The sequence below is a fragment of the Streptomyces sp. NBC_01716 genome, from assembly GCF_036248275.1.
Taxonomy (GTDB): Bacteria; Actinomycetota; Actinomycetes; order Streptomycetales; family Streptomycetaceae; genus Streptomyces.
Map to the genome: position 1 here is coordinate 2,644,936 of NZ_CP109181.1, position 458,148 is coordinate 3,103,083.

A 458,148-nucleotide genomic window follows, 5' to 3' on the forward strand; every position below is an offset into this window, starting at 1 on the left:
CCGCGCGCCTGGCCCGCCGTTCGGTGAGGACGTCGTTCTTCTCCAGCCACGCGCGGTGCTTGTCCAGCGCCTCGACGACCTCGTCGATGCCCTCGTTCCGCGCGGCGACCGTCTTGACGATGGGCGGGCGCCAGTCGCCGGGGGCGCGGGCCTCGCCGATGCCGAGCATGTGGTTCAGCTCGCGGACGGTCGCGTCGGCGCCGTCCCGGTCCGCCTTGTTGACGACGTAGATGTCACCGATCTCCAGGATCCCTGCCTTGGCCGCCTGGATGCCGTCGCCCATGCCGGGCGCGAGCAGCACCACCGAGGTGTCGGCCTGGGAGGCGATCTCCACCTCCGACTGCCCGACGCCCACGGTCTCCACCAGGATCACGTCGCAGCCGGCCGCGTCGAGCACCCGGATCGCCTGCGGCGCCGACCAGGCGAGCCCGCCGAGATGGCCGCGGGTCGCCATCGAGCGGATGTAGACGCCGGGGTCCGACGCGTGGTCGGACATCCGGACCCGGTCCCCGAGCAGCGCTCCCCCCGAGAAGGGGGACGACGGGTCGACGGCCAGCACGGCGACACGTTTGCCAGCCTTCCGGTACGCGGCCACCAGCGCGGAGGTCGATGTCGACTTGCCGACACCGGGCGACCCGGTGAGACCCACGACGTACGCCCCGCCCGCGAGCGGGGCCAGCGCCGCCATCACCTCGCGCAGTTGCGGCGACGCCCCTTCGACCAGTGAGATCAGCCGGGCCACCGCCCTGGGCCGGCCCTCCCGCGCCTGGGCCACCAGCTGGGGGACGTCCACCGTCATCCGTACCGCGCTCCGTTCCTGCTCGCCGATGGGTTCCGTGCCCGGCCTTCGCCGGGGACGCCCACGTCCTGACCCGGGCGTACGCGTACGCCTACGCCTTCGGCACCCGCACGATCAGCGCGTCGCCCTGACCGCCGCCGCCGCAGAGCGCCGCCGCGCCCACGCCGCCACCGCGCCGCTTCAGTTCGAGCGCCAGGTGCAGCACCAGCCGGGCGCCGGACATCCCGATCGGGTGGCCGAGTGCGATGGCCCCACCGTTCACGTTCACCCTTTCGGGGGACACACCCAGCTCCTTGGTCGACTGGACGGCGACCGCGGCGAAGGCCTCGTTCATCTCGATGAGGTCCAGATCGTCGACGGCGATGCCCTCCTTCTTGAGGGCGTGCCTGATCGCGTTCGCGGGCTGCGACTGGAGCGAGTTGTCCGGTCCCGCCACGTTGCCGTGCGCGCCGATCTCCGCGAGCCACTCCAGGCCCAGCTCGACCGCCTTGGCCTTGCTCATGACCACGACGGCGGCGGCGCCGTCGGAGATCTGCGACGAGGAGCCTGCCGTGATCGTGCCGTCCTTGGAGAAGGCGGGCCGCAGCTTGCCCAGGGACTCGGCGGTCGTGTCCGGGCGGATGCCCTCGTCCCGGTCGAAGACGACCGGGTCGCCCTTGCGCTGCGGGATCTCGACGGGCGTGATCTCGGCCTCGAAGACGCCGTTCTTCTGCGCCGCCGCGGCCCGCTGGTGGGAGGCCGCCGCGACCTCGTCCTGCTCGGGCCTGGCGATGGCGAGCCGGGTGTTGTGCTTCTCCGTGGAGGCGCCCATGGCGATGGACTCGAACGGGTCGGTCAGACCGTCGTGGGCCATCGCGTCCAGCATCTCGATCGCGCCGTACTTGTAGCCCTCACGGGACTTCGGCAGCAGATGCGGCGCGTTCGTCATGGACTCCTGCCCGCCCGCGACCACGATGTCGAACTCGCCCGCGCGGATCAGCTGGTCCGCCAGAGCGATCGCGTCGAGGCCGGAGAGACAGACCTTGTTGACCGTGAGCGCGGGGACGCTCATCGGGATGCCGGCCTTGACCGCCGCCTGCCGCGCCGGGATCTGCCCCGCCCCGGCCTGGAGCACCTGCCCCATGATCACGTACTGCACCTGCTCGCCGGTGACGCCGGCCCGCTCCAGCGCGGCCTTGATGGCGAAGGCGCCGAGATCGGCGCCCGAGAAGGACTTGAGCGATCCCAGCAGCCTGCCCATGGGCGTACGCGCACCGGCGACGATGACGGAAGTGGTGGTGTTCGAATCCGGCATGAGATGCGACCCCTTTGCCTGACGATTGAGGGTTAACGAGGGTTCACCAAATGTACTGAGCGCACAGGTCCCGGGTCACCCGGCCGTGAGTGTGACAGCGCGCACGTTGCGTAACCGCTCGGTTGGCGCTGCACTGTGCGCATGCTGACGCGTATCGACCACATCGGAATCGCCTGCCACGACCTCGACGCGACCGTCGAGTTCTACCGGGCCACCTACGGCTTCGAGGTGTTCCACACCGAGATCAACGAGGAGCAGGGCGTGCGGGAGGCCATGCTCAAGATCAACGAGACGTCCGACGGCGGCGCCTCGTACCTCCAGCTGCTCGAACCGGTCCGCGAGGACTCGGCCGTGGGCAAATGGCTGGCCAAGAACGGCGAGGGCGTCCATCACATCGCCTTCGGTACCGAGGACGTCGACGGCGACTCCGAGGCGATCCGGGAGAAGGGTGTACGGGTTCTCTACGAGGAGCCGCGCAACGGATCGATGGGCTCCCGCATCACGTTTCTGCATCCCAAGGACTGTCACGGCGTCCTGACCGAACTGGTCACCTCGGCCGCGAAGCCCCAAGAGCACTGACCCGAACGATTCCCGGCCCGGTAGAGTGGGCCGCTCCGGGCCGGGGCCGGGTCGGGGCGGCGCCTCGGCCGATGATCTGTCACCATTCCCCGGGGGGCCGTTCGCCCGTCGGGCGGTACCGAATGCTGAGTTGCGACCAGGGGACGGATGGGACCGCGCAGTGCGGGGCTACGAACGCCAGGAGAGCCACCGAGCTGACGACGACCACCTTTCGCGGTTCGAAGCCGAGATGGATCGGCTGAAGACCGCGCGGGAGAAGGCCGTCCAGCACGCCGAGGACCTCGGTTACCAGGTCGAAGTACTGCGCGCGAAACTGCACGAGGCGCGCCGCAACCTGGCGTCCCGGCCCTCCTACGACATCGCGGACATCGGCTACCAGGCGGAGCAGATGCTCCGTAACGCGCAGATCCAGGCCGACCAGCTGCGCACCGACGCCGAACGTGAGCTGCGCGAGGCCCGCGCCCAGACGCAGCGCATCCTCCAGGAGCACGCCGAGCACCAGGCCAGGCTCCAGGCCGAGCTGCACGCCGAGGCCGTGCAGCGCCGCCAGCGCCTCGACCAGGAGCTGGCCGAGCGCCGCCAGACCGTCGAGTCGCACGTCAACGAGAACGTCGCCTGGGCCGAGCAGCTGCGCGGCCGTACGGAGACACAGGCCCGCAGGCTGCTGGACGAGTCACGCGGCGAGGCCGAGAAGTCCCTGGCCGCCGCCCGCGCCGAGGCCACCCGGGTCGCCGAGGACGCCCGCCGCCGGCTTGGCGCCGAGTCGGAGACCGCCCGCGCCGAGGCCGAAGCGATTCTTCAGCGGGCCCGCAAGGACGCCGAGCGGCTGCTCAACGCCGCGTCCACGCAGGCGCAGGAGGCCACCACCCACGCCGAGCAGCTCCGTTCGGCGACGACGGCCGAGTCCGACCAGGCACGCCAGCAGGCCGGCGAGCTGAGCCGGTCCGCCGAAGCGCGCATACAGGAGGCGGACGAGCGGCTGCGCGAGGCCCGCGCCGAGGCCGAGAAGCTCGTCACCGAGGCCAAGGAGACCGCGGTCAAGCGGCTGGCCGGCGCCGAGACCCAGTACGAGCAGCGCACCCGTACCGCCAAGTCCGAGATCGCCCGGCTCGTCGGCGAGGCGACGAAGGAGTCCGAGGCGCTGAAGGCGGAGGCCGAGCAGGCGCTCGCCGACGCCCGCGCCGAGGCCGAGAAGATGGTCACCGAGGCCGCCGAGAAGGCCCGTACGGCCGCCTCCGAGGACTCCGCGGCCCAGCTGGCCAAGGCGGCCCGTACGGCCGAGGAGGTCCTCACCAAGGCGTCCGACGACGCCAGGGCCACCACCCGCGCGGCGGGCGAGGAGGCCGACCGGATCCGCCGCGAGGCCGAGGCCGAGGCGGACCGGCTGCGCGGCGAGGCCGCCGAGCAGGCCGACCAGCTCAAGGGCGCGGCCAAGGACGACACCAAGGAGTACCGCGCCAAGACGGTCGAGCTCCAGGAGGAGGCGCGCCGGCTGCGCGGCGAGGCCGAGACGCTGCGCTCGGAGGCCGTCGCCGAGGGCGAGCGCATCCGCAGCGAGGCGCGCCGTGAGGCCGTCCAGCAGATCGAGGAGGCGGCCAGCACCGCCGAGGAGCTGCTGACCAAGGCGCGCGCCGACGCCGACGAGATGCGCGCCACCGCGTCCACGGACAGCGAGCGGGTCCGTACGGAGGCCATCGAGCGCGCCACGACGCTGCGCAAGCAGGCCGAGGAGACCCTGGAGCGCGCGCGGGCCGAGGCGGACCGGCTGCGCGCCGAGGGCGAGGAGCAGGCCGAGGCGGTGAAGACCGCCGCCGAGCGCGCCGCCGGCGAACTGCGCGAGGAGACCGAGCGCGGTGTCGAGGCCCGTAGGTCCGAGGCCGCCGACGAGCTGACGCGGCTGCACACCGAGGCCGAACAGCGCCTGAGCGGCGCCGAGTCGGCGCTGACCGACGCCCGCGCCGAGAGCGAGCGGATCCGGCGCGAGGCCGCCGAGGAGACGGAGCGGCTGCGCGCGGAGTCCGCCGAGCGGCTGCGTACGCTCCAGGCCCAGGCCGAGCAGGAGGCCGAGCGGCTGCGGGACGAGGCCGCGCAGGACGCGGGGCGCTCCCGCGCGGAGGGCGAGTCGACCGCCGTACGGCTGCGGGACGAGGCCGCGCAGGAGGCCGAGCGGATCAAGTCCGAGGCCCAGGACAGCGCGGACCGGCTGCGCGCCGAGGCCGCCGCCGCGGCCGAGCGTGTGGGCACCGAGGCGGCCGAGGCGCTCGACGCCGCGCAGGAGGAGGCGGTACGCCGCCGCCGCGAGGCCGAGGACCTGCTGAGCGCCGCCCGTACGGAGGCGGACCAGGAGCGCGAGCGGGCCCGCGAGCAGAGCGAGGAGCTGCTGGCCTCCGCCCGTAAGCGGGTCGACGAGGCGCAGACCGAGGCAGCGCGGCTGGTCGAGGAGGCCGACTTCCGCGCCACCGAGATGGTGTCGGCCGCCGAGCAGACCGCGCAGCAGGTTCGGGACGCGGTTTCCGGGCTGCACGACCAGGCCGAGCAGGAGATCGCCGGACTGCGGTCCGCCGCCGAACACGCGGCGCAGCGCACGAAGTCGGAGGCGCAGGAGGAGGCGGACCGGGTCCGCGCCGACGCGTACGCGGAGCGCGAGCGTGCCTCGGACGACGCGGCACGGCTGCGAGCCCGCGCCCACGAGGAGACGGACGCCGCTCAGGCGCTCGCCGAACGCACCGTCGGCGAGGCGGTCGCCGAGGCGGAGCGGCTGCGCGCGGAGAGCGCCGACTACGCGCAGCGGGTACGGACCGAGGCGTCGGACTCGCTGGCCGCGGCCGAGCAGGACGCGTCCCGGGCCCGCCAGGAGGCGCGCGACGACGCCAACCGCATCCGGGGCGACGCCGCGGAGCAGGCGGACCGGCTCATCGGCGAGGCGACCAGCGAGTCGGAGCGGATGCGCGCCGAGGCCGCCGAGACTGTCAACTCTGCCCAGCGGGTGGCCGAACGGCTCCGCGCGGAGGCCGAGCGGACCAGGTCGGACGCCGAGGCGACGGCCGAACGGACCGTCAGCGACGCGATCACGGAGTCGGACCGGCTGCTCGACGACGCGCGCGCGAACGCCTCCAAGCGCCGCGGCGACGCGGCCGAGCAGGCCGACCAGCTCATCAACAAGGCCCAGGAGGAGGCGCTCCGCGCCGCCACGGAGGCCGAGGCCCAGGCCGACACGATGGTGGGCGTCGCGCGCACCGAGGCGGCGCGGCTCAAGGCCGACGCGACAGTCGAGGGCAACTCCCTGGTGGAGAAGGCCCGTACGGACGCCGACGAACTGCTCGTCGGGGCGCGCCGGGACGCCACCGCCATCCGTGAGCGCACCGAGGAGTTGCGGGCGCGGATCGAGGGCGAGATCGACCAACTCCACGAGCGGGCACGCCGGGAGACGGCCGAGCAGATGAAGAACGCCGGCGAACGCGTCGACAAGCTCGTCAAGGCGGCCACCGAACAGCAGCAGGAGGCCGAGCGGAAGGCCAAGGCCCTGGTGGCGGAGGCCGGTTCGGAGGCGAGCAAGGTCCGGATCGCGGCGGTGAAGAGGGCCGAGGCGCTGCTGAAGGAAGCGGAGCAGAAGAAGGCCGAACTGACCCGCGAGGGCGAGAAGTTCCGTGCCGACGCCGAGGCGGAGGCCGGCCGGATGGTCGACGAGGGCAGACGTGAACTCGACGTACTGGTACGCAGGCGCGAGGACATCCAGGCGGAGATCTCCCGTGTACAGGATGTGCTGGAAGCGTTGGAATCCTTCGAGACTCCGGGCGCGGGCGGCAAGACGGGGTCCGGTGGCGGCGCCGGCGGAGGTAGCGTCAAGGCGGGCGCGGCGGCGGGTGCGACCCGTTCGAGTGGCAAGCCGTCCGACAGTTAGCCACTCAAAAGGCTGGACATTCTCCAGATCAAACCCGCATCCGCACGATGACACGCCGCTTTGGCCCCTAGGATTCCCCCTATCACCTCACCGGTCTCATTCGACAGGAACCTCATGAGCGACACTTCCTCCCCATTCGGCTTCGAGCTCGTGCGGCGTGGTTACGACCGCGGTCAGGTGGATGACCGCATTACCAAGCTCGTCGCCGACCGTGACAGTGCTCTCGCACGGATCACCGCACTGGAAAAGCGCATCGAGGAGCTCCACCTCGAAACGCAGAACGCTCAGGCCCAGGTCACCGACGCGGAGCCGTCGTACGCCGGCCTGGGAGCGCGCGTTGAGAAGATCCTCCGCCTCGCCGAGGAGGAGGCGAAGGACCTGCGCGAAGAGGCCCGTCGCGCGGCCGAACAGCACCGCGAGCTCGCCGAGTCGGCGGCCCAGCAGGTGCGGAACGACGCCGAGGCGTTCTCCGCCGACCGCAAGTCGAAGGCCGAGGACGAGGGCGTCCGTATCGTCGAGAAGGCGAAGGGGGAGGCCCAGACCCTGCGCTCCGAGGCGCAGAAGGACGCGCAGCAGAAGCGCGAGGAGGCCGACGCGCTCTTCGAGGAGACCCGCGCCAAGGCCGCCCAGGCCGCCGCGGACTTCGAGACGAACCTCGCCAAGCGGCGTGAGCAGTCCGAGCGTGACCTGGCGTCGCGTCAGGCGAAGGCCGAGAAGCGCCTGGCGGAGATCGAGCACCGCGCCGAGCAGCTGCGTCTTGAGGCCGAGAAGCTCCGTACGGACGCGGAGCGCCGTGCCCGTCAGACGGTGGAGACCGCGCAGCGCCAGGCCGAGGACATCGTGGCCGACGCGAACGCCAAGGCCGACCGGATCCGCAGCGAATCGGAGCGCGAGCTCGCGGCGCTCACCAACCGCCGCGACTCGATCAACGCCCAGCTGACCAACGTCCGCGAGATGCTGGCCACGCTGACCGGTGCGGCCGTCGCCGCGGCGGGTACGCCGGCCGAGGACGAGCCGATCTCGCGTGGTGTCCCGGCGCAGCAGTCGCGCTAGCCGTACGGCTGATAGACGGCTTCGTTCCGTAAGTAACGATCGTGCAAGCCCCCCGCCAGTGGAGTGGCGGGGGGCTTTGCGCACCCTTAGGTTGTCGGCATGATCGAGGTCGAAGGGCTCACCAAACGTTTCGGGAAGAAGATCGCGGTCGACCACCTCTCCTTCCAGGTCAGGCCCGGAGTGGTGACGGGTTTTCTGGGACCCAACGGAGCCGGTAAGTCGACCACCATGCGGATGATGCTCGACCTGGACATCCCGACCGGCGGTTCGGTCCGGATCGACGGGAAGCACTACCGCGACCTCGAAGAGCCGGTGAAGTACATCGGCGCCCTCCTCGACGCGAAGGCCATGCACGGCGGGCGCAGCGCGTACAACAACCTCCTGTGTCTCGCCCAGAGCAACCGCATTCCGGTGCGCCGGGTCAACGAGGTTCTGGACACGGTCGGTCTGACGGCCGTGGCCAAGCAGAAGTCGAAAGGCTTCTCTCTTGGTATGGGCCAACGGCTGGGTATCGCCGCGGCGCTGCTCGGTGATCCCGAGATCCTGATGTTCGACGAGCCGGTGAATGGTCTGGACCCGGAGGGCATTCACTGGATTCGCAATCTGATGAAAACCCTCGCGGGCCAAGGCCGCACGATCTTCGTCTCCAGCCATCTCATGAGTGAAATGTCGCTGACCGCCGAGCATCTGATCGTGATCGGCCAGGGAAAGCTCCTGGCGAACACCTCGATGGCCGACTTCATCCACGAGAACTCGCGCAGCTTCGTCCGGGTCCGCACCCCGCAGCGGGAGCAGTTGCTCGACGCGCTGTCCGAGGGCGGCTTCACCGTCGTCGAGGCCGAGGACGGCACGCTGGAGATCGACGGTTCCAGCTCCGAGCGGATCGGTGAGCTGGCGGCGCGGCAGCAGGTCGTCCTGCACGAGCTGAGCTCCCAACGCGCCTCGCTGGAGGACGCGTTCATGCAGATGACGGCCGAGTCGGTCGAGTACCACGCGCATTCCGATGCCGGCGGCGCACCCCCGGCGGGCCCCGGCCCCCAGTGGGGACAGCACGGCAACCAGGGCAAGGGAGCCTGACCCATGGCATCGGTACCAGCGGTCCTCCAGTCCGAGTGGACCAAGATCCGTACGGTCTCGTCCACGATCTGGACCCTCGCCGTCGCGTTCCTCGTGACCGTGGCCATGGGCTTCGCCCTGTCCCTGCTGTTCAGCACCACGTTCGACGATCTGTCGGACGCCGAGCGCATCACCTTCGACCCGACTTTCGTGAGCTTCTCCGGGATGATCCTGGGCCAGCTGGCGATGGTCGTCTTCGGCGTCCTGGTCGTCGGCTCGGAGTACAGCTCGGGCATGATCCGCACCTCGCTCGCCGCCGTACCGCAGCGGGGCACCTTCATCTTCAGCAAGATCTTCGTCGCCGGGATGCTGGCCCTGATCGTCGGGCTCATCACGGGCTTCGTCTCGTTCTTCCTCGGCCAGGCGGCGCTCGGCGACCACGGGACGACCATCGGTGAGCCGAACGTGCTGCGCGCGGTCATCGGCAGCGGTCTCTACATGGGGCTGATCGCGCTCTTCTCGATGGGCGTCGCGACGATGCTGCGCAGCTCGATGCTGTCGCTCGGCATCCTGATGCCGTTCTTCTTCCTCGTCTCGCAGATCCTCGCCTCCGTACCGAAGGCGAAGAACGTCGCCCAGTACTTCCCCGACCAGGCCGGCGCCAAGATCATGCAGGTGATCCCCGACGCGCTGAACTCGGACAAGGCCCCGTACAGCCCCTGGCAGGGCATGGGAATCATGGCGCTGTGGGTCATCGCGGCGCTGATCGGCGGCTACCTCGTCCTGAAGAAGCGCGACGCGTAGGACGTGTCCCGGCCGACAGGCCCCGATCCCAACGGCTTGGCCGGAACCGTCAGGGCCCGGATATCCTCCTAACTCTTACGGGGGCTTTCGGTCCGAAGCGGCCACTGCCCCGACCACCAGACAGAACTGTCGATGGGGCTGGAGAATGATCGAGGCAGTCGGCCTGACGAAGCGCTACGGCGCCAAGACGGCCGTGTACAACCTTTCCTTCCAGGTCAGGCCCGGTGCCGTCACCGGGTTCCTGGGCCCCAACGGCTCCGGCAAGTCCACGACGATGCGGATGATCCTCGGTCTCGACCAGCCGACCGCGGGCCGTGTGACGGTCGGTGGCCATCCCTTCCGGGAGCTTCCCAACGCGCCCCGTCAGGTCGGCGCGCTGCTGGACGCCAAGGCGGTGCACGGCGGGCGCAGTGCGCGCAGCCATCTGCTCTCGCTCGCGCAGCTCTCCGGCATCCCGGCGGCCCGGGTCGACGAGGTCCTGGGCGTGGTCGGTCTCCAGGACGTGGCACGGCGCCGTTCCAACGGCTTCTCGCTCGGTATGGGCCAGCGGCTCGGCATCGCCGCCGCGCTGCTCGGCGACCCGCAGGTGCTGCTCTTCGACGAGCCGGTGAACGGCCTCGACCCCGAGGGCATCCTCTGGGTCCGCAATCTGATGAAGCAGCTCGCGTCCGAGGGCCGTACGGTCTTCGTCTCCTCGCACCTGATGAGCGAGATGGCCCTGACCGCCGAGCATCTGATCGTGATCGGGCGCGGTCAGCTCCTCGCCGACATGAGCGTGAAGGACTTCATCTCGCACAACTCGGCGGACTTCGCCCGGGTCCGCCCCGCGGAGGGCGATTCCGACGGCCGCGAGAAGCTGGTCGCCGCGCTCGGTGAGGCGGGCGGCCAGGTGCTGTCCGAGCGGGACGGCGCGCTGCGGGTCACCGGGCTGCCGCTCCCCCGCATCAGCGATCTGGCGCACGAGTCGGACGTACGGCTCTGGGAACTCTCCCCGCACCAGGCCTCGCTGGAGGAGGCGTACATGCGGCTGACGCAGAACGCCGTGGACTACCGGTCGACGGCCGACCAGCTCGCCGGTTTCGCGCCGCCGCCGCAGCCGGGCTACGGGGTGCGGTTGTACGAGCCTCCGGTCGTGCCCGAGGTGCCGACGCAGGGCTGGTACGCGCCGCCGCCGCCCGGGGAGAACCCGTACGCGTCGGACTCCCCGGTCGGGGCCGCCGCGCCCGCGCAGGCACCCGCACAGGCGCCTGTGGACGCACCGGCGGACGCACCAGTGCCCGCCGCGAAGACCGCGAAGGCCCCGGCTGCCGCGCCGGCGCCCGTGAGCGCCGGGCCCGCGCCGGCGAGCGCCGCCGATCTCGTCAAGCACGTGAGCGACGAGAAGGCGGCCACGGCCGGCGAGCCGGACGAGACCGGGGCGAAGACCGAGACCGGGACCCAGACCAAGACCAAGACCACCGAGGACGACCGATGACAGCCCCGTACGAGCAGCAGGCCCCGATCTGGCAGGGCGGGCAGCCCCTGGGGTCGTACGTCTCGCCGATCCCGGTCCGCCGGGCCACCCTCGGTGACGCGGTGGCATCGGAGTGGACCAAGATCCGTTCCGTCCGCTCGACCATGTGGACACTCGGCATCATGATCGTCCTGATGGTGGGCATCGGCGTGCTCGTGGCCTGGGGTGTCTCCATCTCGGAGGCCACTCTCGGCGAGGAGTCGGCGCTGCCGCTGGGCTTCTTCGGTGTGCTGCTGGGGTCGATCTGTGTGATCACCCTCGGCGTGCTGACGATCGCGTCCGAATTCGGCACGGGGATGATCCGCACCACCCTGACCGCCTGCCCCAGCCGGGGCCGGGTGCTGGCGGCGAAGTCGATCGTCTTCTTCCTGCTCGTCCTGACGATCACGACGGTGACGGCGACCCTGGTCGGCGCCATCCATGTCGCCATGCTCGACGGCCGCGCGCCCACCGGCCAGGAGTGGCTGCGGGCCACCTTCGGCGTGGGCCTGTTCATGGCGCTGCTCGGCCTGCTGTCGCTGGCCGTCGGCGCGCTGATCCGGCACTCGGCGGGGGCGATCACCCTCATGATCGGGGTGGTGCTGCTGCCGCTGGTGATGGCGATGTTCATGTTCTCGTCGTCGCTGGCCAAGGTGCAGGAGGCCCTCTTCGAGTACTCGATCCCGAGCCAGATCTCGGTGCTCTACGCCGTCTCGATGACCGGGTCGGGACCGAACGGCTGGGACCCGGTGTTCATCGCGGCGGGTGTCACGGCCGTGGTGATGGGCTTCGCCTTCTTCTCGCTCAACCGCCGCGACGTATAGGCCGGTTGCGGACGCTGACGCCGTGACCGCCGCCGGCCCGGCTCAGAACTTCGGCGCGTTACGGGACCGCTGCACCCGCGAGGTGCGGCGGTCCTTCGCGTTCCAGCACGCCTTGTGCCAGTGGCGCCGGTCGTCCACGCCGCCGTACTCCGGCCACGCCACCACGTGCGGCACACCGGAGGGGATCTCCTGGTCGCACCCGGGGCACCGGTAGCGCTTGCCCGCGGCGCTCGCGCCGGCGACCTGCCGGACCGCCCACTCCTCGCCCTGCCAGGACTCGGTCCGCTGAAAGCCGCCGTACCGGTCCGACGCCTCACCGGCGTGGTCGGTCGAGGGTTCGCCGCCTCGGGGGCGGTTGCGGCGCGGGGACACGGGACACCTCACGGGGCAGACAGCACGGTTCCCCTCCAGCGTACGGGCCGCACCGCCCCGGCCATGGCGGCACGGCGTGAGACGGTGGGCACCCGCACGGGGCAGTTAGCGGACAATCGCAACAACTTCTGTGGCGCCCGTGCCCATGGCACGTGTCAGACGTTAACGCCAGTGGAGGGGAGCCGCGTCAGCCGCAAGGAGGCAGAAGGCGATGCGAGTTGGAGCTTTTGTACTGGCGGCCCAGTTCCCGGGCCAGGGCCAGGGGGAAGCACTGCACCGGGCGGTGCGCACGGCGGAGGTCGGCGAGGAGTCCGGACTGGACTCGGTCTGGCTGGCCGAGCACCACTTCGTGCCGTACGGCACCTGCCCGTCGGCCGTGACACTGGCCGGTCTGCTCCTGGGACGAACCCGGCGCATACGGGTGGGTACGGCGGTCAGCGTGTTGCCGAACACGCATCCGGTGGCCCTCGGCGAGCAGGCGGCGCTGCTGCATCTGCTCTCCGGGGGACGGTTCTCGCTCGGCGTGGGACGGGGCGGGCCCTGGGTGGACCTGGAGGTCTTCGGGTCGGGGCTCCAGGCGTACGAACGGGACTTCCCCGAGTCGCTCGATCTGCTGCTGCGGTGGCTGCGCGAGCCGTGGGTGTCGGCGGACGGCGAGCGCTACCGGTTCCGTGAAGTCCCCGTCGTACCAAGGACGGACGAGCTGATCGGGGGCGCGGGCGGACCCGAGGTCGTCGTGGCGTGCACGTCCGCGAAGAGCGTGCGGCTGGCGGCCGAGCGCGGGCTGCCGATGCTGCTGGGGATGCACTGCGGGGACGAGGAGAAGGCCGAGATGGTGGCCCTGTGGCGGACGCACGCCACCGCCGCCGGCCACGCTCCCGATGAGGTGACCGGCGCCGCGCACGTGTCCGCGGGGGTGGCCCAGATCGCGGACGGCCCCACGGAGGCGACCGAGGCGCTGGTGAAGGCCATGCCCGGCTGGCTGCGGCAGGGGCTCGGCGCCCATGTGACGGTGGACGGCAGGCACAGGTCCATGCGCGATCCCGTCGCGTACACGGAACTGCTGTGCGCACTGCATCCGGTGGGGTCTCCCCGGCTCGCCGCCGACCGCCTCGCGGCCACGGCGGAACGAACCGGAATCACGCGCTTCGCGCTGCTCGTCGAGGGCTCCGGGGACCTGGTGGCCACGGAGGAGAACGTACGGAGGATGGGGGCCGAGGTACTGCCCCAGTTGAGTTGAGGGCGACGCGGCCGGCGCGCCCGATCGTCGCCGGTCGTCCGGCGGATCCCTGTGTCGGCCCAGGAATCCGCCGACAGACCGGAGCCCGTCAGCAGTCCCTGAGCTCCGGGGACTGGTTGAGCAGCTGACCCCTGATGGAAGTGAAGCGGGCGAGCCTCTCGTCCACCGAGGGGTCCAGGGGGAACACCGCGACCCGGTGACAATTCTGGAATGCCAGCCGTACCCCGAAGTGGCGCTGAAGCGCACCGCGGATGGCGTCACTGGCGAGCGCGCGCAGCAGCTGACCACGTGCCTGCTCGTCCGGCGGCGGCGTCTGGTTGTCGGCGAACTCTCCGCCGTCCACCTTCAGCTGAGCCACCAAGGAGCTGATCATCTCCCACGCGAAGGGCAGGGAGGTCCGGACGCAGTCGACGAATTCGGCTTCGTCGACCTCGCCTCGCTCGGCCTGCTCCAACAGTGCCGGTGAGACGTCGAGCGACATGGGTTCTCCTCTCGCGACCCCACCAAAGCGGGGCCTTACGGGCAGGGAAGGGGGAGACGACGACGCAGCGTGCACGACCGGCGACCTCCTGCATCCACGTTATGCGTGCTGTCCGGACCGCACCAGGCGAATGGGAACACAACCGGCCACAAACGAAAGGGGCTTGGGGGGCGAATCGCGATGAGCGGCGACAGTCGAGTAGCGTTGCGGACCATGCGTCTCGTCATCGCCCGCTGCTCCGTCGACTACGCGGGCCGTCTCACCGCCCACCTGCCCATCGCGCCCCGTCTGATCCTGGTCAAAGCCGACGGGAGCGTGTCGATCCACGCGGACGACAGGGCGTACAAACCGCTCAACTGGATGTCGCCGCCCTGCACTCTCAAAGAGGGCACCGGCGACGATGTCGGAGTATGGACGGTCGTGAACAAGGCGGGCGAGAAACTGATCATTACGATGGAGGAGATCCTCCATGACTCGTCACACGAACTCGGTGTCGATCCAGGCCTGATCAAGGATGGCGTGGAAGCACACCTCCAGGAACTTCTCGCCGACCGCATCGAGACACTCGGCGACGGCTACAGCCTGATCCGCCGCGAATACCCCACCGCCATCGGCCCGGTGGACATCCTGTGCCGCGACGCGGACGGCGCGACGGTCGCGATCGAGATCAAGCGGCGCGGCGACATAGACGGCGTTGAGCAACTGACGCGCTACCTCGACCTGTTGAACCGCGATCCCCATCTCTCCCCGGTCCGCGGCCTGTTCGCGGCCCAGGAGATCAAACCCCAGGCCCGCGTACTGGCGACGGACCGCGGGATCGGATGTGTGGTGCTGGACTACGACGCGCTGCGGGGCATCGAGGACGACAAACTGCGGCTGTTCTGAGGGCTGTTGGCGTCCGGAGCCGGGACCTGTGGGACGGCCGCGTAAAGTCCCGGTATGGAGAACCGGAGCCGTGATCGCGCCGAGGACGTCCGGGATGTCGTGGCCGCCGGCATGCCCGGCTATCGGGTCGACGGCGTGGAGTTCCTCGGCGAGGGCGAGGACAACAGGGTCTACGAGGTCAACGGCGAGCTGATCGTGCGGTTCAGCAAGGATCCCGATCCGCGGAGCCGGGCCACGAAGGTGAGCGACGAGACCCGGCTGCTCACCACCGTCGCGAGCGTCTCGCCGCTGCCCGTCCCCGAGCCGGCGTTCACCGTTGCCGACCAGGGGTGTCTGGGCTACTTCAAACTCCCCGGTCTGCCGCTGACCGACGTGTCACTACCGCACCGATCGGCCCACAGCGCCGCGGTCGCCGCCGTACTGGGCGAGCTGCTCGGCGCGCTGCACAGCGTTCCGGTCGGCCCGATGGCCGAGTTGGTGGAGAACGACGAGCAGCCGAAGGCGCTGTGGCTGGAGGAGGCGAGGGAGACCTACGCCGCCGTCGCCGGGCGGGTGCCGGCGGAGCATCGCGACGCGGTGCGCGCGTTCCTGGACGCGCCGCCGCCGGCCGACGGACATGCGCCGGTCTTCTCCCACAACGACCTGGGGATCGAGCACGTTCTCGTCGACCCGGACACCTGGGAAGTGACCGGTGTCATCGACTGGACCGACGCCGCGATCGTCGACCCCGCATACGACTTCGGCCTCATCCACCGGGACTTGGGCCCCGCCGCCGTCCACCGCGCCCTGCGCGCCTACCCGGCCGACGCCCGAGAGACCGAGGCGATCGCCGAGCGAGCGATCTTCTATGCCAGATGCGCCCTCCTGGAGGACCTGGCCTACGGCCTCGAAACGGGCCGGCGGACCTACCTGGACAAGAGCCTCGCCGCGCTGCGATGGCTGTACCCGACAGGGTGAGCGGACGGGGGACGCCCTGCGCCCCCTGAGCCGCCGAGCCGAACCGGGCCGGCCTCCTGAGGCGCACGGAGCCGGTTGAGCTGGGCGACACGTGCCGTCGGCGTCAGCCCCGGAGGTACGACAGCAGTTCCCGCTCGGCGTGGTCCAGGTGCTGCTGGCCGACCTCGCCCGCACGGTCCGGGGCGCCGTCGCGGATGGCCGCGAGGATGCTCTCGTGCTCGTCCAGGATCTCCCCGGGGGCGAGCAGGTGCGCGTTCTGGACCTGGGCGAGGCAGAGCCGGATCTCGTTGATGACCAGGCCGTGCGCCCGGGACAGCCGCTCGCTCTCCAGGCTGTCGATCAGCGCGCGGTGGAACTCCACGTCCGTCTGCACGATCGAGGCGACGTCGGAGCCGGTCGCCGATGCCCGGAACTCCTCGTGCGCCTTCCGCACCTCACTCGTCAACAGCCGCTTCTCGGCGAGCAGTTGGTAGGACCGCACCTCCACCACACCGCGGGCGAAGTAGAGGTCGCGCACCCGCGTCTCGTCCAGTGAGGGGACGCGCGCGCTGCGGTGCGCGGTGCGTTCCAGCAGGCCCTCGCCGACCAGCCGCTCGATCGCCGCCTTCGCGGTCTGCCGCGCGACGTCGTACTCGGCGGTGACGGACGCCTCGGTCACGGCGGTGCCGACACGGATCTCATCGGTGAGTATCCGTTCGCGAAGCGACGTCACGAGAGCGTCGCCGATGGATTGGGTCGCGAGCCGGATCGCCATGGACGGGTCCTTTGCGTCGTGGAGGGGTGCGTGAGCGTAGGGCCTCTCGTCCGGATCATGCCGGGCTCACGTGCCCCGTACACACCCGCTCCTCGATCCGGCCTGATCCCGGCGAAAGACCCTGGGAGAAGGATAGCGACTTAACCCTGGACAAGCTGACAAGTTGAGTGAGATAACTTGACGAACAATTTTTGAGAGGATCAGGTAAATGCAGGTAGACGCCCCCCGGCAGGTGGTACTGGCCCCGGACAAGTTCAAAGGGACGGTGACGGCGCAGCGTCTTGTCGAGCTGATGGCCGCCGCTGTCGCCGAGCGGGGCGACCGCACGACCGTCACGCCCCTGCCCGTCGCCGACGGCGGCGACGGCAGTGTGACGGCCGCGGTGTCGGCCGGCTGGACCGCTGTCGCCGTCCCCGCCGCCGACGCGTGGGGCGAGGCGCTGGAAGCGCCCGTCGCCCGGCTCGGCGACCGGGCGATCGTCGAGGTGGCGTCCGTCTGCGGCCTCGGCGCGCGCCGCCCCGGCCCCGCCCGGGCGGCGTCCGCCACGACCTACGGCGTCGGCCTGGCTCTCGCCGCCCTGCTGGACGACGGGGTCCGTGAGATCACCCTGGCGCTCGGCGGCGCCGCCGCCACCGACGGCGGTACGGGGATGCTGGCCGCTCTCGGCGTCGAGCTGTGCGACGCCGGGGGCACCCCGCTCGCCCCCGGCGGCACCGCGCTGGCGGGCCTCGCGCGGGTACGGGCCGACGGCCTCCACCCGGCGCTGCGCGAGCTGCAGCTGGTCCTGGCCTGCGATGTCGACACCCCGATGGTCGGGCCGGACGGATCGGCCGAGATGTTCGCCCGGCAGAAGGGCGCCGACGACGCGACGATCGCGCGCCTCTCGGCCGGCCTGGCCCACGCGGCGCCCCTGCTTGAGAACGTGTTCGGAGCCCCTGGAGCCTCGCTGCGGCCGGGCGCCGGGGCCGCGGGCGGACTCGGCTGGGCCGGTCTGCTGCTCGGCGGGCTGCCGCGCTCGGGCGCCGAGGTCTTCCTGGACCTGCTGGGCGCGGCCGAGCTGATCCGCGGCGCCGACCTCGTCATCACCGGGGAGGGCCGCCTCGACGCGCAGAGCCTGCGCGGCAAGGCCCCCGTCGCCGTCGCCCGGCTCGCCGCCACGTACGGAGTGCGGACGGTCGCCGTCGTCGGCAGCGACCTGCTCACCACCGAGCAGGGCGGGTCCGGGCCGTTCGCCGACGTCGTCGCCCTCGACCGCATCGACCCCGCCTGCGCCGACGACCCGGAGCTCACGGGCCGCCTCGTCGGCCGGGCCGTCCACACCTTGCTCGCGGCCCATCCGGGCCCCGGCACCCCCGCCAGGAACGGAGCCCGCTCGTGACTTCCCGCCCCTGGAGCTGCGACACCTTCGTCGCGCTCCCGGACACCACCCGCCGCCCCGCCGTCCTTTTCGGCAAGAACAGCGACCGCCCCGCGGGCGAGGCCCAGCCGCTGCGCCACGCACCGGCCCGGCCGGCGGGCGAGCCTCTGCGGCTGGCCTACGTCACCCTCGACGACGCGCCGGCCTACGCACACATCGGGTCCGCCCCCTACTGGTGCTGGGGCTACGAGATGGGGGTGAACGAGCGGCGCGTCGCCATCGGCAACGAAGCGGTCTTCACCCGCCCGTGGGCCGACGCCGTCGCCCGCGAGAAGGCCGGCGACCACCAGCGGCCCGGCGTACTCGGCATGGAGCTGGTCCGCCTCGGCCTGGAGCGCGGCGGCACCGCGCGCGAGGCGCTGGACGTGATCACCTCCCTGCTGGAGCGGTACGGCCAGTGGGGCTCGGCGACGGTCGGCGCCCCGCACGCCGACGGCGCCTACGACAACGCGTACGTGCTCGCCGACCCCCACGAGGCGTGGGTGCTGGAGACGCTCGGACGTGACTGGGCGGCGCGCCGGATCACCACGGGTGTCACCCCGGTCAGCAACGAGCTCTCCCTGCGTACCGACGCGGATCTCACCAGCCGCGGACTGCGGGACGCCGCCACCGCCGCCGGATGGCCGGCGGACCGGCCGCTGGACGTCGCCGACGCGTTCACCGACCCCGGCACTCCGCTCCAGGTCTCGCACATCCGCCGCCGCAGGGCGCGCCAGTTGCTCGCCGAAGGCGCGGCCACCGCGACCGGCGTCGGGATCGGCACGGCGAAACGGGTGCTGCGCGACCATCTGGAGGACACGTTCCTCGGCGGGCCCTCCTTCGACGCCGCACGGCCGGACTTCCACACGCTGTGCATGCACGAACACCCGTCGGGCTTCACCTGGGGCAACACCGCCGCGTCGCTGATCGTCGAACTGCACGCGGAGCCCGGCCCGTTGACCCTGTGGTGGTGTCCCACCACCCCCTGCACGGGCGTCTATCTGCCGGTGCCGCTGGAGGTGGAGACGCTCCCCGAGGCGCTGACGCTCCCGCTGCCCGGGCCCTCCCGGGACCCCCGCGACCACCCGCGGGCCACCCACGACCCGGCATCGGTCTGGTGGCAGTGGCAGCACCTGCTCGACGCGGCGAAGGAGCCCGGCGCCCGGGACTTCACCGCGCGCGCCGCCAGGCTGCGCGCCTCCTTCGACGCCCTCGAAGCGCGCTGGGCCGACGCACTGCCCACCTCGGCCGACGATCCCGCGGCCCTGACCGCCTTCACCCGCGGCTGCCTGGACGAGGCCCGTGCCGAAGCCGCCGCGCTCGCAGGGGAGTTCGGCGCGGACCCCGCCCGGGCCCTGGACAGCCGCTGGGCGGCTTCCGCCGTCTGATCCCCCGCACCACCCCTCACCCCTCACCCCTCACCGCCCACCCTCCACGAGCACCGAGTCCCCTCCTGGAAAAGAGCCACCCTCATGTCCCTCAGAGACTCCTTCCGCGGTCCGGAGGCGTCACTCGACGACCAGATCGAGAGCTTCGCCGTCGAGCGCGTCCCCGACAGCAAGCGCTGGCCGATCCCCGCCATCAGCCTCGTGCTGCTCGGGAACGCCACCGCGATGTTCTTCTTCAGCTTCGGCGCTCAGCAGACCTTCCTGGTGGGCTGGCCGCTGATGCTGCTGCCGATCGGCTACTTCTTCATAGGCGCGATCCTCATAGGCTCGCTGACCATGCGCATGGCCAGCCGTGAGGGCCTCTCGCAGAGCCTGATCTCCCGGGGGCTGGGCTTCGGCAGCCGCGGGGCGGCGTTGACCTCGTTCATCTACGCGGTCAACTTCGTCTACTACTTCCTCTTCGAGGGGACGATCGTCTCGCACGCGATCGCGTACTACTTCGACATCCCCATCGACTCCTTCGTCGGCATCGGGATCTTCGCCCTGATCGGCCTCGTCACGATCGCCTTCGTCTGGCGCGGGATGTACGCCATGTCGGTACTCCAGACCTGGGGCTTCCCGATCTTCGTCGGCCTCCTCGTGTGGGCGCTGGTCGCCCTCGGCTCGGACCACGACGTGGCCGGCGTCGGTCAGTGGCAGTCCACCGCCACGGGCGGCGGGGCGGCGCTGTGGACCGCGATGAGCTTCGCCAACGGACAGATGATCTTCCAGGGGCTGATGGCCACCGACTACGGGCGGTTCGCCAAGCGCCGTATCCGCTACCGCGGCACCGCGACCATCATGCTTCTCGAACTCGTCCCCATGCTCGTCATCATCCTCATCGGCGCCATGCTCGGCTCGTCCCTGGTCGACTCCTTCGGCCAGGAGAAGGCACAGGACCCCGGGTTCGTCTTCGTCCACCTCATGGGCCTGGCGGGCGTGGTCTTCGTCGTCATCACCCAGATCCGCATCAACGTGATGAATCTCTACGGTGGCTCCATCACCCTCTCCAGCGGGTTCGACGCGGTGGCCAAGTTCCGTCCGGGGCGCCCCTGGTGGATGTTCGCGGTCTGGATCTTCGGTGTCGTGTTCTACGCGACGAACGTCATCAACCACCTCGGCACATTCCTGGCCATCACCGGTGTGCTCACCAACACCTGGGTGCTGATCATCCTCGCCGACTACTTCGTCTGCCGTCGCTGGCTGGGCCTCGGCCGGGCCGAGAACATCGAGTTCCGCGACACCGAGGTACGGGAGTGGAACCCGTGCGGTCTGGTCTCCCTCGGTCTCGCCGTCTTCGTCGGCGCCCTCGGCATCGTGGAAATCTACCCGGTGGCCTACGCGTCGTTCATCGCGATGTTCCTCGGGCCGCTCGTCCACATCGCCCTCACCAAGGCGACCGGGGGCCGTTACTACACACCGGACCCCGACCGGCCCGCACCGGCGGCCGCGGTCGCCGTCTCGAAGGACTGACACCACCCGTCGAACCGCCCCGGCCTCCGTGGATCGATCCATGGAGACCGGGGCGGTTTCACGCGGTCGAGGAGCGGTTCGGTCAAGTCCCCGCGGGCGTGGGAGACATCACCGCTGTACGGACGTGGCCGAGGGGTCCGTCGACGTCGGGCCCGCCGGGTCCGCCGGGTCCGCCGGGAGGCCGATCGTGGCCGACTCCGGAGGCGGAGGGGGCGGTTCCGTCGTCGTCGCCGGCGGGGGCGTGGTCGGGGTCGTCGGGGACGGACTGGTCTTCGTGGGGGTCGGCGACGGGCTCGTCCTCGTCGGGGTGGGCCTGGTGTCGGACGGGTCCGGGTCCGGTGAGGTCGGGTCGTCGTCCGGGGACGAGGGGTCGTCCGACGGGGAGTTGTCCGGATCCGGGGTGCCGGGACCGCTCGTGGTGGGCGTCGGGGTGCCCGAGTCCGTCCTGGCCGGGACCCCGGCCGGCTTGGCCGGCTTCTCCGTGTCCGCGTCCGTCGGCGTCGAGTCGTCGTATCCGGCGGTGCCGTCGTCGTCCGTCGAGTTGTCCGTCTGGACCCGGTCCGTGGGCGAGGTGTCGTTGCCCGACGCCCCGAGTGTCACGACCGTGCCCAGTACGGCGGCGAGCACCGCGCCCGCGCCCGCGGCGACCAGGTTGCGGCGGGCGCCGCCCAGCACCGGACGGCGGCGGCGCGGCGCGGCGCCGCCCGTCGGCGGGGTGTCGTCGCGCCGGGTCACCAGCGTCATCCGGTCGTCCGGCGACCGCGGGTGGGACACGGGCACGATCATCGAGACGCCGCGCGACGGCGACACCGGCAGTTCGTCGTCCGCCCGGTGGTGGGGGACGACCACCGTGTTCCCGTTCTCACGGTCGCTGACCAGGGCCAGCGCCCTGCGGCCGGACACCGTGCCCTGCTTGTCCGCCACCGCCCCGCGCATGCCGATGGAGGTCTCCAGTTCGGCGCGGGCCCGGTCCAGGCTTCCGACGCAGAGCGCGAGAATCCCCAACTCGTGGTGGAAATACGCCTCTTCGGCGACCTCTCCGGCGATCCGCGCCGCCTCCTGGCCGATCCGCAGCGCGCGCTCCCAGGCGCCCCAGTGCAGTCCCGCCATGAAGGCGGGCGCCGCGCCCCTGGCCAGCAGGACGGCGGAGCTCGCGTGCCCCGCCTCGCCGCTGGAGACCAGTGGCGTCATCGCGGCCAGCAGCGCGTCGGCCTCGGCAGAGGCCCGGCGCGCGGTGACCGACGGATGGCCGGCCCACCAGGTGAAGTGCTGGACGGCGACGTGCGCGCGGGACGTGGCCTCGTCGCCGTACCCCTGCGCCTCCAGTTGCGCGAGGGCTCCGGCGGCGAGCCGGTAGCGCGGGCCGACGGGTGAGAGCAGGCCGGCGCCCATCAGTTCGCCGACGGCGGCGTCGGCGTGGGTGTCGCCCACCAGGGCAGGCAGATGGGCCTGGTGCGGGACCTCGCCGCCGAGCGCGACGGCGAAGCGCAAGGTCTCACGCGCGGCCTCGGAGAGCCGGGAGGCGAGCAGTGCGGCGGGCGCGGCGCCCTCGCCGAGGGTCGGCAGCGGGATGTCGTACCCGTCGGCGGTGAGCCCGCCGTCATCGAACAGCCCGTCCTGGCCCGGCCCTTGGCCCTGCGGAGAGCCGGCCGGCTCATGGACGAAGACCCCGTCCGCCTCGTACGCCTCCGAGTCGCCGCGCAGCCGGTCGCGTCCGCGCAGCAGCGCCGCGGCCTGGACGAAGCGCTGCGGCAGTCCCTCGGACTCGAACCAGAGGTCACCGGCCCAGTTCGACTCCTCGTCGGTCAACGACCGCCCGGTGGCGCGCTCCAGCAGATCGAGCGAGGCTGCGCGGCCAAGTCCGCCGAGCAGGACCTCTTCGAGGGGCGAGCGCGAGATGGGGGCGTCCACGTCCGGCGTGACGGCGAGAAGGAAGGCGCATTCCGGTGCGGCGCCGAGGAGTTCGTCCAGCGGCTCGCCGCCGAATTCGAGGTCGTCCACGACGACGATCGCGCCGATGCCGCGGACCAGTTCCAACAGGCCCGCGCGGTCGGGGCGGTGGAGCGCGGACCGGTAGACCGCCGCGTACAGCTCGTACAACAGCTCGGTGACGGTGCGGTGGTGGCCGGAGAGCCGTACGACCCCGTCCGGCGCGAGGTCCTCGCACTCGGCTGCGACGGCCTCGATCAGTGAGGTACGGCCGGAGCCGGCGGAGCCGGTGAGCCGTACGGAGCGGCCGCGCCCCAGCAGTTCGGCCAGTCGCTCGCGCTCCTCCTGACGCTCCAGCAGCGGGAGCGGAGGCGCGCCGGGGCCTGGCGGTATCGGCGGACGGCCGGCACGGCGCTGCTCGGCGCGCTCGTCGGCGTCGAGCCTGGCGGGGGTGGGCGGTTGCGATCCCGGCGGGCAGGGCTCGATCTCGCTGCCGTCGACCGGGTTGACGGTGATCAGGAAGTCGCCCGAGATCAGCTCGACGGTGCGCGCGGGCGCCGGGTGCGTCCCCCACGGGTTCGGCCGGTCCGCGGCTTCGGCGGCCCTGTCATCGGCGCGCCCGGCGCCCGCGGGACCTGTGCCCGTGGGACCGGCACCCTCGGGACCTGGGTCCGCCGGATGGGTCGGGTCGGTCGGGTTCATCGTCAAAGCCCCCCAGATCGTGGCGTGCGGTTGCTCTCCCGGCCTCGCACGCCCCGCTGTCACTTCTGGTCCGGTGCCCGCCGTGTGGGTCGGCCGACGGCCGAAACCCTAAACCTCCGCACAGTATCCAGGAACAGCCGGGGTGCCACCTCGTCCGAGACGTCACGGTCTCGTGAGGATTGTGCGTGGCCCGGCGGGCGGTGCCGGAGGGCCGGACAGCTCGGAACGGTCAGACGCGCGGAAGCGATTCTGCTGCGATGCCGCCCTCGATGGCGAGGATGCGGTGCAGCCGCGTGGCCACCAGCAGACGCTGCATCTGGGCGGGCACACCGCGCAGGACGAGTCTGCGACCGCACCGGCCGGCCCGCCGGTGCGCGCCCATGATGACGCCGAGGCCCGTGGCGTCCCAGGAATCGAGTCCGGTCAGATCGAGCACCAGGTCGCCGGCTCCGTCGTCGACAGCCGTGTGCAGGACCGTACGGGCGTCCGCCGCGCTGCGGACGTCGAGGCGGCCCTCGACGACCAGCTCGGCGTGGTCGCCCCTGATGTACATATGCGCTCCCCGAATGCTTATGTGCTCCGCGTCGGTCTTCTCTGTGTTTGTGCGATGTCTTTGTGCAACAACTGACAGCCCTGCGGCCGAGGAAGTTGCCGTCCGTGAGCGAACTGATACCGAATTCACCCGGTGGAGTGAGGGCGGGCGGTCGATGTGGCCCAGTGCCCACCGGACGCGGTCAGTGCTTGTAGAAGCCCTGCCCGCTCTTGCGCCCGATGTCACCCGCGTCCACCATCCGGCGCATCAGCTCGGGCGCCGCGAACTTCTCGTCCTGCGACTCCGTATAGATGTTGTCGGCGGCGTGCAGCAGGATGTCGATGCCCGTGAGGTCGGCGGTGGCGAGCGGCCCCATGGCGTGGCCGAAGCCGAGCTTGCACGCGATGTCGATGTCCTCGGCCGTGGCGACGCCCGACTCCTGGAGCTTGGCGGCCTCGACGACCAGGGCGGTGATCAGGCGGGTGGTGACGAAGCCCGCGACGTCACGGTTGACGACGATGCAGGTCTTGCCGACCGATTCGGCGAACTCCCGTGTGGTGGCGAGGGTTTCGTCGCTGGTCTTGTAGCCGCGTACCAGTTCGCAGAGGTTCATCATCGGCACGGGCGAGAAGAAGTGCGCGCCCACGACCCGTTCGGGGCGCGTCGTCGCCGCGGCGATCTTGGTGATCGGGATGGCCGAGGTGTTGGAGGCGAGGACGGTGTCGTCACGTACGAGCTTGTCGAGCGTCCGGAAGATCTCGTGCTTGATGTCGAGCTTCTCGAAGACGGCCTCGACGACGATGTCGGCGTCGGCCGCGGCGTCCAGGTCGGTGGTCGTGGTGATCCGGGCGAGCGCGGCGTCCGCGTCCGCCTCTTCGAGCTTGCCCTTGGTGACGAACTTGGCGTACGAGGCGCGGATCGCGTCCCTGCCACGGGTCAGGGCCCCGTCGGTCACATCCCGGAGTACGACATCCCAGCCGGCCTGGGCCGAGACCTGCGCGATTCCGGCCCCCATGAGTCCGGCACCGATGACGGCGAGCTTCCTGGCCACGACGTACCCCTTGATTTCCGCTGCGGACCCACGCGCGGCTTAACACGCGCTTTACATTGTTCCTGCCCGGAGGTTATCGGTCGTGAGCTGCCCTGTGGTGATGAAGAGATGCGCGTCACGTCTCACATGACGGACATCACATCCGCGGGCGCGCCGGGGCGCCCATCAGCCTTGCCGTACCGCGTACTTGGGCACCTTTTCGCCCGGCACTTCCCCGATGTCGTTCCGTGTGGCCGGCGCCCCATCGTGCCTCCCACCGGGGGCCGGCGCACGGCCTAGGGTGATGGCATGGTCAATCTGACGCGTATCTACACACGCACCGGCGACAAGGGCACCACGGCGCTCGGCGACATGAGCCGGACCGCCAAGACCGATCCGCGGATCGCCGCCTACGCCGACGCCAACGAGGCCAACGCCGTCATCGGTACGGCGATCGCTCTGGGGCAGCTCAGGGACGACGTCGTGAAGGTCCTCGTCCGGGTCCAGAACGACCTCTTCGACGTCGGCGCCGACCTCTCCACACCGGTCGTCGAGGCACCGGAGTACCCGCCGCTGCGGGTCGAGCAGACGTACATCGACAAGCTGGAGTCGGACTGCGACCGCTTCCTGGAGGAGGTCGAGAAGCTGCGGAGCTTCATCCTGCCCGGCGGTACCGCGGGGGCGGCGCTGCTGCACCAGGCGTGCACCGTCGTACGGCGCGCGGAGCGCTCGACGTGGGGGGCGTTCGAGACGCACGGGGAGACCATGAACCCGCTGACGGCGACGTATCTCAACCGGCTCTCCGACCTCCTGTTCATCCTGGCCAGGGTGGCCAACAAGGAGGTCGGAGACGTGCTGTGGGTGCCGGGCGGCGAGCGCTGACGCCTATCGGTCGCTGTAGGAGCTGGGCCGCTCCGCCGGCGCGTGGCCTGTCGGGTCCTTCTTCGGGAAGAGCGTGTAGCCGATCGCGATCACGAGGTTGATCCCGATCACGAAGACCATCTTCTGCTGCCACATCTGGAGCGACCCGATGTCCCCGTCGGAGCCGACGTACCAGATCGCGGACTGGAGCAGACCGATCGCGATGGCCGAGGCGGCCACCCAGCGGGCCGCCGTCCTCCACTCGTGGACGGCGCGCGCCCTGCCGTACTTCGGCGGCCTCACCGGCGGCGGACCGCCCGCGAAGCGGTGGGCGAAGCGCGCGTCGGCCCACTTGATCAGCTCCGGGCCGAGGGCCACCGAGAAGCCGATGTACACCGCGGCCAGCCCGTGCTTCCAGTCGGGTTCCGCGCCGTTCTTGAGGTCGATCGCCGTCACGACCAGCAGCAGGACCTCCAGCAGCGGCTCGCACAGCAGCACCGCGACCGACGCGCGGGGCATCCTGGCGAAGTAGCGCAAGGACAGTCCGAGGCCCAGCAGCACCCAGAATCCGACCTCACAGATGATGATCAGCGTGACGATCACGTCAGCCCCCTTCCGGCCCGGTTCAGGCTCACTCCAAGCCTCCCGCCGGTCCGGGCGCCGATCGTCGTCGGCAGTGACGAACCATGACTGCATCCTTCGATGTACCGCGGCCTCGCCCGGTACGTGGAGGTACCCGCGCGCGGCGCCGTGTTTGATGGAGGAGTGACCGCAATCGCGCGCCCGCACCGGGACGACGTCCTCATCTCGGCGGCCGGCCTCCTCGGCGGCCTGCTGCTGTGGTCGGCCGGGCTGCGCCTGTCGCCCGGCCGGCCTCTGGGAGACTCCTGGGAACTGGTGCCGCTCGCCGTGATGGCCGGCGCCACGCTGCTGCGCCGGACAGCGCCCCGTACCTCGCTGACGATCGCCACGCTCGCCGTCGTCGCCGACCAGTTCACCTCGGGCAGCCTGGCGACGGTCGCGCTCTTCACGGACGTCGTGTACGCGGCGGTCCTGTACGGGTCCCCGTCCGCGGCCCGCCGTATCCCGTGGAGTACGGCGCTGATCACCGTCCTCGTGAGCATCGGCTCCGTCGCGTGGCTGCGCTCGGCGGAGGGTCTTCTCCTCGGCGCGGTCGTGGCCATCGTCGCCTTCGCCCCCGCCACCACCGGGGTGCTGGTGCGCAACCACCGCGACGCCGCCGAGGCGGCCAGGTTGCGGGCCCAGCAGACCGCGCTGCTCGCGGAGATCGACCGCACCCAGGCCGTGACGGCCGAGCGCGCGCGGATGGCCCGTGAGCTGCACGACATGGTCGCCAACCATCTGTCGGCCATCGCGATCCACTCCACCGCCGCGCTCTCCCTCCACGACGCGCGCACCACCGAGGACGCGCTGGCGGTGATCCGGGAGAACAGCGTCGCCGGACTGGCGGAGATGCGGCGGCTGATCGGGCTGTTGCGGGACAGCGGCGACGACCGGAAGCCGGCCCCGGCGCCGACGCTGGGGGCGCTCGACTCGCTCGTGGAGCAGGCGCGTACGACCGGCGCGTCCAGCGGGCTCACGTTCGTGCTGGAGGACCGTCGGGGCGAGGATGCGCCGCTGCCGGCGCCGGTGGAGATGGCCGCGTACCGCATCGTCCAGGAGTCGCTGACCAACGCGCTCAAGCACGCGCCGCGCGGCCTGGTGACGGTCTGTCTGGAACGCTCGCGGCGCGCTCTGCGCGTCGAGGTCGTCAGCCCGTACGGCGACCGGCCGGGCCCCCGCGCACCGGGCTCCGGCGCGGGGCTGGTCGGGATGCGGGAGCGAGTCGCGCTGCTGGACGGCGAGTTCGGGGCCGGACCGGTCACGGCGGACGACGGGGCCGGGCCGAAGACATGGCGGGTACGGGCGGAACTGCCCGTCCAGGAGAGGGGCGGCACTTCATGACGATCCGGGTTCTGGTGGCCGAGGACCAGTCGGCGGTGCGCGCGGGGCTCGTGCTGATCCTGCGCAGCTCGCCGGAGATCGAGGTCGTCGGCGAGGCGGGGGACGGCGAGGAGGCCGTCCGGCTGGCCCGTGAACTCCGCCCGGACCTGGTGCTGATGGATGTGCAGATGCCCCGGCTCGACGGGGTGTCGGCGACCCGGCAGGTGGTCGGCGAGAAGCTGGCCGACGTCCTCGTACTGACGACGTTCGACCTCGACGAGTACGTCTTCGGCGCGCTGCGCGCCGGGGCCTCCGGGTTCCTGCTGAAGAACACCGAGGCGAAGGCCCTGATCGAGGCGGTGCGGACGGTGGCGCGCGGCGAGGGGCTGATCGCACCGGCCGTGACGCGGCGGCTGATCGCGGAGTTCGCCGCCCCGAAGGCCGTACGGTCGCCGGACGCACCGGATCTCTCGGTGCTGGACGCGCTCACCCGGCGCGAGCGCGAGGTGCTGTCGAGTCTGGGCGACGGGCTGTCGAACGCGGAGATCGCGGTACGGCTCGACATGGCCGAGGCGACGGTCAAGACGCATGTGAGCAGGCTGCTGGGCAAGCTGGAGCTGCGCAGCCGGGTGCAAGCGGCGGTGCTGGCACAAGAGTTGGGGATCTGAACGGACACCGGGCCGGGGACGTACCTGGTGACGTACCCGACCTGTCACCTTTGGTCTGGACCTATTGACGATTGGTCCAGACCTCCTTACTCTCACGCCACTGACTAGTGCGCGAGCTGTCGCAAGAGTCGGGTCAAACGGACCATCCGGACCATCCCCGAACTGCTCTGCACTCACCAGAGGAGTACCCCTTGAGCACCAGCACACCCGCCCGAAGAACCAGACTCAGATCCAGATCCGTCGCGGCGCTGACCGCACTGCTCCTCCCCCTCGCCGCCATGGTCGGTCTGGCCTCCCCCGCCGAGGCCGCGACGTCGGCGACCGCCACGTACACCAAGAAGTCCGACTGGGGCACCGGCTTCGAAGGCTCGTGGACGGTGAAGAACACCGGCACCACGACCCTCAGCTCCTGGACCGTCGAGTGGGACTTCCCCGCCGGCACCGGCGTGGGCTCCGCCTGGGACGCCACGGTCACCAAGAGCGGCACCAACCACTGGACCGCCAAGAACGTCGGCTGGAACGGCACCCTCAACCCGGGCGCCTCCGTCACCTTCGGCTTCAACGGCACCGGCTCCGGCGCCGGTTCCCCCACCAACTGCAAGCTCAACGGCGCCTCCTGCGACGGCGGCAGTGTCCCCGGCGACTCGGCACCCACCGCCCCGGGCACGCCCACCGCGAGCGAGGTCACCAACACGTCGGCCAAGCTCAGCTGGAGCGCCGCCACCGACGACAAGGGCATCAAGAACTACGACGTCCTGCGCGACGGTTCGAAGATCGCCACGGTCACCGGTACGACGTACACGAACACCGGCCTGACCGCGGGCACCAGCTACTCCTACAGCGTCCAGGCCCGTGACACGGCCGACCAGACCGGACCGGTCAGCGGCTCGGTCGCCGTGAAGACCACCGGCGGCGGCACGGACCCGGGCACCCCGCCCGGCGACCAGGTCAAGCTCGGCTACTTCACCGAGTGGGGCGTCTACGACCGCAACTACCACGTCAAGAACATCGTGACGTCCGGCAGCGCGTCGAAGATCACGCACATCAACTACTCGTTCGGCAACGTCCAGGGCGGCAAGTGCACCATCGGTGACAGCTACGCCGCGTACGACAAGGCGTACACCGCCGACCAGTCCGTGGACGGCGTCGCCGACACCTGGGACCAGCCGCTGCGCGGCAACTTCAACCAGCTGCGCAAGCTCAAGGCCGCCAACCCGAACATCAAGGTCCTCTGGTCCTTCGGCGGCTGGACCTGGTCCGGCGGCTTCGGTGACGCGGTGAAGAACCCGGCCGCCTTCGCGCAGTCCTGCTACGACCTGGTCGAGGACCCGCGCTGGGCCGATGTCTTCGACGGCATCGACCTGGACTGGGAGTACCCGAACGCCTGTGGTCTGAGCTGTGACACCAGCGGCCCCGCGGCGATGAAGAACATGGTGCAGGCCATGCGCGCCAAGTTCGGTGCCAACTACCTGGTCACCGCGGCCGTCACCGCCGACGCCTCCAGCGGCGGCAAGATCGACGCCACCGACTACGCGGGCGCCTCGCAGTACATGAACTGGCTCAACGTCATGACGTACGACTTCTTCGGCGCCTTCGCCGCGCAGGGCCCCACGGCCCCGCACTCCCCGCTCACCTCGTACCCGGGCATCCCGCAGGCCGGCTTCAACTCCGCCGACGCGATCGCCAAGTACAAGGCGCAGGGCGTCCCGGCCAAGAAGCTGCTCCTCGGCATCGGCTTCTACGGACGCGGCTGGACCGGCGTCACCCAGGCCGCTCCTGGCGGTACGGCGACGGGCGCCGCGCCCGGCACGTACGAGGCGGGCATCGAGGACTACAAGGTCCTCAAGAACACCTGCCCGCCCACCGGCACCGTCGGCGGCACCTCGTACGCCAAGTGCGGCAGCAACTGGTGGAGCTACGACACCCCGGCGACGATCGCGTCCAAGATGACCTGGGCGAAGGGCCAGGGCCTCGGCGGCGCGTTCTTCTGGGACTTCACCGGTGACACCGCGAACGGCGAACTGGTCACCGCGATCAGCAACGGTCTGAAGTAGCACGACACTCATACGCGAGGGGGACGGTGCCCGTGCACCGTCCCCCTCGTCATGCGTTCGGCTCAGGCCCGGTCCGGCCCGGCCCGCTCAGGCCACGTTCACCCGCTGGCCGGGCGGTGCCGCCTCCAGCCAGGCGAGGAAGCCGGTCAGCGCGTCCTCACTCATCGCCAGCTCCAGGCGCGTCCCTTTGTGGACACAGCCGAGCACGACGGAGTCGGAGAGCAGCGCCAGCTCCTCCTCGCCCTCGGGGGCGCGCCTGGCGCGCACCTCGATGGCCGAGCGCTCAAGGCTCCGGCGGGGCCTGGGCGCGTACGAGAAGACCCGGAACCAGTTGATCCGGTCGCCGCTGTAGCGGGCCACGCCGTACACCCAGCCCTTGCCGGTCGTGTCGGGCTCCTCCGCCACGTTCCAGCGCAGCGAACAGTCGAAGGTGCCGCCGGACCGCTGGATCAGCCGCCGGCGCAGCCCGAAGACGAAGAGCCCCACCGCAACCAGCACGACGACCAGTCCGCAGACAAGCAGCGCGAGGACCATCTGTACCGACCTCCTCGCCTATCGAGTAACCCGCACGAACGAACAGAAACAGCTTCCGCATCGCCTCAGCCGCGACACGGTCTGGATGACTCCAGAACGGGCCGCGGCTGAGGGTAATTCCAGAAGCGGTGCGTCAACGCACCGCCACAGCGCGAAGCCTGACATCCGCACGCCGCCCGGCGGCATCGTCGTCGTCGGACTTCGCACGCTCCAGCGCGCGCTCGGCACGCTGGGCGTCGATCTCGTCCGCCAGCTCGGCGATCTCCGCGAGCAGCGAGAGCTTGTTGTCGGCGAACGACAGGAAACCGCCGTGCACAGCGGCGACGACCGTTCCGCCGTCGGTCGTACGGATGGTCACGGGGCCCGACTCCAGCACACCGAGCAGCGGCTGGTGACCGGGCATGACGCCGATGTCGCCGGAGGTGGTGCGCGCGACGACCAGGGTGGCCTCGCCGGACCAGACACTGCGGTCCGCGGCGACCAGCTCGACGTGCAGCTCAGCAGCCAAGGGTGGCTCCTCGGGTCACCACCCGGCTTGGTAGCCGGGTGTCGGTCTAGATTCTATGGGGTTCACGATCGGCGGTTCGGCGGGGGGCGGTACGAGGCCGCCCCCCACCGTCGAGTCCCGGGGGACTCAGGAGATGCCGAGCTCCTTGGCCTTCGCCTTCAGGTCGTCGATACCACCGCACATGAAGAACGCCTGCTCGGGGAAGTGGTCGTAGTCCCCGTCGCAGATCGCGTTGAACGCGGAGATCGACTCGTCGAGCGGTACGTCGGAGCCGTCCAGGCCGGTGAACTGCTTGGCGGCGTGGGTGTTCTGCGACAGGAAGCGCTCGACACGACGGGCGCGGTGGACGACGAGCTTGTCCTCCTCGCCCAGCTCGTCGATACCGAGGATCGCGATGATGTCCTGGAGGTCCTTGTTCTTCTGCAGGATTCCCTTGACGCGGCTGGCCGCGTCGTAGTGCGCCTGCGAGATGTAACGCGGGTCCAGGATGCGGGACGTCGAGTCCAGCGGGTCGACCGCCGGGTAGATGCCCTTCTCCGAGATCGGACGCGACAGCACGGTCGTCGCGTCGAGGTGCGCGAAGGTCGTGGCCGGGGCCGGGTCGGTCAGGTCGTCCGCCGGCACGTAGATCGCCTGCATCGAGGTGATCGAGTGACCACGGGTCGAGGTGATGCGCTCCTGGAGCACACCCATCTCGTCCGCCAGGGTCGGCTGGTAACCCACCGCTGACGGCATACGGCCGAGCAGCGTGGAGACCTCGGAACCGGCCTGGGTGAAGCGGAAGATGTTGTCGATGAAGAGCAGCACGTCCTGCTTCTGCACATCGCGGAAGTACTCCGCCATGGTCAGGGCGGACAGGGCGACCCGCAGACGGGTGCCCGGCGGCTCGTCCATCTGGCCGAAGACCAGGGCGGTCTTGTCCAGGACGCCCGACTCGGTCATCTCGTCGATGAGGTCGTTGCCCTCACGGGTGCGCTCACCGACACCGGCGAACACCGAAACACCTTCGTGCAGCTTCGCCACACGCATGATCATTTCCTGGATGAGGACCGTCTTGCCGACGCCCGCTCCACCGAAGAGACCGATCTTGCCGCCCTTGACGTACGGGGTCAGCAGGTCGACGACCTTCAGGCCGGTCTCGAACATCTCGGTCTTCGACTCAAGCTGGTCGAAGGCCGGGGCCTTGCGGTGGATCGGCCAGCGCTCGGTGATCTGAGCCTCGCCGTCCGGGTCGTTCAGGATCTGGCCGAGGGTGTTGAACACCTTGCCCTTGGTCACGTCACCGACGGGCACCGTGATGCCGGAGCCGGTGTCCGTCACCACGGCCTGGCGGATCAGACCGTCGGTCGGCTGCATCGAGATGGCGCGTACGACTCCGTCACCCAGGTGCTGGGCGACTTCGAGCGTCAGCGTCTTCTGCTTGCCGTCCTCGGCCGGGTCGGCCACCTCGACGTGCAGTGCGTTGTAGATCTCCGGCATCGCGTCGACGGGGAACTCCACGTCGACGACCGGGCCGATGACCCGGGCGACGCGGCCCGTGGCCGTGCTTCCCGGGGTGGCCGCCTCAACTGTGGTCGTCATTACTTTTCACTCCCCGCGGTCGCGTCGGCCAGGGCGCTGGAGCCACCGACGATCTCGCTGATTTCCTGGGTGATTTCGGCCTGGCGGGCCGCGTTGGCAAGCCGGGAGAGGCTCTTGATGAGATCCCCGGCGTTGTCGGTCGCCGACTTCATCGCGCGGCGGGTGGCCGCGTGCTTGGAGGCGGCGGCCTGGAGCAGCGCGTTGTAGATACGGCTCTCGACGTAGCGCGGCAGCAGGGCGTCGAGGACGTCCTCCGCCGACGGCTCGAAGTCGAACAGCGGAAGGATCTCGTCCTTCTTCGCCGCCCCCGCCTCACCGTCCACGTCTTCCGCCGTGTCGTCGAGGGAGAGGGGCAGCAGCCGGCTCTCCACCGGCGTCTGCGTCAGCATCGAGATGAACTCGGTGAAGACGATGTGGAGTTCGTCCACGCCGCCGTCCGCCGTGTCCCGCTGGACCGCCTCGATCAGCGGTCCGGCGACGTCCTTCGCGTCCGCGTAGGTCGGACTGTCGGTGAAGCCGGTCCACGAGTCCGTGATCGTGCGCTCACGGAAGCCGTAGTAGGCGACACCCTTGCGGCCGACGATGTACGTGTCGACCTCCTTGCCCTCACTCCTGAGCCGCTCGGTGAGCCGCTCCGCCGCCTTGATGGCGTTGGAGGAGTAGCCGCCCGCCAGTCCGCGGTCACTCGTGATGAGCAGGACCGCGGCCCGTACCGGCGCCTCGACCTCCGTGGTCAGAGGGTGCTTGGTGTTGGATCCGGTCGCCACCGCCGTGACCGCGCGGGTGAGCTCGGTCGCGTACGGTGTCGAGGCCGTCACCCGGCGCTGCGCCTTGACGATCCGCGAGGCGGCGATCATCTCCATCGCCTTGGTGATCTTCTTGGTCGCGGTGACGGATTTGATGCGACGCTTGTAGACCCGGAGCTGGGCTCCCATGAGTCAGGTCCCTTCCGTCGTCACTTGGAGACGCTGACGCCGGCCGGGGCGTCGTCGCCCAGAAGCTTGCCGTCCGAGGTCTCGAACTGCTTCTTGAAGGCGGCGATGGCGTCACCGATGGACTCGACCGTGTCGTCCGACATCTTGCCGCCCTCGGCGATGCTGGTCAGCAGCTCCTTGCGCTCGCGGCGCAGGTGCTCCAGCAGCTCGCTCTCGAAGCGGCTGATGTCCTCGACCGGGACGTCGTCCATCCTTCCGGTGGTGCCGGCGAAGATGGAGACGACCTGCTCCTCGACGGGGTACGGCGCGTACTGCGGCTGCTTCAGCAGCTCGACCATGCGCTGACCACGCTGGAGCGACGCCTTCGACGCGGCGTCCAGGTCGGAACCGAAGGCGGCGAACGCCTCCAGCTCGCGGTACTGGGCGAGGTCCACGCGCAGTCGTCCCGACACCTGGCGCATGGCCCGGTGCTGGGCGGAACCGCCTACTCGGGAGACCGAGATACCGACGTTCAGCGCGGGCCGCTGGCCGGCGTTGAACAGGTCGGACTCCAGGAAGCACTGGCCGTCGGTGATGGAGATGACGTTGGTCGGGATGAACGCCGACACGTCGTTCGCCTTGGTCTCGACGATGGGCAGACCCGTCATCGAACCGGCGCCCATGTCGTCGGAGAGCTTGGCGCAGCGCTCCAGCAGACGCGAGTGCAGGTAGAAGACGTCGCCCGGGTAGGCCTCGCGGCCCGGCGGACGGCGCAGCAGCAGCGAGACGGCGCGGTAGGCGTCGGCCTGCTTCGACAGGTCGTCGAAGATGATCAGGACGTGCTTGCCCTGGTACATCCAGTGCTGGCCGATGGCCGAACCGGTGTACGGGGCAAGGTACTTGAAGCCCGCCGGGTCGGACGCCGGGGCGGCGACGATCGTCGTGTACTCCAGGGCGCCGGCCTCCTCCAGGGCACCGCGTACGGACGCGATGGTGGAGCCCTTCTGGCCGATGGCGACGTAGATGCAGCGAACCTGCTTGTTCACGTCGCCCGAGCGCCAGTTGTCGCGCTGGTTGATGATGGTGTCGACGGCCAGGGCGGTCTTGCCGGTCTGGCGGTCGCCGATGATCAGCTGACGCTGGCCACGGCCGATCGGCACCATCGAGTCGACGGCCTTGTAGCCGGTCTGCATCGGCTCGTGCACCGACTTACGGACCATGACGCCCGGAGCCTGGAGCTCCAGGGCGCGGCGGCCGTCGGTCGCGATCTCGCCGAGGCCGTCGATCGGGGCACCGAGCGGGTCGACGACACGGCCGAGGTAGCCCTCGCCGACGCCGACGGAGAGCACCTCGCCGGTACGGGTGACCGGCTGCCCCTCCTCGATACCGCTGAACTCACCGAGGATGACCGCGCCGATCTCGCGCTCCTCCAGGTTCAGGGCGAGACCGAGGGTCCCGTCCTCGAACTTCAGCAGTTCGTTCGCCATGGCCGAGGGCAGACCCTCGACCTTCGCGATGCCGTCACCGGCAACGCTGACCGTCCCGACCTCCTCGCGCGAGGCCGCGTCCGGCTTGTACGACTGGACAAAGTTCTCCAGCGCATCCCGGATCTCCTCCGGCCGGATCGTGAGCTCCGCCATCTGGATTCCCTGCTCTCCTTGTTGGGCCCGAAGTTCTATGGGGGTCTGGGGGCGACCCCCAGAAATCTTCTGCAATTTCTGCACGGCCCAACCGGGCCGCAGTTCTTGGTCTCGGTATGTATCTGTAATCGGGTATCGGGTACCGGCCGTCGGCCCTCAGCCGGCGAGCCGCCGTTCCGCCTCTTCGAGACGCTCGGCGACCGTGCCGTTGACGACCTCTTCGCCGACGCGGACCGAGACTCCGCCGAGGACCTCGGGGTCCACGTCGAGGTTCAGATGCATCGGGTGACCGTACAGCCTGGCCAGGGCCGCGCCGAGGCGCTGCTTCTGGCCGTCGGTGAGGGGCACCGCCGTCGTGACGACCGCCACCAACCGGTCCCGGCGCGCCGCGGCGAGCCGGGACAGTGTCTGAAGACCCGCTTCCAGGCTACGTCCACGGGGCTGGGTGACGAGGCGCGTGACCAAGCGCTCGGTGCTCGGGTTGGCCCGGCCGCCGAGCAGCGTGGTCAGCAGCCCCGTCTTCGCGGGTACCGTCGCCGCCTGGTCGGTCAGCGCGGCCCGCAGCGCGGTGCTGGACTCGATGATCCGGCCGAACCGGAACAGCTCGTCCTCCACCTCGTCGAGCCCGCCGGCCCGCTGCGCGGCGGTGAGCTCGGCGACGGCCGCCAGCTCCTCCACCGAGTCGACCAGGTCACGCGGCTGCGACCAGCGGGCCCGGACCATGCCGGCGACCAGGTCGGCGCTCTCGCCGCCGACCTGTCCGCGGAGCAGTCCGCCGACCAGGTCCGCCTTGGAGTCGCCGGACCGCGCGGGGTCGGTCAGGACCCGGCGCAGCGACACCTCGCGGTGGAGCAGCGCGGTGACGGCGGTGAGCTCATCGGCGAGCTTCGACGCGTCGACCGACGTGCTGTCGGTCAGCGCGTCGAGACGCTCGCGTGCGGCGGCCAGCGCCGCGCGGCTCGCCCCGTGCGCAGTCATCGGGCCGCCTCCGCCGTCGACGCGCCGTCCTCGAGTTCGTCGAGGAAGCGGTCGATGGTGCGGCTCTGCCGGGCACTGTCCTCAAGGGACTCACCCACGAGCTTGCCGGCGAGGTCCGTGGCGAGCTTGCCGACGTCACGGCGCAGCGCCGAGGCGGCGGCCTTGCGGTCGGCCTCGATCTGGGTGTGGCCCGCGGCGACGATCTCCTCGCGCTGCCGCTGCCCCTCCGCCTTCATCTCCTGGATGATGGCGGCACCCTGCTCGGTGGCCTCCTGACGGAGCCGGGCCGCCTCGTGACGCGCCTCGGCGAGCTGGGCCTTGTACTGCTCCAGGACGCTCTGCGCCTCGGTCTTGGCGGCTTCCGCCTTCTCCATGCCGCCTTCGATGGCCTCACGGCGCTCGTCCAGAACCTTGTTGATGCTCGGGAGGAGCTTCTTGGCCAGGAAGCCGAAGACGATGACAAAAGCGAGCAGGCCGATGACGAGCTCGGGAATCGGCGGAATGAGAGGGTTCTGCTCCTCCTCGGCCGCGAGCTGAACCAACAGAGGGTTCACATCAGTGCCTTTCGTCTAGTGGTGCTGATCGGATCGAGAAGATCACACGCCATAGACGAACGGCATGACCAGACCGATAAGGGCGAGCGCCTCACAGAAGGCGAAACCGAGGATCTGGTTGGCGCGGATCAGGCCGGCGGCCTCGGGCTGACGGGCGAGGGCCTGGGTGCCGTTACCGAAGATGATGCCGACGCCGACGCCGGGACCGATGGCGGCAAGACCGTAGCCGATGGAGCCGAGCGAACCGGAGACGGCGGCAAGGTTCTGGGACATGCCAGTTCTTCCTTCTCTTTCACGGACCGATGGGGGTTGGCCACCGGACGACTGAGGGCTGGGGGCGGGGACTCAGTGGTGCTCGGCGAGCGCGCCCTGGATGTAGGTGCAGGTGAGCAGCACGAAGACGTACGCCTGAAGGGCCTGGATGAACAGCTCGAAGGCCGTCATCACGAGCACCATCACGAACGAGACACCGGCGTAGGCGATCCCGATCCCGTTGAGCAGATACCAGCTCGCGATGGTGAAGAGCAGCAGCAGGGTGTGGCCCGCGAACATGTTCGCGAAGAGTCGCACCGCGTGCGTGAACGGGCGGACCAGCAGGTTCGAGAAGAACTCGATCGTCATGGCCAGCGGAAGCACCGGGCCGAGCGACTTGTCGTAGCCGGTGAAGTTCTTGAACGCGCCCACGAAGCCGTGCCGTTTGAAGGTCAGCGAGACCCAGAGCACATAGACGATGAGTGCGAGGACGATCGGGTAGGCGATGATCGACGTGACGGGGAACTGGGCGACCGGAATGATCGACCAGAGGTTCATCATCCAGACGAAGAAGAAGATCGAGACGACGAGGGGGACGTACTTCTCGCCCTCCCGCTTGCCCATCGTCTCGTAGACGATTCCGCGCCGGATGAAGTCGTAGCCCGCCTCGGCGACCAGCTGGAGCTTGCCCGGGACAACCTTCGGGTTACGGAAAGCCGCCCAGAAGAAGGCGACGATGATGATCGAGCCGAGAAGCGCCAGCAGCATCGTCTTGTTGAAGTACAAGTTGCTGTCCCCGTCGCCGAACAGCGGCTTGAACAGGAACGAATGCAGGCCGGGGGCCGGGAAGCCACAGCCCTCGAAGATGTGGCAGTCGGTCTCGAAGGCGAGCACCTGCGTCGGGTCAGCACTCACCGCGGGCTCCTTCAACATGGCGCATAGGTACGGCAACCTCGTTGTGTCGGCGCGGCGGGAAGCCGCGGTTCGGCACTGGACTGGTGTTTCGGATGTGGGAACGGCGACCGGGCTGCTCCGAGCCTCGCGTCGTAAGAGCAGGCGTCAGCTGGGGAGCCCGCGCCCTCGATGCCGCAGTTGGAACCGGACGATAGCAGGATCTCGAACTCGCGCTTATCCCGCCCCTACCTCTCACGCCGACGTACCCGTCTTCTCCGGCTCGACGTAAAGAATCTTCGCCTTCATATGGGCACGGGCCTGGGCCGCGATCCAGGCGAGCGTCGCGATCACCAGCGTCAGCGCGAACGCCCTGGGGTTGAACAGGGTGGTGTCCTTGAAGACGGCCATGAAGACGAAGAGCGCCAGCACTTGGGTCGTGTAGAGCAGCAGGCCCATCCCCTGGAAGAGATGCGGCAGCGTCCTGGCCGTGCGCTGGAGCACGATGAGACCGATACCCATGAAGACGGTCACCACCACCGTGGCGACACCGGCACCCAGCGCCCCCTTCCCGCCCGCGACCACACCGCTGACCACCGTGGCGACAACGCCGACGGCGGCGGTGGGTACGGCGGCCTGGAGGAGGGTCCGGACGTCGTTGGAGGGCATGGCGGCAGCTCCGCTTGCTGGGTGGGGCAGATGGTGTCGTCATGGACGAGCGTAGGCCCGGTCCGAGAGTTGGATTCTCGGGCCAACGGACCGTCGCACTACGGTCCTTCGGCTCTGGCGCCGGGTCTCGTGAACGGTATCACAAACTATTTGATGAGGTCTTTACCATGAAGGTGTGCTCACCGTCACACATGAGGGCGAATCTGCCCGTGTGAGTCGGACAACACGCCGTCTTGTCTGGTAATGAGGCCCGTTGAGGTAATTCTCAGTACGCGGAATCCGCCCTGCGCCGGTCGGAGAACCGAGATCGCGGCCCGATCGCTGTCGCCCCGTTGACGCCCGCCGGGACCGGAGCGGGCTCGCCCGCCGGGACCCCGTCGGCCGGCGGTACGTCGCCCGTGGGCCGGGAATCGTGAGGCACCTGTGATCCGGCGGCCGGCCGGCCCTCCCGCGGCCCGGACTCCTCGGGGGCGTCCTCCGCGGCTTCCCCGGCCTCCGCCAACTCCCCCTGGGCGATCGGCTTACGGCGCCGGTAGCGGGGCGGCACGACGGCCTCCGCCCAGCGCGGGGCGCGCGGGGTGAAGCGGGGCAGCAGCAGGAGCAGCAGCCCCAGGGCGCTCAGCGCGACGACCGCCAGCACGATCCACATCGTGGACATGGTGGACGAGGAGTGGACCGAGTACAGGACCACGCCGAAGGCGATCAGCGCCGACCAGAAGTACATGATCAGTACGGCCCTGCTGTGCGAGTGCCCGATCTCCAGCAGCCGGTGGTGGAGATGCCCGCGGTCGGCGGCGAACGGCGACTGGCCGTTCCAGGTGCGGCGCACGATCGCGAGGACGAGGTCGGCGACCGGGATCGCGATGATCGTCAGCGGCAGCAGCAGCGGGATGAAGACCGGCAGCGCGGCGTGGGTCGCCTCGCGGGTCGAGCCGTCCGCGTAGATCTTCAGGGCGTCCGGATCGACCTGGCCCGTCACGGAGATGGCGCCCGTCGCGAGCACCAGACCGATCAGCATCGAACCCGAGTCACCCATGAAGATCCGGGCCGGATGCATGTTGTGCGGCAGGAAGCCGATGCCCATGCCCATCAGGATCGCGGCGAAGAGGGTGGCGGGGGCCGCGGCCTCGATGCCGTACCCGTACCAGATCCGGTACGCGTACAGGAAGAACGCCGCCGCCGCGATGCAGACCATGCCGGAGGCCAGACCGTCGAGTCCGTCGACGAAGTTGACCGCGTTGATCGTGATCACGACGAGGGCGACGGTGAGGAGCGTGCCCTGCCAGGACGTCAGCGCTACGGTCCCGACACCCGGCACCGGGATCCACAGGATCGTCAGACCCTGCATCACCATCACGCCCGCGGCGATCATCTGGCCGCCGAGCTTGATGAGGGCGTCGATCTCGAACTTGTCGTCCAGGACGCCGATCAGCCAGATCAGCGCGGCGCCGGAGAGCAGCGCGCGCGGCTCGTTCGACCGCTCGAAGACCCCGCTGAGATTCTCCAGGTTGCTGGCGACCAGCAGTCCGGCGCACAGGCCGAAGAACATGGCGATTCCGCCGAGACGCGGTGTCGGTTCGCGGTGCACGTCGCGCGCGCGGATCGCGGGCATCGCACCGATCGCGATGGCGAACTTCCGCACCGGACCGGTCAGCAGATAAGTCACCGCGGCCGTCACGCAGAGCGTCAGCAGATAATCACGCACAGGCTGCCCCACAGGAATCGCCGGCCATCCGAGGCACACACACTAACTCGCGACAGGAGGACCGTTGGAATGCGTGTAGCCACATGAGGAAGGACATACACGGCGGCTCGTCGGTTGCACAAATTCGTCTCACCATATCCCCCGCCGAATTTCTCACGGTACGTCGCCCCTGTTCAACGGTGCGCGAGCGGCACGGGATCAGTGCGGAATCAGTGCGGGGTCGGCACGCCCGTGAGTGCCGTCACCACCGGATCGAGAGCCTGGTGGATCTCGTCGCCGATGGAGCGGAAGAAGGTGATGGGGGCCCCGTACGGGTCGTAGACCTCGTCCGCCTCCGCGTTCGGGGCCAGGAGCCACCCGCGCAGAGCCGCGGCGGCACGCACCAGCGCACGGGCCCGCTCGACCACGCCCTCGTCGAGGGGGTCGGGCAGCGTCGCCGGGTCTATGGCCCGTACGAGACGCGTGAACTCCTTCAGCGTGAAGGTTCGCAGCCCCGCCGAGTGCCCCATCGAGATGACCTGCGCCCGGTGGTCACGTGTCGCCGTGAGCACCAGGTCCGCGCGGATCACGTGCTCGTCCAGCAGCTCACGCCCGACGAAGCCGGACGGGTCCGCGCCGAAGTCCGCGAGGACGGCCTCCGCGTTGGCCTCCATCGAGGCCCCCTCGTGTCCCCAGGTGCCCGCGCTCTCCACGATGAGCCCGCCCGTGAGGCGCTCGCCGAGGCGGTCGCTCAGGGCATGCCGGTTCAGCCGCTCGGTGATGGGCGAGCGGCACACGTTGCCGGTGCTGACGTGGAGGATGCGGAAGGTGTCGGGGAGTCCCGCTATGCCACGCCCCTCAGGGGCGGTCAATTGGCCACCTCGAGGTCGGGTACGACCTTGCGGAGCTCCTCGGCGTCGACGGCGCCCGCACGCAGCAGCAACGGGACCTTGCCGGTCACGTCGACGATCGACGACGGCACGATGCCGGGGGTCCTCCCGCCGTCCAGATAGACCGACACGGCGTCCGCGAGCATCTCCTGCGCCGCGTCACAGTCCTCCGGCGCGGGGTGTCCGGTCAGGTTCGCGCTGGAGACCGCCATCGGGCCGACCTCGGTCAGCAGCTCGATCGCGACGGGGTGCAGCGGCATCCGGATCGCGACGGTGCCACGGGTGTCGCCGAGGTCCCACTGGAGCGAGGGCTGGTGCTTGGCGACGAGCGTGAGGGCGCCGGGCCAGAACGCGTCGACCAGCTCCCACGCCTGCTCCGAGAAGTCCGTGACCAGGCCGTGCAGGGTGTTCGGGGAGCCGATGAGCACGGGCGTGGGCATGTTGCGGCCCCGGCCCTTGGCGTCGAGGAGGTCGGCGACGGCCTCGCTGCTGAAGGCGTCGGCGCCGAGCCCGTAGACGGTGTCGGTGGGCAGGACGACGAGCTCGCCGCGACGGACGGCGGACGCGGCTTCACGCAGACCGGTCGTACGGTCGGTCGCGTCGTTGCAGTCGTATCGCCGTGCCATCTAACAGCCCTCTTTCTGTGTCATTTCGGGTGCTCGGTTCGCCTCAGGGGCGCGCCCCTTCGACTCACTCGCGTGCGTTGCCGGGGTCACGGCATGGCCTTGCGGGCCGTCGCGAAGCGGGGGCGGTTGTTCAGGTCCGGGTGGTCGGCCGCGTCCGCCCAGCCGGCCTCCTCGTTGAAGATCCACGGGACCTGGCCGCCCTGTGTGTCCGCGTGCTCCACGACCACGAGGCCGCCGGGCCGCAGCAGCCGGTGGGCGGTGCGTTCGATCCCCCGGATCGTGTCGAGGCCGTCCTCGCCGGAGAAGAGCGCCATCTCCGGGTCGTGGTCGCGCGCCTCGGGCGCGACGTACTCCCACTCGGTGAGCGGGATGTACGGCGGGTTGGAGATGACCAGATCGGCCTGGCCGTCGAAGTCCGGGAGGGCCGTCAGAGCGTCTCCGCGGTGCACGGTGACCCTGGACCCCTCGGCGTTCTTCCGCGTCCAGGTGAGGGCGTCCTCGGACAGCTCCACGGCGTGCACACGCGAGCGCGGCACCTCCTGCGCCATGGCGAGCGCGATCGCGCCGGATCCCGAGCAGAGATCGACGATCAGCGGCTCGACGACGTCCATCGCGCGGACCGCGTCTATGGCCCAGCCGACGACGGACTCGGTCTCCGGCCGGGGCACGAACACCCCCGGCCCGACCTGGAGTTCCAGATACCGGAAGAAGACCCGTCCGGTGATGTGCTGGAGCGGCTCGCGGGCCTCGCGGCGCGCGACGGTTTCCCAGTAGCGGGCGTCGAACTCCTCGTCCACGACGCTGTGCAGCTCTCCGCGCTTGACGCCGTGCACGAACGCGGCGAGTTCCTCGGCGTCGAACCGCGGGGACGGCACGCCCGCGTCCGCCAGCCGCTGGGTGGCCTGGGCCACCTCGGCAAGCAGCAGACTGCGGGGGGCGGTCCCGCGGCGGAGCCGCTGAGGGTCGCTGGGTCCCCCAGAAGGTGGCTGCACGCTGGTTCCTCCTGAGACGTAGACGGGGAGGGGACGTGATCGGTACGGACGTGATCGGTGGTGACGTGATCGGTGGTGACGTGGCGTGAGGGACGGCTCAGGCGGCCGCGAGCTTCGCCGCCGAGTCTGCGTCGACGCAGGCCTGGATCACTGCCGCCAGCTCACCGTCGAGCACTTGGTCCAAGTTGTACGCCTTGAAGCCGACCCGGTGGTCCGAGATCCGGTTTTCCGGGAAGTTGTACGTACGGATCTTCTCGGACCGGTCGACGGTACGCACCTGGCTGCGCCGGACGTCCGCCGCGTTCTTCTCCGCCTCCTCCTGTGCTGCGGCGAGCAGCCGCGAGCGCAGGATACGCATGGCCTGCTCCTTGTTCTGGAGCTGGCTCTTCTCGTTCTGGCAGGAAGCGACGACTCCGGTGGGCAGATGCGTGATCCGGACGGCCGAGTCCGTCGTGTTGACGGACTGACCGCCGGGGCCCGACGAGCGGTAGACGTCGATACGCAGGTCGTTGGCGTGGATCTCCACGTCGACCTCCTCCGCCTCCGGCGTCACGAGGACACCGGCCGCCGAGGTGTGGATCCGGCCCTGCGACTCGGTGGACGGCACCCGCTGCACACGGTGCACCCCGCCCTCGTACTTCAGCCGCGCCCAGACGCCCTGTCCCGGCTCGGTGGCCCCGTTGCCGCCCTTGGTCTTCACCGCGACCTGGACGTCCTTGTAGCCGCCCAGCTCGGACTCGGTGGCGTCGATGATCTCGGTCTTCCAGCCCACGCGCTCGGCGTACCGCAGATACATCCGCAGGAGGTCCCCGGCGAACAGCGCCGACTCGTCGCCGCCCGCGCCCGCCTTGATCTCCAGGATGACGTCCTTGTCGTCACTGGGGTCGCGCGGGACGAGCAGCAGACGGAGTTTCTCGGTCAGTTCGTCGCGCTGCTTCTCCAGCACCTTGACCTCGGCGGCGAATTCGCCGGCCGACGCGTCCGTGGGGTCCGCCGCGAACTCACGGGCCGTCTCGATGTCGTCCCCGGTCCGCTTCCAGGCGCCGTACGTCCCGATGATCGGGGTCAGTTCGGCGTACCGCTTGTTGAGCTTGCGGGCGTGCGCCTGGTCCGTGTGGACCGACGGGTCGGCGAGCTTCTTCTCCAGGTCGGCGTGCTCGCCGACCAGTTCCTCGACCGCCTCGAACATTCGGGGGCTCCTGGGGTGCGTACGTGAGTGCTGCGCGAAGGTGCTGCGGGACGGCAAAGCGCCGGTCCCGACGCCCCAGGGCAGGGGCGCCGAGAACCGGCGCAGTTGGCTCGCTACTTGTTGGCGGAGCCGGCGGCAGCCTTGCCGAAGCGGGCCTCGAAGCGGGCCACACGGCCACCGGTGTCGAGGATCTTCTGCTTGCCCGTGTAGAACGGGTGGCACTCGGAGCAGATCTCGGCACGGACGGTGCCCGATTCGATCGTGCTGCGAGTGGTGAACGACGCACCGCAGGTACAGCTGACCTGGGTCTCGACGTACGTGGGGTGGATGTCGCGCTTCAAGGTGTCTCCTAGGGAACGTCCCTCGCCGGGCGAGGAGGCTCCGGGTCGCACGCGCGGATGCTCGTACGTGAACCGGGGCCGACGGACCAGTCTGCCAGGACCGGCCGTATCTCCAAAACCGGGGTGGTCCCGGATCTATTCCGCCGGGGCGGCGCCCGCCGGCGGGCCCGTGCGGTCGTCCGCCGGCGGCCCCGTACGCACCGTCATCCGCCCGTGACCACGTCGGACGCGTCGCCCTTGTCACCCGCGGATTCCCTCGTCGCCGAGGCCGGTATCGGCCGGTCCGCCCGCAGCGCGGTCCATACCCGCTCGGACGCCTTCTCCAGCGGTACGACGCGGTTCGGGTCCGCCGGGTCGTACCGGACGGGCAGCGTGATCATGTTGACGTCCTCGGACCCGAGGCTCTTGAGGCCGCCGGCGAACGACGCGAGCTCCTTGACCGAGTCCAGCTCGGAGTCGGGGGTGATCGCGCGGGTCGCGGTGTCGCCGATGTCGTACAGCTTCTTCGGGCTGCTGAGCAGACCGATCTCCTTGACCTGGGTGATCAGCGCCTTGATGAAGGCCTGCTGGAGCTGGATGCGGCCCAGGTCGCTGCCGTCGCCGACGCTCTTGCGGGTCCTGACGAGGCCGAGGGACTGTTCGCCGTCGAGGGTGTGGGTGCCGGGTCCGAGTTTCAGTCCGCTCTTGGAGTCGTCGATGGCCTCGGTGGTGGTGATCCGCACACCGCCGAGATCGTCGATGAGCCGCTTGAAGCCCGTGAAGTCGACCTCGATGTAGTGGTCCATGCGGATGCCGGACATCTTCTCGACGGTCTTCACCGCGCAGGCCGGGCCGCCGACCTCGTACGCCGTGTTGAACATGGCGCGCCGCGCCCCGGCCGCGGTGCCGCCCTGACCGTTCTCGCAGTCGGGGCGTTCGACGATCGTGTCGCGCGGTACGGAGACCACACTCGCCGTCCGGTGGCCCTCGTTGACGTGCACGATCATCGCGGTGTCCGAGCGGGCTCCGCCCTGGTCCCGGCCGTACGAGGAGTTGGCGCCGGAGCGCGAGTCGGAGCCGAGCACGAGGATGTCCATCGAACCGTTGTCGGTGTCCACGGGGCGGTCGGTGCCGAGGCTGGCGTTGATGTCGACGCCCTGGATGTTGCCGTTGAGCTTGACGTACACGTATCCGAGACCGGATCCGCCGACGAGGACCAGGGCGGCGGCGGCCCACGCGGCCAGCGTCATGGCGCGCCGGCCCGCGCCGGGCTTCTTGCGGCGCGATCCGGTCGCCCGTATTCGTCCGCCCCTGCTCTGGTCGCTCATCCGGTCCTCAGCTCTCGTCGGGCAGCTGGCAGCGTCGCACAACAAGCTGTGGCCCCCGCCGGAGCGGGGGCCACAGGGTCGGGCGGCTGCGGTGAGTGACCGGTCAGGTCCTCACCTGGGGTTTCAGGCGATGGAGTAGTAGCTGTTCCAGCCCGTGCCGAGGCTCACCGGTGTGGCGAAGATCTCGGACGTGGTCTTGCCCGTGCCCTTGAGCAGCGACAGGGTGCCGCCGGTCGTACGGACGAGAACGTCGGCCTTGCCGTCACCGTTCACATCACCCGGGGTGACGATGAGGTTGTAGACGGACCAGTCGGCGCGGACCTGGACCGGAGCCTCGAACGGGGCGGTGGACTTGCCGGTGCCCTTGACCAGGTAGAGCGCGTTGGTGCCGCCGCGGCGGACCAGCAGGTCGGGCTTGCCGTCGTTGGTCAGGTCGCCGTGGCCGCGTACCTGGTTGTAGGCCTGGTAGCCGGTGCCGACCGCGGTGGAGGCACTGAACTTGCCGTTGCCCTGGCCCGGGTAGAGCCGGAGCTGTCCGGTGGAGGCGACCGCGACCAGATCGGGCTTGCCGTCACCGTTGACATCGCCGGGGGTGACGATCGCCCGGAAGGTCTTCCAGCCGGAGAAGATCTTCGTCTTGACGTAGGTGGCGCTGCTCGCCGAGCGGTGCAGCCAGTACACGTCGCCGGAGTTGCCCCGGGCGACGAGGTCCTCGTAACCGTCCCTGTTCAGGTCGGTCTGGATGACCAGGTTGTACGCGCTGAACGTGCCGGTGAACGCCTTGCGGGCGGCCAGCTTCTCCCCGGTGGAGCTGAACGTGTACGCCTTGCCGTCCGAGGTCGTGCGGGCCCACGGGTCCGCCCGGTGGTCACGGCTGAAGTTGGTGTCGTCGACCCGCGGCTGGATGGCCGGCATATACGTCGAGACCTTGGTGTACACGTCGTACAGGCCGCCCAGGTTGCACAGCTCGGACTGGGTGGCGACGCCCCACGAGGTGATGCCGATGATCCGGCCGTTCACCATCATCGGGCTGCCGGAGTCACCGGGGCAGGTCGCCTTACCCGTGCTGTTGTCGCCCGTGCCGCCGGCGCCCGCGCAGATCATGTGGCCGGGCTTGAAGGCGCCCGGCGTACCGAGCGCGGTGTCGAGGTTCTCGGTGCACTCCGCGTCCGAGCGCAGCGGCTGCGTCACCCGCTGGAGGGTGTCGGCCAGCCTGCCGAAGTCCGGGTCCGAGCCGGTCATGCCCCAGCCGTAGGTGGTGGCGGTGGTGCCCGGCGCGTACCGGGCGGTGTCACCGTACGACGCGGGCTGCGCCGGGGTGCCCGTCAGCGGCTTGGAGAGCGTGAGCAGCGCGAAGTCGTTGTCGATCTCGGCCGCGTTGTACGAGCCCGCGAAGTAGGACTTCTTGATGGTGACCCCGGTGCCTTCGTCATTGGGGCCGCCGGCGAGCTTGGCGGTGTTGGCCAGAATGATGCCGTGGCCGACCATGTCGAGCGCTTTGCCGTTCTCGTCGGTGACGCAGTGCGCCGCCGTGAGAACCTTGTTGGGCGCGACGAGCGTGCCACCGCAGGTGAAGTAGAAGAGTCCGTCGTTGTCGTACTCGAAAAGCACCTGCACCATCCAGGGGGCGCTGCTGATCGAGGTGTTCGTGCCGCCGATGATGCGGGGTGAGGCTTCGTTGGAACTGACGACCTCGGCGCCCTTGGGCGGCAGGAACTTCTCACCGCCGCCGTCCGCGGCCTGGGCGGTGGCCACCAGTCCGCCGGCGAGCATGGTAAGGGTCGCCGCACCGGCGGCAATCAGTCTTCGCATTTTCCGGGCCGGTCGGCCCTGACGCGACACACGCACGCAAATCTCCCGCTAATCAAGGGAATTGGTTTGGCGCCGTGTGGGGGGATGGAACGGCTCGTCGGATATTACAGGCAGAAATCCGCCCCGTCACCGGAGTAACGGGGCGGATCCAGGCGGAAGTTGAACAATCGGGACGGGTTTTCCCGAAACGACCTGTCAGTCGTTGCCGTTTCCGGGCGACGGAGTCGTCTTCTGAATCTGAAGCAGGAACTCCGCGTTCGACTTCGTCTTCTTCATTTTGTCCAGCAGCAACTCGATGGCCTGCTGCTGGTCGAGTGCGTGCAGCACCCGGCGCAGCTTCCAGACCACGGCCAGTTCGTCGCTGCCGAGCAGGATCTCTTCCTTACGGGTGGAGGACGCGTCGACGTCCACCGCCGGGAAGATGCGCTTGTCCGAGAGCTTCCTGTCGAGCTTGAGCTCCATGTTGCCGGTGCCCTTGAACTCCTCGAAGATCACCTCGTCCATGCGCGAGCCGGTCTCGACGAGCGCGGTGGCCAGGATGGTCAGCGAGCCGCCGTCCTCGATGTTGCGCGCCGCGCCGAAGAAGCGCTTCGGCGGGTAGAGCGCGGTCGAGTCGACACCACCGGACAGGATGCGTCCGGAGGCCGGGGCTGCGAGGTTGTACGCACGGCCCAGGCGGGTGATGGAGTCCAGCAGGACGACCACGTCGTGACCCAGCTCCACGAGGCGCTTGGCGCGCTCGATGGCCAGCTCGGCGACGGTGGTGTGGTCCTCGGCGGGGCGGTCGAAGGTCGAGGAGATGACCTCGCCCTTCACGGACCGCTGCATGTCGGTGACCTCTTCCGGACGCTCGTCGACGAGGACGACCATCAGGTGGCACTCGGGGCTGTTGACCGTGATCGCGTTGGCGATGGCCTGGAGGATCATGGTCTTGCCGGTCTTCGGCGGGGCCACGATCAGACCGCGCTGGCCCTTGCCGATCGGTGCGACGAGGTCGATGATCCGCGTCGTCAGCACACCCGGGTCGGTCTCCAGCCGGAGCCGGTCCTGCGGGTAGAGCGGGGTGAGCTTCTGGAACTCCGGCCGCCCGCGGCCCGATTCGGCCGCCATGCCGTTCGCCGAGTCCAGCCGCACCAGCGCGTTGAACTTCTCGCGGCGTTCGCCGTCCTTGGGCTGGCGCACCGCGCCGGTGACGTGGTCGCCCTTGCGCAGGCCGTTCTTACGGACCTGGGCGAGTGACACGTACACGTCGTTCGGGCCCGGCAGATAGCCGGAGGTCCGGATGAACGCGTAGTTGTCGAGGATGTCGAGGATGCCCGCGACGGGAATCAGCACGTCGTCGTCGGCGACCTGCGGCTCGCCGCCGCCACCGAACTCCTCGCGGCCACGGCGCCCGCGCCTGTCGCGGTACCGGCCGCGCCGGCCGCGCCGGCCGCCCGCCTCGTCGTCGAAGTCGTCCTGCGGCCCGTTGCCCTGGTTCTGACCGCCGCCCTGGCCCTGGCGCTGCTGGCGCTGGCCGCCGGTCTGCTGGCCGCCACCGCCCTGCTGGTCGTCGCCCTTGCCACGGCGCTCACGCTGGCGGCTCTGCCGGTCACCGCGCTCCCCGCGGTCCCTGTCCCCGCGCTCGCCCCGCTGGCCGCGCTCCTGGCGGTCGCCGCGGCGTCCTTCGGCGTCGGACTGGGCGGAGGCGGAGACGGCGGCCTCGGCCCTGGCGTCCGGGCGCTCGTCCACGACGGTGTCGGTGCCCGACTCGGCGCGGCTCTCGGTCTTGGTGTCCGGGCTGCCCGCCTGCGCGGTGGCCCGGCGCCGACGGCGCTCGCCCGCGGGCTGGTCGTCGCTGGCCGGCTGGCCCGGGATGTCGATCTGCGCGTCGGCCTTCTCGGCCTTCTCGGCCGGGGCCGGGGCGGCGGCCGTGTCGGCCGCCTTGCCCGCGGGGGCGTCGGCGGCCGGGGCCGCGTCGCCCGTACGGGCCTTGGAGGTGGCGCGCCGCTTGGGCTTCGCCTCGGCGTCGCCGCCGGCGGTCTCGGCGCTCTTCGGGGCGGCCGAACCGCCGCCCTGCGCCTCCTTGATGACCTCGATCAACTGGCTCTTGCGCATCCGCGCGGTGCCCCTGATGCCGAGGCCGGACGCGACCTGCTGCAACTCGGCCAGGACCATGCCGTCGAGGCCGGTGCCGGAGCGGCGGCGCCGTGAGGTGGTGCCAGTGGCAGCACCTTCGGCGGGCGCGGTCGTGTCGACGCTGTTGTCGGCAGTCACGCCCATCAGATCGGTGGTGTCGCTCACGAAGGGTCCTTCCCTGGAGCGGACGTCGGCCTTCTGGCTCGGCGACCGGTTGTGCTGTCCGACCGCGGGTTGTGATCGTGTCGATCACCGGCCGCGGCCGGGGCGATGGTCCCGCCGGGTACGGCGGAAGACTTGCGTACGTGCAATGGGTCCGGCCCGAGGTCCCCCTGCTCGGCCCACTCCTGGACATAGCGAGGGGTGTCGTGCCGGTTCCGGGGCGTGCTCAGAACTGCTCAGGCAGGCTGCTCAGGCAGTTGGGGAGGCTCCCGGAAGAATGGTGGTCCCGAATGGGGACGCGAAGCACCGAGCCACAAAGACTTCGGGTGCAGACTTGAGGTTAACACTACCGGCTCCAACAAACATTCCCCCTCTCACTCACCGGCAATCTCGCTCACCGGCAATCCACCGTCACTGAGGACCCAGCGGCAGAACACTCGCCCCCGTGCCGTCGAGGCCGAGCCTGTGCGCCGCCCAGCCCTCGCCGGCCAGCTGTACGACCTTGTCGGCCGCACTGTCCTCGGTCAGCGCCAGGACCGTGGGTCCGGCGCCGGAGATGACCGCGGGGACGCCGTCGGCCCGCAGTCGGTGCACGAGCTCCACACTCCCCGGCATCGCGGGAGCGCGGTATTCCTGGTGGAGCCGGTCGTCGGTGGCCGCGAACAGCAGGTCGGAACGCCTGGTCAGGGCCTGTACGAGCAGGGCCGCCCGGCCAGCGTTGAAACTCGCGTCCACATGGGGGACGGAGCGCGGGAGCAGCCCGCGGGCGGTCTCGGTCAGGACGGGCCGGTCGGGCACGAACACCACGGGAACCACGGAGTCGGCGACCTCCATCCGGATGGCCCGCGCCGCGCTTCCGTCGGTCCAGGCGAGGGTGAATCCGCCGAGCAGACAAGCCGCCACATTGTCCGGGTGGCCCTCGATCTCGGTGGCGAGCTCCAGCAGCGCCGTGTCGTCGAGTCTGGCGTCGCCGCCTATCGTCACGGCGCGCGCGGCGACGATCCCGGCGCAGATCGCGGCGGACGACGAGCCCAGGCCGCGGCCGTGCGGGATGCGGTTGGCGCAGACGACCTCCAGGCCGCGCGGCTGGCCGCCGAGCAGGTCGAACGCGGTGCGCAGGGACCGTACGAGCAGGTGGTTCTCGTCGCGGGGCAGTGTCCCGGCGCCCTCGCCCGCGATGTCGACGTGCAGGCCGGCGTCGGCGACGCGTACGACCACGTCGTCGTAGAGCCCCAACGACAGGCCGAAGGCATCGAATCCCGGCCCGAGGTTGGCGCTGGTGGCGGGGACGCGCACCCGTACGGCGGCGGCGCGGAAAGCTGGACCGGCCATCGCTTAGACGACTCTCCTTGTGTGACTGCGAGGAAGGCTGAACGGGAGACGAGGCTGCGAGACCACGGGGTTTCGGCAAGAAACGGAAACACCCGACGGCCACGAGGGCAACAACACCACGGCATATGCGGCGGGGCGGGTCGGGTACAGCCTATCGAAGGAAGGTTCTGTCGCGACATAGGGCGCACAGGAGGCGCACGATGCGTGTCGCGTGGCTTCCTGTGCGCCTATGCAGGGTCTTGGTGTGCTTTGTGCGTGCCCCGTAAGGCCCGTGCGGGCTCCGGCGGGGGCGCACCAGGGCTTGTCCGGCGGATCGGCGGACGGCGGATCGCCGGATTTTCGTGGACGAGTCCTACGCGAGTCCGAGACGCTCCGCCGCCGTCACCGCGTCCACCGGCACCGTGACCGGCTGAGGCGCGCCCGCGACCGCCCAGTCCGGGTCCTTGAGCCCGTTCCCGGTGACGGTGCAGACGATCCGCTGCCCGGGATCGACCTTGCCGTCCTCCGCCGCCTTGAGCAGACCCGCGACGGACGCGGCCGACGCGGGCTCGACGAAAACGCCCTCCTGCGCGGCCAACAGCCGGTAGGCGCGCAGGATCTGTCGGTCCGTCACCTCGTCGATGAAGCCGCCCGACTCATCCCTGGCGGCGAGCGCCTGCCGCCAGGACGCGGGGTTGCCGATACGGATCGCGGTGGCCACGGTGTGCGGGTCCTTCACGACCTCGCCGCGCACGATCGGCGCCGAACCGGACGCCTGGAAGCCCCACATGCGCGGGGTACGGGTCGCGGGGCCGTCGGCCGCGTACTCCGTGTAGCCCTTCCAGTACGCCGTGATGTTGCCCGCGTTGCCGACGGGCAGCACATGGATGTCGGGGGCGTCGCCGAGTGCGTCCACGATCTCGAACGCCGCGGTCTTCTGGCCCTCGATACGGGACGGATTGACCGAATTGACCAGCGCCACCGGGTAGTTGTCGGACAGCCCGCGCGCCAGCGTCAGACAGTCGTCGAAGTTCCCGTCGACCTGGAGGATCTTCGCGCCGTGCACCAGCGCCTGGCCCATCTTGCCCAGCGCGATCTTGCCCTGCGGCACCAGGACCGCGCAGACCATGCCGGCCCGTACCGCGTACGCGGCGGCCGACGCCGAGGTGTTGCCGGTGGAGGCGCAGATGACGGCCTGGGCGCCCGCCTCCTTGGCGTGTGTGATGGCCAGCGTCATCCCGCGGTCCTTGAACGACCCGGTCGGGTTGGCGCCCTCGACCTTGAGGTGCACCTCGCAGCCCGTGACTTCGGAGAGGACCTGGGCGGGGACCAGCGGCGTACCGCCCTCGCGGAGCGTGACCACCGCCGTCGCGCCGGTGACCGGCAGCCGGTCCCGGTACTCCTCGATGATGCCGCGCCACTGGTGGGTGCCATTGCTCGTCATGGGTCCCTTACTCCCCTTCAACACGCATGATGCTGGCGACACCGCGCACGGTGTCGAGCTTGCGCAGCGCCTCGACGGTCCCCGAGAGGGCGGCGTCGGGCGCGCGGTGGGTGACGACGACGAGGGATGCCTCGCCGCCCAGTCCTTCACTGTCCAGCCGGCCCTGCTGGCGCACGGTGTCGATCGACACGTCGTGCTCGGCGAAGACGGTGGCGACCTGGGCCAGTACACCCGGTTTGTCGGCCACGTCGAGGCTGATGTGGTAGCGGGTCACGACCTCGCCCATCGAGCTCACCGGCAGCCGCGTGTACGCGGATTCGCCGGGGCCCGTCGATCCGCCGATCTTGTTGCGGCAGACCGCGACGAGGTCGCCGAGCACGGCGGAGGCGGTGGGCGGGCCGCCCGCGCCGGGGCCGTAGAACATCAGCCGGCCGGCCGCCTCGGCCTCCACGAAGACCGCGTTGTAGGCCTCGCGCACAGAGGCGAGCGGGTGGCTGAGCGGGATCATCGCCGGGTGTACGCGGGCGGTGACCGACCTGCCGTCGGCGGCGCGCTCGCAGATGGCGAGGAGCTTGACGGTGCAGCCCATGCGCCGCGCGGAGGCGATGTCGGCGGAGGTGACCTCGGTCAGTCCCTCGCGGTGGACGTCGTCCAGGCGTACGCGGGTGTGGAAGGCGATCCCGGCGAGGATCGCGGCCTTCGCCGCGGCGTCGAAGCCCTCGACGTCGGCGGTCGGGTCGGCCTCCGCGTAACCGAGCGCTGTCGCCTCGTCCAGCGCCTCCGAGTAGCCGGCGCCCGAGGAATCCATCCGGTCGAGGATGAAGTTCGTGGTGCCGTTCACGATGCCGAGCACGCGGTTGACCTTGTCGCCCGCGAGGGATTCCCGCAGGGGCCGCAGCAGCGGGATGGCGCCGGCGACGGCGGCCTCGTAGTAGAGGTCCCTGCCGTGCTTCTCGGCCGCCGCGAAGAGCGTCGCGCCGTCCTCGGCGAGCAGCGCCTTGTTGGCCGAGACGACGGAAGCGCCGTGCTCGAAGGCGGTGGTGATCAGTGTGCGGGCGGGCTCGATGCCGCCGATGACCTCGATCACGACGTCGATGTCGCCGCGTTTGACCAGCGCCGTCGCGTCCGTGGTGATCAGCGCGGGGTCTATGCCCTCGCGCACCTTGGAGGGACGGCGGACGGCGACCCCGGCGAGTTCCAGGGGCGCGCCGATCCGCGCGGCCAGATCGTCGGCGTGCGTCGCCATGATGCGCGCCACCTCTGAGCCGACGACCCCACAGCCCAGCAGCGCCACCTTCAGCGGACGCGTACGCATCATGCGACCTCGATTCCCTCTCACAGCGATGTGGACCAGTCTCACGCACCGGACGGAAGTTTCTCCCCTCCGTCCGTCATACGAGACATCAATCTCGGCTAACCAACATCGAGCCGCAGGAGATCCTCCTCCGTCTCGCGCCGGACGATCACCCGCGCCCCGCCGTCCCTGACCGCGACGACCGGCGGGCGCAGCGCGTGGTTGTAGTTGCTCGCCATGGAGCGGCAGTACGCCCCGGTGGCGGGGACCGCGATCAGGTCCCCCGGCGCCAGGTCGGCGGGCAGGAACGCGTCGCGTACGACGATGTCACCGCTCTCGCAGTGCTTGCCGACGACCCTCGACAGCATCGGCTCGGCGTCGGAGCGACGGGAGACGAGCGCGACGCTGTACTCGGCGTCGTACAGCGCGGTGCGGATGTTGTCCGACATGCCGCCGTCGACGCTCACGTACGTCCGCAGCCCGTCCAGCGGCTTGATGGTGCCGACCTCGTAGAGCGTGAAGGCCGTCGGGCCCACGATCGCGCGGCCGGGCTCGACCGAGATGCGGGGGGTGCGCAGTCCGGCGGACTCACACTCACGGGTGACGATCGCGGTGAGGGACTTGGCGATCTCGTGGGGCTCGCGCGGGTCGTCGTCGGGGGTGTACGCGATGCCGAGGCCGCCGCCGAGGTCGATCTCGGGGAGTTCGACGCCGTGCTCGTCGCGGATCTCGGCCAGCAGCCCGACGACGCGGCGCGCCGAGACCTCGAAGCCGGCCATGTCGAAGATCTGCGAGCCGATGTGCGAGTGGATGCCGATGAGTTCGATGCCGTCGAGCCGCAGCGCCCGGCGGACGGCCTCGGCCGCCTGGCCGTCGGCGAGCGCGATGCCGAACTTCTGGTCCTCGTGGGCGGTGGCGATGAACTCGTGGGTGTGTGCCTCGACGCCGACCGTGACCCGGATCTGCACGGGCTGGACCCGGCCCAGGCTCTTGGCGATGTGCGCGACGCGCACCATCTCCTGGAACGAGTCGAGGACGATGCGCCCGACGCCCGCGGCGACGGCGCGCTCGATCTCGTGCACGGACTTGTTGTTGCCGTGCAGCGCGATGCGCTCGGGGGGCATGCCCGCGTCGAGCGCGGTGGCCAGCTCGCCGCCGGAGCAGACGTCGAGGTTGAGCCCCTCCTCCTTGAGCCAGTGGACGACGGCGCGGGACAGGAAGGCCTTGCCCGCGTAGAAGACGTCGGCGTCCTTGCCGAAGGCGTCGGTCCAGGCGCGGCAGCGGGCCCGGAAGTCGGCCTCGTCGAGGAAGTACGCGGGGGTGCCGAACTCCTCGGCGAGGCGGGTCACCGGCAGCCCGGCGACGGTGGCGACACCGTCCTCGTCGCGCCGGACCGTGCGCGACCAGATCTTGTCGTCCAGCGTGTTGAGGTCGGCGGGCGGCGGGGAGTAGTGGCCCTCGGTGTGCACGTCGCCGTAGCGGGGGCCGGCGGGGTGGGCGGAACGGCTCATCGTCTTGCTGCTCTCTTGGTTGCGTCGGATGCGGCCGACTCGGCGGACGGCATCAGAGGTGTGCGGGCGCGTCGACGCCGAGGAGGGTGAGGCCGCCGGCCAGCACCGTCCCGGCGGCTTCGGCGAGTGCGAGCCGGGACCGGTGGGCGGCCGAGGGTTTCTCGTCGCCGGCGGGCAGCGGGCGGCAGGTCTCCTGGAAGTGCAGGAACGCCTCCGCGGTGCGTTCGAGATGGCGGGCGACCCGGTCGGGGGCGCGCAGGCGGGCGGCGGCGGCGAGTACGCCGGGATGGTCGCCGATGCTGTCGAGAAGGGCGCGGGCCGCCGGTTCGACGGCTCCCGCCGGGTCGCCGTCCCCCGGGATGCCGAGGGCCGCGGCGTTACGGACGAGGGCGCGGGTACGGGCGTGGGCGTAGCGCACCGTGAACAGAGGGTTGCTCTCGTGCTGTACGAGAAGTCCGTCGCCGGTCGCGGGCCGGTCGTGGGCTGCGGGCCGCAGCAGGCCCCAGCGGGCGGCGTCGGGCCCGAGGCGGGCGAAGAGGTCCCCCGCGAGGGCGGCGGGCACGGGCCGTACCGACAGCCGCTCCGTGGCGTCGTCGCCGGTGCGGGCGTCGGCGCCCTGCGCGCGCAGCAGCCGCAGGACGGTCTCGGTGTGGACGGCGGCGCGGAGTTCGGCGGCGGGGGCGAGGACCACGGTGGTGCCGGCGAGGGCGTCCCCGTGTCCGTAACGGATTCCGGCGTCGAGGACGGCGCGGACGAGGGCGGTGCGGCCGGCGGGGGCGAGCGTGAAGTTGAGGAAGCCCGGTCCGGTGATGTCGACGCGCGAGAGCTCCGGCGTGCGGCGCAGGATCTCGGTGCGGAGAATCTCCGCGACGTCGTGGGGGCTGCGCCGGGCGGGGCCCGCGAGCCGTAGCGCCACGGAGGTCGCGTAGTCGCCGCTGCCGCCGGGCCCGGGGCGCCCGACCTGGACGCTCGTAGGTACGGGCCCGGCCAGTACACCCTCGTCGACCGCGCGGCGCACGGCGTGCAGCACGGTTCGGGAGAGGTCGGCGGGTGTCACGGCACAAGCGTATGGGAGGAGGGGGGCGTCTTCGCGAACCGGTTTCGCGATACGGGCGGCTGCCCGGGTGCCCAGGTCCCCCGGGGCGGCACGGGAGCGTACGTCAGCCGCGTGCGCTTCGGGGCGTGCTCCCCGCACGCCCGACCTCATGCCTGCCGTCCAACGACGGCGGGTCCTCCCGGCGCATCAGCCGGCGGACGACCCTCACGAGCTCGCTCGGCTCGAACGGCTTGGCGAGGAAGGCGTCCACGCCCGCGGTGATCCCGGTCTCCACCTCGTACCGCGTGCCGGCGCTGATGATCGCGACGGGCAGGTGCGAGGTCATCGGATCGGCCCGCAGCCGGGCGGCGGTGCGGATGCCGTCGAGGCGCGGCATGACGACGTCGAGGGTGATCACATCGGGCCTGACCCGGTGGACGACGTCCAGACACTCGGCACCATCGGCCGCGGTCACGACCTCGAAGCCCTCCAGCTCCAGGTTGACCCTGATCAACTGCCGGATGACCCTGTTGTCGTCGACAACGAGCACTCGGCCTGACATGCCTGACACAATCCGAGAGTAGGGCGGGCTCCCGGGCCGCGTCCGGGTTTTCCCCACTTCTCCCCTCGCGTGGGGGACGCGCGGCGCGGGGCAGGTCCCCGCACTCACCACGCCAAATACCTGTTCACGACGACCCCATGAGGGCTGGTAGGGTTTCACCTGTCGCCAAGGTCCACGGCGACACGCCCCCGTAGCTCAGGGGATAGAGCATCGGCCTCCGGAGCCGGGTGCGCAGGTTCGAATCCTGCCGGGGGCACCGTGGTTCAGGTGCCGTGAAGGCCCTCTGATCAGGCGAGAAGCCAGATCGGAGGGTCTTTCTTCATGTCCGGCGACCGTGTGTGGTCCGTACTGCCCGGAGCCGGTCGATGAGGGCCGGCGCGGGCCGCTGCCGAGGGCGTGATGCTCCGGCGGGATGTCACGGCCGCGTCGGTCGGATGTGGTCCGTGCCGACGGGCACGGAACAGGCCGCCTCGCGGACGCGTTTCGTCGAGCGAACGTATGCCGCGGGGGTCCGCCGCCCGCCCCCGGGAGATCGCCCCGCGCGATCCGTCGCCCTCCGCTTCGTGCCGGCTCCCCTGCCGCGCGTCACCGGCCGGCCCTCTCGCCTTCATCGCGTCGACACCGTCCCGTCGCGGAGTCCGAACGCCCAGCGTTGTCACCGTATGACCCTCGGTGAGGCTTTGGGGGGACTCCTCAAACTCCGCCGGATGTAACGTGACTTCCGTCACTCCACACTTCGGCCAGATTCGGCCTCAGGTCCAACACCGCTTCTCCACGCGATCTCCTCGCGAACGGACGGTTCCGGGAGCCGGGCGCATGGGTCGCAATCCCGCCATGGCCGATTACGGACAGACCTTACGGGCCAGTGGAAACACCGCCCCGGACGGCCCCCTTCCCCTTCCCTCCGCGACGCCCGAGACGGCCTCCCTCACCCCGCGGATCCCCCGTACGACCCGCCAACTCGCGGCATCCGGGCGCCATATGATCGCTGCGACTTGTCCCGTGGCGACCGAAATGCCGTCCCCTGGAGGCCAGTTCAAGCCCCCGTGATCTTTCTTGTTCCGCGAACTCATTCCGGAAGTCGGCACTCCAGTCAAGTCGCCACGCCGAAGCGCGGTACGGGACATTCCGGTGGCCGTGCGGCAGAAGGGCACCAGAGGGCGGTGGGCTGCGGCGGGGGGTGGGGAGTTGAAACGATTCGATGATTCCGCTTACGCGCACGAGGGCGTCTTCTGCCCTGTTTTTCGGCGGAGTTGGATCGTTCGTGGCCGCTTGGGCGCCGTCATTTTTCGCGGATGTACGCGTCCGTAACGAGGTGCTACAGCATAGGATCAAGCCGCGCCACGGAGGCCTCGCCAGTCCCTTCCGTAACGTTGCACACGATCTACTCGCGATCCCCACCGACACCCCCCAACCCGTTAATAGGTATCTGCGTGTCACCGATACTCAGCACCGGTTCCGGCGATGGAGCCGCGCAGTGAAAATCAATCGTCGCCTTGTCCTGCTGGTCACCGTGCCTCTCGTAGTGGCCGTCACCTTCGCGGTGCTGGCCCTCGCTCCCGCGACCCAACAGGCGCTCCAGGCCAACCGGCTCACGGCCATGGTCGATGTCGCCTCGTCCGTAAGCGAGTTGACCCACCATCTGCAACGTGAGCGAGCGTCCGCGACCGCACTGGTCTCCACACAAGGAGATACGGACGCGTTCCGCGAAAGTTCCAACGCGACGGACAAGAGTGTCGCCAAATTCCGTTCTCAGCGCGACAGCCTGTCGTCCGTACCGGGCAACGCGCAGCGCGCTCTGGACCGTATCGACCAATTCATCGAGGAATTGCCCTCCCTGCGCGCCCAGGTGCGCTCCGGAGGAAGCACTGTCACCGCGCTGACCTTCGGCTACCGGATCGTGATCGCCGACCTCATCGACTACCGCGACGGAATCGCGCAGGCCGACGGCGTGGACTCCGACGTGGCCGACCAGATCCGTGCCGCCGCCGCTCTGTCGCGGGCCTCCGAGCACATCGGCCAGCAGCAGGTCGCGGTGATGAGGGCGCAGGCCACGGGTGGCTTCACCCAGGCGTCCAAGCGGACCTTCGACGCCACCCGGCTCGGTTACACCGAGGCGACCGGCGTGCTCTTCGACCTGGGCCCGCAGCAGTGGCGGACCTGGCTTGAGCGCACACTCTCGGGCCCGAAGGCCCTGGAGGCCCGGCGACTTGAGGACGAGGTGAGCCGCACAGCGGCGGACCAGGAACTCACCGTCAAGCCGGAGGAGTGGCAGAAGGCGTCGACCGACCGGCTGGATCTGCTGCGGTCGGTCGAGAGCCGTATCGACAGCTCCGTGCTCAACACGGTCACCGAGACGCGCACCACGCTCGCCTGGCTGGCCGGCGGCGAGGTGACGCTGGTGCTGCTCACGCTCATCAGCGCCGTCGTCGTCGCCATCCGGCTCGGCCGCGTGATGATCCGCCGCCTGCGGGATCTGCGCAACGCCGCACACGAGGTGGCCCACACGGGTCTGCCCCGGGTGATGACCGACCTGTCCCAGCCCGGGGCGCTCAGCGGTGCCACACCCGAGCAGGTCGCCGAACGGTCCGGCAACCCGGTGAAGACCACGGGTCTGGACGAGATCGGCGAGGTCGGTGAGGCGTTCAACGCCGTTCACCACGAGGCCGTCCGACTGGCCGCCCAACAGGCCCACATCCACGAGCAGTTCGCCGAGACACTGGTCGGTGTCGCCCGCAGGGGCGCCCAGTTGACCACCGTCATGGTGTCCGAGCTCGACGCGGTGCAGCGCGACGAGGCCGACCCCGAGCGCATGAAGATCCTGTTCGCGCTCGACCACCTCGCCATCCGCATGGAGCGCAACACCAACAACCTGCTGGTGCTGGGCGGTTACGGCCACGGCCGGGTGCGGTCCGCGGACATCTCCTGCTCGACGGTGATCGTGGCCGCCGCGCAGCAGATCGAACGCTTCGACCGGGTCTCCCTCGGTGTCATCGAGTCCGGCATCGGCATCGCGGCGCGCGTGGTCCACGACGTCGCGCACATCCTGGCCGAGCTCCTCGACAACGCGACGCGCTTCTCGCCCCCGGACAAGCAGGTCGGGGTCGCGGTCTGGCGGCTGTGGGACCGGGCGGTCGTACAGATAGTCGACGAGGGCGTGGGCATCACCGCCGAGCGGCGCGCCACCCTCAACAAGGGTCTGCTGGAGCCGAAGTCGGGCATCGGCGACGTGCGTTCCATGGGTCTGCACGTGGTGGCACGGCTCGCCGCCCGGCACGGCATCGTCGTCGAACTGCGCGACTCCTCAGGACCCGGCACGATCGCCGAGGTCACCCTCCCGGCCAATGTGCTGGCACCGGCTCCGAAGGAGACTGCGCCGCCCGTGCAGGGCGGGCCCGGGGAGCGTCCCGGTGTGCGGTACGAGGCACCGCGTCCGATCACCGCGCCCGGAAACATCGGCCGCAGGAAGACCACCGGCGCGGGCGACTACAGCCCGGCCGGTGCCGGGGCTGCCGACGGCAGCAACGGATCCCAGGGATCTCAGGGGTCCAACGGATCGACGGACTCGCGGAGTTCGGGGAGCGACACCAAGGGCAACCCCCAGGGCGACGAGCGCGAGCGCGCCAACAAGCCGTCCCAGCACCCCGTCCATGCCGAGCCGGTTCCCCGGATCGCCGGAGTCAGTTCCTCAGGGCTTCCACTGCGGCAGCGCAACACGCCGCAGCAGTGGCCCAAGCTGGGCAAGGGGCGCGACGGCGCCGACCAGCGATCCGGCGCGGCACCCAAATCACCGCGCCGCCGGGACTCCCGACAAGTCTCTGACGTCCTCGCGGCCTACGCACAGGGGATCAACAGGAGCACGAGCCACCGCGGGCGCTCCGCCACTGACGACGACACCCAACGGAGCAAAAAATGACGACCTCACCCACCGACCTGAGCTGGATCCTGAGCGGCTTCGCCGGACGCATCCCGGAGGTCACGCAGGCGATAGCCGTGTCCGTGGACGGACTGGCGCTGGCCTACACCGGGGTGGAGCGCGACGACGCCGACCGGTTGGCCGCCATCGCATCGGGAGTCGTCAACCTGCTCTCCGCGGCTGCCCAGTTGACCAACACCGATCCCGTCGAGCACAGCCTGACCGCCATGGAGGGCGGCTACATGTTCTCGATGGCCGTATCGAGCGGCGCGTCCCTGCTGGTGACGACCACCAGGGACGCGGACATCGGCGAGGTCAGCTACATGATGTCCGAACTGATCAACCAGGTCGGCGATTCCCTGACCCCTCAGGTACGCGGCGACGTGAACGTCCAGCCCTCGCGCTGACGTCCGGGTCGTCCAGCTCCATCGTCCGGTTCCTTTGCCGTACGTGCTTCTCCCGCCCGTTTTTCATTCCTCCCGATGAGAGCCCTCAATGTTCTTCGACATAACCCTCCCGCGAGGCCGCCGCAGAGTCCGGCCGGTCGGCGCAGCCGCCATCGCACTCGGTCTGGCAGCCGTCACCGGGTGCAGCAGCGACAGCGGCGCCGGCGACGACACAGTGAAGATCGGCCTGGTGGCGTCGCTGTCAGGTACGTACGAGCCGGTGGGCACGGAGCTGCGCAAGGGCTTCGAGCTGTACCTGGCCACCCACGACAACAAGCTGGGCGGCCGGAAGGCCGAGCTGGTCGTGGCCGACGAGGGTGACGGTCCGCCCACCGCGGTCCCCGCGGCCACCAAGCTGATCAAGAAGGACAAGGTCGACGCGCTGACCGGTCTCGTCGGTGGTGGTTCGGTCAACGCGGTGCTGCCGCTGATCGACCAGGCGAAGATCCCGCTGCTCGGGTCGAACGCCCGCCCGCCGGTCAAGGACATGAAGTACGTCTGGACGACGAGCTTCCTCTCCGACGAGCCGGGCAAGGCCATCGCCCCGTACATCAAGGAGAAGGTGGACGGCCCGGTCTACGCGATCGGCCCCGACTACCAGGGTGGCTACGACGAACTGCGCGGTTTCACCGAGGAGTTCAAGCGGGTCGGCGGCAAGCTCGCGAACCCCGACGGCGAGACCAAGTGGACGCCGTTCCCGAAGACCACCAACTTCATGCCGTACTTCGCGGACATCGCGAAGACGGACGCGAAGGCGGTCTACTGCTTCTACGCCGGTAAGGCCGCGATCGACTTCGCCAAGCAGTACGCGCAGTCCGACGTCGCCGACCTGCCGCTCTACACGGCCTTCGTCACCGAGGGCAGCGTGCTCCAGGCGCAGGGCGACGCGGCGAAGGACGTCTACTCGGTCCTGAACTACGCGGCCGACCTCGACAACGAGGCCAACCGTAAGTTCGCCGCCGACTGGACGGCCAAGCACGACACCCAGCCGACGACCTACGCGATGGCCTCGTACGACGCGGCCGCCGTGCTGGACCAGGCGATCGCCGACGCCGGAGAGAAGGGCGAGGTGACGCCGGAGACCATCAACACCGCCATCGGCGGCCTCGGCCAGATCGACAGCCCGCGCGGCGCCTGGGAGTTCGGCGAGAAGGCGCACTCGCCGGTGCAGCAGTGGTACCTGCGCCAGGTGCGCAAGGACGGTGACCAGCTGGCCAACGTCATGGTCCAGGACCTGGCGACGCTCGGCAGCTGAAATGAATCTCCTTGATGCCCACTTTGTGCCGGCGATCGACGGGGTGGCCTACGGGCTGCTGCTGTTCGTCGTCGCCGCCGGCCTGAGTCTCGCCTTCGGCACCGCGGGCGTACTGAACCTTTCGCACGGCACGTTGTACGCGATCGGTGCCTATACCGGTGCCGAGTTGAGCGACGGGACCTGGGGCGGTCTCGCCGTCGGACTCGCGGCCGGAACCGCTGCGGCTGCCGCCGCAGGTGCCGGTCTGTCCGCGGCCACGATCCCCCTGGCCCGTCGTGGGCATCTCGCGCAAGCACTGCTGACGTTCGGACTGGCCCTGATCGGTGGCAATCTGCTCATCGAGTTCTTCGGGGCCGACGAACTTCCGGTACGCGTCCCCGAGGCGCTCGACTCCTCGGTGACGCTGCTGGGCCACCGGTACCCCGCGTACCGGCTCTGCTTCATCCTCATGGCCGTGCTGCTCGCGGCGTTCGGTACGTGGGTGCTCACCCGCACCCGGGTGGGGGCGGCCGTACGGGCCTCCGCCGACGACCCGCAGATGCTGGCCACCACCGGGCACAGCCCGCGCGCGGTGCACACCGGGGTCCTGGCCGCCGCGGGTGCGCTGGCCGGGGCCGCCGGAGTGCTCGGCGCGCCGATCATCGGGCCGGGGGCCGGCACCGCCGACACGGTGCTGATGCTCTCCCTCGTCGTGGTCGTGCTCGGCGGGCTGCGGTCGCTGTGGATGACGCTGTTCGCGGCGATCGCGGTCGGCGAGGTGCAGACGCTCGGTGTCTCCCTCGCGCCGGACTGGGCGCCGTACCTGCTGTTCGCGGCCATGGCCGCCGTGCTGATCCTGCGGTCCCAGTTCACCGAGCCGGCGACGGCGGGGGCGCACGGCGGCGGGGACAGCGGCTCCGACCCGGTGGAGTGGCTGCGGCGACGGCTCTCCGCCTCGTTCTCGGGGCGGCGGGGTGACGGCGCGGAGAAGGCGGCCGGGAAGGGTGCGAAGGCGCCTGCCGGTGCCGTCTCCGACAGGCGGGAGCCCGTACCGCCCGCGAGCGGCGGGCCGTTGGCGCGGCTGCTCCGCGGCGGTCCCGACGACGGCGGCCTCGCCGCGCGGGGCCGCCGGGCCGCGCCACTCCTCGCTCTGCTCGTCCTGCTCGTCGCTCTGCCGACGCTGCTCGACGCGTACTCCCTCTCGCTGGCCGGCTCCGCGCTGGCTCTCGGGCTGCTGGCGATCAGCGTCGGCATCCTGACCGGCTACGCCGGGCTGCCGACCCTCGGCCAGACCGCGCCGTTCGCCGTCGGCGCGTACGCCACCGCGAATCTCGCCGACGCCGGCTGGACGGCGGGTCCGGTCCAGATCGTCGTCGCGGCGATCGCCGCCGCGCTGTTCTCGCTGGTGACGGGGCCCGCGGTGATCCGGGCCCGGGGGACCACGGTCCTGATGATCACGCTCGCGATCGGCGAGCTGGCCAGTGCGGCGATCAACCAGCTCAAGTCCGTCACCGGCGGCGCCGACGGTCTCGTCGGCTTCCCGCCCACGCAGGCGCTGTTCGGCGGGGAGGGGATGGTCGATGAGGACGAGGTCTACAACTACGCGCTCGTCGTCGCGGTCGTCGCCGTCGTCGTGACCGTGCTCGTCCTGCGCTCGCCCGCCGGCAAGCTGCTGACCGGCACCCGTAACGCCGAGGCGCGGATGCGCGCGTCCGGCCACCCGGTGGGGCGCTATCTGCTCATCGCGCACATCGGCGCGGGGGCGCTGGCCGGGATCGGCGGCTCGCTGATGGTCACCGTCCAGCAGTACCTCTCCCCCGCCGACGTCGGCTTCGAGATCGCCGCGTTCGCGCTGCTTGCCGCCGTCATCGGCGGCAGCACGTCCGTGATCGGCGCCATGCTCGGCGCCGGACTCATCGTCTTCACCCGTGACTGGGTGGCCAGTTCATGGCCGGGCCACGGACCGCTGCTGCTCGGCACGCTGTTCGTCGCCGCCGTGTATCTGCTGCCGCGCGGTCTGGCCGGGCTGCGCGTCGGGTCCGGTCCCGGCGGGCGGCGAGCGGCGAAGGCCGATCAACTCCCGCCCGACCACAACAGCGTTCCGGCCGGGAAGGTCGCCCCATGACAGCCACTACCGCACCATCCGGCGCACCGTCCACGGCGCCTGTGCTGGACCTGAGGAACCTCACCAGGCGGTACGGGAGCCTCACCGCCGTCGACGACGTCAGCCTCCGGCTGCCGCCCGGGGCGCGGCACGCCGTCATCGGTCCCAACGGCGCGGGCAAGACCACCCTGCTGAACCTCATCGCAGGTACCGACCGCCCCGACCACGGCACCATCGCCCTGGGCGGCGCCGACATCACCCGTACGGCCACCGCCAGACGGAGCGGTCTCGGTATCGCCCGCAGCTTCCAGCAGCCCTCCGTCATCGGTGAGTTGTCGGTGCTGGACAACATCGTGCTGGCCGGCTGGCGGCACCATCCGCTGCGCCGGGGCGCGTGGTGGCGGCCCTCCCGCTACCGGAAGCACGCCGAGTCCGCCACCCGGCACCTGGAGGCCGTGGGCCTCGCCGGCTCCGCCGCCCGGCCCGCCGCCGACCTGTCCCACGGGCAGCGCCGCATGCTCGACCTCGCGGCGGCCCTCGCGGGCGACCCGCGTCTGCTGCTGCTCGACGAGCCCGCGGCCGGGCTGACCGACGGCGACATCGGGCGGCTGCTCACGATCCTGGGCGGCCTGCCTTCGAGCGTCGCCATCATCCTGGTGGAGCACCATGTCGAGGTCGTCGCCGAACTCGCCGAAACGGTGACGGTGCTGGCGGCCGGACGGGTCCTGATCACCGGGCCGACCAAGGAGGCGCTGGCCCACCCCGAGGTACGCGACGCGTACCACGCCACCGCGGCCGGCGCCGCCGCCCCTGACGCCGCGTCCGACGGCGTCCGAGACACAGCGGAAGCGAGAGGGTGAGGCGACCACCGATGCTGGAACTCACCGGTCTGACGGCGGGCTACCACGGCGGCACCGTCCTGCACGACCTCGACCTGACCGTCCCCGCCGGCTCCGTCCACGCGATCGTGGGCCACAACGGAGCGGGCAAGACCACCCTGGTCCACACCGTGGCGGGGTTCATCCGCCCCTCCGCGGGCTCGGTGCGGCTGAACGGACAGGAGATGACCGGTCAGCCCGCGCACAAGGTGGCGCGTGCCGGGATCGGTCTCGTACCGCAGGGCCGCCGGGTCTTCGCCGGGCTCACCGTCGCGGAGCATCTGCGCCTCTCCTACCGCCCGCCGGGCCGCGGCGACACGACCAGGCCCAGCCGGTGGACCCCGGAGCGCGTCCTGGAGCTGCTGCCCCGGCTGGGTGAGCGCCGGGGCAACCGGGGTACGGATCTGTCCGGCGGCGAGCAGCAGATGCTCGCCCTGGCCCGCGCGCTGCTCGGTTCGCCGAGCGTGCTGCTGCTGGACGAGCCCACGGAGGGGCTCGCGCCGCTGCTGGTCAAGCAGGTCTACGAGTTGGTCGGCACGCTGGCTGACGAGGGGATCGCCGTGCTGCTGGTCTCGCCGAGCCCGGCACAGGCCGCCGAGTGCGCCCGTACGGTCACGGTCCTCACGTCGGGACGGGTGACCCTGCGGGTGGACGGCGCCGACGCCAGGACCGATCCGACGGCGCTGCACGAGGCGCTTGAGCTGACTCCGGTGCGGGGCGCGGCGCGCTGAATCACGTACGCCGAAGCGCCGGGCGGGCCGCATGTGCGGCCCGCCCGGCGCTTTCTGACGTCGCATCAGGTGCCGGTCGGGCCGCCGCTACGGGCGCTTGAGGCTGTGGCCTCCGAAGCCGCTGCTGCGGTCGGAGCCGCTGTTCTGGCCCTGCCACCACGTCTCGAAGCCCGCCTTGTCCATGGCGCTCCAGTCCGGGGTGTTCTCGACCTGGGCACTGCCCATCCTGCGGGCCAGCGCCACCATGGCGGAGCCGACGGCGCCACGGCTGATGTCGTACGACTCCAGGACCTCCTTCCAGCTCCCCCCGGCCACCACGGCGGCCTCAAGGGCCGTGGCGTCCTGGAGCGCCTTCACGCTGCCGGCGCCGATGTGCGGCCGGGCGACGCTGGCGGCGTCACCGACGAGCAGCATCTGGCCCGAGGTGTAGTGCGGCACCTCAAGGTCGTAGATGGGCTGGATGAACGTGGTCTCGGCGGGCGTACGCAGCACCCTGGCCGCCCAGTAGGGCGGGAAGTTGTCCGCCACGAGGGCCCTCAGGTGCGCGGTGAGCTCCGAGTTGAGCCGGCCGGGCGGCAGAGAGGTCGGTGTCCTGAGGTCCGGGTGAAGACCCTCGGACTCCGGCGGGGAGGTGTAGAGGACCCAGTTGAGCCGGTGGCCGCCGACGCCGTCGGGGATGCGGTAGATCATGCAGTGGCCGCCGGGGAAGACGACGTTGTGCGCGTCGTTGCCGTCGGAGGGGAGATCGGCGACATCGGCGGAGGTGCCGCGCCAGCCGATGTAACCGGCGTACGACGCCTCGCGGCCGGGGAACATGGCTTCGCGCACGACGGAGCGGTATCCGTCGGCGCCGACCACCGCGTCGAAACGTTCCTTCGTTCCATCAGCGAGCCGCAGGGTCACACCGTCCGAATCGGGCTCCACCTCGCTGACAAGCGCACCCGAGCGATAGGTGACCTCCTCGGGCACCCGGCGCCTCAACTCGCTCCAGAGGGAGCCCCAGTTGTAGGCGCGGAACGGGAACGGCTGCTCGCCGATGGCCCGTCCGTACTCCGACTCGCCGTCCCGCACGGTCCACACGCGGCGGGTCAGCGGCGCCCACGGCATCTCGGGCGCCACGTATCCGGCGCTCTCCAGCTCCGTGTACCGGTCGTTGTGGAGGGCTATTCCGACACCCCTGTCACGGAGTCCGGCGTCGGCCCGTTCGAAGACGGTGACCTTGTCGGCTCCGCCACGAGACACGGCCAGAGCCGTGGCACACCCCGCTATGCTGCCGCCGACCACGGCGACGTTGCCTCCACGCATACCTTTTCTCCACTCTTTTGAAGTTGTTGGTGCTGCTGGTGGTGACACTGGGGAGAAATCCTATTCGAGTGGCGTAGGTGTTTACGTTGCCGAGGGGGCACGGAATTGCGATGCTCGACACGTGCCGGGACAGCGCAAGCGCAGAAGAAGCCGGGAGCGGCAACGGGGCCCCTCGGAAGCCGAGTTGGGGCCGGGGCGCTGGGCGGTGGTGTTCGAGACCGCCGACGAGGCGCCCCGCGTGCCGGGGCGGACGGGCCGCCGCCGAGCGGCGGCGGCCCGTCGGGAACTGCCCCTATCCCTTGAGCAGTTGGGCGTCGGCCCAGTCCCCGTGGTCGGAGTCGATGCCGTCGCCAGCGTCCGTGACACGCAGCGTCAGCTGCCGCACCCCGCTCACGTCGACGTCGAACGCGTACGCCGCGTCCGTCGGCCCCAGCACTCCGCTGCGGGCCAGCACCTGTCCGTCGCCCACCACTTCGAAGACCACCGAGCCCTTGTCCGGCTTCTCCTCGTCGATGCCCGCGTGGGCGGCGAAGCGCTCGTACGCGCCGTTCAGATCGACGGTCACCTCGGACCGCGCGTGCACCCCGAGCCCCTTGTCGTACGTGGTGTCGCCGAGCCGCAGCGGGCCGCCGTCGCCCGCGGAGTTCTCGCCGTTGGAGAGGTCACGCTCGACCGGGCCCCAGCCGTTCTCCGCCGAGACGAACGGCAACGCGCTGACGTACACGGTGCCTTCGCGCGCCACGAACACGCGAACCGTGCGCTCGACCGTCAGCGGCGGCGCGCCACGCCGGGCGCCCGGGTCCCGGTAGGAGACCGTGACCGGGATATCCGTCGCCCCGTACGCCGGGTCCGCGGGGACCGTGACCCGCCAGGCCGCCGACAGCCCGGCGCCGTCGGCCAGTTCGTCCGCCCTCGCACCTTCGCCGTCGACGGCCCAGCCGTCGGGCGTACGCGCGCCGATCCGCACGTCCTCGGCGGGGCCGGCCTCGTCCAGCACGAACCCCGCCTCGATGCTCACCGTCTCTCCCGGCCGGGCGTCGGTCTTCGCGGGGGTGACGGACAGCGTGCCCACCGGCACCGTGTCCACCGGCCGGTCGCAGCTGCCCCGGCCCGGCACGGCGCGGCAGATCTGTGCGGCAAAGCCGCCGTCCGCCAACACTGGCACCGTGAGTGTCTTATGACGGTCCGTCACCTCACTCTGCCGGACGAGCCCGTCGGGGCCGTCCCGTACGACGTCGACCCGCCACGAGCCGGATCCCAGGAACGTCAGTGGCAGCCGCTCCGTACCCGCGTCCCCCGCCCGGACGGATCCGACGAACCACCGGTCGCCGTTCCTGCGCGCGAAGGTCGCCGTCTCACCCGGCGCACCGGCCACGAGCCGGCTCTCGTCCCAGACGGTCGGGACCTGTTCGAGGAAGCGGGCCACCTCCGGCCGGGCCCGGTACGCCTCGACGCTGCCCGCGTAGTTCTGGAAGCCCGACTCGTACACCACGGAGAGCGCCAGCTCGGCGGCCTCGGTGTTGTCGCGCTGCCCGAACTGGAAGCCCATGGGGGTGAAGTCCATGGAGCCCACCACGTTGCGGGTGTAGGGCAGTGTCGCCATGTCGTCGGCCTGGACGTCCCCCTGCTCGGCGCCGTGGACGCCTTCCATCGTCATGACATGCGGCCAGGTGCGCTGGATGCCGTGGGGGAGCGTCGAGCCGTGGAAGTTGACCATCAGCTCGCGGTCGGCGGTCTCCCGCAGGATCTCGTCGTACCACCCCATGCGGTCGCGCGAGTCGGAGTCCATGAAGTCGATCTTCAGTCCGGCGGCGCCCCACTTCTTGACCTTGTCGAGCTGTTCGGTGCGCTCGGCGGCGGTGTCGAGATCGGTCCAGTGCATCCACAACAGGACACCCACGCCGCGCCGTTCGGCGTACTCCATCAGCTGGGGCATCCAGTCGGTGGTGTTCCAGCCGTCGTCCACCAGGGAGTACTCCCAGCCGTGCGCCGCCGCGTAGTCCACGAACCGCTGCTGGGTCTCCAGGCTGCGCTGCGCCGCGCCGAACCCGGCGAGCCAGGACCAGGCGACCGTGCCGGGGCGGATCCAGGAGGTGTCCGCGATACGGGAGGGCGGGGCCAGATCGTCCACGAGCGTGGACTCGGTCACCGTCGCGAGGTCGCCCGCGATGACGGTCCGCCAGGGCGTCGCCAGCGGTCCGTCGGTGGGCATGGGCACGGAGGGGTCTGCCAGGGCGACGTCGTAACGGCCACTGCCCGCCGTGTGGACGAGACGGCTCGCGGGGTAGCGGCCGTCGACGTCCGCCTCGGAGAGCAGGACGTGGTCGTCGCCCACCTGGAAGAGCGCGGGGTAGGCGTACTGTCCGCTCTCGGCGCCGGCGGCGGTCGTACCGTCGTACGGCTGCTCGTAGTTGACCGAGTAGTCGCTCAGCCGGGCGGGCGCGCCGGCCGGCAGGACGAAGCCGGACGCCTCGCGCAGTACGGCGCCGCCCGCCGCTCCGGCGGGGAGGACGTAGCGGTAGGCGACCCCGTCGTCGGCCGCGCGCACGACGAGATCGACCCGGGCCCCGCCCGCCCCTTCCAGGGTGAAGCGGGACTCGGCCATGTCGACGGTCCGGCGCCGCTCCTTGCCGACGACGGTGGTGTACCGCTCGGCGACCACGCGGTCCTTCCGGTCCACCAGGCGCAGCCCGCGCGTCAGATCTGCGTCCTCGGTGACGATGCCGACGGGCGAGGGCTCGACAAGGGTGCGGCGCCCGTCGCTCACGGCGAGGGTGACGGAGCCGTCGGCGGGGTCGAGCCGTACGGTGGCGGCGGGCCCGCCGCGCGACACGGTCCAGGCGGACCCGGCCGGCCGGGGCTCGCTCGCGTCGCCCTGGGCCGCCGCCGGGGTCCCTAGGCAGAGCACCCCCGCGAGCGCGGTCGCACAGGCGGCACGCCATCGACGCGCTGATCTCGGTCTGCTGTTGGTCATCGCTTGTCCCTCTCACTCGGAGCCGGGCTCAACGGCCAAACACGGGGCCCGAGTTGGAGATGACAGTGCTGAGCATGAAGGGGCGCCCGCGCCCCGGATTGTCCACCGGAATTCCCCGGAACCGCCAGGGTCTGTCGCACAAAATCCAACAGAATCAATAGCAGGCGTACGGCGCGGAGTTGGACGGCGTCAGCCCCCCGGCGCCTCAGCCCCCGGCGCCTCAGCCCTCGACGCGTCAGGCCGAGCGCTTCCTCGACGGGGCCTTCTTCGCCGTCGTCTTCTTGGCCGCCGTCTTCTTCGCGGCGGTCTTGCCCGTCGTCGTCTTCTTGGCGGCGGTCTTCTTCGCGGGCGTCTTCTTCTCCGCGGTCCTGGACGCCGTCTTCGACGTGGACTTCGCGGCCGTCTTCGACGCGGCCTTCTTCCCGCCCGCCGCCTTCTTGCGGCTGGGCAGATGCGTCACCTCCGCGTCCTCCTTCTCGCCCCCGCCCGCCTCGCCCCGCGACTCCTTCGCCGCCCGCACACTGCCCTCCAGCGCCGCCATCAGGTCCAGGACCTTGCCCCCGCGCCGCTCCCCCGCGCCCTCCGGTGCCCGCAGCTCGGCGCCTCCCGCCTTGGAGGCGATCAGCTCCTCGACGGCCTCCTGGTAGTCGTCGTGCAGCGATTCCAGTTCGACCTCGCCGAGCGTGTCCATCAGGGCGTCGGCCAGGTCGAGTTCGGCGTCCCGGATGCTGACGTCGGTCTCCGGCGCCACTCCCTCCGGCTGCCGGATCTCGTCCGGCCACAGCAGCCCGTGCAGGGCGATGACATCGCCCAGGACCCGCACCATGCCCAGCCGCTCGCGCCCACGCAGCGCGAATTTCGCGATCGCCACCTTCTCGCTCCGCTTCAGCGCCTCACGCAGCAGCGTGTACGGCTTCGCGGCGGGCACACCGTTCGCCGCGATGTAGTACGCCGAGCCCACCTGGAGCGGATCGATGGAGGACTCGGGCACGAATCCGAGGATCTCGATCGTCTTCGCGGTCGGCAGCGGGAGCTGGGCCAGATCGTCGTCCGTGATCGGGATCATCGAGCCGTCCGCGTCCTGGTACGCCTTGCCGATCTCGGCGGAGGTGACCTCCTCCTCGTCCAGCTCGCAGACCTTCCGGTAACGAATCCGGCCGCCGTCCGCCAAATGGATCTGCCGGAAGGAGATCGAGTGGCTCTCGGTGGCGTTCACGAGCTTGATCGGGATGTTGACCAGACCGAAGGAGATTGCGCCGTTCCAGATGGATCGCACGGTTAATCCCTTACATCGGAATTCGTGGGATTCTCATCGTATGACGCCAATCGCGGAGGTGGAGGGGCGGCGGATCGCCCTCAGCAATCTGGAGAAGGTCCTCTACCCGGCCACCGGCACCACGAAGGGCGAGGTCCTGCACTACTGCGCGACGGCGGCCGGCGCCCTGCTCACCCATCTGGCGGGCCGCCCCGTCTCCTTCCTCCGCTTCCCGGACGGCCCCGCGGGCGAGCGCTTCTTCACCAAGAACCCGCCGCCGGGCACACCCTCCTGGGTGCGTACGGCGACGGTCCCGCGGTCGGCGGACCAGATCGCCGAGCAGGTACTGGTGGAGGACCTCGCGACGCTGATGTGGGCCGCGAACCTGGTCGTGGAGTTCCACACGCCGCAGTGGCGGTTCGACAGCCCGGCCCGCGCCGACCGCATCGTCTTCGACCTGGACCCCGGTGAGCCCGCCACCATCGTGGAGTGCTGCGAGGCCGCGCTCTGGCTGCGCGAACGGCTGGCGGCCGACGGGCTGAACGCGTACGCCAAGACGTCCGGTTCCAAGGGCCTCCATCTCCTCGTGCCGCTTGAGCCGACACCGTCGCCCGAGGTCTCCGCGTACGCGAAGTCGCTCGCCGTCGAGGCCCAGGCCGACCTGCCGGAGCTGGTGGTCCACCGGATGGCCCGCGCGCTCCGTCCCGGCAAGGTCTTCGTCGACCACAGCCAGAATTCGGCGGCGAAGACGACGGCGGCGCCCTACACGGTGCGCGCCCGTACGGAACCGACCGTCTCCGCCCCGGTGTCCTGGGAAGAGGTGGGGAGTTGCGCGGCGCCGGACGAGCTGGTCTTCCGTGTCGGCGACATCGCGGGGCGGCTGGAGCGGTACGGGGATCTCCTCGGCCCGCTCATCAATCTCAACCGGGCGGGACGCCTGCCCTGACAGCCGCCGGCACCGGCGTGCACCATGGGGGTGCGAGGTGCGCCAGTCATGAGCGTCACGAGCAGAGAAGGAATCACGCATGATCATCTTCGGGACCAAGGGCTACATCTACCAGCTGGCGATACTGACGCTCGTGTGCGGCCAGTGCGGCAATCCGTCGGCGCACACGCTGCGCAAGCGCGTCTCCAAGTTCACGCTCTTCTTCGTCCCGCTGTTCCCCTACTCGACGAAGCACTACACCCAGTGCACCTTCTGCGGCGTGGAGCACCAGGTGCCCAACGAGCAGGCGGAGCAGCTGCTCGCGCAGAGCGCGACGCAGGCCCAGCAGGGTGGCGGGCAGCAGCACGGCGCCAACCCGTTCGCGCAGGGTGCGCAGGGCGGCCAGGCCGGTGGTGGAAACCCGTTCGGCCAGGGCGGCCAGGGGCAGCAGCCGGGCCAGAGCGGCAACCCGTACCAGCACTGACAGCGGCAGGGGTACGCAGAGTTACGGTTGCGGACAGAATGTGACGAAACTAGGGTAAATCGGGTGAGGGTCCCGTCGATCCCTCACCCCTTCCCGAACTTCAGGAGTCACGCATGTCCCAGCGTTCCCTGCGTTTCTCACGTGCCCGGCGTTCCGCGCGCCCCCAGCGTGTCCGGGGCTCCTTCGGCCCGTACGCCGCGACCCTCGCCGTCGCCGTCGCGGCCCTGACCGCGACACCCGCCATCGCGGCGGTACCGGCCCCGCCGCCCGTCAGCTCCGGCGGTCACACCGCCGTCGACCGCCCCGCCGCCGTCGACCCCGAGACCGCGGAAGCCGCCGAGGCGGCCCGAACCGAAGAGGCCCAGACCGCCGAGCAGGCGATGGCCTCCCACGCGCACAAGGGCCGCGTCACCGCCAGGACCGGACTTCTCCTGCGCGACAAGCCCACCCGCAGCAGCCGGGTCGTCGGCAGCCTTCCCTACGGCTCCATCGTCCACATCTTCTGCAAGGTGCGGGGCGACAACGTGAACGGCAACAACCGCTGGTACCTCCTCGCGGACGGCACCTGGGCGTGGGCCTCGGCCGCGTACATCGACAACATCGGCAAGGCGCCCCGCTGGTGCTGATCCGGTAGCGCCGGCCCGGTGGTACCGATGGCTCCGGCCGACTGAACCCGACATGCCTTATGTCTTTACATAAGCGGACATAAGGCATGTCGGGTTGCTACGTTGCGCTCCATGACCGCAACGAAGGCGGACTCTCCCCCGCCCGAACTACGCCTCCGCAAGCGGCGCGGGGTCGAGCTCTCGCTCCTCGTGTGCGCCGTCCTCATCTCCCTCTTCGGTTACGTCGCCGTCGGTCTCGCCCACGACGACGCCGCCCCGCCCGACGCCCTGCGGCACAGCGCGGGGCTGGGCCTGCTCGCCCTCGTCGCGCATCTCGCGGTCCGGTTCCGCGCCCCGTACGCGGACCCGCTCCTGCTCCCGATCGCGGTCCTGCTCAACGGCGTCGGGCTGGTGCTGCTCCACCGTCTCGACCTGTCGACCCCCGGCGTGCGGGACGCGCCCGCGCAGCTCGTCTGGTCGACCCTCGGTGTCACGCTGTTCATCGCCGTCGTCGTGCTGCTGCGCGACCACCGGGTGCTCCAGCGGTACGCGTATCTGTCGGCGGTCGCCGCGCTGCTGCTGATGACCGTGCCGATCTTCTTCCCCGCCGTGAACGGTGCCAGGATCTGGATCCGGATCGATGAACTCTCCTTCCAGCCGGGCGAGTTCGCGAAGATCCTGTTCGCCGTCTTCTTCGCCGCCCATCTCGCGGCCAACCACAGCGCCCTGGCGTACACCGGCCGCAGGATCTGGAGGCTGCAACTGCCCACCGGCCGGGTGCTGGGCCCCATCGTCGCGATCTGGCTGCTCAGCGTCCTCGTACTGGTCCTGGAACGGGATCTCGGCACCTCGCTCCTCTTCTTCGGGCTCTTCGTGATCCTGCTGTACGTGGCGACGGGACGCACCGGCTGGATCGCCGTCGGGCTGCTGCTGGCCGGGGTCGGCGCGTTCGCCGTCGGCTGGCTCGAACCGCACGTCCACAGCCGGGTCGAGGACTGGCTCGACCCGTTCGCCTCCATCGAGGCCGGCCAGGGCCCCGGCCAACTGGCCCAGTCCCTCTTCGCGTTCGCGGCCGGCGGCATGTTCGGTACGGGGCTGGGGCTCGGCCGGTCCGTCCTCATCGGCTTCGCCGCCAAGTCCGACTTCATCCTCGCCACGGCGGGCGAGGAGCTGGGCCTGATCGGGCTGACGGCGATCTTCATGCTGTACGCGCTGCTCGTCGCCCGCGGCTACCGCGCGGGCCTTGCCCTGCGCGACCCGTTCGGACGGCTGCTCGCGGTCGGTCTGGCGTCGATCGTGGCGCTCCAGGTGTTCGTGATCGCGGGCGGGGTGACAGGGCTGATCCCGCTCACCGGCATGGCGATGCCGTTCCTGGCGCAGGGAGGTTCGTCCGTCGTCACCAACTGGGTGATCGTCGCGCTGCTCATCCTGCTCAGCGACTCGGCGCGCAGGCCGCGCCCGGAGACGGTGGAGACGGGCGTGATCGCGCCGGCGACGGTGACCGGGGGTCCCCCACCCGACGCGGGGAGTTCGACGCGGCGGGAGACAGGGACGGCGACGGGGACGGAGACGGGGGGCGAGCGATGATCAGCCATATCCGGCTGGCCGCCGTGTTCTGTCTGCTGCTCCTTGTCGCCCTGCTCGTCAACGCGGCCCGCGTTCAGCTCGTCCAGGCGGGTTCCCTCGACAACAACCCCGCCAACCGGCGCAAGACCATCGACCGTTACGAGCAGCCGCGCGGCCAGATCCTCGTCGACGGCAGGCCGGTCACCGGGTCGAGGGACTCGGGCCAGCAACTGCGGTTCGAACGCACCTACACCCAGGGCCCGTTGTACGCGCCGGTGACCGGCTACTCCTCCCAGACGTACGGCACGAGCCTGCTGGAGAGCGCCGAGGACGGCATCCTGAACGGCACCGACCCGATGCTGGCCCCGCTGCCGTTCTGGAACGACATCACCCGTTCCCACCAGCCCGGCGGCAAGGTCGTCACCACCATCAAGCCGGCTCCGCAGCAGGCCGCTTACTCCGGCCTGGACGGCAGGCGGGGCGCGGTCGCCGCGATCGAGCCCTCGTCCGGCAAGATCCTCGCGCTGGTCAGCAGCCCGTCGTACGACCCGGGGAAGCTGTCGGGCACGGGCGGTGAGGTGACCGACGCGTGGCGGCGGTACACCGGCGCGCCCGCCCAGCCGATGCTCAACCGGGCCATCCGGCAGACGTATCCGCCCGGTTCGGCCTTCAAGATCGTGACGGCCGCCGCCGCGCTGGACGCCGGGGTGGTCGACGACGTGGACGCGCCGACGGACGTCCCCGATCCGTACGTCCTGCCGGGCACCCGCACCACGCTCCCGAACGACGCGCGGGGCTGCGACAAGGAGTCGCTGGCGTACGCGATCAAGTGGTCCTGCAATTCGGTGCTTGCGGGTCTGGGGGTGCGGGTCGGGCTCGACGGCATGGTGGACGCGGTCCGCGGATTCGGCTTCAACGACAGGCGGTTGAGGATCCCGTCGGGGGTCGCGGTGTCCAACTTCGACCAGGAGATGGGCGACGACCAGCTCGCGCTCTCCTCGATCGGGCAGTTCGACACGACGGCGACACCGCTGCAGATGGCGATGGTCGCGGCGGCGGTCGCCAACGGCGGGGATCTCAAGTACCCGTATCTGGTGGAGCGGACGCTCGCCGCCGACGGCGATGTCGTCTCACGACGGGGCGACCGCACGTACGGGCAGGCGATGACCCCGCGAACAGCCCACCGGCTGCGGCAGTTGATGGTCGAGGCCGTGGAGAGCGGGACCGGGACGAGCGCCGGGATCGACGGCGTGACGGTCGGCGGGAAGACGGGCACGGCGCAGCACGGGGTGGGCAACTCCGGTACGCCGTACGCCTGGTTCATCTCCTGGGCACAGGCGGAGGGCGCGGCGCGGCCGGAGGTGGCGGTGGCCGTGGTGGTGGAGGACGCGGAGGCGGCGCGGGAGGAGATCAGCGGGGGCGGTGACGCGGCGCCGATCGCGCGGGCGGTGATGCAGGCGGCGCTGCGAGACTGATCCCGGGGGGAGCGCATGGTGAGCGAGTCCTGGTCCTCGTGGGCGGTGGGTGAGGCGGTGGGTGAGGCGCTGGAGCGGATCGACCGGATCGATCCGCGGCTGTGCGCGTTCATCGAGGTGTGGCACGCGGACGCGCTGGAGCGGGCGCGCCCGGTGGACACCCAACTGCCGCTGGCGGGGCTGCCGTTCGCGGTGAAGGGCCCGACGGGCATCCGCTCGTACGCGGCGCGGCGGCTCATCGCGGCGGGGGCGGTGCCGGTCGGCTCGACGGCGGTGCCGGGGCCGGGGACGTACTGGCAGACGTGGGGCCTGGGCGCCCACGGCCGTACGGTCAATCCCTACCGCGCCGACCGTACGCCCGGTGGTTCGTCGGCGGGCTCGGCCGCGGCGGTCGCGGCCGGACTGGTGCCGCTGGCGACGGGCAGCGACGGGGCGGGGTCGGTGCGGATCCCGGCGGCGTGGTGCGGGGTGTTCGGTCTGAAGACGACGAACGGACTGCTGCCGACGCCGGACCGGACGGGGCTGGCGTCGGCGGGGGTGCTGACGCGGCGGGTGGCGGACGCGCGGACGTATCTGCGGTACGTGCTGGACGGGCACGAGGCCGCGGCGGGAGCCGGGGTGCCGCCGCCGGCACCGGTGCCGGCCACGTACTCGCCGGATCTCGGTTTCGCCCGGACCGATCCGGCGGTGGAGGCGGTGGTGCGGGCGGCGGTGGACCGGTTGGCGGCGGCCGGCGCCGTACGCCTCGACGAGGCCCCCGGCTCGTCGCTGTCGCTGCTCGACCCGCGCGAGGCATGGTCGGCGGTACGCGGCGGTGATCCGTCCGGCGGGGCGGGAGCGGGCGCCCGGCAGGAGAACGACCGGCGGCTCGACGCGTACTTCGCGCGTACGCCGCTGCTGCTCACCCCGGTGACTCCGAACCGCCCGCACGGCCACGAGGGGCCGGGCGCGGACGTCTACTCGACGGCGCTGACCTGGGCGTTCAACCTGAGCGGCCATCCGGCGGCGAGTCTGCCCGCCGGTTTCACACCGGACGGCTGCCCCGTGGGACTCCAACTGGTGGCCGCGCGCGGGGCGGACGTCCCACTCCTCGAAATCGCGGGTGCGGCCGAGGCTGTCCTGCCTGTCGTGCGCCCATGACGACACCGGACGGCGCGTCAACAAGTGGTGCGGAAGGCATTGACGAGAGCTGCTGACAGGAAGTCTTATAACAGAGTCGAGAACCGTACCCCCGGTAACACGAGGTGCTCCCAGCCATGACAGCAGCGCACGACATCCAGCTCCTCCACGACGCGCTCGGTCCGCTGCGGGACCGCGAGCAGGTCGCCCGGCGCCTGCTCGAAGCCTCGGCCAAGCACTCCTTCGACCCGGAGAAGGACCTCGACTGGGACGCCCCGGCGGAGGACGGCAAGTGGTTCTGGCCGCCGGAGCTCGTCTCGCTCTACGACACCCCGCTGTGGCGGCGGATGTCCGAGGAGCGGCGGATGGATCTGGCCCGCCACGAGGCGGCGTCGCTCGCCTCGCTCGGCATCTGGTTCGAGATCATCCTGATGCAGTTGTTGGTCAGGCACATCTACGACAAGTCGGTGACCAGCAGTCATGTCCGCTACGCGCTCACCGAGATAGCGGACGAGTGCCGCCACTCGATGATGTTCGCGAAGATGATCCAGAAGGGCGGCGCCCCGGCGTACCCCGTCCCCCGCGTCTACCACAACGTCGCGCGCCTGCTGAAGACCGTCTCCACGACCCCGGGCTCGTTCGCCGCGACGCTCCTGGGCGAGGAGATCCTGGACTGGATGCAGCGCCTGACGTTCCCGGACGAGCGCGTCCAGCCGCTCGTACGCGGCGTGACACGCATCCATGTGGTGGAGGAGGCCCGCCATGTCCGCTACGCACGCGAGGAGTTGCGCCGCCAGATGGTCACATCCCCGCACTGGGAGAGGGAACTGACGCGTCTCACGGCCGGCCAGGCGGCGCGCGTCTTCTCCGTCTGCTTCGTGAACCCCCAGGTCTACGAGAACGTGGGCCTGGACCGCCGCGAGGCCGTCACCCAGGTCCGCGCGAGCGGACATCGCCGGGAGGTGATGCAGTCGGGCGCGAAACGCCTCACGGACTTCCTGGACGACATCGGGGTGATGCGGGGAACGGGGCGTCGGCTCTGGAAGGCGTCGGGGCTGCTGGCGTGAGGGGCGCGCGAGGCCACCGGGACCGGCGCTGACACGCGCCGGTCCCGGTGGCCCGCGTGGACGTCAGTGCTTCGCCCGGCGGCGCAGCGCCAGCGTGCCGCCCGCGGCGGCCAGCGTGACCAGTCCCGCCCCTGCCGCGACCTTCGTCGCGTCCATGCCCGAGACGCTCCCGCCCAGGCCGCCCCTGGCACCCCTGGTCGGGGTCGGGGACGGGGTCGAGGACCTCGCGACGGTGAAGGTGAAGGTGGAGGGGCTGCCGTTCGGGCAGGAGATGTTGACCGTGTGGGTGCCGGCGCGGGCGTCACGGCGGATCGTGGCCGTGCCCCGGTAGATGCCCGTCGTCGAGCTCGCGGTGAGCGTGACCGAGCCCGTGAAGGCCCCGGAGGAGGCCGTCACGGTGCTGGCGTCGCAGCCGCCGTTGAGGGAGAGGGTGACCGGGGAGCCGGGCCGCGCCGGGCTCGGGCTCACCGTGAGGGTCGGCTGGGGGTCGGCATGGACGGCCGTCGCACCCACGCCGAGGGCCAGCGAGGACAGGGCGGCGGTGGCGAGAACGCGAACAACGCGCATGGTGAGGATCTCCGCTTCCTTGGCGCGGCGCGGGCGTCGGCCACCCGCTGGGAAAACCGGGCCGTGGCCTTCATCAAAGGCAGAGGCGCCGTCAAGCGGCGCGCCGAGGCGTGGCGCCGGGTTCCGTCGAACGGATCAGCCGGGACCGCTAAGCCGCTGGTCGCGGAGGTGGGACGGGGACGGACGGCGGGGCGGGTGCCGTACGCCGCGGGGGTGACCGGCGTCGGCGCGGGGCGGGCGCTGCGCGACACTGGCGGCGTGAGAAGCGAAGAGACCGTCTTTGTCGGCGGGCCGCTGGACGGTCGCGTACTGCCCGTGCTGACCGGCCCGACCGGGCAGCCGCCCAAGTGGTACGAGGTCCCCGTGCCGGACGCCGCCGGCGGGCCGCCCACCGTGTTCGCGTACCGGCGCGCGCCCGCCGGGTACACCAAGCGGCTCGGGCTGCAACGGGGCTGGAAGTACGAGTACGTCCCCGAGGGCCGCGAGCGGCGCGCGCTCAAGTGGCCCTGGTCGAAGCCGGGGAACGGCTGACGGGACGGTTTCGGGCACCACCCGATCGCCAAGTCCGTGGCCTTACACGGCCACATATGGTGCGGCAGGCGGGATTTGTCGGGCACCATCTAGGTTCTGTCGCGGGGCGGGACGCCCCGTTGGACCGATCGGACAGGAACCTAGGATCGACCAGGCCGGAGACGACCTCCCGGCCGAGCCACCAGGGGGCATACGCGTGATGGAACCGCTGCGGCACGACGACCCGCGTCTCGTCGGCCCTTACACCGTGCTGGCGCGGTACCGGGAGTCGGCGAGTGCCGTGCGGTATCTGGCGTACGGGCCGAACGGCGGCACCGTCGTCGTCACGGTCGCCCGCCCCGCCCTCGCCGCGCTGCCCGCCTTCCAGCGGCGCTTCCAGGCCGAGGCGCGGACCGCCGAGCGGCTGGCGGGCGGCTGGGTGCAGCCACTGCTCGGCTCCCGTACGGACCCGTCCGGGGAAGCCACACTCTGGACCGCGTCGGACTACGTCCCCGCGCTCACCCTCGGCGAGGCCGTCGCCGTCGCCGGTCCGCTGCCCGAGCGGGCCGTGCGGATACTGGGCGCCGGGCTCGCCGAGACGCTGTCGCGGGTGCACGCGAGCGGAGCCGTCCTCCAGGGCCTCGCCCCCGACACCGTGACGCTGGCCGCCGACGGGCCGCGTCTCACCGCCTTCGGGGCGCTCGGCGCGGCGGCGTCCGCCGAGGCCATGGAGGGCGGACGGCTGTCGGTGCGGCTCGGGTATCTCACTCCGGAGCAGCTGGAGGGCGAGGTACCGGGGCCGCCGTCGGACATCTTCGTACTGGGGCTGCTGCTGGCGTACGCGGCCACCGGTACGACGCCCCTCACGAAGGGGCCGGCCGAATCGGCGATCGAACGCATCGCGTACGGGACGGCCGAACTCGACGGTGTGCCGCAGGAGTTGCGGTCGCTCGTCGCGCGCTGCCTGGCGAAGGAGCCGGGCGAGCGGCCGACCGCCGGGGCCGTCGCCGCCGAACTGGCGCTGGAGGGCGCGGCAGCGGCGGCGAGCGCCGGACCGGACGGGTGGCTGCCCGCCGCCCTGTCGGCCTCGATCGCCGAACAGGCCGCCCGGGTCGACGCCCTGCACGCCCCGCTGGAGGGCCCGAAGGACGGGGCTGCGAACGCTCCTGCGGACTCGGTCTCCGGTGCGCCGGCCGACGCCGCACCCGGCGCCGCGCCCGAGCCCGACACCCGCACCACCCGCATCGGCCGGCCCCGGACCGCGTCCGGTGGCGAGAGCGGTGTCGTCGACCGGCCCACCGCCGCCCTGTCGCTGCCCCGCGCCCGGCCGGAGCCGACCGCCCTCCCGCTGCCGCCGGCCGCCGCTCCGGTGCCGCAGCAGTCGCAGTCCCTCCCGCCCGCGCCGGGACCGCAGGGACCGCCCGCCCTGCCGCCGGGGCCGCCCCCGGGTCCGGCGCCCGCCCTCACCGCACCCACCGGCGCCGGCTCGGGCTCCGGCCGCTTCGCCGCGCTCGGACGGCCTCTCAGACGGCCCCTCGGGCGCTCTCTCGGCGGGCCGCCCGCTCAGCCGCTCGGCCGGCGCGCGCTCCTCACCGCCATCGCCGCCGGCGCCGCCGGGCTGGTGATCGGCGGCGGGGGCGTCCTCGCACTCGCCGACGACGAGCCGTCCGACGACAGCGACAACAAGCCCGCCGACGACACCCCCAAGGGCCTGACCGGGCTGCCGCCCGAAGCCCTCTGGGCGTACGAACACAAGGGGGCAGCCGACGAAGTCCTGAACGCCGCCGTCATCGGCGACCGCACCCTCGTCCTGACCACGGGCTCCGGCGCCACCGGCGTAGACGTACGCACCGGGAAGCGGCTCTGGCAGAAGCCCGAGGCCGCCTCCCTCCACCAGGCGCTGCCCGTCTCGGCCGGGCTCGGCTTCGTCGCCGGGGCGGCCGGTCTGCTCTGGATCAGGGCCGCGTCGGGCGCCGTCGAGCACCGCGTCGACTACGCCGACGGCGTCAAGGGCGCCCCCGGTCTGAAGGTCGCGGGCGTCGCCGGGACCGCTGACGGCCAGGTCTGGTTCACCGGGTCGTACCGGACCGGTACAGGGAAGGCGGCCGTGGTCCGCACCCATCTCTTCGCCTTCGATCTGACGACCCGTAAGGAGTTGTGGCGCACCGTGATCGCCAACGGCCGCGCGCCGTTGACCCCGGTGTACCAGCTGATCGCCGTACGCGAGGCGGACATCGTGGTGCGCCAGGACGCCAAGTCGCTGCTGCCCGTCCAGGTCAAGGCGGCCAAGGGCCGGTCGGTCTACCACTGCTTCAACCGCGTGAGCGGCAAGCGGACCTGGTCGAAGTCGTTCGGCGCCGTGCCGCCGGTGGGCGGTTCGGTCGGCGACGCGAAGGGCCGGCTGTACGCCGCTGCGGCCGATCAGCTGTACGCGTACGACACCGCCGACGCCAAGCAGGTGTGGCGCAGGTCGGGCGCGCCCGAGGTGCCGGGGCAGAAGCCCTTCGCCTTCGGCACCGGCACTCTCGCCGGCTCCACGCTCTACATCGCCAACCGCTACCAGGAGGTCTACGCGCTCGACCCCGAGTCCGGCGTACAGCGCTGGAAGGGCACGACCGAGGGTCCGGCCTGGACGGGTGTCCCCCGGATCTCGCTCAGCGAGAGCGGCCGGACGGTGCTGTCGGCCGACGGGCTCCAGGTGACGGCGTTCGGGGCGAAGGACGGCAAGCGGCTCTGGAAGTTCCAGAACGCCGGCGGCCCCGCCCCCTCCCCCGGCGCGGACGGCACGGCCGTGGCCACACCCCCGTACCAGCCGCTGATGGCCGGGAAGACCGCCGTGATCCGGCGCGGGGGCACGTTCTACGCGCTGCCGGTCGACTGACAAGCCACCACGCCGGGGGGCCGTCGTATCGGCCCTCCGGGGGTGACGGCGTGCCGCCATGTCGCCCAATTGTGCGGTAAGCACACGGGATCGGGGCAAGTGACGCCGCATCATCACCTTGGGGCCGGACAGGCCGTCCCGCAAACGGAGGTGATGGTGTGTCAGGCAGACTTCCGCGAGCCGTCTGTACGGCGGCACTCGCCGCCGTCGTCGCGGCCCCGTACGCCGCACCGGCCGGCGCCGAACCCGTTCCGGGCGCCGAGGCGTCCCCAAGTGCCCCGTCCGTCACGGGTGCCGGGCCCGTCACGGCTCCACGCGGCGACGGCGCCCCGCGCAGCGTCTCCCAACTGCTCACCGAGCTGCGGAAGCTGTACCGGCAGGCCGAGGAGGCCACCGAGGCGTACAACGCCACCGAGGTGAAGCTCACCGCCCAGCAGGCCAAGGCGAAGAGCGTCGGCACGGGCCTCACCGACGCCCGCGAGGCACTGGTCCGCAGCCGGGTCCAGGCCGGGCGGCTCGCCCGTCAGCAGTATCAGGGCACCTCCGAACTCTCCTCCTACATCCAGCTGTTGCTCTCCGGCGACCCCCAACACGCCCTCGACCAGCAGCATCTGATGGACCGTGCGCAGGGCGACCGGCTGTCGACGATCGCGCGGCTGACCAACGGCGAGAGGCGTGCCGACACCCTCGCCGCCCAGTCCCGGAAGGCTCTGGCGGAGCAGAAGGCACTCGCCGCGAAGCAGAAGAGGCAGCGCGACACGGTCCGGGCGAAGCTGGCGGACGTGGAGAAGATGCTCGCCTCGCTCACCGCCGGGCAGATCGCGGCGATCGCTGAGCGCGAGGACGCCGACACGGACAAGGCGCAGGAGAAACTGATCACTTCCGGCGCGCTCGGCGACGCCGCGCCCGCGCCGCAGACCGCGTCAGGGGCGGTGGCGGGGACGGCCACGACGGGGGGCCTGAGCAGAAGCCTCCGAGCGCCGTCGGCCGGCGGCGACGAGGCGCTGACGTACGCCGTCGGCCAGATCGGCAAGCCGTATCTGTGGGGCGCGGAGGGTCCGGAGTCGTACGACTGCTCGGGGCTCACCTCGCGGGCCTGGGCGCGCGCCGGGGTGAGTGTGCCCCGTACGAGCCAGGAGCAGTGGGCCGGGCTGCCCAGGGTGAAGCTGAGCGAGCTGCGCCCCGGCGATCTGGTGGTGTACTTCCCGAAGGCCACCCATGTGGCGATCTACCTCGGCGCCGGGAAGGTCGTCCATGCCCCGCGCCCCGGGGGCCGGGTGAAGGTCTCCCCCATCGCGTCGAACCCGTTGCTCGGCGCTGTACGGCCGGACCCGGGGGCCGCACCGCTCGACGCGGCGTCGTACGAGCCTCCGGAGCTGCCGCCGGGGGCCACCGCGGGCGACGACACGGGCAACAACTCGGCCACCGCACCGGCGGGTTGACCTCCGGAGGCGGCGTCAGCCGGCCGTGCTCCCGCCCGCCTCGGTGAGATAGGCCTTGGTCTTCCGCGCGTCGTAGAAGAAGTTCTCGAAGTCCGACGGGTCGTCGAAGCCGTTCGCGAACCGGTCGGCGACCGGCTGGAGCCGGCCCGCCGCCTCGAACATGTCCAGCACATGCGCCGGCGGCGGGGCGAGCATCGTGTTCGTCCACTTGGTGGTGTGCCGCGCGCTCTCCCAGTGGCGCTCGAACGTCGCCCGCATCCACGCCTCGTCGAACTCCCGGTCGCCGTGCGCCAGTATCGAGTCCAGATACGAGGCGGCGCACTTGGAGGCCGAGTTGGAGCCCTGCCCGGTGACGGGGTCGTTGGCCACGACGACATCGGCGACACCGAGGACCACGCCGCCGCCGGGCAGCCGCCCGACGGGGTTGCGGACCATGGGCGTGTAACGGCCCGACAGGGTGGCGTTCGCGTCGGTCAGCTCGACCTTCGTGGCCCGCGAGTACTCCCAGGGCGTGTACCGCTCCATCAGCTCCAGCGTCAGCGAGAGATGGTCGGCCGGGTCCCTGACGCCCTGGAAGACGTCGACGGGGCCGCCGGGTATGCCCTCCCAGAAGAGAATGTCCGCGCGGCCGGTGACGGTCAGCGTCGGCATCACGAACAGCTCGCCGACGCCGGGGACCAAGTTGCAGCGGACGGCGTCCAGTTCGGGATGCTCTGGGCGCGGGCCCAGCCCGTGGACGTACGCGACGGAGAGCATGCGCCGAGGTGTGTCGTACGGGGAGCGGGCGGCGTCCCTGCCGAACATCGCGACCAGTTCGCCCTTGCCCGCCGAGACGAGGACGAGGTCGTACGTACGGGAGAAGTAGTCGAGGTCGGACACCGCCGCACCGTGGATGACGAGTTGGCCGCCACGCTGGGCGAACGTCTCCATCCAGCCGGCCATCTTGACCCGCTGGTCCACGGACTGGGCGATCCCGTCGAGCCTGCCCAGCCAGTCGGTCGCGCGGGAGGAGTCGGGCGCGGCGACGGAGACGCCGAGCCCCTCGACACAAGGGGCCTGGGACTCCCAGAAGTTGAGCCGGAGATCTCGCTCGTGCTGGAGCGCGGTGTGGAACATGCACTGGGTGGACATCACCCGGCCGCACCTGATCTCGTCCGCCGTACGGTTGGACATCAGGGTGATCTCGTACCCGTGCGACTGGAGTCCCAGGGCGAGCTGGAGGCCGGACTGTCCGGCCCCGACGACGAGTATCTTCCGCATGGCGGGTTCTCCGTATGTTGCTGCCCGCTCAGCTGCCGGCGGGCTGTTCGGGGGCCGCTTCGACGGCGTGGCCGACCAGGGCCAGCAGCGTGTCGACGACGGTGATCCGGTTGCGCGCGTCCATGGTCAGCACGGGGACGCGCGCCGGCACGGACAGGGCCTCCCGTACGTCCTTCACCTCGTAGGACTCCGTGCCCTCGAAGTGGTTGACGGCGACGACGTACGGCAGGCCGTTGTTCTCGAAGTAGTCGAGCGCGGGGAAGCAGTCGGAGAGCCGGCGGGTGTCGGCCAGGACGACGGCGCCGATCGCGCCGCGCACCAGGTCGTCCCAGAGGAACCAGAAGCGCTGCTGGCCCGGGGTGCCGAAGACGTACAGCACGAGGTCGTCGTCGAGCGTGACGCGGCCGAAGTCCATCACGACGGTGGTGGTCGTCTTCTCCGGGGTGGCGGTGAGGTCGTCGATGTCCTGAGCGGCGCTCGTCATCACCGCTTCGGTGCGCAGCGGCCGTACCTCGGAGACGGCTCCGACGAAGGTCGTCTTGCCGACGCCGAAGCCGCCCGCGACCACGATCTTGGTGGCTATGGGCGCCCTGCTGCGGTCCAACTGCCAGGCGCGCAGGCCCTCTTCGGAGGCGTCGTCGGCCGTGCCCGGCGCCCGCGACACGTCAGAGACGGCGGAGTCCACCCAGCACCCTCTCCAACAGCGCCCGGTCCGGGTGGTCGCTGCCCTGGCCCGTCCCGTACACCCGGATCCTGCCCTGGTCGGCCAGGTCGCTGAGCAGCACCCTGACGACTCCCAGCGGCATCTTCAGCAGCGCCGAGATCTCGGCGACGGTCCGCATCCGGGCGCACAGTTCCACGATGGCGCGGGACTCCGGCATGAAGCGCGGCGCACGGGCGCCGCTCGCCGGCTCCTTGCGCTCGTGGGGCTCCTGGTGCTCCTCCGACGCCTCCAGCGCGGCGACGAACGTCTCGACCAGCAGCACATGGCCGAAGCGCGTCCGGCCGCCGGTCAGCGAGTACGGCCGTACGCGCGCGGCGCGGCGGTCGGGGACACGCACCGGCAGGCCGCGGGCGCGCGGCCCGCCGCCGGGGAATCCGCGGCCCGTTCCGGCCGCGGACACCGATGTCATCGGGCACTCTCCAGGGACTTGCGCAGCTCACTGCGGAGTTCGGGGGTGAGTACGTGTCCGGCGCGGCCGACGAACACGGCCATGTGGTACGCCACGTCGTGCATGTCGCAGTCGGCGCCCGCGTGCAGGCCGAGAAGTGAACCGTCGCTGATCGACATGACGAAGACGCTGCCCTGCGCCATGGCGACCATGGTGTGCTTCACGCCCCCGGTGTCCATCAGTTCGGCCGCGCCGAGGGTGAGACTGCTGATGCCGGAGATGACGGTGGCCAGGTCGGAGCTGGAGCCGCGCGGGCTCTCGCTCGCGCTCCCGTCCGCCGCGTCCGCCACCTCGTGCTGTGCCGGGTCCGACGACAGCAGCAGCAGTCCGTCGGAGGAGACGACCGCGACGGAGCGTGCGCCCCGCACCTCCCGCACGAGATTCGTCAACAGCCAGTGGAGATTGCGGGCTTCGCTACTGAGTCCGAATGTGCCGGTCGCCGTCAACTGCGTGCCTCCTCTACAGTTTCCCCCGTCTCGTCCGTCCGTCCTCCGGTCGTCGCCTCCGCCGCTTCGTCCCGCTGCCGCGGTACTGAACTGGTCTGCGCTGGGCCCGTCTGAACCGGGCCGGTCTGCTTCTGCACTTCGGTCTGCTCCAAGAGCTCGGCATCGGCGTCGCGCCTGCCGTCCTTGGCCCCTCGGTGAAAGCCACCGAGCCTGCGGCGCAACGCGTCCGCGTCGACGCTACCCGTCCGGTCGGCCGATGTGGCGCCCGGCTTGACGACTTTGGGGGTGCGCTTCGGCAGCCCCGTGTCGGTGACGACGTCGGTGGGCGACTCCTCGTCGTCGGTCCCGACCGTGTCGTCCGTCCCGACCGTGCCGTCCGCTTCCCCCGCCTCGGTGGCCTCGGCCGGCTCGGTCAACTCGTCCTGCTCGTCGTCCGTTTCGTCCGCGACGCGCTCGTGCGCCTCGGGTCCGATGGCGTACGGGTCGTCGGCGGACGCCTCCGAACGGCCGGGCAGGGCATTGGAGTTGGCCTCCGCGACCGCCCCGGGCAGCAGCACCTGCGGCGCCTCGCCCGCCGCCGTCGAGCGGTGCTGCCCCGCGACCGGCAGGGCCGTCGGCAGCAGGGCCCCCGGCAGTACGACGACGGCCGCGAGCCCGCCCTGCTGGTGCTCGCGCAGCGTGATGCCGACACCGTGACGCGTGGCGAGCAGCGCGGCCATGTGCAGGCCGAGACCCTCGCCGTCGCCGTCGGTGCCTGGCGCCCCCGCCTTCCCGGACTTCTTGGACTTCCCCTTCTTGGCCGGCTGCGGCCGGTACGCCTCCGGGTCCGCGAGCCGCTCGTTGAGTTCGGCGATCCGCTCCGCCGGCATACCGATGCCCTTGTCCTGCACTTCGAGCGTCACGTCGCCGTTCTCCAGCCGCCAGCCGGAGAGCTCGACCTGCGCGCCGGGCGGCGAGAACGACGTGGCGTTCTCCAGGAGTTCGGCGACGAGATGGCTGACGTCGTCCGCGGCGAACCCGGCCAGCTGGGCGCCCGGCGGCAGCGACAGGATGGTAACCCGCTCGTACTTCTCGATCTCGCTGACGGCCGCCCGCAGGACGTCGACGAGCGGTACGGGGCCCGCGTAACTCGCGCCCTGCTCATGCCCGGCGAGCACCAGCAGGTTCTCGCTGTGCCGGCGCATGACCGTGGCCAGATGGTCGAGCTGGAAGAGAACGCCGAGCCGGTCCGGGTCCTGCTCGCGCTCCTCCAGGGTCTCGATGACGCCGAGTTGGCGTTCCACGAGGCCGAGCGTGCGCAGCGAGAGATTGACGAACGTGTGGTCGACGGTGTGCCGCAGCGCTTCCAGCTGTGCGGTGATCTCCCCGGTCCGCTCCTGGAGTTCGGTGCGCTGGTCGGCCATGGCCTGCCGGGCGCCGATCAGTCCGGTGCGCTCGCCGTTGAGCTTCTCGGCGCGCGCGGAGACGTCGAGCAGCTTGGCGTGCAGGCTGTTGACCGACCGTACGACCTGGCCGAACTCGTCGTTGCGGCCGGTGAACCGGACCGGTTCCCCGGTCGTGGGTTCGGAGGCCAGCCGGGCCGCGCCGATACGCACGACGGCGAGCGGCCGGGTGAGCGTACGCGCGACGGCGGTGGACGCCCCGACGGCGACGATCAGCAGGCCGCCGAGGAGCGCGATGCCCGCCTCCAGCGTGGTGACCCCGTCGTCGCGCAGCGCCTCCAGCCGCTTGAGCTGGGCGGAGCCGATGCCGGACTCGACGCCCCGCATCTGCTCGATACGGCTGGACAGCGACGACTCGACCTTTTCCCTGTTGGCGTCGCGGTCGCCGTCGGAGAGTTCGGGACTGTCCGCGAGGTTGGACAGGTACTTCTCCGCCGTGGTGACGTCGGGCCCGGTGACGGTCGTGGCCAGGGAGTCGCGCGCGTCGGCGCCCGCCGACCGGTCGAAGTCGGCGAGGGAGACGAGTTCATGGACGCGGGCCCGCTGGGCGGCGGCGCTGAGCGCGTCGCGCGTGCGCTCGCTCTCGGCTCCCTCGTCGCTGTCGTCGGACTGGACGGGCAGGCCGGTGACGGGGTCGTACCGCGGCGCCTCGCTCTTGGGCTCCGGGACGGCGAGCGCGGCCAGCAGCAGGCCACGGGTGGCCGACGCCTGTTCCACGGCGCGGCCGAGGGCGGCGGGGGCGCGGGTGCCGTCGGCGGCCCCGGGGGGTGTCTTCTCGGCGACCTCGTCGCCGAGGGCGTGCAGCTTGGTGATGACGTCCGTGTAGGCCTGGTACGCCTCCAGGGCGGTGCCCTTGCCGGTGAGGGCCGTGCGGCGGATGGACGGGACGGTGGAGAGGTCCCTGCGCAGGCCGACGGAGGCGACGGGGTCGATCTCGTCGATCTGCCGGTCGACGCGTGTCGCGGGGGCGGCGCCGGGCGCGCTGTCGGTCTCGTCGCCGTCCTCGCCCTTGCCGCCGTCGCTCCCGGCGTCCGCCTCCTGGCGGCCCCCGGCGATATGGACGACGACCTCGTCCCGCTCGTCGGCCAGCGAGTGGGCCAGGACGGCCGTCTGCCGGTTCAGCTCGGCGAGGGTGACCAGGCTCTGGGCGTCGTTCAGTTCGGAGGACGCGCCCAGGACGGCGGGCATGCCCGCGGCCACGACGGTGACGCCGACGACGGCGACCGCGGCGACGAGCCGGGTGCGTACGCGTACGGGCCGTCCAGCGGGAGTCCCCGGCACGTCCGCTCCGGCGGAATCGGGCGTCCCCGCCTTACGGGGCGCCGCCGGCTTACGGGGCTCCGTCGAGCCCTGGGACCCGCCGCGCGTGCCGCTCTTGCCCCGAGGCCGCTTCTTCTGCACCGGTGCTCGCATTCTCGACTCGTCCGCCCATGAAGCGGAGATGACGTCCGGTCAGACCCGGATAAGCCCTCCACCCCTGGCACGGCTTCCGACCATTCCAGCGTTTCTCGGAGGGGGCGCGTATCGGCCGCTCCGCCACCTGAACGAGTGAACATCAAGGAGGAGTTGGCGAACAACTCGCGCGGGCGCGCGTCACGGGGGCGCACGGTGGGGCGGTTGGAACTTACGCGTGAGCTTTGGCAGGATGCCGGGCCGCATCGGCGCGGAGCCGCTCATTCCGGTCCATTCGGTCGCGAGGTCCCGGCGCGTCGCGCGGCGGGTACGCGAAGGCGCGTCGCGGTCCCCGGCCGCATCGTCGGTACGGGGCGTTACGCCCGATACGTCACCGTCCCGCCGGAGCGCACGAGAGGACTCGCCGCAGCCGCGCGGACGCGGCGCGGGCGCCCGGCGGAGCCGCGCGGGGCTGCGGCAGACTGGGGCCCATGCGTATCGACATCGCCACCGCCCCCGGCAGCCACCCGCGCCCGAACGAGGACTGGACCGCCGTGGCCACGCCGTCGGCGGGCAGCGGTGGCACCCTGATCGCGCTGGACGGCGTGACGCCTCCGCGAGACGGCGGCGACGGCTGTGCGCACGGCGTGCCGTGGTTCACCTCGCGACTGGGCGGTGCGCTGACCGAACTGTCCGCTTCCCGGCGGGAGATGACCCTCGCCGACGTGCTCGGGGAGTCGATCCGGCGTACGGCCGACGCCCACCGTGACACCTGTGACCTTTCTCACGCCCGAACACCCCAGGCAACCGTCGTCATGGTGCGCTGGGACGCGGCGACGGTCGAGCATCTCGTCCTCTCGGACTCCACCCTCCTCCTGGAGTCGCCGGCCGGCGAGGTACGGGCCGTCGTGGACGACCGGCTGGACCGCATCCCGCGCGCCGTGCGCCGCCAGGCCGCCGCGACGGACGCGCTGCGCAACGCGGCGGGCGGCTTCTTCACCGCGGCCGTCGACCCGGACGTGGCGTCGAAGGCCGTGACGGGGCGTACGCCCGCCTCGGAGGTACGCGCGATGGTGGCCCTCACCGACGGCGCGGCGCGCTGGGTCGAGGTGTTCCGGGAGGGCGACTGGGCGGACTGCCTGGCCCTCGTCAGGAAGAGCGGCCCGCAGGAGCTGATCGACCGGGTACGGGCGGCGGAGTCGGCGGACCCGGACGGGGTGGCCTTCCGGCGGGGCAAGCCGTACGACGACGCGACCGTCGTGTACGTGGAGCCGTGACCCCGCCGCCCGCCCCGCCTCCGCACCAGGCTTCTTCGGCAGGCGCGGTCAGTTCGCCGCGCGGGTGTTCAACTGGTGCAGCAGCCGCGCCAGTTCGGCGACCTCGGTCCGGTTCCAGTCCGCGAGCTTGCGCACGTACCGCTCGCGCCGCGCGTCCCGCACCCGGCGGAAGCGCGCGAGTCCCTCGGCCGTGAGACGGACCAGCGAGGCGCGCCCGTCGGCGGGGTCGGGCTCCCGCGTGACCAGTCCGAGCCCTTCCAGCGCGTGGAGTTGACGGCTCATCGTCGCCTTGCCGACGCCGAAATAGAGGGCGAGATCGGTGGCGCGCTGCTGACCGGTCTCCTCCAGCCGTACGAGAAGTCCGTAGGCGGCGGGCTCCAGTTCGGGGTGGACCTCGCGGGCCATTTCACCGGAATTGGCTCTGGCGCGCCGCAGAAAGACGGCCAACTCCCGTTCCAGTGCCAGGAATTCGCTGTCCACATCACTTTTCCCGGCCGGTTCGGGTTCATTCGCCGTACCGTCTCCGTGCACGTCAGCACCCATAGCACTCATCGCGAGCTTTCCCGCTCCTGAAAGTTTCCCGTCGCCGGGACCCATTGCCCCAGCTCGGTCATTATTTCGCAGGTTTATACCAACGGCACCGGCCTGGGGCCCTTCCCCCGCTCCGCCGCGTCCGCGTAGCGTCGTTTCCAGCGCAGTGTTGGCATGTCCACACCATGACCGCCGACACGTCATGGGCTCCCCCTCATGGGCTCCCCCCTCAACGGTTCTCGGAGGCACGAACATGTCCGTGCACAGATCCGACGCGTCAGGCCACCGCCGCCTCACCCTGGCAGGCGTCCTCCTCGCGGCTCTCGCCCTTCTCCTCACCCTGCCGGGCGCGGCGAGCGCCGACGGCACCCCCCGCACCTCGGACACCCCCCAACGGGGCTCGGCCCACATGGGCATGGGCGTCATCGAGCACGACGGCCAGGGCGGCAGCCCGGCCGCCGGAAACCGCGCCGTGCAGACCGAAGGCGTCGACGTCTCCAGCCATCAGGGGAACGTCAACTGGGGCTCTCTGTGGACCAGCGGCGTCAAGTGGGCGTATGTGAAGGCCACGGAAGGCAACTACTACAAGAACCCGTACTTCGCGCAGCAGTACAACGGTTCGTACAACATCGGCATGATCCGTGGCGCGTACCACTTCGCCACCCCCAACGACTCCAGCGGCGCCAACCAGGCCAACTACTTCGTCGACGGCGGCGGTGGCTGGTCGCGTGACGGCAAGACGCTGCCCGGCGTGCTGGACATCGAGTGGAATCCGTACGGCGCCGCCTGCTACGGCAAGACGCAGGCGCAGATGGTCGCCTGGATCCGCGAGTTCCTGAACACGTACAAGTCCCGCACCGGCCGTGACGCCGTGATCTACACGGCCACCAGCTGGTGGACCCAGTGCACGGGCAACTACAGCGGCTTCGGCTCCACGAACCCGCTCTGGGTGGCCCGGTACAACTCCACCGTGGGTGAACTCCCGGCCGGCTGGGGCTACTACACGATGTGGCAGTACACCTCCACCGGGCCCATCGTCGGCGACCACAACAGGTTCAACGGCGCGCTCGACCGCGTCGTGGCCCTCGCGAACGGCTGACAGCGGCGCCGGCGCGTGAACGACCCGCGCGCGAACGAGGTTGGGCCCCCGGCACCGAGTGCCGGGGGCCCACCCCTGTTTCCGGCCGTCTCCGGCCTCCGCCGTTACGCGGCGACCGGGATCTCCGTCGCGGCGGCCGTCGCCGACGAGAGCGCGATCTCCAGAACCTGGCGGACATCCGTCACCGGGTGGACCTCCAGCTTCTCCAGGATCTCGGCGGGGACGTCGTCCAGGTCCGCCTCGTTCCGCTTGGGGATCACGACGGTGGTGATGCCCGCGCGGTGCGCGGCCAGCAGCTTCTGCTTCAGGCCGCCGATGGGCAGGACACGTCCGGTCAGCGAGACCTCACCGGTCATGGCGACATCCGTACGGACCTGGCGTCCGCTCAGCAGCGAGGCGAGCGCCGTCGTCATGGTGATGCCCGCGCTCGGGCCGTCCTTCGGCACCGCGCCCGCCGGGAAGTGGATGTGCACGCCCCGGTCCTTCAGGTCGGCGACCGGCAGTTCCAGCTCCGCGCCGTGCGAGCGCAGGAAGGAGAGCGCGATCTGTGCCGACTCCTTCATGACGTCGCCCAGCTGTCCGGTCAGGGTGAGTCCCGAACCGCCCGTCTCCGGGTCGGCCAGCGACGCCTCCACGAAGAGGACGTCCCCGCCCGCGCCGGTCACGGCGAGGCCCGTGGCCACGCCGGGCACCGCGGTGCGGCGCTCGGCCGGGTCCTGGGCGGACTCGGGCACGTGGTGCGGCCGGCCGATGAGGCCGCGCAGCTCGCCGTCTCCTACGGAGAAGGGCAGCTCACGCTCGCCCAGCTCGTGCTGTGCGGCGACCTTGCGGAGCAGTCTGGCGATGGAGCGTTCGAGGTTACGCACGCCCGCCTCGCGGGTGTACTCGCCCGCCAGCTTGCGCAGGGCCTCGTCCTCCAGCGTGACCTCGCCGGTCTCCAGACCGGCCCGCTCCAGCTGCCGGGGCAGCAGGTGGTCGCGTGCGATGACGACCTTCTCGTCCTCCGTGTAGCCGTCGAGACGGACCAGCTCCATCCGGTCGAGCAGTGCCTCGGGGATGGACTCCAGGACGTTCGCGGTGGCGAGGAAGACCACGTCGGAGAGGTCGAGTTCGACCTCCAGGTAGTGGTCGCGGAAGGTGTGGTTCTGCGCCGGGTCGAGGACTTCCAGGAGGGCTGCGGCCGGGTCGCCCCGGTAGTCCGAGCCGACCTTGTCGATCTCGTCGAGCAGGACGACCGGGTTCATCGAACCGGCCTCCTTGATCGCCCGGACGATACGGCCCGGGAGAGCGCCCACGTACGTACGCCGGTGGCCGCGGATCTCCGCCTCGTCCCGGACACCGCCGAGCGCGACGCGGACGAAGGACCGTCCCATGGCGTGCGCGACGGATTCGCCGAGCGAGGTCTTGCCGACGCCGGGCGGACCGACGAGGGCGAGGACGGCGCCGCCGCGGCGGCCTCCCACGACGCCCAGGCCGCGGTCGTTACGGCGCTTGCGCACGGCCAGGTACTCCGTGATCCGTTCCTTCACGTCGTCCAGGCCCGCGTGCTCGGCGTCGAGGACGCGCTGGGCCCCCTGGATGTCGTACGCGTCCTCGGACCGCTCGTTCCACGGCAGTTCGAGGACGGTGTCCAGCCAGGTGCGGATCCACGAGCCCTCGGGGCTCTGGTCGGACGACCGCTCCAGCTTGTCGACCTCCTTGAGCGCCGCCTCACGGACGTGCTCGGGCAGGTCGGCGGCCTCCACGCGGGTCCGGTAGTCGTCGGACTCGTCGGCGGCGTCGCCGTTGAGCTCGGACAGCTCCTTGCGTACGGCGTCGAGCTGGCGCCGCAGCAGGAACTCGCGCTGCTGCCTGTCGACGCCCTCCTGGACGTCCTTGGCGATGGACTCGGCGACGTCCTGCTCGGCGAAGTGCTCGCGGAGCTGGTCGGTCGCCATCTTCAGACGGGCCACCGGGTCGGCGGTCTCCAGCAGCTCGACCTTCTGGGCGGTGCTGAGGAACGGCGAGTAACCGGCGTTGTCGGCGAGCTGCGAGACGTCGTCGATCTGCTGGACACGGTCCACGACCTGCCAGGCGCCGCGCTTCTTCAGCCAGTCGGTGGCGAGAGCCTTGTATTCCTTGATCAGTTCGGTGACGGAGCCGGGCAGCGGGTCGGGCACGGTCTCGTCGACGTGCAGACCCTCGACCCACAGGGCCCGGCCGGGCCCGGTCGTACCGGCGCCGATCCTGACACGGCCCCTGCCGCGGATCAGGGCGCCGGGGTCGCCGTCGGAGAGCCTGCCGACCTGCTCGACGGTCCCGAGGACGCCGGTCCCCGCGTAAGCCCCGTCGAGGCGCGGCACGAGCAGCACCTTCGGCTTTCCCCCGTCGGATTCGTCGCGGGCAGCCGCCTGGGCGGCCTCGACGGCGGCGCGCACCTCGGTGTCGGACAGGTCCAGGGGCACCACCATCCCGGGCAGCACGACCTCGTCGTCGAGCGGCAGCACGGGCAGGGTGAGTGGTGTGGACGTGGCAGCCATGGTCTCCCCTTCGGCAGTCAAAAGTTGAGCTATGCAGACTCAATGCTTGTGAGCCCCCAGTTGTTCCCCGATACCTGGGGAGGGTGTTCGCTCTGAGCGATCCCCCCGGTTTGTCGTCGCCCCGCGTACCCCGCGAGGATGGCGCCGGCCCCGGTCGCCCGCAGAACTGAGGAGACGTCCCCGTGCCCGAGCCCATGTCCCGAACGATCCACGACCGTCCCGTCACCCTGGACCGGCGCGACGGCCCCTACGGCGAGGTCGTCCTGCGCCGGCGGCCCGGTCGCGGCGGCACAGGTGACGGCGGCGGCGGTGACATCCACGAGATCATCGCCAACGGCACCTTCCTGATGGACACCTCCGACGGCCGTTCCGAGCGCCTGCTGATCGACGCCGCGCAGGCCGCCCTCGCCCCCGGCCGCCGCGAGGGCCTGCCGTCCGTCCTCATCGGCGGGCTCGGCGTCGGCTTCTCGCTCGCGCACGCCGCCGACGACGAGCGCTGGGGCCGGATCGTGGTGGTCGAACGCGAGCAGGCGGTCATCGACTGGCACCACGAGGGACCGCTCGCACGGATCTCCGGAGCGGCGCTCGGCGACCCGCGGACTGTGATCCTCCACACCGATCTGGTCGACTACATCCGTACGAGCACGGAGCCGGGGACGGAGCCGCCGGAAGGCGGCGACCAGCCGCTCGACCGCTACGACGCGCTCTGCCTGGACATCGACAACGGCCCCGGCTGGACCGTCACGGACGAGAACGCGAACCTTTACACACCCGGCGGACTGGCCGCCTGTCTGGCCCTGCTCAACCCCGGCGGAGTGCTCGCCGTCTGGTCCGCGCAGCCTTCGCCCGCGTTCGAGGAAGCCTTGCGGAATGCCGGTTTCACCGGGGTTAGGACGGAAGAGATCCAAGTTGCCCGGGGAGTGCCTGACGTGGTCCATCTCGGCGTTCGCCCTGCGTAGCCGGGACCCCTCCGGTGCCTCTACGCTGCTCCCCACACACGGGATCCACATCTGCACGCAGAACGTGGATCGAGGAACACGGATCGCGGAACGTAGCAGGGGCGGGGCGATGGAGCAGACACACACCAGCCAGAACGGGGTCGCGGCCTCTCCCGGCGCGCAGCGCCGAGTGCTCGTGGTCGAGGACGACGCGACGATCGTGGACGCCATCGCGGCCCGGCTGCGTGCCGAGGGCTTCGTCGTCCAGACGGCCGTCGACGGCCCTGCCGCCGTCGACGCCGCCGAGGCCTGGCAGCCCGATCTGATGGTGCTCGACGTGATGCTGCCCGGCTTCGACGGTCTGGAGGTCTGCCGTCGTGTTCAGGCGCAGCGCCCCGTACCGGTGCTGATGCTGACGGCGCGCGACGACGAGACCGACATGCTCGTGGGGCTCGGTGTCGGGGCCGACGACTACATGACCAAGCCGTTCTCCATGCGGGAGCTGGCGGCCCGGGTGCATGTGCTGCTGCGAAGGGTGGAACGCGCGGCGCTGGCCGCCGTGACACCGCGCAGCGGCATCCTGCGCCTCGGCGAGCTGGAGATCGACCACGCGCAGCGCCGGGTACGGGTGCGCGGCGAGGACGTGCATCTGACGCCCACCGAGTTCGACCTGCTGGTCTGCCTGGCGAACACGCCCCGCGCGGTGCTCTCGCGCGAGCAGCTGCTGGCCGAGGTGTGGGACTGGGCGGACGCCTCCGGCACCCGTACGGTCGACAGCCACATCAAGGCGCTGCGCCGCAAGATCGGCGCCGAGCGGATCCGTACGGTGCACGGCGTGGGGTACGCCCTGGAGACACCGGCGCCATGAGCCGGTCGCCGGGCGGCGCGCCGCGCCAGGACCCGTCCAGGCAGGGCCCCGCACGGAAGGGACCGGCCAGGATCAGAGCCGGGCACGGCGCCATCGGCGGGCCCGACGGCGGCGGTCTGCGGCCGTTCTCGATCAAGACGAAGCTCGGCATGCTCGTCGTGGTCTCCGTGCTCATCACCACGGGCCTGCTGATGGTGGCGCTGCGCACCGAGACGGAGCTGCGTTTCATCACGGTCTTCTCGATGATCGCGACGCTGTTGATAACGCAGTTCGTGGCGCACGGTCTGACCGCGCCGCTGGACGAGATGAACACCGTCGCGAAGGGCATCTCGCACGGTGACTACACGCGGCGGGTCAGCGGCGCCGACCGCCGTGACGAACTGGGCGACCTGGCCTCCACCATCAACCGGATGGCGGACGATCTGGAGGCCGTCGACCGGCATCGCAAGGAGCTGGTCGCCAACGTCTCGCACGAGCTGCGCACTCCGATCGCCGCGCTGCGCGCCGTGCTGGAGAACGTGGTGGACGGGGTGTCCGCCGCCGACCCGGAGACGATGCGTACGGCGCTGAAGCAGACGGAGCGTCTGGGCCGGCTGGTCGAGACGCTGCTGGACCTCTCGCGGCTCGACAACGGTGTGCTGCCGCTCAAGGCACGGCGCTTCGAGGTGTGGCCGTATCTGTCGGGCGTCCTGAAGGAGGCCAATCTCGCGGCCACGCAGCGCGGCCTCAGCTCGGCCTCGGGCAATCACACCCGCACGGACGTCCATCTGCATCTGGATGTGTCGCCGCCGGAGCTGACGGCGCACGCGGACGCGGAGCGGCTGCACCAGGTGGTGGCCAATCTCATCGACAACGCGGTCAAACACAGCCCGCCGCACGGCCGGGTGACCGTACGGGCGCGGCGCGGGCACGGTCCCGAGTCGCTGGATCTGGAGATCCAGGACGAGGGGCCGGGCATTCCGGAGCCGGAGCGCCACCGGGTCTTCGAGCGTTTCAACCGCGGCAGCTCACCCTCGCCGCACGGGCCGGGCAGCGACGGCGGTACGGGACTGGGGCTGGCGATCGCGAGTTGGGCGGTGGATCTGCACGGCGGACGCATCGGGGTGGCCGAATCCGTTCGCGGGTGCCTCATCCAGGTGACACTTCCGGGAATACCTCGGGCGCGGGGTTGACGTAAGGTTCGAGCCGGAGGCACCGGAAGTGCTCGTTCCCACGGTGTGTCCACAGTTCCGAGGACAGCTACAAGGACTGCCCCAAGGAAACCTGGCTAGTTTCCCGCCAATTCCTGTGCCGAAACCCGCCTTCCGGTGTGACTTGCATGACGTTGCCCCCGCCCGGTCTGCTCCTCTCGGTCCGGTAGGCGTAGCCTTGATTCCCGCTGTCCATCACCTTGTGAAGCGGAAGAGGGCGGTTGCCGCCGTGTCGTCTCAGTCCCCCAGTAACTCAAGCGTCTCGACCGACCAAACGGGGCAGGAAAAGAATCCTGCCGCCGCCTTCGGGCCCAACGAATGGCTCGTCGACGAGATCTACCAGCAGTACCTCCAGGACCCGAATTCGGTCGACCGTGCCTGGTGGGACTTCTTCGCCGACTACAAGCCGGGCACCACCGGTGCGGCGGACAAATCCCCGGAGCCGGCCGCGACATCCACCGCAGCCGCGGGGGCTGCGGTGAGCGCCGCACCGGCAGCGCCGCCCGCCACCACCACCGCGACGGCCCCGGCCGCACCGGCGAAGCCCGTGGCGGCGGCTCCCGCGCAGGCCCCCGCCCCCAAGGCCGAGACCCAGGCGCCGGCCGCCCCCGCCGCGCCGGCCAGGCCCGCCGCCGCCGCGCCCGCACCGGCGAAGGCTGCGCCCGCCGCCAAGCCCGCGGTCGTGGCCGAGCCGAAGGAAGCGCCGGCCGGGGAGCCCACGGGCCCCGAGTACGTGACGCTGCGCGGCCCGTCGGCCGCCGTCGCGAAGAACATGAACATGTCGCTGGAGCTGCCCACGGCCACGTCCGTGCGCGCCGTCCCGGTGAAGCTGCTCTTCGACAACCGCATCGTCATCAACAACCACCTGAAGCGGGCGCGCGGCGGCAAGATCTCCTTCACGCACCTCATCGGTTACGCGATGGTGCAGGCCATCAAGGCCATGCCGTCGATGAACTACTCCTTCACGGTGAAGGACGGCAAGCCCACCCTGGTCAAGCCGGAGCACATCAACTTCGGTCTGGCCATCGACCTGGTGAAGCCGAACGGCGACCGCCAGCTCGTCGTCGCCGGCATCAAGAAGGCCGAGACGCTCAACTTCTTCGAGTTCTGGCAGGCGTACGAGGACATCGTCCGGCGCGCCCGCAACAACAAGCTGACGATGGACGACTTCAGCGGCGTCACCGTCTCGCTGACCAACCCGGGCGGCCTCGGCACGGTCCACTCCGTGCCGCGTCTGATGCCCGGTCAGTCGGTCATCATGGGCGTCGGATCGATGGACTACCCGGCCGAGTTCCAGGGCACCTCGCAGGACACCCTGAACAAGCTGGGCATCTCCAAGGTCATGACGCTGACCTCCACGTACGACCACCGCGTCATCCAGGGCGCCGCCTCGGGCGAGTTCCTGCGGATCGTCAGCCAACTGCTGCTCGGCGAGAACGAGTTCTACGACGAGATCTTCCAGTCGCTGCGCATCCCCTACGAGCCGGTCCGCTGGCTCAAGGACATCGACGCCTCGCACGACGAGGACGTCACGAAGCCCGCGCGGGTCTTCGAGCTGATCCACTCCTACCGGGTGCGCGGCCATGTCATGGCCGACACCGACCCGTTGGAGTACCGCCAGCGCAAGCACCCCGACCTGGACATCACCGAACACGGCCTCACCCTGTGGGACCTGGAGCGGGAGTTCGCGGTCGGCGGCTTCGCCGGCCAGTCGATGATGAAGCTGCGCGACATCCTGGGCGTGCTGCGCAACTCGTACTGCCGCACCACCGGCGTCGAGTTCATGCACATCCAGGACCCGAAGCAGCGCAAGTGGCTCCAGGACCGCATCGAGCGCTCCAACACCAAGCCGGAGCGCGAGGAGCAGTTGCGGATCCTGCGCAGGCTCAACGCCGCCGAGGCGTTCGAGACCTTCCTCCAGACCAAGTACGTCGGCCAGAAGCGGTTCTCGCTGGAGGGCGGCGAGTCCGTCATCCCGCTGCTCGACGCGGTCATCGACTCGGCGGCCGAGTCGCGGCTGGACGAGGTCGTCATCGGCATGGCCCACCGCGGCCGGCTCAACGTCCTGGCGAACATCGTCGGCAAGTCGTACGCCCAGATCTTCCGCGAGTTCGAGGGCAACCTCGACCCGAAGTCGATGCACGGCTCCGGCGACGTGAAGTACCACCTGGGCGCCGAGGGCACCTTCACCGGTCTCGACGGCGAGCAGATCAAGGTCTCGCTGGCCGCGAACCCCTCGCACCTGGAGGCGGTCGACCCGGTCCTCGAAGGCATCGCGCGCGCCAAGCAGGACATCATCAACAAGGCGGGCACGGACTTCACCGTGCTGCCCGTCGCGCTGCACGGCGACGCGGCGTTCGCGGGCCAGGGTGTCGTCGCCGAGACGCTCAACATGTCGCAGCTGCGCGGCTACCGCACCGGCGGCACGGTGCACGTGGTGATCAACAACCAGGTCGGCTTCACCGCCGCCCCGGAGGCCTCGCGCTCCTCGATGTACGCGACCGACGTCGCGCGCATGATCGAGGCGCCGATCATCCATGTGAACGGTGACGACCCGGAGGCGTGCGTCCGGGTGGCGCGTCTCGCGTTCGAGTTCCGCCAGACGTTCAACAAGGACGTCGTGATCGACCTCATCTGCTACCGCAGGCGCGGTCACAACGAGGGCGACAACCCGCAGTTCACCAACCCGCAGATGGTCACCCTGATCGACAAGAAGCGCTCGGTGCGCAAGCTCTACACCGAATCGCTGATCGGCCGCGGCGACATCACCCTGGAAGAGGCGGAGCAGGCGCTCCAGGACTTCCAGGGCCAGCTGGAGAAGGTGTTCGCCGAGGTCCGCGAGGCCACGTCGCACCCGGCTCCGGCCCATGTCCCGGACGCCCAGGCGGAGTTCCCGGTCGCGGTCACCACGGCCATCTCCCAGGAGGTCGTCAAGCGGATCGCCGAGTCCCAGGTCAACATCCCCGACCACATCACGGTGCACCCGCGGCTCATGCCGCAGATGCAGCGCCGCGCGGCGTCGGTGGAGGACGGCACGATCGACTGGGGCACCGGCGAGACGCTCGCCATCGGCTCGCTGCTGATGGAGGGCACCCCCGTCCGGCTGTCGGGCCAGGACACCCGCCGCGGCACGTTCGGCCAGCGCCACGCGGTGCTGGTGGACCAGGAGACCGGCGAGGACTACACCCCGCTGCTGTACCTGGCCGAGGACCAGGCCCGGTACAACGTCTACGACTCGCTGCTCAGCGAGTACGCGGCGATGGGCTTCGAGTACGGCTACTCGCTGGCCCGCCCGGAGTCGCTGGTCATGTGGGAGGCCCAGTTCGGCGACTTCGTCAACGGGGCGCAGACCGTCGTCGACGAGTTCATCTCATCGGCCGAGCAGAAGTGGGGCCAGACCTCGGGCGTCACGCTGCTGCTGCCGCACGGCTACGAGGGCCAGGGACCGGACCACTCGTCCGCGCGCCCCGAGCGCTTCCTCCAGGTGTGCGCGCAGAACAACATGACGGTCGCGATGCCGACCCTGCCGTCGAACTACTTCCACCTGCTGCGCTGGCAGGTCCACAACCCGCACCACAAGCCGCTGGTCGTCTTCACCCCGAAGCTGCTGCTGCGGCTGAAGGCGGCGACCTCGAAGATCGAGGAGTTCACCACCGGCGGCTTCCGCCCGGTGATCGGCGACTCGATGACCGAGGCGGGCACGATCGATCCGGCGGCCGTCCGCAAGGTCGTCTTCTGCGCGGGCAAGGTCTACTACGACCTGGACGCCGAGCGGCAGAAGCGCGGTCTGACGGACACGGTGATCGTGCGGCTGGAGCGGCTGTACCCGCTGCCGGGCGCGGAGCTCCAGGCGGAGATCGCGAAGTACCCGAACGCCGAGAAGTACCTGTGGGCGCAGGAGGAGCCGGCGAACCAGGGGGCGTGGCCGTTCATCGCGCTCAACCTGATCGACCACCTGGACCTGGCGGTCGGCGCCGACGTCCCGCACGACGAGCGGCTGCGCCGTATCTCGCGGCCCGCTTCCTCGTCGCCGGCGGTCGGTTCCGCCAAGCGGCACCAGGCGGAGCAGGCGCAGCTGTGCGCCGAGGTGTTCGACGCCTGACCGGTGTGATCTGACGTACGTACGAGGGCCCGGCACCGCGCGCGAGCGGTGCCGGGCCCTCGTACGTCGCTGCCTTTTGCTCAGCCCAGATACGGCTCGAAGTCCCAGTAGGGCCGCACCCGTTGGCGCGCGGAGAGGGTGTGCTGGTGCTGCGCGCCCATGGTGCGCGTCAGCTTCTGGAGCGCGTCCTCCTCCACCTTGTCCGCCTCCTCGCGCTGCTGGAGCGCGCGCAGGTCGGCCGCGAGCGCCGTCTGGCTGGAGAGCGTCATCGGATGGTCGTCGCCCATCACCGCACGGGCGCGCCGCAGCGTGTCCCTGCTCAGCTCGGCGGCCTCCTCCAGACGTCCCGTCAGATTCCGCCCGCCGGACGCGTTGAGCGCGCAGCCCAGGGTCCAGGGGTGGTCGTCGCCGAGCAGGGTGCGCAGACCCGTGAGCGCCTGCTCGAAGAGGACGAGCGCGCCGTCCCTGTTCCCCTCGGCCTGCATGAGGAGCCCGACGTTGGACTGCATGCCGCTCGGTACGGGGTGGGCCTGGCCGACCAGGGAGCGGTACGTGTCCTCGGCCTCCGCGAGCAGATCCTTGGCGTGCCCCAGATCGCCGTGCACGCGCAGGTAGTTGCCGTAGTCCGTGACCAGCATCAGGTTGTTGTGGTGGCTCTTGCCGTACACGCGCTCGTGGCGGGCGAGGAGGTCGGCCATCACGGGACCGAAGTCCTCACCCTTCGTGCCCGCCCTGCGCCTGCACAGGACGAGGTTGTGCTGCGCCCACAGGGTCTGCGGGTGATGCTCGCCGAGGACCTGGATATGGGTCCGTACGCCGAGCTCCTGGCGGGCCAGGGCGTCGTGGTAGCGGCCGAGGAGCCGCAGGTCGCGGGCGCAGGCGTTGACCGAGTGCAGGGTGTTGGAGTGCCGGGCGCGCAGGACGGCCTCGCGTTTGCGCAGCGTGTCGAGGTCGACCTCGTACGCCTTCTCGTACTGGCCGAGGAGCCGCAGGGACACCCCCAGGCTGTGCTGGGCGAGGAGTGTCGTCCACTCCTCGGCGCCCAGCAGTTCCCGGCCGACCTCGACGAGGTCCCGCTGGAGCTCGTACGCCTCCGGATAGCGGCCGAGGAACCGGAGGTCGGAGCTGAGCCCGGCGTTGGCCGTCATCAGCCTGATCGGGTCCGGCTCCGGCTGGGCCTCCAGCAGCGCCAGGGCCGCCACGTCCCTGTCGAACGCCTCGGCGAACCGGCCGCTGGCCCGGAGGATCACCGTGGTCCGCGCGCTGAGCTCCAGCATCTCGGGGGCGTCGGGCGCGAACAGCTCGTCCCACTTCGCCCGGACCACCCCGACGAGGTCCATGCCGACGGTGTACTCACCGCTGTTGTAGCAGTAGCGCAGGCTGTTCAGAACGAGCTGGACCGCGCGCGGGTCGGTGCTCTCCAGCACGCCCGAGAATTCGAGCTGCGGCAGGATCTCGGCGTACCGGGGCCACTGCCTGCTGTCGGACGGTTCGCCGGGGTTGCTGCCGACGAGGACCTGGCGGACCACATCGCGGTGGATCTCGCGGTCGTCGCTCGCGGTGAGCTGCCTGACGATGCCGTGCACGACGCGGTGCATATGGACGGACTCCTGGCGGGGCCCGGACTCGCGTCCCTCGGCGACGGACGGGCTGCGTGAATCCTTCGTGATGACCGAGTAGTTGGCGAGGGTGTCCAGGGCGCGCGGCCAGTCCGGGGTGTTGTCGGCGATCCAGCGCAGCTGTTCGGGAAGGTCGGCCGGGGCCACGCCGCGGACCAGGCCGATGGGGATGCGCCCGGGGGCGAAGCAGGCGCACAGCTTGAGGAGTTCGAGGGCGCGCGGCTCGGAGTCGCGGACCCGGTTGAAGAACATCGACCAGGAGGTGAGCGAGGAGCTGGGGTAGTCGCCCAGCTCCGTCGTGGTGTCCAGAGGGTTGATCTCACCGCTGTGGACCTTGTCCAGATACTCCGCCACGGGCATCTGCCACTCACCGAGCAGCGCCGCCGCGTGGGCCATCTGGAGCGGCAGGTCCGCGAACTCGACGGCGACCTTGTCGGCCTCCTCCGCCGTGATGTGCGGGGCCCTGCGCATCAGATAGCCGGTCGATTCGGCGCGCCGGAAGACGGGCACCTCGACGACTTCGCCGACGGTGCGCCAGCCGTGGTTGCGCGAGGTGATCAGCACATGGCCGGTGCCGCCGCGTGGCAGCATCGCGGTCGCCTCCTCCACGTCCTCCCAGCCGTCGAAGATCACCAGCCAGCGGCTGTGCGGATCACCCCGGCGCAGCGCGTCACGCACCGCGCGGATCCGCTCACCGGGCTCGGAACCGCCGCGCAGGCCCAGAGCCGGTGCCAGCTCGCCGAACCGGTCGCGCTGGGTGCCGCGCTGGTCGGAGTTGACCCACCACACGACGTCGTAGTCGGGGCTGAAGCGGTGCGCGTACTCGGCGGCGAGCTGGGTCTTGCCGATGCCCGACATACCGACCAGCGCGCAGACCGCCGCGCCGGACTCGACGTCCGTGAGAGATTCCTGGATGCGGTTGAGCAGGTCGTCCCGGCCGGTGAAGCGGGAGTTACGGCGCGGCACCTCGCCCCAGACGGCCGGCGCGTCGCTGGGATAGCGGGAGGGAGAGGCCACCGTGTCGGCGCGGGGTGTGGGTTCGAGGGAGAGCCGCGTCAGCAGGCGCCGTTCGGCTTCCTGTTCGGCGATGCCCCACAGGTCGACCGGTTCGAGCACGGCGGTCGCGGGCAGCAGCGCGCGGTTGGTCAGATTGACGGCGGCGAACCGGTCGGCGTTGGCGGCCACGAAGCCGCGCAGCACCGTGTTCCACTCGCCCTCACGCCGGGGGCCCAGCTGGAAGAACCAGTCGCTGAGCACCAGCAGGACCCGCCCTCTGGCCAGCAGCAGGTCACCGAGCGCGTCCTCCAGGGACTCGTCGCGATCGGGGTCCCAGCGGTGCGAGGTGACGCGGTGGCCGTGTGCTTCGAGCCGGCGTGCGATCCAGGTGGCCCAGGGCCGGTGATGGCCCGGGAAGGCGACCACGAAATGCTGTGACTCCTGATCGGGGCCGCCGTCCTCCGTCAGGTGCCGCTGAGCGACCATGCGCGCGTCTCCTCATTCATCGAGCTGCGCCATTCCCTGACGGCGCGTCTGAAAGGTTACCGAACGTCACCGTCCGCGGACAGGGAATCGGACAGTGCGTACGGGCTATTGGGCCCCCCGCCCAGCGAGGTCAGGTGGTCCCTCATCGATACGGTGAACCGCTCGCCGTGCTCGGTGAGTTGATGGCCGGTCAGCAGGATGGGCAGCGCGTCGGCGACCTGGGCGCGGTACTCCTCCCGGCGGGCGCGGGCCGCGCGGCGGGCGGCCGGCCCGGCGCCGGGGCGCTCGGCGACGCGCGACCAGAGGTCGGCGAGGGCGAGATGCGCGTACGTCCCCTGGAGCACACCGTCGAAGGGGCGCGGGTCCTCGCGCCAGGCGACGTGGTGGACGGCGGAGCCGTCGGCGTGGTGCAGCGCGACGAGGTCGGCGAGAACGGCCAGCTTGCTGTGGGCGAGCTCGTGCACGAGCACCTCCGCGAACCGCCGGGCGGTGTCGGGCAGCGCGGTGTGCACGGCCCAGGGGGCGGCCCTGAGCGTGCGGCTTGAGGCGCCTTCGCCGGCCGGGTCCATCGGGACCACGGACCGTACGAGCCCGGTGACTTCGGTGGCGCGCCAGGGGTCGGCTGCCTGGAGGAGGTCGACGGCGGCGCGCCAGCGGGTGAGCCAGGCGGCGCGGTCAGGAGGCGGCTCCGAGTCCGGGGCGGGCGGGTCGTCCTGGGCGGCGGTGTGTCCGGTGCCGGTGCCGTCGAGCCGGGCGGCGCTGCCGGGCAGCACGGCCAGAGGGGTCCAGCCCGCCCCCGCTCCCCGGCCGTCGGGCCGCAGCAGCGCGGACCGGGCGGGGTGTCCCACCGGGGTGAGCAGCGTGCCGTGCGGGCCGGTGCGGATCCGTACGTGGGACGCCCGGGTGTCCTGGACGCCGATGCCGGGCAGGACGAGCCGTCCGCCCGTCGTGGGGAGCACCGTGCGGAGCTGGGCCCCGGTGCGCAGGGCCGTACCGACGGCGATGCCGCCGAGAGGGTGCAGGGCGGCGGTGAGGCCGTCCGCTCCGGGTGCGTTGAGGGCGTCCACGATCCAGCCGCCGACGGCGGGGTAGTCGAGGAGCCTGCGGGCGGCGGCCGGTGCGGGCGACTCGGCCCGCTCCAGCAGGCGCCAGTCCCGGTCGAACGCGGCACGGGCGGGCGCGGGTAAGTCTTCCCGTCCGACGCGGGCGAGGAGAGCCTTGAACAGGACCAGCCGGCGGCTGTGCAGTGCGGCGTGCAGCAGGTCCATGTCGTGGGGCCGCTGGCGGGTGGCGGCGAGCCGAGCCAGGGTGGCGGGCGGGACATGGAAGGCCCCGGAAGCCGCGGCCATTACCTCCGCTCCGCGGCGAGAGTGGCCGGATCCCGGCGCCGCGGCGGCCTGTTCACTCCGCGTCGTTCCACGAGTCTTTGAACGAGCCGGGGCAGCGGAGCACGTCCTCGACGGCCGCCGTCAGCGCCTCGTCGTCCAGCCCCTGGAGGGTCCGCAGGTCGACACCGGTGAGATCGGGGAGCACCGGGCTCCCCGGAAACCCACCCGTCTCCGCCGCGGATCCGGGCACACGTTGCTCCAGCACGCTCTGCTCCTCCCCGATGCCCCCGAGGGCGTGTGGTGAAAGTCCCGCCTTGCGATCGCACACACCAGACACCGGTGAGCACCGCTCTGCGGGGCGGACGGCGCTGCGTTCACGGCATGCCGTGGGAGGCGCTGCCGCGAGGGTTCTACTTCCCGAGGCCCATGATTCGGAAACCCGTTCGCCACACAGGGAGTTGGTGTTCCGGCCGGAGCACGTAACTTCATGGACACATGACGGGGAGCGCATGCCGGGCGCGTAGAGGCACAGCACGGTCGCGCAGGCACAGGGTCCTCGGACAGGTTGGTTCACGCGCGTGCCCGGTCTCCCGGTCCGCGGCCCGCGGTGCCTCAGCCCTGGTGCCTCACTCGCCCAGTGCCTGCACCCGCTCGCGGGTCGCCCGTACCTCGTCCTCCGGGACCGGGGTGCCCTGCTCCATCAGCCGGCGCCAGTGGCCCTCCGCCGTGCGGTAGTCGGCCCGTGCCGCGAAGGGGCGTGCCATCCGCTCGTACAACTCACCGCGGCCGTGCAGGGCGCGGGCCGCCGTCAGCGAGGGCGATTCGGTGGTCTCGCGCAGCGCCCGGCCGTAGGCGGACTCCGCGGAGGCGAAGTGCGACTGCGGGTCCGGCAGGTCCAGCCGCGCGCCCGCCAGCATCAGCCAGGAGCGGGCCCTGGCCGGGGAGTCGGCCGCGCGGCGGGCCGCGAGCTCCAGCAGATGGCAGCCCTCGTAGACGTCGGGCAGGAAGCCGCTGCCCGCGCTGTCGCCGCGGTAGCGCTCCAGCAGGGCCGTACCGAGCAGCAGATGCAGGTGCCAGCGGAGCGGGGCCGCGGAGGAGACGTTCGTCAGGGCCTCGCGCAGGATGCCCTCGGCGCGGTCGGGGCGCCGGGCCTCGGTGAGCAGCATCTCGCCCCATTCGGCGAGGAGTTCGCACCGGACGTCGCTGTCGCGCGGCGCGGCGCGCTCGGCCTGCCGGTATGCGGTCGCCGCCGCCTCCCAGTCGCGCGCCTCGCGGTGGATCCGCGCCCGCTCGCGCCGGGCGCGCAGCAGCAGCGGTGCGTTGTCCTCGGCCGCCGACTCGGCCGCGTCCGTCAGGGCGAGCAGCTCCGCCGTGTCCTGCTCCCGCGTGAGCCGCAGAGCCGAGACGAGGTCGAGGAGTGCGCCGGCGCGGCGAGGAGGCGGTGCCGCCAGCTCGGCCAACAGCACGAGCGCGGAACGCAGTTCACGTACCGACGCGGTGGCGGGCTCGTCCCGATCGGTCTCGTTCCTCGCGAGGTCGAGCAGGGCCCGGCCCATCCGCAGCCGGCGGGCCGTCTCCGTGGCGAGGTCTCCCCCGTCGGGGACCTCGGCCAGCCCGTCCACGGCCGCGCGCAGCCACCGGGTGTCACCGTCCTGGCGCCACAGTTCGTGCCGGACGTCCGCGCGGGCGACCGCCGTCGCCGGCTCCTCTCCTACGAGCAGCCGCTCGGCCCGTACCAGCAGCCCGTGCGCCTCCTCGGGATCACGGCGCGCCTCCGCCGAGTTGGCGCGGGCGAACAGCACCCGCCCGAGCAAATGGCGTGCGCGTTCGTCGCCGTCGGCGGCCAGCGCCGCCTCGGCGAGCGCCTGCGCGTCGAAGAGCATCTGCCGGTCGCGGCGGTCGCGCCACAGCCCGAGCAGCCGCTCCACCTCGTCCAGCCTGCCGGGCACCGGCCGTACGGGCTTGTACCAGCGCACCACCCGCGCGGGGACCTGCGCAAACAGCTCCTCGTCGGCCTGCGGCCCGCCGTCGGGGTCCTCCGGCACGCTCGCCTCGCCGGCCTCCAGCCCCTGGAGACGGGCGACGGCCAGCGCGGGGAAGTTGCGCATGCCCTTGCCGAAGCGCCGGGCGACGTACTCCGACAGATATTTGAGGACCAGCTCGGCGGCGCCCCGGTCGAGCATCTCCAGCAGCAGTTCGCGTACGCCGGGCGCGAAGTCGTAGCGCGGTCCCGGCACGCCCGCGGTGTCGGGCAGCCGCTCCAGCAGCCCGCCGAGGAGCACCTCGGCCAGCTGCATGGGGCCGGTGTCCGGGAGCAGGGCTTCCTGTACGAGCTGCATGACCGGCAAGTAGAGCGGTACGGCCGCGAGATGCACGGCCAGTTCGAGCGCGCCGGGCGACGCGCCGGAGCGGAAGTCGCGCAGCCGTGCCTGCGGGGTACGCGCGCCGCCGTACGGTCCCGACGCGGGCTGCGCCGGGTGCTGCGGCAGCACCCAGCCGGCCGCGCCGCGCATCGTACGGGTGCCGGTGCCGCCGAGCAGCTGGGCCCAGCCGCCGAGTACCCGGTCGGTCGGCAGCAGGACGGGCACGGGGCGTGCGCCGGCGGGCGGCGCCTCGCGACCGTGTCTCTCGTCGGCGACGAACCGCATGCCGCGCCCCACGCCCGGCTCGTGCACGAGCATCCCGGGATCGGCGGGCAGCGCCGTACGGTCCCACAGGCGCGGCGGCAGTGGCTGGACGACCGCGATCTGGGAGGCCTCGGCCCAGCGGTACAGCAGCCGTTGGGCACCGCCGGACTGCCACAGCGGTCCCACGCAGTCGCTGATGACCAGGGTGAGCCGGCGCCCGGTGATGTCACGGTGCTGGTCGGCGGGGCGCAGCCGGGTGTGGTTCGGGTCGGGTCCGGTGCCGGCCATCGCGGAGCCGTCAGGACCCTGGTGCAGATAGTGCACCTGGACGTCACGGAACGCGCCGAGCCGTTCGCAGGCCTGCCGGAGCCGTTCCAGGGTCAGTTGCCACACGGAAGCGGTCGGGGAGGCGTCCATCAGGAGCTGGATCTCGGCCTCCCGGTGCGCGGCCGGGCGGCGTACGGGGCGCAGGAAGCCGTCGGCGGCGCTGCGTTCGGCGGTCGCCTCCTCGTCCAGTTCCTCACCGAGGACCGGGGGGACGGGCGGGCGGTAGCCGCGCAGCGGTCGCAGCGCGCGCTGGAGGCCGAGCAGACCGGAGAGGGCGCCGGTGGCGGGGGCCCGTATCGGGAACGAGCGGGTCGGGACGGCGTCGGCGCCGGACGGGGCGTAGAGCGAGAGGGGCGCGGTGTGCTCGGAGCTGCGGGGCGGGGGCTCGGGCCGGGGCCCGGGGTCTTCGGCGGGCGGCCGCACGGCCGAGTCGGGCCCGGAGTGCCGGGTGGTCGGTGGTTCATGATGCTCCGGACGATCCCCTGTCCGCGCCTCCGGAGCGGTCAGACGCGCCAGCCAGACGGCCTCGGCCAGCTCTCTGGCCGATACGTCGCGGCCCGCCGCGCGCAGTCTGCCGACGAGCTCCGCCAGCCCGGCCGCCCCGGCGGACGGGCCTGCGGCGGGCCCGTCGTGTCCGGCGGGCGGCGCGGTCGCCGACGGCCCGCCGGCCGGCGCGTCGGGCGTGCCGTCGGGGGGCGGGCGTGGCGTGGCGCCGGGAGGCGGGTCGGGGATGGTCACGCCATCACCTCGGACGGTCCAGAGGGCGGAGCAGCATCTCGGCGAGCCTGTTGCGGGTGACCTGTTCGGCGGCGGCGGCCCGCTGGGTCACATAGAGCGCGTTCAGCAGCTGGTCGGTGGCGACGACCTCGCCGGGCTCGCGCTGGAGGAACCGCTCTATCAGCTCGGCCCCCTCCTCCAGGGCCTCCTCGCCCAGATGGGCCGCGACCATCGCGGCGAGCTGTTTCTCGCCGGGCGGTTTGAGGTCGAGCTGGATGCAGCGGCGCAACAGGGCGGCGGGGAAGTCCCGTTCACCGTTGGAGGTGAGGATGATGAAGGGGAACGCCGTGCACCGTACCCGGCCGCCCACCACGGCCACCGGTGTCCCGTCGTCGGTGAGGACGTCGGTCGTGGGCTCCCGCTCGGCGCGCCGTTCCAGCTCACGGATCGTGAACTCGCCTTCCTCCAGGACGTTCAGGAGGTCGTTCGGCAGGTCGATGTCGCTCTTGTCGAACTCGTCGATCAGCAGCACCCGGGGCAGTCCGTCGGGCGCGGGCAGCAGCGCCGTACCGAGCGGGCCGAGCCTGATGTACGAGCCGATGGGCGGCTGTGTCACCGCGTCGCCGGACACCGCGCGGTCCAACTGCACGTCCTGGAGGCGGCCGATGGCGTCGTAGTGGTAGAGGCCGTCCTGGAGGGTGGTGCGGCTGACGATGGGCCAGCGCAGCACGCGGCCGAGCCGCAGTTCGTGGGCGACCGCGTGCGCGAGCGTCGACTTGCCGGTGCCGGGAGTTCCGGTGACGAGGAGTGGACGGCGCAGCTGGAGCGCGGCGTTGACGGCCTCGACCTCTTCGGGGCGCGGGTGGAACGACTCCACGAGGCGGCGTTTGACGCCCAGCCTGCGGGCGTTGTCCACCTCTTCGGTGTCCGCCCCGTCCCCCGTACCGCCGGCGCCGTCCGCGGGATCGGGCCCGTCGGCGCCGTGGGCGCTCCGTGCGGTGAACTCGCGCCAGGGAGGCGGATCGGGTAATTGCCGCGCACCGTCGTGCGGCAGTCCCGCTCCTCGGTAGATGCGCCAGTCGCTCACTGTGGGCTCCTCATCGATGTCAGCCCGGCGTGCGCCCGGCATCCTGGACGTCCGTACCCCGCTTGGTCGCTCATACCCCCTCCACGGCAGGTCACTTGGGGCAGCTGCCTGTCATAGGGGCGGGGCGTGCAGAGGTTCGTCGGGAAGCGCCGGCCTGTGGGGTGGATCGTAGATGAGGACGATGTGCCGTGCCCAGGCTGCATCGTGATCGGCCCGGCCGGTCTGTCCGGGGTCGGCGCTGAGGTTGCGCAGCACCCGTACGCGTTCGCGCAGCGCGCTGCCGGTGGGTGCCTCGCGCACCAGCTGGGCGGCCCTGCGGTAGAACTCGGCGCAGTCGTCGTGCCCGTCCTCGGCGGCACGGCGGCACAGCACGGCGACATGGCCGGCGTGGAAGGCGCGGGTGAGGACGCGGGAGCCGCGCCCGGTGGCCGTACTCGCGCAGTACACGGGAAGGGATACGCCCGCGACGCCCGCCGTGCTCACCGACAGCCGCGCGTACGCCGCCTCCTCGCCCTCCGGCGCACCGGCCGTGTGCCCCCAGTCCGGTACGTCCAGACAGAGCGGTACGGCCTCCAGCGGCCCCCGGGCGGTGGCGCGTCTGCCGCGGTTCCACTCCGGGGTCACGCCGTCGCGGCGGCGCAACTGGTCGCGCAGGGCGACGACTCGGCGCAGTCCGATCGGGAGCGTGTGCACGCTGGGCGGTTCGTCGGCGCCCGGCAGCCGGGAGCGCCATTCGTCGACGGGCTCGTCGAAGAGCGCGCGGGGCAGCAGGAAGTCGACGGCCGCCACGTACTGCCCGGCGTCGGCGCGGGCCAGCGCCTCGCTCAGCCCCTGGCGTACGGCGGCCTCAAGCCCGGTGCGCGGCACGCCCTCCTCGTCGTACCGGACGGTGGTCGTGCCGCCGTCGGGGTCCAGCAGCTGCACGCGCCAGGGGTGGGTGCCGTAGACCTCGGGCTCGATGACGACGAGTACGTCGTCGTGGGCCGCGTCGCCGGGGACGGTGCCCGCGCCGTCGTCGGCGCTGTCGCCGCCGGCGAGGAGCGCCAGGCTCTCCTCGCGGATCACGTCGGTCTCCAGGGCGTTGGCGGCGCTCTCCACCCAGTGGCGGAGCTTCTTGGCGGCCGGGGTGTCGCGGGGCGCGCGCAGCGTGCCGTACACCATCGCCGCGTACAGGACGACGGCTTCCTGTTCGAGATCCCGTCCCGCGAGGGCGCCTTCGGTGTGCTCGCGGGGGTCGTAGAGCAGGCCGGAGCCCTCGCGCCAGCTGCGCGGGTCGTTGGACTCGATGCGCTGCGGACTGCGCAGCAGCCGCCGGCTCGCGCCGTTGACCAGGTGCAGCACCTCGCCGGGGCCCGACGGCGGTTCGACGTCGGCGAAGAGCCCGTACAGCTGGGTGCGGGCCTGCGGGGTGAAGCTGTGCGGCTGGCCCTGCGCCACCGCGAGGCGGGTGTGCAGCCGGGGCCAGCTCTCGCCCGAGCCCTCGAAGCGCCGCAGATGGTGCCGGTCGTGGGCGCCTATGACCTCGGCCCAGAGGGATTCGGCGCCCTGGTCGCAGAGCGTGCGCAGCGCGGTGACGGACTCGGCGCGGCCGATCGTGACGTCGCCCTGCTTCTTGCCCTTGATGACGCCTATGACCGATCCGTACCGGGTGTCGATGACGGGGCCGCCCGAACAGCCGTGCAGCACCAGGCCGTTCTGCAGCCACATCGGATTCCTGCGGCGGCCTCCGGTGGCCATCGCCGTCGCGGAGAGGAACTCCTCGCTGCCGTGCGCCCCCGCCGTGTCCGCCCAGCCGTACAGCTCGACCTCGGCGGGTGTCGCCGCCGAACGGTCGCTGAGCCAGAGGCAGTCGGCGAAGTCCGCGCCGGGCACCCGCACGAGCGCGAGGTCGTGCCCGGCGAGGACATGGGCGATCTCGCCCTCGAAGCGCTCGTCCTCGTAGGTGGTGACCGTGACTGGGCCCCCTGGCTCCCGCTCCATCGCACCCACCCTCTTGTCCACGACATGCGCGCAGGTCACGACCCATTCGGGGGCGACGAAGAAGCCGCTGCCCCAGAATCCGGCACTGTCCCTGTCATACCCGTCGGCGGCGGGGCCGATGCGGACGACTCCCCGGCTCACGGGGTCTTCGAGGGAGCTCATGCGTCAACACACAGGGGGTACAAGGGCGTTGGGAGGGCGCGCGAGGGAACGGCATGTTCTGGAACAGCGCGTTTCCCCGTACCGAGCGATCCGCAGACCTGAGCGTCTTTCATCCGCACCCCGTTCCCCCGAAGTTGAGGCAAGTGGGACGAGGCTAACCGGATGATCCCGAAGTGGGGAGTGGTTCCTCTCCCGGCGAGCCCTGCGGCCGGGGCGGGGCGGGGGGCGCCGGGGGGACGCCGGGAGGCGGGGGCACCGGCGGGGCGGCCGACGCCGGCGGGATGCCGGGGGGTACGGCCACCGGTTCGCGCCCCGGCTGCCAGGTGAGGGTGACGGAGATGGACGCCTTGGCCTCCCCGTCCGCCAGGACGGCCGCCACCGCCGCGCCCGGCTTCATCGCCAGCTCGATGCCGAACGTGGCACTGACCTCGCTCGGTCCCGCCGCCCGCGCCGCGTCCATCACGGTCGCGCCGACCGCCGCGATCACGTCGTTGACGCGGGTCACGCCCGCGCGCAGCCGGTCGACGGCTCCGACGTCGTCGAACCCCGAACTGTCCTCCCGCAGCACGCTGACCCTGGCGAGGATGACCTCCCCGCCGGGCAGGACCACCTCCCGCACCTCATGGCCGCCCCGTATGTCGCGGTCCACCGCCACCCCTCCCCCGCTCGCTCCACACCGATGTGTGGGATACCTCCCCTCCCCACCAGGTAGTTACGCTGTCCGCATGTACTTCACCGATCGCGGGATCGAGGAACTGTCAAAGCGGCGCGGCGAGGAGGAAGTGACCTTCGAGTGGCTGGCCGAGCAGCTCCGTACGTTCGTCGACCTCAACCCGGACTTCGAGGTTCCGGTGGAACGCCTGGCGACCTGGCTGGCGCGTCTGGACGACGACGAGGACGACTGAACCGCCACCGACGGGCATCGCGATAGGTCTTGACTTCCCCCATCCGCGATATATCGTGTCGAGTAAGAGACGCGATATGTTGCGTCGTGGCCGGCCCAGGGGAGTCAGCACCATGGCAGAGTCGACGTGGGAAGTCAGCGAGCCGAAGAAGCTGACGTTCGACGACCCCGTGACGGCGCTCAGCGTGCGCATCGCGAACGGCACCGTCAATGTCGTCGGCATCGACGAGACCGCACTGGCCGACCAGGGCGGCGCGCGGCTGGAGATCTCCGAGATCCAGGGCCCGCCCCTGATCGTGACCCGCACGGGCAGCACGCTCACCATCGCCTACCAGGACCTGCCCTGGCAGAACCTCCTCAGCTGGCTCGACCCCAAGGGCCGCCGGCGCCGCGCCGTCGTCTCCCTCACGGTCCCCTCGACGGCGAGCGTCGAGGTCGGCGTCGTCGGGGCGGGCGCGGTGATCTCCGGGATCAAGGGGCGTACGGACGTACGCGGCGTGCACGGCGACACCACCCTCGTCCGCCTGGCCGGCCGGGTCCGCGCGGAAACCGTCACCGGGAACGTCGAGGCCCAGGCCGTCACCGGCGACCTCCGCTTCAACTCGGTCTCCGGTGATCTGACCGTCGTGGACTGCGGGGGATCCTCCGTACGGGCCGATACCGTCAGCGGCGACATGGCCATCGACCTGGAGTCCGCCGGCAAACCCACCGACATCAAGGTCAACACGGTCTCGGGCGAGGTCGCCATCAGGCTGCCGCACCCGGCGGACGCGACGGTCGAGGCGAACACGACGAGCGGTTCGGTCTCCAACGCGTTCGACGATCTGCGCGTCGGCGGACACTGGGGCTCGAAGAAGATCACCGGCACGCTCGGGTCGGGTACGGGGCAGCTCAGGGCGGTGACGGTGTCCGGCTCGATCGCCCTCCTGCGGAGGCCGCCGGCGGAGGAACCGTACGACGCGGCACCCCTGGACGCCGTCGCCGACGACGCGACGCCGGCCGACAAGAAGGAGCTCTGACATGCCCCCGGTCTTCGCCCACGGCCGCCTCCGCCTCTATCTGCTCAAGCTGCTCGACGAGGCGCCGCGGCACGGGTACGAGGTGATCCGGCTGCTGGAGGAGCGCTTCCAGGGTCTCTACGCGCCGTCCGCCGGCACGGTCTATCCGCGGCTGTCCAAACTGGAGGCCGAGGGCCTGGTCACGCACGCCACCGAGGGCGGCCGCAAGGTCTACTCGATCACGGACGCGGGCCGCGAGGAGTTGGCGGGCCGCAGCGGTGAACTCGCCGACCTGGAGCTGGAGATCCGGGAGTCCGTCTCCGAACTCGCCGCGGAAATCCGCGACGACGTACGGGGCGCGGCGGGCCAGCTGCGCAACGAGATGCGCGCGGCGGCGTCCGCGGCGGGCACGCCGTCCCCTGGCGCCGACCGGGAGAACGCGCCCGGGGACGGCGAGTCGTGGCGCGCGGCGAAGGAGGAGCTGCGGCGCGCGAAGCAGGAGTGGAAGGAACAGGCCCGCCGCGCGAAGGACGAGTCGCGCCGGGCCCGCGAGGACGCCCAACAGGCCCGCCGCCAGGCCAAGGAGGCCCAGGAGACGGCCCGCCAGGAGATGCTGCGCATCGCCAAGCAGGTCCAGGACCAGGTCCAGGGCCACTTCTCGCGCGGCGACTGGCCGACGGGGGTACGGGAGGGCCTGTCCGAACTGTCCACGCAGCTCGGGGGTTTGGCGAAGGGCTCCGCGTGGCCCCCGTACGTCAAACCGGACACCGACTCCATGTGGGCCGAGGACACGCCCGCGACGGGTGACCCGGCCCGCGACCTGGACCGCCTGCTGGACCGCTTCCGCGACGACGTCCGCGACGCGGCGCGCGACCACGGGGTGACGGAGGCCCAACTGACGGAGGCCCGCCGCCACTTGTCGACGGCGGCGGCCCACATCGGAGCACTGCTGCGGAGGCCTCCGGCGTAGGGGGGTTCGGTGGGCCGGCCGGGTGGGTCTCACCCGGCTCCCCGTGCTGACCGGTCCGTCCCCAATCGCCGGACGGGCTTCAAATCCGCCGGCTCACGGCGCTGGGTGGGTTGCGGTCGGTGTCCGGGTGCCGCTCCGGGGTCATGCCCGGACGGCGTGATTTGTGGCGCGTGAACAAGCCGGGTCACCGGGTCCAACGAACGGGGCACGCGCCGTAAATCACGCCGTCCGGACATATCCCTCCGGAGGCCCCGAACCCCGCCCCCGGCAACGAACCGCAACCCAACAACCCCGCGAACCGCCGGACGGCAAACCGCTACGCGCGCTCCCCGAACAGCGCCCGTTCCATCGCCACGTACGTCCCCCCGTGGTCCGCCAGCACGTCCGACACCACTCCCGGCCGTGCCGTCAGGGCCAGCAGGATGTGGCCGTCGGTGATCTCCTTGTCGCCGCGCCCCAGTGCGACCCGCAGCGACTGCTCCAGCGTCTTCTTCGCGGTGGGCGCGAACTTCCGGTGGGACGTCCAGCCCCGCTTCACCGTCCCCCGCGCCCCCATCGCGCCCGCGCCGTGCGCCTCCTCGACCTTCGAGACGATCTGGCCGACGTCGATCCCGATCTCGGCGAGCGCCGCCGTATCGGCCGACGACATCCCGCCCCGCCGGCGCGCGTCCGCCAGCCCCGCCCCGACCGAGTCGCGCCGGTCCAGGATGCCGAGCGAGGCGAAGGCGAACGCCGATCGCGTCCCCTCGGATTCGAGCAGCGCGAGGAGCATGTGCTCGTCGGTGACCTGGGGCGACGCCGTGCGTTCGGCCTGGGCGACGGCGCCTGTCACCACGGCGCGCGCGCCCTTCGTGAACCGTTCGAACATCACTGCCTCCCGTACTTCTTGTGTACCGCCTGCCTGCTGACACCGAGCTGGGCCGCGATCTCCTGCCACGACCAGCCCTGGTTACGTGCGCTGCGCACCTGGACGGCTTCGAGCTGTTCGAGCAGCCGCCGCAGCGCGGCGACCGCTCGCAGCCCGACGCGGGGATCGCGGTCGCCCGCCCGTTCGGCGAGATCCGTTGCATCGGTCATGACTGTCAATCTACGTTGACAAGCGCATCCCGTCAACCAAAATTGACAACTCAACCGCGCAGGCGCCTCGCCCAGCGCCGCAGTACGGAGCGGCGGCGGGCAGGACGCCGGGAGTGCGAACGCCCGGACGGGCCAAAGCCGGTGGCGCGGCGGCGGTCCGGATCGTCGGGCGAGGGCAGCGGGAGCTGCCGCTCGGCCGCCGCCTGGATCTCGTAGTGCGCGTCGTGCGCGGTCACCCGGAACGCCTCGTCGTACGAGGCCATGGCCGCGGTGATCGCTACGCCCGCGCTGCCCCGGCGTCGCACGCGCAGCGCGAGCCGGCCGAAGAAGCCCATGACCAGCGCCAGACAGCCGACGACCACCAGTAAGGGCAGCAGCTCGTTCACAGCACCCTCCTCAGCGGGTCAGCACGATCTTGCCGAACAGATCGCCCGCGCTCATCCGCTCGAAGCCCTCGCGCGCCCGGTCGAGCGGCAGGACGGCGTCGATCACCGGGCGGATGCCCGTCGTCGTACAGAAGGACAGCAGGTCCTCCAGTTCGTCCTTCGTGCCCATCGTCGAGCCGACGATCCTGAGCTCCAGGAAGAAGATCCGGGTCAGTTCGGCGTGCGAGGGGCGGTCGCCGCTGGTGGCGCCGGAGATCACCAGCGTGCCGCCGGGCCGCAGGGACTTGACCGAGTGCGACCAGGTCGCGGCGCCCACCGTCTCCAGGACGGCGTCCACACGCTGCGGCAGCCGCGCGCCGGGCTCGAACGCCTCGGTGGCGCCCAGTTCGACGGCGCGCTTGCGCTTCGCCTCGTCGCGGCTGGTGGCGTACACCCGCATCCCGGCGGCCTTCCCGAGGACGATCGCGGCGGTCGCGACACCGCCGCCCGCGCCCTGTACGAGGACGGAGTCCCCGGGCCGTACGCCGGCGTTGGTGAACAGCATCCGGTACGCGGTCAGCCAGGCGGTCGGCAGACAGGCGGCCTCTTCGAAGCTCAGCCCTGCGGGCTTGGGCAGCAGATTCCAGGTGGGGACGGAGACCTGTTCGGCGAAGGTGCCCTGGTGGCGCTCGGTGAGGATCGAGCGGGGCTCGCGGGGGCCGACGCCGTGGCCGGTCTGTCCGATGACGGAGTGGATGACGACCTCGTTGCCCTCCTCGTCGATCCCGGCGGCGTCACAGCCGAGGATCATGGGCAACCGGTCCTCCGTGATACCGACCCCGCGCAGGGTCCAGAGGTCGTGATGGTTGAGCGACGTGGCTTTCACGGTCACGGTGGACCAGCCGGGGCGCGGCTCCGGAGCCGGGCGGTCGCCCAACTCAAGGCCGTTGATGGGCTGGTCCCTGTCGATGCGGGCTGCGTAGGCGGCGAACATGACCTTGACCCTAGAGCGGAGGCGGTACGCGCGGAACCACACACGCGTGTGAGGCGGGTCCCGCCTCCACTCCGGGCCGTGCGTCAGTCCCTGCGGTACTGCGCGGGTGACGACTTCGTCGCCGGGTCCTCGTACGCGCCCGCCGTGCCCCGGTCCACATGGAAGGTGGTCAGGGTGGAGACGGGGGACGCCGGGTCGCGGCGGTCGCCGATGACCCGCATATGGGTGCTGAACCGTTCCGGCGTGACCTCGTACACGTCGTAGCCGTAACGGTTGCCCTCGAAGTACTGGAGGTGCGGGTTCGCCGCGCCCATCAGCGGACCGTTGGCGGCGTTCCACGGCGCGTCGTAGGCACTGGAGCTGACCGAGTGCGCGGTGAACTCCGTTCCCAGGACGGGCGATTCGGTGTTGTCGTAATCCGGCCGGATGTCGTCGACGAACGCGGAGTGCCAGTCACCGGTGAGGACCACGAGGTCTTCGAGGCCACTGGTGCGTACGTGCTCCAGCACCTCCTTGCGCTCGCCGAGGAAGCCGTCCCACTGGTCGGTGAACATGAAGCCGCCGCCGGGACGCCCGCGCAGCTGGCTGAGCATGATCGAGTTGGCCCAGATGTGCCAGCTGTCGGGCGCGCGGTCGACGGTCTTCTTCAGCCAGGCCTTCTGGTCGGCGCCCAGGATGGTGCCGCCGGAGAGGTTCTGCGCGGAGCGGTACTGCCGCAGGTCGAGCACGGCCAGCTCCAGCAGGTCGCCCCAGCGGCGCACCCGGTGGATGTCGATGTCCGGCAGCACGGACTCGCCGGCGCCGCGGTGGGGCTGGTGCTCGTACCACGCCTGGTACGCCGCGGCCCGGCGCCGCATGAACGGGGCGCCGCCGCCCGTACCGCTGTAGTCGTTCGCGACCTCGTGGTCGTCCCAGGTGAGGAACCAGGGGTGCGCGGCGTGCGCCTCGCGCAGCGACGCGTCGCCCTTGTAGAGGGCGTGGCGTACCCGGTAGTCCTGGAGCGTGAGGATCGTCGGACCGTTGTGGTCGCGGATGTCACTGCCCTCGGGACCGTGCTCGTATATGTAGTCGCCGAGGTGGATGACGAAGTCCAGGTCCTCGCGGGCGAGGGCGCGCAGCGCGGCGTAGTGGCCCTGCGGGTAGTTCTGGCAGTTGGCGGTGGCGAAGCGGGCGGAGCGGACATGACCGGCGGGCGCGGTACGGGTCCTGCCCAGGCGGCTCGTCCTGCCGAGCGCGGTGAAGGCGTAGTAGTACGTACGGCCGGGGCGCAGACCGCCCACCGGCACGTGCACACTGTGCGCGAGCGTCGCGGACGCGGGGACGGTGCCGCGCGCGACGACGCGGCGCAGGGCGCGGTCCTCGGCGACGACCCAGCGGACGTCGACGACCTCGGCGAGCTTCTGCTCGCCCGGCTCGGCGAACGGCTCGGGCGCGAGGCGCGTCCAGAGCACGACGCTGGTGGGCTGCGGGTCGCCGGACGCGACGCCGAGCGTGAACGGCGCGTTGTCGTACGTCGATCCGAGCGCCTCCGCGGCCTCGCGTGCCTGCGCGGGCGAGAGCCCGGCCGTCAGGGGCCAGACGGCGTTGAGCGCGCCCGCGGCACCGGCGGCCTTGAGCAGATCACGTCTGTTGAGGGTCACTTGTGCCTTCCCGAGGCCGTGAGGGCGAGTGAGATCTGGTCCGCGTAGCCGTCGTTCGACGTGCCCCCGCCACTGCGCGTGAACGAGAGCTGTACGTGGGCGGACCGGGCGCCCGGCGGTACGGCCGCCTCGGCTCGGCGCTCCAACAGGGCGGTGGCGTTGCCGCGTTCGGCGGCGGTGACCGGGCCGAGTACGGAGAGCGCGAGGGGGTTGCCCGCGCGGTCCCGGAACTCGACGGACAGCCTGACGCCGTCCTCCTGCCCGGCGTACCCGCCGAGCCAGCCGCTCAGCACGTACCGGACGCGCCCGGCGTCGACGGGACCGTGCCCGGTGGCTCCGTGGGCGGGCAGGGTCGCCTCCTGCACCAGTGTGGTGAGGGGGCTGTTCCCCCCGGCGAAGAACCGCGCCCCGGCGGCGGCGCCGGGGCCGGGGTCGGCGGGCGTGGGGTAGCCGTCGCCGACGTCGTATCCGATGAGCGCGGGCGCGCCTTTCCGTACGCCCCACCCGACAACACTCCCGACGGGCTCGGCGGTGCCGCCGGGTCCCTTCTCGGCGTCACCGTTGACAAGCAGATTCACTAGCGCCTCCTGTTCGTGGATCCTGAGCGCGAGGATCCCACCAGGCGCGGGTGAATGGGTGGGGGCTGTTAGGTTGCGGTTGTCGGTTGCGGGCGGGGTTCGGGGCGTCCGGAGGGGTATGTCCGGACGGCGTGATTTACGCCGCGTGCAACGCTCGTTGGACCCGATGTTGGGTTCAGTCGGTGACGTACCAGTCGTTCTTGAGGTACTCCATGGTGGAGCTGCCGATCTCCTCCTCTCCGAACGTCACCGAGGACTTGACCGATTCCACGGGCATCTCGAACTTGTCGGCCGCCAGCTCGACGACGCGCTGCGGGTCGACCGTCGCGGTCTGAAGCGCCTTCTTCTTCTCCGGCGGGATCATCTGGAACGTGATCTGGAACGTCGCGGTGCACGGGCCGAACCCTTGGTCCTCGGCCTGCTTCGCCGCGGGCCCGGCCACCTCGCAAACCGTGTCGATGTCCTCGCGGCCTACGGCGTGGAGGAACTCCTCGTACCGCTCGATCGCGCCCGCCTTCGTCCTGGGCGCGGGCTGGGCGCCGGTCGGGGTCGCGGACGGCGTGATCGACGGCTTCTCGGAGGGCTTCTCCGAGGGCTTCTCCGCCGGTGTGGACGCGGCCGGTTGCGACGGCTTCGTGTCCGCGTCCTCCGCCGATTTCTCCGGACCGCACGCACACGTCACCAGCACCACACATGCCGATACCGCCGCGCTCGCCATCGTCCGCGCTTTCATGGGGTCCTCCGTCTCGCCTCACCACCGGACAGCACATCAAGTGCTCACGCAGGATCGGGGGGAACGGTTCCCGAGCCCAGGCCAGGCCGCAACCCACCCAGCGACGCAGACGCACCCCCGCCGGAGGCGACCCCGCACCCGGACACCGGCCCGCACCAGCAACCGCAACGGGCCGCCCCACCCACCAGGGAGAGGCGGCCCGTACGGCAACGTGGCTCAGCGCCGTGCGACCCCCTCCGAGCGCGCCGCCGACGCCACCGCCGACGTCACCGCCGGGGCGACCCGCTCGTCGAACGGGGACGGGATCACGTAGTCCGCCGACAGTTCGTCACCGACCACGTCCGCCAGCGCGTTCGCCGCCGCGATCTTCATGCCCTCCGTGATGCGTGACGCCCGCACCTGGAGCGCGCCCGCGAAGATCCCGGGGAACGCCAGCACGTTGTTGATCTGGTTCGGGTAGTCGCTGCGCCCCGTCGCCACCACCGCCGCGTACTGGTGCGCGATGTCCGGATGGACCTCCGGGTTCGGGTTGGCCATGGCGAAGACGAACGCCCCGGGGGCCATCGACGCGATCGCCGGCTCCGGGACCGTACCGCCCGAGACGCCGATGAAAACGTCCGCGCCCGAGAGCGCGGCCTCCAGCGAGCCGGAGAGACCCGCGTGGTTCGTGATCTCGGCCAGCTCGCGCTTGACGTCCGTCAGGTCGTCGCGGTCCGGGCTGACGATGCCCTTGCGGTCGGCGACCGACACGTCCCCGATCCCCGCCGCCAGCAGGAACTTCGCGATGGCGACCCCCGCCGCCCCCGCCCCGGAGATGACCGCGCGCAGTTCGCCGAGCTCGCGCCCGGTGAGCTTCGCCGCGTTCCGCAGGGCGGCCAGCGTCACGACGGCCGTGCCGTGCTGGTCGTCGTGGAAGACGGGGATGTCGAGCCGTTCCTGGAGCCGGCGCTCGATCTCGAAGCAGCGGGGCGCCGAGATGTCTTCCAGGTTGACGCCGCCGAAGGACGGCGCGAGCCGCACGACGGTGTCGATGATCTCGTCGGTGTCGGTCGTGGCCAGCGCGAGCGGCACCGCGTCGACGCCGCCGAACTGCTTGAAGAGGATCGCCTTCCCCTCCATCACGGGGAGCGACGCCTCCGGACCGATGTCGCCGAGCCCCAGCACCGCGGTCCCGTCGGTCACGACCGCGACGACCTGCGACTTCCAGGTGTAGTCGTGGACCAGGTCCGGGTTCTCCGCGATCGCCGTGCACACCTTGGCGACGCCCGGCGTGTACGCGAGGGACAGGTCGTCCTTGTCCCGGACGGGCACGGTGGCCTGGATGGCCATCTTCCCGCCGCGGTGGAGCGCGAAGGCCGGATCGAAGGGCTCGTCGGTGGCGTCGTCGCCGACACCGTCACCGGCGGCGTCCCGGGCGCTTTCGCTCTCACTCTCGCTGCGAGGATTCACGATCTCCGCTGCCATGTTCTTGACCCCTTAATTCTCTTCATCAGTTGAGGGTGTCCACTCCTGGGTTAGGGAGGGGTGGGCGGGCACCGCGTACATGACCTGTTATCGGCGGTTGGAAGGCCGAACAGGAGGAGGTACGTACGCGCCGGGCGCACCGCACACGCGCCCTGAGCCCCGGATGAGGGGTGTCGGTGTCCTTCATACCGGACGGGCCGGGTCGACGGGTCGCCCATGAAACCTTCTACACGCGGTGACATGACTCATAGCGGAGTTTCAGGACACTTCCGCCGCACGACACGAAACCGCCTGGAGGAGTGGGACGGACCGGAGATTGTCCGGCCGGAAGAAGGCACTCCAGTAGATGGTCCGGTCTCGATGTGCCGGTCTGCCGGTGGACGGGGGTGACCCGTTATCCGATTTTGACATGACGAGGTCCCTGAACGGCCCAGTCCGAATGGCAAGATGCCCTAATCAGTCACACACGGTCGCGACACCCGATGGCGCGTGCCCACCGCGTGGTAATTCCCTCGTCCGCCGGAGGATCCTCATCATGACCGCCAGCCTCACCAGTCGTACCACCGCCGGGAAGTCCCGGATCGCCGCGGTCGGCGCGCTCGCGGTCGCCGGCGCGCTGCTGCTGACCGCCTGTGGCGACCAGACCGACGACGGCAAGAAGGACCCCGCCGCCTCCACGAAGAGCGCGCCGCTGGCCGACCAGCTGCCGAAGGAGATCGCGGACAAGGGTGTCATCAAGGTGGGCTCCGACATCGCGTACCCGCCGGTCGAGTTCAAGGACGACGCCGGCAAGACCGTCGGTATCGACCCGGACATCGCCGACGCGCTCGGCAAGCAGCTCGGCGTGACGTTCGAGTTCGAGAACGGCACGTTCGACACGCTGCTCACGGGTCTGCGCTCCAAGCGCTACGACATAGCGATGTCGGCGATGACGGACACCAAGGCCCGCCAGGACGGCGTGGACTCCGAGACCGGCAAGAAGGTCGGCGAGGGTGTCGACTTCGTCGACTACTTCACCGCCGGTGTCTCCATCTACACCAAGAAGGGCGACGACAAGGGCATCGCGGCCTGGTCGGACCTCTGCGGCAAGAAGATGGTCGTCCAGCGCGGCACCGTCTCGCACGACCTGGCCAAGGCCGAGTCGAAGAAGTGCACGGACGGCGGCAAGAAGGCCATCGGGATCCAGGCGTTCGACAACGACCAGCTGGCCCAGACGCGGCTGCGCGCCGGCGGCGCCGACGCCGGTTCGTCGGACTTCCCGGTCGCGGCGTACGCGGTGAAGACCTCGGGCGGCGGCAACGACTTCCAGCTCGTCGGCGAGCAGATCGAGGCCGCCCCGTACGGCATCGCGGTCGCCAAGGGCAACGACGAGCTGAGCAAGGCGCTGAAGTCCGCGCTCGACGCGATCATCGCCAACGGCGAGTACGACAAGATCATCGCGAAGTGGGGCGTCGACGCCGGCGCGGTCAAGGAAGCCACGATCAACGCCGGCACCTGATCGCACCCGGCTCCGAAAGGCAGCACCCGTGTCTGTTGACGTATCGAAGTCGGGCGGTCCCTCCGACGCTCCACCATCGGGACCCGCCGGACCGGTGGCCATCAAGGCCATCCCGGTCCGGCACTACGGGCGGTACGTGAGCGCGGTCGTCGCGCTCGCGCTGCTCGCGACGATCATCTACGCGTTCTCCCAGGGAAAGATCAACTGGGGCGCCGTGCCCGACTACTTCTTCGACGACCGCATCCTCAAGGGTGTCGGCCAGACGATGATCCTGACCATCCTGTCGATGGCCATCGGTGTGGTCGGCGGCATCGTCCTCGCGGTGATGCGGCTGTCGAAGAACCCGGTGATGTCGTCCATCGCCTGGTCGTACATCTGGTTCTTCCGCGGTACGCCGGTCCTCGTCCAGCTGATGGTCTGGTTCAACCTGGGCCTGGTCTTCGAGTACATCAACCTCGGGCCGATCTACAAGGACTACTGGGCCAGCTTCATGACGCCGTTCCTGACGGCGCTGCTCGGTCTCGGTCTCAACGAGGCCGCGTACATGGCGGAGATCTGCCGCGCCGGTCTGCTCTCGGTGGACGAGGGCCAGACGGAGGCGTCGCACGCGCTGGGCATGAGCCACGCCAAGACGCTGCGCCGCATCGTGATCCCGCAGGCGATGCGGGTGATCGTGCCGCCGACCGGCAACGAAGTCATCAACATGCTGAAGACGACGTCGTTGGTGGCGACCGTGCAGTTCTACGAGTTGCTGAGATACGCGCAGGACATCGGGCAGACGTCCGGCGCCCCCGTCGAGATGCTCTTCCTCGCCGCCGCCTGGTATCTGCTGATGACCTCGGTCCTGAGCATCGGCCAGTACTACCTGGAGCGGTACTACGCGCGCGGCTCGCTGCGCACCCTGCCGCAGACCCCGTTCCAGAAAGTCAGGGCCAGTCTCTTCTCCCTGGGCCGCCCGAACGGAGGCACGGCATGACCGCCATCGCGAAGACGACGAACGGCGCGACCGCGATGGTGAAGGCCGAGGGCGTACACAAGTCCTTCGGTCCCGCGCATGTGCTGAAGGGCATCGACCTGGAGGTCGCGCCACGCGAGGTCTTCTGTCTGATCGGGCCCTCCGGGTCCGGCAAGTCGACGTTCCTGCGCTGCATCAACCATCTGGAGCAGGTCAACGCCGGGCGGCTGTACGTCGACGGCGAGCTGGTCGGCTACCGCCAGAAGGGCGACAAGCTGTACGAGCTGCGGGACGCCGAAGTCGCCCTGAAGCGCCGGGACATCGGCATGGTCTTCCAGCGCTTCAACCTCTTCCCGCACATGACGGCCATCGAGAACATCATGGAGGCACCGATGCAGGTGCGCCGTGAGCCGAAGGCGGTCGCGAGGGCGCGGGCCGAGAAGCTGCTGGACCGGGTGGGGCTGGCGGACAAGGCCGGCGGCTATCCGTCCCAGCTCTCCGGCGGCCAGCAGCAGCGCGTGGCCATCGCCCGCGCGCTGGCGATGGAGCCGAAGCTGATGCTCTTCGACGAGCCGACGTCGGCGCTCGACCCGGAGCTGGTGGGCGATGTGCTGGACGTGATGCGTGATCTCGCCGAGGACGGCATGACGATGGTCGTCGTGACGCACGAGATGGGCTTCGCGCGTGAGGTCGGGGACGCGCTGGTGTTCATGGACGACGGGGTGGTCGTGGAGTCGGGCCATCCGCGCGAGGTGCTGACAAATCCGCAGCACGAGCGGACGAAGTCGTTCCTGTCGAAGGTGCTGTAGCTGTCGCGGAGGGGGGTGACGGGCCTCGGTCCGTCACCCCCCTCCGTGCTGCCCGGCTACTTCAGCGCCAGGACCAGCGAGTCCGACGGCGAGGACCAGACCGCCCGCGCCTCGCCGAAGCCCGCGTCCATCAGCGTCCTCGCGTGCCAATCGGCGGAGGGCGTGTCCCCGTCCGCGTGCTCGCCGTAGATCGCGAACCGCTCGGCGGTCGGCCCGGCGAGCACCGGGTCCTTGGCGGCGAGATTCCACCATTCGGCCCAGTCGAGGGCGCCCGCTTCCTTGGCGCGGTCCATCTCCCGGTGCCGGTGGGCGCGCTCGGCCTCGTTGATACGGGGCGTGCCGCCGTCCTTCATGTGGTCGGCGTTCATGAAGACGCCGCCGGGCCGGACGAGCCCGGCGATCTGCCCGTACAGCACGGCCAGCGGCTCGCTGTGGAGCCAGTGCAGCGCGGTGGCGGTGAGGACGGCGTCGTACGAGTCGTACGGCAGCTTCGCCGTCCAGCCGGGGTCCTTGAGGTCGGCCCGCACCAGGGTCAGGCGGGTGTCGCCGTCGAAGTAGCCGCCGGCGATGGCGAGCAGCGCGGGGTCGAGGTCGACGCCGGTGCTTGCCGCCGCCGGGAACCGCTGCAACAGCCGGTCGCTGATGCTTCCCGTACCGCACGCGAGGTCGAGCACCCTCGGTTCACGCCCCACGAGGGCCTCGACCATGTCGAGCATCACCCGGAAGCGTTCCTCACGGTCGGGCATGTACCACTCCTGCTGGCGGTCCCAGCTGTCCTGCCAGGCGCGCCATTCGGCCCGCCCCACGGCGGGCGCCCCGCCCACGGCGCTGCCCATGTCCGCCGCTCCCGGCCCCGGCTCCGTCCCCGCGTCCACCATCGAAACCCTCCGCTCCGTAATACCCTGTCAGCAAGACCAGCTATTACACCGACCCTAGACCGCTGTCGTAAGGACTACAAGTGGAACTGGCCTCTTACTCGGACTACGCCGTACGCCTGGTCAACACCGAGGAACCGGCCCGCGGTACGGACACGCTGACCTCGGTCGAAGCCGTCCGCGCCCTCTTCGGCGGGTCCTCCACCCAGGCATCGCGCCGGGCCACGGACGCGGACGTCACCCGCTTCCGTTCCGTACGCGGCAGGCTGCGCGCGGTGTTCGCGGCGGCGGACGCGGGCGAGGCGACGCACGCCGTCGACCTGCTGAACTCGCTGCTGCTTGAGTTCCCCGTCAGCCCGCAGATCTCGGGCCACGACTTCCTCGACGACGAGGGGCACCCGCGCTGGCACATGCATCTGGCGGAGCACCCGTCGAACGCGACCGCGGGGTTCGCGGCGATCGCCGCGATGGGGCTGGCGTTCCATCTGACGGAGTACGGCGTGGACCGGCTGGGCCTGTGCCAGGCGGCGCCGTGCCGTAACGCCTACCTCGACACCTCGACCAACCGCTCGCGCCGCTACTGCTCGGACCGCTGCGCGACCCGGGCCAACGTGGCCGCCTACCGGGCCCGTAAACGACTGGAGACGGAACGGTCCGACAGCACGGGCCGCAGCGCCGAGAAGGCCCACGCGAGCGCCCCGGCCACGGACCGCTGATCCTCGGCACGCGGCCGGTAACGGGCCCGCACCCGGCCGAGCACCAGCTCACCGGGAACGGTGCCGAACACCCGGCTGTCGCCCTCGGCCCCGGGATTGTCGCCGAGCACCCACCATCCGCCGTCGCGCCGCTGGACCAGCCGCTTCACGATGAGCAGGTCCTGCTGGAGGGGATGTTTCAGCACGGCGATGTCCCCCGCCTTGACCGGTGCGCGGTAGTGCACCAGCAGCTGATCGCCCTGCTTGAGGGTGGGATACATGGACGGCCCGGACACCTCCGCGATCCCCAACAGCGCCCTCGGCTCCCGCCCGTGCTCCGTCATCCCACACCTCCCGGTCCCACGGTACGTTCCGCCGTCCGGTCCCGATCCGACCCGGGACTTTTGTCCTAAGCCCTAGGGGGCACCCGCGAAATCCGGCTTCTCACGGAGTAATGTCCCACCTGAGAAGACGATCACGAGGAAGGACAGCTCAATGCTCTCCCGCCTGTTTGCCCCCAAGGTGAAGGTCAGCGCCCACTGCGACCTTCCCTGCGGCGTTTACGACCCCGCCCAGGCCCGCATCGAAGCCGAGTCGGTCAAGGCCGTCCAGGAGAAGATGGCGGGTAACGACGACGCGCACTTCCAGGCCCGCGCCACGGTCATCAAGGAACAGCGCGCCGAGCTCGCGAAGCACCACGTCTCGGTGCTGTGGAGCGACTACTTCAAGCCCCCGCACTTCGAGAAGTACCCGGAGCTGCACCAGCTGATCAACGACACCCTGAAGGCCCTGTCGGCCGCGAAGGCGTCGAAGGACCCGGCGACGGGCCAGAAGGCGCTGGACTACATCGCCCAGGTCGACAAGATCTTCTGGGAGACGAAGAAGGCCTGATCTTTACCCAGGCTGTCAGACCCGCGATTCCGCGGGTCGTATCGCTTACCTGTCCGCACCCGGTCCGCAGGCCGCCGAGAGAGGCGTCCCTGACGGAGCGGGTGCGGTCCTTTTTGCCGTGCCGGCCTGTGGGCAGGACGGTATGGCGGACGCGAGTGGGCGGGGTGGTGCCGTCGGCCGTCGGGAATGGGATGAGGACGCCGTCGATGTCCAGGAGCAGGTAGGGCAGAGCCATTTTGGTGCCTCCGATGGTCAGCGTTTGCGGGCGGTGATCAGGAGGGTGGTGGGCCACGGGTCGAGGTGTAGGTGGCGCAGTTCCTGTGCTGACGTAGTGCGCGGGCCCGTCCGCGCGAGGTGGGCGTCCCAGCGGCGGCGTCGAACTCCCAGCGGGCGAGGGGCAGTCGGGTGCGGTCGGGCGTGGTGACGTAGACCTCGCGCGGACGGTCGTCCGTCGACGGATGTCTTCCGGCCCGTGCCGGGTGCGGAACGGAGACGGCTTCCTCACGGTCGTCTTCGCCACCCGCGAATGGACCGGCGAAGGAGCGTGATACGCCCTGTCCGACCTGGTGGCGGAGTTGACGCTGCCCTAAGATCATCATGCATGAGCACTCTTGACGGTCAGAGGTTCGGTATCCAGATCGATGTCAGGGTGCGGCAGGCCGATCTTGGTCGAGACGGCTCGGCAAGCACGATCGGCATGGCCCGCTGGCTGGAAGACGCCCGGATCCGGCTGCGGCTGCACCGCTTCGAACGCCTCATCGGTAAGGGTGGGTTCGGGCCGTTCCAGATTTTGCTCGTCGGCCAACGGGTCAACCGGCTTGCTCCGGCCGGCCCGACCGGTATCCGCGTGCAAGTGCACACCGGCGTTCGCCGGGTCGGGCGCTCCTCATTCACGTTCGAACAGGTGATCATGGTCGACGGCAAGCATGTGGGCAGTGGCGACGCCACCGTCGTGCTGGTCGACAACTCGGGGCCGCTCCAGCTTCCGGACGAGCTGATCGCCGATCTCGACGAGATGCGGCTACCGGAGACAGGAACGTCGGCAGCTGCCCGTCCACACCCTGAGCGCCTGCAACGTGGCCACTACTCGTACTGGGCCACGCTGCGTTCGCGGATCGGTGACGTCGACTCCAACCAGCACGTCAACTTCATCGCACTGGCCACTTGGTACGACGAGGCCGTCGCTGCCTTCACCTCGCACTCGATGGGGACAAGTGGTGCGGGCCCGGTGCCAGATCTGCCCCCTTCGTCGTACCAGATCCAGTATCTCGGTGAGGTGACCTACCCGGGCGACTACGAGATCGGGCTCACGGTCCGCTCCGTCGACACCGACTCCGTGCACTACGAACTCGGTGTCTTCCACGACAGCACCTGCCTGAGCGTGGCCGACGCCATCGGCCCCCGCGGCGAACTGACCGCCGAAGCCCTGGAAGCGGCCCCGACGGCGGACTGACCACGGTCTCTCGGGGACAGGCCCGGGCTCATCCCGGCGTCGCGGCGCCACTGGCCCCGATCCGCGCCTGCTCGCGGCATCGGCACCATCGCCCGCACTCGGACCGTACGACGGACCGGGTGCGGGCGTTTTTTGTGGGCGGTGGTGGCGCGGTGGGGGCCAGCGGTGGGTGAGTGAGGCCGCCGGGCCGCCCGCGCCGTGGAGCAGGGTGTCCACCACCAGGGTGGCCAGCGGCGGGGCGGTGAACGGGGCGCTCACCACGGCGTCGTGGAACTGCCGTGTCGCCCACGCTCAGCGCGTCGACCAGGGCCTCGCGGGTCGCGAAACGCCGGTGGACCGTCGTACGGGCGACCCCCGCCGCCTCGGCGATCTGCTCCATCGTCGCCGCCGGACTGGCGCTCAGCACGCGTTCGGCGGCGGTCAGGATCGTCTGTACGGTCCGCTCCGCGTCCGCCCGCAGGGGCTTGGGTTTCTCCTGAAACTCCTCCCCGCCGTACGTACCACCCGCGCCGCGCTGCCCCATGTCGTCGAGCGGCGCGGAGCGGTCGTCAACATCTCGTCCAACGGCGCCCGTACACCGCACGCGGGCCCCGTCCCGTACACCACGTCGAAGGCGGCACTGACCGCGTTCGGCAAGGCACTGGCCGAGGAGTTCGGGCCGCAGGGCGTGCGGGTCAACACCGTGTCGCCCGGCGCCGTCCGTACGGAGATGTGGGAGAGCCCCGAGGGGTACGGTGCCGGGCTGGCCCGGTCGATGGGCGTGGAGCACCAGCAACTCCTGGCCCAACTCCCCGCCGCCACAGGGATGGTGACGGGCCGTCTCGTCCGGCCGGACGAGGTCGCCGCCCTCGTCGCCTACCTTGCCTCGCCCCTCGCGGGCAGCACCACCGGGGCCGACCACCTGATCGACGGGGGTGCGGTCAAGACCGTCTGACCGCGATCACCGCGCGGGTCACCGGTCACTGGTCGCGGCGCTGCGTCGCGAACACCGCCACGGCCGCCGCCCCCAGCGCCCACAGCGCGAACACGGTCCACGCCCCGCCCACCGTCCAGGGGAACGGGATCCCGGCGCCCCCGGCGTCGTAACGGATGTCGACCAGGCGCATCCACGCGCTGCTGGGCAGCGCGTGGTCCACCACGGCCGCCCAGTGGCGGTCGTCGGCGAAGACCAGCGGCACGACCAGCAGCACCACGACGACCGTGACCACGGTCGCCGCCCCGTGCCGCAGCAGCACCCCGAGGGCCATCCCGACGAGCCCGCACACCGGCGCGAGCAGCGCCGAGGCCACGACCACCCGCCAGGACCCCGGGTCGGCGATGGACACCCCCGCGTCGTGGCGCGCCAGGATCGCCTGGGACAGCCAGAACGAGAGGGCGGCGGTCACCGCCCCGAACACCGTCATGACCGTCGTGAGCACGCACACCTTGGCCGCCATCACCGAACGGCGGGCGGGGACGGCGGCGAACGTCGTACGGATCAGGCCGGTGCTGTACTCACCGGTGATCGCCACGGCCCCGATGGCACCGGCGGTGAGCATCATGAGGGTGCCCGCGTTGGTGGTGTAGGCGTACATGAGCGCGATCCCGCCGGCGACGAAGTCGGCGCGGTCGGCCGCGTTGTGCTCGGTCCAGTAGCGGTAACGGTCGTACGTGGCGCCCACGTTGAACGCGAGGACGACGAGCGTGCCGAGCACGTACGCCCACACCGTCGAGCGCAGGGACCACAGTTTGAGCCACTCGGAGGCGAGGAGGTCCCGGAAACGGGCGGGGGGTTCGGCGGCCGTCGCGCGGGCGGCGGGCGGCGTGGACACCGTGGTCATCGGGTCGCCCCCGGTTCCGGCATGGCGGGCCGCGCGCCGTACTCGACGCTGTCGGCGGTAAGTTCCATGAACGCCTCCTCCAGGGAGGACCGGCCGGAGGTCAACTCGCCCAGCATGATCCGGTGTTGGAAGGCGAGCTCGGCGACGCGCTCGCTGCTCAGGCCGGTCACGGCGAGCAGTTCACCCCGCCCGTCGCCGCCCGCCGGGGCGACGTCCGCGCCCTCGGCCGTCAGCAGTTCCGTCAGCTCGGCGCCCTGCCGGGTCCGTACGCTCACGCTCGACCTCGTGCCACGGGCCGCGAACTCCGCCAAGCTCTCCGCGGCGATCAGTTCACCCCGGCCGATGACGACCAACTCGTCGGCCGTGCTCTCCATCTCGGTCATCAGATGGCTGGAGACGAACACCGTGCGCCCCTCCCCGGCCAGCCGCCGGAACAGCCCCCGCACCCACTTCACCCCCTCCGGGTCGAGTCCGTTCAGCGGCTCGTCGAAGAGCAGCACCGGCGGATCGCCGAGCAGGGTGCCCGCGATGCCGAGCCGCTGCTTCATCCCGAGCGAGAACCCGCCGATCCGGCGCCGGGCGGCCCCGGTGAGCCCGACCTCCCGCAGCGCCTCGTCGACCCGTGATCGCGGGATGCGGTTGCTGCGGGCCAGCGCCGCGAGGTGCGCGGCGGCGGACCGCCCGCCGTGCACATCACCCGCGTCGAGCAGCGCGCCGACATGGCGCAACCCGCGCGGGCGCTCCCGGAAGGGACGGCCGTCGATGGTGACCGATCCGCCCGTGGGCTCGTTCAGGCCGAGGATCATCCGCAGGGTGGTGCTCTTGCCGGCTCCGTTGGGCCCGAGGAACCCGGTGACGAGCCCTGGGCGGACCGTGAAGCTGAGGTCTTTGACGGCGGTGGTCCCGCCGTAGCGCTTGGTCAGTTCGTTGACTTCGATCACCCGCCCAACGGTGGCGGCGCGCTCCCCCGTCCGTCGTCGGACCGGCGCCGACAATCCCGCCGCGGGCAGTCGGCCACGGTCGTACAACCACGGTCCGACGACCGGCCCGGCCCGCGTCGTTACGATCGGCGTATGCACGCCATGCCGCCGATGCCCCTGCTCAAGCGGGTACAGCCGAGCGTCTGGATCGCCCTCGCGTGGGCGGCGGGCGCGGTGTTCACCTTCCTCATCCGGATCAGGCTGCCCGGCGAGGAGGACCCCGCCGTGCAGCCCGGCGTCCTCCTCTACCGGTGGGACGGGCTGATCACGCTGGCCCTCGCCACCGTCCTGGCGGTCGTGGGCGGGCGACGGCTGCCGCGCCGGCCGCTGACGGCCATGGCGCACCTGCTCTTCGCCTCCGCCCTCGCGACGACGACGCTGAGCGTGGGCGAGATCCCGCTCGCGCAGTTCCTGGCGGTCGATCTCGCGCTGTTCTTCGTCGCCTCGACCCGGCCGCGCAGGACCGGGGTCGTGGCTCTCGCCATGGCACTGGGCACACTGGCCGGCTTTCTGGGCCTGCGGCTGCTGCACGGATGGAACGTGGGCACATCGGCCGAGATCGCCGTGGGCATGACCGCGGTCATCGCCTGGCTCATCGGCAACTCCACGTACCAGGCGCGGGAGTACGCGGAGAAGTCCCGCGTCCAGGCGGCGGCGCGGGCGGTCACCGCCGAACGGCTGCGGATCGCACGCGAGATGCACGACACGGTCGCGCACAGCATGGGCATCATCGCCCTCCAGGCGGGTGCGGCGGCGCGCGTCATCGAGACACAGCCCGTCGCGGCGCGTGAGGCGCTGAGCAGCATCGAGGCCGCCGGGCGCGAGACGCTGGCGGGGCTGCGCCGGATGCTCGGGGCGCTGCGCCAGGCGGAGCCGGAGGACGTCGCGCCGCCCTCCGGCTCCACGCCGCCCTCCTCCGGCTCCGCGCCGCTCGACCCCGCACTCGACCCCGCGCTCGGTCTCGCCGATGTCGACCGGCTGGCCGCGACGACCACCGCCGCCGGGGTCCGTGTCGACGTGCGGTGGCTCGGCGAACCGCGCCCGCTCCCGCCGGAGATCGACATCTCGGCGTACCGCATCATCCAGGAGGCGGTCACCAACGTCGTACGGCACGCGGGCACGCCCTCCTGCCGCGTCACCGTCGACCGCCGGACCGGCGGCGGGCTGTCCATCGAGATCACGGACGACGGCCACGGCGGCCGACGGGGCGGTACGGGTACGGGCTGGGGCCTGGTCGGTATGCGCGAGCGCGCGGCGCTGCTGCACGGCGACTTCTCGGCCGGGCCGCGCCCCGAGGGCGGCTTCCGGGTGACGGCGACGCTGCCGGTACCCGCGCCGCCCCTGTCTCTGCCCGCGGGGGTCCTGTGACCGACGAGAGCACGGCGGCGGCCCCGGGCGGCCCGGCGCCCGTACGCGTCGTACTCGCCGACGACCAACCGCTCGTACGCGCCGCGCTGCACATGGTCATCACCGACGCGCCCGACCTCGACGTCGTCGGCGAGGCCGGCACCGGCGCCGATGCGGTCCGGCTGGCCGCCGAACTCGCCCCCGACGTCGTGGTGATGGACATCCGGATGCCCGGCACGGACGGCATCCGGGCCACCCGGCAGATCACCGCCGGTCCCGGCAGCACGCATGTGATCGTCCTGACGACGTTCGACGAGGACGACTACGTGTACGGGGCGCTGCGCGCCGGAGCCGCCGGTTTCCTCGTCAAGGACATGGCGCTGGACGACATCCTCGCCGCGATCCGGGTGGTCGCGAGCGGCGACGGTTTGATCGCCCCGAGCGTCACCCGCCGGCTGATCAAGGAGTTCTCGGGCCGCCCCGTGTCCGCCCCGGCCCGGCGGACGATCACCGGCATCACCGACCGCGAGCGCGAGGTCCTGGTCCTTGTCGGCAGCGGTCTGTCCAACACCGAGATCGCGGCCGAGCTGTCCATCAGCGTCGCCACCGCCAAGACGTATCTGACCCGCCTGCTGGCCAAACTCGACGCCCGCGACCGGGTCCAACTCGTCATCCTGGCCTACGAGACGGGGCTCGTAGGCCCACCCGGCTGACCCACTGCCCCGCTGCTGCCCAGCCGCCCCGCCGCCCCGCCTTCAGCTGCTTCGGGGCCAGCAGTTCGCCGCGCATGAGCGCGCTGGAGAACCGGGTCAGATCGCCCGCGCTGGAGATCATGTCGCCCTCGGCCCAGGTCTGGGAGGCGTTCTGGTGGGTGATGTCGTAGATCTTCGCCCCGTCGTCGGTCTCGCCGATTTTCGAGTACGCGCGGCTGCTCGGCTTCGGCATCAGCGAGCTGTTGCCCGGCAGGACGGTGGCGCGCAGCCCCAGCGGCTTGACGATCCGGGTGCGTACCTCGTGTTCGTACGTGTTCCCCGTGACCCGCTCCATGATCAGCGCGGCCAGTACGTAGTTGGTGTTGGAGTACGCGTACTCGGTCCCCGGCGCGAAGGTCGGCGGGTGCGCCATGGCGGCGTTCACCGCCTCCTGCGGAGTCCGCGTCCGGTAGCGGTTCTTGAGGAAGTCGAGCAGGTACTTCTGCTCGTACGCCGGGTCGTTGAGGAAGTCGAAGACGCCGCTGGTGTGGTTGAGCAGCTGCCGTACGGTGATCTGCCGGCCGTCGTGGCCATGGCCCCGCACCACTCCGGGGAGCCAGGACTCGACCGTGTCGTCGAGGTCGAGCCGTCTCTCCGTCTCCAGTTGGAGCATGACGGTCGCCACGAACGTCTTGGTGATGCCGGCGATACGGAACCGGTCGTCGGCCCCGCGCGGCGCACCGGTGCTGAGATCGCCGACGCCCGCCGCGCCCTTCCAGACGGATCTCCCTTCGCGGGCCTGGCTGGTGACGCCGGGAATGCCGTCGCGTACGACGGCGTCCAGCGCCTTCCGGGTCTCCTCGTGCCCGGCGGGACGGCCCGCCGTCTGTCCGGTACCGCCATTACCGCCATTACCGCCGTTACCGCCCGAGGATGCCTGGGAGGGCACCGTGAACGCGGTGGCGGCCAATGCAGCGACCGCGAGCCCCACCACACCCGTACGCGTCGTCCTGTGCCGTGTGGATCGCATATCAGCTCGCTCCTCTTCCCTGGACCGCCGTTCCGGGAAGAGACCCATAAGGTGAGATAAGGGTTGAGAGGCTCAATCCCCCAGCGCGCGGCGGACGTTGGCGCGTACGACATCCTGGTCGCGCCGCACCGCCTCGTACGCCGCCCGGTGGCTCTTGACATCCGCGGTTTGGCTCCGCGCCGAGCCGGCCCACCACACCCCGACCGTGTTGTGCTCGCGCGCACACTCGATGTCGGCGACCGCCGTGGTCCGTTCCCTCTGCGTACGACGGGTGTTGCCGTCGTCGCCACGGTGCCACGCCTTGTCGTGGAAGGCGGCCTCGCGGTCCTCGTACCGTGCGGAGCCCTTGTCCTCGACACACGTCGACCAGGTACGCAGGGCCTCACTCACCTCCGGGTCCTTCAGCGCCTTCTTCGCCAACGCCCCGGCCCGGCCGGACGTGTAGGTCCACATCCGGGTGGTGTTCTCGACGCCCTTGGTGAGCCCGGTGGAGGCCTTGCCGTAACAGCCGGTCCCGGGGACCTCATGGCCCTTGACGGTGAGGCCGGGAGCGCGGTCGGCGTTGTAGAACACCCGGTACTCCGCGTCGGTCATCGCGCGGTCCTTCTTCCCCTGCCCGCCGTCGGAGGACTTCGGGTCCCAGCCGTAGCCGAAGCGCCGGGCCTCGTCGAGGTCGAGCTCGCCGAACGGGGTCGACATCGCCACCGCCACCAGCATGCCGACGGCTCCTCCGACCGTGTTGACCGAGCGGGGCAGGGCGGGATCGAGGGGGAAGTCGGTGAAGCCGAAGTCCGCCATGCAGCGCTGTGCGACGCGCGCCTGCGCCCGGGTGAGGCGCTCGGTGTCGCTGTCGCTGAACTCGTAGCGGGCGAGCGGCAGTTCAGGAATGTCGTCCTCGCTCTCGACCTTCGGCACGCGGCTGCCGTCGGTGTACGCGGAGGTGTCGCTCACGCCGGCGTCCGCAGAGCCGGTCCCACACCCGGCCAGGGCTACGACGGCCGTGAACGCGACGGCCGCGGCGACCAGGGACGTACCCCTCACGCGCCCGAGCCCGCCGCTCCGCCGACCGCGCCGACGCCGGTCCCGGCAACGTCGGTGACCTCGCCAACCTCGGCGACTTCGGCGACCGCCGTGATCTCCACCAACTGCCCCGTGTAGCCCAGGCACGCCACCCCGAGCAGCGTGGAGGTGTGCGGCCCGGTGGTGAGACCCGAGGCGTGGACGACGTCCCAGACCCGGCTCAGGTCCGCCGGGTCCGACGCCACCACGTACACGTCAGTGGATATCACCCGGCTCAGATCGCTGCCGACGGCGCTCAGCGCCGTCTCCAGATTGGCCAGGACCTGCTCGGTCTGCGCGACGAAGTCGCCGGGTCCGACGAGCGCGCCGTCCTTGTCCAGCGGTACGGAACCGGCCATGAACGCCAGTCGGCTGCCGGTCTCGACCACGGCCGCGTGCGCGTAGCCGGGCGGCGGAAAGAGGGTCGGGACGGTAGTGCGCCGCGCCATGGGGTCGCTCCTTGCTGTCGGTTGTCGTCATCCGGTGTCATCGGGGCTGCTGTCGAAGAGCGCGCGCCCCGGCCCGGGTGTCATTGTCGGCGTGACGGCCCGGCACGTCACCGGGGTTTTCGCCGTCCGCCGGTCCTGCGGCACCGCCTCGTACCACCGCCACCGCCAGCAGCGCGACGGCGAGTCCGGCGGCCGTCTGCGGGCCGAAGGGTTCGCCGAACATGATCGCGCCCCATACTGCCGTGACCGGCGCCATCAGGAACATCAGGGTGTTCACCCGCAGCACCCCGGAGCGGCGCAGGACCAGCCAGTACAGGCCGTATCCGCCGAACGTCGCCAGGACCACCAGCCAGCCGACCGCCAGCCAGAAGGACGTCTCGGCGGGCGGCACCGCCGCGCCGGCGACGGCGGCCAGGACGGTGAAGACGACGGCGCTCGTGCCGCAGTGGATCGTCATCGCCACGGACGGCGCGACCGGGCGCCGCGAGCGGCTCTCCAGGAACGTGGCGGCGACCAGCGACAGCATGCCGAGGAACGGCACGGCGTACGCCCACGGCGCCACGCCCTCAACTGCCGCCGCGTCGGCCGACGTTACGACGAGTACTCCCGTCACGCCGAGGCACAGGCCCAGCCACTGGCGCCCGGAGACGTGACTCCGCAGCAAGGGTCCGGCGAGCGCGCCGGCGACGAGCGGTTGTGTCCCGTCGATCAGGGCGGTCGTGCCGCTGGAGACGCCGAGCTGGATCGCGTAGTAGACGGTGAGGAGGTAGCCGCTCTGCGACAGCGCGCCGATCACACACTGCCGCAGCAGATCGCGCGCCGTCAGCCCGCGCCAGGCCGCGCGGGCGCGGACGACGGCGACCGCCCCGAGGACCAGTGCCAGGGGAAGGAAGCGCCACATCAGGACGGTGACGGCGTCGGCGCCGCCGGCGCCGAGCTTGGCTCCGATGAAACCGGAGCTCCAGCAGACGACGAACGCGGCGGAGAGCAGGAGATTCACGGCAGGGCACCACCCGTGACGGGAGACAAGTAGACCGATCTGTTTACTAACCCTCCCCACTATACAGAGCGGTATACTTTTGGGTATGAGCGTGAAGAGAGGCAAGAGCGCGAGCGGCTCCCCGGGACGACCCGCCGCGCCCTCCAACCCCTCCAACCCCGCCGTGCACTCCCGGCGCCCGCCGCACCGGATCGTCGTGACTCCCGGCGCGCGACGCGCGCTCGACGCCGCGTCCCGGCTGTTCTACGAGCACGGCATCCACGCCGTCGGTGTCGACCTCATCGCCGCCGAGGCCGGGGTCACCAAGAAGACGCTCTACGACCGGTTCGGCTCGAAGGAGCAGATCGTCGTCGAGTATCTGGCCGGCCGCGACGAGCGCTGGCGCGCCTTCCTGGACGAGCGGCTGGCCGCCGCGCCCCCGTCACCCGCCGAGCACGTCCTCGCGGTCTTCGACGCCTCGCGCGCCTGGGCGGAAGCGAACAGCTCACGGGGCTGTGCCATGGTCAACGCGCACGCCGAGATCGACGACCCGGGGCATCCTGCGTACGCGGTTATCGCCGGCCAGAAGGCATGGATGCTGGAGCTGTTCACGTTCCTCGCGCGGGAGATCACGGCGCCGGGGGAGGCGGCCCCGTCGGAGACGGCCGACCGCCTCGCCCGCACGCTGATGCTCCTTCACGAGGGAGCGCTCGTCGCCCATGGCCTGGGGATCTTCCCCGACGCGCTCGGGCTCGCCCGCGATCAGGCGCGGGCCGCGCTCGGGCCGTACTCCTGACGGTCCGAGTCGTAACGGTCTGCGTCGTGACGGTCCGAACTCCCCGCACGCCCCGGAAACGTCCACGCCCGGTCCCCCAGCAGCGCGAGCGCCGCCGGGAGCAGTACGCCGCGTACCACCGTCGCGTCGATGAGGATCGCCACCGCCATCCCCGTACCGAGCATCTTGTACTCGATCGCGGACAGCGTCGTGAACACCGAGAAGACGCCGACCATGATGGCGGCGGCGCTGGTCACGACGCCCGCGCTCGCCGCGATGCCGCCGACGATCGCCTCGCGCCCGCCGTCCGGGCCCCGCGAACCGGCCCACCGTTCGCGGATCCGGCTGAGGATGAAGATGTGGTAGTCCATGCTCAGCCCGAAAAGGATCACGAACATGAACAGCGGCAGCCAACTCACCACGCCCCCATAGGCGTTGAAGCCGAGCAGCGACTCCAGCCGGCCTCCCTGGAAGACCGCGGCCAGCACCCCGTACGCCGCCCCGATCGACAGCAGATTGAGCGCGATCGACACAAGCGGCAGGGCGAGCGAGCGGAAGGCGACGGCCAGCAGGACGAAGGCCAGGACGAGGACGAAGGCGAAGACCAGCGGCGTCCGCGCCGTCACCTGCCGGGTGAAGTCGTACGGCATGGCGGTCCGGCCCGCGACCGCGACCTCGGCCCCCTTCACCGCCCCCACCGTCGCGGGCAGCGCCCGCTCGCGCAGGTACTCCAGGGCCCGCCCGGACTCCGCGTCCGTACCTGCCCCGGCCAGCGGCACCCGTACCACCAGCGCGCCGCCGACCGGCGCCGTCGTGATCGGCTCGCGCAGCGCCCCGTCGCTCCGCGCGGCCCGCTCGTGCAGCGCGTCGACCGCCGCCCGCACCTCGGGGCTGTCGTCCGACACCACCACACGCGCCGGGGTGGCCGCCCCGGGGAACACCCGCTGCATACGGGCGCCCGCGTCGGCCGCCGCCGAGACGCCGCGCGGCAGGCTCTGGATCTGCGTGGCGTCCTGGAGATGCATCCCGAACGCCGGCAGGGCCATCAAGGCGAGGAGCAGCGCCGCCGTACCGCCGGTGAGCAGGGGACGGCGTACGACCTTCCCGGCCACGGCCGTCCAGATCCGCGAGCGCCCCGCCGCCGTCCGGCGCCGCCCCAGCCACGGAATCCTGCCCAAATCGACGCGGTCGCCCAGGGCGGCCACGAGCGCGGGCAGCACCGTAACCGACCCGAGTACCGCCAGACCGACCACCAGGACGGTCCCGAGGGTGAGCCCCTTGAACACATCGACCCCGGTGAAGAGCAGGCCCGTCATACACACCATCACGGTCAGACCGGACACCACGACCGCGTGGCCCGAGGTGCGCGACGCGATGCGCAGCGCCTCCCGGACCGGGTGCCCGGCCGCGCGTTCCTCCCGGATACGGCGCAGATAGAACAGCGAGTAGTCGATGCCGACGGCCATGCCGATGAGCAGCACGATCGCGGAGGCGGCGCTGTTGAACGGCACCCACCTGCCGAGCGTGTCCAGCAGCCCGAACGCGCCCGCGACGGCGGTCGCCGCCAGCAGCAGCGGGATTCCGCCGGCGATCAGCGAGCCGAAGACGACCAGCAGGATGACGACGGTGAGCGGCAGCGAGGTGGTCTCGGCGCGCTGCATGTCGTCCTTGATGCCGTCGTCGACCGCCGAGGAGAGGCTGGAGTCGCCGGCCTGGTCGACGCGCGCCTCTGTGTGTTCCCGCGCCACCTTCCGCACGGCCGCGCCCGCGGCCTCGTAGTGGGCCTCGAACTCGGCGTCGGGACCGAGGACTTCAAAGGTCACGAGGTCGGCCGTGCCGTCATCGGAGACCCAGCGACCGCCGTGCGCGCCGAGCGGCGAGCCGACGTCCCGTACGGCTGAGGGCATGGCGCGCAGGGCCGTGACCAGGTCCTCGGTGGCGGCGCGCCCGGCCGCGGGTGCCGTGCCCGCGCGGGGCCGGATCATCACGTTCTCGCGTATCGAGTCACCGGCGTTTAGTTCGGAGACCATCCGCTGGCCCCGGCCCGCCTCACCCGGGTCGGTGGCCCTGGCCTGCGCGCCGGGCAGGAGAGAGGTGGACAGGACGGCCGCCACGACCAGGAGCAGCCAGCCGGCGATGGCCGCCGTGCGGTGTCCGGCGGACCAGCCGGCGACGGACTCGACGAGCCCGGTACGTCCCGCCCGCCCTGCGGCGCGTTCAGCGCGTTCACCGCCTTCGGCACGTCCGTCGCGTTCACCGCGTTCGTGTTCTGACTTGATTCGGCGCAGCATGAGCTGCTCTCCTTCATCCGGAGGGTCGTATCCGTGGAGCCCGCCGTACGGCGAGGTGGAGCGTCCTTCTGTGCCCGGGGCGTCGAGTTGCAGCTCGACGCCCCGGGGTGTTCTGTCCGCGTCCCGGACGCGGCGACTACTCGACGTCCTTGAGGATCCGTTCCAGCGATCCGGTACGGCTCTGCAGATCGGTGAGCTGCCTGCCGAGATCGGCGAGTTGCCGCTCCGTACGCTGCTGGCCCTGAACCGCGTCGGCGGCGAGCCGCCGGTACTCGTTCCTCTCGGCCCTGGCCTCCCTGCCCCGGCGGCCGAGGGTGAAGTGCCACAGGGTCAGCGACACCACGATCAACAGGAGCGCGAACAACCCGATCGCCCCTATGACTTCCTGCCACTCGTGTTCGTTCACCGGGCGGCTCCCCTCTCGTCTGTCTCGTCCTTCTTCTGGTCGCTCAGCGTCTGCACGGCGGTCACGATGTCCTGCGGCGTCAGCCGCACCGCGAACGCGTTCACCTCGTAGAACTTCATGGCTTTCCCGTCCTCCGACAGCTCCAGCCGCGAGGTCACCAGACCCGCCGCTTCGAGCTTCTTGAGATGGACCTGGAGCAGCGCTCTGCTGATGTCCAGCTCCCTGGCCAGCCGGCTGACGTAGTTGCGTCCCCCGGCGAGTGCCGCGACGACACGCAGCCGGTGGGGGTTGGAGAGCGTCGCCAGCACGCGCACCAGTTCGTCGCCCGTGGGCACGGGTGGGCTCATAGCCGCCTCCTGCACATGCAAAGAAAAGTTAGCAGGTGCCAGCGCGGATTACTAACCTCGGTCGCGACAGAGGGAATTGCCCGGCTCAGGCCGCGGGCGCGTGAAGCAGAGGACTCTTGTTGCGCATCAGCCACTGGCGGTACACGACGGCCTGCAACGCCGCCTCGCGGTAGGCCGCTTCCAGGTCCGTGTACACCTCGGCGCCGCCGGGGCCGTCGCCGGGACCGTCATCGCCACTGTCGCCGTCGCCGCCACTGTCGCTGTCGCCGTCGCCGCCCGGGTCCGCGATACCCGCGCCCTCGTACGCCCCCGGCCGCGAGAACAGCAGCAGCCGTACCCCCAAGGGGTCGTCCCGCAGCGGCCGTACGACCATGTCCTCGCGCGGGACCGAGGTCGGCTGGCAGGGCGCTATCGCCTCGCCGACCGCGATCAGCGACGCCGCGGTGAGGTAATCCCCGTGCAGGACTGGCGGGTTGAGCCCGGCCTCGCCCAGGACGCGTCGCAGACCGTCCCACTCGCCGTCCACGGTCGGGTCGATCATCCACCGGTCGCCGGCGAGGTCGGCCAGCTCGACGATCTGCCGTCCCGCCGCCGGATGATCCCGGGCCAGCGAGATGAACTGCGGCTCCCGCTCGACCAGTACACGCCGGTCGAGCCCCGGCGGCACCCGCAGCGGACAGCCCTCCACCTCGTGCACGAAGGCCACATCGAGCCCGCCGGCGGCGACTTGGCGCAGCAGCGCGTTCGCCGAGACGTCCATCTGGAGCGAGATGTCCGTGCCCGGCAGCCGCTCGCGCAGTCGGCGCAGCCAGCCCGCCAGGGCGCGGCTCGCGGTCGAGCCGATGCGCAGCCGGGGTCCGGCGGAGCGGTCGGCGGCGGCTCTCGCCTCGCTGACGAGCGCGGCCATTCCTGCGACCAGGGGACGCGCGCGGCTGAGCACGGAGTGACCGAGCAACGTCGGGCGGCAGCCGGTGCGTTCACGGGAGAACAGCTCGGCGCCGAGCGAGTTCTCGATGCGCCGCAGCTGCGTCGTCAGGGACGGCTGGCTCATGCCGAGCTGCCGGGCCGCTTTGTGGAGACTTCCCGCGTCGGCTATGGCGCACAGCGCGCGTAGATGCCTGACCTCCAGCTCCATGTACCGAAGAGTAGGCCCGCCTTTTGCCTCACGCCAGGGACCCAAAAGGCGGCAATTGGCTGCCATTCGAAGAAAATTGGGCGAGCCGACTCGGGGGGGGTGATGCTCTGGTGCTATCGCCCTTCGGCATCATCCACAGCGCCGTGTGAGGCACGACACTCTCCCTACCGAACCCGTTCATCGGACGAGTAGGAGCCCCCCACATGAGATACCCCAAGACGGCCTTCTCCGCGATAGCCGGCCTGTCCCTCGCCTTCGCGACCGCCCTCACGGCCACCCCGGCCGCCGCCGCTGACCCCACCAGCGCCGCGCCCACCACCGCGTCCTCGTACGCCGCTTACGAGGGCTCGCAGGAAGACGCCGCCGCGACCAAGGCCTTCTACCAGGCCGTCATGAAGTCGGTCGCCGAGAAGCGCGCCGCCAACCCCGGCGCCCGTGCCGTCACCGTCGTCTACGACGCCTCCGGCGCCCCGTCGTTCGCCGGCCAGATAGCCAGCAGCACCCAGATCTGGAACAGCGCGGTGTCCAACGTTCAGCTTCAGCAGGGCGGCAACGCCGACTTCACCTACGAAGAGGGCAACGACCCGCGCGGCTCGTACGCGAGCACCGACGGGCACGGCCGCGGCTTCATCTTCCTGGACTACGCGCAGAACCAGGTGTACGACTCCACCCGCGTGACCGCCCACGAGACCGGGCACGTGCTCGGCCTCCCGGACAACTACACGGCCCCCTGCAGCAAGCTGATGTCGGGCGGCGGCCCCGGCCCGTCCTGCACCAACTCGCAGCCGGACGCCGCCGAGCGCAGCCAGGTCAACAGCCTCTGGGCGAACGGCTTCGCGGCCGCGCTGGCCAAGGCCTCCTGATCCGTCGCTGATCCGCCGCTGATCGGCAGATCGCGAACCCCCCACCGGATCGGGCACCTGCCGGGCGTGCCGGTACTCAACGTCGAGTACCGGTGCGCCCGGAGTGCGTTTCACCACCCTCGCGTGACAACAGGCCCTGGGTTTCGGGACAGTGGCGGGCCGTCAGGTCGTCAGGCTGAGCCGGACCATGGCCACCAGGTCCTCCTCCGACATCCCCAACTCGCGTGCCTCGGCGACCACTTCACGGACCCGCTCCAGCAGCTGGGCGCGGCCCGGCGAGACCGGTCCCGGCACCACCACGGCGCCCCGGCCCCTGCGGAGTTCGATCAGGCCCTCCTCCCGCAGCCGCTGGTAACCACGCAGCACCGTATGGACGTTGACGCCGAGCGAGTCGGCCAGCGCCCGCGCCGCCGGGAGGCGGTCGCCGGGGTTCACCGTGCCGTCGGCGATGGCGCCGCGCACCGACCCCGCGATCTGGTCGCCCAGCGGCACCGAGGACGCCGGGTCCACCCGGAAGAGCACGTCAGATCCTCCTCCGCCGTTCGGCGAGCGTGTTGAGCAGCGCGGCCGCCGTCGCCGAATCGTCCACTGTGACGGCGAACTCCCGGCCGTCGGTGCGGCGTACGACGATCGCCTCCCCCGAGCGCAGCACGAAGCCGGTGCGCCGGTGGCGGACCCGGTAGCCCCATCCTCCGAAGTCGGCGACGGCGTTGATCCGGCGGCTGCTCGCCGTGTCGACGTGGTCCAGTGGCACCCGCACCCGGGGCCAGGACAGCGCGCCCATGTCGACGGTGAGTCCGTGCCGGTCGACCGACACGCGCGCGGAGGCGAAACACAGGGCCAGCAGGCCGATGACGAACACGAAAGGACCGTACCGCCAGCTGACGGCGACCGCGACGAACACCCCGGCGACCAGCGTCCCGAGCCCCACCGCGAGCAGCGAGCCGGAGCCCGTACGCCGGGACCAGCCGGCCATCTCGCCGTCCTTCAGGTCGATCCTGGCCGTGCTGTCGTCCCCGGCGGGTTCGTGCGCGGAATCGGGGACGAAGCGGGAGAGCAGCAGGCCCACGCCGGCCGCCGCCACAGCGACCGCGGCGGCGACGGCGAGCTGCCACAGCGGGAAGCGGACGGCGGAGCTGTCGGTCGCGTCGAGGTTGGCGAAAAGCGTCGCGGTCAGCGCGTACCCCAGAAACCCGGAGAGTCCCCAGCCTCCCGCCATCAGCCGCCGCGCGCCACGCGGGCTGAGCGGGCTGCCGAGCGCCGACACGGCCCACAGGGCGCCGACCCCGACAAGGAGCAGCGCACCGCCGACGAGGGCCGCGGTGCGGGACATGGGATCGCGGTCGGCGTCGCCGGAGAGGTCGAAATGGGTGGCGAGCGAGTCGGGGAGCCGGTCCCCGACGACGAGGAGAACGGCCAGATGGACGGCGAGCGCCAGCACGAACGGAGCGACGGTGACGGTCGCGAGGCGCAGACGAGCCTGGTTCATAAAACCTCCTTGTTCGCATACTACTAGAACAATGAACCGGGCAGAAAGCAACCGCCCAGGCAGGAGGGAGAGTGGTCCTCGGCTGTCAGCAGTTCGCTTCGTCGGAGGTGGCCGCCACCTCGCGTTGCGCGGTCTGCGCGACGTGGGCGAGCAGGGTGCGCAGCTGCCGCGCGTCCTCGGGGACAAGGCCGGCGACGAGGCACGCCTCAGCGGCGCCGACGACACCCTGCGCCTGGCCGCCGAGGCCGGTGCCGTGGACATCCTGGTCAGTGGGTGCCCTGGCTCCGGGCATGGCCGGGCGGGGGCACGGTTCGACCGTGATCGTCGGCTCCGGCGCGGCCCGCGAGCCTGCCCCGATCGGCCACCTGCGGTGCGCCCCTCGGGTGTGCGCGTGAACACCGTTTCCCCGGGCCCGGTGCACACACCGAGGGCACCCAGGCCATGCTCGGCGAGCACATCGCGGTTCTGACCCAGGTCACGGGACCGCGGGGCGGCTCGTACGGGGCTTCCTCGGCCCATGAGTTACGGCCGCCACGGCGACGGTCAGGCGTTCACCAGGATCTTGCTTCCGAACTCCGTGTCGTCCGGGAGCTGTCGCTTGATCCGGTCCAGGGCGTCGCGGAAGCCCGCGCCGAGGATGCCCGACTCGTACGCCGCACCGCCGCAGCGGAGCGTGAGGCTCAGCTCGGCGCGGCCCGACGGCGAGCCCGACGGGCGCTCACCGAGCGTCAGCAGGCAGCTGAGCGTGGCCTGTTGGACCGTGCCGCCCGCGTTCACGGGCATGGGTATGTCCCACTCCAGCACGCAGGAGGACAGCACCCCGCCCGCCTCCGTGGCTTCGAGCACGGAGAAATCCGCCCCCTCGTAAGCAACTCCCCTTATGCGGGTGCGGACTTGCCGTCCGTCCGCGATGATCGCGATGGGTTCCGCACCGCGGCGGTCCCGATACCAACCCGCCCATGACTCCGTCGACTCCGCTGTCATGGCGCGGACTGTAGCGGTACGGGACGCTCCGCCGCCGCGTGGGTCACCGCTTGAGCATTTCCCGGCCACCCGGATTCGCCGTGTTCATCCGCTTCGCCGCTTCACCGCTCACGGCCGTACGTCCTGACGACCACTCCGTTGCCGAAGGTGCGGTTGGATTCCAGGGCGAACTCGGCCTGGGCGAACGGCGTGCCGAACATGGGCATTCCGGAGCCGAGGATGAGCGGGTACGACTTGACGACCAACTCGTCCACCTCGTCGATCAGTTGGGCGGCGAGGTTCGCGCCGCCGCAGAGGTAGATCCCGAGACCGTCCTCCTTCTTCAGCTCCCTGACCCTGGCGGCGACATCCCCGGAGACGATCTCCACCGCGGGGTCGGTGCCGGTGAGCGTCCGCGAGGCCACGAGCTGGCGCAGGTGCGCGTACGGACTGGTGATGCCCATGTCCAGGGCCACGGCGTACGAACGCCTGCCCTGGATGACCGTGTCGAACCGCTTGTTCGCCAGGTGGTCGATACCGAGCGGCTGACGGCCCGGGGTCGGCAGTGTCTCCGGATACTCCTCCTTGAGGAAGTCGAAGAACTCCTCGTCGACGAAGCGGGTGAAGAAGTCCGCCTCACCGCTCGGGTCGCCGATGAAGCCGTCGATCGACGCGGCGATGAAATACGTGAGCTTGCGCAAGCCGGTCCTCTTTTGCGATGGGTGACAGAAGGTGTGCCGGCCTGCGCACCCCGGAGTCCGTCCGGAGCGCGCGACCTGACCACTTCACCCATAGTGCTTCACACGTAGTGGTTAGGCAAGCTCCTTTCTCCCGCCGAAGAGGGGGTCCGTGCATGGCCCTAAAGCGTGTTGCAGAACCGCGATCACGCTCAGATCCAGCCACCCGCGGCAAGATCGACTGCCCGATTGCACCCCCGTTTCCACCGTCTTGGCATGCGTCGCGAAGAGTCCGCGGGAGATCGTTCTGTCGTTCTGCAACACGCTTTAGGGCGTGTTTGAGAAGTAGCGTCGTCCGCCCATCGGGCGGGGCCCACGGCGTCTGGTGCGTGCGATCGCAAGGCGGAGGATCAGCCCCGTAGATGGACCGGACGTACTTGGATGACTCCGACAACGCAGCGAGCGCGCGTGCCAGGCGTCGTGGGCCAGACGGGACTTCTCAAACACGCCCTAGGAGGTGCGCCGTGTGACGTACTCGGCCAGGGACAGCAGATCACCCCCCGTCGCCACATCCGGTACGACCAGGGACAGTTGGTGGACCGCACGGGCCATCCGGTCGGCCGCCTGGGCCTGCGCCCAGTCACGGCCGCCGGCCCGCTCGACCGCCGATGCCGCCCGCGCGACGGCGACGTCGTCCATCGGCCGCCGGTAGAGATCCGCCAGTTCCTCGGCGGCCGGATGCCCCGAGACCAGCGCGGCCACAACCGGCAGTGACTTCTTGTGGGCGACCAGATCGGCACCGGCCGGCTTGCCGGTGCGGTCGGGGTCGCCCCAGATCCCGATGAGATCGTCGATCAGCTGGAAGGCCAGCCCCGCCTCCCGGCCGAAGGCGTCGAGCGCGGCCACCGCCTCGTCGTCCGCGTCCGCGTAGAGCGCGCCGAGAGCACACGAAGTGCCCAGCAGCGCACCGGTCTTGGCCATCGCCATCGTCAGACACTCGTCCAGCGAGACGTCGTTGGGCCCGCGCAGCTCCAGCGCGCAGTCCGTCTGCTGTCCGGCGCAGAGCTCGATGATGCAGGCGGTGAGCCGCCCGGCGGCCTGGGACGAGGCCGGATGGCGGTCCTCGGCCAGCAGCCGCAGCGCCAGCGCGTGCAGGGCGTCGCCGACGATGATCGCGTCGGTGGTGCCGAAGACCGTCCAGGCCGTGGGCCGGTGCCTGCGCGTCGGGTCCTCGTCGATGACGTCGTCGTGCAGCAGGGTGAAGTTGTGGGCCAGCTCCACGGCGACCGCGGCCGGAACCGCGCGGTGCGGCTCCCCGCCGAGGGCCCGCGTCGCCGCGAGGACCAGGGCAGGTCTGATCGCCTTGCCCACACCGCCCGCGACGGGTGAGCCGTCGGCCTCCTGCCAGCCGAAGTGGTATCTCGCGACGCGGCGCAAGGCAGGGGGCAACGACTGGACGGCCGCGCGCAGTTCGGGCTGGACGACGCTACGCGAACGCTCCAGGAGCGCCACCGCCTCGTGGCCATCGGTGGCGGCATCCGTGCTGGTCATGGTCGGGGTCACTTCCTCTGCGGCGGACTGGGGACCAGGGAGGGAGCCGGGTCCTGGCCGGACCCGGCGGGCGCGCGGGCGGGACCCGGCCGTACGGGCGAACACGCCCCGACCCCGCCCGCGCCCCGGCGGACTCCTATCCCCAGCGGCCCACTTCCACGTTCTCCAGCACGCCGAGGGCGTCCGGTACGAGGATGGCGGCCGAGTAGTAGGCCGTGACCAGGTAGGAGATGATCGCCTGTTCGTCGATGCCCATGAACCGGACCGACATGCTGGGCTCGATCTCGTCCGGGATGCCGCTCTGCTGGAGCCCGACGACCCCCTGCTCGGGCTCGCCCGTACGCATACAGATGATCGAGGTCGTCCGGGCGTCGGAGACCGGGATCTTGTCGCAAGGGAAGATCGGCACCCCGCGCCAGGCCGGCACATGGGTGCCCGCGACCTCCACCGTGGCCGGATTGAGCCCCCTCTTGTTGCACTCCCGCCCGAAGGCGGCGATCGCCCGCGGATGCGCGAGGAACATTTTCGAGCCACGGCGGCGCGACAGCAGCTCGTCCATGTCGTCGGGGGTGGGCGCGCCCTCGTGCGGCTGGAGGCGCTGCCCGTAGTCGCAGTTGTTCAGCAGGCCGAACTCCCCGTTGTTCACCAGCTCGTACTCCTGGCGCTCCCGCAGCGCCTCGACCGTGAGCCGCAACTGCTGCTCGGTCTGGTTCATCGGCTGGTTGTAGAGGTCGGCGACCCTGCTGTGGACCTTCAGCACGGTCTGCGCGACGCTCAGCTCGTACTCCCGCGGCGCCGCCTCGTAGTCCACGAACGTATGAGGCACGACCGCCTCGCCGACATGGCCTGCGGAGAGGTCGATCGCCGCCTCGCCGTACTTGTTGGTCCGCTGCTCCGGGATGGACGCGAGCCCGTCCAGATGCCTCCGCAGCGGCTGCGCCCGCTCCGCGAGGTTGAGCACATCCTGCCGGGTCAGCACCAGCACCGTGCAGGCCGTCGCCGCACGTGCCGTGTACCGCCAGGTGGCCTCGCCGTCGACCAGGGCCTGCTCCCCGAAATACGCCCCGTCGGCGAGGAGGCCGAGCACCGTCTCGTCCCCGTAGGGCCCCTCCCCCACCTTCTCCACCTTGCCGTGGGCCAGCAGATACACCCGGTCCGCCGGAGCGCCGGAGGCCGCCACGGTCTGGCCCGCGGTGAACTCCTGCTGCTCGCAGCGGTTCGCCAGCTCGGCCAGGACCTCCTCGTCCGCGAAATCACGCAGCGGCGGCAGCTCGGCCAGCTCCGCCGGGACCACCGCCACCCGGCCGCCCGTCTGCACGAACGTCACGCGCCCGTCTCCGACGGCATAGCTGAGCCGCCGGTTCACCCGGTACGTACCCCCCTGTACCTGCACCCACGGCAGCATCCGCAGCAGCCACCGCGAGCTGATCTCCTGCATCTGCGGAGCCGACTTCGTGGTGGTCGCCAGGTTCCGCGCCGCAGCCGTCCCCAGGCTCTGCTGGGAAGGCGGCTCCACCGTACGGACCTCGTCACCAACCGACATGAGTCTCCCTCTCGATCATGGGCTGACCTGCGTGAACAAGCCTTTCACCACGTTCGGTCGGCACGCCATCACACAAATGAGTGGGACTGGATCACGGTCGTCGGGGCACATTTGCGGTTCCTGTCATCGACGGTCAGGCACGGCCGAAAGTGACCGGAACCGCTCGTACAGCGTGCGAATTGATGGTCCACTCCGCGGTGTTCGGGGAATAGCCAGCGATACGAGAACGCTCCACATCCACCCGTCAAGGAGGCGACATGGCCACACCCATGTCCGCGAGCAGTTTCATCCGCGCGCTGAAGGACGAGGGTCTGACCGTCGTCGAAGTCGGCGACTGGCGCACGCACAACCGCAACCACGTCGGGCCCTGGGGTCCGGTCCACGGCGTGATGATCCACCACACGGTCACCAAGGGCACCGCGAACACCGTGCGTATCTGCCGTGACGGCTACGCGGGGCTTCCCGGGCCGCTGTGCCACGGCGTCATCGCCAAGGACGGCAAGGTCCATCTGGTCGGCTACGGCCGGGCCAACCACGCCGGCAGCGGCGACGACGACGTCCTGCGCGCCGTGATCGCCGAGAAGGCCCTGCCGCCGGACAACGAGGCCAACACGGACGGCAACAGGCACTTCTACGGCTTCGAGTGCGAGAACCTCGGCGACGGCAAGGACCCGTGGCCCGCCGTCCAGGTCGAGGCGATGGAGGCCGCGGCGGCTGCCGTCTGCCGTGTCCACAAGTGGAACGCGCCCTCGGTCATCGGCCACCTGGAGTGGCAGCCGGGCAAGATCGACCCCCGCGGCGTCTCCATGGCCGGTCTGCGCCGTCGTATCGACGAGCGGCTGAGTTAGGTCACTCCCCAGGTTGATCGCCCGACCGACAATGGATGTGTGACTCCGGAAGCGCTCGACCTCGCCGCCCTGCGGCCACGGCTGCCGTCACCCCTGCGGGCGGTCGAGGACGAGCGCTTCGCCCGTCGCGGCGTACGGCTGCTGCTGAAGCGGGACGATCTGATCCATCCCGCGCTGCCGGGCAACAAATGGCGGAAACTCGAACCCAACCTGCGGGCCGCCGCCGACGGTGGCCACCGCGTCCTGCTGACCTTCGGCGGCGCGTACTCCAACCATCTGCGCGCCACCGCCGCCGCGGGCCGGCTGCTGGGCTTCGCGACGGTCGGCGTCGTACGGGGCGACGAGCTGGCCGCCCGTCCGCTGAATCCGTCGCTCGCCCGGTGCGTGGCCGACGGCATGCGACTGCGATTCGTCGACCGGGCGACCTACCGCCGCAAGGCGGAGCCCTCCGTACTGAGGGCGCTGGTGACCGCCGCCGCCGACGGCTTCCCCGTGCCCCGTGAGCGGGTGTACGTCGTCCCCGAGGGCGGCAGCAACTCCCTTGCCGCGCGGGGCTGTACGGCCCTGGGGCACGAGCTGCGCGGCGTGGCGGACGTGGTGGGTGTCGCCTGCGGCACCGGCGGCACGCTCGCGGGCCTGGCCGCCGGTCTCGCCCCCGGGCAGCGCGCCGTCGGCTTCCCGGTACTGAGGGGCGGGTTCCTGGCCGGTGAGGTGCGCGCGCTCCAGCTGGCGGCCTTCGGCGGGCCCCGGGGCGACTGGCGTCTCGACGAACGCTTCCACGGCGGCGGCTACGCCCGTACGACACCCGCCCTCGACGCCTTCGCCGCCGGCTTCGAGGACCGGCACGGCCTCCCGGTCGAGCGCCTCTACGTGGCCAAGGCACTCCACGGGCTGACCACCCTCGCCGAGGAGGGCGCCTTCCCGCCGGGCAGCACGGTGGCCGCGGTGATCACCGGACGTCCGGAGCCGGGCGCCGACGGCCGGCCCGACAGCGAGCGTCAGTCGGATTCTTCCCGGTAGGCCGCCGCCTCCTCCAGGTCCAGCCGGCGCAGCAGCGTACGGAGCATCTCGTCGTCGATCCGCCGCTCGTCGCGCAGCGTCACGAAGACGTCGCGTTCGGCCCCGATCATCTCCCGCGACAGCCGCCGGTAGGTGTGGTCGGCGGATTCGCCGGTGATCTCGTTGACCGTGCCGAGCCGTTCCCACACGGAGTTGCGCCGCCGCTCCAGCACGGTGCGGAGCCTTTCCACGAGCGGCTCGGCCAGGGCGTTGCGTTCGTCGGAGAGCAGTTCGTCCAGCCGCCTCTCCGCCGCCAGCGACGCCCGGCTCTGCGCCTGCGCCTCGGCCAGCGTCTCGGCGTAACTGTCACGGCCCGGCAGCTTCAGCTTTCTGATCAGTACGGGCAGGGTGAGGCCCTGGATGACGAGGGTGCCGATGACGGTCGTGAACGTCAGGAAGAGGACGAGGTTACGGGCCGGGAAGTCATCGCCGTCGTGCATGGTCAGTGGGATGGAGAAGGCGATGGCCAGTGACACGACGCCGCGCATGCCCGCCCAGCCGACGATGAGCGGCGCCTTCCAGTCGGTGTCCTGTTCCCGCTCCCTGATCCGCCGCGACAGCCACCGGGGCACGAAGGTGGCCGGATAGACCCAGAGGTAGCGGACCAGGACGACGGTGACGAAGACCCCGACGGCGTAGCCGGCCACCTCCATGGCTCCGTAGGAGCCGAGCCCCTCCAGTACATAGGGCAGTTGGAGCCCGATCAACGCGAAGACGACGGACTCCAGGAGGAAGGAGACCATCCGCCACACCGCGTCCTCCTGGAGCCGGGTCGCGAAGTCGACCTGCCAGGACCGGTGTCCGAGGTAGAGCCCGACCACGACGACGGCCAGCACACCGGACGCGCCGACCTGTTCGGCCGCCGCGTAGGCGACGAAGGGGATGAGCAGCGAGAGGGTGTTCTGGAGCAGCGCCTCACGGAGGTGGGTACGGAGCCAGTGGATCGGCACCATCAGTACGAGGCCGATGCCGATGCCTCCCAAGGAGGCCAGCGCGAACTCGCCGATCCCGCCTGCCCAGCTCGCCCCCTCTCCGACGGCCGCGGCGAGTGCCACCTTGAACGCGGTGATCGCCGTCGCGTCGTTCACGAGCGACTCGCCCTGAAGGATGGTCGTTATCCGGCTCGGCAGCCCCAGCTTGCGGGCGATCGCGGTGGCGGCCACGGCGTCGGGCGGCGCGATGACCGCGCCGAGCACCAGCGCGGCGGTCAGCGGCAGGTCGGGGATGAAGAGATACGCGAGATAGCCGACGGCGAGCGTCGCGAAGAGGACATAGCCGACGGAGAGCAGACCGATGGGCCGCGCGTTGGCCCGCAGATCCAGGTACGAGCTGTCCACGGCGGCCATGTGCAGCAGGGGCGGCAGCAGCAGCGGCAGGACGATGTGCGGGTCGAGTACGTAGCTGGGCAGGCCCGGCACGTACGCGGCGCCAAGTCCCGCCGTGACGAGCAGCAGCGGAGCCGGCACGGGCGTCCGTCTCGCGGCTGCGGCGATCACCGCGCTCGCCGCCACCAGGGCGATCAGCTGCAACGGGTCCATCGCACGGTCCTCCACTTGCGTCGTAATCTGGCCATCATGAGTGAGTGCCAGCACGTTGCCGACCTCCCACGCCCCGAGACCGTGCCGCTGAACGACACGTGCCAGGAGTGTCTGAAGTCGGGAAGCCACCACGTACAGCTGCGGCTCTGTCTGGTCTGCGGACACGTCGGGTGCTGCGACTCGTCGCAACACCGACACGCCTCGCAGCATTTCAGGGACACGGGCCACCCCGTGATGCGTACCTTCGAAGAGGGCGAGACATGGCGATGGTGCTTTGTCGACGGTTCGATCGTCTGAGGCCTGGGTACGTCAACCATCCGCCCGTTCTTCGCAATTGATTGCCGCACACCTCTAGCCACTGTCCGTGCACATGTGCCTACTATGAGTAACTGACAGCTCGGCCCTGGCCCGGGGGTCCCTGCGACACGGGACCATGGATCGCGATAGCGTCGCCAGTCCAGACCGGCTGCGTACCGACTACGTACCGCAAGGCTTCGGGTTTCCCTTCCCGGAGCCCTGAGAAGCTTGTGCCACCTTGGAGGTGAGGGTGTCCCAGATCGCAGGCGAGCCCGGGACCCAGGACTTCGTGGAAGTCCGGCTGCCCGCTGCGGGTGCCTACCTGTCCGTGCTCCGTACGGCCACGGCCGGACTGGCAGCGCGCTTGGACTTCACCCTCGACGAGATCGAGGACCTGCGCATCGCGGTCGACGAGGCCTGCGCGATCCTGCTGCAACAGGCCGTACCGGGCTCCGTCCTCAGCTGTGTGTTCCGGCTGATCGACGACTCTCTTGAGGTGACCGTCTCGGCACCGACGACCGACGGGCGCGCACCGGAGCGGGACACGTTCGCGTGGACGGTGCTCTCGGCGCTCGCGGGCAAGGTCGACGCGACGGTCGCGGATGACCGTACGGTCGCCATCAGCCTGTACAAACAGCGCGGCGCGGGACCCGGGCCGGCGTGAGGAACGGGGACGGTCCGGTGCGTGACGAGGAGCGGGTCCCACAGGATCCGCGCGATGGGCATGAGGTTCCGGCGGATCCGGCGCTCGTGCCGTCGGGCATTCCGGAGCAGCAGGCCCGGCCCCATCCGGTGGACGGGCCTGACGGCCAGACGGCCGGGGCGGAGCAGGCGCAGGCAGAGCGGGCGGCCACGATGAGCGAGCACAGGCAACACGATCCACATGACCGCAGCGGGGCGCGGGCGATGTTCATCGAGCTGCGCAAGCTGCCCGAGGACTCGCCCGAACGGGCGCTGCTGCGCAATCAGCTGGTGCGGATGCATCTGCCGCTCGTGGAGCATCTGGCCCGCCGGTTCCGCAACCGCGGCGAGCCGCTGGACGATCTGACGCAGGTCGCGACGATCGGCCTGATCAAGTCGGTGGACCGGTTCGACCCGGAGCGGGGTGTCGAGTTCTCGACGTACGCCACGCCCACGGTCGTCGGCGAGATCAAGCGGCACTTCCGTGACAAGGGCTGGGCGGTGCGGGTGCCGCGCCGCCTCCAGGAGCTGCGGCTGTCGCTGACGACGGCGACAGCCGAGCTCTCGCAGCAGCACGGGCGTTCGCCGACGGTGCACGAGCTGGCGGACCGTCTCGGCATCTCCGAGGAAGAGGTCCTCGAAGGGCTGGAGTCTGCCAACGCGTACAGCACGCTGTCGCTGGACGTGCCCGACACGGACGACGAGTCCCCGGCGGTGGCGGACACGCTCGGCTCGGAGGACGAGGCGCTGGAGAGCGTCGAGTACCGCGAGTCGCTGAAGCCTCTGTTGGAGGATCTGCCGCCGCGGGAGAAGCGGATTCTGCTGCTGCGGTTCTTCGGCAACATGACGCAGTCGCAGATCGCGCAGGAGGTCGGCATCTCCCAGATGCATGTCTCACGACTGCTGGCACGGACGCTGGCGCAGCTGCGCGAGAAGCTCCTCGTGGAGGAGTGAACCGCCCTCGATCGCCGGACCGGCTCAGTAGCGTCCGGCGATCGCCGCGTCCGGCCAAGATCGCCCGGACGGGGCCTACGCGCGGTCCGGGCCGCTGATGCCGAGCGCTTCGGTGGTCGTCGGGCTGACGAGCAGGACCAGCGCGGACACGGCGGTCACCGCGAGCGCGATCCCCGCGGGAATCAGCGCACCGTCGGAGGTCAGCAGCGTCCAGGCGACCGGCAGCGCCATGATCTGGGTGGCGACGGCGGGGCCGCGGCTCCAGGCGCGCCGCAGCAGCAGTCCGCGGGCGGCGAGCAGCGGGATGAGGCCGAGGGCGATGAGGGTGAGACCGCCCATCTCGGCCTGCCGGGGGCTGTCGGGCCGCCCGAGCAGACCCATCACGAGCAGGTACCCGCCGCCGGCGACGAGCGCGAGGGCTTCGAGCCCCGCGCAGACGGCGGCGGCGGTCAGCCGGCCGGGTCGCGGGCTCGGGTCTGCGGTGTTCTGGTCTGGGCTGCTCACCCCAGCAGCGTAGCGGCCGGTGCCCGGTGGGCGGCGTGCCCCCGGGCGGGGCGCGGACCGCCCGGGGAGGGGGCAGGGGTCCGTGGCCGGTAATCTCCTCGGTATGCGCGCACTCCTTGTGGTCAATCCGGCAGCAACCACCACCAGTGCCCGCACACGCGACGTACTCATCCACGCGCTCGCCAGCGAGATGAAGCTGGAGGCCGTGACGACCGAGTACCGGGGGCACGCCCGCGATCTCGGGCGGCGCGCGGCCGACTCCGACGACATCGAGCTGGTCGTGGCCCTGGGCGGCGACGGCACGGTCAACGAGGTCGTCAACGGCCTTCTGCACGGCGGCCCCGACCCCGACCAACTGCCACGGCTCGCGGTCGTGCCCGGCGGTTCGACGAATGTCTTCGCCCGCGCGCTGGGGCTGCCCAATGACGCCGTGGAGGCCACCGGCGCCATTCTGGACGCGCTGAGTAACGACAGCGAACGCACTGTCGGCCTGGGACTGGCGGCCGGGACTCCCGGAACCGACGACGAATCAGTTCCTTCGCGCTGGTTCACTTTCTGCGCGGGATTCGGATTCGACGCGGGAGTGGTCGGCCGGGTCGAACAGCAGCGGGAGCGCGGTAAGCGTTCGACGCACGCGCTCTATGTCCGCCAAGTGGTACGGCAGTTCCTCGACGAACCCCATCGCGGGCGCGGCATGATCACTCTCGAACGGCCCGGTGAGAAGCCGGTCGACGATCTCGTCCTGTCGATAGTCTGCAACACCGCCCCCTGGTCCTACCTGGGCAATCGTCCGCTCTACGCGTCTCCGGCCGCCTCGTTCGACACCGCTCTGGACGTGCTCGGGCTGAGCAAGTTGTCGACTCCGGCGGTGGCGCGTTATGCGACGCAGTTGCTCAATTCGACCCCCGAACGGGGGCCGCACGGCAAGCACGCGGTCTCACTTCACGACCTGACCGACTTCACCTTGCAATCGAAGGTCCCTCTGCCCTTCCAGATGGATGGCGACCACCTGGGACTGCGAACGAGCGTGACGTTCACAGGCGTACGCCGTGCACTGCGTGTGATTGTGTGAGTGGAAGTAGAGAAAGTCCTTTCACTCGAACGTTTAGGCCAGCCTCCACCCCATGGAAGTACGGCTGTGACCGAGTCGACACCGAGGAATCAAAAAAAACTTTCCGGAAGGGGTTGTATCCGCCGCCGAGGTTTGCGAATCTCTACATGGCGCTCGGGACGGCCCGCAACACCGGCCTCCGCTGAGCTCCGGAACCCCCTCCTCAAACCAGGACGACACCAGTTCATCTGGGAGTCAGCCCTTCCCTTGCGGGGGGATTCGTGAAAGCGTTCACATTCACAAGCAATCCGCACGTAACACCCAGAGAGGTAGCAGCCATGGACTGGCGTCACAACGCCGTTTGCCGCGAGGAAGACCCCGAGCTCTTCTTCCCCATCGGCAACACCGGTCCTGCGCTGCTGCAGATCGAGGAAGCCAAGGCCGTCTGCCGTCGCTGCCCCGTCATGGAGCAGTGCCTGCAGTGGGCGCTCGAGTCCGGTCAGGACTCGGGTGTCTGGGGTGGCCTCAGCGAGGACGAGCGCCGCGCGATGAAGCGCCGTGCCGCTCGCAACCGGGCGCGTAACGCGACCGCCTGAGCCCCCGCACCGACCTTGAGCTAGGCGGCGCGTACAGCGTGTACGCATAACCCCGCCCCCGAGCCGCAGCGCGCAGTACCCCCCGATGCGCAAACGTCAAAAAGCTTGAGGCCGAGCCCCGGACCGTCACCACGGTCCGGGGCTCGTTGCTGTGAAAGACGTTCAGGAGTCGGTCACTTGTGCGGCTCCACCGGGATGTCGAGGATCACGCGCGTGCCCCGCTCCTGGCCGGGCAGCATGTCGAATCCGCCGCCCAACTCGCCCTCCACCAGCGTCCGTACGATCTGCAGACCGAGATTGCCGGCCCGCCGGGGGTCGAAGCCCTCGGGCAGTCCGCGGCCGTCGTCCTGGACGGTGATGAGCAGCCGGGCGTCCGAACGGCCGCCGTCGCCGGGGCGTTTGGGGCCGCTTCCGCCGCCGCGGACGGCGAGCACCTCGACCGTGCCCTGCTCTCCCGTCGCGAACGCGTGCTCCAGCGCGTTCTGCAGGATCTCGGTGAGGACCATGGAGAGCGGCGTGGCCACTTCGGCGTCCAGGATGCCGAACCTGCCCGTCCGGCGGACCGTCTTGCCGGGTGAGATCTCCGAGACCATCGAGAGCACCCGGTCCGCGATCTCGTCGAACTCGACCCGTTCGTCCAGATTCTGGGACAGCGTCTCATGGACGATGGCGATGGAACCGACCCTCCGCACCGCCTCGTTGAGGGCCTCGCGGCCCTGTTCCGAGTCCATGCGGCGGGCCTGGAGCCTGAGCAGGGCCGCGACCGTCTGAAGGTTGTTCTTCACCCGGTGGTGGATCTCCCGGATCGTGGCGTCCTTCGTTATCAACTCGCGCTCACGCCGCCGCAGTTCGGTGACGTCCCGGCACAGGATCAGCGAGCCGATCCGGACGCCCTTGGGCTTGAGCGGGATGGCGCGCAGCTGGATGACGCCGCCCGTGCTCTCCACCTCGGTCTCGCGCGGGGCGTAGCCGCTGGCCAGTTTGACCAGGGCCTCGTCCACCGGGCCCCGCACCGGGGCCAGTTCGTCGGTGGTCTGTCCGAGGTGGTGTCCCACCAGGTCGGACGCGAGTCCCAGCCGGTGATACGCGGAGAGGGCGTTGGGGCTCGCGTACTGGACGAGGCCGTCGGCGTCGAGGCGGATCAGACCGTCGCCGACACGGGGCGAGGCGTCCATGTCGACCTGCTGGCCGGGGAAGGGAAACGATCCGGCGGCGATCATCTGCGCGAGATCGGAGGCCGACTGGAGGTAGGTGAGTTCCAGCCGGCTCGGGGTGCGGACCGTGAGGAGGTTGGTGTTGCGGGCGATGACGCCGAGGACGCGGCCCTCACGGCGTACGGGGATGGACTCGACCCGCACCGGGACCTCCTCGCGCCACTCCGGGTCCCCCTCCCGCACGATCCGGCCCTCGTCCAGCGCGGCGTCCAGGAGCGGCCTGCGGCCCCGGGGGACGAGGTGGCCGACCATGTCGTCCTGGTAGGACGTGGGGCCCGTGTTGGGACGCATCTGGGCCACGGAGACGTAACGGGCGCCGTCGCGGGTGGGGACCCAGAGGACCAGGTCGGCGAAGGACAGGTCGGAGAGCAGCTGCCACTCCGAGACCAGCAGATGGAGCCATTCGAGATCGGACTCGGTCAGGGCGGTGTGCTGGCGTACGAGGTCGTTCATGGAGGGCACAAGTGCGAGCGTACCCGTGGGGTGAACCTGGACGGCCCGTTCGGCGTGGTCATGGATGGGCTGGAAAATGCCTGCCCCGATCGATGGACAGACGGGAATGGTCTAGTCCACAATGCTTGGGTAAAGCTTCCGTCCTCCCCGCACAGGAGGACGGAACGGGGTAACCGGCGCTCTCTGCCCTGACTGCGTCGATACCTCTCTCACGGCCTTCGTGGCCGTTGCAACTCCGGGCTGCGGTGCCGGACGGGCTGAGGGTCCCGTCCTGGCGCCGCGGCCCGTGGGTGTTTCCGGGGTCCGCGGGCGGCGGTCTCGGCGGCCACGGTACGGATGCGCGGCGCGCCCTCCTCAAGGAGGCGGCGCAGGATCGCCGGCTGTTCGGCGATCTCGGTGGCCATCATCCGGCCCGGCGGATCGGTCGGCGCGAGCCGCGCGGCCTCTGCGGAGGAATTCGTCGCGGACATGCCGGGTGCCTCCAGATGGCTGAGGATGACCGGGGGACGGCGCCCAGAGGGCCCGGACAAGTCGACCACGGGAACCTGTTCTCCCGCCGGCGGAACGGGCCCCGCCGACGTCGCACCCTCTGCTAGATTGGTCTATACCACATTTGTCAGAGGACCCTTCACCAGATCGGCAGGCGCAGCGTGGAAGTTGTCATCGTCCAGGACGCCGACGCGGGCGGCGAACTCATCGCGGAGACCATCGCGGGTCTGCTGCGCCGCAAGCGCGACGCGCTGCTCGGGGTGGCCACAGGGTCGACTCCCCTGCCGATCTACCAGGCGCTGACGGCCAAGGTCCGGGCCGGCGAGGTGGACGCGTCGGGCGCCCGTATCGCGCAGCTGGACGAGTACGTCGGCCTGCCGGCCGGGCACCCGGAGTCGTACCGCTCCGTGGTCCTGCGCGAGGTCGTCGAGCCGCTCGGGCTCGACGAGAGCGCCTTCATGGGTCCTGACGGCGCCGCCGATGACGTACAGGCGGCGTGCGAGGCGTACGACCGAGCGCTCGCCGAGGCCGGCGGGGTGGACCTCCAGCTGCTGGGCATAGGGACCGACGGGCACATCGGCTTCAACGAGCCGTGCTCGTCGCTCGCCTCGCGCACCCGCATCAAGACGCTCACCCGGCAGACCCGGCAGGACAACGCCCGGTTCTTCGACAGCCCGGACGAGGTCCCGCACCACGTCATCACCCAGGGCATCGGCACGATCCTGGAGGCCCGGCACCTCGTGCTGCTGGCCACGGGCGAGGGCAAGGCCGAGGCGGTGGCGCAGACCGTGGAGGGCCCGGTGGCCGCCGTCGTACCGGCGTCCGCGCTGCAACTGCACCCCCACGCCACGGTCGTGGTCGACGAGGCCGCCGCGTCCAAGCTGAAGCTCGCGGACTACTTCCGCGACACCTACGCCGCCAAGCCGGACTGGCAGGGCATCTAGTCACCACCGCATACGTACGACGGAGGCCGGGGACCCCCCAAGGTCCCCGGCCTCCGTCGTGCGTGTGGGCGCGCGCTCAGGCGCGGCCCGTCAGGGTTTCCGCCGCCGCCCGGCCGCAGACGCGCGCGGCGCCGTACGTGGCGATGTGCGGGCTTCCGGTGGGCTCGGCGTGGTTGACCCCCATCTCCACGACGGCCGTGCCGGGGCGGGCCGCGAGGATGCCGTCCAGGATGTCCGCCATCCAGGAGTGCCGGTGCACGTCGCGTACGACGGCGACGATCCTGCGCTCCCCGGCCGCGGCCAGCACCTCGGCCGCGCCGCTCCCGCTGTCGTACGTAGCGGACTCGGTGCCCGGCAGCAGCGCCGCCAGTTCGGCCGCGACACCCCAGGGGGTCTCGTCACCGACGGCGATGTTCCTGGCGGGCGCGAAGGAGGCAACGTAGGGCGCCTCCTTGAGAGGTTCGATCGTCCCCGTCACCCGTACGGCACGGCGCGCGGCGACCAGGCCGATGCCGGCTCCCCCGGCCACGGCGGTACCGCCGATGCCGGGCGCGGTCCCCTCCTGTGCTGCCGCGCCCGGCCCCGAAGCCCCCCTCACCCGGAGCGTCCAGTCGGCGAGGGCGCGTACCCGCGCCGCCGCGTCGGCCAGTCGCTCCTCGGGCAGTTCGCCTTCCCGCACCGCGGCGACCAACGCGTCGCGCAGCCGCAGGACGGTCCCCTCGTCGGACGGGCCGCCGCCGACACAGATCGCGTCGACGCCCGCGGCGATCGCGAGGACGGAGCCGCGCTCCATGCCGTACGCCGACACGATGGCCTGCATGTCGATGCCGTCGGTGACGATCAGCCCGTCGAAGCCCAGCTCCTCACGGAGGAGCCCGGTGAGGATCCGCGGGCTGAGAGTCGCGGGGCGGTCCGGGTCGAGCGCGGAGAGCAGGATATGCGCGCTCATCACCGATTTGGAACCCGCGGCGATCGCCGACCGGAAAGGTGCCAGCTCACGGGCGTGCAGTGTGTCGGAGTCGACATCGATGCGCGGCATCGCGTGGTGCGAGTCGACCGCCGTGTCGCCGTGTCCGGGGAAGTGCTTGGTGCAGGCCGCGACCCCGGCGGACTGGAGTCCTTCCACATAGGCGGCCGTGTGACGGGAGACGAGCGCGGGATCGGCGCCGAAGGAGCGGACGCCGATGACCGGGTTGTCGACGTCGGAGTTGACGTCGGCGCACGGCGCCCAGTTGAAGTTGACGCCGCACGCGGCGAGCCTGCCGCCCAGCTCGTGCGCGACCGCCCGGGTGAGGTCGACGTCGTCGACGGAGCCGAGCGCGTAGTTGCCGGGGAAGGACGACCCGTCCCGTACTTCGAGACGGGTGACGTCGCCGCTCTCCTCGTCGATGGCGACGAGGATGTCGTCCCGCTCGGCCCTCAACCGGGCGGTGAGCGCGGCCACTTGGTCCGGTGAGCTGACGTTGCGGCCGAACAGGCCGACGGACGCGAGACCTTCGCCGATGCGCCGCAGCAGCCAGTCCGGGGCCGTGGTGCCGCGGAAGCCGGGCTGGAGGACCGCGAGGGCGTCGCGGGTCAGCGTGTCCGGGCCGTGCGTGAGAGTGGTCATCCGGCGCTATCCCTTTACCGCGCCGGATGTCAGACCGGTCGCCATCTTCTTCTGAATGATCATGAAGAACACGACCACGGGCAGCGCGATCAGGGTCGAGGACGCCATCAGCGCCCCGTAGTCGGTGCCGCGTTCGGTGGTGAACGTCATGAGCCACACATTGAGCGTGTACTTGGAGTTGTCGTTGATCAGGATGTACGCGAAGAGGTACTCGTTCCACGCGTTGACCAGGGCGAAGATCGACGCCGCCGCGAGGCCGGGGGCCAGCAGCGGGAAGATCACCCGCCGGAAGGCGCCCATCCGCGTACAGCCGTCGACCATGGCCGACTCCTCCAGCTCCACCGGGATGTTCACGACGAAGCCGCGGATCATGATGATCGCGAACGGCAGGGTCGACACCAGGTAGACGATGATCAGGCCCCAGTACTCGTCCAGGCCCCCGATCGCGTTGAGCTGGGCGTAGATCGGGATCAGCATCGCCGTCGGCGGCAGCATCTGGACGAGGATCAGCACCATCAGCAGCGCACGGCGGCCGAAGAATCGGAACCGGCCGATGGCGAGGGCCGCCAGGGTCGCGATGATCATGCCGCCGACGACCGCGGTGACCGAGACGATCAGGCTGGACTGGACGGCGGTGGCGAAGTTGGGCTGGTCGACCGCGCGGGCGAAGTTGTCGAAGGTGATCGACGACGGCCACAGCGTCTGGTCGTAGGACCGGATCTCGTGGTTGGGCCGCAGCGAGCTGATGACCAGCCAGTACACCGGGAACGCCATGACGACGGCGAAGAGGAGGCCCAGTACGTCGTAGACGCCGCGGGTCTTCTTGCGGTCCGGACGCAGCTTCTGCTTGGCGACCGGGGGCGTGGCCGGGACGGGCGCGGGAGCGGTGGAGGTTGAGGTGCTCATTCGACCTCTCCTGTCTTCATCAGCTGACGCAGGTAGAACACGGCCACGCCGGAGAGCAGAAGGACGGTGATCAGGGCGATCGCGGTGCCCTGGCTGAAGGAGGTGGACTCGAAGGCCTTGGAGAAGGAGTAGAGGCCGAGGGTCTCGTACTCAGGTTCGGGCTTGTTGCCGCGCAACAGCCAGATCTGGCCGAATACGTTGAAGTCCCAGATGACCGAGAGCGTCGTGACCATGACGAAGACCGGGCGGATGACGGGCCAGGTCACGAAGCGGAACACGCCGGTGACGTTGGCACCGTCGAGGGCCGCCGCCTCCTCCAGCTCACGGGGGACCTGGGTGAGGGCCGCGTACAGCGTGATCACGACGAACGGGACGGCGCCCCAGACCACCAGCAGCGTGATGATCCCGAAGCCCTGCCAGGGGTCGAGGAACCAGTTGTGGCCGAGGAAGTCGTCGCCGGCGACCTTGGCTATCAGGGTGTTCAGCAGGCCGTAGTCGGAGTCCGACAGCCAGCGGAAGATCGAGGCGGCGACCATCAGGGGCATCGACCAGGCGGCGATCAGTGCCGCGGTCAGCGTCAGGCGCACCCAGGTGGAGAGCCGCGTCATCATCATGGCGACCAGCAGGCCGAGCGCCATGGTGAGGCCGACGCAGACGACCATGAAGAGGACGGTACGCCCGGTGACGGACCAGAATTCGGAGTCACCGAGGATGTTGGTGAACTGCTCGAAGCCGACCCAGGGCGGTGACTCCCCGGTCCACAGCTCGCGCCGGCCCATGTCCTGGAAGGACATGATCACGGTCTTGGCGAGCGGGAAGGCGTAGACGGCGGCGATGGCGACGATCGCCGGGAGGATCAGCAGGAAAGGAAGGAGTTCGCCCTTCTTGCGGCGTCTCTTCCCGGGTGCCCCGGCCGTCTCCTTCGCCGGGCCCGGCCGGCCGGCTGTCCCTTTCGGGTCACGCGGTACCGGGGGCGCCGGCGGTCCGGCGGCCTCCTGCGTGTCGGCAGCAGTCACGTGACTGACCTTCCGTTTCATTCTCTGCACCGATTCCGCGCCCGAAAGGGCGGGGAGCGGGGGCCCGGTGGTGACCGGACCCCCGCCCGCCCGCCGTTGAGCCGACGGGCCTCCGGGGGCGGGGGCGCCGGAGGCCCCAGGTCCTGAGGTCAGGACCCTGGGGGTCAGGACTCTTCGTTGATCAGTTCGTTGATCTTCGAGTCGGCCGTCTTCGTGGCGTCGGCCACGGAGTCACCCTTGAGGATCGACAGGAGCATGTTCTCCAGGACCTCCTCCTTCTCGATGGAGGTCCAGCCGGGCGCGATCGGGGTGAACCACGCGTCGGGCACGGCGTTGGCGATCGGCGCCGTCTCCGGCTTCGCCTTCAGCGGCTCCAGCTGCTTCTCGTTGTTCGGGAGGATGTTCTTGCCGGCGAGGACGTCCATGGACTTCTCGCTGGTGAACATCGAGACCCAGTCCTCGGCCAGGTCCTGGACCTTGGACTTGCTGGTGATGGCGAGGTCGGAGCCGCCGATGAAGGAGGGCAGCGCCTTGCCGTTCGGGCCGGGCATTCCCGCGGTGAGGATCTTGCCCTCAAGCTTCGGGTTGCCGTTGTTCTCGCCGTCGATGACGGAGCCGGACTCCCAGCCGTTGCCGTAGATGAGGGCCGCCTTCTCGTTGGCCATCACATTGGCGTGGTCCTGCTCGTCCTTCGTCAGGTCGGCCTTGTTGTACTTCTTGACCAGGTCGATGAAGTGCTGGATGCCCTTCTGCGCCTCGGGCGAGGAGAGCGTGCCCTTCCACTCCTTCGCGCCCTCGTCGTACTCGGCGATCTTGCCGTCGTACGCGGCGACGTAGGACATCGCGGCGTACCAGTAACGGCCCGGGAGGTAGAGGCTGGAGGAGCGCTTGTCCTTCTTGCCGTTCTCCTTCGCGACCTTGTCCATGGCCGCGAGCATCTCGTCCTCGGTCTCCGGCAGCGTGTCGAGGCCGGCGCCCTTCTTGAGCATGTCCGTGTTGTAGATGGCCACGCGCGCACCGGCGTAATACGGCACGCAGTACTGCTTGCCCTCGAAGGTGCAGGTGTCCTTGAGGCCCTGGATCCAGGTGTCCGAGTTGTCATACTTCTTGGGATCCACCTCGGCCACGGCGCCGTTGAGGATGTACTGCATCGTCTCGGTGTTGCCGAGCTCGACCACGTCCGGGAACTTGTCACCACCGAGCGCGGTGTCGAGCTTCTTGGCCTTGTCCGCCCACTGCTGGTACTGGACGTCGACCTTGACGTTCGGGTACTTCTCCTTGAACTGCGCGTTGACGTCCTTGACCAGTTCCGGCCAGGTGCTCTGCGCGTCCACCATCAGCCAGACGGTGACTGTGTCCTTGCGGTCCTTCGGGTCCTTCGCCGAGTCACTGTCGTCGGATCCACACGCCGCGACCGAGAACATCATGCCCGCGACGCCGATCGCCGCGATGAGCTTGCGCTTCACGCCACCCTCCTCAGGGATTCCTGCAACCCCCTCCCCACCGCGAAGACTTACGACGAGTACCACCGGGGCTGGGACCTGGTCTTTAATGGTTTAGACCAGTACGGGGAGCTTGGCCTAGACCTTTAGGGGTGTCAAGGGTGTATAAGAGGGCTGTCGTGTCCGTTATCGGACCGACACCTGGATCGGGGAGACGACCCACGACCGGACCGTGCCACCATGTGAGCCGCGACAGACGGAGGAGCCGGTGACGGCAGCAGCGCAGGACTCGGGAAGGCAGACCATGGCCACGGAAGGGGGCGGCACCGAGAGCGAGAACGGGGCAGCCACCCGTACCGCACGCGTACCCAAGTACTACCGGCTGAAGCGGCACTTGCTCGATATGACCGAAACGCTTCCCCCGGGCACGCCCGTACCGCCGGAGCGCACCCTGGCCGCCGAGTTCGACACCTCGCGCACCACGGTGCGCCAGGCGCTCCAGGAGCTGGTCGTCGAGGGGCGGCTGGAGCGGATCCAGGGCAAGGGCACCTTCGTGGCCAAGCCCAAGGTCTCGCAGGCGCTCCAGCTCACCTCGTACACCGAGGACATGCGCGCGCAGGGCCTGGAGCCGACCTCCCAGCTGCTCGACATCGGTTACGTCACCGCCGACGACACGCTCGCGGGACTGCTCGACATCACCGCCGGCGGCCGCGTGCTGCGCATCGAGCGGCTGCGGCTGGCGAGCGGCGAGCCGATGGCCATCGAGACCACACACCTTTCGGCCAAACGTTTCCCCGCGCTGCGGCGCTCGCTCGTCAAGTACACGTCGCTCTACACGGCGTTGGCGGAGGTGTACGGAGTCCATCTGGCGGAGGCCGAGGAGACGATCGAGACGTCGCTGGCGACACCGCGCGAGGCGGGGCTGCTCGGTACGGACGTGGGCCTGCCGATGCTGATGCTCTCGCGGCACTCGATCGACACCGCTGGGGAGCCGGTGGAGTGGGTGCGCTCGGTGTACCGGGGCGACCGGTACAAATTCGTGGCGCGGCTGCGGCGGCCCACCGACTGAGTCCGGCAACAGCCCACGCCAGGGCGGGCGTTGAGCAACCGGCGCGCGCGTGGGGCACGTACAACGTTGTCTTACCGAAACGCGGCCGGGGGGTGACGCGTGCCGAGAAGGTCCCTTAGATTTCCTGCGAGTTTCAGCAGGTGACCAGTGAGGGGACGACTCGCCATGCCAGAGCCGGCACCAGCAAGTTCCGCGCAGAACTCATCGGGTTCGACGAACTCTTCCGGGCGTCTGACGCCGAGATCGATCGCGATCTGGGCGCTCGTCGCCCTGGTGGGCGCGGTCGGCTGGGGTGTCCTCGCGCTGTCGCGCGGAGAGGAGATCTCCGCCGCCTGGATGCTGGCGGCGGCACTCGGTTCGTACGCGATCGCCTACCGCTTCTACTCAAGATTCATCGCGCGGCGGGTGCTGAAGGTCGACAAGACGCGGGCCACGCCCGCCGAACGGCTCGACAACGGTGTCGACTTCCACCCCACCGACCGGCGTGTGCTCTTCGGCCACCATTTCGCGGCCGTCGCGGGCGCTGGACCGCTCGTGGGGCCGGTGCTGGCCGCGCAGATGGGCTATCTGCCGGGCACGATCTGGATCGTCGCGGGCGTCATCTTCGCGGGCGCGGTCCAGGACATGGTCACGCTCTTCTTCTCCACGCGCCGCGACGGGCGTTCGCTCGGTCAGATCGCCCGTGACGAGATCGGCCCGTTCGGCGGCGCCGCCGCGCTGATCGCGGTCTTCCTGATCATGATCATCCTGCTGGCGGTGCTGGCGCTGGTCATCGTCAACGCGCTGGCCGACTCGCCGTGGGGTGTCTTCTCCATCGCGATGACCATCCCGATCGCGCTCTTCATGGGCGTGTATCTGCGGGTGCTGCGGCCGGGCAGGGTCAGCGAGGTCTCGCTCATCGGTGTGGCGCTGCTGCTGCTCGCGATCGTGGCGGGCGGCTGGGTCGCCGAGTCCTCGCTGGCGGACACCTTCACACTGGAGGCCGGCACGCTGGTCATCTGGATGATCGTGTACGGCTTCCTCGCCTCCGTACTGCCGGTCTGGATGCTGCTGGCGCCGCGCGACTACCTGTCGACCTTCATGAAGGTCGGCACGATCGCGCTGCTGGCGATCGGTGTCGTCGTCGCGCTGCCGACGATGAAGATGGACGCGGTCACGGAGTTCGCGAGCCGTGGTGACGGTCCGGTCTTCGCCGGTTCGATGTTCCCGTTCGTCTTCATCACGATCGCGTGCGGCGCGCTGTCCGGTTTCCACTCACTGATCTCCTCGGGCACCACGCCGAAGATGGTGCAGAAGGAGACCCAGATCCGGATGATCGGGTACGGGGCGATGCTCACCGAGTCGTTCGTCGCCATCATGGCGATGATCACGGCGTGCATCATCGACCCGGGTCTGTACTTCGCGGTCAACTCTCCCGCCGGTGTCATCGGCGGCACGGTCGAATCCGCCTCGCAGGCGGTCGCCAACCTCGGCTTCACGATCTCGCCCGACCAGCTCGCCCAGGCGGCCAAGGACGTCGAGGAGGCGAGCCTGCTGTCGCGCACGGGCGGCGCGCCGACCTTCGCGCTCGGGATGTCCGACATCTTCTCGTCCGTCGTCGGCGGCGCGGGGCTGAAGGCGTTCTGGTACCACTTCGCCATCATGTTCGAGGCGCTGTTTATCCTGACGACGGTGGACGCGGGTACGCGCGTCGGGCGCTTCATGCTCCAGGACATGCTCGGCAACGTCTACAAGCCGATGCGCCAGGTGAGCTGGAAGCCCGGTGTCTGGTTCGCCAGCGCCGTGGTCGTGGGAGCGTGGGGCTACTTCCTGTGGGTCGGCGTGCACGACCCGCTGGGCGGCATCAACCAGCTCTTCCCGCTGTTCGGCATCGCGAACCAGCTCCTGGCGGCGGTGGCGCTCGCCGTGTGCACGACGCTGCTGGTGAAGTCCGGGCGGCTCAAATGGGCCTGGGTGACGGCGGTTCCGCTGGCCTGGGACGCGGCGGTCACGCTCACCGCGAGCTGGCAGAAGATCTTCTCGGACGACCCGAAGGTCGGCTTCTTCACCCAGCGAGACGTGTACCAGGCGGGCATCGACAACGGCGAGGTGATCCCGCCGGCGAAGACGATGGACGACATGCACACGGTCGTCACCAACTCGACGGTGGACGGGGTGCTTTCGGCGCTGTTCGCGATCCTGATCATCGTGGTCATCGCCGACGCGGGACGGGTCTGCTACCAGGCGATCCGCCACCCGGAGAGCGTGAAGCTGTCGGAGACGCCGTACGTGAAGTCGGAGATCGTGGCGCCGGCGGGGCTGATCCCCACGAAGGAGGAGAAGGCGGAACTGGCGGCGGTCGCGGCGAAGCCGGAGACGGAGACGAAGACGCCCAGCGGGGCGGGTTCGTCATGACGCCGGCGTCGAAGGTGCGCCACGCGGTGGGCCGGATCCGTTGGTACGTACGGGAGTTGACGGGCGAGTCGGCGTACGACCACTACGTGGCCCACACCCGCGCCTGCGACCCGACGACGGAGCCGATGACCCGCCGCGCCTTCGAACGCGAGCGGATGGACGTCAGGGAGGCGGACCCGAGGGAGGGCTTCCGCTGCTGCTGAGCGAGTAAGGGGCCCGCCGTTCTCCTGTGGGGAGCGGCGGGCCCTTCACGGTCCGGGGTGATCAGCGCACCCAGTCCTTGAGCTGCTCGGTCTCCAGCGTGATACCGACGGGGTCGGGCAGATCGACGGTCTTACCGAACGGCACGGTGCGGGCGCTCTCGTAGCGAACACCGTCCGGCTCGCTGAAGACGGTGACCTCGCAGGAGTCCCGGTCGATCAGCAGATAGACGGGGATGTCGGTCTCGGCGTACGCGCGGGGCTTCTCCGTCCGATCGCGTGCGTCGGTCTCGGAGTCGTACAAGGTGACCTGGACTGCCATCAGGACGGGGTCTGGATCGGCCCACTCGCCCTGTCCCGCGAAAGCCCCGCTCGGAGCCAGCGAACCATCGGGCCGGGCCCGGCCGGCACGGTGAGCCTGGACTTTCAGCCCCTGGACCGGATAGAGCCACAGCTCCGGTCGTGACCGGACACAACAGCGCATCAGCCACTGCATGAAACGTCCGTGACTACCGTCCGGACCTGGCTTGCTTCGGACCTTCCCGTCGATCAGTTCCATACGTGCACGCTCGGCCGTGCGGCTCAGAATCCGGTACAACTCGTCGAAGTCTTCGGTTTCCACGTGAACTCGGTCGCCGGTCACGGTCACACCCCCTCACTCTCCGTGCTCAACGATAGCGACGCCCTCCGACAAGGCTCTGTCGTACCCGTGTCGCACACTTCAGGGATGGATCAGACGACACGGTCGGAGACCGACTTCAAGATCAGAGCGGCCGAGCCCGGCGAGTACGCGGTGCTCGGGGAGATAACCGCGCGCGCCTATCTGGATGACGGGCTGCTGGACTTCGGGGAGGGCGATCCCTATCTGGAGATTCTGCGCGACGTCGCCGCGCGGGCCGCCGGGGCCGAGGTGCTCGTGGCCGTCGACGGTGATGGGACCGTGCTCGGTGGGGTGGCCTACGTCGGCGCCGGGTCGGCGTGGGCCGATCTGGCCGGGGAGGGCGAGGCCGAGTTCCGCATGCTGGCCGTCGCGCCCGGCGGCCGGGGGCGTGGTGTCGGCGGGGCGCTCGTGCGGGCGTGTGTGGACCGCGCGCGGGCCACCGAATGCGTACGGGTGCGGCTGTCCACCCAGAAGGCGATGCTGGCCGCCCACCGGATCTACGAGCGCTTGGGCTTCGTACGGACGCCGGAGCGGGACTGGACGCCGTATCCCGAGCTCGTGCTGCTTACGTACAGCCTGGAAATCTGAGACGAGCCATCCGCGACACAACATGTGGGGGGTGGTCATCCCAACCAACCCCAGATGTATGCTCAAGCCTGCTGTCGCGCAGGGGAATCCGGTGGAAATCCGGAACTGTCCCGCAACGGTGTGCTGTGGTGCGCTTTGTCGTGCCCGCGAGTCCGAGCACCTGCCGACGGCGCACCCGGATCGACCGGTCCGGGTGCCGAGACGTCCGGGCTCCGAGGTTGGGCCGGCGGACGCCGCACCGCTCGCCGCCCGGTTCCGGGCCGGCGTACGCGGGCGTGCGCCGTCATGCCCTCCCCTCGCCCGGAGCCGAGCGAGGGAGAGCACCACGTGACCATCGCGCCAGCCGATCCGGCTTCAGCGATCGCCGAGCGGGAGCAGCGGGAACAGGACCCGGCCGGGCCGGCCGACGGCCCCGGGGCGGGCCTTCTGCGGGTCCTCACGGACCTCACCGCCGATCTGGCCGACACCGACCCCGGCAAGGTCGCCGCCGCCGCGCTGCGTGGCCGCAACGCCGCCTCGGACGACGCCGAGTTGCGCGCACTCGCCACCGAGGCCGCGGCCGGGCTGATCTCCGAGGACCCCGCGTACTCCCGTCTCGCCGCCCGCCTCCTCACCCGCACCATCGCGGACGAGGCAGCGGGGCAGGGCGCCGTCTCGTTCTCCTCCTCGGTCGCCGTGGGCCACGCGGAGGGCCTGATCGCCGACCGTACGGCCGCGTTCGTCACGCGCCACGCCGCCCGCCTCGACGCGCTGGTCGACCCGGCCGCCGACGACCGGTTCGGCTACTTCGGCCTGCGCACGCTCTTCAGCCGCTATCTGCTCCGGCACCCGCTCACCCGCGATGTCATCGAGACGCCGCAGTACTTCATGCTGCGCGTCGCCTCCGGGCTCGCCAAGGACGACTCCCCGGCCGCCGTGGACGAAGTGGCCGCGCTGTACGGCCTGATGAGCCGACTCGACTACCTGCCCTCCTCCCCCACGCTCTTCAACTCCGGCACCCGTCACCCCCAGATGTCGTCCTGCTATCTGCTGGACTCACCCCTGGACGAGCTGGACTCGATCTACGACCGTTACCACCAGGTGGCCCGCCTCTCGAAGCACGCGGGCGGCATCGGCCTGTCGTACTCCCGTATCCGCGCCCGCGGTTCGCTGATCCGCGGCACGAACGGGCACTCCAACGGCATCGTGCCGTTCCTGCGGACGCTGGACTCCTCGGTCGCCGCCGTCAACCAGGGCGGCCGGCGCAAGGGCGCGGCCTGCGTCTATCTGGAGACGTGGCACGCGGACATCGAGGAGTTCCTGGAGCTGCGCGACAACACCGGCGAGGACGCCCGCCGTACGCACAATCTGAACCTGGCGCACTGGATCCCCGACGAGTTCATGCGCCGGGTCGACGCGGACGGCGTCTGGTCGCTCTTCTCGCCCTCCGACGTGCCCGAACTGGTCGATCTGTGGGGCGACGACTTCGACGCCGCGTACCGCGCGGCCGAGGCGGCGGGCAAGGCCCGCAGGACGATCCCGGCGCGCGAGCTGTACGGCCGCATGATGCGCACCCTCGCGCAGACCGGCAACGGCTGGATGACCTTCAAGGACGCCTCGAACCGTACGGCGAACCAGACCGCCGAGCCCGGCACCGTCGTGCACTCGTCCAACCTCTGTACCGAGATCCTGGAGGTCACGGACGACGGCGAGACGGCTGTCTGCAACCTCGGCTCGGTCAACGTCGGCGCGTTCGTGACGGATTCGGGCGAGCCGGGAGGCGAACTGGACTGGGAGCGGCTGGACGACAGCGTCCGCACCGCCGTGACCTTCCTCGACCGGGTCGTGGACATCAACTTCTACCCGACCGAGCAGGCGGGCCGCTCCAACGCCAAGTGGCGCCCCGTGGGCCTGGGCGTGATGGGCCTCCAGGACGTCTTCTTCAAGAAGCGGCTGCCCTTCGACTCCGCCGAGGCCGCCGCGCTCTCCACGCGGATCGCCGAGCGGATCATGCTCGCCGCGTACGAGGCGTCCTGCGACCTCGCCGAGCGCGAGGGCCCGCTGCCGGCCTGGGAGCGGACCCGCGCGGCGCGCGGCGTACTGCACCCCGACCACTACGACGTGTCGCTCAACTGGCCGGAGCGCTGGGACGCGCTCAGGGCGCGTGTCGCGAAGAGCGGCATGCGCAACTCCCTGCTGCTCGCCATCGCGCCCACCGCGACGATCGCGTCCATCGCGGGCGTCTACGAGTGCATCGAGCCGCAGGTCTCCAACCTCTTCAAGCGCGAGACGCTGTCGGGTGAGTTCCTCCAGGTCAACGCCTATCTGGTGGCGGAGCTGAAGCGCCTCGGCGTGTGGGACACGCAGTCCCGCGAGGCGCTGCGCGAGTCCAACGGCTCGGTGGCGGGCTTCAGTTGGATCCCGGCGGAGGTGCGCGAGCTGTACCGCACGGCGTGGGAGATCCCCCAGCGCGGCCTGATCGACATGGCGGCGGCGCGCACGCCGTTCCTCGACCAGAGCCAGTCGCTGAACCTGTTCCTGGAGACGCCGACCATCGGGAAGCTCAGCTCGATGTACGCGTACGCCTGGAAGAAGGGTCTGAAGACCACGTACTACCTGCGCTCGCGCCCGGCGACGCGGATCGCCCGCGCGGCGCGGTCACGCCCGGCCCCCGAGGCGATCGCCTGTTCCCTGGAAAACCCCGAGTCCTGCGAGGCCTGCCAGTAATGAGCTCCACCCCTCTTGAGAAGAACCTGCTCGACCCGGGCTTCGAACTGACGCTGCGCCCCATGCGCTATCCGGACTTCTACGAGCGCTACCGCGACGCGATCAAGAACACCTGGACGGTGGAGGAGGTCGACCTCCACTCCGACGTCGCCGACCTCGCGAAGCTCTCCCCCGGCGAACAGCACATGATCGGCCGGCTGGTCGCGTTCTTCGCGACGGGCGACTCGATCGTCTCGAACAATCTGGTGCTGACGCTCTACAAGCACATCAACTCCCCCGAGGCGCGGCTCTACCTCTCCCGCCAGCTCTTCGAGGAGGCCGTGCACGTCCAGTTCTATCTGACGCTGCTCGACACCTACCTGCCCGATCCGGCGGACCGCGCGGCGGCGTTCGACGCGGTCGAGGAGATCCCGTCGATCCGTGAGAAGGCCCAGTTCTGCTTCAAGTGGATGGACTCGGTCGAGAAGATCGACCGCCTGGAGTCGGCGGCGGACCGGCGCCGCTTCCTGCTGAACCTGATCTGCTTCGCGGCCTGTATCGAGGGCCTGTTCTTCTACGGGGCGTTCGCGTACGTCTACTGGTTCCGCTCCCGCGGCCTGCTGCACGGCCTGGCCACCGGCACCAACTGGGTGTTCCGCGACGAGACGATGCACATGAACTTCGCCTTCGAGGTCGTGGACACCGTCCGTAAGGAGGAGCCGGACCTCTTCGACGACGCGCTCCAGCGGCAGGTCACCGACATGCTGAAGGAGGCGGTCGAGGCGGAGCTCCAGTTCGGCCGCGACCTGTGCGGGGACGGACTGCCGGGCATGAACACGGAGTCGATGCGCGAATATCTCCAGTGCGTCGCGGACCAACGCCTCCAGCGCCTGGGCTTCGCACCGGTGTACGGCTCCGAGAACCCGTTCTCGTTCATGGAGTTGCAAGGCGTCCAGGAACTGACGAACTTCTTCGAGCGCCGCCCGTCGGCGTACCAGGTGGCGGTGGAGGGGACGGTCGGCTTCGACGACGACTTCTGACCCGTACGGGTGCGGCTTGTACGGCCCGCGGGCCGTGACCGGGAGGTCACGGCCCGCGTTGGATGGTGAACTACATTCGCACATCGGTACGTTGGGGTGTGAGGCGTATGGGAGCCACGAGCCGTCAGAAGAGGCAAGGGACGCCGGTCGACAACCGGCCGGGCATCTGGGTCGGCTACGGCAAGTTGGTCAAGCTCTTCCGGCACAGAGCGGGCCTGACGCAAGAGGGCCTCGCGGAGGCAGTGGGCTATTCGCTCGAACTGGTCGCCTCCATCGAACAGGGCAGGAGACCGGCCAAATCCGCGTTCACCGAGAAGGCGGAGCTGGTTCTGGACGCGCACGGGGCACTGGCTGCTCTGCAGGACGATGTGGATCTCGCAAAACTCCCGCTGTTCTTCCAGGACTTCGCCCTGATCGAGGCGGAGGCGATCAGCCGGATGTGCTACGAGCCTCTGCTCATTCCCGGGTTGCTACAGACCGAGGAGTACGCGCGGGCACTGTTCTCGGCGCACTGCCCACCGCTCAGCGAGGAGATGATCGACCAGAACATTGAGGCCAGGCTCAGCCGACAGAAACTGCTGACTCGAACGCCCATGGTGGAGACCTGCTTCATCATCGGCGAGACAGCCCTGAAGAGCATGGCGGGCAGCATCGAGGTGGTACGGGGCCAGCTTCAACATCTCTTGAAGCAGGGCGAGATGCGTAACATCGAGATCCAGATCATGCCCTCGGACCGAGGCTTCCACCCGGGGCTGAACGGACCTGTTGTCCTCATGGAGACTGCGGAACATCGCCAAGCCGGCTACATCGAGTCCCAGGGCGTCGGTTTGGTTATCACCGACCCCGCTCAGGTCAGTGGCTTCGCCCTCCGCTATGGCAAGCTGCGTACGCAGGCTCTGAACGCGGAAGACTCCGCGCAGTTGATCGAGCGGGTGGCTGGAGACACATGAAGTACGAGCAGTCCACGAACCGCCCACCGGCCCTTGACTGGTTCAAGAGCAGCTACAGTGGCTCGGACGGCGGCGACTGCGTCGAGATCGCTGTCACCCCCACCACAGTCCACATCCGCGACTCGAAGACCGCCCCGGGCCCCGTACTGCACGTCCCCAACGGCCCGTGGCGCACGTTCATCTCCTTCGCCGGGTCCTAGCCACACACGGCGTCGCGTGGAGAGCTTCGCTGAGATCCTGGCGGGTGTGCATCGCTCCGCCGTCCACCTGGAGTTGCGCGACTCGTACGGTGTGGACAACGAGGCTGACAACTTCGCGGCGTTCCGGCGCGGGGACTGGAGTGAGGATCTGGAGCGCGCCGACCGCCAGTCCTGGCTCGACCTCGTCAGCGAGGCGACTTCCCGAGGTGTCGTGATGCGCCGGGCGCGGGTGGCTTTGCCAGGAAACGATCTGTGGATTTTCGACGGGCGGCTCGTACGGCGTTCATCTGTGACTACCTCGCCGACGCGGACCTGCGCCGCGAGATCAACGACGGGCTCCAGGTCGTGGAGAACTGGAACTCCGCCAACCACGACCTGTTCTACGGCAAGGACGGCGATCTGACCGGCTCCGACAAAGAGTCCCAGGAGGTCTCCATGCTCGCCCTGCACCTGCTCCAGTCAGCGTTGGTGCACGTCAACACCCTGCTGCTTCAGGACATCCTGAGCGAGGAGAAGTGGCAGAAGCGGCTCACCAACGCCGACCGACGGGCGTTGTCCCCGCTGCTCTGGACACACGTGAACCCCTACGGCCGGTTCGAGCTGGACATGAACTCTCACCTCGACCTCGTCGCCGCGGCGGTGCCCGGCCCCCGCACCGCGCCCGAGGCGGAAGGCGCCCGTGCGGCGGAGGGTGCGGCCGGGGCGACGTCGCAGGGCGCGGCCAGCCGGCAGACCGCGCCCAGGGGCCGTCCGGGTCCTGACTGTCGCTGGCAAGCAGGTTCTTGACCCCTTGCACTAGGCGGTGTCTTCAAACGCGCGCACGCGCTGAACGTGCCGACCAAAAATGGCGTTGACCGAGGACGCTCAAGGCGTGAGATCGTCGCCTTGGTCGGAATCAACGGCATAGTGGGGCGGTGAGCGGTGGCTGGCTCGGACATGACCCGTGACCTGCAAGTCAAGGAGACCTCGTCTGATCCGCCTCTGTGGACAGCGGATTTCCGGCTGTTCTTCACCGCCCGCACGACCTCTTTGCTGGGCGACACGATGCTCCCCGTCGCGATCACGGCCGCCGTAATCCGGGCGGGGTATGGGGCGAGTGGGGTGGGCTATGCGCTTGCCTCGCTCGTGGCGCCGTTCGCAGCGCTGATCATCTTTGGCGGGGTAATGTCCGACCGCTTCGGTGCTCGGCGGCTGATGGTCGTTTCGGACACAGCCCGGCTGTGCTCTCAGGGAGTGCTCGCGCTGCTGTTCCTGCTCGGTACGCCGCAGTTGTGGCAGATCCTGTTGCTGCTGGCCCTGATCGGGGCGGGCAGCGCGATCTTCCAGCCGGGAGTCGCCAGCATCACCCCGCTCATAGCCCAGGACGTACAGAAGGCCAACGCCACTCTCCGTATCTCGGAGTCCGTCGCCGTCGTCATCGGACCGTCTCTGGCCGGTCTGCTGCTGGCGGTCTCCTCGCCTGCGGCGGTGGTCGCTCTCGACGCTTTGACCTATGCGGCCAGCGGCGCCTGCCTGCTCCGGCTTCGCTCGGTCCCGATGGGCCCGGCCGAGCGGGCCGGCGCATCCTCGTTCCGGGCCGATCTCGTAGAGGGATGGCGCGAGTTCCGGGCCAGGACCTGGTTGTGGAGCGTCATCGTCGTCTTCATGCTCTGGCAACTGGCCGGAGCCGGCCCCGCTATGACCCTCGGCAACAGCACGCTCGTCACCGACCACGGAGCATCGGTGTTCGGCCTGGTCATGTCGTCACTCGGAGCGGGAAGTGTGCTGGGCGGGCTCGTCGCGATCAGGTTCCGCCCGCGGCATCCTCTCCGGGCCGGTGCCCTCTCCATGATCCTTTGGGCGTTCATGCCGTTGGGTGTCGCGCTCGACCTTCCCGCGCCGCTCATCGCCGGATGCTACGGGGTGAGCGGCGTGGGCATGGCGTTCTGGATCGTCATGTTCCACACGAGCGTGCAGACCCACATCCCGCAGGATGTCCTCGGCCGGGTACACGCGTACGACGCGGCCGGCTCGCTGGTGATGAAGCCAGTCGGGCAGGCGGCGGCCGGGCCGCTCGCGCTCGTCGCGGGGACCGTGCCACTGCTGTACGTGTCCGCGTCCATGGCCCTCGTCACATGCGCACTGCTGCTGGCGATCCCGGCCGTGCGCCGCCTGAAGAGCGTAGAGCGCCAGGCGGTCGCTCCTGATGTGGGCGTGACAGTTGAAGACACCCCCTAGGGCGTGTTTTAGAAGTCCCGTCTGGCCCACGACGCCTGGCACGCGCGCTCGCCGCGTTGTCGGAGTCATCCAAGTACGTCCGGTCCATCTACGGGGCTGATCCTCCGCCTTGCGATCGCACGCACCAGACGCCGTGGGCCCCGCCCGATGGGCGGACGACGCTACTTCTAAAACACGCCCTAGCCGCAGCAGTGGAGTTCGTCGGCGACGGCAAACGTGCCGACCGCGACAAGGCCGCCGTTGGGCGGGAACCGCGCACGTCGTCGCTGGCCTGTTCGACTGAGCTAACCGGGATCGGGTTCGTCGTGGATGGTCAATGCTCCGGCGAGGTCGAGTTCGGCGACGGTGCCATGTGCCCCGGCGCGGACGAGCAGCACTGCACCGAGCGCGGTGCTCCAGAACGTCCTGGCTTCCACGTTGAGCGGTCGACGGGCCCTCCAGCCGCGACTGTCGATGAGCTGGCTCACGAAGCGCTCGGATTGCCGGAACAGCAACTGGAGGTGCTGGTCGACCACGGGGGCGAGTTCGGGCTTGGAGATCCCGGCGGCGAGTGCCCGCGTGACTGACGGAAGCGAGGGCATCGCCAGTACTGCGCGGGCGATGTTGCGCCGAAATGTCGCGGCATCGGGGGCTTGGCGACCGATGCGCTCAATCCGTCGGGCGTCGTGCAGCAAGCCGAGAAAGGCGGCGTGCACGAGAAGCGAGTCCTTGGAGCCGAAGTGGTAGGTCACCTGATTGGGGAAGACGCCTGCCGCGTTCGCGATCTCCGCGACGCTCACCTCGGCGCCGGACCGTTCCATGCAGAGCCGTGCAGTTGCCTCAATCAGCCGGTGCCTCGTCGCGCGACCGCGGTCCCGCGACCGGGCCGACGTTGATCGAGCTTCGGTTCGCTTCTTCTCCACACCAAAATTGTATGTGATACAACAAGGAAGTTCTCGCTTGTATCGCATACAAGAAAGGTTGAGGGGCATGCACCGGACTGAAGTCGTCGTGACCGGACTCGGCGCGATCACACCACTCGGGGCAGACGTGGCGTCCACCTGGGACGCCCTGCTTGCCGGCGAGTCCGGCATCCGCGGCGGCGTCCTGCGTGGCCACGAAGATGCCGGCCTTCCCGACACCGTCGCGGGGACGATGGCGATCGACCCCGCCGAGTTGCTGCTGCCGGTGCAGGCCAGGCGGCTCGACCGCTCGCAGCAGGCGGCCTTGGCCGCGGCGGCCGAAGCCTGGGCCGATGCCGGCGCCCCAGAGGTGGACCAGGACCGGCTCGCAGCAGTGATCGGCACGGGCATCGGGGGCGTGCGGACGCTGCTGAAGGAAGACGACGTACTGGAGGCGGCCGGGACGCGGCGCGTCTCGCCACGCACGGTCCCGATGCTCATGCCCAACGCGGCGGCGGCGCTGATCAGTATCGAATACGGTGCACGGGCAGGTGTCTACACGCCCGTCTCGGCGTGCTCTTCCGGTGCCGAGGCGATCGCCCTGGGTGCCCGGCTCATCCGTGCCGGTGAGGCGGACGTGGTCATCGCGGGCGGGACCGAGGCCGCGATCACGCCGATCACCGTTGCCGGCTTCGCCCAGGCACAAGCACTGTCGCGGCATACCGTCGAACCCGCGTCTGCATCCCGGCCGTTCGCCGCGGACCGCAGCGGATTCGTCCTCAGTGAAGGTGCGGCTGTCGTGGTGCTAGAGAGCACCGAGCATGCCGGCGCCCGGGGCGCGCGCGTCCACGCGGTGCTCGCCGGCGCCGGCATCGCCGCCGACGCTCACCACATCACGGCGCCCGCTGCCGACGGCTCCGGTCAGGTCTCGGCCATGCGGAAGGCCCTCGCGCAAGCCGGTTTTGCTCCCGAGCAGATCAGCCACATCAATGCGCATGCCACCGGGACTCCGGTCGGCGACGTCGCCGAGGCGCACGCGATCGGGGAAGTCTTCGGCCGCGCCACCGTGACAGCCCCGAAGGCGGCGCTCGGTCATCTCTTTGGCGCAGCCGGCGCGATCGAAGCGCTCATCGGCGTCCTCAGCGTGGAGCACGGCGTCATCCCGCCGACCCGTAACCTCACCGCGGCCGGCGTCGCTCCCGACATCGATCTCGATGTCGTCACTGAGCGACGAGACGTCCCCCAGGAGGCCGTGCTCAGCAATTCATTCGGCTTCGGTGGGCAGAACGTCTCGCTCATCGTCACCGGCGCACGGCACCATGCGTCCCGTACGGTCTCGACGACACCATGACCCACGCGAACGCACCGTTGTCCATGGAGGCTCCCCGCATGGATGCTCTCGCGCGTACCCGCCTCGTGGCCTGCCTGGTTGCCGTTCAATGGGCCTGACCTGCTGTGGTACGCGGTCGGTGCCGTTGCCGCCGGGCTGGTGCATACGTGGGCGGGCGGCCGGCCGGTGGTTCCGGTGCGCCGTCCCCGTGTTCCGCGCGGCGCAGTTGGCGGTCGATGGCGCGGTCACGGAAGTGTCCGATGAGCCCGGGAAGGGCGAGAAGGGCGAAAAGGGCGAGTACGACAAGGTAACCACCGATTGAGTTCATGCCTCCACTGTCGTCGCTCCAAGGAACAAAGAGCAGTGGCAGGACTGTCATGGACCATCGAATTACTGCCACACTGGTGCCATGCTCAAGAACGTGGCCGTCGTCCTGCTCGACGGAGTCCACCCCTTCGAACTCGGCGTGCTCTGCGAGGTCTTCGGCCTCGACCGCAGCGCGCAGGGCCTGCCCGTCTACGACTTCGCCGTCGTCTCGGCCGAGGGCCCCGTGCTCCGTACGCACGCCGGGTTCACGATCTCCGTCCCGCACGGGCTCGACCGGCTGGAGGCGGCCGATCTGATCTGTGTGCCGGCCGGGGACACGTACGTCGTCCGGGACTATCCGCCGGAGCTGCTGGACGCGTTGCGCCGGGCCGTACACCGGGGCGCGCGCGTGCTCAGCGTCTGCGCGGGCGTGTTCACCCTCGGCGCCGCCGGGCTGCTCGATGGGCGCCGCTGCGCCACCCACTGGATGCACTCCGCCGAGCTTGCGGAGGCGTACCCGCTGGCCGACGTGCAGCCCGACGTGCTGTACGTGGACGACGGCCCGGTGGTCACCTCCGCCGGTACGGCCGCGGGCATCGACGCCTGCCTTCATGTCGTACGCCAGGAACACGGCCCCGAGGTCGCCAACGCCATCGCCCGCCGCATGGTGGTGCCGCCGCACCGCGACGGCGGTCAGGCGCAGTTCATCGAGCGCCCGCTGCCCACCGCGTGCGACACGGTGGGCGGGGTGCTGGCCTGGATGGAGCGGCATCTGGACCGCGAGATGACCGTCGAACAGCTCGCGGAGCGCGCCCACATGTCACCCCGCACGTTCGCGCGCCGGTTCCAGCAGGAGACGGGGACCACCCCGTACCGCTGGCTGCTGCGCCAACGCGTGCTGCTGGCACAGGAGTTGCTGGAGGGCACCGCCGAGACGGTCGACGCGATAGCCGGCCGGTCCGGCTTCGGGAACGCGGCGGGCCTGCGTCACCACTTCGTGCGTACGCTCGGGACGACCCCGAACGCGTACCGGCGTACGTTCAGGGGCCCCACGCGCGTCGCGTGAGGCCCCCGGGGACGTAGAAGAGAACCGTCAGACGCCGCAGCTCGGCGCGGACCAGAAGCGGCCCGACCGGTGGTCGACATGGGCGTGGTCGTTGTGGTCCGGGTACCCCGGGCCGAGGATCCCGTTGAAGCCGTGGTTGCGCGCGTTCTGGGCCAGGCCGCACAGCGTGTGCGGACCGGCCCCGATGTCCGCGGCGTCACCGTACAGATGGCGGCTGCCGGAAGCCCCGCCGACCGCGGCGTTGCACGCCTGCGAGCGGAATCCGCTGGTGACGCGGAGCGGCTGGTCACCCATCGCGTGCCGCATCGCCTCCAGCTTCCACATGGTGCGCAGGGCGTTGGACTTGGCGGTCGCCGCGCTCACCGCGCCACCGTCCCAGGTGGAGTTGCAGGTGTTCAGCTCGGCGTACGTGAAGTGGATCGGCGTGCAGTCGTCGTCCTGGAGCTCGTAGATCTTGTTGAAGGTGTTCTGGCCCGCGACACCGTCGGCGGCCAGCCCGTAGGCGGACTGGAAGCGCTTGACCGCGGAGGCGGTCGCCGGTCCGAACTCGCCGTCGATGACGAGCGGGGCGGCGTTGCCCACATGGCCGGCCACCCGGATCTGGAGCTGGGTCACAGCGGCGCCGCTGGACCCCTGGGAGAGGGCTCCGGACCAGGTGTAGCAGCCGTCGGCCTGCGCCGGGCCGGCGGTGACGACCGCCCCAGCCACCGCGAACGACAGGGTCATGACAAGGCTGAGCAGAATGCGTGCGGTTCGTCTGAGCATCGGGTCTCCATGGTCGAGGCGAGATGTACGGCAGAGAGTGGCGTACGGGTCGACGCGCGTCAACCCGCCCCCGACCAGGGACAGTTGTCGGACCAATGGCGCCGGGACCCGCACTTCACCGGCAGTCCACCGCGACGTCGGCGGCCCCGCTCCCGGAGATCGGGAACGGGGCCGCTCGGAGGCTGATAAGCCAACTCGGGCGCCGGACAGCCGCCGTCAGGCGTTCGGCACGACCTCGTAGCGCGGCGTGCCCTCTTCCATCTGCCGCAGCGCGTCCTTGCGGTCGCGCTTCGAGAGCCGGTCGATGTAGAGGTATCCGTACAGATGATCCGTCTCGTGCTGGAGGCAGCGCGCGAAGTAGCCCGTGCCGCGCACCTTGACCGGCTTGCCCTGGAGATCCTGGCCCCGCACCACCGCGTAGCCGGGGCGCGCCAGCTCCGCGTACGCCGTCGGCACGGAGAGGCAGCCCTCGTTGCCGTCCTCCAAGTTCCGGTCCTCGGGCGGGAGTTCGTCCAGCACCGGGTTGCACACGACGCCCACGTGGCGCACGCCGTCGTCGTCGGGGCAGTCGTACACGAAGACCTTCAGGTCCACGCCGATCTGGTTGGCGGCCAGGCCCACGCCCTCCGCCGTCCGCTGACTGGCGAACATGTCGTCCACGAGCGCGGCGAGCTTGTCGTCGAACTCGGTGACGTCCGCGCACTCCTTGTGCAGGACCGGATTGCCGACGACGGTGATCGGCCGCGACGTGCCGCGCTCGCGGTAGGCGAGCTCACGCGCCTCCGCGTCCTCGGAGTCGACGACGAAACCCTCGTCGTCGACAATCCCCTCGCCGCCCGCGACGAACCCGTCCCCCCGCTCCGCCTGGGAGGTCCCGCCCTCGGTCATCTGGTCCGTCTCCTGCTGCGCCATGTCCGCAGTACGCCTTCCTCGGTACCCGCTGCTGCCTGAACACCGCTGCCCGCGCGATGTGCCCGTACAGCCTACGGCCCGCGGTCGCGTCACCGGCTCGATGCCCGGGAACCGGCCCACATCGCAGCCCCCGCAGCCCCCACCGCCCCTGTCCGTCACGCGCGCCGCCGGGCACGCGCCTCCACGGTCTCAGCAGACCTCTTCGAGGTCCCGCCACTCACGTGTGTCCGGGCTGTCGGCGACCCAGCCGTCCAGCAGGCCGCGGACCAGCCCGGGAGGCGCGGCTATCCCGCACTCGCGCTCAGGCACCCACAGCTCGCCCTCCGTGCGATGGCCGAGCGGCCCCGGATGCCCCGGCTCGCTGTGGTCGTGCGGGTCCAGATGCTCGCCGTCGCCCTCGGCGCTCGGCATCCGGCTCTCCGAGCAGGCCCGGCACAGCAGCCGTACGGAGGACGACCAGTCCTCGGCGGCGAAGCCCGCGTCGGCCGCCAGCCGCTCCAGGGCGTCCCGGTCGGACTCGGTCGCCGCCTCCAGCAGCACCACCCAGGTCGGCACCGGGGACGGCGCCCAGAGCTCGATCTCGTCGAAGACCGGGAAGGCCCGCGCGGAGCCGTTCGAACCGGCGGCCGTCGTGCGCTCGCCGTTCGGCACGCCGTCGTGCAGGACGACCTCGCCCCAGCGGCGCCCCGAGGACGGCAGCGGGATGGACAGGATCTCTATCCTGGCCGGGTCCAGCCTGCGGCCCCAGACGACCTCGGCCTCGCCCTCGGGCGAGAGCCGGACGGCCGCGCTGCCCAGCTCCATACCGACGGGCTCGCCGGTCGCCGCGGCCGCGTACTGATTGCCGGGCACCTTCAGCCCGTACGCCTGCCAGGCCCGCCGGGCCAGCGGCCAGTCCTGGAGCGCGGTGGCCGCGATGCCCACGTTCCACCAGTCGGGTGCCCCGGCCTCCTTGTCGAGCAGCGCGACGGCGCGCAGCCCGGCGGCCCGCGCCTGCTCCCAGTCGTGCCGGAACTTGTGCAGAAGAGCCAGGTTGAACCAGGACTCGGAGAGCCAGGGCTCCAGATCCGCCGCCCGGGTGAGCAGCGCACCCGCGTCCTCGTACCGTCCGTCGCCGATCAGCGTGAACGCGCGGTCGGTGGCCTGCCGCCACGAGGCGGAGGGCCGATGCCGTACCTTCCCGAAGATCTTCACGATTCCCGCCTGCCGGTCGCTCGGGTCTGTGCCCCCGGACACCCTCTTGGACTCCTCTTCGCATCCAACCATGCCCGGTCGGACGCTCGCTCCTTACCCATGGGTTACCCAGCACGACCAGGGGTCAGACCACCGCGTGACAGGACGCGCGCCAGGGATTCGACCACCTCGGGCTGGTAGTCGTGGCCGGTGCCGAGGCGCAGCCGCTCCAGGGCGCTGAGCGGCCCCGTCGCCCCTCCGGGGCTCCCGGGGCCCGCCCCGGCGAGATCGTCGTACGCGTTGACGGCGCGGACGATCCGGGCCGGGAGGGGCTGTTCGCGGTACGGATCGGCCTGCCGCTCCACGACCACGGCGACCGCAGGCGGGACCCCGGTCTGGCGTACGACGGCCCCGCCGAGCAGCGCGATCCGCCGCTGCTCGGTGACCGGCAGCAGCGCGGTCGCGCCGTCGGGCACGGGGTCGACGAGCGACAGCTGGCCGATGTCGTGCATCAGCGCCGCGTACTCCAGGACGGTCAGCTCGGCCCCGGAGAGGCCCAGCTCGCGGCCGACCGCGCGGCTGAGCTCGGCGACCCTGCGGGCATGGCCGTGGCGGGTGTAGCCGGCGATCTCGGTGGCGCGGGCGAGCGAGGCGATGGTCTGCCCGTAGGTCGTGCGGACCGCCGCGTACCGCCGGAACGAGAGCTGCGTCAGCAGCAACGGCACGCAGAAGACGGGCAGCGCCCAGAGCCCCGCCACGGCGACGCCGAGGGCCATCACCGCGCCGGTCGCGCAGACGGCCGAGCCGATGCCGATGAGGGCGCGCAGCTCGTCGCGGAGCAGCGGTCCGTACGGATGGCGGGTGCGGGCGCGCAGCATCAGCGCGGCGAGGACCGCGTCGCACAGGGCGGTCAGGATCGGCAGGAGAAGGATCAGGAGGGCGTAGTACGGGCCTTCGCCGACCCGCTTTCCCAACTCGCCCGAGGCGACGAGCGGTTGGAAGCAGACGGCGGCGAAGGCGACGGTGAGCACGCGGCGGGTCACATGGTCGAGCACGGGTCCCCGGCCGCGCGCGAGATGCGGTACGGCTCCGACGAGGACCGCCGCGACGACGACGGCGACGGTCTGGAGGACGCCGTGCTCCACGGGGCGGCCCGCGCTCTGCCCGAGCATGGCGTACGCGAGGGCTCCGGCGGCCCCGAGGGGCGCGGGCTCGCGCTCGCCGGGGAGGGCGCCCCTGCGGACGAGTTCGCCGACGGCGATGAGGACGCCGAAGGCGAGGGCGTTGCGGGGCTCGGTGATTCCGCGCCAGAGGGTGGACCAGAGACCGAGCCCGCCGAGCGCGAGCGCGGCGCCGTGGACGGCGAGGAGGGTGAGGGAGCGGCGCGGGGGTAAGGCGTGGGGGCCGGCGGGGGCCGGCGGGGCGGTCATCCGCCGCCGCCGGGGGTGCCCGGACGGTCAGGGGCCGGTGCCGTACGGGAGCGGTCCTGCGGACGCGGTGGCGGGACGTTTTCGCAGACGGCAGTGGCGCCGTTCGCGGGCGGCGCGGGGAGCAGCGGCGTCGCTGCCACGGCGGGCGCCCTCGGGGGCGGCTCCGACGGCTCCCGGGGCGCGGCCGGTACGGCGTGTGCCTCGTCCGAGGTGACATCGGTCTGCCAGCCGTACCGGTCGAGCGCGCTGACGAGCGCCCCCACCATCCGCGGGTCGAACTGACTGCCCGCGCACCGCCGCAGCTCCACCAGCGCCGTCGCCACGGGCCGCGCCCGCCGGTAGGACCGGGTGGATGTCATCGCGTCGAAGGCGTCCGCGACGGCGACGACGCGTGCGAACTCGGGGATCTCGGCGCCCGCCAGGCCGTAGGGATAGCCGCTGCCGTCCAGCCGTTCGTGGTGGTGCAGGATCGCCAGCCTGGCCTCCCCGAGGAAGCCGATGCCGCGCACGATCTCGTGGCCGTACTCGGGGTGCAGCTCGATGACGCGCCGCTCCTCGGGGGTCAGCGGGCCGTCCTTGCGCAGCACGCGCGTGGGGACACCGAGCTTGCCCACGTCGTGCAGGATTCCGGCGAACCGGAGGACCTCCAGGCGCTCGTGGTCCATGCCCAGCTCGCGGGCGATCATCGCCGACGCCCGCCCGACACGTTCGCTGTGGCCGCGTGTGTACCGGTCCTTGATGTCGACGGCCTGCACGAGTGCCCTGATGGTCGCCTGGTGCGCGGCGCGTTCGCGGTGGTACTGCGCGAAGACCCAGCAGGAGATGTAGACCGGCAGCAGTACGAAGAGCGCGGAGGGCGGGCCGTACGGGCTGCGCCAGAGCACGGCCATCATCAGGCCCGCCAGGGCGTGCGCGCCGTACGGTGCGAGCGAGCGCGGCAGCAGGCCGCGCCAGGCCGTGCGGACGGACTGGCGTTCGGCGGTCACGAAGATGCCGCCGTCGAGCGCGCTCAGGACCAGACAGAAGGCGAGCGCTCCGGCCCCCGCGGGCAGCAGGGCGTACGGGAAGTCCGGGACGCCGGGGCTGCCGTGGCCGGAGTGCGCGGTGCCGCCGAGCGCGGCCGGGCCCGCGAGGAGCCGGTGGGCCAGGGAGGTGGCCCAGGTGGCGATAGCGAGCTGAGCGGCCCGCCATACGCGGCGGACCCCGGCCGGCCGCCGCGCCACCCGGCCGCAGAGCCCGCCGGGAACGGCCACGAGGGCCGCCGCGGCGGGCGGCAGCAGGAACGCCGCGGCGAGCAGTACGGGAAAGAACGATCCGGCGACGACGGGCACCGAGCCGCGTACCGGCCTCCTGAGGAGGCGGAAGCGGGCGGGGGTCTCGCAGAGGGCGTACAGCGTGCCCAGGAGGAGCACGGCGGGCCAGAGACTGTCCGGCCCCGCCGCGGAGAAGGGACGTAACGCGGGCAGCGTGAACGCGGGAAGCACGCACGCGAGCGCGGCCAGCACGGCGCAGCAGATGTAGACCCGCGCAGCCCCAGGAGTGGCCTTCACCGTGCCTTCACCCCGCCCCCACCACTTGGCACCGGCCCGAAACAAAGCGTCAGGCTAGCGAGTTGGGTGAGGGCTCACGGGCCGGCGGCGGCGATTAGCACCATCGGGTGATGCGCGCGCGAACGCACGCGGGGCGCGCCGCGATGTGCGCGGCGCGCCCCGAAGGCGTATTTCTGCGGCCCGGCCGCTCGACCGTTACTCCCCGGCCGTGGCCGTCCGGTCCGTGTCGACGGCTGTCACATCCCGCTCGGGCACGGTGTGGCCCGCACGGATGAGGTCGATGCGCCCCATGACCTTGGCGCGCAGGTCGGTGGGTACGTCGTCGTGTCCGCAGCACCGCTTGACCAGCTTCTTCACGGCCTGTTCGAGTCCGTACTTCTCCAGACACGGCGAGCACTCGTCGAAGTGCTCCTCGAACTTCGTGCAGTCCTTGTCCGGCATCTCCCGGTCGAGATACTCGTAGAGGTGGTCAAGGACCTCTGAGCAATCCGTCTCGTGCGGCTCTCCGCAACTCATGAGCCCGAGCCTTTCCGATCGTCCGACGACTCTCCGGCGCCGGCCGGGGCAAGCCCGCGCTCGCGGGCGTAGTCCTCAAGCATGCCGCGCAGTTGACGCCGGCCACGGTGCAGCCGCGACATCACCGTACCGATGGGTGTCCCCATGATGTCCGCGATCTCCTTGTACGCAAAGCCCTCTACATCGGCGAGATACACCGCGATGCGGAACTCCTCGGGAATCGCCTGGAGCGCTTCCTTCACGTCGGAGTCGGGAAGGTGGTCGAGCGCCTGGGACTCGGCGGAACGCAGACCGGTCGACATGTGCGACTCGGCGCGCGCCAGCTGCCAGTCCTCGATCTCCTCGGCGGCGCTGCGCTGGGGCTCTCGCTGCTTCTTGCGGTACGAGTTGATGAAGGTGTTGGTGAGGATGCGGTACATCCACGCCTTGAGGTTGGTGCCCTCACGGAATTGGTGGAAGGAGCCGTACGCCTTGGCGTAGGTCTCCTGCACGAGATCCTCGGCATCGGCCGGGTTGCGCGTCATGCGCAGGGCGGCCGAGTACATCTGGTCGAGATAGCCGAGTGCGTCCCGCTCGAATCGGGCGTTGCGCTCGGCGGCTGACTCTTCCTTGTGGCCGTCGTCGGTCCCTGTGTCGGTCCCAGTGACCGGACCCACCTCCTCCAACGCTGTGGCAGGCCCGAAGGCGGACCCACTCGAATCGGAGAATAGTCGACCTTGTGTCCGGGCGGGCTTCGTGGGCGCCTCGGCCGACGACCTGGCGTGTGTGGTCCTGGGTGCGGAGAGCACCGTCCACTCCACTTCGGTGGCGTGCGACCGGGCGGGGCAGATGGTCGATCCCATACGACGGACTCCCTTTCCAGGATCTGTATACCGACACCTCGCACAACAGTCGTCACCGACCGCACATTCCCGGGTGACCGGACACGCCGCGTCAGCGGGCCGACTGTGATGCGATCCACTTCCCGACGCCGTCGGTGATCACGGCCAGGGCCTCTTCCTGACTGAGGGTGGCCCGCTTGGGGACGTTGAAGGAGTGGTCTCCGTACGGCACCTCGATCAGCTCGTAACCGCCGTCGGAACGCCCGTCCGGAAACTGCCCGGGGAACTCCCCGGGCTTCCCGAAGGGGTCGTTCCCGCCCTGGACGACGAGGGTCGGCACCCCGGCGCCGAGCAGTTCGGCGGCGCGGCTCTTCTCGGGCCGGCCCGGCGGGTGCAACGGAAAGCTCAGCGCCAGTACGGCGTGGGCGCCCAGCTCCCGCGCCGTACGGCAGGCCACCCGCGCCCCGGCGCTGCGTCCGCCCGCCACGACGGGCAGACCGGGCTTCGCCAGCGCCGGCCAGAGTGCCCGCCAGCCGGTGTCGAGGGTCTTCGGAGCGGGCGCGAGCTTCTTCCCGGCCACCCGCCAGGGCTGCTCGACCAGGGCCACGGTCACCCCGAGCGGCGGCAGGGCGGCGGCGAGGGCCTGGAGGTCCCGCGCCTCGATGCCGCCGCCCGCGCCGTGGCCGACGGCGAGGACAAGGCGCGCCGCCGTCCCCTTCTTGGGAGGGTGCCAGGTGATACGGGCGTCGCCCGCGGGAGTCTCGACGGTCTCGCTCTGCATGACACCAGGATCACATCGGCGCGTCCTCCTCAGGAGAAGGCGCTCTCAGGACCCGGAAGGCGCGGAGGCGCGGAGGCGCGGAGGCGCGGAGGCGCGGAGGCGCGGAGGCGCGGAGGCGCGGAGGCGCGGAGGCGCGGAGGCGCGGAGGCGCGGAGGCGCGGAGGCGCGGAGGCGCGGAGGCGCGGAGGCGCGGAGGCGCGGAGGCGCGGAGGCGCGGAGGCGCGGAGGCGCGGAGGCGCGGAGGCGCGGAGGCGCGGAGGCGCGGAGGCGCGGAGGCGCGGAGGCGCGGAGGCGCGGAGGCGCGGAGGCGCGGAGGCGCGGAGGCTCAGAAGAGGGTGCTCTCCTCGGGCGCGGCCAGCTCCTCCAGCAGCTCCGGACCGTTGTTCCGTACGTTGCTGACGGCCGTCGCCACCGGATAGGCCCGCATCAGCCCCTCGGGCGGCGGAGCCAGCAGTTCACGCAGGTCGTCCAGGTCCGTACGCGCCGGATCCAGCCAGGAGTCCCACCGGTCGGGCGTCAGCATCAGCGGCATCCGGGGGTGGATGTCGGCGAGCGAGGACGGCCCCTCGGCCGGGGCCACCCCGAGCGGGCCCGTCTCCGCCTCGGTCGTGATGACCGAGCAGGTCACCCACCAGGCGTTGGGGTGGTCGTCGGGCAGGGTCTTGTCGCGCCAGAACTCGTACAGACCGGCCATCGCCATGACCGACCCGTCGGCCGGGGTGACGAAGTACGGCTGCTTGCGGGGCCGCTTCTTCTTGCCCTTCTCCTCCAGCTGCCGCTCCTCGGCGGCGGTGACCCACTCGTAGTAGCCGTCGGCCGGTATCAGACAGCGCCGGGAGGTGAAGGGGCGCCGGAAGGACGGCTTCTCGTGCACGGTCTCGGCCCGCGCGTTGATCATCCGGGCGCCGCCCTCGGGGGTCTTGGACCAGGAGGGCACGAGCCCCCACTTGAGCGTGCGGAGCTGCCGTACGGGGGCGGGATCGTCGGTGCCCTTCACCGGGCGCTCCAGGACCACGTACACCTCTTTGGTAGGTGCCACGTTCCAGTCGGCGGCGAGGGTCTCATCGGGCTCCCACTTCTCCACCTCGAAGAGACCGACGAGATCCTCCGGCTTCCGGCTCGCCGCGTACCGACCGCACATGCTCAACCACTCCTCGACCTGCCGACGCACTCGCGCCGGGTCACGCTACCGACACGCCACCAACCCTCGCAGATTGTCCGCCGTCGGCGTGGGCCGCTTCGCGGAGAGGGGGCCGCCATGCCTGTCGGGGCCGGGGAGCACCCCGGCCCCGACAGGGACATGTGTCAGCTCGACTCCGCTTCGGTCAGCGGATGTTGACGTCGATGCAGGAGTAGAACGCCATCGGGGTGTCGGCGATGTTCCAGACGGCCAGGACCTTCTGGTTGCCGCGGATGCTGCCGAAGTTGACGTTGTGGCTCACGGTCGCGCCGGGCGTGGCACCACCGTCGTTGAACTCGGCGACCTTGGTGTTGCCGACGAAGTACTGCCAGGTCGTGGTGCGGTGCCGCGCGGTCAGCGTCCAGTTGAACGTCTGGTTGACGCCGACGTTGGAGCGCTGCCAGCCCTTGTTGTCGTCGTTGAGGTCGGCGAAGCGCGCGAGCCCACCGTTGCAGCTCTTCAGGCCCTTCGGGCCTTCGACGCTCTGCGGCTCCCACTTGATCTCGCCGCAGGAGACGACGCCGGTCTTGCACTGGTCCTGCCGGCTGGCGGGCGAGTTGACCCAGCCGTGCGCGGAGGCGGCCGGGGCGGGGAGAGTGACGGCGATGATCGGCGCGACCGCCGCACTCAGGACGAGGGCGAGCCGAGTTTTCTTGTGCATGACAACTCCTTCGTGGTGACGCCCGACGGGACCGGCGCCCGAGGCGCGGGCGGCCGGGGCCCGTTACGGACTCACTGCGTGTGGGGAACTCGCGAAGGTGCACGAACAGTTGCATCGACAGCCACAGAGATCCGGTGACGGTCCGGTGGAGCGCTGTCGCGGGGCTTACCAGTACTCGAATGTTCTACTAGGTCTAGACCATGGCAGCAGCTCTCGGGTGTCGTCAAGACTTGAACTGCCCTTGACCGCAGGTGGCTTGAATGCCCCTGTCCGCTGTGCGAGGCCCCCGCCCCGCACACAAGTGCCACACTGCGACGACGCACATCCTCCTAAGGAGCCGCCCGAGCGATGATCAGCACCGACTCCAGCGCCCTCGCGGCCGCCTCCATAGCCGATCTGTGGGATCGCGTCTTCGGCACCCAGCCCGTCCCGGAGGACTGGCTGGTGATCGCGACCGCCGCCGTCGCGCTCGTCGCCGTCGGCCCGCGGCCCCTCTGGCGCCTGTCCCGCAACGCCGTGACCATCGCCCACGAGGGCGGGCACGGCCTCGTCGCCCTCCTCACCGGCCGCAAGCTCGACGGCATCCGCCTGCACTCCGACACCTCGGGCCTCACCGTCAGCCGCGGCAAGCCCACCGGCATCGGCATGATCCTCACCGCGGCGGCCGGCTACACGGCACCGTCCCTGCTGGGCCTCGGCGGCGCCTGGCTGCTCACCGCGCACCACATCACGCTGCTGCTCTGGCTGGCGACGGCCCTGCTTCTGGTGATGCTGGTCATGATCCGCAACGCGTACGGGGCGCTCACCGTCATCGTGACGGGTGCCGCCTTCCTGCTGATCTCCTGGTTGACGGGTCCCACCGTGCAGGCCGCGTTCGCTTACGCCGCCGTGTGGTTCCTGCTCCTCGGCGGCGTACGGCCGGCCTTCGAGCTCCAGTCCAAGCGGCGGCACGGCGGCGCCCCCGACTCCGACGCCGACCAGCTCGCACGGCTGACGCACGTGCCGCCGGCGATGTGGCTGTTCCTCTTCCACGCCGTCTCGCTGTGCTCGCTGATCGGCGGAGGGACCTGGCTGCTGGGGTTGTAGGACGGGCGCGTGAGGCGTCGCGAGCCGGCCGGACGCTCCCATACCACCTTCGTATTACGCCCCGATTTCAACGTATTTGATCGGGATCGCGGCCGTTGTGCAGCCATTAAAGTAAAGACCATGACCGAAAGCGCCGTGCACCCTGCCCTCTGGCCCGCCCCTCACGCGAGCGGGGCCGTCGAAGCGACGGTCACCGTGCCCGGTTCGAAATCGGTCACGAACCGTGGCCTCGTCCTCGCCGCGCTCGCCGCCGAACCGGGCTGGCTGCGTCGGCCCCTGCGCTCCCGCGACACCCTCCTGATGGCGGACGCCCTGCGCGCGATGGGCGTCGGCATCGAGGAGACGGTCTCCTCCAGCTCGGTCGCCGCGGGGTCCATGACCCCCGTACGCGGCGCGGGCAGCCCCTCGTTCACCGGCGAGGCCTGGCGGATCTTCCCCAACGGTCTGCACGGCCCGGCCACGGTCGACGTCGGCAACGCCGGCACGGTCATGCGCTTCCTGCCGCCCGTCGCGACCCTCGCCGACGGACCCATCCACTTCGACGGCGACCCCCGCTCCTACGTACGCCCGCTCCACGGCGTCATCGACGCCCTGCGCGCCCTCGGCGCCCGCATCGAGGACGAGGGGCGTGGATCGCTCCCGCTGACCGTGCACGGCGGCGGCGCGCTCGACGGCGGCACCGTCGAGATCGACGCCTCCGCGTCGTCCCAGTTCGTCTCCGCGCTGCTGCTCTCCGCCCCGCGCTTCAACCAGGGCGTCGAGGTACGGCACGTGGGCGCCACCCTGCCGTCGCTGCCGCACATCCGCATGACCGTCGACATGCTGCGCGGCGTCGGCGCCCAGGTCGACGAGCCGGAGACGGGCGGCGAGCCGAACGTCTGGCGGGTCTCCCCCAGCGCTGTGCTCGGCCGGGACCTGACCGTGGAGCCGGACCTCTCCAACGCCCAGCCGTTCCTCGCCGCCGCCCTCGTGACCGGCGGCCGGGTGACCGTACGGGACTGGCCCACCCGCACCACACAGCCCGGTGACGCGCTGCGCCGGATCTTCACCGAAATGGGCGGTTCCTGTGAACTGACCGCGCAGGGGCTCCACTTCACCGGCTCCGGCCGGATCCACGGCATCGACATCGATCTGGGCGAGGTCGGCGAACTGACCCCCGGCATCGCCGCCGTCGCGGCGCTCGCCGACGGCCCGTCCACCCTGCGCGGCGTCGCCCATCTGCGGCTGCACGAGACGGACCGGCTGGCCGCCCTCACCAAGGAGATCAACGAGCTCGGCGGGGACGTCACCGAGACCGCCGACGGCCTCCACATCCGCCCGCGCCCCCTGCACAGCGGTGTCTTCCACACCTACGACGACCACCGCATGGCCACGGCCGGCTCGATCATCGGCCTCGTCGTCCCCGGTGTGGAGATCGAGAACGTCGCGACGACCTCCAAGACCCTGCCCGATTTCCCGCGGATGTGGACCGAGATGCTCGCGGGAGCGGGAGCCTGACGCGATGCGGCGCTACGGCAAGAACCCGGACGAGGACGACATCCGCTCCCGCCCCAACCCCAAGGGCAACCGACCGCGCACCAACATCCGTCCCAAGCACGAGGACGCGGCCGAGGGAATGGTGCTGACCGTCGACCGGGGCCGGCTGACCTGTCTGGTGGGCGACACCGTCGTCCTGGCGATGAAGGCGCGGGAGCTGGGCCGCAAGGCCGCCGTGGTCGGCGACCAGGTGTGGCTCGTCGGGGACCTCAGCGGCAAGAAGGACACGCTGGCGCGCATCGTACGGATCGAGAAGCGCCGCTCCGTACTGAGGCGCACGGCGGACGACGACGACCCGTACGAGCGCGTGATCGTCGCCAACGCCGACCAGCTCGCCGTGGTCACCGCCCTCGCCGACCCCGAGCCGCGGCCCCGTCTGATCGACCGCTGTCTGGTCGCCGCCTTCGACGCGGGCCTCGAACCGCTGCTGATCCTGACGAAGTCCGACCTGGCGCCGGCGGACGAACTCCTGGAGACCTACCGGCCGTTGGGTATCCGATACGTCGTCACGCGACGGGACGAACTGGAAACGGGCGAGGCCGCCGACCGCGTACGCGATTACCTCTCGGGCCGTACGACCGCGTTCGTCGGGCACTCCGGCGTCGGCAAGACGACCCTGGTCAACGCGCTCGTCCCGGACGAGCGCCGCCGGACGACCGGCCAGGTCAACGCCGTCACCGGGCGCGGCAGGCACACCACCACGTCCGCGCTGGCGCTGCCGCTGGAGAAGACGGACGGCTGGGTCATCGACACTCCCGGCATCCGTTCCTTCGGTCTGAACCACGTCGATCCCTCGCGCGTCATCCTGGCCTTCCCGGATCTCGTACCGGGGACGGAGAACTGTCCGCGCGCGTGCAGCCACGACGAGCCGGACTGCGCGCTCGACGCGTGGGTGGCCGAGGGGCACGCGGACCCGTCGAGGCTCGACTCACTGCGCCGGCTGCTCTCGACCCGGGAACGGCGCGAGGGCGACTGATCCCCCACCGGCCGCGCCATGTTTGCCCTCTGCAAGCCTTGATGAGTGCATAAACTCACCAAGTCTTGGCAAGGTCTAGGAAGGGTTTCCAAGGCGCGGGAACGACGCGGTCACCGATGCGGGAGGCACTAACGATGGCGTGGCTGCTGGTCGTGGTCGCAGGGCTGCTGGAGACGGGCTTCGCCGTCTGTCTCAAGCTCTCCCACGGATTCACCCGGCTCTGGCCGACGATCGCCTTCGCGGTTTTCGCACTCGCCAGCTTCGGTCTGCTGACCCTCTCCCTCAAGAAGCTCGACGTAGGACCGGCGTACGCGGTGTGGACGGGCATCGGCGCCGCCGGTACGGCGATCTACGGGATGGTCTTCCTCGACGACCTGGTCTCCACGCTGAAGCTTGTCTCGATCTCACTGGTCATCATCGGCGTCATCGGCCTCCAGCTCTCGGGCTCGTCCCAGCACTGACCCCCGCGACCGGGCCGGCGACGGCCGCGCGCACCAGCTGCCCGACGGGCTCGCCGTCGGGCGCGACGACATGTGCGAGGGCGAGCCGTACGGCCAGTTCGCAGCGGAAGGCCAGCTCCGCGGACTCGTCCTTCGTACGGAGGAGGGGCTCGGGGGCGCGGAGCGGGGCGGCGGTGGGCTGGTCGGGCCGCGCGCGCTCGGGTCTGCGGTGCTGGGGAGTACGCCCCCACTCGGCACGCGCCTGATCCGCCCGCGCCTGCTCGACGCGTGCCCGCTGCACCCGACCCGCCTGCACCCGCAGGGGCTCGGTACGCGGCGGCCCACCCGCCTCCGTACGGCTCCGGCGATCCGGCCGCCCCGGGTCCAGGGCGGCGACGGCCCGGTTCCGTACCGCCGCGACCAGGTCCGCGGGCGCGGGCGCCCCGGCATCCGCGCGGCGCTGCGCGGGCGCGCCGCCCGGAGGGGCCGCGGGGCGTACGGGACGGGGCGCCGGATGGCGGTCGGTCCAGCAGTCGGTGAGCAGGGCCCGCAGCAGAGGTCTGGAGCGCGCCTCGGCCACCGTCCACTCGGCGACCGAAACCAGCCGGTCCACCGGGTCGGCGGGCTCGGTCAGCAGTCGCTCGACGCCGTGCAGATAGAGGTCGGCCTCCCGCCGTACCAGGGCACGGGCCAGACCGTCCTTGCTGCCGAACTCGTTGTAGAGGGTCTGCCGCGAGACCCCGGCGGCCGACGCGACGTCGACCATCCTGACGGCGGACCAGGACTGGTCCGTGAGCGCCGAAAGAGCGGCATTGAGTAGGGCTTCACGCGCTGTAGGCATAGGTGCCTCCCGGGCCGTTCGGCTCCGCACTCAGAGTTGACGCAGCCTCGCGCGCTGTCAAGAGGACCCGGAGCCGGTCCGGCCGCCCATGGGCCGTAGCCCGATCTTGGGCGCTGTCGATACTGTGACGACCATGCCCGATTACCACGATGATCTGCGACTCGCCCATGTCCTCGCGGACGCCGCCGACGCCGCGACGATGGACCGGTTCAAGGCTCTCGACCTGAAGGTCGAGACCAAACCGGACATGACCCCGGTGAGTGAGGCCGACAAGTCGGCCGAGGAGCTGATCCGCGGCAATCTCCAGCGCGCCCGGCCGCGTGACGCCGTACTGGGCGAGGAGTACGGGATCGAGGGCACCGGGCCGCGCCGCTGGGTGATCGACCCGATCGACGGCACCAAGAACTACGTACGCGGCGTGCCCGTCTGGGCGACGCTGATCTCCCTGATGGTGGCGGGCGAGGGCGGCTACGAGCCGGTGGTCGGTGTGGTGTCGGCGCCCGCGCTGGCGCGCCGCTGGTGGGCCGCGAAGGGCGGCGGCGCGTACTCGGGCCGCAGCCTCTCGTCGGCGACCCGGCTGCGGGTCTCGAAGGTCTCGCGGGTGGGGGACGCCTCGTTCGCCCACTCCTCACTGAAGGGCTGGGAGGAGCAGGGCCGCCTCGACGGGTTCCTGGATCTGACCCGGGCCTGCTGGCGTACGCGCGGGTACGGCGACTTCTGGCCGTACATGATGGTCGCCGAGGGTTCCGTGGACATGTGCGCGGAGCCGGAGCTCTCGCTGTGGGACATGGCGGCGCCGGCGATCATCGTGCAGGAGGCGGGCGGGCGGTTCACGGGCCTGGACGGGCGTTCCGGACCGCACAGCGGGAACGCGGCGGCGTCGAACGGGGTGCTGCACGAGGAACTGCTCGGCTATCTGAACCAGCGCTACTGACGACGGCGCTGCTGACAGGTACCCCTCACCCGGGCGTCGCCGAGGGCGTCCGGGAAATTAATCCACGGGGCGATGGGCCATTCGGGGGACCTGGAGCCCCTGGGGCGCCCGGGGCGTACGGCTCTGATCGTCGCGCGCCGGGTAGACAGCTTCGCCCGCCCCCTTGTTGACGGACCGTGCCGGTGTCACTCTGAAAGTCCCCCCACTTGTGCGCTTGTGAATCCGTTCTCCAGCAGAGGGGCCGGTTCACCACCTAGGAGGTGGCTCCGTCCATGCTCGTCCGTGACGCCATGAGCACGGTGGTTCTTACCATCGGGCCCACCCATACACTCCGCCAGTCCGCGCAGCTGATGGCGGCACGCCGGGTCGGCGCCGCAGTGGTGCTGGACACCGAAACCAGCGGGCTCGGGATCATCACCGAGCGTGACATCCTGATCTCGATCGGCGCCGGGCAGAATCCCGAGGTCGAACTCGCCGGCACACACACGACCACGGAGGTCGTGTACGCCTCTCCGGTCTGGACCCTGGAGGAGGCGGCCGAGGCGATGACCCACGGCGGCTTCCGTCATCTGATCGTCTGCGACGACAGGGAACCGGTCGGCATCGTGTCCGTACGCGACATCATCCGCTGCTGGGCACCGGCCAGGCGCCGCCCTACGGCGCTGACGGGCTGAGCCGGAGAGGGATCCTGGAGCAACGGTGGAGGCCGGGTCCGTCCCGGAACCCGGCCTCCACCCCTTCATCGGCGAGGGCCGTCAGCCGCGCAGGGCCTGGACCGCGGTGTCGAGCCGCTTGCCGAAGTCTCCGTCCGCCTGACGGAAGTTGTTGATCGCGCGCTCGGCGATGTCGTCGCGCGACACCTTCGAGATGAACCCGGCGAGGTTGTCGATCAGCCGCGCCTTCTCGTCCTCCGACATCAGCCGGTAGAGGTTCCCGGCCTGCGCGAAGTCGTTGTCCTCGGCGTGGCTGGGGGCCTCGGTGTTGCCGGTGGCACCGGTGACCTGGGTGGGCTGCCAGAGCGGCCGGTCCGTCTGGAAGGGGCCGCCGAAGCTGTTCGGCTCGTAGTTCTTGGCGCCCTTGTGCCGGCCGTCGTACAGGAAGCCGTCACGGCTGTTCGTACGCGCCTCGGTGGCGTGCGGACGGTTCACCGGCAGGTGGTCGGCGTTGATGCCGACGCGGTAGCGGTGGGCGTCGCCGTACGCGAAGAGACGGCCCTGGAGCATCTTGTCGGGCGAGGGCCCGATACCGGGCACGAAGTGCGCCGGGCTGAAGATCGACTGCTCGACCTCCGCGAAGATGTTCTCCGGGTTGCGGTTGAGCTCCAGCTTGCCGATCTCGACCGGCGGGTAGTCCTCGTGCGGCCAGACCTTGGTCAGGTCGAAGGGGTTGAAGCGGTAGTTGGCCGCCTCCGCCGCCGGCATGACCTGGATCTGCACGGTCCAGGACGGGAACTCACCGCGCTCGATGGACTCGCGCAGATCGCGCTGATGGCTGTCCGGGTCCGTGCCGGCCAGCACGTTCGCCTCGTCGGCGGTGAGGTTCTTGATGCCCTGGTCGGTCTTGAAGTGGTACTTGACCCAGAAGACCTCGCCGGCCTCGTTGTTCCACTGGTACGTGTGCGAGCCGTACCCGTTCATGTGGCGCAGCGTGGCGGGGATGCCGCGGTCGCCGAACAGCCAGGTCACCTGGTGCGTCGACTCGGGGCTCAGACCCCAGAAGTCCCATACGTTGTCAGCCTCCTGGCTGCCCGTGTACGGGTCGCGCTTCTGGGTGTGGATGAAGTCGGGGAACTTGATGGCGTCCTTGATGAAGAACACCGGGGTGTTGTTGCCGACGAGGTCGTAATTGCCCTCCTCGGTATAGAACTTGAGGGCGAAGCCGCGCGGGTCGCGTACGGCGTCGGCCGAGCCGAGGTTGCCGGCGACGGTGGAGAAGCGCAGGAACGTCTCGGTCTGCTTGCCGACCTCGGAGAGGAACTTCGCGCGCGTCCACCGCGAGACGTCGCGGGTGAGCGTGAACGTGCCGTACGCGCCGGCGCCGCGCGCGTGGACGATCCGCTCCGGGATGCGCTCGCGGTTGAAGTGGGCGAGCTTCTCCAGAAGAGCCTGGTCCTGGACCAGAACGGGACCGCCGGAGCCCGCCGTCTCGCTGTTCTGGTTGTCGGCCACCGGCGCGCCGGCCTCCGTGGTGAGCGGTCCCTGCGTCACGTGCGCCTCCTGCGTCGTACGAGCCGAACCTGTCGCTCGGCGATTGCCAGTAGCGATCCTACGATGGACATTGTCTAAGTCAAGTAGGAGTCCAACTTCACACTCGTTCAGGATCTGGGCGCCGTCACTGTTAAGCTGATCCTCATGAGTGACCTGTTGGAACGACTTCGCGAACGCGGCTGGCGGATGACCGCCCAGCGACGCGTGGTGGCCGAAGTCCTCGACGGGGACCACGTGCACCTCACGGCGGACGAGGTGCACGCACGCGCCGTCGCCAGGCTCCCCGAGATCTCCAGGGCCACCGTGTACAACACGCTGGGCGAGATGGTGACGCTCGGCGAGGTCCTGGAGGTATCAACGGACCGCCGCGCGAAAAGATACGACCCGAACGCCCACCGGCCGCATCACCACCTGGTCTGCGCGCACTGCGGCACGATCCGCGACGTGCACCCGGCGGGCGATCTGCTGGCCGACCTGCCGGCGACCGAGCGCTTCGGTTTCGCGATCTCGGACGTGGAAGTGACATACCGGGGCACCTGCCCCAACTGCGCCCAAGCCTGAGCCCTCCGGCGAGCGGCCCCGCCCCCGGGTCCCGGTGAACAGCGAACATGACGAAGGCCCGGATCCTGATCGGATCCGGGCCTTCGTTCTACTGAGTAGCGGGGACAGGATTTGAACCTGCGACCTCTGGGTTATGAGCCCAGCGAGCTACCGAGCTGCTCCACCCCGCGTCGGTGAACTCGACATTACGTCACCCCGTCGACCAGCGCAAATCCCTGTTTCGGCGCCGGACCGCCGGTGGGCCGGCCGAGCCGTGGTCGCCCCTGCCGCGACCACCGTTCACGCCGTCAGCTCCTGGTGCAGCGCCTCGCGCAGCCGCGCCGCCCGCTCGGTGACCTCGGACGGTCCCAGCTCCACCGCGCGGGCGCACCAGTGCTGTCCCTCGGCCAGCTCCCCACGCCGGGCCGCGAGCAGCGCGAGCCGCAGCGCCGCGCGTCCGTGCCCGGCCTGCGCGGCGCGCGACCACCAGAGCGCCGCCTCCCGCTCACTGCCCTCGCGGGCCAGCAGCAGCCCCAGGTTGAAGGCGCCGTTACGGCTGCCCGCCTCGGCCGCCTCCCGGTACCAGCGCGCCGCGTCCGTCATGTCGCCGCGGCCCGCGGCGAGCATCCCGACCCGCACCTGGGCGCGCCGGTGACCGTGCTCGGCCGCGCGCTCGTACCACTGCTCGCACTCGGTCTTCTCCGGCTGCGCCTCGCCGAGCGCCGGCGCGCGCGGCGGCGGCTGCCGTGCGTCCAGCAGAGTCGCCAGCCGGAAGGCCGCCTCCGTGCTGCCGCCACCCGCTGCGCACCGCAGATGCCGCTCCGCCGCCTGCTCGTCACCGTCCCTGAGGGACGCGATGCCCACCTGGAGGGCCGCTTCCGTGTGCCCGGCAGCCGCGGCCCGCTCGTACCAGACGAGGGCCGCACGGTCGTCGTCACGGCCCGCGTACAGGATGCCCAGGTTGAACGCGGCGTCGACGCTGCCCGCCTCGGCGGCCTTGGAGAACCACGGCTCGGCGCCCGTCGGGTCCCCGGCCTGGAGGAGCAGTACGGCGAGGGCGTTGGCCGCCTCGCGGTGGCCCGCGTACGCGGCGCGCCGGTACCACTGCTCGGCCTGTGCCGTACGGTCCTGGGCGGTGCAGAGCAGCCCGAGGTTGTAGGCGCCGTTGACGTCGCCGGCATCCATCGCGGCCCGGTACCAGCGCTCGGCGGTCTGCTGCTCGCCGCGCGCGGCGTGGAGCGCGCCGAGCGCGTTGGCGGCGTTGCCGTCGCCCTCCTGCGCCGCGCGCAGCCACCAGACGGCGGCGCTCTCCTCGTCACCGGCGTCGCGCAGCAGGAAGCCGAGGGCGCAGGCGGCCCGCGCCTCGCCGTCCTGGGCTGCCGTCAGATACCAGCGCCCGGCCTCCTTCAGCTCGCCGCGGCCCTCCAGGATCGCCCCGAGGTGCAGCGCGGCACGGCGGTGCCCGCGCGTGGCCGCCTGCCGGTACCACTGGGCGGCCTCGGTAAGGAGGGACTGCCCGGCGTCGGTGTCCTGGGCGCCGGGGCTCGTGCCGGGACCGGTGCCGACGGCGGCTTTGCGCACACCGGAGTCCGCGCGGTCGCCCGTACGGTCCCGCTCGCCCCTGCCGGCGATGACCGCGCGGACGCTGTTGCCGGTACGGGCGGCCTGACGCGCCTGCCGCTCCAGCGCACGCGCGAGGCGGTACGAGGCTTCCCGGTGCCCTTGCTCGGCCGCGGCCCGCAGCCACCGCTCCGAACCGACGTCGCTGCGGTGCTCCAGCAGGTCGGCGAGCGCGTAGGCGCCCAGCGCGTGCCCCTGCTCGGCGGACTGACGCAGCCAGTACTCGGCGGCGGGCTCGTCACCCTGCTCGCGGTAGTGCCTGCCGAGCGCGTGCGCAGCGGCGGCCGAACCGGCGACGGCGGCGACCCGCCACCAGCCCGACGCCTCTTCGGTGTAACCGCGCTGGTGGAGGAGGACACCCAGGTTGTTGGCGGCGGCACGGTCGCCCTCGGCGGTCGCGGCGCGCAGGTAGTTCTCGGCCGTGTCGAGGTCACCGCGGCGCAGCAGCAGCGCGCCGAGCACGCTCATCGACGCGACGTCGCCGCCTTCGGCGGCACGTCGGTGGCGCGCCTCCGTCTCGGCGTCGGCGCTCTCCGTGGGGCCGCCGGCCGGTGTGACACCGGCCGCGCCCGCGGAATTATCGGTCTCGGCGGAACTTTCTACCTGTCGCTGTACAAACCGCCCTGTCTCCAACAGAGTTGCCCTGTCCCCCATAAAATCCATCGTTGCACCACCTGTTACCCGCGTACACCTGGTATATCGCGGCCACCAAGGTCACTTCAGCGTTTTGTCGACATGCCCACAGAGAGACAACTCAAACACCTCTGCGGCCAACTCCCCGTCACCGCCACGCACTTCACCGGACAGGCTGTCACGGACCGGCCACTAACAGATACGACGGCACCACAACACAGAGCGAAGGCCCGGATCCTGATCGGATCCGGGCCTTCGTCCTACTGAGTAGCGGGGACAGGATTTGAACCTGCGACCTCTGGGTTATGAGCCCAGCGAGCTACCGAGCTGCTCCACCCCGCGTCGTTGTGTCCCAACCGTACCACGACGCGGGGTAGTTACTGATCAGCCGCTGTCGCCGCTCCCGCCCGCCGGCGGCTTGGCCGGAGTGTCCGTGGACGTCTCCGCCTCCGCCGCGCGCGCCAGGGCGTCCTGGAGGGCCTCCTGGGCCTTCCCGTACGCCACCCAGTCCTGCTTCGCCAGGGCGGCCTCACCGTCGGTGTACGCCTTCTGGGCGTCGGCGATGGCCTTCTTGAGCGCGGCGTCGCCGGTGGCCGGCGGTGGCGTCGTGTCGCCCGGTGGCTGCGTCTCCGGTGGCGGCTCGGCCCCGTCGACACCGAACACCGCGTTCAGCGCCTCGGACAGACTGTCCTTGAAGACCGGCTTGCCTCCGTAGGAGACGGCGATCTTCTTCAGCAGCGGATAGTTGGCGCTGCCACCCCGGGCGTACACCGGCTCGATATAGAGGAACCCTCCGCCGAGCGGCACCGTCAGCAGGTTGCCGTACTCGATGTCCGAGTCGGTGCCTCTCAGGTTCCGTACGAACTCGGCGACTTCGGGCACGCCGTTCAACTCACTCTGCACCTGTTGTGGCCCTTGGACCGTGGAGGTCACTCTCAGGACTCTGATGGTGCCGTAGTCCTTGCTGGTGGCATCGGCGTCCACCGCCATGAACGCCCCCAGGTTCGGGCGTCCGTTGGGTGTGAACGTCGTCGTCAGCGAGAACTTCTGTGACGGCTGCCCCGGCATCTTCAGACTCAGGTAGTACGGCGGGACCGCACTGCTGTCCTTGTTCGTCGGGTCGTCCGGCACCTGCCACGCGTCGGAGCCGCTGTAGAACTGGGCCGCGTCGGTGACGTGGTAGCGGGTGAGCAGCTCACGCTGGACCTTGAACATGTCCTGCGGGTAGCGCAGGTGGGCCAGCAGGTCCGCGTCGATGTCCGTCTTCGGCTTCACCGTGTTCGGGAAGGCCTTCATCCAGGTCTTGAGGACCGGGTCCTCGGTGTCCCACTGGTACAGGTTGACCGAGCCGTCGTACGCGTCGACGGTGGCCTTCACCGAGTTGCGGATGTAGTTGACCTGGTTCTGCTGCGCGACGACCGCACGCTGGTTGTTGGTCAGCGAGTCGGCCGTGGTGTCGCCCAGCGTCGTACGGGAGGCGTACGGATAGCCGTTCGTCGTGGTGTAGGCGTCGACGATCCACTTGATCTTGCCGTCGACCACGGCCGGGTAGGCGTCGCCGTCGATGGTCAGCCAGGGCGCGACCGCCTCGACGCGCTCCTTCGGCGTGCGGTTGTAGAGGATCCGCGAACCCTCACCGATGGCGCCCGAGTAGAGCATCTGCGGCTCGCTGAACGCCACGGCGTACGCCGCGCGGTTCACCGGGTTGGAGAGATCGACCCCGCTCTTGCCCTTGTAGCTGGTGGTCTTCTCACCGTTCTTCTCGTAGTCGAGCTCCTTCTGCGGGCCGCCCACGATCGAGTACTGCTGAGTCTTCTCGCCGTAGTAGATCCGCTGCTCGTACGTGCCGAGCTGGCCGGTGGTCGGCAGGCCGGACTCCGTGAAGTCGGGTGCGCCGACCGTGCCGTCGTTCTCGTCGGTGACCGTCCCGGTGCCCTTGGACGCGATCGCTCCGTACCCATGGGTGTAGGTGAAGTGGTCGTTGATCCAGTTGCGCTTGGGGATACCGGTGATGTTCAGCTCGCGCAGACCGATGACCGTGTCCTGCGGCTTCTTGTCCGGACCGAGGTAGCGGTCGACGTCCAGCGTGTCCGGGAACTGGTAGTACTTGCGTTCCTGCTGGAGCTGCTGGAAGGCGGGCGAAACGACGTTGGGGTCGACCAGCCGGTAACTGGCGGCCGAATCGGCCGCCTCGCGCTGCTGCGACTTCTTGTCGGGGTCACCCTTGCCGGAATAGTCCGTCACATCCGCTTTGTCGATGCCGTACGCGGCGCGTGTGGCATCGATGTTCTTCTCGATGTACGGAGCTTCCTTGGCCTGCTCGTTCGGCTGGACCTGGAACTTCTGCACGATCGCCGGGTAGAGGCCGCCGATGAGGATGGCGGACAGGACCATCAGGCCGAAGCCGATCACCGGCAGCTGCCAGGTGCGGCGCCAGAGCGTCGCGAAGAACAGCACGGCGCAGATGGCGGCGATGCAGAACAGGATCGTCTTCGCCGGCAGATAGGCGTTGGCGTCGACGTACCGCAGACCCGTCCAGTTGCCGGTCGCCTTGAAGTCACTCGCCTTGACCGCGAGCCCGTACCGGTCGAGCCAGTACGCCACGGCCTTGAGCGAGACGAACACACCGAGCAGCACCGACAGATGGCCGGTGGCCGCACCCGTCGCGCGCGCGCCGGGGCTGGTGACGCGCAGCCCTCCGTACAGATAGTGGGTCAGCGCGGCGGCGATCAACGCCAGTACGACGGCGGCGAAACCGAAGCCGAGCATGAAGCGGTACCACGGGAGGTCGAACGCGTAGAACTTCACGTCCATGTTGAACTGCGGGTCCTTCTGCCCGAAGGGCACCCCGTTGACCCACATCAGCCACGTACGCCACTGTCCGGAGGCGGACGCTCCGGCGATCAGCCCGACGAGGGCGGTGATCCCGAGCAGCACCCACTTCTTGTACGGGGCGATGCCCATCCGGTACCGGTCGAGGCTCTGTTGCTCCAGCGACATCGCGCTCAGCGGCGGGCGCAACCGGTGCGCCAGCCAGATGTTGACGCCGACGGCTGCCGACATGAGCAGACCGAAGACCGCGAACAGGCCGATCTTGGTCCAGAGGGTGGTGGTGAAAACGGACGAGTATTTCACCGAGCGATACCAGAGCCAGTCGGTCCAGAACCCCGCGAACATGACGAACACCATGGCCAGAACGGCCAGAATGCCCAGTGTCATGAGCAGGGTCCGGGCACGTCTGGACGGCCGGCCCACTCTGATCCGTGGCCCGGTCGGGCCTCCGCCGCGGTCCGGCATCTGGAAAGCCAACGTGCGCACCTCGAAGTTCGCGGTCGTGTGAAGCAGCTGAATCTCGTCTGTAAGCGGGCCCAAGCGATCGTAGGGCCCACTCATGCAACTTACTGAGGCTTTACCTAGTTCCCGCAGGGGGGTCGGAAGGAGGCAGGATGTTGGCCATGTCCAACCTTTCCTCCAACTCTTCCTCCGCGTCCTCGTCCGACGAGCCGCCTTCGGCGTCGGGCCCGGTCGCCTCGACCCCCATCACCCGTGCGGTGCTGGAGATCGACGAATACGCCTCCGGCCTGGGCTGGGACCAGCCGGCGAGGCTCTTCGCGCTCGTCGACACGGCCCGGCTGCGGGCCGACGAACCGGAGCTGGCCACTCAGCTCGGTCTCGACGAGGGCTCGACACCCGCCCCGCTCACGCCCGTCGAGCAGGACGAGATCCCTGCGGGCACGCCCCTCGACGAGTTCCTCGCCACGATCGCCTGGCCCGGCGCGGTGGCGGGCTGCGCGATCACGGTGGAGCGTCTGATGCTGCCGCCGTCCGCCGAGGCGTCGGTGCCCGAAGGGCTCGACGAGTCAGCGCTCGTGGATTGGGTCGCCGCCCACCCGGACCGCCAGGAGGTACGGATGACGGTCGCCGTACTGCGTGACGGGACACGCGACTCGGCGCTGCGGCTGCGCGAGAAGGACTCACCGACCCAGGTGCTGACGGGCGCGGGCCTGGTCCCGGGCCTCGCCGAGGCCCTGGCCGCGACCTTCGAGGCGTAACACCCGGCCGACTCCGATCGCCGGACGGGGCCGCGCCCGCGGCCCCGTCCGGGGAATGCTTTTTTCCCGACCCGCCCCGGATCTTTCGACGGGCTTCGACCGGCAAGATCCGAAAGATCCGCCGGACAGGACCTAGCTCGTCGAGCAGCTCGGCAGAGTGTCCGTGGCCCCGCTCTTGATCTTCTCCAGGGACGCCGTCGCGTCCTTGATGTTCTTCACGCGTACCAGCGTGAGGCCCTGAGGGATGTCGGAGGCCGCCGCCGAACAGTTCTCGTCCGGCGTGAGGAAGTACCGCGCCCCCGCGTCCCGCGCGCCGACGAGCTTCATCCCGATCCCGCCGATCGGGCCGACCTTGCCGTTGTCGTCGATCGTGCCGGTGCCCGCGACGAACTTGCCGCCCGTGAGATCGCCGGGCGTGATCTTGTCCACGATCCCGAGCGCGAACATCAGACCCGCGCTCGGCCCGCCCACGTCCGCCAGCTTGATGTCGATCTCGAACGGGAACGTGTGGTCCGTCCCCGCCTGGATGCCGACGATGGCGCGGTCGTCGGCATCGTCCGACTTGACCGTCCTGATCGTCACCTTCTCGGCGCCCTCGGGCTCCTTGCCGGCCTTCTCCGCCACCTGCGCGACCTTGGCCGGGATGATGGTGAACTCGACGTCCTCGCCCGGCTGGTGCTTGGTGACGAGCTCGGCGACGTCCGGCGGCGCCTCGACGGTCTTGCCGTCCACCGCCTTGATGACGTCACCGGCGTGCAGTGTGCCGTCGGAGGGACTGTCCTTGACGACCGCGGAGACGACGACCCGCGATGTGACGGGGATGTTCTCCTCCTTCAGGGCGGCGACCTTCGCGCTCTCCTGGGACTGGCTGAACTCCTCGGCGTTCTCCTGCGTGGACTGCTCTTCCGTCTTGCCGTCCGGATAGAGCGTGTTGTGCGGCACCACGATGTTGTCGTGCGACAGCCAGCCGTAGACCGCCTCGACCACATTCATCTTGTAATCCGCGCCGGTGACCCTGACGGTCGTCATATTGAGATGGCCCGACGTGGGATAGGTCTTGCGGCCGGAAATGTGGAGCACCGGCTCACCATTCGCGTCGCCGAGTGTGTTCACGGTGGGCCCCGGACTCATCTCGGCGTACGGAACGCGGATGAACACTCCCGCACAGAGCAGCGCGATGAGGACGAGAGTGGAAGCGAGCATCGTCGCGGTGCGGCGTGGCATGGAACGACAGTACGGGAAGGGTCTGTCAGTGCACCCTCGGGGCCGGTCTAGGTGACGTCCGTCGTGGCCGGATGGGACTTCGCCATCGCGTCTCGGAAGCGTGCGTAGCCGGCGAGTTCGGCCACGTCTCCGGTGGATCGGTTTCTTGAAACCCAGCTTCCCCATATCGCCGCGCCGACGGCGGCGAAGAGCGGAATCAACAACCAGGCGAGCGCGGCCATCCCGACCTCCTTACCGATGTGATGATTGCGAACCGAGTGATCAGCAGATTAGCCATCTGCTGCTTCAACGCTGCTGGCAGGGGTGCGGTTACGCAAATCGGACCACATGGGAACAGAGGGCGACACGGCGGCGCGGAAGCGATCCGGAAACGGTCCGGAAACGGCGTGAAGACCGTGCGGGAAAGGCGTCGTCAGCAGGCCCCGACCCATTCCTCCGTGCCGTCGGAGAACGTCTGGTGCTTCCAGATCGGCACCTCGTGCTTGAGGTCGTCGATCAGCTTGCGGCAGGCCTCGAACGCCTCCGCGCGGTGCGGGCAGGAGACGGCGACGACGACCGCCAGATCTCCGACCACGAGGTCACCCACACGGTGGACGGCCGCCAGTGCGCGGACGGGGTGGTCGGCGACGACCTTCTCGGCCACCCGGCGCAGCTCGGCCTCGGCTGACGGGTGACAGGAGTATCCGAGTGCGTCGACATCGGCTCCCCCGTCGTGGTTCCGGACGGTGCCCACGAACAGGGCGGTGCCTCCCGCCGCGTCGTCGCCGACGGCCTGGAAGATCTCGTCGACGGACAGCGGGCTCTCGCGGATCGCCAGCAGCCGGATGGGGTCCTGTGCCGCCTGCTCACCCGGGTGCGCCTCGTTGCTTGCCATGCGGCCCATCGTGCCGTACGGCACGGGCATCACGTAATGGCGCGTTCGAACCGCCACCGTCCGGCGCGCTCGGAGCCTCCTTCTGAGGAGGACGCCGACGGGACTGCCGGAGGGGGCGCCGATCGGCTCAGAGGCGCCGGCGCGCCTTGCGGGCGCGGCGTACCACCGCTGCCGCGCCGAGCAGGGCGACCGTCGCACCGGCCGCGCCGGCGGCCGTGGCGTCCTTGCGGCCGAGGCGCCGGCCCGCGACGGTGTGGCGGCCCTCGACCTCTTCGAGAAGCGCGCCGAGGACTTCCTCGTTGGTCCAGCGGGGACGCCAGCCGGCGTCGTGGAGACGGCCGACGCTGACCACCCAGGGATGCATCGTGTAGGCGAGATCGCCGGCAGGGGACGGCGTGAGGCCGATCCGGTGCAGCCGGGCCGCGGCCCCGAGGGCGACGGCGGACGGCAGCTCCATACGGCGGATGCCGCTCAGCTCCTCGATCTCCTCCTGTTCGAGCCAGCCGTCGCAGCCGACCGCGAACTCGCCGTCGACCTTCTCCAGCGCGGCGTACTCCAGGGCGCTGACCAGGTCGTCCACATGGCAGAACTGCCAGGTGGGCCGGGAGCCGGCGACGACCAGCAGCCGGGGCGACTCGAAGTAGCGGGTCAGGGCGGTGTCGGTGCCGCCGACGAGGACGGCGGGGCGCACGACCGTGACGTTCAGACCGGGGTGCGCGCGGGGCGCGCGGCGGCCGAGCCGTTCGATCTCCAGCAGGTCGCCGACGCCCGTGGCCTCCGCCGTCGCGCGCAGCTCCGCGTCCTCCGACAGCGGGATGTCGTTGTCGGGCAGGGCGCCGTAGACCATGGCCGAGGTGCACAGGACGACCCGGTGCACCCCGGCGGCCGCCGCGGCGGTGAGCACGGTCTGGGTGCCGCGGACGTTGTAGGCCGTACGGGCCGCCGCGTCCCGCTCCAGGTCCAGATCGAGCGCCAGGTGCACCACGACGTCCGCGCCGCGCAGTTTCTCGGCGATGGCCGGGTCCCGTACGTCGAGGACGTGCCACTGCGCCTCGGTCACCTCGCCGCGGCGCTCGTCGATCGCCACGACCTGCTTGATCTCCTCCGACGCCGCGAGGCGCCGGACGAGCAGGTCACCGACCCCGGAAGCGGCTCCGGTGACCGCGACGACGGGGCCGCGTGGCGGGGTCGGGGTTGAGCGGTTTCGCGCTGCGCGAACCTGCGGATCTGGGGAACTCACCGGGCGTCTCCAGCGGTTGTCTTCAGTACGGACGTGTACAACACGTACGTACCAGGTGGCGTCCATCCTGCCGCAGGCCAAGCATTGGCGGAGCACCGAGCCCGGATGCGGCCTCGGATGTCTACGCTTGGTGGTGTCGGGCAGTCGCTGTCGGCGGAAAAGCCGGCGGCCCAACGAGCCGAGGAAACCCGTGAGTGACACCCCATTCGGATTCGGCCTTCCGCCGGAGGAGCCAGAGGACGGCGACGGCAAGAAGAACGACCCCGCCGGAGGTGGTCAGGGTGGTGGCGGCCAAGGCGGCGGGGGCAACCCCTTCTCGGGGTTCGGCCTGCCGGGCGGCTCGGGCGGCCAGGGCGGGGAGAACCCGTTCGCGGCGATGTTCGGGTCGATGAACCCCAACGATCTGGGCGCCGCGTTCCAGCAGCTCGGGCAGATGCTCAGCTACGAGGGCGGTCCCGTGAACTGGGACATGGCCAAGCAGATCGCCCGCCAGACGGTCTCGCAGGGCACGCCCGACGGTACGAAGGACGCCAGCGTGGGCCCGGCCGAGCGGAGCGCCGTCGAGGAGGCCGTGCGCCTGGCGGACATCTGGCTGGACGCGGTGACGTCGCTGCCGTCCGGCGCGGGATCGACCGTGGCGTGGAGCCGCGCGGAGTGGGTCGAGGCGACTCTCCCGGCGTGGCAGCAGCTCGTCGACCCGGTGGCCGAGCGCGTGGGCGCCGCCATGGGTGATGTGCTGCCCGAGGAGATGCAGGCCATGGCCGGGCCGCTGATCGGCATGATGCGCTCCATGGGAGGCGCCATGTTCGGCCAGCAGATCGGGCAGGCCGTGGGCGTCCTGGCGGGCGAGGTGGTCGGCTCCACCGACATCGGGCTGCCGCTGGGCCCGGCGGGCAAGGCCGCGCTGCTCCCGCTGAACATCGAGGCCTTCGGTAAGGACCTCGGCATCCCGCAGGACGAGGTGCGGCTGTATCTGGCCCTGCGCGAGGCGGCTCACCAGCGGCTCTTCGCCCATGTGCCGTGGCTGCGGGGGCATCTGTTCGGCGCCGTCGAAGGGTATGCGCGCGGTATCAAGGTCGACGCCTCCAAGCTGGAGGACGCGGTCAGCCAGCTCGACCCGTCGAACCCCGAGCAGCTTCAGGAAGCACTTCAGCAGGGCATGTTCCAGCCCGAGGACACGGTCGAGCAGAAGGCCGCCCTGGCGCGTCTGGAGACGGCGCTCGCGCTGGTCGAGGGCTGGGTGGACGCGGTCGTGCACGAGGCGGCCAGGACCAGGCTGACGTCGGCGGACGCGCTGCGCGAGACGCTGCGCAGGCGCCGCGCGTCGGGCGGGCCGGCCGAGCAGACCTTCGCCACCCTCATCGGCCTTCAGCTGCGCCCCAGGCGCCTCCGGGACGCCTCCCGGCTCTGGGCCTCGCTCACGGACGCGCGGGGCGTGGACGGGCGCGACGGGCTCTGGCAGCACCCGGACATGCTGCCGACCGCCTCTGACCTGGACGACCCGGACGGCTTCGTGCACCACGAGCACGCGGACTTCTCCGAGCTGGACAAGCTGCTCGGCGAGGCGGCGGGCGGCAAGCCGAAGCTGGAGAAGGACCCGGAGACGCGCGGGAAGGACAGTGACCGGCCCGACGACGAGGGCAAGGACGGCGACGAGGGCAAGGGCGACAGCGGCAAGTGAGTCTGCACGACGACGCCGTCCGCGTACTGGAGACGTACGACGGCCAGGAAGAGCTGCGCCGGATCTATCTGGACCATCTGGCGGCCTGTCCGGACGGGATGTGGAAATCCTGTGACGCCGGGCATGTCACGGCGAGCGCGCTGGTGATCGACCCGGCGGGGGGCCGTGTCCTGCTGACCCTCCACAAGAAGCTCGGTCTGTGGCTCCAGATGGGCGGCCACTGCGAGCCCGGGGATGTCTCGCTCGCGGCTGCGGCGCTGCGCGAGGCCACGGAGGAGTCCGGGATCGGGGGGCTGACGCTGCTGCCCGGCGGACCCGTACAGCTCGACCGGCACGCGATCCCGGCACCCTGCCACTGGCATCTGGATGTGCAGTACGCGGCTCTGGCGCCGGTGGGCGCGGTCGAGGAGATCAGCGAGGAGTCGCTGGATCTGCGCTGGTTCGCGTACGACGAGGTGGCGACGGTCGCCGACGGATCGGTCGTACGGCTGCTGGAGCGCACGCGCGACGCGCTCTCCGAGCAGGTTCACGGCTGACGCCAGGGACGAGCAGGGGCGGCCTCCATGGAGACCGCCCCTGAGCGGCCGAACCGGACCGGCCGGACTCAGTCGGCCGAACCGGTCGGACTGGACGCCCTAGCCCTGGTTGTTCCAGACGTTGTTCTGGTTCTGTCCATGGGCGCCCTGCTGGCCCGCGCCGAACTGCGCACGCAAGCCCTGCCCGATCTCCGCGTTCTGCGGCGGCATGACCTCGCTGGGCTGCACGAGCGCGAAGCCCTGGCCGAGGAAGCTGAGCTCCCAGCCCTCGCCCGTGTTGCCGCGCCGGCGCCGTACGCCCGAGGAGTGCGTCTGCGCCTGCATCTGCACCCGCAGCCCGGAGGACCACGCCACGATCGCGTCGGCGTCGGCGTTCACGTACTTGTCGGGCGTCACGAGCATCATCAGCGGCTGCCCGGACGTCATCAGGGCGACCTTGCCTCGGCCCGAGATGTTGAGCTGGTACTTGCCGGAGCCTGAGATGCCGTACTGGCTGTCCACCGCGATGACCTCGGTGTGCAGTGTGGAGTCGAGCGCCAGGACATAGGCGCTGTCGACGGTCATGCCCTCCTGGTCGACATCCACGACATGCACGTACTGCGCGAGGTTCGCGAAGTAGACCGTCCCCTGACCCGAGCAGCGCATCAGGTCCAGGCCCTCGCCGGTGTTCCGCCTGGCACGGCGCTGGCCCTGGGACTGGTACTCACCGTCGAAGTCGATGAGCCCCTGGTAGGCGACCATCGCGCCCTTGCGGGCGAGGACATCGTCGTGGCCGGTGAGCGCGACCCGCAGAAGCTGCGGGTTCTGTACGACATAGCGGTCCTGGGACTGCGTTTCCGCGAGTCCGAAAAGCGGGCTCTGCATGATGTTTCCTCCCCCTCAGCCCCGGACCCGCAGGCGGTCGGTGCTGTCCTCGCTCGGTTGTACGACGACGAGGCCCTGGCCCGAGAAGGCCATCTGGTAGGCCTCCCCGCTGCCCCGTCCGATCAGGGACGACGCCTTGAAGCTCCGCTTGCCCTTCACCTTGAGCCCGGGTGACCAGGCCACGAGGGCGTCGGGGTCGACGTACGTCTCGTCGTCGCCACGGCCGCAGTCGACGACGATCGGCGTACCGCGCGAGGTCAGCGCGACCCAGCCGGTCCCGCCGACCGTGACGTTCCACAGACCCTGTCCGGCGAACTTCGCCAGCCCTTTGACCTTCTCGACGCCCCACTGGAGGTGCGCGTCGAAGGCCAGCAGGTTAGTGCCGTTGACCGAGATCGAGTCGTTGTTGAGGTTGATGACGACGACGTCGGCGCCGTAGTCGGCCAGATAGAGCAGGCCGTCACCGGCGCACTTCATGATCGGTGTGCCTTCGCCGGTCACCCACTGGCCGGCGATCTGACGGACGGCGGGCGGGTTGGGCTCGTACTGCACGAACCCTTCGTACGCGACCATCGAGCCGGTGCGCGCGTAGAGGTCCTGCCCGCTGGTCATGGCGACCTTGAGCATGGCGCGGCCGTGGTTCTCCATCCGCGCCGAGACGGGGGCCGGGGCGAAGCCCGCGAGTTGCTGGTTCATGTGCCGGACTCCCTCAGACCTCGTACGGCTGGACGACGATGAAGTTGCCGGGGGCTCCCCGGAACTGCAGATTCACGGTCTCTCCGCTGTGTCCCGGATACGCGTTGCGGCGCAGCCTGACCTGGCTGGAGAGGATCACCTGTGACGCGGCCGACCAGGCGACGACGGCGTTGCAGTCGGCGAAGGTCGTGGGCGTGACCGGCAGGACGACCGGGACACCGTGGGTCTTCACGACGATGGTGCCGGTGCCCTGGAACTGCATCGTGAACAGGGCTCCGCCGGGGATGCCGTGGCCCTCGATACGCCGGACCTCGTACTGAAGGGACTCGTCGAAGGCGAGCACGTTCTCCGCGGAGACGCAGATGGCGTCGCCCTGGAGCTCGATCGGGTGCAGATGCGAGGCTTCCTCGGCGAGAAAGACCTGGCCGCGGCCGGAGCAGCGCATGAGCTGCATCTCCTGGCCGGTCGCGTTGCCGACGATACGGCCCGCGAAGCCGGCGCCCTTGTAGCCGAAGTCGACCTTGCCCTGGTACATGACCATGCTGCCCTGGCGGGCCAGGACGGGGGCGCCGCCCATGGCGAGGTCGACCCGCATCAGCTGCTGGTTCTGCGGGGTCCAGCGCTGGCCGGTGGCGGCCTCCTTGTACGGCTGGAGCGCCGCCGCGAGACCCGCGCCGGCCTGCTGGCCCGCTTGCGGCATGCCCGGGGGCGGTGCGCCCTGGGGCTGGCCTCCGTAGGGAGGCGGTGTCGGCTGCCCATACTGCGCGGGCGCGCCGGGCGGCTGGCCCTGACCGGGGAACTGACCCGGAGGCTGGCCGGGGATCTGGCCGAACTGCGGCTGCTGCGGGGCCTGCGGCGGACCGGGCGGCTGCGCGTACGGCGACGGTGCGGGCGCGGGCGCCGGAGGCATCGGGGCGGCGACGGTCGGCGCGCCGTGCATCGGGTGGGGCGCGGGTGCCGGGGCCTGCGGGGGCGCGCCGAACGACGGCGGGGGCTGCGGGGCCTGCGGCGCGGGCGGGGCCGGCGGGGCTCCGAAGGCCGGAGGGGGCGCGGCGCCGCCGGGCGGCGGGGCGAACGACGGTGCGGCTCCCTGGGCGGGCGGCGGGGCCGCGGCCGGCTCCTCCTCGGCGACTTCGCCGCCGAAGTTCTTGAGCAGCGCGTCGAGACCACCGTCGAAGCCCTGGCCGACGGCGGCGAACCGCCAGACGTCCTTGAGGTAGAAGTCGCCGAGCATCACCGCGCGTTCGGTGCTGAACTCGGAGCCGGTGAAGGCGTATCGGACGACTTCTTCGCCGCCGGCGACTATCCGGATGTATCCGGGGCCCACCTGGGACATCTGCCCGGCGCCGTCGATGGTGGCGGTGAAGGACAGTCGCTGGATGTTCGCCGGAATACGGTCGAGCGTGACCCGGAACGATTCGGTGTCGCCGGACTGCGCGCCCAGCAACTGGATTGATTCCTCGGGGGACTTCGGCTGATTGAAGAAGATGAAATACCGGTCGTCCGAGAGCTGTTCATTGGCGTCGAGGCCGAAACAGCTGATGTCGAACGTCAAGCCGGGCGCCGCGATCTGCACACCTACGTACAGATCCGTCCCCTGCGTGAGGTCACTGATCTTGGCCTTGTGGCCGCGTTGGAATTCCCTCGCCATGCGTAACGACCGTCCCCCATCCCGAGCTGAACACGTCGCGTCAGGCTAACCGTTGCGTCCGGCATTGAACCAAGCCGGTACAGATTCGGTACACGATCAGCGAGGGGACGCCGTCACTCTCCGGGGGCGGCGGGCAGCTGCGGCAACCGCTCGGCGGCGACGACACCTTCGAGGTAGCCACGGGCCCGCTCGGTGCGCGGATACGCCTCCAGCAACTCCCAGAAGCGCGGGCCGTGCCCCGGCACGAGCAGATGGGCCAGCTCGTGCACGAGCACGTAGTCGACGACGTACTCGGGCATGCCCTGCAGCCGGTGCGAGAGACGGATACTGCCCTCGGCGGGGGTGCAGGAGCCCCAGCGGGTGTTCTGGTTGGTGACCCAGCGGACGGACGCGGGGCGGGCCCTGCCGTCGAAATACTGCTCGGACAGCCGCTTGGCGCGGTCGGTCAGATCGTTGTCGCCGAGGACGCGCTTGCTCTCCTGAGCCGCGAGTTTGTCGAGCATCACGTCCACCCAGCGCCGCTCCTCGGCCTCCGACATCCGGGCCGGGATGAGCACAATGGTGCGGTCGCCCTCACGGTACGCCGAGACCGTCCTGCTGCGCCGGGCGCTGCGGCGGACCTCGACGGCGCTCGTCGCCGGTCCGCGCTGCGGGCGGCCGGTCACGCTGCGCTCTTCGCTTCCGGCGCTGTGCGGTGGGGATTCCCCCGCAACGCGAGGAGAAGGGTCGGCGGACACGCTTCGACGTTACCCGCTGTCAGTGGGGAACGTCCCGTCGCGGAGGCTTTTCGATCTTGGTCCACTCCATACACCCATCATTTGAACGTCTAATTCCCCACGCCTGTGGATAACTCTTCGCACCTCTCACCAGTTCCTTGCATTCTGGAATCCGATCGCGGGACAGGCATCACGGGGGAGACGAATATGCATCCAATGGTGAAGCCCGCTCTGCGCCGGGCCTGGCGGGAGCGGCAGACGGTTCAGTTCGGAATCACACCCGCGCACGCGGTGGTGGTGGGACCTGTCGATACGGCCACGGGCAGCTTTCTCGACCTGCTGGACGGCACGCGGGGGCTGCCGCTGCTGCGGGACGAGGCGCGGAGTCTGGGGCTGCCGGACGGCAAGGCGGAAGCGCTCGTGGACCGGCTCTCGGCGGCCGGGCTGCTGGACGACAGCACGGCGGGCGGGCGCCCCGCCGAAGCGTTACGGAATCGAAAGGTGGAGCTCGACCGGCTGCGGGCGGATCTGGCGTCACTGTCGATCACGCACCGCACGCCGGGTGCGGCGATGGAGCGGCTGGCGGCGCGGCGCACCATGCGTGTCCAGGTGCGCGGGGCCGGCCGGGTCGGTGCGGCCGTCGCCTCGGCGCTGTCGGCCTCCGGGGTGGGCCGGGTGGATGTGCTTGACAGCGGGAGGACCCAGGCATGGGACGTGGCTCCGGGCGGGCTTCCGGCGGAATCGGTCGGTGAGCGCAGGGATGTGGCGGCCCGGCTGCTGGTGCGGCGCTCGGCCCCGGGCAGATCCGTCAGAGCGGCGGCGTCCGGCGCGCGGCCGGCGGCCGACGGGCCGGGGTCCGATATGGACGGGGCGGAGGCGGGAGAGCTCGACGACATGCCGGGCGGCTGGGCGGCCGAGCGGCCCGAGCGCGCCGACGAGCGGGCGGCCACGGTGAGCGGTGGCGCGGCGGGGCTGTCGCTGGTGATCGTCGCCCCACGGGACGGGCTCGCGGCCTATGTCCCGGATCCGGCGTCCGCCGAGCGCTGGATCGCCACCGGGACTCCTCATCTCTACGCGGGAGTTGTCGAGGCCACGGGGGTGGTGGGCCCGCTGGTGCTGCCGGGCGGCACAGCCTGCGCGGGCTGTCTGACCGAGGAGCGGACCGCCCGGGAGCCGGGGTGGCCGCTCATGCTGGCGCAGTGGCGGTCAGGACGGCGGGCGTCGGTCACACCGGCCTGCGACCTGGGGCTCGCCACCACCGTGGCCGGTCTCACCACGGCTCACGCGCTGTCCTTCCTGGATGGTGAGCTGCCGGCGAGCACGGGGGCACGCTGGGAGATCACGCTGCCGCTGCTCGACTGGCGTTCGGAGCGGATCGCGCCGCATCCCGCCTGCCCCTGCGGGGCCGCCGGAGAACAGGAGGGAGAGGGCATGGCTGTGCCCGGGGCGCCGCACGACACAATGGTGCGGTAACCGCCGTACGCGGCTCGGCTGTCAGGGATTTGGAGGGGCGTATGTCTGATCTTCCCCGTAAGGCCGTCACCCGAACTGCCAAGCTGGCCGCGCTGCCACTGGGCTTCGCCGGCCGTGCCACCTGGGGTCTGGGCAAGCGGATCGGCGGCAAGTCCGCGGAGATGGTGGGCCGGGAGCTCCAGCAGCGCACGGCGGACCAGCTCTTCAAGGTGCTCGGCGAGCTCAAGGGCGGGGCCATGAAGTTCGGGCAGGCTCTGTCCGTCTTCGAGTCCGCGCTGCCCGAGGAGGTGGCGGGCCCCTATCGGGCGGCGCTCACCAAGCTCCAGGAGGCTGCCCCTCCGATGCCGACCAGCACGGTGCACAAGGTGCTGGCGGAGCGGCTCGGTGAGGAGTGGCGTGAGCTGTTCCTGGAGTTCGAGGAGAAGCCGTCGGCCGCCGCCTCGATCGGCCAGGTGCACCGGGCGGTGTGGCACGACGGGCGGAATGTGGCGGTCAAGGTGCAGTACCCGGGGGCCGGGGAGGCGCTGCTCTCGGACCTGTCGCAGCTGAGCCGGTTCGCCCGGCTGCTGGGGCCGCTGATCCCGGGCATGGACGTCAAGCCCCTGATCAACGAGTTGCGGGACCGGGTGTCGGAGGAGCTGGACTACGAGCTGGAGGCTGCGGCGCAGCGGGAGCACGCGGCGGAGTTCGCGGACGATCCCGACGTGGTCGTGCCCGACGTGGTGCACCAGTGCGACCAGGTGCTGGTCACGGAGTGGATCGACGGCATCCCGATGGCCGACGTGATCGCGGAGGGCACCGAGGAACAGCGCGACCGCGCGGGCCAGTTGCTGGCGCGCTTCCTCTTCTCGGGCCCCGCCCGTACGGGACTGCTGCACGCGGACCCGCATCCGGGCAACTTCCGGCTGCTGCCGCCGGCCGGGGACGAGGGCGAATCGCGCCTCGGTGTACTGGACTTCGGCACGGTCGACCGGCTGCCGGGCGGGCTGCCCGAGACGATAGGCGAGTCGCTGCGGCTAACGCTGGAGGGGGACGCCGAGACGGTGTACGAACTCCTGCGCACGGAGGGGTTCGTCAAGGAGTCGATCGATCTCGACCCGGACGCGGTGCTGGAGTATCTGCTGCCGATCATCGAACCGGCCGAGGCGGAGGAGTTCACCTTCACCCGGAGCTGGATGCGCACCCAGGCGGCGCGGATCGCCGATCCGCGTTCTCCGGCGCACCAGTTGGGGAAGCAGTTGAATCTGCCGCCGTCCTATCTGCTGATACATCGCGTCACGCTGAGCACCATCGGGGTGCTGTGCCAGCTGAACGCGACGGTCCGGCTCCGCGAGGAGCTGGAGGAGTGGCTGCCGGGCTTCCTGCCGGAGGAGTTCGCCTATGAGGAGGAGCCCGAGGCGGGAGCGGGCGCGGGCGCGGGCGCGTAGGACGTGTTCGGAGACAAGAAAGCGGGGGCCGGTCCGTGAGGACCGGCCCCCGCGTCAGAGGCACTCAGGGTCTGCGACGTTCTCGCGCCCGGCCGCTGGCGGTCAGTTCATGACCGCCATGGCCAGCGCACGGCGGGCGCGCATCGATACGCGCTCGGCCCGGCGCTGCATCCGCCGAGCGGCGACCAGGCGCACGGCCTGGCGTTCCGCGTCGGCTTCACGCAGGCGCTCGGTCATATGCGCGCGTGCAAGGGCTTCTGGGATGAGTTGCATCTCGCGGTTCCTGTTCTGACGCGATTCGCTCGCGCCGGTGGTACTGACAGCTGAAGTGGCGGAGCCGGACGGCTCTCGCAGGGAAGAGGTCATCGGGGCCTGCTTCTTGGGATCGTGCGTGACGGGGCGATCGACGGTGCCGGTGGCGTTCATGCCGCGACCGGGTTCTTGCGCGGGCGGCCACGGGGCCGCTTGCGAGCGACGACCACACCCTGGATGAAGAGCTCGCCGCCCCAGACACCCCACGGCTCACGCCGCTCCTTGGCACCGGCGAGGCAGGCCTCGACCAGCGGGCAGGTGCGGCAGAGGGACTTGGCGTACTCGACGTCGGCCGGGGACTCCGCGAAGAAGACCTCCGGGTCGTAGGCACGGCAGGGAACGGGTACGCCGAGGTTCTCGATGGCGTCGTCGAGCGCGGTGAGCGCGGTCAGCGGGGTCAAGGTGGAGTCCTCCGTGATGCCGGGCTGGGTGATCGTTTCGGAAGGCGGTACGGACGGGGCGTGCGCTTCGAGTTGCACGGTGGTGTCTTCCTCGTCTGGTCGGTCCGGCCTGTTGGCCAGGTGTCGGCTGGTACCGGGTGGTACTTCTCCCGAGGCCCCTTCACTCCGCCCGTCCCGTTCGGGACAAACAGAAGGGCCGCGGATCCCGGGTGGGGTTCCGCGGCCCTGAAGGCGCCGGCCTGATCTTGAATCAGGCTGGATCACTCCAGGGTTCAGGCCCACGGATGGCCCACATCGTGTGGTGCTGCTTCGTCTGCTTCGTCAATTCGGCACCGGCTGCCGCGAACGCATAGGCCTTTGCCTCTGCCGCTGCTACTTCTGCCGCCAGTGCCTTGCTCGGTCGCTCATTGCCGCCCGTGACAGGAAGAGCCACGGGGTTGGTCCGGCCGGCGCCGAAGCCCGACAGACCGGTGGCGGCGAACGAAGATCCATCACTGGCCAGCAGTCCAGGACGCAGAACGTCGAGAGAGCATGCGGAGACGACCGAGAGATCGGTCATTTTGGCGGTGCTGACGAAGTCGCTGTTGATGCTGATCACTGGAATCGCCTCCTCTCGGCGTATCGAAATCCGGATACCACTTCGGACAAGTAGAGCACGGGGACGGGGCTTCGGAGAAGCCCGCCGTTCCGTGGTTAAGAACCTATGGTGATTCGCGGGGCGCGCGCAAACTATTTTCTCGACGAGTTTGTATCAGCTCTCCTCGTCCTCCCCAACAAGCTCGTCACCTGCGCAGATGGCCAGAACATCGGCTCCGAACCGCTCCAGCTTGCGACCTCCGACGCCGGAGATCCGGGACAGCTCGCCGTCGTCGCCCGGCACGGCCTCGGCGATGGCCATCAGCGTCTTGTCGGTGAACACGCAGTACGCGGGCTGGCCCAGCTGCTTCGCCTGGTCGGAGCGCCACTCGCGCAGCCGTTCGTACAGCCCCTCGTCCATGTCCGAGGGGCAGCCCTCACAGCGCATCAGCTTCATCTCGCCCGCGTCCGTCAGGGTCGTGCCACAGACGCGGCACAGCACCGGGCCGCGCCGCTTGCGCCGGCCGCCGCGGTCGGCCGCGCCGCCCGCCGCCGCTCCGGCGCCCCGCGTCCCCGGGGCCGACGAGCCCGGCCGCAGGCCGCTCAGGAAGCGGGTGGGACGCCGGGATGCCCTGCCGCCCGGGGCCCTGGAGAGCGCCCACGACAGCGAGATGTGCAGGCGGGCACGGGTGACCCCGACGTAGAGGAGCCTGCGCTCCTCCTCGACCTGTTCGTCGGTCTTGGCGTACGTGATCGGCATCATGCCCTCGGTCAGCCCGACCAGGAACACCGCGTCCCACTCCAGGCCCTTGGCCGAGTGGAGGGAGGCGAGGGTGACTCCCTGGACGGTCGGGGCGTGCTGGGCGGCGGCGCGCTCGTCCAGCTCGGCCACCAGATCGCCGAGGGTCGACTCCGGCCTGGCCCGTGCGAAGTCCTCGGCGAGACGCACGAGGGCGGCCAGCGACTCCCAGCGGTCGCGGACGGCGCCCGAGCCCGTGGGAGGTTCGGTGGTCCAGCCCTTGGTGGAGAGCACCGCCCGCACCTGGGACGGCAGATCCACGATGTCGTCCAGCAGGGAGTCGTTGCCCCCGAAGCGGGCCGCGCCGCGCAGGGCGGCCCCTGCCTCCCGTACCTCCTGGCGCTCGAAGAACCGCTCGGCGCCCCGGAGTTGGTAGGGCACCCCGGCGTCGGCGAGCGCCTGTTCGTAGACCTCCGACTGGGCGTTGATCCGGTACAGCACGGCGATCTCGCCGGCCGGGACGCCCGCCGCGATCAGGTCGCGGACCCGGCGGGCGGTGCCCTCGGCCTCGGCGGGCTCGTCCGCGTACTCCGTGTAGAGGGGCTCGGGGCCCGCGTCGCGCTGCGAGATCAGTTCGAGCCGGTGTTCGGCGGCGCGGCCCCTGGCTTGATTCAGCAGGCCGTTGGCCAGGTGCACGACCTGGGGAGTGGAGCGGTAGTCACGGACCAGCTTCACCATCGTCGCGTTGGGGTGGCGCGTGCGGAAGTTCAGCAGATGGTCCGGGGTCGCGCCGGTGAAGGAGTAGATCGTCTGGCTGGCGTCGCCGACGACGCAGAGACTCTCCCGGTCGCCCATCCACAGGTCGAGGAGCCGCTGCTGGAGCGGGCTCACGTCCTGGTACTCGTCCACCACGAAGTGCTGGTACTGACCGCGGATCTGGTCGGCGATGTCGTGCCGGTCCTGGAGGATGCCGACCGTGAGCAGCAGGACGTCCTCGAAGTCGATGACCGACCTGTCTCGTTTCAGCTGCTCGTACATCGCGTAGATCTGGCCGATTTCCGCCGGATCGCGCGGGGCGTCGCGGTGGGACTTGGCGACGGCGGCCGGATAGTCGGCGGGCACGGTCTGGGTGACCTTGGCCCACTCGATCTCGCTGGTGACATCCCTCAGCTCGTTCCGGTCCAGCCGGACCCGGCAGCGGGCCGCCGACTCCGCGACCAGCTGGACCTTGCGCTCCAGCAGCCGGGGCAGCTCGCCACCGACCACCTTGGGCCAGAAGTACTGGAGCTGGCGCAGCGCCGCCGAGTGGAACGTACGCGCCTGGACGCCGCCCGCGCCCAGCTGGCGCAGGCGCCCGCGCATCTCCCCCGCGGCCCGGTTGGTGAAGGTCACGGCCAGGACGCTGGCGGGCTGGAGGATCCCGGCCCGCACGCCGTACGCGATCCGGTGGGTGATCGCGCGCGTCTTGCCCGTGCCGGCACCGGCCAGCACACAGACCGGTCCGTGCAGTGCCGTCGCGACCTCGCGCTGCTCGGGGTCGAGCCCTTCGAGCACCGCGTCGGCGTCGCGAGGCGGGGCCACGAACTGGCTGCCGTCGGAGTCCTGCGGGAAGAGTGAGGAGTGCGTTGCTGCTGTCACCCCGCCATGCTGCCAGGTCCCGTGAGGCTGGTGCTGCACTTGTCCACAGGGGAGTCACGTTGGTCGTACAAGTGCGGGAATGGTGACCAGGTCACGTACGTTCATCTGTCTGCGAAGACATTCGAGCCTGCCAGAGGAGCGCGAGAAGACATGCCGGGGACTGTGACGATGTACAGCACCACATGGTGCGGATACTGCCGTCGGCTCAAGGGCCAGATGGACCGCGAAGGCATCGCGTACACCGAGATCAACATCGAGCAGGACCCGGATTCGGCCGCGTTCGTCGAGAAGGCGAACGGCGGCAATCAGACAGTCCCGACCTTGCTCTTCGACGACGGTTCGACGCTGACGAACCCGTCCCTCGCGCAGGTCAAGCAGAAGGTCGGCGCCTGAGCCCACGGGCCGGGCACGACCGATGGCGCAGGAGCCCCCGCCGGCCGGCGGGGGCTCCTGCGCGTGCCGGTCAGTTCAGCGGCTTCGGCAGCGGCTTTCCGTACCAGAGTTCCGTCAGCCGTGCCGCGATCGAGATGCCCGACGGCGGGAGGACATCGCCCGACTCGATCGCGATCCGCAGGTCGTCGCGGGAGAACCAGCGCGCCTCCTGGATCTCGTCGCCGTCCACGGTGATCTCGGAGGACGTGGCACGGGCCATGAAGCCCAGCATCAGGCTGGAGGGGAACGGCCAGGGCTGACTCGCGACGTACTCGACCTCGCCGACCGTGACGCCCGCCTCCTCGAACACCTCGCGCGCCACGGACTGTTCGATCGACTCACCGGGCTCCACGAAACCCGCGAGCGTCGAGAACCGGCCCTCCGGCCAGTGCACCTGACGGCCGAGGAGCGCGCGGTCCTGTTCGTCGGTGACGAGCATGATCACGGCGGGGTCGGTACGCGGGTAGTGCTCGGCGCCGCATGCCGGACAGCGGCGGATGTGGCCCGCCGCCGCGATCACCGTGCGCTCGCCGCAGCGCGAGCAGAAGCGGTGCAGCCGCTGCCAGTTCTCCAGCGCCACCGCGTGGACCATCAGGCCCGCGTCGCGCGGGGACAGCAGCAGCCCGGCCTCGCGCAGCCCCGCCGCGCGCGCCGACTGGTCCATGCGGCCCGGCAGCGTGTCCTTCTGGAGAGCGAAGTAGCTGACTCCGTCCTCGTCGGTACCGAGGAAGTAGCGGTGGGTCTCGGTGAGGGGCGCCTCGAAGGAGGGCGTCATGACGAGTTCGGTGCGGCCGTCCGGGGTGTCGTCTATCAGCACCTGGCCGCCGGAGACGACGAAGACCCGCGTGGTGGGGTGGCTCCAGGCCGCGGCCAGCCACGCCTCGTCGAGGCGGTGGTGGGCGGCACGGTCGATGCCGCTGTCGGAGGCGAGGACGATCGGCCGGTCTGCGGCGGTTTCTCCGCCGCTGGTGGTGGTGCTCACTGGTACTTCCAACTCCCCCGGATGGATGGGTGTCTGTTCAGCGGAGAGCGGCGGCGAGATCGCTCCAGAGGTAGGCGGTCGTCTCCACGCCCTTCAGTAGAAGGTCGATCTCGACCTTCTCGTCGGGCGCGTGCCAGCCGTCGGACGGTACGGAGACGCCGAGGAACAGGACGGGAGCGCCGAGCACGTCCCGCAGGTCGGCGGCGGGTCCCGAGCCGCCCTCGCGGGTGAAGCGGATCTTCTGGTCGAAGGCACGGTCCATGGCCCGTACGACCGACCGGAGCGCGGGATGGTCGAGCGGGGTCAGACAGGGGCGGGTGGCCGCGCCGAAGGTGGTCTTGTGGCGGATTCCGGCCGGGATCCTGGCATCGATCCACTCGGTCACGGCGCGCTCGACCCGGTCCGGATCCTGGCCGGCGACCAGCCGGAACGAGAGCTTCAGCCGGGCCGACGACGGGATGATCGTCTTCCCGCCCGGACCCTGGTAGCCGCCGCCCATGCCGTTGACCTCGGCGGTGGGGCGGGCCCAGACGCGCTCCAGGGTGGAGTAGCCGGCCTCGCCGAGCGTGCCGTGCGACTTGGCCGTACGCAGCCACGCGGCCTCGTCGAAGGGCAGCTCGGCGATGAGGGCGCGCTCGGCGCCGGTGAGCGGCGTGATGCCGTCGTAGAAGCCGGGCACGGTCACCCGCTCGTCCTCGTCGTGCAGCGCGGCCACGAGGCGGGCGGCGACGGTGACCGGGTTGGGTACGGCGCCTCCGAAGGAGCCGGAGTGGATGTCCTGGTCGGGGCCGTACAGCTCGATCTCGCACTCGGCGAGGCCGCGCATCCCGGTGCAGACGGTGGGGGTGTCCTCGGACCACATGCCGGTGTCGGAGACGATCACGACGTCGGCGGCGAGGCGGTCCGCGCGCTGCTCCACGAGCGCGCGGAAGTGCGGCGAACCGGACTCCTCCTCGCCCTCGACGAGCAGTTTCAGATGCACGGCGGGGGTGGTGCGCCCGGTGGCCGCGAGATGGGCGCGGACGCCGAGTGTGTGGAAGAACACCTGCCCCTTGTCGTCGGCGGCGCCACGCCCGTACAGCCGGCCGTCCTGGACGACCGGCTCGAAGGGGTCGGTGCGCCAGCCGTCCACACGGGCCGCGGGCTGTACGTCGTGGTGGCCGTAGACGAGCACGACCGGGGCGTCCGGGTCGTCGGACGGCCACTCGGCGAAGACGGCGGGGGCGCCGGGGGTCTCCCAGACCTCCGCGACCGGGAAGCCGGTAGCGCGCAGTTTCGCCGCGAGCCAGTCGGCGCTGCGCCGTACGTCCGCGTCGTGGTCCGGCTGCGCCGAGACGGACGGGATACGCAGCCACTCGGCGAGGTCGTCGAGGAAGGCCGCCCGGTGGGACCGGATGTAGTCACGGGTGTGCGTACGGACGGCGCTGTCCGGGGTCTCGCTCATACGTCGAGCCTATCCGGCTCCGGGGGCGGTCTCGTCTGCCGTTCGCTGTTCGGGACGCGCTCGCGGCGGGTGGTCGTCGCCGTGAAGGAGGAGGCGTTCCAGTCCGGTCCGGCCGGGCAGTCCCTCGGGTCGTACCGCCTCGCCGCTTCGCACGTACAGGAAGGTGGCCGTGACCGCGTCGGGTGGCAGGCCGTGCTGCTCGGCCCAGGCCAGGCGGTAGATCGCGAGCTGGAGCGGGTCGGCCGTACGGCCCCGGCCGGTCTTCCAGTCGACGATCTCGTACGTGACGGTGTCCGTCAGCGGGTCGACGTCCCGGTACACGGCGTCGATACGGCCCCGAATGACGCGGCCGGCGAGGGTGAGCTGGAACGGCACCTCGACGCGGTACGGCGTGCGCCGGGCGTACGGAGTGCGGTCGAAGGCCTCCTTGAGGGCGGCCAGGTCGCGTTCGTCAGCGATCTCCGGCTCGTCGTCGGCGCCACCGGGCAGCTCGTCGGGGCCGAGCATCGGGAGCGGCAGTTCGTCGAAGCGCGACTCCACCCAGGCGTGGAACCGGGTGCCGCGGCGCGCGGCGCGGTGCGGCGGGCGGGGCATGGGGCGGGCCAACTCCTGGGCGAAGCCGTCGGGGTCGGCGGCGAGGCGCAGGAGTTGGGAGGCGGAGAGCGACGGCGGTACGGGGACGTCACGGACGCGTGCGCGGGCGCGCAGCAACTCGCCGGAGAGGGCATCGAGGTCGCGGTCCCAGGAGGCGAGGGTGCGGGTCTCCTCGGGAGTGAGGCGCGTCTGGGGGGCGTCGGCCGGGGGGCGCGGGGCGGGCAGGTGCGCCGGGCGCGCGCCATCCGCCGGACGCTCCGGAGCCTCCAAGTGGTCCGAGTGGTCCGGGGCTTGTGGACGGTCGCGTCCCGGCTCCCAGGTGTCCCAGTCCGCGAGATCGTCGTGCTCCCGCTCGTCTTCCCACTCGTCGGGGCCGTCGAGTTCGTCCAGGCCGTCGTACGCGTCGTCATACGCGTCATCCGGCGGCGGCGCGTCCTCCTCCGGAGGTGGCGCGTCATCGAAAGGCACCGGTTCCTCGTACGGCGTCCCGCCCGCCCAGGGCGTCGCCGCCGGCGCGTCCATGTGCGCCAGGACCGTGTCCGCGGCCGTACGGCGCCGGGCCAGGGAGTCCGGGTCCAGCGGGAGCGGCCAGGCCGTCGCCTTGTCCGCCGCGAGCAGCGCGGGGTTCTCCTCGGTCTCCGGCGGCTCGTCGGCCCACACCTCGATCTCGCCGAAGCCCGCCGCGCAGTGGTCGTGCAGGGCCCGCAGGAAGTCCGAGGGGCCCCGGGCGCGCTTCTGGGCCGGCCCCCACCAGTGGCCCGAGCCCAGCAGCAGGGAGCGGGGACGGGTGAACGTCACGTAGCCGAGGCGCAGTTCCTCCGTGTGCTGGTGCGCGCGCATCTCGTCCTTGAACGCCTTCAGGCCCCTGGCGTCCCACTCCGGCACGTCCGGGAGCGTCGGGGCGTCGCCGCGCAGGGCATGCGGCAGGACCTTCGACTGGGACGTCCAGGCCTCCCGCGCCCTGCTGTTGGGGAACTGTCCGGTGACGAGGCCGGGGACGGCCACGACGTCCCACTCAAGTCCTTTGGACTTGTGCGCGGTGAGGACCTTCACTGTGTTCTCGCCGCCCGGCAGGGCGTTGTCGAGACCCTTCTCGTACTGCGCCGCCGTCCGCAGGAAGGCGAGGAAGGCGAGAAGCGTGGCGTCCCCGTCGAGCGCGGCGAAGGAGGCCGCCGTGTCGAGGAAGTTGCTGAGCGTCTCGCGCCGTCGCGCGGCCAGGGCGTGCGGCGACGCCGCGAGTTCGACCTCCAGTCCTGTGGTGGCGAGCACCCGGTGCAGGACGTCCATCAGCGGGTCGGCCAGCGAGCGCCGCAGATCGCGCAGTTCGGCCGCGAGCCGGGCGAAACGCACGCGCGCGGCGGCGGAGAAGGGAAGGCCGTCGTCCTTGCCGCCGGCCGACTCCAGGAAGGTGTCGAGCGCGTCGGCGAGCGATATCACCTCGGCGGGGTCGGTACCCTCGACCGCCGCGGCGAGCCGTTCGTCGGCGTCCTCGTCGACGGACGAGCCGTCGGCACGGTGCACCAGCAGCCGGGCGCGACGGCCGAGGAGCGCCAGATCGCGGGCGCCGATACGCCAGCGCGGCCCGGTGAGCAGCCGTACCAAGGAGGCGTTGGCACCCGGGTCCTGAAGGACCTCGCACATCGCCACGAGGTCGGCGACCTCGGGGAGATGGAGCAGCCCGGAGAGGCCGACGACCTCGACCGGCACATCGCGGGCGACGAGCGCGCTCTGGATCTGGGCGAAGTCACCGGCGGTGCGGCACAGTACGGCGATCTCGGCGGGCTCCTTGCCCGTACGCACCAGATGGGCGATGGAGTCGGCGAGCCAGTCCAGCTCCTCGGCATGGGTACGGAGGAGGGCGCAGCGCACGATGCCGTCGCGTTCGGCGCCGGGTGCGGGCCGCAGCGCCTCCACGCCCTCGTGCATGGCGCGCAGCGGCGCCGCGAGTCCGTTGGCGAGGTCGAGCAGCCGGCCACCGCTGCGGCGGTTCTCACTGAGCGAGAAGCGGCCGGCCGGGGTGCCGTCGGCGCCCGGGAAGTGGGAGGGGAAGTCGTCCAGGTTGGCGACGGAGGCGCCGCGCCAGCCGTAGATCGCCTGGCAGGGGTCGCCGACGGCCGTCACGGCGTGGCCGGTGCCGGAGCCGAAGAGGCCCGAAAGGAGGAGGCGTTGGGCGACCGATGTGTCCTGGTACTCGTCGAGCAGCACCACGCGGAACTCGTCGCGCAGGATGCGGCCGACCTCGGGCCGGGTGAGGGCCAGTTGGGCCGAGAGCGCGATCTGATCGCCGAAGTCGAGCAGATCGCGATCGCTCTTGGCCGCGCGGTAGCGCCCCACCAGATCGAGCAGTTCGCGGCGGGCGGAGACGGTCTCGGGCACCTTGCGCAGGTCGGCGTTGCTGAGCCGGACACCTTCGAGGGTGCGCAGCAGTTCGCTGTCGTACGAGGCGAGTTCGCCGGTCGGGACGAGATGCTCCGCCAGCTCGGCGTCGAGCGCCAGCAGATCGCCGACCAGGGCGGGGAACGATCGTGTCAGGGAGGGATACGGGCCGGGGGCCTCCCTGAGCACCCGCGCGGCGAGCTGGAAGCGTGTGGCGTCGGCCAGCAGCCGGGCGGTCGGCTCAAGCCCAATCCGCAGGCCGTGGTCGGTGAGGAGCTGTCCGGCGAACGCGTGGTATGTGGAGATGCGCGGCTCGCCCGGAGGGTTGTCCGGGTCGAGCAGGTCGGGGTCGGTCACCCCGGCCCGTACGAGCGCCTTGCGGACCCGCTCGGCCAGCTCGCCCGCGGCCTTGTTGGTGAACGTGAGGCCGAGGACCTGCCCGGGGGCGACCTGGCCGCTGCCCACGAGCCACACCACGCGCGCCGCCATCACCGTCGTCTTGCCCGAGCCCGCCCCTGCGACGATCACCTGCGGTGCGGGCGGGGCGATGATGCACGCCGTCTGCTCCGGGGTGAACGGGATGCCGAGGAGTTCGTTGAGCTGCGCGGGGTCGGTGATACGTGCGGACACTTCAGAGAGGCTATCGGGGACCACTGACAGGCGGACGCCGGGCGGATCGGACGGGTTGCCGGTGGTCCCCGCGGCCTCAGGCGGTGGGCGGGTTCGCCGCTCCCCGGATGTCCTGCAGGTCCACGGTGTCACCGGCGGGCGGCACCGTGGCCTTGACGGGCACGCCGAAGTCGCCGAAGAGGACCGTGCCCGGGGCCTGGCCGCCCTCGCTGACGGCCTTCAGCAGATACGGCGCCCCCTCGGCCGCCACGAAGGTCGTCTGGGTCCTGCCGCCCTCCCGCTTCACCAGCGTCACCGCCTTTCGGCCGTCGACCTCGGCGGCGTCGCCTCTGGTCAGACCCTTGGTGTCGGCGGTGTTCAGGGTGCCGAGCATCGCGTCCAGATCGCACGCGCCGCCCAGCGCCCGCGCGGGGGAGTTCCCGCTCGCCGGAATCTTGAGCCACTTGCCACTGAGCAGCTGCACCAGCTCGTCGGCGCGGCCGGGGTCGGGGCTCTCCGCGTTCGGATCGTTCCCGCCGGAGGCGAGTGACCGCCAGAACTCGTCGTCGCCCTTGACGTACGTGACGCCGTTCACCACGGCGAACTCCGCCTCGCTGTCGTCCCGGCGCAGACCCCCCGCGCAGGTGCCCTTGTTGTCCAGGGAGAAGTCGACCTTGAGGCGCCTGCCGTTCTCCGTGCCCTCCGCCGTCAGCCGCAGGGACTTCGCGCCCTTGGTCGCCGTCACCGCCTTACGGGCGATCTGCGCGGCGCTCATCCCGGCGAAGGGGTCGCCCGTCGTCGCTTCCGTCGACGGCGCGGCCACCTGCTTCGCGGCCCCCGCCTCCTTCTCGGCCGCGCCCTCCGCCCCCTTGGTGGCACCTCCGGTGGAACAGCCCACCACACCTGCCACCGTGATCGCGCTCAGCAGCGCCGGCATCAGGAACTTCCGCTTGATCGCGTCGATCGCGGTCATCTGTCGTCTCCTCGCACATCTGGCACGTCTGGCACTCCGTGCCTGGGTGCCGTTCCCTTTCCGGCCGCGCGAGGAGTCGCGAAGGGTGCATGTGCACGAGGGGATTCATCCGGGAGGGGCACTCACTCCACGATCTGCTGCCCCTCCGGCCGCGCGCTGCACGACGCGCGGAAGGAGCAGTGCTCGCAGTGCCGGCCGGTGCTCGGTGTGAAGCGCTCGTCCAGTACGCGCCCGGCCGCCGTGGCGAGCAGATCGCCGACCCACTCCCCCGCGAGCGGCTCCTGCGCCTGGATCTTGGGCAGCGCCTCACCGCCCTCCTTCCTGGCCGCCGCCTGCCGCAGTTGTACGAGTTCGGCGCCGCCCGGCTCCGGCCGGTGTCCGTCGAAGACGTCGTCCACCGCGCCCTCCCCCACCGCGAGCTGGTACACCGCGAGCTGGGGGTGGTGCGCGACCTCCTCCTTGGTAGGAGCCGCTTTGCCGGTCTTGAAGTCGACGACGTAGGCGCGCCCTTGGGCGTCCCGCTCCACACGGTCCATGGAGCCCCGGATCCGTACCTCGTACGCGCCCGCCTCAAGGGTGACGTCGAAGGCGTGCTCGGTGGCCGCGGGTGTGCGCCCGGCGCGGTCCATCACATGCCAGCGCAGGAAACGCTCCAGCGCCACGCGCGCGTGCTTCTTCTCCTGCTGGGACTTCCAGGGTGCGTCGAAGGCGAGCGCGTCCCAGACGGAGTCGAGGCGCTCCATGAGGACGGCGAGGTCGGCGGGAGTACGGCCGGAGGCCACCTCGTCGGCCAGGACGTGGACGACGTTGCCGAAGCCCTGGGCCGCGGTGGACAGTTCGTCCGCCTTGACCTCGCGGCCCAGGAACCACTGGAGCGAACAGGTGTTGGCGAGCTGGTCCAGCGCGCTGCCGGAGAGCGCGACGGGCTGGTCCCGGTCGCGCAGGGGGACGGCGCTGTGCGTCGGCTCGTACAGGCCCCACCAGCGGTGCGGATGGGCGGCCGGCACGAGCGGCTGGCCCTCCTCGTCGCTGAGCGCGGCGAGCCGGGCGAGCCGGCGGGCCGCCGCGTCGCGCAGTGCGGGCGTCGCGTGAGGGTCGACGGTCGTGGCGCGCAGCTCGGCCACGAGCGCGGCGACGGCGAGGGGACGGCGGGGGCGGCCGGTGACGTCCCTGGGCTCGACGCCCAGTTCGGTGAGGAAGCGCGACGGCTGGTCGCCGTCGTCGGCGGGCGCCTTGACCGCCGTGACGACGAGCCGTTCGCGGGCGCGGGTCGCCGCCACGTAGAAGAGGCGTCGCTCCTCTGTAAGGAGGGCGCCGGGAGTGAGGGGCTCGGCCAGCCCGTCGCGGCCGATTCTGTCCGCCTCCAGAAGAGAGCCGCGCCGCCGGAGGTCGGGCCACAGTCCCTCCTGCACTCCGGCTACGACGACGAGCCGCCACTCCAGCCCCTTGGAACGGTGCGCGGTCATGAGACGGACGGCGTCCGGTCGTACGGCTCGGCCGCTGAGCGTGTCGGCGGCGATGTCCTGCGCGTCGATCTCCTCAAGGAAGTTGAGGGCGCCGCGCCCGCCGGTGCGCTCCTCGGCCCGTGCGGCGGCGTCGAACAGGGCGCATACGGCGTCGAGGTCCCGGTCGGCGTTACGGCCGGCGGCCCCGCCGCGCTGGGCCGACCGCTCAAGCCTGCCGGGCCAGGGGGTGCCGTCCCACAGCTCCCACAGCGCCTCCTCGGCCGTGCCGCCGCCCGCCAGCAGATCACGGGCCTTGGAGAGCAGCGCGCCGAGGCGCTGGGCGCCGCGCGCGTGGGCGGGGTCGTGCGTGACGAGCCGCTGCGGTTCGGCGAGGGCGCGGGCCAGGAGGGTGTCGGAGGGGGGCGGTACGCGGTTGCCGGCGGCCCGTTCCTCGTCGCGCAGGGCCCGGCCGAGACGGCGGAGGTCGGCGGCGTCCATGCCGCCGAGGGGCGAGGTGAGCAGCGCGAGCGCGGTCTCGGCGTCGAGCCAGTCGCCCTCGACCGCAGTCCCGGCCCCGGCCCCCGCCCTGGTGTCGGTGTCGGTGTCGGTCTCGGTGCCGGCGCGCTCCTCCTCGGTCCCGACGGCCGGCTCCGCGCCGGTCTCCGTCCCGATCTCTCCGTACGCCGGCCGGATCGCCGCCGTCGCGACCGCGCGCAGCGCCGTCAGCAGCGGGGCCACCGCCGGTTCGTGACGCAGCGGCACATCGTCGCCGTCGATCTCCAGGGGTACGCCGGCCGAGGTCAGGGCCCTCCGTACGGAGGGGATGGTCCGGCCACCGGCCCGTACCAGCACCGCCATCTCGCGCCATGGCACGCCCTCTTCAAGATGCGCGCGGCGCAGGATGTCCGCGACGTTCTCCAGCTCGGTGGAGGCCGTCGGATAGGTGTACGTCTCGACCCGGCCGCCCTCGCGGACCGCCGCCGGCTCGCGGTGTGCCCGTACCTTCCCGGCCGGCAGCCTGTTCAGCGGCATCCGGCGGGTCAGCAGCCGGGTCGCGGCCAGCAGCCCCGCGCCCGAGCGCCGGGAGGTCGTCAGGACCCGCACCGGGGCCGGGCTGCCGTCGGCGCGCGGGAAGGCGTCCGGGAAGTCGAGGATGCCGTTCACGTCGGCGCCCCGGAACGCGTAGATCGACTGGTCCGGGTCGCCGAACGCGACGAGCGTGCGGCCGTTCCCGGCGAGCGCCCTGAGCAGTCTGACCTGCGCCGGGTCGGTGTCCTGGTACTCGTCGACGAACACCGCGTCGTACTGCTCGGCCAGCCGCCCGGCGACCTCGGGCCGCTCCGCGAGCAGTACGGCCCGGTGGACCAGTTCGGCGTAGTCGAGCACCCCCCGCATGTCCAGGACGTCGAGGTACTCGGCGAGGAAGGAGGCGGCGGCCGTCCAGTCGGGGCGGCCCCCGCGCCGCGCGAAGACGTCCAGGGAGTCCGGGCCGAGCCCCAGCTCACGGCTGCGGGCGAGCACCGCGCGCACCTCGTCGGCGAAGCCGCGCGTAGTGAGGCAGGCCCGCAGTTCGTCGGGCCAGCGGATGTGCGCCCGCCCCTCGCGTTCCAGATCGAGCTGGCCGGTGAGCAGTTCCCGTACGGCGACGTCCTGCTCGGGTCCCGAGAGCAGTCGTAGCGGTTCGGTGAAGAGGTCGGCCTCCTGGTGGGCGCGGATCAGCGCGTAACAGAATGAGTGGAACGTGGTCGCTTGCGGCCCCCGCGCACCGCCGAGCCTGACCGCCGTACGGTCGCGTAGTTCGACCGCCGCCTTGCGGCTGAAGGTGAGGACGAGCATCCGTTCCGGATCGACGCCCCGCGCGACCCGCGCGGCGACGCTCTCGACGAGCGTGGTCGTCTTCCCCGTGCCCGGACCTGCGAGAACGAGCAGCGGTCCACGATCGTGGTCAACCACAGGGCGCTGTGCTGCGTCCAGCACAGGAGGATCCACCGGGACCGGCGGTGTACGCACCAGTCGGTACGCGGCGGAGGTCCGCTGCCGTACCCGACGGTGCGGGATACGCCCGGTGGAAGAGAAGGAGCTCACGTGGATCGCCGGTCCTGGAGGGGGTGCTGGTGGTGACGGGGCTTTCTGGGGTGTGTGTGCCGCGAGCTGACGAGGCTACGCCGAGGGGCGGCGCGGATGCGGCGGGTCCGCCCGATGATCTAGTGGCCGTCGCGCGCGGCACGGTGGCCGCGCCTCGTCATCCGTACGGACCTCAGCAGACACGCGGGATCTCCCGCCGCGGGGCGAAATGTCAGAAGCTGTCAGATGTGAGCAGCATCGCCCGTATCAGGGTCTGTTTCCGGCGGCCGGCCGTCCCATCGCGCCCGTTTCATATCGAGGCGCGGCAGATGACCTTCGGCGGCGCGCGAGGCCTCCCGCAGTGGAGTGCCCTCCTCGCGGTAGTGGGCCAGCGCCCGCAGCTCATGACCGGCCAGCAGCACACCGTCCGAGCGGACCACGCGCCACCAGGGCACGGCCCCGCCGTACAGCGCCATCGCGCGGCCGACCTGCCGGGGACCGCCCTCGCCCAGCCACTCGGCGACGTCGCCGTACGCCATCACCCGGCCCGGCGGGATCAGGTCGGCGACGTCGAGCACCCGCTCCGCGTACTCGGGCAGCTCTCCGGGGACCTCGTCGGGTTCGCCCGGCTTGTCGGGCTCGTCGCTCCTCATCCGCCCCATCCTGCCCCACGGCACCGACAGTCCGCCCGGTGTGCGGCCCCGCCCCGGCGGTACGCGCGCGGGCCGTGGGAGGACCGACGCGGTGTTCCCCAATGCACCCTGATACCCCCCTCTGTCACCCTGGCGTGCCACCATCGTCCAGGCGGTGACAGGTGATACGAGATCAAGAAGACACGGATTCGACGAAGGAGCAGGGCGTGCAGCCTCCGACGGTGGCAGGCACCCCTGACGCCGAACCGCGCCCCGAGGCCCGCCCGGAACAGGCCCCCGACAGCGGTACGGAGACCAAGGCCGGCAGCCACGCCCGTAACGGAAGCTCCGGCACCAGCGCGGGCCACGACAGCGGCGACGGCACGAACGCCGGCACCGGCGACGGCAAGGGGGACGACGGGAAGGACGTCCCGCCCGGCAGCCACGCCGACCCGCTCTCCGGGGACGAACCGCTGCTCGCCGCCCGCGTGCACCGCCCTTCCGACCTGCTGCGCCTGCTCATCGGCGTCCTCGCCATCGCCGTCGTCATCGCCCTCTCCGCCTTCGCCCACGGCACCACGTCCGGTCTCGAACAGGACATCAGCAAGGGCACCGGCCAGGCCCCCGACCTGCTCGTCAAGGTCGCCGGGCTGATCTCCAGCATCGCCGTGCTGCTCGTCCCGGTCGCCTTCGCGATCGAACGGCTGATCAAACGCGACGGCCTGCGGATCGCGGACGGCGTACTCGCGGCCGTCCTCGCGCACGGCGTCACGCTCGCCACCGATCTCTGGGTGGCCCGCGCGGCGCCCGGATCCATCCAGGACGCGCTCACGCGCGCGCAGCCCGGCGAAGGGCTCACCGACCCGGTACACGGCTATCTCGCGCCCGTCATCGCCTATATGACCGCCGTGGGGATGGCCCGCAGACCCCGCTGGCGCGTCGTGCTGTGGGTGGTGCTGCTGCTCGACGCCTTCGCGATGCTGGTCGCGGGCTACACCACACCGTTCTCGATCATCCTCACCGTGCTGATCGGCTGGACCGTCGCGTACGGCACGCTCTACACGGTCGGCTCGCCCAACGTACGGCCCACGGGCCAGACGCTGATGGCGGGTCTTCGCCATGTGGGTTTCCGTCCCGTCAGCGCGATGCGCGCCGAGCCGGACGAGACCGGCGAGACGGCCGAGCAGGGGGAACGGGGCCGCCGCTATCTGGTGACCCTCGACGAGGGCCCACCACTGGACGTCACGGTCGTCGACCGCGAACAGCAGGCGCAGGGCTTCTTCTACCGGGTCTGGCGCCAGCTCACCCTGCGCTCCATCACCACCCGCCGCTCGATCCCCTCCCTGCGCCAGGCGCTGGAACAGGAAGCGCTCCTCGCGTACGCCGCCATCGCCGCCGGCGCCAACGCCCCCAAACTGATCGCCACCTCCGAACTCGGTCCCGACGCCGTCATCCTCGTGTACGAGCACATGGGCGGCCGTTCCCTGGACTCGCTGTCGGACGACGAGATCACCGACGACCTGGTCCGCGGCGCCTGGGAACAGGTCAAGGCGCTCCAGTCGCGCCGGATCGCCCACCGCAGGCTCACCGGCGACGCGCTGCTGGTCGACGAGGACGGCAAGGTGATCGTCACGGATCTGCGCGGCGGTGAGATCGCCGCGGGCGACGTGGTGCTGCGGATGGACATCGCGCAGCTCCTCACCACCGTCTCCCTGCGGATCGGCGCCGAACGCGCGGTGGCGACCGCGGTGGACGTCCTCGGTCCCGACACGGTCGCCGACTGTCTGCCGCTGCTCCAGCCGATCGCGCTCAGCCGGTCCACGCGCACGACACTGCGCCGGCTCGCCCGTGAGCGGTCCCAGCGCGAGCGCGACGCGGTACTGCGCGCGTCGGAGGCGGCCAGGCACGCCCGTACGACGGACATGCCGGAGGCGAGCACCGACGCCGAGCGCAAGGCCGCCCGGCGGTCGCTGCGCGCGGAGAAGCAGGCCGAGAAGAAGGCGATGGACGACGCGCTCGACGAGGTGCGCGAGGAGGATCTGCTCTCCCAGATCCGCGGACAGGTCCTGCTGATCAGACCGCAGGCACCGGTCGAGCCGGTCCGTCTGGAGCGCATCAGACCGCGCACGCTCGTCAGCATCATCGCCGGTGCGATCGCCGCGTACTTCCTGCTCTCGCAGCTCGCCGGCATCGACTTCGGCAATGTCTTCGGCCGCACGCACTGGGGCTGGGTGGCCGCCGCGGTCCTGTTCTCCAGCCTCAGCTATCTCGCCGCCGCGATGAGCCTGCTGGGCTTCGTACCGGAGCGCGTGAGCTTCCTTAAGACGGTCGTCGCGCAGGTCGCCGGGTCCTTCGTCAAGATCGTCGCCCCGGCGGCGGTCGGCGGGGTGGCACTCAACACCCGCTTCCTGCAACGCTCGGGCGTACGCCCAGGGCTCGCCGTGGCCAGCGTCGGCGCCTCACAGCTGTTCGGTCTCGGCGCGCACATCCTGCTGCTGCTCGCGTTCGGCTATCTCACCGGTACGGAGAAGACGACCTCGCTCACGCCGTCGAGGACGGTCATCGCCGGGCTGCTGACCGTCGCCGTGCTGGTGCTGGTCGTCACCGCCATCCCGTTCCTCAGGAAGTTCGTGGTGACCCGGCTGCGCTCGCTGTTCGCGGGCGTGGTGCCGCGCATGCTGGACGTGCTCCAGCGGCCGATGAAGCTCGTCACGGGCATCGGCGGGATGCTGCTGCTGACCGGTCTGTTCGTGATGTGCCTGGACGCGTCGATCCGGGCCTTCGACGACGGCAATCAGCAGCTGAGTTACGCGAGCCTCGCCGTGGTGTTCCTCGCCGGCAACGCGCTGGGGTCGGCGGCGCCGACGCCTGGCGGTGTGGGCGCCGTCGAGGGCGCGCTGACGATCGGTCTGATCGCGACGGGCGTTCCCAAGGAGGTCGCGGCGCCGGCGGTGCTGCTGTACCGGATGATGACCCTGTGGCTGCCGGTGCTGCCCGGGTGGATCTGCTTCAACCATCTGACGCGCAAGGGAGCTCTCTGACGCCGTTCCGGGAGCCCCCTCGGCCTCCTCCGAGGGGGCTCCCGGAGCGGCGGTCACCACCCGGCTGGCCCCCGGGCCGCGCGCGGCTCCCAGGCACGAAGCACCATGGGGGGATGCCGATGCCCTTCTTCTCCGCTTCCCTCGCACCGGCCCGGCGCCGCCGCCGGGCGCTGACCGCTGCCACGGCCGTCACCGTCGCCACGCTGCTGGCCGCCGCCGGATGCTCCGACTCCGGCGGTGGCGGCAGCGGCCAGGCGGGGCAGAACAGCCAGAACGACCAGGACGGTCAGAGCAGGACCGGCAAGGGCGACAAGACCGCCCCGCCCGCGGACCTGACGTCCCAGAAACTGGACTGGAAGGGCTGCCCGACCCCGTCGGCGGCCGAGGGCGGCGGTACGGCTCCGTCGCCGCTGCCCGGCGGCACCAAGTGGGAGTGCGCCACCATGGCCGCGCCGCTCAACTACGCGAAGCCCAAGGGCGCCACCATCGATCTGGCCCTGATCCGGGCGAAGTCCAGCGACCCCGACAAGCGCATCGGCTCCCTCGTCTTCAACTTCGGCGGGCCCGGCGGCTCCGGTGTGACCGGACTGCCCTCCTTCGGCAAGGACTACGAGAAGCTGCGCACCCGCTACGACCTGGTCAGCTTCGACCCGCGCGGCGTCGGCCGCAGCGAGCCCGTCGAGTGCAAGAACGACAAGCAGCTCGACGCGTACTACGCGGGGGACATGACCCCGGACGACAGCGCCGAGGAGAAGTCGTACGTCGCCGGCCTCAAGTGGTACGCGGGCGGCTGCGAGCGCGACTCCGGCAAGGAACTCCCGTACGTCGGCACCGTCAACGCCGCACGCGACATGGACCTGATGCGCCAGGTCCTCGGGGACGACAAGCTCAACTACTTCGGCATCTCGTACGGCACCGAGCTGGGCGGCGTCTACGCGCATCTGTTCCCGAAGTCCGTGGGCCACGCCGTCTTCGACGCCGTCGTGGACCCGACCGAGGGCGCCGAACAGGGCTCGCTCGGCCAGGCCGAGGGCTTCCAGCTCGCCCTCACCAACTTCGCGAAGGACTGTGTGAGCCGGGGCGACGCGTGCCAGCTGCCGGGCAGCACCCCGAAGGAGATCGAGAACTTCATCGTGGAGCTTCAGGACCGGCTCGACAAGAAGCCGATCAACGGCCTGGGGAGCCGGCGGCTCACCGAGACCCAGGCCACCAACGGCATTGCCCAGGCGCTCTATTCGAAGGAGTTCTGGCCGCTGCTGGAACAGGGTCTGGCCGAGGCCGACGGCGGTAGCGGCGCGCTGCTGCTCGTCCTGTCGGACGCGATGAACGGCCGCAACGAGAAGGGCCAGTACAGCAACATCCAGGCGGCCAACGCCGCGGTCAACTGCGTGGACTCCAAGGAGCGCTTCACGCTCGCGCAGACGAAGGCGAAGATCCCCGAATTCCGTCAGGCGTCGCCGGTCTTCGGCGAGTTCCTCGGCTGGGGTCTGCTGGGCTGCTCCGAGTGGCCGGTGCCCGGCGCGTCGGACAAGACCGATGTCAGCGCGCCGGGTTCGGCCCCGATCCTGGTCATCGGCAACACCGGTGACCCGGCGACGCCGTTCGCGGGCGCGCAGGCGATGGCGAAGGCGCTCGGCAAGGGCGTCGGGGTCGAGCTGGTGTACGAGGGTCAGGGGCACGGCTCGTACAACAGCGGCAGCAAGTGCGTGCAGAACGCCGTCAACGGCTATCTGCTCGACAACAAGGTGCCGAAGAACGGGACGGTCTGCCGGCAGTGACCGCGCGCGCGGGGGGCTCGAAGCTCGCCCGCATACGTCCCGCGTGCGTCAGTCCCGCATACGTAAGGAGGCCGGTTCACGAGATACGTGGACCGGCCTCCCGGTGGATATGTCACGCGGCGGATCAACTCAGTAGATCGGCTTCTCCGGCTCGATCTGGTTGACCCAGCCCACCACTCCGCCGCCGACGTGCACGGCGTCGGCGAAGCCCGCGGACTTCAGCACTGCCAGCACTTCCGCACTGCGGACACCCGTCTTGCAGTTCAAGACGATCTTCTTGTCCTGCGGCAGATCCTGGAGCGCGTTCCCCATCAGGAACTCGTTCTTGGGGACCAGCCTGGCGCCCGGGATGGAGACGATCTCGAACTCGTTCGGCTCCCGCACATCGATGAGCTCGATGTTCTCGCCGTCGTCGATCCACTCCTTGAGCTGCTTGGGAGTGATCGTCGAACCGGCCGCCGCCACCTGCGCCTCCTCGGACACGACGCCGCAGAAGGCCTCGTAGTCGATGAGCTCGGTGACGGTCGGGTTCTCACCGCAGACCGCGCAGTCCGGGTCCTTGCGGACCTTGACCTGGCGGTACTGCATCTCCAGCGCGTCGTAGATCATCAGCCGGCCGACCAGCGGCTCGCCGATGCCCGCGAGGAGCTTGATCGCCTCGTTGACCTGGATGGACCCGATCGACGCGCACAGCACGCCGAGGACGCCGCCCTCGGCGCAGCTCGGCACCATGCCGGGCGGCGGCGGCTCCGGGTAGAGGCAGCGGTAGCAGGGACCGTGCTCGGACCAGAAGACGCTCGCCTGACCGTCGAAGCGGTAGATCGAGCCCCATACGTACGGCTTGCCCAGCAGCACACACGCGTCGTTGACCAGATAGCGGGTGGCGAAGTTGTCCGTGCCGTCCACGATCAGGTCGTACTGGGAGAAGATCTCCATGACGTTCTCGGACTCCAGCCGCTCCTCGTGAAGGACGACCTTCACCAGAGGGTTGATGCCGAGGACGGAATCACGTGCGGACGCGGCCTTCGAGCGGCCGATGTCCGCCTGGCTGTGGATGATCTGCCGCTGGAGATTCGACTCGTCGACCTCGTCGAACTCCACGATGCCGAGCGTTCCGACACCGGCCGCGGCCAGATACATGAGCGCGGGCGAGCCGAGCCCGCCGGCGCCCACGACGAGCACCTTCGCGTTCTTCAGCCGCTTCTGCCCGTCCATCCCGACGTCCGGGATGATCAGATGACGGGAGTACCTGCGGACCTCGTCGACGGTGAGCTCGGCAGCGGGCTCGACCAGGGGTGGCAGCGACACAGGGACCTCAACAGGGGATTGGTCGGTTGGTCAGTACGTTTGTTCCTCCAGTAACACTGCCACGCGCCTTCTCATTCCGAGACACCCGGTCCGATCTGCGAGACGATTTCGTCCCAGTAGCCGGGCAGAGCCGCGAATGGGCTGATCTGTCCGGTTCGCTCGTCGTGATCGCCGCGGTCGGTGAAGAAGATCGTCCCCGCCCCCTGCCAGCGCGCGATCCGCATCGCCTCGTCCAGATGGCTGCGGGGCACCCCGTACACGAGATGCGCGAAGCGCTCGGGCGGATGGTCCGCCGTCCACTCGGGAACCTGTGACCAGCGGTAGTCCGTCCACGGTCCGCGGAAGGTGACCAACTGGTCGGCGATGTCGGCGTATCCGTCGTACGGATGCGTCCCGTGGCCGAGGACCAGATGTCCGCCGGGCGCGACCGTGTCCAGCGTCGCCGCCGTGAGCCTGACGTCGGGCAGGTACGAGGCTTGCGCCGGACACCGGTCCAGATAGAAGCCGTCGACGCGGTACCAGTCGTGGAAGTCGTGCGCCTCGGTGATGAGTTCGCCGAAGCTCCGGGCACCGTACGCGAGATCGAGATGCCCGAGCACGCGCACGCCCGCGTTCCTGAGCCGGCCCGCGGCCTCCAGACAGTGCGGGTCCGGCATACTCCCTGGCCCCTCCGCGACGTTGAGCACGGCCCAGTGCAACGGCGTTCCCGGGCGGGTCAGTTCGGCCCACTCGACCTGGGCGAGCAGCGGATGCGCGTAACCGGGGACGCCGAAGCCGAGTCCGGCGGCGCCGGTGGCCGACCGGCTGCTGCCCGCGGTCGTCAGATGCGACATGCCGCCTCCATCCAGATGTCGGCGAGCGACTCCTCCAGGTTGATACGGGGCCGCCAGCCGAGCCGGTCGCGCGCGGTGCGGACGTCGGCCTGCTGCCAGCCGCCGCAGCCGTCGGGGTACGGGAACGGGCCGGCGCCCAGTTGCTCCGACGGGTGCTCGCCGCGCTGCGGGCCGAGGGTGGCGTGCCCGAGCGCGGGGCGCTGCGGGCCGGTGGGAGCGTCCAGCTCGTGCAGGGCGCCGCCGTATCCGGCGACCCTCGCGAGGATGGCCGCGGCGTCCCTGAGCCGGACCGCGCGACCCGTACCGATGTTGACGACGCCCTGGGCGGCGGAGAGCGAGGCGGCGTGCACGGCGCGGGCCACGTCGCGTACGTCGACGAAGTCGCGCTGCACGCCGAGTCCGCCGAGCTTCAGCTCGCCGTCGCCGGACTGCATGGCGCGGCGCATCGCCTCGGCGAGCCGGCCGAGGGGGGAGCCCGCGGGCGTCCCCGGCCCGACGGGTGAGAAGACCCGGAGCACGACGGCGTCGAGCCCGGCGCCGAGCACCAGTTCGCTGGCGGCCAGCTTGCTCACTCCGTACGGACCGCCGGGCCGGGGCATCGCGTCCTCGGCGGTGGACGAGCCCGGCTGGGAGGGCCCGTACTCGGACGAGCAGCCGAGCTGGACGAGCCGGGCGCCGCATCCGCTGCGGCGCAGGGCCTCGCAGACGGTCGCGACGGCGACGGTGTTGTGCCGGGTGAGATCGCGGGCGCCGCCCCGGGTGGCGCCGGCGCAGTTGATGACGACTCCGGGGTGGACGGCGTCGAGGAAGCGGGTGAGGGCCCCGGGACTCCCCCCGGCGAGGTCGAACCGTACGTCGGCGTCGTCGCCGCGGCCGAGTGCGGTCAGATGCACGGCCGGGTCGGCGAGCAGCCGGTCGGCGACGAACCGCCCGAGGAATCCGTTGGCACCGAGCAGCAGGACCCTCATCGCGCCGCCCCTTGCTTCCGACGCGCCGGTGCTGGGGGTTGAGGGGTCATGTTCTGTCGTCTCCTTAGAGGTGTTGCCGTGTGCTTCGGGTTACGCCCGCGGCGTCGGCTCCGCGGGAGGTCTGTGGGTCCGGATGTGCGGCCCGGACGGGGCGTGCGCCGGAGGCCGGTGGCCGCCGGTCAGGTGTGGGCCGAGGCCCGGGACAGTGCGACGGCGGCGTGGATCAGCAGTCCGAGCGCGGCGGCGCCGCAGGCGATGGCCGGTACGGCGCCGGTCCCCCACGCCTCGACGAGGGCCCGGACGGGGGCGGAGACGGGTTCGAAGCCGGGGACGCGGCCCAGCGTCGCGAGGAGGAGGGCCGGTGCCTCGACGGCGCAGGCGGTGGCGAGGCCGGTCGCCGCCGCCCTGGGGAAGCCGTGGACGGTGAGGAGCCGGGCGAGGAACAGCAGACAGCCGAGGGCGACGGTCGCGGCGGGGTGGCCGGTGCCGGCGCCCCGGTCGCCGCCGAGTACGAGTTCGGCGAGGACGGCGAGAGCGGTCAGCGCGAGGGCGTACAGCGCGAGCAGACCGAGCAGCGCCGGCCGGGTCCGGGCGGCGAACTCGGCCAGCCCGCGACTGTCGGCGAGCCTGCGGCGCGCCTGTACGGCCAGCAGATGGGCGCACCAGGCGGCGGGCGCCACGGCGAACGCCAGGGCGACGAGCGGCGCCGCCGCGTGGGCCAGGGGGTCCGTCAGGTGCGGCCCGCCGCCGGCCGCCGCGTGGGTCAGCCCGTCGCCGTACAGCACATACGCCAGCAGCCAGCACACCCACAGGCGCGAGACAGGCGCCGTGTGGCCCTCGACGCGCAGCGGGCCGCGCCGGAGGGCGACGGTGAGCGCGATGGCGAGGGCGACGGCCCCCGCCACACCTATCGCGAGCCGGAGCCCCCCGGCGGCGCTGTCGGCGTACCGCAAGGTGATGACCGCGGCGGCGCACACGGCGCCCGGTAGCAGGGTGCGCAGCGCCCATCCGGCGCGCGGATCGGTGGAGCGTGCCGGGTGCGGCACGGTCGTGTCGGCGGTGTCCCCGCCACTGTCGGCGGCGCGCGGCACGCGCGCGTAGAGCTCCTCGGCGAGCGAGAAGACATCGCGGTGCCGGAAGCGCGCGGCAGCCCGGTCGGTGACGCCGTGCGCCTCCAGACCGGCCGCGATCTCCAGCGGGTCGACGGCGCGCTCGCACAGCTCGCGGTGGCTGTGCAACAGCGTCTTGACGGGGTCGGCGGGGCCGGGACGGCGCGCGAGTCCCGTCGTGAGCCCGGGGGTGGCGGCTCTCCCGGGGGTGGTGTCCGCGTCAGACATCTCTCTCCCCCAGGGCCTGTCCGGCGCCCACGCCGACCGCCTCGGTAGGACGCGATGCCCGCGCGACGTCGGGTAAGGAGACGGGGAGGGACGGCAGGGCCACCGGCACCGGGGGCGTCAACGGCCGCGGCGCCGGCATCGGTACGGTCGTGGCCTGTCCGGCGGTCCAGTGACCGGGTACGTACGCCTCCGCCGGGTTGGCGAACGGCAGCGGCTCGCCGTGCGCGTCCACCGTCTCGGCCGGGCGCCGGACCGGGGCGTGCGAGATCAGCTCCAGGTAGATGCCGCGGAACGCCGCCAGGTTCTGCTCGACGGTGAAGAGTTCCAGCGCGCGAGCCCGCGCGGCGGCGCCCAGCCGTTCGCGCCGCTCCGGGTCGCGCAACAGCGCGACACAGGCGTCGGCGAGCGCCCGCGGATTGCGCGGGGGCACGACGAGACCCGTGCCACCGATGACCTCGACGACCGCGCCGACGTCGGTGGAGACCGTCGCGCGCCCGCAGAACATCGCCTCGACGAGGCTGACCGGGAAGCCCTCGACGATGCTGGACAGAACGACCACCCCGCCCGCCGCGTAGGCGTCGACCAGCTCCGGGGCGCCGGGCCCGCCGACCTCCTCGAAGGAGACGCAGTTGTCGCCCACGGCGTGCGCGTCGGCCGCCTCGTCGGGGAACAACTGGGCCGCCAGCGCGCGGCAGTGGGCGAGATACGCCGTCGCCTCCGCGCCCTGCGCGGCGGCGCCGATGATCCGCAGCCGCGCCTCGGGCTCCTCCTTACGGATGTCGGCGAAGGCGTGCAGCAGGGAGATGAGGTCCTTGGCGGGCTCGATCCGCCCGACCCAGACGACGGTGTTCGGACCGCCGCCGTGACCGCTGTCACCGCCGCTTCCGGTACCGCCGCCGTGGCCGCGTTCACTGTCTTCGCCCAGCGCCGAGAAGCGCTCCGTCTCCATGCCGGGGTAGACGGTGCGCAGTTTGGCGCGGTCGGCGCCGCAGCGCTCCTGCCAGCGTCTGGCGTGGGTGTTGCCGGGGGTGATGACGGTGGCCTGCCGGTAGACCTCGGCGGCGAGCCGGCCCTGGAAGGCCGCGAGCAGGGCGCGCACCGGCGCGCGCAGGGGCGCGTCACCTCCGGGTCCGGCGGCCAGGTAGTGGGCGCGGAGCTGGACGCCGTACTCGGTGACCAGCAGCGGCGCGCCGAAGAAGCGTTTGCCCAGAAGTCCGGGCAGGGCGGCGGATCCACCGGTCGTCGCGTGACAGAGATCGACCGCACCGAGGCCGTCCTCGTCGTACCAGTCGAGCGAGAGCGGGCGCAGCGCACGCTCCAACTGGTCGGCGAAGACCAGGTAGTCGGGGACGGTGGCACCACGCACGCTCCGGCGTGCGCGGGGGGCGTGGCAGGCGGATTCCAGGATCCGTACTGCGGCCTCCGAACGCAGCGCCGTGGGCAGACCGCCGTGGTCGCGGGCCAGTTCGGCGAGTCCGTACAGCCCCTCGGCGAAGGCGACCGTGTCGCGCGCGCCGTCGCCGCGACCGCTCCCTGCCGCGCTCCGCGGCGCGCCGTCGTCCGGGGCGCAGACGGCGTTGATCAGATCCCCGAAGTGCCCCACGAAGCGCCGCCGTTCACGCCGTCCGTAAGCCCTCCCGTCGCCTTCGGCCGACCAGAGGGACGCGGTGCGCACCCTCAGTACGGAGGGCGGGAGCTGGATCCAGCCGTTGCCCTCCTGGTGGGCGCTGCGGCTGAGCGCGTAGATGTCGAACTCGTGCTGCGCGAGCCCGCGTACGAGCCGGTCGCACCAGAGCCTGGACTCACCCGTCGCGTACGGGTAGCCACCGTCCGTGAGTAGTCCGATCCGCACGAGCACACCCCCGATCTCCCTTGTGGGAAGCCGCCGTTGGATCGGCGACTCACAGCGGGACGACCGTAAGCGGACATGACGGTGCGACGACGGACGGTTGTCCGTCGCACCACCGGAAGGGGTGAATGCACGTAACTTTCCCACCGCGGTAGCGTTCCGTCGCGGTAAGGGCTCAGGTGGTCACAGTGCGTCAAGCCAGGGCCGACGCCTGGGCCGACGCTTTGGCCGATGCCCCGCCCGGCGCCTCAATTGCCGGGGAACGCCCAGGGGTTGGGCTCGCACTTCACGCCGTCGAGATCGAGCGTCTTCGTCTGCTGCTGCATCACCGGCGCGAGCGTGCCCGGCGTCTGGCAGCTCACGTGGCCGTACCCGAGCCGGTGCCCGACCTCATGGTTGATGAGCATCTGCCGGTAGGTCAGCATCGCCTTGGAGCCGTAAGTCTTGGCCCCCCGCGCCCAGCGGTACGCGTTGATCATCACGCGGTCGGTCGAGGCGGAGTCGCAGGACACGTTGTCGACGGTGGTGTCCAGTCCCGACTTGGCGCACCACTCGGCCGTGGTCCCCGGGCTGGCCAGCGTGATCACGAACCTGGGTGAGCCACTGGAGATCCGCTCGAAGGTCATGGCTCCGTTGTGGGCCCAACTCCGGTCGTCGTTCAGAGTTTTCTGTACGGCGTCGGCGAACAGCTTCTCGTCGAGCCCGAGGCCCTTCTCGACATCGATCCGGTAGCTGACCTTGGGACCGTCGCCGGGCGCCTTCGCCAGTCCCGGCACCGCGCCGAACTCGCCCGAGCCCTTCAGATCGGCGGCCAGCGGGAACTGCTTGGTCATCAGCTGGGCGTAGGTGAGCGCGGGCGCGGGCGCCTCGGCCGCGGGCTCCTTCGGCGGGATCGTCCTGCCGTCCGAGCGCGAGGCGGGGCCCTCTCCGTCGCGGGCGAGCCCGCCGGAGGGCAGCGCGTCGGCACGGGGGCCGCCGCCGTCGGTGACCTGGGCGGCCACCACGACGGCGAGCACCGTGGTCACCGCCGCCGCGGCGATTCCGGTGAGGGTGCGCCCCAGATTGCCCTTCTCGGGCCGCTCGTCGTCGCCGACGGCGTCCGGGAGGCCGTCGGGGTCGTCCCGGTCCGGGCCACGGCCGGAGTCGGCGGCGGAGGCCGTACGGGGGCGGCTGCTCTCGTCGTCCCAGTCGGCGACGGAGCCGTACGGATCGGGGCGCCACCGCGCGGAGTCGGCGTCGAGGCCCACAGCGGCGCCGCTGCCGCCTCCGTAAGGAGAGGGAGGCGCGTCAAAGGCGTCGACGAACTCACGGCGTGGTCCCGGCACCTGGACGGGGACCTGGCGCTGCCCGGTCGGCGCCGGACGCGGAGGCCGCTGCTGCCCGCCGCCACGACCGTCCTGCCAGTCCCCGTACCGCTGTTGACCGCCCCAGCCGCCGCCCGGTTCACGGTGCTCGGGATGCCCGCCGCGTACCTGCGGCACGCCGTGCGCGGGGGTGCCGTACACCGGTGCCGCCGGTGATGCCTGCGGTGCCGGCCGTTCCCGCTCGGCGGCCGGCGGGCCGCTCACGGCGGGAGCGCGCTTCTTGCTGTCGGACGCCTTGGGCGCGGGGCCTTTACGGCTGTGTCGTCCCACGCCCCGGATCAGCTCCCGCCACTGTCGTTGTCGCCGTCGTAGTCATCTCTGTGGCGGCTCGCGCCGCCGCCGCTGAGGACGCCGCCGCCCCCACCGTCATTACGGCCGGGACGCCCGTTCGTCTCATCCGCCGCCCGGTCCGACTCCTCGATCAGGCCCCGCACGGCATCCGCGACCACTTCCGGGTACTCCATCATGGCAACATGCCCGGCGTCCGGAAGCGTCAGGAGCCGCGAATCCCGGAAAGCGGCGGACGCCTTTCGTGCCATTCGGTACGAAACAAGCTGATCCCGCCCTCCGTACACCAGCAGTGTCGGCGCGAGGACCCGTTCCGCCTGCCGCCACAGCCCTTGCTGTCCGCCGAGAGTGTAGGCGTCGACGATGCCCCGCGCGGAACGGGTCATCGCCTCCCAGAAGTACGGAAGACGCTGCCGCCGCTCCATCTCCTCCACCGCGTGCCGCATCCCCTCCTCCGAGACCCGGCCCGGGTCGCCGTAACAGAGGGCCATCACGCCGCGCGTGCGCTGCTCGGCCGACCACTCGCGGGTCATCCGCCCGAACAGCGCGCTGACACCGGGCAGGGCCAGCAGGGCGGTCGGCACGGCGTTGCGCTGCACGCGGATCTCGGGCAGCGCGGGTGAGACGAGGGTGAGGGTGCGCACCAGATCGGGACGGGAGGCGGCGACCCGGGTCGCGACGGCGCCTCCCATGGAGTTGCCGAAGAGATGAACCGCGCCGTGGCCGCCCGCGTCGAGCAGCCGGACCACGGCCCGCGCGTGCCCGGTGATCGAGTAGTTGCGGTCATCCGGCGGCGGGGAGTCCCCGAAGCCGGGCAGGTCGACCGCCTCGCCGTCGACCACGTCGGCCAGCAGCGGCATCAGGTCGGACCAGTTCTGCGAGGAGCCGCCGAGGCCGTGCACGTACAGCGCGTGCGGCAGCCCCGGGCGCGTGGGGGGCCGTGAGCGTACGTTGAGCGTCAGCCCCGGCAGCGCGACCGCACGCAGCCGCTCACCGTCGGCGACCCTGACAGCACTCACGCGCGGAACGGCGGCGGCGAGTGTTTCCGGCAGCTCGGTCGAAGACATGCGGCAATGTTACGAGACGATCACGCGCGGGTCCTCCCGTTCGCGGTCACCGGACACATAGCGTCGCGGGTACGGACCTCCTACCCTCGTAAGTACGCGCGTAGGTATTCGCCTCATATCGCGAATGGCACACGGAAGACGACCGGAGAAGAAAGGGCGCCCCATGCCGGCGGACCTGAGCGACCCGGACACATTCCCGAACGACTACGAGAACGGCACCGACAAGGAAGAGCGGGAGGCCGGAGCGGATTCCGGCGAACTCGAAGAACTCGACGAGGAGACTCCGGAGGCGGACGCCGCCGAGCAGCACAGGGACGTGCGCCCGTCGGGCGACGATCCGCCGGCCCCCATGGGTACGGAGGAGGCCGACGAGGCCGACGCCGCTGAGCAGGCGCGTATCGTCTCTCTCGACGAGGACGACTACCGCTGAGTATCCGCTCGGGACCGGGTTCGCCTTTTGTCAGCATTGGATACTTTTCTCCGTCGCCGCACTCGCGGCCAGGCGGATATCCGGCTCCCGTGAGTGTCCGGTCCGTGAAATTCTCAGACCTGACCACGCACAGCCGGGTTACCCAAAAGTACGATGGCAAGGCGGCGCACAGCGCGCACGGCACGATTCTGGGAGGCGGCGTGACAGCCATAGAGCAGACCGAGGCAGCGCGCCCGCGAGGCACGCGTCTGCCCCGCCGCGCTCGACGCAATCAGCTTCTGGGCGCGGCTCAGGAAGTCTTCGTCGCACAGGGTTACCACGCCGCGGCGATGGACGACATCGCGGAGCGGGCCGGTGTCAGCAAGCCCGTCCTGTACCAGCACTTCCCGGGGAAGCTGGATCTCTACCTGGCGCTTCTCGACCAGCACTGCGAAGCACTGCTGCGGGCCGTACGTACGGCCCTGGCCTCGACGACCGACAACAAGCTCCGGGTCGCGGCCACGATGGACGCGTACTTCGCCTACGTCGAGGACGAGGGCGGCGCGTTCCGGCTGGTCTTCGAGTCCGACCTGACGAACGAGCCCGCGGTGCGTGAGCGCGTCGACCGGGTGGCGCTCCAGTGCGCCGAGGCGATCTCCGACGTGATCGCCTCGGACACGGGACTCTCCAAGGAGGAGTCCATGATGCTGGCCGTCGGGCTCGGCGGCGTCTCCCAGGTGGTGGCCCGCTACTGGCTCTCCAGCGAGTCGGTCATCCCGCGCGACAAGGCCGTGGAACTTCTCACCTCGCTGGCCTGGCGCGGCATCGCGGGGTTCCCGCTGCACGGCAGCGAGCAGCACCCCGGCGCCTGACCGGGCGCGCGGCGCCCGGCGCCGGGCCCGACGCGGTCCACCGGCGGCCGGCCGGCCCGCGCGGTCCGTGTTCGCTGCGGGCGTGTCCCGCCACTGTCCTGAGCTCCTTCTCCCCGGGCTAATGTGTGCTGGGTACCGCGCGGTTGACCGCGCAACGCACCGACCGTTCGGAGGGACATAGCGGTGGAGGTCAAGATCGGCGTGCAGCACACGCCCCGCGAGATCGTTCTGGAGAGCTCGCAGTCCGCCGAGGACGTCGAGAGCGCCGTCGGCGACGCACTCGCCGGCAAGGCGAAGCTGCTCAGCCTCACGGACGAGAAGGGGCGGAAGGTGCTCGTACCGGCCGAACGGATCGCGTACGTGGAGATCGGCGAGCCGACGACGCGACGGGTGGGCTTCGGCCCGCTCTAGGCGAAATCGGCGGCACGGCACCACAGCGACGAAGGAGTGGCCCGGCGGGATTCCCGCCGGGCCACTCCTTCGTCGTCCGCTCCCCGGATTCCGCTCCCCGGATCGCGGAGGGTTGCCTCGCGCGCACTCCGGGTAGACCGGGCTACGACCGAATTGGCCAGCGCGCTTCGTGAGGTGATCAGCGGTGATCTTGGAAGCTCTCGGTGCGGTCCTGCTCGGACTCGGCGCTTCGTGGGCCGCGCTCCAGCGGCTGCCCCACCGGCTCCCCTCCCGCCGCCTCGTGCTCGCGGCGGGGTCCCTGGGCTCCCTCTTCGGCGCGGTGCTCACGCACGCGGCGCTCGGCCCCGGTCATGTCGTCGCGACGCTGATCGGCGCGGTCGTCGTCGGGGCGGTCCTGCTCTCGCTGCTGCTCCGCCCCGCGACCGCGGTCCTGCGCCGTCCGATGCCTTCCTGATCCGCCGGCCGCGGGAGCCCGGGAGCCGCGGGAGACCCGGGGCCCCGGAGCCGCGGGAGCCTCAGGCGGCCAGTCCCAGGGCCGCCATCCGCTTCGTGTGCGCCTCGGTGATCCGCGAGAACATCCGGCCCACCTCGGCCAGATCGAACCCGTCGGCGACCCCGCCCACCAGCATCGTCGACAGCGCGTCCCGGTCGGCCACCACCCGCTGCGCCTGTGACAGCGCCTCACCCATCAGCCGCCGCGCCCACAGGGCGAGCCGCCCGCCGACCCGGGGCTCGGCCTCGATCGCTGCCCTGACCTTCTCGACCGCGAAATTGCCGTGCCCTGTGTCATCGAGCACAGCGAGCACCAGACCGCGGGTGTCGGAGTCCAGGCGCGCGGCCACCTCGCGGTAGAAGTCACTGGCGATCGAATCGCCCACATACGCCTTGACCAGGCCCTCAAGCCAGTCCGACGGCGCGGTCTGGCGGTGGAAGTCGTCCAGTGCGGTGGCAAAGGGATCCATCGCGCCCGTCGGATCGGCGTCAATTTCGCCGAGCCGGTCGCGCAGCCTCTCGAAATGGTGGAATTCGGCGGAGGCCATCTTCGCGAGTTCCGCCTTGTCGTCCAGAGTCGGCGCGAGTTTGGCGTCCTCGGCAAGCCGCTCGAAGGCCGCCAGTTCGCCGTAGGCGAGCGCTCCCAGCAGATCCACGACCGCGGCCCGGTACTTCGGGTCGGCGGAGGCGGTCGCCCAGTCCTGGGCGGCGATCCCGGTGAGTTCCGCGGGCGCGGAACCGGTCGGTGACCCTGGTGTGGACTCGGGCTCTGTGGCGTTGTCAGACGTCTCCATGGAGCGCACAATAACCCGCTCGACGCACCTCGTAGAGCCCACTTCGCGCACCGTTCAAGAGCCCGGTCGGGCACTGCCCTGACACCGTTCCGACGAATTCGTCCAACACACCTGCGCGATTCCGGGGTACAGTGGTAATGCGCCTGCCGAGTATTCGGTGGGCCATCGCAGTGTTTGACCGGGAGATCTGTCCCGGACAGGCCCCATGAGGATGCCCGGTCGGTGGCCCGATCGGCTCCGACCCCGACCGCCCTCCGCGCGGACCGTGCGCACAGCTGCGTACGACCTGCAGATGAGGGGCCCCCTCAGCGGCACGAGCGCTCGAGCGACGGCAGTGGTCCCGCGCCATCCGGCCAATCCACGGCCGGCCGAGTACCCAGGTGCGGTACGACCCCCGCGTTCGCCTCGGGTCGCGTCTCACAGAAGAGGCAGCACCCTGACTACGACTTTCCGAGACCTCGGAATCCTTCCCGAGACGGCCGAAGCGCTCGAAGCCGTCGGCATCATGTCCCCGTTCCCCATCCAAGAGATGACGCTCCCGGTCGCCCTGTCCGGCAAGGATGTCATCGGCCAGGCCAAGACCGGCACGGGCAAGACGCTCGGCTTCGGCCTGCCGCTCCTGGAGCGCGTCACCGTCCCCGCCGACGTCGAGGCGGGCCGGGCCGTTCCCGAGCAGCTCACCAACGCCCCGCAGGCCCTCGTGGTCGTCCCCACCCGCGAGCTGTGCCAGCAGGTCACCAACGACCTCCAGACCGCCGGCAAGGTGCGCAACGTGCGCGTGCTGGCGATCTACGGCGGCCGTGCCTACGAACCGCAGGTCGAAGCCCTCAAGAAGGGCGTCGACGTGATCGTCGGCACCCCGGGCCGGCTGCTCGACCTGGCCGGCCAGCGCAAGCTCGACCTGTCGCACGTGCGCGGCCTCGTCCTGGACGAGGCCGACGAGATGCTCGACCTGGGCTTCCTGCCCGACGTCGAGCGGATCATCCAGCTGCTCCCCGCGAAGCGCCAGACGATGCTGTTCTCGGCGACCATGCCGGGCGCGGTCATCGGTCTCGCGCGCCGCTACATGTCGCAGCCGACGCACATCAGCGCCACGTCGCCGGACGACGAGGGCGCGACGGTCGCCAACACCACGCAGCGCGTCTACCGCGCCCACTCCATGGACAAGCCGGAGATGGTCGCGCGCATCCTCCAGGCCGAGGGCCGCGGGCTCGCGATGATCTTCTGCCGTACGAAGCGTACGGCCGCGGACATCGCCGACCAGCTCGCCCAGCGCGGCTTCGCCTCGGGCGCCGTCCACGGCGACCTCGGCCAGGGCGCGCGTGAGCAGGCGCTGCGCGCGTTCCGCAACGGCAAGGTGGACGTTCTCGTCTGCACCGACGTCGCCGCGCGCGGTATCGACGTCGAGGGTGTGACGCACGTCATCAACTATCAGTCGCCCGAGGAGGAGAAGACCTACCTCCACCGCATCGGCCGTACCGGCCGCGCGGGCGCGTCCGGCATCGCCGTCACGCTGGTCGACTGGGACGACATCCCGCGCTGGCAGCTGATCAACAAGGCGCTGGACCTGGGCTTCCCGGACCCGCCGGAGACCTACTCGACCTCGCCGCACCTCTTCGAGGAGCTCAGCATTCCCGCGGGGACGAAGGGCATCCTGCCGCGTACGGACCGGACACGTGCCGGTCTGTCGGCGGAGCGGGTCGAGGACCTGGGCGAGACGGGCGGCCGTGGCCGCAAGTCCGCCGGGGCCCCGTCCGCGCGGTCGGCCGGCGCCGCCGTGCAGGAGGAGCGCCCCGCCCGTACGCGCACACCGCGCCAGCGGCGCCGTACACGCGGCGGGACTCCCCTGGAGGCCGGCGAGGCGCAGACGCAGACAGTGGCGGCGACGGCCCCGGCGGCGACCGGAGCGGTCGACACCGCCGAGGGCGCTGAAGCGGCCGAGCCGCGCGTCCCGCGCCGCCGTCGGCGTACGCGCGTGGGCGTACCCGCCGACGCGGCTGCCGCGGTCGCCACGACCGTGGCGCAGCCGGGGACGGACCTGTTCGTCGAGCCGGTGGCCGAGCAGGGCGACGCCGACGCCGATGCGGTCACCAAGCCGCGCCGTCGTCGTACGCGGGCCGCCAAGCCCGCTGTCGAGGCCGTGGAGACGGTCGCGGCCGTGGTCGTCGACCCCGGCGCCGGGGCGAAGACCGAGACCAGCCCCCGGCGCCGTACGCGCGCCGCCAAGGCCCCGGTCGAGGCCGGCACGGTGAAGGCCGCCGATTCGGCGGATGGCGACGCCCCCGCCGCCGAGGCCAAGCCGCGCCGGCGCCGTACGCGCGCGGCGGCGGCCCAGCCCGAGAGCTGACAGCGCACGCCCGACGGCCCGGCACCCCCCAGGGGATGCCGGGCCGTCGGCGTGTTCGCGGGTCCTCTATCGCGCCTCCTGAGGAGGCCGGGCGGGTGAGGCGGCTGTGGGCGTGGGGACTTACTCTCGTCGCATGAGCAGGCCGCCCACGTTCACTCCCCCGCCCTGTGCCCGCGCGCGCCAGTTGGCGACGAGCCGCGGGCACTTCGCCGTGCTCGACGCGCGCCCCGGGGGGACGCCGCGGGGCACCGCCCTTCTGATGCCCGGATTCACCGGCAGTAAGGAGGACTTCATCGCGATGCTGGAGCCGCTCACCGCGGCCGGCTACCGAGTGATCGCCGTCGACGGGCGCGGGCAGTACGAGTCCGTGGGACCCGATTCCCAAGAGGCGTACGCCCAAGAGGAGTTGGCGGCGGATGTGCTGGCGCAGGCGGAGGCGGTCGGGGCACCTGTCCATCTCGTGGGCCACTCGCTGGGCGGGCAGATCGCCCGCGCGGCCGTCCTTACGGACGCGGAGCCGTTCCGTACGCTGACGCTGATCTCCTCGGGCCCCGGCCGTATCGCCCCCTCCCAGGAGGAGCGGGTGCGGCTGCTGAGCGAGGCCCTGGCGCTCACGAACATGGACATGGAGCGGGTCTGGGAGGGCATCCAGGCGATGGAGCCGCCGGAGGAGACCTCCGTCGACGGCACGGATCTGCGCCGCCGCTGGCTGCGCCACAACCCGGTGCAACTCATCACCACGGGGCGGCAGTTGACGGTGGAGCCGGACCGGGTGGCCGAGCTCGCCGCCGTACATCCGCTGCCGAAGCATGTGATGTCCGGCGTGCGGGACGACACCTGGCCCGTGCCGCTGCTCGACGACATGGCGCGGCGGATGGACGCGCGCAGGACCGTGATCGAGGGCGCCGAGCACTCGCCGAACACCGATCAGCCGCTGCGTACGGCAGCGGCCCTCAGCGCCTTCTGGGACGGCTCCGGGCGCTGAGGGGGACCGGAGGGACCGGGGAGCTCAGAACTGCGCCTGGAGGTGCTGCCAGAACCCGTCCCGCAGTGCCCGCCGCAGGATCGCGTGCCCCCGCAGCGAGCGTTGCAGCAGCTTCTCCGCCTCGATGAGCAGGTCCTGGTCGACGGGGCCCGGCAGATACGGATGGCCGGGCAGCAGTTCGGCCATCGCCACCCGCCCGCGCCCGACCAGCCATGTCGCGGCGATCTGCGCGCCGATGAAGCGCACCTGTTCGCGCGAGGGCGGCGGCTCGCCCTCGTTCTCGTACGTGGTGACCGCCCGCCGCGTCACGTACGGCTGCCAGAATTCGAGGTCGAAGGTGCGCTGGCTGTCGACCTCCCACAGAAGCGGTTCGGCCTGGTTGCGCCCCTCGCCGGCCTCGATGCCCCAGAGATGGACGCGCGCGCCGTATCCCTGCGCGGCCTCCACGGCCGACACCAGGTCCTCGTCACCGCCGACGAGTGCGGCGTCGCTGATGGCGCGGTGCCTGGCGAGCGATTCGAGATCCGTGCGGATCAGGGAGTCGACGCCCTTCTGCTGGTTGTTGGCGTTGAGATTGCCGAGGCGGACCTTGACGTCCGGCAGCTCGGCGATGGCCTGCTGCTCGGGCGTGTGGATACGGCGCCGCGCGCCGTCGTACCAGTAGACCCGGAGCAGTCTGCTGTCGGCGAAGATCGTGCGCGCCTTGTCGATGAACGCCTCGATGAGCCCCTCGGCGTCGAGATCGAAGGACCGCCGGTCCTCGGTCCCCGCGACCAGTAATCCGGCCGCAGCGTGGACGTAACCCGCGTCGACGAAGATGGCGTGGGTGGACGGTGTCTTCGAGACCTCGGCGAGCATCCGCTGGAGCAGTTCGTTGGTGCGCTCCAGGCGGGCGCCGACCTCGGCGATGTCGGGATTGATCTCTGCCTCGCTCATACGCGGTCCATTGTCCGTGGACACCTCTGTACTCGCCAGTAATCAGCCATCTGAAAAATTTCCTTAGTGTAGGGAATGTTTGCAGAGGGCAAGGCGTTGTCGCCTGATGTAATCAACGATGGGTTATCCGTCACACACAGTTCTCCTACGGAGGATCAGACGAAGGGAGAAGCGGTATGCGCTTCGAGATCATGCGACTGAACGATGCTGACGGCACCGCCGTCGACAGCACCGTCGTGGACGCCGCCTCCGTCAATCAGATCGTGCAGCAGGCCGCCTCCACAGGGCAGCGCCTCTACATCCGCCCGGCCGAGACCCCGGCCTCGTAAATTCTCGGATCCCTCCGGATCCACTGATCGGCTCATGTCGAGACGCCCCCGTACGGACATCCGTACGGGGGCGCTTTGGTCTCACGCGGCCTGCACGACCTGCGTGACGCCGTTGATGATCTGCTGCACGGCGATGGCCGAGAGCATCATTCCGGCGAGCCTGGTCACCAGCACCACACCGCCGTCCTTGATGACCCGGATGATCACCAGCGAGTAGCGCATCGTGAGCCAGAGCACGGCGTGCATCGCCACGATCGCCACCCACACCGAGATCTGCGCCGCCGCCCCGTCGGCGTGCTGGACGGCGAGGATGACGGAGACGATCGCGCCGGGGCCGGCCAGGAGCGGCATGCCGAGCGGTACGAGGGCGACGTTGACGTCCTTCGTCTGCTTGGGCTCGTCGTTCTTGCCGGTGAGCAGATCGAGAGCGATGAGCAGCAGGAGCAGTCCGCCGGCGATCATCAGCGCGGGGACGGATACATGCAGATAGTCCAGGATCTGCTGGCCGAGGATGCCGAAGACGGTGATCACGCCGAAGGCGACGGCCACCGCCTGCCAGGCCATCCGGCGCTGGACCTTGGCGGGGCGCCCGGAGGTGAGGCCGAGGAAGATCGGGGTGATCCCGGGCGGGTCCATGATCACGAACAGGGTCAGGAAGAGGGAGCCGAAGACGGCGGCGTCGAACACGGTGTGGCCTTGCGGGAGATGGGCGGGCGGGACTCGGGGCGCGGTACGCGGCCGGGCACCGGCGTCGGCCGGGCACGGCGTCGTACGCGGCTCCGCACGGCGCGGCACGGGGCGCGCGCACGACGGGCACGTGGTGCGGGTCAGGACCTGTGGTGCGGGTCTGGAGCTACACGGGTCCGCCCGTGCCGGGCACCGGGAAGGCGCCCGACGCGCGCCGGACGATCTCGCCGTAGATCTCCGGGTCGGTGCTGTACTCCCCGAGCCGGACGGTCTTCCGGGTCCCGTGGTAGTCGCTGGAGCCGGTCGTGAGCAGCCCCAGCTCGGCGGCGAGTCCGCGCAGCCGGGCGCGCGTAGGCTCGTCGTGGTTCATGTGGTCGACCTCGATGCCGTCGAGGCCCGCCTCGGCCAGCCGTACCAGCGCCGCCTCGGCGACGACCGCGCCCCGGGTCACGGCCAGCGGATGCGCGACGACGGTGACACCGCCGGCGGCCTTGACCAGCCGGACCGCCTCAAAGGGGTCCAGCTCGTGGCGGGGCACGTGCACCCGGCCGTGGTCGGAGAGCCACTGGGAGGTGAACGCCTCGTCGACCGAGCCCACAATGCCCAGATCGACGAGGGCCGACGCGACGTGCGGGCGGCCGATCGAGCCGTCTCCGGCGATCCGGGCGACCTGTTCCCAGGTGATGGGCACGCCGAGTTCCCGGAGCTTGGCCACCATCGCCTTCGCGCGCGGCACCCGGTCGTCGCGCACCAGCTCGCGCTCGCGCAGCAGTCGGGGCTCGTCGGCGTCGAAGAGGTACGCCAGCATGTGCAGGCTCACACCGTCCGCGCGGCAGGAGAGTTCGGCGCCGGTGACGAGGGTGAGGCCGGTGTCGAGCTCGGCGAGGGCCTTGAGCGCCTCGGCATGGCCCCGGGTCGTGTCGTGGTCGGTGAGCGCGACGACGTCCAGACCGGCGGCCACGGCGTTACGTACGAGCTCGGCCGGGGTGTCCGTACCGTCCGACGCCGTGGAGTGGGTGTGCAGGTCGATGCGCACGACGCGTACTCCAGGGGTTCGGACGGGCAGGGGACGCTCCAGGATAACGGGCGTTCGAAGGCGTCCCGAACGCTCGAACCCGCACGCGGTCCGGTCCGGCCGGCCCGCGGTCAGCTCAGCAGACGCGGGGAGAGCGCCCCGCACGGCAGCAGATCCACCTCGGCGCCGGCGTCCCGCAGATCGGTGAGGACCAGCTCGTCGTACATCAGCAGCCCCGTCTGCTCCGGCCAGACGATCGCCCAGAGCCAGAGTCCGAGGGCCTCACCGGCGAAGACCGCGCGGTCGGGCGGTGCGTCGGCCACGTGCCAGAGGGGGGTGGGGCGGCCGGCGGCCAGCAGTTTGGCGTGCGGGGGCCTGTCGGCGCAGATGTGCGGGCCGGGGTCGGGGCCGTCGATCCCGGCGTAGCGCGCCCCGAGTCCGACGCCGAGCTCCTCGGCGACCAGCAGCAGTTCTCCCGGGCCGCCGAGCGGGCCGGGGCCCGAGCACGCGACGGCGGTGGCCCGGCCGCCGCTGCGGTCGTCGCCCGCGTAGGCGACACCGGTGTAGAGCCAGCCGACGGGGAGCGGCCAGGGCATCCAGACGGGGACGCGGGCGCGGTTCACCACGACCCCGAGGGCTTCGACGCTGGGCGGTATGACCGGCTGCAACGGATGGACGGTGCCATGGATGTCGCACTGCCAGGAGTCGGCGAAGAGACCGGGCGCCCTGACCCGGCCACCGCACTTCGGGCAACCTGGTTCGCCCCTCATAGCGCCCAACGGTCCTCCCCGGCCGACGCCCCGTCAAGGACGATCACCCCTCCGGCACAGAACGGCGGCAAATACCGGCGGCCTGTACGAGAGGGGGTCTCCTCTCGGCGGCGTACGGGGTTCAGAGACGTACGTACGGCGCCGGCGCGGCACGGTACGACACCGACGGCCGCAGCCTCAGTCCAGCGCCACCGAGCCGCGCAGCGGGTCGCGCAGATCCGTCCCGTGCGCCAGCCACCGCTCCTGGAGCGCCTGCGCGCCCTTCACCCGCTTCCACGCCGCCTCGTTGGCCGTCATCGGGAGCAGCGGCAGGAACCGTACGGGATCCAGCGGCGCCGCCAGCTCCAGATCGGGGACCAGCCCGCCGGACTCCGCGACGAGCACGGAGCTGAACGGCGCGCCGGGCCACAGGGGTTCGCCGACCTCCAGCGAGGCACCCGCGGTCACCACCAACCCCTCGACCTGGGGCGACGCGGCCAGTACGGCGAGGGGGCGCAGCACCTTGTCGGTGTCGGCGAGCCCGGCCCGTACCGACAGGATCAGCTCGGCGCGCGGCCCCCGGGCCGGGTCGGGGACAACGACCGTGGGGTCGGCCATCGGCCGCGCGGACATCCCGAGCGTGGCGTACCGCACAACGGCGCCGCCGGACCCGCCGCCGACGCCACCGGGGCCGGCGGAGCCCCCTTCGCTCTCCCGGTCCCCCGGGTCGAGAAACCGCAGGACCTCGACCCGGTCCGTGCCCACGAACGTCATCGCCGCGCGCGCGTCGGGCTCGCCCAGCGCCGTACGCAGCTGTGCCTCGACCAGAGAGAGAACTTCTGCCATCCGGCGAGCATAGAACGCCGTCTTAACGGGCAAGAGACCGAATTGGCCTCGATCGGCTGCTAGTCTGGGCCGCCGGTCGGGACAGCGCGCGGAAAGCGTCGCCTTCCAGTCCCGACATACGTCGTCCCCTACGGGGGACCGGCCGGAGGAGGTGGGGCTGCGGTGGATCGAAGTCACCCGGCCAGTACCAGCCGCTCTTCCTCGCGCTGTACCGCCTCTCGCATCTGAGGCCCTGCCCCGTACAGGCCCGCGGCTTGTCGCACGACGGAAGAGCATCGCACCAGCTCTGTTTTGCCTGTCTGTAGCGAATGCCGTCACCGCGTCCTCGCGGTGCCGCCCGCTTTGCGGACGTACGCGCGTCGCGTCGTTCTCACGCCGTCTCGGTCCCGATTCGGCACGTACGCGCCTCACGTCCCCGTTCCGGGCTGCGCCACGCCCCGCCGACGGCCTCTCCGGGAGGAGCCAGCCATGTCGATGATCCGTGACCTGCGTGCGGCGGTCCGTCCGTCACTGCGCAAGAGCAGCACCCCTTACAGCACGTACGACTCCACGCGCGACCCCTCGGCCTCCAGCGCCGTCGTCGACTGCGCCGTCTACCGCGGCGGCCGGCGGGTGAAGGACGAGCCGTGCCTCACCCCGCACGAGGCGATGCTGGAGGTGCGACGGGGCGGCGGGTTCGCCTGGATCGGCCTCCACGAGCCGACCGAGGAGGAATTCGCGGGTATCGCGGCCGAGTTCGGGCTGCACCCGCTCGCCGTCGAGGACGCCGTGCACGCCCACCAGCGGCCCAAGCTGGAGCGGTACGACGACACCCTCTTCGCCGTCTTCAAGACCATCCACTACGTGGAGCACGCGGAGCTCACGGCGACCAGCGAGGTCGTGGAGACAGGCGAGGTCATGTGCTTCACCGGCCGGGACTTCGTCATCACCGTGCGGCACGGCGGCAAGGGCTCGCTGCGCGCGCTGCGCCACCGGATGGAGGAGGACAGCGAGCTCCTGGCCAAGGGGCCTTCGTCCGTCCTGCACGCCATCGCCGACCATGTCGTGGACGGCTACATCGCGGTGGCCGCGGCCGTGCAGGACGACATCGACGAGGTCGAGATCGATGTGTTCTCGGCGCCCGCGAAGGGCAGCCCGCGCGGCTCGGACGCGGGGCGGATCTATCAGCTGAAGCGCGAGGTGCTGGAGTTCAAGCGGGCCGTGGCACCGCTGCTGCGGCCGATGCAGCTGCTGAGCGAGCGTCCGATGCGGCTGGTCGAACCCGACGTACAGAAGTACTTCCGGGACGTCGCGGACCATCTGGCCAGGGTGCACGAGGAGGTCGTCGGCTTCGACGAGCTGCTGAACTCGATCCTCCAGGCCAATCTGGCGCAGGCGACCGTCGCGCAGAACGAGGACATGCGCAAGATCACGTCCTGGGCGGCGATCATCGCCGTACCGACGGCTGTGTGCGGCGTCTACGGCATGAACTTCGAGCACATGCCCGAGCTTCAGTGGAAGTACGGCTACCCGATGGTGCTGGGCGGCATCGCCGTCGTCTGTCTCACCATCCACCGGATGCTCAAGCGCAACGGGTGGCTGTAGGAGGCCTGACCCAGGCCCTAGGCTGCCGGGCATGACAGAAACCGTGCCCGGCTCCCCGCTCCTCGGCAAGGCGCTCGTCGAGGAGGCCACCAAGAAGTCCGGCCTCATCTGGGTGCGGGCGGGCGGTCCCGCCCGTGCCCTGTGGCACGTCTGGCTGGACGGCGCCGCGCTGATCGTCGGCGACGGCGACGGCGAGCAGCCGCTGCCGGGGCTGGTGGACGGCTCCACCGCCGAGGTGACCGTACGGAGCAAGGACAAGGGCGGGCGGCTGGTGGCCTGGACCGCTTCCGTCACCGAACTCGCTCCTCGTACGGAGGCGTGGGAGACGGCTGTCGCCGAGCTGAAGGGCAAGCGGCTGAACGCGCCGGACTTCGACGAGATGACCGACCGGTGGGCGCGCGAGTCGCGCGTGCTGCGTCTGGAGCCGCGCGACGCGATCACCGACCTGCCGCACGGCTCACAGGCGGCGGCGCCGCTGCCGACTCCGGCGACGACGCGTCAGCCGGCCCCGGCGGCCGTGCCGCGCCTGCTGTTCAAGCGCGGGAAGAAGAAGGGCTGAGCCCGGACGGGCCGGTTCAGCTGCTCGGCAGCGTGGTGCCGTAGTCCACCGTCTCGCCCTTCGCGGGCGCCTTCAGCGGGAAGTCCTTGCCCCAGTCGCTGAGCGTGAGCGTTCCCGCGCCGCCCGCGCGGGCCAGTTGCAGCGGGTACGGCGTGCCTTCCAGGGAGACGTTCAGCGAACCGCCCGCGCCTTCGTCGCCGTTGACCTCGATGGTGCGTACGCCGCCGATCTGGGGGCGGCCGCCCTTGCCGAGCTTGCCGTGCAGTCCCAGCAGCCCGTCGAGCAGCACGCCCTTGTCGGTGAAACCCCGCAGCTGGTCGTAGGACGGATCGTCCTCGGGGACCTTCACATACTTGTCGTCGAGCTTGTCCGCCGCCTCGGCGTCGGCCTTGCTGGGCGGGTCACCCTCGCCCTCACCGCCCTTGCCGTCCGGGTGGGTCCAGAACTCGGCGTCCGCCTTCAGGAACAGCTCGTCCCCGACCCGCAGCAGCTCGAACGTGCCCAGGGCCTCGGAGCTGACCGATCCGGTCCCGCCGGCCTCCTTGAGCGACATGTTGAGCTTGTAGGTCTGCCCGTCGGTGACGACCGTGCCCGCCAGGCGCACCGCGTCCGCACTCTCGGCCGCCGTCTTCGCCTTCTTCTCGATCCCGGCGGGCGACAGTTTGCCGACGCCGTTGGTGCCCGCGTCCGGATCCTCGTCGCCGCCGCACGCCGTGAGCGCGAGGCTCATCCCGACACAGAGAGCCACGGGAAACGCGGCCCGGCCAAGACGGACAAGGGACCGGGAAAGGGTCACGAACGCACTGCCTCTCATGCACGGCGGGGGACGGCAGACCGCAGCGTACCCGTGCCGCGCGGGCCCATCGACAACGAGCCCCGGCGACGGATCGCCCGTACCGTACGGACGGATCCGCCAGGGCGGCACGGAGCGGTACGGGCTAGCCTGAACCCGTTGTCGCGGTCCATACGGGGACAGTCACGGGCAAGGCCACCGGCACGGCAGGGACAGTCGCGGGCAGGGAGGAGCGCATCATGGCGTCGGGCGCTTCCCGGGTCTTCGTCTCGCACCTCGCCGGGGTGCCGGTCTTCGACCCCAACGGCGATCAGGTGGGGCGGGTGCGTGACCTCGTGGCGATGCTGCGGGTCGGCGGGCGGCCGCCGCGCGTGCTCGGCATGGTCGTCGAAGTCCTCAGCAGGCGGCGGATCTTCCTGCCGATGACCCGCATCACGGGCGTCGCGTCGGGCCAGGTGATCACGACGGGCGTGGTCAACATGCGGCGCTTCGAGCAGCGCCCCACGGAGCGGCTGGTCCTGGGCGAGCTGCTCGACCGCCGCGTACAGCTCGTGGAGAGCGGCGAGCAGGTGACCGTCCTCGACGTCGCCGTCCAGCAGCTGCCCGCCCGCCGCGAGTGGGAGATCGGGAAGGTCTTCGTCCGGCACGGCAAGAGCGGCGCGCTGCGGCGGCGCGGCGAGACGCTGACCCTCGACTGGTCGGCGGTCACCGGCTTCACGCTGGAGGAGGACGGCCAGGGCGCGGAGAATCTCGTCGCCACCTTCGAGCGGCTGCGCCCCGCCGACCTGGCCAATGTGCTGCACCATCTGTCGCCCAAGCGGCGTGCCGAGGTGGCCGCCGCCCTCGACGACGACCGGCTCGCCGACGTCCTGGAGGAGCTGCCCGAGGACGACCAGGTGGAGATCCTGGGCAAGCTGAAGGACGACCGGGCCGCGGACGTCCTGGAGGCGATGGACCCGGACGACGCGGCGGACCTGCTCTCCGAGCTGCCCGAGGAGGACAAGGAGCGGCTGCTGGCGCTGATGCGGCCGGGCGACGCCGCCGACGTACGGCGGCTGCTGGCGTACGAGGAGCGGACGGCGGGCGGCCTGATGACGACCGAGCCGATCGTGCTGCGGCCGGACGCGACGGTCGCCGACGCGCTGGCTCGGGTGCGCCGGCAGAACCTCTCACCCGCGCTGGCCGCCCAGGTCTATGTGTGCCGGGCGCCGGACGAGACACCGACGGGCAAGTATCTGGGCACGGTCCACTTCCAACGGCTGCTGCGCGAACCGCCGTTCATGCTGGTCGGCTCGATCGTGGAGAGCGATCTGCCGCCGCTGGCCCCCGACACGCCCCTGCCCGAGGTCACCGGCTATCTCGCCGCGTACAACATGGTCGCCGCGCCGGTCGTGGACGAGAGCGGGTCGCTGCTCGGCGCCGTGACCGTCGACGACGTCCTGGACCATCTGCTGCCGGACGACTGGCGGGAGACCGGGTTCAACGGCGCGGAGGAGGCCACGAGTGGCCACTGAGCGTCCGGAGGGTCAGTCGCCGAGGGAACGGGCCGCCACGGTCTCGGGTGCGAGCGCGCCGCCGCGCGGCCCGCGCGGACGGCTCGACCAGCCGCGCACGCCGAGGCGCAGGTTCCTGCCGGAGTACGACCCCGAGGCCTTCGCCCGGTTCTCGGAACGGATCGCGCGCTTCCTGGGGACGGGCCGCTTCATCGTCTGGATGACGCTGATCATCATCGTCTGGGTGCTGTGGAACGTCTTCGCGCCCAAGGAACTGCGCTGGGACGAGTACCCGTTCATCTTCCTGACCCTGATGCTGTCCCTCCAGGCCTCGTACGCGGCCCCGCTGATCCTGCTGGCACAGAACCGCCAGGACGACCGGGACCGGGTCACCCAGGAGCAGGAGCGCAAGCAGAACGAGCGCTCCATCGCCGACACCGAGTACCTGACCCGCGAGATCGCCTCGCTGCGGATGGGGCTCGGCGAGGTCGCCACCCGCGACTGGATCCGCTCGGAGCTCCAGGACCTCGTACGGGACCTGGCCGAGCAGCAGGTCCTGCTGCCCGCGGACCGGACGCGCGGACGTGACGAACCAGACCACCCGGAGCACTGACGCGCTTTCCTGGGCGTGCGCGCCGCGCCGTACCATCTCCGTATGGCTACCGACACGCACGAGACCGTCGCTCCCGCGGAGGACGCGGTGCGCGCAGCACTGGCGACGGTGAACGACCCCGAGATCCACCGGCCGATCACCGACCTCGGCATGGTGAAATCGGTCGACATCGGGGCGGACGGCGCGGTGGCTGTCACGGTCTATCTCACGGTGTCCGGCTGTCCCATGCGCGAGACGATCACCACGAACGTGACGGAGGCGGTCGCCTCGGTCGCGGGCGTCACGCGGGTCGACGTCACGCTGGACGTGATGAGCGACGAGCAGCGCAAGGAGCTCGCGACGTCGCTGCGCGGCGGTACGGCCGAGCGTGAGGTGCCCTTCGCCAAGCCCGGCTCGCTGACCCGCGTGTACGCGGTGGCCTCCGGCAAGGGCGGTGTCGGCAAGTCGTCGGTGACGGTCAACCTGGCGGCGGCGATGGCCGCCGACGGTCTGAAGGTCGGCGTCGTGGACGCGGACATCTACGGGCACAGCGTGCCGCGCATGCTGGGGGCCGACGGCAAGCCCACCCAGGTCGAGAACATGATCATGCCGCCGTCGGCGCACGGCGTGAAGGTCATCTCGATCGGCATGTTCACCCCGGGCAACTCGCCGGTGGTGTGGCGCGGACCGATGCTGCACCGGGCACTCCAGCAGTTCCTCGCCGATGTGTTCTGGGGCGATCTGGACGTGCTGCTGCTGGACCTGCCGCCGGGGACGGGCGACATCGCGATCTCGGTGGCGCAGCTTGTGCCGAACGCCGAGATCCTGGTGGTCACCACCCCGCAGCAGGCCGCCGCCGAGGTCGCCGAGCGGGCCGGCTCCATCGCGGTGCAGACCCATCAGAAGATCGTCGGCGTGGTCGAGAACATGTCGGGCCTGCCCTGCCCGCACTGCGACGAGATCGTCGACGTGTTCGGGACGGGCGGCGGCCAGCGGGTCGCCGAGGGACTGACGAAGACCACGGGCGCCTCGGTGCCGGTGCTCGGCTCGATCCCGATCGACGTACGGCTGCGGGAGGGCGGCGACGAGGGCAAGCCGGTCGTGCTCTCCGACCCCGGCTCCCCCGCGGGTGCGGCGCTGCGCTCGATCGCCGGCAAGCTGGGCGGGCGGCAGCGCGGTCTGGCCGGCATGACGCTGGGGCTGACGCCGCGCAACAAGTTCTGAGTCTCTGACAGCCGCTCATGTGTAAGGGGCGCCCGCCATTGGCGGGCGCCCCTTACACATGAGACCGCGCGGCTACGCGGAGACGTACGTGTTGATGTCCTCGATCACCGAGAAGCCGAGGCCGTACGCGCTCATGCCGCGCCCGTACGCACCGATGTGCACCCCGTTCCCGGCCGCCTCGCCGGGTCCCGTCGAGCCCGCGAGCACCCAGCCGAATTCGGATTCGCGATAGTGGAACGGTGTCGGCACGCCGTCCACGGGGAGCGAGAGCACCGACCAGGCGGAGCCGTTCAGATCGTCGGCCAGTGCGAAGGCCGTCTCGGTCTGCTGGTCCAGCCAGTCGTCGCGCAGCGAATGGTCGAGCTGTACGGGCCACGCCGACAGCAGCAGCGCCGAACCGGCCAGCCACGCCGCCGAGGACACCGTTGTGGCGTCGAGGACGCCCGTGCCGTCCCCGCTGTGCCGTACGGGGCTCGCCGCGACGGTGATGACCGCCGCGAAGCGCTCCTTCTCCGCGCCCGGCGCCTCCGGTCTTATCGACGGCTCGTCACCATGTCCCGTGGAACCGTGCTGGACGGTGCCGTCCGCCGCCCTGCCCACCTGCATCAGCCATCGGGGGCCGGTGAACGCGTCGTCCAGTCCGTACCAGGGGAAGTTCGCCCGCAGATAGCCCTCGACCGTACGCCGGGCCCCCGACACTCCATCCGCCGTGCCGGCCGGGCCATGGGCCCCTACCCGACTTGTCGTCTCCATCTGTCCGGACCGCCTCCTCTATCTCGGAGTCCGGAGCGGCCCGCCCTCACGGACGTCTCACCACCGGACAGATGGAGGATAGCCACCCGTTACCGACTGGCCGGGCAGGGTGGGGCTCAGGTGGCGTCTGCGTCGAAAGGCGGACGATCGGCCTGCTGGGGCTTCTCGGGCTTCTTGAGCAGGTCAGCGGTGCCGGAGGGGCTTTTCGTCAGGCTGGGCGCCGGGGTGTCGTTTGCGCCGGTCGAGTCATCCCTGCCATGGACCGAGTCGGCGACCTCGTTGATTTCCTTCTTGAGGTTGAAGCTGCTGCGGATCTCCTTCAGCCCGAGATCGTCCTCATGCTCCGACAGCTGCTTCCGGACGAACTTCTTCGGGTTGAGGTCCTCGAAATCGAAGTCCTTGAACTCCGGTCCCAGCTCGGAACGGATGTCCTCCTTGGCGTTGTCGGAGAACTCGCGCACCTTCCTGATGAAACGGGAGACGTCCTGGATGACCTTGGGCAGCTTGTCCGGGCCGAAGACGAGCACGGCGAGAATCACGAGCGTCACCAGCTCAAGCGCGCCTATGTCATTGAACACCTAGCTGCTCCTTGTGTTCTCCGTGCCCGCAGGCGAGACCTCGTCGGCCTGGCCTGTGGTGGGTCGAGGCCCGGGCCGCTCCACGGTACCCGGCGGACCTGGCCGGACGGTACCTTCATTCGGCACTCACCTGCCTTCCGCGCTGCCGAGTACCAGAGTCATGGTCTGCTCTTTACCTCCGCGCGTCAGTGTGAGCTCCAATTCGTCACCTGGGCGGTGCGAGCGGACCTTCACGATCAGCTCCTCGCCGCTGTGCACGCGCTGGCCGTCCACCTCGGTGATGACGTCGCCGGTCCTGATGCCCGCCTTCGCCGCCGGGCCGCCTTCCTCCACCGCCGGCCCGCCACCGGCGCCCTTCGCACCGACCTTGGCGCCGTCGCCCGTGTACTCCATGTCGAGCGTGACACCGATCACGGGGTGCGACGCCTTGCCGGTGTTGATCAGCTCCTCGGCGACGCGCTTGCCCTGGTTGATCGGTATCGCGAAGCCGAGCCCGATGGAACCGGCCTGGGCGCCGTCCGGCGTACCGCCGCCGTCGGCGCCGCGGATCGCGCTGTTGATGCCGATGACCTGGGCCTTCGAATTCACCAGCGGGCCGCCGGAGTTGCCGGGGTTGATCGGTGCGTCGGTCTGGAGGGCGTCGACGTAGCTGATGTCGCTGCCGTCGCCGTTCTCGCCGCCGGCGGTGATCGGGCGCTCCTTGGCGCTGATGATGCCCGCCGTGACGGTGTTCTGGAGGTCGAAGGGCGCGCCGATGGCCACCACCGGGTCGCCGACCTGGACGTTGTCGGAGTTGCCGAGCGGCAGCGGCTTGAGTCCGGAGACGCCGGTGACCTTCACCACGGCGAGGTCGTAGCCGCTGTCCTTGCCGACGAGCTTCGCCTTGGCGGTCTCGCCGCCGCTGAAGGTGATCGAGATGTCGCCGTTCTCGCCGGCGGGGTCGACCACATGGTTGTTGGTCAGGATGTGGCCGGAACGGTCCAGTACGAAGCCGGTGCCGGTGCCCTGCTCGCCGCCTCCGCTGACATGGAGGGTGACGACGCTCGGCAGGGCGCTGGAGGCGATCCCGGCGACGCTGTCGGCCGGACGGCCGCCGCTGTCGTTGCCCGCCTGGGGCAGTTCGACGCTGGTGAGGCCGCCGTTGCGCTCGATGTACGCGCCGACTCCACCACCGATGACGGCGGCGCAGAGCGCGAGTGCCAGGGCGCCCACGAGGCCGATACCGCGGCGCTTCTTCCGTTGCTCGCCCGGGTCGGGGTGGGACAGGGCCTGCTGTCCGGGGGCGCCCCAGGGGTCGTACTGGAGCCACTGGTTGGGCTGAGGGTGCGGGCCCTGGGGCGGGGGCAGGTGACCCTGGCCCTGGTGGCCCCGCATCGGCTGCTGGGCGCTCTGGGGCGGGACGCCGTACCCCGAGGCCGGCTGGGGCTGGGGTGCGCCGGGGGCGGCCGCGGCGGTCTGCCCGGTGTAGTGCTGCGGCGGGATGGGCGTGCCTCCCGCCGGGGTGGGCACCGGTCGCTGCACGGGAGGCGCGGGCGCCCAGGGGCCGGGGCCGCCGTAGGGCGGTGTGCTGTAGGGGTCGGGCTCGTGCAGCGGCTGCGGGCGGCCCTGCGTGCCCGTTCCCGCCGTGGCGCTCACCGCCGAGGGGGTGCGCTCGGGCGGGGCGAGGAGATGGTCCTCCGGATCCGGATCCGGGTCGAAGGACGGCTCCGGGCCGGCCGCTCGCTCGGGGACGCTGTCGGCGGGTCCGGTGACCGGCGCCCGGTCGGGACCCTGGGGGTTTTCATCGGTGACCGGCGACAGTTCCGTCGTCTCCTCAGTGATCCGGTGCTCCGGTACGTCGGAGTCCCGCGGTATCGCGCGCCCCGTAGCCGGGCGGCTCCACCACTTCGCCTTGGGTCCGGTGGCCTTGCCGTCGTCCATGCTCTCCCCGCACCTGCCTCGTCCGTGCCCCGATCAGGCACCCCTGCAGGGATTCAACCAGGTTTACGAATGTTCGCGCAGGGACCCTGTCACCGACGCTGCGAAAGCGGCACGCCGGGCTGTGTGGGTGCGGCGAGGTGGGTGGGGTCGGGTGTGGCGGTAGGTGTGGTCGTTCCGGGATTGGCGGCCATCTGGAACGCCGTACCCGTAGGACGTATCAAGGGCGCCCCCGGGTAGTGGATGAGGACCGCCGACTGGAACGGGTGGGGAGTGAGCGGTGCCTGCATCGTGCCGGGAGCGAGCACCGGCGCGCTGTCGACGGACTGCGGAAGGATGGCACCCCGCTCGCCGCCCTGCCTGCCCCGCGTCGCGCTGCCGGGCGGTGTGGTGGCCCTGGTCAGCGGCGTGATGCTGTTGGGCGCACCGGCCCCGCGCGCGGCGGTGTCGGCCGTGGCACCCATGGGCAGCGCGCCGCCCAGGGCCATCGCGGCGAAGGACACCGCGCTCGCGGCGGCGAAGGCGAACCTCCGGCCGCGCCAGGGTGAGCGCTCGGCCTCGACACGTCCGACCTCGTGGATCCTGAAGCCGGCACCGGAGCTGGAGCCGCCGCGCAGAGGTGACCCGTGGGGTCCGGCCGGGCGGTAGCCGAACGCGTCGCTCCGCACGCCGAAGACGCCGTTGCCGAACGCCGAACCGTCGAACGGACCAGGGGGCTCGTCCTCGTCCTTCTCGGTGGCTCCGCCGGGCAGCCCCTGGAGACGGGCGAGAAATCCTTCGGACAGCGGCGGCGGCGCCGACTGCGCGAACGCGTTCTTCAGCCGGCGCTGGGCGTCGGCCTCCGCCTTGCACCTGGCGCAGGTGGCGAGGTGCGCCAGCACACGCTCCCTGGCGTCGTGACCGAGCTCCCCGTCCACCAGGGCGGCGAGCCGGTCCCCCAGGTGCTGCTCTGCGGGGGTCGGACCTGTGCCACTCACGCGAGTCCGCCCTCCCCGGCAACGCTCGCGAACGTGCGCTGCTCGGCCCGAGCCTCGGGGGAACGGTGCTGAAGGGCCTTGCGCAGATGCGAACGGCCACGGTGGATCCTGCTGCGCACCGTGCCGAGCTTCACACCGAGCGTGGCGGCGATTTCCTCGTACGACAGTCCCTCGATGTCGCACAGGACGACCGCGGCCCGGAATTCGGGAGCGAGGGTGTCCAGCGCCTGCTGCACGTCGGCGTCGAAGTGGGTGTCGTGGAAGACCTGCTGCGGCGAGGGCTCACGGCTGGGCAGGCGCTCCGCCGCGTCCTCACCGAGCGCGTCGAACCGGATCCGCTGCTTACGGCGGACCATGTCCAGGAAGAGATTGGTGGTGATGCGGTGCAGCCAGCCCTCGAACGTGCCGGGGGTGTACGTCGACAGCGACCTGAAGACCCGGACGAAGACTTCCTGGGTCAGATCCTCGGCGTCGTGCTGGTTGCCCGTGAGACGGTAGGCAAGGCGGTACACGCGGGCGCTGTGCGTGCTGACGATCTCCTCCCAGCTGGGAGGCGTCCACGCCTGCGATTCCGCATCCGATGCGAAGGTCGCCGTAACTGCGGAGTCGGTCGAGCGAGAACGGTCAGCGAAGTTGGTCACGGATTTCGGCTCACCGGCCGACCTGAGAAAGCGCTTCAGCGCTCCTCCCCGATCCGCAGGCGCAGCCGCACCTCCCCTATCGACTCTGGTGGTGTCCAGCGGAGCACCTACCATAGCTACCTCGCCCGTTAGCTCCGGATAAGAATCTTTGCCTGAATTTGCGACCGGTTCCAGGTCTTGTTCCAGCTCTTCATCCATGCGTTCCCCCACCCCCTCTTAACGCCCGGTCCCATCAGCGGGTTCCCGCGTGCAGCGGATACAGTCACCGGTGCGCCAACTACGGGGACAGGAGAGGGTCATTACCGCCAACCGGCAGACAAGCTGGGCGTTCGCCGACGCTTTTGTCGCCGAGGACGAGGCACTGCGCTGGGCCCGCGACAGGGCCCGGGACATGGGGCTCCGCTCGGTGTCACCGGGCACGGGCGCCGCGCTTCGTCTGCTTGCCGCCACGGCGGGCGCCAAGGCGGTGGCGGAGATCGGCACGGGCACCGGTGTCTCCGGGATCTATCTCCTCAGCGGCATGCGGTCCGACGGCGTGCTGACCACGGTCGACACGGAGCCGGAGCGGCAGCAGTTCGCCCGCGAGGCGTTCCGCGCGGCCGGTTTCACCAACAATCGCGCGCGCTTCATTCCCGGCCGGGCCCGCGACGTACTCCCCCGGCTCGCCGACGGCGGGTACGACCTCGTCTTCTGCGACGGGGATCGGCTCGAATGCCTCGACTATCTCGCTGAATCGTTGCGCCTGCTTCGGCCCGGGGGCCTCGTCTGCTTCGAGGGCGTCTTCGCGGACGGCCGTACGGTCGATTCGGCGGCCCAGCCCCACGAGGTACTGCGGCTGCGCGAGCTGCTGCGTACGGTGCGGGAGATGCAGGACGAGCTGCTGCCGTCGCTGCTGCCGGTGGGCGACGGGCTGCTCTGCGCCGTACGCCGCTGACCCGCCTTCCGTAGGCTGACCCGCCTTCCGTAGGAGGACACGAGGCAGGGAACGGCATAAAGCTGCCCCGGCACGGAGGTACGTCCGCGACGGGGCAGCACGAGAGTGCGCGTTCTGTCCGCGTCAGCCGACGACCTTCTTCAGAGCGTCGCCCAGCGCATCCGCCTCGTCGGGGGTCAGCTCGACGACCAGCCGACCGCCGCCTTCGAGCGGAACGCGCATGACGATGCCCCGCCCCTCCTTGGTCACCTCGAGCGGGCCGTCGCCCGTCCGCGGCTTCATGGCCGCCATGCTCGTTCCCCTTCCTGAAACCAGCTCATCACCGCCGGCGGCCCCATGACAGGCGCTGTGTCACCGGCATCGAACACATTGCTTCCAGGCCATTATCCCGCATGGCGGGACCCGATGACCAACATCGGACGGCATCGCTTACGCAACGCGCTCTCTCAAAACGACTCAATTCGGCGATCCGCCTGCGATACTTCGCCGCTGTTCAGGGCTGCGCGGCCGTGGATTCTTTGACGCAGGTCACATGCCGACCTGCGGTGATCTCCGCCATGCTGGGGCCCGACAGGACAGCTGGACGGGCAGTCAGAGTCGCGGAGGAGATTCGATCATGGCCGACACGGTGCTGTACAAGGTGGCCGACGGGTTGGCGACCGTCACGATCAACCGGCCCGAGGCCATGAACGCGCTGAACATCGCGGCCAAGGTCGCCCTGCGGGACGCGCTGCGTACCGCCGCGGACGACCCCGCCGTACGGGCCGTGCTCCTCACCGCCACCGGGCGGGCCTTCTGCGTGGGGCAGGACCTGAAGGAGCATGTCTCCCTCCTGGCGGCCGACACGGCCGACGGCAGCGGCGGGACCATGCGGACCGTCGGCGAGCACTACAACCCCATCGTGCGGGCCCTGACCGAGATGCCGAAGCCGGTCGTGGCGGGGGTCAACGGGGTGGCGGCGGGGGCGGGGTTCGGCTTCGCGCTCGCCTGCGACTACCGCGTGGTGGCCGACACGGCCTCCTTCAACACCTCGTTCGCGGGGGTGGCACTGACGGCCGACTCCGGCGTGTCGTGGACGCTGCCACGGCTGATCGGCGGGAGCAGGGCGGCGGACCTCCTGATGTTCCCGCGGTCGGTCACGGCGGAGCAGGCGTACGAGCTGGGGATCGTCAACAAGCTGGTCCCCGCGGCCGACCTCGCCTCCGAGGCGGCGGCGGTCGCGCGGACCCTCGCGGAGGGCCCCACACTGGCGTACGCGGCGCTGAAGGAGTCCCTGGCGTACGGCGCCGGCCATTCGCTGGCCGAGACGCTGGAGAAGGAGGACGAACTCCAGAACCGGGCGGGCGCGTCGCAGGACCACGGCATCGCGGTCCAGGCCTTCCTCGCCAAGGCGAAGCCGCGCTACGTGGGCCGCTGACCGGGCCCGGGGGGCCGGGGGTCGGCCGGGATCCCCTACACGTCGGCGAGCTGCCGGCGGACCAGGCAGCCGGCCAGGTGGTCGTCGACCAGGCCGCAGGCCTGCATCAGCGCGTACGCCGTCGTGGGGCCCACGAACCGGATGCCGCGCTTCTTGAGCGCCTTCGCCAGTGCGGTGGACTCGTCGCTGACCGGCGGGACGTCCCCGACCGTCTTCGGTACCGGGCGCGTCGCCGGGTCCGGGGCGTACGACCAGATGAGGGTGTCCAGTTCGCCGGCGGACCAGCCGGCCAGCTCGCGCGCGTTGGCGAGGGTGGCATCGATCTTGGCGCGGTTGCGGATGATGCCCTCGTCGGTCAGCAGCCGCGCGGCGTCCGCGTCGGTGAAGGCGGCGACGGCCGGGATGTGGAAACCCGCGAAGGCCCGGCGGAAGCCCTCGCGGCGGCGCAGGATCGTGATCCAGGAGAGGCCGGACTGGAACGCCTCCAGGCACAGCCGCTCGAACAGCGCGTCGTCGCCGTGGACGGGGCGCCCCCACTCCTCGTCGTGGTACTTGACGTAGTCCTCGGTCGACAGGCCCCAGGGACAGCGCAGCTCGCCGTCCGGGCCCGCCACCGCTCCGCCGTCGGTCACCGCTGGTCCTCCTCGCCCGGGTTCCTGAAAAGGTCGGGCCCACCGACCGCCGCCGCCTGGGCGCCCGCGAGGGTGGACTCCAGCTCGGCGATCCGGGAGTCCCGCTCGGCCAGCTCGGCGCCGACCCTGGCGAGCACCTCGTCCACGTCCGCCATCCGGTAGCCCCTGAGGGCGACCGGCAGCCGCAGGGCCTCTATGTCGGCCCGGCCCACCGGGCGTGTCGTGGGCAGCGGGTCCACGAGGAGTTCGGGCGCGGTCTCGGGCAGCACCTCGCGGTCGCCGCCGCCGACCACCGCGAGGGTGACCGAGGCCACCACCACGACCATCGCGATGAGCAAGAACAGGAACACGTGCTTCTCCCCGGGGCAGGAAAACGTCCGGTGCCGATCGTGCCACGCGGGACCGACAGTTAGGGTCTGTCGGTTGGGTCAGGGCGGATCAGGGAGCGGAGTCCGGTGGCGTGGATCGCAAGGCGGAGTCGGGCGGTGACCAGGGGATGAGCGACGGCACCCTGCGGCTGGGGCGGCGGGAGTTCGGCCCGTACGAGCCGGTGATCATGGCCATCGTCAACCGGACCCCGGACTCCTTCTACGACCAGGGCGCGACCTTCCGCGACCAGCCGGCACTCGACCGGGTGGAGCGGGCGGTCTCCGAGGGCGCCGCGATCATCGACATCGGCGGCGTGAAGGCGGGGCCCGGCGACGAGGTGACGGCCAAGGAGGAGGCGCGCCGGACGGTCGGTTTCGTCGCCGAGGTACGCAGGCGCCACCCGGACGTGGTGATCAGCGTCGACACCTGGCGGCACGAGGTCGGCGAGGCGGTCTGCGAGGCGGGCGCCGATGTGCTCAACGACGCCTGGGGCGGGGTCGATCCGGCGCTCGCCGAGGTCGCCGCGCGGTACGGCGCGGGGCTGGTCTGCACGCACGCGGGCGGGGCCGAGCCCCGGACCCGGCCGCACCGGGTCGCGTACGACGACGTGGTCGAGGACATTCTCCGGGTGACGCTCGGGCTGGCCGACCGGGCGGTGGAGCTGGGCGTCCGCCGGGACGCGATCATGATCGATCCGGGGCACGACTTCGGGAAGAGCACCCGGCATTCTCTGGAGGCGACCCGCAGGCTGGGCGAGATGACGGAGACCGGCTGGCCGGTGCTCGTGTCACTGTCCAACAAGGACTTCGTCGGCGAGACCCTCGACAGACCGGTGAAGGAGCGGGTGATCGGGACGCTCGCGACGACCGCCGTCTCGGCCTGGCTCGGCGCGCGGATCTACCGCGTGCACGAGGTGGCCGAGACGAAGCAGGTGCTGGACATGGTGGCGTCGATCGCGGGCCACCGGCCCCCGGCGGTGGCTCGCCGGGGGCTGGCCTAGGGCGTGTTTGAGAAGTCCCGTCTGGGGCCCGGCGCTACTTGCCGGTCTCCTTGGTCACCAGCGCCACCGCCTCGTCCACGTCGTCCGTGACGTGGAACAGCAGCAGGTCCTTCTCCGACGCCTTGCCCTGTGCCACGACGGTGTCCCGCAGCCAGTCGATGAGACCGGTCCAGTACCGCGTCCCGAAGAGGACGATGGGGAAGCGGGTCACCTTGCGGGTCTGGACCAGCGTGAGCGCCTCGAACAGTTCGTCCAGCGTGCCGAGGCCGCCGGGCAGCACCACGAAGCCCTGCGCATACTTCACAAACATCGTTTTCCGGACAAAGAAGTAACGGAAGTTGACCCCGATGTCGACGTGCGGGTTGAGCCCCTGCTCGAAGGGCAGCTCGATACCGAGCCCGACGGAGATGCCCTTCGCCTCCCGCGCGCCCTTGTTCGCCGCCTCCATCGCGCCGGGGCCACCGCCCGTGATCACCGCGAAACCGGCCTCGACCAGTGCCCGGCCGATCCGGACGCCCGACTCGTAGTCCGGCGAGTCGACGGGCGTGCGGGCCGAGCCGAAGACGCTGATGGCGCTGGGGAGTTCGGCGAGCGCGCCGAAGCCCTCCACGAACTCGGACTGGATGCGCATGACCCGCCAGGGATCGGTGTGCACCCACTCGGAGTCGCCCTCGGTGTCCAGCAGCCGCTGGTCGGTGGTGCCCGGCTGCACCTGGTCCCGGCGACGCAGCACCGGCCCGAGACGCTGCGTGTCCGGCTTCCGTGCTTCCTCAGGACTGCCCATGGACTGCTCCCTCCGCTGCTGTGCCAGTTCCGGGCCAGCGTAGATCCATGGAGGTGACAACCGGCGAAATTCCGGCGGTCCGTCCGACTCCTCCGGCCGTACCGGCCGCCCACACCCCGCCGGACAAGACGGGTCCTACGCGCTCAGCCACTCCCGCAGCCGGTTCTCGCAGTGCGTGATCCGCTCGACGGCCACGTGCTCGTCGCGCTTGTGGGCCAGCAGCGCGTCCCCCGGGCCGTAATTGACCGCGGGCACTCCCAGCGCGCCGAAACGCGAGACGTCCGTCCAGCCGAACTTGGGCTGCGCGGTGCCGCCCACGGCCGCCATGAACGCGGCCGCGGCGGGGTGCGAGAGACCGGGCAGGGCCGCGCCCGAGTGATCGTCCACGACGAATTCCCGGACCCCGCAGCCGGCGAACACCTCGCGCACGTGCGCCACCGCCTCCGCCTCGCCGCGGTCCGGCGCGTAGCGGTAGTTGACCACCACGGTGCACGCGTCGGGGATGACGTTGTTCGCCACGCCCCCCTCGATCGCGACGGCGTTCAGTCCCTCCCGGTACTCCAGTCCGTCGATCACCGGGCGGCGCGGTTCGTACGCGGCGAGGCGGGCCAGGATGGGCGCGGCGGCGTGGATGGCGTTGGACCCCATCCAGCTGCGCGCGGAGTGCGCCCGCTCGCCCTCCGTACGGAGGTGGACCCGCAGCGTCCCCTGGCAGCCGCCCTCGACCTGCGCGTCGGAGGGTTCGAGCAGGACGGCGAAGTCGGCCTCCAGGAGGTCGGGGCGGGCGGCGGCCACGTGCCCGAGGCCGTTCAGGTCGGCGGCGACCTCCTCGTTGTCGTAGAAGACGAAGGTGAGGTCGCGGTTGGGCGTGGGCACGGTCGCGGCGATGCGCAGCTGGACGGCGACGCCCGACTTCATGTCGGTGGTGCCGCAGCCCCACAGGATGCCGTTCCCGTCCAGCCTGGAGGGCACGTTGCCGGCGATCGGGACGGTGTCGATGTGCCCGGCGAGGATGACCCGCTCGGCCAGCCCGAGGTCGGTACGGGCCACGACGTTGTTGCCGAACCGCTCGACGGCGAGATGGGGCAGCGCGCGCAGCGCCTCCTCCACGGCGTCCGCGAGGGGCTTCTCGGCGCCGCTGACGGACGGGATGTCGACGAGCCGGGCGGTGAGTTCCGGGGCGTCCAGCGTGAGGTCCAGCGTGGGTCCAGGCTTCGTTTCGGGCATGGCCAGACCCTACGACGTGGCCCGTGTCCGGCGGGGGCGGCAGGGGCCGGGACAGGCCCCGGGCGGGCCGGTCCTGGCCGACAGGCGGGGCCGGTACGGTGGGCGGCGTGTCCGAGACCGCATCCCCCTCCCGTCGCGGCCGGTTCCTGCGTATCGCGGCCGGGCTCACCGTGCTCCTCGCGCTGGCCGGCTACCTCGTGGTGCGCCTCGTCCCCGGCGACGGCGGCCCGCCGCGCTGCGTCGCGCGTGCCACCGACTCGTCCGACGGCGACGTCCCCACCTACGAGATGAGTCCGGAGCAGGCCGCGAACGCCGCCACGATCTCCGCCGTCGGCACCACGCGCGGCATGCCCGAGCGCGCCGTCACGATCGCCCTGGCGACCGCTCTCCAGGAGTCGGCGCTGCGCAACATCGACCACGGCGACCGGGACTCCGTCGGGCTCTTCCAGCAGCGCCCGTCGAAGGGCTGGGGCACGGTCGAGCAGATCCTCGACCCCGTGTACTCGGCCGGGAAGTTCTACGCGGGACTCGCCGAGGTCCCCGGCTACTCACGGCTTCCTCTTACGGAGGCGGCGCAGCGCGTCCAGCGCAGCGGTTTCCCGCAGGCGTACGCGAAGCACGAGCCGGACGCGACGCTGCTGTCCGCCGCCCTCACCGGCCGGGCCGCCGCGACGCTCACCTGCACGGGCGGGAGCGACGGCGAACCGGGCGATCCGGCGAAGGTACGGGCGGCTCTGACGCGCGCCTTCGGACCCGAGGTCCTGCCGAAGGCCGGCTCCGCGGACGCGCCCGCGGACGGCGGCGGCGAGCAGGAGGGCCAGGCGGGCGGCGAGGCGGCAGGACAGCCCGACGTCAAGGGCCCGGCCGAGGTGGCCGTGCCGGTCGGCGGTTCGGACGAGGCCCGCGGCTGGGAACTCGCCCACTGGGCGGTGGCGCACTCCGCGGATCTGCGTATCGCCGAGGTCTCCGTAGGAGACCGGGTGTGGAGCGTGGAGAAGTCCGGTCAGGGCTGGCGCAAGACCGACGGTGAATCGGGTCCGGAGAAATCCGGTGGGAACGCGGTTCGAATGCGGATCGCGCAGTAGTACGGCCGATCCACCCGAACGAAGTAGTCCCGGCGTTTCGGGACGGCATTGCGCGGACTCACCCGGCGATTCCATCGAGCCAACACAAATCCCTTGCGACAAAGGAGAAGTGACGGTTCGCCAGATCTCCGCACCGAGGATCCTTTGACCGTTTTTATCCGTAACCGATAATGCGACGCATTACCAATTCTTTACCCTCGCGCACCGCAACCTCGGATGCCCTTCGAGGGGTTGTCACTGCGTCCGATCGCTGGACACGACAATTTCCTCTCCCGTCGAAGGAGCATCATGTCCCTCCCCCTGACCCGTCGGATCGCCCGTGCCGCGCTGATTGTCGCGGCGGGCGCAGCCCCCGTGGTCGGTGCGGCCGGCTCCGCCAGCGCAGTAGCCCTCCCGCAGGCCACCGACCTCGGCGGCGTTTCCCAGCTGGACGGCGCCGCGCTCGGTGACACGCTCGACAACGGCGCCCGGACGGCGACCGGGCTGGCGGGCGAGGCGGGCAGCGAGACGATCGCCGCGTCCGTCCCGGCGGCCGGCAAGACCCTCGGCGGCGTCGCCAAGTCCGCCACCCCCGTCGCCCAGCGTGCGGCCGGTGACGCGGCCGGCGGCGCCGGTCAGACCCTCGGTGACGCGGCGGCGTCCGTCACCGAGAACGGCCTGCCGACCGACTCCCTCGGAAACGGCCTGCCCACCGACAAGCTGCCCGTCAACACCCTGCCGCTCGGCTGATCCAGGCCGGTCCGGCAGACACACGCACACGCGAAGGGGCTCGGGGAGTACGTACTCCCCGAGCCCCTTCGCGTCGCCCCGGCCCCGGGCCGCACCCTCCGGCGGGCCTCAGCCGAGCCGCTTGACCGCGGCGTCCACGCGCTCGTCGGTCGCCGTGAGCGCCACCCGTACGAAACTCCCGCCCGCGGGCCCGTAGAAGTCCCCCGGCGCCACCAGGATCCCCAGCTCCGCGAGGTCCGCCACCGTCCGCCAGCACGGCTCGTCGCGCGTCGCCCAGAGGTACAGGCTCGCCTCGCTGTGCTCGATCCGGAAGCCGTGGCTCTCCAGGGCCGCGCGCAGGGCGGTACGGCGGGCCGCGTACCGCGCGCGCTGCTCCGTCACATGGCTGTCGTCGCCCAGCGCCGCGACGGTCGCCGCCTGCACCGGCGCGGGCGTCATCATGCCGCCGTGCTTACGGATCTGGAGCAGCTCGCCCAGGACGGCCGCGTCGCCCGCGAGGAAGGCCGCCCGGTAACCGGCCAGGTTGGAGCGCTTGGAGAGCGAGTGGACGGCCACGACGCCCTCGTACGAGCCGCCGCAGACGTCCGGGTGGAGTACGGAGACGGGCTCGGCCTCCCAGCCGAGTTCCAGATAGCACTCGTCGCTGAAGAGCAGCACGCCGTGCGCACGGGCCCAGGCGACGATCCGGGTCAGCTCGGCCTTGTCCAGGACCCGTCCGGTCGGGTTCGACGGCGAGTTGAGCCAGAGCAGCTTCAGGCCCGCCGGGTCGAGTTCGGTGGGGTCTTCGTAGGAGACGGGCTCCGCCCCGCACAGCCGGGCCCCCACCTCGTACGTCGGGTAGGCGAGCCGGGGGTAGGCGACCCGGTCGCCGGCGCCGAGCCCGAGCTGGGTCGGCAGCCAGGCGACCAGTTCCTTGGAGCCGACCACCGGAAGGACGTTGGTGTGGGCGACGCCGCGCGCCCCGAGCCGCCGCTCCACCCAGCCGGTCAGCGCGTCACGCAGCTCGGGCGTGCCCCACACGGTCGGATAGCCGGGCGAGTTCGCCGCGCCGACCAGGGCGCGCTGGATCAGCTCGGGGACCGGGTCCACCGGGGTCCCCACGGACAGATCCACGATGCCGTCCGGATGGGCCGACGCCGTCGCCTTGTAGGGCTCCAGCTTGTCCCAGGGGAAGACCGGAAGTCGCGAAGAGACTGCGGACACGGTGCTCACTCTCTCGGTGCTGCTCGATTGTCGGTACGACGACGGAATCCGCCGGTACGGCGAGGGAAACACCTCGGTCCCGTACGGCGATTCGCCGTACGGGACCGAGGGCACGCTCAGTCGTTCTGAGGTCAGTCGTTCTGAGGCTGCGGCGGCAGTGCGGCGATGAAGGGGTGATCACGCTCGATCAGACCGAGCTTGGACGCACCACCGGGAGAACCGAGTTCGTCGAAGAACTCCACGTTCGCCTTGTAGTAGTCCTTCCACTCCTCCGGAGTGTCGTCCTCGTAGAAGATCGCCTCGACCGGGCAGACCGGCTCACAGGCACCACAGTCGACGCATTCGTCCGGGTGAATGTACAAGGACCGGGAGCCCTCGTAGATGCAGTCGACCGGGCACTCCTCGATGCACGCCTTGTCCTTGAGATCCACACAAGGCTGCGCGATGACGTAGGTCACGCTGTCGTTCCTCCTCGATAGGGCGCGGCGGGCCATCTGCGGCTCCGTCCACGGGCGCGCGGGAGCGCGGCGTCGTCGATGCCCGCACCTAGTATCTCCGTTCCTGGGCACGATCCGCACAGGAGGGGCGCACAGAGCTGTGGAATTCACAACCGGAGGACGGCTGACGGTCCGGATCACCCCCGCCGACGTGGGAAAACGTGTGTCCGTCCGCCGTCTGACCGGCTCCTTCGACGGCACGGAGAAGTTCACCGACACAGTCGGTGTGCTCACCTCCTGGGACGACAATGTGGTCCTCATCACACGCCGTACGGGTGAAACGGTCCGGATCGCGGAATCCTCGCTCGTCGCGGGCAAGGTCGTCCCGGCCGCGCCCGCGCGGCGGCGGGGTCCCGCCGCCTCCTTCAGAGAGCTGGCCCGGGTCGCCGCGCGGGCGTGGCAGCCGGTGGAGCGCGAGGCGCTCGGCGACTGGGAGCTGCGGGCGTCCGGCGGGTTCACCCGGCGCGCCAACTCGGTGCTGCCGCTGGGCGAGCCGGGAATGCCCCTGGACGACGCTCTGGCGCGCGTACGGCGCTGGTACGACCTGCGGAGCCTGCCGGCGTACATCCAGACCGCCACGGGCGCCGAGGGGACGCAGGAGCTGCTCTGCACGGAACTGGAGGCGCGCGGCTGGCGGCGGGAGGTCACGGCCGAACTGCGCGTCGGCGCGCTCGCTCCTCTGGTGGACGGCGGGCCGGACCCGGACGCGGCACCGGTGCGGCTGGACCGCTCCTTCGACGAGGGGTGGCTGCGCCGCTACCAGCGCTTCGACGAGCCGGGCCCGCATGTGCTGCGGGTGCTCGGCGGCGGGCCGTCCGTCTGGTTCGCCTCGGTCGAGGGTGACGACGGGGTGCCGGCCGCGATCGGCCGGTGTGTCGTGGACGGGCGCTGGGCGGGCTTCATGGCCGTCGAGGTCGATCCCGCGCGGCGGCGGCAGGGGCTGGCGAGCGCCGTGATGCGCGCGCTCGCCGGCCGTGCGCTGGAGGAGGGCGCGTCCGCGGCGTGGCTCCAGGTCGAGTCGGACAACGAGGCCGCGGGCACGCTGTACGAGGGCATGGGCTTCGCCACGCATCACCGTTACCACCACTTCCGACCCGCGTGAGGAGCGACGGACCGGCCATGGAACCACCTCAACCGCCATCGTCCGACCGGCGGAGCCGGTTCGCCGCCGAGGCCCGCGCCGAACGGCCCGACATCGCCCTGCTCTGCCTCCTCATCGGTACGGAGGCGGACTCCGCGCTCGACGAGGACGGGATCGACGCGGCGCAGATCGAGCTCGACAGGCTGGCCGGGATGCTGCCCTTCGGTCTCGACGGCCCGCGCGCGTGGGGCGCGGCGCTGGAGGACCTGCTGGGCACGCGCCTCGGCTTCCGGGGCACACCGGCCGAGTACGGGCGCCTGGAGGCCTCCCTGCTGCACGAGGTCCTGCGCCGCAGGCGCGGGCTGCCGATCCTGCTCTCGGTGCTGTGGACCGAGGTCGCGCGCCGCGCGGGGGCGCCGGTGTACGGGGTGGCCCTCCCCGGTCACTTCGTCGTCGGCATCGGCCCGCCCGAAGAGCCCGACGACGGGGTCCTGGTCGACCCGTTCACGGGTGGCCGGATCCTGACCCGGCAGGACACCGAGACGCTGGTGAGAGGGGCCACGGGCGCCCCGCTGGTGCCGTCGATACTGAACCCGGCCGAACCGCTCCACATCGTGATCCGCATCCTGAACAACCTCCGCGCGTGGGCGTCGACACGCCCCGAGCGCGGTGATGTCGCGCTGTGGGCCCTCGAACTGAGCCTCCTGCTGCCGTCCCACCCGGCCCGGCTCCGTTACGAGCGTGCCCAACTGCTGGTGCGGCGCGGGGACTTCCTGACGGGGGCGGCGGAGATGGACGAGTACGCGGAGGTGGTCGCCGCGGTGGAACCGGCGACGGCGGACGCGATCCGCCACAAGGCACGGGCCGCCCGCGCGATGCTGAACTGAGCGCGGTCCCAGGGCCTGTCCGGAAAACGCCGGACGGGCCGCGCGTGCGCGGCCCGTCCAGTGGCTGGGTGGAGCGTCAGCCCTGCGGGTCGAGCTCGATCTCGGCCGTGCGTTCCTCCGGGGTCTTGCCCAGCAGCGGCTTCTGCATGGCCTGCGCCACGTCCGCCGCCGACACCGGGTGTTCCTTGCCGTCGGCCTTGGTGATAGTGAGGCCGTCGAAGACGCCGTCCAGCAGTTGCTCGATCGCCGCCCTGTCGTAGACCTCGACCAGTTTCCCGTCGATCGGCTTCATGGAGAGGATCTGCGGCAGCGACCGGTCGGGGCCGAACTGGATCTGCTTGCCGCCGGCCCTGATCGTGATCAGGCCCGACATGGCCGGTTCGGCGAACTCCTTCATTGCCCGGTCGAGTTCGGCCTGGTCGACGGTCGGTTCGCGGGTGGCGATGGGCAGTTCGACGCTGTTGGGCTTGCCGGTCTCGACCTGGGCGCGGTAGGCGTCCCGTACCGAGATCATCGAGCGCTCGACATCAAGTGCCTTGCCCGCCTTGCCCGGTACGGGGACGGCCTTGCCCGGCTCGAACTTGATCGTGCCGTCGGCCGCCGAGCCCGAGTCGCCCGCGAGGTCGGTGAGCGCGACGCGCAGCTTCTCCTCGTCGACCGGGATCACCGGCTCGGTGACGCGTTCGCCGCCGAAGAGCGAGCCGATCACGGAGACCGGGTTGTAGTCGCTGCCCGCGGCATTGCGGACCGTCGCCTGGCTGTCGAAGGTGAGCCCCGCCTTGTCCGGCCCGAGCTCCTCCTTCTTGCCGCCGACGGTCAGCTGGAGCGGCGCGGTCGACCGCTCGCCGAGTGTCGCGTCCAGCTTGTCCACCGCGTCGTCGCGGGTGCCGCCGCCGATGTCCACCCCGAAGACGGTGGTGCCCTTGGGGACGTCGGAGTGGTTCAGCAGCAGTCCGGCGCCGTAGGCGATCGCGACCAGCGTGACGATGCCCGCGCCCGCGGCCATCAGCTTCGAGCGGCCTTTCTTCTTCTTGGGAGGCGGGCTCGTCGTCCGCGCGGGTGCGCCGGAGCCCGGTCCCGCGGGCGTGGTGGACGCCGGTCCTGGCGGGCCGGGGAAGTCCGGCGCCGAGAAGTCGGGGTTGCCCCCTCCTTGGGAGGAGGGCCTCGTGGACAGAGGGCCGCCCGACGGGCCGGGAGGCGGGGGCAGTTGGCCGTCCTGGAACCGGCCGCCGGACAGATCGGCACGCGGCATCGCGCCCGTCTGGGAACCGGCGGGCGGGAACGGCGAACGGTTGTCCGACGGCACCACCGGGATACCGCTGGAGAGCGTGTCGCCCGAGACATGCGCGCCGGCACCGCCCGGAGGCTCCGGGGCGGGCTGCTGCGGGGTCAGGATCGCGGTGTCGTCGGACATGCGCGGCGCTCCGCCGCGGTCGTCCCGGTCGTCACGGCGGGCCGGTCCCGCCGGGCTTCCCGGGCCTGTGGGGCCGCCCGAAGCGCCCAGGTCGGCGCCCGGCGGCAGGTCCAGGAAGGCCAGCGACGACGTGCCGCTCGCCGGGCCCGAGGTCGGTCCGTCGGGGGCGCCGACCCCGAACGCCGGGGTGGCGCCGTCCCTGCCGGGCGGCATGAAGGCGTTGCCCCCGGAGGCCGGCGGGCGCGGAACGCCCGCGCCGCCCCGGGTGTCAGGACCGCTGTCGGAGCCGTACGGAAGGTCGGTACGCCCGCTCGCACCGGGCCCCGTGCCGGGGCCGGGCGCCGGCGGTGGGACCGTCGGGCCCGGTGCCGTCACGGCGGCTCCGGCGCCCATCCCGCCGGGGAGCGTGCCCCCGGCCTGGGGCTTGCGCGGCGCGAACCAGTCGCTCGTCGCGGGCTTCTCCGCCGCCGGCGCGTCCTCGTCGGCCGCACCGGTCTCGGGGGCCGCGCCGGAGCGCTTCACGCCACCCGTGTCGTCGGCGCCCCGGCCCGGCCGCGCGTCCGGACCCGCGGGTCCGCCCGGTCCGGACGGGCCGCTGTCCGTGTCGCTCATGGGCGTACGCATGACGACGGGCGGAATCGGCCGCGAACCCGGGATGTTGATCCGGATGCGCGTGGTCAGCGTGGTCTCGGTCTTCGGCTCGTCCGGCTGGGCCGGGGCCGTGTCTGTTTCCTCCGGAGCGTCCTGCTCAGGGTGCGGCGACGGATACTGGCGGGATCCGTACGGCGGTGTCCCCGAGGGGTACGCGGCTCCGCCGCGCCCCTGGGGCCCGGAGGACGAACTGTCAGTTTCACGACTCAAAGCAAGTTCTCCCGGGTTGGCTCCGCCGCCCGTTCTTACTGGTACTCAACTGTGTGGGTCCCCCCAAGCCGGAGGCCAGGGGACGGCCCGGAGCGCGCACCACCATACTGTCCTGCGCCGGAACGCACCCGACGACCGGGGGAAGCGTTTATTCCACCGACCGTACGGACAGGGTCAATTCGGGCCGACGGGTCACTGGACGGGCGTATCACTTTCCAAGTCGGCCGGACTCCTGACCCGGTTGCGGTGACCGCGACATGGTGGCACACATCACAGCCACCAGTGCACCGCCCAGCAGATAGACGACAGGGCCGAGCCCCGCGTCGAAGACGCCGTCGCCCTCCGGCCGCCCGAGACTGAGCACGATGACGGCGATCAGCCAGCCCGCCGCAGGAGCCCCGACGCCGAAGGCGGTCCCGGTCGCGGTGCGGCCTCCGTAGAAGAGGGCCGCGGAGGCCACCAGCGCGAGGACGAGGCCGCCGGGGAAGAAGCCGCTCTGGACGAGCGAGCCCGCCGTGCCGACCACCACCCCGAGGATCACGAGACCGACGTACGCGGCGATGCGCCAGGGTCTCGGCGGGGACGCGGGCCACAGGCCGGGTACGCCCTGGCCGGCGGAGCCCGCGCCGGCCGCACCGCTCGTCGCACCATCCGCACGGGTAGCCCCGGCCCCACGGGCAGCACCGCCCGTACGCGCGCCGCCTCCCCCGCCGCTCTTCGCCTTCGGGCGGCCCGCACCCTTGCGCCCGCTCACACGCCCACCCCCGCGAAGAGATCCGTCTCACGTACACCGGCGTCCGCGCCGGATGCGCCCCGCACCAACTGGTAGTGCTCCACGGTGAGAAGGGGCTGCCCGAGGCCGTTGGAGAGCGCGAAGAACGCCCCGTCCACCACGATCTGCGTCTCGTGGGCGCGCATCGCCGCGGCCTTCCGCGCCGCGTACGCCGTCCCGTCGATCTCCGTCGTGATCCCGGTGTCGTCCACCACTCCGGGGACGTCCTCGATCTCCGCCACCCCCTCGAAGGCCGCCGCGGAGGCACGCAGCCGGGCGAAACCCTCCTCGGCGGCCGAGCGCGCCACCCTGTTCCAGTAGATCTTCGCGATCGTGTGCGGGGCGCCGAGTCCGGGCCGGAAGCCGGCGTCGGCGGCCAGCTCGGCGGCGCGTGTGGCGACACGGTGGGCCTGGATGTGGTCGGGGTGGCCGTAGCCGCCCTGGGGGTCGTACGTCACCAGCACCTGCGGCTGTACGGACCGGATCACCCGCACCAGATGCGCGGCGGCGCCGTCCACGTCCGCGCCCCAGAAGGCGTCCTCGCGGTCGTTCTGCGGGAGGCCCATCATGCCGGAGTCCTTGTAGCGCCCCCGGCCGCCCAGCAGCCGGTGGTCGGCGACGCCGAGCTCCTTCATGGCCGCGGCGAGCTCACCTTCGCGGTGGGCCCCGAGCGGGCTGAAGGCGCCCGCCGGCCCGCCGCCGGGCGTGAGATGGGCGAGGGAGGGCGGAATGACCTCGCCCTCCTCACCCAGGGTGCAGGTCACCAAGGTGACCTGGGCGCCCTCGGCCGCGTATCTGGCCATCGTGGCGCCGTTGTTGATCGACTCGTCGTCGGGGTGCGCGTGGACCAGGAGCAGACGACGGCCGGGAAGATCGGTCATGCCCACAGCGTACGAGGCGCGCCCTCACCGACAATCCCGGGCCAGGCAGCCGTACGGCCCGGGAAGATCCACCGGACAGGGCCTAGAACTGGAGGTCGCCGATCATCCCCGCCACGTTGGTGGTCAGTTCGGTGATCGAGGGGGCCACCGAGGAGCTGGCCAGATAGAAACCGAGTAAGACGCAGACCAACGCGTGTCCACCCTTGAGTCCGGATTTCCGGATCAAGAGGAAGACGATGATCGCCAGCAGCACCACCGCCGAAATCGAGAGTGCCACGGCGGTTCACCTCCACAGATGGTCGGCGGGGTATTCGAACGGGATGAGCAACACGCATGTGCCGACGGGTACTTACCCACCTGACGCTATGGATCATAACTATCCGCGCGAACGCATCGATCGGTGCACGGCAGCACACGGGGGCGCACGAAGGGCCGGGGCGGACGCTAGGTTCGGTCGTATGACCTCGAGGCAACAACTCTCCTTTCCTCGCCAGTACGCGAGGACCCAGCGGTTCACGCTGGGTGCTCCGCGGGCCTTCACGGTGTCCCCCGACGGTTCGCGGGTGGCCTTCCTGCGTTCCGCCTCAGGAACGGACCGGACGAACCGTCTTTGGGTGCTCGATCTCGACGACAGATCGGGTACGGCGCGCGAGCGGATCGCCGCTGATCCTCAAGCCCTGCTGGCGGGCACACCGGAGGAGCTCTCGGCCGAGGAGCGCGCCCGCCGGGAGCGGAGCCGCGAGGGGTCGGCGGGCATCGTCGGCTACGCGGTGGACGGCGCCGCCGAGTTGGCGGCCTTCGCCCTGTCGGGGCGGCTGTTCACGGCCGAACTGCGTGCCGGGACGGCGCGCGAACTGCCCGTACCGGGGCCGGTGATCGACCCGAGGCCGTCGCCCGACGGGCGGCACATCGCTTATGTGGCCGGGGGCGCGCTGCGGGTGACGGGTGCCGAGGGGGACGGCGACCGTGAGCTGGCAGCGCCGGAGGACGGGCAGACCACATACGGTCTGGCCGAATTCATCGCAGCCGAGGAGATGAGCCGGTCACGCGGTTTCTGGTGGTCACCGGATTCGGACCGGCTGCTGGTGGCGCGGGTCGACGGGGCGGGCGTACAGCGCTGGTGGATCGCCGACCCCGCGCACCCGGACCGCGAGCCGTCGACCATCGCCTATCCCGCCGCCGGCACACCCAACGCCGACGTGCGGCTTTATCTGATCGGCCTCGACGGTTCGCGTACGGAGGTGGTCTGGGACCGGGTCACGTCGCCGTATCTCGCGGCCGTCCACTGGTCGTCGGCGGGCGAGCCGCTGCTGCTCGTCCAGGCGCGGGACCAGCGCGACCAGCACTGTCTGTCGGTCGACACGGCGAGCGGCGAGACCCGGCTCGTACGCGAGGAGTCGGACCCGGTTTGGCTTGAACTTTTCGCCGGCGTACCGGCGTTGACGCCCGGCGGCGAGCTGGTGCGGATCGTGGACACCCCGGCGGGCGAGAAGGGCTCGGACGGCGCCGCGGCCGAGGACAGCGCACGGGTGCTGGTCGTCGGTGACCGGGCGCTGACCGGGCCGGAGTTGCAGCTGCGCGCGGTGCTCGACATCGGCGAGCGGGACGTGCTGGTGTCGGCGGCGGCGGGAGAGGCCGCCGGGGCGCCTGAGATCGGTGAGATCCATGTCTACCGGGTCCCGTACGGCGCGCCCGCAGCAGAGCCCGGAGCTGCGGCCGCGGACGCGGCCGAGGCCGGGGAGGTCCGCGCCTGGGGCCCCGAGCGCGTCTCGGAGGGCGTGGGGGTGCACAGCGCCGTCCGCGCGGGCAACGTCATGGTCCTGGCGTCGGCCCGGCCCGATGTCAGCGGATCGGTGGTGCAGGTGATGCGGGAGGGGAAACAACTCGCCGTCATCGCCTCGTACGCGCAGCAGCCGAATCTCACCCCGCGTGTACAGCTCACCGAGGGGGGCGCACACCGAATTCCGTGCGCCGTCCTCCTGCCCACGGACTACCAGGAGGCGGACGGTCCGCTTCCGGTACTGCTGGATCCCTACGGCGGACCGCACGGCCAGCGCGTGCTCGCCGCGCACAATCCGTACCTCACGTCCCAGTGGTTCGCCGACCAGGGCTTCGCCGTCGTCGTCGCGGACGGCCGGGGCAGTCCGGGCCGCTCCCCCGGCTGGGAGAAGGCGGTGAAGGACAATCTGCCGCTCACCCTGGACGACCAGATCGAGGCGCTCCAGGCACTCGCCGGGCGGTTCCCGCTGGATCGGTCGCGGGTGGCCATCCGCGGCTGGTCGTACGGGGGTTACCTCGCCGGACTCGCCGCGCTGCGCCGTCCCGACATCTTCCACGCGGCCATCGCGGGCGCCCCGGTGACCGACTGGCGGCTGTACGACACGCACTACACCGAGCGCTATCTGGGGCACCCGTCGGAGGCGCCCGAGGTGTACGCGGTCAACTCCCTTGTCACGGACGACGGGTTGGCGGAGCCCGCGGACCAGGCGCGGCCGATAATGATCATCCACGGTCTGGCGGACGACAACGTCGTGATGACGCACACGCTGCGGCTGTCTTCGGCGCTGCTGTCGGCGGGCCGGCCGCACCAGGTGCTGCCGCTCACCGGGGTGACGCACATGACGCCCCAGGAACAGATCGCGGAGAATCTGCTGCTGCTCCAGGTGGACTTCCTGAAGCGCTCGCTCGGGATGCCGTAAGGCGGCGGCAGAGCCGCGCCGTACGGCCGGATCGCCGGGGGCGACCGGCCGGGACCTCAGGATCCCGGCCGGTCCAACGGCACCCGCACGGCCGTACGTCGACCAATGTGACCCGTGCGTATATCGGCGAAGCGTCAGCCAAGTTTCCTGCGTGTCAACGGAACTGACGTCTCAATCACATCTCCTTGTCCGGATCCGGACCCTGCTCCCCGCCCTCCCCGCCCTCCGCCGGCCCCGACGGGCTCGGCACGATCTGCCGTTCCTCGGCGAAGTGACAGGCCGAGTCGTGCTCCGCGGGAGTCTCCGTCCCCCGGAACCACGGGGGCACCGCGAGCAGCGGCACCTCCAGCGCACACCGCTCCTGCGCCTTCCAGCAGCGCGTACGGAACCGGCAGCCCGACGGCGGATGCGCCGGCGAGGGCACCTCGCCGGTCAGGATGATCCGCTCCCGGCCCTCGCGCGCCTCCGGGTCGGGCACCGGCACCGCCGAGAGCAGTGCCTGCGTGTACGGATGGGTGGGGTGGTCGTAGATCTGGACGTCCGTGCCGATCTCGATGATCCGCCCGAGATACATCACCCCGACCCGGTCGGAGATGTGCCGGACGATCGACAGGTCGTGGGCGATGAAGACGTAACTGAGGTCGAACTCGTTCTGGAGCCGTTCCATCAGATTGACGACCTGCGCCTGTACGGACACGTCGAGGGCCGAGACCGGCTCGTCGGCGACGATGATCTCCGGGCGCAGGGCCAGTCCCCGCGCGATGCCGATGCGCTGGCGCTGGCCGCCGGAGAACTGGTGCGGATAGCGGTTGATGTACTCCGGGTTGAGCCCGACCACGTCGAGCAGGTCCCGCACCATGCGCCGCCGGTCGCCCTTCGGCGCGACCTCGGGGTGGATGTCGAAGGGCTCACCGATGATGTCGCCGACGGTCATCCGGGGATTGAGCGAGGTGTACGGGTCCTGGAAGACCATCTGGATGTTGCGCCGTACGGCCTTCAGCGCGCGGCCCGACATGCGGGTGATGTCCTCGCCCTTGTAACGGATCTCGCCCGCCGTCGGCCGCTCCAGGTTGACCAGCATGCGCGCCACGGTCGACTTCCCGCAGCCGGACTCCCCCACGATGCCCAGCGTCTCGCCGGCCGCCAGGGAGAAGGAGACGCCGTCGACCGCCTTGACCGCCCCGATCTGCCTCTTGAAGAGGATGCCCTGGGTCAGCGGGAAGTGCTTGACCAGATCCCGCACTTCCAGGATGGGCTCAGAGGTCATTGAGGGTCTCCCTCCAGAAGAAGCAGGCGCTGCGCCGGTTCTCGTCGACCTCGAAGAGGGGCGGCACGTCCGTGCGGCAGATGTCCTGCGCTCTGGGGCAGCGCGGGTTGAAGGCGCAGCCGGGCGGGATGCGCGTCAGGTTGGGCGGCAGGCCCTTGATCGCGTACAGGTCCCGGCCCTTCTGGTCGAGCCGGGGGATGGAGTCGAGCAGACCGCGTGTGTAGGGATGGGCGGGGGCCTTGTAGATGCCGTGGACGGGGGCGGTCTCGACGATCCGTCCCGCGTACATGACGGCGATCTTGTCGGCGACGTCGGCGACGACCCCGAGGTCGTGGGTGATGAGGATCAGCCCCATGTTCAGCTCGCGCTGGAGGTCCGCGAGCAGCTCCATCACCTGGGCCTGGACGGTCACGTCGAGCGCGGTCGTCGGCTCGTCGGCGATGATCAGCGAGGGTTCGAGCGCCATCGCCATGGCGATCATGATGCGCTGGCGCATGCCCCCGGAGAACTGGTGCGGGTAGTCGTTCACCCGCTCCTTGGCCGCCGGGATCCGTACCCGCTCCATCAGTTCGACGGCCCGCGCCCGCGCGTCCTTGCGGGACATCCCCCGGTGCACGATGAACATCTCGCCGAGCTGCGCGCCCACGGTCAGCACCGGGTTGAGCGAGGAGAGGGCGTCCTGGAAGATCATCGCCATGTCGGCGCCGCGGATCTTCCGCCGTTCGTCCTCCTTGGTCTTGAGCAGATCCCGGCCCTTGAAGATCACTTCGCCGCCCGCGATCCGGCCGGGCGGGACGTCGAGGATGCCCATGACCGCCTGCGCGGTGACGGACTTGCCGGAGCCGGACTCGCCGAGCACGGCGAGGGTCTCGCCCGCGTCGACCGAGTAGCTGACCCCGTTGACCGCCTTCGCGACACCGTCGCGGGTGTGGAACTCCACCTGCAGATCGCGCACTTCGAGCAACATGGCCGGGCTCCTCAGCGCAGCTTGGGGTCGAGGGCGTCGCGCACCGCGTCGCCGAGCATGATGAAGGCGAGCACGGTGATGGCCAGGGCGCCGGCGGGCCAGAGCAGCATGTGCGGGGCGTTGCGGATGAACTTCGACGCGTCGGAGATGTCGATGCCCCAGGACACCGAGGGCGGTTTGAGGCCCACGCCGAGGTAGGACAGGGTCGCCTCCAGCGCGATGTACGTACCGAGCGCGATGGTCGCCACCACGATCACCGGGGCGACGGCGTTGGGCAGGACATGCCGCAGCATCATCCGTGAGTTGGAGGCGCCGAGGGCGCGCGCCGCCTGGACGAAGTCGTTCTGCTTGATGGTGATGACGGAGCCGCGGGCGATCCGGGAGATCTGCGGCCAGCCGAGCAGCACCATGAATCCGACCACCGGCCAGACGCTGGAGCTGGTGACCACGGAGAGCAGGACGAGGCCGCCGAGCACCACCGGGATACCGAAGAAGATGTCGGTGACGCGGGAGAGGATCGAGTCCCAGAAGCCGCCGAAGAAGCCGGCCAGGCCGCCGAGCGCGGTGCCGACGATCGCGACGCCGAGGGTGGCGCAGACGCCGACGGTGACGGAGGCGCGGGCGCCGTAGACGGTACGGGTGTAGACGTCGCAGCCCTGGGAGGTGAAGCCGAAGGGGTGGCCGGGCTGCGAGCCTTCCTGGGCCTTGGCGAGGTCGCAGGAGAGCGGGTTGCCGGAGGCGATCGCCTGGGGCCAGATCGCGATGAACACCAGGAAGAGGATGACGAGGCCGGAGACGATGAAGATGGGGTTGCGGCGCAGGTCGCGCCAGGCGTCCGACCAGAGGCTGCGGGCCCGCTCCTCGGGCCCCGCCTCACCGGGCCCGGTCGGTTCGACCGACTCGCCGTCGCTGGTGGCGAGGTCCATCGTGCCGCCGAAACCGGTCGGGGCGATGGCTCCTTCGTCCTTGGGGGGCTCTGGCTCAGGCATAGCGGATCCTCGGGTCGAGTACGGCGTAGAGAAGGTCGACCAGCAGGTTCGCGAGCAGGAAGATGATGACGAGGATCGTCACGAAGCCGACGACGGTCTGGGTGTTCTGGCGCAGGATGCCCTGGTAGAGCTGGAAGCCGACGCCGTGGATGTTGAAGATCCGCTCGGTGACGATCGCGCCGCCCATCAGCGCTCCGATGTCGGTGCCGATGAAGGTCACGACCGGGATCAGTGAGTTGCGCAGCAGATGCCGGGTGATCACGCGATGTCTCGGCAGCCCCTTGGCGACGGCGGTACGGACGTAGTCGGAGCGGGTGTTCTCGGCGATGGAGGTCCGGGTCAGGCGGGTGACGTACGCCAGTGACACGGAGGCCAGTACGAGGCCGGGCACGATCAGTTCGTCGAGCGGTGCCGCCGAGGAGACCGACGGGGAGATGAGGTCCCACTTCACGCCGAAGAGCAGCTGCACGATCAGACCGGTCACGAAGGTCGGTACGGAGATGACGACCAGGGTGAGCAGCAGGACACCGCTGTCGGCGGGCCGGCCGCGCCGCAGTCCGGTGAGCACGCCGAGCGTGATGCCGATGATGATCTCGAAGACGATCGCGACGATCGTCAGCCTGATGGTGACCGGGAAGGCGGTGCCCATCAGCTCGGTGACCTCCTGGCCGTTGAAGGCCGTTCCGAAGTCGCCGGTGAAGACGTTGCCCATGTAGATCGCGTACTGCTGCCACACCGGCTTGTCGAGGCCGAACTCGTGCCGCAGCTGGGCGGCGGTCGCCGGGTCGCACTGCCGCTCGCCGCAGAGACCCGCGATGGGGTCGCCCATCACGTTGACCATGAGGAAGATCAGCAGCGTGGCGCCGATGAAGACGGGGATCATCTGGAGCAGACGCCGGATCACATAACGTCCCATGAAGGGCTCCGGGGGTCGTGGTCCTAGGTCGTGGGCCGCGGGGGAAGGGCCCGGGCCCGGCGCGCGGAGAGAGTGCGCCGGGCCCTGCGACCTCCAGGCGTCAGTTGACCTTGATCTCGTTGTAGACGGGGACGCTGAAGGGGTTCAGCTTGACGTTGCTCAGCCGCTCCGAGTAGCCGGCGCTGCCGTTCTGGTACCAGAGCGGGATGGCGGCCATGTTGTCCCGTACGACGCCCTCGGCCTGCTGGAACTTCTTGATCGCGGTCGGTTGGTCGCTCTCGGCGTTCGCCTCGTTGACGAGCTTGTCGAACTCGGCGTTCGTGAACTTGCCGTCGTTCGATGAGGCGTTGGTGAAGTAGAGCGGCTGGAGGAAGTTCTGGATCAGCGGGTAGTCCATCTGCCAGCCGGCCCGGAACGGACCCGGCATCTTCTGCTGGGTGATCTGGCTGCGGAAGTCGGCGAAGGTGCCGATGGGCCTGCCCACGCACGCGCGGTCGTTGCCGAGGGTGTTGTTGATGCTGTTGCAGACGGCGTCGATCCAGTCCTTGTGGGAGCCGGTGTCCGCGTTGTACGAGAGCTGGATCCGGCCCCCGGGGAGGCCACCGCCGTCGTTGATCATCTTCTTGGCGGCGGCGGGGTCGAAGTCGCAGGCCTTGCCGCAGAGGCCGGCCTGGAAGCCGCCCGACGTGCCGAGGACCGGGGATGTCCAGTCGGTGGCCGGGGTGCGGGTCTTCTGGAAGATCGTCTCGGTGATCTGCTTGCGGTTGATCGCCATCGACAGACCGGTGCGGACCTTCTGGGCGTCCGGGGTGTTCCAGGCCTCGTCGTAGAAGGGGAAGGCAAGGGTCTGGATGATGCCGGCGGGGGTGTTGATGTAGCGGGACCCCAGGTCGGCGGGCGCGTTCTTGAGCTGGGAGGCAGGGACGTCGTCGACGAGGTCCAGGTTGCCCGCCGTCAGGTCGGTGTAGGCGGTGTTGTTGTCGGTGTAGACCTTCAGGTCCACGCCGCCGTTCTGCGCCTTGTCCGGCCCCGGGTAGTTGTCCCACTTGCGCAGGGACATCTGTGAGCCCTTGGTGTACGAGTCGATGGTGTACGGCCCGTTGCCGACGGGCTTGGCGAGCCAGCCCGCGTGGTCCTTGAAGAACGCGGTGGGCAGTGGCGCGAACGCGGCGTATCCGAGGGTGTCGGGCCAGGTGGAGAACTTCTGGGAGAGCTTGACGGTGAAGGTCTGGGGGCCGGTGACCTTGAGGCCGGAGAGCGTGGTGGCGGTGGGGCTGCCCGAGTCGGGGTGGACGGCCGTGTAGCCGTCGATCTGGCCGAAGAAGTAGGCGTTGCGCTGGTTGTTCCGCAGGTTCGCGCCGTAGTTCCAGGCGTCCACGAAGGACTTGGCCGTGACCTTCTCACCGTTGCTGAAGGTCCAGCCGTTCTTGACGGTGATCGTGAAGTTCGTCGAGTCCTTCGTGTCGATCTTCTGGGCGAGCATGTTCTCGGCCTTGGCGGTCTTCGGGTTGTACCGCTTCAGTCCCCGGAACACCATGTCGAGGACCTTGCCGCCCTGGACCTCGTTCGTATTGGAGGGCTCCAGCGGGTTCTGCGGGTCGCCCCAGGACGAGCTGAGTACCCCGCTGCTCCCGCCACTCCCGCCGCTTCCGCCCCCGCCGCCGCCACAGGCCGTCGCGGTGAGGGCGACGGCGAGCGCACCTGCGGCCCACTTGGCGTGCGTGGCTCCGCGCATGGGGTTCCTCCTGAGTCCTGACTGTCACTTAGGCCCAAATATCACTCTCTTTCAGCAATCGCGCATGTGGTGGGCACCCGTGCGGGGAGGGGTGGCCGGGCGGTCTCCGCCCCGTACCCGCGGACATGACGGAGGCCCGGACCGCGTACGGCCCGAGCCTCTCGTCGTTCACACGACCACACCTCACGCGGCGTGGACGACGTCCTTCTCCTCGGCGAAGTGGCACGCCGACTCGTGCGCCGCCGGCGTCGTCGAGGCGACGAAGCGCTCGGGGATCGCCAGCAGCGGGACCTCCTTGGCGCACCTGTCCTGCGCCTTCCAGCAGCGGGTACGGAACCGGCAGCCGGACGGCGGGTTCGCCGGGGACGGCACGTCGCCGGCGAGGATGATCCGCTCGCGGCCGGCACGGGCATCCGGGTCGGGGACCGGGACCGCCGACAGCAGCGCCTGGGTGTAGGGGTGCGTCGGGTGGTCGTAGATCTGGGTGTCCGTACCGATCTCGGCGATCTTGCCGAGGTACATGACACCCACCCGGTCGGAGATGTGCCGGACGATCGACAGGTCGTGCGCGATGAAGATGTAGGACAGGTTGAACTCGTCCTGGAGCTTCTCCATCAGGTTGATGACCTGCGCCTGCACGGACACGTCCAGCGCCGAGACCGGCTCGTCGCAGATGATGACCTCGGGGTTGAGGGCGAGACCGCGGGCGATGCCGATGCGCTGGCGCTGGCCGCCGGAGAACTGGTGCGGGTACCTGTTGATGTACTCCGGGTTCAGTCCCACGACGTCGAGCAGGTCCTGGACCTTGCCCCGCCGGTCACCCCTCGGCGCCACCTCGGGGTGGATGTCGAAGGGCTCACCGATGATGTCGCCGACGGTCATACGCGGGTTCAGCGAGGTGTACGGGTCCTGGAAGACCATCTGGATGTTCCGGCGGACCGCCTTGAGCGCCCGCCCGGACAGCCGGGTGATGTCCTGGCCCTTGTAGAAGACCTCGCCCGCGGTCGCCGTCTCCAGCGTCATCAGCAGCCGGGCCACCGTGGACTTGCCACAGCCCGACTCGCCGACGATACCCAGCGTCTCGCCCTGGTAGAGGTCGAAGGAGACCCCGTCCACGGCCTTGACCGCGCCGACCTGGCGCTTGAAGAGGATGCCCTGGGTCAGCGGGAAGTGCTTGACCAGGTTGCGGACCTGGAGGATCGGCTCCCCGCGCTCCGCGGGCGCCTCGATGGCGGCGACCGCCGCCGACTCGGTGGCGACGTCGATCTCCGCCACCTCAGTGACGTTGGGGGTGACGTCCTCGGCCGGTGCGGCCGGGTTCCCGTCCGTCTTCCTGGGCTCAGCCATGGATCGTCTCCTTCCAGAAGTGGCACGCGCTGCCGCGGCCGGGCAGCTCGGTACCGTCCTGCTCGGTCACCGGCTGGAGGACCGGGACATCCGTACGGCAGATGTCCTGCGCCTTCGGGCAGCGCGGGTTGAACGCGCAGCCGGCCGGGATCTTGAGCAGGTTGGGCGGCAGGCCCTTGATCGCGTAGAGCTCCTGCCCCTTCTGGTCGAGCCGGGGGATGGAGTCGAGCAGACCGCGTGTGTACGGGTGCGCAGGCCGCTTGTAGAGCTCGTGCACCGGCGCGGTCTCCACGATCCGGCCCGCGTACATGACGGCGATCTTGTCCGCGACGTCGGCGACGACGCCGAGGTCGTGGGTGATCAGGATCAGCCCCATGTTGAACTCACGCTGGAGGTCCGCGAGCAGGTCCATCACCTGGGCCTGCACGGTCACGTCGAGCGCGGTCGTCGGCTCGTCCGCGATGATCAGGTCGGGCTCCAGTGCGAGCGCCATCGCGATCATGATGCGCTGGCGCATACCGCCGGAGAACTGGTGCGGGTAGTCGTTGACCCGCGCCTTCGCCGCCGGGATGTTGACCCGCTCCATCAGCTCGACGGCCTTGATCTTGGCCGCCTTGCGGGAGAGGCCCTCATGGACCCGGTACATCTCGCCGAGCTGGTAGCCCACCGACAGCACGGGGTTGAGCGAGGAGAGCGCGTCCTGGAAGATCATCGCGATCTTCCGGCCGCGGATCTTCCGCCGCTCCTCGTAGCTCATGGTGAGCATGTCCTGCCCGCGGTACAGGATCTGGCCCTGCGGGATGGAGCCCGGCGGCATGTCGAGAATGCCCATGATCGCCTGCGCGGTCACGGACTTGCCGGAGCCGGACTCACCGAGCACGGCCAGGGTCTCGCCCGAGGCCACGCTGTAGTTCACCCCGTTGACGGCCTTGGCGACACCGTCGCGGGTGTGGAACTCCACGTGGAGGTCGCGTACTTCGAGCAGCGGGGTGGTGTCCGACTCGCCCGGTCGGGGCGTCGGGACACTTGAGGTTTCTTCGATGATGGTCACGTACGCCCTCCTCAGCGCAGCTTCGGGTCGAGGGCGTCGCGGACGGCGTCACCCAGCATGATGAACGCGAAGACCGTGAGGCTCAGCATTCCGGCCGGGAAGAACAGGGCGTGCGGGTTGTCCCTGATGTCCTTGCTGCCCTGGGCGATGTCGATGCCCCAGGAAATGGTCGGATCGGCGAGGCCGAGACCCAGGAACGACAGGGTCGCCTCGGCCGAGATGTAGCCGCCCAGCGCGATCGTCGCGACGACGATGGTCGGTGCCATGGCGTTCGGCAGCACATGGCGGAAGAGGATCCGCCGGGTGCCCGCGCCGAGGGCGCGCGCCGCCGTCACGTAGTCCGCCTGCTTCGCGGTGATCACCGACGAGCGCATCACGCGGCAGATCGATGTCCAGCCCAGGAAGGCCAGGGCGAAGATCACGACGTAGACCTTGCGCTCGGTGAAGGCGTTCAGGACGACCATCGCGCCGAGCAGGAAGGGGATGCCGAAGAAGATGTCGGTGATACGGGAGATGACCGAGTCGAGCCAGCCGCCGAAGTAGCCGGCCAGCATCCCGAGCAGTCCGCCGAGGAGCGTCACCGCGGCGGTGACACCGACACCGACCAGGATCGAGGCCCGCGTCCCGTAGACGACACGCGCGTAGATCGAACGGCCCTGGCCGTCGTAGCCGAACCAGTCGGGCTGGAAGAAGCTGCCCAGCTCCGGCTTGGTCAGGAAGTGGTTGGTGAGGTCGCCGTCGCGCGGGTCGGCGCTGGTGAACAGCCCCGGGAAGACGGCGACGACTATCAGGAAGACGAGCAGGATCGAGGAGACCCAGAACATCGGGCGGTGCCGCAGGTCGTACCAGGCGTCGCCCCACAGGCTGCGCGGCTTGCCCTGCGACTTGTGGCCGTCGGCCGCGGTCTCGGGAGCTCCGGCGGCCGGCGGCGCGATGGCGTCGGTGGTCGCGTCCGTCTTGGTCTTGATCACGTCAGGCATACCGGATCCTCGGGTCCAGGACCGCGTACAGCAGGTCGACGACCAGGTTGATCAGAAGAATGATGAGCACGAAGACCGTGACCACGCCGACGATCGTCGAGCCCTCACGGCCTTGGAGCGCCTTGAAGAGCAGGTTGCCGACGCCCTGGACGTTGAAGATGCCCTCGGTGATGACCGCGCCGCCGATGAAGCCACCGACGTCGGTGCCGAGGAAGGTGACGACCGGGATCAGCGAGTTGCGCAGCAGGTGGACGCCGACGATGCGGCGTCTGGGCAGTCCCTTGGCCATCGCCGTACGCATGTAGTCGGCCCGCAGGTTCTCCGCGAAGGTCGTGCGGGTCAGCCGCGCCACGTACGCCATCGACAGCATCGCCAGGACGAACCCTGGCAGGAACAGCTGGGCGTAGTCCGTGGAGTCCTGCACATTGGGCGCGACCCACCCCAGTTCGTCGGCGAGGACGAAGCGTGCCAGGTAACCGAGCACGAACACCGGGATCGAGATGACGACGAGCGTGAAGATCAGTACGCCGGTGTCGACGGCCTTGCCGGCCTTCAGGCCCGCCCAGGCGCCGAGACCGATACCGATGATGATCTCGATGACCAGCGCCACCATGGTGAGCCGGAGCGTCACCGGGAAGGCCTCGGACATCTCGTCGGCGACCTGGCGGCCACCGAACGTCTCGCCGAAGTCTCCCTGGAGGAGGCCCCACATGTAGTCGACGTACTGCTTCCACAGGGGCTGATCGAGCCCGAAGTCAGCACGTAGCGCGGCGACCTGTGCGGGGTCCGCCGCCTTGTCACCCCACATCGCCCGGATCGGATCGCCCGGAAGGATGTGGACCATAAGGAAAATAATCAGAGTGGTCCCGATGAATACCGGGATCATCTGGAGCAGTCGCCTGGCGACGTAGCGCCCCATCATGCCTCCATGCCGTGAGGGGTCGGCGATGGCCTACGTAGTTTTCTCCGCCACGGGGTATGGGGTGGAGTCTCCCGGGGCCTCTGCCTGGCCGGACCGGTGCCGCCGCCCCGCGAGGGGACGGCGGCACCGGTTGACGGTCCCGGTATTTAGCTCTTGGCCTTCACCTGGACACCGGTGAAGATCGGGTCGCCGTCCTGGCCGTAGACGATCTTGCCGAAGACGTTCCTGGACTGGCCCGAGTTGTTCTTGTAGAACCACAGCGGGATGCTGGGCATGTCGGCCTTCAGGAGCTGCTCGGCCTCCTGGTACAGCTTCACCGTCTCGTCGAGCGTCGGCGCCTTGTCCGCCTTGGCGGACAGCTCGTCGAACTCCTTGTTGGAGTAGCCCGAGGTGTTACCGGCGGCGGTGGTGCCGTAGAGGTCGCGCATGAAGTTCGAGTTGACCGGGTAGTCGAGCACCCAGCCACTGCGGTACATGGACTTGACCTGCTTGTTGTCACGCGCGTTCAGGTCGGCCTGGAAGTCCGGCTTCGAGTCGCCGGTGCACTCGACACCGACGCTCTTGCGGATGCTGTTGCAGACCGCGTCGACCCAGGGCTTGTGGTCCTGGTCGGCGTTGAACTGGATCGAGATCTTGTTGCCGGGGACGCCGCCACCCTCCTTGATGAGGGCCTTGGCCGCGGCCGGGTCGAACTTCGTGATGTCACCGAGGGCGCCGGCCTTGTAGCCGAGCACACCGCGGGCGACGTACGAGTCGGCCGGGGTACGGGTGCCGTGGAGCACGGTCTTGGTGATCGTGTCACGGTCGATCGCCATGGACAGACCCTGGACGACCTTGGGGTCGATGTCCTTGAACTGGTCCGTGTAGAACGCCGGGTTGATCGCCTGGATCGCCGAGTACTCCTGGTCGATCGCGCGGTCGCCGAGGTCGTCCTTGTAGCTCGTGAGAGCCGTGGTCGGGACCTGCTCGATCCAGTCGAGGTTGTCCGACCGCAGGTCCGAGTAGGCGGAGTCGGCGGTGGTGTAGTTCTTGAAGTCGATGCCACCGTTCTTGGCCGCGTTCGGCCCGGTGTAGTCCTCGAACTTACGGACCTTGATCAGCTTCTTGTGGTCCCAGGAGACGAACTTGTAGGGGCCGTTGCCGACCGGCTTCTCACCGGCGGCCTTCGGGTCCTTGAAGAAGGACTCGGGGAGCGGCGCCCACACGTCGTAACCCAGCTTGTACGCGAAGTACGAGACCGAGCTGGTCAGCGTGATCGTGAAGCTGTTCTCGTCGACCACCTTCAGACCGGACATCTTGTCGGCCTTGGGGTCACCCTTCTCGGGGTGGACGTCCGCGTAGCCCTTGATGTCCTGGAACCAGCTGGAGTTGGTCTGGTTGTTCTTGACGTTGGCCGACCAGTTCCACGAGTTCACGTAGGACTCGGCGGTGACCGGGGTGCCGTCGTGGAACTTCCAGCCGGGCTTGAGCTTGACGGTCCAGACGGACGAGTCGTCGTTCGGGGTGACCGACTCGGCGTTCACGTACTGAAGCTTTCCGGTCCCGGGCTCGTAGTCGACCAGGCCGGAGAAGATGGCGCGCAGGACACGGCTGCCCTGGCTCTCCTTGGCGTTAGCCGGCTGCAGCGGGTTCTGCGGCTCGCCGAGCTGTGCGGTCAGAATGCCATTCGGGTCGGCCTTCCCCGCCTTCATGTCGTCGCCGCTGTCGCTGTCGCCGCCGCCACAGGCGGTCGCAGCCAGGGCGATGACTATCGCGCCCGCGACCCACTTGGCGCTCTTGGCACCGCGCATGGGTTCCTCCTCATGAGTCCACTTGTCACAACAAGATGGGCACCGATCGTTACGCCGACACCCCTGACGGCGGCCGATCAGTGCTCCGAGTGTGTGCTCGTGAGTCGGCGCTCCCCACAGCGCATGACCCATTGACCCGAGCTCAATGGAGCCAACTATTAAGTACACCCGACCTGTAAACCACACTTACCGCGTCTCGTTTTGACAACATCGACCCATCACCTACGCCCGAAATCCGGACAAAGTAAGCACAGACAGACACCCGCGAAACGGACTGTTAACGCAGCTTCCGGTGAGCGATACCCGGTATCCGGACGTTTCGCCACGGAAAACGAGTTGACAGAAGCTCCCGGCTCGGGCAAATCACCCTACTGTCCGGCCGCCGGCGAGGGGGCAGAACTCCGGCCCGGCACCTCGCGGGGCCGGGCCGGGGAAACGTACACCTGCCGGACCGTCAGGTTCCGCGGTGGCGGATCGTCAGGGCCGGCGGTCGCGGACCGTCGGGTTCCGCAGTCGCGGACCGTCGGGTTCCGTGGTCGTGGACCGTCAGCGCTTGGCGCGGGAGGCCGCGCGGCCGCGCTCCTTCTGGTCCAGGACGACCTTGCGGATACGGACCGTCTCCGGGGTCACCTCGATGCACTCGTCGTCGCGGCAGAACTCCAGGGACTGCTCCAGCGAGAGCCTGCGCGGCGGCACCACGTTCTCCGTGGTGTCGGCGGAGGCGGCACGCATGTTGGTGAGCTTCTTCTCCTTGGTGATGTTCACGTCCATGTCGTCGGCGCGCGAGTTCTCACCGATGATCATGCCCTCGTACACCTCGGTGCCCGGCTCGGTGAAGATGACACCGCGCTCCTGGAGGTTGACCATCGCGAACGGCGTCACCGAACCGGAGCGGTCCGCGACCAGCGAGCCGTTGTTACGGGTCCGCAGCTCGCCGAACCACGGCTCGTGCCCCTCGAAGATCGAGTGCGCGATGCCGGTGCCGCGGGTCTGCGTGAGGAACTCCGTACGGAAGCCGATGAGTCCGCGGGACGGCACGATCCACTCCATGCGGATCCAGCCGGACCCGTGGTTGGTCATCGTCTCCATACGGCCCTTGCGGGTCGCCATCAGCTGCGTGATCGCGCCCAGGTGCTCCTCGGGGCAGTCGATCGTCATGCGCTCGATCGGCTCGTGGAGCTTGCCGTCGACGTCCTTGGTGACGACCTCGGGCTTGCCGACCGTCAGCTCGAAGCCCTCGCGGCGCATCTGCTCGACCAGGATGGCCAGCGCCAGCTCACCTCGGCCCTGCACCTCCCAGGCGTCGGGACGCTCGGTGTCCAGGACGCGCAGCGAGACGTTACCGATCAGCTCGCGGTCCAGGCGGTCCTTCACCTGCCGGGCGGTGACCTTGTGGCCCTTGCCGCCCTTGCCGACGAGCGGCGAGGTGTTCGTGCCGATGGTCATCGAGATGGCCGGCTCGTCCACCGTGATCAGCGGCAGCGCGATCGGGTTCTCCAGATCGGCCAGGGTCTCGCCGATCATGATGTCCGGGATACCGGCGATGGCGCAGATGTCGCCAGGACCGGCCTTCTCAGCCGGCTTGCGGGTGAGCGCCTCGGTCATCAGCAGCTCGGTGATGCGGACGTTGGACATCGTGCCGTCACGCTTGATCCAGGTGACGGTCTGCCCCTTCTTCAGCTCGCCCTGCTCGACCCGGCAGAGCGCGATACGGCCGAGGAAGTTGTCGGCGTCCAGGTTGGTGACATGGGCCTGGAGCGGCGCGTCCTCCTCGTACACCGGAGCCGGGACGGAGCTCAGGATCGTGGTGAAGAACGGCTCCAGATTGGTGCTGTCGGCCGGGACCGTGCCGTCCTCCGGCTTGGTCAGCGAGGCGACGCCGTCACGCGCGCAGGCGTAGACGATCGGGAACTCGATCTGGTCCTCGTCCGCGTCCAGGTCGAGGAAGAGGTCGTACGTCTCGTCCACGACCTCGGCGATACGGGCGTCGGGCCGGTCCGTCTTGTTGATGCACAGGATCACCGGCAGCTTGGCCGCGAGTGCCTTGCGCAGCACGAACCGGGTCTGCGGCAGCGGGCCCTCGGAGGCGTCGACGAGGAGGACGACCGCGTCGACCATCGACAGGCCGCGCTCGACCTCACCGCCGAAGTCGGCGTGGCCGGGGGTGTCGATGATGTTGATCGTGACCAGGTTCGGGACGTCACCGGTACCGCCCTCCTTGGGGTGGTACTTCACCGCCGTGTTCTTGGCGAGGATCGTGATGCCCTTCTCACGCTCCAGGTCGTTCGAGTCCATCATCCGGTCGTCGAGGTGCTCGGCGGCGTGCGCGGCGAAGGCACCGGCCTGCTTCAGCATGGCGTCGACCAGAGTGGTCTTGCCATGGTCGACGTGGGCGACGATGGCGACGTTACGGATGTCGTGGCGCGTGGGCATGCTGGCTGGCGCTTCTCTCGATCGTGGGATGCGGCGTTGTTTTCCTCGTACGCCTGCCGGGCGGACACGCCACGGCTAACCCCATCGTACGGGGCTGGCGATGCCGGGGCTTCCGGGACCGATCCGATAAGAGGCTGGGCGCTGGGGAACGTGCTCGTGGAGTGCTCGTGGAGCGCTCGTCGTGCGTCTGCTGCGACGTACTGCGGGGTGTGGGACGGCCCGGGTCAGGGGATGGCACGATCTTGCCCGCCGGGAGGCCCGGCGGGCAAGTTGATCGTCCGGCTTCCAGGGTCTGACCTGCCGGTTCTCTCCGTTTCTTCTTCTGTGCTACCGCTGTGCTTCTACTCGTCGTCGCTTTCGGGCGTCGCCTCGGCACTCTCGGACGGCGCCGTGGCGCTGTCCGAGGGCGCCGGGGCGCTGTCGGACGGCGACGGCTTCTGCGGGCCGCTCCCGCCGCCGTCCTTGAAGCCGATGTCCTCGTAGCGAGGGGTGGCGAAGGCGAAGGCACCGGCGTTCGCCACGGAGGGCTTGGCCGCCACGAGCTGCGGGCGCTGGTAGAGGGGGATGGAACCGGCCGCCGCCCAGATGCGGGCGTCGGCCTGCCTGAGCAGATCGCGGGCCGCGTTCTCGTCCAGCTCGGAGGCCGCCTGGTCGAAGAGCTGGTTGATGTGGTCCGTCCCGACGCGGGTGTAATTCTGCTCCACCAGCAGCGAGCCGTCGGAGGCGGGGACGGGCTTGGCGTAGATCGGCCGGCCGTCGGTCGCGGGGTAGGCGGTCGCGGGCCACGAGTAGAGGGCGAGGTCGTAGTCGCCCGACGCGACGTGGTCCTTGAAGTAGTTGGCGTCCGCGACCTTGCTGATGTCCGTGCGGATGCCGATGCGGTCGAGCATGCGCGCGATCTTCTCGCCGACGGTGCGCAGCTGCTCGGAGCCGGGTCCTGAGGGGAGGACGAAGCGGAGGGTGAGCGGCTTGCCGTCCTTGGCGAGCGGGCCGGGCAGGGCAGAGGCTGATCCGGAGGTCGAGGCCGACGCGGAGGCTGATCCGGAGGCGGAGGCCGAGGCCGAGGCGGACGACGACGCCGAGGCTGATCCGGAGGCGGAGCTCGATGCGGACGACGAGGGGGACGCGGACTCGGATTCCGTGTCAGAGCCGGAGTCGGTGTCCGACTCGGTGTCCGACTCTTCGTCGGACGCGGAAGCGGACTCGGAAGCGGACGCGGACGCGGACTCGAACGCGGACGCGGAAGTGGACGCGGAAGTGGACGCGGACGCGGACTCGGAGGGCGCCGCCGTGCCGCGCGGGGCGTACGCACCGGCCATGCCGCTCTGCTGCCTGTCCTGGGCGCTGACGTCCGAGTCGTCCAGCAGCCCGGTCCGGCCGATCAGGACCGCGCGGTGGAAGGCGGCGGCGGGGGCCGGGGCGATCACGCTGGTGTCGCTCTCGGAGATGGGGGCGCCGCGTCCCGGCTTGTTGTCACCGACGACGTACGAACCTTCGTCGGACGAGCTGTCGGACTCGGAGCCGGAGCCGGAAGCGGAGTCCGAATCGGAGCTGGGGCTGGAGCCGGCGTCGGAATCAGAATCCGAACCGGAGTCGGAATCGGAGTCCTTGTCCTTGTTCTCGGCGTCCTTGTTCTTGTCCTTGTCCTTCTTCTTGTCGGCGTCGGCCTCGCTCCCGGCCTTCGTCCCGTCGTCCTTCTTCAGCGCGCCGCCCGGCACCCAGCCCGCGTCGGCCAGGAGCGCCTGCGCCTCCCGGGTGTTCTGGTCCCCGAGCGCGTCGCTGCTGTCGGCGTACGCGTGCTGTCCGGCCAGTGCCAGATGGCTGCCCGGCGGGTACGCGGGCAGGCCGAGCGGCTTGAGTACGGCCTCGGCCAGCTTCTTCCGGTCGAGTGCGCGGGCCACGGCACGCCGTACCCGCTCGTCGGCCAGCGGCCCGGTCTCCCCGTTGAGCGCCAGCTGCGTGAAGGCGGGCTCCAGGGACTTCCGTACGACATAGCCCCGCAGGCCCTTCTGCTCCTTGGCCTCCTTGGCGAGCGCCTCTGTCCTCTTGTCCTGGGACTCCCGCGCCTCATCGGACGTCTCCTCGTCCGAGCCGCTCTCCTCGTCGGAGCCGTTCTCCTCGTCCGTGGTGTCCTCCGGGGTCCGGGTCGGCGACGCGGTGGCCGCCTGCGGCCCCGCTCCCCCACCCTTCTTGCCGTCGCGCGCCTTGTTGATCCGCTCGGCCACCGGGCTGTCGATCTCGGCGAGGTCGAGCGTGCCATCGGCGAGCGCGGCGGCCCGCTTGTCGCGCGGCACCGCGCTCAGGACGATGCTGTCGAGCTTCGGCCGGGCACCCCACCAGCGGGGGTTGCGGACGAGGGTCATCTCGCGGTCCTCGCGGTCCAGCTCCTTGATCTGGAACGGCCCGGCCGACGCCTTGAGCTTGGTGCGCGCGCCGTCGTTGAAGGAGTTCGGCGCCCCCATCACGCTCTTCGGGTACAGCGGGCTGAAGAGCGCCTTCCAGTCGGCGTACGGCTTGTTGAAGGTGACCCGGACCTCAAGGTCGTCCTTGCCGCGCTCGATCTTCTGGATCCGCTCGTATCCGGCGTTGCGCGCGGTCCAGTACGCGGACTCCTTGCCGCTCAGCGCGCGCCACTGGGCCACGAAGTCGGGGGCGCCGAGCTCACGTCCGTCGCTCCACACCGCCTGCTGGTTGAGCTTGTAGAGCACGACCTGCTTGGGCTCGCGCTCGACGATCTTCGCGGACTCCAGATAGTCCGGGTTGCGCTCCGGCCGGCCCGTCTTGTCGAGGGTGAAGAGTGAGGGCAGTACGGCGCCCGCGATGCGCGACGTCGTGGCGTCGGCGTCCGCCTGGAAGGTGTTGAGGGTGGTGGGCACGGTGTCCACGGCCCAGCGCAGCGTCCCGCCGTCGGCGATCCGGTCCCGGGCCGCGGGCCCGACGTCCTGGGCCGGGCCCGGGACCTTGCTCCGCTCCTCGCCCGAGCTGCACCCGGCGAGCGCGGGCAGGGCGAGCACGCCGGTGGTCAGTAGTGCGACGGAGCGGATGGTCCGGGAGCATGTCCTCCCGCGTGGGGCGCCGACCTGGGACATGACTTCTACCTCTTCGTCCTGTTTGTGGAATTTAGAGATGATCACATCTATTGCCCGCCCACTGAAGTGGACCGGGCCGCCCCGGCAGCGGAGACACGGCGGTCAGGCGCCCGAAGCCCACCCGTACGGCTCAACGAGGAACGGGACACAGGGCCGCCGAAAGAGCGAAAATGGAGGGGCGCGACATCAACGACGCGGAGCGCACGGCTCAGGTATGCGCCGGGAATCCCTGCAGGTCCCTTCACAAGCGGGGATGTGAGGAGCGACACTCGCAGGCGCATTACCGATGGCATCGCTCCCCTGCGGAAGTGAGGGCAAGTCATGTCCCAGCCGGAAGATCTGACAGCAGTCCACCGTCGTATCGATGAGCTCGTTCAGCGCGTCGCGGACCTGGAGCGGACGGTCGACCGACTGAACGAAGCCGTACCGGCGGCGCCGTCCAGGCCCGCGCCCAAGGACCGCCGCCCGGACGTGGTCACCATCCCCGACGCGCCGTACAACGCGGCGCTGTGGACGGACTCCGACGACGAGGGTCTCGGCCTGCGGGACCGGCGCGCCCCCTAGGCGCCCGGTCGGCCTGCCGGCCTCCGACGTCCGACACCCGCCATCAACCGCCATCGGCCCTACGACCCCCCACCAGACCCACTCCATCTCCATACGGAGTCTTCGTTGGCAACAGGCACGGAACGACCCCAACTGAATACGGGCGTGCACGACACCACGCGTGCCGCCATCACCGCCCGCCACCTGCGGACCGACCGCTGGTGGCTGGCCCCTGCCGCCACGGCGGCGGGGCTGCTCGCCTTCGTCATCTACTCGACGTGGCGCGCGTTCGGGAACGCCCACTACTACGCGGCGCCGTACGTCTCACCGTTCTACTCGCCCTGTCTGGCGGAGAATTGTGAGCCGATGAAGGGCGGCCCCAATCTGGAGATCTTCGGCAGCTGGTGGGGCCTGTCCCCCGCGCTGATCATCCTGATCTTCCCGCTGGGCTTCCGGATGACCTGCTACTACTACCGCAAGGCGTACTACCGGGGCTTCTGGGCGTCACCGCCCGCCTGCGCCGTCGCCGAACCGCACAAGAAGTACTCCGGCGAGACGCGCTTCCCGCTGATCCTCCAGAACATCCACCGGTACTTCTTCTACGCGGCCGTGCCGGTGGCGGTCATCCTCACGTACGACACGGCGCTCGCCTTCCGCAACTCGGATTACGAGTGGGGCCACATGGGCCTCGGCACGATCATCATGGTCGTCAACATCGTGCTGATCTGGGCGTACACCCTCTCCTGCCACTCCTGTCGCCATGTCATCGGCGGCAAGCTGAAGCACTTCTCCAAGCATCCGGTGCGCTACCGGCTGTGGGGCTGGGTCGGGAAGCTGAATCACCGTCATATGCAGCTCGCCTGGGCCTCCTTGATCAGCGTCGCCCTCGCGGACTTCTATGTGTATCTGCTCGCCAGCGGGGTCTTCGACGATCCGCGCCTCTTTTAGTCCTAGGGAGTGCCTCCAGTAATGACGCAACTCGAACGCGAGCAGTGGGACGTCGTGGTGGTGGGCGCGGGCGGAGCGGGTCTGCGGGCCGCCATCGAGGCGCGTGAGCGTGGCGCCCGTACCGCTGTCATCTGCAAGTCGCTCTTCGGCAAGGCCCATACGGTGATGGCCGAGGGCGGTATCGCGGCCTCCATGGGCAATGTGAACTCCGGGGACAACTGGCAGGTCCACTTCCGCGACACCATGCGCGGCGGGAAGTTCCTCAACCAGTGGCGGATGGCTGAGCTGCACGCGCGGGAAGCGCCCGACCGGGTCTGGGAACTGGAGACCTGGGGCGCGCTCTTCGACCGTACGGCCGACGGGAAGATCTCCCAGCGCAACTTCGGCGGTCACGAGTACCCCCGTCTCGCCCACGTCGGCGACCGGACCGGCCTTGAGCTGATCCGTACGCTCCAGCAGAAGATCGTCGCCCTCCAGCAGGAGGACTTCCGCGAATTCGGTGACTACGAAGCCCGGTTGAAGGTCTTCCAGGAGTGCACCGTCACCTCCGTACTGAAGGAGGGCGAGCGGGTCTCGGGCACGTTCTGCTACGAGCGCGAGTCCGGCCGCTTCTTCGTCCTGGAGGCGCCCGCCGTCGTCCTCGCGACCGGCGGCATCGGCAAGTCCTTCAAGGTGACGTCGAATTCGTGGGAGTACACGGGCGACGGGCACGCGCTGGCGCTGCTCGCCGGAGCCCCGCTGCTGAACATGGAGTTCGTGCAGTTCCACCCGACGGGCATGGTCTGGCCGCCGTCGGTGAAGGGGATCCTTGTCACCGAGTCGGTGCGCGGCGACGGCGGAGTGCTGCGCAACTCCGAAGGCAAACGGTTCATGTTCGACTACATCCCGGATGTCTTCAAGGAGAAGTACGCGGAGTCCGAGGAGGAGGGCGACCGCTGGTACGAGGACCCGGACAACAACCGGCGCCCGCCGGAGCTGCTGCCCCGTGACGAGGTGGCCCGTGCCATCAACTCCGAGGTCAAGGCGGGCCGGGGCTCACCGCACGGCGGCGTGTTCCTGGACGTGTCCACGCGTATGCCGTCCGAGGTCATCCAGCGCCGGCTCCCGTCGATGTACCACCAGTTCAAGGAGCTGGCCGACGTCGACATCACGGCCGAGGCGATGGAGGTCGGCCCCACCTGTCACTACGTGATGGGCGGGATCGCCGTCGACTCGGACACCGCCGCAACGCCCGGGGTCGCCGGTCTGTACGCGGCCGGCGAGGTCGCCGGCGGGATGCACGGCTCCAACCGGCTCGGCGGCAACTCGCTCTCCGACCTGCTGGTCTTCGGGCGCCGGGCCGGACTGCACGCGGCCGAGTACGCAGCGGGGCTCACCGAACGGCCGGCGCTCGACGAGGGTCAGATCGACGCGGCCGCCACCGAGGCGCTGCGCCCGTTCGGCGCCGAGGAGCCGGAGGGCGGCGGCCCGCCCGAGAACCCGTACAGCGTCCACCAGGAGCTCCAGCAGACGATGAACGACCTCGTCGGCATCATCAGGCGCGAGGGCGAGATGGAGCAGGCGCTGGAGAAGCTGGGCGAGTTGCGCGCGCGAGCGGCGCGCGCCGGGGTGGAGGGCCACCGGCAGTTCAACCCCGGCTGGCACCTCGCGATCGACCTGCGGAACATGCTGCTGGTCAGCGAGTGCATCGCCCTGTCGGCCCTGGAGCGCACGGAGAGCCGCGGCGGTCATACCCGCGAGGACTGGCCGGGCATGGTGCTCGACTGGCGGCGGGTCAATCTGCACTGCCGGCTGAACGATTCCGCGCGGGACCCGTCGGCGGACCCCGCGCTCGGCCGGATCAGCCTCTCCAGGAAGACGACCGAGCCCATCCGTCCCGACCTGCTCGACCTCTTCGACAAGGAAGAGCTGGTCAAGTACCTCGCCGAAGAGGAGCTCCACGAGTGAGTGCCAGCACGACTCCGACTCAGAGCACACCCCCCTCGTCCGACTCGTCCACCACTTCACCCGCCACGTCCGGGACGCCCGCCCCGGCCACTTCGTACGAGGCCAAGTTCAGGGTCTGGCGGGGCGACGCGGAGGGCGGCGAGCTGAAGGACTTCGCCGTCGAGGTGAACGAGGGCGAGGTCGTCCTCGACATCATCCACCGGCTCCAGGCGACGCAGGCGTCCGATCTGGCGGTGCGCTGGAACTGCAAGGCGGGCAAGTGCGGTTCGTGCAGCGCGGAGATCAACGGCCGGCCGCGGCTGCTCTGCATGACGCGGATGTCGACCTTCACCCGCGAGGAGACGATCACCGTCACCCCGCTGCGCGCGTTCCCCGTCGTCCGGGACCTGGTGACGAACGTGAACTTCAACTACCAGAAGGCGCGTGAGGTACCGGCGTTCGTGCCGCCGCCGGGGGTCGCGGCGGGCGAGTACCGGATGCAGCAGATGGACGTGGAACGCTCGCAGGAGTTCCGTAAGTGCATCGAGTGCTTCCTGTGCCAGGACACCTGTCACGTGGTCCGGGACCACGAGGAGAACAAGACCTCGTTCGCCGGTCCCCGTTTCCTGATGCGGGTCGCGGAGCTGGACATGCATCCGCTGGACGCGGCCGGGGAGAGTGGCCTGGACCGCAAGGAGACGGCGCAGGACGAGCACGGGCTCGGCTACTGCAACATCACCAAGTGCTGCACCGAGGTCTGTCCCGAGGGCATCAAGATCACGGACAACGCGCTGATCCCGCTGAAGGAGCGCGTGGCGGACAAGAAGTACGACCCGCTGGTCTGGCTGGGGAACAAGATCCGCCGCCGTACCGGCAGCTGAGGGGCGGCGTCCGCGCTCGGGCGGCGGACGGGCCGGCGCGGCCCGTCCGGCGCCTGGGGGCAGGCACGCTTTCTCAGTGCTCGGGTGACGTGGGGGGCTCCGGGGACCTCGGGGACCTTTGGGACCGCTCGATCAGGGACTCGACGCCGTCCAGCATCCGTTCGAGGCCGAACTCGAAGAGTGTGCCGAGTTCGAGGTCGAACTCCTCGTCCCCGAAGAGGGTCGACAGGACCGGATACCGGCCGGTGAGCTGGACCGAATCCAGGCGCGTCTCGTTGGCCGCCATCCACTGCTCGGCCGTCAGCCCCGTGTCCTGCCGCGCCTGCGACTCCAACTCGACCGCCATCGCCACCCCTTGGGCGTAGCCGAGCAGGGAGAGATGGATATGGATCACCGCGTCCGGCGTGAGACCGAGCCCGCGCAGCGTGCCCAACGCCCGCTCGGTGTAACTCATCGCGTGCGGTGATGCCATCGGCCGGGTCAGTCCCGCCATGGCACGGGCGAGCCAGGGATGGCGCTCGTACTGGATCCACAGCCACCGGACCTCCCGGCTCAGCCGTGGACGCCAGCCGGCCGGTTCGGGGCCCGCCGGGGCACCGGCGAACACCGCCTCGGACATCAGCCGCACCAGCTCGCCCTTGCTGGGGACATGGCGGTACAGCGCCATCGTGGACGTACCGAACTCCGACGCCACGCGCCGCATCGACAGCGCGCCCAGCCCTTCGGCGTCGGCGATCGAGATGGCCGCGCGCACGACGCGCTCGCGGCTCAGTCCCTCGCCGGGAGCCGTGTCCCGGCCACGGGGGCGGACGGGCTCCGCGACCACGGTGCCGACGCCCGGCACCGCCCGCACGAGCCCTTCCTGGTTCAGCGCCGCCAGCGCCTTGGTCGCGGTCGCCATCGCGACGCCCCACTCCTGGGTGATACGGCGGGTGGACGGCACCCGGTCGCCGGGCACGAGTTCGCCGGACGCGATACGGCGGCGGAGCTCGGCCGCGATGCGGAGGTAGGGCGGATCGACGGTCATGGCCTCCACCGTACTAGTGCGCTGAGGACTCAACTCCCGGGTCTGAACAGGGCTTCAGGGCCGGTGCACTAGGCAGCTGTTTGCCGCGTACACGCGAAGCCGGGAACGTACCGGCCATGGAGAACTCACACGCACCCCGGCTCGCGGGCCGCCGGGAATGGACCGCCCTCGGCGTCCTGATGCTCCCGCTGCTCCTCGTCTCGATGGACATCTCGATCCTCTACTTCGCGATCCCGTACGTCAGCCAGGATCTGGAGCCCAGCGCCACCCAGCAGTTGTGGATCCTCGACATGTACGGCTTCGTGCTGGCGGGGCTGCTCATCACGATGGGGGCGCTCGGCGACCGGATCGGCCGGCGCAGGCTGGTGCTCGCCGGCGCGGCGGTCTTCGGCGCGGCCTCGGTGGCGGCGGCGTACGCGCACTCGGCCGACGCCCTCATCGGCGTACGCGCGCTGCTCGGGCTCGGCGGCGCCGCCCTGATGCCGTCGACGCTCGCGCTGATCCGCAACCTCTTCCACGACGCGAGGCAGCGGGGCCGGGCGGTGACGATCTGGACGGGGGTCATGACCACCGGGATCTCGCTGGGGCCGGTGGTCAGCGGGCTGCTGCTCGAACACTTCTGGTGGGGGTCGGTCTTCCTGATCAACCTGCCGGCGATGGTGCTGCTGCTGGTGCTGGTGCCGTTTCTGGTGCCGGAGTCCAGGACGGGGGGTCCGGACACTTCGCGGGAGCCGTTCGACCTGGTGAGCGCGGCTCTCTCGCTCGCCGCCCTGCTCACGGTCATCTACGGCGTCAAGGAGTGGGCCCGGCACGGGTTCGCGCCGGTGCCCGCCGCGGCCGTCGCCCTGGGACCGGTGCTCGGGTATGTCTTCGTACGCCGCCAGAAGCGCTTTGCCCACCCCATGATCGACCTCGGACTGCTGGGGCGACGCGCCTTCGGGGGGCCGGTGTTCGCGAATCTGCTCGCGATGTTCGCCACGGTGGGTATGGCGGTCTTCCTCACCCAGTACCTCCAGTCCGTGCAGGGGCTGAGTCCGTTCGAGGCCGCGCTGTGGAGCCTCGTACCGGCCTCGGGCGTGATCGTGGCGGCGCCGGCGTCGGCGATCCTCGCGCAGCGCACCGACCGCGCGTATGTGATGGGCGGGGCGTTCCTCTTCTCGGCGGCCGGCTTCTTCTGGCTGACCCAGGTCCGGGCGGACTCGGCGCTCTGGTTCTGCCTCGCCGCCGCCGCGCTGTATGTGGGCGGCCTCGTCGCCGCCATGACACTCGCCAACGAACTCGCCATCGGCGCCGCCCCGCCCGAGCGCGCGGGCTCGGCCGCCGCCGTACTCGAATCGGGCCAGGAACTCGGCGGGGCGCTGGGAATGGCCGTCCTCGGCTCGGTCGGGGCCGCGGTCTACAGCCGGGACATGGCCGACGCCCTGCCGGCCGGTGTCACCGCCGCGCTGCCGGGCGGTCAGGCCGACGCCGTACGCGAGACCCTGGGCGGCGCGGCGGCTGCTGCGGCCCGGCTCCCGGAGGAGACCGCCGCGGGCGTGCTGACGGCGGCGCGGGACGCCTTCACGCACGGGATGGGACTGGCGTCGGTCGGCGCGGCTGTCGTGATGGTGGGGGCCGCGCTCTTCTCGTTCGTGGCGCTCAGGGGCACGGCCGGGCCTGGGACGGAGAACGGGGACAGGGGCCCCGAGGGGGTCGTCAAGGGGGGTGACCTTGCTCGTGCACAGACCGGCGCCGTAAAGTGAATGCGCTTACAGCGTAGGTGCGCCGGCGTCCGGCAGCGGAACGGGCCCGGTGGAGAGTGAGCGGTCAGAGACAGCGCGGCGAGAGCGGACGGTCGGATCGGTTGAGTGCCCCCACGGTGTACGACGTCGCCGAACGGTCCGGCGTCTCGATCGCGACGGTTTCGCGGGTCTACCGGAATCCGGACTCGGTGCGCGCCGAGACCCGCGACCGCGTACTGGACGCGGCCCGCGCCCTCGGTTACGTACCGAGCGGCAGCGCGCGTGGTCTGGCCAGCCGCACCACCGGCGTCCTCGGGCTCTGCTTCCCCGACTACGCGGACCCGGACGCCGAGACGGGCGCGGAGGCGGAGGCGGAGGCCGACGACTCGGCCGTCATGCTCTACTCCGACCAGATCATCCGTGGCATGGAACGGGCGGCACGGCGGCACGGGTACGCGCTGCTGATCGCCGCCTCGCTGGTGGGCGGGCCGGAGAGCCTGGTCGCCAAGGTGGCGGGGCGGGTGGACGGGTTCGCCGTACTGGCGAGGACCGTGCCCACCGAGGATCTTGAGGTGATCTCGCGGCGGCTGCCGATCGTGATGCTGGCCGGGCCGCGCGAGATCGACCACCTCGACCACATCGAGGTGGCGAACTCCGACGGGGAACGGGAGCTGGCCCGTCATCTCATCCGTGACCACGGGCTGCGCCGACTCGCCTTCGTGGGCGGCGAGCGTGAATCGCCGGACGCGCAGGCGCGGTTCCGCGGCTATCAGGAGGCCTGCCGGGAGGCGGGCCTGCCGGTGGCCGACGAGCCCGACCTGCGCGCCGGGATGATGACGCAGGCGGAGGGCGAACGGACCGCCGACGCGCTGCTGGACCGCGCCGCCGGGCGCGGGAGCGAGCGGCCCCAGGCGATCCTCTTCGCGAACGACCAGATGGCGATCGGCGCGCTGCACGCACTGGAACGGCGTGGGGTGCGGGTGCCCGACGACATCGCGGTGACCGGCTTCGACGGCATTCCGCTGAGCCGGATCGTCCGCCCGTCCCTGACGACGGTCCGCCAGCCGATGCGGCGCTTGGGCGAGGAGGCGGTCGAACTCCTCATCCACCGCCTGGCCGACCCCACGCGCGCCCCGGTCTCCCTGATGCTCCCCGTCTCGGTGACGCGCCGCTCAAGCTGCGGCTGCGGTTGACTCGCCGCCCGGCCCCGGGTCAGCCGAGCCGGGTGGCGAAGAACTCACGCCGGGCCTTCGCCAGCGCCGCCACGTCCGCGCTCTCGCCCTCGTAGTCGAAGTGCCCCGCCCGCAGCAGATGCAGCTCGCGCGGCTCGGGCAGGGCGTTGTAGACGGCGAACTGCCCCGGCGGCGGCACCGCCGGATCGAACAGCGCGGGCGCGACCAGCATCGGCACCCGGATCCGTTTCGCCGCGGTCGCGGCGTCGAAGTACGGGAGGACGTCCATGACCTCCGGATGCCGCTCGCGGTACGTCCGCACCGCCTCCCCGCTCCCCACGCTCGGCAGCGTCACCCGCAGCGGGTGATTCCCGAACGTCGGCACGGTCAACTGCCCGCAGGCGAACCGGTCGTCCCACGGGAGCGCCAGCGCCCCGAGCCCGCCTCCGAAGCTCTCCCCCACATACCCGAGCCGCGCCTCCTCCCCCGGTTCCGACCCCGTCCCCGTCCTCAGCTCCGGCACCAGCTCCAGCAACGCCGACGCCGCGCACCACAGATCGGCCACGCAGTCGCCGATCACATACGTCTCGCGTGACTCGATGCCGTGCAGCACATGCTCCCCGGCCTCGCCGGGAATGCCGGGGCGCCGGCTCCGCGAGCCCATCCCCCGTACACACGGCAGGATGGCAGCGCTCCGGGGCAGCGGCAGCGGCACATCCGCACCCGGCTCCTGGCGCCCGCCGTAGCCGTGCCCGATCACGAAGCCGTGCTCGACGGGCCCCGCGGCCGGCCGCACCAGCCAGCCGCCGAGGCGCAGTCCGCCGACCGAGGTGTACGACACCCCGAAGATCCGGCAGCCGTTCCGCTCGTCCTCCTGCGGCCCCACGGCCGGGGCGGTCGCCACCCCGGCCGCCGCCTCGAACCGGTCCCGCCAGTACGCGTCGAATCCCACCGGAGGGGCGGGCGCCGGGATGTCGAGCAGCTCGTCGAGGGTCCGGCCGTAGGCCGGGTCGAAGGGATAGCCGTGCTCGAACTCAGACATGAGCGCGACATTAGCCCCGGCCCGCCACCGATGACCACAACCGGAATAACCCTCATTACTTCCACAACGCAAACAGCCCACCTAGCCTGCGGAGGCAGAACCTCCGGGTGTCGCACATGTTGCACGAGTGTGACCAATGGCCCCCTTGCGGTTCCCGGAACGACTGCACCAGAGTGATGTATGCGCTTACAGGCAGCGCATACATCGGTGCGCTCAAGGAGGAGCCGTCCATGCATCGCAACGCCAGAACCGCCTCAGCCGCCCTCGCTCTCACGATGGCCGCGGGGATCACCGCATGCGGCAGTTCGGGGGGCGCCGGGGTCGCCGCCGACAAGAAGCAGACCCTCACCGTGTGGGCCATGGGCGCCGAGGGCGAGAAGCTCGCCGAGGTGGCCGAGGTGTACGAGGACGCCAACCCGCACATCACCGTCAAGGTCACCCCCATCGGCTGGGACGTCGCCCACCAGAAGCTGGTCTCCGCGGCCGCCGCCGGCACCTTGCCGGACGTGACGCAGATGGGCAGCAGCTACATGGGCGAGTTCGCCGAACTCGGCGTCCTGGAACCGGTCGACACCAAGACGTTCAAGAAGGACTCCTTCTTCCCCGCCGCCTGGGACCAGGGCGTGGCCGACAACGAGGTCTACGGCGTCCCCTGGTACGTCGAGACCCGCGTCCTCTACTACCGCACCGACCTGGCGAAGAAGGCAGGCATAACGAAGCCCCCCACCACCTGGCCCGAACTCCAGCAGGCGGCCACCGCCTTCCAGGACAAGGCCGGCACCCAGTGGGGCATCTACTTCCAGCCGAGCGGCCTGGACGCCGTACAGAGCTGGTACCCCTTCCTGTACTCGGCCGGCGGCTCGATCGTCTCCGACGACGGCAAGGCCGCCATGAACAGCCCGGAGACCGTCAAGGCCCTCAAGGAGTACGGCACATACTTCGAGAAGGGGCTCTCCAAGAAGAGCTTCCAGCCCGGCTACGAGGTCCTCACCGACTTCAACAGCGGCGACGTCCCGATGTTCTACTCCGGCCCCTGGACCATGGCGGGCATCAACGACAACTACCCGGATCTCAAGGGCAAGTGGGCCATCGCGAAGGTCCCGGCCGACCAGGGATCCGTCTCCATGGCCGGCGGCTCCAGCCTCGTCGTCTCCAAGGACAGCGAGCACAAGGAAGCCGCCAAGGAGTTCCTGAGCTACCTCACCGGCACCGAGGGGCAGAAGGACTGGTTCAAGCGCTCGGGCGATCTGCCGGCCAACACCAGCGCCTGGGACTCCGGCGACCTCGCCGACGACGCCAACTTCAAGATCTTCCGTGCGCAGATGGAGACCGCCAAGTCCTGGCCGGTCCTGCCCCAGTGGACGGAGATCTCCTCGAAGGCCGACGAAGCGATCTCCCAGGTGACCCAGGGCAAGGCCTCCGCCGAGGACGCCGCCGAGAAGGCCCAGTCCAGCATCGAAGGGCTTGTGGAGTAGTCGTCATGAGCACCACGACCGAATCTGTGGCGGACGCGGACGCGGACCCGGTCAAGTCCGGGCCGGGGGCGGACTCCCCGTCCGGTGGCCGCGACCACCGCAAGCAACGGCCCGTCGCCGTACAGCACATGGCCGGCTGGCTGTTCTCCACCCCCTTCCTGGTGCTCTTCGCCGTCTTCATGGCTCTGCCGATCCTCGCGACGCTCCTCATGAGCTTCACGGACTTCGGACTGCGCAATGTCACCGATCCCTTCTCGGCGGAGTTCATCGGCCTTGAGAACTACACGAAGCTGTTCGAGGACGAGAAGTTCCTCAAGGCCCTCTTCAACACCGCCTACTTCGTGGTCGTCGGCGTACCGCTGACCGTCGGCCTCGGGCTCGTCGTCGCGGTCCTGCTCAACAACGGCATCGACCGGGCCCGCACCTTCTTCCGGGTCGGCTTCTACGCCCCGGTCGTGACCAGCATCGTCGCGATCGCCGTCGTCTGGCGCTTCGTCCTCGACCCGTCCGACGGACTGATCGCGGGCCTCGCCTCCGAAGTCGGCCTGACCTCACCGGACTTCCTCGGCTCCGAGGCACTCGCCATGCCCTCGCTGATCGTGATGGCCGTGTGGCGCAACCTCGGCACGGTCATGGTGCTCTTCATCGCCGGCCTTCAGGCCATCCCGCCCGACGTACGGGAGGCGGCGCGGCTGGACGGCGCGAGCACCTGGCAGGAGTTCCGCCGTATCACCGTGCCACTGCTGCGGCCCACGATGCTCTACACCACGGTGATCACCACCATCGGCTATCTCAACGTCTTCGAGGAGCCGTTCGTGATGACACAGGGCGGGCCGTCGGACAGCACGCTCACCGTGTCGCTGGCCATGTACCGCGAGGGCTTCAACTTCTTCCACATGGGCTACGCGAGCGCCATGGCGTATGTGCTCTTCGTCGTGATCATGGCGATCACGGTGCTCCAGCTCCGTCTGCTGAAGGACAACACGAAATGAGCGCCGCACGCACCACCACCACTCCCCCGCCCCCCACGTCGAGCGGCGGACGGCTGAAGAAGACCGGCGTCTATGTACTGCTCTCGGTCGGCCTGCTGGTCATGGCGGCGCCGTTCCTGTGGATGGGTCTGTCGGCGTTCAAGACCGACCGCGACCTGACCGCGAGCCCGCCGGTGTGGATCCCCACCGAGTGGACCTTCGAGCACTTCGGCGAACTGCTCGACCGTCTCGACGTACCGCTTTACTTCTTCAACTCCCTCACCGTGGCTGTCCTGGTAACCCTCTCCAATCTGGTGTTCTGCTCGATGCTGGGCTACGCACTGGCCAAACTGCGGTTCGGCGGCCGGAACAGGATCTTCGCGCTGGTGCTCGGCGCGCTGATGGTGCCCGGCAATCTGATGCTGCTGCCGCTCTTCGTCCTGATGAGCAAGCTCCAGCTGATCGACTCCTACGCGGGGCTGGTACTGCCGTTCGCCGCCCAGGCCTTCGGTGTCTTCCTGATGCGCCAGTTCATGCAGTCGATCCCCGACGAACTGCTGGAAGCGGCCCGCATCGACGGTGCCCGCGAGTGGTACATCTTCTGGCGGATCGCGATGCCGCTGGTCAAACCGGCGCTGGCGACGCTCTCGATCCTCATCTTCCTGGGCTCCTGGAACAACTTCGTCTGGCCGCTGATCGCGACGAACGACCCGGGGAAATACACCCTCCCGGTGGCCCTCGCGACCTTCGCCACCGACCCCAACCAGTCGGACGGCTCCAACGGCATGCTGATGGTCGGCTCCCTCCTGATCATCCTGCCGGTGCTGCTGGTGTTCCTCGTCCTGCAACGGCACTTCACCCAGGGCCTCGCCACCACCGGCATGAAGTAGCCGCCGCCACCGGCCTTCCCGACGCGTACCGCGGCTCCGACGCCGCCGCTCTACCGCCGCGCACTCACCGACGAAAAGGTTTGTACCGACATGACCGAGAAGTCCACCGCTCGCGCCGACTGGGAGACCCGTATCGGGAAGCCCAGCGATCAGCGGCTCACCGGCATCGGGGAACTCCCCGCCCCCGTCGGCCTGTCCGCCGAGGACGGCACCGGCCATGTGCTGCTGACCTGGCAACCGGTGGCGGGCGCGCTCGGCTATCTCGTGCACCGCGCCGACTCCGCCGACGGCCCCTACGAACCGCTCGACCACCTCGGCGGCGACGTGCTCGCCGTACCCCATCCGCCGTACGCCGACACCCTCGCCGAGCCCGGACGCGTCTACCACTACAAGGTGGCCACCTGGTCCGACGGCAGAGCCGGCGCCCTCTCACAAGCGGCCTCCGGCCGCGCCGAGCGCGCCGGCTCAGGCCCCGCCCCGGTCACCGTCACGGTGGACGCCGCCGCACCCGCCACTCCTCTCCCCGGCGTCTGGAACAGGATGATCGGCGCCGAGCACTTCTCCCTGCTGGCCTGGGACAAGCCGGGCGCGGGCGGCTCGGACGTCGCGAAGGAGTACGCCCGTGCCCTGGAGATCGTCCGCGACGAGATCGGCGTCCGCTCCGTGCGGGCGCACGGCACCTTCCTCCCGGAGACACTCACCGTCCAGCCGGACGGCTCCTTCGACTTCTCCGGCCTGGACGCGGTCTACGACCGGTTCCTGGCGACCGGTCTCCAGCCCGTGGTCGAACTCTCCTTCATGCCGAAGGAGCTGGCCGCCGACCCGGACTACACCGTCTTCGACTACCGGGCTCTGGTGTCCAGGCCCGCCGTGTGGGAGCACTGGGGCGACCTCTGCCGCGAGGTGACCGTCCACCTCCAGGACCGGTACGGCAAGGACACCGTGGCGGGCTGGGAGTTCGAGGTCTGGAACGAGGCCAATCTGGAGGTCTTCTGGAACGGCACCCAGGACGACTACCACCTGCTCTACGAGGTCGCCGTCCGCGCCGTGAAGGGTGTCGACGAGCGGATCAGGGTCGGCGGCCCGTCGTCCGCGGCGGCCGGCTGGGTCGGCGCCCTTCTTGAGTACTGCCAGGAGCGCGACGTACCCATCGACTTCGTCTCCACCCACACCTACGGCAACGCCCCGCTCGACTTCCGTCCGATGACGCGCGCGTTCGCTGAGGCGACCGGACGGCCCGAGCCGGAGATCCTGTGGACCGAGTGGGGTGTCACCCCCACCCACTTCCACCGGGTCAGCGACTCCGTCTTCGCCGCTCCGTTCGTCCTGCGCGGTATGAAGAGCGCCCTGTCGTCGACCGACGCGCTCGCCTACTGGGTCGCCTCCGACCAGTTCGAGGAACTGGGCTGGCCGCCCCGCCTCTTCCACGGCGGATTCGGTCTCCTCACGGTCGGCAATCTGCGCAAGCCGCGCTTCTGGGCGCTCTATCTCCTCTCCCAGCTGGCCGGGGGGCGGATCCCCGCCGTGGTCACGGGCGACGGCGCCGAGGCGCTGGTGGAATCCCTGGCCACCCGCGCCGACGACAGCACCACCGTCGACGTCCTGCTCTGGAACGGCACGCTCGACCAGTCCAAGATCGACGGCTCCGCGCCGCTGGACCGCACGGCGACCGTGCGGGTCACCGGACTTCAGCCGGGCGCGGGTTACACCGCCCTCTCCCGCCGGGTCGACGAGGAACACGCCAACATCCAGGCCGTCTGGAACGACCTCAACGGCGGCGACTGGCCGGACGAGCCCCAGTGGGCGAAGCTGCGGGCCGCCGACGAGCTGCCGGTGGAGCCCTTCGGGCCCCTGGTCGCCGACGACTCGGGCACGGCGACGCTGACCGTCCCGCTGCCCAACCCCGGTATCCGCTTCCTGCGCCTCGTCCGCACCTGAGCGCCCCCACAGTCCCGGGGGCCGGCGGCACCTGACCGCCGCCGGTCCCCGTGCGGACACCGCCGCCATGGCCGGCCCCTCCGCCCATTATTCCGGCCATGGCGGCGGCCCAAAGACCTGGCCCAGGCACCGAACCTGGCCACCACTCCACATCTGCCAAGGGGAGCTGGACTCTCATGGATCGTCGTACATTTCTCGCCGCCGCGGGAACAGGAGCCACCGCCCTGTCCCTCGGCGCCCTCGCCACACCCGCCGTGTCCGCGCCGACCGCGGTCGCGTCGCGTGCTCGTGCCGCTCACGCCTCTGATACACCGCAGCTTCTCCGCTGGTTCCGCGACACGTATCACTCGATCGAGGCGATGACCACCGACATCGGTCTCGCCGCCGACAAGATCAGCCTCGACGCACCGGGCGGGCCGGTCCCCTCCCAGAACACCTCGCCGACCAACATCGGCTGCGGGCTCTGGTCCACGGTCGCCGCCGCCGGACTCGGCGTCATCGACGAGGACACCATGCACCGCCGCCTCGACCGGGCCCTCACGGCCGTCGAGAAGCTCGAACGTCACCACGGCTTCTGGCTCAACTGGTACGACGCCCACGACGGCTCGGTGCTCACCAACTGGCCGGGCACCGGCGACCCGGTCCGTCCCTTCCTCTCGTCGGTCGACAACGCCTGGCTCGTGACCGGCCTGCTCATCGCCGCCGACGCGGACAGCCGACTGCGCCGCCGGGTCGACAAGCTGCTGGCCACCGCCGACTGGTCGTACTACTACACGCCGTACGACGCCGGGGACCCGGTGGCCAACCCCGGCCAGCTCCGGGGCGGTTTCTGGACCGACACCGGCGAGCCCACCGGCCACCACTACGGAGCGCTCAACACCGAGCCCCGCATGGCCAGTTACCTGGGCATCGCCGACGGCAGCCTTCCCTCGGACCACTACTGGCACATGTTCCGCACGATGCTTCCCGAGCACGGTCAGGAGCAGCCGCCCGGCGGGGCGTACGACACCATCGACGGCGTCCGGCTCTTCCAGGGGCACTACACCCACCGGGGCCGCAAACTGGTCCCGACCTGGGGCGGCTCGATGTTCGAAGCCCTGATGGTGCCGCTGTTCGTGCCCGAGCCTGAGTGGTCACCCCGCTCATGGGGCACCACCCACCGCCGCTTCGTCCGCTCCCAGATCGAGCACGGTCTGGAGGAGGCGGGGTACGGCTACTGGGGGTTCTCCCCCGCCGAGGTGCCCGAAGGCGGTTACCAGGAGTACGGCGTGGACGCGATCGGCATGAACATCGACGGATACGCGTCGAACACCGACCGCACCTATGTCACGTACGGTGAGCCGCTGCCGCCCGCCTCCGCCTACACCAACGGGGTCGTGACCCCGCATGCCTCGTTCCTCGCCCTGCCCTACGCACGGTCGGAAGCCCTCGCCAACCTCAAGGCCATCGCGGCGGACTTCGGCGCGTACGAGGAAGGCTTCGGTTTCCGGGACTCGGTCAATGTGGGGACCGGCCATGTCAGCGGCTCCGCTCTCGCCCTGGATCAGGGCATGATCGCCGCCGCGCTCGCCCAGGAACTGCGCCCCGGTCTGCTGCAGCGTCCCTTCCGCACCGGTGGTTTCGCTTCGCGTATCCGTCCAATGCTGGCCAAGGAGCGTTTCAGCATCTGATTCCCTCGCCGGATCCCGCACGGCCGGCCGGCGCCGCCCCGCGTGCGGCGCCGGCCGGAACGGCACCGAGCCCGGCGCTTCGGGCGTCCGCGCGGGGCCCGCAGTCCGGTCGCGGACCACCGAGGCCGGACATAGCCTCCCAAATGTGACGCGGACAGTACGCCGTAACCGGACTCGAACAGCCGGCCGGAACCTCCTGGCCATGCTGCTGACGGCCGGGTGGCTGCTGATCCCCGCCGTCTCGCCGGACGCGCGTGCCGAGGATCCCGTCACCCTTTCGCGTCAGGGGCAGATCACCGACAAGGTCGGTGCGCTCGACGGCCGGCAGGGGGCGGTGACCGCCTCACTCGACCGGCTCCACCGCGACGCCCGTATCCATCTCTTCGTCGTCTACGTGCGTGACTTCTCCGGCAGAACCGGGCAGAGGTGGGCCGCCGCGACCGCCGGGCGGAACAGTCTCGGCCGCGACGACATCCTGCTCGCCGTCGCCACCCACGACCGGCAGTACGCGTACGCCGCCGCGGCCGGCTCCCCTCTTACGGAGGGCAGGCTCGCGGAAGTGGCGAGGACGGCCGTCGAACCCGCTCTCCGGGAGAACGACTGGGCGGGAGCCGCGATCGGAGCTGCCGACGGCTTCCGCGCGGTTGCGGCGGGCGCGCCCATTCCCACGCCCGCCGTGTCGTCCGGCCCGGTGGACCCGGGCGGCGAGGCCGCCTCCAACCGGTCGGGCAGCGCACTCGTCCTTCCTGTCGTCCTGGTGGGCGGGGCCGCGGCTCTCGCCGCGTACGGCTTCATCACGCGCAGGAACCGGGCCTCGACCCGTACGACGCTGCACGGTGGCAAGGAGACCTGGGGAGACGCGGGTCCTTCGCCGCGGACACCGCTGCCGGAGCTCGACCGGAGTGCGGGACAGGCGCTCGTCGGGACCGACGACGCCGTGCGCACCAGCGAGGAGGAACTCGGCTTCGCCACCGTGCAGTTCGGGGAGGAGAAGGCACGTCCGTTCCAGGACGCCGTGACGTACGCGAAGGGGGAACTGGCGTCCGCCTTCCGGCTGCGCAGCCAGCTGGACGACGGGTCCCCGGCGGACGACGCCGCGCGGCGCCGCATGCTGGACGAGATCGTCGCCCGGTGTACGGACGCCAACGGCCGGCTGGACGCCGAATCGGGGGACTTCGACCGGCTGCGCGCGAGGGAGCGCGACGCGCCGCAGGCGCTGACCACCGCCGAGGCCGGGTTCCGGGAGCTGAGCGGCAGGAGCGTCACGGCCGCCGCCACTCTCACCGCGATGCGGGAGCGGTACGCGGAGTCGGCGTCCGCCCCCGTCGGGGACGCTGTCGAACAGGCCGACGACCGGCTGGTGTTCACGACGGCCAACCTGGACGACGCGCGCCGCTCGATCGAGGCGGGCGACAACGGAGCCGCGGCGGTGTATGTACGTGCGGCGGAGAGCGCCATCGGGCAGGCGGCGATCCTGGTCGAGGCCGTGGAGCGGCGCGCTCTCGAACTCGCCGAGGCGGCCGGTAAGTTCCCGGGCTCGCTGACCGACTTGGAGACCGATCTGGCGGACGCGCGCGGCCTGCTCGAAGGCATGGAGGAAGGCACACCCACGGCGGATCTTGAGGGGCGGATCGCGCGCGCCGAGGCGGTGATCGCCGACGTGCGGCAGGAACAGGCCGCCGGGCCGCGGGATCCGATGGACGCCCTGCGCAGGACCGAGGAGGCGGACGCGGTGCTGGACGAGGCCCTCGTGGGCGCGCGCGAGGGCGAGGCGGGACGCCGTACACCGGCGCTGCTCGACCGGGCGTCGCTCGGCGCCCGCTCGGCGGTCGGCGCGGCGGACGGCTACATCTCGACGCACCGGGGTGCGGTGGGCGGCGAGGCCCGCACGCGGCTGGCGGAGGCGGAGCGGAGGCTCGACCAGGCCGGAACGCTGACGGAGCTCGGCGACGCGCAGGGCGCGCTGGCCGAGGCCCAGCACGCGGACGCTCTCGCGAGACAGGCGCAGAACCTCGCCGAGCAGGATGTGCGCTCGTTCGGGAACCGGTCCGGTCCGGGCGGCGCGACAGGGGCGGGGGCGGGGGCAGGAAACGGGCTCGGCGGTGCCGTGCTCGGCGGAATCATCCTCGGCGGCCGGTCCGGCGGCGGTGGCGGTGACGGTGATGGCGGCGGTGACAGCGGCGGTCGTGATGCCGGTCCTGGCAGTTTCGGAGGCGCCGGCACTCGCGGCCGGATGGGCGGCGGCGGCCGTTTCTGACGCGATTCCCCTGGTCCATCAGGCGAAGGAGGAGCAGCCCGCCGTCCGGCCGGCGTCTTCTCGTGACCCGGCCGGAGTGGGGGGCGCGGGGTCAGAACATGCTGAGGAGCTGTTCGACGGTGGGCTCCGCCGTCGAGTCCCCGTCGGGCAGGGCGAGTTCGAACCAGACCGTTTTCCCCCGGGGGGTACGGCGCGACCCCCAGGCGGCGCTGAGCAGGCCGACCAGCTGGAGCCCGCGCCCTCCCTCGTCGGTGTCGCGCGCGCGTCGCCTGCGCGGTTGTACGAGACCCGCGTCCCACACCTCGCAGACCAGCGTGCGGTCGCGGAGCAGCCGCAGCCGGATCTCGCCCTCGCCGTAGCGCATGGCGTTGGTGACCAGCTCGCTGACGAGCAGTTCGACGGTGTCCACCAGCGGTTCGAGGCCCCAGGAGTGGAGCTGCGCGCGGGCGACCTCGCGGGCGCGGCCGACGGAGCGCGGCTCGCGCGGCAGTTGCCAGTCGCCGACGGCCTCGGTGGGCAGGCCCTGTATGCGGGCCATCAGCAGCGCTATGTCGTCCTCGCCGTGCCGGGTGTCGAGCGTGTTGAGCACGTGGTCGCAGACGTCTTCCAGGGGCCGTACGGGACTGGTGAGCGCCCGCCGGAAAGCCGTCAGCCCTTCGTCGATCGGATGGTCTCGCGACTCGACGAGACCGTCCGTGTAGAGCGCGAGCAGCGCGTCCTCGGGAAGTTCGACCTCGACCTGCTCGAAGGGCTCTCCACCGACGCCGAGGGGCATCCCGGGCGGTACGTCCAGGAGCAGCGCCTCCTCGCCCGGCTCGACGAGCACAGGAGGGGGATGACCGGCGTTGGCGAAGGTGCAGCGGCGGGTGACCGGGTCGTAGACGGCGTAGACGCAGGTCGCGAGATACACCTCGGAGAGATCGGCGTCCCGCGACTTGTGGGCGACGCGGGATGCCTGCTGGGCGCCGCTCGGTGTGCCGAGGCCGCGCGCGATCTCGTCCAGCGCGGAGAGGACCTCGGCGGGCTCCAGGTCGAGCAGTGCCAGGGTGCGTACAGCCGTGCGGAGCTCGCCCATGGCGACGGCGGCGCGCAGCCCCCGTCCCATCACGTCGCCGACGACCAGGGCGGTCCGGTGTCCGGGCAGTTCGATGACATCGAACCAGTCTCCGCCCACCTCGGTGGCGGTGTTGCCCGGCAGATAGCGGCACGCTATGTCCAGCCCGGCGGCCTCGGGATCGCCGGGCGGAAGCAGACTGCGCTGCAGTATCAGCGCGCGTTCGTGCTCCCTCCGGTAGAGGCGGGCGTTGTCGATACAGACGGCGGCGCGCGCCGCGAGTTCCACGGCGAGGGCGCGGTCCCGCTCCCCGAAGGGCTCGCTGCCCTTGGTCCTGGAGAACTGGGCGAGTCCCACCACGGTGTCGTGCGCGACCATCGGCACGGCGAAGGTGGACTGGATGAGGCTGCCGGGACCGCCGGGCACCGTCTGGACCCGGCCGGTACGCAGGGCGTTGGCGCACGGGGAGTTGAAGGGATACCGGTGGACGGCGCCGGCCGACGGAGACTCGACCGCGCCTCCGCCCGTCAGGTCGGCTCCGAGCAGGGGCGCGTCGGCGACGGCGCTGGCGACGGCGACCCGTCGCAGGGCGGCGCTGCCACCGCCGGAATCGGTGCCGGAGGAGCCGCCGCGTCCCGGCGGGGCCTCCTCCCCGGTGAGCAGCCCCTGGTAGAGGTCGACGGACGCGAGGTCGCAGAAGCCGGGGACGGAAACGTCGAGGAGTTCCCTGGCAGTGGTCTCCAGGTCGAGGGAGTTGCCTATCCGGGCGCTCGCCTCGTTGAGGATCGCGAGATTGCGGCGGGCGCTCGCGGCCTCGCGTGCGGCGATCTGACGACGTGTGACGTCACTGCCGAGACCGGCGACCCCGATCGTACGGCCGGCTCCGCTGAGGACGCGGTACAGGTTGATGGACCAATGGCGGCGTTCCTTGCCGCCCGGGGTGACGCCGACGATCTGGATGTCGGTGGCGGATTCGCCGGTCGCCAGGACCCGCTTGAGGGAGGCGTTCAGCCGGTCCGCCTCGGGGCGGGAGAGATAGTCGTGGACCGTGCGGCCCCGGTGCTCGTCCGCCGAGCCGCCGAAGACGGCGGCGAAGCGCTGGTTCGCCCGCTGGACGGTGAGGTCCGTGCCGAACAGCACGAAGCCGAAGGGAGATTGACCGAAAATCGCCTGCGAAGAGGCGAGTTCCGTTTCGATCCGGCGCAGTGCGCGGACGTCCACGACGATGCAGAGCGCGGCCCGTTCGCCGCTCTCCGTCTCGCTGGGCATCACATAGACCTCGGCGAGGCCGTGCACGCCACGTTCGCCGGGCACCTGGAACGGGACGAGCCCGGTCCACTCCTTGCCGTCGAGGATCTCCGCGATCTTGCGGTGCCCACGGGTACGGAGGTCGGAGGGTACGAACACCTCCACCGGGTCCTTGCCCCTGACCTCGTCCGGAGTGATTCCGAACAGCTCAGCGGCTCGCAGACTCCACTGGTCGACCAGCCCGTCGGGCCCGATCGAGAAGGAAGCGACCTTTATGTAGTCATAGATCGAGCCAGGCGGACTGCTCTGCCACACGACGTCGTCCGCCGTTCCAGATATCTCGCTCACGCGACCGTCCCCTCCAGCTCACGCACCGGACCGGCCATCCCCGCAGTATTCAGCACTACGGCCCTGACCGGTACGGCGTTCACGATCACAGCACAGTCTCGTTCTTTTTGAGCCGAGACCAACGTGATCGTTGTCCCTCAACACTCCTAACCAGGGAGCGGCAGCTCGAACCACACCGTCTTACCCGTCTTCCCCCGGCGTGTACCCCACCGCCGGGCCGAGCACGCGACGAGCTGGAGCCCGCGGCCCCCTTCGTCGTCGGGGCCGGCGGACCGTGCGGTCGGCGGTTCGGGGAGCGGATCGGACACCTCCACCAGCAGCGCGGCACCGGTGAGGTCCGCGGGGCCCAAGGGGACGACAGCCAGCCTGACACCGATCGGCCCCGGTGTGTACCGCAGGGAATTGGTGGCCAGTTCACTGACCAGCAGGACGGCCGTATCACGAACAGAGTGGTCGAGCAGCCAGCCGCCGAGGGCATCGCGTACCGCGTGGCGTGCGGTACGTACGGCATCCGGCTCGGCGGGGAAGGTCCACTCGGCGTAGGTACTCTCCGCCTCGATCAAGCCGACCACTTCTCCAGACTGACAGCGAACCCATACCCCTTATAGGAGGGTTTATCAGCACATACCCGGAACGGAAGAAGATCTATCTTGACGGAGGGTCATGCCAGCTCGCCCGAGGCCCTGAGGTCGTCGAAGAGAAGCTGGTCGACGGGGGCGACGCGGGCCCGGTCGCCGTAGGAGAGCCAGCGGATCTCCTCGATCTCGTTCGTGGCGGCCGGCGTGCCCCGGTACTCGCCGGAGTAGCAGCTCATCCGGACGAGGACACCGTCGGGCTGACCATGGGCCTGGGCCTCGTACGTGCCCAGATGGGCCACCGTGGCCGGCAGGACGGCCACGGCCAGCTCCTCCTCGACCTCACGCACCAGGGTCTCCAGATCGGTCTCCGCGCCTTCGCGCTTACCCCCGGGGATGTAGAAGACATCCTTCCCGCGGGAGCGGGCACAGAGGATCCTGCCCTGCTCCACCCGGACCCACGCGACCGTGTCGATCAAGACTGTTGCAGCTCCGCCGTCACTCATGGGCCGGATCGTAACGCGGCCGTCGGCGCTCACCCGACGAGGGGCCGCGGTCCGGAGCCCGCGAGGTCAGCGGCTGGTCTGCTGCAGGCGCTCGACCCAGTAGAGCTGCTTGTGACCCTTTATATCGAGGCTGTCGGCGGTCTTCTGCGCCTCGTCCTTCGTGGCGTACCTGCCCACGCGATACCGGTTCCCGTTGTCGTCCTGACGTATGACCAGCCAGGGCAGCACAGCACCGCTGTCGCTCATCGCGCCCCTCCCGCCAACGGTCCACACCACTCGGGCGATCTGCCGGAAACCCCAATCCGCATATGCCCGAGCCTACGCCTGACCTTCACTCAGCGGATGCGCGTTTACACAAAGAGGTACACATCTGGCCAAGAAGATTCGGGGCCCCAAGGGCGGACCCGGGCCGTCGCCCGCCATCTCCCGGCGTACAACGCCCTGTTGAGGCGGCACACCACCGTACCGGACCGACGGGTCGGCGCTCAGGTCGGCCGGTTGTCATCCGATCATCATCTGACCGGAAGGTGATAGGCGAGGCGGTAGCGGTCCGCCGGGACGACCACGTCCGCCGTCTCGACCGCGCGCCCGGACGCGTAGTACGTCCGCTCCAGGACCATCACCACATGGCCGGGTACACCGCCGAGCAACAGGAGCTCCTCCGCAAGCCCCGGGCGCGCGCCGATCTCCTCCACCACGTTGTCCACCACGACCCCGATGGCCGCCATCCGCTCCACGACCCCGCAGCCTCCGAGCGGCCCGTCCTCCGGAAGCATCACCGGCGTGCGTCCCGTGACCTCCAGGGGCTCCCACGAGGTGGAGAGCATCATCGGCTCCCCCGCGTCCCTGAAGACGTAGCGCGTACGCATCGCGGGGTCGCCCGGCTGTATGCCGAGCCGTTTCGCGATCTCCGGAGCCACCTCGTCGCGTTCGCTGCTCGACTCCCACGTGCCGCGCACCCCTTCCTCGGCCTGCTCCTGCCGGAAGGGGTTGGCACCGGACGGCGGCCGGTACCCGGAGCGGGCGATACGGCGCGGGACGGGCCTCTCACGGACGTAGGTGCCCGAGCCGGAACGGCCCTCGACGAGCCCCTCCGCCATCAGCACCTTGCGTGCTTCGAGAGCGACCGTGTCCGAGACCCCGTACTCCTCGCGGATCCGGGCCTGGGACGGCAGCCGGGTGTTCGGCGGCAGAGCGCCATCGACGATTTTCTGCCGAAGATCACTGGCGACACGCAGATAGGCCGGCTGCTCACCGAAAGCCACAGGGCCACTCCCAACAAGTTGACAGACAGCAACACCCTGGCAACCGTTGGTTGTTGACCGCAAGCATAGGCCAGACTTTCACATGAAGTGACAAGGAGCGGTGTACGCAGGAGCTTTGCCGCCTGCCGCTGTCGCCCGGCCTGTCATGCTGGTCGCATGACCACGTACCTCTGCCCGGTCGACGGCACACGCGCCGCCGTCGACTCGGCCCCTTGGTGCTGCCCCGAGTGCGGCGGCCCCTGGGACCTGGAGTTCACCGCATCGCCCGTTCCCCTCAACTCCCTGGGGCGGCGCGTGAATTCGCTGTGGCGGTACGAGGAGGCGCTGCCGATTCCGACAAGGGCGGTGTCTCTCGGCGAGGGCCGTACGCCGCTGGTGCCGATGACACCCACCGTCTCCGCGAAGCTCGACTTCCTGATGCCGACCCTCTCCTTCAAGGACCGGGGCGCGGTGATGCTGGCCGAACTGGCCCTGCGGCTGGGACCGGAGCGCGTCCACCGTGTCGTCGCCGACAGCAGCGGCAACGCGGGGACGGCCGTCGCCGCGTACTGCGCACGGGCCGGGCTGAGTTGCACCGTGTACGTCCCGGAGTCCACGTCACCGAAGAAGACCGAGCAGATCCGCGCCCACGGCGCGCGCCTCGAACGCGTGAAGGGCGACCGGGAGGCCACCGCGCGAGCCGCCCGCGCCGCGGCCGGCGAAGCGGGCACGTTCTACGCGAGCCATGTCTACAACCCGTACTTCCTGCACGGCACGAAGACATACGTGTACGAGCTCTGGGAGGACCTCGGCGGCAGCCTCCCCGAGGCGATCGCCGTCCCCGTCGGCAACGGCACCCTGCTGCTCGGCGCCTCGCTCGCGACCGCCGAACTCCACGCGCACGGACTCATCGCGGAGCGCCCCCAGTTGATCGCCGTCCAGGCCGAGGCCGTCTCACCGCTGGCCGCCGCCTTCCACGCGGGGGAGGACGACCTCGGCACCGAATTCCCCGGCACGCTCAAGCCCCCGGCTCCCACCCTCGCCGAAGGCATCGCCATCCCGCGGCCACCACGCGCCCGCCAGATCCTTCGAGCGGTACGCGAATCGGGCGGGACCTTCGTCACCGTGACCGAGGATCAGATCCGTGTGGCACAGCGGGAGTTGGCGTCGCGCGGTCTCTTCGTCGAGTCGACCGGCGTCGCCTGCTGGGCGGCCGTCGGCGAGTGGACCGATCGCACCGTGACCGTCCCGCTGTGCGGCGCGGGCGCCAAGACGGGTCTCGCCACCTGACGACGCGCCCCGTCAGTCCACCCAGTACGTGTCGTGCTTGATGAAGAACGCCGTCCGCTCCTCGTCCGTCATCCGCCCGACCGTGGAGATCTTCTCGAAGTACTCCTCGCGCGGAGCGCCGGGCGCGAACAGGATGAGCGTGGAGGCGGGCTCGTCCGAGTCGTTACGGAACCCGTGCAGCCCGCCCGGCGGCACGTACAGGAAGTCGCCCTTCTCGGCGTCGGTCCAGCGCTCACCGTCGTACAGCCGGACCGTCCCCTCCAGGATGTAGAACGACTCCGAGATCGTCCGGTGGAAATGAGTGCTCGGACCGCCGCCCCTGGGCACCATGTCCATCCGGTAGAGCCCGAACTCACCGCCGGTCGACACGCTGGACGCCACGAAGTGCGTCTCGGCTCCCGACGGCGACCGCACGTCGGCGGGGGTGCTCGCGGGCCGGTACACCGCGTTGACCTCGCCTGTGTCCCCGTGGTGTCGGGGTTCCGGATACGACATGTTCTGCACTCCCTCAAGTCGAAGCCCGACGCGTGGCCGGCCGGTCAGTCCACCAGCAGTTTGTCAAGGGTGACAGGGACGTGACGCACCCGGATTCCGGTGGCGTTGTGGATGGCGTTGCCGACCGCGGCGGCCGAGCCGGCGGTGCCGAGTTCGAGGGGGGTTCTCCTCCAGCAGGGCGTGCCCGATACCGACGTCACGAAGAATCGGTTCAGATACTGCTCCGAACTCTGCCCAGGGGTCCCGATCGTTGCCAGGACCTGTCAATCCCAGGCTGGGGCGGCACTCTTCCAGTACGTTCACGGTCATGAGTACGGAACAGAGGTACGACGTGGTCGCAACGCCCAACGAGGAGGAACTCCCGAGCAATTGGGGCCGATGGGGTGCGGACGACGAGCTGGGCACGCTGAACCTGATCACCGACGAGGTCCGGGCCAGAGCCGCCGCGCAGGCGCGTACCGGGCGCGCGGTCTCGCTGGCTCAGCCCATCCAGCCGGCGCCCTTGGTCAGCGGGCCCTTCGCGCCCACCACTCAAGAGACTTCGCCGGTCCAGCAGTTGATGCAGTACACCGGAGGAGCACCCGCGACGGCGGACCTGATGCTGGTGACCAACCATCACGTGCGCTCGACCCACCTCGACGCCCTGGGGCACCAGATATGGGACGGCCAGGTCTACCCCGGGCGGCCCCTCGCGGAGAGCGTGACACCGGCTGGAGTGCGGCACGGTTCCACGGCGGCGTTCGCCGCCGGGATCGTCACCCGGGGTGTCCTGCTCGACCTGGCCTGGGACGGCCCGCTGCCCATGGGCCATCCGATCACCTCGGAGGACTTCGAGGCGGCCGAGGCCCGCCAGGGCGTGCGGCTGGAGTCCGGGGACGCTTTGGTGGTGCGCTGCGGATGGGTCTACGCCATCGACCCCGAGAGGCCGATGCCGGGCATCAGCCTGGACGCGGTGCGGTGGATGCACCGGCGCGGCGTGTCCCTGTACGCGGGCGATCTGGGCGACGCCCACCCGCCGCTGGATCCCGCCGTCCCCGGACCGCTGCACCGCGTCGCTCTGCCGCTTCTCGGAATGCCTCTGATCGACGTCGCAGAACTAAACGAACTGGCCGCTGTCTGCGCGGAGTTGAACCGCCACGCCTTCCTGCTCACGGTGGCACCCCCGCGCATCCACGGCCTCACCGGCGTCCCGGTCAATCCGCTGGCGGTCTTCTGACGGGCAGCGCCCCGGGGCCGGCGGTCCCGCTCAACTCCCGCGTCAGTGCGGTGACCGCGGTCCGATCACGGACAACAGGTGCAACTTCTCGTAGCTCTCCGTGCCGGGGATGGCGGTGTAGACGAGCAGCGAGTGGGCCTGGCCGGGATCGATCAGTCGCTGACACGTCAGCTCAAGGGGCCCGACCTCGGGGTGCGCGAAGCGCTTGGTCTCGTGGGGGCGCACACCGATCTCATGCTCGTCCCACAGCCGGCGGAACTCCTCGCTCCGCTCCAGGAGCAGCTCCGCCAGATACGCGGCCCGGGATCCGGGACCGCGAAGGCCGATGGTCTGGCGCAGCCCCGACGCGTACATCCGGGAGAGGAAGGCGTGTTCTTCGGGCGCGTAACGCAGACGCTCCGAAGGATCGGTGAACCACCGGAACCCCACGCTGCGCGCCGGGCCGCTGTAGCGGGTCGTGTCCCCGGTGAGAGCGACGCCCATGGGGGTCTGCCTCAGGGTTTCGCCGAGCTCCGTGACGATCTCCGCGGGCGTGTCGGCGAGACGGTCGAGGATCCGGAGCAGCCCCGGACTGATGTGATCGCCGGTCCCGCCGCGCTCGGGCGCCTGATGTCCCGCGAGGCGGAACAGATGGTCCCGTTCGTCGAGCGAGAGATGCAGTCCCTGAGCCATCGACGCGAGCAGCTGACTCGACGGTCGCGGGCCGCGCTCCCGCTCAAGACGTGCGTAGTAGTCGGTCGACATGTGGCAGAGCACCGCGACCTCCTCGCGTCGCAGACCGCTCGTACGACGCCTGGCACCGCGCGGCAGCCCGACGTCCTCCGGTTGCAGCGCCTCTCGACGCTTTCGGAGGAACTTTGCCAGCTCGACGCGATCGATCATGGTCTCTTTCTTCTCAGCGGTGGCGGTCCGTCGTTTCTACCGTCTTCGTCCGGCCGGATCCACGGATCGGCAATCCCTGGAAGACGGCCGCGGCTTCCTGAAGTGTGGTGACGGGAACACCGACTCAAGGAGCGAATCGTGGCTCGCCGAGCAATCGATATCACCATCCCGGACCTGTCGGGCAAGCGCGCGCTCGTCACCGGCGCCAGCGACGGCATGGGCCTGGAAATGGCCACGCGGCTCGCCGCCGCGGGCGCGGAAGTGATCATGCCCGTCCGCAACCCCGGCAAGGGCGAGAAGGCGGTCCAGGGGATCCGCCACCGCGTCCGCGACGCGAAGGTCTCGCTGCGCGACCTCGACCTGTCGTCGCTCGACTCCGTCGCGGCCCTCGGCGACACCCTCAGCCGCGAGGGCGACCCCATCCACATCCTCATCAACAACGCCGGTGTGATGATCCCCCCGAGCCGTCAGACCACAGCCGACGGCTACGAGCTGCAGTTCGGCACCAACCACCTCGGCCATTTCGCCCTCGTCGGCCACCTCTTGCCGCTGCTGCGGGCCGGCCGCGCCCGCGTGACCTCACAGATCAGCATCGCCGCCCGGAGCGGCTCCATCAACTGGGACGACCTGAACTGGGAGCGCGGCTACGACAAGCAGCGCGCGTACGTCCAGTCGAAGATCGCCTTCGGCCTCTTCGGCCTCGAACTGCAACGCCGCAGCCAGAAGTACGGGTGGGGCATCACCAGCAACCTCTCCCACCCCGGCGTCGCCCCCACCAGCCTCCTCGCCGCCCGCCCGGAGCTGGGCCGCCCCAAGGACACATCAGCGGTGCGCGTCATCCGGGCGCTCTCGACGCTCGGCATCCTTGTCGGCACCGTCGACAGCGCGAAACTGCCCGCGCTGATGGCCGCGACCGGTCCGGACACCAAGCCGGGCGCACTGTACGGCCCCAGCGGCCCCGGCAACCTCGGCGGCCCGCCCGCCGAGCAGCGGTTGTACGCACCGTTGAGCGGCGCCGGCGACGACGAACGTCTGCGTCTGTGGGAGGTCTCGGAGCAGCTCACGAGGACCGCCATCCCAACCGCCTGACCACCGCCTCATCACCGCCTGACCAAATGGGGTTCTCGGCCGCGGACTGGCAGGTCCCGTCCATGGTTCCCGTCGACGATGCCGCGGTGGCGGGGGTGTTGCGGGAACGGTTCGGGGTACGGGGGAGCTTCCGGGATCTCGGCAGTCAGCAGGCGGCTCTTCGACTACGTACCGGGCGAGCCGATCATGGACAGCCGCTATCTCTCGCCCCACGTCGTCGCCAGGCTCGGTGAACTCGCCGGGCGTACGGTCTCTCGTCCGGCCCCCTTCGTAACTGCGGTACGTACCTCCCTGCGGGGAGCCGGCCTTCCCGAGGAGTCCGTCACGGACGAGCCGTTCTTCTCCCCGGTGCCGGCCCCGCTCACCGACCTGCCCCCGCCCTCACCGGGACCGTTCACCGTACGGTTCGCCACCAGCGGCGTCGAGGCCCGTTGGACGCCCGAGGACGGAACGCTGCTGGACCTCGCCGAAGCCGCCGGCCTCCGCCTGCCCGCCGCCTGCCGCGCCGGCGCGTGCGGCACCTGCCGCCAACCGGTGAAGGGCGACACGGCACACCTCCTCACCCCGGCCGCCCCCGTCGGTCCGGGCCGGACACCGATGTGCTGCGCTGTCCCGGCCTCGGACATCACGCTGAGCGCCTGACGCCCGGTCGCCGGGTGTCAGCGACGACCGTCGGTCCGAGGTTCGCCGGGGCGTCTCGAACGGGCCGCCCGCGACAGGGTGTGGTGGCCTTGGCCGTCCGTCCTGGGTGCGAGGCCGTGGTAGATCCGGGGCGCGCCGTCGAGTGTCAGCGTCGCCCTGCCGCCGGTGACCGGGATCCGCCGGACCTGGCCGACCGCGTCCACCTCCTGTACGGCGGTGGTGGCGGCGACCACGACCTTGGTCTTGGTCGGCCAGGGGTCGGTCCATACCTCGGGGGCGGGGAAGTGCCAGTCGGTGCGTTGGCCGGCGGTGTTCAGCAGATAGCCGTCGGCCCGGTTCCACAGCACGACCGCGGGGCCGTCGGGTGTGTCGAACCACAAGCCGAACGTCAGCGGGTCGGCGAAGGTCAGCCGGCCCCGGAAGGTGGCCCGGTCGAGCGTGCGGGCCGCGGTCGCGTACGCCAGGAGCGACGGCTTCGGGCTGAGGTCGCGGTTCATCAGACCGTAGTGGTACTCGGCGTTGTCCGGGTCGGCGACCTGCGGCATGCCGAGCACGCTGTCGTGGAACTGGTACCAGCACACAGCCCGGATCCCCTCGGCCTTGGCCAGTGCGAGGGTCAGCAGTACGTTCTCCGCGGCATGCCGGTAGGTGTCGTGCCACCAGCTGTTGGGCTTGGTGGGTGCGTACGCCTCGGTCAGCCAGATCTCCTTCTCGCCGTGCTCGGCCATCAGTGCCTTCAGCTGGCGCAGGCCGCCGTAGAAGTTCCAGTAGGTGCCGTTGCTGCCGGTGGTCCAGTCGTCGCCCGGCGGTATGTGGTCCGGGGTGAAGTTGCCGCGTCCCGGGTGGTAGGCGAAGGCGTCGATCAGGTCCCAGCCGCCCGCCGCGATGAAGTTCTCCACCCATGGCTTGTCCATGCCGGCCAGTCCGTTGTTCATCAGCTTGATGGTGTCGCCGGTGGCTGCCCGCCGGTCGAAGACCGGCCGTAGTGCCTTGTCCAGGTATGCCTGCGCGGCGTCGCCGGTGTTGAACGGTCTGTTCAGCTCGTTGCCGACCTCGAAGTAGCCGGCGCCCGCACCGACCGCCACCGCCAGTTTGTCCGCGGCCCAGGTGGCCGCCTCGGCGTCGGTGACGTCCAGCGACGGCTGGAGTTCGATGTTGTGCCGCATGCCGCGGGCGTCGAAGGCGGCGGGCGGCAGCCCGGGGCCGCCGTCGTAGGCGATCCGGACCAGGCTGATGCCGACCTTCTGCCACAGGTCCAGTACGGCGTCGTCGCTCGGCCGCCGCAGCCACGGGTAGTTGGCGACGGCGAACATGCTGTCCGTGCCGGCCTGGTAGTCGTATGACGGCAGGACCGCGAGATTGGTCCGGGCGAACGCCTCGTCGTCACCGGATCTGACGACAACTTCGGCCAGTGCGATCCCGCCGGCCGGTGCGGTCAGGGTGAAGGTGTGCTGCCAGGTGGCCGCCGCGGCGACGCTGCCGGTCGTGGTGGTCTCGGCCAGCAGGGCGCCGTCGAAGCCGCGTACCCACAGTTCCAGTTCGACCGTTCTGGCCGCGCCGCCGTTGGCCACCAGGGCGGTGAGTGCCATCTGCTCGCCGGCCGACTCGTACAGGTTGAAGTCGCGGTTCGTGGTGAGTTCGAGGCCCAGTTCGCGGCCCCGGCCGATGGTGGCGGTGGCTGACGGCCGGGTTTCGGAGAAGAAGAAGTCGGCCCGGCTGGTCCAGCCGCCGGCAGGGTCCGCGACACCCGGCGCGTGCACCCAGGTCGCGTTCGTCCACGCCTGGCGGGACCGGTCCAGCAGGAACAGGCCGTGCAGCGTGGTTCCCCACGTGGAGGTGTGCGCGATGCCGAGGGTGGTCTCGTACGGGATGCCTCCGCCCGTGTCGCGGACCCATTCGGTGATCGCGATGTAGTCGTCGGGCGCGGTCGGCGCCTGGATCGCCCGGCTGAACAGGAAGCCGTCCGGGACCAGCGTGTCCGCCCCGGTGACGTGCCACTCCAGCACGGCGTGGGAGGTGCCGACGCTGAACCAGCCCGTGACGCCGGTCGGGCCGGCGGCGGCGTCGAAGGTGTACTCCATCCGGATCGCGGGCGTCCCGTCCGGGAGCGCGCTCAGGGTCGGGGTGCCGCCGGTGGACACGTGGATGCCGGTGACACTGTCCTTGACCTGGAACTTCGACCCGGCCGACCGGGTGACGCCGTCGGCGTCACGGATGGCGAGCCTGCCGCCCGCGCCGGCCAGCAGGCTGATGCCGCCGGCGGTCAGGGTGACGTCGCCGGCCGCGGCGTGCGCGGTGGTCGGGGTCGGCTCGGCGACGAGTACGACGCCGGCGGCGAGGGCCGCGGCGAGGAAGCCCCGGCGGTTGAGGGTGGGTCGGGAGAAGGCTTCGGAGACCATCGTCCGCTCCTGTCCAGCGCTTGGCGGCGCAGCTGATAATGCCTATCTTCAACTTCGTGAACGACACGTTTCCAGCTCGCTACCTTGGTGTCAACGGACTCTTGCCCTAGTAATCCCTCGTGCGTTACGGTCACGGCCAGCAGATGAAGTTAGGCATTATCAGATGGAGGAGCGATGTCGCCGAGACCTCGCCGTGTCACGCAACGCGAGATCGCAGAGCTGGCAGGCGTCAGTCAGACCACGGTGTCGGTGGTGTTGAACGACCGCGACGACTCGAACGTGCGGGTCCCCGAAGCCACCCGGGCGCGGGTCAAGGAGGCCATCGAACAGCTCTCCTACGTCGCGGATCCCGCGGCCCGCCGGCTCGCCGGCCTGGACAACCAGATCATCGGCGTCTTCACCTACGAGGCCGCGCTGTCCCCCGAGAGCATGGACTTCTACGGTCCCCTGCTGAACGGGATCGAGCGAGCCGCCGAGCAGATCGGCTGCGACCTGCTGTTCTTCACCTCCTCACCGGTCGAGAACGGCACGCGCAGCCTCTTCCACCGCAAGACCCGGCTGCGGCTGACCGACGGCTGCGTCCTGCTCGGTCAGCAGATGGTCGCGTCCGAGCTGGAACGGCTCGTCGCCGAGCAGTTCCCGTTCGTCGCGATCGGCCGCCGGGACGAGACCGCCGCCGCGGTGCCGTACGTGGCGATCGACTACATCACCCCGACCACCGCGCTGATCGATCAGGCGGCGGCCGGCGGGCACCAGCAGGCGCTGTACGTCCACCGCGGCCGTGACACGCCGACCGCCCGGGACCGGCGCGACACCGTCGAGGGTGCCTCGGCGGCGGGCAGGCTGGCTTTCCTGCTGGTCGGTGAGGAGAGGATCGCCGACCTGCCCCGACTGGCGCGGGCGACCGGGGCCACCTTGATCATCGCGGAGGACGCGTTCCTGGCGGAGGATGTCGCGTACGCGCTGCTCGGCGCCGGGGTCGCCGTACCGGACGAGATCTCGCTCGCCGCGCTCGGTGAGGTGCGCGGCCATCGCGTGGAGGGCCGGACACTGGCGGGCTTCCACGTCCCGAGGCAACAGCTGGCGGCCGAGGCACTCGATCTCCTCCAGCTCCTGATCACCACGGCCCCGCAGGAGTGGACCGGTCTGGACCGGGAGCGGCTGCTGGTCGCCGAGGTCGAGCCGGGGGACACGATCGTCACGCGAACGGACGCGCCGTCATGACCGACAGGATCACCGCCGAGGTGGCGATCATCGGCGGCGGACTCGGCTCCGTCGCCGCGGCGCTGGCACTGCTGCAACACGGCCGCCGTGTGGTGCTGACCGAGGAGTACGCCTGGCTCGGCGGGCAGCTCACCTCGCAGGCCGTGCCGCCCGACGAGCACATCTGGGTGGAGCAGTTCGGCGTCACCGCGCGCTACCGCGCGTTGCGGGAGGACATCCGCCGCTACTACCGCGATCACTACCCGCTGACGGCCGCCGCGCGCGCCGACCGGGAACTCAACCCGGGCCGTGGCCGGGTGAGCAGGCTGTGCCACGAACCGCGGGTGGCCCACGCGGTGATCACCGCCCTGCTCGCGCCGTACCGGTCGACCGGACGGCTCACCGTCCTGCACCCCGCGGTACCCGTCGCGGCCGAGGTGAGCGACGCGACGGTCCGTACCGTCACCGTCGCGGACCCGCGCACCGGGGCCGAGACCGTGATCAGCGCCGAGTACGTCCTGGACGGGACCGAGACCGGCGATCTGCTGCCGCTGACCGGGACCGAGTACGTCGTGGGGGCCGAGGGGCGCTCCGACACGGGGGAGCCGAGCGCTCCCGAGGCCGCCGATCCGGCCAACGTGCAGTCGATCGCGTGGTGCTTCGTCTTCGATCACGTCGCGGGCGACCACACCATCGCCAGGCCGGACGACTACGACTTCTGGCGCTCGTTCGAACTGCCCTTCTGGGGTGCGCCGATGCTGTCCTTCACCGCGCCCAACCCCCGCACCCTCCTGCCGGAGGAACGGACCATGAACGTCAACCCGGCCGGCGACACCACAGGGGACCCCCGATTCGACGCCGGCGACCGGGATCTGTGGCAGTTCCGGCGGATCGCCGCCCGGCAGAACTTCGCCGACGGCTTCTACGACAGTGACATCGTGCTGGCCAACTGGCCGCAACTGGACTACGTCGGCGGCTCGATCATCGACACCGACGACCGGCAGCTCCACCTGGACGCCGCGAAGGCGCAGTCCCGCGCCTACGTGTACTGGCTGCAGACCGAAGCGCCTCGTCCGGACGGTGGCCGCGGCTGGCCCGGACTGCGGCTGCGCGGTGACCTGGTCGGCACCGCCGACGGGTTCGCACAGGCGCCGTACATCCGCGAGTCCCGGCGGATCAGGGCACTCACCACCGTGCGCGAGCAGGACATCTCGGTCAAGGCCCGCGGGGAGGCAGGACCGGCCCGGTTCGACGGCTCGGTCGGGGTGGGGATGTACCGGATCGATCTGCATCCCTCCACCGGCGGCGACAACTACATCGACGTCGAGTGCGCGCCGTTCGAGATACCGCTCGGCGCGCTGGTCCCGGTGGCCACCCAGAACCTGGTGCCGGCCGCCAAGAACATCGGTACCACCCACATCACCAACGGCGCCTACCGGCTGCATCCGGTCGAGTGGAACGTCGGTGAATCGGCCGGGGAACTCGTCGCGTACTGCCTCGAACTCGGCCTGAGCCCACGGCAGATCGCGACCGACGAAGACCTCGTCGACCGACTCCAGGGCAGGTTGACCGCGGCCGGGATCGAACTCCACTGGCCGCACATCGCCGGCTATTAGCCCACCGAAGGCGCAGCGCGCCGAGAGCAGGAAAGACCCACACCATGAACAGAGCAAGAAAGCTGCTCGGCGCGGTCGCGCTGACGACGGCGCTGACGATGACAGCCGCCTGCGGCGCGTCCACCGACGGGGCCGGGGACTCGGACGCCACGGACGTCAAGCTGCGGATGACGGTCTGGACCTCGAACGAGGACCAGCTGAGGCTGTTCGACACGATCGCCGCCGCGTACCGCGCCAAGCACCCCGAGATCTCCTCGATCACGTTCGAGAGCCTGCCCTTCGAGGACTACAACACCACCCTGACCACGCAGATAGCCGGCGGCAACGCTCCCGACCTGGCCTGGATGGGTGACCTGTCGACGGATCTGATCGCCGCCGACGCGCTGGTCGGGCTGACCGACAAGCTGAAGGCGACCGACGGCTGGGGGTACGACGACCTGGAGGGCAGCGCGACCAAGGAGTTCAGCCGGGACGGCACGCTGTACGCCTACCCGTTCTCGACCTCGCCGTTCGCGCTGTACGTGAACACCGACCTCCTGGCGAAGGCCGGGCAGAAGATCGACCCGAAGACCCTGACCTGGGACCAGGTCGCCGCCGCCGGCGCGGCCGTCCACGCGGACACCGGAAAGGGCGGTTTCGTCGTCCGGGACTTCGACTACAAGTCGTGGAACATGCTGGCCACGGTGTGGACCGGGTTCGGCGCCGCCGCGTGGAGCCCGGACGGCAAGACCTGTACCTTCACCGACCCCGAGATGCAGAAGGCGTTCACCTTCCTGCACGACGCCGCGTTCAAGTCGAAGGCCATGCCCGGCCCCGGCACGACCGCCGACTTCTTCGCCGGTGACGCCGCCTTCACCGTGGCTCAGGTCTCCCGCGCCTCGCTGCTCACCGACAAGTTCACGTACGCCCTGTACCCGCTGCCGGCGGGCCCGGCCGGCCGGTACTCCGTCATCGGCCAGGCCGGCGTGGGCGTTCTGGCCGCCGGCAAGCACAAGACTCAGGCCACGGACTTCCTCGCCTACCTGACCAATCCGGCGAACTCGCAGAAGCTGGCGCGGTTCTTCCCGCCGCCGCGCAAGTCTCTGCTCACCGGCGCGAAGCTCGCCGCCGACACCAAGGTGCTGACCGCCGCGCAGCTCCAGGAAGCCGTGGTCGACCAGCTGCCGAACGCCGTCACCCTGCCCAACCACACCAGTCCGGCGGAGATCGCCCAGAAGGGCAAGACCGCGCTGGACGCGATGTGGAAGGCCGACGCCGACATCCCCGCCGTGCTGAAGTCGGTCTGCAGCGCGATCGAACCGATCCTGGCCAAGTGACCATGGCCGGCCTCACGAAGACCCTCGCGAAGGACCGCACGAGGGCCCGTAGGGGGACCCGTACGAGGACACCGGACGCTTCCCGGGCACCGGCAAGCGCCCGGGACACCTCCGGACCGCCGTTCTGGACGACCCGGCGCAGAGATGTGCTCGCCGGCTATCTGTTCATCGCGCCGCAGCTCGCCGGCGTCGTGCTGTTCGTGCTGATCCCGGTCGGCATGGCGATCTGGTACAGCCTGAACGACTGGAACGTCTTCACCGGCGAGCAGACCTTCGTCGGCGCCGACAACTACGCGGCCCTGGCCGACGACCCGCAACTGGCCTCGGTGCTGGGGGCGACCGCCGTCTTCTGCGGCGGGGTCGTGGTCCTGAACATCAGCCTGGGACTGCTGCTCGCCGTACTCCTGAACCGGCGGTTCCGCGGCGCGACGTTCTTCCGCACCCTGTTCTTCTCCCCGGTCGTCGTCTCCGTGGTGGCGTGGACCCTGGTCTGGGGCTTCCTGCTCCAGGACAACGGCGGCGTCAACGGCCTTCTCGGCGTGATCGGCGTCGAGGGGCCGAACTGGCTCCAGAACGGCGACACCGCGATGCTGTCGGTGATCATCACGCAGGTGATCCGCAGCGTCGGCGTCAACATGGTGCTCTTCCTGGCCGCCTTGCAGGGCGTGCCGACACACCTGTACGAAGCCGCCCGGATCGACGGCGCGGGAAGCAGGGTGATCTTCACCCGGATCACCCTGCCGCTCATCTCGCCCACGGTGCTGCTGACCGCGATCATCACCGTCGTCGGGGCGTTGCAGTCGTTCGCGCAGATCGCCGTACTGACCAGCGGCGGACCGGAGTTGAGCACCACCGTGCTCGTGTACTACGTCTTCCAGCAGGCCTTCGAGTTCAACCACATCGGCTACGGCTCGACGCTGGCCCTGATGCTGCTGTCCTTCGTCATGCTGCTGACACTGGTGCAGTGGCAGTTGCGCCGTAAGTGGGTGTTCCATGAGGAGTAAGCCGCGTTCCGTCCTCCGGCGGGCGTTCCTGGTGACGGCGCTCGGTGTCCTGGCGATCCCGTTCGTGGTGCCGACCGTATGGATGGTGGCGGCTTCGGTGAAGCCGCTGCCCGAGATCTTCAAGGCCCCGCCGTCACTGTGGACCGCCGACCCCACGCTGTCCGCGTACACGGAGGCGTTCAGCTTCCAGCCGTTCGCCCGGCAGTACGCGAACAGCGTCTACATCGCCGTCCTGGTCACCGTGATCACTCTGCTGGTCTCCAGCCTCGCGGGGTACGCCTTCGCCCGGATCCGCTTCCCCGGCGCGAACGGCATCTTCCTGGTGGTGCTGGCCGGCCTTCTGGTGCCCAGCGAGGTGACGATCGTGCCCCTGTTCCAGATGTTCAAACAAGCCGGGATGATCAACACGCACTGGCCGCTGATCCTGGTCACCGCGCTGGCCGGACCGTGCGTCCTGGCCACCTTCATCATGCGGCAGTTCTTCATCGCCCTGCCGGCCGAGCTGGAGGAGGCGGGCCGGCTGGACGGCCTCGGCCGCCCCGCGATCTGGTGGCGGATCTTCCTGCCGCTGGCCAAGCCTGCGTTGTCCGCGGTCGCGATCCTGACCTTCCTCACCTCGTGGAACCTCTACCTGGAACCCACCGTCTATCTCACCTCGCCGGAGCTGTTCACGCTGCCGCAGGCACTCACCCGGTTCACCGACGCCTACGGGGGCGACATGTGGAACACCCAACTGGCGGCCGCTACCATGACCGTCCTGCCGGTCCTGACCGTCTTCGTCATCGCCCAGCGTCAGTTCGTCGAGGGCCTGGCCCACTCGGGACTCAAGTGAGGCCGGAACCAAATGCCGACCACCACCACGGGCGCTGTGCCCCCCGCACGGAACATGCCCGTCGTCCTCGCCCGGGGATTCCTCACAGGTGGTGTGATCGGGGCGTCGCTCGCCGCTCTCGTCGTCGGGGGCATCATCGAGAGCGTGCCGCTGTTCGTCACCGGCCTGGCTCTGCCCGCGGCCTACGGCCTGGTCCTCTTCCTCGCCGGTGCGCCGAGGCGCACCCGGGAGGCGGCGATCGCGCCTCGTACGGCGCTCGCGGTGGTCGAGAGCATGGAGGCCGTCGGGGGTGAGGCGACCAGCGACGTGGCGGTGCGGTTCGACCTGACGGTCGCGCCGGACGACGGCCCGGCGTACCGCGTCGCGTTCACGCAGGACATCAACGTCGCGGACCTGCCCGACTACCGGCGGGGCGGTGTCGTGGTGGTCAGCTACCCGCCGGGGAGCCCGTGGCGGGTGAGGATCGTGAAGCGGCCGACGCCGGAGTGGGAGGAGCGGGCGGCCGGCGCCCGCCTCGACTCGGCGCCGGGGCCGGTCCTGGAGAGCGAGCCCTCGGAGGGCTCTGCCGTCGGCTTCGTCACGCTGCTCGCCCTGCTGCTGGCCGCGGCCGGCGTGGTCCTGCTGTTCCGCGCCGACCTGTTCGGCGAGGACACCTCCGCGCAGCCGCCGTCCTCCGCACAGCCGACCTCCTCCTCTTCCCCTTCGTCGACCACGGTGGTGTCATCGGCCTCCGGCACGGTCACCCTCGGCCCGGACCGGTCGTTCCTCGACAAGGGCGAGCTGCGCAATGCCCTCGGTTCTCTCACCAAGGGCACGGACGCGCGCGGGGCACTCACCGTCGTCATACGGGATCGGCTGCTGTCGATCGTGTACGCGCCCACCGGCTCGCAAGCCCCTGCCTTCGCCCCGGACTCCCTGCCGTACGACCGCTTCCCCGCCCTGGTCGAGGAGGCGAGGAGCAGCCCGGGCGTCGGTTCCCCGCGGACCTGGCAGCTCACCGTCGAACGCCTCACCGGCTCGCTCACCGTCAGGGTGGGTGTGACGGGTACCGAGGGAACGGCCTCGCTGGAGGCGGACGGGGACGGCAAGGTGGTGCGGCGTATCCCGGCGCACTGACGGACGCCGCGCCGGCCATATCCCGCTGAGGAAAAGGAAGGCATATGAGTCTGGGGGACTATCTCGCGCTGTGGTGCGCGGTGTTCGGCGCCGTCGCGCTGGTCGGGTACGCCCGGTCGCTGGCCGGGATGACCCCGGCGCAGCGGGCGGTCCGGGTCCCGGGGCGGATCGAGCGGGTCCGGGAACCCCGGCACGGAAGTTCGCAGCGTGACGGGATACCCGTGGTCGTCTCCTTCCAGGACCCCTCCGCCGGTGAGGAGTTCACCGTGACGAACGACGACGACCACGGGGAGAGGATCACGGTGGCCTGGACGGGCCGGGAGATCGGTGTCCGCTACCCGCGCGGGAGACCGCACGCCTACCGGTTCGTCGGCGACCTCCGGGCAGGCCGACGCGGGCTCGGGTGGCCGAACTTCGCGCTCTTCCTGATCTACGCCGGACTCGTGGTCTTCGCGGCGATCCGCTGGGGCTGGCCGTGGGCCCTGATCGGCTTCGGCGTGCCCTGGACCCTGTCCGGCGTGTGGTACATGCCCCAGAACGCACGCGCGGTGAACCGCCGTATCGGCGCGCTGACCTCCCAACCTCCTGTTCCGGGCCGCGTCATCGCCGTGCTCACGGACACCAGCACCGACAGCGACGGCGACACCTGGACCAGCCACACGCCGGTCATCGTCTTCACCACCCACGAGGACACGACCGTCACCGCCTACTGCGCCGACCAGCTGCCCGACCCCACGAACTCCTACGGCCGGAACGTCACGATCCACTACGACCCCGACGACCCCGCTGTCTTCACCCCGAACCTCAAGTCCGAAGACCGTTCCGGCACACTCGACATCACGTGCGGCATCGTGGCGCTGCTCCTCGGAGTGGCGGCGGTCGTGGTTGGAGCGGCGCTGCTGTGACACCCGAGGCTTCGGACCGTGGGAACAATGAATCGCTGTGTGAGGGACCTCCATGACAGTGCCTCAGATACCACCGCGTCACGCCCTCCTGCCCGACCGTGAACGGTCCCGCGCGGTGCTCGTCGGCTCCAACGCCGGCCTGCGCCAGTGGCCTTCCCCCGGGCAGCCGGAAGAGCTGACCGCCCGCCTGGCACAGGCGCTCACCTCCCCCGGTCCCGGCGGCGCGTTCCACCGGGAGAACACCACGCTGCTCCTGGGCCCGGAACGCCCGGCCGACGTACTCGACGCCCTGCGCCACGCCGCCGGGACGGCATCGGACGTGCTGCTGTTCTGGTACGCCGGGCGCGGCCTCCCTCGCGAAGGGGGACTCGCCTTCGGCGTGACGGAAACCGATCCGCGGCACGCGGCCGACACCGACACCGGCGTCGACGTGAACGCCGTTGCCGAGATCATGAGCACCGGTCGGGCGGCCCGCCCCGCCGTCATCCTCGACTGCGACCACGCGACCACGGCCACGACCCGGTTCACCGGCACAGACCCCGCTCCCGCCCTGATGGCCGCCGAAACGTCGAGTTTCCGCCCGATGGCGGATCCCTTCACCGAGACCCTCGTGGACGGACTGACCAATGGCGTTCAAGAGGGCCCGGAGGCGTTGGACCTGGTGACACTCCACAACGCGATCGAGGCCGCGTATACCCGGACCCGCTACTACGTCGAGAACGAGTACATAGGAGGTCCCTCCCATGTGCTGCTCCGGGGCGGCCGAGAACTGGCCCTGGCCATGAATCCCGCCTTCGCCCTCCCGAACCACCCCGGCGCACTGCCCCCACATCCGGACGTCGTCCACGCACAGGAGTCGTGGTGACCCGACCTGCCCGAACACGACAGTTCCCGCAGGTCAGGGCGGATTGCCATCCGCCACTCACAGTGGCCAAGCGGCCAGCAAACCGACGGGGCCGTAGGTAGCGTCGAGCCCCGGACAGTCGACTCCACTGCGCGAGACCGCCACGACAGGAACAGGTTCATCGGTAAGGGCGGCCCGGTGTCGATGGAGAGCGGCCAGGTCGTGCCGGTCGAAGGGCGACCGCTCCAGCCACTTGATGGAGCCGACGAAGAGCAGCTCTTTGGCAATGGGAGCGCGGTCCGCCCCGACGATGTCGATCTCAACATCGTTGGTACGGGTCCAGTAGCCGCCGACCGCGGGCGCTGCGGGGAGTCGGTCGTCGGGCAGTATCCGGGCGAGCGCCTCTCGGATGAGCGGCTCGATCGCCCGGCCGCGCCAGCTGGTCCAGCTCTCCCGGATCCGCGCCAAGGTCAGATCGCCCCGCCCTCGCTCGATCTCCTCCATGGATGGGCCGAGGAAGTGCAGCCAGAAGCGCAGGTAGGGATCTGTCACCCGATAACGGCGATCCTTCGACGGACGCAGCGATACGGGCAGCTCCGCAGCGACGATACGCTTGTCCGTAAGCAGTTCCAGCGCTCGCTGCAGCGGCGTGGCCCCGATTCCGCCGGCCGCACGGGCAATGTTGGTAAAGGTCCGCTCGCCACTGCCGATAGCCGCCAGTACCGTACGCGCCTGAGCCTGCGGGGGAAATTCGGCAGCCAGCGAACGCTCGGCCGACACCAGCAGAGCCGAGACCGGATCGCTCAGCGCCTCTCCGAGAAAGTCCCACAACCCCGCCCCCTGCGGCCACTCCGCGCAGATCAGCGGCAACCCGCCGGTGACCAGCGCGGCGTCGAAGGCTTCCGCCGGATCCAGCCCGCGCATCTGCCCCACCTCGGCGGGGTTGAGCGGTCCCAGCACCATCTCCCGGCCGCGCTGATGGAAGGGCCGCCCGTAGCTGTTCAGAGCCTCCATCATCGACAGATCGGAGCCGATGAGGACAAGCAGCACCGGCTTGGTCTCCAGCACCCGGTCCCAGGCCCGTTGCAGCATCCCCTCAAAGGCGCCATCGGCGTCCATCAGGTACGGCACTTCGTCGATGACCAGCACGCTCGCCCGGTCGGCGGGCAGCGCCGCAGCCAGCACATCGAACGCGGCGTCCCGGCTCTCCGGCCGTGCGGCGGCCACCAGCCCCGCCAACGGCAGCGTCGACGCTTGGGCGTCCCGGGCCAGCCGTGCCAGATCATCCCTGGGGGATGCACCGGTCGCCGCGTAGAACAGGAACGGGGCTCCGGAGCGCTCCGCAAACCGCTCGACCAGTCGCGATTTGCCCACCCGGCGCCGCCCCCGCAACATCACGCACCGACCGGGAGCCGGATGACAGGGAAACCGTCATGTCCGGTTCGGCGGGAGGCCGCGCGGAACAGGACTCGCGCACGGCGAGCACCTCACCGCGCGGCCGACCCAACGTCATGGCTGACCGGCTACCGCCGCCTCAACCACCGCTACGAACGCCACCCCCGCAACTACCCGGCCTTTCTCGGCCTCGCCGCAGCCCTCTGCTGCTACAAACGACTCGTCCGACTCACCACATAGGACACCGTCTAAAGTCGCCCACCCGATGCGAACATCGCGAGCAGGTCGAACGTGATGCCCGCGGCCGCGAGTGCCGTGATTTGCGCGTGATCGTAGGCGGGTGAGACCTCCACGACGTCCGCTCCGACGACATTGAGGCCGACGAGGGAGAACAGCAGGAGCTGGAGCTCCCTCGTCGTCAGACCGCCCGGCTCCGGCGTCCCGGTCCCGGGGGCGTGCGCGGGGTCGAGCACGTCGACATCGATGCTGATGTATACGGGACAGTCCCCCACTCGCTGTCGGATGCGCTCCGCCGCGCGGTCAATCCCCTGTCGGGCGATGTCGAGAGTCGTGACCGTCGCGAATCCGAGTGCGGCGTCGTCGTCGAAGTCTGATGCGGCGGGAGTACTGTGCCGGATGCCGACGTGCATGCAGTGGTCCGCAGCGAGCAGCCCTTCCTCGAAGGCGCGGCGGAACGGAGTGCCGTGTGCGAGCGGATTGCCGAAGACGGTGTCCCACGTGTCGAAGTGCGCATCGAAGTGGACGAGTGCCATGCGGCCGAACTGCTCGTGCGCGGCGCGCAGCAGTGGGAGCGCGATGGTGTGGTCCCCGCCGATTGCCACGATGCTCCGGGCGTCGGCGTAGAGCGTCCGCGCCGCATGCTCGATCTGCTCGACCGCCCGGGCGATGTCGAAGGGCGTCGCCCCGACGTCCCCCGCGTCGACGACCTGGAGGGCCGTCCACGGCTCGACGCCGAGACCGATGTGATACGGCCTGAGCAGTTTCGATGCCGCGCGAACGGCCTCCGGCCCGAATCGGGCTCCGGGGCGATAGGTGGTTCCCGAGTCGAAGGGGACCCCGAGGATCGCCACGTCGGCCCGAGCTACCTCGTCCAGGCGAGGGAGACGGGCGAAGGTCGATGGCCCCGCGAACCGGGGAAGCTGTGCGAGCGCATCCGGCGGGCCGACGATGCCCGTCACGGAGTCGGACGCCGTAGGCGGCGTCCTGTCGGTGTCGGGTTCGTTCATCGGAGATCCTCGGGGTCGTCGTGATGTGCTGTCGGCCGCGCTCAGCCATCGAACCCCGGCATTCCCCCAACGGGCATTGGCCGATGAAACGAAGCCATGAGCTCCCCTTCGTACAGCGGTACGAGCTGCCTGCGCGAGCGATGCGCCATGCTGAGACGACATACACCCCCCTCCCCTCCCTCACGACCAGAAGGTGACGGATGCGAACGGATTCTGTGTCTGCGACGCCGAGCGAATCGGCTGTCGACCTCCGTACGATCCTCGACGATCTCCGCACGCTCGTACTCGCCGAGTCCCCGTCATCGGACCTGGCCGCCGTCGCGCGCAGCGCGCGCACGGTGGCCGAGCTGATCGGTGCGCGGCTGGGGCGGCACCCCGAGATCGTCGGTGTCGACGGCGTGGACCACGTCCTCCTGCGCGCAGCGAACCCCGAGGTCCTCATCCTCGCGCACCACGACACGGTCTGGCCGTTGGGGACGATCGAGCAGATTCCCTACTCGGAAGCGGGTGGCGTCGTGCACGGACCCGGGTGCTTCGACATGAAGCTCGGTCTCGTCCAGGCGGTGAACTCCCTTGCGGAGTTGCGCCGCCGGCACGGTGAGGGCATCGTCGACCGCGTCTCGCTCCTCGTCACGGGTGATGAGGAGGTGGGGTCGCCGACATCGCGGACACTGCTCGAAGAGGAGGCGAAGCGATGCCGGGCGGTGCTCGTTCTGGAGGCCGCGGGACCCGGCGGCGCGCTGAAAGTCGAGCGCAAGGGTGTCTCGCGCTATCGGCTTGAGGTGACCGGCCGGGCAGCGCACGCCGGCCTCGACCCGGAGACGGGCGTCAACGCCGCGATCGCCGCCGCCGAGATGATCCTCGCCGTCGCCGAACTGCGGGACGTCGCCGCAGGAACGACCGTGACACCCACCGTCGTCACAGCAGGAACGGCCCCCAACACGGTGCCGGCTCAGGCCCTCGTCGATGTCGACGTGCGGGCGGCAACGGTCGCCGAACAACACCGTGTAGACCAGTCGATCCGGCGGATCGGACCCTCCGCCCCGCATGCGACCTTGGTCATCCACGGCGGACCCAACCGGCCGCCGATGGAGCGAGCGATGACGGAAGAACTCGCCGGTCTGACCCGGCGCCTAGCCTGCGAACTCGGTCAGACGCCGCCCACCACCATGTCGGTCGGGGGCGCGTCGGACGGCAACTTCACGGCCGCGCTCGGCATTCGCACGCTGGACGGTCTCGGCGCCGTAGGCGGCGGCGCGCACGCTCCGGACGAGCACGCGCAGATCGCTGCCATCCTCCCCCGTACTCAGCTTCTGACAGCCCTGCTGGGTGAGCTCCTGCGGGGGAGCCCTGGACCGGCGGGCGTGGGGTGACTCAGCGCCTGGTCGCGATCGCCGCGCGCGTGCGCTCGCCCGCCGCCGCGAGCTCGTAGAGCACCGTGATCAGGCCGAGGGCCTCGCTCGCCGAGACCGTCGTGGCGATGGTCCGATCGGAGGTTCGCACGCACCCGGGGATGCCCGCTGCCAGCTCGGCCGCCACCGGCGACGGCATGTCGATCTCCATATCGAGCGCCGTAGGCGGCTCGGGCCGGGCGAGGCCGGCCGCACCACGGACTGCCGCGGCGGCTGCCAGGCGGATCGCCTCTCTCGCAGCGGAGGGCGCGATTGTGTTCGCGGCGGAGAAGCCGTGAGCGGTCTTCACCGTCACGATGCCTGCCCCGGGGAAGGCATTGGACGCGATACCGGAGATGACATCGTCGCCCGTCACGAGACCGACAGGGACTCCCAGCGACGCCGCATAGAGCCCGTTCACCTCGGCCTCGGACACGCGCCGACCGTCGATGCGGACCTCGCCGAAGTACGCCGAGAAGGTGTGCGCCAGAACCCCCGGTGCGCCCGCTGGAGCGTGGTATCCGACGAAAAGGGCGATGTCGCTCTCGGCGGTAAGACCCTCCGCCATGCAGTTGGCCTTGGGCGAGCCGAACACGAGCCGGGCCCGAGGATCGAGTCGATCGTGGAGGAGGTTGTCCATCGTGCCGTGCGAGTCGTTGACGACAACGCTCGTCGCACCGCCGTCGAACGAGCCCGCGATCGCGGCGTTCGTCTCCTCCGTCATCAATTCTTGGGCTCGACCGTAGCCGAACCCGCCGCGGAGGATCTGATCGAGCGTCGCGATGCCCGCAACGCCTTCCATGTCGACGGAGATGTAGACCTGCACTGATTTCCGACCTACCTTCCTCGAGCACCCCGGGGTCGGCACCCCGATCCCGTCGTGCCACTCTCGCAAATCCGCTGCCTCGCCGATTCGTGTCCGTGACCGAAATAGAGATAGATGAGTTGGAGGATTGCCTATGCCCGCTGTCCATGGACATCCCGCCCAGCTCGGACGACTGGTCGACCGGCTCGGCTCCACGCTGCTCGCGCACCGCGCCGGACCGCGTCAACCGCGTCGGACGGTGTCGACGATCGTGCTGCACGACCCGCTTGACCCTCCCGTCATCGACCCGGACGCCATCGTCCTAGGAATTGCGGTGGCAGACGAAGCCGAACTCACGGAGCTCATCCGTGCACTCGGGCAGGCGGGCGCGTCCGCGCTCATCGTCCGCGACCCGCTCGCGCTCAGTGACCGCGCGAGGTCCGCAGCAGACGACGGCGACGTCGCCGTTTTCGGCCTCGTCCGGGGGGCATCCTGGCTTCAGGTCGCGATGCTGGTCGTGGGCGCGCTCAACCTGGTCGTCGACGGCCTGCCGTTTGATGGTCTGGACTCGGGAAGGGACCTGTTCACTCTCGCCGACTCACTGTCCGCCCTGCTGAGCGCCCCGGTGACGATCGAAGACCTGACCTCCCGGGTGATCGCGTTCTCCGCCGATCAGGCCGGCACCGATGAGCCTCGTCGCCTAACGATCCTCGGCCTCCGTGTGCCGGACATGTACAGCTCCGCGCAGCGCGAGACGGGCGTGTTCCGGGACCTGTACGCATCTGAGCGCCCGCTGTTCTTCGCCGAGCCCGCGCCCGGGGTCCTCCCCCGTGTCGCGATGCGCATCCAGGGCGGCGACGAACCACTGGGGTCCATCTGGGCGGTCGCCTCGGAACCTCTGTCTCTGGAACAGGAGAAGGGCATGATCGAGGCCGCGCAGGTCGTGGCCCTGCACATGCTCCGCTCACGCGTCAGTGCGGATGCGGCGCAGCGGTTGCGGGAAGCGATGACGTCGGCGCTGCTCGACGGCGGGGCTAGTGCCCGCGAGGCCGCCCAGCAGCTCGCGATCGAGTCGTCCGCGGCGTGCGTGATCGTGTTCGGTCCCGTCGAGAACGACGACGAGGTCCGCGTGGTCGCCGACACCCACCGAGCTGTGAACGCGCTCCAAAGGTATCTGCAGCTCACGTATCCGCGCGCGGTAGCGGCCCAGCTCGGGGGAGTCGTGTATGCGATCGTCCCGCTTCGTGGCGACGCCGAGAGTGGCGCCGCCGCCATGGCGAGCCTGGCGGGCGAGTTCGTGTCACGCCTCGGCACCACGACGGCGTTCATCGCGGGTGTGGGAGGCGTCGTCGACGACATCGGTACGTTGAACCGATCGCGCCGGGAAGCCGACATGGCGATGCGCGTCCTGCGCTCTCGCCCGCAGGAGGCCGCGCGCGTCGCCGGCTTCTCCGACGTCTACGCAGAGTCGCTCATGCTCCATATCGGCGATTCCCTCGTCGCCGACGGTATCGAGATCGGTGGCCCCCTGCGGGCGCTGCGGGAGTACGACGCGACGCACGGGACTCATCTGGTCGTGACGCTGTGGAGCTGGCTGGAGCACTTCGGCGACGTCAGCGGCGCCGCGCGCGCCGTCCACGTCCACAAGAACACTTTCCGCTATCGACTGGAACGTATCGAAGACGTCGCGGGAATCGAACTGGACGATCCAGGCGTCCGATTCGGGCTCATGCTGCAATTCCGCCTCCCCGCGAGCCGTGCGGTTCGGGCAAACGGCCAATGACGTAGCCACGTTCTCGGATGATCGGCCGAGGAGCCCGGACCCGGGTGCGGTCATGCTGGTCCCGCGATGCACGAAGCCGTTCTCCGAACACATTCGAAGCGAAGTGGGGCCACCATGAAACGACGTGCCTCCGTCCTGATCCCGATCGCCGTCACCGCGTCACTCGCGCTCACGGCGTGCAGCGGAGCATCCGAATCCCCGGGACGCAAAATGGCGATCGACGGCACGTTCACTGTGGCCATCGACCAGGATCCCGGGGACCTGAATCCGCTGCTGACCACCAGTGTCACCGCTCAGAGCGTCGGGCTCTACTCGTACGACACGCTTCTCTTCCAGGATCCGAAGACCAAGGTCCAACCGTTCCTCGCCGAGAGTTGGACCGAGAGTCCGACAAAGGTGACGTACACACTCCGCGATGACATCACCTGCGCCGACGGCACCGCCTTCACAGCGCAGACCGCGGCGGACAACCTCAACTGGATTCTCGATCCGGCCAATGGCTCCCCCCGGCTCGAATCGGTCGTCCCGGCGAACGCGAAGGTGACCGCCAAGGGAAATGTCCTCACGGTCACGACTCCCACCCCGCGACCATTCATGCTCAACGACATCGGCGCCCAGCAACTCGTCTGCGAGGGAGCACTCGGAAACCCTCGCAGCGTCTCGTCCCGGAGCGACGGCACCGGCCCCTTCATCATCGATGACGTAGTCGCAGGTGCCTCCATCAAGCTCACCCGGCGCAAGGACTACACCTGGGGTCCGCACAACACGACCTCGAAGACCCCCGGTCTGCCGCGGGCCGTGACCATCAGGATCGTTCCTAGCCCGTCGACGAGAGCAAACCTGCTCCTCTCCGGCGATCTCAACGCCGCCATCGTGAGCGGTAGCGACGAAGATCGACTCGCTCGGCTCGACCGGCAGCCCTCCCCGGCGATTTCCGGGATGATCGTCTATAACCACTTCGAAGGCACTCCCACCGCCGACGCCGCCGTGCGAACCGCTCTTACTCAGGCGACGAACCTCGACGCACTCACTCAGGTGCTCACGGCCGGGAAGGGTAAACGCGCGACGTCGCTCCTCACAGAGGAGCCGAGCCTGTGCACCTACGACACGATCGGCAGCCTTCCCGCCTTCGATCCCGGCGCGGCCGCCCAGACCCTTGAGGCCGCCGGCTACACCAAGGGCCGGGGCGGCGTCTACGCCAACAGCGACGGACCGCTGCGGATCACGCTCGTGTACGACAACTCGACCGATACCCGTAGCGCTGCCGCCGAGTATCTCGCCGGCCAGTGGGAGGACCTCGGAGTTCAGGTGAAGCTGGACGGCGGCGACGAGAACTACGTCGTTGACCGAGCGTTCGTGACCAAGGATCCCAGCGGGTGGAACGCGACGCTCGGACTCAACCTCCAGTCCGGCACTCCGGCGATCTTCCCGAAGTACCTCTCCGGGCCTGCGGCACCCAAGGGCACGAACTTCGCGTCCATCCACAACGCGCAGTACGAGAAGTTGAGCGTGGCGGCAGCCAAGCGGAGCGGTGAGAAGGCGTGCGACGGATGGGCCGCTGCGGAGAAGGCGGTCTTCGCCGAGTCCGACCTGATCCCGGTCTCGGTCACGCCCAACAAAATGTACTTCTCGAAGTCGCTGGCCCTCTACCCGCCTGTAGGCGGGCTGCTGCCCGGCTCGGCGATCCGGGTTTTGCGGTGACGGCCGGGCTGTCGAGAACTCTCGATGCTGCGGAGGCAGGTGCCCCAACCACCCGTCGTGGGCTCGACAGTGCTTTGCCGCGCTTTCTCGTGCGGCGGCTTGTGCGCCTGTTCTGGTCCGTCGTCGCGGTGGTCACCGTCTCTTTCCTGATGGTCCGCCTCATCCCGGGCGATCCGGTCCGCAACGCACTGGGCACGAACGCCTCACCGGCGGTCGTCGAAGCGCGTCGCGAGGCGCTCGGACTGAACGACTCGCTCTGGCTCCAGTACGTGAACTTCTGGAAGGGCCTGCTCACCGGTGATCTCGGCGAGTCGTTCTCGCTTGGTCTTCCCGTCTCCGAGGTCATCAGCCAGCGACTCCTTGCCACCCTCGAACTCGTCTTCCTATCGCTCGCCGTGGCGCTGGTCCTCTCGATTCCCGTCGGGATCGCGGTGGCGGCCCTGACCCGAGGCGGACGACGCCGTCCCTTCGACCTCGCCTACACGTCGATCAGCGGTCTGTTCGCGGTGTTCCCCGAATTCCTGATCGGAGTGGGGCTCGTCTTCTTCTTCGCGGTGCAACTGCACGCGCTCCCGGTGGCGGGAAGGTCTGGCCCCGACTCGTACGTGTTGCCCGTGCTCGCGCTCTCCATCGGCATCAGTGCGGCGATGTCGCGCATTGTCCGGGTCGAGGCGCTGACCGTGCTGCAGCAGGACTACGTCCGCACCGCGCGGTCCAAGCGGATGTCCGCGGCTCGTCTCTACTTCCGTCACGTCGTGCCCAATCTCCTGACCTCGTCTCTCACGCTGAGCGGGATCGTGCTGGGCTCACTCATCTCGGGCACGGTCCTCGTCGAAACGATCTTCTCCTGGCCCGGCCTCGGCCTCACCATCGTGGACTCGGTGAGGAGCAAGGACTTCCCGCTCGCGCAAGGAATCGTCGTGGTGTACGGCGTGATCGTCCTGATCGTCAATCTCCTGATTGACCTCGCGGTCGCCGCCCTCGACCCGCGCTCGGCCACGAAGGGCCTCTGATGACACTCGTCGACCCCACTCCCCGTGAGGCAGACGCATCACCGCGACGCGCCTCGATGCGCCGCGTCAAGGCGTCGCTGCGCTCGCCGCTCGGCGCGGGCGCGCTGTGCGGTGTCGCGATCGTGCTCTTCTTCACCGTCTTCGGCCCCGTGATCTGGGGCGAGGCAGCGAAATTGGCAGACCTGACGGCACTGTCCGAGCCGCCCAGTGCCGAGCACCCGCTCGGCACGGATGCCGGTGGTCACGACGTCCTGGCACGCGTGCTGAGTGCTACGCGCCTGTCAATCACGACGGCGCTCGCGGCGACGTTGATCGGCGTATCGCTCGGCGTCCCCCTCGGGCTCCTTCCCGTCGTGACCCCCAGGAGAGTCGGCCGCTTCATCAACAGCGCCATCGGCGTGGCGATGGCGTTTCCCGCTCTGCTGCTCGCGATCGTCGTCTCGGTCACGCTCGGGGTGGGATTGCTCACGGCGACGCTCGCGATCGGCCTCGCGATGGTCCCCTCCTACGCCCGCCTCACACAGGCGCTGGCCGCATCGGTCGCGGGACGCGACTTCGTCGCCGCCGCGCGGGTCCTCGGAGTGAGTCCTGCCCGAGTCATGTTCCGGCATATCTTCCCCAACATCCGCGACACGATCATCGTGAACGCCAGCACGGGCGCCGGAACCGCGCTCGTCGCGGCGACCGGCTTGTCGTTCCTCGGTCTCGGCGTCCAGGCGCCCGAGTACGACTGGGGTCGCATGCTGAACGAGAGTCTCGGCGCCATCTACGTGAACCCCGCCGCATCTCTCGGCGTCGCGGTGGCGATCACCGTCACCGGCGTCACCTTCGCCCTGCTCGGCGAGACACTGACCCGCGTCTTGGGATTGGAGACGACGCTCCCACGGGCCGCCCGCCGCTCGCCCGTCCACTCCACACGCCCGGCGCCCGACGAGTCCATCTCCGCGCCCAAGGCCTCCGCGCCGGCGCCCAAGCCGGACGATCTCGTGCTCTCAGTGCGCGGACTCAGAGTCGAGGCACCTTCGGGCGAGACTTGGAAACGCCCCGTTAACGATCTGAGCTTCGACATCCACCGCGGCGAGATCGTCGGCATCGTCGGCGAGTCGGGGTCCGGCAAGTCGCTCACCTGTATGGCCGTTGCGTCACTACTCGACCATCCCCTGAGGGTGACCGCCGCGTCCATCTGCTTCGACGGCATGGAGCTGACGAAATCAGGCGCCATGGCGCACCCTCAGATGACGCCTTCGCTGGCTCGTCACCTCGGGACCCGCATGGCGTTCGTCTTCCAGGATCCCTCGACCTCGCTCAATCCCGCGCTCCACGTCGGCCCACAGGTCGCCGAGATCGGTGTCCTCCACGGCGGCCTGCGCCCACGCCAGGCGCTGCAGCGCGCCATCGAGCGGCTCCGCGCCGTGAAGATCGACGACCCGGAGGGGCGTGCCCGCCAGTACCCGCATCAATTCTCCGGAGGCATGCGTCAGCGCGCGATGATCGCGATGGGCCTCATGGGCGAGCCCGCCCTCATGATCGCCGACGAGCCGACGACAGCGCTCGATGTGACCGTCCAGCGCGAAGTCCTGGCCCTGCTCGACGAAGTCAACCGCGAGCACGACACGGCCATCATGCTCGTCTCCCACGACATATCACTGATTTCGTCGTTCTGTACGCGCGTGCTCGTCATGTACCGCGGCTCGCTCGTGGAGAGCCTGCGCACGGAGGACCTCGTGCAAGGCCGAGCACGCCATCCCTACACGCGCGCTCTGGCCGCCGCCGTCCCTCACCTCGACGCGACGCCAGGCAGTGAATTCACAACCATCCCGGAGAACGCCGAGTTCTCCCTTGAGTCTGCGCAGGTGACGAATTGACGGAACTGGTCTTCGAAGATGTCGACGTCGCGTACGGCGGCGGTCGCGCGGCGCACGACGTCGTACGCAATGTCAGCCTCACCGTCCCCAGCGGCCGGATCATGGGCCTTGTGGGCGAATCGGGGTCTGGCAAGTCGACTCTCGCCCGCGCCGCAGTCGGTCTCCACGAGCCCCGATCGGGCCGGATCCTGCTCGATGGGACCAACGTCGTAAACGCACGAGGAGGCAACGCTGCTCTCCGACGACGAATCCAGATGGTGTTCCAAGACGCCAACTCTTCGCTCAACCCGCGGATGTCCATCGGGGCGGCAATCGAGGAAGCGATCCTCGTGCGGTCCGGGACGGCGCGACGCGATCGCGTACGCCGGGGGGACGAGGTGCGCCGGATGCTCGAACTCGTGGAGCTCGACCCGCGACGGTCGGACGACCTCCCGATGCAACTGTCCGGAGGCCAGCGCCAACGCGTCGCGATCGCACGCGCCCTCGCCGCCAAGCCGCAGGTCCTGCTCGCCGACGAAATCACGTCGGCGCTCGACGTGTCCGTCCAGGGAACGGTGCTCAACCTCCTCATGCAGGCGCATCGGCGGCTCGGACTCACGGTGCTGTTCATCAGCCACAACCTCGCGATCGTGCGACAGCTCTGCGACGAGGTCGCCGTAATGAGAACCGGCGAGATCGTCGAGGCGGGCATCGCATCCAAGGTCATCGACAATCCGAAGCACCCCTACACGCGTGCGCTCATCGGCGCCGTGCCCCGCATGGGCGAGCGCCTGCTGGGCGAAGGAGTCCGACCGTGACGACACGACCGCTCGAGCTCGACGACATCCGTGACATCGTCACCGTTTCCGACACAGCGATCGTCGCCGATGGAACGGCGGTCGTGTTCACGCGACGAGGCACAGCCGGGTCGCGGACCGCGACCGCCCTGTGGCTTGCAACCGCCGAGGGTGCGACGCGGCGACTCACCGCGGGCCCCGCAGACCGCGCGCCACGCGTGTGCGCTTCGGGCGTTCTCTTCCTTCGCGATGTCTCAGGCGTCCCGCAGCTGCATCTCCTGCCCAAAAGGGGCGAGGCACGTTGTCTCACCGATCTGCCCCTCGGCGCGGGACCGGCGGCAATGAGCCCGGACGGCCGGCACGTCGCCTTCACCGCCTCCGTCGATCGCGCGGGCGGTGTGCCCGGGTCACCCATCGTCATCGACACCCTCGACGACAAGGAGGACGGACGCGGCTGGATCGGTGCGGTCAGGCGCCACGTCTTCGTCTTGGCGCTCGACACGCTACGCGTGCGACAGATCACCGACGGGGACTTCGACGCCGGTGAACCGGCGTGGTCCCCTGATGGCAACCGGCTCGCGTATGTCGCCGGGCTCGAGCCGGGCGCCGACCTCTCGCGCGAGAGACGCGCGTACGCAGTCGAGCTGGACGACCCGCTCGCACCCCTCCTTCCGCTCGGGCACGCGCGAGGCCTCGCCGGGCCGGTCGTGTGGACACCCGACGGCGGATCTGTCGTCGCGGTTGGGATGCCCGCACCCGCGGTCGGCAACGCCCGGCTCCTGCGCCTGCATCTCGATGGACGGGACGACGTCGATCTCACTGCGGGCTTGGATCGCAACGTCATGCCAGGTGCTTCCGGCTACCCGGGCGGGCGGCCCGCGCTGTCTCCCGACGGCGAGCACATCGTGTTCTGCGCCCGCGACCGGGGGTGGACCCACCTCTACTCCGTCCGGCTCGCGGACGGTCATCACCGCCGCCTCGTCACCGACCCGCACTACGTCGTGTCCGCGCTCTCGGTCGCCTCCGCGGCATCGCGTGCTGCCGTCGTCGTAACGACACCGGCGTCGTTCGCCGAGGTTGCCATCGTCGATCTCGAGCGGGCCGAGCACACGACCCTCACGAACCTCATGGGCGCGAGCCTGCCGGGAGTGGAACTCCACCGTCCGGAGCCGCGGCAGTTCCAGATCAGTGACGGAACCGTCGTCCACGGCTGGATCACCGAGGCACCGGACACCAGAGGCTCAGGCCCCCTCCTGCTCGACATTCACGGCGGGCCCCACAACGCGTGGGCGGGCGTCGCGGATGACATTCACCTCTATCAGCAACTCCTCGTCTCGCGGGGATGGCGCGTTCTCACGCTGAACCCCCGGGGTTCCGACGGGTACGGCGAGGAGTTCCTCCGCGCTATCGACGGTGGATGGGGCCGCGACGATCTGCGCGACTTCCTCGAACCCATCGACCAACTCATCGCCGAGGGTATCGCCCATCCCGATCAGCTCGCCGTGACCGGCTACAGCTACGGCGGTCTGTCGACGTGCGTGCTCACCGCGCACACGAACCGGTTCGCGGCGGCAGCCGCCGGTGGACTCCTGTGCGATTTCGCAGCGGTGGGAGGCCAGCACCTCCCCGAGGGCTTCTTCGCCGCCATGACGAGCGACGCCGACCCCCTGGACGTCGTGCCGCTGACGCGGCTGTCCCCGATCTCGCGCGTCGGCCGCGTGCATACGCCCACGCTCGTCCTGCATGGTGCCGACGACGACACCTGTCCCGTTGAGCAGGCCCGGCAGTGGTTCACCGCGTTGCGCCTCCAAGGCGTGCCCAGTCGGCTCGTCGTCTATCCGGGCGGGAATCATCTGTTCATCGCCGACGGTCCGATCGACCATCGCGTCGACTATCACGCGCGCGTCGTCGCGTGGATGGAGCAGCACACCCGTTCCGCGCCCCGGCCCGCAGCGATCTCGCCGGCGCCGCGCGACCCGGGCCACTGGCGCCGCAGACTTGAGCTTCTGTGCGACCGGTACGCGGTTCCCGGGGCGCAGTTCGGAATTGTCCAACTCGACGCAAACGGCGTGCCGTTCGACCGTGTCATCGTCGGCGCAGGGACGACGGACGTGAGCACGGCCGAGCTTGTGACAGAGACGACGATCTTCCAGATCGGGTCGATCACGAAGGTATGGACGACAACCCTCGTCATGCAGCTCGTCGACGAGGGCCTCCTGGACCTCGATGCGCCCGTCCGCCGCTATCTGCCCGACTTCGCGCTCGGAGGTGACCCGTCGCCGACCGTGACGGTGAGGCAACTTCTTACCCACACGAGCGGGATCGACGGCGACGTTTTCACCGACACCGGCACGGGCGACGACTGTGTCCGTCTCTACGTGGAACAACTCGCGTCGGTCGGTCGCATTCACGAGCCGGGAGCGCGCTTCTCCTACTGCAACTCCGGTTTCGTCGTCGCGGGCCGTATCGTCGAGGCCCTTCGCAGCGTCACGTGGGACGAGGCGCTGCGCCGGTACGTGATAGAACCGCTCGGCCTCGACCATACAATCTCGCGCACGGAAGACGCCCCGCGCTTCTCGGCAGCGGTCGGTCACTCCGGGGATCCGGCCACACCCGTTACGACGTGGCCGATCACCCGCTCGATGGGGCCGGCCGGCCTCGTGGTCTCCGACCTCGACGACCTCCTTGCCTTCGCGGAGACGGCAATGCGCGGCGGCGTCGCGCCGAACGGGACGCGGATCCTCTCGGAAGCGAGCGCACGGGCGATGACTCGCGAGTCCGTGGACCTGCGCGGCACCGCGGTAGCGACGCAAGGATGGGGCCTCGGCTGGTTCCTGCAGGACTGGAACGGCCGCTCGGTCTACGGGCACGACGGTGGAACCATCGGTCAGCGCGCCTTCCTGCGGGTCTTTCCCGAGACGGGCTTCGCGCTGGCCCTGCTGACCAACGGGGGGCGGGCTGACGGTTTCGCCGCGGAACTCCTCGCCGAAGCAGCTGCGGCCATAGACGGAAGCACCCCGCCCCCACCGCTCCGACCCGACCCCGCGCGGCCCGTCGACGCCCCGTCCGGGTGCTGGGAGGCCGCCGGCCTCCGCATCGAGGTGTCAACCGAGGACGGCGAGGCCCGCATCTCCATCACCGACCTGAAGGACGTCCTTCGCTCCGGCGAGCAAGGAGAACCCGTGTCCACCAGTCTCTACGCCACCGATCTGCCCGGCGTCTACGCCCATCAGCTGCCCGATATCGCGGGGTGGGAACAGTTCCGGCCGGTACAGGCTGGCGCCTACCTCGGGTACCGGTTCCTCCCGGAGGTTACGTCGTGAACGCAGTGGTCACCCCGACTCCGGCTGCTGCCGGCATCGCCATGCGCTCGCTGCACACGCCCGAGGAGATGGTCAGGGCGTCGGCGCTGATCGCCCGTGTGTGGGAAGTGCCCCCCGAACGATCGCTCCTGAGCCCCGAGATGCTCGTCGCCCTCGCGCATTCGGGCAACTACGTCGCTGGGGCGTTCCTCGGCGAAGAGATCATCGGCGTGAACGTCGGCTTCTTCCATCCCCCGCTCAAGCGATCCCTGCACTCCCACGTCGCAGCGGTCGCCCCGGAACACGCCGGGGCGGGGGTGGGACGCGCACTCAAACACCACCAGCGGTTGTGGGCGCTCGAGCGCGATGCGACGCGAGTCACCTGGACCTTCGATCCCCTCGTCGCCCGCAACGCGTACTTCAACATACGCAAGCTCGGATGCGACGTGGAGGCGTACCTCACCGACTTCTACGGGACGATGCAGGACAGCGTCAATCAGGGCCAGCACAGTGACCGGCTCCTCGTGGTCTGGCACCTGGATCGTCTCCCGCGCGACAACGAGCGCCCCCAGGAGGACTATCCCGTCCTGCTGCGTAACGACGACGGCAGACCCGTTATGGGTGCCATGCCCGACGGTACGGAGTATTGCCTCGTTGAGATCCCCTCCGACATCGACGAGGTCCGCCGCCACCTACCCGCGCTCGCGCTCGAATGGCGGATCGAGCTGCGCGAGGTGCTGGGCGGCCTCCTCGCGGAAGGGTGGCGCGTTGTCCATTTCGATCCCGACGGCAGTTACCACCTGCGAAGGAGCGCCTGATGCACATCGATCGCATCGACCTGATCACCGTACGGATGCCGCTGTCGGCCCCCTTCACGACGTCGTTCTCGACCCAGACGGAGCGCTGTCCGCTGCTCGTGCGCGCAGTGGCGTCCGAGGGCGGTGAGACCGTCGTCGGGTGGGGCGAGTGCGTGGCCCTCGCCGAGCCGTACTACTCCCCCGAGTATCTGGAGGGTGCCCGGGACGTGCTGCAGCGCTTCCTCGTCCCCGCGTTGTTCGAATGGCAGACCTCGGGCCGGCCGGTGACGGCTCAGACGGTCTCCGCCGCCGTCGCCCACGTCGTGGGGCACCGGATGGCGAAGGCGGGGCTCGAACTGGCCGTGCTCGACGCACAGTTGCGTCTCCGGCACACTTCGTTGGCCGAGCATCTGGGCGTGACCCGGGACAGCGTTCCCGCCGGCGTCAGTGTGGGGATCGAGGATTCGGTATCCGCCCTGCTCGACCGCGTGGGAGGCTTCATCGACCAGGGGTATGCGCGCATCAAGCTGAAGATCCGCCCGGGATGGGACGTGGAGCCGGTCCGCGCGGTCCGCGAGCGCTTCGGCGACGTCCCCCTCCAGGTCGACGCGAACACCGCCTACCGCCTCTCCGATGTCCCGACGCTGCGCAACCTCGATCCGTTCGAGCTGCTGCTCATCGAGCAGCCGCTCGCCGAGGACGATCTGCGCCAGCACGCGATCCTCGCCCAGCAGATCTCGACACCCGTGTGCCTCGACGAGTCGGTGATCTCCGCGCAGACCGCCGCCGATGCGATCGCCCTCGGCGCAGCGTCGGTCATCAACATCAAACCTGGACGCGTCGGCGGTTACCTCGAAGCGGTCCGGATCCACGACCTCGCGCTCGCGAACGGCGTCGCCGTCTGGTGCGGGGGCATGCTGGAGACCGGCATCGGACGCGCAGCGAACGCCGCCCTGGCCGGCATGCCCGGGTTCACCCTGGCGGGCGACATCTCGGCGTCCGACCGCTTCTACCGTCAGGACATCACCGAACCGATCACGATGACCGACGGCGCCGTCGCCGTCCCCCGGGGGCCGGGCATCGGCGTCGAGCCGATCCCCGATGCACTCGCGGACTCCACAATCCACTCGATCGAGCTGACGGCATGAGAACCGGCCCCGTCGCGGGAAGGGAGGGATGATGCCCACGCCGGATGCCTCCGACGTCATCGTCGTCGGAGCGGGATCCGCCGGAGCCGCGCTCGCGGCCCGTCTCGTCGAGCGAGGGGCTCGCGTCCTTCTCATCGAAGCCGGCGACGACCATCGCTCCGCCGACCTCCCCGAGGTGTGGCGCTCCCCCAACCCCGTGACGGCGATCCTGCACACCGATCACGCCGCCTTCCTCTGGGAGGGGCACACTGCCACGCGAACCTCCGCGCAGGAGTCCTACTTCTACTGGCGCGGAAAGGGCATGGGCGGCAGCTCGACCATCAACGGCCAGATCGCGATCCGTCCTCCCGTCGAGGACTTCGACGAATGGGCCGCTGTCGGTTGCACGGGCTGGGGAGCCCGCGAGGTCATGCCTATTCTGATCTCGCTGGAAGCCGACGAGGACTTCGGTGATGCCGAGTACCACGGCACCTGCGGCCCCATCCCCGTCTACCGCGCCCCTCTCGAAAGTTGGGGATCGGTGGACCTTGCGCTGCGCGACGCCGCCCTCGCCGCAGGTTTCCCGTGGGCGCCGGACGTGAACGCACCAGGAGCCACCGGCGTTTCGCCCTATCCGGTCAACTCGCGCGGCTTTCGGCGCGTGACAACGAACGACGGCTACCTGGAGCCGTTGCGCGACAACTCGAGGCTGCGCATCCGCGCTCGCAGCCTCGTCGATTGCGTGCTCTTCGACGGCAGTCGCGCGGTCGGTGTGCGGCTCGCCGACGGCACGCCCCTGTACGCCGACCACATCGTGCTGGCCGCCGGTTCGACGGCGTCCCCCTCGATCCTGCTGCGGTCCGGTATCGGCCCCGCCGCCGACCTGGCGGCGCTGGGCATCCCGGTCCGCGCCGACGTCCCCGTCGGTCGGGGCCTCCAGGATCATCCGATGGCAGTCGTCAACCTCCCCTTGACGGAGGCGGCGTCGGCCGGGGCCAACGATCGGCACACCAACTGCTGCGTGCGGTATTCCAGCGGGCTGGTATCCGGCGGCAACGACATGATGATGGCGGCGCTCAACCAGAACGCCCTCGCGATGGCCTCCGCCGACATCCGGGCGGGGGCGGGAGCCGTGGGTGTGTTCGCCAACAGGGTCTATTCCCGCGGGCATCTCCGGCTGCGCAGCGCCGATCCGGTCGAGCAACCGTCGATCTCGCTCGGCATGCTGTCGGACCCGCGTGATCTGAATCGCCTCGTGGCGGGGGTGAGCATGCTCGTCGGCCTCGTCGATCACGACGCCTTCGATCAGATCTCGGACGGGGATCTGTGGCGCATCAACACGGAGTTGCGTGCGGCCCTCGACGGCCCGGAGTCGGCTCTGCGGAAGTACCTGCGCGAGACCGTCGTCGACACGCAGCATCCGACGAGCACGTGCCGGATGGGCGATCCGGCCTCGCCCGACACAGTCGTGGACCCCGAGACGAGGGTTCTCGGCGTCGAGGGCCTGCGCGTTGCCGACGCGTCCGTCTTTCCGTTCGTGCCACGGGCCAACACCCATCTGGCCACCGTCGCCGTCGGCGAGCACGTCGCCCGGCTGATGCGCTAGGGCCTTGTGAAGGAGCGACATTCAACGTGCGTGCCGGGCGTCGCGACGCTGCGGATGTCCGTCGGAAGGTCCCTGGTCCCATAACCCCGAGGAGATCCGGTGCAGTATCTGAAGAATTTCATCGACGGCGCACCTGTCGGCCCCAAGACACCCGAGTTCCGCGATGTGATCACCCCGTACACGGGAGAGGTCATCGCCAAGGTCCCGGTCGGATCAGTGGCCGACGTAGGGGCCGCTGTGCGCTCGGCGGCCAAGGCACAGCCGGGGTGGGCGTCTCTTTCTGTGGCGGATCGGCTGCGGCACCTCCGCGGCGCGGCGCACGTGCTGCGGAGCCACGTGCGCGAGCTCGCCGAGTTGGAGAGCAGGGAGATGGGAAAGCCCGTCCCACTGGCGGAGCAGATCGTGTCAGCCGCGATCAATGGACTCCTCTCCAGCACCGATCAGGCCGAGTCCTACCCTTTCATCGCCGACGTGTCAGCTCCCGGGGAGACGTCGTGCACCGTCGTCGAGCGAAAGCCGCGCGGGGTGGTCGCGCTCGTGGTGCCGTGGAACTTCACCGTGTCGTCGATCCTCGGCCCACTGGGGCCACTTCTCGCCGCAGGCAATACCGTCGTCGTGAAGCCCTCCGAGAAGGCTCCCCTCTCAGCGTCTCGGCTCGCCGAACTCCTCGGTCTCCCGCCCGGGGTGGTCTGCCTCGTCCACGGCGATGCCAGAGCGGGGGCGCCGCTCGTCGACCACGAGCTGATCGCGCTCGCGCATTTCACAGGATCTGTCGAGGCCGGCCGTTCCGTCTCGGTCGCCGCAGCCCGCCGTCTCCAGCGCTCGGTCCTGGAGCTCGGCGGCAACGACCCGGTCATCGTCGACGCCGGCGTTGATGTCGTCGCGACCGCGAAGGCGGTCGCGATGTCCTCATTCATCAACAGCGGCCAGATCTGCACTTCGAGCGAGCGGGTCTTCGTCCACCGCGAGGTCGCCGAAGACTTCGTTCGTGAACTCGTGGCGGCGGCGGAGTCCTACCCCATGGTCTCTGCTGCCGACCACGCCGGTCTGGGCCCGATGGTCGACGACGCGCAGCGCAACACCGTGCACGCACACGTCACCGACGCCGTCGCACGCGGTGCGACGGTGCGGTGTGGCGGGGAGATCCCCGACCGACCGGGCTTCTTCTACCCCGCGACCGTGCTCACCGGCGTCACGCCGGAGATGCGGATCATGCAGGAGGAGACGTTCGGCCCCGTCGCGCCAGTCATCGTTGTCGCCTCTTTCGACGAAGCTCTCGCGCTGGCGAACGGAACCAGCTTCGGTCTGGCGGCGACGGTCTACTCGCACGACGAGCGGAACCTGCGCCGATGCGCGGAACTCAACGCCGCGATCGTATGGATCAACGAGTGGCAGGGGGGTGGCGTCAACATGGTCTACGAACCGTGGGGCCTGAGTGGTGTGGGGATCACCGGTGGCGCCGCCTCGTTCGACGCGGCGACGCGTCCGGTCTCGATCGTCACCCCCTTGGCGTGAAGAGATTCCGAGCTCACGCCGACGGCGTGTGGAGCTGCGTGCGGACGAACGCGGCGAGCGAGTCGGCCGCACCGTCGTCGACGTTCGTCAGCACGACGAGGGTCGTTGCCGTAACGGGGTCGTAGGCGGCGAACGACTGGAAGCCGGGCAGTTCGCCGTTGTGGCCCCACATACCGGAGAAGGCGGCGATCCCGAGTCCGTAGCGGATGCCGTCCGCGACCGGCTCCATGTCCGTACGCTGCTGCTGTGTCCGAGTCTCCAGGAGTACGCCGCGTGCCAGCGCCTCGACGTACACCGCCAGATCGCCCGCAGTCGAGACGGCACCGCCAGCCGCCCATGCCCATGACGGGTTGATCGCGGTGGCGTCGACAAGGTCCTCCCGCCGCCGGTGGTAGCCGCGCACGCTCGGCCGCGGCAGCGCCGAGAGCCCCGAGGCTGGCGGCGGCAGTTCAGTGTTCTCCAGTCCCAGCGGATCGAACACCATGCGGCGGGCGACAAGCTCGAGACTGTCGCCGGCCGCCGCCTCGATCAGCAACCCAAGCAGGATGTACCCGCTGTTGCAGTACTCCCAGGACGTGCCCGGCTCGAAGCGCTGCTCACCCCCGAAAGCGACCTCGAGGAGCTCGCCGGGTGTCCACTGTCGTTCCGGGTGGTCGAGGAGCGCGGCGACGAAATCCTCGGAGGTGTAGTCGGAGAGCCCCGACGTCATGTTCAGCAGGCGCCGCACGGTCACGCCAGGGGGGACGGGTGCTGGAAGGTAGTCCCTGATGTCGGCGTCGAGCTGCACACGACCTTCGTCGACGAGCCTCAGCACGACAGTCCCCACCATCGTCTTCGTGATGCTTCCGATGCGCATGGGACTGTCGGCCGCCAGGGGAACGCCCGTGTGCACATCCTCGACGCCCAGCCCGCGTGTGACCGAGCCGAGAAGGGGCGTGCGGGCGTGGACGATCGCCCCGGGGATCAACAGGCGGCGCCGCTCGGCGTCCACGGAAGCGACGAACTCCTCGCCGAGTATCCGGGTTGTATCGGGAATTAGCGGTCCGGGCATCCTGTTCCATCCCTGCCTTTCGGTGGCCTCCTGCCAGGATGGCCGAGTGTCGGCCCCCGCCGCTCGTGCGAACAACCGAACTTTCCCGGCCGTCCTCGTCCGCTCGGACGGCCGGGACCGTACCGTGCTCTGCCATTACCGCGCCCCGTCACAACAACTGGGCCAACCCGATACGGGACCAACTCCCGCAGGACGCCATGGCTATTGGTGCCGTGGGGCGAGAGCCTTCGCTTTGTGCGCCGAAAGCGTCTTGTAGACGGTTCCGGCGAGGTCGGGCAGCGTGTCCTCTTCGCCGACGGCGCTGTTGACCGCGACGGCGATGATCATGCCACTCTTCGGGAAGTACATGTGCAGCACCCGGCTGCCGAAAGTGGCCCCCTCATAGAACCAGACCGTCCCGGCCACGGGATGGGCGTACTTCACGACGCCGAGCCCGAAACCGACTGGATCGTCGGCCGTGACCGTCTTGATGGGCTTACTCGTCTTCATCGAGACCAGGGACCTCAGCTCGCGCTGCTGCGCCGCAGGCAGCAGTCGACCGCCGTACAGTGCCCGGTCCCAGGTCGTCATGTCCTTCAGCGAACTCACCAGGCCACCCGCCCCCTGCGCCCAGGACAGGCCAAGCGGCGGAAGCGGCTTGTTGAAATGCTTCGGCAGGACGGAGTGGGTGGAGTACGGCGTCGCCATGTGTGAGGCCGTGTCCGGAGGGCAATCCGGGGGTAGACAGGTGTCGTTCAATCCGAGTGGCTCGATGATGCGCTCGGCGAGCTGGTCGGAGTACGTGTCGTGTGACGCTCGTTCGACGATCATCTGCGCGAGGAGGTAATTCGTATTCGAGTACTCGTACTTCGCCGACCCCAGTGGCAGGCCCTCCACATAGGACATTAGGCGCTCCAGTGTGAAGTGCGTGGACGGATCGGCGTCGAAGTCCTGGAGGAAGGCGCTCTGTTCGGTGTAACCGGGGATGCCGCTGGTCATCGACAGCAGTTGTTTGATGGTGACATCGCGCCACGCCGGATACTGGGGAAGCCACTTTCCCAGCTTGTCACGCAGGGACAGCTTTCCCTCGGCCTCCAGCTGAAGCAGCAGCACGGATGTGAACGCCTTGCTGTTGCTGCCTATCTGATACAGCACTTTGCCAGTCGCCGGTCGACCGCCGCCGTAGCGCGTCGTCCCCGCACTGACCGAGACATCAGGTCGCTGATCGGCGTAGGTCACTCGAAGGGAGACCGCCGAGAAATGGTCTTTCGTGCCCTGAGCGTCCAGGTACTTCTCAAGGTCACTCCGGAGTGACGCGGTGACGCTGCGAGAGGGGCGCTCCTCAGCATTCGCGACGCCCAGCCCGCGCCCCGACACCGTCGTCATCCCCGAAACAAGCGCCGTGGTGACCGTCGCCAGCACCACGAGGCGCTTCCCTTGCCGACCACGATTCCGACGAATCCCGTACCTCATTGTCGCCATTCCTCTCTCGGATTAAGCAGAATCGGTAATGATGATCACGCTATGCGGCGAAGGGGCGGCAGGTAATCGGGGTAACCCCCCTCTTCGTAGACGCGCTGGCCCCCTCGTGAGCTGGCTCGAAGCATTGCGAAGAGCCGATTGATCACGAGATCGCACAGACCGTAGTACCGCTGTACGAAGGGGAGCTCATGGCTTCGTTTCATCGGCCAATGCCCGTTGGGGGAATGCCGGGGTTCGATGGCTGAGCGCGGCCGACAGCACATCACGACGACCCCGGGGATCTCCGATGAACGAACCCGACACCGACAGGACGCCGCCTACGGCGTCCGACTCCGTGACGGGCATCGTCGGCCCGCCGGACGCTTTCGGGGACGTCGGTGAGGCCGCCCTTGGCCACGGCGCTGTCCACTTCACCGGCGAGAGCGGCGAGGCGGACGACGCCCCCGGTATGGACGACGAGTAAAGCCGGTGTACTCAGCGCACGATGCGTGATGCCCTCATGCGCGCTTGGCGATGCCGGAGGAAAACAGGGTGGCCCCGCCAAGACTAGAGCCTGCACCGAGATGGGCTGAAGTGACGCGTGTACCGCCCTCCTCGCATGTCGGTGCCCCGAGGGTGCTGCTGAAATGTCTGGACGACTCGGGCCTGACCCTCCTGAGCAGCCATCCGCAGTCCGCCAACGCTCCACAGGATGCACTGGTATGGATCCCGTTCGACAAGGTTGCCTCCTTCACGCAGCGGATCAACGACTTCACGCAAGACACCGATGGCGGCGACCCGAAGCAGGCTCCGCTGGTGGCCAACATTGAGCAGATCCACCGGGCGCTGCTGGAGCACCTCTGGCAGGAGAGTCAGGACCTGCCCCCCTTGCACGAGGAGCGGTGGTGGGAGCTGTGGTTCGATCCGCGGATCACGCCGATCGATCCGGTCATCACACTGCGAGCCCTGGCCGACGAGCGGCAGTGGCGCATCAGAGACCGGGCGATCCGGGTAGGCGAACGCCTATACAGTGCCGAGATGGTTTCGGAGCTGCAGCGACTTGTCGACGCGTTCGGTGCCCGCCTTGGTCGGTCGATCGCCATCGACGACACGCGACTCAAGCTGCTCGCGTACAACGCGCACACCGGCGACGTGGACGACGCCCGGATCGATTCGGTCATGCACCGTGGTGCGTCGACCGCGCTGGTCGCGCACGTCTGCGAGCAGGGCGCTGCCCAGGCTTCCGATGTCTTCACTCTGCCGCCGTGCCCCCAGATCGGCATCACGATGGAACGGATCGGCATGCCGATCCGCTATGACGATTCCCTGCTCGGCTACGTATGGCTGATCGGCTCCGATGGCCCTGTCGGCGACCGGGCCGTCGAGTTGCTGCGCGAGGCGGCTGCGCAAGCCGCTCTGGTCCTGCACCGCGGCTACCTTGGCGTCGAAGTGACTCGCAGCCATGCCAGGGAGCTGGTCCGCGACCTGATCGCCCCGGACCAGGCACTCCGGACGGAGGCGGGTGCCGCGCTCGTCGAGGAGGGACACGCCGTGGCCGGCCCGGTCACCGTCCTGGTAGCCATGGTGGCGCGCGAAGAGGGCGAGCCTCTGGCTGAAGAACGCCGTCTGGCCCTGGAGTTCGCTGTCGACCGCTGTCGACGACGGCTTCCCCCCTCGCGCGGATTGGCCCTGACGCGTCCGGATCACGCGCTTCTGCTGACGATCTGGCCTGGGGCACGTTCCCAGGTCATCGAGCGCAATGCCGCCGAGCTCGCCGAGGTGCTGCGCGAGAAGCTGGTCGCAGAACTCGGCCTGGGACGGGCCGCCCTGTGCTGGGTAGGCGTAGGCGGGCCACGCCCACGCCTCACGGAGGCTCACTCTTCCTACGAGGAAGCCCGCCGCGCTGCCGAGGTCGCCCGTATCACGGGCACCCTGGGTCAAGTGGTGGCTCATGCGCAGCTGGGCGTGTACGCGCTATTGGGCAAGCTCACCCCCGACGAGCTTGCCGAGGGCATCCACCCGGGGCTGCACTCCCTGCTTTCAAACCCCGTGCACCGTGGGCTGGTTGAAACCCTGCGGGTGTATCTCGATCACACCGGCGATGCCCAGCATGCCGCCACCGCCCTACATGTCCACCGCTCCACACTCTACAAACGGCTGCATCGCGTTGAGCAGCTCACTGGACTGCGACTGGACGTCGGCGATGACCGACTGGCCGCGCATCTCGGCCTGAAGATGGCGGAGTTGAACCCGCGCTTGCCGAGCTCGATGAAAGCGCCGGACGTGGTGTTATGAGCACGGGCAGCAGCCAGGCAACGTTGCTACGGTTGCCGCAGGACCTGCGGCGTTCGCCGTGCCGTCGCCCCCGTGACGCGCACGAGCCTGCCCAGTGCCGCAAGGAGATGGTCAAGGCGCTCGGGATCTGTGCATACTACGGCGCTGAAGACGGACGTGCCTGCGGGCCTGCGCCGGAAGCTCACCTCGTGGATGTCGGCGTTGCGGCTGTGCAATGTCGCCATGATGCGGAGCAACGTTGACCGGTTGCCCGGCACCAGGTCGGCCGAGACGATGTAGTGGTCCATGCGGGTGGGCTCCTTCAGCTGGGTGTGCTCTCCCCCGTCTGGCGGCTGATGCGCTGCCGGACGGCCGCGAGCGCGCCTGACCGGCCCCCGGCGGCCCGGACCGCGACCGCGGGACAGGTGACACACCCCCACCACACCGGTCGTTGACTCCAGCAGAGAAGAGAACTGCTGCTGACGCTTTCGGGGGCGGCAACGGCGAGCAGGATCCGCCAGCTCGTCGAAGACATCGCTGGTGACGCTGATGTGCGCTTCGCACAGTGCGTGGGGTTGCCCAGCTCCGGTTCGCCAGGTTTGCACAGGTGGTCGACCGCCGGGTACGAGGCCATCCTCTTCGACGGGGAACCCGGCTCAGCGGCCAGCGTCAGCCGAGGACTGTGCCCGTGGATGGGGCCGGCCGACGGCGGCGTGAGAACGCACCGAGGTCGATGGTTCGGCCGGTGTGTTCGCAGGTGTGCGTGAGCGCACTCCGGTCGTGGTCGTGCCCGCCTTCGACACCGTGGATCAGGGTGGTCATGAGGCGGCCCACCAGAGGGGCGTTCTTGAACTGGTTGCCGCTGGTGCCTATGGCCACGTAGAAGCCGGCGAGATCCGTTCGGTCGTATACGGGGGTCCAGTCGTCGGTCACGTCGTACACGCCTGCCACACCACGAGGCTTGTTGGGAACGCGCAGGCCGGGCAGTCGGCGAGCCGCCCGCGTCACCTGCGTCCTGAACTGCGACACGGTCGGAAGGGGACTCCCGTCGTCAGGATCGTCGAGCCATTCCAGCGGGTCGCACTCGGGTTCCGTGCCGCCGACGAGCAGGAACTCCCTGCCCTCGGGCCGTATATACGTGCCGAGGTCCATATCGGCCAGCACCGGTGCGTGCCCGTCGCCGCCGGCGTCGTGGTAGCCGGCGGGCGCCGCTATGTGGTGCACCTCCTGGCGCAGCGGCCGCAGACCGACGGTGAAGTCTCCGCCCACTTCGGCGAGCCGGTTCAGCTGTCCCGACCATGGGCCGGCCGCGTTGACGACCACCCCGGCGGACAGTTCGGTTCCGCCCTTGAGGCGGACCCCTCGCACGCGTCCCCCGCGTCGCATCACCGCGGTGACGGGGGTCTTCCACCGGAAGGCGGCTCCGTGCCGCTGGGCCGCCGTAGCAAGGTTGTGCGCGGCGAGTTGCGGGTCGTCGACAAAGCCCCCGTCGGGTGTGTGGAGAGCACCGAGCCGAGCGGACGCGTCGGCGAAGAACTCGTCGTCGTCCACGGGGCGGGGCGGGAAGTACCGGCCGGTGTCCACGGCGGGCAGCCGCCTGGACAGCTCTCGTGCACTCCATTTCTCGTACGGGACACCGACCTTGTCGAAGTGTCCCGTGAACAGGCCGCAGGGTGCGAAGTCCACGTCCAGCAGGGTGACGCCGCAGCGGTTGAACGCTGCGAGGGGTTCACTGGCGGGTGCTTGGAGATGGTCGCGCCATGCTTCCCAGCAGTGACGGGACTCCCAAGCGGCGTTGACGCCCGCGATCGTGGGATAGGTGAAGCGGACCACGGCGCTCGATGCGCTGGTGGAGCCGTTGCCCGCGCCGCCGAACTTGTCGACCACGACGACCCGCAGACCGCTCCGCACCAGTTCGAGAGCGATGGAGGATCCGATTACCCCGGCCCCGACGACGACAGCGTCTGTGCTCTCAGCCATGTTCCAACCCACCTTCTCGTTGCCGGACCAGACGGTTCCTCTGGCGGCGCGGAGGGTCGCCGCTCCGCCCGTTGTCCGCACATTACGCAGGTCAGAGTCCATGTTCCGGCGACTGTTGTCGCCACTTTCTGTCGTCGTACCCAACAGTTGTCGCGCGCGTGTGCGCCGATGCCCAGCTGTCAGAACCCACCATGAGACTGGCAGAGGCGGGAAAGGACTGGCTGGTGAGGTCGTATCCCGCGGCGACCTCGGATGGTTCGAGAGCCAAGTCGTGCGCTCCTCGGCGGTCACCGTGAGGACATCCCCGTCATAGACGGGGCCACAAAGGTGAGGTCGGCTCCGGACGCGACAGCTGAGCAGACCTCCCTTCGTGTAAACCGAACATTCCGTCAGCACGTGGAAAGGTGAAGCAACCGATGGTCGAGGCTGCTTGTCAGTGCGTCTGCGGACAGGGTCCGAGGGATCAGGTGAGTCGGCGGCAAGGGCCGGGGGCCTGCTTAACGCTCCGGACGTGATCGTGGAACGGATTGGCCCTCTCGCATGCGCAGGATCAAGGTGACCGCGTCCTCCGAGCAGGTTCCTGGAGTCAGGACTTCCTGCAGGAGGAGGCCGCGAATCGCGGCAATGGTGACGGTGGCCACATCCCGCGCTTCCTTGGTGTCGAGCCCTTCGCGTTCCGCGAGTGAGGACAGCATCACGGTCAGGTCGCCGATCGACTCCACGAACTCACGGAAGTCCTCGGGGCCGTACGCGGCCAGTCCGGCGACGTAGAAGAAGCCGCGGGCACGCGACAGCTGCTCCGGCCGGGTGTAGGTACGCCAGATCGCCTGAACGAAGTCGGCGAAGGTGCCCTGCTGGGCGGCCTCCAGAAGTGCCTCGTTGTCACGGGATCGCTGCGCGTTGAGCATGGCGGCCAGGACGCCCGAGAGTGACCCGAAGTGGTATCGCAACAGGGCGTGGCTGGTCTCGATCCGGGCGGCGATCTCACGGAGCGACATCTCCGGCGTGGGAAGGGCCTCGCCGAAGGCGTCGAGAAGCCGTGCCAGGAGTCGCTCGCGCGCGCTGCCCTTGCGTTCCGAGGTTGACAGGATCACTCCCACAGTTTATCCATTGGAAAAGAAAGTTCGGCGGTTCCGTGTTGCTTCGCACATGGTCGCAGTCAGCTCGCAACGGCGGAGGATCGACCATGGGACCTGCTCATGTAGTCGGCGCGACGGTCGTCGACGGATCGGGGCGCGATCCCGGCCAAGTCGACATCACCATCGAGAACGGCGGCATCACCCGACTCGGTGCCTCCAGCGCGCACGGCGAGCGTCTCGATGCCGAGGGATTGACGATGACGCCCGGCCTGATCGACGCCCACGTCCACCTGGGCCTGTCGAGCCCGATCCAGCCGCACTTCTCGTTTCAGATCAGCGCCGCCGAGATCGCGGCGGACATCTTCGCCACGGCCGGCGCGACGCTCGACGCCGGCTTCACCACCGTTCGCGACACCGGCGGGATCGACGGCGGTGTCGTCACCGCGATCGCGAAGGGCAAGGTCAGAGGGCCGCGCGTCCTGTCCTGCGGACCTGTTCAGTGCCAGATCGGCGGGCACGGCTACTACGGAGCCGACTGGGAACCCACCGAGCTGTGGAGCAGCCACCACATCCCGGGCCTGTGCGCCCTCTCGATGATGGCGGGCAACGCGGACGAGCTGCGGCGCAACGTCCGTGAAGCCTTCCGTCGCGGAGCGTCCTTCCTGAAGCTCTGCGTGACCGGCGGAGTGGTGGGCGCGCATGATCGGCTGACCGACACCCAGTTCACCGTCGACGAGATCGCTGTCGCGGTTCAGGAAGCTGCGGCACGGAACACCTATGTGACAGTTCACGCCCACAACAACGAGGGCATTCGCAACGCGGTCGAGGCCGGTGTGCGCTGTGTCGAGCACGGCACCAGCCTCGACGAATCCACAGCGACGCTGATGGCCGCTCGCGAGGTTGCCCTCGTACCCACGTTCGCCGTCGTCGAGCAACTGCTGCACGACACCGCCGGAGCCGGTCTCGCCGAGTCGGCCCGCGACCGGGCCAAGGGCGTACGCGAGCAGATGACGGAGGCGCTCGCTGTCGCCAAGCAAGCCGGAGTGCGGATCGGGCTGGGTTCCGATCTCATCGGTCCGGCCCAGGGCCGTCGCGGCAGAGAACTCAGCCTGCGCGCAGCCCTTGAGACGCCGATGGAAGCTCTCGTGGCGGCGACGCGGACCAACGCCGAGATCCTCGGCCTGTCCGGCCAGGTGGGTGTCATCGCTCCCGGCGCGCAGGCAGACCTCGTTCTCTGGAACGGCAACCCGCTCGAAGACCCAGACCTGTTCTCCGACCCCACCAACGCCGTCCTCGTAATCCAGGCCGGCCAGATCGTGAAGGACCTCAGATGAGCACCATGTGGCAGGGCTGCCTCCCCCACACCGACTACTTCGAGATGCGCTCCAGCGGTGGGCACGACTACGGCGTCTGGGTCACCACGCCACCGGGCTACGACCCTGCCGCTGCGCAAGCGCCTGTCGTGTACGTGCTCGACGGCAACTGGGCCGTGGGCATGACCGCCCCACTCATCGTCACCCAACTGGACCCCATGCAGCCGATTCAGCCCTACATCCAAGTCAGCGTGGGGTACGCGGGCGAGGAAGCAGAGCACTGGGAGCGGTTGCGCAACCGAGACCTCGTGCCCCCCGGCGAACCCATCGCGAAGGAGTTCGTCGACGCGGTGGAGATGGGGGTCGAAGGGGGCACGATGACTCGCGAGCAAGCCGACGCCTACCTCGCTGAATTGAGCGACAGCCGCGGGGATATGTTCCTGAACTTCCTTACCGACGACCTGCACCCGCGGATCGAACGCGACTACGGCACAGCCCCGAGCGGTCACGGCCTCTTCGGCTATTCCTACGGCGGACTCTTCAGTCTCTACGCCTGGCTCACCAATAACACCTTCTTCGAGAGCATCGGCGCAGGCAGCCCCGGCATTATCAATGCGGACAGTCAGGTCTTCGCTCGTCTTCAAGCAATGGGTGACACCCTGCCCGCTACCAAACTTCACGTGACCTTCAACGACCGCGAGATCCTCGGAGACCTGGCGGTCTACCAGAATCTCTCGAAGAACGCGGCCACGTTCCTTCACCGCCTCACCTCACGCAGCGGATCCGTCACCAGCGCACTCATGCGCGATACACACGTGACTGGGCTGCAGGCATCGTTCCTCAGCTACCTCAGGACCTGCCGTGCCCAGTAAGCCTGGACGCCGCGGCTCTGCCTGACCGCCGCGCTGGGCGGCGGCGTTCCTGGCCAGTGCCGCCGCCCCGAGTTCCTGTTCTCTGGAGGTGTGCGGGTGACCGAGCGGGACTTCGCCAGCACGACGCCCCCTGCCGTGGGTATCGCCGAAGCACTCAGGCGACGGCTGCCCGCTGGCCGGGTGGTGACTGATCCGGACATCGTCGCCGGTCTCTCCCACGACCAGGCGGTGTGGGCGCCTGTCGGCCGAGCGGTGGCCGTCGTGCGCGCCAAGAGCACCGACGAGGTCCGGACCGTGGTTCGTGCGTGCCTGGAGCAAGGAGTCCCGTTGGTTGCACGCGGCGCCGGTACTGGATTGTCGGGGGGCGCCAATGCCGTCGAAGGCGGCGTGATCCTCGCGCTGGACGGCATGGATCGGGTGCTGGAGGTCGACGAGCTGGAGCGCCTCGCCGTCGTGCAGCCCGGTGTGGTCAACGACGACCTGCGCGCCCATGTAGCGGCGCTCGGCCTGTGGTACCCGCCAGACCCCGCCAGTTCGCCCTGGTCGACCATTGGGGGAAATGTCGCGACGAACGCCGGCGGAGTGTGCTGCGTCAAGTACGGCGTCACTCGCGACTATGTCATCGGTTTGGAGGTCGTGACCGGCACGGGCGAGGTGGTCCGGCTCGGGCGCCGTACGTCGAAGGGGGTCGCCGGCTACGACCTTGTGGGCCTCATGGTCGGTGCCGAAGGCACTCTTGGCGTCGTCACCGAGATCACGGTCCGGCTGCGACGCCTGCCTCCGGCCGGCGTGACCGCCGTCGGCTACTTCGACAGCGTCGGGCAGGCCGGTGACGCGGTGCGTGCGACGGCTGCCGCCGGGCTGCGGCCGGCCGCGCTGGAACTCGTCGACCGGCACTGCCTGCGCGCGGTCGATGCCTGGAAGAACATGGGGCTCTCCGCCGAGGCGGCCGTGGTCCTCCTGGCCCGCTTCGACGACGATGGCCCCGCCGCCGAGGAGGGCGCCCGTCGGATGGTCGACTGCTTCCGCGGGGCCGGCTCTACCTGGGCGGACCGGTCGGAGACAGAGGAAGAGGCCGAGATGCTCTTCGCGGCCCGCCGGCTGGCCTTCCCCGCGCTCGAGCGGCTGGGGCCGGTACTCACGGAGGACGTCTGTGTGCCCATCGGGGCGGTGGCGGAGATGCTTGCCCGCATCGACCGGACCGCGGAGAGGCACCGGATCACCATCGCTAACATCGCGCACGTCGGCGACGGCAACTTGCATCCGCTGCTGGTGACGGAACACGGTGACGCGGCGGCTCAGGTCCGGGCCCGCGCGGCGTTCGACGACATCATCGCGGACGCCCTTGAACTGGGTGGGACGCTGACTGGTGAGCACGGTGTGGGACTGCTCAAGCGCCCCGGCCTCACCCGTGAACTCGGCCCGGCCGTCCTGGAGATGCATCGCGCGGTGAAGCGTGCTCTCGACCCGGCCGGGATTCTCAACCCTGGCAAAGTTTTCGGACCGGCATGACCCCTTGGCCAAGTAGGGGGCATCTCATTTGGCGAGTCTGCGGTAGCAGATGAGGGTGCAGGCGATGCTGGCCCGGAGAGCCATTGCCGCAGGTGACGGTAGTCGTAGCCCTTGTCGGCGTGGAGCTTGCCTGGCTTGCGGCGGCGAGGTCCTCGGCGGGATCGAATCGGAGGTATGCCCTTCACCAGCGGGATCAGGGCCTGGCTGTCGTGAACGTTAGCGCCGGATATCCCGACGGAGATGGGCAGACCGGTCCGCTCGGTGATCAGATGGATCTTCGACCCGTACTTGCCCCGGTCGACAGGATTCGGGCCTGTCAGGTCCCCCTTTTCAGGGCCCGCATGTTCACCGAACTGAAGGAGCTGAGGCGCCGCACCGGACCGAACTGGGTGGTCGATCTACCTGATGAGGCCGTCCTCCGTGACCGCCTCATTTTCGAGGCTGCCACGGAAGACGGCAGTGATCGTGGGGGCCACCAGTCGCATTTCATACGGAGATCTCATTTCCCCAGATCAGCGACGTGGTGGAATTCATACATTGAACCTGAACTCCACCACGTCGCCGTCCTGCATCACGTAGTCCTTGCCCTCCATGCGGGCCTTGCCCTTGGCGCGGGATTCCGTGACCGAGCCCGCTTCCACCAGGTCGGCGAAGGAGATGATCTCCGCCTTGATGAAGCCCTTCTGGAAGTCCGTGTGGATCACGCCCGCCGCCTCGGGGGCCGTCGCGCCCTGTTTGATCGTCCAGGCGCGGGTTTCCTTCGGGCCTGCCGTCAGGTACGTCTGGAGGCCCAGGGTCGCGAAGCCGACGCGGCCCAGGGTGGCGAGGCCCGGTTCGTCCTGGCCCATGGACTGGAGCAGTTCGAGGGCCTCGTCGTCGTCCAGTTCGATCAGTTCGGACTCGATCTTGGCGTTCAGGAAGATCGCCTCGGCCGGGGCGACGAGGGCGCGCTGTTCGTTCTTGAAGTCCTCGTCGACCAGTTCGTCCTCGTCGACGTTGAAGACGTAGAGGAAGGGCTTGGTGGTGAGCAGGTGCAGCTCATGGAGGAGCCGGCCCTTCTCCGTGCCCGCCGAGATGCCCGCGGCGAAGAGCGTCGTGCCGGCTTCGAGGATCTTCTGGGCCTCCTCGACCGCCGCCAGGACGGCGACCTTCTCCTTCTGGAGGCGGGACTCCTTCGTCAGCCTCGGGACGGCCTTCTCGACCGACTGGAGGTCGGCGAGGATCAGTTCGGTGTTGATCGTCTCGATGTCGTCCTTCGGCGAGACCTTGCCGTCGACGTGTACGACGTTCTCGTCCTTGAAGGCCCTGATGACCTGACAGATCGCGTCGGACTCACGGATGTTCGCCAGGAACTTGTTGCCCAGGCCCTCGCCCTCCGACGCGCCGCGCACGATGCCCGCGATGTCGACGAAGTCGACGGTGGCGGGGAGGATCTTCTGCGAGCCGAAGATCCCGGCGAGGACGGCCAGGCGCGGGTCGGGGACGCCGACCACGCCCACGTTGGGCTCGATCGTGGCGAACGGGTAGTTGGCCGCCAGCACGTCGTTCTTGGTCAGGGCGTTGAACAGGGTCGACTTGCCGACATTCGGCAGACCGACGATTCCGATCGTGAGCGACACGTTGGCGACTTCCTGAAGTGAGGACCTGGAGTGAGGACCGGCTGGGCCTGTACGGCGGGGGTGGCCGCCCGGACGGGGGCCGATCCCCCAGTTTACGGGCGCCCCGCCCCCGCGGCGGACGGCAGTCGGTACGGCAGATGGCGGCATCCGGCGGCGCGACACGCCCAGCCTCCGTCGAACGCAACGCCAAGGTCGTCCAAAGGGCGTGTCCATCGCCTGAATCCGACACCCATGCGACCTAGGTTGATCCGGTGGAGCAGCACAGGACACGTCCCCCCCAGCGCCGGCCGCGGCCTGCGCAGAGCCCTCTCCGTCCGCGAGGCGCCGGCGGTGAGGCCGCCGCCGTGTACCGGGTTCCCGCGCCGACCACGCGCCGGGTGCCGCCTGTCGTGCTCACCCTGCGCAGACTGCCGAATCCCCGGCTGACCGGGCTGGGCGCCGGGCTCTTCGCCGCCGCCACGATGTTCGTGATCGGGTGCCTGGACGAGCTGCTGTTCGACGGGGAGCCGCTGGTCTACGGGGTGCTTTTCCTGCCTGTCAGTGCCTTGGCCGCGCTCTGGGTACGGACCGCCGATCTGGTGACCGCCCCGATCACCGTGCCGATCGCCTTCGCCTTCGGCACCCTCCCGATCTCCGGCGGGACCGGCGGTTTCGGCGGGCAGACGATGGCCGTCGTCACCGCGCTCGCCGTACAGGCGGGCTGGCTGTACGGCGGCACGCTCGTCGCCGGGCTCATCGCCTCCGTACGGAAGGTGCGTCAGATGGGCCGTCGGCAGCGCGCACGCGACCTGGCCGCGCGCGGCGGCGGCCAGGGAACGGGGACGGCGACCGGGACCGGGACGGGGACAAGCGCCAAGGCGGGCGCCGTCGCCCGCCGCGGCTGATTCCCCTTCTCAGTGCTCCGCGGCCGTCATCGCCGCACCCACGATGCCCGCGTTGTTCTGAAGCTCCGCCGGAACAATCTCCGCCTTGATGCCCTCGATGAGCGGAATGAACCGGTCCGCCTTGCGGCTGACCCCGCCGCCGATGATGAACAGTTCCGGCGAGAACAGCATCTCCAGGTGCGCCAGATACTTCTGCACCCGGTGCGCCCAGTGGTGCCAGCTGAGGTCGTGGTCGTCCTTGGCCTTGGTCGACGCGTGCTTCTCCGCGTCGTGGCCGTTCAGCTCCAGATGACCCAGCTCGGTGTTCGGCACGAGCCTGCCGTCGATGAAGAGGGCGCTGCCGATCCCCGTACCGAAGGTCAGCAGGAAGACGGTGCCCTGGCGGCCCTTCCCCGCGCCGAAGGTCATCTCGGCCACCCCCGCCGCGTCCCCGTCGTTGAGGATCGTGACGGGCAGGCCCAGCCGCTCGCCGAGCAGGCTGCCGGCGTCCGTGTCGATCCAGCGCTTGTCGACATTGGCCGCCGTACGGATCACCGACCCCGTGACCACTCCCGGGAAGGTGACGCCCACCGGGCCGGACCAGTTGAAGTGCTCGACCACCTCGACGACGCGGTCGGCCACCTCGTCGGGGGTGGCCGGCTGCGGGGTGAGCACTTTGTGACGCGGCTCGGCCAACTCGCCGCGTTCCAGGTCCACGGGCGCGCCCTTGATGCCAGAGCCGCCGATGTCCACTCCGAAGACGTTCATGGACGCAACGTTACGGGGAGATGACCAAGCCCCTCTACTTCTCGGCCAGGTGTGCGGCCTCCGCCCGCAGGTCACGGCGGAGTTCCTTCGGGAGCGAGAAGACGATCGACTCCTCGGCCGCCTTGACGATCTCGACGTCCTCGAAGCCGTACGTGGTGAGCCACTCCAGGACACCCTCGACCAGGATCTCGGGGACGGACGCGCCCGAGGTGACCCCGACCGTGCTGACGCCTTCCAGCCACGCCTCGTCGATCTCGTCGGCCGAGTCCACGAGATGGGCGTCGCGGGAGCCCGCGCCGATGGCGACCTCCACGAGCCGTACGGAGTTGGAGGAGTTCTTCGAGCCGACGACGATGACAAGGTCCGCGTCGGCGCCCATCTGCTTGACGGCGATCTGCCGGTTCTGCGTCGCGTAGCAGATGTCGTCGCTCGGCGGTGCGATGAGCAGCGGGAACTTCTCCTTGAGTTTGTCGACCGTCTCCATCGTCTCGTCCACGGAGAGCGTCGTCTGCGAGAGCCAGACGACCTTGGACTCGTCGCGCACCTCGACGTTGGCGACGTCGCCGGGTCCGTCGACCAGCGTGATGTGGTCGGGAGCCTCGCCGGAGGTGCCGATGACCTCTTCATGGCCGTCGTGGCCGATCAGCAGGATGTCGTAGTCCTCGTTGGCGAAGCGGACGGCTTCCTTGTGGACCTTGGTGACGAGGGGGCAGGTCGCGTCGATGGTCGCGAGCTTGCGCTCGGCCGCCTCGTCGTGGACGACGGGGGCCACGCCGTGCGCGGAGAACATGACGATCGATCCCTCGGGGACCTCCGCCGTCTCCTCGACGAAAATCGCGCCCTTCCGCTCAAGGGTCTGCACGACATACTTGTTGTGGACGATTTCGTGGCGGACATAGATCGGCGCCCCGTACTGCTCCAGAGCTTTCTCCACGGCGATCACGGCGCGGTCGACGCCCGCGCAGTAACCACGGGGCGCGGCGAGCAGGACGCGTTTGCCGGCGCGGCGCGCGGCGTCTCCACTGGGGGCGGCGGCGGGCGACGGGCTGGGCGTAGCAGTCATGTCCACCATCGTAAGGCCGTCCAGAAGAGGCGGAAGATCACCTGTCGGGCCGACACTGAGGCCCTGAGTGATCGACGGAGGGACGCGCGATGGCCGGCAGCGGTGCGGACGGTTCGGGCGGTGCGGGGGATGCGGGGGATGCGGACGCTTCGGGTGGTTCGGACCCGCGTACGGGCGGCGACGGTGCCGGCGGCTTCGACCTGGATCCGGGACCGGACCTGAGTTCGGACGTACCTGCGGGCGTACCCGGGGGCGGGCACACGGGCGGGCACGGCGAGGCGGGGGAAGTACCGGGCGAGGACGGCGGGCTGCGGCGGACTCTTGGATTCCGCGATCTCGTCGTCTACGGGCTTCTGTTCATCGCGCCCATGGCGCCCGTCGGCGTCTACGGCACGCTCGACGCCAAGTCGCACGGCGCCGTCGCGCTGGTCTACGTCTGCGCCACCGTCGCGATGGCCTTCACCGCCTTCAGTTACGCGCAGATGATCCGGGTCGCGCCGCAGGCCGGCTCGGTCTTCGCGTACGCGCGCAAAGGGCTCGGCGAGGGGCCCGGGTTCATCGCCGGGTGGATGGCGATGCTCGACTATCTGCTGATCCCGGCCGTGGCGTATCTCTTCGCGGGCATCGCGATGGAGGCGCTGGTGCCCTCCGTCGACCGGTGGATCTGGACCGGGATCGCTGTCGTGATCACCACGCTGCTCAATCTCTGGGGTGTACGGGCCGCCGCGCGTGTCGGCTTCTTCGTACTCGCCATGGAGATCGTGGTGCTGATGGTGTTCGTGGTGTCGGCGATCGTGGTGCTCGTACGGGACGGGGCGACGCGCGGCTGGCTGTCCCCCTTCACCGGCGATATGGACTTCTCCATGACGGCGGTCCTCGGCGCGGTGTCGGTCGCCGTGCTGTCGTATCTGGGCTTCGACGCGATCGCCTCCTTCGCCGAGGAGGTGACGGGCGGTTCGCGGAAGGTGGCGCGGGCGGTGCTGTTCTGTCTGGTGCTCGCCGGTGTGCTGTTCATCGCGCAGACGTATCTCGTGGCCCTGCTCGAACCGCTCAGTTCGGCGCAGCTGGCCGCCGACCCGGTCAAGCAGGGGTCGGCCTTCTACGACGCCGTGGACGCCTCCGTAGGAACGTGGCTGCACGACCTGGTCGCGGTGAGCAAGGCGATCGGCGCCGCGTTCGCCGCGCTGGCGGGGCAGGCAGCCGCCGGACGGCTGCTCTTCGCGATGGGCCGCGAACGGCGGCTGCCGCGGCTGTTGTCCCGTACGGACGCGGGGACGCCCCGGGTGGCGCTGCTGCTCGCGGCGGTGGTGACCCTCGTAGCCGCCGTGTGGGCGGCCAGGACCGGCGACGGGCTGGATCATCTCGTGTCGGTGGTCGACATCGGGGCGCTGACGGCGTTCATCCTGCTGCACGCGTCGGTGGTCGGGTGGTTCGCGGTACGGCGCATGGAGGGCCGGCCGCGGATCATGGCGCATGTGGTGCTGCCGGTGGTCGGCGCGGCCGTGCTGGTCGCGGTGATCGTGGAGGCGGCGGGGACGGCGCAGGTGGTGGGCGCGATCTGGCTGGCGATCGGACTGGTGGTGCTCGCGGTCCAGTGGCGTCGCGGCCGGGTCGCGCCGAAGGATCCGTCGATTCCATAGGGTCCGTCGAGTCCCGCCACCCGTCGCGTACGTCGCGTGCGCCGCGCCCGTCCCCCACGTCCCGTAGGGACGGGACGAGCCCGCCCCGGCGTGGGCCGCGTTGTCAGAGGCGGCCGATACGCTCGTCGGTATGGCTCTCAACACGTCCGCGGACACCCCGCTGCCCGTCGGGGAGGTGTCGCGCCTCATCGGCGGCTGGATCGACCGCCTCGGCGCCATCTGGGTCGAGGGGCAGATCACCCAGCTGTCGCGCAGGCCCGGCGCCGGGGTCGTGTTCCTGACGCTGCGCGACCCGTCGTACGACATCTCGGTGAGCGTCACCTGTTACCGGCAGGTCTTCGACGCGATCGCCGACGTCGTGTCCGAGGGCGCGCGGGTCGTGGTGCGCGCGAAGCCGGAGTGGTACGCGCCGAGGGGGCAGCTGTCGCTGCGGGCCACGGAGATCAAGCCGGTCGGCATCGGCGAACTGCTCGTCAGGCTGGAGCAGTTGAAGAAGTCCCTGGGCGCCGAGGGGCTGTTCGCCGCCGATCGCAAACGCCCGCTGCCGTTTCTGCCGCAGCTGATCGGCCTCGTCTGCGGGCGGGCGTCGGCGGCCGAGCGGGACGTCCTGGAGAACGCGCGGCGGCGCTGGCCCGCCGTCCGCTTCGAGGTGCGCAACACGGCCGTGCAGGGCGTCAACGCGGTGAGTCAGGTCGTCCAGGCGGTCAAGGAGCTGGACGATCTGCCCGAGGTCGACGTGATCGTCGTGGCGCGGGGCGGCGGCAGCGTGGAGGATCTGCTGCCGTTCTCGGACGAGCAGTTGGTACGAGCGGTGGCCGACTGCCGTACGCCCGTCGTATCGGCGATCGGGCATGAGCCCGACTCACCGTTGCTGGACCTGGTCGCCGACGTACGGGCGTCGACGCCCACGGACGCGGCGAAGAAGGTCGTGCCGGACGTCGGCGAGGAGCTGGACCGCGTACAGGCGCTGCGCGACCGCGCCCTGCGGACGGTGCGGGGGCTGCTCGACCGGGAGGAGCGCGGGCTCGCCCACGCCCTGGCCCGGCCGGTGATGGAGCGCCCGCACCGGATGGTGGAGGAGCGCGGGAGCGAGATCGACGCGCTGGCCGACCGCAGCCGGCGGGTGCTGCGGCATCTGCTGGACCGCGCGGACTCGGAGCTGTCGCACACCCGGGCGCGCGTGGTCTCGCTGTCGCCGGCCGCGACGCTGGAGCGGGGATACGCGGTGCTCCAGCGGCCGGACGGGGCGGTCGTCCGCTCCCACTCGGAGGTCACGGCGGACCAGGAGCTGCGGGCGCGGGTGGCGGAGGGCGAGTTCACGGTGCGGGTCACCGAATGAGCCGCGGGCACGCGGCGGGGGCGGGGGCGGCCGGTCCTCGTGCACGCCCGCTTCTTCACGTATGTCGTTGTCGTAGACCGCACATAGGGTGGATCACATGGCCAAGAAGGACAGCGGGACAGCAGCGGCCGCCGGCGCGGACGCGCTCGGCTACGAGCAGGCGCGGGACGAGCTGATCGACGTCGTACGGCGCCTGGAGACCGGCGGCACGACCCTGGAGGAGTCGCTGGCCCTCTGGGAGCGGGGCGAGGAGCTGGCCAAGGTCTGCCGCCGCTGGCTGGACGGCGCCCGCGCCCGCCTGGACGCCTCGCTGTCGGACCCGGAGCCCGCACCGGCGCCCGGCCCCGAGGCCTGAGGCTTCGGGCCTCGGGGCCACTCGGGCAGTGGTCACCGGCCGCCGTCGCAAGACCCCATTGTCAACATCATGTGAAGCGGGCCACGACAGCCCGATTTTTGTTGAAGATTCATATACCAGGGCGTACGTTGGCAGAGTCGCTCGATCGATCATTTGATCGCTCTGCCCGTTCGGAAGGTACGCCCCGATGTCCCTCGTTCTCGACCCCGCCACCCAGGACCTCCTCTTCCGCGAGGCCCGTACGGCCAACACTTTCACCGACGAGCCGGTGACCGAAGAGCAGATCCAGGCGATCTACGACCTCGTGAAGTTCGGCCCCACCGCCTTCAACCAGACGCCGCTGCGCGTCGTCCTGGTCCGCTCCCCGGAGGCCCGCGAGCGCCTCGTCCAGCACATGGGCGACGGCAACAAGGCCAAGACGTCCACCGCGCCGCTGGTCGCGATCTTCGCCGCCGACAACGAGTTCCACGAGGAGCTTCCCGAGCTCTTCCCGGCCTTCCCCGCGGCCAAGGACGCTTTCTTCTCCGAGCGTCTGGTGCGCGAGCAGAACGCCGGCATGAACGCGGCTCTCCAGGCCGCCTACTTCATCGTCGGCATCCGCGCCGCCGGTCTGGCCGCCGGCCCGATGACGGGCTTCGACCACGCCGGCGTCCAGAAGGAGTTCCTGGACGGCGACCACACGCCGCTGATGATCGTGAACATCGGCAAGCCCGGCGACGACGCCTGGTTCGCGCGTTCCCCGCGCCTGTCCTACGACGAGGTCGTCACGACCGTCTGAGCGGCGCGTCCCGTCGGTCGGGAAGGACCGCTTCCCCCCTGCGCCACGACGAGGCCGCCGCCCCTCTCCGGGACGGCGGCCCTGTCCTCGCTCTCGAACCGCTCAGGCCTCGCCGGAGCCGGCAGCCCCCGCGGACTCGCCGCCCGGCTCCAGCGCCTCCGCCATCTCGACCAGCCGCTCGTACGGCGCCGTGCCCGTCACCACCGTCGTCGCCCCGTCCCCGGTGCGCACCAGGGCGTCGTACTTGGGGCCTTCCCACCGCTGCCACGTCTCGCCGGCCACCCGCGCGGTCTTCCCGGTGTCCTCGGCGTCGTGCGTGACCTCGGCGATGTACGTGCCCGCCGGATCCGTCGACTGCTCCACAGCCACGTACTCACGGTCGGGATCCTGGAAACCGAGGTGCCAGGAGTTGCCTTCCTGTCGCGCGTACGACACGGACGTCGGCTTCCATGTCGTGGGAAGACCCTCGGGGGCCAGCACCGGATAGGGTGCCGCGCGCTGCGCCGTCGTCAACTCGACCCGGTAGTCGACCGCCTTGAGGGGATCCGCGTCCTCGTCGTGCGGGTTGGCGAGGTAAATCACCCCGGCGACGGCGACGATGACGCCCATCGACAGGAACATGTCCCGTACCGACTGTTTGACTCGCATACCTGCCACCTCCCCATAGTCGCATCAAGGGTTCACGCTCATACGTGGGCCCCTCTGCTCATTTTGTCGGCGTACAGATAGAGTCACAGCACCCTCATTCCGGCCGTCGCCGTACAGAAAGGTGCGTTCCGATGACCGAGCATCAACTCCCGCCTCCGCTGGAGGTCTCTCCGGAGGCCCCCGACCGCAACCTCGCCCTCGAACTCGTCCGGGTCACCGAGGCCGCCGCCATGGCGGCCGGCCGCTGGGTGGGCCGAGGCGACAAGATCGGCGCGGACGGTGCGGCCGTGAACGCCATGCGCACCCTCGTCTCGACCGTCTCGATGAACGGCGTCGTCGTCATCGGCGAGGGCGAGAAGGACGAAGCCCCGATGCTGTTCAACGGCGAGCGGGTCGGCGACGGCACCGGTGCCGAGGTCGACATCGCCGTGGACCCGATCGACGGCACCACGCTCAACGCCAAGGGCATGAACAACGCCATCGCCGTCCTCGCGGCGGCCGACCGGGGCACGATGTTCGACCCGTCGGCCGTCTTCTACATGGACAAGCTGGTGACGGGACCCGAAGCCGCCGACTTCGTGGACATCACGGCGCCCGTCTCGGTCAACATCCGCCGCGTCGCCAAGGCCAAGAACTCGTCTCCCGAGGACGTCACGGTGGTCATCCTCGACCGCCCCCGCCACGACGGGATCGTCAAGGAGATCCGCGAGACGGGAGCGCGGATCAAGTTCATCTCGGACGGCGACGTGGCCGGCTCGATCATGGCCGTACGCGACGGCACGGGCGTCGACCTGCTGATGGGCATCGGCGGCACCCCCGAGGGCATCATCTCGGCGTGCGCGATCAAGTGCCTGGGCGGCACGATCCAGGGCAAGCTCTGGCCGAAGGACGCCGCCGAACGGCAGCGGGCGCTGGACGCCGGGCACGACCTGGACCGGGTGCTGTCGACCAACGACCTGGTCAGCGGCGACAACGTGTTCTTCGTCGCGACGGGCATCACGGACGGCGAGCTGCTGCGCGGGGTGCGGTACCGCTCGGAGACCGCGACCACGCAGTCCATGGTCACGCGCTCCAAGTCCGGCACGATCCGGCAGATCGACTCGACGCACCGGCTGTCGAAGCTGCGCGCCTACAGCACGATCGACTTCGACCGCGCGAAGTAGGCCCGGCCGCCGAGAAGCACCTGAAGCCGGTACGCGTGAAACCGGGGCGCCCCTGCCTGTGCGGCAGGGGCGCCCCGGTCACAGCCGATCGGGACAACTCATCGGGCGGGACGGGCGGTCAGCCCGCCGCGGCGATCCGGCCCGTGGCCGCCGCCGCGTTCCGCAGCTCCACCTCACGGCGCCGGCGGCGCGCCAGGACCACCCGGCGCTCGGCGGCCGTCAGGCCGCCCCACACCCCGTACGGCTCGGGCTGGAGCAGTGCGTGCTCCCGGCAGTCGACCATCACCGGGCAGCGGGCGCAGACCCGCTTCGCGGCCTCCTCACGCGCCAGCCTGGCGGCCGTCGGCTCCTTGGAGGGGGCGAAGAACAACCCGGCTTCGTCCCGGCGGCACACCGCCTCTGTGTGCCAGGGTCCGGCCTGATCCTCCCGAGCGGGACTCCGCTGAGGGGGTACGGCGGCGACCTGCAGGGGCTGATGCGGCATTGACAGCACGGTCCACTCCTGACGACGGCTTCGCGAGCGAGAGACGATGCAGCAGTCCCTACCCGCTGTACGCGCGCCTAAGCACTGAGTGGCACTGAGATGCGATGTGCGGAATCGTGTGCGGAATGCCGAGCAACCGTGCCCGGCCTGGCCGAAAGCCGCCCCGGCCGGACCTCAACCGGAACCGGAATCGGAACCGGCCGACGGCCGGGCGCACCCGCGCCCCCGTGTGCGTGGATCAGTGGCCCAGGTGCTTGCGCAGCCGCCTGTTGAGGTCCGCGATGAACTTCCCGCGCTTCGGCCTGGCTTCGATGCTGCCGAAGACCGAGTAGCCGTTGACGACCACGACCGGGGCGTCCGGCTGGGTGCCCTCCAGCGTGCGGACCTCGAAGTTGCCGAAGACGCCGGTGCCACCACCGCGCAGGGAGATGTTCTCCGGGACCCGCACCTCGATGGAGCCGAAGATGGCGGTCGCGTTGATCACGGTCGTGCGCTGGCCGAAGATCGCCTCGGTCAGATCGATCTCGATGTTGCCGAAGAGGGCGAAGGCGTTCGTACGACGGCCCACCCGCCAACGTCCCTTGCGGGTCGAGCTGCTGAAGACCGCGACCATGTTGTCGGCGGGCTCGGTCTCGTCGTCGGGGCCGTACGTGTGGGGTGACGCGGCCGGCCCCGCGGTGGTGGAGGTCGCCGGCAAGTCCCTGACCAGCGGCTCCAGTTCGCCCATGGTCTTGGCGCGGTAGACGGCGTCGATCCGCTCGGAGTGCTCCTCGGCATCCAGGCGACCGAGCGCGAGGGCTTCCCTGAGGATGTCGGCGATCCGGTCTCGGTCGGCGTCGGAGGCCCGGATCGCGGAGTCGGGCTCCGCCGGTGCGACCGGCTTCTGGGAGTGCTTTTCGAGGTCCACCGCACCAGAGTAGCGAAACGCGATAGATCGCGACTAGGTGCTGTCCGGTGGGTCTTGGCGGGGCCCAACGGCGACGCGCCCCCCTCCTACTGAGTCTCACCTCACCCCGTCCGGCCGCGCGTCACGTCTTACGCTGAGAGGCGCGCTGCCCGACGAAGGTCAGCCGCCGTCTGCCGAGTGAGGAATGGCCGAAATGCCAGAGTTTGCGTACTCCGATCTGCTCCCTCTTGGAGAGGACACCACGCCGTACCGCCTGGTGACCGCCGACGGTGTCTCCGCCTTCGAGGCCGACGGCCGTACGTTCCTCAAGGTCGCCCCCGAGGCGCTGCGCACGCTGGCCGCCGAGGCGATGCACGACATCTCGCACTATCTGCGCCCGGCCCACCTCGCCCAGCTCCGCAGGATCGTCGACGACCCGGACGCCTCGTCCAACGACAAGTTCGTGGCGCTCGACCTCCTGAAGAACGCGAACATCGCCGCCGCCGGCGTGCTCCCCATGTGCCAGGACACCGGCACCGCCATCGTGATGGGCAAGCGCGGACAGAACGTCCTTACGGAGGGCGGCGACGAGGCCGCCCTCTCGCACGGCATCTACGACGCGTACACCAAGCTCAACCTGCGCTACTCGCAGATGGCCCCGCTGACCATGTGGGAGGAGAAGAACACCGGCTCGAACCTGCCCGCGCAGATCGAGCTGTACGCGACCGACGGCGGCGCCTACAAGTTCCTCTTCATGGCCAAGGGCGGCGGCTCGGCCAACAAGTCGTTCCTCTACCAGGAGACGAAGGCCGTCCTGAACGAGACCTCCATGATGAAGTTCCTGGAGGAGAAGATCCGTTCACTCGGTACGGCGGCCTGTCCGCCGTACCACCTGGCGATCGTCGTCGGCGGCACGTCCGCCGAGTTCGCGCTCAAGACCGCGAAGTACGCCTCCGCGCACTACCTGGACGAGCTGCCCGCCGAGGGCTCCCCCGCCGGCCACGGTTTCCGTGACAAGGAGCTGGAGGAGAAGGTCTTCGAGCTGACGCAGAAGATCGGCATCGGCGCGCAGTTCGGCGGCAAGTACTTCTGCCACGACGTGCGGGTCGTACGGCTCCCCCGGCACGGCGCCTCGCTGCCCGTGGCGATCGCCGTGTCCTGCTCGGCGGACCGTCAGGCCGTCGCGAAGATCACCGCCGAGGGTGTCTTCCTGGAGCAGCTGGAGACCGACCCGGCGCGCTTCCTGCCCGACACCACCGACGAGCATCTGGACCGGAGCGGCGAGAGCGACGTCGTACGGATCGACCTCGGCCGGCCGATGGACGACATCCTGGCCGAGCTGACCAGGCACCCCGTCAAGACCCGGCTCTCGCTGACCGGAACGCTGGTCGTGGCGCGCGACATCGCGCACGCCAAGATCAAGGAGCGGCTGGACGCGGGCGAGGAGATGCCGCAGTACCTGAAGGACCACCCGGTGTACTACGCGGGGCCCGCCAAGACGCCCGAGGGGTACGCCTCCGGGTCGTTCGGCCCGACGACGGCGGGGCGGATGGACAGCTACGTCGAGCAGTTCCAGGCGGCGGGCGGCTCGAAGGTCATGCTCGCCAAGGGCAACCGTTCGAAGCAGGTGACCGACGCCTGCGGCGCGCACGGCGGTTTCTACCTCGGTTCGATCGGCGGCCCGGCGGCGCGGCTCGCGCAGGACTGCATCCGGAAGGTCGAGGTCCTGGAGTACGAGGAGCTGGGCATGGAGGCGGTGTGGAAGATCGAGGTGGAGGACTTCCCCGCGTTCGTCGTCGTGGACGACAAGGGCAACGACTTCTTCACCGAGCCCGCCCCGGCGCCGACGTTCACCAGCATCCCGGTGCGGGGACCCGGCCTCGCGTAAGCCCTGGGTGCGGTCCCGGACCCGGCCGGGTCCGGGACCGCGCCCGCGCCCGCGATCAGACGAAGCGCTGGTTCGCCGACCCGTCGCAGTTCTGGAGCCGGAGCGGGTCCCGCTCCGACGCCAGGGTCAGACAGAGCGTGCCCGCCGACGCCGGGCGGATGGTGCCCGCCTCGATGGCGAACTTCTGGTTCGCGCCGCCGTGGCAGTCCCAGAGGGTGACCGAGGCGCCCGCGCGGTACGAACCCGACGGGACGTCGAGGCAGCGGTCGTGGCTCAGCTCGCTGTGCAGCGACCGGGCGCCGGCGCCTGTCCCGGTGTCGTACCACCAGCCCTGGTTACGGCCCTCGTTGCAGCCGTAGCCGGTGATCTTGGAGCCGTTGCGTGTCTTGGACGCGCTGACGTCGACGCAGGTGCCCGTTCCCTCGTTCTTCAATGGCTGAAAAACGTCGTCCCAGCCGCCCGGCTGGAGCACCGGCCGCCCCGTGCTCGCCGGGTCGGCGCAACTCGCCTCGCTCAGGCCCGAGTTGTAGAGCTGGGTCAGGCACGACGCGAACGCCACGTGCCCGGCGGCGTTCGGATGGAAGGACTGGCGGACCGAATTCTCGTTCGGCGGGAAGGGGTTGCCGATGTCGATGAACAGACCCCGGGCCCAGTCGTCGTCCGTGCACACCTCATGGCCGTGGAAGAGCCGGGAGTTGTCCAGATACACCGCGCCCGAGTTCTTCGCGGCCTTCCGCATGCCGGTCTGGAAGGCGGGGACCGCGCCGTCACGGGCCCAGGCGGCGTCCGCGTCGTGGCCGGTGCAGCCACCGGGGATCTTGCCCGGGAAGTCGGGGTTGTCGGCGTAGTCGGGGGTGAGGGGGCCCGGGTAGCCCATCACGACGAGCTTGTAGTCACCGTCGGCGTAACCCGCGTCGCGCATGACGCCTCGCAGGTCGGCCACGGTCGACTCGACCTTGGGTACGAGTCCGTCGACCCGCGGCTGCCAGCCCGGCCGGTACTTGTCGGCGCAGGGCCCCTGGAGCGTGAACCAGCGCAGTACGCAGTCGGTGATCACCGGACCGAACTGGAGATCGTCGTTGGCGCCCGCCACGAGCACCACCATCTTGAGCCTGGTGTTGCGCGCCTTGATGGCGAGGCTGTCGCTCTGTACGAGTTCGTCGGCGAACTGCGCCGTGCCGCCGACCCGGATGTTGACGGTCGACGCGCCCGAGCAGGAGACGTTGTAGGTGACGTCCGCCGCGATCCCGGTGCGGTGGATCGCCGAGTCCGGCGAACGGTGGCACCAGTTGTCGGGGCCGTTCGTCCCCGGCTCGTACGTGCCGACGCCCTCGCCGGAGATCTCACTGTCGCCGAGCGCGATGAGCCCGGTCTTGCGCTGGTCGGGCGGGCGCTCGCCGGGGTCGCCGTAGAGCCGCTTGGCCTCGGCGGCGCGGATCGCTTCGAGGGCGGGCGGCAGCGGGGCGGACGCGCGGACCGCGGCGGGCGCGCCCACGGGGGCCGACGCCTGCGCCGACGCCTGGGCCGCGGGCGTCAGGGCGACCAGTGCGCCGACGACGGTCGCGAATGCGGCGAGCGTGGCGACGGTACTTCGGAACGTGGGTCTCGTACGTTGCATGGCCTCCCCGATCACAGTGGTTCCAGAGGTTTTTACTGGCGGGTAGGGCCCTTGGGAACACTCCGAACAAGACAATTGCTCACCTTCTTTAGGAGGTACGACCCTGATGACGAGCGACGCGAACTACCGCACCGAGCACGACTCCATGGGCGAGGTCCGGGTCCCGGCGGACGCCAAATGGCGCGCCCAGACCCAGCGGGCCGTCGAGAACTTCCCCATCTCGGGCCGGCCCATCGAGCGGGCCCACATCGAGGCCCTGGCCCGTATCAAGGCCGCCGCCGCCACCGTCAACGCCGAACTCGGCGTGGTGGACCGGGACATCGCCGACGCGGTCCGGAGCGCGGCGACCGAGGTCGCCGAAGGCCGCTGGGACGAGCACTTCCCGGTGGACGTCTTCCAGACCGGCTCCGGCACCTCGTCCAACATGAACGCCAACGAGGTCATCGCCACCCTCGCCACCGAGCGCCTGGGCCGCGAGGTGCACCCGAACGACCACGTCAACGCCTCGCAGAGCTCCAACGACGTGTTCCCCTCCAGCATCCACATCGCCGCGACGGCCGCCGTCACCGCCGAGCTGATCCCGGCCCTCGCCCATCTCGCCGTCTCGCTTGAGCGCAAGGCCGATGAGTTCGCGGACGTGGTGAAGTCGGGCCGCACGCATCTGATGGACGCCACACCCGTCACGCTGGGCCAGGAGTTCGGCGGTTACGCCGCGGCCGTCCGGTACGGGATCGAGCGGCTGGAATCGGTCCTGCCGCGCCTGGCCGAACTGCCCCTGGGCGGTACGGCGGTGGGCACCGGCATCAACACGCCGCCCGGCTTCTCCGCCGCCGTCATCGCCGAGGTGGCCCGTACGACCGGGCTCCCGCTGACCGAGGCCAGGAACCACTTCGAGGCGCAGGGCGCGCGCGACGGGCTCGTGGAGACCTCGGGCCAGCTCCGTACCGTCGCCGTCTCGCTCACGAAGATCTCCAACGATCTGCGCTGGATGGCCTCGGGACCGCGCACCGGTCTCGCCGAGATCAATCTGCCCGATCTCCAGCCCGGCTCGTCGATCATGCCGGGCAAGGTCAATCCGGTGATCCCGGAGGCCGTCCTGATGGTCGCCGCCCAGGTCACGGGCAACGACACGACCGTCGCCACGGCCGGAGCGGCGGGGAACTTCGAGCTGAACGTGATGCTGCCGGTGATCGCCAGGAACCTCCTGGAGTCCGTACGGCTGCTCGCCGCCGTCTCGCGGCTGCTGGCGGACCGCACCGTCGACGGCATCACGGCGAACGTGGAGCGCGCCCGCGAGTACGCGGAGTCGTCCCCCTCCGTCGTCACCCCGCTGAACAAGTACATCGGCTACGAGGAGGCGGCGAAGGTCGCGAAGAGGTCGCTGGCGGAGCGGCGCACGATCCGCGAGGTGGTGCTGGACGCCGGTTATGTCGAGCGCGGCGATCTCACGCTGGAGCAGCTGGACGAGGCCCTGGACGTCCTCCGGATGACGCAGCCGTGAGACCCGGCCCCGTTCCGGGCGTACGGCGGGCCCGCGCGGTGATCGCGACCGACAAGATCGAGCCGTCCGGGCGCACCTCACAGCGCCCGAGGGGCCCCGGCTCTAAGATCTGCGCATGACAGGTGTGGACGGCATTCGACACTGGGACCGGGGCGAGCGGATTCTCTGGCGCTACCGGGACAACGGCTCCCGGCATGTGCACATCTGCCGGCCGGTGACCGTCGTCGAGGACACCGATGAACTGCTCGCCGTGTGGATGGCGCCGGGCACCGAGTGCGTGAAGCCGGTGCTGGCCGACGGCACTGCCGTGCACCACGAACCGCTCGCCACCCGGTACACGGCGCCGCGCACCACCGCCCGTGCCCACTGGGAGGGCACGGGTGTGCTGAAGCTGGCGCGGCCGGACGAGCCGTGGTCCATCTGGCTCTTCTGGGACCAGGGATGGCAGTTCCGCAGCTGGTACGTGAATCTTGAGGAGCCCCGGCTGCGCTGGGCGGGCGGCATCGACTCCGAGGACCACTTCCTCGACATCTCGGTCTACCCGGACCGCAGCTGGCTCTGGCGGGACGAGGACGAGTTCGCCGAGGCCCAGCGGGTCGGGCTGCTGGACGCCGGCCAGGCGCTGCGGGTGCGGGAGGCCGGGAGCGCGGCGGTCGAGATGATCAAGGAGTGGGGCGCGCCGTTCTCCGCGGGCTGGGAGGACTGGCGGCCCGACCCCCGGTGGTCGGTGCCCGAGCTGCCGGAGGGCTGGGACCGCGCCCCCGAACCGGCAAAGGTCCGGACCAGATGAGGCAAAAACGGCTGGTGGCCGCACGTACCTGGTGATCGCCGGGGCGGGTTCGCCGACGTCGTGAGACCCTTGATGCGCCCCCAGGGTTCAAACGTAGGATCGTCCTCCGCAAGGCTGCGCCTGACCAACGCGCCGCAGGGGTGGCGGAGCTGACTTAGGGTCATGTCGCTGGAGCAACGAGCCGCACGACGCACGACGCACGCGAGAACGATTCGTACGACGAACGAGCCGCAGACAGCAGCAGGACAGCGCACATCAGCCGCTGGACATCGACGAGGGGGTGGAGCCGTGCAGGACGCCTGCCGTGCCGACATCCGCGTTCTCGGGGCCCTTGAAGGCCCTTTCCGCCGCAAGGTACCGATGCCCGGCCGCGAGAGCCCGTGCGGTCACAGACCCGGCGCCCCCTGGACAAGGGTGGCATCACCGGGTCCTGTCCGGCGCCAGACGCCCCGGGCTCATCCGCGAAGATCCGCCGGACAGGACTTAGTCGAATCGGTTGTCTCGCACCACCGGCCCGGACGGACGGAATCCCACGCGTGACGGAGCATCCCACCTCCCATGAAGGCCGGCAGCCCGTGGCTGCCCGGTCCCAGGAACGCACCCGGCCACGGCAGGAGGCGTCCGCCGCCGCCGTACCGCAGCCGTCGGTGCCGCCGGTACCCACGCCCGCGTCCGCGCAGGCCACCGTTCCCCCGGCCGCGCCTCCGCAGGACCCGGTGGGCGCCGCGCGGCGCGAGGGCGACCGGCTGCGGTTCGTGGGCGCCGCTACCCGTCGTATCGCCCGGGGCATCGACCTGGACGAGATCGTCCTCGGGCTGTGCCGGGCGACCGTCCCGACGTTCTCCGACGCGATCCTCGTCTATCTGCGCGACCCGCTGCCCGTCGGCGACGAGCGTCCGGTCGACCCCTTCGTACTGAGGCTGCGCCGTACGGACTGGCTGCGCGCCACCGGCGAGGACACCGACGGCGCGGGCATCCAGCTGCCCGAGTCCGAGGCAGGACGGGCGTCGGTCCCGGACCCCCAGACCGAGGTGATGCCCGCCGCGCAGCTCTGCGAGGTGGCGTCCGGCGGCGCGCTCTCCGAGATCCTGCGCGGTGTCCGGCCGGTCTTCGGCGACTCCGCCGCCGCCCGCGCGGCGCTGCCCGAGCTGCTCGGCGGCGAGATGACCGTTCCTGGCGGCCGGCGCGGGATCCTGGCCCCGCTGCGCGGCCGGCGGCGCGTCATCGGCGCCGCCGTCTTCCTGCGGAGGCCCGACCGCCCCGCCTTCGAGCCCAACGACCTGCTGGTGGCCGCGCAGCTCGCGACGCACACCGCGCTCGGCATCGACAAGGCGGTGCTGTACGGCCGCGAGGCGTACATCGCGGACGAACTCCAGCGCACGATGCTCCCGGAAGGGCTGCCGCAGCCCACGGGTGTCCGGCTCGCCTCCCGCTATCTGCCCGCGGCCGAGACCGCGCGGGTCGGCGGCGACTGGTACGACGCGATCCCGCTGCCCGGCAGCCGCGTCGCCCTCGTCGTCGGCGACGTGATGGGTCACTCCATGACGTCGGCGGCCATCATGGGCCAGCTGCGGACGACGGCGCAGACCCTCGCCGGTCTCGACCTGCCGCCGCAGGAGGTCCTGCACCACCTCGACGAGCAGGCGCAGCGCCTGGGCACCGACCGGATGGCCACCTGCATGTACGCGGTGTACGACCCGGTCTCGCACCGCATCACCATCGCCAACGCCGGCCATCCGCCGCCCATATTGCTCCATCTGGGAGGCCGGGCCGAGGTACTGCGGGTGCCGCCCGGCGCCCCGATCGGCGTCGGCGGGGTGGACTTCGAGGCGGTCGAGCTGGACGCGCCGGCCGGCGCGACGCTGCTCCTCTACACGGACGGCCTCGTGGAGTCCCGGCTGCGTGACGTGTGGACGGGGATCGAGCAACTGCGGGAGCGCCTCGCGGCGACGGCGCAGCTCACCGGCCCCGACCACTCGCCTCCTTTGGAGGCGCTCTGCGACGACGTGCTGGACGTGCTCGGTCCCGGTGACCGCGACGACGACATCGCGCTGCTGGCCGCGCGCTTCGACGGGATCGCCCCGAGCGATGTCGCGTACTGGTTCCTGGAGCCGGAGGACGCGGCGCCGGGGCGGGCCAGAAGGCTCGCCAGGCGGGCCCTGTCGCGCTGGGGTCTGGAGGAGCTGAGCGACTCCGTCGAGCTGCTGATCAGCGAGGTCGTGACCAACGCGGTCCGGTACGCGGAGCGGCCGGTCACCCTGCGGCTGCTGCGGACCGACGTGCTGCGCTGCGAGGTCGGCGACGACTCGCCCCAACTGCCCCGCCAGCGCCGGGCCCGCGAAACGGACGAGGGCGGGCGGGGGCTGTTCCTGGTGAACCGGCTGGCCAGGCGCTGGGGCGCGACGCGGCTGTCCACCGGCAAGGTCGTCTGGTTCGAGATCTCGACCCGACCGTAGACCCGTCCGCAGACCGGTCCGCAGACCCGTCCCGGAGCGTCCGCGGGGCGGCCCGGGACCGGTGCGCGACCCGTTCCGGGACCCGGTCCCCGCGGGTCCCCCGGGCGGCCCCGCAGGCCCCCGGCAAATGTTGCCGACGATGTGTCGGCGGGTTTGACTGGGGCAGGCGGCCGGATACGACCGCTGTCGTCCCGTTTCGCCCGATTCCGGCTGCGGGAACCCCTATCGACGGGAAAACGCTCGTGACCGAGTCGACGCCCAAGGCCCCGTACACGACGAACAACGCCGGTATCCCGGTGGAGAGCGACGAGAACTCACTCTCCGTCGGACCCGACGGTCCGCTCCTGCTCCAGGACCACTACCTCATCGAGAAGATGGCCCAGTTCAACCGGGAACGAGTCCCCGAGCGGGTGGTCCACGCCAAGGGCTCGGGCGCGTACGGCGTCTTCGAAGTGACCAACGACGTCAGCCAGTTCACCAAGGCCGACCTCTTCCAGCCGGGCAGACGCACCGAGATGCTGGCCCGCTTCTCCACCGTCGCCGGTGAGTTCGGTTCGCCCGACACCTGGCGCGACCCGCGCGGCTTCGCCCTGAAGTTCTATACGGAGCAGGGTAATTACGATCTGGTGGGCAACAACACGCCGGTCTTCTTCGTACGCGACACGATCAAGTTCCAGGACTTCATCCGCTCGCAGAAGCGCCACCCGGCCACCGGGCTGCGCAGCAACGACATGCAGTGGGACTTCTGGACCCTGTCACCCGAATCCGCGCACATGGTGACCTGGCTGATGGGCGACCGGGGCATTCCCAAGTCGTTCCGCCACATGAACGGCTACGGCTCGCACACCTATATGTGGGTCAACGCCGCGGGTGAACGCTCCTGGGTCAAATACCACTTCAAGACCGACCAGGGCGTCGACCACCTCACCCAGGCGGACGCCGACGAGATGGCGGGCTCCGACGCGGACCACCACCGCCGGGATCTGCACGAGGCGATCGAGTCGGGGAACGCGCCGACCTGGAGCCTGAAGGTCCAGATCATGCCGTTCGAGGACGCCGCCGACTACCGCTTCAACCCGTTCGACCTCACGAAGGTGTGGCCGCACGGCGACTACCCGCTGATCGACGTCGGCCGGATGACGCTCAACAAGAACCCGGACAATTTCTTCATCCATATCGAGCAGGCCGCCTTCGAGCCGTCCAACATGGTTCCGGGCATCGGCCCGTCGCCGGACAAGATGCTGCTCGGCCGGCTCTTCTCGTACCCGGACACCCACCGGTACCGGATCGGCCCGAACTACGCGCAGCTGCCGCCCAACCGGCCGCACTCGCCGGTGAACTCGTACGCCAAGGACGGCCCGATGCGGTACGTCGCGTCGAACGCCTCGGCCCCGTACGCGCCGAACTCCTACGGCGGCCCCGCCGCCGACACCGAGCGCTACGGCGATCCGGCGGGCTGGGCGGCGGCGGGCGACATGGTCCGCGAGGCGTACACGAAGCGGCGCGAGGACGACGACTGGGGCCAGGCGGGCACCCAGGTCCGCAACGTGCTCGACGACGCGGCACGCGACCGTCTGGTGTCGAACGTCTCCGGTCATCTGCTCCAGGGCGTCAGCCGGCCGGTCCTCGACCGGGCGTTCCAGTACTGGCGCAACATCGACAAGAACATCGGCGACCGGATCGCGGGAAAGGTCAACGGCGGCTGAGAGCCGGTGGCAACCGGCCATCACTCCCCGCGTCGGTGCCCGCGGAGCCCGTACCACCGTTGTCACCGCCCCCGTTGGCGCCGCCCGTCTCGCCACCTCCGCCGCCACCGCCGCCGGAGTCGTCGCCCGGCTCCGGCGGCGGGGCCGGAGGCTCGCTGGACGGCGGGGGCTCGGACACCGGCGGGTCGCTCTCGGTGTCGCTCGGGTCCGGCTCGTCGGGCGGCGGCGGGGTCGTCTCCTCGCTGGACGGCGGCGGCACGGAGGGCGGCGGCGGGGGCTTCGGCGGCTGGTAGGCGGGCTCGGCGAGATCGAGGTCGAACGAGGCGTCGGAGCCGCCGTTCAGCGCGCCCAGCGTGTAGTCGGCCCAGATCTTGGCGGGGAAGCCACCACCGTTGGCGCGGCCGGAGTTGGCCGTGCCGGTGAGGGTCACCTGGCCGCCGCCCTCGGCGGTGGACTCGCCGAACAGGGCGACCACCGTGGCCAGTTCGGGTGTGTAGCCGGCGAACCACGCCGACTTGTTGTCCTCCGACGTACCGGTCTTGCCCGCCGCCTCGTACGCGTCGGTGCTCGCCTCACGACCCGAGCCGTTCTTCACGACGCCGGTGAGGGCCGACGTGACTGTGTCGGCGGACTCGCGGCTGATCGCCTGCTCGCCGATCCGCTCAGGCAGGTCGACGGTGCGGTCCTTGTGCTCGGCGGACTTCAGGATCGAGGGTGTGACCTTCTCGCCGTGGTTGTCGAGCGTCGCGTACACCCCCGCCATGTCCCAGGTGGAGGCCTCCATCGTGCCCAGCGTGATCGCGGGCCGCTCGGGGAAGTTCTTGTCCCGCATGCCCAGATCGAGCGCGGTCTTCTTCACCTTCTCCGGGGCGACGTCCACGACCATCTGCGCGAAGACCGAGTTGACCGAGTTGTTGGCCGCCTGCTGGACGGTGATGTCGCCGTAGTCGCGATCGTCCTCGTTCTGCGGCGCGAAGGGGGTGTCGCTGCCCACGACCGGCCGCTTGCTCGTGCCGTCGTAGACCGTCTTGAGCCCGATCTTTTCGCCGTCCTGCGTCTCCGACTCGTTCTCCAGCGCCGAGGCGAGCACGACGGGCTTGAAGGTCGAGGCGGGCTGGTAGTCGGTGCGGGTGGCGTTGTTGATCCAGTGCTCGGTGGCGCCGACCCCGCCGTAGAGCGCGACGACCGCGCCGGTCTTCGGGTCGACGGACGTGGCGCCCGCCTGCACGGTCGCGTCGACCTTGTTCTTCTCGCGGTCGAGCTTGGACTCCAGCTGCTTGTCGACCGCGCCGACGAGTTCCTTCTGCCGCTTCTTGTCGACGCTGAGTGTGATCGTCCAGCCGCCGGCGTCGATGTCCGCCTTGTCGACGCCGCGCCGCTCCAGCTCGCTGTTGGCGGCCTCGACGAGATAGCCGGCCTGGCCCTCCGCGCCGGGCGCCGGCTTGGGCTTCCGCGGTACGGGGAACTTGAGCCCGCCGCGCTCGCCGACGTCCAGCCAGTTCTCCTCGACCATGTTGTCCAGGACGTAGTTCCAGCGCTCGGTGACGAGCTTCTTGCCCGTCTCACTGGCCTGTGTCCAGTCGTACTGGTTGGGGGCCTGGAGCAGCGCCGCCAGATACGCGCCCTGCGCGACGTTCAGCTTGGTCGCGTCCACGCCGTAGTACGCCTGGGCCGCCGCCTGGATGCCGTACGCGCCCCGCCCGTAGTAACTGGTGTTCATGTACCCGGCGAGGATCTCGTTCTTGTCCATCCGCTGGTCGACCTTGAGCGAGATCACCAGCTCCTTGAGCTTGCGGGTGACCGTCTGGTCCTGGTCCAGGTAGTAGTTCTTCACGTACTGCTGGGTGATGGTCGAACCACCCTGTTTGCCCTTGCCCGAGAGGGTGTTCATCAGGCCGCGGGCGGTGCCCTTGACGTCGACTCCGGAGTCTTTGTAGAAGGACTTGTTCTCGGCGGCGACGAAGGCCCGCTGGACGTCCTTGGGGACCTTCTCCAGGCCGACTATCTCCCGGTTGATCTCGCCGGTCCGCGCGAGGACCGTGCCGTCGCTGAACTTGTAGACGTTGCTCTGCATCTCGGCCTGCGCGTTGGCCGTCGGGACCGGGACCAGGAAATAGATCACGACGAACGCGCCCATGCCGAGCAGGCACAGCCCGAGGAACGTACCGAGCAGCTTCCTCAAGCTGAAGAAGCCACGTATGCCGCCGGCCTTCGTCGCCCGGCGCGCTCCACGCTGCCGGGCCTGTCGCGCTTCCGCTCGGCCCATCGCTCAGTCGCTCCGTTCTCGGGTCTCGTGTCTCGCCGCCGGGCCTGGTCCACTTGTCGCACTTGCCGGAATCAGCTCAGAAAGCTAACACCGTCCCCTGTGACAAAGAGTCTCGATCCGGTCTTATCCGACGTGACAATCAGCACCTGTCTCAGAGGAACCGACTCATGAGAGGCGCGGAGGGTTGCGAAGCGAGTTAATGTGTAATCACAATGCTAGCTACGCCGATCGGCGTGACAGCGCGAGAAACGGGGACCCGACATGCCTACGACCAGCACTCCAGTGGTGGACGATCTGCCCGAGATGCCCGCGCCGCGGGTCCGTGAGTTCCAGGCGAGCAGCATCGGCGGCGGCCTCGCGCTGCTGCTCGGTCTGATCGGTCTGGCCGGCGGGATCGCCCTCATCGTGACCGGCTCCTCCCTCGACTCGGCCGGCGCGAAGGCCGCGCTGATCCTGCTCGGCATCCTGCTCGCGATCGCCGCGTTCTTCGCGATGTGCGGGCTGAACATGGTGGCGCCGGGCGAGGCACGCGTCGTCCAGCTCTTCGGGCGCTACCGCGGCACGATCCGCGTCGACGGCCTGCGCTGGGTGAACCCGCTCACCTCACGCGCGAAGATCTCGACCCGGGTGCGGAACCACGAGACCGCCGTCCTCAAGGTCAACGACGCCTACGGCAACCCGATCGAGCTGGCGGCGGTCGTCGTCTGGCGGGTCGAGGACACCGCGCAGGCGCTCTTCGAGGTGGACGACTTCCTGGAGTTCGTCTCCACCCAGACCGAGGCCGCCGTCCGGCACATCGCGATCGAGTACCCGTACGACGCCCACGAGGAAGACGGTCTCTCGCTGCGCGGCAACGCCGAGGAGATCACCGAAAAGCTCGCGGTCGAACTGCACGCCCGGGTCGAGGCGGCCGGTGTGCACATCATCGAGTCGCGCTTCACGCATCTCGCGTACGCTCCGGAGATCGCCTCGGCGATGCTCCAGCGCCAGCAGGCGGGCGCGGTCGTGGCGGCACGCCGGCTGATCGTGGACGGCGCCGTCGGCATGGTCGAGGCGGCCCTCACCCGGCTGACCGAGCAGGACATCGTCGAGCTGGACTCCGAGCGGAAAGCGGCGATGGTCAGCAACCTTCTGGTCGTGCTCTGCGGTGACCGGGCCGCGCAGCCGGTCGTGAACACGGGCACTCTTTACCAGTGACGGAACGGAAGCAGGTTCTCCTGCGCCTGGACCCGGCGGTGTACGACGCCCTGGCACGGTGGGCGTCCGACGAACTGCGCAGCGCCAACGCGCAGATCGAGTTCCTGCTCCGCCGGGCCCTGGCGGAGGGGGGCCGGCTCCCGGGCAACGCGAGGCCGATCCCGCGCAGGGGCAGACCGCCGAAGGCCCAGGAGCCGCCCGGGAAGCCGCCCCAGGCGGAGCCAGGCGACGCGTCCGGCACCGCCCCGGACGATCACCATCCGTAGGAGAGCACGATGTCACTGGACGCCCTGAAGGCCGCCGTTCCCGACTACGCCAGGGATCTGCGGCGCAATCTCGACGCGGTCCTCGACCGGGGCACGCTCTCCCAACAGCGGCTCTGGGGCACGGTGCTGGTCTGCGCGATCGCCGCACGCTCGGCGCGCGTGCTGCGCGAGCTGGCGCCCGAGGCCGACGCCCGGCTCTCCGCCGACGCCCGCACGACGGCCAGGTCGGCCGCCGCGGTGATGGCGGTGAACAACGTGTTCCACCGGACCCGGCATCTGCTCTCCGATCCCACGTACGGAGAGCTGCGTACGGGCCTGCGGATGACGGCCACGGGCCATCCGGGCGTCACCAGGGCCGACTTCGAGTTCTGGCAGTTCGCGGTCTCCGCGGTCAACGCGTGCGGCCTCTGCCTCGACGCGCACGAGGGCGCGCTGCGGCGGCTGGGAGAGGAGCGCGAGACGATCCAGGAGGGCATCAAGATCGCGGCGGTGATCCAGGCCCTGGCGACAACGCTCGACGCGGAGGCCGTCCTGGACGGTCTTGGCGACGCGTAGGTGCGGTCAGTCCTTCTTGAGCTGTTCCATCAGCGCCAGCATGTCCTCGACCATGGCCGGTTCCAGCCCGCCCAGATGGAGGACCTGCTGCTGGTCGAGGTCGAAGTCGGAGTCCCGCCGGTTCCGGTCGTAGTCGACGACCTGGCCGACGGAGAGCGAGAGTACGGCCTGTCCGTCGAGCACTTCGAGCACCGGGTTGTCACCCCCGGCCTGACTCACCAGATAGGCCCGCTCCCCCACTTCGGGGACCAGCTTCAGGGTCTGTTCCCCCGAACCCTGGTCGGCCGGGTGGATCAGGGACGCGTCGAACTGCGGCCCCGGATCGGTCTTCTTGTGCAGCGTGTACGTGATCTCGGCGTACGCGCGCACGATCGGCCCCTCACGGTGCTTCTCTCCGGCCGACGCCTTCGGTACGAGGCTGACCGTGCAGACGGACTGGTCGAGCGCCTTGTCCTCGCCCACCGCGGCGAACGGGTCCCGCTTCACACCGATGGTGGCGGACAGCGCCGACAGGTCGGCGTCGAGGCAGAGGTTGCGGCTGACGCCGTAGCCCTGGAGGTCCGGTCCGACCCTGTTGTACGCCCACAGGCCGCCCGCCCACACCGCGGAGCTCAGCAGCACCCCGGCCAGCCCCCAGACCCACGGACGCTGCCGCAGCGGCACTCCCCGGATCAGGGGACGCTCGTCGGCGCCCATCGTCTCGGGCTCGTGCTCCGGCCCGTCGGCACCGGCCGGGCCCGGAGCCGGGCGGAAGCCGGCGTCTCCCGGACGCCCGGGGCGTCTCGGCGGCGGGACCGGCGCGGACGCCTCGCCTTCCAGTTCCGGTTCGGAGATCATTCCGATCCGTTCCGGGGCTCGGCCGGAGGCGTGTCGGAGACCGGCGCGTCCGGACGGGGGGCGGGGGCGGCCGGAGCCGGGGGCGGAATGACCGGGGCGGGCGTCGGCGCGACAGCGAGCCCCACCGTCGCGGCGTGCGGCTCCGGACCGCCGTCGCGCGGCGAAGGCTCCCGGCTGTACGCGCGCAGGTAGCCGACGACGGTGTTCGTGACCGCGACCAGCGGCACCGCGACGACCGCCCCGCCGATACCGGCGACGAGTCCGCCCGTCGCGACGGCGAGGACGACGGCCAGCGGATGGACCCGTACCGCGCGGCCGAGGATGAAGGGCTGGAGGATATGGCCCTCGATCTGCTGGACGGCGAGGACGACGATCAGCACCATCAGCGCCGTGAACACGTCCTGGGTGACCAGCGCGACGACCACGGCGAGCGCGCCGGAGATCACGGCTCCGACGAGCGGGATGAACGCTCCGAGGAAGATGAAGACGGCCAGCGGCACCGCGAGCGGGACATCGAGGAAGTAGAGCCCGAGGCCGATGAAGACCGCGTCGATCAGCGCGACAATGAGCGTCCCGCGTACATACGCCGTCAGCGTGCGCCAGGCGCGCGGCCCGGCCCCGGCCAGACCCGGACGGGCCTGAGCGGGGAAGAGCTTGAGCGACCACTCCCAGATCCGCCGGCCGTCGTAGAGCAGGAACAGCGTGGAGAACACGGCGAGCAGGATCCCCGTCAGCAGCTCGACCACGACGGTCACGCCCTGGATGCCCGCGGAGGTGATCTCCTCGGTGTTGGTGCCGATCGCGTCGCTGAGGCTCTTCGCGAGGTCGTTGATCTGCTGCTCGGTCACATGGAACGGGCTGTTGAGCAGCCAGCGTTTGAGCTCGTCGATGCCGTCGGTGACGCGGTCGGAGAGCACGTCGATGTTCTCGACGACCTGCCACACCACGAACCAGCCTGTGAGGCCCATGATGACGAACCCGGCGAAGGCGGTCACCGCGGTGGCCACACCACGCGGCAGGCCCCACTTCTTGAGCCTGGCGACCGTGGGCTGGAGAAGCGCGGTGACGAGCAGCGCGCCGACGAACGCCATCACCACGAGCTGTACGGCGCCGATGATCTTCATCAACACCCAGAGCATGGCGGCCAGTACGAGCAGCCGCCAGGCGGCCTCGGCGGCGACCCGCATCCCCCACGGAATGGCCGCCGCCGGCTCCGGTTTGGCCTGGGCGCCCGGTATGTGGGCCGGCGGGACCGGAGCGGTCTCCGGTCCGCGTCCGCCCTCCGGCACGTCGTCCGCCGTAGCCTCCGTACGGCGTTCCCCCAACCGCTCTCCCAGCTGGGTCAGTTCGGCTCCGACCCGGCCGAGCCACCCCGGCAGTTTCGACATGCTCAATCCTTCTTCCCCGGAGTCGTACCGATCTGACGGTACACGCGCGAAGCCCCTCACCGTAGGACGGAGAGGGGCTTCACATGGTTGAGCGCCGACGGCCGGAATACCGACGGGAAAGAACGGGTCGGGCGGTCGGTCTAGTACCAGTTGTTGGCCTGCCAGAACGACCAGGCGCCGCACGGGCTGCCGTAGCGGTCGTTCATGTAGTTCAGGCCCCACTTGATCTGGGTGGCCGGGTTGGTCTGCCAGTCGGCGCCCGCGGAGGCCATCTTGGAGCCGGGGAGCGCCTGCACGAGACCGAAGGCGCCCGACGAGGGGTTGGACGCCTGGTAGTTCCAGGTGGACTCGTGGTCCACGATGTTGCTGAAGCACTGGTACTGGTCGCCAGGGATCATCTGGCGGGCCATCGCCTGGACTTCGGCGACCGAGTACGAGCTCTGGACCACGAAGTCGGAGGAGTCACGCGTCTCCGAGCGGCTGGCGCGCTCGGCCTCCTGCTCCTTGGCCTCACGCTCCTGCTCGGCCTTGTCCTCGGCGGCCTGCTTCTTCGCCTCGGCGTCCTTGGCGGCCTGGATACGAGCCGATTCCTCGGCGGACTTCTTCGCTGCCACGTCGGCGGCATTGGCCTGCGCGTCGGCCTGCTGCGCCAGTGACACAGTCTGGACCTGGGCGTGCTGGCCCGCGGGGATGTCTGCGAGGAGCGTCGTGTCAGCTGCGGTCGCCTCGAAATTGTCGTCCGAGGCCTGGGGAGCGCCCGAAGCCACTCCTACGACTGCGCCGACGGTGGTGACCGCTGTAGCTGATGCCACGGCGAATCCCCGGACCGAGATCCGGCTCACACGGTTTCCTTCCAGCAGCGTCCGTGTACGTGACCTCACGGATGCAATCGTGCCCCTGGCACTGGTCTCCGTACCGCACGTCACGGGAGACACGGGCCCGTCGGCAACTTCCATGGCGGAAGCGCCGGATGAAGCGCGGGCGGCATACGACGTCAAGTGTTGAGTTGTGTGGTGCGGCATCCCTGAAGATGCGGGTGTGTCGTATGCGGGGCCTGACGGAAGCAAGACTCTGCCGGACCCGGACGCCGCAAGGCAATTCTTCGTTGCGTGGGATAGCTCACACCCCGTTTGCCACCCGGGTTTCACGGAAATGGCCGCGCGGCAGAGCGCCGCCCGGCTAGGCTCTTGGGCCTTTCCGGGCGGCGCCAACTGCCGCATTCAGGCGGAGAACTAACCTTCTTCCAGCATTTCGGTCACGAGCGCGGCGATCGGCGAGCGCTCGGAGCGGTTGAGGGTGACATGCGCGAAGAGCGGGTGCCCCTTGAGCTTCTCGACGACCGCGACCACGCCGTCGTACCTGCCCACACGCAAGTTGTCGCGCTGCGCCACGTCATGGGTCAGCACCACGCGGGAGTCGGCCCCGATCCGGGAGAGAACCGTCAGCAGGACGTTCCGCTCCAGCGACTGGGCCTCGTCCACGATGACGAACGCGTCGTGCAGCGACCGTCCGCGGATGTGCGTCAGCGGCAGCACTTCGAGCATGCCGCGGCCCAGCACCTCCTCGATCACCTCACGGCCGGCGACGGCCGACAGCGTGTCGAAGACCGCCTGCGCCCAGGGGCTCATCTTCTCGGCCTCGGTGCCCGGCAGATAGCCGAGCTCCTGCCCGCCCACCGCGTACAGCGGCCGGAAGACCATCACCTTCTTGTGCTGACGGCGCTCCAGGACCGCCTCCAGGCCCGCGCACAGGGCCAGGGCCGACTTGCCGGTGCCCGCACGGCCGCCCATCGAGATGATGCCGATGTCCGGGTCGAGGAGCAGGTCGAGCGCGATGCGCTGCTCGGCGCTGCGGCCGTGGATCCCGAAGGCCTCCCGGTCGCCGCGGACGAGCTTCACATTGCCCTCGGGCGTGATCCGGCCGAGCGCCTTGCCGCGGTCGGACTGGAGGACCAGTCCGGTGTGCACCGGCAGGTCGCTCAGCTCCGGCACGTACAGCGTCTCCTCGGTGAAGAGGAGATCGACCTGCTCGGCCGAGAGCGCCATCTCGCTCATTCCGGTCCAGCCGGAGTCGGTGATGGCCAGCTCCGCGCGGTACTCCTCGGCGAGAAGTCCGACCGACGATGCCTTGATGCGCAGCGGCAGGTCCTTGGAGACGACGGTGACGTCGTACCCCTCGGCCTGGAGATTGCGCGCCACCGCGAGGATCCGCGAGTCGTTGTCCCCCAGTCTGAAGCCGGCGGGAAGGACGCCGGGATCGGAGTGGTTGAGCTCGACGCGCAGCGTGCCTCCCAGGTCGCCCAGCGGGATGGGGGCGTCGAGGCGGCCGTACCGGATGCGGAAGTCGTCGAGCAGGCGCAGGGCCTGCCGGGCGAAGTACCCCAGCTCCGGATGGTGCCTCTTGGCCTCCAACTCCGTGATCACCACGATCGGCAGCACGACTTCGTGCTCGTCGAAGCGGGACATGGCGTTGGGATCGGCCAGCAGGACGCTGGTGTCGAGAACATAGGTGCGCCTGTCGGGCATGCGGCGCTTTGTGCTTGTCACCACGGAAGGACGTACCCCCTCGGACGAGGTCGGGATGCGACGGCGTCACGGGCTGTGGTCGCCCGCCTGACGGCGGACGGCGGACCGGACTCGGGCCCATGTGCGCGGGCCGAGGACCGGCCCTCCACGGCGCCCGTACGCGTCACCGTACGATCGTCCTGGTGCAAAGGGCCTCCCGGGCGGACGGCTGGGCCGACCGCTGAGATTCGACGCCCGCCGTCATCGCTGACGGTTCTGCTCGGACGCCGACCTGTGGAGAGGTATTCCCTCGAACACCCGCGGCCATGCCACGGCATATGACGACCACCGTGTGAACCTGGGATGACGGAACGTACGTCCAGCCGCGAACGAGCGTTCGGTGTGGCGTACGGGGAGATTCCGGGGAGGGGTATCGGAGGGCTTGCGGGACCGGGCCTCAGGCTCCGTAGCGGCGGTGTCGCGCGGCGTAGTCACGCAGGGCCCGGAGGAAGTCGACCTTGCGGAAAGCCGGCCAGAAGACTTCGCAGAAGTAGTACTCCGAATGGGCGCTCTGCCACAGCATGAAGCCGGAGAGACGCTGTTCGCCGCTGGTCCTGATCACCAGGTCGGGATCGGGCTGACCACGGGTGTAGAGGTGCGAGGCGATCAGGTCCGTGTCGACGATCTCCGCGAGCTCCTCGAAGGAGGTGCCCTTGTCGGCGTGGTCCAGCAGGAGGGAGCGGACGGCGTCGGCGATCTCCTGCCGCCCGCCGTAGCCGACGGCGACATTGACCAGTATTCCGGCGTTGCCGTCGGTGGCCTGCTCGGCCTCTTTGAGGACGGTCTGCGTACGGGAGGGAAGCAGGTCCAGGGTGCCGACGTGGTGGACCCGCCAGCGGCCGTCGGCCGCGAGGTCGCGAACGGCGTTCTCGATGATGCCGAGGAGGGGGACCAGCTCCTCGTCGGGGCGGTCGAGGTTGTCCGTGGAGAGCAGCCACAGGGTGACCACCTCGACGTCCGTCTCGACGCACCAGCCGAGCAGTTCCTGGATCTTGCTGGCGCCGGCCATATGGCCCTGCTCGCTCGTACCGCCGGAGGCTTTCGCCCAGCGGCGGTTCCCGTCGAGGACGACACCGATGTGCTTGGGAAGCACCTGGGTGTGATCGAGGCGCCTTTCCACCCGGCGCGCGTAGAGCCCATACACCAGGTCGCGCAAGTTCACTGATTCCACCTCTCGATTTCTGCCGGGGACCGCCCGTCAGGCGGCCCGCGGGGCGGCACGTCCACCGCGGGGAGGGCCGTCCGCGAAAAGAGGGGAGCGCCCCTGGCACCCGAAGCCGTCACAGTACTGCGCGGGCGGCACGACGGCCCAACCCGGTCTGTCACAAGTCCGTGATAGGGAAGGACTCGTGACTGAATTCCCCACTTACCTCGCAGCCGACGACCGTTACGACTCCATGGAGTACCGGCGCAGCGGACACAGCGGCCTCAAGCTGCCCGCGCTCTCCCTGGGCCTCTGGCACAACTTCGGTGACGACCGGACCATCGACTCGCAGCGCGCGATTCTGCGCCGCGCCTTCGATCTCGGCATCACGCACTTCGATCTGGCGAACAACTACGGCCCCCCGCCCGGGTCCGCCGAGGAGAACTTCGGCAAGATCTTCGCGCAGGACTTCTCGGCTTATCGCGACGAATTGATCATTTCGACCAAGGCCGGATATCTGATGCATCCCGGCCCGTACGGCGAGTGGGGTTCCCGTAAATATCTGACGTCGTCGCTCGACGCCTCTCTCAAGCGGATGGGCGTCGACTACGTCGACATCTTCTACTCGCACCGCTTCGACCCGCACACCCCTCTTGAGGAGACCATGGGCGCGCTGGCGTCCGCGGTGCGGCAGGGCAAGGCGCTGTACGTGGGTGTGTCGTCGTACACGGCGGAGCAGACCGCCGAAGCGGCGCGGCTGCTGAAGGAGATGGGCGTTCCCGCGCTCATCCACCAGCCCTCCTACTCGATGATCAACCGCTGGACCGAGGACGACGGTCTGCTCGACACGCTGGAGTCGGCCGGCATGGGCTGCATCTCCTTCGTACCGCTGGCGCAGGGCCTGCTCACCAACAAGTACCTCCAGGGGATTCCCGAGGGGTCACGGGCCACGCAGGGCAAGTCCCTCGACCCGGGCCTGCTCTCGGACGAGGTCGTGCGCAGGCTGGGCGGGCTCAACGAGATCGCGCGGCGGCGCGGTCAGTCGCTGGCGCAGCTGGCGATCAACTGGGTGCTCCGTGACGAGCGGATGACGTCGGCCCTGATCGGCGCGTCGAGCACGAAGCAGCTGGAGGAGAACGTCGCGGCGCTCGAAGGAGCCACGCTGACGGCCGAGGAGCTGAAGGAGATCGACAGCTTCGCGGTGGACACGGAGGGCACCAACATCTGGGCCGGACGGAGCTGAACGCGCCACCGTCCGGAACTTGACGGGATGTGGACATGAAAAAACGGGCCGGTCCGTGGGGGGGATACGGACCGGCCCGAGGGGGGGTTTCCACCATAACCCTTTGTAAGTAGTGCTGGGTGCCACGCACGCCGGTCGCTACGCTGCGGAGTTGCCGGTTTGGTGCGTCCGGCATGTAAAAGGCCCTGGACAGCGGGGCCGGGCGGGCTTCCGGTGGTTTTCGATTGGCGTGAAGTCGCCACCCGTTGGGAGTACACGGTTCAGAGCGAGGCGGCCTTCGCGGGGACCTTCGCGGCGGCCTTCGCCTTGTTCGCGATGATGACGTCCATGTTCTCGCGTCCCCACCCGCCGAGTGGGATCAGCGCCGTGTTCAGCGCCTGGCCCAGCTCCGTGAGGGAGTACTCGACGCGCGGCGGGACCTCCCGGTAGACCTCGCGCTTCACGATCGAGTCGGCCTCCAGCTCGCGCAGTTGCTGGATGAGCACCTTCTCGCTGACCCCTTCGACATGGCGCCGCAGCTCGCCGAAGCGCAGGACGCCCCCGTCGTTCAACGCCCAGAGGATCAGCGGCTTCCACTTGCCGCCGACGACGGCGACCGCCGCGTCGAGACCGCAGACGAAGGGGTTCCCGGGCCGTCGTGTCACTGCCAACTCCTCGCCGGATGTTTCTACTTACCTTTGTGGCAGTACTCCGCCACAGGAAAGCTTACGAGGGCGCCCGGCGGTGGCGCCGTCATGCGGACGGAATCTGTCCTGTATGACTCCTAGGGTCGGCCGTATGACGACGAAGAAGACCGAGTCCGTGCCGGAGTCCGTGTCCGTGTCCGTGAGCTGGGCCGCAGCCAACGCACGGCGGCTGGCCCGGCAGGGGCTCGCCGCGCCCTCGGGCGGCGGCCCCGCCGCCGTCACCGGCGCCATGGTCGGCGCCCACGCGCAGGTGCTGTCCGCGGCCGAACTGTCCGTCGCGCTGCGGCTGGACGGCGGGGAGACACGCGAGGCCGTGCGCGGCGCGCTGTGGACGGACGGCAGTCTGGTCAAGACGTTCGGGCCGCGCGGCACCGTACATCTGCTGCCGTCGGCCGAGCTGCCGCTGTGGACCGGGGCGCTCTCCGCGCTGCCCGCGGGCAACCCCATGCCCGCGGGCGTGCGGATGAGCGAGGCCGAGACCGACCAGGTCGTCGCCGCGATCGCCGACGCGCTGGCGGACGACGACCTCACCGTCGACGAGCTGACCGACGAGATCGTGGGGCGTACCGGGCCCTGGGCCGGGGACCTGGTCATGGACGCGTTCCAGACGAAGTGGCCGCGCTGGCGGCAGATGACGCACACGGCGGCGCACCGTGGCGCGCTCTGCTTCGGGCCGAACCGGGGGCGGAAGGTCACGTACACCAATCCCCACCGGCTGCTGCCCGGATTCGTCCCGCTGGCGGGGCCGAAGGCGCTCGCCGGGCTCGTGGAGCGCTATCTGTACGCGTACGGGCCCGCCACCCCGCAGCACTTCGCCAAGTGGCTCACCACACCGGTGAAGTGGGCCAGGGAACTGTTCGACACGCTCGCGGCCGAGGGCCGCACCGAGCGGGTCGGCTACGAGGGCGGGCCCGCCTGGGTGGTGGCGGGCGACACGGACTTCCCGGCCGGGCCGGTGGCTCGCGGTCTGCGGCTCCTCCCCTACTTCGACGCCTTCACCATCGCCTCCCAGCCGCGCGAACGGCTCTTCCCCGGCACGGCGTACGAGCGGGCGCTCGGGGGCGGGCAGGCCGGGAACTACCCCGTCGTGCTGATCGACGGGGTCGTCGCCGGGGTGTGGCACCAGCGCCGCTCCGGGAAGTGGCTGGACGTCACGGTGGAACCGCTGCGCCCGCTGACGGCCGCGCGGCGCGCGGAGCTCGATGAGCAGGTGGAACGGACGGGCCGGATCCTTCAGGGCACGCCGCGCCTCACGGTCGGAACGGTGGCGGTCGGGCCGCACGCCTAGGCCGGGGGCTCCGTCAGGCGGGCTTGACCGCCTCGATCAGGAAGCGTGTCGTGGTGGCCACGAAGGGGCCCTCGGTCTCGATACGGCGGTGCAGGGCGGCGAGTTGATCGCGGTACCGGTCGACGGTGAAACCGGGCACCAGCCAGATCACCTTGCGCAGGAAGTAGACGACCGCGCCGATGTCGTGGAACTCGGTGCGCAGTGCCGCCGTCCGCAGATCCACCACGTCGAGCCCGGCGGCCTCGGCCGCCGCCCTGGCCCGTTCGGGGTCGCGCGCCGTGCGGCCATCGGGCTGCGGCCCGAGGAAGTACTCGACCAGTTCGAAGACGCTGGCCGGGCCGACCTCCTGGGAGAAGTACGTGCCGCCGGGCCGCAGGACGCGGGCGATCTCGGTCCACCACGCCTTCACCGGGTGCCGGCTGACGACCAGATCGAAGGCCGCGTCCGCGAAGGGCAGCGGCGGCTCGTCCCGGTCACTGACGACGACCGCACCGCGCGGGTGCAGGAGCGCGGTGGCGCGGGCCACGTTCGGCGGCCAGCCCTCGGTGGCCACGGTCAGCGGCGGCAACGTCGGTACGGAGGCGAGGACTTCACCGCCGCCGGTCTGGATGTCGAGGGCGGCGGTGGCGCGCGCCATCCGCTCGGCCATGGCACGGGCGTAGCCCCACGGGGGCCGCTCCTCCGTCGCCCGCCCGTCGAGCCAGGAGAAGTCCCAGCCGTCGACGGAGACGGCGCCGGCCTCGGCGATCAGGTCATCGAAGGAAGACATGCGGGGATGCTCCCAGGGGCCCTGTGCGGACCGCGAACGCATTTCACCGGGGTCCGGGCCGGCTCAGACGGCGAGAGCGCCGAGCACCAGGCCGAGCAGCGCCCCGGTGATCATGAACGGTCCGAAGGGGATCGCGGACTTACGGTTCGCCCGGCGCAGGAGCATCAGCCCGAGCCCGTACAGCGACCCGAACAGGAATCCCGCGAACGCACCGACGAACAGCACCGCCCAGCCGTGCCAGCCGAGTACGACACCCAGCGAGAGCGCGAGCTTGACGTCGCCGAAGCCCATGCCGTTCGGGTTGATCAGGAAGAGGACGAAGTAGCAGGCGCCGAGGGCGAGTCCGCCCAGGAGCGCGGTCGGCCAGGAGCCGCCGTCCGCCGGGAGGAGCGCGGCGATCCCGAGCAGCACGGCGGCGGCCAGCGCGAGCGGCAGCGTCAACTGGTCGGGGAGGCGGTGCACGTTGCGGTCGACGAGCGCGAGCAGTACGGCGAAGGGTGCGAGCAGCAGCCAGACGGCGAGTTCGGGGCGGGGCCCGGTGGCGGCGGCGAGGGCGCCGCAGACGAGGGCGGTGATGACGGTGACGTAGACGGAGGGGACGTAGCGCGCGCCGCGCAGGACGGGTGCCGGGGCGGTGCTGGTCTCCGCGTCGTCGGCGTCGGTCTCCGGGGACGCCTCGCCCGGTGCGGGGGCGGACTCGTCCGTGCGGGGAAGCGCGGCCTCGCCGGCCTCCGCACGCCCCGGGGACGCGGCGGCCCCTGAGTCCGTACGCCCGCCCGCGCCCGCTGCCATGACCACGCCGCCCGCCGCCGCGCAGGTCGCACAACCGGCCCTGCCGAGCCAGCCCTTGACGGGCCCGATGATCGGGTGCCCCGCCTCGCAGCTGTCGCGGTACGCCTCCTCGGGCTCGACGGAGAGCCGGTACGCGGCGCGCGGAAGAAGCAGCCCGGCGGCTGCGCCCCAGAGGACAGAGACAACGATCAGCATGGCGTGCACATGGTCGACCTTAGAGCGAACCGCGTGGCGGGTCATAGGTCCCAGGACCCATATCCGCCATGAGAAGGCCGGGAATTGGGCTCCGCAGCGGGAAAGCGGGACGGGGGGTCGTATGGTCTAGCGCCATGGGGAAATGGCAGAACGGCAAGGGAAGTCTGACGATCGAGGGCCGGGACGAGCCGGTCGCGCTGGAGATCGCCGCCTCGTACAACGCGCGGCGGCGCGGGCTGCTGGGGCGGACCGGGCTCGACGGGGCGCTGCTGATCACGCCGTGCGGCAGCGTGCACACGTTCCGGATGGGCTTCACGATCGATGTGGCCTATCTGGACAAGGAGTTGAAGGTCGTCCACGTCCATACCGTGAAGCCCGGCCGGATGCCGCTGCCCCGGCTGCGGGCCCGGCATGTGCTGGAGGCCGAGGCCGGGGCGATGGAGCGGTGGGGCCTGCGTCCGGGCGTGCGGCTGAGCGTGCACGCCCAGAGCCTGTCCGGCGCCTGATCCCCAAGGCCCCTCGCCGGCGGGCTACTTGAGCTTCACCGCCTGGGTGGCGAGCAGGATCGACGGTATCTCCGGGGTCGTGGTGCCCTCGAAGTTCGCGGTGTAGAAGGTCGCGACCGTGCCGCCCACGCGTACGACCTGGAACACCATCGGCACCGGATCGCCCTCGAACTCGCCCGTCACCTGGTACGCGAGAGTGTCGTCGCCCGCCCTGGGGACGTCGAGCCGCTTCACCGCCGCGTACGTCGACGTGCTGCCCGCGCCGGTTCCCTTGAAGCCGTCCTCGCAGTTCTTGACCGCCCCGCTGAGCCGGTTGAAGAGAGTGGTGGCGTCCTGTGTCCCGTGGGTGGCGAGGAATTCGGAGATGGCGGGCCGGCCGGTCTTCGCGCCGACGAGCTGACGGTAGATGACCGCCGACGGCTCGGGCTCGGGCTTGCCGTTGATCATCGCGGTGAGCGGTGCACAGTCCGGCTTGTCGGCGCTCTCGCCCTGCTCAGGCGGCCCGTCCATCGGGCCGGACTTGAACGTCGGCACATCGCCGGTGGCCAGCACGGCGGCGTCCAGCTCGGCCTTGGTCAGCTCCTTGCCGCCACCAGCGCCGACGCCCTTCACCTCGGGATTGACGGTCTTCGGCTGGTCCTCCAGGGCCGGCGGCTCCGAGACCTGTCCGGGGTCCTTCGGGTCCCTCGCCTCCGCCGTGCCACTGGCGGAGGCGTCCGGCTTCCTCTCGTCGGCGGCGTCGCCGCCGCAGGCAGTGGTGACCCCCAGCACGAGCGCGGCCAGTGCGGCGACCGTGCCGGTCCGCCGTGCCGTACCTGCGGTGCGCGTCCTCATCTGTTTCCCATCTCGCTCTCTGCCGGCTCTGCCGGCCTGCTCCGACCGCTGACGTTCACTCGTTTCCCGCGTCGCTCGGGGTCCCGCCGTAGTAGGGCCTGACCGTTTTTCCGAGCTTCCGCTGGATGGACCGGAGCGACCTGATCGTCGTCTCGTCACTGCGCCCGGTGGTCGTCGGCCATTCGAAGCCCGTACCGACCAGGTCGCTGACGAACACGATCTCGACGGCCAGCAGAATCCGCGCCCAGTCGACCGGGGCGAGCGGCACATCGTCGGCGAGCGCGCGCCGCAGCCGGGAACACTGGTCGAGCAGGTCGCGCTCGCTCTCGAACCCCATGCCGACGGCGAGTTGGTCGCCGCACCGGGCGGGACCTCCCCATTCCAGGAGGGCCCGCCGCAGCAGCGCGGTCTCGTCGTCGGCGAGCAGGGCGCTCGCCGCCACGTCGCTTTCCGCCATCAGTCGAGTTCCTCCCAGTAGTCGTCCAGCGTCGTCGGGTCCCGGCGGAAGATGGTTCCGCCGTCCGGATGCGTCGGGTCATGAATCACGATCGTCGTGCCGTCCTTGCCGAGGTACGCCTTCCGGCCGCTGCCGAGGGGCTTGGTCCGCGAGGGATTCTTCATGACGTCGGTGGCGAGCTTGCCGAGATCCTCCGCCGAGACACCCGGGAAGTCCTTCGCGTGCTTGTTGTCCGCGTGCCCCTTGGCGATGTCGCCCGCGTCTTCGAGCCGCTCCTCGTCGGTGCACCAGTCGTTGTTGTGCACCAGGACCGGTGTGTCACCGGTGACGACATAGTACGTGTGGATGCCGTTGATGGTGAGGTCGTGCGTGGTCTGCCGCTTGGTGTAGCGGTCGACGGCCGTGACCTGCACCGACGTACCCGCGGGCGTACGGAGGTCGTCCCCGGGCGCGATGTCCCCGGCGTCCGCCCAGCGACCCCGGTCCGTCAGCCAGAAGGGGTGCGTATCGGTCGCCGTCAGAACCTCGGTGCCGGAGTCCGTGAGGACCGTGAGGCGCGTGAAGTCCTTGTCGTCGTACGTGGTGATGGTGCGTTCGACGGCGCGGGCCCGCGTACGACCGCTCTCGGGGTCGGTGGCGACGACGCGCATGCCGGCCCGGACCTTGTCGATCGCCATCCGGCGGCCGTCGGCGAGCAGCACGGGAGTGCCGGGCAGGAAGCTGTGCTTGACGGCGCAGGACTCCGGCTTGTCCTCCGGTTTGTCGCCGTCGGGTTTGTCCTTCTTCTCCTGGTCGAGCTTCTTCTTCGCGTCGGCGAGTCTGTCCTCGGCGTCGTCGACGCGTTTGCGGTTCTTGATCAGGCCCTTGAGGCCGTCGTACAGATCCCCGCCGTGCTTCTTGAGCTTCTTGACCAGCTCGACGGCCTTCTTCCACTTCCATGGAGCGCCGTACTTCGCGGCCAGCTTGCCCACCGCACCGCCGACAATGCTGAGCAGCACGTTGATCAGGGTTTCCGTGCAGGCGCCCATGTCGCCCTTGGTGATGCAGTCCAGAGCGTCCGTGATGCCCAGTTCGTCGGCGAGGATCTTCGCGAGTTCCTTCGCGGCTTCCTTCGCCTTGTCGCTGTCGCTCTTCTCCGCCGCCTGCGCGTCCTGGAGTTCCTTCAGCGCGGCGTCGTAGTCGAGCTCCGCCTGCGACTTGTCGCCGTTGCCGTCACCGCCGCCGGAATCGGCGGCGGGGTCGTCCGTGCCACCGGGCGGGAGGTCGTCACCGCCCTCGTCGTCCTCCGCGACCGTGTCGCTGCCGCCACCGCAGTCACCCCCGCCGGTGATCTTGCAGACCTGTGTGCTGATCCCGTCGGCCAGCGCCGGCCCGACCCCCGTACCGACCAGCGCCCCCACGATCGCCGCCACGACGACGATCAGGCCCACGTACTCGATCGCTCCCTGCCCGCGCTGTGAAGATCTGCGCAGAGCGCCCAGCAGCCGGACGTCGGTACGCGGCAGGGACTGCCGCGCCCGACGTCGGACATGACGAATCCGACGTACTACCCCCGATGGCAACATACACACGACGCTACGGCGCCAACTCGGGCCGGGTCATGGGCCCGAGGGCCCAATAACGGGCTCAGTTCCGGGGCAACCGGGCACCCCGGCGCCCGAACCGGGCAGCGGACGGGAGCGGCGGACGGACAGGCCGGCGCGCGGACAGGGCACTGCCCCGGCCGCCTGGCGTACAGGCGGACGGGGCAGAGGTGGGGGGTCAACTGGGGTCTGCCGTACAGACCCCTGGCCCGTGGAAGCGAGAAGGGCAGGTCCGGCACCATCCTGGCGGGAATGAATGCGGCCTGCCCTGCTCGCTGCGAGTCCGGTGGATCAGCCGCCGAGGATCTCGCCGACCTTGTCCGACAGACCGCCGGCGATCTCGTCCGCGACACCGGAGCCGACAATCGCGGCGATGATCAGCGCGACGAGGACGATGACACCCACGTACTCGACCGCGCCCTGACCCTTGTCGCTCCGGCGCTTCATCGCGGAGACGGCGGTGTTCGCCCAGGTGCCGACGTAGAGCTTGGCGTTGGTGGCGGCCTTCAGCGTGACGTTCGACATGAGATTTTCCCCCTGTGTGTAGGCCGGCCGACGACCGGCCGACAGTTACGAATCCTTGGTGTCTCCCGCGCTTCCGGCTTCCTCCTGGCCGGTCTCGCTGGCGACATGAGAAACATACGGCGGCACGCTCCTACGGGCATGGGCCCCAAGGCCCAACCCCGGGCCCAACCCGCGAATTGGGCCCGGGGGACAGAAAACCGGCCGGTGCCGTACGCCACGTGCGCGTACGACACCGGCCGGGAGGCCCAGTGACCGAACCGGCGGATCAGTTCTGGGAGCTGTCCGCGTCGCCGCGCGGGAAGGAGATCTCCACGCGGCGGTTCTTCTTGCGTCCTTCTTCGCTGCCGTTGTCCGCGATCGGGTACTGCTCGCCGTAGCCCCGGATCTCGTACGTGATGCCGGCGGCGGACAGTTCCTTCTCCAGGACTCCGTGCACCGCCTGTGCGCGCTCCTTGGAGAGGACGTCGCCGTGGGCCGACGAGCCCAGGTTGTCCGTGAAGCCGAAGACGCGGACCTTCTGGGCGCCCTGCTTCTCGATCTCCGCCGCCACGGCGGCGATACGGTCGTTCGCGGCGCTGGAGAGCTTCGCGCTGTCCTTACCGAAGAGCACCTCGGACTGGAGCGCGAACTTCACCGTCTCGCTGGTGTCCTCGCGGCGCTCCTCACCGCCCTCGGACTCGACGACGGAGATGATCGGCAGCACCCGCGCCGGGGCGAGAGTGGCACCGTCCCGGAGCTTCAGCCCCGGGTTGTCGCCGTCGACCTCGGGCGGCGGCAGCGTCGACTCCGTGCCGGGCGGGGTGCTCGGCGACTCGTCGGCCGACGCGCTCGCCGCCATGGTGAACTGAACACTGGTGAAGAGGACCGCGGCGGCGATGGCCGTCGCCGCCGGCCGCACACAGGCCCGGCGCGTGCGCGCCGTGGTGGCACGCATCAGGAGATCTCAATCGTCGCGTTGGGCATCAGCGGAACCTGGATGTCGACCTCTGACGTGCCGTCGGGCGGCGCCGGGAACTGGGCGAAGAAGTTCTCGGTGGCGTTGCCGTCCAGACGGGTGATGCCCGTCGTGGTCAGCGGGTAGCCGTCGGTGTCCCGCAGGACGTAGTAGCGCTTCTTCTCCGTCTTGTCGACCAGCGTGATCCCGGCGAGGGACCGGCCGGTGCGCTTGACCTGGTTCTCCTGGCCGTTCCACTGGAGCGGCACCTGGGTGCTGTCGCCGTTGGTGTTCTTGATGGTCCCCGAGACCGTCAGGAATCCGCCGTCGTCGCGGGCGGCCGTGTTGATCACCACCTGGAATCCGTTGGACCCGTTGATGGTCGCAAGGGTCTGGCTGGTGTCCGGCACCGTGTTGCCGCCGTCGTCCTTCGACTTGTCCCCGCTCGGGGCCGACGACGAGGCGCCGTCGTCCTTCGAGCCGTCGTCGCCACTGCCGCACGCCGTCAGAGACACGGTCAGCGCCACGGCCGCGAGGGCGCAGCCCGCCACCCTACGGGCCTTCATTCCATGCCGGATATTCATCAGTAAATGATCCTTTGCGTTCACTCGCGGTCAGTCCTCGGCCAGTCGGACGGAGAACAGAACAGACATGTCAGGCAGCACGGGGTTCTTCGGGTCGATGGTCACAAGACCCTTACCATCACAGTCGAGTTCACCCGGGGAGACAGGCTCTTCTTCGCCCTCATCTCCCTCGTCTCCCTCATCGGGCTCCTCGGATCCCTCGTCGGAGCCTTCGTCTTCTTCCGCCGGCTTGAAGCTGCACCGGGGTTCGACGACCGCCGTGGCGTGGGCCCTGGCCTTCTCGTCGGCCTCGTCCCCCAGCACACTGTCGCCCATCGTCTCCTTGGTGGCGACATGGACCGTGAAGCCCCACCTGCCGTCACCCGTCCAGCCGCAGCCGCCCGCGGGCACATCCACGTCCGCGTCGTTCTCCTCGGCGAAGCGGCCGGCCGCGACGCAGCCGTTGTAGGTGCCCAGGGGGTTGCCGTTGAAGATGTCGTCCAGATAGCCGGGCTGAAGAAGATTCCCCAGGAGGTCGAGCCGGAACTGGTCCCGTGATTCCTGGGCCGCCGCGAGTGCCGCCGCATCGGCTGCGGACTGGGCGCCGTTACGGGTGGCGCCCGCCTGGCCGACCGCGAAGAACGCGAGCGCGAGGAAAAGCAGCGCCGCCACCATCGTGATGTATATGGGAGCGGCCTGCCCCGCCTCGCGGGAGTCGCGCCCGTTCGAATTCTCGATTTCCCGGCCCTCAAGGCCCTCAGCACGCTCAGCCACGACCGGCCGACCCCCCTCGTGCTCCGTGCCAGAACGCGATGGCCTCGCCCCGGCTGCCGGCGTTCAGTTTGGCGAAGATGCGGTTGATGTGGTTCTTGACGGTCTTCTGGCTGATGAAGCAGGCGGAGGCGATCTGCTGGTTGGTCATTCCCGACGCGATCAGGTCCATGATCTCCACCTCCCGCTGGCTCAGCTCCGAGTAGAGGCCGTCCGGCGAACCGGCGGCCCCGGCCGTGCCCGGCATCCCCGGCATCGCGTGCCCCTGAGAAGAATGTGCCACATTCGCTTGCGAAAGCGAAGACCCAGGAGCAAATTGTTGCGGGTTCAACTCCCGATCACCGGGTGTTACTTGGCGATTTGGGGGAGAAACGTACGGCGGATGGCCCTGGCCCGCGTGTGCGTTCGCAGATGAATGGCCCGGCTGCGCGGGCTGGTAGCCGGGGCCGGTGAACGCCGTACCGAGCCCCTCGGGAAGCGCGCCCGCACCCGGGTCCGCGCCGCCCGCACCCCGCACACTCGCCAGCAGCGCGCTGGACGCGGAGTGCGTGAAGTGGGCCCGGCCCTGCTTGATGTCCCGTACGGCGGCGACCAGTTGGTCGGCGGTGAACTCACCGTGGACGAGATAGCCGCCCGCGCCCAGCCGCAGCGCCTCATGGACGATCTCGCTCTCGCGGCTGTACGTCATCATCAGCACCGGCGCGAGCCGCACCAGATGCGGCAGCGCGGAGATCCCGTCGACACCCGGCATACGGACGTCCAACAGGACGACGTCCGGGTGGTGTTGGACCGTCTGTTCATACGCCTGACGGCCGTCGGCGGCCTCCGCGGCGACCTCGATGTCGTCACGGCCCGACAGCAGGACGGTCAGCCCCGCGCGTACGACCGGGTTGTCGTCCGCGACCACGACACGCAGTGGGGGCGCGGTGGGCATCGGACCTGGCAGGGCGGGGAATCCTTCGGATGCCGCCGGCGGTGCTGACGCGGGGACTCCGGCGGTGTGCTCCGAGCTGAGCGGGGTGGCGTGCGAGGACGAGTGCTGCGATACGTGCGACTGCTGCGTCCAGTGCTGCCCGGAACTCCGTGAGAAATCGTCCGGCATGGCTGCGGCCTCCTCTCCATGGGTGGGAACGGTGGTTGGGTTGACGGTGCGGTCGGGTGCTCCTGGATCAGTTGAGCAGTGGTGCGGGTTGCTGCGGAGTCACGTTCCGGGACAGGCCCAGAGCGTCGAGCGAGAGTTCCAGTCGTACTTCCGTGCCCTTCGCCGCCCGGCCTCTGCCGATCCGGATCCGGGCCCCGATCGACGCCGCGCGTTCCACCATGCCGACGAGGCCGAAGTGGCCCGCGCGTCTGAGGTCTTCGAGCGAGGTGCCCTCGGGCAGGCCCTTGCCGTCGTCGTACACGCTGATCCGCAGCACGTCGCGCACCACCCCCGCCGATACGTCGACGTACGTGGGGTGCGCGTGCCGCTGCGCGTTCTCCATCGCCTCCGTGGCGATGGTCAGCGCGTGCCGGGCCACGGCCTGCGGAATGGGCGGCATACCGCTTTCGCCGAGCTCGCGGAAGGACGCCTGGAGGCCATGACGCCGGCTGAAGTCCTCGGTGCGTGAACGGAGTTCGGCGGCCACGTCGACCCCGCCGTCCAGACCGGACTCCCGGCGCAGGTCGGAGAGGAGTTCGCGGGACTCGGCGGCGGCGCGGCGGGCCGAGCGCGCGACGAGTTCCGCCTGGTGCTTGACCGTGAGCGGGTCCATCCGGTCGGCCGTGCTGGCGAGACCGTCGGCGGCCATGGCGAGACCGTGCAGGGTCTTGGCCACCGAGTCGTGCATCTCCCGGGCGAGCCTGGCCCGTTCCTCCTCGACCGCGCCGGTGACGGCGAGCCGGGCGCGGGCCTCGGTGAGCGCCTGGCTGGCGGTGCCGAAGCCGAGCATCAGATTGCGCAGCGTGCTGCCGATCGCACCGGCGACGATGCAGAGACCGGGCAGCAGAAGGGCGTTGAAGACCACCTCCACCTCGGTGTTGACGGCGTAGGCACCTCCCACGATCAGGGACTGGAGCACCGCGAAGAGCGCGGCGCCACGCCAGCCGTAGACCAGCCCGGCGAGCAGCGGCGTACAGATGGTGACGTAGGCGAGGGTCGAGTCCGGGGACGCGGTGGCCAGCAGCAGCGCGCCGAACAGTGTGTCGACCGCGAGCAGCGACGGGTGCCGCAGCAGGATCGGCCCGAAGCGTTCCCAGTCCCGCAGCAGGATGTACGACACCATGAAGGTGACGAGCACCGAGGAGCCCACGAGCCAGGTGGCGAATCCCGGCGCCGTGCGTTCGAGGGCGAACGGCGCGGCCAGGACGATCATCGCCATCCGGAAGCCGAACGTCTGACGGCACAGCGCCTGAAGGGCGTTGACCTGGATCGGCAGCGAGGGAATGTGGTTCGGCGTGGTCGCCGTACCCGGGATCTCGCTGTGGATTCCGCCGGTCAGAGTCGTGGTCCGTGGGGCCATCGGGGGTCACCTCCCGCTCGGGTGCCTGGGTTTCGGGTGGACGCGTTCAACTGGTGCCTCAGCCTCCGGAGAGAATCTCGCCGAAGTCCACGCCGGAACCGTAGTAGAAGCTGAGCACGATAAGAATCATGGTCGCCGGAAGCATCACCATGGTGACGACGAGGGTGGTCTTCGGTACCGCTTGTGCCGCGCTGCGCCGGGCGTTCTGCGCATCGGTGCGGCGCATGTCGTTGGCGATCTGGATCAGGGTGTCGACGATCGGGGCACCCAGCTCCTCGCCCTGCTGGAGCGCGGTGACGAACATCGACACCTGCTCGGACGCGTTGCGCTTGCGGAGCTGGTCGAACGCCTCGCGGCGGCTGACGCCCATGTCCATCTGGCGCAGGGTGATGCGTAGTTCGTCCGACCACGGACCCTTGTACTTCTCCGCGACCCGCTCCAGGGCCTGCCGGAAGCCGAGGCCCGCGGAGACCACGACCGCGAGGACGTCGAGGAAGTCCGGCAGTGTGCGCTCGATGTCCGAGCGGCGCCTGCGGATGGCGCTGCGGATGATGACGTCCGTCCAGAGCATGCCGTACGCGAAGGCGACGACCGCGATGACCGTCTGGCCGCGCACGATCAGCGACAGCGCGGCCATCGCGCCGAGGGCGCCGTAGACGGCCCGGCGGGCGGCGTACCGGTCGACGGTCATACCGCCGGGGTTGCCCGCCATGTCGAGGCGGCGGCGCAGGGCGTCGACCCGCTTGGGGCCCATCATCCGCAGTACGGACGGGGCGTAGCGCATGCCCATCCGGTCGATGCCGGAGCCGACGGCGGTGGTGCGGGTGGCGCCGACCTCCAGCGCGATCGCCAGGTCGCTGGGGAGTTTGGCGTCGGCGCGGTAGAGCCGTACGCCGTGGAAGACGCCGTAGACGGCGAGCCCCATGAGGGCCGAAAGCAGAAGTTCCATGGTGTGCGTGCCCTCCTTTCTCAGACCTGGATGCGGGACATGCGGCGGATGAAGAAGAAGCCGACGCCGTAGAGACCGAACGCGACGACGGTGCCGATCTGTCCGAGCGCCGAACCGGTCATCTTGTCCAGCGCGCCGGGGGTGGTGGCGTTGATCATCAGCAGGAAGCCGAGACCGAGCATCGGGACGGCGAGCGCGGTGACCTGGATCTGGGAGAGCATCGTCTTGACCTCTCGCCGGGTCTCCTTGCGCTCCTCCAGCGTCTCGGTGAGGTTGCGCAGCGAGCTGACGACCTGGCCACCGGCGCGGCTGGAGAGGATCAACGTGGTGACGAGCACGACGAGTTCACGCGAGGGCAGCCGTTCCGCCAGCTCGCCGAGCGCGTCGTCCAGGGAGTGCCCGACGGCCAGTTGGTCGGCCACCTTGCGCAGTTCCTCGCCGGCCGGGTTGTCCAGCTCCTCGGCGGCCATGACCAGGGCCGTACGCATCGCGAGGCCCGCCTGGGTGGCGTTGGCCAGTACGCGGGTCAGCTCGGGCAGCTGGTTGATGAAGGCCTCGGTCCGCTTGACCCGCTGCCAGTTGAGGAACGCGTTGCCGCCCCATACGCCGACGAGCGCGGCCAGCACACCGAAGAACGGCGCGAAGATGGCGCCGATGATGAAGTAGAGACCGAGCAGCCCGGCGAGCACGTAGATGAAGTACTCACCCGGTGTCAGATCAAGGCCGGTCACGGCGAGCTTGCGCTCGATGCGCCTGCCGATGCCGGTGTCGCGCAGCTTTCGGTCGAGCCCGGTGAACCGCCGTCGCCGACCGCCGGCCGCCGTCATCTGGCCCGTCTGGGACATCCGGTCGACGAGCACCTGTCGCTGGGCCTTGCCCGCCGAGTAGACGTGCACGCCGATGACGCCGAGCACACACGTCAGCAGCGTGATGCCTATCGTCAGGAGCGGGAGATTATCCATGTCGTGCGGGGACCTTCTGGGTGAGCGGCGGGCAGGGACGGTTGTGGGGGCCGGTGGGCGGGCCCGCGGTCAGGCGGCCGACTTCCGGAGCGCGAGCTGCTCCTCGGACTCGGCGACGCCGAAGGCGGGGGGAAGCGGTTCGCTGCGCATGTAGAGGCGTTCCGCGATCCGCCGGGGCAGGGGGTAGTACTCGAAGTGGCCGTGGATGCGTCCGTCGGCCGCCATGGGCTGCGCGAGGTAGCGGCAGACCGAGACGATCCGGTACTCCTCACGGCCGTGGGAGTCGACGATGGCGATCTCGGTGATCCGGCGGGAACCGTCGGCGTGCCTGGTCAGCTGGACGATCACATCGACGGCGCTGTTGATCTGGTCCTTGATCGCCACGAAGGGGATCTCGACCTCCGACATGGACGCCAGGGTCTGGAGTCGCATCAGCGCGTCCTCGGCGCTGTTGGCGTGGACGGTGGCGAGTGAGCCGTCGTGACCGGTGGACATCGCCTGGAGCATGTCGAGCGTCTCACCGCCACGGACCTCACCGACGATGATGCGGTCGGGGCGCATACGCAGGGAGTTGCGTACGAGGTCACGAATGGTGACCTGGCCCTTGCCCTCCACGTTGGCGGGCCGGGTCTCCAGCGTGATCACATGCTGCTGCTGGAGCTGGAGTTCGGCGGAGTCCTCGATGGTGACGATGCGTTCGCCGTCCGGGATAAGACCCGACAGGGCGTTGAGGAGCGTGGTCTTGCCGGTGCCGGTGGCGCCGGAGACGATCACGTTGAACTTCGCGCGGACCAGCCCGGACAGCAGGATCATCATCTGCTCGTCGAGCGAGCCGAGGCCGATCATCTCCTGGAGGGTGAAGGCCCGGGGGAAGCGCCGGATCGTGAGAATGGGCCCGCTCAGCGAGAGCGGCGGGATGATGACGTTGACACGCTCGCCGGACGGCAGTCGCGCGTCGACCATCGGATTCGCCTCGTCCACACGGCGGTTGACGGTGGAGACGATGCGTTCGATGGTCTGCATGAGCTGTTCGTTGGAGGTGAACCGCATCGGCAGCATCTCCAGCCGGCCGCTGCGCTCCACGAAGACCTGCTCGTGGCCGTTGACCATGATCTCGCTGATGGAGGCGTCTTCGAGCAGGGGTTCCAGGATGCCGAGGCCGAGGGCCTCGTCGACGACGCGGCGGATCAACTGGGAGCGCTCGCCGGAGGAGAGGACGGGGCCCTCGCGGCTGATGATGTGGCCGAGGACGCGTTCGAGCCTGGCGCGGCGTTCGGCCGCGGCCAGCGAGGACATCTCCGCGAGGTCGATCTCTTCGAGGAGCTTGCCCCGGTACACGCCGACGAGCAGGCTCTCCTCGCTGAGCCCGTTCGAGGGCTCAGGGCTGTTGATGCGTGCCCTCAGGCTCATGTCCTCAACTCCCAGATCATGCTGGTGTGATGCTCGGGTGGTGCGTGTGTGCTGCCGCCGCGGTCAGTCCAGTGGCATGGTGGCGGTCCTCTCCGCGTCCCCGAAGTCGAAGACCGGCAGTATCGCCGGGACGGGGACCCGGGCGGTGATCTTGACCTCGTCGCCGAGGGCCGGCTTCCGCTCAAAGGTGGCGTCCTCGGCCAGCCAGTCGCTCATGGAGTCCCGGCCGACCTGGGCGTAGTCGGTGTCGAGCGTGGAGGCGGCGCGGGCCGAGGCGCGCGAGGCCGTGCCCGCCTGCTGTACGGCGTAGGCGACGAGGCCGAGTTGTACGGCGGCGAGGCCGACGAAGATCATGAGGGTGACGAGGCCGGCGAACTCGATCGCGGCCTGGCCCTTCTCCCCGGTCTCGTTGCCGGTCTTCCGCAGGAGGTGTCGCTTGGGCATCTCAGCTCTCCTTCACGGCGGCGGACCGGCCCGGAATGGTGATCGGGAGACTGACCGAGCCTGGGAAGAGCAGCGGTACGTCGAGATCGACCCGCGCCTTGTAGAGGTCTCCGTCGGGATTGCACATGATCTGCGCGGACCAGGCGTCCGGCAGGTGCTTCTCGCCGGCTTCCTCGCAGGCCTGCTGGCCCGTGCCCGGGTCGGCCGCCGTCCCGGCGCGCACCGCCTCGTCCGCCGCGTTGCCCGCGAGCGAGAAGGTGTAGCCGACCAGCGCGGCCTGCCAGAGCAGGACGGCGGTGATCAGGATGATCGGCATCATGCCGGTGAACTCGACCGCGGCCTGGCCGCTGTCGCCGCGCAGGCGCGCCCTGACCGCCGCTCTGCCGCGCTCAGTTGCCCGTATCTGTGGATTTCTCATGGCTCAACGTGCCCCCTCGGCCTTCTCATCCCTCTGGTCATCCCCGTAGTCCCCGTAGTCCCCGTCGCCGTCATCCCCGTCAGTCCCCCGTCACGACTTCGATCGTCCGCGGCGGACACCGACCGAGCCCCGGTCTCCCTTGAACTTCCCCTGTTTCTCCGCGCCTTCGGGAGTTTTCACCAGCCCCAGCTCGCCCGCGAGCCCCCAGAGGGCCTGTTTCACCGTCGACCTGGCCTCCAGGTCCTGCATCCTGCCCGCGTCGACCACCGCGTGCAGTTCCTTGAAGTTCGCCGGGATGACCATCCGTGACACCTTGGTGCTGGTGATCTTCTCGATGAGCGGGGGCTGGATCTCGGTGTTGCGCATATAGCGGTTGACCACGATCGTGGTCTCCTCCGCCTTGCGGATCTGGAGCCGGTCCCAGAGCCTGACCATGCGTTTGGCCGCCCGTACCGCCACCACGTCCGGCGTGGTCAGCAGCAGGGTAGTGTCGGCCATCTCGATCGCCGCCGCGTTGGCGCTCGTCGTCTGCGTGCCGCAGTCGATGATCACGACCTCGTAGCGGTTGCGCAGCGCGCTGACGATCTGGCGCACCGAGCGGTCGTTGATCTCCTCGCCCCGCTCCCCCTCCCCCGGCGCGAGCAGCAGCCCGATGCCGGTGTGGTGGGTGAAGACCGCGTCCTGGAGCACGCGGGGCGAGATGTCCTGGATGGTGGCGAGGTCCACGATCGAGCGGCGGAACTGCACGTCCAGGTAGGAGGCGACGTCGCCGGCCTGGAGGTCCAGGTCGGCGAGCGCCACCGTCATGCCCGACGCCTTGGCGGCGAGGGCGAGTTGGACGGCGGCCACCGTCGTACCGACGCCGCCCTTCGCGCCGCTCACGGTGACGACGGTGCCACCGGGGCCGGTGAACACGTCGCCGCCGTGGCCGAGATGGCGCCGTACGCCCACGGACCAGGCGGCGGCGGCCTGGACGCGCTGGGCGAGTTCCTCGTAACTGAGCGGGAGTCCGACCAGTCCTCGCGCGCCCGAATCCATCGCGGCCGAGTAGAGGCCGGGGCTCGCGTCGGCGGTGACCAGAATGACCCCGACCGCCGGGAAGCGGAGGGCCACCTCCCGAATCAGCTCCAGGGCTGGGACGGGACCGATCCGCTCATGTACCAGAACCACTTCCGGCAGTTCGTCGATGGACTCCGCGGCCAGCCTGGCCAGGGTGTCGATCAGCGAGGTCGAGTCACCGACCGGCGCGGCCGGCTCCGCGTCAGGGAGCTGGCTGAGCAGGGTGGTGATGGATCGGGCGGCGTCGGCGTCACCGACGACCGGGAGGATTCTGGTCGTCATTCGTCCCTCACTTGTCCCCTTCGAGGGTGTAGGTGCTCTCCCCGGGACGCAGCGTGGTGGGGCTGTCGTCGGGAAGCAGGGCGAGGCGTACGTGCTGTGCGAAGGACTCGGCGTAGGCGACGCGCTGGGCGTCCTTGGTCTTGAGGGCGAAGGTGATCGGGACGGCCGACCGCGGTCCGGTGTTGCTGCCCCGGTCGTCCTCCTTGGGCTCCAGCGGCGTCAGCGAACCGACGTCGATCACCTTGGCGTTGGGCACGATGATCCGGGACTCCGCGCTGCCGTCCTGTTCCTGGGCGTCGAAGGTGGCGAAGATGTTGACGAGGTCACCCGCGTTGATCTTGCCCGCGACGCCGGTCGCGGCGTCGATCATGATCGCGATCTCCTGCTCGTCGTTGGCGAGAGCGGGCCGCTTGACCATCATGTCGTCCTGGAGCAGCGACCCCTTCTTGAGCTGGGTGACCGCGATCTTGCCGGAGAGGACCGAGAGGTCGGTGACCGCGTTGTCGGACAGCCAGCGCTTGGGCATCTCTATCTTCTCGAACTGCCCCTCTTCCAGCGCCGTGTACGGAGCGACGTCCGCCTTCAGCCGGTACGCGGGCACCTCGGGGCCGACCTTCGAATTCACGTCGCTGATCACCGAGAGCACACCGGCGAAGGCGCCGAAGGCGCAGAGGACCGACAGGAGAAGAAGAATGATGCCGCGGCGTTGCCGTGAATTCATGAGCGGGACAACCTCGTTCGAAGACGTGGGACGGGGACTGGCTGGGTGGACAGGGACACGATGAGAGCGGTTTCAGCACGCGCCGGGAGTGGCCCGGCCCTGGTTCGCGGGGACCGCCTGGCGGCGGGTTACGACCCTTGGCGCGTTTGTGTCCCTTGGTTCAGGACACCTGAGCCGTCTCTTTGGTTCTCGGTCGTTGGCAGTGGAGCCGAACAGAATCCGCAGCGATCACCTATCAGTTCGAGACCGCACCAGGAACACACCTCTCGACGTACGGATGAAACGAGCTGGTAAAGAACGGAGATATCCGGCAGGAACGCGGCGAATTCGATCATCTTGGACGTCCCCCACCAGCGCGGAGAATCCGAGAGGAGTGACATCTCCTGTACTCCCTGTACCCGCCAGGCGGGTGCGAGCGTCGCGGTCACCCAGTCCGATTGCAATTGTCCCTTCGCCACCAGCAGTTGGGTGCCGAATTCGGGCCCGGTGAGTTCACCGTTGCCGATCTTGATCAACTGGGGATCGGGATTGGCCAGGACACCGAACTGGGAGCCCGGCACCCAGGACTTGGCGTGCGACTTGAGGCTGACAGGGACCCGGTCGAGCTTGGTGACCGAGTTGAGGAGAGCGCCGGCGTGGATGTAGTGGGAGAGCAGCCGCGCGGCCGACGCGACGACGCCGGCGCTGAAGTCACAGATGGACAACTGCCGCAACTGCCGCACGAGTACGGCGAGTCCGAGCGGCGGAAGGTCCAGCTTGAGCAGGGAGATCCGGTCGCTCTCCAGGACCGAACGGACCGTGTGCAGCCGCTGTTCGTGCGCCACGGAGATGGACGCCGGGTAGACGGCGACGACGTAGCCGTGCTGCTCCACCAGAACCTGCATGTCCGCGAGCGCGGCCTCCAGGGGCTGGGCATCGGGCGCCTGCAGCAGGGCCGCGGGGGGCGTCTGCTGGTCGGTGGGCGGCAGCACCAGGTCATGACTGGTGACGGCTATGGCGGTTGACACCTGGTTCCCCGTTCAGCTCGGCCGTCGGAGTTCCGGCGGCCGCGGTTCTCTCTTCTGCTGCGGACTGCTGGTCGGTGTTCGGTAGGCACTTTATCCACGACTTAGGACGCAGAGAACACCTCACCTATGCCAGTGGTACGGCGCTCCCACCGTACGCACCACCAAAATCGGGCGAAGCAGTCAGGCGTTAACCCATGTTTCATTTGAGCTCGAAACTAGCCGACCCGAGAAGCGCCCACCAGACAACTGGAGTGGTTTGGGTCCGGCTTGGGGTCCGGGTTGGGTCCACGGACCCACGCCACGGGCGCCGGCCCCTCCGTACGCTCCGAATCGATTCGTACACACGAAGGTGTACGGCCACCGAGGGGGACGGTCGGATGAGACGGGATCAGGTACGGGGACGACCACGGGGCGACCGCGGCACCTCGGCCACCGAGTACGTGGGCATGGTCGTGGTCGTGGCGGCCGTCGCGGGAGCGATGGTGGGCACCGGAGTTGACGGGACCATCGCCGAACAGCTCAAGTGCCTGGTCACGTTCGGGCCGTGCACCCCCGGCAACGGGAAGCCGAGCCAGGCCGCGCCGAAGACGGACGCCGACTACGAGCCGCCGCTCTGCCAGATCTCCTCGATCAGCGACAAGGCGGGCGCCAAGGGCAAGTTGCTGTTCATCGAGTGGGGCGAGGAGTACGGCTTCCAGCAGCAGACCTTCCAGTCCAAGAACGACGTGAACAAGGACGGCAAGGTCGACGACAAGGACCAGCAGGTGATGATGACCTTCACCGACGCCGCGTCCATCGCCGCCAAGAAGGACTGGAAACCGGGCGCCAAGGTCGGGAAGTTCGGTTCGGACAAGGTGGAGCTCGGTGCCGGGATCAAGGTGACCAACGGGGACACCTGGGTCTTCGACAGCGAGGAGGACGCGGCGAAGTTCCGCGACGACATCGAGGACCTGAAGACGTACGAGCTGGCCAACCGGCACGCCAACTCCCGTGGCGGCGGGCTCGGCAACGCCATCGCGTACCTGTTCGACAGCGGCCCGATGTACGAGGAGGAGCAGCTCCGCAAGCGCATCGACGAGAAGCTCGGCAACCGGCACATCAGTTACGGCAAGGTGGGCCTGGAGGCCAGCGCGGCCGGCGGTATGAAGCTCTCGGCGGGCGACGAGAAGAAGCTCGGCGCGACGCTCGGCGGCAGCTTCAAGTTCTCGCCCGAGGTGACGTGGACGGACAACAACTACCGGAACCTCAAGTCGTACACGTACAGCGCCGCCATCGAGTACACGGGCAAGGTCGGCTACGAGGCCGGGCCCATCAGCGGCGAGTCGAGCGCGACCAACACACAGACCGGCACCATCACCGTCAGCCACGACAAGACCACCGGTGAGCTGCTGCGTATCGACATGACCCGCACCGTCGAGAAGGGCGCGACGAAGGACGGCGTCACGGTCGGCGGCGACAACGGCAAGAAGGACGGCGACAAGCGCGGCGGCAGCGGCAGTGGCAAGGGCACCGAGAACGAGACCGGTATCGAGGTCGTCACCAACTCCATCGTCCTCAAGCCGGGTGCCGAGGGTGCCAAGCAGCGCGCGATAGCCCAGGAGTGGCTCGACGGCACCGGCGACAACGGGGCGCCGTTCGCCTACATGTTTGACGACCACGCGCCGACGAAGCGACCGGGCGCGGACGACCCGTTCGGCCAGCTCCTCTTCGACGAGGGCCTCTCCAGCAAGAACACGTACACCGGCCAGACGGAGGCCGCTGAGTACGGGTTCGAGCTGAACCTGGGGCTGAGCTTCGGCTTCTCGGTCTCCACCGAGAAGAAGGAGGAGAGCCTCAACGACGCGCACTTCCTGGGTGCGCCACAGGGGAACAACCGCAGCTACGTCCCGTACAGCTACTGTGCGAACTGATCTCGGGGACAGGAGCACACTCGCCATGAGAGCCATGACCGGCAGGAACGCGAAGAACGCGATGAAGACGGCAACGAGAGACAGGACCCCCGGGACGGCCGGGCGCACGGGTTACGCGACCGCGACCGCCGCGACCGCCGCGCTCGCGACCCTCCTGCTCACGGCGGGGTGCGGCTCGGAGGCGAGCAGCGGCACGGTGCCCGAGGGCTGGGGCACGCTCAAGACGCCGGCGGTCACGGTGGCGCACCCGCCCGCCTTCGAGGTGCAGGGCGCGAGTGAGCGCAGCAAGTACAACGTGGCCGCGGCGACGCTCGAAGACGAGAGCGGGACCATCGGCATGATCACGGTGCAGCTCGACTTCACGGACGCCGACTCGGTGGAGGAGGCGGCGATCGGCGCCGAGGCGGGGGTCGCGCTCGGCTCGACGCTCGGGAAGCAGGAGGAGATCACGGTCTCCGGCCCGGACGGCGACGAAGAGGCCCGCCAGGTCAACTTCGAGTTCACCCAGAAGGACTCGGGCGCTGGCTCCGGGGCGGGGACCCCGGGCGGGACGCTCGACCCCAAGGCGGGCACCCGGGTCGCCGGCGTGATCGTCGCGGGCCTCGACGCGGACGAGCGGACGTACGCGGTGCGGATCGACGCGGTCAAGGGAAAGCTCGGCAAAGGCGATCTGAAGAAGATCATCGACTCGATCACGGTCGAATAGGCGGTCCACGATGGATGTTCCGGGCGGCGATTACCTTTTCTTCGGCGGCATGATTCTGCTTTTCGGCTGGTTGGCCACGCACTACGCGCGTCGCCTTTCGGGCGTGAATCGGGCGCTGCGATCGGGTATTCGGGCGGAAGGCACGTGCGTACGGATCGAGCAGGAGCCGTACAACCGCTCGGACGCGCGGCAGCACTTCTTCGCGTTCCGCACGCCGGACGGGCGCCAGATCGAATTCGAGGATCTGGCGAGCCGGTCGGTACGGGTGGGCGACCCGGTGACGGTCGCGTACGACCCGGCCGACCCGGAACGCACCGCGACGGTCGCGGGCCGAGGCAACTGGTCGCCGGTGCTCCAGTACGGGGTCCTGGTGGCGGGCTGCGGGCTGGCGGCGGCCGGCTTCGCGGCGGTTTTTCTTCTCACGGTGGTCTGAGAGGGCGGGATTCAGGTTCCCGCCTCCGGACCCGATGAACACGAGCACTACGGAGGCGGTTTGCCATGACCAGGTACGGCTACCCGGGGGCGTCGACCCCACGGGACGAGGGACGCGGAGCGGCGGTGTTCGCGCTCGCACGCGCCTGGGCAGCCGGCATCGTCGTGCTGCTCGTGACGGAGTATCTCCAGACCACGCTGGTCAACGATCACCTGGCGACCTCGACGAACCTGGAGACCTTCAACGGCAGACTCATGCTGATCCACCTCCCCAACGCGGTCTGCATCGCGCTGGCCACCTGGGCGGCGGGCCGGTCCCACCGCGAACCGTTCCGCGACTCGAAGCCGCAGCACACGCTGGCGGTCTTCACGGTCGGAATCGCCGCGCAGGCGCTGAACATGGTGCTCCAGTGGCAGGACCTGGAGGCCGAGGGCATCCTCATGTCGAACGCGGTCCTGGTGGTGGGCGTGGTGTCGGGCTACGCGGCGGAACGGCTCCAGGACGACTAGGACCTGGTCCGAACGACAGGCCCTGAGGCCTGCTTCTCCGGGGTGTCGTGCCAGAGGTATTGACAACTTGAATGGTCTGGACCATTTTTACGCCCAGGGCCGGGCCATGTACCTGGGCCCGGCGGTGGCCACCGTTCCTGATCCGTACCTCCAACCCGACATCCCCCAGCGGAGGCATCAAGTGGAACGTGTACCCGACGGCAGACGCAGACCCGGCAGCACCGACAACGGCGGCAGACGAGGCGGCCGGGCGCGGAGTTGGCTGGGCGGGGTGGTGGCCGTACTGGCCGCCGGGGCCCTGAGTGTGGGCGGGCTGGCCGGTGTCGCCCAGGCCGCCGACATCAACGTCGCGAAGAACGCGGGCTTCGAGTCCGGGCTCACCAACTGGTCCTGTTCCGCCGGGAGCGGGGCCGTCGTGGGGTCTCCCGTACGGACCGGGGCCGCCGCGCTGCGGGGGACGCCCGCCGGGCAGGACAACGCCAAGTGCTCGCAGACCGTGGCCGTGCAGCCCAACTCGACGTACACGCTGAGCGCCTGGGTGCAGGGCGGGTACGCGTACCTCGGGGCCAGCGGCACCGGGACGACCGACGTGTCGACCTGGACGCCGGGTGAGAGCGGCTGGAAGCAGCTCACCACGACCTTCAGGACCGGCGCCTCCACGCGTACGGTCAGCGTCTACACCCACGGCTGGTACGGCCAGAGCCCGTACCTCGTGGACGACGTGTCCGTCTTCGGGCCGGACGGCGGCGGGGGCAGCGACCCGGATCCCGACCCGCAGGCTCCGGCCACTCCCGCCGGGCTCGGCGTCGGGGCCGTGACGGCGTCCTCGGTGGCGCTGAGCTGGAACGCGGTGTCCGGCGCGACCGGGTACAACGTCTACCGCGACGGCACCAAGGTCCAGACGGCGAGCGGCACTTCGGCGACCGTGACCGGACTGGCGGCGGCCACCTCGTACCAGTTCCAGGTGTCGGCGACCAACGCGGCCGGTGAGTCCGCGAAGTCGGCCGCCGTCAGCGGCCGGACCTCACCCGGCGGCGGCGACCCGGGCGGGCCCTCCGTACCGAGGCACGCGCTGACCGGCTACTGGCAGAACTTCAACAACGGCGCGGCCGTCCAGAAGCTCAGGGACGTCCAGTCGCAGTACGACATCATCGCCGTGTCGTTCGCCGACTCGACGACGACGCCCGGCCAGATCGTCTTCAACCTCGACCCGGCCGTGGGCTATTCGGGAGTCGCCGAGTTCAAGTCGGACATCGCCGCGAAGAAGGCCGCGGGCAAGTCCGTGATCATCTCGGTGGGCGGCGAGAAGGGCAACGTCACGATCAACAGTGACGCCTCCGCGACCGCGTTCGCCAACAGCGCCTACGCGCTGATCCAGGAGTACGGCTTCAGCGGGGTCGACATCGACCTCGAACATGGCATCAACTCCACCTATCTGACGAAGGCGCTCCGTCAGTTGTCGGCCAAGGCCGGCTCCAAGCTCGTGATCACCATGGCGCCGCAGACCATCGACATGCAGAACACCGGCACCGAGTACTTCAAGACCGCGCTGGCCGTGAAGGACATCCTCACGGTCGTCAACATGCAGTACTACAACAGCGGTTCGATGCTCGGCTGCGACGGACAGGTCTACTCGCAAGGGTCCGTCGACTTCCTCACCGCCCTCGCCTGCATCCAGCTCGAAGGCGGCCTCGACGCCTCCCAGGTCGGCATCGGAGTCCCCGCCTCGACCCGCGGCGCGGGCAGCGGCTACGTCTCCCCGACCATCGTCAACAACGCCCTCAACTGCCTCACGCGCGGCACCAACTGCGGGAACTTCAAGCCGTCCAAGACCTACCCGGCTCTGCGCGGCGCGATGACCTGGTCCACCAACTGGGACGCCACGGCCGGCAACGCCTGGTCGAACGCGGTCGGCCCGCACGTCCACGCCCTGCCCTAGGGCATGTCCGGAAAGCAGCCGGACGGCCCGTACGCCCGGACCAGCAGCGCCGCCGCTCCCCCGGCGGCGCTGCTGCGGACCCAGCTGGCCCCGGCCGGATACGGCCCATCTCGTCCAGGCCCTTGACAAGGCCAATGGTCTGGACCAGTTTGGACCCCCAACGGTGGCCACCGTTTCGTACCGCCCCCACAACTCCCCCCACGGAGGCCATGCAGTGCACAGGAAAGCGCGACCCCGCACGCTCAAGTACCTCGCCGTGGCAGGCGTTCTCGCCGTAGCCGGACTGGCCGTACCCGCGGCCAACGCCGCCAACGAGCCCGCGCCGACCGCTGTCGCCGCCCCCGCCGCCGTACCGGCGCACGCCGTGACCGGGTACTGGCAGAACTTCAACAACGGTGCCGCCGTCCAGACGCTGGCCGAGGTCCAGGACGAGTACGACATCATCGCCGTCGCGTTCGCGGACGCCACGGGCACACCCGGACAGGTCGACTTCACCCTCGACTCGGCCGGTCTCGGCGGCTACACGGACGAGCAGTTCCGGGCCGACGTCGCCGCCAAGCAGGCCGCGGGCAAGTCGGTCGTCATCTCCATCGGCGGCGAGAAGGGCACCGTCGCGGTCAACGACGAGGCGTCGGCGAACGCCTTCGCCGAATCCGTGTCCGGCCTGATGGACGAGTACGGCTTCGACGGCGTCGACATCGACCTGGAGAACGGCCTCAACTCCACCTATATGACACAGGCGTTGAAGTCGATCGCCGGTACGGCCGGGGACGGCTTCGTCCTGACGATGGCGCCGCAGACCATCGACATGCAGTCGACGTCCAACGAGTACTTCAAGACGGCACTCGCCGTGAAGGACATCCTCACGGTCGTCAACATGCAGTACTACAACAGCGGTTCGATGCTCGGCTGCGACGGCCAGGTCTACTCACAGGGCTCCGTCGACTTCCTCACCGCACTCGCCTGCATCCAGCTCGAAGGCGGCCTCGACCCGTCCCAGGTCGGCATCGGAGTCCCCGCCTCGACCCGCGGCGCGGGAAGCGGCTACGTCGAGCCCAGCGTCGTCAACAACGCGCTGGACTGTCTGACCAAGGGCACCAACTGCGGCAGCTTCAAGCCGTCCAAGACCTACCCGGGCCTGCGCGGCGCGATGACCTGGTCCACCAACTGGGACGCCACGGCCGGCGACGCCTGGTCCAAGGCGGTCGGCCCGCACGTGCACGGCCTCCCGTAACCGCACCACCCAGCAGCGATCACGAACCACCCCCCACAGACCGGTGGCGCCGTCGGACCCCGACGGCGCCACCGTGTCTCTCACCCCTGCTTCACCAGGGCAGATCCCGCACCTGCTGCACGCACAGGACGATGAACAGCAGCCCGCCCGCCGCCAGCATCACGTTGCTCAGCACGCCGTTGCGCCACTCCGCGGGCGTACGCGCGGAGTTGAGCAGCCACAGCAGCGTGAGCGCCAGGAACGGCATGAAGAAGGCGCCCAGCACGCCGTAGACCACGACCAGGCCGAACGGCTGGTCCAGGAAGAGGAGCGTGATCGGCGGGAAGGTCAGCCAGAGCAGATACGCGCGGAACGGCACCGACCGCTCGCGCGTGCCCGCCGCGACCTCGCCCGCCGTCCCCTCGTCGGCAGGGACGCCCTCGCGGTCCAGGCGCCAGCGTTCGACGAAGTCGGCGAACATCAGGCTGACGCCGTGCCACACCCCGATCAGCGACGAGAAGGACGTGGCGAAGAAGCCGACCAGGAAGAGCTTCGCCGTCGTGGCGCCGAAGCGCTCCTCCAGGATCTCCCCGAGATCCACGAGCCCCTTGTCGCCCGAGGTGAGGGCGATCTGCGAGGCGTGCAGCAGCTCGGCTCCCACGATCAGCATCGCGATGACGAAGATGCCGGTGGTGAGGTAGGCGACACGGTTGTCCAGCCGCATCACCTTCATCCAGCCGGAGTCGGTCCAGCCCTTGGCGTTGACCCAGTACCCGTACGCGGCCATGGTGATCGTGCCGCCCACACCGCCGATCAGGCCCAGGGTGTAGAGCAGCGAACCGTCGGGGAGCACCGGCAGGAGACCGGCCAAACTCGCGCCGATGTCGGGCGTGACGCGTATCGCGACGTACACCACCACGACGAACATGACGCCGATCAGGGCAGTCATGACCTTCTCGAAGACGGCGTACTGGTTGAACCAGACGAAGACCAGGCCGACCAGGCCCGTGATCACAGCCCAGGTCTTCAGGCCGGGCCCTTCGGGGAAGAGCGCGACGATCGGCAGCGCGCTGGACGACATGGCCGTGGCGCCGTAGATGAAGCCCCAGACGACCACGTACACGGCGAAGTAGCCGGTGGTCCACCGGCCGAGGCTGCGCCAGCCCTCGAACAGCGTGCGGCCGGTGGCGAGATGCCACCGGCCGGCCGCCTCGGCGAGGGAGATCTTGACGACGCAGCCGATGACGGCCGCCCAGAGCAGTGTGTAGCCGAACTTGCTGCCCGCGATGAGCGTGGCGACGAGGTCGCCTGCGCCGACACCGGTCGCGGCCACGACGATGCCGGGACCGATGTAGGTCCAACTCGACTTGCGTGGCGGTGATTTGGCGGTGTCGGTACCGTTGTCGGTGATATCTGCCATGCGTCGACCTCCACACTCGTCCCCGTAAGTGACTTGGGTCACCAAAGCGGGACGTCGAAGATCGCGCAAGAGGCCCGGCGGTCCCGGTTCCGTTTCCGCCGCCCGGAACGGGTGGGTCGGCGGCTAAATGACCAGACTGAGCAGCGCGGCGACGACGAAGCCGGCCACCGAAAGGACCGTCTCCAGCACCGTCCACGACTTCAGGGTGTCGCGCTCGGAGATGCCGAAGTACTTGGCCACCATCCAGAAGCCGCCGTCGTTGACGTGCGAGGCGAAGATCGAGCCCGCCGAGATCGCCATGATGATCAGGGCGAGATGGGCCTGCGACATGGACTGGCCCTCGACCAGCGGTACGACGATGCCCGCCGTGGTGACGATCGCGACCGTCGCCGAGCCCTGGGCGACGCGCAGCACGACCGAGATCAGCCACGCCAGCAGGATGACGGGCAGACCGACGTCGTTGAAGGTGTCGGCGAGCGCGTCGGCGATGCCGCTGCCCTTCAGTACGGCTCCGAAGACGCCGCCCGCGCCGACCACCAGCAGGATGTTGCCCACCGGCTTGAGGGACGCGGTCGAGACGGTCTCCAGCGACTGGCGCGACCAGCCGCGCCGGATGCCGAGCAGGTAGTACGCGAGGACCAGCGCGATCGTCAGCGCCACGAAGGGGTGGCCGAAGAACTCGACGACGGACCGGAGCGTGCTCGGGTCCAGGGCGATGGAGGAGAACGTCGCCAGCAGGATGAGGAGCAGCGGGGTACCGATGATCGCGAGCACCGTCCCGAGCGCGACCGGCTTCTCGGGCGGGGTGACGCCCGACGCCTGCTGCTCGGCGGCCACGGCCTTCTTGGCCTCGGCCGCGGCCTCGACCATGTCCTGCGGTACGTCGACGAAGAGGCGCTTGCCGATCCACGCCGCGTAGACCCAGGCGGCGAGCACGGCCGGGACACCGACGACGACGCCCATCAGGATGACCCAGCCGAGGTCGACGTCGAAGAGACCGGCGGCGGCGACGGGGCCCGGGTGCGGGGGCAGGAACGCGTGGGTCATGGAGAGGCCGGCGAGCAGCGGCATCGCGTACAGCACGATCGATTTGCCGGAGCGCCTGGCCGCCGCGTACACGATCGGCGCGAGGACGAAGATGCCGACGTCGAAGAAGACGGGGATGCCGAAGACGACACCGGTGACGCCCATGGCGAGCGGAGCGCGCTTCTCACCGAAGAGGTTGAGCAGCCGGGTGCTCAACACCTCGGCTCCGCCCGACACTTCGAGGATCGCGCCGAGCATGGTGCCGAGTCCGATGATGATCGCGACATGGCCGAGGATGCCGCCCATGCCCGACTCGATCATCGAGACGGCGGCCGATTTCTGGACCGTGCCGAAGAGTTCGGTGACGGACAGTCCGGCGGCGAGGCCGACGGCTATGGAGACACCGAGGAGTGCGACGAACGGCTGGAGCCTGACCTTGATGATCAGGACGAGGAGGAGAACGATTCCGAGGACGGCGACGGTCAGCAGACCGGCCGTCCCGTCTATGAGAAGAAGCAGTCCACCGGTGTGGGGCGGGACCTCGGGGGCGGGGGGTGCTTCGGCGGCGAGCAGCATGAGGGGGGACCTCTTGATTCGTGCATCGGAGCAGGGGGGATCGCGGCACGGCGCCCGTGGCGTACGAGGGAAGGGGCGCCGTGCCGTGCGGTGCGAGGGGTGACGGCCGGAGTGCGGGGCCGGATCAGCCGAGTACGGCCAGCGCGTCGATCTCGATGAGCAGCCCGGCGGGCAGGCCGACGTACACGGTCGTACGGGCGGCAGGCGCGTCCTTGAGGTTCTGCTCCTCGAAGTAGGCGTTGTAGATCTCGTTCATCTCGGCGAAGTGCGCGACGTCCGTGAGGTAGACGCGCAGCATCATCACGTCGTCCCAGCTCGCGCCGCCCGCCTCCAGCACCGACTTGACGTTGGCGAGGGTCTGGAGCGTCTGTTCGCGCAGGGTCGGTCCGGCCACGGTCGGGGCCTCGCCCGGGACGGCCGGGAGGAAGCCGACCTGCCCGGCCACCTGGAGGATGTTGCCCTTGCGGACGCCGTGGGAGAACTTGGCCGGCGGCGCGGCGTGCGTGGCGGGGACGACTGCGGTCTTCGCGGTCTGGTCGCTCATGGGATCTCTTTCTGAAGAGCGGGGGTCGCTGGTGCCGGATGGTGCGCGTTTCCCGAGTACTCACGGCTGATGGCGTCGGCGGTACGGCGCAACAGCGGGAGCAGGGCGAGGAGTTCATCGGCGGTGACGACGACGTTCGGCGCGGACACCGACATGGCGGCGACGACCCGGCCGTCCGCACCGCGGACCGGGGCCCCGATGCAGTTGATGGACTCCTCGTGGCCACCGAGGTCGGTGGCCCACCCCTGTTCGCGTACGGTCGCCAGCTCCTTGAGGAAGGCGGCGGCGTTCGGTGTCGAACGGGGGGTGTACATGGGGAAGTCGAGCCGCTCGGCGAGTGCGCGGCGTTCGGCTTCGGACAGGTCCGCGATGAGCAGCTTGGCGACGGCCGCGACGGTGACGGCGACCGGTTTGCCGATCCGGGAGTACATCCTGACCGGATAGCGGCTCTCGACCTTGTCGATGTAGAGGACCTCGCTGTCCTCTATGACGGCGAGATGGACGGTGTGGCCGCAGCTCTCGCCGAGCGCCACCAGGTGCGGGTGGGCGATCTCGCGTACGTCCAGGCTCTCGACGGCCTCCTGCGCGAGGGCGAAGAGCCGGGCGCCGAGGCGGTAGCGCTGGTCCTGCTGGCGGTAGACGAGCCCGTGTTCGTGCAGGGTGCGCAGCAGCCGCAGGGCGGTGGACTTGTGTACGCCGAGCCGCTCGGCGACCTGCCCGAGGTCGGCCGGGCCCTGGGCGAGGAGCGGCAGGATGCTCAGCGCGCGGTCCACGGTCTGGCTCATGAGGCGGGTACCGCTTCCTGCCATGTGCCGCCGCCGGCGGCCTCGGACGTCCAGCCGGGGCCGAGGCGCAGTGCTCCCCACGCGGTGTCGTCCAGTGCGGCGAGGCGGTCGGCGTGTGCGCGGGCGGGCGGGACGCAGACGTCGCCCGCGTCGGTGAGTACGGCGGCGGCCGTCAGATGGCCGTGGCGCAGCCGGGCGCCGGCCGGCAGGTCCCGGAGGGTCGCGGAGAGGAAGCCGGCGGCGAACGCGTCGCCGGCGCCGACGGGTGCCACGACGTCGACGGACAGCGCGGGTACGGAGGTGACGGTGTCGCTCTCGCCGTCCCGTACGAACGCCGTCGCACCGTCCGCGCCCGCCTTCACCACCAGGGCCGCCGGTTCGGGCAGCGCCTCGCGGATCGCCTCCGGGCCGTGCAGGTCCCAGAGCTGCGCGGCCTCGTCGTCGCCGACGAAGACGAGGTCGGCGCCGCGCGCGAGGTCGATGAGCACCCGGGCGGCGGAGCGCGGACCGGAGTCGTCGCCCCAGAGCGCGGGCCGGTGGTTGACGTCGAAGGAGAGCAGCGGGCGCCCCGCCCGGGGCTCGGCCAGCTCGCGCATCAGGGCGAGGCAGTCCTCGGAGAGCGCGGCCGTGATGCCGGACAGGTGCAGGACACGGCCGGACCAGAGGTCCCCGCGGTCCATGGTCGCCGGGGACATGGCGGACGCGGCCGATCCCGCGCGGTAGTAGGCGACCTCGTGGGCGGTGGTGGCGCGGTCCGTGGCCGTACGGAAGTAGATGCCGGTCGGGCGGCCGTCGGCGTCGCGGCGTACGCCGGAGGTGTCGACGCCGTAGGCGCCGATCGCCTCCACGAGGTGGTCGCCGAAGCCGTCCGCGCCGACGCGGCTGATCCATTTCACCCGGTGTCCGGCGGCGGCGAGCGCGCAGGCGACGTTGGACTCGGCGCCGCCGATGGTGCGGGTGAAGGCGGGGACGTCCGCGAGGCGGCCGGGGCGCGAAGGCAGGAAGGTGACCATGGACTCGCCGAGGCAGACGACCTCGGTGGCCCCGGGCCCGCCGGGACTAGGGCGCGTCCGGAAAGTAGCGTCGTCCGCCCTCAGGGCGGGGCTCGCGGCGTCTGGTGCGTGCGATCGCAAGGCGGAGGATCGCTCTTGTACTGGACGTACTTGAGCGACTCCGACAACGCGGCGAGCGTGCGTGCCAGGCGTCGCGAGCCAGACGGGACTTTCCGGACGCGCCCTTGGGCCTGCTTCTACCGGTACGGGCACTCGGGACTCCTCGCTGGTCTGTCAGCCGCTGATCCGCCGGCCGCTGGTCTGTCGGCCGGGGCCGCCGGGGCTCATCATTGACCCGGCGACGGCTCGGATGTTAGACAGCGTCAAGCGTTATACGCAATGGGCGTTGCACATGTTGCAACGAGATCGGTGGAGGAGGGCCCTATGGCGGTCGACGGACGGCTCGGCGAAGAGGATCTGAGGAACGAGCGTCTCGACCACCGCTTCAAAGGGCTGCCGCCCGACGCCGACGGTCTGACCGTCGCCGAACTCGCCGCCGAGCACCGCAACCTCTTCACCGGCGGCTTCACCACCCCGGTGCTCGCCCTGTCCGCCGAGTCCCTCACCCATAACCTCGCGCTCCTGGAGACGTACTCCGAGCGCCACGGCCTGGCGTTCGCCCCGCACGGCAAGACGTCCATGTCCCCGCAGCTCTTCGCGCGCCAACTCGACTACGGCGCCTGGGGAATCACCGCGGCCCTCCCCCATCAGGTGCGCGTCTACCGGGCGTTCGGCATCCAGCGGATCTTCCTCGCCAACGAGGTCGTCGACGCGGTCGCGCTGCGCTGGCTCTCCGCCGAGCTGGACGGCGACCCGGGCTTCCGCTTCATCTGTTACGTCGACTCCGTGCGCGGCGTCGAGCTGATGGACGAGGCGCTGCGCGCGGCGGGCGGCTCGCGCCCCGTGGACGTCGTCGTGGAGCTGGGCGCGGGCGACGGCGCGCGGACCGGTGTCCGCAAGGAGGCGGAGTGCGCGCGGGTCGCCGACGCCGTGGCGGCCACCGGCACGCTGCGGCTGGTCGGTGTCGCCGGTTACGAGGGTGAGGTGCCGCAGGCCGACAACGACTCCGTACGCGCGTGGCTGCGCCGGCTGACCGCGCTGGCCGCCGAGTTCGACGCGGCGGGCCGGTTCTCCGGGACCGTGGACGAGGTGGTCGTCAGCGCCGGCGGCAGCGCGTGGTTCGACGCGGTCGCGGACGTCTTCGCCGAGATCCCGGTGCTGTCGCGCCCCGTACTGAAGCTGCTGCGCTCCGGCGCGTACGTTTCGCACGACGACGGCCACTACAAGCGCCTGACCCCCTTCAACCGGATCCCGGCCGAGGGCGCGCTCCAGCCGGCCTTCCGGCTCTGGGCCCAGGTGATCTCACGCCCGTCGGCCGAGCAGGCGTTCGTCAACGCGGGCAAGCGGGACGCGGCGTACGACCTCGACCTGCCGGAGGCGCAGGTGGTGCGCGACGCGCGCACCGGCGAGATCCGCCCGGCACGCGGCATCACGGTCACGGGCCTGTCCGACCAGCACGGCAAGCTGCACACCTCTCCCGACGCGGTGATCGAGGTCGGCGACTGGGTGGGCTTCGGTCTCTCGCATCCCTGCACGTCGTTCGACAAGTGGCAGCTGATCCCGCTGGCCGACGCGGACGGCACGGTCACCGATTTCATCCGTACGTTCTTCTAGGAGCCACGCGCCATGGACCTCGTCATACGGGACGTGACTGTCGTCGACGGCACGGGCCAGGACTCCTACCGGGCGGACGTCGGGGTCACCGACGGCCGGATCGCCGAGATCCGGCCCGCCGCGCCGGGCGCCGCGCCCCGGCTCTCCGGAGCCAGGACCCTGGACGCCGGCGGTCTCGCCCTCGCCCCCGGCTTCATCGACATGCACGCCCACAGCGACCTCGCGCTGCTGCGCGACCCCGACCACTCGGCGAAGGCCGCGCAGGGCGTGACCCTGGAGGTGATCGGCCAGGACGGGCTCTCGTACGCCCCCGTGGACGACGCCACGCTCACCGAGGTCCGCAGGGCCATCACCGGCTGGAACGGCGGCGCGCCCGGGGACACCTCGGTCGACTTCGACTGGCGGACGGTCGGCGAGTATCTGGACCGGCTCGACCACGGCTTCGACGGCCGGGGCATCGCGGTCAACGCGGCCTATCTCGTGCCGCAGGGCACGGTGCGGATGTACGCGGTGGGCCAGGACGACCGCCCGGCGACCGCCGCCGAGCTGGACCGGATGCGGCAACTGGTCGCGGAGTCCCTGGAGCAGGGCGCCGTCGGCATGTCGTCGGGGCTGACGTACACCCCCGGCATGTACGCGGACGACGCCGAACTCACCGAGCTGTGCCGGGTGGTGGCCCGCTACGACGGCTACTACTGCCCGCACCACCGCAGTTACGGCGCGGGCGCCCTGCGCGCGTACGAGGAGATGGTCGACCTCACGCGGACCGCCGGCTGCGCGCTCCATCTCGCCCACGCCACCATGAACTTCGGCGTGAACAAGGGCAAGGCACCTGATCTGATCGCCCTGTTGGACAAGGCGCTGGACGACGGCGCCGACATCTCGCTCGACACCTATCCCTACACCCCGGGCTGTACGACGCTCGTGGCGATGCTGCCCAGCTGGGCGAGCGCGGGCGGCCAGGACGCGATCCTGGAGCGGCTGCGGGACTCGTCGACGGCGGAGCGGATCCGCCATCACATGGAGGAGATCGGCGCCGACGGCTGCCACGGGGTGCCCATCGAGTGGGACACCATCGAGATCTCCGGCGTCGCCGACCCGGCCCTCACGGCTCATGTCGGCCGGACGATCGCCGAGACCGCACGGCTGCGCGGCGAGAGCGGCTGGCTGACCGCCCGCAGGCTGCTGATCGACGACCGGCTCGGCTCGACGATCCTCCAGCACGTCGGGCACGAGGAGAACGTGCGGGAGATCATGCGCCACCGGGTGCACACGGGCGGCAGCGACGGCATCCTCCAGGGCGCGAAGCCGCACCCGCGCGCGTACGGCACGTTCCCGATGTATCTCGGCCGGTACGTACGGGAGTTGGGCGTGCTGTCGCTGGAGGAGTGCGTGGCGCATCTGACCTCTCGCCCGGCGGCGCGCCTGCGCCTGAAGGACCGGGGCCTGGTCCGCGAGGGCTACCGCGCGGACCTGGTGCTCTTCGACCCGGAGACGGTGGCGGCGGGCTCGACCTTCGCCGCGCCGCGCACCCTCCCGGTGGGCGTCCCGCACGTACTGATCGACGGCCGCTTCGTGATCGAGGACGGGCGGCGTACGGACGTACTGGCGGGGCGGTCGGTACGGCGTACGCGCTAGTTGTTTACGCGGTGGTGAGCCGCGTGACCAGCGCGGCGACGGCCAGGACGACGAAGACGACCGGCGGCGCGATCGCGTAGTCCTTCGCCTTGACGTGGTAGTAGACCGCGCCGAGGAAGTACAGGACGACGCCGATCGCCGCCGCCGCTCCGATGAACGGGATCCAGAGACCGGCGATCAGGCCCACGGCGCCCGCCGCCTTCAGCGAGGCGAGCCGCGGCAGCCAGGAGTCCGGTATGCCGAGCTTCGTCATGTTGGTGGCGATCGTGGCGTTGCGGGTCGCCATGGCGAATGCCGAGCCGCTGAGCGCGACGGCGAGCAGGATGCCGACGACGGCATGGGCGATGAACACGGGGGGCCTCTCGGAAGACGTACGGGACTTTGCGGACACGGCCCGGGGTCCGGTGTCCGGACCCACCCTGTGCGCCTCGGCGGCCGGGAGGAAGGCCGGGGCGAGGCTGGTATTGAGAGGGCTACGCTCCCGTGCGCGCGGGCGTACATTTGCCCGGGTGAGCGACAGTGAGCTTGGCCGGTTCCTCCGGTCGCGGCGCGAGAGCGTGACCCCCGCCGACGTGGGGCTGCCCGCCGGCAGCCGCCGCCGTACGCCCGGCCTGCGCCGGTCCGAGCTGGCGATGCTCGCCGGGATCAGCGTCGAGTACCTGGCCCGGCTTGAGCAGGGCCGGGACCGCCACCCCTCCCCGGAGATCCTGGCGGCGCTGGCCGACGCGCTGCGCCTGTCCACCGAGGCGCGCGGCGAGCTGATGCACGTCATGAAGCTGACGATGGGCAGCCGCAAGCTCTGCCTCGGCACGGTCCGTCCGCCGGACCGGGAGGTACGGCCCACGCTGCGCGCCCTGCTCGACCAACTGGAGCCCGCGCCGGCCGTGCTGCTGAACCGGCTGGGCGAGGTGGTCGCCCGCACCGGCGGTTACGAGCGGCTCTTCGGCCCGCTGGGCCTGCTGGAACCGCCCGCGCCGAGCCTGCCGCGGTTCATGTTCACCGATCCCCGGGCCCGCGACGCGTACCCGGAGTGGGAGCGCGTCGCCGACGATCTGATCGCCCGGATCAGGATCGACTCCCTGCCGGACGACCCGGATCTGATCGCGCTCGTCGATGAGCTGACCCTGCTGGCGGGCGCCGGGTTCACCGAACGCTGGAAGCAGCCCCTGCGTACGCCCGAGCACACCGGGGTGCGTCGGCTGACGCACCCCGGTGCGGGTGAGCTGCGGCTGGCGGACGAGACCCTGGAGCTGCCCGAGGGGGACGGTTTCCGCCTCGTCGTCCATCTGCCGGCGGACGAGCCCACGGCCGCGGCGCTGGACGCGCTCGCGGGCCGCAGGCCGGGCGCGCTGCGCGCCGTCGCCGGGTGACCCGCCGCCTTCGCCGCCTCAGCGGACCCGGTAGATCGCCGTCGTACCGCTGACCTCGTTGCCGACGACCAGCAGCGCGTCACCCGTCGGGCTGTCCTTGGCCGGGACGAAGAGCACGCCCTCCGGTCCCAGGTCCCCCGCCGTGCCGGCCTCCGGGTCGCCCGCGAAATCACGGGAGTTGACGTATCCGGCGGCCTTCGGGCGGCGCGGGTCGCTCAGGTCGTACGCCGCGATGCCGCCCGGCCGCTCCAGGCCGACGAAGGCGTACGTCGTACCGCGCACCGATCCCGTGGTGATGCCCTCCGGCTCGGGACCCTTGCTGTCGCTGCGGCTGTCGGGGTCGTTCTCGGCGTTGTCGGTGTTGAAGTCCGCCGGGAACGCCTTCGCCGTCAGCTGCTCCAGGTCGTCGCCGGAGTCCCAGACGAGCCGGCCGCGCTCGTCGCGTACGGAGATCGAACGGCCGCCGAGCGAGTTCAGCTCGGTGACCCGGCCCTGGCTGTCCGTGGGCGAGGTGTTGGTGATGTTGAGGCGGCCGAGCGCGTCGTCCTGCTGGAGCGCGGCGGCGTCCGGGAAGGCCTTCGGGTTCAGCTCGACGTCCTTGACCCGCACCTCCTCGGCGAAGCAGTCCCAGTCGCGGGCGTCGCCCTCGTTGGCGCTGACGGTGTACTCGTCGCCGCGCGCGCTGAAGGCGTGGATCCCGTCGGGCTTGTAGAGGCCCTTGACCGGCCAGGTGCGGATGTTGACGCCGTCCTTGTCGGAGGCGTCCAGGCCGTTGCCGGGCTCGGAGTGGTCCTTCTCGCCGAGCGGGACGATCTTCTCGACCTCGGCACGGCGCAGATCGACGAGCGCGAGCGCGTTGTTCTCCTGGAGGGTGACCCAGGCGGTGCGGCCGTCCTTCGACACGGCCACGTACTCGGGCTCGATGTCCTGGCTGACGGAGGCGTTCGGGCCGTAGATCAGGACGCCGTCGCCGGTCAGCTCCTTCTTCTTGCGGTCCCACTTCTCGAAACCGGCCGTGTGCACGGTGGCGCGGCGCAGCTCGCCGTCGCGACCGCGGCCCCGGTCCAGGTCGATGACGCCGACCGAACCGACAGGGTCGATCCCGGCGGGCTCGGTGCCGCCCGGCGCGCAGTACGAGTCGGGCTCGCCCTCGTTCGCGACGACGACGCGGTCACCCTTCGGGGTGAACGTCACCATGTCGGGCAGGGCGCCGACCCGTACCTCTTTCAGCTTGCGGCCGTCGGAGGCGCGGAAGAACGAGACCGTGCCCCGGTCGGTCTTGGCCTCGGCCTGCCGGGCGACGGCCACCAGACCGTCGTGGACGCTCACGCTGTTGGCGCCCGGGGTGACGAGCTCGCCGGTCTTGCGGGGCTTGGCGGGGTTCCGGATGTCGAGAATGTCGACGGTGCCGGCCTCCGCGTTGATCGTGAAGACCTTGCGGGTCCGGGAGTCGTACGCGGTGATCTCCGCGCCGCCCTCGTCGAACTTGCCGCTCTCGTAGCGGCCGAGCAGGGTCAGGTCGAGCGTGCCGCCCTGATGGCCGGGCTTCCCGTGGCCGTGGCCGCCCCCGTGCGAGCCGGTGGCCTGCGCCGACGGCAGCAGAGCGGTGGTGGCGGCCATGACCGTGACGGTGGCCAGGGCAAGGAGTGTGCTGCGCTTCTTCATGAGTGCTCAGCGTTGTGCGGACCTCCGCTGGCCGGGTGAACCGACCGGGCCTCTCCGGTGAACACTGCCTCAACAAAATGCGGGGCCCGGCGGGCGATCCCGGGCCCGCCCGTCTCACAGTGCGGACGGACGTGGTCAAAAACACCAGGCGCCCCCGGTAACCCGGTCGTAAGCTCGCCGTCATGCAGGTCATCCAGTCAACCAAGCTCGCCAATGTCTGTTACGAGATCCGGGGTCCCGTCCTCGACGAGGCGATGCGGCTGGAGGCAGCAGGCCACCGCATCCTCAAGCTCAACACCGGGAACCCGGCGGCCTTCGGCTTCGAGTGCCCGCCCGAGATCCTGGAGGACGTCCTCCGCAATCTCGGCGACGCTCACGGGTACGGCGACGCCAAGGGGCTGCTCTCCGCGCGCCGCGCCGTCATGCAGCACTACCAGACCAAGAACATCGAGCTCGACGTCGAGGACATCTACCTCGGCAACGGCGTGTCCGAGCTGATCCAGATGTCGATGCAGGCACTGCTCGACGACGGGGACGAGGTTCTCGTACCGGCGCCGGACTATCCGCTGTGGACGGCGTCCGTCTCCCTGGCCGGCGGCACGGCCGTGCACTACCGCTGCGACGAGCAGGCGGAGTGGATGCCGGACCTGGCCGACGTCGAGCGCAAGATCACCGACCGCACCAAGGCGATCGTGATCATCAACCCGAACAACCCCACCGGCGCGGTCTACAGCGACGAGATGCTGCTCGCGCTCACCGAGATCGCTCGCAGGCACGGCCTGATCGTCTGCTCGGACGAGATCTACGACCGGATCCTGTACGACGGCGCGACCCACACCCCGACGGCCAGCCTCGCGCCCGACCTGCTGACCCTCACCTTCAACGGCCTGTCGAAGAACTACCGCGTCGCGGGCTTCCGCTCCGGCTGGCTGGCGGTCTGCGGACCGAAGACGCACGCGACCTCGTACATCGAGGGCCTGACGATCCTGGCCAACATGCGCCTGTGCGCGAACATGCCGTCGCAGCACGCGGTGGCGACGGCACTGGGCGGGCGGCAGTCGATCAACGAACTCGTCCTGCCGGGCGGACGCATCCTGGAGCAGCGGGACACGGCGTACGAGCTGCTGACGCAGATCCCGGGCGTCACCTGCGTCAAGCCGAAGGGCGCGCTGTATCTCTTCCCCCGGCTCGACCCGAAGGTCTTCAAGATCAAGGACGACCGGCAGATGGTCCTCGATCTGCTGCAGCGCGAGAAGATCATGGTCGTGCACGGGACCGGCTTCAACTGGCCGGAGCCCGATCACTTCCGGATCGTGACACTTCCGGCGGCGCCGGAGCTGGCGGACGCGGTGACGCGGATCGGGAACTTCCTGGACGGTTACTCGCAGCCGTAGCGCCGCGATGGCGCCGGGCCCGACCCGACCCAGGGGTCGAGGCTCGACTCGACTCAACTTTAGACTTATTCCAATGTAGGATGGCTTCCTGACGACACCAGGAGGCCATCCCCATGTATGAGCCGATCCGCACCAAGTCGGTCCACTCGATGGCCGACACCGATTTTCCGCACCGCAGCCGCGAGGAGGAGCTGGACATCCAGCTCGCCGGGCATCTCGCGGCGCTGCTGACCGTCACCGACGACCTCGGGCTCGACGACGCGGCAGGGCTGATCGCCCAGCAGGTGACCAGGCTGCGGGGCGCCGCGCCGATCCGCGCGCCCCGCTCTCGTGAAGCCGACACCGAAGCCGAGGCGGCCGAGCTGCACCGGCGGGCGCTCGCCCTGGCCGGCCGGGCGCTCGTGGTCGCCGCCTCGCGCGCCGACACGGCCGCGGCGATCCTCGCGGCCGAACAGATGGACGCGCACACGGCCGCGCTGCACGAGCCGCGGCTCGTGGACGCCCGCTGACGTTCAACGTTCCTTAACGGGACGGGTACTTCACCTTCCGTCCACCTGACGCGGCGCGGAATGTGGGTTTCCGGGAGCACTCTGCGCATGTGAAACGCATCGTGGGAATCGTCCTGGCGGTGCTGCTGATCGGCGGGGTGGCAGCAACCGTCGTCGCAGGCCGAGAGAGTCAGGACCCGGGCCCGGCAACGAAGACCGTGCGCGGAGTGATCGGTTCGGAGAAGGCGGAGTTCTTCGCCGACCCCGAGGTCGTGAAAGCCCTGGCTGCCCGGGGATTCACCGTGAAGTCGGAGACATCCGGCTCCTGGGCGATGGAGGACCTGCCGCTCGACGGCTTCGACTTCGCCTTCCCCTCGTCCAAGGCCCCGGCCGACGAGCTGCGGAAGAAGTCGAAGATCACGAGCGCGCCCATCCGGCCCTTCTACTCGCCGCTGGTCGTCGTGGCCCACCGGTCGGCCGCCAAGGTCCTCGCGGACAACGGCCTGGCCACCCTCAACGGCAAGGCGGGCGGGACGCTGCGGATGGGCCCGTATCTGGCCGCCGCCCGCGCCGACAAGACGTGGCAGCAGCTCAAGGGGTCAGCCGCGCATGCCGAGTTGACCGGCACCGTCTTCATCACCAGCACCGACCCGGTCCAGTCCAACTCGGGCGCGCTGTATCTCGCGGCGGCGTCGTACGTCGCCGACGGCGGCCGGGTCGCCACCGACGACGCGGCGGTGAACCGTACGGCTCCGCTCCTCAAGAAACTCACCGCCGTCCAGGGCGCGCAGCAGACGAGTTCGGACGCGCCGTTCCGCGACTTCATCAGCGGCGTCGGCAATCCGCTGGTGCTGGTGTACGAGTCGCAGGTGGCCTCGTTGCTGCTCCAGAAGCAGGACGTGGGCGATCTGGTGGTGCTCTACCCGGACACCACGGTCTCCAGCGACCACACCGTCGTACCGCTCAACGAGGACGGGCGGGAGCTGGGCGACGTCCTGGCCACCGACAAGCGGCTGCGCGAGCTCGCGGTCAAGCACGGCTTCCGGCCGCAGGGCGCCGCCGCCGAGTTCACCGGCGCGACGGCCGCCCACACCACCTACCTCAACCAGACGCTGACCGGGGTCCGACAGGCGCCCGTGCCGACCTCCCAGGTCCTGCACAGGATGGCCGAGCGGGCCCGTTCATGACGGGGGACGAGCAGATGAGCAGCGACACATCCCACCCGGGCGGAGGCGCCGACGCCGCTCCCGCCCTGATCCTGACCCCGCCGGAGCCGGTGCCGCCGGTCCCCTCGGAGCAGGCGGCCGGACTGGTGCCGGTCGACAACTCCGTACGGGAGGAAATGGCCCGGCGGGCCGCCGAGTACGTGGGGTCCCTGTCCGGACTCGACGCGCGCTCACCCGAGTTCGGCGCGCGGATCCATGAGATCGACGCCCTGGGGGCGAGCGACATCCGGGGCGCCGCCCAGCAGTCCAACCGCATGCTGGACCGCACCGTGCGCTCGCTCGCCAGTGACGGGGAGAACGCGCAGGGCCGCGTCTCCTCCTCGCTGGTCGAACTGCGGCGCACCGTCGAGGACCTGGACCCGCGGGACACCGGGCCGGCGCGCGGCGCGCGCAAGCTGCTCTCCAAGCTCCCGGGCGGCAACAAGCTCCGCGACCATGTCGCCAAGTACGCCTCGTCGCAGCACACTCTGAACCGGATCGTGGGCTCGCTCCGCGGCGGCCAGGACGAACTGCGCCGTGACAACGCCGCGTTGCACACCGAGCGGCTGCGCCTGTGGGAGACCATGGGCAAGCTCCAGGAGTACGTGGTCCTCACCGAGGCCCTCGACCGGGCGATCGAGCAGCGGATCGCCGAGACGCGGGGGACCGGTCCCGAGGCGGCCGACGCGCTGCGCGCCGACGTTCTGTTCCCGGTGCGGCAGAAGCACCAGGACCTGCTCACGCAGATCGCGGTGTGCGCCCAGGGGTATCTGGCGATGGACGTCGTCCGCAAGAACAACGAGGAACTGATCAAGGGTGTGGACCGGGCCGCGACCACGACCGTGTCCGCGCTGCGCATCGCGATCATGCTCGCCTCCGCGCTGGAGAACCAGCGCAAGGTGACCGAGCAGGTCAACGTGTTGCGTTCGACGACGGAGGACCTGATCCGCGGGAACGCCGAGATGCTCGCCACACAGAGCGGCGAGATCCAGCGGATCGCCGCCGACCCGGCGGTGGGGGCCGAGACTCTGCGCGCGGCGTTCCAGCAGATCTACCGGACGCTGGAGACGATCGACACGTACAAGATCCAGGCGACGGAGTCGATGGCCGCCACCGTGGAGTCCCTGACGGCCGAGCTCCGGACGGCGAGCGCGTACGTGGAGCGCGCGCGGTCGAGTTCGGCGGACGGCCCGGGTGTGCTCGACGGCGGTCGCAGATGAGGCGCCGTATGCGCGGGGCCGGATGGGCCGCGGTGGCCACCGTGCTGATCGCCTGCACGGCCTGTACGAGCGGGGGCGACGGACGCGACGGGGACTCCTCCCCCGGACCGGACGGGAAGGGGCCCGCGCGCACGCTGCGCGTCCTGGCCTCCAGCGAACTGTCCGACATGAAGCCGGTGTTGGACGCGGCCCGTGAGGCGACGGGGATCACGGTGACTCCGACGTACGTAGGGACGCTCGACGGCGCCGAGATCGTCTCCTCGGGGAAGGCGGACGGGGCGTACGACGCGGTCTGGCTGTCGTCCAACGACTATCTGCGACTGGACCCGGCGGTCGGCTCGAAGATCTCCTCGGAGACGCCTGTGATGACCTCGCCGGTCGCGCTCGGCGTCAAGGGGGCGACGGTGTCGCGGCTCGGCTGGAACCCGGAGACGGTCACCTGGTCGCAGGTGCACCGGGCGGTGGCCGACGGGAAACTGACGTACGGGATGACCGACCCGGTCCGCTCCAACTCGGGCTTCTCCGCGCTGGTTTCGGTCACCTCCGGCCTCTCGGGCGCCCAGGCGGCGCTCACCGACGGGCAGATCCGCGAGGCGACGCCCAGGCTCAGGGAGTTCTTCGCCGGCCAGGAGCTGACCTCCGGCTCGTCGGGCTGGCTCGCCTCGGCGTACAAGCGGCGCGGCACGGTCGACGCGATGGTGAACTACGAGTCCGTGCTGCTGTCCCTGAACCGCGACGAGGGCGGCGACGCCGACTCGCTTCTGACGGTGATCCGTCCCAAGGACGGGGTGGTGACGGCCGACTACCCGTTCACCCTGCTCACCTCCGCCGACGACGAAGCACGCGAGGCGGGCCGTGATCTGACGGAGTATCTGCGGACCCCGGAGGCCCAACAGGCCATCACCACGCGGACATTGCGCCGCCCGGTGGTCACGTCGGTGAAACCGACCGAGGGCATCGGCCGGGAAGGCCGCCGTGAACTGCCCTTCCCCGGCTCGCGTTCGGTGGCCGACGGCCTCCTCGACGCGTACGAGAACAAACTCCGCCGCCCCTCGCGCACGGTGTACGTCCTGGACACCTCCGGCTCGATGAAGGGCTCCCGACTGGCCCGGCTGAAGTCGGCGCTGGGCGAGCTGACGGGCGACTTCCGCGAGCGGGAGGAGGTCACGCTGATGCCGTTCGGCTCGGCCGTGAAGCAGATCCGTACGCGTACGGTCGACCCCGCCGACCCCTCGGCGGCGGTCGCCGCGCTGGACGCGGACATCGCGGGACTCTCGGCGCAGGGCGACACGGCGATCTACAGCAGCCTCCAGGAGGCGTACGGGTTGATCGGCGATCCCGGGAAGTCCGGTGTCTCCTCGTTCACCTCGATCGTCCTGATGACGGACGGTGAGAACACGGCGGGAGACGAGGCGGCAGGCTTCGATGCCTTCTACCGGGGACTGCCCGCCGGCCAGCGCCGGACGCCGGTCTTCCCGATCCTCTTCGGCGACTCCGACCGGCGGGAACTGACGGACATCGCGACACTGACGGGCGGCCGGCTCTTCGACGCGAACAAGGGCTCACTGGACGGCGCCTTCGAGGAGATCCGTGGCTACCAGTAAAATCCACCGCTACGTCGAGTCCCGGAAGAACCTGACCGGCTGCGTCTTCGGCCTGGCCGGCCTCGGCCTGACCCTCACCGGCCTCGCGGGCACCTACTGGCCGGTGGTGGTCGCGGGACTGTACGGCGCGGGCGCGCTCATCGCACCCCCGGAACGCCCGGACACACCTGACTTCGCCCAGCCCGCCGAGCAACTGGAGGAGCTGCGAAGGGACTTCGCCACGCTCACTGACTATCTGACCGAGGTGTCCCTGCCGCCATCCGCCGCCGCGCGGCTGACCGACCTGAACGAGCTGATCACCTCACTGCTGGACCCCGGCTGGGTCGCCGACGCCCTGATCACCGACCCGGAGGCGGTGCACAGCCTGTCCCGCGCGATCCGCCAGGACATCCCGGAATCGGTGGACGCCTACGTCCGCACCCGCTGGTGGAGCCGCCTCCAGCCCAACGCGAACCCCCCGGACCACCACTTGGAACGCCAGCTGACCCTCCTCCACGACGAGGCCCACGCCCTGGCGGCGGCGATCCACGAGGCGGAGTCGCGCCGCCAGGAGTCCCACACCCACTACTTGGAGGAACGCCACCAGGGCCCGTGAGAGTGGACAAGCGGGGGTGGGAGCAGGGCCGAAGATCTCCAGCGCCATCATGGAGCTTTCACCTCGAAGGAGTGCCGCCCGTGCGACTGGTCGCAGATCCCCTGTCCGGCGAAGTGGATATCACCGCTTCAGCGAAGGAACTGTCCAGCCTGGCAGGCGCGGTGGCAGAGGGCACCGGGTTCATCGGCTCCACCTCACCGCCGGACAGCGATGCCTTGGCGGGGATCGATGTCAGGAGGGCTTCCGGCCCCGGGGTTCAAATCGAGCTCGACGCCTCGCGGCAGGTCCTGGTGATCAGCGGCGATCTCGAAGCCAGGGCAATCCTCGCAGCCAACCTCCAGGGCATGGCCACCGCGGAGGAGGGCGGTCACCTCCACATCGACTACTTCCCCGAGCATCCCTACCTCGTTGAAGGGTCTGTGCCGATCGTGGTCAACAGCCCCCACGGAGGGATGCCCACCCGGTGAGTGGCGGGAAGGCCGACATGACGTGTCGGAACGTCGGATTTACCCGTCTAGCGGACACAACTCTCGATACCGAAGGCTTTGGACGCGCGGTCGCACAACCGCCAGGGGGCGACGATGAAAACCCACCTCTGCGTGGTGTGCGCGGAAGGGGACTCGGTGCGGATCCGCAGGGCCTTGCCCTTCTTGTCCTTCAGCTGGACCCACCGAGTGTTCTGGTAGGAGTCGGTGTAGCGGACCTTGACGCCCCACTCGCACGTCTGCCCCGGTGGTGCGATCGCCTGCACCCTGAGACCGGCCGAGGGCTGGCCGCCTCCGACCTCGATGTAGCGGGTGCGGAAGTAGGGCTCGCCCTGCCCCTCGGCGTCATCGGACACCACCGGTTCGTCGGCGAAGGGCGGAATGTGCAGCTGGAGCCCCTCGTAGGTGGCTCCGCCCTGTGGGGGAATCTCGACGATGGTCTGCGCGGTGCTCTTCCGGCATGTGACGCCGGTGACTTTCCAGCCGTTGATGACCACCGCGGAGGAGCGGGTGCTCATGATGTTCATCTGGAACACGTCGGCGAATCCCCCGCTTCTGCTCGACCGCATCTGCTGCTTGTATCGCTCGGGGGCGTACTCCATCGTGGCCTTGTACACGAACGGGCGGGCACCCAGTTCCTTCAGGTAGGAAAAGGCGCCCGAGGGGTCCTTGCGGGCCACCAGCTTCTTCCTCTCGCCGGGGGTCAGTTTCCGGTCGAGGACCATCGCCCATTCATAGGGCTCGTCTTCTTCGGGCTGCACGGACACTGTGAACGGCGCCTTGTCGGCGTCGTACTCCGCGTTGGATTCGTTCTCCTCGGCCACACTGGGTTCGATCATGACGTAATCGATCAGCGTGTCCCGGAAGACAGCCACGAAGGCGATCGCCGCCATCACCAGCAAGGTCACCACTCTTCTGCGCCGGGAAGAGCCGGGCGCCAGGCCGAGTGTCTCGGCGACGATCGACCCGAGTCTCTCGCGAGGTTCGTCGCCCTGCCGCGGGGGCTGCGCGGCCGCGACGG

At 70.3% G+C, this 458,148-nt stretch carries 402 protein-coding genes, 3 tRNA genes, 7 pseudogenes and 1 riboswitch (2 of these 413 cut by a window edge); of the genes and pseudogenes, 184 read left to right on the plus strand and 228 right to left on the minus strand.

Annotated elements, in window-relative coordinates; translation table 11 throughout:
- Together meaB and OIE74_RS11265 are read right to left on the minus strand one after the other, a co-directional pair.
- On the minus strand, window positions 1-799 hold the 5' portion of the coding sequence (meaB, locus tag OIE74_RS11260) for a methylmalonyl Co-A mutase-associated GTPase MeaB (RefSeq protein WP_329381453.1). The gene continues 161 nt to the left of window position 1, outside the view; only the first 799 of its 960 coding nucleotides appear in the window; the start codon lies at window positions 797-799; its stop codon lies off the left edge, out of view.
- Between the two features lie 91 nt (window positions 800-890).
- Window positions 891-2,093 carry an acetyl-CoA C-acetyltransferase gene (locus tag OIE74_RS11265; RefSeq protein WP_329381456.1) on the minus strand — a complete coding sequence of 401 codons (1,203 nt, stop codon included), beginning with the start codon at window positions 2,091-2,093 and terminating at the stop codon, window positions 891-893.
- Between the two features lie 141 nt (window positions 2,094-2,234).
- On the opposite strand from OIE74_RS11265, the gene mce reads away from it, so the two are divergent.
- From mce to OIE74_RS11300, 7 genes are all read left to right on the plus strand, one after another.
- Window positions 2,235-2,672: a methylmalonyl-CoA epimerase gene (gene mce / locus OIE74_RS11270; RefSeq protein WP_329381458.1), complete on the plus strand. Its 438-nt coding sequence runs from the start codon at window positions 2,235-2,237 to the stop codon at window positions 2,670-2,672.
- Between the two features lie 160 nt (window positions 2,673-2,832).
- Window positions 2,833-6,573 (plus strand): polarized growth protein Scy, encoded by a 3,741-nt coding sequence (gene scy / locus OIE74_RS11275; RefSeq protein ID WP_329381461.1) that lies wholly within the window; start codon window positions 2,833-2,835, stop codon window positions 6,571-6,573.
- Between the two features lie 114 nt (window positions 6,574-6,687).
- Complete coding sequence (locus OIE74_RS11280) at window positions 6,688-7,626, plus strand: cellulose-binding protein (protein WP_329381464.1); 939 nt, start codon at window positions 6,688-6,690, stop codon at window positions 7,624-7,626.
- Between the two features lie 99 nt (window positions 7,627-7,725).
- Window positions 7,726-8,703, plus strand: a complete 978-nt coding sequence (locus OIE74_RS11285; RefSeq protein WP_329381467.1) for an ATP-binding cassette domain-containing protein — start codon at window positions 7,726-7,728, stop codon at window positions 8,701-8,703.
- Between the two features lie 3 nt (window positions 8,704-8,706).
- Window positions 8,707-9,486 carry an ABC transporter permease subunit gene (locus OIE74_RS11290; RefSeq protein ID WP_329381469.1) on the plus strand — a complete coding sequence of 260 codons (780 nt, stop codon included), beginning with the start codon at window positions 8,707-8,709 and terminating at the stop codon, window positions 9,484-9,486.
- A 145-nt stretch (window positions 9,487-9,631) separates the two neighbouring features.
- Entirely contained in the window at window positions 9,632-10,960 is a 1,329-nt protein-coding gene (locus OIE74_RS11295; RefSeq protein ID WP_329381472.1) for an ABC transporter ATP-binding protein, read from the plus strand.
- On the plus strand, window positions 10,957-11,802 hold the full coding sequence (locus tag OIE74_RS11300; RefSeq protein ID WP_329381475.1) for an ABC transporter permease subunit: 846 nt from the start codon (window positions 10,957-10,959) through the stop codon (window positions 11,800-11,802). Before OIE74_RS11295 ends, OIE74_RS11300 begins: the two co-directional genes overlap by 4 nt.
- A 42-nt stretch (window positions 11,803-11,844) precedes the next feature.
- On the opposite strand, the gene OIE74_RS11305 is transcribed toward OIE74_RS11300, so the two are convergent.
- Window positions 11,845-12,174 (minus strand): ATP/GTP-binding protein, encoded by a 330-nt coding sequence (locus OIE74_RS11305; protein ID WP_329381477.1) that lies wholly within the window; start codon window positions 12,172-12,174, stop codon window positions 11,845-11,847.
- A 211-nt stretch (window positions 12,175-12,385) separates the two neighbouring features.
- On the opposite strand from OIE74_RS11305, the gene OIE74_RS11310 reads away from it, so the two are divergent.
- Window positions 12,386-13,414 (plus strand): LLM class flavin-dependent oxidoreductase, encoded by a 1,029-nt coding sequence (locus OIE74_RS11310; protein WP_329381481.1) that lies wholly within the window; start codon window positions 12,386-12,388, stop codon window positions 13,412-13,414.
- A gap of 88 nt (window positions 13,415-13,502) precedes the next feature.
- Here the strand turns inward: OIE74_RS11310 and OIE74_RS11315 are convergent, their stop codons facing one another.
- Window positions 13,503-13,895, minus strand: a complete 393-nt coding sequence (locus OIE74_RS11315; protein ID WP_023538618.1) for an SCO5389 family protein — start codon at window positions 13,893-13,895, stop codon at window positions 13,503-13,505.
- 213 nt (window positions 13,896-14,108) lie between these two features.
- On the opposite strand from OIE74_RS11315, the gene nucS reads away from it, so the two are divergent.
- Complete coding sequence (gene nucS / locus OIE74_RS11320; protein WP_189105426.1) at window positions 14,109-14,780, plus strand: endonuclease NucS; 672 nt, start codon at window positions 14,109-14,111, stop codon at window positions 14,778-14,780.
- 54 nt (window positions 14,781-14,834) lie between these two features.
- Window positions 14,835-15,737, plus strand: coding sequence for a phosphotransferase family protein (locus OIE74_RS11325; RefSeq protein WP_329381488.1), 903 nt, complete (start codon window positions 14,835-14,837; stop codon window positions 15,735-15,737).
- Between the two features lie 103 nt (window positions 15,738-15,840).
- Here the strand turns inward: OIE74_RS11325 and OIE74_RS11330 are convergent, their stop codons facing one another.
- Window positions 15,841-16,491, minus strand: a complete 651-nt coding sequence (locus tag OIE74_RS11330) for a GntR family transcriptional regulator (protein WP_329381491.1) — start codon at window positions 16,489-16,491, stop codon at window positions 15,841-15,843.
- A 208-nt stretch (window positions 16,492-16,699) separates the two neighbouring features.
- Between OIE74_RS11330 and OIE74_RS11335 the strand changes: the two genes are divergently transcribed.
- From OIE74_RS11335 to OIE74_RS11345, 3 genes are all read left to right on the plus strand, one after another.
- Window positions 16,700-17,869, plus strand: a complete 1,170-nt coding sequence (locus OIE74_RS11335) for a glycerate kinase (protein WP_329381494.1) — start codon at window positions 16,700-16,702, stop codon at window positions 17,867-17,869.
- Entirely contained in the window at window positions 17,866-19,275 is a 1,410-nt protein-coding gene (locus OIE74_RS11340; protein WP_329381496.1) for a C69 family dipeptidase, read from the plus strand. Before OIE74_RS11335 ends, OIE74_RS11340 begins: the two co-directional genes overlap by 4 nt.
- 84 nt (window positions 19,276-19,359) lie before the next feature.
- Complete coding sequence (locus OIE74_RS11345; RefSeq protein ID WP_329381499.1) at window positions 19,360-20,787, plus strand: purine-cytosine permease family protein; 1,428 nt, start codon at window positions 19,360-19,362, stop codon at window positions 20,785-20,787.
- A gap of 108 nt (window positions 20,788-20,895) precedes the next feature.
- On the opposite strand, the gene OIE74_RS11350 is transcribed toward OIE74_RS11345, so the two are convergent.
- The 3 genes from OIE74_RS11350 to OIE74_RS11360 all read right to left on the minus strand — a co-directional run bounded on the left by OIE74_RS11350 (window position 20,896) and on the right by OIE74_RS11360 (window position 25,001).
- Window positions 20,896-23,418 (minus strand): ATP-binding protein, encoded by a 2,523-nt coding sequence (locus tag OIE74_RS11350; RefSeq protein ID WP_329381502.1) that lies wholly within the window; start codon window positions 23,416-23,418, stop codon window positions 20,896-20,898.
- 229 nt (window positions 23,419-23,647) lie between these two features.
- Entirely contained in the window at window positions 23,648-23,971 is a 324-nt protein-coding gene (locus tag OIE74_RS11355; protein WP_189105430.1) for an STAS domain-containing protein, read from the minus strand.
- A gap of 181 nt (window positions 23,972-24,152) precedes the next feature.
- Window positions 24,153-25,001 carry a 3-hydroxyacyl-CoA dehydrogenase family protein gene (locus OIE74_RS11360; RefSeq protein WP_329381506.1) on the minus strand — a complete coding sequence of 283 codons (849 nt, stop codon included), beginning with the start codon at window positions 24,999-25,001 and terminating at the stop codon, window positions 24,153-24,155.
- A gap of 288 nt (window positions 25,002-25,289) precedes the next feature.
- Between OIE74_RS11360 and OIE74_RS11365 the strand changes: the two genes are divergently transcribed.
- Entirely contained in the window at window positions 25,290-25,862 is a 573-nt protein-coding gene (locus tag OIE74_RS11365; protein WP_329381508.1) for a cob(I)yrinic acid a,c-diamide adenosyltransferase, read from the plus strand.
- 3 nt (window positions 25,863-25,865) lie between these two features.
- Here OIE74_RS11365 and OIE74_RS11370 read toward each other — a convergent pair whose 3' ends face one another.
- A complete protein-coding gene (locus OIE74_RS11370) occupies window positions 25,866-26,444 on the minus strand; it encodes a hypothetical protein (RefSeq protein WP_329381510.1) in 579 nt (192 codons plus the stop codon).
- A gap of 162 nt (window positions 26,445-26,606) precedes the next feature.
- Between OIE74_RS11370 and OIE74_RS11375 the strand changes: the two genes are divergently transcribed.
- The 3 genes from OIE74_RS11375 (at window position 26,607) to OIE74_RS11385 (ending at window position 30,507) form a co-directional block, all read left to right on the plus strand.
- Window positions 26,607-27,806 (plus strand): sensor histidine kinase, encoded by a 1,200-nt coding sequence (locus OIE74_RS11375; protein WP_329381512.1) that lies wholly within the window; start codon window positions 26,607-26,609, stop codon window positions 27,804-27,806.
- Window positions 27,803-28,453 carry a response regulator transcription factor gene (locus OIE74_RS11380; protein WP_329381514.1) on the plus strand — a complete coding sequence of 217 codons (651 nt, stop codon included), beginning with the start codon at window positions 27,803-27,805 and terminating at the stop codon, window positions 28,451-28,453. The genes OIE74_RS11375 and OIE74_RS11380 overlap by 4 nt, the downstream gene beginning before the upstream one ends.
- A 191-nt stretch (window positions 28,454-28,644) precedes the next feature.
- Complete coding sequence (locus OIE74_RS11385) at window positions 28,645-30,507, plus strand: glycosyl hydrolase family 18 protein (RefSeq protein ID WP_443076085.1); 1,863 nt, start codon at window positions 28,645-28,647, stop codon at window positions 30,505-30,507.
- Window positions 30,508-30,594: 87 nt separating this feature from the next.
- On the opposite strand, the gene OIE74_RS11390 is transcribed toward OIE74_RS11385, so the two are convergent.
- The 25 genes from OIE74_RS11390 to OIE74_RS11510 all read right to left on the minus strand — a co-directional run bounded on the left by OIE74_RS11390 (window position 30,595) and on the right by OIE74_RS11510 (window position 57,307).
- The gene (locus tag OIE74_RS11390) at window positions 30,595-31,041 is read right to left on the minus strand and encodes a DUF2550 domain-containing protein (RefSeq protein ID WP_329381516.1); all 447 of its coding nucleotides are present in this window, start codon (window positions 31,039-31,041) and stop codon (window positions 30,595-30,597) included.
- A 133-nt stretch (window positions 31,042-31,174) separates the two neighbouring features.
- A complete protein-coding gene (locus OIE74_RS11395; RefSeq protein ID WP_329381517.1) occupies window positions 31,175-31,549 on the minus strand; it encodes a F0F1 ATP synthase subunit epsilon in 375 nt (124 codons plus the stop codon).
- A 126-nt stretch (window positions 31,550-31,675) separates the two neighbouring features.
- Window positions 31,676-33,130, minus strand: a complete 1,455-nt coding sequence (gene atpD, locus OIE74_RS11400) for a F0F1 ATP synthase subunit beta (RefSeq protein WP_329381519.1) — start codon at window positions 33,128-33,130, stop codon at window positions 31,676-31,678.
- On the minus strand, window positions 33,130-34,065 hold the full coding sequence (locus tag OIE74_RS11405; RefSeq protein WP_329381522.1) for a F0F1 ATP synthase subunit gamma: 936 nt from the start codon (window positions 34,063-34,065) through the stop codon (window positions 33,130-33,132). The genes atpD and OIE74_RS11405 overlap by 1 nt, the downstream gene beginning before the upstream one ends.
- A 20-nt stretch (window positions 34,066-34,085) precedes the next feature.
- Window positions 34,086-35,684: a F0F1 ATP synthase subunit alpha gene (gene atpA, locus OIE74_RS11410; RefSeq protein ID WP_329381523.1), complete on the minus strand. Its 1,599-nt coding sequence runs from the start codon at window positions 35,682-35,684 to the stop codon at window positions 34,086-34,088.
- Window positions 35,685-35,840: 156 nt separating this feature from the next.
- Window positions 35,841-36,662 carry a F0F1 ATP synthase subunit delta gene (locus OIE74_RS11415; RefSeq protein ID WP_329381525.1) on the minus strand — a complete coding sequence of 274 codons (822 nt, stop codon included), beginning with the start codon at window positions 36,660-36,662 and terminating at the stop codon, window positions 35,841-35,843.
- On the minus strand, window positions 36,659-37,216 hold the full coding sequence (locus OIE74_RS11420) for a F0F1 ATP synthase subunit B (protein WP_329381527.1): 558 nt from the start codon (window positions 37,214-37,216) through the stop codon (window positions 36,659-36,661). The genes OIE74_RS11415 and OIE74_RS11420 overlap by 4 nt, the downstream gene beginning before the upstream one ends.
- A gap of 42 nt (window positions 37,217-37,258) precedes the next feature.
- Window positions 37,259-37,489 carry an ATP synthase F0 subunit C gene (atpE, locus tag OIE74_RS11425; RefSeq protein ID WP_242571200.1) on the minus strand — a complete coding sequence of 77 codons (231 nt, stop codon included), beginning with the start codon at window positions 37,487-37,489 and terminating at the stop codon, window positions 37,259-37,261.
- A 72-nt stretch (window positions 37,490-37,561) separates the two neighbouring features.
- Window positions 37,562-38,383, minus strand: a complete 822-nt coding sequence (gene atpB / locus OIE74_RS11430; RefSeq protein WP_329381534.1) for a F0F1 ATP synthase subunit A — start codon at window positions 38,381-38,383, stop codon at window positions 37,562-37,564.
- 231 nt (window positions 38,384-38,614) lie between these two features.
- Window positions 38,615-39,028, minus strand: a complete 414-nt coding sequence (locus OIE74_RS11435; RefSeq protein ID WP_329381536.1) for a hypothetical protein — start codon at window positions 39,026-39,028, stop codon at window positions 38,615-38,617.
- A gap of 265 nt (window positions 39,029-39,293) precedes the next feature.
- A complete protein-coding gene (locus OIE74_RS11440; protein WP_329381539.1) occupies window positions 39,294-40,733 on the minus strand; it encodes an MraY family glycosyltransferase in 1,440 nt (479 codons plus the stop codon).
- A 209-nt stretch (window positions 40,734-40,942) separates the two neighbouring features.
- Entirely contained in the window at window positions 40,943-41,584 is a 642-nt protein-coding gene (locus OIE74_RS11445) for an arsenate reductase/protein-tyrosine-phosphatase family protein (RefSeq protein WP_329381540.1), read from the minus strand.
- Window positions 41,581-42,228, minus strand: a complete 648-nt coding sequence (locus OIE74_RS11450) for an L-threonylcarbamoyladenylate synthase (RefSeq protein ID WP_329381542.1) — start codon at window positions 42,226-42,228, stop codon at window positions 41,581-41,583. Before OIE74_RS11450 ends, OIE74_RS11445 begins: the two co-directional genes overlap by 4 nt.
- A gap of 86 nt (window positions 42,229-42,314) precedes the next feature.
- Window positions 42,315-43,154: a peptide chain release factor N(5)-glutamine methyltransferase gene (gene prmC / locus OIE74_RS11455; RefSeq protein WP_329392251.1), complete on the minus strand. Its 840-nt coding sequence runs from the start codon at window positions 43,152-43,154 to the stop codon at window positions 42,315-42,317.
- 163 nt (window positions 43,155-43,317) lie between these two features.
- Window positions 43,318-44,409, minus strand: a complete 1,092-nt coding sequence (prfA, locus tag OIE74_RS11460) for a peptide chain release factor 1 (protein WP_329381544.1) — start codon at window positions 44,407-44,409, stop codon at window positions 43,318-43,320.
- Between the two features lie 113 nt (window positions 44,410-44,522).
- Window positions 44,523-44,750, minus strand: coding sequence for a 50S ribosomal protein L31 (rpmE, locus tag OIE74_RS11465; RefSeq protein WP_189105450.1), 228 nt, complete (start codon window positions 44,748-44,750; stop codon window positions 44,523-44,525).
- Window positions 44,751-44,953: 203 nt separating this feature from the next.
- Entirely contained in the window at window positions 44,954-46,057 is a 1,104-nt protein-coding gene (locus OIE74_RS11470) for an LCP family protein (protein ID WP_329381547.1), read from the minus strand.
- 123 nt (window positions 46,058-46,180) lie between these two features.
- On the minus strand, window positions 46,181-47,869 hold the full coding sequence (locus tag OIE74_RS11475) for a trypsin-like serine protease (RefSeq protein ID WP_329381549.1): 1,689 nt from the start codon (window positions 47,867-47,869) through the stop codon (window positions 46,181-46,183).
- A gap of 195 nt (window positions 47,870-48,064) precedes the next feature.
- Window positions 48,065-50,152 (minus strand): transcription termination factor Rho, encoded by a 2,088-nt coding sequence (gene rho / locus OIE74_RS11480; protein ID WP_329381550.1) that lies wholly within the window; start codon window positions 50,150-50,152, stop codon window positions 48,065-48,067.
- A 408-nt stretch (window positions 50,153-50,560) separates the two neighbouring features.
- Window positions 50,561-51,481 (minus strand): homoserine kinase, encoded by a 921-nt coding sequence (thrB, locus tag OIE74_RS11485; protein ID WP_329381552.1) that lies wholly within the window; start codon window positions 51,479-51,481, stop codon window positions 50,561-50,563.
- Between the two features lie 352 nt (window positions 51,482-51,833).
- Window positions 51,834-52,904, minus strand: coding sequence for a threonine synthase (gene thrC, locus OIE74_RS11490; protein WP_329381555.1), 1,071 nt, complete (start codon window positions 52,902-52,904; stop codon window positions 51,834-51,836).
- 7 nt (window positions 52,905-52,911) lie between these two features.
- A complete protein-coding gene (locus OIE74_RS11495) occupies window positions 52,912-54,222 on the minus strand; it encodes a homoserine dehydrogenase (RefSeq protein WP_329381557.1) in 1,311 nt (436 codons plus the stop codon).
- 95 nt (window positions 54,223-54,317) lie between these two features.
- The gene (gene lysA / locus OIE74_RS11500; protein WP_329381560.1) at window positions 54,318-55,709 is read right to left on the minus strand and encodes a diaminopimelate decarboxylase; all 1,392 of its coding nucleotides are present in this window, start codon (window positions 55,707-55,709) and stop codon (window positions 54,318-54,320) included.
- A 52-nt stretch (window positions 55,710-55,761) separates the two neighbouring features.
- Entirely contained in the window at window positions 55,762-56,766 is a 1,005-nt protein-coding gene (nrtL, locus tag OIE74_RS11505; RefSeq protein WP_329381562.1) for an ArgS-related anticodon-binding protein NrtL, read from the minus strand.
- 103 nt (window positions 56,767-56,869) lie between these two features.
- A complete protein-coding gene (locus OIE74_RS11510; RefSeq protein ID WP_329381565.1) occupies window positions 56,870-57,307 on the minus strand; it encodes a response regulator in 438 nt (145 codons plus the stop codon).
- Between the two features lie 184 nt (window positions 57,308-57,491).
- Between OIE74_RS11510 and OIE74_RS11515 the strand changes: the two genes are divergently transcribed.
- From OIE74_RS11515 to OIE74_RS11545, 7 genes are all read left to right on the plus strand, one after another.
- Window positions 57,492-57,563: transfer RNA gene (locus tag OIE74_RS11515), tRNA-Arg, on the plus strand.
- Between the two features lie 1,221 nt (window positions 57,564-58,784).
- Complete coding sequence (locus OIE74_RS11520) at window positions 58,785-61,223, plus strand: sensor histidine kinase (RefSeq protein WP_329381568.1); 2,439 nt, start codon at window positions 58,785-58,787, stop codon at window positions 61,221-61,223.
- Entirely contained in the window at window positions 61,220-61,630 is a 411-nt protein-coding gene (locus tag OIE74_RS11525; RefSeq protein ID WP_329381571.1) for a roadblock/LC7 domain-containing protein, read from the plus strand. Before OIE74_RS11520 ends, OIE74_RS11525 begins: the two co-directional genes overlap by 4 nt.
- Window positions 61,631-61,718: 88 nt before the next feature.
- The gene (locus tag OIE74_RS11530) at window positions 61,719-62,924 is read left to right on the plus strand and encodes an ABC transporter substrate-binding protein (protein WP_329381573.1); all 1,206 of its coding nucleotides are present in this window, start codon (window positions 61,719-61,721) and stop codon (window positions 62,922-62,924) included.
- Window position 62,925: 1 nt separating this feature from the next.
- On the plus strand, window positions 62,926-65,028 hold the full coding sequence (locus OIE74_RS11535) for a branched-chain amino acid ABC transporter permease (RefSeq protein ID WP_329381575.1): 2,103 nt from the start codon (window positions 62,926-62,928) through the stop codon (window positions 65,026-65,028).
- Window positions 65,025-65,867, plus strand: coding sequence for an ABC transporter ATP-binding protein (locus OIE74_RS11540; protein ID WP_329381576.1), 843 nt, complete (start codon window positions 65,025-65,027; stop codon window positions 65,865-65,867). Before OIE74_RS11535 ends, OIE74_RS11540 begins: the two co-directional genes overlap by 4 nt.
- An 11-nt stretch (window positions 65,868-65,878) precedes the next feature.
- Window positions 65,879-66,616 (plus strand): ABC transporter ATP-binding protein, encoded by a 738-nt coding sequence (locus tag OIE74_RS11545; RefSeq protein ID WP_329381578.1) that lies wholly within the window; start codon window positions 65,879-65,881, stop codon window positions 66,614-66,616.
- 87 nt (window positions 66,617-66,703) lie between these two features.
- Here the strand turns inward: OIE74_RS11545 and OIE74_RS11550 are convergent, their stop codons facing one another.
- The 3 genes from OIE74_RS11550 to ku form a co-directional block, all read right to left on the minus strand.
- On the minus strand, window positions 66,704-67,921 hold the full coding sequence (locus OIE74_RS11550) for an FAD-dependent monooxygenase (RefSeq protein WP_329381580.1): 1,218 nt from the start codon (window positions 67,919-67,921) through the stop codon (window positions 66,704-66,706).
- A gap of 292 nt (window positions 67,922-68,213) precedes the next feature.
- A complete protein-coding gene (locus OIE74_RS11555) occupies window positions 68,214-70,895 on the minus strand; it encodes a glycoside hydrolase family 97 catalytic domain-containing protein (protein ID WP_329381582.1) in 2,682 nt (893 codons plus the stop codon).
- A gap of 235 nt (window positions 70,896-71,130) precedes the next feature.
- Window positions 71,131-72,171, minus strand: a complete 1,041-nt coding sequence (gene ku, locus OIE74_RS11560; protein WP_329381585.1) for a non-homologous end joining protein Ku — start codon at window positions 72,169-72,171, stop codon at window positions 71,131-71,133.
- 40 nt (window positions 72,172-72,211) lie between these two features.
- On the opposite strand from ku, the gene ligD reads away from it, so the two are divergent.
- The 7 genes from ligD to OIE74_RS11595 all read left to right on the plus strand — a co-directional run bounded on the left by ligD (window position 72,212) and on the right by OIE74_RS11595 (window position 79,391).
- A complete protein-coding gene (gene ligD, locus OIE74_RS11565; protein ID WP_329381588.1) occupies window positions 72,212-73,096 on the plus strand; it encodes a non-homologous end-joining DNA ligase in 885 nt (294 codons plus the stop codon).
- A gap of 79 nt (window positions 73,097-73,175) precedes the next feature.
- Window positions 73,176-73,559, plus strand: coding sequence for a zinc-ribbon domain-containing protein (locus OIE74_RS11570; protein WP_329381591.1), 384 nt, complete (start codon window positions 73,176-73,178; stop codon window positions 73,557-73,559).
- Between the two features lie 113 nt (window positions 73,560-73,672).
- A complete protein-coding gene (locus OIE74_RS11575) occupies window positions 73,673-74,185 on the plus strand; it encodes an SH3 domain-containing protein (RefSeq protein ID WP_329381594.1) in 513 nt (170 codons plus the stop codon).
- Window positions 74,186-74,296: 111 nt separating this feature from the next.
- The gene (locus OIE74_RS11580; protein WP_329381596.1) at window positions 74,297-75,751 is read left to right on the plus strand and encodes an FtsW/RodA/SpoVE family cell cycle protein; all 1,455 of its coding nucleotides are present in this window, start codon (window positions 74,297-74,299) and stop codon (window positions 75,749-75,751) included.
- A complete protein-coding gene (locus OIE74_RS11585; RefSeq protein WP_329381599.1) occupies window positions 75,748-77,205 on the plus strand; it encodes a penicillin-binding transpeptidase domain-containing protein in 1,458 nt (485 codons plus the stop codon). The genes OIE74_RS11580 and OIE74_RS11585 overlap by 4 nt, the downstream gene beginning before the upstream one ends.
- Window positions 77,206-77,220: 15 nt before the next feature.
- A complete protein-coding gene (locus OIE74_RS11590) occupies window positions 77,221-78,345 on the plus strand; it encodes an amidase (protein ID WP_329381602.1) in 1,125 nt (374 codons plus the stop codon).
- 116 nt (window positions 78,346-78,461) lie between these two features.
- Window positions 78,462-79,391 (plus strand): AurF N-oxygenase family protein, encoded by a 930-nt coding sequence (locus OIE74_RS11595; protein WP_329381605.1) that lies wholly within the window; start codon window positions 78,462-78,464, stop codon window positions 79,389-79,391.
- A 63-nt stretch (window positions 79,392-79,454) separates the two neighbouring features.
- On the opposite strand, the gene OIE74_RS11600 is transcribed toward OIE74_RS11595, so the two are convergent.
- The gene (locus tag OIE74_RS11600; RefSeq protein ID WP_329381607.1) at window positions 79,455-79,958 is read right to left on the minus strand and encodes a hypothetical protein; all 504 of its coding nucleotides are present in this window, start codon (window positions 79,956-79,958) and stop codon (window positions 79,455-79,457) included.
- 258 nt (window positions 79,959-80,216) lie between these two features.
- On the opposite strand from OIE74_RS11600, the gene OIE74_RS11605 reads away from it, so the two are divergent.
- From OIE74_RS11605 to OIE74_RS11615, 3 genes are all read left to right on the plus strand, one after another.
- Window positions 80,217-80,489 carry a hypothetical protein gene (locus OIE74_RS11605; RefSeq protein WP_329392252.1) on the plus strand — a complete coding sequence of 91 codons (273 nt, stop codon included), beginning with the start codon at window positions 80,217-80,219 and terminating at the stop codon, window positions 80,487-80,489.
- A gap of 199 nt (window positions 80,490-80,688) precedes the next feature.
- Complete coding sequence (locus tag OIE74_RS11610) at window positions 80,689-83,349, plus strand: outer membrane protein assembly factor BamB family protein (protein ID WP_329392253.1); 2,661 nt, start codon at window positions 80,689-80,691, stop codon at window positions 83,347-83,349.
- Between the two features lie 158 nt (window positions 83,350-83,507).
- Window positions 83,508-84,791 carry a C40 family peptidase gene (locus OIE74_RS11615; RefSeq protein ID WP_329381610.1) on the plus strand — a complete coding sequence of 428 codons (1,284 nt, stop codon included), beginning with the start codon at window positions 83,508-83,510 and terminating at the stop codon, window positions 84,789-84,791.
- A gap of 15 nt (window positions 84,792-84,806) precedes the next feature.
- Here the strand turns inward: OIE74_RS11615 and OIE74_RS11620 are convergent, their stop codons facing one another.
- Genes OIE74_RS11620 through OIE74_RS11640 form a run of 5 tightly spaced genes read right to left on the minus strand, consistent with a single transcriptional unit; the run spans window position 84,807 to window position 90,512 of the window.
- The gene (locus tag OIE74_RS11620; RefSeq protein WP_329381613.1) at window positions 84,807-86,051 is read right to left on the minus strand and encodes a styrene monooxygenase/indole monooxygenase family protein; all 1,245 of its coding nucleotides are present in this window, start codon (window positions 86,049-86,051) and stop codon (window positions 84,807-84,809) included.
- Between the two features lie 28 nt (window positions 86,052-86,079).
- Window positions 86,080-86,736, minus strand: coding sequence for a GTP-binding protein (locus OIE74_RS11625; protein WP_329381616.1), 657 nt, complete (start codon window positions 86,734-86,736; stop codon window positions 86,080-86,082).
- Window positions 86,717-87,184, minus strand: coding sequence for a DUF742 domain-containing protein (locus OIE74_RS11630; RefSeq protein ID WP_329381619.1), 468 nt, complete (start codon window positions 87,182-87,184; stop codon window positions 86,717-86,719). Before OIE74_RS11630 ends, OIE74_RS11625 begins: the two co-directional genes overlap by 20 nt.
- The gene (locus OIE74_RS11635) at window positions 87,181-87,669 is read right to left on the minus strand and encodes a roadblock/LC7 domain-containing protein (RefSeq protein WP_329381622.1); all 489 of its coding nucleotides are present in this window, start codon (window positions 87,667-87,669) and stop codon (window positions 87,181-87,183) included. Before OIE74_RS11635 ends, OIE74_RS11630 begins: the two co-directional genes overlap by 4 nt.
- On the minus strand, window positions 87,666-90,512 hold the full coding sequence (locus OIE74_RS11640) for a sensor histidine kinase (protein WP_329392254.1): 2,847 nt from the start codon (window positions 90,510-90,512) through the stop codon (window positions 87,666-87,668). Before OIE74_RS11640 ends, OIE74_RS11635 begins: the two co-directional genes overlap by 4 nt.
- A 482-nt stretch (window positions 90,513-90,994) precedes the next feature.
- Here OIE74_RS11640 and OIE74_RS11645 point away from each other — a divergent pair, with 482 nt between their 5' ends.
- Entirely contained in the window at window positions 90,995-91,780 is a 786-nt protein-coding gene (locus OIE74_RS11645) for a hypothetical protein (protein ID WP_329381625.1), read from the plus strand.
- Window positions 91,781-91,828: 48 nt separating this feature from the next.
- Here OIE74_RS11645 and OIE74_RS11650 read toward each other — a convergent pair whose 3' ends face one another.
- Window positions 91,829-92,323 carry a MarR family winged helix-turn-helix transcriptional regulator gene (locus OIE74_RS11650; protein WP_443076086.1) on the minus strand — a complete coding sequence of 165 codons (495 nt, stop codon included), beginning with the start codon at window positions 92,321-92,323 and terminating at the stop codon, window positions 91,829-91,831.
- 241 nt (window positions 92,324-92,564) lie between these two features.
- On the opposite strand from OIE74_RS11650, the gene OIE74_RS11655 reads away from it, so the two are divergent.
- Complete coding sequence (locus OIE74_RS11655; RefSeq protein WP_329381628.1) at window positions 92,565-93,410, plus strand: lysozyme; 846 nt, start codon at window positions 92,565-92,567, stop codon at window positions 93,408-93,410.
- Between the two features lie 104 nt (window positions 93,411-93,514).
- Here OIE74_RS11655 and lon read toward each other — a convergent pair whose 3' ends face one another.
- On the minus strand, window positions 93,515-95,929 hold the full coding sequence (gene lon, locus OIE74_RS11660) for an endopeptidase La (protein ID WP_329381631.1): 2,415 nt from the start codon (window positions 95,927-95,929) through the stop codon (window positions 93,515-93,517).
- Between the two features lie 194 nt (window positions 95,930-96,123).
- On the opposite strand from lon, the gene OIE74_RS11665 reads away from it, so the two are divergent.
- The 4 genes from OIE74_RS11665 to OIE74_RS11680 all read left to right on the plus strand — a co-directional run bounded on the left by OIE74_RS11665 (window position 96,124) and on the right by OIE74_RS11680 (window position 103,027).
- Complete coding sequence (locus OIE74_RS11665) at window positions 96,124-96,888, plus strand: spermidine synthase (protein ID WP_329392256.1); 765 nt, start codon at window positions 96,124-96,126, stop codon at window positions 96,886-96,888.
- A 109-nt stretch (window positions 96,889-96,997) separates the two neighbouring features.
- The gene (locus OIE74_RS11670; protein ID WP_329381634.1) at window positions 96,998-97,735 is read left to right on the plus strand and encodes a response regulator transcription factor; all 738 of its coding nucleotides are present in this window, start codon (window positions 96,998-97,000) and stop codon (window positions 97,733-97,735) included.
- A 149-nt stretch (window positions 97,736-97,884) separates the two neighbouring features.
- Complete coding sequence (locus OIE74_RS11675) at window positions 97,885-98,907, plus strand: HAMP domain-containing sensor histidine kinase (RefSeq protein ID WP_329392257.1); 1,023 nt, start codon at window positions 97,885-97,887, stop codon at window positions 98,905-98,907.
- A 247-nt stretch (window positions 98,908-99,154) separates the two neighbouring features.
- The gene (locus OIE74_RS11680; protein ID WP_329381636.1) at window positions 99,155-103,027 is read left to right on the plus strand and encodes a multifunctional oxoglutarate decarboxylase/oxoglutarate dehydrogenase thiamine pyrophosphate-binding subunit/dihydrolipoyllysine-residue succinyltransferase subunit; all 3,873 of its coding nucleotides are present in this window, start codon (window positions 99,155-99,157) and stop codon (window positions 103,025-103,027) included.
- An 80-nt stretch (window positions 103,028-103,107) separates the two neighbouring features.
- Here the strand turns inward: OIE74_RS11680 and fxsT are convergent, their stop codons facing one another.
- The 7 genes from fxsT to OIE74_RS11715 form a co-directional block, all read right to left on the minus strand.
- A complete protein-coding gene (fxsT, locus tag OIE74_RS11685; RefSeq protein ID WP_329381638.1) occupies window positions 103,108-106,128 on the minus strand; it encodes an FxSxx-COOH system tetratricopeptide repeat protein in 3,021 nt (1,006 codons plus the stop codon).
- Window positions 106,129-106,184: 56 nt separating this feature from the next.
- Window positions 106,185-107,477, minus strand: coding sequence for an aKG-HExxH-type peptide beta-hydroxylase (locus OIE74_RS11690; protein ID WP_329381641.1), 1,293 nt, complete (start codon window positions 107,475-107,477; stop codon window positions 106,185-106,187).
- Between the two features lie 52 nt (window positions 107,478-107,529).
- Entirely contained in the window at window positions 107,530-107,721 is a 192-nt protein-coding gene (locus tag OIE74_RS11695; protein ID WP_329381644.1) for a hypothetical protein, read from the minus strand.
- A gap of 361 nt (window positions 107,722-108,082) precedes the next feature.
- A complete protein-coding gene (locus tag OIE74_RS11700) occupies window positions 108,083-111,148 on the minus strand; it encodes an SAV_2336 N-terminal domain-related protein (protein WP_329381646.1) in 3,066 nt (1,021 codons plus the stop codon).
- A gap of 4 nt (window positions 111,149-111,152) precedes the next feature.
- Entirely contained in the window at window positions 111,153-112,214 is a 1,062-nt protein-coding gene (locus OIE74_RS11705) for an AAA family ATPase (RefSeq protein WP_329381648.1), read from the minus strand.
- Between the two features lie 111 nt (window positions 112,215-112,325).
- Entirely contained in the window at window positions 112,326-114,356 is a 2,031-nt protein-coding gene (locus tag OIE74_RS11710) for a VMAP-C domain-containing protein (RefSeq protein ID WP_329381650.1), read from the minus strand.
- A gap of 154 nt (window positions 114,357-114,510) precedes the next feature.
- On the minus strand, window positions 114,511-115,005 hold the full coding sequence (locus tag OIE74_RS11715; RefSeq protein WP_329381652.1) for a CU044_2847 family protein: 495 nt from the start codon (window positions 115,003-115,005) through the stop codon (window positions 114,511-114,513).
- 76 nt (window positions 115,006-115,081) lie between these two features.
- Between OIE74_RS11715 and OIE74_RS11720 the strand changes: the two genes are divergently transcribed.
- From OIE74_RS11720 to OIE74_RS11730, 3 genes are all read left to right on the plus strand, one after another.
- On the plus strand, window positions 115,082-115,261 hold the full coding sequence (locus OIE74_RS11720) for a DUF6104 family protein (RefSeq protein WP_329381655.1): 180 nt from the start codon (window positions 115,082-115,084) through the stop codon (window positions 115,259-115,261).
- A 112-nt stretch (window positions 115,262-115,373) separates the two neighbouring features.
- The gene (locus OIE74_RS11725; protein ID WP_329381658.1) at window positions 115,374-116,279 is read left to right on the plus strand and encodes a DUF4097 family beta strand repeat-containing protein; all 906 of its coding nucleotides are present in this window, start codon (window positions 115,374-115,376) and stop codon (window positions 116,277-116,279) included.
- Between the two features lies 1 nt (window position 116,280).
- Window positions 116,281-117,228: a PadR family transcriptional regulator gene (locus tag OIE74_RS11730; protein WP_329381662.1), complete on the plus strand. Its 948-nt coding sequence runs from the start codon at window positions 116,281-116,283 to the stop codon at window positions 117,226-117,228.
- A 316-nt stretch (window positions 117,229-117,544) separates the two neighbouring features.
- On the opposite strand, the gene OIE74_RS11735 is transcribed toward OIE74_RS11730, so the two are convergent.
- The 8 genes from OIE74_RS11735 to OIE74_RS11770 form a co-directional block, all read right to left on the minus strand.
- Complete coding sequence (locus OIE74_RS11735; protein ID WP_329381665.1) at window positions 117,545-118,096, minus strand: Clp protease N-terminal domain-containing protein; 552 nt, start codon at window positions 118,094-118,096, stop codon at window positions 117,545-117,547.
- Window positions 118,096-118,305: a helix-turn-helix domain-containing protein gene (locus tag OIE74_RS11740; RefSeq protein ID WP_069630502.1), complete on the minus strand. Its 210-nt coding sequence runs from the start codon at window positions 118,303-118,305 to the stop codon at window positions 118,096-118,098. Before OIE74_RS11740 ends, OIE74_RS11735 begins: the two co-directional genes overlap by 1 nt.
- 50 nt (window positions 118,306-118,355) lie before the next feature.
- Window positions 118,356-118,691, minus strand: coding sequence for a hypothetical protein (locus OIE74_RS11745; protein ID WP_329381668.1), 336 nt, complete (start codon window positions 118,689-118,691; stop codon window positions 118,356-118,358).
- A gap of 10 nt (window positions 118,692-118,701) precedes the next feature.
- A complete protein-coding gene (locus OIE74_RS11750; RefSeq protein ID WP_329381671.1) occupies window positions 118,702-119,664 on the minus strand; it encodes a zinc-binding dehydrogenase in 963 nt (320 codons plus the stop codon).
- Window positions 119,665-119,747: 83 nt separating this feature from the next.
- A complete protein-coding gene (locus OIE74_RS11755; protein WP_329381674.1) occupies window positions 119,748-121,304 on the minus strand; it encodes an alkaline phosphatase D family protein in 1,557 nt (518 codons plus the stop codon).
- Window positions 121,301-121,882 (minus strand): phosphoesterase, encoded by a 582-nt coding sequence (locus tag OIE74_RS11760; RefSeq protein ID WP_329381677.1) that lies wholly within the window; start codon window positions 121,880-121,882, stop codon window positions 121,301-121,303. Before OIE74_RS11760 ends, OIE74_RS11755 begins: the two co-directional genes overlap by 4 nt.
- Before the next feature lie 175 nt (window positions 121,883-122,057).
- A complete protein-coding gene (locus OIE74_RS11765; protein WP_329381680.1) occupies window positions 122,058-122,615 on the minus strand; it encodes a hypothetical protein in 558 nt (185 codons plus the stop codon).
- A gap of 216 nt (window positions 122,616-122,831) precedes the next feature.
- Window positions 122,832-124,079, minus strand: coding sequence for an NAD(P)-dependent malic enzyme (locus tag OIE74_RS11770; RefSeq protein WP_329381683.1), 1,248 nt, complete (start codon window positions 124,077-124,079; stop codon window positions 122,832-122,834).
- Window positions 124,080-124,614: 535 nt separating this feature from the next.
- On the opposite strand from OIE74_RS11770, the gene OIE74_RS11775 reads away from it, so the two are divergent.
- Genes OIE74_RS11775 through OIE74_RS11785 form a run of 3 tightly spaced genes read left to right on the plus strand, consistent with a single transcriptional unit; the run spans window position 124,615 to window position 127,341 of the window.
- Window positions 124,615-125,577 carry an ABC transporter substrate-binding protein gene (locus tag OIE74_RS11775; RefSeq protein WP_329381686.1) on the plus strand — a complete coding sequence of 321 codons (963 nt, stop codon included), beginning with the start codon at window positions 124,615-124,617 and terminating at the stop codon, window positions 125,575-125,577.
- A 28-nt stretch (window positions 125,578-125,605) separates the two neighbouring features.
- Complete coding sequence (locus OIE74_RS11780; RefSeq protein ID WP_329381689.1) at window positions 125,606-126,553, plus strand: amino acid ABC transporter permease; 948 nt, start codon at window positions 125,606-125,608, stop codon at window positions 126,551-126,553.
- The gene (locus OIE74_RS11785; protein ID WP_329381692.1) at window positions 126,550-127,341 is read left to right on the plus strand and encodes an amino acid ABC transporter ATP-binding protein; all 792 of its coding nucleotides are present in this window, start codon (window positions 126,550-126,552) and stop codon (window positions 127,339-127,341) included. Before OIE74_RS11780 ends, OIE74_RS11785 begins: the two co-directional genes overlap by 4 nt.
- Before the next feature lie 56 nt (window positions 127,342-127,397).
- On the opposite strand, the gene OIE74_RS11790 is transcribed toward OIE74_RS11785, so the two are convergent.
- The gene (locus OIE74_RS11790; RefSeq protein WP_329392258.1) at window positions 127,398-128,177 is read right to left on the minus strand and encodes a class I SAM-dependent methyltransferase; all 780 of its coding nucleotides are present in this window, start codon (window positions 128,175-128,177) and stop codon (window positions 127,398-127,400) included.
- Window positions 128,178-128,299: 122 nt separating this feature from the next.
- Here OIE74_RS11790 and OIE74_RS11795 point away from each other — a divergent pair, with 122 nt between their 5' ends.
- Window positions 128,300-128,932 (plus strand): CGNR zinc finger domain-containing protein, encoded by a 633-nt coding sequence (locus OIE74_RS11795; RefSeq protein ID WP_329381695.1) that lies wholly within the window; start codon window positions 128,300-128,302, stop codon window positions 128,930-128,932.
- Here the strand turns inward: OIE74_RS11795 and sodX are convergent.
- Window positions 128,836-129,255: a nickel-type superoxide dismutase maturation protease gene (gene sodX, locus OIE74_RS11800; RefSeq protein WP_329381698.1), complete on the minus strand. Its 420-nt coding sequence runs from the start codon at window positions 129,253-129,255 to the stop codon at window positions 128,836-128,838. The two genes, OIE74_RS11795 and sodX, sit on opposite strands and share 97 nt — an antisense overlap.
- Before the next feature lie 151 nt (window positions 129,256-129,406).
- Between sodX and sodN the strand changes: the two genes are divergently transcribed.
- Window positions 129,407-129,802, plus strand: a complete 396-nt coding sequence (sodN, locus tag OIE74_RS11805) for a superoxide dismutase, Ni (protein WP_189105510.1) — start codon at window positions 129,407-129,409, stop codon at window positions 129,800-129,802.
- Between the two features lie 252 nt (window positions 129,803-130,054).
- On the opposite strand, the pseudogene OIE74_RS11810 reads toward sodN, so the two are convergent.
- A pseudogene (locus tag OIE74_RS11810) lies at window positions 130,055-130,293 on the minus strand (SAM-dependent methyltransferase); the annotation flags it as partial.
- A 110-nt stretch (window positions 130,294-130,403) separates the two neighbouring features.
- Between OIE74_RS11810 and OIE74_RS11815 the strand changes: the two are divergent.
- The gene (locus OIE74_RS11815) at window positions 130,404-131,255 is read left to right on the plus strand and encodes an acyl-CoA thioesterase (RefSeq protein ID WP_329381703.1); all 852 of its coding nucleotides are present in this window, start codon (window positions 130,404-130,406) and stop codon (window positions 131,253-131,255) included.
- 28 nt (window positions 131,256-131,283) lie between these two features.
- Here the strand turns inward: OIE74_RS11815 and OIE74_RS11820 are convergent, their stop codons facing one another.
- Complete coding sequence (locus tag OIE74_RS11820; protein ID WP_443076087.1) at window positions 131,284-131,634, minus strand: helix-turn-helix domain-containing protein; 351 nt, start codon at window positions 131,632-131,634, stop codon at window positions 131,284-131,286.
- Between OIE74_RS11820 and OIE74_RS11825 the strand changes: the two genes are divergently transcribed.
- Entirely contained in the window at window positions 131,587-132,189 is a 603-nt protein-coding gene (locus OIE74_RS11825; RefSeq protein WP_443076088.1) for an SDR family NAD(P)-dependent oxidoreductase, read from the plus strand. The genes OIE74_RS11820 and OIE74_RS11825 overlap by 48 nt on opposite strands.
- A gap of 25 nt (window positions 132,190-132,214) precedes the next feature.
- Here the strand turns inward: OIE74_RS11825 and OIE74_RS11830 are convergent, their stop codons facing one another.
- A complete protein-coding gene (locus OIE74_RS11830; protein WP_329381706.1) occupies window positions 132,215-133,075 on the minus strand; it encodes an ABC transporter permease in 861 nt (286 codons plus the stop codon).
- A complete protein-coding gene (locus OIE74_RS11835) occupies window positions 133,072-134,016 on the minus strand; it encodes an ABC transporter ATP-binding protein (protein WP_329381709.1) in 945 nt (314 codons plus the stop codon). The genes OIE74_RS11830 and OIE74_RS11835 overlap by 4 nt, the downstream gene beginning before the upstream one ends.
- A gap of 132 nt (window positions 134,017-134,148) precedes the next feature.
- Here OIE74_RS11835 and OIE74_RS11840 point away from each other — a divergent pair, with 132 nt between their 5' ends.
- Window positions 134,149-135,423: a sensor histidine kinase gene (locus OIE74_RS11840; RefSeq protein ID WP_329381712.1), complete on the plus strand. Its 1,275-nt coding sequence runs from the start codon at window positions 134,149-134,151 to the stop codon at window positions 135,421-135,423.
- A complete protein-coding gene (locus OIE74_RS11845; protein ID WP_329381715.1) occupies window positions 135,420-136,115 on the plus strand; it encodes a response regulator transcription factor in 696 nt (231 codons plus the stop codon). Before OIE74_RS11840 ends, OIE74_RS11845 begins: the two co-directional genes overlap by 4 nt.
- Here the strand turns inward: OIE74_RS11845 and OIE74_RS11850 are convergent.
- The 4 genes from OIE74_RS11850 to OIE74_RS11865 form a co-directional block, all read right to left on the minus strand.
- Window positions 136,072-137,124: a serine hydrolase domain-containing protein gene (locus tag OIE74_RS11850; RefSeq protein ID WP_329381718.1), complete on the minus strand. Its 1,053-nt coding sequence runs from the start codon at window positions 137,122-137,124 to the stop codon at window positions 136,072-136,074. The two genes, OIE74_RS11845 and OIE74_RS11850, sit on opposite strands and share 44 nt — an antisense overlap.
- Before the next feature lie 72 nt (window positions 137,125-137,196).
- On the minus strand, window positions 137,197-138,075 hold the full coding sequence (locus OIE74_RS11855) for a hypothetical protein (protein ID WP_329381721.1): 879 nt from the start codon (window positions 138,073-138,075) through the stop codon (window positions 137,197-137,199).
- 86 nt (window positions 138,076-138,161) lie between these two features.
- Complete coding sequence (locus tag OIE74_RS11860) at window positions 138,162-138,632, minus strand: RidA family protein (RefSeq protein WP_329381723.1); 471 nt, start codon at window positions 138,630-138,632, stop codon at window positions 138,162-138,164.
- 37 nt (window positions 138,633-138,669) lie between these two features.
- Window positions 138,670-139,632 carry a DMT family transporter gene (locus OIE74_RS11865; protein WP_329381724.1) on the minus strand — a complete coding sequence of 321 codons (963 nt, stop codon included), beginning with the start codon at window positions 139,630-139,632 and terminating at the stop codon, window positions 138,670-138,672.
- 196 nt (window positions 139,633-139,828) lie between these two features.
- On the opposite strand from OIE74_RS11865, the gene OIE74_RS11870 reads away from it, so the two are divergent.
- Window positions 139,829-140,407 carry a TetR/AcrR family transcriptional regulator gene (locus OIE74_RS11870; RefSeq protein WP_329392260.1) on the plus strand — a complete coding sequence of 193 codons (579 nt, stop codon included), beginning with the start codon at window positions 139,829-139,831 and terminating at the stop codon, window positions 140,405-140,407.
- Here the strand turns inward: OIE74_RS11870 and OIE74_RS11875 are convergent.
- The 4 genes from OIE74_RS11875 to OIE74_RS11890 all read right to left on the minus strand — a co-directional run bounded on the left by OIE74_RS11875 (window position 140,374) and on the right by OIE74_RS11890 (window position 144,565).
- Window positions 140,374-142,677, minus strand: coding sequence for an MMPL family transporter (locus tag OIE74_RS11875; RefSeq protein WP_329381727.1), 2,304 nt, complete (start codon window positions 142,675-142,677; stop codon window positions 140,374-140,376). The genes OIE74_RS11870 and OIE74_RS11875 overlap by 34 nt on opposite strands.
- Before the next feature lie 136 nt (window positions 142,678-142,813).
- Window positions 142,814-143,083 (minus strand): hypothetical protein, encoded by a 270-nt coding sequence (locus tag OIE74_RS11880; protein ID WP_329381730.1) that lies wholly within the window; start codon window positions 143,081-143,083, stop codon window positions 142,814-142,816.
- Window positions 143,080-143,430 carry an ArsR/SmtB family transcription factor gene (locus OIE74_RS11885; RefSeq protein WP_329381733.1) on the minus strand — a complete coding sequence of 117 codons (351 nt, stop codon included), beginning with the start codon at window positions 143,428-143,430 and terminating at the stop codon, window positions 143,080-143,082. Before OIE74_RS11885 ends, OIE74_RS11880 begins: the two co-directional genes overlap by 4 nt.
- A gap of 85 nt (window positions 143,431-143,515) precedes the next feature.
- Window positions 143,516-144,565, minus strand: a complete 1,050-nt coding sequence (locus tag OIE74_RS11890) for a LysR family transcriptional regulator (protein ID WP_329381736.1) — start codon at window positions 144,563-144,565, stop codon at window positions 143,516-143,518.
- A 203-nt stretch (window positions 144,566-144,768) separates the two neighbouring features.
- Between OIE74_RS11890 and snpA the strand changes: the two genes are divergently transcribed.
- Window positions 144,769-145,428 (plus strand): snapalysin, encoded by a 660-nt coding sequence (gene snpA, locus OIE74_RS11895; RefSeq protein ID WP_329381739.1) that lies wholly within the window; start codon window positions 144,769-144,771, stop codon window positions 145,426-145,428.
- A 162-nt stretch (window positions 145,429-145,590) separates the two neighbouring features.
- On the opposite strand, the gene OIE74_RS11900 is transcribed toward snpA, so the two are convergent.
- The 7 genes from OIE74_RS11900 to OIE74_RS11930 all read right to left on the minus strand — a co-directional run bounded on the left by OIE74_RS11900 (window position 145,591) and on the right by OIE74_RS11930 (window position 151,651).
- The gene (locus OIE74_RS11900) at window positions 145,591-145,950 is read right to left on the minus strand and encodes a GntR family transcriptional regulator (protein ID WP_329381742.1); all 360 of its coding nucleotides are present in this window, start codon (window positions 145,948-145,950) and stop codon (window positions 145,591-145,593) included.
- Window position 145,951: 1 nt separating this feature from the next.
- Window positions 145,952-146,917, minus strand: a complete 966-nt coding sequence (locus OIE74_RS11905; RefSeq protein WP_329381745.1) for a DUF1648 domain-containing protein — start codon at window positions 146,915-146,917, stop codon at window positions 145,952-145,954.
- Window positions 146,918-147,002: 85 nt separating this feature from the next.
- The gene (locus tag OIE74_RS11910) at window positions 147,003-147,209 is read right to left on the minus strand and encodes a hypothetical protein (protein WP_329381748.1); all 207 of its coding nucleotides are present in this window, start codon (window positions 147,207-147,209) and stop codon (window positions 147,003-147,005) included.
- Window positions 147,210-147,460: 251 nt separating this feature from the next.
- Window positions 147,461-147,901 carry a DUF6304 family protein gene (locus OIE74_RS11915; RefSeq protein ID WP_329381751.1) on the minus strand — a complete coding sequence of 147 codons (441 nt, stop codon included), beginning with the start codon at window positions 147,899-147,901 and terminating at the stop codon, window positions 147,461-147,463.
- 101 nt (window positions 147,902-148,002) lie between these two features.
- Entirely contained in the window at window positions 148,003-148,581 is a 579-nt protein-coding gene (locus tag OIE74_RS11920) for a dihydrofolate reductase family protein (protein ID WP_329381754.1), read from the minus strand.
- A gap of 486 nt (window positions 148,582-149,067) precedes the next feature.
- Window positions 149,068-150,108, minus strand: a complete 1,041-nt coding sequence (locus tag OIE74_RS11925; RefSeq protein WP_329381757.1) for a family 2 encapsulin nanocompartment cargo protein polyprenyl transferase — start codon at window positions 150,106-150,108, stop codon at window positions 149,068-149,070.
- Window positions 150,109-150,244: 136 nt separating this feature from the next.
- A complete protein-coding gene (locus OIE74_RS11930) occupies window positions 150,245-151,651 on the minus strand; it encodes a family 2B encapsulin nanocompartment shell protein (RefSeq protein WP_329381760.1) in 1,407 nt (468 codons plus the stop codon).
- A gap of 257 nt (window positions 151,652-151,908) precedes the next feature.
- Between OIE74_RS11930 and OIE74_RS11935 the strand changes: the two genes are divergently transcribed.
- Window positions 151,909-152,499 carry an N-acetylmuramoyl-L-alanine amidase gene (locus tag OIE74_RS11935; RefSeq protein WP_329381763.1) on the plus strand — a complete coding sequence of 197 codons (591 nt, stop codon included), beginning with the start codon at window positions 151,909-151,911 and terminating at the stop codon, window positions 152,497-152,499.
- 39 nt (window positions 152,500-152,538) lie between these two features.
- Window positions 152,539-153,519, plus strand: coding sequence for a 1-aminocyclopropane-1-carboxylate deaminase/D-cysteine desulfhydrase (locus tag OIE74_RS11940; RefSeq protein ID WP_329381768.1), 981 nt, complete (start codon window positions 152,539-152,541; stop codon window positions 153,517-153,519).
- Here OIE74_RS11940 and OIE74_RS11945 read toward each other — a convergent pair.
- Window positions 153,498-155,096: a Na+/H+ antiporter gene (locus OIE74_RS11945; RefSeq protein ID WP_329381771.1), complete on the minus strand. Its 1,599-nt coding sequence runs from the start codon at window positions 155,094-155,096 to the stop codon at window positions 153,498-153,500. The two genes, OIE74_RS11940 and OIE74_RS11945, sit on opposite strands and share 22 nt — an antisense overlap.
- Window positions 155,097-155,132: 36 nt before the next feature.
- Between OIE74_RS11945 and OIE74_RS11950 the strand changes: the two genes are divergently transcribed.
- From OIE74_RS11950 to OIE74_RS11960, 3 genes are all read left to right on the plus strand, one after another.
- Entirely contained in the window at window positions 155,133-155,393 is a 261-nt protein-coding gene (locus OIE74_RS11950) for a UBP-type zinc finger domain-containing protein (protein ID WP_329381774.1), read from the plus strand.
- Window positions 155,394-155,643: 250 nt separating this feature from the next.
- Entirely contained in the window at window positions 155,644-156,057 is a 414-nt protein-coding gene (locus OIE74_RS11955) for an anti-sigma regulatory factor (protein ID WP_023538758.1), read from the plus strand.
- A complete protein-coding gene (locus tag OIE74_RS11960; RefSeq protein WP_443076089.1) occupies window positions 156,054-157,028 on the plus strand; it encodes an RNA polymerase sigma factor SigF in 975 nt (324 codons plus the stop codon). The genes OIE74_RS11955 and OIE74_RS11960 overlap by 4 nt, the downstream gene beginning before the upstream one ends.
- Before the next feature lie 75 nt (window positions 157,029-157,103).
- Here the strand turns inward: OIE74_RS11960 and OIE74_RS11965 are convergent, their stop codons facing one another.
- Complete coding sequence (locus OIE74_RS11965; protein WP_329381780.1) at window positions 157,104-157,532, minus strand: hypothetical protein; 429 nt, start codon at window positions 157,530-157,532, stop codon at window positions 157,104-157,106.
- Between the two features lie 103 nt (window positions 157,533-157,635).
- Between OIE74_RS11965 and OIE74_RS11970 the strand changes: the two genes are divergently transcribed.
- Together OIE74_RS11970 and OIE74_RS11975 are read left to right on the plus strand one after the other, a co-directional pair.
- Window positions 157,636-158,604 carry a diacylglycerol/lipid kinase family protein gene (locus OIE74_RS11970; RefSeq protein WP_329381783.1) on the plus strand — a complete coding sequence of 323 codons (969 nt, stop codon included), beginning with the start codon at window positions 157,636-157,638 and terminating at the stop codon, window positions 158,602-158,604.
- 317 nt (window positions 158,605-158,921) lie between these two features.
- The gene (locus OIE74_RS11975; RefSeq protein WP_004937597.1) at window positions 158,922-159,179 is read left to right on the plus strand and encodes a WhiB family transcriptional regulator; all 258 of its coding nucleotides are present in this window, start codon (window positions 158,922-158,924) and stop codon (window positions 159,177-159,179) included.
- Window positions 159,180-159,352: 173 nt separating this feature from the next.
- Here the strand turns inward: OIE74_RS11975 and OIE74_RS11980 are convergent, their stop codons facing one another.
- The gene (locus OIE74_RS11980; protein WP_329392261.1) at window positions 159,353-160,846 is read right to left on the minus strand and encodes a histidine kinase N-terminal domain-containing protein; all 1,494 of its coding nucleotides are present in this window, start codon (window positions 160,844-160,846) and stop codon (window positions 159,353-159,355) included.
- Window positions 160,847-161,142: 296 nt separating this feature from the next.
- A pseudogene (locus OIE74_RS11985) lies at window positions 161,143-161,316 on the minus strand (SIS domain-containing protein); the annotation flags it as partial.
- A 180-nt stretch (window positions 161,317-161,496) separates the two neighbouring features.
- On the opposite strand from OIE74_RS11985, the gene nagB reads away from it, so the two are divergent.
- Window positions 161,497-162,279, plus strand: coding sequence for a glucosamine-6-phosphate deaminase (gene nagB, locus OIE74_RS11990; protein WP_329381786.1), 783 nt, complete (start codon window positions 161,497-161,499; stop codon window positions 162,277-162,279).
- Between the two features lie 76 nt (window positions 162,280-162,355).
- Here nagB and OIE74_RS11995 read toward each other — a convergent pair whose 3' ends face one another.
- From OIE74_RS11995 to OIE74_RS12010, 4 genes are all read right to left on the minus strand, one after another.
- Window positions 162,356-163,888, minus strand: coding sequence for a glycoside hydrolase family 3 protein (locus OIE74_RS11995; RefSeq protein ID WP_329381789.1), 1,533 nt, complete (start codon window positions 163,886-163,888; stop codon window positions 162,356-162,358).
- Between the two features lie 6 nt (window positions 163,889-163,894).
- The gene (locus tag OIE74_RS12000) at window positions 163,895-164,794 is read right to left on the minus strand and encodes a carbohydrate ABC transporter permease (RefSeq protein ID WP_329381791.1); all 900 of its coding nucleotides are present in this window, start codon (window positions 164,792-164,794) and stop codon (window positions 163,895-163,897) included.
- On the minus strand, window positions 164,791-165,810 hold the full coding sequence (locus tag OIE74_RS12005) for a carbohydrate ABC transporter permease (RefSeq protein ID WP_329381793.1): 1,020 nt from the start codon (window positions 165,808-165,810) through the stop codon (window positions 164,791-164,793). Before OIE74_RS12005 ends, OIE74_RS12000 begins: the two co-directional genes overlap by 4 nt.
- Before the next feature lie 164 nt (window positions 165,811-165,974).
- Window positions 165,975-167,276, minus strand: a complete 1,302-nt coding sequence (locus tag OIE74_RS12010) for a sugar ABC transporter substrate-binding protein (RefSeq protein ID WP_329381796.1) — start codon at window positions 167,274-167,276, stop codon at window positions 165,975-165,977.
- A gap of 280 nt (window positions 167,277-167,556) precedes the next feature.
- On the opposite strand from OIE74_RS12010, the gene OIE74_RS12015 reads away from it, so the two are divergent.
- The 3 genes from OIE74_RS12015 (at window position 167,557) to OIE74_RS12025 (ending at window position 170,918) form a co-directional block, all read left to right on the plus strand.
- Entirely contained in the window at window positions 167,557-168,321 is a 765-nt protein-coding gene (locus tag OIE74_RS12015; RefSeq protein WP_329392262.1) for a GntR family transcriptional regulator, read from the plus strand.
- 165 nt (window positions 168,322-168,486) lie between these two features.
- The gene (locus tag OIE74_RS12020; RefSeq protein ID WP_329381799.1) at window positions 168,487-170,715 is read left to right on the plus strand and encodes a carbon starvation CstA family protein; all 2,229 of its coding nucleotides are present in this window, start codon (window positions 168,487-168,489) and stop codon (window positions 170,713-170,715) included.
- Window positions 170,712-170,918: a YbdD/YjiX family protein gene (locus tag OIE74_RS12025; RefSeq protein WP_329381802.1), complete on the plus strand. Its 207-nt coding sequence runs from the start codon at window positions 170,712-170,714 to the stop codon at window positions 170,916-170,918. Before OIE74_RS12020 ends, OIE74_RS12025 begins: the two co-directional genes overlap by 4 nt.
- Before the next feature lie 61 nt (window positions 170,919-170,979).
- Here OIE74_RS12025 and OIE74_RS12030 read toward each other — a convergent pair whose 3' ends face one another.
- A complete protein-coding gene (locus tag OIE74_RS12030; protein ID WP_329381805.1) occupies window positions 170,980-171,564 on the minus strand; it encodes a Uma2 family endonuclease in 585 nt (194 codons plus the stop codon).
- 78 nt (window positions 171,565-171,642) lie between these two features.
- Here OIE74_RS12030 and OIE74_RS12035 point away from each other — a divergent pair, with 78 nt between their 5' ends.
- From OIE74_RS12035 to OIE74_RS12070, 8 genes and pseudogenes are all read left to right on the plus strand, one after another.
- Window positions 171,643-172,164 (plus strand): GNAT family N-acetyltransferase, encoded by a 522-nt coding sequence (locus OIE74_RS12035; protein WP_329381808.1) that lies wholly within the window; start codon window positions 171,643-171,645, stop codon window positions 172,162-172,164.
- A gap of 71 nt (window positions 172,165-172,235) precedes the next feature.
- Window positions 172,236-172,334: riboswitch (adenosylcobalamin-variant (AdoCbl-variant) riboswitch) on the plus strand.
- A 157-nt stretch (window positions 172,335-172,491) separates the two neighbouring features.
- On the plus strand, window positions 172,492-174,870 hold the full coding sequence (locus OIE74_RS12040; protein WP_329381810.1) for a ribonucleoside-diphosphate reductase subunit alpha: 2,379 nt from the start codon (window positions 172,492-172,494) through the stop codon (window positions 174,868-174,870).
- Window positions 174,870-175,889 (plus strand): ribonucleotide-diphosphate reductase subunit beta, encoded by a 1,020-nt coding sequence (locus tag OIE74_RS12045; RefSeq protein WP_329381813.1) that lies wholly within the window; start codon window positions 174,870-174,872, stop codon window positions 175,887-175,889. The genes OIE74_RS12040 and OIE74_RS12045 overlap by 1 nt, the downstream gene beginning before the upstream one ends.
- 107 nt (window positions 175,890-175,996) lie before the next feature.
- Window positions 175,997-176,839, plus strand: a complete 843-nt coding sequence (locus OIE74_RS12050) for a helix-turn-helix domain-containing protein (RefSeq protein ID WP_329381816.1) — start codon at window positions 175,997-175,999, stop codon at window positions 176,837-176,839.
- Entirely contained in the window at window positions 176,836-177,039 is a 204-nt protein-coding gene (locus OIE74_RS12055) for a DUF397 domain-containing protein (RefSeq protein WP_329381818.1), read from the plus strand. Before OIE74_RS12050 ends, OIE74_RS12055 begins: the two co-directional genes overlap by 4 nt.
- Window positions 177,040-177,055: 16 nt before the next feature.
- Window positions 177,056-177,259 (plus strand): annotated as a pseudogene (locus OIE74_RS12060) (DUF6879 family protein); the annotation flags it as partial.
- A 32-nt stretch (window positions 177,260-177,291) separates the two neighbouring features.
- Window positions 177,292-177,825: a Tn3 family transposase gene (locus OIE74_RS12065; RefSeq protein WP_329381821.1), complete on the plus strand. Its 534-nt coding sequence runs from the start codon at window positions 177,292-177,294 to the stop codon at window positions 177,823-177,825.
- Window positions 177,826-177,975: 150 nt separating this feature from the next.
- Window positions 177,976-179,256: an MFS transporter gene (locus OIE74_RS12070; RefSeq protein ID WP_329381824.1), complete on the plus strand. Its 1,281-nt coding sequence runs from the start codon at window positions 177,976-177,978 to the stop codon at window positions 179,254-179,256.
- A 284-nt stretch (window positions 179,257-179,540) separates the two neighbouring features.
- Here OIE74_RS12070 and OIE74_RS12075 read toward each other — a convergent pair whose 3' ends face one another.
- Window positions 179,541-180,158, minus strand: a complete 618-nt coding sequence (locus OIE74_RS12075; protein WP_329381826.1) for a TetR/AcrR family transcriptional regulator C-terminal domain-containing protein — start codon at window positions 180,156-180,158, stop codon at window positions 179,541-179,543.
- Window positions 180,159-180,225: 67 nt separating this feature from the next.
- Between OIE74_RS12075 and OIE74_RS12080 the strand changes: the two genes are divergently transcribed.
- Both OIE74_RS12080 and OIE74_RS12085 read left to right on the plus strand, forming a co-directional pair.
- Window positions 180,226-181,488, plus strand: coding sequence for a beta-ketoacyl-[acyl-carrier-protein] synthase family protein (locus tag OIE74_RS12080; RefSeq protein ID WP_329381829.1), 1,263 nt, complete (start codon window positions 180,226-180,228; stop codon window positions 181,486-181,488).
- 388 nt (window positions 181,489-181,876) lie between these two features.
- A complete protein-coding gene (locus tag OIE74_RS12085; RefSeq protein ID WP_329381833.1) occupies window positions 181,877-182,839 on the plus strand; it encodes a GlxA family transcriptional regulator in 963 nt (320 codons plus the stop codon).
- A 27-nt stretch (window positions 182,840-182,866) separates the two neighbouring features.
- On the opposite strand, the gene OIE74_RS12090 is transcribed toward OIE74_RS12085, so the two are convergent.
- The 10 genes from OIE74_RS12090 to OIE74_RS12135 form a co-directional block, all read right to left on the minus strand.
- Window positions 182,867-183,604 (minus strand): D-Ala-D-Ala carboxypeptidase family metallohydrolase, encoded by a 738-nt coding sequence (locus OIE74_RS12090; protein ID WP_329381836.1) that lies wholly within the window; start codon window positions 183,602-183,604, stop codon window positions 182,867-182,869.
- Window positions 183,605-183,820: 216 nt separating this feature from the next.
- Complete coding sequence (gene def / locus OIE74_RS12095) at window positions 183,821-184,516, minus strand: peptide deformylase (protein ID WP_443076090.1); 696 nt, start codon at window positions 184,514-184,516, stop codon at window positions 183,821-183,823.
- 189 nt (window positions 184,517-184,705) lie between these two features.
- Complete coding sequence (locus tag OIE74_RS12100) at window positions 184,706-185,710, minus strand: tetratricopeptide repeat protein (RefSeq protein ID WP_329392264.1); 1,005 nt, start codon at window positions 185,708-185,710, stop codon at window positions 184,706-184,708.
- 104 nt (window positions 185,711-185,814) lie between these two features.
- Entirely contained in the window at window positions 185,815-187,119 is a 1,305-nt protein-coding gene (locus OIE74_RS12105) for an HD-GYP domain-containing protein (protein WP_329381839.1), read from the minus strand.
- Window positions 187,116-188,669: an HD-GYP domain-containing protein gene (locus OIE74_RS12110; RefSeq protein WP_329381841.1), complete on the minus strand. Its 1,554-nt coding sequence runs from the start codon at window positions 188,667-188,669 to the stop codon at window positions 187,116-187,118. Before OIE74_RS12110 ends, OIE74_RS12105 begins: the two co-directional genes overlap by 4 nt.
- Before the next feature lie 195 nt (window positions 188,670-188,864).
- Window positions 188,865-189,185: a mycothiol system anti-sigma-R factor gene (gene rsrA, locus OIE74_RS12115; protein ID WP_189105560.1), complete on the minus strand. Its 321-nt coding sequence runs from the start codon at window positions 189,183-189,185 to the stop codon at window positions 188,865-188,867.
- Window positions 189,182-189,841: a sigma-70 family RNA polymerase sigma factor gene (locus OIE74_RS12120; RefSeq protein ID WP_023538783.1), complete on the minus strand. Its 660-nt coding sequence runs from the start codon at window positions 189,839-189,841 to the stop codon at window positions 189,182-189,184. Before OIE74_RS12120 ends, rsrA begins: the two co-directional genes overlap by 4 nt.
- 277 nt (window positions 189,842-190,118) lie before the next feature.
- Window positions 190,119-190,787 carry an alpha/beta hydrolase family protein gene (locus tag OIE74_RS12125; RefSeq protein WP_329381846.1) on the minus strand — a complete coding sequence of 223 codons (669 nt, stop codon included), beginning with the start codon at window positions 190,785-190,787 and terminating at the stop codon, window positions 190,119-190,121.
- 325 nt (window positions 190,788-191,112) lie between these two features.
- The gene (locus tag OIE74_RS12130) at window positions 191,113-191,928 is read right to left on the minus strand and encodes an SOS response-associated peptidase (protein WP_329381849.1); all 816 of its coding nucleotides are present in this window, start codon (window positions 191,926-191,928) and stop codon (window positions 191,113-191,115) included.
- Between the two features lie 184 nt (window positions 191,929-192,112).
- The gene (locus tag OIE74_RS12135; protein ID WP_329381852.1) at window positions 192,113-192,628 is read right to left on the minus strand and encodes a lytic polysaccharide monooxygenase auxiliary activity family 9 protein; all 516 of its coding nucleotides are present in this window, start codon (window positions 192,626-192,628) and stop codon (window positions 192,113-192,115) included.
- Between the two features lie 348 nt (window positions 192,629-192,976).
- Here OIE74_RS12135 and OIE74_RS12140 point away from each other — a divergent pair, with 348 nt between their 5' ends.
- The 4 genes from OIE74_RS12140 to OIE74_RS12155 all read left to right on the plus strand — a co-directional run bounded on the left by OIE74_RS12140 (window position 192,977) and on the right by OIE74_RS12155 (window position 196,687).
- Window positions 192,977-193,714: a M50 family metallopeptidase gene (locus tag OIE74_RS12140; protein WP_329381854.1), complete on the plus strand. Its 738-nt coding sequence runs from the start codon at window positions 192,977-192,979 to the stop codon at window positions 193,712-193,714.
- Between the two features lie 120 nt (window positions 193,715-193,834).
- Complete coding sequence (gene aroA, locus OIE74_RS12145; RefSeq protein ID WP_329381857.1) at window positions 193,835-195,211, plus strand: 3-phosphoshikimate 1-carboxyvinyltransferase; 1,377 nt, start codon at window positions 193,835-193,837, stop codon at window positions 195,209-195,211.
- A 4-nt stretch (window positions 195,212-195,215) separates the two neighbouring features.
- Window positions 195,216-196,226: a ribosome small subunit-dependent GTPase A gene (gene rsgA, locus OIE74_RS12150; RefSeq protein ID WP_329381860.1), complete on the plus strand. Its 1,011-nt coding sequence runs from the start codon at window positions 195,216-195,218 to the stop codon at window positions 196,224-196,226.
- Between the two features lie 134 nt (window positions 196,227-196,360).
- Window positions 196,361-196,687, plus strand: coding sequence for a DMT family transporter (locus OIE74_RS12155; protein ID WP_329381863.1), 327 nt, complete (start codon window positions 196,361-196,363; stop codon window positions 196,685-196,687).
- A 346-nt stretch (window positions 196,688-197,033) separates the two neighbouring features.
- Here the strand turns inward: OIE74_RS12155 and OIE74_RS12160 are convergent.
- Window positions 197,034-197,507, minus strand: a pseudogene (locus OIE74_RS12160) (TetR/AcrR family transcriptional regulator); the annotation flags it as partial.
- 133 nt (window positions 197,508-197,640) lie between these two features.
- Here OIE74_RS12160 and hisN point away from each other — a divergent pair.
- Window positions 197,641-198,441 carry a histidinol-phosphatase gene (gene hisN / locus OIE74_RS12165; protein ID WP_329381866.1) on the plus strand — a complete coding sequence of 267 codons (801 nt, stop codon included), beginning with the start codon at window positions 197,641-197,643 and terminating at the stop codon, window positions 198,439-198,441.
- A gap of 272 nt (window positions 198,442-198,713) precedes the next feature.
- Window positions 198,714-199,115, plus strand: a complete 402-nt coding sequence (locus tag OIE74_RS12170; RefSeq protein ID WP_329381869.1) for a CBS domain-containing protein — start codon at window positions 198,714-198,716, stop codon at window positions 199,113-199,115.
- A gap of 81 nt (window positions 199,116-199,196) precedes the next feature.
- Here the strand turns inward: OIE74_RS12170 and OIE74_RS12175 are convergent, their stop codons facing one another.
- Window positions 199,197-200,648, minus strand: a complete 1,452-nt coding sequence (locus OIE74_RS12175) for a catalase (RefSeq protein ID WP_329381873.1) — start codon at window positions 200,646-200,648, stop codon at window positions 199,197-199,199.
- A 144-nt stretch (window positions 200,649-200,792) separates the two neighbouring features.
- Between OIE74_RS12175 and OIE74_RS12180 the strand changes: the two genes are divergently transcribed.
- The gene (locus OIE74_RS12180) at window positions 200,793-201,209 is read left to right on the plus strand and encodes a Fur family transcriptional regulator (protein ID WP_329381876.1); all 417 of its coding nucleotides are present in this window, start codon (window positions 200,793-200,795) and stop codon (window positions 201,207-201,209) included.
- A 96-nt stretch (window positions 201,210-201,305) separates the two neighbouring features.
- Here OIE74_RS12180 and OIE74_RS12185 read toward each other — a convergent pair.
- The 4 genes from OIE74_RS12185 to OIE74_RS12200 all read right to left on the minus strand — a co-directional run bounded on the left by OIE74_RS12185 (window position 201,306) and on the right by OIE74_RS12200 (window position 206,738).
- Window positions 201,306-201,379 (minus strand) — tRNA-Met (locus OIE74_RS12185).
- Window positions 201,380-201,488: 109 nt separating this feature from the next.
- Window positions 201,489-203,471: a tetratricopeptide repeat protein gene (locus OIE74_RS12190; protein ID WP_329381882.1), complete on the minus strand. Its 1,983-nt coding sequence runs from the start codon at window positions 203,469-203,471 to the stop codon at window positions 201,489-201,491.
- Window positions 203,472-203,709: 238 nt separating this feature from the next.
- Window positions 203,710-203,783 (minus strand) — tRNA-Met (locus OIE74_RS12195).
- Window positions 203,784-203,825: 42 nt separating this feature from the next.
- On the minus strand, window positions 203,826-206,738 hold the full coding sequence (locus OIE74_RS12200; protein WP_329392265.1) for a UPF0182 family membrane protein: 2,913 nt from the start codon (window positions 206,736-206,738) through the stop codon (window positions 203,826-203,828).
- 158 nt (window positions 206,739-206,896) lie between these two features.
- Here OIE74_RS12200 and OIE74_RS12205 point away from each other — a divergent pair, with 158 nt between their 5' ends.
- Complete coding sequence (locus tag OIE74_RS12205; protein WP_329381885.1) at window positions 206,897-207,493, plus strand: PPA1309 family protein; 597 nt, start codon at window positions 206,897-206,899, stop codon at window positions 207,491-207,493.
- 132 nt (window positions 207,494-207,625) lie between these two features.
- Here the strand turns inward: OIE74_RS12205 and OIE74_RS12210 are convergent, their stop codons facing one another.
- The 4 genes from OIE74_RS12210 to OIE74_RS12225 form a co-directional block, all read right to left on the minus strand.
- The gene (locus OIE74_RS12210; RefSeq protein ID WP_329381888.1) at window positions 207,626-208,717 is read right to left on the minus strand and encodes a YlbL family protein; all 1,092 of its coding nucleotides are present in this window, start codon (window positions 208,715-208,717) and stop codon (window positions 207,626-207,628) included.
- A gap of 47 nt (window positions 208,718-208,764) precedes the next feature.
- On the minus strand, window positions 208,765-208,938 hold the full coding sequence (locus OIE74_RS12215; RefSeq protein WP_329381890.1) for a hypothetical protein: 174 nt from the start codon (window positions 208,936-208,938) through the stop codon (window positions 208,765-208,767).
- A 191-nt stretch (window positions 208,939-209,129) separates the two neighbouring features.
- Complete coding sequence (locus tag OIE74_RS12220; RefSeq protein WP_329381893.1) at window positions 209,130-209,591, minus strand: molybdenum cofactor biosynthesis protein MoaE; 462 nt, start codon at window positions 209,589-209,591, stop codon at window positions 209,130-209,132.
- Between the two features lie 127 nt (window positions 209,592-209,718).
- Entirely contained in the window at window positions 209,719-210,831 is a 1,113-nt protein-coding gene (locus tag OIE74_RS12225; RefSeq protein WP_329381895.1) for an SDR family oxidoreductase, read from the minus strand.
- 190 nt (window positions 210,832-211,021) lie between these two features.
- Here OIE74_RS12225 and OIE74_RS12230 point away from each other — a divergent pair, with 190 nt between their 5' ends.
- Together OIE74_RS12230 and OIE74_RS12235 are read left to right on the plus strand one after the other, a co-directional pair.
- A complete protein-coding gene (locus OIE74_RS12230; protein WP_329381898.1) occupies window positions 211,022-212,512 on the plus strand; it encodes a zinc-dependent metalloprotease in 1,491 nt (496 codons plus the stop codon).
- On the plus strand, window positions 212,509-213,048 hold the full coding sequence (locus OIE74_RS12235) for an NUDIX hydrolase (protein ID WP_329381901.1): 540 nt from the start codon (window positions 212,509-212,511) through the stop codon (window positions 213,046-213,048). The genes OIE74_RS12230 and OIE74_RS12235 overlap by 4 nt, the downstream gene beginning before the upstream one ends.
- A gap of 99 nt (window positions 213,049-213,147) precedes the next feature.
- Here OIE74_RS12235 and OIE74_RS12240 read toward each other — a convergent pair whose 3' ends face one another.
- The 4 genes from OIE74_RS12240 to OIE74_RS12255 all read right to left on the minus strand — a co-directional run bounded on the left by OIE74_RS12240 (window position 213,148) and on the right by OIE74_RS12255 (window position 216,996).
- On the minus strand, window positions 213,148-213,912 hold the full coding sequence (locus OIE74_RS12240; RefSeq protein WP_329381904.1) for an AIM24 family protein: 765 nt from the start codon (window positions 213,910-213,912) through the stop codon (window positions 213,148-213,150).
- Window positions 213,913-213,927: 15 nt separating this feature from the next.
- Window positions 213,928-214,608, minus strand: coding sequence for an AIM24 family protein (locus tag OIE74_RS12245; RefSeq protein WP_329381907.1), 681 nt, complete (start codon window positions 214,606-214,608; stop codon window positions 213,928-213,930).
- Between the two features lie 13 nt (window positions 214,609-214,621).
- A complete protein-coding gene (locus tag OIE74_RS12250; RefSeq protein ID WP_329381911.1) occupies window positions 214,622-216,259 on the minus strand; it encodes a TerD family protein in 1,638 nt (545 codons plus the stop codon).
- 113 nt (window positions 216,260-216,372) lie between these two features.
- On the minus strand, window positions 216,373-216,996 hold the full coding sequence (locus OIE74_RS12255) for a M48 metallopeptidase family protein (RefSeq protein WP_329381914.1): 624 nt from the start codon (window positions 216,994-216,996) through the stop codon (window positions 216,373-216,375).
- A gap of 186 nt (window positions 216,997-217,182) precedes the next feature.
- Here OIE74_RS12255 and OIE74_RS12260 point away from each other — a divergent pair, with 186 nt between their 5' ends.
- Window positions 217,183-218,448, plus strand: coding sequence for a TOMM precursor leader peptide-binding protein (locus OIE74_RS12260; protein ID WP_329381917.1), 1,266 nt, complete (start codon window positions 217,183-217,185; stop codon window positions 218,446-218,448).
- A 41-nt stretch (window positions 218,449-218,489) separates the two neighbouring features.
- Window positions 218,490-219,875, plus strand: coding sequence for an ABC1 kinase family protein (locus OIE74_RS12265; protein WP_329381920.1), 1,386 nt, complete (start codon window positions 218,490-218,492; stop codon window positions 219,873-219,875).
- Between the two features lie 102 nt (window positions 219,876-219,977).
- Here OIE74_RS12265 and OIE74_RS12270 read toward each other — a convergent pair whose 3' ends face one another.
- The 4 genes from OIE74_RS12270 to OIE74_RS12285 all read right to left on the minus strand — a co-directional run bounded on the left by OIE74_RS12270 (window position 219,978) and on the right by OIE74_RS12285 (window position 223,541).
- Entirely contained in the window at window positions 219,978-220,301 is a 324-nt protein-coding gene (locus tag OIE74_RS12270) for a hypothetical protein (RefSeq protein ID WP_329381923.1), read from the minus strand.
- Window positions 220,298-220,666, minus strand: a complete 369-nt coding sequence (locus tag OIE74_RS12275; protein ID WP_189111563.1) for a WhiB family transcriptional regulator — start codon at window positions 220,664-220,666, stop codon at window positions 220,298-220,300. Before OIE74_RS12275 ends, OIE74_RS12270 begins: the two co-directional genes overlap by 4 nt.
- 172 nt (window positions 220,667-220,838) lie before the next feature.
- A complete protein-coding gene (locus OIE74_RS12280) occupies window positions 220,839-221,147 on the minus strand; it encodes a hypothetical protein (protein ID WP_384201194.1) in 309 nt (102 codons plus the stop codon).
- Window positions 221,148-221,339: 192 nt separating this feature from the next.
- Window positions 221,340-223,541, minus strand: a complete 2,202-nt coding sequence (locus OIE74_RS12285) for an ATP-dependent DNA helicase UvrD2 (RefSeq protein ID WP_329381933.1) — start codon at window positions 223,539-223,541, stop codon at window positions 221,340-221,342.
- 150 nt (window positions 223,542-223,691) lie between these two features.
- Here OIE74_RS12285 and OIE74_RS12290 point away from each other — a divergent pair, with 150 nt between their 5' ends.
- Complete coding sequence (locus tag OIE74_RS12290) at window positions 223,692-223,934, plus strand: mycoredoxin (RefSeq protein ID WP_023538817.1); 243 nt, start codon at window positions 223,692-223,694, stop codon at window positions 223,932-223,934.
- Window positions 223,935-224,004: 70 nt separating this feature from the next.
- On the opposite strand, the gene nudC is transcribed toward OIE74_RS12290, so the two are convergent.
- The 6 genes from nudC to OIE74_RS12320 all read right to left on the minus strand — a co-directional run bounded on the left by nudC (window position 224,005) and on the right by OIE74_RS12320 (window position 235,113).
- Window positions 224,005-224,955 (minus strand): NAD(+) diphosphatase, encoded by a 951-nt coding sequence (gene nudC / locus OIE74_RS12295; protein ID WP_329381936.1) that lies wholly within the window; start codon window positions 224,953-224,955, stop codon window positions 224,005-224,007.
- Between the two features lie 37 nt (window positions 224,956-224,992).
- A complete protein-coding gene (locus OIE74_RS12300; protein ID WP_329381939.1) occupies window positions 224,993-226,399 on the minus strand; it encodes a dipeptidase in 1,407 nt (468 codons plus the stop codon).
- 9 nt (window positions 226,400-226,408) lie between these two features.
- A complete protein-coding gene (locus tag OIE74_RS12305; protein ID WP_329381942.1) occupies window positions 226,409-229,999 on the minus strand; it encodes an ATP-dependent DNA helicase in 3,591 nt (1,196 codons plus the stop codon).
- Window positions 230,000-230,075: 76 nt separating this feature from the next.
- A complete protein-coding gene (locus tag OIE74_RS12310) occupies window positions 230,076-230,951 on the minus strand; it encodes a hypothetical protein (RefSeq protein WP_329381945.1) in 876 nt (291 codons plus the stop codon).
- Between the two features lie 122 nt (window positions 230,952-231,073).
- The gene (locus OIE74_RS12315) at window positions 231,074-234,481 is read right to left on the minus strand and encodes an ATP-dependent helicase (protein ID WP_329381947.1); all 3,408 of its coding nucleotides are present in this window, start codon (window positions 234,479-234,481) and stop codon (window positions 231,074-231,076) included.
- A 221-nt stretch (window positions 234,482-234,702) separates the two neighbouring features.
- Window positions 234,703-235,113: an MGMT family protein gene (locus tag OIE74_RS12320; RefSeq protein ID WP_443076091.1), complete on the minus strand. Its 411-nt coding sequence runs from the start codon at window positions 235,111-235,113 to the stop codon at window positions 234,703-234,705.
- 206 nt (window positions 235,114-235,319) lie between these two features.
- Between OIE74_RS12320 and OIE74_RS12325 the strand changes: the two genes are divergently transcribed.
- Complete coding sequence (locus OIE74_RS12325; protein WP_329381949.1) at window positions 235,320-238,133, plus strand: lysylphosphatidylglycerol synthase domain-containing protein; 2,814 nt, start codon at window positions 235,320-235,322, stop codon at window positions 238,131-238,133.
- A gap of 119 nt (window positions 238,134-238,252) precedes the next feature.
- Complete coding sequence (locus OIE74_RS12330) at window positions 238,253-239,911, plus strand: alpha/beta hydrolase (protein WP_443076347.1); 1,659 nt, start codon at window positions 238,253-238,255, stop codon at window positions 239,909-239,911.
- Window positions 239,912-240,040: 129 nt separating this feature from the next.
- On the opposite strand, the gene moeZ is transcribed toward OIE74_RS12330, so the two are convergent.
- The 7 genes from moeZ to OIE74_RS12365 all read right to left on the minus strand — a co-directional run bounded on the left by moeZ (window position 240,041) and on the right by OIE74_RS12365 (window position 248,925).
- Complete coding sequence (moeZ, locus tag OIE74_RS12335; RefSeq protein ID WP_329381955.1) at window positions 240,041-241,219, minus strand: adenylyltransferase/sulfurtransferase MoeZ; 1,179 nt, start codon at window positions 241,217-241,219, stop codon at window positions 240,041-240,043.
- 71 nt (window positions 241,220-241,290) lie between these two features.
- Window positions 241,291-242,052, minus strand: a complete 762-nt coding sequence (locus OIE74_RS12340; protein ID WP_329381958.1) for a spherulation-specific family 4 protein — start codon at window positions 242,050-242,052, stop codon at window positions 241,291-241,293.
- Window positions 242,040-243,020 carry an NAD-dependent epimerase/dehydratase family protein gene (locus OIE74_RS12345; RefSeq protein WP_329381960.1) on the minus strand — a complete coding sequence of 327 codons (981 nt, stop codon included), beginning with the start codon at window positions 243,018-243,020 and terminating at the stop codon, window positions 242,040-242,042. Before OIE74_RS12345 ends, OIE74_RS12340 begins: the two co-directional genes overlap by 13 nt.
- A gap of 179 nt (window positions 243,021-243,199) precedes the next feature.
- A complete protein-coding gene (locus OIE74_RS12350) occupies window positions 243,200-244,357 on the minus strand; it encodes a hypothetical protein (protein ID WP_329381963.1) in 1,158 nt (385 codons plus the stop codon).
- Window positions 244,350-246,209 (minus strand): DUF3492 domain-containing protein, encoded by a 1,860-nt coding sequence (locus OIE74_RS12355; protein ID WP_329381965.1) that lies wholly within the window; start codon window positions 246,207-246,209, stop codon window positions 244,350-244,352. The genes OIE74_RS12350 and OIE74_RS12355 overlap by 8 nt, the downstream gene beginning before the upstream one ends.
- Window positions 246,210-246,454: 245 nt before the next feature.
- Window positions 246,455-247,840: a DUF3152 domain-containing protein gene (locus OIE74_RS12360; RefSeq protein WP_329381968.1), complete on the minus strand. Its 1,386-nt coding sequence runs from the start codon at window positions 247,838-247,840 to the stop codon at window positions 246,455-246,457.
- Between the two features lie 8 nt (window positions 247,841-247,848).
- Complete coding sequence (locus OIE74_RS12365; RefSeq protein WP_329381971.1) at window positions 247,849-248,925, minus strand: alpha/beta fold hydrolase; 1,077 nt, start codon at window positions 248,923-248,925, stop codon at window positions 247,849-247,851.
- A 163-nt stretch (window positions 248,926-249,088) separates the two neighbouring features.
- Here OIE74_RS12365 and OIE74_RS12370 point away from each other — a divergent pair, with 163 nt between their 5' ends.
- The 4 genes from OIE74_RS12370 (at window position 249,089) to OIE74_RS12385 (ending at window position 251,071) form a co-directional block, all read left to right on the plus strand.
- Entirely contained in the window at window positions 249,089-249,355 is a 267-nt protein-coding gene (locus OIE74_RS12370) for a hypothetical protein (protein ID WP_329381973.1), read from the plus strand.
- A gap of 200 nt (window positions 249,356-249,555) precedes the next feature.
- The gene (locus OIE74_RS12375; protein ID WP_329381976.1) at window positions 249,556-250,206 is read left to right on the plus strand and encodes a TetR/AcrR family transcriptional regulator; all 651 of its coding nucleotides are present in this window, start codon (window positions 249,556-249,558) and stop codon (window positions 250,204-250,206) included.
- Window positions 250,207-250,389: 183 nt separating this feature from the next.
- Entirely contained in the window at window positions 250,390-250,617 is a 228-nt protein-coding gene (locus tag OIE74_RS12380; protein ID WP_329381979.1) for a DUF3107 domain-containing protein, read from the plus strand.
- Between the two features lie 184 nt (window positions 250,618-250,801).
- Window positions 250,802-251,071, plus strand: coding sequence for a hypothetical protein (locus OIE74_RS12385; RefSeq protein WP_329381981.1), 270 nt, complete (start codon window positions 250,802-250,804; stop codon window positions 251,069-251,071).
- Window positions 251,072-251,132: 61 nt separating this feature from the next.
- On the opposite strand, the gene OIE74_RS12390 is transcribed toward OIE74_RS12385, so the two are convergent.
- The gene (locus OIE74_RS12390) at window positions 251,133-251,903 is read right to left on the minus strand and encodes a ferritin-like fold-containing protein (RefSeq protein WP_329381984.1); all 771 of its coding nucleotides are present in this window, start codon (window positions 251,901-251,903) and stop codon (window positions 251,133-251,135) included.
- A gap of 529 nt (window positions 251,904-252,432) precedes the next feature.
- Between OIE74_RS12390 and OIE74_RS12395 the strand changes: the two genes are divergently transcribed.
- Both OIE74_RS12395 and OIE74_RS12400 read left to right on the plus strand, forming a co-directional pair.
- Window positions 252,433-254,250 carry a DEAD/DEAH box helicase gene (locus tag OIE74_RS12395; protein WP_329381987.1) on the plus strand — a complete coding sequence of 606 codons (1,818 nt, stop codon included), beginning with the start codon at window positions 252,433-252,435 and terminating at the stop codon, window positions 254,248-254,250.
- Window positions 254,251-254,383: 133 nt separating this feature from the next.
- Window positions 254,384-255,235, plus strand: coding sequence for an alpha/beta fold hydrolase (locus OIE74_RS12400; protein WP_329381991.1), 852 nt, complete (start codon window positions 254,384-254,386; stop codon window positions 255,233-255,235).
- Between the two features lie 24 nt (window positions 255,236-255,259).
- Here OIE74_RS12400 and OIE74_RS12405 read toward each other — a convergent pair whose 3' ends face one another.
- Window positions 255,260-256,171 (minus strand): NYN domain-containing protein, encoded by a 912-nt coding sequence (locus OIE74_RS12405; protein WP_329381993.1) that lies wholly within the window; start codon window positions 256,169-256,171, stop codon window positions 255,260-255,262.
- Between the two features lie 176 nt (window positions 256,172-256,347).
- On the opposite strand from OIE74_RS12405, the gene OIE74_RS12410 reads away from it, so the two are divergent.
- Complete coding sequence (locus OIE74_RS12410) at window positions 256,348-256,500, plus strand: hypothetical protein (RefSeq protein ID WP_189111543.1); 153 nt, start codon at window positions 256,348-256,350, stop codon at window positions 256,498-256,500.
- 81 nt (window positions 256,501-256,581) lie between these two features.
- Here OIE74_RS12410 and OIE74_RS12415 read toward each other — a convergent pair whose 3' ends face one another.
- The 4 genes from OIE74_RS12415 to OIE74_RS12430 all read right to left on the minus strand — a co-directional run bounded on the left by OIE74_RS12415 (window position 256,582) and on the right by OIE74_RS12430 (window position 259,797).
- Entirely contained in the window at window positions 256,582-257,187 is a 606-nt protein-coding gene (locus OIE74_RS12415) for a MarC family protein (RefSeq protein ID WP_329381998.1), read from the minus strand.
- Window positions 257,188-257,353: 166 nt separating this feature from the next.
- Window positions 257,354-258,223 carry a PHP domain-containing protein gene (locus tag OIE74_RS12420; RefSeq protein WP_329382000.1) on the minus strand — a complete coding sequence of 290 codons (870 nt, stop codon included), beginning with the start codon at window positions 258,221-258,223 and terminating at the stop codon, window positions 257,354-257,356.
- Between the two features lie 110 nt (window positions 258,224-258,333).
- Window positions 258,334-258,972 carry a DUF6758 family protein gene (locus OIE74_RS12425; protein WP_329382003.1) on the minus strand — a complete coding sequence of 213 codons (639 nt, stop codon included), beginning with the start codon at window positions 258,970-258,972 and terminating at the stop codon, window positions 258,334-258,336.
- Window positions 258,973-259,149: 177 nt separating this feature from the next.
- Entirely contained in the window at window positions 259,150-259,797 is a 648-nt protein-coding gene (locus OIE74_RS12430; RefSeq protein WP_329382006.1) for a suppressor of fused domain protein, read from the minus strand.
- 468 nt (window positions 259,798-260,265) lie between these two features.
- Between OIE74_RS12430 and OIE74_RS12435 the strand changes: the two genes are divergently transcribed.
- Complete coding sequence (locus OIE74_RS12435; protein WP_329382009.1) at window positions 260,266-261,381, plus strand: magnesium and cobalt transport protein CorA; 1,116 nt, start codon at window positions 260,266-260,268, stop codon at window positions 261,379-261,381.
- Window positions 261,382-261,412: 31 nt separating this feature from the next.
- Window positions 261,413-261,940, plus strand: coding sequence for a hypothetical protein (locus OIE74_RS12440; protein WP_329382012.1), 528 nt, complete (start codon window positions 261,413-261,415; stop codon window positions 261,938-261,940).
- A 16-nt stretch (window positions 261,941-261,956) separates the two neighbouring features.
- Here the strand turns inward: OIE74_RS12440 and OIE74_RS12445 are convergent, their stop codons facing one another.
- Entirely contained in the window at window positions 261,957-262,754 is a 798-nt protein-coding gene (locus OIE74_RS12445) for a hypothetical protein (protein ID WP_443076092.1), read from the minus strand.
- A 218-nt stretch (window positions 262,755-262,972) separates the two neighbouring features.
- Here OIE74_RS12445 and OIE74_RS12450 point away from each other — a divergent pair, with 218 nt between their 5' ends.
- The 3 genes from OIE74_RS12450 to OIE74_RS12460 are packed head-to-tail and all read left to right on the plus strand — an operon-like array spanning window position 262,973 to window position 266,042.
- Entirely contained in the window at window positions 262,973-264,247 is a 1,275-nt protein-coding gene (locus OIE74_RS12450) for a magnesium transporter MgtE N-terminal domain-containing protein (RefSeq protein ID WP_329382017.1), read from the plus strand.
- Window positions 264,237-264,839 (plus strand): DUF1003 domain-containing protein, encoded by a 603-nt coding sequence (locus OIE74_RS12455; RefSeq protein WP_329382019.1) that lies wholly within the window; start codon window positions 264,237-264,239, stop codon window positions 264,837-264,839. Before OIE74_RS12450 ends, OIE74_RS12455 begins: the two co-directional genes overlap by 11 nt.
- Before the next feature lie 42 nt (window positions 264,840-264,881).
- Entirely contained in the window at window positions 264,882-266,042 is a 1,161-nt protein-coding gene (locus OIE74_RS12460) for an Mrp/NBP35 family ATP-binding protein (protein WP_329382021.1), read from the plus strand.
- 72 nt (window positions 266,043-266,114) lie between these two features.
- Here OIE74_RS12460 and OIE74_RS12465 read toward each other — a convergent pair whose 3' ends face one another.
- From OIE74_RS12465 to sigE, 5 genes are all read right to left on the minus strand, one after another.
- Window positions 266,115-266,795: a hypothetical protein gene (locus tag OIE74_RS12465; protein WP_329382024.1), complete on the minus strand. Its 681-nt coding sequence runs from the start codon at window positions 266,793-266,795 to the stop codon at window positions 266,115-266,117.
- 116 nt (window positions 266,796-266,911) lie between these two features.
- Entirely contained in the window at window positions 266,912-267,373 is a 462-nt protein-coding gene (locus OIE74_RS12470) for a sec-independent translocase (protein ID WP_329382027.1), read from the minus strand.
- 126 nt (window positions 267,374-267,499) lie between these two features.
- The gene (locus OIE74_RS12475) at window positions 267,500-269,293 is read right to left on the minus strand and encodes a S1C family serine protease (RefSeq protein ID WP_329382030.1); all 1,794 of its coding nucleotides are present in this window, start codon (window positions 269,291-269,293) and stop codon (window positions 267,500-267,502) included.
- Between the two features lie 89 nt (window positions 269,294-269,382).
- The gene (locus OIE74_RS12480) at window positions 269,383-270,267 is read right to left on the minus strand and encodes an anti-sigma factor family protein (protein WP_329382033.1); all 885 of its coding nucleotides are present in this window, start codon (window positions 270,265-270,267) and stop codon (window positions 269,383-269,385) included.
- The gene (gene sigE, locus OIE74_RS12485; RefSeq protein WP_329392267.1) at window positions 270,264-271,022 is read right to left on the minus strand and encodes an RNA polymerase sigma factor SigE; all 759 of its coding nucleotides are present in this window, start codon (window positions 271,020-271,022) and stop codon (window positions 270,264-270,266) included. The genes OIE74_RS12480 and sigE overlap by 4 nt, the downstream gene beginning before the upstream one ends.
- A 154-nt stretch (window positions 271,023-271,176) precedes the next feature.
- Between sigE and OIE74_RS12490 the strand changes: the two genes are divergently transcribed.
- The gene (locus OIE74_RS12490; RefSeq protein ID WP_329392268.1) at window positions 271,177-271,842 is read left to right on the plus strand and encodes an O-methyltransferase; all 666 of its coding nucleotides are present in this window, start codon (window positions 271,177-271,179) and stop codon (window positions 271,840-271,842) included.
- A gap of 123 nt (window positions 271,843-271,965) precedes the next feature.
- Here OIE74_RS12490 and OIE74_RS12495 read toward each other — a convergent pair whose 3' ends face one another.
- A complete protein-coding gene (locus OIE74_RS12495) occupies window positions 271,966-272,133 on the minus strand; it encodes a DUF3117 domain-containing protein (RefSeq protein ID WP_003966491.1) in 168 nt (55 codons plus the stop codon).
- 325 nt (window positions 272,134-272,458) lie between these two features.
- Here OIE74_RS12495 and OIE74_RS12500 point away from each other — a divergent pair, with 325 nt between their 5' ends.
- Window positions 272,459-273,259 carry an enoyl-CoA hydratase/isomerase family protein gene (locus tag OIE74_RS12500; RefSeq protein WP_329382035.1) on the plus strand — a complete coding sequence of 267 codons (801 nt, stop codon included), beginning with the start codon at window positions 272,459-272,461 and terminating at the stop codon, window positions 273,257-273,259.
- 35 nt (window positions 273,260-273,294) lie between these two features.
- Here the strand turns inward: OIE74_RS12500 and OIE74_RS12505 are convergent, their stop codons facing one another.
- The gene (locus tag OIE74_RS12505; protein ID WP_329382038.1) at window positions 273,295-273,891 is read right to left on the minus strand and encodes a DNA-3-methyladenine glycosylase I; all 597 of its coding nucleotides are present in this window, start codon (window positions 273,889-273,891) and stop codon (window positions 273,295-273,297) included.
- The gene (locus tag OIE74_RS12510; RefSeq protein WP_329382040.1) at window positions 273,888-274,241 is read right to left on the minus strand and encodes a DivIVA domain-containing protein; all 354 of its coding nucleotides are present in this window, start codon (window positions 274,239-274,241) and stop codon (window positions 273,888-273,890) included. The genes OIE74_RS12505 and OIE74_RS12510 overlap by 4 nt, the downstream gene beginning before the upstream one ends.
- Before the next feature lie 146 nt (window positions 274,242-274,387).
- Here OIE74_RS12510 and folP point away from each other — a divergent pair, with 146 nt between their 5' ends.
- On the plus strand, window positions 274,388-275,260 hold the full coding sequence (gene folP, locus OIE74_RS12515; RefSeq protein WP_329392269.1) for a dihydropteroate synthase: 873 nt from the start codon (window positions 274,388-274,390) through the stop codon (window positions 275,258-275,260).
- 34 nt (window positions 275,261-275,294) lie between these two features.
- Here folP and OIE74_RS12520 read toward each other — a convergent pair whose 3' ends face one another.
- A complete protein-coding gene (locus OIE74_RS12520; RefSeq protein WP_329382043.1) occupies window positions 275,295-276,044 on the minus strand; it encodes a TIGR00730 family Rossman fold protein in 750 nt (249 codons plus the stop codon).
- Window positions 276,045-276,179: 135 nt separating this feature from the next.
- Window positions 276,180-277,271, minus strand: a complete 1,092-nt coding sequence (dapE, locus tag OIE74_RS12525; protein ID WP_329382047.1) for a succinyl-diaminopimelate desuccinylase — start codon at window positions 277,269-277,271, stop codon at window positions 276,180-276,182.
- A gap of 107 nt (window positions 277,272-277,378) precedes the next feature.
- Here dapE and OIE74_RS12530 point away from each other — a divergent pair, with 107 nt between their 5' ends.
- Together OIE74_RS12530 and OIE74_RS12535 are read left to right on the plus strand one after the other, a co-directional pair.
- Complete coding sequence (locus tag OIE74_RS12530) at window positions 277,379-278,356, plus strand: hypothetical protein (RefSeq protein WP_329382050.1); 978 nt, start codon at window positions 277,379-277,381, stop codon at window positions 278,354-278,356.
- Between the two features lie 288 nt (window positions 278,357-278,644).
- Window positions 278,645-279,085, plus strand: coding sequence for an ATP-binding protein (locus tag OIE74_RS12535; RefSeq protein WP_329382053.1), 441 nt, complete (start codon window positions 278,645-278,647; stop codon window positions 279,083-279,085).
- A gap of 108 nt (window positions 279,086-279,193) precedes the next feature.
- Here OIE74_RS12535 and OIE74_RS12540 read toward each other — a convergent pair whose 3' ends face one another.
- The gene (locus OIE74_RS12540) at window positions 279,194-280,288 is read right to left on the minus strand and encodes a bifunctional succinyldiaminopimelate transaminase/glutamate-prephenate aminotransferase (protein WP_329382056.1); all 1,095 of its coding nucleotides are present in this window, start codon (window positions 280,286-280,288) and stop codon (window positions 279,194-279,196) included.
- Window positions 280,289-280,419: 131 nt separating this feature from the next.
- Window positions 280,420-280,746 (minus strand): ferredoxin, encoded by a 327-nt coding sequence (fdxA, locus tag OIE74_RS12545; RefSeq protein ID WP_189111520.1) that lies wholly within the window; start codon window positions 280,744-280,746, stop codon window positions 280,420-280,422.
- A 139-nt stretch (window positions 280,747-280,885) separates the two neighbouring features.
- Between fdxA and OIE74_RS12550 the strand changes: the two genes are divergently transcribed.
- Together OIE74_RS12550 and OIE74_RS12555 are read left to right on the plus strand one after the other, a co-directional pair.
- On the plus strand, window positions 280,886-281,887 hold the full coding sequence (locus OIE74_RS12550; RefSeq protein WP_329382061.1) for a GNAT family N-acetyltransferase: 1,002 nt from the start codon (window positions 280,886-280,888) through the stop codon (window positions 281,885-281,887).
- A gap of 17 nt (window positions 281,888-281,904) precedes the next feature.
- Window positions 281,905-282,753: a transglutaminase-like domain-containing protein gene (locus OIE74_RS12555; protein WP_329382064.1), complete on the plus strand. Its 849-nt coding sequence runs from the start codon at window positions 281,905-281,907 to the stop codon at window positions 282,751-282,753.
- Window positions 282,754-282,829: 76 nt separating this feature from the next.
- Here OIE74_RS12555 and OIE74_RS12560 read toward each other — a convergent pair whose 3' ends face one another.
- The 4 genes from OIE74_RS12560 to OIE74_RS12575 form a co-directional block, all read right to left on the minus strand.
- Window positions 282,830-285,028, minus strand: coding sequence for a hypothetical protein (locus tag OIE74_RS12560; RefSeq protein WP_329382067.1), 2,199 nt, complete (start codon window positions 285,026-285,028; stop codon window positions 282,830-282,832).
- A gap of 208 nt (window positions 285,029-285,236) precedes the next feature.
- Window positions 285,237-285,782, minus strand: a complete 546-nt coding sequence (locus OIE74_RS12565; RefSeq protein WP_329382069.1) for a DUF6113 family protein — start codon at window positions 285,780-285,782, stop codon at window positions 285,237-285,239.
- Window positions 285,779-286,681 carry an N-acetyl-1-D-myo-inositol-2-amino-2-deoxy-alpha-D-glucopyranoside deacetylase gene (gene mshB / locus OIE74_RS12570; RefSeq protein ID WP_329382072.1) on the minus strand — a complete coding sequence of 301 codons (903 nt, stop codon included), beginning with the start codon at window positions 286,679-286,681 and terminating at the stop codon, window positions 285,779-285,781. Before mshB ends, OIE74_RS12565 begins: the two co-directional genes overlap by 4 nt.
- Window positions 286,682-286,763: 82 nt before the next feature.
- Window positions 286,764-286,958: a hypothetical protein gene (locus tag OIE74_RS12575; RefSeq protein WP_329382075.1), complete on the minus strand. Its 195-nt coding sequence runs from the start codon at window positions 286,956-286,958 to the stop codon at window positions 286,764-286,766.
- Window positions 286,959-287,139: 181 nt separating this feature from the next.
- On the opposite strand from OIE74_RS12575, the gene OIE74_RS12580 reads away from it, so the two are divergent.
- Complete coding sequence (locus OIE74_RS12580) at window positions 287,140-289,380, plus strand: S9 family peptidase (protein WP_329382077.1); 2,241 nt, start codon at window positions 287,140-287,142, stop codon at window positions 289,378-289,380.
- A 175-nt stretch (window positions 289,381-289,555) separates the two neighbouring features.
- Here the strand turns inward: OIE74_RS12580 and OIE74_RS12585 are convergent, their stop codons facing one another.
- The 12 genes from OIE74_RS12585 to OIE74_RS12640 all read right to left on the minus strand — a co-directional run bounded on the left by OIE74_RS12585 (window position 289,556) and on the right by OIE74_RS12640 (window position 306,866).
- Complete coding sequence (locus tag OIE74_RS12585) at window positions 289,556-290,647, minus strand: ABC transporter ATP-binding protein (protein ID WP_329382080.1); 1,092 nt, start codon at window positions 290,645-290,647, stop codon at window positions 289,556-289,558.
- On the minus strand, window positions 290,637-291,614 hold the full coding sequence (locus OIE74_RS12590; RefSeq protein WP_329382083.1) for an ABC transporter ATP-binding protein: 978 nt from the start codon (window positions 291,612-291,614) through the stop codon (window positions 290,637-290,639). Before OIE74_RS12590 ends, OIE74_RS12585 begins: the two co-directional genes overlap by 11 nt.
- 11 nt (window positions 291,615-291,625) lie before the next feature.
- Window positions 291,626-292,603 (minus strand): ABC transporter permease, encoded by a 978-nt coding sequence (locus OIE74_RS12595; protein WP_329382086.1) that lies wholly within the window; start codon window positions 292,601-292,603, stop codon window positions 291,626-291,628.
- Window positions 292,596-293,519, minus strand: a complete 924-nt coding sequence (locus OIE74_RS12600) for an ABC transporter permease (RefSeq protein WP_329382089.1) — start codon at window positions 293,517-293,519, stop codon at window positions 292,596-292,598. The genes OIE74_RS12595 and OIE74_RS12600 overlap by 8 nt, the downstream gene beginning before the upstream one ends.
- A 100-nt stretch (window positions 293,520-293,619) precedes the next feature.
- The gene (locus tag OIE74_RS12605; RefSeq protein WP_329382091.1) at window positions 293,620-295,254 is read right to left on the minus strand and encodes a peptide ABC transporter substrate-binding protein; all 1,635 of its coding nucleotides are present in this window, start codon (window positions 295,252-295,254) and stop codon (window positions 293,620-293,622) included.
- Window positions 295,255-295,437: 183 nt separating this feature from the next.
- Window positions 295,438-296,601: an ABC transporter ATP-binding protein gene (locus tag OIE74_RS12610; protein ID WP_329382094.1), complete on the minus strand. Its 1,164-nt coding sequence runs from the start codon at window positions 296,599-296,601 to the stop codon at window positions 295,438-295,440.
- Complete coding sequence (locus OIE74_RS12615) at window positions 296,594-297,652, minus strand: ABC transporter ATP-binding protein (protein WP_329382096.1); 1,059 nt, start codon at window positions 297,650-297,652, stop codon at window positions 296,594-296,596. Before OIE74_RS12615 ends, OIE74_RS12610 begins: the two co-directional genes overlap by 8 nt.
- An 11-nt stretch (window positions 297,653-297,663) precedes the next feature.
- On the minus strand, window positions 297,664-298,632 hold the full coding sequence (locus OIE74_RS12620) for an ABC transporter permease (RefSeq protein WP_329382099.1): 969 nt from the start codon (window positions 298,630-298,632) through the stop codon (window positions 297,664-297,666).
- Window positions 298,625-299,551 (minus strand): ABC transporter permease, encoded by a 927-nt coding sequence (locus tag OIE74_RS12625; RefSeq protein ID WP_329382102.1) that lies wholly within the window; start codon window positions 299,549-299,551, stop codon window positions 298,625-298,627. The genes OIE74_RS12620 and OIE74_RS12625 overlap by 8 nt, the downstream gene beginning before the upstream one ends.
- 149 nt (window positions 299,552-299,700) lie before the next feature.
- Window positions 299,701-301,344, minus strand: a complete 1,644-nt coding sequence (locus OIE74_RS12630; protein WP_329382105.1) for a peptide ABC transporter substrate-binding protein — start codon at window positions 301,342-301,344, stop codon at window positions 299,701-299,703.
- Window positions 301,345-301,890: 546 nt separating this feature from the next.
- Window positions 301,891-303,777 carry a translational GTPase TypA gene (gene typA / locus OIE74_RS12635; RefSeq protein WP_329382108.1) on the minus strand — a complete coding sequence of 629 codons (1,887 nt, stop codon included), beginning with the start codon at window positions 303,775-303,777 and terminating at the stop codon, window positions 301,891-301,893.
- Window positions 303,778-304,118: 341 nt separating this feature from the next.
- Window positions 304,119-306,866 carry an ABC transporter substrate-binding protein gene (locus tag OIE74_RS12640; protein WP_329382111.1) on the minus strand — a complete coding sequence of 916 codons (2,748 nt, stop codon included), beginning with the start codon at window positions 306,864-306,866 and terminating at the stop codon, window positions 304,119-304,121.
- Between the two features lie 321 nt (window positions 306,867-307,187).
- Between OIE74_RS12640 and OIE74_RS12645 the strand changes: the two genes are divergently transcribed.
- From OIE74_RS12645 to OIE74_RS12660, 4 genes are all read left to right on the plus strand, one after another.
- Window positions 307,188-307,430, plus strand: coding sequence for a hypothetical protein (locus OIE74_RS12645; RefSeq protein WP_329382114.1), 243 nt, complete (start codon window positions 307,188-307,190; stop codon window positions 307,428-307,430).
- 105 nt (window positions 307,431-307,535) lie between these two features.
- Window positions 307,536-308,357 (plus strand): hypothetical protein, encoded by an 822-nt coding sequence (locus OIE74_RS12650; RefSeq protein ID WP_329382116.1) that lies wholly within the window; start codon window positions 307,536-307,538, stop codon window positions 308,355-308,357.
- 21 nt (window positions 308,358-308,378) lie between these two features.
- Window positions 308,379-310,304 (plus strand): fumarate reductase/succinate dehydrogenase flavoprotein subunit, encoded by a 1,926-nt coding sequence (locus OIE74_RS12655; protein WP_329382119.1) that lies wholly within the window; start codon window positions 308,379-308,381, stop codon window positions 310,302-310,304.
- Window positions 310,301-311,164 carry a succinate dehydrogenase/fumarate reductase iron-sulfur subunit gene (locus OIE74_RS12660; protein ID WP_329382122.1) on the plus strand — a complete coding sequence of 288 codons (864 nt, stop codon included), beginning with the start codon at window positions 310,301-310,303 and terminating at the stop codon, window positions 311,162-311,164. The genes OIE74_RS12655 and OIE74_RS12660 overlap by 4 nt, the downstream gene beginning before the upstream one ends.
- A gap of 73 nt (window positions 311,165-311,237) precedes the next feature.
- Here OIE74_RS12660 and OIE74_RS12665 read toward each other — a convergent pair whose 3' ends face one another.
- Window positions 311,238-312,191, minus strand: a complete 954-nt coding sequence (locus OIE74_RS12665) for a TetR/AcrR family transcriptional regulator C-terminal domain-containing protein (RefSeq protein WP_329382125.1) — start codon at window positions 312,189-312,191, stop codon at window positions 311,238-311,240.
- Window positions 312,192-312,307: 116 nt separating this feature from the next.
- Here OIE74_RS12665 and OIE74_RS12670 point away from each other — a divergent pair, with 116 nt between their 5' ends.
- Window positions 312,308-313,933, plus strand: a complete 1,626-nt coding sequence (locus tag OIE74_RS12670; protein ID WP_329382128.1) for an MFS transporter — start codon at window positions 312,308-312,310, stop codon at window positions 313,931-313,933.
- Window positions 313,934-314,034: 101 nt separating this feature from the next.
- Complete coding sequence (locus tag OIE74_RS12675) at window positions 314,035-315,105, plus strand: LacI family DNA-binding transcriptional regulator (protein WP_329382130.1); 1,071 nt, start codon at window positions 314,035-314,037, stop codon at window positions 315,103-315,105.
- Between the two features lie 19 nt (window positions 315,106-315,124).
- Here OIE74_RS12675 and OIE74_RS12680 read toward each other — a convergent pair whose 3' ends face one another.
- The gene (locus OIE74_RS12680) at window positions 315,125-316,126 is read right to left on the minus strand and encodes an acetylxylan esterase (protein ID WP_329382133.1); all 1,002 of its coding nucleotides are present in this window, start codon (window positions 316,124-316,126) and stop codon (window positions 315,125-315,127) included.
- Between the two features lie 230 nt (window positions 316,127-316,356).
- On the opposite strand from OIE74_RS12680, the gene OIE74_RS12685 reads away from it, so the two are divergent.
- The 6 genes from OIE74_RS12685 (at window position 316,357) to OIE74_RS12710 (ending at window position 325,327) form a co-directional block, all read left to right on the plus strand.
- Window positions 316,357-317,601: a sugar ABC transporter substrate-binding protein gene (locus tag OIE74_RS12685; RefSeq protein WP_329382136.1), complete on the plus strand. Its 1,245-nt coding sequence runs from the start codon at window positions 316,357-316,359 to the stop codon at window positions 317,599-317,601.
- A 5-nt stretch (window positions 317,602-317,606) separates the two neighbouring features.
- Window positions 317,607-318,593, plus strand: a complete 987-nt coding sequence (locus OIE74_RS12690) for a carbohydrate ABC transporter permease (protein ID WP_329382138.1) — start codon at window positions 317,607-317,609, stop codon at window positions 318,591-318,593.
- Window positions 318,590-319,462: a carbohydrate ABC transporter permease gene (locus OIE74_RS12695; protein ID WP_329382141.1), complete on the plus strand. Its 873-nt coding sequence runs from the start codon at window positions 318,590-318,592 to the stop codon at window positions 319,460-319,462. Before OIE74_RS12690 ends, OIE74_RS12695 begins: the two co-directional genes overlap by 4 nt.
- A gap of 90 nt (window positions 319,463-319,552) precedes the next feature.
- Window positions 319,553-321,400 (plus strand): GH39 family glycosyl hydrolase, encoded by a 1,848-nt coding sequence (locus OIE74_RS12700; RefSeq protein WP_329382144.1) that lies wholly within the window; start codon window positions 319,553-319,555, stop codon window positions 321,398-321,400.
- A 176-nt stretch (window positions 321,401-321,576) separates the two neighbouring features.
- Window positions 321,577-323,070: a glucoamylase family protein gene (locus OIE74_RS12705; RefSeq protein ID WP_329382147.1), complete on the plus strand. Its 1,494-nt coding sequence runs from the start codon at window positions 321,577-321,579 to the stop codon at window positions 323,068-323,070.
- A 202-nt stretch (window positions 323,071-323,272) separates the two neighbouring features.
- On the plus strand, window positions 323,273-325,327 hold the full coding sequence (locus OIE74_RS12710; protein ID WP_329382150.1) for a TPM domain-containing protein: 2,055 nt from the start codon (window positions 323,273-323,275) through the stop codon (window positions 325,325-325,327).
- Between the two features lie 91 nt (window positions 325,328-325,418).
- On the opposite strand, the gene OIE74_RS12715 is transcribed toward OIE74_RS12710, so the two are convergent.
- The 5 genes from OIE74_RS12715 to OIE74_RS12735 form a co-directional block, all read right to left on the minus strand.
- The gene (locus OIE74_RS12715) at window positions 325,419-327,977 is read right to left on the minus strand and encodes a SpoIIE family protein phosphatase (RefSeq protein ID WP_329382152.1); all 2,559 of its coding nucleotides are present in this window, start codon (window positions 327,975-327,977) and stop codon (window positions 325,419-325,421) included.
- A 146-nt stretch (window positions 327,978-328,123) separates the two neighbouring features.
- A complete protein-coding gene (locus OIE74_RS12720) occupies window positions 328,124-328,549 on the minus strand; it encodes an ATP-binding protein (protein WP_329382155.1) in 426 nt (141 codons plus the stop codon).
- A gap of 89 nt (window positions 328,550-328,638) precedes the next feature.
- Entirely contained in the window at window positions 328,639-329,058 is a 420-nt protein-coding gene (locus OIE74_RS12725) for an NUDIX hydrolase (protein ID WP_329382158.1), read from the minus strand.
- Between the two features lie 66 nt (window positions 329,059-329,124).
- Window positions 329,125-329,304, minus strand: coding sequence for an SPOR domain-containing protein (locus tag OIE74_RS12730; protein ID WP_329382160.1), 180 nt, complete (start codon window positions 329,302-329,304; stop codon window positions 329,125-329,127).
- A gap of 266 nt (window positions 329,305-329,570) precedes the next feature.
- Window positions 329,571-330,323: a GntR family transcriptional regulator gene (locus tag OIE74_RS12735; RefSeq protein ID WP_329382163.1), complete on the minus strand. Its 753-nt coding sequence runs from the start codon at window positions 330,321-330,323 to the stop codon at window positions 329,571-329,573.
- A gap of 156 nt (window positions 330,324-330,479) precedes the next feature.
- Here OIE74_RS12735 and OIE74_RS12740 point away from each other — a divergent pair, with 156 nt between their 5' ends.
- Window positions 330,480-331,592, plus strand: coding sequence for a pyridoxal-phosphate dependent enzyme (locus tag OIE74_RS12740; RefSeq protein WP_329382166.1), 1,113 nt, complete (start codon window positions 330,480-330,482; stop codon window positions 331,590-331,592).
- 12 nt (window positions 331,593-331,604) lie between these two features.
- Here the strand turns inward: OIE74_RS12740 and OIE74_RS12745 are convergent, their stop codons facing one another.
- Window positions 331,605-332,087 carry a cupin domain-containing protein gene (locus OIE74_RS12745; RefSeq protein WP_329382169.1) on the minus strand — a complete coding sequence of 161 codons (483 nt, stop codon included), beginning with the start codon at window positions 332,085-332,087 and terminating at the stop codon, window positions 331,605-331,607.
- Window positions 332,088-332,131: 44 nt separating this feature from the next.
- Window positions 332,132-332,287: a hypothetical protein gene (locus tag OIE74_RS12750; RefSeq protein WP_329382172.1), complete on the minus strand. Its 156-nt coding sequence runs from the start codon at window positions 332,285-332,287 to the stop codon at window positions 332,132-332,134.
- A 107-nt stretch (window positions 332,288-332,394) separates the two neighbouring features.
- Between OIE74_RS12750 and OIE74_RS12755 the strand changes: the two genes are divergently transcribed.
- Window positions 332,395-333,303, plus strand: a complete 909-nt coding sequence (locus OIE74_RS12755; RefSeq protein ID WP_329382175.1) for a cyclase family protein — start codon at window positions 332,395-332,397, stop codon at window positions 333,301-333,303.
- A 42-nt stretch (window positions 333,304-333,345) separates the two neighbouring features.
- Here OIE74_RS12755 and OIE74_RS12760 read toward each other — a convergent pair whose 3' ends face one another.
- The gene (locus OIE74_RS12760) at window positions 333,346-334,185 is read right to left on the minus strand and encodes a helix-turn-helix transcriptional regulator (protein ID WP_329382178.1); all 840 of its coding nucleotides are present in this window, start codon (window positions 334,183-334,185) and stop codon (window positions 333,346-333,348) included.
- A 138-nt stretch (window positions 334,186-334,323) separates the two neighbouring features.
- On the opposite strand from OIE74_RS12760, the gene OIE74_RS12765 reads away from it, so the two are divergent.
- A complete protein-coding gene (locus OIE74_RS12765; RefSeq protein ID WP_329382181.1) occupies window positions 334,324-335,274 on the plus strand; it encodes an SDR family oxidoreductase in 951 nt (316 codons plus the stop codon).
- Window positions 335,275-335,460: 186 nt separating this feature from the next.
- The gene (locus OIE74_RS12770) at window positions 335,461-335,916 is read left to right on the plus strand and encodes a 2Fe-2S iron-sulfur cluster-binding protein (protein ID WP_329382184.1); all 456 of its coding nucleotides are present in this window, start codon (window positions 335,461-335,463) and stop codon (window positions 335,914-335,916) included.
- A gap of 17 nt (window positions 335,917-335,933) precedes the next feature.
- On the opposite strand, the gene OIE74_RS12775 is transcribed toward OIE74_RS12770, so the two are convergent.
- Window positions 335,934-338,315, minus strand: coding sequence for a hypothetical protein (locus OIE74_RS12775; protein WP_329382187.1), 2,382 nt, complete (start codon window positions 338,313-338,315; stop codon window positions 335,934-335,936).
- A gap of 174 nt (window positions 338,316-338,489) precedes the next feature.
- Between OIE74_RS12775 and OIE74_RS12780 the strand changes: the two genes are divergently transcribed.
- Genes OIE74_RS12780 through OIE74_RS12815 form a run of 8 tightly spaced genes read left to right on the plus strand, consistent with a single transcriptional unit; the run spans window position 338,490 to window position 347,172 of the window.
- Window positions 338,490-339,539, plus strand: a complete 1,050-nt coding sequence (locus OIE74_RS12780) for a LacI family DNA-binding transcriptional regulator (protein ID WP_329382190.1) — start codon at window positions 338,490-338,492, stop codon at window positions 339,537-339,539.
- Window positions 339,536-341,134: an FAD-dependent oxidoreductase gene (locus OIE74_RS12785; protein WP_329382193.1), complete on the plus strand. Its 1,599-nt coding sequence runs from the start codon at window positions 339,536-339,538 to the stop codon at window positions 341,132-341,134. The genes OIE74_RS12780 and OIE74_RS12785 overlap by 4 nt, the downstream gene beginning before the upstream one ends.
- A gap of 44 nt (window positions 341,135-341,178) precedes the next feature.
- A complete protein-coding gene (locus OIE74_RS12790; RefSeq protein ID WP_329382196.1) occupies window positions 341,179-342,450 on the plus strand; it encodes an ABC transporter substrate-binding protein in 1,272 nt (423 codons plus the stop codon).
- 2 nt (window positions 342,451-342,452) lie between these two features.
- Entirely contained in the window at window positions 342,453-343,454 is a 1,002-nt protein-coding gene (locus OIE74_RS12795) for a carbohydrate ABC transporter permease (RefSeq protein ID WP_443076348.1), read from the plus strand.
- Window positions 343,444-344,286, plus strand: coding sequence for a carbohydrate ABC transporter permease (locus OIE74_RS12800; RefSeq protein ID WP_329382202.1), 843 nt, complete (start codon window positions 343,444-343,446; stop codon window positions 344,284-344,286). Before OIE74_RS12795 ends, OIE74_RS12800 begins: the two co-directional genes overlap by 11 nt.
- A gap of 12 nt (window positions 344,287-344,298) precedes the next feature.
- Window positions 344,299-345,402, plus strand: a complete 1,104-nt coding sequence (locus OIE74_RS12805; protein WP_329382204.1) for a hypothetical protein — start codon at window positions 344,299-344,301, stop codon at window positions 345,400-345,402.
- A gap of 44 nt (window positions 345,403-345,446) precedes the next feature.
- On the plus strand, window positions 345,447-346,307 hold the full coding sequence (locus OIE74_RS12810) for a DUF3592 domain-containing protein (RefSeq protein ID WP_329382207.1): 861 nt from the start codon (window positions 345,447-345,449) through the stop codon (window positions 346,305-346,307).
- Window positions 346,308-346,359: 52 nt separating this feature from the next.
- Entirely contained in the window at window positions 346,360-347,172 is an 813-nt protein-coding gene (locus OIE74_RS12815) for a hypothetical protein (protein ID WP_329382210.1), read from the plus strand.
- 57 nt (window positions 347,173-347,229) lie between these two features.
- Here OIE74_RS12815 and OIE74_RS12820 read toward each other — a convergent pair.
- Window positions 347,230-348,561, minus strand: a pseudogene (locus OIE74_RS12820) (ATP-binding protein); the annotation flags it as partial.
- A 99-nt stretch (window positions 348,562-348,660) separates the two neighbouring features.
- Here OIE74_RS12820 and OIE74_RS12825 point away from each other — a divergent pair.
- Window positions 348,661-348,786, plus strand: a pseudogene (locus OIE74_RS12825) (IS5/IS1182 family transposase); the annotation flags it as partial.
- Between the two features lie 8 nt (window positions 348,787-348,794).
- Here the strand turns inward: OIE74_RS12825 and speB are convergent.
- Complete coding sequence (speB, locus tag OIE74_RS12830; protein ID WP_329382212.1) at window positions 348,795-349,793, minus strand: agmatinase; 999 nt, start codon at window positions 349,791-349,793, stop codon at window positions 348,795-348,797.
- Window positions 349,794-349,993: 200 nt separating this feature from the next.
- On the opposite strand from speB, the gene OIE74_RS12835 reads away from it, so the two are divergent.
- Window positions 349,994-351,166, plus strand: a complete 1,173-nt coding sequence (locus tag OIE74_RS12835) for a M20/M25/M40 family metallo-hydrolase (protein ID WP_329382216.1) — start codon at window positions 349,994-349,996, stop codon at window positions 351,164-351,166.
- Between the two features lies 1 nt (window position 351,167).
- On the opposite strand, the gene OIE74_RS12840 is transcribed toward OIE74_RS12835, so the two are convergent.
- The gene (locus OIE74_RS12840; RefSeq protein WP_329382220.1) at window positions 351,168-352,010 is read right to left on the minus strand and encodes a M55 family metallopeptidase; all 843 of its coding nucleotides are present in this window, start codon (window positions 352,008-352,010) and stop codon (window positions 351,168-351,170) included.
- 133 nt (window positions 352,011-352,143) lie between these two features.
- Here OIE74_RS12840 and OIE74_RS12845 point away from each other — a divergent pair, with 133 nt between their 5' ends.
- The 10 genes from OIE74_RS12845 (at window position 352,144) to OIE74_RS12890 (ending at window position 367,474) form a co-directional block, all read left to right on the plus strand.
- Window positions 352,144-353,772, plus strand: a complete 1,629-nt coding sequence (locus OIE74_RS12845; protein WP_329382223.1) for a PucR family transcriptional regulator — start codon at window positions 352,144-352,146, stop codon at window positions 353,770-353,772.
- A 114-nt stretch (window positions 353,773-353,886) separates the two neighbouring features.
- Window positions 353,887-355,473, plus strand: a complete 1,587-nt coding sequence (locus OIE74_RS12850) for an ABC transporter substrate-binding protein (RefSeq protein WP_329382226.1) — start codon at window positions 353,887-353,889, stop codon at window positions 355,471-355,473.
- Window positions 355,474-355,562: 89 nt separating this feature from the next.
- Entirely contained in the window at window positions 355,563-356,486 is a 924-nt protein-coding gene (locus OIE74_RS12855) for an ABC transporter permease (RefSeq protein WP_329382229.1), read from the plus strand.
- Window positions 356,486-358,351: a dipeptide/oligopeptide/nickel ABC transporter permease/ATP-binding protein gene (locus OIE74_RS12860; RefSeq protein WP_329382232.1), complete on the plus strand. Its 1,866-nt coding sequence runs from the start codon at window positions 356,486-356,488 to the stop codon at window positions 358,349-358,351. The genes OIE74_RS12855 and OIE74_RS12860 overlap by 1 nt, the downstream gene beginning before the upstream one ends.
- Window positions 358,348-359,148, plus strand: coding sequence for an ABC transporter ATP-binding protein (locus OIE74_RS12865; protein ID WP_329382235.1), 801 nt, complete (start codon window positions 358,348-358,350; stop codon window positions 359,146-359,148). Before OIE74_RS12860 ends, OIE74_RS12865 begins: the two co-directional genes overlap by 4 nt.
- Window positions 359,149-359,468: 320 nt before the next feature.
- The gene (locus tag OIE74_RS12870; RefSeq protein WP_329382237.1) at window positions 359,469-362,450 is read left to right on the plus strand and encodes a serine hydrolase; all 2,982 of its coding nucleotides are present in this window, start codon (window positions 359,469-359,471) and stop codon (window positions 362,448-362,450) included.
- The gene (locus OIE74_RS12875; RefSeq protein WP_329382239.1) at window positions 362,447-363,247 is read left to right on the plus strand and encodes a GNAT family N-acetyltransferase; all 801 of its coding nucleotides are present in this window, start codon (window positions 362,447-362,449) and stop codon (window positions 363,245-363,247) included. The genes OIE74_RS12870 and OIE74_RS12875 overlap by 4 nt, the downstream gene beginning before the upstream one ends.
- Window positions 363,247-364,374 carry an o-succinylbenzoate synthase gene (gene menC / locus OIE74_RS12880; RefSeq protein WP_329382241.1) on the plus strand — a complete coding sequence of 376 codons (1,128 nt, stop codon included), beginning with the start codon at window positions 363,247-363,249 and terminating at the stop codon, window positions 364,372-364,374. Before OIE74_RS12875 ends, menC begins: the two co-directional genes overlap by 1 nt.
- A gap of 31 nt (window positions 364,375-364,405) precedes the next feature.
- Window positions 364,406-365,959, plus strand: coding sequence for a GMC family oxidoreductase (locus tag OIE74_RS12885; RefSeq protein ID WP_329382243.1), 1,554 nt, complete (start codon window positions 364,406-364,408; stop codon window positions 365,957-365,959).
- A gap of 99 nt (window positions 365,960-366,058) precedes the next feature.
- The gene (locus OIE74_RS12890; protein ID WP_329382245.1) at window positions 366,059-367,474 is read left to right on the plus strand and encodes an aldehyde dehydrogenase family protein; all 1,416 of its coding nucleotides are present in this window, start codon (window positions 366,059-366,061) and stop codon (window positions 367,472-367,474) included.
- Between the two features lie 13 nt (window positions 367,475-367,487).
- Here OIE74_RS12890 and OIE74_RS12895 read toward each other — a convergent pair whose 3' ends face one another.
- Entirely contained in the window at window positions 367,488-368,525 is a 1,038-nt protein-coding gene (locus OIE74_RS12895) for a serine hydrolase domain-containing protein (RefSeq protein ID WP_329382247.1), read from the minus strand.
- Between the two features lie 201 nt (window positions 368,526-368,726).
- Window positions 368,727-369,929: a serine hydrolase domain-containing protein gene (locus OIE74_RS12900; RefSeq protein WP_329382249.1), complete on the minus strand. Its 1,203-nt coding sequence runs from the start codon at window positions 369,927-369,929 to the stop codon at window positions 368,727-368,729.
- A 343-nt stretch (window positions 369,930-370,272) separates the two neighbouring features.
- On the opposite strand from OIE74_RS12900, the gene OIE74_RS12905 reads away from it, so the two are divergent.
- Window positions 370,273-370,449 carry a hypothetical protein gene (locus tag OIE74_RS12905; RefSeq protein WP_329382251.1) on the plus strand — a complete coding sequence of 59 codons (177 nt, stop codon included), beginning with the start codon at window positions 370,273-370,275 and terminating at the stop codon, window positions 370,447-370,449.
- Between the two features lie 152 nt (window positions 370,450-370,601).
- Window positions 370,602-372,260, plus strand: a complete 1,659-nt coding sequence (locus OIE74_RS12910; RefSeq protein ID WP_329382253.1) for a PucR family transcriptional regulator — start codon at window positions 370,602-370,604, stop codon at window positions 372,258-372,260.
- Window positions 372,261-372,286: 26 nt separating this feature from the next.
- Here the strand turns inward: OIE74_RS12910 and OIE74_RS12915 are convergent, their stop codons facing one another.
- The 3 genes from OIE74_RS12915 to OIE74_RS12925 all read right to left on the minus strand — a co-directional run bounded on the left by OIE74_RS12915 (window position 372,287) and on the right by OIE74_RS12925 (window position 375,313).
- Complete coding sequence (locus tag OIE74_RS12915) at window positions 372,287-372,547, minus strand: hypothetical protein (RefSeq protein ID WP_329382255.1); 261 nt, start codon at window positions 372,545-372,547, stop codon at window positions 372,287-372,289.
- Between the two features lie 361 nt (window positions 372,548-372,908).
- Window positions 372,909-374,219: an NAD(P)/FAD-dependent oxidoreductase gene (locus OIE74_RS12920; RefSeq protein ID WP_329382257.1), complete on the minus strand. Its 1,311-nt coding sequence runs from the start codon at window positions 374,217-374,219 to the stop codon at window positions 372,909-372,911.
- Between the two features lie 497 nt (window positions 374,220-374,716).
- Window positions 374,717-375,313 carry a TetR/AcrR family transcriptional regulator gene (locus OIE74_RS12925; RefSeq protein ID WP_443076094.1) on the minus strand — a complete coding sequence of 199 codons (597 nt, stop codon included), beginning with the start codon at window positions 375,311-375,313 and terminating at the stop codon, window positions 374,717-374,719.
- Window positions 375,314-375,405: 92 nt separating this feature from the next.
- Here OIE74_RS12925 and OIE74_RS12930 point away from each other — a divergent pair, with 92 nt between their 5' ends.
- The 3 genes from OIE74_RS12930 to OIE74_RS12940 all read left to right on the plus strand — a co-directional run bounded on the left by OIE74_RS12930 (window position 375,406) and on the right by OIE74_RS12940 (window position 378,995).
- On the plus strand, window positions 375,406-376,632 hold the full coding sequence (locus tag OIE74_RS12930) for a metal-dependent hydrolase family protein (RefSeq protein WP_329382261.1): 1,227 nt from the start codon (window positions 375,406-375,408) through the stop codon (window positions 376,630-376,632).
- The gene (locus OIE74_RS12935) at window positions 376,629-377,483 is read left to right on the plus strand and encodes an alpha/beta hydrolase (protein ID WP_329382262.1); all 855 of its coding nucleotides are present in this window, start codon (window positions 376,629-376,631) and stop codon (window positions 377,481-377,483) included. The genes OIE74_RS12930 and OIE74_RS12935 overlap by 4 nt, the downstream gene beginning before the upstream one ends.
- 141 nt (window positions 377,484-377,624) lie before the next feature.
- Window positions 377,625-378,995: an FAD-binding oxidoreductase gene (locus tag OIE74_RS12940; protein ID WP_329392270.1), complete on the plus strand. Its 1,371-nt coding sequence runs from the start codon at window positions 377,625-377,627 to the stop codon at window positions 378,993-378,995.
- Window positions 378,996-379,069: 74 nt separating this feature from the next.
- On the opposite strand, the pseudogene OIE74_RS12945 reads toward OIE74_RS12940, so the two are convergent.
- Window positions 379,070-379,347: pseudogene (locus tag OIE74_RS12945) on the minus strand (transposase); the annotation flags it as partial.
- A gap of 178 nt (window positions 379,348-379,525) precedes the next feature.
- Complete coding sequence (ychF, locus tag OIE74_RS12950; RefSeq protein WP_329382265.1) at window positions 379,526-380,614, minus strand: redox-regulated ATPase YchF; 1,089 nt, start codon at window positions 380,612-380,614, stop codon at window positions 379,526-379,528.
- A 344-nt stretch (window positions 380,615-380,958) separates the two neighbouring features.
- On the opposite strand from ychF, the gene OIE74_RS12955 reads away from it, so the two are divergent.
- Window positions 380,959-381,498 carry a DUF6542 domain-containing protein gene (locus OIE74_RS12955; protein ID WP_329382267.1) on the plus strand — a complete coding sequence of 180 codons (540 nt, stop codon included), beginning with the start codon at window positions 380,959-380,961 and terminating at the stop codon, window positions 381,496-381,498.
- A 9-nt stretch (window positions 381,499-381,507) separates the two neighbouring features.
- On the opposite strand, the gene ppgK is transcribed toward OIE74_RS12955, so the two are convergent.
- Together ppgK and OIE74_RS12965 are read right to left on the minus strand one after the other, a co-directional pair.
- Window positions 381,508-382,245, minus strand: coding sequence for a polyphosphate--glucose phosphotransferase (gene ppgK, locus OIE74_RS12960; RefSeq protein WP_329382269.1), 738 nt, complete (start codon window positions 382,243-382,245; stop codon window positions 381,508-381,510).
- Between the two features lie 34 nt (window positions 382,246-382,279).
- The gene (locus OIE74_RS12965) at window positions 382,280-383,308 is read right to left on the minus strand and encodes a 4-hydroxy-3-methylbut-2-enyl diphosphate reductase (protein WP_329382271.1); all 1,029 of its coding nucleotides are present in this window, start codon (window positions 383,306-383,308) and stop codon (window positions 382,280-382,282) included.
- Between the two features lie 89 nt (window positions 383,309-383,397).
- On the opposite strand from OIE74_RS12965, the gene OIE74_RS12970 reads away from it, so the two are divergent.
- From OIE74_RS12970 to OIE74_RS12985, 4 genes are all read left to right on the plus strand, one after another.
- Window positions 383,398-384,948: an APC family permease gene (locus tag OIE74_RS12970; RefSeq protein ID WP_329382273.1), complete on the plus strand. Its 1,551-nt coding sequence runs from the start codon at window positions 383,398-383,400 to the stop codon at window positions 384,946-384,948.
- Window positions 384,949-385,078: 130 nt separating this feature from the next.
- A complete protein-coding gene (xseA, locus tag OIE74_RS12975; RefSeq protein WP_329382275.1) occupies window positions 385,079-386,287 on the plus strand; it encodes an exodeoxyribonuclease VII large subunit in 1,209 nt (402 codons plus the stop codon).
- 97 nt (window positions 386,288-386,384) lie between these two features.
- The gene (locus OIE74_RS12980) at window positions 386,385-386,642 is read left to right on the plus strand and encodes an exodeoxyribonuclease VII small subunit (RefSeq protein WP_329382277.1); all 258 of its coding nucleotides are present in this window, start codon (window positions 386,385-386,387) and stop codon (window positions 386,640-386,642) included.
- Between the two features lie 187 nt (window positions 386,643-386,829).
- Complete coding sequence (locus OIE74_RS12985) at window positions 386,830-387,420, plus strand: malonic semialdehyde reductase (protein ID WP_329382279.1); 591 nt, start codon at window positions 386,830-386,832, stop codon at window positions 387,418-387,420.
- Between the two features lie 102 nt (window positions 387,421-387,522).
- Here the strand turns inward: OIE74_RS12985 and OIE74_RS12990 are convergent, their stop codons facing one another.
- The gene (locus OIE74_RS12990; RefSeq protein WP_443076095.1) at window positions 387,523-388,068 is read right to left on the minus strand and encodes a DUF4245 domain-containing protein; all 546 of its coding nucleotides are present in this window, start codon (window positions 388,066-388,068) and stop codon (window positions 387,523-387,525) included.
- Between the two features lie 131 nt (window positions 388,069-388,199).
- On the opposite strand from OIE74_RS12990, the gene glpX reads away from it, so the two are divergent.
- Window positions 388,200-389,231 carry a class II fructose-bisphosphatase gene (glpX, locus tag OIE74_RS12995; RefSeq protein ID WP_329382283.1) on the plus strand — a complete coding sequence of 344 codons (1,032 nt, stop codon included), beginning with the start codon at window positions 388,200-388,202 and terminating at the stop codon, window positions 389,229-389,231.
- A gap of 118 nt (window positions 389,232-389,349) precedes the next feature.
- Here the strand turns inward: glpX and OIE74_RS13000 are convergent, their stop codons facing one another.
- Complete coding sequence (locus OIE74_RS13000) at window positions 389,350-389,724, minus strand: WhiB family transcriptional regulator (protein ID WP_329382285.1); 375 nt, start codon at window positions 389,722-389,724, stop codon at window positions 389,350-389,352.
- A gap of 229 nt (window positions 389,725-389,953) precedes the next feature.
- The gene (locus tag OIE74_RS13005) at window positions 389,954-390,622 is read right to left on the minus strand and encodes a DUF1707 SHOCT-like domain-containing protein (RefSeq protein WP_329382287.1); all 669 of its coding nucleotides are present in this window, start codon (window positions 390,620-390,622) and stop codon (window positions 389,954-389,956) included.
- A 184-nt stretch (window positions 390,623-390,806) separates the two neighbouring features.
- Between OIE74_RS13005 and OIE74_RS13010 the strand changes: the two genes are divergently transcribed.
- Window positions 390,807-392,489 carry a fumarate hydratase gene (locus OIE74_RS13010; protein ID WP_329382289.1) on the plus strand — a complete coding sequence of 561 codons (1,683 nt, stop codon included), beginning with the start codon at window positions 390,807-390,809 and terminating at the stop codon, window positions 392,487-392,489.
- 55 nt (window positions 392,490-392,544) lie between these two features.
- Here the strand turns inward: OIE74_RS13010 and OIE74_RS13015 are convergent, their stop codons facing one another.
- Window positions 392,545-394,107: a ricin-type beta-trefoil lectin domain protein gene (locus OIE74_RS13015; RefSeq protein ID WP_329382291.1), complete on the minus strand. Its 1,563-nt coding sequence runs from the start codon at window positions 394,105-394,107 to the stop codon at window positions 392,545-392,547.
- A 106-nt stretch (window positions 394,108-394,213) separates the two neighbouring features.
- On the opposite strand from OIE74_RS13015, the gene OIE74_RS13020 reads away from it, so the two are divergent.
- From OIE74_RS13020 to OIE74_RS13035, 4 genes are all read left to right on the plus strand, one after another.
- A complete protein-coding gene (locus OIE74_RS13020) occupies window positions 394,214-395,608 on the plus strand; it encodes a class II fumarate hydratase (protein ID WP_329382293.1) in 1,395 nt (464 codons plus the stop codon).
- Between the two features lie 115 nt (window positions 395,609-395,723).
- Window positions 395,724-396,398, plus strand: a complete 675-nt coding sequence (gene fomD / locus OIE74_RS13025; protein ID WP_329382295.1) for a cytidylyl-2-hydroxypropylphosphonate hydrolase — start codon at window positions 395,724-395,726, stop codon at window positions 396,396-396,398.
- 536 nt (window positions 396,399-396,934) lie between these two features.
- Window positions 396,935-398,854 (plus strand): ATP-binding SpoIIE family protein phosphatase, encoded by a 1,920-nt coding sequence (locus tag OIE74_RS13030; RefSeq protein ID WP_329382297.1) that lies wholly within the window; start codon window positions 396,935-396,937, stop codon window positions 398,852-398,854.
- Window positions 398,855-399,096: 242 nt separating this feature from the next.
- A complete protein-coding gene (locus OIE74_RS13035) occupies window positions 399,097-400,560 on the plus strand; it encodes a catalase (protein WP_329382299.1) in 1,464 nt (487 codons plus the stop codon).
- On the opposite strand, the gene OIE74_RS13040 is transcribed toward OIE74_RS13035, so the two are convergent.
- Window positions 400,547-402,826 carry a transglycosylase domain-containing protein gene (locus OIE74_RS13040; protein WP_329382301.1) on the minus strand — a complete coding sequence of 760 codons (2,280 nt, stop codon included), beginning with the start codon at window positions 402,824-402,826 and terminating at the stop codon, window positions 400,547-400,549. The two genes, OIE74_RS13035 and OIE74_RS13040, sit on opposite strands and share 14 nt — an antisense overlap.
- Before the next feature lie 261 nt (window positions 402,827-403,087).
- Between OIE74_RS13040 and OIE74_RS13045 the strand changes: the two genes are divergently transcribed.
- Genes OIE74_RS13045 through OIE74_RS13055 form a run of 3 tightly spaced genes read left to right on the plus strand, consistent with a single transcriptional unit; the run spans window position 403,088 to window position 404,844 of the window.
- On the plus strand, window positions 403,088-404,023 hold the full coding sequence (locus OIE74_RS13045; protein ID WP_329382303.1) for an SPFH domain-containing protein: 936 nt from the start codon (window positions 403,088-403,090) through the stop codon (window positions 404,021-404,023).
- A complete protein-coding gene (locus tag OIE74_RS13050; protein ID WP_329382305.1) occupies window positions 404,020-404,289 on the plus strand; it encodes a hypothetical protein in 270 nt (89 codons plus the stop codon). Before OIE74_RS13045 ends, OIE74_RS13050 begins: the two co-directional genes overlap by 4 nt.
- Before the next feature lie 9 nt (window positions 404,290-404,298).
- The gene (locus OIE74_RS13055) at window positions 404,299-404,844 is read left to right on the plus strand and encodes a carboxymuconolactone decarboxylase family protein (RefSeq protein WP_329382307.1); all 546 of its coding nucleotides are present in this window, start codon (window positions 404,299-404,301) and stop codon (window positions 404,842-404,844) included.
- A 6-nt stretch (window positions 404,845-404,850) separates the two neighbouring features.
- Here the strand turns inward: OIE74_RS13055 and OIE74_RS13060 are convergent, their stop codons facing one another.
- The 5 genes from OIE74_RS13060 to OIE74_RS13080 form a co-directional block, all read right to left on the minus strand.
- Window positions 404,851-405,681, minus strand: a complete 831-nt coding sequence (locus tag OIE74_RS13060; RefSeq protein ID WP_329382309.1) for a hypothetical protein — start codon at window positions 405,679-405,681, stop codon at window positions 404,851-404,853.
- Entirely contained in the window at window positions 405,678-407,069 is a 1,392-nt protein-coding gene (locus OIE74_RS13065; protein WP_329382311.1) for an AI-2E family transporter, read from the minus strand. The genes OIE74_RS13060 and OIE74_RS13065 overlap by 4 nt, the downstream gene beginning before the upstream one ends.
- Window positions 407,070-407,209: 140 nt before the next feature.
- Window positions 407,210-407,911 carry a transglycosylase SLT domain-containing protein gene (locus OIE74_RS13070; RefSeq protein WP_329382313.1) on the minus strand — a complete coding sequence of 234 codons (702 nt, stop codon included), beginning with the start codon at window positions 407,909-407,911 and terminating at the stop codon, window positions 407,210-407,212.
- Between the two features lie 390 nt (window positions 407,912-408,301).
- Window positions 408,302-409,618, minus strand: coding sequence for a PhoH family protein (locus OIE74_RS13075; protein ID WP_329382315.1), 1,317 nt, complete (start codon window positions 409,616-409,618; stop codon window positions 408,302-408,304).
- Between the two features lie 412 nt (window positions 409,619-410,030).
- Window positions 410,031-410,795 carry an isoprenyl transferase gene (locus tag OIE74_RS13080; protein ID WP_329382317.1) on the minus strand — a complete coding sequence of 255 codons (765 nt, stop codon included), beginning with the start codon at window positions 410,793-410,795 and terminating at the stop codon, window positions 410,031-410,033.
- 187 nt (window positions 410,796-410,982) lie between these two features.
- On the opposite strand from OIE74_RS13080, the gene mgrA reads away from it, so the two are divergent.
- A complete protein-coding gene (gene mgrA / locus OIE74_RS13085; protein ID WP_329382319.1) occupies window positions 410,983-412,020 on the plus strand; it encodes an L-glyceraldehyde 3-phosphate reductase in 1,038 nt (345 codons plus the stop codon).
- Window positions 412,021-412,280: 260 nt separating this feature from the next.
- On the opposite strand, the gene OIE74_RS13090 is transcribed toward mgrA, so the two are convergent.
- A complete protein-coding gene (locus OIE74_RS13090) occupies window positions 412,281-412,670 on the minus strand; it encodes a winged helix-turn-helix transcriptional regulator (RefSeq protein ID WP_329382320.1) in 390 nt (129 codons plus the stop codon).
- A gap of 127 nt (window positions 412,671-412,797) precedes the next feature.
- Here OIE74_RS13090 and OIE74_RS13095 point away from each other — a divergent pair, with 127 nt between their 5' ends.
- The gene (locus OIE74_RS13095; RefSeq protein ID WP_329382322.1) at window positions 412,798-413,994 is read left to right on the plus strand and encodes a winged helix DNA-binding domain-containing protein; all 1,197 of its coding nucleotides are present in this window, start codon (window positions 412,798-412,800) and stop codon (window positions 413,992-413,994) included.
- A gap of 13 nt (window positions 413,995-414,007) precedes the next feature.
- Here the strand turns inward: OIE74_RS13095 and OIE74_RS13100 are convergent, their stop codons facing one another.
- Together OIE74_RS13100 and OIE74_RS13105 are read right to left on the minus strand one after the other, a co-directional pair.
- Entirely contained in the window at window positions 414,008-414,763 is a 756-nt protein-coding gene (locus OIE74_RS13100) for a class I SAM-dependent methyltransferase (RefSeq protein ID WP_329382324.1), read from the minus strand.
- Window positions 414,764-414,826: 63 nt separating this feature from the next.
- Complete coding sequence (locus OIE74_RS13105; protein ID WP_329382327.1) at window positions 414,827-415,759, minus strand: A24 family peptidase; 933 nt, start codon at window positions 415,757-415,759, stop codon at window positions 414,827-414,829.
- A gap of 125 nt (window positions 415,760-415,884) precedes the next feature.
- Between OIE74_RS13105 and OIE74_RS13110 the strand changes: the two genes are divergently transcribed.
- The gene (locus OIE74_RS13110) at window positions 415,885-416,256 is read left to right on the plus strand and encodes a DUF192 domain-containing protein (RefSeq protein ID WP_329382329.1); all 372 of its coding nucleotides are present in this window, start codon (window positions 415,885-415,887) and stop codon (window positions 416,254-416,256) included.
- A gap of 24 nt (window positions 416,257-416,280) precedes the next feature.
- Here the strand turns inward: OIE74_RS13110 and OIE74_RS13115 are convergent, their stop codons facing one another.
- The 17 genes from OIE74_RS13115 to OIE74_RS13195 all read right to left on the minus strand — a co-directional run bounded on the left by OIE74_RS13115 (window position 416,281) and on the right by OIE74_RS13195 (window position 431,676).
- Window positions 416,281-417,090, minus strand: coding sequence for a hypothetical protein (locus OIE74_RS13115; RefSeq protein WP_329382331.1), 810 nt, complete (start codon window positions 417,088-417,090; stop codon window positions 416,281-416,283).
- Between the two features lie 55 nt (window positions 417,091-417,145).
- Window positions 417,146-417,547, minus strand: a complete 402-nt coding sequence (locus OIE74_RS13120) for a hypothetical protein (protein WP_329382333.1) — start codon at window positions 417,545-417,547, stop codon at window positions 417,146-417,148.
- Window positions 417,547-418,977 carry a polymorphic toxin-type HINT domain-containing protein gene (locus OIE74_RS13125; protein WP_329382336.1) on the minus strand — a complete coding sequence of 477 codons (1,431 nt, stop codon included), beginning with the start codon at window positions 418,975-418,977 and terminating at the stop codon, window positions 417,547-417,549. Before OIE74_RS13125 ends, OIE74_RS13120 begins: the two co-directional genes overlap by 1 nt.
- Before the next feature lie 444 nt (window positions 418,978-419,421).
- Entirely contained in the window at window positions 419,422-419,655 is a 234-nt protein-coding gene (locus OIE74_RS13130) for a hypothetical protein (RefSeq protein WP_329382339.1), read from the minus strand.
- Window positions 419,656-419,920: 265 nt separating this feature from the next.
- Entirely contained in the window at window positions 419,921-420,589 is a 669-nt protein-coding gene (locus OIE74_RS13135) for an OmpA family protein (RefSeq protein WP_384199447.1), read from the minus strand.
- Window positions 420,589-421,173 carry a hypothetical protein gene (locus OIE74_RS13140; protein ID WP_329382341.1) on the minus strand — a complete coding sequence of 195 codons (585 nt, stop codon included), beginning with the start codon at window positions 421,171-421,173 and terminating at the stop codon, window positions 420,589-420,591. Before OIE74_RS13140 ends, OIE74_RS13135 begins: the two co-directional genes overlap by 1 nt.
- 30 nt (window positions 421,174-421,203) lie before the next feature.
- The gene (locus OIE74_RS13145; protein WP_329382343.1) at window positions 421,204-421,926 is read right to left on the minus strand and encodes a pilus assembly protein TadG-related protein; all 723 of its coding nucleotides are present in this window, start codon (window positions 421,924-421,926) and stop codon (window positions 421,204-421,206) included.
- On the minus strand, window positions 421,919-423,025 hold the full coding sequence (locus OIE74_RS13150) for a response regulator transcription factor (protein ID WP_329382345.1): 1,107 nt from the start codon (window positions 423,023-423,025) through the stop codon (window positions 421,919-421,921). Before OIE74_RS13150 ends, OIE74_RS13145 begins: the two co-directional genes overlap by 8 nt.
- A gap of 67 nt (window positions 423,026-423,092) precedes the next feature.
- Window positions 423,093-424,424, minus strand: coding sequence for a sensor histidine kinase (locus tag OIE74_RS13155; protein ID WP_329382347.1), 1,332 nt, complete (start codon window positions 424,422-424,424; stop codon window positions 423,093-423,095).
- 58 nt (window positions 424,425-424,482) lie between these two features.
- A complete protein-coding gene (locus OIE74_RS13160) occupies window positions 424,483-425,373 on the minus strand; it encodes a DUF5936 domain-containing protein (protein ID WP_329382349.1) in 891 nt (296 codons plus the stop codon).
- A gap of 20 nt (window positions 425,374-425,393) precedes the next feature.
- On the minus strand, window positions 425,394-426,335 hold the full coding sequence (locus tag OIE74_RS13165) for a type II secretion system F family protein (RefSeq protein ID WP_329382351.1): 942 nt from the start codon (window positions 426,333-426,335) through the stop codon (window positions 425,394-425,396).
- Between the two features lie 69 nt (window positions 426,336-426,404).
- Window positions 426,405-427,745 (minus strand): CpaF family protein, encoded by a 1,341-nt coding sequence (locus tag OIE74_RS13170; protein ID WP_329382353.1) that lies wholly within the window; start codon window positions 427,743-427,745, stop codon window positions 426,405-426,407.
- A 63-nt stretch (window positions 427,746-427,808) separates the two neighbouring features.
- Entirely contained in the window at window positions 427,809-428,189 is a 381-nt protein-coding gene (locus OIE74_RS13175; RefSeq protein ID WP_329382354.1) for a TadE family protein, read from the minus strand.
- A 1-nt stretch (window position 428,190) separates the two neighbouring features.
- Window positions 428,191-428,607, minus strand: coding sequence for a TadE/TadG family type IV pilus assembly protein (locus OIE74_RS13180; protein WP_329382356.1), 417 nt, complete (start codon window positions 428,605-428,607; stop codon window positions 428,191-428,193).
- Between the two features lie 90 nt (window positions 428,608-428,697).
- Window positions 428,698-429,948: an AAA family ATPase gene (locus OIE74_RS13185; RefSeq protein ID WP_329382358.1), complete on the minus strand. Its 1,251-nt coding sequence runs from the start codon at window positions 429,946-429,948 to the stop codon at window positions 428,698-428,700.
- A gap of 7 nt (window positions 429,949-429,955) precedes the next feature.
- Window positions 429,956-430,669, minus strand: a complete 714-nt coding sequence (gene cpaB / locus OIE74_RS13190; protein WP_329382360.1) for a Flp pilus assembly protein CpaB — start codon at window positions 430,667-430,669, stop codon at window positions 429,956-429,958.
- 128 nt (window positions 430,670-430,797) lie between these two features.
- Window positions 430,798-431,676: a hypothetical protein gene (locus tag OIE74_RS13195; protein ID WP_329382362.1), complete on the minus strand. Its 879-nt coding sequence runs from the start codon at window positions 431,674-431,676 to the stop codon at window positions 430,798-430,800.
- Window positions 431,677-432,053: 377 nt separating this feature from the next.
- On the opposite strand from OIE74_RS13195, the gene OIE74_RS13200 reads away from it, so the two are divergent.
- The 6 genes from OIE74_RS13200 (at window position 432,054) to OIE74_RS13225 (ending at window position 438,407) form a co-directional block, all read left to right on the plus strand.
- Window positions 432,054-433,586: a hypothetical protein gene (locus tag OIE74_RS13200; protein ID WP_329382364.1), complete on the plus strand. Its 1,533-nt coding sequence runs from the start codon at window positions 432,054-432,056 to the stop codon at window positions 433,584-433,586.
- Between the two features lie 25 nt (window positions 433,587-433,611).
- Window positions 433,612-434,292 carry a hypothetical protein gene (locus tag OIE74_RS13205; RefSeq protein ID WP_329382366.1) on the plus strand — a complete coding sequence of 227 codons (681 nt, stop codon included), beginning with the start codon at window positions 433,612-433,614 and terminating at the stop codon, window positions 434,290-434,292.
- A 10-nt stretch (window positions 434,293-434,302) separates the two neighbouring features.
- Complete coding sequence (locus tag OIE74_RS13210; protein WP_329382368.1) at window positions 434,303-434,725, plus strand: DUF3592 domain-containing protein; 423 nt, start codon at window positions 434,303-434,305, stop codon at window positions 434,723-434,725.
- A 65-nt stretch (window positions 434,726-434,790) separates the two neighbouring features.
- The gene (locus tag OIE74_RS13215) at window positions 434,791-435,234 is read left to right on the plus strand and encodes a hypothetical protein (protein ID WP_329382370.1); all 444 of its coding nucleotides are present in this window, start codon (window positions 434,791-434,793) and stop codon (window positions 435,232-435,234) included.
- A 181-nt stretch (window positions 435,235-435,415) separates the two neighbouring features.
- Window positions 435,416-437,173 (plus strand): chitinase, encoded by a 1,758-nt coding sequence (locus tag OIE74_RS13220; protein WP_443076097.1) that lies wholly within the window; start codon window positions 435,416-435,418, stop codon window positions 437,171-437,173.
- A gap of 214 nt (window positions 437,174-437,387) precedes the next feature.
- Window positions 437,388-438,407, plus strand: coding sequence for a chitinase (locus OIE74_RS13225; RefSeq protein ID WP_443076098.1), 1,020 nt, complete (start codon window positions 437,388-437,390; stop codon window positions 438,405-438,407).
- A gap of 91 nt (window positions 438,408-438,498) precedes the next feature.
- On the opposite strand, the gene OIE74_RS13230 is transcribed toward OIE74_RS13225, so the two are convergent.
- From OIE74_RS13230 to OIE74_RS13250, 5 genes are all read right to left on the minus strand, one after another.
- Entirely contained in the window at window positions 438,499-439,806 is a 1,308-nt protein-coding gene (locus OIE74_RS13230) for an Nramp family divalent metal transporter (RefSeq protein ID WP_329382372.1), read from the minus strand.
- A gap of 123 nt (window positions 439,807-439,929) precedes the next feature.
- Entirely contained in the window at window positions 439,930-441,408 is a 1,479-nt protein-coding gene (locus tag OIE74_RS13235; protein ID WP_329382373.1) for a GntP family permease, read from the minus strand.
- Window positions 441,409-441,532: 124 nt separating this feature from the next.
- Window positions 441,533-441,952, minus strand: coding sequence for a RidA family protein (locus OIE74_RS13240; RefSeq protein WP_329382375.1), 420 nt, complete (start codon window positions 441,950-441,952; stop codon window positions 441,533-441,535).
- The gene (locus OIE74_RS13245) at window positions 441,949-442,737 is read right to left on the minus strand and encodes an IclR family transcriptional regulator (protein ID WP_329382377.1); all 789 of its coding nucleotides are present in this window, start codon (window positions 442,735-442,737) and stop codon (window positions 441,949-441,951) included. The genes OIE74_RS13240 and OIE74_RS13245 overlap by 4 nt, the downstream gene beginning before the upstream one ends.
- Window positions 442,734-443,834, minus strand: coding sequence for a sugar kinase (locus OIE74_RS13250; protein WP_329392274.1), 1,101 nt, complete (start codon window positions 443,832-443,834; stop codon window positions 442,734-442,736). The genes OIE74_RS13245 and OIE74_RS13250 overlap by 4 nt, the downstream gene beginning before the upstream one ends.
- A 339-nt stretch (window positions 443,835-444,173) precedes the next feature.
- On the opposite strand from OIE74_RS13250, the gene OIE74_RS13255 reads away from it, so the two are divergent.
- Together OIE74_RS13255 and OIE74_RS13260 are read left to right on the plus strand one after the other, a co-directional pair.
- Window positions 444,174-445,463 (plus strand): amino acid deaminase, encoded by a 1,290-nt coding sequence (locus OIE74_RS13255; RefSeq protein WP_329382379.1) that lies wholly within the window; start codon window positions 444,174-444,176, stop codon window positions 445,461-445,463.
- A 12-nt stretch (window positions 445,464-445,475) separates the two neighbouring features.
- On the plus strand, window positions 445,476-447,101 hold the full coding sequence (locus tag OIE74_RS13260) for an N-acyl-D-amino-acid deacylase family protein (protein WP_329382381.1): 1,626 nt from the start codon (window positions 445,476-445,478) through the stop codon (window positions 447,099-447,101).
- Between the two features lie 4 nt (window positions 447,102-447,105).
- Here OIE74_RS13260 and OIE74_RS13265 read toward each other — a convergent pair whose 3' ends face one another.
- Window positions 447,106-447,453, minus strand: coding sequence for a DoxX family protein (locus tag OIE74_RS13265; protein WP_329382383.1), 348 nt, complete (start codon window positions 447,451-447,453; stop codon window positions 447,106-447,108).
- 157 nt (window positions 447,454-447,610) lie between these two features.
- On the opposite strand from OIE74_RS13265, the gene OIE74_RS13270 reads away from it, so the two are divergent.
- Window positions 447,611-448,471 carry a helix-turn-helix domain-containing protein gene (locus OIE74_RS13270; protein ID WP_329382385.1) on the plus strand — a complete coding sequence of 287 codons (861 nt, stop codon included), beginning with the start codon at window positions 447,611-447,613 and terminating at the stop codon, window positions 448,469-448,471.
- Between the two features lie 18 nt (window positions 448,472-448,489).
- Here OIE74_RS13270 and OIE74_RS13275 read toward each other — a convergent pair whose 3' ends face one another.
- The gene (locus OIE74_RS13275) at window positions 448,490-450,136 is read right to left on the minus strand and encodes a choice-of-anchor I family protein (protein ID WP_329382386.1); all 1,647 of its coding nucleotides are present in this window, start codon (window positions 450,134-450,136) and stop codon (window positions 448,490-448,492) included.
- Window positions 450,137-450,318: 182 nt separating this feature from the next.
- Between OIE74_RS13275 and OIE74_RS13280 the strand changes: the two genes are divergently transcribed.
- The 7 genes from OIE74_RS13280 to OIE74_RS13310 all read left to right on the plus strand — a co-directional run bounded on the left by OIE74_RS13280 (window position 450,319) and on the right by OIE74_RS13310 (window position 457,109).
- Entirely contained in the window at window positions 450,319-451,530 is a 1,212-nt protein-coding gene (locus tag OIE74_RS13280; protein WP_329382388.1) for a pyridoxal phosphate-dependent aminotransferase, read from the plus strand.
- Window positions 451,531-451,643: 113 nt separating this feature from the next.
- Window positions 451,644-452,039, plus strand: a complete 396-nt coding sequence (locus OIE74_RS13285) for an SCO4983 family protein (protein WP_329382391.1) — start codon at window positions 451,644-451,646, stop codon at window positions 452,037-452,039.
- A 62-nt stretch (window positions 452,040-452,101) separates the two neighbouring features.
- Window positions 452,102-453,205 carry a hypothetical protein gene (locus OIE74_RS13290; RefSeq protein ID WP_329382394.1) on the plus strand — a complete coding sequence of 368 codons (1,104 nt, stop codon included), beginning with the start codon at window positions 452,102-452,104 and terminating at the stop codon, window positions 453,203-453,205.
- Window positions 453,206-453,219: 14 nt separating this feature from the next.
- Window positions 453,220-454,443, plus strand: a complete 1,224-nt coding sequence (locus tag OIE74_RS13295; protein WP_329382397.1) for a toxic anion resistance protein — start codon at window positions 453,220-453,222, stop codon at window positions 454,441-454,443.
- Window positions 454,444-454,451: 8 nt separating this feature from the next.
- Entirely contained in the window at window positions 454,452-456,047 is a 1,596-nt protein-coding gene (locus OIE74_RS13300) for a substrate-binding and vWA domain-containing protein (RefSeq protein ID WP_329382400.1), read from the plus strand.
- Window positions 456,034-456,642: a hypothetical protein gene (locus OIE74_RS13305; protein ID WP_329382402.1), complete on the plus strand. Its 609-nt coding sequence runs from the start codon at window positions 456,034-456,036 to the stop codon at window positions 456,640-456,642. The genes OIE74_RS13300 and OIE74_RS13305 overlap by 14 nt, the downstream gene beginning before the upstream one ends.
- 80 nt (window positions 456,643-456,722) lie before the next feature.
- Entirely contained in the window at window positions 456,723-457,109 is a 387-nt protein-coding gene (locus tag OIE74_RS13310; RefSeq protein ID WP_329382405.1) for an Imm32 family immunity protein, read from the plus strand.
- A 47-nt stretch (window positions 457,110-457,156) separates the two neighbouring features.
- Here OIE74_RS13310 and OIE74_RS13315 read toward each other — a convergent pair whose 3' ends face one another.
- A protein-coding gene (locus tag OIE74_RS13315) for a hypothetical protein (RefSeq protein WP_329382408.1) crosses the window boundary here: on the minus strand, window positions 457,157-458,148 show its 3' portion. 118 nt of this gene lie beyond the right edge of the window; only the last 992 of its 1,110 coding nucleotides appear in the window; its start codon lies beyond the right edge, outside the window; it ends in the stop codon at window positions 457,157-457,159.

Bases quoted from the DNA above. Each gene is read 5' to 3' on its own strand.
- OIE74_RS11720 (WP_329381655.1), top strand. From the start codon at position 115,082: ATGTACTTCACCGATCGCGGGATCGAGGAACTGTCAAAGCGGCGCGGC.
- OIE74_RS11655 (WP_329381628.1), top strand. From the start codon at position 92,565: ATGTCCGTGCACAGATCCGACGCGTCAGGCCACCGCCGCCTCACCCTG.
- OIE74_RS11950 (WP_329381774.1), top strand. From the start codon at position 155,133: ATGAGTGAGTGCCAGCACGTTGCCGACCTCCCACGCCCCGAGACCGTG.
- OIE74_RS11405 (WP_329381522.1), bottom strand. From the start codon at position 34,065: ATGGGAGCCCAGCTCCGGGTCTACAAGCGTCGCATCAAATCCGTCACC.
- OIE74_RS11970 (WP_329381783.1), top strand. From the start codon at position 157,636: ATGCGCGCACTCCTTGTGGTCAATCCGGCAGCAACCACCACCAGTGCC.
- OIE74_RS13200 (WP_329382364.1), top strand. From the start codon at position 432,054: ATGAGACGGGATCAGGTACGGGGACGACCACGGGGCGACCGCGGCACC.
- OIE74_RS12905 (WP_329382251.1), top strand. From the start codon at position 370,273: ATGAACGAACCCGACACCGACAGGACGCCGCCTACGGCGTCCGACTCC.
- OIE74_RS12920 (WP_329382257.1), bottom strand. From the start codon at position 374,219: ATGGCTGAGAGCACAGACGCTGTCGTCGTCGGGGCCGGGGTAATCGGA.
- OIE74_RS12495 (WP_003966491.1), bottom strand. From the start codon at position 272,133: ATGGCGGCCATGAAGCCGCGGACGGGCGACGGCCCGCTCGAGGTGACC.
- OIE74_RS12605 (WP_329382091.1), bottom strand. From the start codon at position 295,254: ATGCGCGGAGCCACGCACGCCAAGTGGGCCGCAGGTGCGCTCGCCGTC.
- OIE74_RS12205 (WP_329381885.1), top strand. From the start codon at position 206,897: ATGTCCAACCTTTCCTCCAACTCTTCCTCCGCGTCCTCGTCCGACGAG.
- OIE74_RS12535 (WP_329382053.1), top strand. From the start codon at position 278,645: ATGTCCCTCCCCCTGACCCGTCGGATCGCCCGTGCCGCGCTGATTGTC.
- OIE74_RS11785 (WP_329381692.1), top strand. From the start codon at position 126,550: ATGACCGCCATCGCGAAGACGACGAACGGCGCGACCGCGATGGTGAAG.
- OIE74_RS11840 (WP_329381712.1), top strand. From the start codon at position 134,149: ATGCACGCCATGCCGCCGATGCCCCTGCTCAAGCGGGTACAGCCGAGC.
- OIE74_RS13295 (WP_329382397.1), top strand. From the start codon at position 453,220: ATGAGCAGCGACACATCCCACCCGGGCGGAGGCGCCGACGCCGCTCCC.
- OIE74_RS12050 (WP_329381816.1), top strand. From the start codon at position 175,997: ATGGGAGCCACGAGCCGTCAGAAGAGGCAAGGGACGCCGGTCGACAAC.
- OIE74_RS11885 (WP_329381733.1), bottom strand. From the start codon at position 143,430: ATGAGCCCACCCGTGCCCACGGGCGACGAACTGGTGCGCGTGCTGGCG.
- OIE74_RS11470 (WP_329381547.1), bottom strand. From the start codon at position 46,057: ATGAGCGACCAGAGCAGGGGCGGACGAATACGGGCGACCGGATCGCGC.
- OIE74_RS11330 (WP_329381491.1), bottom strand. From the start codon at position 16,491: ATGGCGATCCGGCTCGCGACCCAATCCATCGGCGACGCTCTCGTGACG.
- OIE74_RS12245 (WP_329381907.1), bottom strand. From the start codon at position 214,608: ATGAACCAGCAACTCGCGGGCTTCGCCCCGGCCCCCGTCTCGGCGCGG.
- OIE74_RS13040 (WP_329382301.1), bottom strand. From the start codon at position 402,826: ATGGGCCGAGCGGAAGCGCGACAGGCCCGGCAGCGTGGAGCGCGCCGG.
- OIE74_RS13275 (WP_329382386.1), bottom strand. From the start codon at position 450,136: ATGAAGAAGCGCAGCACACTCCTTGCCCTGGCCACCGTCACGGTCATG.
- OIE74_RS12745 (WP_329382169.1), bottom strand. From the start codon at position 332,087: ATGTCGTATCCGGAACCCCGACACCACGGGGACACAGGCGAGGTCAAC.
- OIE74_RS12350 (WP_329381963.1), bottom strand. From the start codon at position 244,357: ATGTCTGACGCGGACACCACCCCCGGGAGAGCCGCCACCCCCGGGCTC.
- OIE74_RS12915 (WP_329382255.1), bottom strand. From the start codon at position 372,547: ATGGACCACTACATCGTCTCGGCCGACCTGGTGCCGGGCAACCGGTCA.
- OIE74_RS12755 (WP_329382175.1), top strand. From the start codon at position 332,395: ATGAGTACGGAACAGAGGTACGACGTGGTCGCAACGCCCAACGAGGAG.
- OIE74_RS13015 (WP_329382291.1), bottom strand. From the start codon at position 394,107: ATGCAACGTACGAGACCCACGTTCCGAAGTACCGTCGCCACGCTCGCC.
- ppgK (WP_329382269.1), bottom strand. From the start codon at position 382,245: ATGAACGTCTTCGGAGTGGACATCGGCGGCTCTGGCATCAAGGGCGCG.
- OIE74_RS12080 (WP_329381829.1), top strand. From the start codon at position 180,226: ATGCACCGGACTGAAGTCGTCGTGACCGGACTCGGCGCGATCACACCA.
- OIE74_RS11935 (WP_329381763.1), top strand. From the start codon at position 151,909: ATGGCCACACCCATGTCCGCGAGCAGTTTCATCCGCGCGCTGAAGGAC.
- OIE74_RS11645 (WP_329381625.1), top strand. From the start codon at position 90,995: ATGCGTATCGACATCGCCACCGCCCCCGGCAGCCACCCGCGCCCGAAC.
- OIE74_RS11910 (WP_329381748.1), bottom strand. From the start codon at position 147,209: ATGCCCGGAGCCAGGGCACCCACTGACCAGGATGTCCACGGCACCGGC.
- def (WP_443076090.1), bottom strand. From the start codon at position 184,516: ATGGCGCAGCAGGAGACGGACCAGATGACCGAGGGCGGGACCTCCCAG.
- OIE74_RS13175 (WP_329382354.1), bottom strand. From the start codon at position 428,189: ATGCCCAAGCGACACCTCCTGCGGAAGACCGGCAACGAGACCGGGGAG.
- OIE74_RS12980 (WP_329382277.1), top strand. From the start codon at position 386,385: ATGGCCAAGAAGGACAGCGGGACAGCAGCGGCCGCCGGCGCGGACGCG.
- OIE74_RS12390 (WP_329381984.1), bottom strand. From the start codon at position 251,903: ATGGAGACGTCTGACAACGCCACAGAGCCCGAGTCCACACCAGGGTCA.
- OIE74_RS11415 (WP_329381525.1), bottom strand. From the start codon at position 36,662: ATGACTGCGCACGGGGCGAGCCGCGCGGCGCTGGCCGCCGCACGCGAG.
- OIE74_RS11365 (WP_329381508.1), top strand. From the start codon at position 25,290: ATGGTCAATCTGACGCGTATCTACACACGCACCGGCGACAAGGGCACC.
- OIE74_RS12020 (WP_329381799.1), top strand. From the start codon at position 168,487: ATGCCAGAGCCGGCACCAGCAAGTTCCGCGCAGAACTCATCGGGTTCG.
- OIE74_RS12760 (WP_329382178.1), bottom strand. From the start codon at position 334,185: ATGATCGATCGCGTCGAGCTGGCAAAGTTCCTCCGAAAGCGTCGAGAG.
- OIE74_RS13060 (WP_329382309.1), bottom strand. From the start codon at position 405,681: ATGATCTCCGAACCGGAACTGGAAGGCGAGGCGTCCGCGCCGGTCCCG.
- OIE74_RS13215 (WP_329382370.1), top strand. From the start codon at position 434,791: ATGACCAGGTACGGCTACCCGGGGGCGTCGACCCCACGGGACGAGGGA.
- OIE74_RS11650 (WP_443076086.1), bottom strand. From the start codon at position 92,323: ATGGGTGCTGACGTGCACGGAGACGGTACGGCGAATGAACCCGAACCG.
- OIE74_RS12590 (WP_329382083.1), bottom strand. From the start codon at position 291,614: ATGTTGCTCGAAGTGCGCGATCTGCAGGTGGAGTTCCACACCCGCGAC.
- OIE74_RS12580 (WP_329382077.1), top strand. From the start codon at position 287,140: ATGACCTCGAGGCAACAACTCTCCTTTCCTCGCCAGTACGCGAGGACC.
- sodX (WP_329381698.1), bottom strand. From the start codon at position 129,255: ATGACGGAGCACGGGCGGGAGCCGAGGGCGCTGTTGGGGATCGCGGAG.
- OIE74_RS12290 (WP_023538817.1), top strand. From the start codon at position 223,692: ATGCCGGGGACTGTGACGATGTACAGCACCACATGGTGCGGATACTGC.
- OIE74_RS12845 (WP_329382223.1), top strand. From the start codon at position 352,144: ATGCCCGCTGTCCATGGACATCCCGCCCAGCTCGGACGACTGGTCGAC.
- OIE74_RS11310 (WP_329381481.1), top strand. From the start codon at position 12,386: ATGCGAGTTGGAGCTTTTGTACTGGCGGCCCAGTTCCCGGGCCAGGGC.
- OIE74_RS11915 (WP_329381751.1), bottom strand. From the start codon at position 147,901: ATGACAGCGGAGTCGACGGAGTCATGGGCGGGTTGGTATCGGGACCGC.
- OIE74_RS11620 (WP_329381613.1), bottom strand. From the start codon at position 86,051: ATGCGGAAGATACTCGTCGTCGGGGCCGGACAGTCCGGCCTCCAGCTC.
- OIE74_RS12445 (WP_443076092.1), bottom strand. From the start codon at position 262,754: ATGAGAGGCAGTGCGTTCGTGACCCTTTCCCGGTCCCTTGTCCGTCTT.
- OIE74_RS12435 (WP_329382009.1), top strand. From the start codon at position 260,266: ATGTCGATGATCCGTGACCTGCGTGCGGCGGTCCGTCCGTCACTGCGC.
- OIE74_RS12430 (WP_329382006.1), bottom strand. From the start codon at position 259,797: ATGGCAGAAGTTCTCTCTCTGGTCGAGGCACAGCTGCGTACGGCGCTG.
- OIE74_RS12465 (WP_329382024.1), bottom strand. From the start codon at position 266,795: ATGGAGACGACAAGTCGGGTAGGGGCCCATGGCCCGGCCGGCACGGCG.
- OIE74_RS12680 (WP_329382133.1), bottom strand. From the start codon at position 316,126: ATGTCTGAGTTCGAGCACGGCTATCCCTTCGACCCGGCCTACGGCCGG.
- OIE74_RS12585 (WP_329382080.1), bottom strand. From the start codon at position 290,647: ATGACCTCTGAGCCCATCCTGGAAGTGCGGGATCTGGTCAAGCACTTC.
- atpD (WP_329381519.1), bottom strand. From the start codon at position 33,130: ATGACGACCACAGTTGAGGCGGCCACCCCGGGAAGCACGGCCACGGGC.
- OIE74_RS13150 (WP_329382345.1), bottom strand. From the start codon at position 423,025: ATGCCGGACGATTTCTCACGGAGTTCCGGGCAGCACTGGACGCAGCAG.
- OIE74_RS13100 (WP_329382324.1), bottom strand. From the start codon at position 414,763: ATGTCTTCCTTCGATGACCTGATCGCCGAGGCCGGCGCCGTCTCCGTC.
- OIE74_RS11875 (WP_329381727.1), bottom strand. From the start codon at position 142,677: ATGCTGCGCCGAATCAAGTCAGAACACGAACGCGGTGAACGCGACGGA.
- OIE74_RS12685 (WP_329382136.1), top strand. From the start codon at position 316,357: ATGCATCGCAACGCCAGAACCGCCTCAGCCGCCCTCGCTCTCACGATG.
- OIE74_RS12395 (WP_329381987.1), top strand. From the start codon at position 252,433: ATGACGCTCCCGGTCGCCCTGTCCGGCAAGGATGTCATCGGCCAGGCC.
- lysA (WP_329381560.1), bottom strand. From the start codon at position 55,709: ATGAGCCGTTCCGCCCACCCCGCCGGCCCCCGCTACGGCGACGTGCAC.
- OIE74_RS12810 (WP_329382207.1), top strand. From the start codon at position 345,447: ATGAGTCTGGGGGACTATCTCGCGCTGTGGTGCGCGGTGTTCGGCGCC.
- OIE74_RS11740 (WP_069630502.1), bottom strand. From the start codon at position 118,305: ATGACCGATGCAACGGATCTCGCCGAACGGGCGGGCGACCGCGATCCC.
- OIE74_RS11495 (WP_329381557.1), bottom strand. From the start codon at position 54,222: ATGATGCGTACGCGTCCGCTGAAGGTGGCGCTGCTGGGCTGTGGGGTC.
- OIE74_RS11905 (WP_329381745.1), bottom strand. From the start codon at position 146,917: ATGAACCAGGCTCGTCTGCGCCTCGCGACCGTCACCGTCGCTCCGTTC.
- OIE74_RS12690 (WP_329382138.1), top strand. From the start codon at position 317,607: ATGAGCACCACGACCGAATCTGTGGCGGACGCGGACGCGGACCCGGTC.
- mshB (WP_329382072.1), bottom strand. From the start codon at position 286,681: ATGACCGATCTTCCCGGCCGTCGTCTGCTCCTGGTCCACGCGCACCCC.
- OIE74_RS11820 (WP_443076087.1), bottom strand. From the start codon at position 131,634: ATGGAGCAGATCGCCGAGGCGGCGGGGGTCGCCCGTACGACGGTCCAC.
- OIE74_RS11590 (WP_329381602.1), top strand. From the start codon at position 77,221: ATGGTGAGCGAGTCCTGGTCCTCGTGGGCGGTGGGTGAGGCGGTGGGT.
- OIE74_RS13230 (WP_329382372.1), bottom strand. From the start codon at position 439,806: ATGGCAGATATCACCGACAACGGTACCGACACCGCCAAATCACCGCCA.
- OIE74_RS13065 (WP_329382311.1), bottom strand. From the start codon at position 407,069: ATGTCGAAACTGCCGGGGTGGCTCGGCCGGGTCGGAGCCGAACTGACC.
- OIE74_RS12630 (WP_329382105.1), bottom strand. From the start codon at position 301,344: ATGCGCGGTGCCAAGAGCGCCAAGTGGGTCGCGGGCGCGATAGTCATC.
- OIE74_RS12400 (WP_329381991.1), top strand. From the start codon at position 254,384: ATGAGCAGGCCGCCCACGTTCACTCCCCCGCCCTGTGCCCGCGCGCGC.
- OIE74_RS12210 (WP_329381888.1), bottom strand. From the start codon at position 208,717: ATGCCACGCCGCACCGCGACGATGCTCGCTTCCACTCTCGTCCTCATC.
- OIE74_RS11730 (WP_329381662.1), top strand. From the start codon at position 116,281: ATGCCCCCGGTCTTCGCCCACGGCCGCCTCCGCCTCTATCTGCTCAAG.
- nucS (WP_189105426.1), top strand. From the start codon at position 14,109: ATGCGTCTCGTCATCGCCCGCTGCTCCGTCGACTACGCGGGCCGTCTC.
- OIE74_RS11390 (WP_329381516.1), bottom strand. From the start codon at position 31,041: ATGGTCCTCGCGCTGCTTGTCTGCGGACTGGTCGTCGTGCTGGTTGCG.
- OIE74_RS12790 (WP_329382196.1), top strand. From the start codon at position 341,179: ATGAACAGAGCAAGAAAGCTGCTCGGCGCGGTCGCGCTGACGACGGCG.
- OIE74_RS12730 (WP_329382160.1), bottom strand. From the start codon at position 329,304: ATGAGCGACAGCGGTGCTGTGCTGCCCTGGCTGGTCATACGTCAGGAC.
- OIE74_RS12000 (WP_329381791.1), bottom strand. From the start codon at position 164,794: ATGAGCACCTCAACCTCCACCGCTCCCGCGCCCGTCCCGGCCACGCCC.
- OIE74_RS12555 (WP_329382064.1), top strand. From the start codon at position 281,905: ATGGAACCACCTCAACCGCCATCGTCCGACCGGCGGAGCCGGTTCGCC.
- OIE74_RS12035 (WP_329381808.1), top strand. From the start codon at position 171,643: ATGGATCAGACGACACGGTCGGAGACCGACTTCAAGATCAGAGCGGCC.
- OIE74_RS12500 (WP_329382035.1), top strand. From the start codon at position 272,459: ATGGCCGACACGGTGCTGTACAAGGTGGCCGACGGGTTGGCGACCGTC.
- OIE74_RS12770 (WP_329382184.1), top strand. From the start codon at position 335,461: ATGGACAGCCGCTATCTCTCGCCCCACGTCGTCGCCAGGCTCGGTGAA.
- OIE74_RS12015 (WP_329392262.1), top strand. From the start codon at position 167,557: ATGGCCACGGAAGGGGGCGGCACCGAGAGCGAGAACGGGGCAGCCACC.
- folP (WP_329392269.1), top strand. From the start codon at position 274,388: ATGAGCGACGGCACCCTGCGGCTGGGGCGGCGGGAGTTCGGCCCGTAC.
- OIE74_RS11975 (WP_004937597.1), top strand. From the start codon at position 158,922: ATGGACTGGCGTCACAACGCCGTTTGCCGCGAGGAAGACCCCGAGCTC.
- OIE74_RS12320 (WP_443076091.1), bottom strand. From the start codon at position 235,113: ATGAGGAGCGACGAGCCCGACAAGCCGGGCGAACCCGACGAGGTCCCC.
- OIE74_RS12330 (WP_443076347.1), top strand. From the start codon at position 238,253: ATGCCCTTCTTCTCCGCTTCCCTCGCACCGGCCCGGCGCCGCCGCCGG.
- OIE74_RS12425 (WP_329382003.1), bottom strand. From the start codon at position 258,972: ATGAGGGGCGAACCAGGTTGCCCGAAGTGCGGTGGCCGGGTCAGGGCG.
- OIE74_RS12410 (WP_189111543.1), top strand. From the start codon at position 256,348: ATGCGCTTCGAGATCATGCGACTGAACGATGCTGACGGCACCGCCGTC.
- OIE74_RS12340 (WP_329381958.1), bottom strand. From the start codon at position 242,052: ATGTCGCATCTGACGACCGCGGGCAGCAGCCGGTCGGCCACCGGCGCC.
- OIE74_RS12780 (WP_329382190.1), top strand. From the start codon at position 338,490: ATGTCGCCGAGACCTCGCCGTGTCACGCAACGCGAGATCGCAGAGCTG.
- OIE74_RS12670 (WP_329382128.1), top strand. From the start codon at position 312,308: ATGGAGAACTCACACGCACCCCGGCTCGCGGGCCGCCGGGAATGGACC.
- OIE74_RS12450 (WP_329382017.1), top strand. From the start codon at position 262,973: ATGGCGTCGGGCGCTTCCCGGGTCTTCGTCTCGCACCTCGCCGGGGTG.
- OIE74_RS12990 (WP_443076095.1), bottom strand. From the start codon at position 388,068: ATGCGAGTCAAACAGTCGGTACGGGACATGTTCCTGTCGATGGGCGTC.
- sigE (WP_329392267.1), bottom strand. From the start codon at position 271,022: ATGGTAGGTGCTCCGCTGGACACCACCAGAGTCGATAGGGGAGGTGCG.
- OIE74_RS13240 (WP_329382375.1), bottom strand. From the start codon at position 441,952: ATGAGCGACCAGACCGCGAAGACCGCAGTCGTCCCCGCCACGCACGCC.
- OIE74_RS12250 (WP_329381911.1), bottom strand. From the start codon at position 216,259: ATGGCGAGGGAATTCCAACGCGGCCACAAGGCCAAGATCAGTGACCTC.
- sodN (WP_189105510.1), top strand. From the start codon at position 129,407: ATGCTCTCCCGCCTGTTTGCCCCCAAGGTGAAGGTCAGCGCCCACTGC.
- OIE74_RS11750 (WP_329381671.1), bottom strand. From the start codon at position 119,664: ATGTTCGCCGCCTACGCAGCCCGCATCGACAGGGACCAGCCCATCAAC.
- OIE74_RS12190 (WP_329381882.1), bottom strand. From the start codon at position 203,471: ATGGATTTTATGGGGGACAGGGCAACTCTGTTGGAGACAGGGCGGTTT.
- OIE74_RS12785 (WP_329382193.1), top strand. From the start codon at position 339,536: ATGACCGACAGGATCACCGCCGAGGTGGCGATCATCGGCGGCGGACTC.
- OIE74_RS12740 (WP_329382166.1), top strand. From the start codon at position 330,480: ATGACCACGTACCTCTGCCCGGTCGACGGCACACGCGCCGCCGTCGAC.
- OIE74_RS12220 (WP_329381893.1), bottom strand. From the start codon at position 209,591: ATGGCAAGCAACGAGGCGCACCCGGGTGAGCAGGCGGCACAGGACCCC.
- OIE74_RS11770 (WP_329381683.1), bottom strand. From the start codon at position 124,079: ATGGCAGCGGAGATCGTGAATCCTCGCAGCGAGAGTGAGAGCGAAAGC.
- atpE (WP_242571200.1), bottom strand. From the start codon at position 37,489: ATGTCCCAGAACCTTGCCGCCGTCTCCGGTTCGCTCGGCTCCATCGGC.
- OIE74_RS11530 (WP_329381573.1), top strand. From the start codon at position 61,719: ATGTTCTTCGACATAACCCTCCCGCGAGGCCGCCGCAGAGTCCGGCCG.
- OIE74_RS11325 (WP_329381488.1), top strand. From the start codon at position 14,835: ATGGAGAACCGGAGCCGTGATCGCGCCGAGGACGTCCGGGATGTCGTG.
- OIE74_RS12070 (WP_329381824.1), top strand. From the start codon at position 177,976: ATGACCCGTGACCTGCAAGTCAAGGAGACCTCGTCTGATCCGCCTCTG.
- OIE74_RS12270 (WP_329381923.1), bottom strand. From the start codon at position 220,301: ATGAACGCCACCGGCACCGTCGATCGCCCCGTCACGCACGATCCCAAG.
- OIE74_RS12930 (WP_329382261.1), top strand. From the start codon at position 375,406: ATGGGACCTGCTCATGTAGTCGGCGCGACGGTCGTCGACGGATCGGGG.
- dapE (WP_329382047.1), bottom strand. From the start codon at position 277,271: ATGCCCGAAACGAAGCCTGGACCCACGCTGGACCTCACGCTGGACGCC.
- snpA (WP_329381739.1), top strand. From the start codon at position 144,769: ATGAGATACCCCAAGACGGCCTTCTCCGCGATAGCCGGCCTGTCCCTC.
- typA (WP_329382108.1), bottom strand. From the start codon at position 303,777: ATGCCCACGCGCCACGACATCCGTAACGTCGCCATCGTCGCCCACGTC.
- OIE74_RS11945 (WP_329381771.1), bottom strand. From the start codon at position 155,096: ATGGACCCGTTGCAGCTGATCGCCCTGGTGGCGGCGAGCGCGGTGATC.
- OIE74_RS12700 (WP_329382144.1), top strand. From the start codon at position 319,553: ATGACCGAGAAGTCCACCGCTCGCGCCGACTGGGAGACCCGTATCGGG.
- OIE74_RS13110 (WP_329382329.1), top strand. From the start codon at position 415,885: ATGGGGAAATGGCAGAACGGCAAGGGAAGTCTGACGATCGAGGGCCGG.
- OIE74_RS12310 (WP_329381945.1), bottom strand. From the start codon at position 230,951: ATGACCGCGATCGACGCGATCAAGCGGAAGTTCCTGATGCCGGCGCTG.
- OIE74_RS12460 (WP_329382021.1), top strand. From the start codon at position 264,882: ATGGCTACCGACACGCACGAGACCGTCGCTCCCGCGGAGGACGCGGTG.
- OIE74_RS13260 (WP_329382381.1), top strand. From the start codon at position 445,476: ATGGACCTCGTCATACGGGACGTGACTGTCGTCGACGGCACGGGCCAG.
- OIE74_RS11980 (WP_329392261.1), bottom strand. From the start codon at position 160,846: ATGAACGACCTCGTACGCCAGCACACCGCCCTGACCGAGTCCGATCTC.
- OIE74_RS12155 (WP_329381863.1), top strand. From the start codon at position 196,361: ATGGCGTGGCTGCTGGTCGTGGTCGCAGGGCTGCTGGAGACGGGCTTC.
- fomD (WP_329382295.1), top strand. From the start codon at position 395,724: ATGACAGGTGTGGACGGCATTCGACACTGGGACCGGGGCGAGCGGATT.
- OIE74_RS12595 (WP_329382086.1), bottom strand. From the start codon at position 292,603: ATGCCTGAGCCAGAGCCCCCCAAGGACGAAGGAGCCATCGCCCCGACC.
- OIE74_RS12180 (WP_329381876.1), top strand. From the start codon at position 200,793: ATGAGTGACCTGTTGGAACGACTTCGCGAACGCGGCTGGCGGATGACC.
- OIE74_RS11300 (WP_329381475.1), top strand. From the start codon at position 10,957: ATGACAGCCCCGTACGAGCAGCAGGCCCCGATCTGGCAGGGCGGGCAG.
- OIE74_RS12025 (WP_329381802.1), top strand. From the start codon at position 170,712: ATGACGCCGGCGTCGAAGGTGCGCCACGCGGTGGGCCGGATCCGTTGG.
- OIE74_RS12105 (WP_329381839.1), bottom strand. From the start codon at position 187,119: ATGACCGCCCCGCCGGCCCCCGCCGGCCCCCACGCCTTACCCCCGCGC.
- OIE74_RS13155 (WP_329382347.1), bottom strand. From the start codon at position 424,424: ATGGCCCCACGGACCACGACTCTGACCGGCGGAATCCACAGCGAGATC.
- OIE74_RS11510 (WP_329381565.1), bottom strand. From the start codon at position 57,307: ATGTCAGGCCGAGTGCTCGTTGTCGACGACAACAGGGTCATCCGGCAG.
- OIE74_RS12835 (WP_329382216.1), top strand. From the start codon at position 349,994: ATGCGAACGGATTCTGTGTCTGCGACGCCGAGCGAATCGGCTGTCGAC.
- OIE74_RS12985 (WP_329382279.1), top strand. From the start codon at position 386,830: ATGTCCCTCGTTCTCGACCCCGCCACCCAGGACCTCCTCTTCCGCGAG.
- OIE74_RS12710 (WP_329382150.1), top strand. From the start codon at position 323,273: ATGCTGCTGACGGCCGGGTGGCTGCTGATCCCCGCCGTCTCGCCGGAC.
- OIE74_RS11580 (WP_329381596.1), top strand. From the start codon at position 74,297: ATGACCGCAACGAAGGCGGACTCTCCCCCGCCCGAACTACGCCTCCGC.
- OIE74_RS11315 (WP_023538618.1), bottom strand. From the start codon at position 13,895: ATGTCGCTCGACGTCTCACCGGCACTGTTGGAGCAGGCCGAGCGAGGC.
- OIE74_RS11280 (WP_329381464.1), top strand. From the start codon at position 6,688: ATGAGCGACACTTCCTCCCCATTCGGCTTCGAGCTCGTGCGGCGTGGT.
- OIE74_RS12895 (WP_329382247.1), bottom strand. From the start codon at position 368,525: ATGCCCGGACCGCTAATTCCCGATACAACCCGGATACTCGGCGAGGAG.
- OIE74_RS11525 (WP_329381571.1), top strand. From the start codon at position 61,220: ATGACGACCTCACCCACCGACCTGAGCTGGATCCTGAGCGGCTTCGCC.
- OIE74_RS12625 (WP_329382102.1), bottom strand. From the start codon at position 299,551: ATGGGGCGCTACGTCGCCAGGCGACTGCTCCAGATGATCCCGGTATTC.
- OIE74_RS12610 (WP_329382094.1), bottom strand. From the start codon at position 296,601: ATGGCTGAGCCCAGGAAGACGGACGGGAACCCGGCCGCACCGGCCGAG.
- OIE74_RS13285 (WP_329382391.1), top strand. From the start codon at position 451,644: ATGTATGAGCCGATCCGCACCAAGTCGGTCCACTCGATGGCCGACACC.
- OIE74_RS12140 (WP_329381854.1), top strand. From the start codon at position 192,977: ATGATCAGCACCGACTCCAGCGCCCTCGCGGCCGCCTCCATAGCCGAT.
- OIE74_RS12800 (WP_329382202.1), top strand. From the start codon at position 343,444: ATGAGGAGTAAGCCGCGTTCCGTCCTCCGGCGGGCGTTCCTGGTGACG.
- OIE74_RS13205 (WP_329382366.1), top strand. From the start codon at position 433,612: ATGAGAGCCATGACCGGCAGGAACGCGAAGAACGCGATGAAGACGGCA.
- OIE74_RS13130 (WP_329382339.1), bottom strand. From the start codon at position 419,655: ATGTCGAACGTCACGCTGAAGGCCGCCACCAACGCCAAGCTCTACGTC.
- OIE74_RS12405 (WP_329381993.1), bottom strand. From the start codon at position 256,171: ATGAGCGAGGCAGAGATCAATCCCGACATCGCCGAGGTCGGCGCCCGC.
- OIE74_RS13115 (WP_329382331.1), bottom strand. From the start codon at position 417,090: ATGAGGACGCGCACCGCAGGTACGGCACGGCGGACCGGCACGGTCGCC.
- OIE74_RS12705 (WP_329382147.1), top strand. From the start codon at position 321,577: ATGGATCGTCGTACATTTCTCGCCGCCGCGGGAACAGGAGCCACCGCC.
- aroA (WP_329381857.1), top strand. From the start codon at position 193,835: ATGACCGAAAGCGCCGTGCACCCTGCCCTCTGGCCCGCCCCTCACGCG.
- OIE74_RS11610 (WP_329392253.1), top strand. From the start codon at position 80,689: ATGGAACCGCTGCGGCACGACGACCCGCGTCTCGTCGGCCCTTACACC.
- OIE74_RS12935 (WP_329382262.1), top strand. From the start codon at position 376,629: ATGAGCACCATGTGGCAGGGCTGCCTCCCCCACACCGACTACTTCGAG.
- OIE74_RS11830 (WP_329381706.1), bottom strand. From the start codon at position 133,075: ATGACCACGGTGTCCACGCCGCCCGCCGCCCGCGCGACGGCCGCCGAA.
- OIE74_RS11265 (WP_329381456.1), bottom strand. From the start codon at position 2,093: ATGCCGGATTCGAACACCACCACTTCCGTCATCGTCGCCGGTGCGCGT.
- OIE74_RS11890 (WP_329381736.1), bottom strand. From the start codon at position 144,565: ATGGAGCTGGAGGTCAGGCATCTACGCGCGCTGTGCGCCATAGCCGAC.
- OIE74_RS13095 (WP_329382322.1), top strand. From the start codon at position 412,798: ATGACGACGAAGAAGACCGAGTCCGTGCCGGAGTCCGTGTCCGTGTCC.
- OIE74_RS11355 (WP_189105430.1), bottom strand. From the start codon at position 23,971: ATGTACATCAGGGGCGACCACGCCGAGCTGGTCGTCGAGGGCCGCCTC.
- thrB (WP_329381552.1), bottom strand. From the start codon at position 51,481: ATGGCCGGTCCAGCTTTCCGCGCCGCCGCCGTACGGGTGCGCGTCCCC.
- OIE74_RS11775 (WP_329381686.1), top strand. From the start codon at position 124,615: ATGACCGCCAGCCTCACCAGTCGTACCACCGCCGGGAAGTCCCGGATC.
- thrC (WP_329381555.1), bottom strand. From the start codon at position 52,904: ATGACGAGCAATGGCACCCACCAGTGGCGCGGCATCATCGAGGAGTAC.
- OIE74_RS13245 (WP_329382377.1), bottom strand. From the start codon at position 442,737: ATGAGCCAGACCGTGGACCGCGCGCTGAGCATCCTGCCGCTCCTCGCC.
- OIE74_RS11380 (WP_329381514.1), top strand. From the start codon at position 27,803: ATGACGATCCGGGTTCTGGTGGCCGAGGACCAGTCGGCGGTGCGCGCG.
- OIE74_RS11585 (WP_329381599.1), top strand. From the start codon at position 75,748: ATGATCAGCCATATCCGGCTGGCCGCCGTGTTCTGTCTGCTGCTCCTT.
- OIE74_RS12860 (WP_329382232.1), top strand. From the start codon at position 356,486: ATGACACTCGTCGACCCCACTCCCCGTGAGGCAGACGCATCACCGCGA.
- OIE74_RS12965 (WP_329382271.1), bottom strand. From the start codon at position 383,308: ATGACTGCTACGCCCAGCCCGTCGCCCGCCGCCGCCCCCAGTGGAGAC.
- OIE74_RS12440 (WP_329382012.1), top strand. From the start codon at position 261,413: ATGACAGAAACCGTGCCCGGCTCCCCGCTCCTCGGCAAGGCGCTCGTC.
- OIE74_RS13235 (WP_329382373.1), bottom strand. From the start codon at position 441,408: ATGCTGCTCGCCGCCGAAGCACCCCCCGCCCCCGAGGTCCCGCCCCAC.
- OIE74_RS12300 (WP_329381939.1), bottom strand. From the start codon at position 226,399: ATGAGCGAGACCCCGGACAGCGCCGTCCGTACGCACACCCGTGACTAC.
- OIE74_RS11710 (WP_329381650.1), bottom strand. From the start codon at position 114,356: ATGAGCTCCCTCGAAGACCCCGTGAGCCGGGGAGTCGTCCGCATCGGC.
- OIE74_RS13185 (WP_329382358.1), bottom strand. From the start codon at position 429,948: ATGACGACCAGAATCCTCCCGGTCGTCGGTGACGCCGACGCCGCCCGA.
- OIE74_RS12870 (WP_329382237.1), top strand. From the start codon at position 359,469: ATGAGCCCGGACGGCCGGCACGTCGCCTTCACCGCCTCCGTCGATCGC.
- OIE74_RS13135 (WP_384199447.1), bottom strand. From the start codon at position 420,589: ATGCGTGCCACCACGGCGCGCACGCGCCGGGCCTGTGTGCGGCCGGCG.
- OIE74_RS13140 (WP_329382341.1), bottom strand. From the start codon at position 421,173: ATGAATATCCGGCATGGAATGAAGGCCCGTAGGGTGGCGGGCTGCGCC.
- xseA (WP_329382275.1), top strand. From the start codon at position 385,079: ATGGCTCTCAACACGTCCGCGGACACCCCGCTGCCCGTCGGGGAGGTG.
- OIE74_RS11790 (WP_329392258.1), bottom strand. From the start codon at position 128,177: ATGGGCAGCGCCGTGGGCGGGGCGCCCGCCGTGGGGCGGGCCGAATGG.
- OIE74_RS12240 (WP_329381904.1), bottom strand. From the start codon at position 213,912: ATGCAGAGCCCGCTTTTCGGACTCGCGGAAACGCAGTCCCAGGACCGC.
- OIE74_RS12370 (WP_329381973.1), top strand. From the start codon at position 249,089: ATGCCGGCGGACCTGAGCGACCCGGACACATTCCCGAACGACTACGAG.
- OIE74_RS13020 (WP_329382293.1), top strand. From the start codon at position 394,214: ATGACGAGCGACGCGAACTACCGCACCGAGCACGACTCCATGGGCGAG.
- OIE74_RS12280 (WP_384201194.1), bottom strand. From the start codon at position 221,147: ATGACCGATCTCTCGGTCGTCTCCGCATGCTCTCTCGACGTTCTGCGT.
- OIE74_RS13255 (WP_329382379.1), top strand. From the start codon at position 444,174: ATGGCGGTCGACGGACGGCTCGGCGAAGAGGATCTGAGGAACGAGCGT.
- OIE74_RS11285 (WP_329381467.1), top strand. From the start codon at position 7,726: ATGATCGAGGTCGAAGGGCTCACCAAACGTTTCGGGAAGAAGATCGCG.
- OIE74_RS13055 (WP_329382307.1), top strand. From the start codon at position 404,299: ATGTCACTGGACGCCCTGAAGGCCGCCGTTCCCGACTACGCCAGGGAT.
- OIE74_RS12135 (WP_329381852.1), bottom strand. From the start codon at position 192,628: ATGCACAAGAAAACTCGGCTCGCCCTCGTCCTGAGTGCGGCGGTCGCG.
- OIE74_RS12200 (WP_329392265.1), bottom strand. From the start codon at position 206,738: ATGCCGGACCGCGGCGGAGGCCCGACCGGGCCACGGATCAGAGTGGGC.
- OIE74_RS12655 (WP_329382119.1), top strand. From the start codon at position 308,379: ATGACGCAACTCGAACGCGAGCAGTGGGACGTCGTGGTGGTGGGCGCG.
- OIE74_RS13280 (WP_329382388.1), top strand. From the start codon at position 450,319: ATGCAGGTCATCCAGTCAACCAAGCTCGCCAATGTCTGTTACGAGATC.
- OIE74_RS12130 (WP_329381849.1), bottom strand. From the start codon at position 191,928: ATGTGCGGTCGGTACGCGGCGAGCCGGAAGCCGGAGGATCTCGTCGGT.
- OIE74_RS11860 (WP_329381723.1), bottom strand. From the start codon at position 138,632: ATGGCGCGGCGCACTACCGTCCCGACCCTCTTTCCGCCGCCCGGCTAC.
- OIE74_RS11815 (WP_329381703.1), top strand. From the start codon at position 130,404: ATGAGCACTCTTGACGGTCAGAGGTTCGGTATCCAGATCGATGTCAGG.
- OIE74_RS12045 (WP_329381813.1), top strand. From the start codon at position 174,870: ATGAGCTCCACCCCTCTTGAGAAGAACCTGCTCGACCCGGGCTTCGAA.
- menC (WP_329382241.1), top strand. From the start codon at position 363,247: ATGCACATCGATCGCATCGACCTGATCACCGTACGGATGCCGCTGTCG.
- OIE74_RS11435 (WP_329381536.1), bottom strand. From the start codon at position 39,028: ATGCCCTCCAACGACGTCCGGACCCTCCTCCAGGCCGCCGTACCCACC.
- OIE74_RS12055 (WP_329381818.1), top strand. From the start codon at position 176,836: ATGAAGTACGAGCAGTCCACGAACCGCCCACCGGCCCTTGACTGGTTC.
- OIE74_RS11675 (WP_329392257.1), top strand. From the start codon at position 97,885: ATGCTCGTCGTGGTCTCCGTGCTCATCACCACGGGCCTGCTGATGGTG.
- OIE74_RS12365 (WP_329381971.1), bottom strand. From the start codon at position 248,925: ATGTCTTCGACCGAGCTGCCGGAAACACTCGCCGCCGCCGTTCCGCGC.
- OIE74_RS13300 (WP_329382400.1), top strand. From the start codon at position 454,452: ATGCGCGGGGCCGGATGGGCCGCGGTGGCCACCGTGCTGATCGCCTGC.
- OIE74_RS11925 (WP_329381757.1), bottom strand. From the start codon at position 150,108: ATGACCAGCACGGATGCCGCCACCGATGGCCACGAGGCGGTGGCGCTC.
- OIE74_RS12640 (WP_329382111.1), bottom strand. From the start codon at position 306,866: ATGTCCCAGGTCGGCGCCCCACGCGGGAGGACATGCTCCCGGACCATC.
- OIE74_RS11630 (WP_329381619.1), bottom strand. From the start codon at position 87,184: ATGACATCGGTGTCCGCGGCCGGAACGGGCCGCGGATTCCCCGGCGGC.
- prfA (WP_329381544.1), bottom strand. From the start codon at position 44,409: ATGTTCGAGGCGGTCGAGGAACTGGTCGGCGAGCACGCCGACCTGGAG.
- ligD (WP_329381588.1), top strand. From the start codon at position 72,212: ATGACGCCAATCGCGGAGGTGGAGGGGCGGCGGATCGCCCTCAGCAAT.
- OIE74_RS11550 (WP_329381580.1), bottom strand. From the start codon at position 67,921: ATGCGTGGAGGCAACGTCGCCGTGGTCGGCGGCAGCATAGCGGGGTGT.
- OIE74_RS11735 (WP_329381665.1), bottom strand. From the start codon at position 118,096: ATGTTCGAACGGTTCACGAAGGGCGCGCGCGCCGTGGTGACAGGCGCC.
- OIE74_RS11555 (WP_329381582.1), bottom strand. From the start codon at position 70,895: ATGACCAACAGCAGACCGAGATCAGCGCGTCGATGGCGTGCCGCCTGT.
- hisN (WP_329381866.1), top strand. From the start codon at position 197,641: ATGCCCGATTACCACGATGATCTGCGACTCGCCCATGTCCTCGCGGAC.
- OIE74_RS13120 (WP_329382333.1), bottom strand. From the start codon at position 417,547: ATGGCGGAAAGCGACGTGGCGGCGAGCGCCCTGCTCGCCGACGACGAG.
- OIE74_RS12970 (WP_329382273.1), top strand. From the start codon at position 383,398: ATGGCCGGCAGCGGTGCGGACGGTTCGGGCGGTGCGGGGGATGCGGGG.
- speB (WP_329382212.1), bottom strand. From the start codon at position 349,793: ATGAACGAACCCGACACCGACAGGACGCCGCCTACGGCGTCCGACTCC.
- OIE74_RS11665 (WP_329392256.1), top strand. From the start codon at position 96,124: ATGTCCCGAACGATCCACGACCGTCCCGTCACCCTGGACCGGCGCGAC.
- OIE74_RS11595 (WP_329381605.1), top strand. From the start codon at position 78,462: ATGACAGCAGCGCACGACATCCAGCTCCTCCACGACGCGCTCGGTCCG.
- lon (WP_329381631.1), bottom strand. From the start codon at position 95,929: ATGGCTGCCACGTCCACACCACTCACCCTGCCCGTGCTGCCGCTCGAC.
- OIE74_RS13180 (WP_329382356.1), bottom strand. From the start codon at position 428,607: ATGAGAAATCCACAGATACGGGCAACTGAGCGCGGCAGAGCGGCGGTC.
- OIE74_RS12695 (WP_329382141.1), top strand. From the start codon at position 318,590: ATGAGCGCCGCACGCACCACCACCACTCCCCCGCCCCCCACGTCGAGC.
- OIE74_RS12475 (WP_329382030.1), bottom strand. From the start codon at position 269,293: ATGGACGACGGCAAGGCCACCGGACCCAAGGCGAAGTGGTGGAGCCGC.
- rsgA (WP_329381860.1), top strand. From the start codon at position 195,216: ATGCGGCGCTACGGCAAGAACCCGGACGAGGACGACATCCGCTCCCGC.
- fxsT (WP_329381638.1), bottom strand. From the start codon at position 106,128: ATGGTCGCTCAGCGGCACCTGACGGAGGACGGCGGCCCCGATCAGGAG.
- OIE74_RS12345 (WP_329381960.1), bottom strand. From the start codon at position 243,020: ATGAGGGTCCTGCTGCTCGGTGCCAACGGATTCCTCGGGCGGTTCGTC.
- OIE74_RS11850 (WP_329381718.1), bottom strand. From the start codon at position 137,124: ATGCGATCCACACGGCACAGGACGACGCGTACGGGTGTGGTGGGGCTC.
- OIE74_RS11475 (WP_329381549.1), bottom strand. From the start codon at position 47,869: ATGCGAAGACTGATTGCCGCCGGTGCGGCGACCCTTACCATGCTCGCC.
- OIE74_RS13165 (WP_329382351.1), bottom strand. From the start codon at position 426,335: ATGGATAATCTCCCGCTCCTGACGATAGGCATCACGCTGCTGACGTGT.
- OIE74_RS11575 (WP_329381594.1), top strand. From the start codon at position 73,673: ATGTCCCAGCGTTCCCTGCGTTTCTCACGTGCCCGGCGTTCCGCGCGC.
- OIE74_RS11765 (WP_329381680.1), bottom strand. From the start codon at position 122,615: ATGAAAGCGCGGACGATGGCGAGCGCGGCGGTATCGGCATGTGTGGTG.
- OIE74_RS13170 (WP_329382353.1), bottom strand. From the start codon at position 427,745: ATGAGCCTGAGGGCACGCATCAACAGCCCTGAGCCCTCGAACGGGCTC.
- OIE74_RS12215 (WP_329381890.1), bottom strand. From the start codon at position 208,938: ATGGCCGCGCTCGCCTGGTTGTTGATTCCGCTCTTCGCCGCCGTCGGC.
- OIE74_RS13045 (WP_329382303.1), top strand. From the start codon at position 403,088: ATGCCTACGACCAGCACTCCAGTGGTGGACGATCTGCCCGAGATGCCC.
- OIE74_RS12620 (WP_329382099.1), bottom strand. From the start codon at position 298,632: ATGCCTGACGTGATCAAGACCAAGACGGACGCGACCACCGACGCCATC.
- OIE74_RS11690 (WP_329381641.1), bottom strand. From the start codon at position 107,477: ATGGCCGCGGCTTCCGGGGCCTTCCATGTCCCGCCCGCCACCCTGGCT.
- OIE74_RS11930 (WP_329381760.1), bottom strand. From the start codon at position 151,651: ATGTCGGTTGGTGACGAGGTCCGTACGGTGGAGCCGCCTTCCCAGCAG.
- OIE74_RS12725 (WP_329382158.1), bottom strand. From the start codon at position 329,058: ATGAGTGACGGCGGAGCTGCAACAGTCTTGATCGACACGGTCGCGTGG.
- OIE74_RS11540 (WP_329381576.1), top strand. From the start codon at position 65,025: ATGACAGCCACTACCGCACCATCCGGCGCACCGTCCACGGCGCCTGTG.
- OIE74_RS11995 (WP_329381789.1), bottom strand. From the start codon at position 163,888: ATGACCACTCTCACGCACGGCCCGGACACGCTGACCCGCGACGCCCTC.
- OIE74_RS12265 (WP_329381920.1), top strand. From the start codon at position 218,490: ATGTCTGATCTTCCCCGTAAGGCCGTCACCCGAACTGCCAAGCTGGCC.
- OIE74_RS12170 (WP_329381869.1), top strand. From the start codon at position 198,714: ATGCTCGTCCGTGACGCCATGAGCACGGTGGTTCTTACCATCGGGCCC.
- atpA (WP_329381523.1), bottom strand. From the start codon at position 35,684: ATGGCGGAGCTCACGATCCGGCCGGAGGAGATCCGGGATGCGCTGGAG.
- OIE74_RS13010 (WP_329382289.1), top strand. From the start codon at position 390,807: ATGGCCGAAATGCCAGAGTTTGCGTACTCCGATCTGCTCCCTCTTGGA.
- OIE74_RS12665 (WP_329382125.1), bottom strand. From the start codon at position 312,191: ATGACCGTCGATCCGCCCTACCTCCGCATCGCGGCCGAGCTCCGCCGC.
- rsrA (WP_189105560.1), bottom strand. From the start codon at position 189,185: ATGAGTTGCGGAGAGCCGCACGAGACGGATTGCTCAGAGGTCCTTGAC.
- OIE74_RS12090 (WP_329381836.1), bottom strand. From the start codon at position 183,604: ATGCTCAGACGAACCGCACGCATTCTGCTCAGCCTTGTCATGACCCTG.
- OIE74_RS11545 (WP_329381578.1), top strand. From the start codon at position 65,879: ATGCTGGAACTCACCGGTCTGACGGCGGGCTACCACGGCGGCACCGTC.
- glpX (WP_329382283.1), top strand. From the start codon at position 388,200: ATGACCGAGCATCAACTCCCGCCTCCGCTGGAGGTCTCTCCGGAGGCC.
- OIE74_RS12805 (WP_329382204.1), top strand. From the start codon at position 344,299: ATGCCGACCACCACCACGGGCGCTGTGCCCCCCGCACGGAACATGCCC.
- OIE74_RS12085 (WP_329381833.1), top strand. From the start codon at position 181,877: ATGCTCAAGAACGTGGCCGTCGTCCTGCTCGACGGAGTCCACCCCTTC.
- OIE74_RS11345 (WP_329381499.1), top strand. From the start codon at position 19,360: ATGTCCCTCAGAGACTCCTTCCGCGGTCCGGAGGCGTCACTCGACGAC.
- OIE74_RS13210 (WP_329382368.1), top strand. From the start codon at position 434,303: ATGGATGTTCCGGGCGGCGATTACCTTTTCTTCGGCGGCATGATTCTG.
- OIE74_RS12775 (WP_329382187.1), bottom strand. From the start codon at position 338,315: ATGGTCTCCGAAGCCTTCTCCCGACCCACCCTCAACCGCCGGGGCTTC.
- OIE74_RS12125 (WP_329381846.1), bottom strand. From the start codon at position 190,787: ATGCAGAGCGAGACCGTCGAGACTCCCGCGGGCGACGCCCGTATCACC.
- OIE74_RS11670 (WP_329381634.1), top strand. From the start codon at position 96,998: ATGGAGCAGACACACACCAGCCAGAACGGGGTCGCGGCCTCTCCCGGC.
- OIE74_RS11295 (WP_329381472.1), top strand. From the start codon at position 9,632: ATGATCGAGGCAGTCGGCCTGACGAAGCGCTACGGCGCCAAGACGGCC.
- OIE74_RS11450 (WP_329381542.1), bottom strand. From the start codon at position 42,228: ATGGCACGGCGATACGACTGCAACGACGCGACCGACCGTACGACCGGT.
- OIE74_RS11725 (WP_329381658.1), top strand. From the start codon at position 115,374: ATGGCAGAGTCGACGTGGGAAGTCAGCGAGCCGAAGAAGCTGACGTTC.
- OIE74_RS12645 (WP_329382114.1), top strand. From the start codon at position 307,188: ATGTCCCAGCCGGAAGATCTGACAGCAGTCCACCGTCGTATCGATGAG.
- OIE74_RS13160 (WP_329382349.1), bottom strand. From the start codon at position 425,373: ATGGAACTTCTGCTTTCGGCCCTCATGGGGCTCGCCGTCTACGGCGTC.
- OIE74_RS12795 (WP_443076348.1), top strand. From the start codon at position 342,453: ATGGCCGGCCTCACGAAGACCCTCGCGAAGGACCGCACGAGGGCCCGT.
- OIE74_RS12600 (WP_329382089.1), bottom strand. From the start codon at position 293,519: ATGGGACGTTATGTGATCCGGCGTCTGCTCCAGATGATCCCCGTCTTC.
- OIE74_RS11600 (WP_329381607.1), bottom strand. From the start codon at position 79,958: ATGCGCGTTGTTCGCGTTCTCGCCACCGCCGCCCTGTCCTCGCTGGCC.
- OIE74_RS12850 (WP_329382226.1), top strand. From the start codon at position 353,887: ATGAAACGACGTGCCTCCGTCCTGATCCCGATCGCCGTCACCGCGTCA.
- OIE74_RS11535 (WP_329381575.1), top strand. From the start codon at position 62,926: ATGAATCTCCTTGATGCCCACTTTGTGCCGGCGATCGACGGGGTGGCC.
- cpaB (WP_329382360.1), bottom strand. From the start codon at position 430,669: ATGAATTCACGGCAACGCCGCGGCATCATTCTTCTTCTCCTGTCGGTC.
- OIE74_RS11290 (WP_329381469.1), top strand. From the start codon at position 8,707: ATGGCATCGGTACCAGCGGTCCTCCAGTCCGAGTGGACCAAGATCCGT.
- OIE74_RS11335 (WP_329381494.1), top strand. From the start codon at position 16,700: ATGCAGGTAGACGCCCCCCGGCAGGTGGTACTGGCCCCGGACAAGTTC.
- OIE74_RS11570 (WP_329381591.1), top strand. From the start codon at position 73,176: ATGATCATCTTCGGGACCAAGGGCTACATCTACCAGCTGGCGATACTG.
- OIE74_RS12260 (WP_329381917.1), top strand. From the start codon at position 217,183: ATGCATCCAATGGTGAAGCCCGCTCTGCGCCGGGCCTGGCGGGAGCGG.
- OIE74_RS11350 (WP_329381502.1), bottom strand. From the start codon at position 23,418: ATGAACCCGACCGACCCGACCCATCCGGCGGACCCAGGTCCCGAGGGT.
- mce (WP_329381458.1), top strand. From the start codon at position 2,235: ATGCTGACGCGTATCGACCACATCGGAATCGCCTGCCACGACCTCGAC.
- OIE74_RS12885 (WP_329382243.1), top strand. From the start codon at position 364,406: ATGCCCACGCCGGATGCCTCCGACGTCATCGTCGTCGGAGCGGGATCC.
- OIE74_RS12815 (WP_329382210.1), top strand. From the start codon at position 346,360: ATGACAGTGCCTCAGATACCACCGCGTCACGCCCTCCTGCCCGACCGT.
- OIE74_RS12520 (WP_329382043.1), bottom strand. From the start codon at position 276,044: ATGGGCAGTCCTGAGGAAGCACGGAAGCCGGACACGCAGCGTCTCGGG.